The following is a 455506-nucleotide window of genomic DNA, read 5'->3' as shown; positions in this document are numbered from 1 at the left end:
CTTCTCGTTCCAGTGGCGGTGGAACGACTACATCTGGCCGCTCCTGGTGCTCAACGACCCGAAGCAGTTCACGATCCAGATCGCCCTGCAGAGCATCGTCGGTGCCGAGAACGTGAACTGGACGGTCCTGCTCGGTGCCTCGGTCATCTCGATCATCCCGCTCGTGCTGCTCTACCTGGTGTTCCAGAAGTACGTGAACGGCGCCGACCTCAACGCGGGTCTGAAGGACTGATGGGGTTCCTCGACCTGGCCGGCCCGGCCGCCGACGCCGAGGTCGCCCGCCTGCGGCTGGCCGACGACGACCCGGCCACGCTGCAGCACCGGGAACTGATGGCGCGTGCGCTCGCGTTGGTCGGTGCGTGGGTCCGGCAACGGCCTGGAGGCCCGGCTCACCCCGCAGACGACGACCTCACCACCGCGCACGGCTGGGTCCGGCACCTCGCGACCCGGCAGTCGCCCGGCGGCACGTTCGTCGGCGGCGACAACGTGCTCTCCCCGCCGGACTCCGCGTTCACCGTCAACGACGTCTGCGACGCCCTCGAACTGCTCGCACCGCACCGGGCGACGGTGCCGGCAGCGGCCGCGCTGGCCGACGACCTCGACGCGATCGTGCACCGGGCGACCCCCGCACTGCTCACCGGTGGGGTGCACACCCCGAACCACCGGTGGGAGATCGCAGCCGCCCTCGCCCGGGTGCACCGACTCCACCCGGCGGCGGCGCTGCTCGACCGCATCGACGCGTGGCTGGCCGAAGGGCCGGACATCGACGCCGACGGTCTGTGGTCGGAGCGGAGCCCGAACTACGCGTCCGCCGTGTCCGGGCCGTCGTTCCTGGTGCTCGCCGCCGTGCTCGACCGCCCCGCCCTGCTCGACCCGGTGCGCCGCTCGCTCGACGCCACGCTCGCGCTCCTGCTGCCGGACGACACCGTCGAGACCGTGCAGTCCCGACGGCAGGACCAGTCACAGCCCTTCGGGATCGGGCCGTTCGCGCCGCTGCTCTGGCACGTCGCGGTGCTCGACGGCCGGGGCGACCTGGCCGCGGTCGCCGCCCGCGCCGCCGTGGCCGAGACCTGGCAGCCCGCCGCCGTCGCCGCGCGGTCGATGACCGATCCACTGCTCGGGCGTCCGCTGCCGGAACCCGTCGCCCTGGCGCCGGCCGTGCACACCTTCGCCGACGCACGGCTCGTGCACGTCCGCGCGCCCGACCGCAGTGTCGTGCTCTTCGCCGGTTCCGACGTCCCGGCCCAGGGCCACGTGCGGTCGGGGCTGGCGAACAGCCCGACGTTCCTGCGGGTCGTCGTCGGGTCGGTCGTGCTGTCCGACGTGCGGCTCTCGCGGGAGTTCTTCGGCCTCGGACCGTTCCGACCGACCGCGCTCGAGTCCCTGGGCGACGGACGGTTCCGGCTGACCGAGACCGTGTCCGCCGGCTACCACCAGCCGTTGCCCGCGAGTGCTCGCCAGCCGGACGGCCGCTACCCGCTCGCCGACGAAGGCCGGTTCTCCGCCGCCATGGCGTTCGGCGCCCGGTCCGTCGACACGGTGGTCCTCAGCACCACCGTCGACGTCGCGGTGACACCGGACGCCGTCGTCCTCGACGTCGTGACCGAGGGGGCCGAAGTGCCGTGGTCCCTGCAGCTGACGTTCCGCACCGGGGGGACCCTCACGGGCGTCGAGACCGACGCCGTCACCGGGGAGCGGGTCCTGGCCGACGGGACCGGCAGCTACCGCGTCGGTTCCGACGTCGTGACGTTCGGCCCGGGCAACGGCGCCGGTCCGGGCCAGCCGGCGGGCTACACCCCGGGACAGGACTACGCGTTCCTCCGCGGGACCGACCGACCGCAGGGTGAGCACGTCCACGTCACCGGGAGAGCCCCCGGCTCGGCACGCATCGTGATCGGGACGGGCCGGTGACGCTGCCGGGCGTGGTGCTCGTCGGAGCCCGCGGCTACGGCCTGCACCACCGCGCGAACATCGACCGGCTCGTGGCAGCAGGGGTCTGCACGGTGACTGCCGTCGTCGACCCCGCGCTCGGCACGACCGCCGACGCCCGTGTGCCCGTCGTGGCCGACGTGGCAGCGGCCCGCAGGCTCGGACCGGTGGACGTGGTCGTCGTGGCGGCTCCGATCGCGGCGCACCTGCCCCTCACCCTCGATGCGCTCGACGCCAGCGCCGACGTGCTGCTCGAGAAGCCTCCGGTCACCACGCGCGACGCCCTCGACGTGCTGCTCGAGGCCGAACGTCGGACCGGCAGGGTCGTGCAGGTGGGGTTCCAGAGTCTCGGTTCCGCCGCGCTGCCGGCGTTCCGTGATGGGGCGCTCGTCGGTGCCGTCCGGTCTGCGGCCGCCGTCGGCACGTGGACCCGCGACCGGGCGTACTGGGACCGCTCCCCCTGGGCGGGGCGCCGTCGGGTCGGCGGCGTGGACGTGCTCGACGGCGTCGTCACCAACCCGCTCGCCCACGCCGTGGCGACGGCCCTGGCGCTCGTCGGGTGCCGCCGGACCGCCGACGTCGCGCGGGTCGAGGTCGAGTTGTACCGGGCGAACGCCATCGAGGGCGACGACACCTCGGCCGTCCGGGTGACCACGACCGCCGGCCTCGAGGCCACTGCCGCACTCACGCTCTGTGCCACCACCGAGGTCCCGCCGACCGTGCGGGTGCGGGGCGCGACGGGGGACGGCGTACTGCACTACACGACGGACGACGTCACGATCGACGGCGCGACCACCCGCCTGGAGCGCACCGACCTGCTCGAGAACCTGCTGGCGCACCGGTCCCACGGCGCCGAACTGCTCGTGCCGCTCGTCTCGACGGGAGCGTTCGTCGAGGTGCTCGAGGCGGTCCGCGCGACCGAACCCGTGCAGCTCGACCACCCCTGGGTGACGTGGGAGGGCGAGGGGCCGACCCGGCGCCCGGTGGTGACCGGTGTCGAGGCCACGATCGAGCGCGCCGCCGACGCCCGCGCGCTGTTCTCGGAAGTCGGGGCACCGTGGGCGCACACGGCCCGCGACCAGACGCTGCAGGAGCTCCGCGTGGACGACGTCACGGTCGCCGTCGAACGCGACGGGGCCGGCACGATCGCCACGTCGTCCCCTCGGCCGTACCTGCACCCGGTCCGGACCCTCAGCGGCACCGTGGTCAGCGCGCACCACCCGGGCGACCACGACTGGCACTGCGGGGTCGGCGTCGCGATCCCCGACGTCGACGGCGTGAACTGCTGGGGCGGACGGACCTACGTCCAGGGCCCCGGCTACGTCTGGCGCGACGACCACGGTTCGGTCGAGGTCGTGCACGCCGCGCAGCACGGACTCGGGTCGACGGAGGAGCTGGTCTGGCGGGGTCCGGACCGCGCGGTGGTCCTGCACGAGGACCGCACCCTGCGCTGGCGCTCGGTCGGAGCCGGGTGGGAGTTGTCCTGGTCGTCGTCGTTCCGCGCCCCCGGCGACTCCCCCGTGCACCTCGGCGGCCCGGGCAGCAACGGCCGGGTCGGAGCGGGCTACGGCGGCTTCTCCTGGCGGTTCCCGGAGTGCACCGGGGTCGTCGTCCGGACCGCCGACGCCGAGGGCGAGCCCGCCGTGCACGGCTCGGTCGCACCCTGGATCTCCTGGTCAGCGGTGTTCGACGGCGGGCCCGCGACGATCCGCATCGAGGCCCTCGACCACCACGACCCCTGGTTCGTCCGCGCCGAGGAGTACCCGGCGATCGGCTCGGCCCTGGCGTGGGACACCCCCGCGGTCGTGCAGCCCGGCACACCGCTCGTCCGCTCCTTCCGCACGACGATCACCGACGGCGGTACGCTCGCCGGATGAGCACCGGGGACTGGGAAACACGCGTCGCGACGCTGTGGGACGACGAGACGATCGACGACCACCAGCGGATCGAGCGGATGCGTGACCTCGCAGCGGACGCCCCGCACCCGGCCCTCGGCGCGTTCGAGCTCGGCGGCGCCTTCGACTCGGGCGGCCACGAGGCCGAGGCCGACGTGCAGTACGCCGCCGCGACCGCAGCGGGTCTCGACACCGTCGACCCCGAACGCGCGGCGCGGATGGTCGTGCAGCACGCCTCGACGCTGCGGAACCTCGGCCGGGTCGACGCCGCCATCGCGATGCTCCGCGACGCCCCCGAGCACCCCGCCACGGGGGCGGCACCGCGGGTGTTCCTCGCGCTCGCGCTGCACAGCGCGGGACGCTCGGCCGAGGCCCTGCGCGTCGCGATCGAGGCCGTCGAGCCGACGCTCCCCCGCTACCACCGCTCCGTCAGCGCCTACGCGGCAGCACTCACCGAGGACTGACGCGTCAGGCGATCGCGACCTCGCCCCGCGCCATGAGCTCACGAGCCCGACCGGCGTCGGCAGCCGGTGGACGACCGTGCAGGGCGCGGTAGTCCCGCGAGAAGTGCGAGGCGCTCCGGTACCCCACCGCCGCAGCCGCCTGGGCAGCGGTGTCCCCGAGCACGATCATCCGCCGCCGGGCCTCTCCGAGCCGCAGCCGCCGCAGGTACTGCACCGGGCTCATCCCGGTGACCTGCCGGAAGCGTGCGAACAGGGTCGACTCGCTCGTCCGGACCGCCGCGGCCAGGTCGGCGACCGACCACGGGTCCGCCAGCCGATCGGTGAACAGGGCCGTGGCGGCCGCGACCACGTCGCCGTCCCGGTTGCCGATCGCGGCCAGGATGCGCGGGGCCTGGTCGGTCTGCAGCAGCCGGAGCACGACCTCGCGGGTGACGAGCGGGGCGAGGACCGCCATGTCCTCCGGAGTGTCGAGCAATCCGACGAGTCGCGCGAACGCGTCCGCCAGCGCTGGTGTCCAGCTGCCGAGTCGGGCCGGCGGCGCTTCGTCCTGGTGCGGGCGGGACATCGCCGTCGCGACTTCGGCCACCACCGCGGGGTCGAGCTGCCAGACGACCGCGACGAATCCCGCCGGCTCTTCCACGGCGACCACACCGGCGATCACCGGCAGGTCGACGGGTGTGATGATGAAGCGCTCGCGACCCCAGAGCTGGTCGTCGTCCCCGACGATGGACCGCTTCTGCCCCGCGAGCACCACCGACACCGACGGCGTGTAGCGCTGGTACCCGAGGTCGGTCGGCGCGTCGACCCGGGCCAGGCGGAGTCCGAGCCGTCCGGCGCGCTCCGTGTCGTCGACGTGGGCCAGGACGCTCTGCAGCGCGCGGTCCAGTCGGTCCGAGGTGACGTCGTCCATGTACTCATTCTGTCGAGCCGATCGATGCACTGAACGCCCGTGCTGGATCCGGCAAGCAGTCCGGAGTCCTGTGCAATCGCCGACCGCCTCGCCGGACCGAGCATCGGAGCATGCAGACCAACGAAGCACTCCTCGACTCCTTGACCCCCGACGACCGACTGGCCGGCCGGACCGCGCTGGTGACCGGCGCCTCGAGCGGCATCGGCGAAGCCGTCGCCAGGGTCCTCGCCGCCTCCGGCGCGACGGTCGGTGTCGCCGGCCGTGACCCGCAGCGCACGCAGGCCGTGGTGGACGCCATCACCGCCTCAGGTGGCTCCGCCGTGGCCGTCATCGGCGAGCTGAACGCGCATCCCGACGCCGTCCGCGACCTCGCTGCCCGTGCCACGGCAGCCCTCGGTGGCCGGGTCGACATCGTCGTCAACAACGCCGGCGTCTACCCGGTCGGCCCGACGGCGCTGCTCCCCGATGACGACGCCGAAGCGCTCTGGGCCACGAACGTCCGAGCACCGCACGTCCTGGTCGGCGCCCTGGCTCCGGGCATGGTCGAGCGCGGCTCGGGTGTCATCGTGAACATCGGCTCGTGGATGTCCCGCGTCGGCGTCCCCTTCACGGCGCTGTACCCGGCGACGAAGGCGGCCGTGGAGCAGCTGACCCGGGCCTGGGCCGCCGAGTTCGGCCCGCGCGGTGTGCGGGTGTCGACGGTCTCCCCTGGTGCCACCGCCACGCCGGGCAACGCCGACTCGCACGACGTCCTCGCGCAGATGACGGCGGGCACACCGGCCGGCGCACCCGTCCGGCCGGTCGACGTCGCGTTCGCCGTGCGCTGGTTGGCCTCCGACGAGGCGTCCTTCGTGCACGGCGCCACCATCGACGTGGACGGCGGCATCGCCGCGACCCGCCTCGGCTGAGGCCCCCCCCCCCGGCCGAGCGGGCGAAACACCCGGGTTCATGCGCGGAGGCACCCCGGCATTCCGCCCGCTCGGCAACCCCGACCCACGCGCACGAACCCCCACCACCGCGAGCGGGCGAAACACCCGGGTCAGCTCCCGGAGGCACCCGGGCATTTCGCCCGCTCGGCAACCCCGACCCACGCACGCGAACCCCCACCACCGCGAGCGGGCGAAACACCCGCGTCAGCCCGCGGAGGCACCCCGGCATTTCGCCCGCTCGGCAGTGCGAGCCGACGCGCGCGAACCCGCACCATCGCGAGGGGGCACGACACCCCGCAGACCGGCGGGCGAGCGGTCACGAAGGGTCGGGCGGGAGCGCGTCAGCCGACGGATCGTGACCGCTCGGCGGACGGCGACGGCGCGGCGGTGGACGCCACCACCGGCGGAGGGGAGGCGCGGTGCGGGGTGGCACCGGGCCTCCCGTCAGGCGGTGTGGTCGCCGCCCACCCGTGGGACCGGCAGCGAGTCACTGGTCGTGCGCAGGGACTCCTGCCGGATCTCGAGCTGCGAGACGGCGAGCGCCGCCAGGTCGCGGAGGTTGGCGAGGTCGCCCTCGGTGGCCTGCCGCGGTCGGGTGTCGAGCACGGCGAGGGTGCCGATCGGCGCGCCGTCGTGCCGGACGAGCGGGACGCTGACGTAGAAGCGGATGCCGAGCGGGCCGGTGACCAGGGGGCTGTTGCGCATCTCGGGGTGTGCGGAACCGTCCGGGATCACGACGGGGACGGGCACGGGCGCGAAGCCGTTGGTGAAGCTGATGCTCCGCGCCGCCTCGTCGATGCCCTCGGCGATGTACGACTGGGACCACTCGCGGTCCTCGTCGAGCACCTCGATCAGGGCGATCGGTGCGTCGAAGAGCCGAGCAGCCATGGTCGTAGTGCGCTGCAGCGACTCGTTCGGCAGGGTGTCAAGGGTCGCCGGGCGATCGGTCTCGGGTCGCGTCGGCACCGGGGCTGTCTCGTCCGTCGGTTCGACCACGTGGTCGGGGGCGGCGGTCTCGGCGATCACGACGTCGCGGAGCATCGTGACCAGCTCGGGGCCGAGCGGACGGGCTGCGGGGTCCTGCGCGGTCATGGCGCGGAGCAGGTGCTTCCAGTGCTCGGGCAGGGGTTCGGGGACCACGGGGTCGCGGGACAGCCGCGCGACGGCGGACTCGACGAGCGAGCCCGGGAACTCCCGGCGGCGGGTGAAGCACTGCAGCAGCACGAGGCCGAGCGAGTAGACGTCGCTCGGCGGGCCGACCTCGCCGCCGCGCGCCTGCTCGGGGCTGAGGTAGGCGGCGGTGCCGGTTGTCACGCCGTCGGCGGTCAGGCGTTCGACGCCGGCGGCGAGCGCGATGCCGAAGTCGGTCAGGCGTGCGCGGGCCCGTTCGGAGGCGTTGCCGTAGTCGACGAGCAGGATGTTCGACGGCTTGATGTCGCGGTGCACGACGGCGTTGGCGTGGATGTAGTCGAGCGCCTCGGCCATGTCGTAGCCGATCTCGGCGATGTGGCGCGAGGCGAGCGGGCCGACGCTCAGACGTTCCTCGAGGTCCTGCCCGACGACGAGCGACATCACGATGTAACGCTGCTGGGTGCCGTCCTGGCTGGTGACGACCCCGGCGTCGAGCAGGCTGACGAGGTTGTGGTGCTCGAGCGACGCCAGCACGCCGAGTTCGGCCTCTTGCCGGGCGATGTCGACGATGCCCGCGTGGAAGAGCTTGATCGCGACCGGGCGGTGCAGGCTCTCGTCCACGCCGCGGTAGACGACGGACATGCCGCCCTGACCGATCGCCTGTTCCAGGCGGTACCGACCGTCGAGCAGCGGCGCGCTCGCGTCGTGTTCTTCCGTCGGGATCATCCAACCCTCGTCCTCGGCTCCGGCACCAACGATGCATCTTCGCATCCCGACGGGTATCCGTGTCGCCGAGCGGCGTTTACCGGATCGGGGGCGCGGTGCGCAGGGGCGCCACAACACCGGTGTTCGCGGGTCGAACACGCGCAGGTCGCGGTGCATCTCGGCAACACCGGTGTCGTGCGCCCCTCGGTGGCGCTGGTCGGCAGCGCGCGCGTACGCTCGGCCCGACGAAGGAGTCATGCCATGCCCGCGAGGTTCGTCTACTGGATCAACGTCTCCGTCGACGGGTTCGTCGAACGGGCACCCGGCGAGCACGACGGCCTGGACGGCCCCGACTGGATGCGCATCGACGAGCCACTGCACCGCGAGTTCAACGCCCGGGCCGCCGCGATGACCCTGTCCGTCGAGGGCCGGGTCGTGCGCGACATGATGGACCCGTTCTGGCCCGATGCCCGGCACGACGAGTCGATGCCCGAGTACCTGCGCGAGTACGGCGAGATCTGGACCGCGCAGCCGAAGATCCTGGTGTCCCGCACGCGGACCACCGCCGACCACGACACCCGGGTCATCGGAGGCGACGGCGACGCGATCGCCGAGCTGGCCGCGATCCGTGCCGAAGGCGAGGGCGACATCGGCGTCGGTGGGCCGAGCATCGCGAGTCAGCTGCTCGACGCCGGGCTGCTCGACGAGGTCATGCTCTTCACGCACCCGTCGGTGCTCGGCGCCGGCCGCCCGTTGTTCGATCCACCGGTGTCGGGGCACCGTCCGCTCGTACAGCTCGACCTGATCGAGCAGCAGCGCTCCGACAACGGCGTCACCCTGCACCGGTACGACGTCCGGCGGTCCTGAACGCTCGGGCGGTCAGTCCGCGCCGGGCGTTGCGCCGATCACGCGAACGTTCCAGGCGCTGTCGCGGTCACTGTCGAACCCGTTGAAGGAGATGCTGTCGACGTCGGCACGCCAGGTTCGCCGCAGGTCGATGCGTTGCTCCCCGTCGCCGCAGGGCATCGCCTCGATGATGTGGTTCCGCGACGTTTCCCGCGAGACGACCATGACCGAACCGCTCATGTGCCCGTCACCGAAGCACGAGAACTCGAGGTGGTCGACCGTCTCCGGGTGCGCGAACGTGATCGTGACGCCACGGTCGATCTCGTCGTCGTTCCCCGTCGCGCTCTGCCCGGCGGGTTCTTCGGCGAACATCGCGCCGAGGTCCCGGTCCGACTCGGCGGCCATCTGCCGCTTCTCCCAGGTGTGCAGCGCCGCCTCGTCGACGGGCGGCGGCCCGGCGCAGCCGGCCAGCAGCAGCACGCCCGCGATCGCGGGCAGGAGCAGGGCGGGGACGGAGCGCACGCTGTGAGCCTAGTGACGCTGCGGACCCACACCGCGAACGACGGGAGGCGCGGTGCCAGCTGGCACCGCGCCTCCCGGCCGTGGGGTGGTCGCGTCAGACGTCGCGACGGCGCGCGAGCGTCAGGGCGAGGCCACCGACGACGAGCACCTCGGCGGCGAGGACGCCGAAGCCGCCCCAGCCGTTCAGCACGACCCCGCTGTTGTCGACCGTGCTCGCGCCGTCGTACGAGTAGGCGTAGAGCTGGCCGCCGGCTGAGTCGGGCAGGAACGCCGCGATGTCCATCGGCCAGTCGACCTTCATCAGTCCGCTCATGAGTGCGAGCACCCCCGGAACGACCAGCAGGAGGCCGAGCGTGATCGCGATGCCGCCGGCGCTCGACCGGACGAGCAGACCGATGCCGTACGCGAGGAGCGCCAGCAGGGTCAGGAAGACCGACGAACCGAGGATCGGCAGGAACACCGACGGGTCGCTGACCTCCGGCTCGATGCCGTTGCCGGCCAGCAGCGGCAGCGAGATGAGGACGCCGATCCAGGTGGCGACGGCGCTGACGACGAAGGTCGCGATGGCAAGGACGGTGGCCTTCGCCAGGATCACGCCGGTGCGTCGCGGGTCGGCGGTGAACGTCGAGCGGACCTGGCCCGTGCCGTACTCACCGGTGATGATGAGGACGCCGAGCACGCCGACGACGAGCGACGAGAGCAGGACACCCACGGCGTTGGCGTTCACGAAGGTGCCGTTGGCGAGGTCCGTCGGCAGCTCCTGGCCGCCGCTGTTCGTGTTCGCCCCGATCAGCGCGGCCATGCCGATCGTGAGGACGACCAGGATCGCGTAGCACCAGAACGTGGACCGGATGCTGCGCAGCTTGATCCACTCGCTCCGCACCAGGTGCGGGAACGACAGGCGGGTCGAGCCGGACATCCGGGTCGACGGTGTGGTGGGCGAGGTGGTGGCGCTCATCGGGTGCCCTCCGATCGGTACTCGACGTCGTCGCGGGTGAGGGCCATGTAGGCCTCTTCCAGGCTCGCGCCGGTCGGGGTGAGTTCGTGCAGGGGGACGCCTGCCTGTGCGGCGATGTTGCCGACCGTCGGTGCGTCGGGCCCGACGACGAGGAATGAGCCGTCCTCGCGCTGGGTGACCGCGGCGTTCGGGCCGATGGCGTTGAACAGGCCGTTCGGGTCCGGCGTGCGGACGATGACACGGCTGACGGCGGCATCGGTGCCGGCAGCGGCGCCGCCACCGGCGACGAACTCCGCGATCGGGGCGTCGGCCAGGACCTTGCCTCGGCCGAGCACGACCACGCGGTCGGCGGTCTGTGCCATCTCGCTCATCAGGTGGCTGGAGAGGAACACGGTGCGGCCGTCCGCGGCCATGCGGCGGGCGAGCTGTCGGACCCAGAGCACGCCGTCGGGGTCGAGGCCGTTGACCGGCTCGTCGAGGATCAGGGTCTTCGGGTCGCCGAGCAGTGCGGCAGCGATTCCCAGGCGCTGCCCCATGCCGAGCGAGAACCCGCCGACGCGCTTCTTCGCGACGGAGTCGAGGCCGGTCATGTCGATGACCTCGTGCACGCGGGACTTCGGGATGCCGTGGGTCGCCGCGAGGGAGAGCAGGTGGTTGTAGGCGCTGCGTCCGGAGTGGACGGCCTTCGCCTCGAGCAGGGCGCCGACCTGCCGGAGCGGGTCGCGGAAGCTCGTGTAGGGCTGGCCGTTCACGGTGGCTGTGCCCGACGTGGGCTGGTCGAGCCCCATGATCATGCGCATCGTGGTGGACTTCCCGGCGCCGTTGGGCCCGAGGAAGCCGGTCACACTGCCGGGACGCACGACGAAGGAGACGTCGTCCACGGCGGTCTTCGGACCGTACTGTTTGGTGAGATGGCTGACTTCGATCACGGCGTCGACGCTACGGGAGCGGTGGTCGGCGCCGCGTCCGCCGTTGGGGGGAGATGTGTGCTCCCACAGGCTGACGCGGATGGGGCGGGGTGACGCGGGCGGGGGGGGTCGCGCTGTTTCGCGCTGGGCGACAGTTCACGCGCGCGGCGGCCCGTGAGGTGTCGCTGAGCGCGAAAGACCGGTGCGCGGTGATCAGGCGGGCTCGTGCGCCGGACGCTCATCGCCCGGGTCTCGAGCGAAGGCCAGGCTCTCCTCGATGATCGACAGCACGACCGAGAGTTCCTGGGCATCGCGCGGGCCGAACACCATGAACTCGGTCCCGTGGTCCTCGTACTGGTGCGGGATCGCCCACCCCAGCTCGGTCAGCTCGGTTCCCCGCGCGACCGGGAGACAGAGGTGGACTGAAGTGTCCTCGACGCCGTGCAGGTGCACGGGTTCGAGTCGCACGTCCGGGGCCAGCGAGGTCCACGGGACGACGTGGGAGCGCTGATCACGGAGGAACAATGCGCGCGACGAAGCCGGGGACACCTGACTGTGCCCTTCCTCCACACCGGGCAGGGCCACAGCACGCCCGACCAACGCTCCCCACACTTCCGGTGTGGCACGGTCGGTGAGCTGACGCTGGGGGCCAGTTCCGGACACGGCTGGTCGTTCGCCGCGGCGGGCGGTGTTGATCATCCATCGACAGTATCCGACAACCCCCAAAGAGCCGTTTGACGGTCTCGACCGCAGCGGCGACGATGGGCGCATGTCGAGCCTCCAGTCCCTCCGGGCGACCGCCCACCCGATCCGGCTCCGCCTGCTGTCGCTGGTGACGAGCACCGCGATGAGCGCGGCCGAGGCCGCGCGGGAACTCGGCCTCTCGCAGGCCACCGCGAGCTACCACCTGCGGGTGCTCGAACGGGCGGGGCTGGTCGCGGTCGTCGAGGTCGTGCGGCTCCGAGGCGGCGAGGCGAAGCGGTACCGACATGAGTCGTCGTCGCGGGCGTTCGGCCCCGACGGCCAATCCGGCGATGACGCCGACGTCTCGATCGAGGACCAGCTCGTCTACGTCGAGGCGCAGGTCGAGGAGCTCCGGCGACGACTGCACCAGCGGACCACGGGCCCTGCCGTCTCGACCGACGCCGAGCTGTGGGTCGGCCCCGAGACGTGGCGGCGCGTGGTGCACCACGTCGGCCAGGCGTCCGCCCTGCTCCACGCAGCAGCACAGCGCCCGCGTACCCCGGGCACGGTTCCGGTGTCGATGACCGTCTCGATGTTCCCCATGCGGCGACCGTGAGCACGCCGACCACGGGCGTCCTCGCCCACGCACCGTTCCGTTGGCTGCTCGCAGCCCGCACGGTGAGCATCGTCGGCAACGCCGTCGCCCCGATCGCCCTGGCGTTCGCCGTCCTCGACCTCACCGGCTCACCCGTCGACCTGGGCCTCGTCGTGGCCGCACGCTCGGTCGCGAACGTCGCGGTCCTGCTGTTCGGCGGGGTCATCGCCGACCGCCTGCCCCGCGACGTCGTGCTCGTCGCCACGTCGCTCGGCGCGGCGGTGACACAGGCCGCTGTCGCCGTGCTAGTCCTGACCGGCACGGCGACCGTCCCGCTCCTGGTCGTGCTCAGCATCCTGAACGGCGCGGTCGCCGCGGTGAGCCTGCCGACGACCGCGGCCATGGTGCCCGAAACCGTTCCCGAGGCGCTGCTCCGCCCCGCGAACGCCGTGATCCGGTTGAGCATCAACGCCGGGACGATCGTCGGTGCCTCCGCCGGGGCCGGCATGGTCGCGCTCGTCGGTGCCGGGTGGGGGCTGGCGGTCGACGCCGCCGGCTTCGCCGTCGCCGCAGCCCTGTACGCGCGGATACGCCTGCCCCGTCGCGCGTCCATCGCACCGGCCGACCGTCCGTCGGTGATCGCGGACATCCGGGAGGGATGGGTCGAGTTCTCGGGACGACGCTGGGTCTGGACGGTGGTCGCCCAGTTCGCAGTGCTCAACGCCGCCTTCGTCGGCGCGACGACCGTGCTCGGACCGGTCGTCGCGGACGACTCCTTCGGCAGGGCGGCCTGGGGGCTCGTCGTCGCCGCGCAGACCGTCGGCCTGGCACTCGGTGCGCTGATCGCCCTGCGGTGGCGGCCCCGGCGTGCGCTCGGCATCGGTGTCGCCCTGATGGCGGTGACCGCGCTCCCCGTCGTGGCGCTCGGGGTCGCCCCGGCCCTGCCGACCCTGCTCGTCGCGTTCGCCCTGGGCGGGATCGCCCTCGAGCTGTTCGCGATCGCCTGGGACCACGCACTGCAGTCGAACGTGCCCCGCGCCGTGCTGTCGCGGGTCTACTCGTACGACATGGTCGGATCGTTCGTCGCCGTCCCGCTCGGCGAGGCCCTGGTCGGACCGCTGGCGCACGCCGTCGGGACGAGCACGACGCTGATCGGCTGCGCCGTCGTCATCGTCGTCGCCACCGTCGTCGCGGCGTCGACCCGGAGCGTCCGTCGTGTGACCACCGAGGTGCCCCTGCCCGTCTGATCAGTCCGGCGAGGCTTCGGCATCGACCTCGTACGCCTCGAACCGGTGATCGGCCAGGATCGTGTCGACCAGCGACCGCGTCCCGGCGACGATCGTCGAGTCCCAGTCGATCTCGGTGGCGAGCACCCACTCGTGCCCTTCCGGCCAGAGCATCTGCGGGGTGTGCTCGACGCCGACGTCGGTGCCCACGCGGGCGTCGTCCATCCAGGACGGGTCGCCGAGCTGCTGCAGCGACATGGAGAGCAGCAAGCAGTCCCGGGCTGGCCACGGGAAGCGCGGACCCGCGAGCGACTCCCGGAGCGCAGCCTGCTCCCGCCGGTGCTGCGCCTGGGCCCGGGCCATGTGCGCCTGCATCTCCACGCGCTCGGCCGCCGTCGGCTCGCCGTTTCCCTGCCACCCGAAGCCCAACGTCGACGCGTTGAGGTCGCCCCATCCGTCCCAGACCGCCCCGACCAGGTCGTCCGGCGTCAACGTCGCGTCGGCGAGGAGCTCGGTGAGCGCGGCGAGCTGCGTCGGCTCGTACCAGCCCGTTTCGGGCGGGTGGACGAGCCAGCCGTCCTCGAAGGACAGGTCGGACTCGTCGTCCCGACCGCTGAGCGTCTGCCACGACACGAGGGGATCGATCGTCCGACGGGTGCGCTCGGCGACGGCGGCCCAACGCCACTCGGTCGATTCGATGACCGGGTGGTCGTCGTACTCGTCCACGGTCGAGCGGTCTTCGCGATCCGCGCGGAGCGGGTGCAGGATCCGCGCGTACGCCTCGAAGCCGGTGCCCGCGACGCCGCCGAACGTGGCGAACTCGCCGGCCCGGGCCAACAGCCAGTCGCCGCGCGTGACGTCCGTGATCAGTTCCACGTGCCGAGCCTAGGGACTGACCGGGCAGCCGTCAGGACGTCGTCCTGACCTCGAACCCGGGCAGGTCCGGCACGGGGTCGATCGCGAGGCGGGCGTGCGTCTCGACGTCGAACCGCTCCGAGCCGTACCGGAGCTTCTGCCGTTCGATGCCCTCCGCGCTGAACCCCGCGGCGGCGGCGACCCGACACGACGCCGGGTTGTTCGTCCGGTGTCCGAGTTCGAGGCGGAAGAGACCGGCGTCGAAGGCCCAGCTCGACACACTCGTCAGCGCACGAGCGGCGAGTCCTCGGCCACGAGCATCGGCTGCCACCCAGCAGTGGGCCCACGCCGTGCCGTGCCGGAACTCGATCGCCGAGAGACCGACGTTGCCGACCGCGACCCCGTCCTCGACGATCGCCCAGTTCCTCGCGTGGTCGTCGAACCGCAGTGCGCCCGTGATGTGCGCGCGGGCATGCTCCTCGTCATCGAGCCCGACCTCCGGGAACTGCGTCGCGAGATCCGGGTCCGACCGACTGGCGACGAGGAGCGCAGCCGCGTCGTCCAAGGACCACGGGCGCAGGACGACGACCATGTGTGAGCTCCGCCAGTCGATCAGCCGGCAGCGGGTCCGGCGTGCGGGCGGGGCGCGCGGAGGCCGGGGAACTCGTCGTCGCGCCACTCCCCCTCGGCACGTGTGCCGTTGGTCACCGACAGCTCCTCGCGCTCCCGCAGCTCGACGCGACGGATCTTGCCCGAGATGGTCTTCGGCAGCTCCGCGAACTCGACCCGGCGCACACGCGCGTAGGCGGGGAGAGCTGTGCGTGCGTACTCCAGGACCTGTCTGGCGGTGTCGGCCGACGCCTCCCATCCGGTGGCCAACGTGACGTACGCCTTGACGACGTTGAGGCGGGCATCGTCGGGAGCCGGGACGACCGCGCTCTCGGCCACGGCCGGGTGCTGGAGCAGCGCGCTCTCCACCTCGAAGGGCGACACCTTGTAGTCGGAGGACTTGAACACGTCGTCGGTGCGACCGATGAACGTCAGCTCGCCGTCGGCGTCACGGACGGCGATGTCGCCGGTGTGGAAGAAGCCGTCGCGCATCGACGATGCCGTGCGATCGGGGTCGCCCAGGTACTCGGCCATCAGGTTGACGGGCCGCTCGGTCAGGTCCAGGCAGACCTCGCCCTCGTCGCCCGGTTCGCCGGTGACGGGGTCGAGCAGCGTGACGGTGACGCCGGGCAGCGGCTTGCCCATGGCTCCGGGGGTCACGGGGGCTCCGGGGGCGTTGCCGACGATCGCGGTGGTCTCGGTCTGCCCGTAGCCGTCGCGGATGGTGAGCCCCCACGCTGCCTCGACCCGGCCGATGACCTCGGGGTTGAGCGGCTCGCCGGCCGAGATGACCTCGCGCAGGGCACGCGGCTTCGCGCCGAGGTCGGACTGCAGCATCATCCGCCAGGCGGTGGGCGGGGCGCAGAACGTGTTGACCTCGGCGCGTTCGAGCTGGGCGAGCAGGCCGGCCGGGTCGAAGCGTGCGGTGTTGTGGATGAAGACGGTGGCCTCGGCGATCCAGGGCGCGAAGAAGCAGCTCCAGGCGTGCTTGCCCCAGCCGGGCGAACTGATCGTCAGGTGGACGTCACCGGGGCGGACGCCGAGCCAGTACATGGTGCTGAGGTGCCCGACCGGGTAGGACGTCTGGGTGTGCACGACCATCTTCGGCTTCGACGTGGTGCCGGACGTGAAGTAGACCAGGCACGGGTCGGTGGTGCGGGTGATGACCCGCGGGCGTGCCTCGCCTTCAGGGGCGGGCTCGCCCAGGTCGCTCGGGTACTCCGTCCAGCCGTCGGAGTGGCCGCCGATCACGATGCGCGTGAAGGCGCCTCGGACGTCGTCGTACTTGTGTGTCTCGCTCTGGTTCGTGACGACGTGCGCCACCGAACCCCGGTCGACACGGTCCTGCAGGTCGGCGGTGTCGAGCATCGTCGACGTCGGCAGGATGACCGCGCCGAGCTTGATCACGGCGAGCATGGTCTCCCAGAGCTCGAGCTGGTTGCCGAGCATGACGAGGACGTGGTCGCCCTGCTGCACGCCGAAGCCGTGCAGGCGTGCGGCGAGCCGATCGGAGCGTGCGGCCATCTCGGCGTAGCTCAGCCGCTGTTCACGGCCGTCCTCCTCGACGATCCAGAGCGCCGTGCGGCCGTTGTCGGTCGCGATGACGTCGAACCAGTCGGACGCCCAGTTGAACGTCTCGCCGACGTCGGGCCACCGGAACCCGGCGCGTGCCGCTTCAGGAGAGTCCGCAGCGAGGAGTTGGTCGCGGGCGGCACGGTACGCGTCGGTCGGGTTCACAGAAGACACGGACCGATCATGCCGCATCCGGCTCGGAGCGGATCGATCAGGCGAGTCCCCGGAACCAGCGGCCGAGCCAGGGGATGATGCTCGAGAGGTCGTCCGCGTCCATCGCGTCACTCGCAGCCGCACGTGCAGCCGGGCTCGCGTTGAGCGCCAGCGCGCTCGGAAGCGCCCGGAAGAGCGGGATGTCCGAGCGGCTGTCCCCGACGGCGCAGCAGCGTTCGATCGGGACACCGCGGTCGCGAGCGAGCGCGAGCGCCCGGTCCCGCTTGTCGAACTCGTCGAAGTGCTCCGCGACGGAGCCGTCGTGGACGCCGCTGCGCTCCCCCACCCGGGGTCCTCCGTTCGCGACGAACCCGAACCGCCGCGCCAAGGAGCGGGTCACGGGCTGCCAGGCGAGCGACGCGAGCACGGGTTCGACGCCGTGTGCAGCGCACCAGGCGACGACGGCGTCGGTGCCGGGCAACACCGGCAGGTCGTCGAGCCACCGCTCGACCGTCGCAGTGGCCGTGCCGCGCCACCCGAGGGCGTCGACCTCGCTCACCTGCTGGTTGGTGAGCTCGCCGTCGGCGTACCGGGCCTCTGCCTGGTCGAGGGCTCGCTGGTGCCCGAACCGGGCTGCCGGGAAGCTGCTGCTGGAACCGGGGGTGACGAGGGTCCCGTCGACGTCGAAGAACACGATGCCGACGGTCACGGCCGGCCGCTCCCCCGCACGACCGCGTCGAGCACCCGGATCGTCTCGTCGGTGTCGACGTGCAGGTGCGCCCCGATGCCGAGTGCACGGGCGGCCGCGATGTTCTCCGGGACGTCGTCGATGAAGAACACCTCGGCCGGGGTCGCCTGCAGGCGGTCCAACGTGATCCGGAACGCCTCGGCATCGGGCTTGTTCACGCCGATCTCGTGGGAGTAGCAGATCGGGTCGAACACCGCCGAGAACCGGAAGCGCCGCTCCTCTTCCTCGCGGGCACCGTCGCCCGAGTTCGACAGGATCGCCAGGCCGATCGTGCCGCGGAGTCCGGCGAGAAAGTCGTACAGCGGTTCGTTCAGGGTGCCGCAGTACGCATCCCAGAAGTCGGCGCGCATGACGGCGAGCTGCTCGGCCGACAGCCCGAGCGCCGTGCCGATCGCACCCCAGTACCGGTCGACGACGCCGGTCTGCCGCGAGGCGTCGGGCAGGTCGGCTGCGACGAGCCGAGCGGAGAAGTCGTCCGTCGTCATCCCGAGCCGCTCGGCCCACCGCGCCCGGAAGTGTCCGGGCCACGCGGCGTCGTCGACGAGTTCGAGCACCCCGCCCACGTCGAGCAGCAGCCACCGCACAGCGGGCACGGAAGCCCCGGCCGTCCCGGCGGTCACAGCGATCCCCGCAGCTGTCGGATCATCTCGACCTCGAGCTCACTCGGGTCGAGCACGTACGCCTCGGTCGCGCCCGTCGGCTCGTAGCCGCGCCGGGCGTAGAAGGCCTGCGCGCGGGTGTTCCCCTCGTGCACGTGCAGCCGCAGGGCCGACCCGTGCGTCGCCGCCCACACCTCGATCTCGTCGAGCAGCGCATCGGCGACACCAGTGGCACGACCCCGGTGCGAGGGTGCGACGTAGACGCCGACCAGGAGCGGTCCGACACGGGGACCGGGGACGTACACCCCCATCGTCCCGACCCACGTGCCGTCGGCGTCGATCGCGGCGAGGGTCGTCCCGCCGACGTCGTGTTCACGGCGACCGCGGCGCCGCCAGTCACGTTCCTGCAGCTGCTCGGCGTCGGCGAGGCGCTCCCCGTAGGCCTTCGGGGTGTCCTGGATCATCTCGAGCCGCAGCGCACGGACCCGCTCCCAGTCGTCCTCGGTGGTCGGTCGGATCGTCGTTCCCCGCATGCCCCGAGCCTAGGGGCGACGGGCCCGGAGAAGTCGTCCCAATCCGACGGGCAGAGGGTGCCGAATCACCTGCAACGACCGGGAACCACCCGGAGCGCTCACCAGCCGCACACCGCTGGTTCTCCACCCTGCACCAGGGTGTGTTCGGCGCGCACACAGCAGCCGCGCCGAGCGCGACAACAGCAAAGGACTGATCACGATGCGCAAGAGCCTCAAGACCTCCATCACCCTCGCCACCACCGGCGCCCTCGTGCTGGGCGGTGCCGCGTTCGGCATCTCCTCCGCCCAGGCCGCGACCCCCGCGATCCACACGGTGTCCTCGTCGTCGTCGAAGATCCCCGCACCGGTCGCCTCGGTGCCCGAGGTCCTCGGTGGCTCCACCGCCGTGAAGCTCGACTCCGGCTTCACCGACGCCCTCACCTCCCTCAAGCTCACCCCCGGCGTCTCCGGCACCGCCAAGCTCGCCGACGGGTCCGTGTCGTTCCCGATCACCGCCGGATCGGTCACCTACTGGTCCCCCGACGGCAACTACCGCCCCTACGTCCAGGGCCTGCTCAACCACGACGACTCCGGCCTGACCCTCAAGGGCGGCGACACCACCGTCACCCTCGAGAACTTCGTCGTCAACCCCGGCTCGTCCAAGCTCTACGGCGACGTCCTGGTCAACGGCAAGGTCGCCGTCAACAACGCGTTCCTGTTCGAGCTGCACGGCGGCTCCCTCAAGCCCCTCCAGCTCGAGGGCGACAACGCCATCCTGACCGGCACCACCGTCCACATCAGCGAAGACGCCGCCGGCCTGCTGAACAAGACCTTCGGCACCGACGCCGTCAAGCGCGGCCTCCTCGTCGGCACCGCCACCATCACCGCACAGATCAAGTAACACCCCCGCACCACGATCGGCCCGGACCACGCAGCAGCGCGGTCCGGGCCGATTCACGTCGTGGGAACCACAGCTCAGCGGGCCCGCGCTCGGTACGCCCCGGGCGCGCTCCCGCAAGCACGGGTGAAGTGCGCGTAGAAGCTCGACTGCGAGCCGAACCCCGCGGCGTGCGCGATCTCCGACGTCGTCATCGACGTGGTCGCGAGCAACCGCTGCGCTTCGGCCACTCGGCACCGAGTCAGGTACTCCCCGATCGTGGTCCCGACGTCCTGCCGGAACACCGTCATGGCGTAGTGCGGATGCAGGTGTGCCGCAGCGGCGACGTCGGCGACCTCGATCGGTTCGCGGAACCGGTCCACGACGAACCGCACCATGTCGATCACCCGGTGCATCGCGTCCGCGGTGCCGTGCCCGCCCTCCGCGCGCTGGTTCACGGCGTCGCGGTGGTGCCGCAGCAACCGGCGCACCAGGGCCTGCGCTTCGAGGTTCGCGATCACTCCGGCTCCGTCGTCCGCGAAGTCCCGTTGCCACGACGACAACATCGACTCGACGTCCCGACCAGCCGCACCGGTCGGCACCACGACGGGACGGTTCAGCAGCATGGCACCGAGGTCGTGGTCCGGAAGCCCCCACGCCAGCACCTCGCCGAGCGGTATGTGCACCCACCGGCACTGTCCGGTCCCCGTCGCGTCACCGACGAGCTGGTGGGGTGTCCATCCCCAGAAGAGCGCGATCTCCCCCGCGTTGACGCTCACCGGCTCCCCGCCGAACCGGTAGTCGAGCCGTCCCTCGAGCACGAGGTTGATCTCGAGGTCGTCGTGCCGGTGTGAGGACGGCATCATCGGCGCCGGGCCGCGATGGCTCCAGTACGCCGCTTCCACCGTCTCCACGTCGAGCACGGTGCCGAGCCTACGGCAGCGGCGTGGACGACCCGGAGTCCGATCGGAGGATCCTGGAACCCCGCCGTCCGAAGCCGGAGGACCCCGGGCCCCGGCGCTTCCTACCGTCGTCACATGACCAAGATCACCATCATCGGCGCCGGCGGCTTCGTCTTCCCCTTCCGCCTCATCGGCGACCTCGTCTCCTTCCCCGCACTGCAGGACGCGACGTTGCACCTCATGGACCTCGACGCGGGCCGGGTCGCCCGCACTGCGACCGCAGCCCGCGAACTCGTCGCCCACCACGGCCTCGGCGTCGAGGTCCTCGAGACCACCGACCGGCGCGAGGCCCTGGCGGGTGCGGACGTCGTCATCATCACGTTCCAGGTCGGCGGCGTCGAGTCGTACAAGTGGGACGTCGAGATCCCCCGCAAGTACGGCATCGACCAGGCCGTCGGCGACACCGTCGGCCCCGGCGGCGTCTTCCGCTTCCTGCGGTCGGTCCGTGCCTACGAGGACATCGCCCGCGACGCCCTCGAGCTCTGCCCGGACGCCCAGTTCATCAACTACGCGAACCCGATGGCGATGGCCACGGCGTTCCTCAACGCGAAGGGCCTGCGGACCGTCGGCCTCTGCCACAGCGTGCAGGGCACCACCCGCATGCTGGCCCGCACGCTCGGCGTGCCGTACGACGAGGTCGAGTTCATCAGCGCCGGCATCAACCACCAGGCGTGGATCCTCGAGTTCAAGCGTCGCAACGGCGAGGACCTCTACCCGCGTCTGCGCGAGGTGATGACGGCGAAGCACCAGCGCGGCGTCGCGGCGTCCGACCTGCACGACGACGACGGCGACCACAGCGAGGCGGCTGCCGCGGCGAGCAACTACGAGGGCGGCAACGAGCAGGTCCGCACCCAGCTGATGCGCTCGTTCGGGTACTTCGAGACCGAGTCGAGCCACCACGCCAGCGAGTACGTGCCGTACTTCCGCAAGGACCCGGAGACGGTGCTCGAGTACATCCCGGAGCGCTGGGACTACTACGAGATCTGCCTGGCGCACGACGAGCAGGGCGACGTGGACACGCAGCTCGAGAAGCTCAAGGCCGACCTGACGCCGAGCGTCGAGTACGGCGCGAGCATCGTGAACGCGATCGTCACGGGGGTCCCCGCAGTCGTCTACGGCAACGTCCCGAACAGCACCGGCGTCATCCAGAACCTGCCGTCCGACGCCTGCGTCGAGGTGGCCTGCCTGGTGGACGGCAAGGGCGTGCAACCGACCTCGTTCGGCGAGCTCCCGCCCCAGCTCGCCGCGATCAACCGCACGAACACGAACGTGCAGACCCTGGCGGTGCGCGCTGCGCTGACGGGCAACGTCGAGCACGTCCACCACGCGGTCGCCCTCGACCCGCTGACGGCGGCGCACCTCACGCTGGACCGCATCGCCGAGATGACCGACGAGCTCCTGCACGCCCATGCGGCGCTGCTCCCCGAGTCGCTGCGTCCGGCGGACGCGGGCGCAGCCGCGCACACGGCCGACCGGGAGGCCCGCCCAGCGCTGGTCTGACGCCGTCGCGCCCGACGTGGGGTCGGGTCCGCAACCGCGACCCCACGTCCGGCTCGCGCCGACGCGCAGCCGCGCGCCGCGCCTCCAGTCCGTCCTGCACGGCACCACGACCTCAAAGGAGAGGACCATGCCGACCCGACCATCCCCCCAGCTCGCCAGACGGGGGTTCCTCGCACTCGCCGGTATCTCGATGGCCGGCGCCCTCGCCGCCTGCGCGGGCCAGGGAACCGCTGCCCGCGGCGGCACGAAGCACATCCGCCTGTCCACCTGGAACATCCCGACTGACATCACGAGCTACCAGGCGATCGCCGACGAGTTCGTCGCGGCGCACCCGGGCACGAGCGTCTCCGTCGAGGTCACGACCGGCCAGTTCCACCAGTGGTTCATCACGCGGCTCGCCGCCGACCTGGCGCCGGACGTCATCCGGATCACCCCGCAGCAGATCGGCCGGTACGCCGCGAACGGCAGCCTGGTCGACATCTCGGGGGCCGTCCCGGCGGACTACCGGCAGGACTACAGCGACCCGTTCTGGGCGATCGGCGCGCGGGACGACGGTGTGTACGGCGTCTTCCAGCACACCGACAACTTCATCACCTACTACAACCGCGACGTCATGGAGCAGATCGGCGTCACACCGCCGGAGGCCCTGGCCGACGCGTGGACGTGGGATACGTTCCTCGACGTCGCGAAGGAGGTCAAGCAGGTCACCGGCAAGTACGCGTTCGGGTACGGCTGGTCGTCGCCCGAGACGGCGTACCGGTGGCTGCCGCTGGTCCACCAGAACGGCGGCGCGTTCCTCGGGGAGGACGGCGCGACCCCGTCGATGGACACCCCAGAGGCGATCGACGCCCTGGCCTTCGGCCGGAAGTGGTACGCCGAAGGACTCGCGACGACCGGCAACCTCAGCAAGAGCGGCGGCGGTGACGTCTCGCGGAACCTGTTCCTGACCGGGCAGATCGGCATGATGCTCAACAACCCGGAGTCGATCGCGCAGCTCGACACCGACATGCCCGACAACTGGGGCACTGCCCCGATGATCCGCAACGTCGGCGAGGCGAGCGACCTGGGCGGCAACGCCCTGGCCGTCACGAAGTCGAGCAAGCACCCGGAGCTCGCGGCCGAGCTCGTGGCGATGATCACGTCACGGTCGAAGATGCAGCAGTTCTGCCACGACGGCAACTGGCTGCCCGCCCGGAAGTCCCTCGACGCGAAGGACATCGGGTACGCCGCGAACACCGACACGATGCAGCGGTTCATCGACCAGGGGACGACGATCCCGCTCTCGATGGTGAAGGCCGAGAGCGGCGAGTACTTCAGCTCGCTCAACGCGGTGTTCGCCGACTACCTCGACCTCTGCCTGCTCGGGCAGCTGAGCCCGAAAGAGGCCTCGAACCAGATGATGGAGGCGATGCGCAGTGTCACTGCGAACTGAGACCGCGCCGGTCCGCACGACGGCGTCCACCGCCCCTCCGACCGGCGGACTCCCCGCTGGCGACGGTGCCCGCCGAAGCCGCGGCCGCTTCGTCCCGTACGTGTTCATCGGCCCCGCGGCGCTGCTGTTCCTCGGCTTCTCGCTCATCCCGATCATCACGGCGATCGCGCTGAGCTTCCAGGACTCCAGCACCTCGCTCGGCGACGGCACCTGGGTCGGCGGGAAGAACTTCGTCGACATGGGCTCCGACCCGCTCATCGGCACGGCGCTGCGGAACACGCTCGTGTTCACGCTCGGCACCGTGCCGACCTCGATGGCGATCGGGCTCGCCCTGGCGGTTGCCCTGAACAGGCCGCTGCCCGGACGCTCGGTGTTCCGCGCCCTGTTCTTCGTGCCGATGGTCGCGGCCGGCGTCGTGGTGGGCGTCATCATGTCGTGGATCTTCAACGGCGACTACGGCGTCGTGAACAACCTGCTCGAAGCGCTCGGCATGGGGCGCGTGCCCTGGCTGACCGCTCCGGGGTGGGCGATGGCGACCCTGGTGGTCGTCGTGGTCTGGACCCGGATCGGCTTCTGCATGGTGATCTACCTCGGCGCGCTGCAGTCCGTGCCCACCGAGCTCAAGGAGGCCGCCGCGATCGACGGTGCCTCGCGCTGGGTGCGGTTCCGGACCATCACCTGGCCGCTGCTCCGCCCGACGACGTCGATCCTGCTCATCCTGAACGTCGTGTTCTCGTTGCAGGCCTTCGACGTCATCTACGTGATGACCGGCGGTGGCCCTGGCTTCTCGACGACCGTGCTGATCCAGTACGTGTTCCGGTCCGCGTTCATCGATGCCCGGATGGGCTACGCCGCGGCGCTCGGACTGGTGCTCGTCGCGATCCTGCTCGTGTTCACGCTGCTCCGGCAGCGCGCCAACCGCAAGGCGGAGGAGATGCTCTGATGGCCGTACTCGATGTCCGCGGTCCCCGCCGCCGTCCGGCTGGAGCCCGCTCCCGGCGCCGGCCCGGTCGGTGGGTGCTCGTCGCCGGGCTCACCGCCCTGGCCATCCTGATGGTGTTCCCGCTGTACTGGATGGTCGTCTCGGCACTCACCCCCGGCGGGCAGTCGCAGAGTGGCGCGTTCTCGCTGTTCCCGACCCGGCCGACGTTCGAGAACTACACGCAGGTGTTCAGCACGCAGCCGGTCTGGCGGTGGCTCGGCAACTCGGCGCTCATCACCAGCGTCGGCACTGCCTTGAGCGTCGTGGTGTCGCTGATGGCCGGGTACGCACTCGCCAAGTTCCGCTTCGTGGGCCGAGGGCTGCTGTACTCGGCGTTCCTCGTCACGATCATGATCCCGATCCAGGTCACCCTGGTGCCGAGCTTCCTGGTCGTCGCGAAGATCGGCCTGGTCGACTCCCCCTGGGCGGTGATCCTGCCGACCGTGTTCGACGTCGTCGGGATCTTCATCGCGCGGCAGTTCATGCTCGGGGTGCCGGACGCGCTGATGGAGGCCGCTCGACTCGACGGTGCCGGGGAGTTCCAGACGTTCTTCCGGGTGGTGCTGCCCTCGTGCGGCCCCCTGGTGGGGGTGCTCGTGATCCTCGGGTTCATGACGCGGTGGAACGACTTCCTGTGGCCGCTCGTCGTCCTGCAGGGAAACGAGAACCTGACGGTGCCGGTGGCCCTGTCGACCCTGACGAACAACCCGGCGTTCAGCTCACCGTGGGGAGCCGTGATGGCGATCGCGACCGTCACGGTGCTGCCGTTGCTCGTGGTCTTCCTGGCGTTCCAGCGGCAGTTCGTGCAGGGCATCGCCTCGACCGGCATCAAGTAGGGCGCCGGGCGGTTCCGGGCCTACCACTGCAGTGGCCATGGGAAAGGACCGACGGGAGGCACGGTGCCAGCTGGCACCGTGCCTCCCGTCCGTCGTCCGCGTCAGCGGATGATCGAGATGTTGTCCGCCTGCGGACCCTTCTTGCCGGGTCCGATCTCGTACTGCACGTGGTCGTCCTGGGCGAGCGGCCGGGAGCCGGTCGCCGCGACGATGCTGGAGAAGTGTGCGAACAGGTCCTCGGACCCGTCGTCGGGGTGGATGAATCCGAACCCCTTGCTGTGGTCGAACCACTTCACGGTGCCCGTGGGCATGGCGGTCAGCACGGCGTCAGTGGATGCGCAGCTGCGCGACCATGGGGCACGCGAAGGGGTCGCGGGCGGCGAGGCCGACACGGTTGAGGTACCGGACGACGATGCCGTACGAACGCAGCAACGTGGTCTCCGTGTAGGGCACGTCGAGGGTGTCGCAGTGGTCCCGCACCAGCAGGCGGGCCTGCTTCAACGCCGGACGCGGCATCGACGGGAACAGGTGGTGCTCGACCTGGTAGTTCAGCCCACCCATCAGGAACGACACCCACCAGCCACCACGGATGTTGCGCGAAGTCCGCACCTGGCGGGAGAAGAAGTCGACCTTCGCGTCGTGGGCGATGGTCGGCATGCCCTTGTGGTTCGGGGCGAACGAAGCACCCATCATCACGCCGAACACGGCCAGCTGCACCCCGAGGAACGCGCACGCCATCCCGAACGGCAGGAACCAGAACACCACCGTCAGGTAGATCGCGAACCGCGCCACCAGCAGCGCGCCCTCGATGAGGCGGTGCTTCTTGTCGGCCTTGGTGCCGTTGCCGGTCACGATCGACATGACGGCGTAGCGGTGCAGGTTCAGGCCCTCGAGCGTGAGGAGGGGGAAGAACAGCCACCCCTGGTAGCGCATGAAGGTCTTCATCACGCCACCCTTCACGGCGGCGGCGTCCTCGGGCAGGAAGCGGATGCCGTCAGGGGCGATGTCCGGGTCCTTGCCGACGGTGTTCGGGTTGCCGTGGTGCCGGGTGTGCTTGTTCATCCACCACGAGTAGCTCAGCCCCACCAGGAACGTGCCGAGCCAGCGGCCCGCGCGGTCGTTCCACTTCTGGGACTCGAACACCTGACGGTGCGCAGCCTCGTGCGACAGGAACGCGAACTGCGTGAACAGCACCCCCAGCGCACCGGCCACGATCAGCTGGAACCACGAGTCACCCAGGAACGCGAACGCGACCCAGGTGAGGGCAAGGCTGCCGACGAGTGCGCTGAACAGTGCCCAGTAGAAACCGGTACGACGGCGGAGCAGGCCGTTCTCCTTCACCTGCGCCAGGAGCGCGGAGTAGGTCGAGGTGCCCTTTCGGGCTCCCGTAGCGGGGCGAGTGCGGGTGTAACCCGGAGCGAGCGGAGTAGTGGTCATGTGGACCGCTTTCAGTCACGGATCGGTCCTTCGACCGGTTCGAGAGAGTTCACGCGATTGCGCTTGCGGCGACCCTAGGGGCCGAACTTGCGTGTTCACCGTGGTGTCCGGAACACGTCGCACGACCTTCGAGATCACCCCGCGTGTCGCTCCGGACCCGCTGCGCACGCACCGGACGATGCGCGCAACGTCTGGCCCGGGTACTCGCCGAATCGGCGGAAGTAGGTGCCTGAGAAGCGCCCCAGGTGACGGAAGCCCCAAGTCAGGGCCGCCTCGCTCACACTGGTCTCCTGCCGGCTGCCGGACTCCAGCGCCGCGCGCACCCGGTCGAGCCGCATCCGCAGCAGGAACGTCATCGGCGAGACGCCGTGTTCCCGCATGAACGCCGTCTGGAGCGTGCGGGGGCTCACACCCACCGCGTCGCAGATGTCGGCGAGGCAGAGCTGCTGATCGCAGTGTCCTTCGAGGTACGCCATGGCGAGTTCGACCGTCGACGGGGTCACGGCACGCCGGAGGATCACGGGCACCCGCGTCCCGAACGCTCCGAGGACGGCCTCGACGAGCGCGACCTGCGCGCTGGTCCTGGCGCCCTGGGTGAAGCCGTCACGCGTCGCGGTGACCGCCACCTGTTCGACGCACCGGCGCAGGTGTTCGAGCACCCCCGCGGCGGGTTCGGCACCTCGGTCCGGCAGCTCCGGCGCCGCGGCTCCGAGCGAGGAGCGCACCTGGTCGAGGAGTGACCGGTCGATGCTCACCAGCTGCAGCGTGCCCGTCGGGGCGCGGACGGAGAACTCCCCCGACGTCGGCATCCGGACGGGCGTGCCGGGCCGGGTCTCGAGGACGGCACCGTCCTGGACGGCGATCCGGACGCCACCGGTACTCGACCACCCGACGACGATGCGGTCGACGGGTTCGAAGGTCCCGGAGAAGCCGGAGGTCGCCGACGCCGTGACGAGGCTCACGCATCCGTCCCGGCGGGTTCGGTACCGGAACCGGAAGGGCAGCCGGGAACTGTCGTCGTCGACGTCGAAGCGGACGTCACGACCGTGCCCGGCCTGGGCGAGCACGCGCGCGGCGAAGGACCGGTCGGTGCCGGAGCGTTCGGTGTGGCGGCGCTGGGTGTCGATCCGCGCGGTGACGGTCCGGGCCGCGTCGTCCCCGTGGACCGCGGTCAACACGGTGCCTCGTCGAGGTGCTGTCCGCATCGCTGCTCGAACCAGGAGCGGGCGTCCCGCAGGCTCGCAAGCCGTTCCTGTTCGTGCAGTGTCGCCATGAGCGTGCAGTCGACCCCGTCGACAGTGCGCTCGACGCAGCCGAGGAGCATGTCCGGGTCCCCCCAGGCGGATGCAGCGTCGACGACCCGCCAGCACCCGGCGTCGACCGGCTGCACCCGGATGTCCGTCGGGTCCGTCGGGGCGAGTGCCCGGATCCGTTCGGTGTGGACGACCTGCTGTCGCACGACGGAGTCGATGACCATGGTCGAGGTTCCCTGTGCGTGTCCCATCGCGCCTCCCTGTCGGTTCGATGTGGTGCACTGCTTCGACCAGCGGCGCACGAGACACTTTCAGTATCAACAGGACGTTTCCCGTCACGTCAGGGGTTGACACCTGACCGCGTCTGGCGGATCATCCGCGGCCCGGATCGGGGTCCTGGCAACGCACCGTGGACGGTTCCCGTACGGTCGGCCCATGAACGACGGGAGCGGTGCGGCACGGGACGTCCCGCCTCGGCTCTCACGTGCTGTGCGGGACGCGCTCCGGTTCGTCCAGGAGCACGCGACGACCCACATCACCGTCACGGACGTCGCCGCGGCGGTCCAGCTGTCGCCGCGGAGTCTGCAGAAGCGGTTCCGGACGGAGATCGGGCAGACGCCGGGCGCCTTCCTGCGCGCAGTGCGGCTCGAGGGGGTGCGTCGTGACCTGCAGGCGGCATCCGGCACACCCGACCGGCGGACCATCGCGGCGATCGCCCAGCGGTGGCAGTTCAGCAACGCGGGTCGGATGGCTGCGGCGTTCCGTGAGGCCTACGGGATCGCGCCCTCGTCGGCGCTGCGCTCCTTCGCGCCCGAGGACGGCGAGGACTGCGAGGACTGCGAGGACGACGAGGACGGCGCGCCGAGCCTGTCGGACCGGAACCAGCGGCGCTTCCGGCTGGTGCTGGACTGCGAGGTGGACGTCGACGACCCCCAGACGGTGCTCGCCGGGGCGCTGCAGCGTGCTGGGGCCGGTCCATGGCGCGACTACCGGCCGGACGGCGGCAGCGAGGACCTGATGGCGTTCCTGCTCGGCAACGCGGTGCGGACGGTGGTGCGCGAGACCTCCGGCCTGACGCTGGTGGCCCTGGACGCGATGCTCCGGGTGCAGGACGAGCAGGGGACGTACCCGCCCGCCGAGCTCCCGGCCTGGCGTGCCGGCCCACCGCCGAACGTGCCCGCGCCGTCCGGATCGTCCGACACCGCCCAGCGCGTAGGATCGAGAGACGGCAGGGAAGGCGCCCATGGATGACGCATTCGAGCGTGCACTCCGTGCGCTCCGGTCGGCGGACGTCGCCGACGACCAACTCAGTCGGCCGTTCGCGCTCGCGCTGCCGATGGGCGGTGTCTCGATCTCGACCTTCGGTGAGCTGTGCCCGAGCGAGACCGTGTCCGCGACCGACGAGGTCGCCACCCGGATCGACGAGATCCAGCTCGACCTGTCCGAGGGACCGTGCTGGGCCGCGCTCTCGACCGATGCCCCGGTGCTGGAGACGGATCTGGTGGAGCGTCCGAACGCCGCGTGGCCAGCCTTCAACGAAGCCGTCCGGAGCGAACCCGTCGGCGCGGTCTTCGCCTTCCCGGTCGCCTTCGGGCCGTTCCCGCTCGGCGCGATCGACGTGTACGTCCCGCAGCCCGCGACGATCGAGGACGACACCGTGCGCCAGGCCATGACCCTCGCCTCCGCAGTCAGCCGCCGGGTGCTCCGCCGAGCCCTCCGCTCCATCGCGGACCAGGACGACGCCCTGCTCGACCGGAGCCCGTCGTCCAGGCGTGTGGTGCACCAGGCCACCGGTGTGGTGCTCGCGCAGCTCGACATCAGCCCCGAGGACGCCTACCTGCTGTTGCAGGGCCATGCCTTCGCCCGCCGGACGACCATGCGCCGGGTGGCGGAGGAGATCCTCGACGGCACGGTCCGGTTCGAGAAGCGAGGCGACCTGATCGAGGAGGTCCAGTGACGACGGCAGGCCGAGAAGCCCGGATCCTCGAGACGTTCACGTCGCTCGCCGACACCCTGGTGGACGCCTACGACGTCGTGGAACTGCTGCAGACCCTGGTCGAGACCTGCGCCGAGGTACTCGGCATCGACGCTGCGGGCATCCTGCTGGCCAACGACGACCAAGAGCTCGAGGTCGTGGCCTCGACCTCTGAAGCGAGCCGGCTCGTCGAGGTCCTGCAGCTCGACGCCGAGGCCGGACCCTGCATGACCTCGCTCGCGACCGGACGGGTCGTGGCCTGCCCGGACATCGAGTCAGCGCCGGCGGAGTGGGCGATGTTCCGCACGGGCGCGGTCGAACTCGGGTTCCGGTCGGTGCACGCCGTCCCGCTCCGGCTGGGCAGCAACGTCATCGGCACACTCAACCTGTTCGGCATCGCCGTGGGTGCCCTCGGGGGATCGGACCTGCGCGTCGCCCGTGCCCTGGCCGACGTGGCGACGATCGGCATCCTGCACGAGCGGTCCCTGCGCGAACACGAGGTCGTCCGCGCGCAGCTGCAGCGCACCATCGGCTCGCGCGAGGTCATCGAGCAGGCCAAGGGCGTCGTGTCGTACCTGCGGGGTGTCTCGATCGAGGAGGCCTTCGCGGTGATCCGCGGGTACGCGCTCGAGCACCACGAGCCGCTCTCCGAGGTGGCCCGCGCGATCGTGCAGCGTCGACTCGTCCCCTGACCGGTCCGGATAAACGCCGACGAACGCCGACGGGCAGGCTCCAGCGCACAGCGCTGCGGAACGTCCGTCGAGCTCGTGATCGCAGGTGACGGCAAGCGGTATACCCCACGGGCTGGAGGCGCGGCACCAGCCCGCCCCGCGCCTCCAGTCCGCCCAGCCGCACGTCCACGGCCGCGCGCCGCGCGCGCAAGACACGCCTGGCAGAACACACAGGAACGCGAGCAGGCACCATGGACTGCATGGCAAGCACCACTCCTCCCCTGCCCGGACCCGTGACCACGACACCGCAGTTGCGGCGGTGGGTGTTCTGGCCCGCCGCCGTCATCGTGCTGGGGTTCGTGGCCTTCACCCTGATCTCCCCCTCCACCGCCGAGGCGATGTTCCTCGGACTGCAGGACGGCATCGTCCAGAACTTCAGCTGGTACTACGTGCTGATCGCCGCGTTCTTCGTCGGCTTCTCGCTGTTCGTCGGCTTCAGCCGCTTCGGTGACATCAAGCTCGGCAAGGACCAGGACGAGCCCGAGTTCTCGACCGGTTCGTGGTTCGCGCTGCTGTTCGCCGCCGGCATGGGCATCGGCCTCGTGTTCTACGGCGTCTCCGAGCCCCTCAGTCACTTCGCCTCCCCGCGCCCGGGCGTCACCGGCAACGAGAAGGAACTCGCGCAGCAGGCACTGACCCAGACCTTCCTGCACTGGGGCCTGCACGCATGGGCGATCTACGTCGTCCTCGGCCTCGCCCTGGCCTACGCGATCCACCGCCGGGGTCGCCCGGTGTCGATCCGCTGGGCGCTCGAACCGCTGCTCGGCAACCGCGTCCGCGGCGGCTGGGGCAACCTGATCGACGTCATCGCCCTGGTCGGCACGCTGTTCGGTGTCGCGACCTCGCTCGGCCTCGGCGTCATCCAGATCGGCGCCGGACTCGAGAGCGCCGGCATCGCCGACAGCAGCATCGTCAGCCAGATCGCCATCATCGCGGTGATCACCGCCGTCACGATCGTCTCGCTCGTCACCGGTGTGACCAAGGGCATGAAGATCCTGTCGAACTTCAACCTGCTGCTCGCCGCCGCGCTGCTGCTCTTCGTGCTCATCGTCGGTCCGACGCAGTTCCTGCTGCGTGACTTCGTGCAGTCGATCGGCTCCTACCTGCAGAACATCGTCGGCCTGTCGTTCAACGTCACCGCGCAGCAGGGTGCCGAGGGCGAGGCCTGGCAGGGCGCCTGGACCACCTTCTACTGGGGCTGGTGGATGTCGTGGGCGCCGTTCGTCGGTGTCTTCATCGCCCGCATCTCCAAGGGCCGCACGGTCCGCCAGTTCGTGTTCGGTGTCCTCCTGGTGCCGACCGCGCTCACGTTCCTGTGGTTCGCGGTCCTCGGTGGTGCGGCCATCCACCGCCAGACCGACGGCGCCGGCGGCCTCGTCGGCTCGGACGGCTCGGTCGACATCGAGGGGTCCCTGTTCGCACTGCTCGGTGACCTGCCCGCCGGCGTGGTGCTGACCTACGGCGCGATCCTGCTCATCGGCGTGTTCTTCGTGACCTCGTCCGACTCCGGGTCGCTCGTGATGGCGATGATCGCGTCGGGTGGCGACATCGAACCGAAGAACTGGCTGCGCGTCTTCTTCGCCGCCGTGTCGGCACTGCTCGCCGTCGCACTGCTGCTGAGCGGCGGGCTGAACGCGCTGAAGACCGCGGCGATCACGACCGCGTTGCCGTTCAGCATCGTCCTGCTGCTCACCTGTTGGTCGACGATCATCGCCTTCACCCGCGAGCGCCGGGCCTACGACAAGGCCGAGCGCGAGGTCCTGCTCGAGCACGTCGGCGCCTACTACGGGCTCGAGGTCGAGGCGCCCTCCGAGCGTCCCGCACGGTCCGCTCTCGGCCGTCCGTGGGCAGCGGTGAAGAGCCGCGTGCGCGGTGGCCGCGGAGCCGCGGCTCCGATGGTGGAGGCCGGCGCGCTCGAGGACTTCCCCGTGCGACCCGAGTCGATCTCGCCCGACCCGGCGGTCGACCCGAGCCTCGACGCGCGTCCGACGTCGGCCGACACGTCGGCGACGGAGCAGCCGGAGCGCTGACGCGCCGTCGACGCGACCACCTGACGGACGGGAGGCACGGTGCCAGCTGGCACCGTCCCTCCAGGCACGGCCGTCCCGCCGCTGGCGCGTCGCGCCGGTACCGGCTGCTGGGGCCCGCCTCCCGTCCGTCGTCCGTCGTCCGTCGTCCGTCAGGTGTCGGTCCGCGCGGACGCGACCTCGAGGGTCACGACGACCGCCGCCACGGCGAGCGCGGTGAGCGGCAGCGACACCGCCGGCACCGCGATCGACGCGAGGACGACGAGCACCAGGGCCACCACCGCGGCGTTGGCCCGCGTGGACAACGACGGCCGGATCGCCAGCGCCCAGATCGACAGCACGAACACCGCGACCGGCACCGCGACGGTCGCGGCGACCGAGGCGGACGACAGTGCGACGTGTCCGGCGTCGGCGCTGACCGCGACCTCGATGCCGGCCGGCAGCGCGCCGGCGGCGGCGAAGACGAAGAAGTGGCCGTAGCCGAACACGAGCGCGGTGGGCAGCGAGCGGATGTGCGCGTGCTGCTCGCGGGAGAAGTAGATCCACCACATGCCGACGGTGATCACCAGTCCGCAGCCCGCGAGCGCCAGCAGGGCTCCGAGGTGCTCGGTGTGCGCGAGGGCGTCGATCACCGCACCGGCCGAGGCCACCAGTCCCTCGCCCAGGACGATGAGGGTGAACAGCGAGAACCGCTCGGCCAGGTGCCGGGTGTGCCACGGGGTCGTCCCCGTCGAGGTCTGTGCCCAGATCGGCACGGAAAGCTCGGCGAGCACGAGGAACGGTGCCGCGTACCCCCAGACGTCGTCGGGCAGGGCCAGGGAGAGCACCCAGAGCAGCTGCACGACCGTGACGCCGACGGCGTGCAGGACGGCGGTGCGGCGGGAGCGGGTGGAGGACACGGCGGCGCGGATCCACTGCCCGACCAGCGCCAGCCGCATGACGACGTAGCCGATGACGCCGATCGTGAAGTCGTCCTCGACCATGGCCGCGTGCACCCCGGCGGCGAGGACGAGCACCCCCGCCATCTGCACGAAGGTCATCACCCGGTAGAGCCAGTCGTCGGTGTCGAACGACGTGGCGAACCAGGTGAAGTTCATCCACGCCCACCAGATCGAGAAGAACACCAACCCGTAGGCCAGGACGGCCGACGTGACGTGCCCCTCGACCTCGATCTCGTGCAGGTTGGTGGCGGCGAACCCCACGGCGACGACGAACACCAGGTCGAACAGGAGCTCGAGCGGACTCGCTGCCCGGTGTCGTTGGTCGGGGTCGCGCGGCACCATCCGGCGCAGTCCGATGGTCGGCATGGGGCCAACGGTAGGGCATCCCCAGAACGCGGACTGCTGACGGCGGGACCGGTGCTGCCGATCTGTCCGGGTGCAGGCCCAGCACCACCAGACCCCGCCGTCCACGGCCGTGTACGTCGTGCGCGGCCGAACCGTTCCGACAGGAGTCCCGGTGAGCTCACCGCGTCCCGCCGTCCGTCCCAGGTCGTTCCGCCGAGCGGCCGTCAGCGCCGCAGCCGGCGCCCTGACCGTCGCCACGCTGCTGGCGTCCGCCGTCACCCCGGCGCACGCCGCGACGTCCGACACCCGGCGGTCGCCGGCCAATCCGGGTGCTGCGGTTGCCGCACCGCAGGAGCAGCCTGGAGGCTCGTCCCGCGTCGGTCCCGCCGCCGACGGCGTGCAGGTGGGTGCCGGCTCCTACGCGCCGACCCCGCCCGACGAGATCACCGACATCGCGGACGTGCGGAAGACGCTCGACCAGGAGCTGTACATCGATCCGTCGAAGGCCGGCGAGCCGGTGCCCACGAACCAGTGGTGGACGGACCTGCTGGTCAGCAAGTACTCCGGCGACATGTGGGCGTACCCGTTCGTCTCGTCGAACAGTGCCGCCGGCACGAAGCTCACGATCCCGACGCGGTGGAACAGCGACGGCACAGCGATGCGTCTGGAGGCACCGGTGACGGTCGGCGGGACCGTCGAACCGAGCCCGGACGCGAGCGACCGCACCCTGGCGGACTTCGAGGACGGACTGCCCGACGGCTGGACCGCGACCGGTGACGCGTTCACGGCAACGGCCACGGGGACGGCCGCCGGGCAGAGCGCGGTCTCCGGGTGGCTCGGCGGACGCTTCCTGAACTCGTTCAGCGACGAGGACGGCGACGGCGCGACCGGCACCCTCACGTCGCCGGCGTTCACGATCGACCGTTCGACCCTGGCGTTCCTGGTCGGCGGCGGCCGGCACCCCGACCACGAAGCCGTGCAGCTGCTGGTCAACGGCGACGTCGTGGCGAGCAGCACCGGGACGGACAGCGAACAGCTGCGGTGGGACAGCTGGGACGTCTCCGCGCACCGGGGGCAGTCCGCGCAGCTCCGGATCGTGGACGACCTGCGGGCCGGGTGGGCACACGTCCTGGTCGACCAGGTCCTGCTCACCGACGCCCCGGACGGCCTCGCCGAGCGCTTCGCGACCACGTTCCGGGCGAAGCAGGCCGACGCGCTCCGCTGGGGTGACTGGAACGTCAGCTGGCGGATGCCGCAGGACGGCCCGGGCGGACAGTACATGGACGTCACGAGCGTGCAGGGTTCGCCGTACGAGTGGTTCGAGTTCCACGGCATGACCCCGCGCCTGACCCTGCAGGACGGCGCCGAGATCACCGACCGGGACGGCGGGCCGCTCGACCTGCCGGTGACGACGGACCGGTTCGAGATCCGCCAGGACGGCCACGTCTTCGGGGTGCACGCCCCCGACGACACCACCTTCACCCGGGTCGGGAACACGCTGGAGGCCTCGTCGGGCACGCCCTACCTGGTGCTCAGTGCGGTGCCCGAGCAGGGGTTGTCCCTCGACGACCTGCACCGCACCGCGTTCGCGGTCCCCCGTGACACGACGATGACGTACGCGTACGACCCGGCGGCGGCGAACGTCCGTCAGCAGTGGTCGATCCGCACCGACACGCTGCAGGGCGACAGCCACGACACCGTCCAGGGCTGGCTGCAGCACCAGTACGCCGACGCCACCACGAACCTGCGCTTCACCGGCGCCACGTACGAGACCCCGCGCGGCACCATGCGGACCACCGTCGGCCACGGCGGCTGGACCCTGGACTACGCGTTCACGGGCATGACCCCGATCGGCGCCACACCCGAGGCGGTCGGGGACGACCCGTACTCCGAGCGCATCATGCGCGAGTACCTGCACGACTACGCCGCGAAGACGACGTACGGCGGGGACACCTACTGGGGCGGCAAGGACGTCCTGCAGCTCGCCGAGTACATGACGATCGCGCGGCAGATCGGTGCCACCGAGGACGCCCGGACGCTGCAGGACACCCTCGAGCGCGCCCTGACCGACTGGTACACGTACACGGACGGCGAGGCGGAGCACTTCTTCGCGATGTACCCGACGTGGAAGGCCCTGATCGGGTTCGCCGACTCGTACGGGTCCGCGCAGTTCAACGACAACCACTTCCACTACGGCTACTTCGCGGTCGCGACGGCGATGCTCGGCCGGGTCGACCACGCGTGGGCGGCGAAGTACCAGGGCATGGCGACGCTCGTCGCGAAGCAGTACGCGAACTGGGACCGCGACGACGCCCGGTTCCCGCACATGCGCACGTTCGGGATCTGGGAGGGCCGGTCGAACGCCGGTGGTGTGTCGTCCCCCGGCGGCAACAACCAGGAGTCCTCGTCCGAGGCGATCCAGTCCGAGGCGGGGCTCTTCCTGCTCGGCTCGGTCCTGGGCGACGACGAGATGCAGGCCGCCGGTGCGGTGCAGTACGTCACCGAGCGGGCCGCCGTCCGCGCGTACTGGCAGAACGCCCGCGGCAACCCCGCCTCGGCGTCGTACGACGGCAACGGCGCGTTCCCGGACGAGTACGAGCACGGGCAGGCGGGGATCCTGTTCGACTCCGGGCAGGCCCACGCCACGTACTTCTCCGGCGACCCCGCCTGGATCTCCGGCATCCAGTGGATGCCGATCGCCCCGTGGTTCGACTACTTCGGCTGGGATCCCGGCTTCTCGAAGGCCCTGATGGCCGAGATGATGGCCGCCCGCCCGGAGTCCATCGGGCAGGCCGGGGTCACCGACGGCAACGCGGCACGCATCCAGATGCTCACGAAGAAGTGGTGGGGCGTCGGCAGCTACGGCGACGTGAAGATCACCCGTGACCGGCCGGCCGCGATCGGTGAGCTGCAGGATGCGATCCGCGCCGTCGAGACGAACCACCCCGGGTACGTCACCCGACGAACCGCAGCGAACCCCCTGTACGACCCGGCCACCGACACCCTGCTGGTGAGCGTGGACGACGACGGACGGGTGGTGTTCCCCGACCGGTACTGGACCCCGGAGAACCTGCCCGACTCGCTGGTGCCCACCGAGCTCGACGGTCCCACCGCCGACCGGAGGCCCCAGGACTGGCCGACCCCGTCCCCGCTGATGCCGTTCCTGGTGGACGACTTCCGCGCCGACACCCGGACCATCGACCAGCTGTACGGCGTCGACCTCACCGACCACACCCCCGGCGAGGACACCGAGCACGCCGCACGGGTGTTCAGCGGCATGGGCGACGCGCTCGGCAACGTCGTCCTCGGGTTCCTCGGGCAGTACGACCCGGACACCTACGCCGACGTGCACGCCGCGCTGTGGAAGGCCGACGACCCGGCCGTGACCGGGCAGTCGATGGCCGGCCTTGTGTACCACCAGGCGATGTCGAACCGGACCGTCGGCACCGAGGTCACCGACCGGCACACCTCGGACCCGCTCAGCCAGGTGTTCCGCGCACCCGACGGCACGATCAGCTACGTGCTCGACAACCCCGACACCGTGCAGCACACGTACGACGTCTACGAGGGCGCCGAGGTGATCGGCCAGATCGCGGTCCCGGCGCAGACGCAGATCACCTCGCACCTGGACGCGCGGCTCACCGAGGTGGTCGTCAGCGCCCAGGGAGCCCCGAAGACGATCGTCCCCGGTGCGACCACGACCTTCACCGCCACCGGCTACGACCAGTACGGCGCCACCGTCGCGCTGGACGACGTCACCTGGTCGACCGACACCGGCACGATCAGCGCCGACGGCGTCCACCGTGCATCGGAGCGCGCGGAGCGGGCGACCGTCACCGCCACGATCGGCGGCGTGCACGGGTCGTACGCCTTCCGGGTCGCACCGGCACCGGTCCTCACCGGGTTCGACGTCACGCCCGGCTTCGACCGGCTCGTCGTCGGGACGCCACAGCGGTTCCGTGCCGCCGGCCACGACCAGTACGGCGACCCGGCGGCCCTGCCCGCCGACGTCACCTGGTCGTACACCGGTGCCGGAAGCGCCGGGAGCGACGGCACCGTGACGACCACAGCCGCGGGCTCCGGGTACGTCGTCGCGACCGGTGGCGGTGTCGAGGGCTCGGCGGTCGTCGCCTCGGTGACGTCGATCCCCGACGCCGCAGCGGGTGCCGACGTCGACGCGAGCTCCTCGGACGGCGGCAACGTCGCCGGGAAGGCCGTCGACGGGGACCGCAGCACCCGGTGGGAGAGCGCGCACGGTGTGGACGAGGTCGACTACACGATCGACCTCGGGCGGCTGACCGACGTCGACACCGTGCGGGTGGACTGGGAGAACGCGGCCGCCGCCCGGTACGTGCTGCAGGTCCGGGACACCGCCGACAGCCCCTGGCGCGACGTGCGGACCGTCGACAAGACCACCGCCGACGCGGACACGGTGCCCGTGGGCGAGACCGCCCGGTTCGTGCGCCTGCACCTGACCGACCGCCTCACCGGGTACGGGTACTCCATCTGGGAGGTGCACGTGTCCGGCACCCCGGCGGCCTCGACCGTCGACGTCGAGGACGTGCTCGTCGCACCACGCACCACGACCGTCCGCGCCGGTGACACGGTCCGGATGGCGGCCTACGGGTTCGACCACGACGGGTCCGGCGGGCGGCTCGCCGCGGACCGCCCGGAGTGGGCCGTCGACGGCGGCGGAAGTGTCGAACCGGACGGTGTCGTCACCGCAGCGGCCGAGGGCGGTGTGACCGCGACGGTCACGGCCACCGTGCCGGGAGCATCCGGGACGGCCACCGTCACGACCCTCGACGAGGCGACCGACGGTGACGACGACGGCGGAACGGCACCCGCCCGCTCTCGCGACGTGGCCGCCGGCAAGCCCGTCACCACCTCGTCGGACGAGCGCGGCGACCTGTCCGGCGGCAATGCGGTGGACGGCGACGCCCGGACCCGGTGGGCGAGCGCAGCACGCGACGGTGAGTGGTTGGCGGTCGACCTCGGGCAGGTCGTGCCGATCGACCAGGTGCAGCTCGACTGGGAGGCCGCGTGGGCCGAGGCCTACCGCGTCCAGGTCCGCGACGACGAAGACGCCCCCTGGCGGACCGTCGCGGAAGAAGCCCACGGGACCGGCGGCGAGGTGATCCACCGGCTGGAGGGCGACGACGTCACCGGCCGCTGGGTCCGGGTCGTCGCGGACCGCCGGCACACCGCGTTCGGTGTCTCCCTCTGGGACCTCCGCGTCACCTCGACGCAGGGCGAACCGACGCCGGACCTGGCACGACGGGCGACCGTGTCGTCATCGGCCGACGAGGGCGACGGCGTCCCCGCACGGAACGCCGTGGACGGCGACCCGGGATCGCGCTGGGCGAGCGGGCACACCGACGACCAGTGGCTCGCCGTCGACCTCCGCGCACCGCAGCGCCTGCACGGCGCGGTGCTCCGGTGGGAGGACGCCTTCGGACGCTCCTACCGGATCGAGGCGCGGAACGCGGGCGACGACGGGTGGACGACGCTCGCCACCGAGACCGACGGTGACGGCGGGACCGACCGGCACGCCCTGGACGGCTCGTGGCGGTACGTCCGCGTGCACGGTGTCGAACGGGCGACCCCGTACGGCTACTCGCTGTACGACTTCGAGATCCGGTAGCGCCGACGCCCCCGCTTCACGCACACTCGACCGAACAGCCGACAACCGACGGAGACACGATGCCGCAACCGCTCGAATCGCTCATGCACGCCAACCTGTTCGAGGTGTTCGGGGAACGGGACCCCGAGCGTCGCCGCGCCGCGATCGAGCGGACGTACGCCCCGGACGTCGAGTTCCTGGACCCCGACGAGGTCGTCACCGGCCACGACGCACTGCACGCCAAGGCGCAGCGCCTGCTCGACGAGGCGCCCGGGTTCGTGTTCTCGCCGGCCGGCCCGGTCTACGAGAACCACGGGATGGGGTACCTCGCCTGGCACTTCGGCCCCGAGGGAGCACCGCCCGTCGTGTCCGGCATGGACATCTGCTTCATCGAGGGCGACCTCATCGCGAAGGTCTACACGCTGCTGACCGCTTGACCACCGCCCGCAGGCGGTGGCGATCCTCGGGGGTGAGCGATGCGGTCACCGCGACCGACTGACGGACGGGAGGCCCGGTGCCAGCTGGCACCGGGCCTCCAGTCCGCCTGTCGGCACGGCCGATTCGTTGCCGGATCGAGACACCGGTCCGGCCCGTCGTACGGCTTGGTTGAGCCACCGATGGCAGGCAGGACGGAGCGCACGGTGGAACGAGTGGTGGGGTGAGCCACGGTCGCGGTGGTCGTCGTCGTGACGGTGTCGATGTTGCTGGTGGTCCAGACGACCATCTGCGCCGATGCCGTTCCCGGAGAAGCGACGAGCTACTGCACGACCGAGCCGATGATCGGTGTCGCGGGCGCGTGGATCGCCGCCTTCGCCGGTGTCGTCGTGCTCGCGGTCTGCGTGTGGCAGATCGTCCGGGCGGCCCGAGCCGGCTGCGTGCCGATCGACTCATGCCGCTCCAGGAATGTGCGGCGGAACAGCCGTGCGAGGATTCGTCAACCGCACTCTCGAGGGGAACAACCACCATGACCACAGCCCGCACACTCCACTGGGTCAGCACCGTGCTCCTCGCCGTGGGGTTCCTCGGCGTCGGTGCCCTGATGTACGACGCGTTCTTCGGCCCCGAAGGCGGTGGTGCGAACATCGGCCTCGGCCTCGTCCTCATCCCGTGTCTCGGATCCGGCGTCGTCGGGCTCGCACTCGGGGCAGCAGCCTTGGTCGCGACGTGGTGGGGCACCCGGGCCGAGCGCTCGCGTGCCGCGGCCCGGTGACACAGATGCCGGCCCAGTCCGCTCCGCGCCCGTGGACCCTGATCGCCGTCGTGGTGCTGGTGGGTTGGGCGCTGGTGACGGCACTACTGTTCCCGGTCACCGGGGCCACCGAGCACGAGGGGCCCGGCGACCAGGTCTGGCTTACGTCGTCGAGTGCACTCGGTGTGCCGCTCTCGCCCGAGTGGGACGTCCTCGTCTGGCTCGCCGCACTCACGCTGGTGCCGGTCGTCGTCGTCGGGCTCGCGTTCCTGCTGCGCCGCCGACGGCCGCGCACTGCGCCCGTCAGTCCGTCGCCGGGTGGCCCTGCGCGCTGAGGTGTGCGCGGAGCACGTCACGGACGCTCGTCCACGACTGCACGCCGTAGCGGTCGTTGTCGACGTGGTGCAGCTGTGCCTGCCCGCTGAACATGCTCACGAAGTACTGCATCCCCTGCCAGGCCGGGAACGTCTCGTCCGGGTCCTTCGACAGGCGCCTGCCGACGGCGCTCATCGCGGACAGGGTCCCGGTCGTGCCGGCCCACTGCAGCCGGAAGCGCTCCCCCGTCAGCTCGCCCATGGTGCGCGCGACGTCGCGTGCGGTGACCTGGTCGCCCGCCATCTCGATCACCCGCGGAGCATCGTCGTCCAGGGCGGCGAGCGCCGTGACCAGGGCGACGTCGTCCTTCGTGGTGAAGTCGAGCACCTGGTCCGCCGACGACCAGAACAGCACGAGCCGACGGCCGAACAGGATCATCGGGGCGTCGCCGGTGAGCAGGTCGGTGAACATGCCCGTCAGGATCGAGGTCGCCCGCACCGGAGCGGCGTCGAGGTCGGCGGCGAACTCGCGTCGCAGCTCGAAGTTGCGGTTCGTGCCGGGTGCGATCCGCCGGTAGTCGGCAGAGTAGTCGGACGGGATGAACCGCCGGACGCCCGCCGCCACGGTCGCCGCGAGCAGCGCGCGCTGGGCGTCGACGATCACCGGGCGGGTCCCGCTCACGGCGGAGACCACGACGTCGGATCCGCTGACGGCCCGGGTCAGGCCGTCGTGGTCGCTGTACTCGGCGGTGACGATGTCGACCCGGGGGTCGTCCCCGAAGCGCTCGTCGGCGGTCGTGCTGCCGGGCCGGGTGAGGACCCGGACCCGCACGTCGTGCTGGGTGAGTTCGCGGACGATGCGGTGCCCGAGGTCACCGGTGGCGCCGGCGACGAGGATGGTGGTGGTCATGGGCGGGGCCTCACTGCAGTGGTGGTCGACGTGGTCGTCGTGGTGCGCCGTCGGGATCGCTCCGGGACGGCGAGGGGGTGTTCGAACGAGGGGTCGGCGTGGTCGGGTCCGGCGGGGCCGAGCCCGGCGGTGAGGGCGACGCGGGCCAGCAGCCGGCGCAGCGTCGCCTGTTCGTCGTCGTCGAGGTGCCGCATGAGCACGCCCTCGGCGCCGCGCAGGGCGGACCGCGTCCGGGCGAGCAGGGCGCGGCCGGCGTCGGTGGGGTGGACCTGCCGCACCCGCCGGTCCGTCGGAGCGGGGCGGCGCTCGACGAACCCGCCCGCCTCGAGCGCGTCGACGATGTAGGTCATCTGGGTCTTGTCGATCCCGAGGCGCTGCGCGAGTCCGAGTTGCGACGACGGGTCCTCGGTAGTGGTCGCGACGAGCACCTGGTAGCCGCGGGGCCCGCCAGGTACGTCGGCGACCGCTTCGCTGCCCAGCCGTGTGAAGCCCTGGAGCGCCAGCGGCAGCGCCCACCCGAGCTCGGATTCGATCCCCTCGGCACCCCAGTCGATCTCGGGGAGCGCATCGGTCGGCATCGGACTGTCCATGGCGCAGAACGTACCGCAACAAGATCGTCTCTTGCAAAGATCATCTGCGGTCGGGACGGAGCGCTGTCACGACGTCGAGCCCCGAGGACCCCATGCCGGACACCGCGGCCATCACCCCGTCCACCGTCGACGTCCCCCGGACAGAGCTCGACGACCTGCGCCGACGCCTGCTGGCCGAACACTGGTCGACGGGCTACGCCGGTACACCGACCCGGTGTTCTTCAACGAGGTCGCGCGCCGCGGGCACTTCGCGATGCTCGAACAGCCGGGCCTGCTCGTCGGCGACGTCCGTGCGACGTTCCGCGGGCTCCGGTGAAGGCCACCGACCGCACCACCAGGAACAGGGCGTAGCCGATCATCGCGGCGCCCAGCGTCGGCACGAGCCACGCGCGGGCGTCGCCGTCGACGGCGGTGTTCACGAAGCCGAGTCCGGGGATCGAGTACCAGACCCGGCCCATGACCTGCGCGGCGACGACCCGCTCGGGGTCGACGGCTGCGTTGTTGTCACCCTTGAAGGTGAACAGGCGGCGACCGTCGGCACCGACGGCGATGGCGACGACCCGGTGCGAGATCACCCCGGGCCGGTCGACCCGGATCTGGTAGGTGACGATGTCGCCGACGCCGATGTCCGCGGGGTCCACCGGGCGGACGACCGCCAGGGTGCCCGGCGGCATCCCCGGCTCCATCGAGCTCGTCAGCACGGTGAGCGGCACCGACCCGGTGATGCGCGGCACCGCGATGGCCAGCGCGGCGATCCCCACCACGGCGATCAGGAGCAGGACCGCGACCGTCTGCCCCAGCAGCCGGAGCGCGCCCGACCAGCGGGTGACCGGCGCCTGCTCCCGCTTCGGCGGTGCGGACGTCACGACGTCGATCGCAACGAGAACAGCTGGAGGCCGGACGTGCTGCAGTCGGCGACGGTCATCGTGTTGGTGCTGCCGGACCCGTTCGACGCCGTCAGGCACAGGTCGTTCCGGTTGCGGAACCGGAAGAGCCCGCTGCCCGCGCCGACCGCTTCGGCCGTCCACTTCTGGGCGCTGATGTCGTTGACGGGACGGAGCACGGCGGACCGGTCGCTCGGGGCGTCCCAGTACAGCGACGAGTTCGACGGTGAGGTGACCCGGAGCCAGGAGTCCTCGGGCGTGAACTGCCAGGTCTGGGTCGCGCTCGTCGTGCAGGACGTCGTGACGATCGGCGAGCCGGAGGCCGTCCCCCCGCTGGCGATGCACGTGCCGGTGGCGTCGTTCCGCAGGACGTAGCGGCTGGTGGCGGTGAGCCACCCGGTGGCGTGCTGGATGCCCGGCGACATCGGCGAGGCGTTGCCGCCCGTGCCGGTGGCGACCGAGCGCACGGTGTACGCGTAGTACTTCGAGACCAGCAGCCCGGTGTCGGTGAAGGACCGGACGGACGCCGGCACGACGCGGACCAGGACGCCGTCCCGGTACACGGCGTAGGAACCGATGCCGATCGTGTCCGCGGGCGCTGCCCACGTGAGCGTGATGCTGCTGTCCGTCTCGGCGGTCTTCGACGGCACGGACGGTGTGACGGTGTCGGCGATGACCTGGGCCGCGCGGGCGTGCGCGGTGCCGGCCCAGGACCCCTGTCGGGCGGTGACGGTCGCGTCGAGCGTGGTCGCGCCTCCGGACAGGTCGAAGCGCTGCCCCTGACTGACCGACGTCCGCACACAGGTCGAACGGCTGGCACCGGCAGCGAGGGTGGCGACCACAGGGGCGATCGTCGTGCCCGAACCGGTGATCGCAGCACTCGACGGAGCGCCGGAGCAGGGGTTGGCGTTGGTGGACTGCCAGATGTCGACCTGGACGGCGCTCGACAGGGCCGATCCGGCGGTCGCGGCGAGCGTCAACGTGGTGGCCGCGGGGACGGACCCCGAGTTCGACACCGTGACGAGCGCGGTGCGGGTCAGCGCGTCCGAGGAGTACGTGGTGGCGAGGTCCTCGACACCCCGGATGCCGACCGAGACGGAGCCGGTCGTCGCGGCGGCCCGGACGGACTGCGCCGGGGCGGTCCAGGTCGCCCAGGCAGTCCCGCCGCCCGCGAGCTCGATCGCGACGACCGCGGCGGCCGTCGCTCCGAGCAGGAGCGCTCGTCGACGTCGTGTGCTGTCGGTCATGATCCTGCCTGCGTCCCGCTGATGGTGGTGGTGAAGTCGGCGCTGAGGCCCTGCTGCGAGGCGGCCGCGTCCGCCGGCATCGCGACGGCGAGGCACAGGACGACGTCGGCCCCCGGCCGCAGGGTGATGCCTGCGGACCGCGGCGAGGTGGAGTCGAGGCTGCCGGACCACGTGGGGCGCACGCTGCCGGACCGGCACGCAGCCGCCGACGTCGCAGCGCCCACGGTCACCCGCAGGTCACTGCGCACGGCGGACGCCGAACCCGACGCCGTCGTCGTGCCGGCACGTCCCGTCGCGACACCGAGGTCGAGCGGGACGTCCCCGGTGTTCGTCGCGGTGACCACGCCGAACTCGGTGGCGCCCGGGTACAGCGGTGCAGACGGCAGCGTGAGGCTGCTCAGCGACAGGTCCGCCGAGCCGGCAGTGATCGTCGCCGGTTGAGTGGACGACCGGGCGCTGAGGAGTGCGAACGTGCCACCGTCGGTCGAGATCGCGACGACGGCCACGACCCCCACCGCGGCGACGGCGAGCAACGTCGCCGCCGGCCAGCCGGTCAGCGCAGCCCCACGGCGCCGGTGTTTCACGCCTGGGTCAGGGTCACGGCGATGGCGTCGAGGTCGACCGACCCGTTCTGCATGCCGTCCTCGACACCGGCGGTGGTGCTCTTCGGGAACGTGATGGTCACCCCGACGCGGACGTCCTGCTGCGAGCCGGTCTGCCCGGTCACCGTGTACGGCGCACCGGCACCGGAGACCCCGTCACCGCTCGCGGTGAGCACGGCGTTCGCCGACAGGTACTTCGCCAGCGCGACGTCGGCGGGGGCGGACGTCGAGGTGGCCTCGACCGAAGCCGGATCGACGGCCAGGGTCGCCTTCAAGCCCTTGCCGTTCGCGGTGACGACCATGTCCTGCGAGTAGGTGACGACGTCGCCCGGCACGATCGGGTAGCCGTCCAGGGTCGAGAGCGGCGACCCACCGTTGACGGTCCAGCTCGCCGCCTGCGTGGTCGGCTTGATCGCGAGCGCGCCGGCGACGATGTGGCCCCCGGCGGTCGCTGCGCTGGAGTTCCAGAGCGCGAACGTCCCGGCGCCTCCGAGCAGGAGTGCGACGCCAGCGGCGCCGATGATCGAGGCGGTGATGATCTTCTGCATGGTGTGCTCTCTACGACGTCGGACGTCGGATACGCGTCGACCATGTCCAGTCGAACAGCTCGATGAGCTGGTGGCAGCCGGCCCCTGGTGAGGGGGCGGCGCATCGACCGAGGGACGTGGTGCTCGACCTGCTGGGAGTGGCAGGTGCAGGAGACGAACCCTGCGAGCAGTGACCGGCCGACGGCCGACCTTGCTGCTGCGCTGAGTATGACATGACAACGACCCACGTGCCGAACTGCGCGGAGGCACAGGCGGACTGACAGCTTGACGGTCCCTCATGGATCGGCAACGGTCCGCCGCCCCTTGTCGGCAGGTTCAGATAGCGCTACTCTCCGATAGTGCGAATATCCGAACTTGCCCGAGCGTCGTCGACGCCGGTCACCGCCGTCAAGTACTACCAGCGCGAGGGCCTGCTGCCCCCTGGTGAGAAGTCCGCGCCGAACCAGACCGCCTACGACGACCGGCACGTCGAGCGGGTCCGGCTCGTCCGGGCACTCCTGGAGACCGGCGGGCTCTCCGTCGCCGTCGCGAAGCAGGTCCTCGCCGTGCTGGACGCCGAGACGGCACCGCTGGCCGAGGTCTTCGCCGTCGCCCAGTACGCGATGACCACCCCGCGGTCCCCCGAGTCCGCGGCGACGCCGGAGGCACGTGCCCGGATCGAGGAACGGGTGTCGGCCGCCGGCTGGTGCGCGACGTCGGACAACCCGGGACTCGAGACCGCGGCGCGGGCACTCGACGGGCTGCGCACCATCGGGTTCGACGCCCCGGACGACTACCTCGACGCCTACGTGTCGGCAGCGGCGAGCGCGGCACGTGCCGACGTCGCCGCGCTGCAGCACCGCGACGGCCGGACCGCGATGGCGGAGCTGATGGTGATCGGCACCGTCCTCGGTGATCCGCTCTTCGCGGGACTCCGGCGCCTGGCGCAGCAGGACGCCACCCACGACCTGTTCCCCGTCGCCGACACGGACGAGGCCGGCGCATGAGCGCGCCAGGCCGGATCGCCGCCGTGCGCCGAGCGGTGGCGTGGCACCCGGCACTCATGGCCGTGGCCGGCCTGATGGTCGTGGCCACCGCGGTCTGCGTCGTCGGCCTCGTCGTGGACCCCCGGACCATCCTGGGGGCACCGGCGTGGGCGAAGCCGCTGAAGTTCTCGCTGTCGATCCTGCTCTACGCCGTCACCTGGGCGTGGCTCATCGCCCACCTGCCGAAGTGGCGGACGCTCGCTCGGCGGCTCGGCACCGTGGTCGCCGTGGCCCTGGTGGTCGAACAGGCACTGATCGTGTGGGCCGCCGCGACCGGCACGACGAGCCACTTCAACGTGTCGAACAGCGTGCACGTGGTCGTGTGGGCGGTGATGGCGGTGGCGATCACGACGCTCTACCTCTGCACCTTCGTCACCTCGATCGCCCTGTTCTTCCTGCGCCTGCCGACCCCGGCGCTGACGATCGCCGTCCGTGCCGGTGCCGTCATCGCACTCGTCGGCATCGGGGTCGCCTTCCTGATGACCGGCCCGACCCCCACCCAGCTCACTGCTCCGGACGGGATCGTCGGCGCCCACACGGTGGGGATCGCGGACGGCGGCCCAGGGGTGCCGCTGCTCGGGTGGAGCACCGTCGCCGGTGACTACCGCGTCGCCCACTTCGTCGGCATGCACGCCCTGCAGGCACTCCCCCTGGTCGCGCTCGTGCTCGCCGCCGCCGGTCGGCGCCTGCCATGGCTGGCAGACCAGACCACGCAGGTGCGGATCGTGGTCATCGTGGCGGTCGCATGGGCAGCGGGCACCGTGCTCCTCACCGTGCAGGCCGCGGTCGGACAGTCGGTGGTCCACCCCACCGGCGTCGTCGCAACCGCGGCGTGGGCACTCGTGCTGCTCGCCGCGGCCGCGAGCGTGACCGTCCTGCTCCGCGCCCGCACCGCTCCGGTGGCGCGACTACGCTGACGGGTCGCGGGCCGGACGACCCCACCGGTCGCCGGTCAGCGGGCCCGGAGCCCTCGGGAGACCAGGTCGGCGGCAGCACGGGCTTCCATCGCCCACCCGGGGCGATCGATCCCGGCCCCGATGCCGTGCAGCAGCATGAGCACCGTGCCGGAGGTGACGTCGGACCGGATGGCACCGTCGGCGGCCGCGCGCGCCAGCAGCTCGGCGAGCGTCCGCTCGAGCTCTCCCCCGCCTTCCGCCTGGGTGGTGGCGTCGACCACGGCTGCGAGGGTGCGCGCGAGCCCCGCGTGGTCGACCACGTACTCCACGAACCCGCGCAGGAAGTCGTCGAGGCTCTCGCCCGGGGGGAGCGTCGAGTCGCGAGCACGCCGGCACAGGACATCGACCTCGCCCCGGTACACCGCCGCCGCCAGCGCTGCACGCGTCGGGAAGTGCCGGTAGAGGGTGCCGACCCCGACCCCGGCGCGTCCGGCGAAGTCGTCGAAGCGCAGCTGCTCGTCACGCTCGAACGCCGTCCGGGCAGCGGCGATGATCGCGTCGCGGTTCCGTCGGGCGTCAGCACGCATCGGCTTCTCGGCGGGCATCGGCTGCTCGTCCGGCACAGGCACTCCTCGACAAGTGGAAACGATCTCCATATCTTCCAAGTGGAGATCGTCTCCAGACTAGCGGACAGGTGCCTGATGCGGATCCTCATGCTCGGACGGGGCGTCATCGCGACGATCTACGGCCAGGCCCTCCAGCACTCCGGACACCACGTCGACCACCTGGTGCGGCCCGGGCGCGCGGCCGAGTACGGCGACACCGTGCAGACCGACGTCATCGACGGCCGCCGCGGCCCCCTGGGCCGGCGGACCCGAACGACGTCGCCGACGCGACTGGTCGAGTCAATCGAGACGGCGGACGCGTACGACCTCGTCGTCGTCAGCGTGGGGCACCATCGGCTGCAGGATGCCGTGAGCTCCCTGGCGCCCCACATCGGTGACGCGACGATGCTGGTCCTCGGCAACGTGTGGGACGAACCACTCGCCGCGGTCGCACCGCTCGCCGCGGACCGGGTGCTGTTCGGGTTCCCGGGCGCCGGCGGCGGGTTCGACGCCGACGGGGTCCTGCACGGTGCCGTCCTCCGGTCGGTCCGGCTCGGGACGACCGGCACGGCTCCGGACCGCCGGGAGCTCGTGCGGTCGGTGTTCCAGCAGGCGGGGTTCACCGTGCAGGACGAGGACGACATCCGCGGGTGGCTGTGGCTGCACGTCGTGCTCGACGCCGGCATGTTCGCGCAGGCCCTGCACAGCGGTGGTCTGGCGACGATGGTCGGGGATCGGCGGGCGCTCCGCGAGGCGTTCCGGATCGGGCGGGAACTCCTCCCGGTGCTGGAGGCGCGGGGCGTCGACCTCTCCCGACACCGCTCCACGACGCTGCCCGTCCGGCTGCCGGGGACGTCGGCAACGCTCGTCGCCGCGGGCACTGCGCTGGTCCCGATCGCGCGTGCGAGCCTCGCCGCGCACGACGACCCGACCGCCGCGGAACCCCTGGCGGTCCTCGAGGACGTCCGGCGGACCGCCGCCGCCCTGGGCATCCCGACCCCGCGCCTCGACCGGGCGGCGCGACGCGCCTGACGACGGGTGCGGGCGGTGGACGCGACCAGCAACGGACTGGAGGCTCGGTGCCAGCTGGCACCGTGCCTCCAGTCCGGCACGGCGAGCGTTCCGGACCCGCCCGTTACGCTGTCCCCGTGTCAGAGCCGCGCCGCAGTCCGGGGAACCAAGCTTCACTGCGTGAAGCCAACCGGGGCCGGGTCGTCAGCGCGGTCAAGCGGCACGGCGGGCTGACCCAGGTCGAGCTCGCCGGGGTGACCGGGCTCTCCCCTGCGACCGTGTCGAACATCGTCAAGGAACTCGTCGCGACCGGCGCCCTGCACGCGACGCCGAGCACCTCGAGCGGCCGCCGGGCGCTCCGCGTGACCCTGCCGCACGGCCTCGGGCTGGTCGCCGGGGTGCACGTCTCACCGCGGCACCTGCGGCTGGCGCTGTCGGACCTGAACGGCGCCGTGCTGGCCGAGCGGCACATGCCCCTGGCCCGCGACCACCGGGCCGATGCCGAGCTCGACAAGACCGCGCTGCTCGTGCTGGACATGGTGGAGTCCATCGAGTCGTCGATGGACGAGGTACTCGCCGTCGGCCTGGCCGTGGCCGCGCCGATCGACGCGCGCACCGGGATGACGGCGCGCGGCGGGATCCTGCGCGGGTGGGACGGCATCGCGCTCGGGCAGTCCCTCGCCCGGCGGATGGACAAGCCCGTGCAGGTCGACAACTCGGCCAACCTCGCCGCCCTGGCCGAACACCGGAGCGGCGCCGCCCGGGGTCGCGACACCGTCGTGACGCTCGACGTCGGCAACGGCATCGGCGCCGGACTCGTGCTGGGCGGACACCTGTTCCGCGGGCACCACGGCATCGCCGGCGAGTTCGGGCACACCCCCGTCCTGCCGAACGGGCCGCTGTGCCGGTGCGGCAACCGCGGGTGCCTCGAGGCGATCGCCGGAGCACCCGCCGTGCTCGAGGGCGTGCGCGACGAGGTCGGCACCCTCAAGCTGGCGGACCTGATCCTGCGCGCCATGGCCGGTGACCAGGTCTGCATGCGCGCCGTGGCCGACGCCGGGCGGGCGATCGGTTCGGCGGCGGTGGGCCTGTGCAACGTCCTCGACCCCGAGCGGGTCGTCGTCACCGGCGAGTTCGCCCGTGCCGGGGAGCTGCTGCTCGGCCCGATGCGGCACGCCCTCGAGTCGTCGTTGATCGTCGACGTCGACGGCACCCCGGACGTGGTGCAGGGACAGCTCGGCGAGAAGGCCTCGGTGACCGGCGCGCTGGCCCTGGCGATCGAGGCCGTGGACGTGACGCGCGCACGCTAGGCGGACCCGCGCCGGGGCGTGCCGGCCGGGGCGCTCCGTGCCGCACCGGCCGCACCGCTCCGCGCCCACCGGATAACGTTTTCGTCACGGCACGCGGTCCTTGCGTTCAACTCTTGCAGCCAAGAACGCTCACTGTCACACTCAGGGCACCGCCGATGGGGGCGGTCCACTGTTGGAGGACGTTTCAATGAAGAAATCCACCACACGAGCGATGCTGGGCGTCAGCGCCCTGCTGCTCGCGATCACCACCCTGGCGGGCTGTTCCAACGGCGCGGACGCCGGGACCGGTTCCGGCGGAGGCGGCGGAGACGCGTCGAAGGCCAAGATCGGCCTGCTCCTGCCCGACTCCGTCACCGCCCGGTACGCCAGCGCCGACCGTCCGCTCTTCACCGCCGAGGTGAAGAAGCAGTGCAGCGGCTGCTCGGTCATCTACGCGAACGCCGACGGCGACGCGTCGAAGCAGCTGCAGCAGGCCCAGTCGATGCTCACGCAGGGCGTCAAGGTCCTGGTCCTCGACCCGTTCGACGGCGAGGCCGCTGCGTCCATCGTCCAGCAGGCGAAGGCCAAGAAGGTGCCGGTCATCTCGTACGACCGACTCATCAACAGCCCCGACCTGAGCTACTACATCTCGTTCGACAACGAGAAGGTCGGTGAGCTGCAGGGCCAGGCGCTCGTCGACGCCCTCAAGGCCAAGAAGGTCCCCGAGGGCTCGGGCATCATCATGGTGAACGGCTCCCCGACCGACAACAACGCCTCGCAGTTCAAGAAGGGCGCCCACTCGGTCATCGACGACAGCGGTTACAAGGTGCTCGCCGAGTACGACACCCCCGGATGGGACCCCGCCAAGGCGCAGGACTGGGCAGCCGGCCAGATCAGCAAGCTCGGCAAGGACAAGATCACGGGCGTCTACGCGGCGAACGACGACACCGGCGGCGGTGTCATCGCGGCCCTGAAGTCGGCCGGCGTCACCGAGCTCCCGCCCGTCACCGGGCAGGACGCCTCGCTCGCGGGCATCCAGCGGATCCTCGCCGGTGAGCAGTACATGACCGTCTACAAGGCCTTCAAGCCCGAGGCGTCGAAGGCCGCCGACCTGGCGATCCAGTTCGCCAAGGGTGAGACCCCGAAGGGCGACACGACCGTCGACACCGCCGGCGGCGCCAGCGTTCAGTCGACGCTCCTCGACCCGGTCGCCGTCACCACGGACAACGTCGAGTCGACGGTCGTCAAGGACGGCCTGTACGAGGTGTCGAAGATCTGCACCGCGCAGTACAAGTCGGCCTGCGACAGCGCCGGCATCAAGTAGGTCCGACCCCCCTCTGCCCGCCCGGTCCGACTGCGGACCGGGCGGGCCTCACCGATCGAGGACGACACCCGTGAGCACGACACCCGTGAGCAACGCGTCACCAGCAGCACACCCCTCCGCCGAACCGGTGATGTCCCTGCGCGGGATCACCAAGCGGTTCGGCGCCGTCCAGGCCCTCAGCGACATCGACTTCGACGTCTACCCGGGCGAGGTGGTCGCCATCGTCGGCGACAACGGCGCCGGCAAGTCGACGTTCGTGAAGATCCTCGCCGGGGTCTACACGCCGGACGGCGGCACGATCACGTTCGGCGGCGACGAGGTCACCGTCCCGAACCCCGCGGCGGCCCAGACCCTCGGCATCGCGACGGTGTTCCAGGACCTCGCCCTCGCCGACAACCTCGACGTGGTCTCGAACCTGTTCCTCGGCCGCGAGATCGCCCACCCGTTCCTGGACGAAGAGGAGATGGAGCGCCGCTCGTGGGAGCTCCTGCAGCAGCTCGCGGCCCGGATCCCGTCGGTGCGGATCCCCATCGCGTCGCTGTCCGGTGGGCAGCGGCAGACCGTGGCGATCGCCCGTTCACTGATCGGCGACCCGCAGGTGGTCGTCCTCGACGAGCCCACCGCCGCACTCGGTGTCGCGCAGACCGCCGAGGTCCTGAACCTCGTCGAACGCCTGCGCGAGCGCGGCCTCGGCGTCGTGCTCATCAGCCACAACCTCGCGGACGTGCAGGCCGTCGCCGACCGGGTCGCGGTCCTGCGGCTCGGGCGCAACAACGGCACGTTCCGCATCGACGACGTCTCCTACGAGGAGATCATCGCGGCCATCACCGGCGCCACCGACAACGCCGTCACCCGTCGCGCCGCCGCCCGGACCGAGCAGGAGACCAGCGCATGAGCAAGACCGACGAGACCCTCACCGCGGCGACCCCGACCCCCTCGGCGGCCGACCTGCAGGACGAGCGGCTCCTGCGCGACCAGGGGATCGGCGGCGCGGCAAAGGCGTTCGTCCGGCGGGTCCGTGGCGGTGACATCGGTTCACTGCCGGTGGTCGTCGGGCTCATCGTCATCTGGGCGGTCTTCCAGGCGCTCTCCCCCGACTTCCTGTCCCCGGGCAACCTGGTCAACCTCGCCCTGCAGTGCGCGGCGGTCGGCACCATCGCGATCGGCATCGTGCTCGTGCTGCTGCTCGGCGAGATCGACCTGTCCGTCGGCAGCGTCAGCGGGCTCTCCGCCGCGATCCTCGGCCAGGGCCTCACGACGCTCGGCTGGCCGCTGTGGCTCGTGATCACCGTCGCCCTGGCCGTCGGTGCCGCCGCCGGCCTGCTCTACGGCCTGCTGTTCACCCGCTTCGGGGTGCCGAGCTTCGTCATCACGCTCGCCGGTCTGCTCGGGTTCCTCGGGCTGCAGCTGCTCATCCTCGGCCCGAACGGCTCGATCAACCTGCCGTACGACTCGCCGATCGTGCAGTTCGCCTCGGCGTCGTACCTGCCGCCGTGGCTCGCCTACCTGCTCGCCGTCCTGGCCGCCGGAGGACTCTTCTTCACCGAGATCCGCCGCGCTGCCCGTCGCCGTCGCGCCGGACTGTCGACCGGGGCGGTGTCCCTGACGATCGTGAAGTCCGTCGCCCTGTTCCTCGGCCTGGCGCTGATGGTCTGGTACCTGTCACGCGACTTCGGCACCGGCACCTCGTTCGTGTTCTTCATCGTGCTGGTCGTGCTGATGAACTTCGTGCTCAAGCGCACCCGCTGGGGCCGTTCGGTCTTCGCGGTCGGCGGCAACGTCGAGGCTGCACGGCGCTCCGGCATCCGGGTGAACCGCATCTACATCTCGGTGTTCATGCTGACCTCGCTCTTCGCCACCGTCGGCGGCATCCTCGCCGCCGCCCGCCTCAACTCGGCGAGCCTGTCTTCCGGTGCCGGCGACACGAACCTCAACGCGATCGCCGCCGCCGTCATCGGGGGGACGAGCCTGTTCGGCGGTCGTGGCAGTGCCTGGTCGGCGCTGCTCGGCATCATCGTGATCCAGTCGATCTCGAACGGCCTCACCCTGCTGAGCCTCGACTCGTCGATCCGCTACATGATCACCGGCGCGGTCCTGCTGCTGGCCGTCATCATCGACTCGCTCTCACGGCGCAGCCGCGCCAGTCACGGCGCGGCCTGAGCGGGGCCCTGGACCCCGCCACGTCGGCGGACGGGAGGCACGGTGCCAGCTGGCACCGTGCCTCCCGTCCGTTCGTCCCTGACAGTTCACCGCCTGACTTGGCCACCTGGCCAAGTCAGGCGGTACGGTCGGTCCATGACCCTGCACCAGGAGCACCGCAGCATCGAGGAACGGCGACACCAGCTCGTCGACGCGGCGATCGCGGTCCTGCGCGACGGCGGGATCGCCGCGCTCACCACGCGTGCCGTCACCACGGCCGCCGGGCTCCCGCACGGTGCGTTCCACTACTGCTTCGCCTCGAAGTCGGCGCTGTTCCGGGCGGTGCTCGAACGACAGCTGCGGGGCGCGATGGCGGCCGCGTTCGCCACGCCGACCACACGGCTCGATCCACGGGCGCGGATCGCCGCGGGCCTGGCGGCGCACCTCGGGCAGACCAAGAGCGACCCGGCGACCGCACTCGCCCTCGTCGAACTCGTCACCCACTCCCGTCGCGATGCCGACCTGGCAGAGCTCGCCGTGTGGGAACAGGGGGCGTACCTCGAAGCCGTCCGCGCGCACGTCGACGCCTGGTCGAGCGAGGACGGGATCACGTGGGCGGTGCCGGTCGAGCAGGTCGCACGCCTGCTCATCGCGACCGCCGACGGCGTCAGCGGGTCGTGGCTCGCCGATCGTGACGACACTGCCGCTTCCGAGACCGTCGCCACGGCGGCTCGGGCGATCGCCAGCCTCGTCGGCGGCGGTGCCTCGTGAAGTGGCTCTTCCTCGGGATCGCGATCGTCGCCGAGGTCACGGGTGCCCTGTCCATGCAGGCAGCCGTCGAGCAACCCGCCTGGTACGCCGTCGTCGGCATCGGGTACGTCACCGCCTTCGTCATGCTCATCCGGGTGCTCCGGAGCGGCATGGCCGTCGGCGTCGCCTACGGCATCTGGGGCGCTTCCGGCGTCGCACTGACCGCGGTGCTCGCCGCCGTCCTGTTCGGGCAGGCCCTGACCCTCACGATGATCGTCGGGATCGCGCTCATCGCGGTGGGCGTGCTCCTGGTCGAGATCGGGTCCCAGCGGGCGCTGGCACGCCGCGAGCAGGAGCCCCGCTGATGGGGTGGGTCCTGCTCGCGATCGCGATCGTCACCGAGGTCGGCGCGACGATCAGCCTCAAGCTCGCGACGGACGGGAAACGCGTCTGGTACGTCGCCGTCGTCGCGGGGTACCTGACCGCGTTCAGCCTGCTCGCGGTGGCATTGACGCTCGGCCTGCCGATCGGGGTGGCCTACGGCATCTGGGCCGCGACGGGCGTCGCCCTGACCGCCGTCCTCGGACGCGTACTCTTCCGCGAACCCCTCACGGCGCTCATGCTCGGCGGGATCGCGCTGATCATCGTCGGCGTGCTCCTCGTCGAGCTCGGGCACTGAGCGCCGTGCCAATTTCGCCTGGTGCGAGGTTGCACGCGTGGTGCGACCCTGATGCTTCGCACCACGTGTGCAACCTCGCACCGGTCAGCGACGGACAGCCCCTGGGGTCAGCTCGATGAACGGATGCGGTCCTGAGCAAGGGCGATCCGGATCGTCTCGAGTGCCGTCAGCCCGAGCGCCGCGTCGGCGGTGGCGGTACCGCCGCGCACCATCGCGATCCCTCCGGCCACGACCGGCTCGGTCGGCAGGACTGCCCGGTGCCCTGCGTGCCGATGGATGACCACGGTCGTGGTGTGCCCGGCCGCGGTTCGCCGAGCTGCGATGCGGCGAACGCTCTGGGCGCTGGGCCAGACCTGGTCGTCCTCACCGGCGATCAGGACGAGCTGCGGTATCCGCTCGACGGGTACCGCCGCTGCCCGAACCCGGTCCGCGGCAGCTTCGTACGAGTGTTCGTAGAGCGATCGGAAGCGTTGTGGTTCTTCCCGCCGCCAGGTGTCCCACGCCAACGGCACGTGCGGCAGTGGCGAGCCGTCGAGGGTCCAGTGCGATCGTTCCACGCCCTCGTCGTCCGGCCAGGGCCACACCACGTCGGTGGGCGCGAACGCGATGACACCCGCGACCGAGGGGCGGAGGGCGCCGAGGACCAGCGCGGCCTCGGCCCCGAGGGACGTCCCGACGAGCCAGACCCGATCGCAGGTCCGCTCGAGATCGTCGATACGGGCGAGGAACAGCTCGAGGGGGACGGACCACGGTCCCGGTTGCTGGCCGGCTCCCCCGAACCACCGGATCGATTCAGCGACGTGCCCGAGTTCCGCGAAGACCCGCGCGCGGTCCTCGTCGATCCGCCCGCTCGACCCCGCGAGCACCAGGACGCCGGTCCCCGATCCGCGGGAAGGGACGAACCGAACACCTTCTGGGTCGCTGAGCCCGATTCGCTGCACGGGACCAGCATGGCCGCTCCGATCAATCGTCGCGAGGAACGCTGTTCGCAGCACGGGACGCCGACACCGCACCGACGACGAGCGCCGCCAGCGTGGTCGCCAGGGACAGCCCGAGCAGCACCACGTAGAGCACCGGGATGAGCTGGGCCGGTACGGACACGATCGCCACGACCGCGGCGGCGATGAGCAACGGCCGCATGACCCGGCGGGCGGCCCGGTGTCCGGCGTGCCAGGCAGCGTCGCTCCGCATGAGCGACGGCAGTCGGATACCCGCTGCGCGGTTCCGTCCCAGTCCGTCCGCAGCGATCGACACGATGCCCCAGATCGCCGCCTCGACGATGAGCAGGAGCACGGCGCAGCCGACCGCCGCCCACCAACCTGGACTGTCCATCACGGCCTCCCCGCACCACGCTAACGCGCGGTGGAGGCGGCGCGCGCGAGGTCAGGAGACTGGCGCGCCTGCCGAATCGATCTCGGCCAGGATCCGGTCGCGCCGCCGCTTCTCGATCATCGACAAGACGGTGACGAACGCTGCAGCGCAGACGATGAGCACGACGAACAGCCAGCGCCACGGACCCAGCGTGGCGAGTGCGGACCCCGCCAGGCCGAGGAGGCCGAGGCCCATACCGATGAGCGCCGGGATCGCCATCCGCGTCGACCGTCGCTGCCACGCGAGCAGCGCCCGCACGAGCGGCATGGTCTCGGGCGTCATCGCGGCCCGCCCACTGAACTGCCGGGTCACGGACTTGCGGTCCGCAGGGGTGAGCGCGCCGAGCGGCCGTTCGGGCGTGTCGACGAGGTAGGGCAGCAGCCTGCGGTGCCGTCGAGCGCGGACCCAGGCGGTCACCGCCACGACCGCTCCGGCGACGGCGAGGAGGAACCAGACCAGCATGCTGAGCCGCAAGGCGGCGGGGGCAGTGGCGGCCACCCAGAGGACCGACAGCGCGGCGAGTCCCGCCTGCTGCGACATGACGACCACGGTCGGCCCGTTCTCGACCAGGTACTCGGCACGACGCGTCGCCTCGGCGAGGCCGCTCGGGTTCACCACCCGGGGACCTCGACCCGGACCGAACTGATCCGGCCGGAGCGAGTCTGCGCCGTCACGGCCGGGTCGTAGCTGTCGGCTGTCGCCAGGTAGAGGGTGCGACCGTCCTCGCCACCGAGCGCACAGTCGATCGCGCACTCCCCGGGCGCGTCGACGCGGTCGGTCACCTCGCCGCCCTCGACGACCCGCAGGAACTCCCCCGTGTCGACCGAGCAGACCCAGACGGCACCGTCACGGTCCACGGTGCTGCCGTCCGGGGTCACGCCGCCGGGCAGGGCTGCCCACTCGCGACGCCCGGTCAACGAACCGTCGTCCTCGATGTCGAACGCGGTGAGCCGGCCGCCCCACGTCTCGCTGACCACCAGGGTCCGGGTGCCGGGCAGGACGTTGGCGCTGTTCGGGAACACCAGGCCCTCGGCGGCCAGACGGACGGAGCCGTCGGGGTCGATCACATAGAGCGGGCCGGGGCGCAGTTCCTCGCCCGCGTACAGGTCGTAGCCGAAGGCACCGATGTAGGTCCGGCCGGTCTGGGCGTCGACGACCAGGTCGTTCACGAGCGACGACTCGATCGTGGAGAGGTCGGCGAACACCGAGGTGCTGCCGTCCGGCTCGACGGCGACGACCGTGCGGGACTCCATCGAGCTGATGATGAGACGTCCGTCGGCCAGCCACCCGAGTCCGGACGACTGCCCGTCGACGGTGGCCTCGAGCCGGGGGCCGTCGGTCGAGGACGGGTCGACCGAGAAGACTTCGCCGGTGTGCATGTCCGAGTACCAGAGCCGCCCGTCGTGCCAGCGGTTGCCCTCCGGGAACCGGATGCCGGAGATGACGATGTCGGTCGCAGAATCCAGGGTGATGTGCACGGATCCACCCTGCCATCCGGACCCCCGCGCCACCCGATGGTCTGGCACGATCGACCCATGCCCCTCGACGGAACTCCCCTGCACCGGCTCGGCTTCCTGACGATCGGGTCGTTCGACCCCGCCCGACCGTCCGAGGGCCACGAGGACACCCTGCGCGTGATCGAGCGTGCCGAGGCCCTGGGTTTCGACAGCGCCTGGCTGCGCCACCGGCACCTGCAGCACGGCATCTCCTCCCCCGTCGCGGTGCTGGCCGCCGCCTCGCAGCGCACCTCTCGCATCGACCTCGGCACCGCCGTCACCCCGATCGGCGCCGAGAACCCGTTCCGCCTGGCCGAGGACCTCAGCACGGTCGACGTCCTGCTCGGTGGCCGCCTGAACCCCGGGTTCTCCGTCGGGACCCCGATGAACTTCGACCTGTACCGCGACGCGATCTACCCCCACACCCTGGAGCACGAGGACCTCGGCAACGACCGGCTCCTGCGCTTCCGTGACCTGGTGCGCGGTGACCCGGTGACGGACACCGAGACCGTCGAACGTCGGGGCATCGAGGAGTTCGCGAGCACCGTCCAGCCGCACAGCACCGGCCTGGCCGACCGGATCTGGTACGGCACCGGCAGCACGAAGTCGGCCGTGTGGGCGGGCGAGAACGGCTTCCACCTGCTCACCTCGAGCGTCACCCGCAGCGAGGTCGGCACCGACTTCGCCACGAACCAGCGCGCCCAGATCGACGCGTACCTCGACGTCCACCCCGACCCCGCTGCCGCCCGCGTCTCGCAGGGCCTGGTCGTCATCCCGACCGACACCGCGACGAGCGAGCAGGAGGCCCGCTACCGCGCCTACGTCGACAGCCGCTCGAGCCGCGTCGGCGTGCCGATGGGTCCAGCAGGGATGCTCTTCGCTGCGGACCTGGTCGGCACGTCGGCCGAGATCGCGGACCGGCTGCGCACCGACGTCGGCTACCAGGCGGTCACCGAGGTCGCCTTCGCACTCCCGTTCTCGTTCGAGCCCGACGACTACGCGCAGATCATCACCGACATCGCGGAGCGTCTGGGTCCGGAACTCGGCTGGACGCCGCAGGGTGCGGCCTGAGAACGGCGCCAGACCGACGGACGGGAGGAAAGGGACAGCTGGCACCGGGCCTCCCGTCCGCCGTTGACTCGCGCCCAGGGCGCGCGCAAGACGCCGGATCAGTCCTGCTGGTCCGCCTCCACCGCGTCGCGCAGCCGGTCGAGCACGTCCGGCACCGCCGAGCGCACCCGGCTCCAGCTCGGGATGAACGGCTTGTCGTTCGGCCGCGCCGTGAAGGCGCCGCCGGCGTCGAGGATCGCCTTCGTGAAGAGCTCCACGGCGGCTTCCTCGGCGTGCTGGTCGAACGCGAGCCCGCTCATCTCGGCTTCGTGCCGGTAGACCTCGACGATGTCGAGCGCGTTCCGGTAGTACGTCGCCTTGAGCACCCGGAACGAGTCGGACGTGAGCGGGACGCCCATCGTCGCGAGCTTCCGGAGCAGCGACTGCACGATGTCGTTGCCCATCCGGGCCAGGCCGCCGGTGCCGTCAGCCTCGGCGAGGGGCTGGTGCTTGTGGTCGTAGGCGTCGGCGATCTCCACCTGGCACACCTGCCGGGTCGCGTAGTCGCGGTAGACCTCGGAGAGCATCCCGATCTCGAGTCCCCAGTCGCCGGGGATCTTCAGGCCGTTCAGCACGTGGGCGCGCATCGCGAACTCGCCGGACAGCGGGTACCGGAAGCTGCTGAGGTACTCCAGGTACTCGGACTCCCCGTAGACCTGGCGGAGCGAGCGGAGCAGCGGCCCGACGAGCAGCCGTGCGGCGCGGCCGTTGATCCGGCCGTCGGCGACGCGTGCGTAGTAGCCCTTCGAGAACTCGTAGTCGAACGCGGGGTTCGCGACCGGGTAGAACAGCCGCGCGAGCATGCCCCGCTCGTAGGTGGTGATGTCGCAGTCGTGCAGGGCGATGCAGTCCGCCCGCTCCGATGCCAGGGCGTAGCCGGTGCAGTACCAGACGTTCCGGCCCTTGCCGGGCTCCCCCGGTGCCAGGCCCGCACGCTCCAGTTCGGCGTCGAGTTCGCGCAGCCGCGGCCCGTCGTTCCACAGGATCCGGTGCCGCTGCGGCAGCCGCGAGAAGAACTCGCGGGCGTGCTCGAACTGCGAGCGGTCAGCCCGGTCGAGCCCGATCACGATCTCGCTGAGCCAGTCTGCCTCGGCCAGCTCGTCGACGATCCGCGACAGCGCCGGGCGCTCGAGCTCGGAGTACAGCGCCGGCAGGATCAGGCTCATCGGACGCTTCTCGGCGAAGCCCCGCAGGTCCTCTTCGAGGCTCGCGGTGCTGCGGCGACCGAGGTCGTGGAACGTCGTGATGACGCCGTTCTGGTGGAAGTCGCTCATCGGTGGCTCCTGACGGACGGGGTGGTGAACCGGGTGAGGCCCTCGGTCCAGCCCTGCGGGCCGGGGACGGTCGTGCGGTGGACGCGCTCGGGTCGGTCGTCGGCGAGCGGCCCCGGTGCCGGGCCGTGTCCGCGGACCACGACGGCGAAGTCGACGGCGTCGAGCAACGCGGTGTCGTTCGGGCCGTCGCCGAGTCCGATCGTGCGCGGGATCGTGCCCGTTCGGCGCTCGTGGTCGGCGATCAACGTCCGGACCGCCGCGCCCTTGTCGCGGCCCGTCGGCAGCACGTGCCAGAACCGGCCACCGCGCACCAGGTCGAGGCCGACCGCGGCGAGCGCCGCGCGGAACGCGTCCGCCCGGTCGTCGTCCTCGGCGTGCCAGAGCAGGACCTCGGACGCCTCGCGCTGCTGCGCTCGTCCGGCGGCTTCGAGGTCGAGGCCCGTCCACGCGGCGACGACCGCGTCGGTCACGCCGCCGAAGGTCTCGAAGTGCAGCTCCAGTGACTGGCGGACGCGGACGAGCTCCGCGTGCAGCCGCTCGAGGTCCCCGTCGCGCGGTCCGACCAGCGCCTCGCCCGCCGGTCCGACCACGACCGCGCCGTTCTCCGCCACGAAGGCGTGCCCGTCGAGCCCGGTGCGAGTCTGCAGTGCCGTCATCTCGGCGCGCGTCTTGCTGCTGCAGAACACCACGGGGACGTCGTCCGCCCGCAGCTGTTCGAGCATCGGCAGAGCCGCGTCGAACGAGTAGTCGTGGTGGTCGAGGAACGTCCCGTCGAGGTCCGTGACGATCATCAGGTCGGGTGTTGGCATCGTGCTCCGCTGGCGGCTGGCTGGGCTGCGGGCGACGATGCCCCGGACCACCCTGCCACGCGGACGCGTCGGTTGGGTGAACAAGCCGGCGTCGGTCGCGCGACGCGACCAGCGGACGGACGGGAGGCACGGCGTCAGCTGGCACCGCGCCTCCAGTCCGTCACGGCGCCTCAGTGCCGGCGCAGGATGCCGAGGAACTCGTCGGCCCACTCGAGGTTGCGGGCGAGCTTCGCCCGGCGTTCCTCGGTGTCGACGACGTACGCGTCGAGCTGCGCCTGCAGCCGGTCGCGCTCGATGCCGTCCGCCGTCTCGAGCCCGTCGAGGATGCCGAGGAGCTCCGCCATCTGCTCGAGGGAGTAGCCGAGGGGCTTCATCCGGCGGATCACGAGCAGGCGATGCAGGTCGTCGTCGGAGTACAGCCGGAAGCCGCCCTCGGTCCGTCCGGTGGGGTGGAGCAGTCCGACGTCGTCGTAGTGGCGCACGGTCCGGATGGAGAGCCCGGTCCGGTCTGCGAGTTCACCGATCCGCATCGTCGATGCACCTGCTGCGTCCGTCACTGCTGACCCCTTCCGCCCGGTTGCCCGGTCCGGACCGATCGTACCGATGCTTGCGCAGCAACCCTTCCGTTGCGTTAGAGTCAGACACGACCGACTCTTCCGTTGCGGAAGGTTCTGGTTCCTGGCCGCACTCGGTCAGTGCGCGACGAAGCGCCCCCACGACATTCCCCCGCGGACGCCGAGCGTCCGCCCCCCCCTCACCGAAGGAGAACCGTGACGACCGTCACGCCCGCACCGGCTCCGGTGCACGCCAGTCCCACCGTCCTGTCCGCCCTGCGGAACCCGAAGATCCTGCTCCGCGAGGTCCTCGCCGGCCTCGTCGTGGCCCTCGCGCTGATCCCGGAAGCGATCTCGTTCTCGATCATCGCGGGCGTCGATCCGCGCGTCGGCCTGTTCTCGGCGTTCGTGATGGCCGTGGTGATCTCGTTCGTCGGCGGGCGAGCCGCGATGATCTCCGGTGCGACCGGGGCGATCGCACTCGTCGTCGCGCCGGTCATGCGGGACCACGGGCTCGACTACCTGATCGCCACCGTCATCCTCGGCGGCGTCTTCCAGCTCGTCCTCGGTGGGCTCGGCGCAGCCAAGCTGATGCGCTTCGTGCCGAGGTCGGTGATGGTGGGGTTCGTCAACGCCCTCGCGATCCTGATCTTCACCGCGCAGCTGCCGAACATCATCGGCGTCGACTGGCTCGTCTGGCCGATCGGCGCCGTCGGCATCGCGATCATCGTGCTGCTGCCCCGTGTCACCAAGGCCATCCCGGCACCGCTCGTGGCGATCGTCGTCCTGACGCTCGTCACCGTGCTGGCCTCGATCGCCATCCCGACCGTCGGCGACGAGGGCAAGCTGCCGGACAGCCTGCCGACCCTGTTCATCCCGAACGTCCCGCTCACGCTCGAGACGCTGACGATCATCGCCCCCTACGCCCTCGCGATGGCGCTGGTGGGCCTGCTCGAGTCGCTGATGACGGCGAAGCTCGTCGACGAGGTCACCGACACCGGCTCCCGCAAGACCCGCGAAGCGCTCGGGCAGGGCGTGGCGAACATCTGCTCCGGGTTCATGGGCGGCATGGGTGGCTGCGCGATGATCGGCCAGACGATGATCAACGTGAAGGCGTCCGGTGCCCGCACCCGGATCTCGACGTTCCTGTCCGGCGTGTTCCTGCTGGTCCTCGTCGTCGGGCTCGGTGACGTCGTCGCGATCATCCCGATGGCCGCACTCGTCGCCGTGATGGTCATGGTGTCCGTCGGCACCTTCGACTGGCACAGCATCAAGCCCTCCACCCTCAAGCGGATGCCGGTCGGCGAGACCGTCGTCATGGTCCTCACCGTCGTGATCGTCGTCGCCACGGACAACCTGGCCATCGGCGTGATCATCGGGGTGATCGCCGCGATGATCGTCTTCGCCCGCCGGGTGTCGCACTTCACCAACGTGTCGCGGAGCATCGAGACGCTCAGCACCGGTGAGCAGCACGCGCTCTACACGGTCGAGGGCGAACTCTTCTTCGCGTCGAGCAACGACCTCACCACCCAGTTCGACTACGTCGACGACCCCGAGCTCGTCGTCATCGACATGACCGGGTCACACATCTGGGACGCCTCCACCGTCGCCGCGCTCGACGCCATCGAGACGAAGTACCACCAGCACGGCAAGCGGGTCGAGATCGCCGGACTGAACGACGCCAGCCAGGCCTTCCACAGCCGCCTCGCCGGGAGCCTCGGCGCCGGCCACTGACCTCCTGCCCCTTCCCCCTACGTCACGTGACGGAAGACACCGGGGCCGGGCCGCCCCACGATGGACCGAGGGCGGCAGCACCGTGGTGCGACCTGTGCCACACGCCGCCCACGACACGGCAGGAGCGTCGCCATGACAGTCATCGCAGTGATCGGCACCGGCAAGGTGGGAGCGGGGTTCGCGCAGGCAGCCGTCGCCGCCGGCCACAGTGTCGTCCTCGCCAACTCGCGCGGCCCGGAGAGCCTGTCCGAGATCGTGGCCGCACTCGGCGAGCGGGCATCCGCGGACACCGTGGTCGGGGCAGCGGACCGAGCGGAGATGCTGCTGCTCGCCGTCCCGCTGCACCGGTACGACCAGCTCCCGTCGGCCGCGCTGGACGGCCGGATCGTCATGGACGCGGGCAACTACTACACCGACTGGTCCGGGCGCATCGAAGCACTCGACGACGAGTCGACCACCACGTCGGAACTCCTGCAGGCTTCGTTCCCGGCCGCTCGTGTGGTGAAGGCGTTCAACAGCATCTACGCCGAGGAGATCGCCACGGACGCACGGCCGGGCGGAGGACCGCGGCGAGCGCTGCCCGTCGCGGGCGACGACGCCGCAGCCAAGGACATCGTCAGCGAGCTCATCCAGAGCATCGGCTTCGACGTCGTGGACGCCGGTCCGCTCCGCGAGGGCTGGCGGTTCCAACGCGGGACCCCGGCGTACGTCGTCCCGCTGACCGCCACCGAACTCGTGCGGGCACTGGCCGACGCGCGCCGCTACCGGGACATGGAGGCGGACGACGTCGTCTCGCGTCGGACCCACCTGATGCCGGAGGCCGAGAGGGAGACCGACATCTGACGCGATCGGGCGACGCGACGGCACCCCTGTGACCGCCGACTCCGGGGTGCTCCTCGGCCACACGACACGCCCGGCGGCGAAGGATCTGTGAGGATGTCCCCTCCGTGCACACTGCGGAGTGAAGGGGGTGGACATGAACCGATCAGCCGAGCCGGACAGCGCGCTCGTGGCGGCAGCAGCGCGCGGCGACCGCAGTGCGGTCACCGCGTTGTTCGACCGTCACGCTGAGACCATGACCCGGTACACGTGGGCACTGGTCACGCGGCGCATGGACGTCGAGGAGATCGTGCAGGACGCGTTCCTGACCCTCTGGCAGAAGGCCGACACCGTGGAGGTCCCCGGGGAGTCACTCCTGCCGTGGCTGCTCGTCGTGTGCCGGAACCACGCCGCGAACCTGCGGCGACAGCAGCGGCGGCACGAGGGTGTCGACCTGCCCGACGAGCTCGCGGCGCCCGAGCCGGACGACGACGCCCGCGAGCGACTGCGGTGGGTCCGCGCCGAGATCGACGCGCTCGCACCACTCGATCGCCAGGTGTGCGAGCTCTGCCTCATCGAGGGCCGCTCCTACGCCGAGGCCGCCGACCTGCTCGGGATGAGCGTTGGCGCCGTCACCCAGCGCGTGTGGCGGTCCCGTGCACGGATCAAGAAGGCGGTGACGAACGATGAACGATGAACGACGAACCGACCACGGGTCCCCGATGAGCAACGAGCCGCCCGGTGGCGACGAGATGCAGCGGATGCTCGCCGGCATGCGGCAGCAGGTCGTTCGGGGCATGCACGACAAGCCGCGCCCGGCCTCCGCACGCCGTCGCGTCGGCCTCATCGTGGCGTTGATCGGCGTGCTCGGCATCGGCACCGCGAGCGGTTCGGTGGCGCTCGGACTCGTTCCGACGCCCTTCGCCGCAGCACCGGCACCCGTGCCGTCCTCTGCACCGCCGACACCGGCACCGACCGGGTCACCGTCACCGTCCGCGGCCCGCATCACGCCGACCCCGGCGCCGGCCGACACCACGGCGACGATCCCCGGGGCGTGCACCGATGCCGTGCCGGCCGCCGATGCTCCGCGCTTGTTCGGTTCGCTGGAGATCACCCAGTTCCGCCCCCAGGTACCGGGCGGCAGGACCGACTACTACATCGACCCCGAGATCCCGTTCAAGGAGGACGCGGAGCTGGTCTGTTCCTGGACACCGGGCGGTACCTCCGAGGGCGACGAGGGGCTGTTCCTCGAGATGGGCACGGCAGATCGTGACGTCCTGCAGGCCCGCCTCCGCGTCGTCGCCGACAAGGACTGGACCTGCACCGACACGCTCGGTGGACGTTCGTGCCAGCACACCGAGACGTCGATGTACTACTCGGACCGGGTGGAGACGACGCACACGTTCTTCGTGCGCGGCGACACCTGGATCTCGATCACGCAGTCGAACGTCCCGACCGACGGCCTCCTGAAAGCGCTCGTCCAGCAGACCTGGACGGACTGACCGACGGACTGGAGGCACGGCGCCAGCTGGCACCGCGCCTCCAGTCCGTCGTCACGCAGGCTCAGAGCCAATGCCGCCGCTTGAACACCGCCCACAGCACGACCGCCAACAGGACCATCGCGACGATCGCCGCCGGGTACCCCCACACCCACCGCAGCTCGGGCATGTGCTCGAAGTTCATGCCGTAGATCGACGCGACCAACGTGGGCGCGAACAGGATCGCTGCCCACGACGAGATCTTCTTCACCTCTTCGCCCTGCTCCATCGACGCCCGCGCCAGCCGCCGGCTCTCCTCCCCCTGCGCCAGGCTCGCGCTGGTCATCCTCCGCATCGCGTCGTTCTGCTCCTGCGTCACCAGGGTCGAGTGCAGCGTGAGCGCGTTCTCGAGCAGCGTCCGGAAGGTGTCCACGCGCTCGGTGACACGGATCGCGTGGTCGAGGACGTTCCGCAGCTGGTTCTGCACCTCGATGTCAGTGCCGTACTTCTCGGCGCCGCGCAGCAACGCGTTGAGCATCCCGGGCAGCGGGCCGATGGCGCGCTGGAACCCGATGACCTCACTGAGCAGCTGGTAGATCCGCCGCGAGGACGCCGGGTCGACGTCACCGTCGAACAGGTCGTCCTCGATGTCGTCGATGTCGTCCTGCAGCCCGGCGACGACCGGGGCGTAGCTGTCGATGACCTCGTCGAGGACCGCGCAGAGCACCGCCTCGGACCCGCGCCCCAGGGCGTCCGGATCGGCTTCGAGTCGTTTCCGCACGTCGGCGAGGTTCGGCTGCTCCGCATGCCGGACGGTCACGACGAAGTCGCGCCCGGTGAACAGGTGCACCTCACCGAACTCGACCGTCTCCTCGTCCTCGTCGTACCAGGCGGGTCGCAGCACCACGAACAGGGTGTCGCCGTACCGCTCGAGCTTCGCCCGCTGGTGCCCCTTGTGCGCGTCCTCGACGGCGAGCGGGTGCAGCCCGAACTCGTCGGCGACGGAGGCCAGTTCGTTGGCGGTCGGTCGGAACAGCCCGATCCAGGCCATCGCACCGCTTCCGGCAGCGTCGAGCGCCTCGTAGGTCAAGCTGAGGTCCTGCGGCGACTCCGTTCGGGTTCCGTTGACGTAGATGCCGTTGTCGATGAGGGCCACCGGTGTCCTCCTGGTTCCGTGGTGCATGCGGGCAACCTGCCGAGCATGCCGGACCGCCGACGGCGCGGGCGCTTCCCTGACGGACCCCTCACGCTGCGCGCCGGATTCCTGTCGGAGTCCTGACACGCCCTGGGCGCAACCCCAGGACGGACTGGAGGCACGGTGCCAGCTGGCACCGTGCCTCCAGTCCGTCAGCCGTCGCGTTCAGGACCGCCGGCAGTCCGATCCGCTCGGTGCGTTCAGGGCACGTCCTCGCCGAAGGCGAGCAGCGTCCACGGCTCCAGGTCGTGCATCCCGACGCTGGTCTCCCACTCGGTACGATCCGGCCGGAACTCCCGCTTGACGTAGTCGACGAGATCATCGCCGTAGATGACCACGTCCGTCTGGTGCACCGAGAAGACGGGCGCCCCGCTGCCGAGCGGCGCGGCAGGCAGGTAGCGGTGCGAGTACAACGGCACCAGCTGCGGCCACTGCCGCAGGTGCCGCGCAGCCACCTCGAGACGCTGCGACTCGTCGCCGGGTCGCTCGCCCCACGACCCGGGCCAGAAGGCGTCGTGACGGACGTCGAACAGGGCGCCGTCGACCGGCCACCGGATCGCTCGCCGCAGTCGCTCGTCGTTCCGCGCGCGCCAGTCGAACCAGCCGTCCCCGCTCGGCAACGCGAGGGAGAGCAGGGCGCGGTGGTCCGCTCCGAACCGGACGCCGTACCGACGCTCGGCCCGGGCCAGTTCCCGTTCCGTCAAGCCGGGTTCGAGAGCAACACCGAACGTCCGGAGGAGTTCGACGGTCATGGCTGCGGACACCCTCGCAGCCTAGGCCGACGGACGCGAGCCCCACGAGCACGTGGCAGACGAGACGGCGTGGATCTGACGGAACATCGGGACGACCGCGAAGATGGCGAGGTGAATCGCACCGATCGGCTCTACGGCCTCGTGGAGGAGTTGCGCGCCGTCGCCCCGCAGCCGCGGAGCGCGCGTCGTCTCGCGGAGCGGTTCGAGGTGTCGGTCCGGACCATCGAACGGGACATCTCCGCGCTGCAGCAGTCGGGTCTGCCCATCTGGGCGGAGCCCGGCCGGACCGGCGGGTACGTCATCGACGCGTCCGCGACGCTCGGCCCGGCGGGTTTCACGCCGGACGAGGCCCTCGCGGTGCTGATCGGGCTCGGCTCGCTGGGGCGTAGTCCGTTCCGGCAGGCGGCGCAGACCGCGGCCAGGAAGACGCTCGCGGTGATGCCCGCCGGGGACGCCGCACGAGCCAGCGCACTGGCATCCCGGGTGCACTTCCTGGAGGACGACGAGGACACGGCCGTCCCGGCCGAGTTCGCGGCGGCCCTGCGCGCGGATCGGGTCGTGCGACTCCGGTACCGGGACGCCGGCGGAGCGGAGTCCGTCCGCGACGTCGAACCACTGGGGTCGATCGGGAAGGACGGTCAGTGGTACCTGATCGCCTGGTGCCGGACCCGCGACGGGGTGCGGGCATTCCGCGGCGACCGGATGCTGTCGGTCGAGGTCACCGACGAGCGGCCGGCGCAGCGCGTCCTGCGATCCGAGGACCTCGCGATCCAGTACGGACGACTCCGGCCGGTCCTCGACGACTAGCGCGGTCGGTCCCCGGAAACGCGGTCGGTTTCCGGAAACACCGACAGGACGGTGTCGCGGCGGCCGGTGAAGCTGGTCGCTCCGAGTCAGCAGCACCACCGTGAGGAACCCCATGTCGTTCGCATCCGTCCGCATCATCACCGACGACCTCGAGGGCATGGTCGCCTTCTACGAGCGGGTCACCGGCCAGCCGGCCGAGCGCCCCGCACCGGTCTTCGCGCAGTTCAGCGGCCCGGGTGCGACCCTCGCGATCGCCAGCACCGCCACGGTCGCCATGCTCAGCGGCGCGCTGACGCCGGCCACGAGCCGTTCCGTGCTCATCGAGTTCGAGGTCGCCGACGTCGACGGCGACTTCGCCGGACTGCAGCTCGGCAGCGACGACGTCGTCCTGGAGCCGACCACGATGCCGTGGGGCAACCGTTCCGCACTGGTCCGCGACCCGGACGGCAACGTCGTCAACCTGTTCAGCAGGCCCGCCGCCGCCAACTAGGCGGAGCGGCTCAGGCGGCGGCGGCGTTCGCGGACGAGCGGCACTCCTCCGGTGGTCGCCCAGCGACGGACTCCGCCGCGATGTCGCGGAGCCGCGCGAGGCGGTCGTGGGTGGCACCGAGGGCCTCGATCTGGCGTCGGATGCGATCGCTCTCCTCGTCGAAGTGGTCGAGCATCGTCCGCGTGGCGACCCCGGTGTCGAGGAAGGGCAGGAGTTCGACGATCCGACGACTCGGCATGCCCGCCGCGTAGAGCATCTGCATGAAGCGCACCCGCGCGACATCGGGCTCGCGGTACTCCCGGTGTCCGCCCGTGGTCCGCTCCGACTCGAGGAGCCCCTGCTCCTCGTAGTACCGCAGTGACCGGACGCTGACGCTGGCACGTTCTGCGAGTTCACCGATCCGCATCGTTCTGTCCCTCGGGCTTGATTCTCACGTTGACGTCAGGTTCTACCGTAGCGGGCATGAACCTCTCTGGAGCCACTGCCCTCGTCACCGGCACGAACCGCGGTATCGGACGCCACCTCGCCGCACAGCTGATCGCACGCGGGGCAAAGGTCTACGCCACCGCCCGACGCCCCGAACTGATCGACCTCGAGGGCGTCGAGCGCCTCGCCCTCGACATCACCTCCCCCGCGTCCGTCGCAGCGGCCGCCGCGGTCGCGACCGACGTCGATCTCCTGATCAACAACGCCGGGATCGCGACCACGGCGACCCTGCTGGGCGATCTGGACGCAGCGCACGCCGACATGGACACGAACGTCTGGGGCACCCTGTCCGTGATCCGCGCGTTCGCACCCGTCCTGGCGGCGAACGGCGGTGGGAGCATCGTGAACATCGCCTCGGGTGCCTCGTGGCTCGCCATGCCCGGAGCCTCCGCCTACGCGGTGTCGAAGGCCGCCCTGTGGAACATGGGCAACGCGTTGCGGCACGAGCTGGCCGGCCAAGGGACCGCGGTGATGTCCGTGCACCTCGGAGTGGCCGACACCGAGATGACCGCGGGGATCTCGATGGCCAAGACCGACCCGGCGGACGTCGCGCGCGCGACCCTGGACGGGGTCGAACGTGACGACTACGAGGTCGTGGTGGACGAGCAGGCCGCGTTGATCAAGCAGATGCTCGCCGGGGACCCCAAGGAGCTGTACGCGGTGGTGGCGCAGATGCTCGCGTCGTAGGAGTCGGCTTCACGCAGCCCTCGGCACGGCCGCCAACGTGCGGCCGTGCCGAGCCGCCTGCTCCTCGGCGCGGACCCGCAGTTCGTCGGCCAGCTCCGTGAACTGGTCGAGGGCGGGGTTCACCCCGACGAGCGTGAACTCGCGCGTGACCACGTCGAGGTCGAGCTGCCAGACGTCCTCGAGGATGCGGCGCATCCAGGCCGTGGCGTGGTCCCAGCCCTCCCTGGGCGTGCCGGCGGAGTAGTTGCCGCCCTGCACCGTGACGAGGACGGCCGGCTTGCCCGCGGTCGCGGGCACGGCGCCGGGTGCCATGCGCGGGTCGGTCAGCACGAGGTCGATGTAAGACTTGAAGTGCTGCGAGACGCCGAAGTTGTAGAGCGGCACGGCGAACAGCAGCGCGTCGGCACCGGCCAGCTCGTCGGTCAGCTCGGCGGCCAGGGCGACGGCGGCGACCTGGGCCGCCGTGCGCTCAGACTCGGGCGTCGCGGAGCCGGCGACGGCGTTCGCCCAACTGTCGGCGGGCACGGGGTCGGTGCCGACGTGACGGCGGGTCACCTCGGCGCCCGCGTGCACGGCACTCCACTCGGTCTCGACGATGTCGCCGAGTGCTCGGCTGGTGGAGCCCTCGGTGCGGATGCTGGCGTCCAGGCGGAACAGTGTCATGACACTCCTTCGATCGTTCCCGAGTCGACGACCCGGGCTTCGGTTACGATGAGTAACCCTGCCCGCCGGGTTCCCGTTACCGCAAACGATCCCCTGTTACCCGGCAGTAACCACGGGAGACCCCATGACGGACCAGACCGCGCTGGAGACATTGCAGGCCCGGCTCCACCAGTCGATGCCCACGATGGCCGAGCTGTGCACGAGCGAGGACCCAGAACTCTTCCGGTCGCTGCTGTCCCGGATGGGCGACAAGTGGACGTTGTTGGTGATCGGGGTGCTCGGTGACGAGCGGCGGCGGTTCACAGAGCTCTCCGAGGTCATCCCCGGCATCTCACGCCGGATGCTGACCGTGACGCTGCGCGCACTCGAGCGCGACGGGCTCGTCTCGCGGACTGTCCACGCCGAGGTGCCGCCGCGCGTCGAGTACGAGCTCACCGACCTCGGACGGTCGCTGCAGTACGTGGCCCTCGCCCTCGCCGACTGGGTGCGGGAACACCAGCAGGTGATCGCCGGCAACCGGCAGGTCTTCGACGGTGACGGTGACGCCCGAGACCGATGACGACGGCGACGCGCGCGCGACCGCCGACCGACTACTGAGACGGTTTGGTCACTCGCGGCCGCCGCGGGTCAGGACCGCGGCGGTCCGGCACCTGTTTTCGAAGCCGACGGCAGCCTGATCATGCCGCTTGTCGGGTAGCCGATCGGCTAGCGTGCGTCGTGACACCGGCCGTACAGATCGCGCCAGTTCGGGCTGCGACCCACTCGGTACCGTGATCGGATGGTCTCCTTGCGTCTGCCCGTCATCTCATGCAGCCTCGACCCCGCTAGCTCCAGCCGCCGCCTCGCCGAGCAATCGGCAGCCCTCCTCACCGCGACTGGCCACCAGTCCGACGTCGTTGATCTCGCAACGGTCGCGTTGCCGGCTTTCGACAATGACCGGGTGTTCGACAGTGATGCGTTCAACGCGCTCCACCAGCTCATTCGTGAAGCTGACGGGGTGGTGCTGGCATTCCCGATCTACGACTGGGCTCCGTCGTCCGCCGTCAAATCGCTGATCGAGGCCACAGGCGCGACGGGCGACGGTCGTCGCGCGGCTTGGTTCGACAAGGTCGTTACCTTCGTGTGCGCTGCCGGCCTGCCGCACAGTTACATGGCGACCGGCGCCCTCGCGCAGTCGCTGATGTTGGACTTCAAGTGCGTGGTGAACCCCTACACGGCGTACTTCTCGGAGCGGGACTGGGAGGCAGACGCGCTCAGTGAGGAGCGGGCAGCCCGCCTGAGCAAGACCATGACGGTGCACGCTGAGCTCGTGAGTCTGCTCCGCGACAGAACCTACCGGTCGGACTGGGAGGTGTGAGCCAGACTGTCGCGTGTCCGGTAGCCGATCGCCAACTGAGACGGCACGTTGATCTCTCATCTTGAGCGCTGCTAGCGTTCGTTCGACTGGTCCGATGATGGCGAAGGGTGGCAACGATGCCGTTCTGTGCCCCTCGTCGACTGTTCTCCACCAAGCCTGCGCCCGAGTTCGTCGGACCGCGGCCGATCCCTCCCGGAGTCATGGCAACGCAGAACTGAGCTGACCACGAAGGTCGGCCCCTCCCCGCCGCGAGCGTTCTGCTCGCGTGCTTCTGCTTGCCCGCGCCGTCGTGCGACGACGGCGCGACGACTTCACGGGACCACGTCCATGCTCTTCACCCCGGCCCGGTTTCGGGCCTCACTCGCGAGCTTGCGCGAACACCGTTTCGTCACCTTCGCAGTCTTGACCGACACCGTCGGCGCCGGCCTCACGCTGCCACTGACGATCGTCTACTTCACCATCACCACCGACGTGACGCTTGCAGTGCTCGGCGCCGTCTCGACCCTCGCGACGCTGGCTGCTCTCCCGATCGGACTGGTCGGTGGCGTCCTCACCGATCGATTCGGCGCGAAGGCGTCGATGATCCTCAACAACCTCCTCTCGGCAGCGGGCTTCACGCTCTACCTGTTCGCCCATGACCCGATGATGATCTTCGCGGCGATCTTCCTCGCCAACGGCTCCGAGCGGCTCTACTGGACCTCATGGACCGCGTACGTCCACGACCTCGCTGAAGGCCGCCCGTTCGAGCGGTGGTTCGCGTTCCTCGAAGCGACGAAGGCCGCAGCGCTCGGCGCTGGCGCGATCATCGCCGCGGTCACCCTCGCGAACGGCCACCAAGACGGGTTGCGGTGGCTGATCCTCGCCAACGTCGTCACCAGCGTTCTGGCGGCCGGCGTGTTCGCGACGCAACCCACCGGGCATCGATCCACGCCGCCGTCCGCCCTCGCAGATGCGGAAGGGGCGGACACGACCGGGTCACTTCGTTCCTTCATCGCCGACCGGTCGATGCGACTCATCACGCTCGGACAGTTCCTCATCGGTCCCGCAATGGTGTTGCCGAACGTCGCGTTCAGCGTTCTGTTTGTCGAGCAGTGGGGCATGTCCCCAGCGGTCGCGCCCGTCCAGTTCGCTGTCGCTACGGGCCTGTGCGCGTTGCTCCAGACCTCCGTGACCCGCTGGGTTGCTGGTCAGCAGCGTGGAACGCTCATCGCGCTCGGTGCAGTCTTGACTGCCGCGACCGCAGCACCGCTCGTCGTTCTTCCTCCGCTGCACGGGCTGGCGGCGTGGTCCTTCGTCATCGTGGTCGCGATCCTGCTGGCAGCTGCGGACATGATCTACCTCCCGGCCGCCAACGCGGTCATGGCCGAAGCTCCACACCCTCGAATCCGCGGCCGAGCGATCGGGGTGTTCCAGACCGCGAGCTCGATCGGCATGGCACTGTTCCCGCTCACTCTCGGACTCTTGGACTCGCGCACGCCCTGGCTACTCTGGCTCATCGCCACGGGTGTGTTCCTCGCCGCCGCCTGGGCTTGGCACAGAGCGGTCCGGGGTTTGCCGGGACGCGTACAAGTCGCCGAGCCGACCGACATCGACGCTTGAACAGTGTCTTGGGCGAACTGTCTTGCTCGCAGCGTCGCGGTCTGCCAGCGTTGGCGCATGGGCGAGGACGCGACCACGCTGCGTGGAGTGCCCGGGTTCCGCTCGTACTGGTCCGCCGCGACCGTCTCATCGTTCGGATCAGCAGTCAGCGCGGTCGCCGTACCGGTTCTCGTGGTGACCGTGCTGCACGCCAGCCCGTTCGAGGTGGGGCTGGTGAACGCTGCCCAGTTCCTCCCGTACGCGTTGTTCGGGCTGATCGTCGGCGCGTACGTCGATCGATTCCGGCGCAAGCCACTCCTGATCTGGGCGAGTGTCGGTCGTGGCGTGTGCCTGGGCGCGATCCCGGTGCTCTGGTTCACCGGGCTCTTGAACCTCTGGGTGACGGCGGCGGCGTTGTTCGTGTTCGGCATCCTGTCCGTCATCGGATTCGCCGCGACGCAGTCCCTCCTCCCTCGAATCGTCCCTCGCCCGCTCCTCCTGGCGGCGAATGCGCGGGTCGACCAGAGTGATGCGGCAGCGCAGACGGTGGGCCCGGCTCTCGGAGGTGTCCTGGTCAGCATCGTGACCGCGCCGGTCGCGATCGCCCTCGACGCGGTGAGCTACTTCATCGACGCCGTCCTCATCGCGCGCGTCCGCGTCATCGAGCAGACGCCAGCGCGCACGGCGGGTGCGCGGTTGCGGAGCGACATCGCCGACGGTCTGCGGTGGACGTACGGTCATGCGATGCTCGCACCGCTGGCGCTGTCGACACATCTCTGGTTCCTCGCCAACGCCGCCGGACTGACGGTGTTCGCGACACTCGCGCTCCGCACCTTCGCGCTCCCAGCGGCCGTGTACGGGGGCATCCTCGCCGTCAGCGGTGTCGCGATGCTCCTCGGCGCCACCGCTGCGCCGCGCCTCGGTACCCGCTTCGGTGCCGGCCGGACGATCATCGCCGCTCGAGCCGCGTACCCGGTCGCCTGGGCCGCCGTCACGCTCACGACGGTCGGCACCGGCACAGCAGGAACACCGGCGACTGTCGCGGTGTTGTTCGTCGCCTTCGCCGTGCACGGCGCTGCAGCGGGCTGCGAGAACGCGAACGAGATGAGTCTTCGCCAGACCGTCACACCCGACGCGCTGCTCGGTCGGATGAACGGCACGACGCGCAGCGCGAACAGGACCCTCGCGGCTGCGGGCGCGGTGGGCGGCGGCGCGCTCATGACCGTCGCCGGGGATGGCGTCGCGCTCCTCGCGGTGACGCTCGTGTTCACTGGCGCCGTCGTCGTGGCGGTGTGCTCACCACTCAGGACGATCGCCGTTCGGTAACGGGGAGCTCGAGCACCACGCCGCGTTCATCCGCCGCATGGTCGGTGCCGCGTCGGACGCTGCGGATCGGCTCCGCGGGTGAGACCCCGCGAACACTCGGCTGAACGGTCAGGCTGGTGCACCCTGGCGGCTCACGGACCGCTTCGACACTCACTCGCTCCCCGGAACGCGCTCGGCGCTCAAGCGGGGGAAGAGCTGCTCGGCGGCTGTTCGGTGCACCTCGCCCAGTCGTTCTGCGCCGGGGCCGTCGTAGGTGTCCAGGTCGTGGTCGAAGCGGGCGCTCCAATCGGGGTGCGCGTAGGGGAAGTCGCTGCCGTAGAGGACATGGCCGGGTTCCGCGAACGCCAGCAGTGACGGCAGCGAGGTTGGGGATGCGGACAGTGCGGTGTCGAAGTAGAACTTCCGGAGGCCCGCCTGGATGCTCTCCGGCGTGGTGTCGGGGTTGAACATCGCGGCGGCGCTGAATCGACTGGCTGGCGTAGGGCAGGAACCCGCCGGCGTGGGAGAGGATGACGCGGAGGTTCGGGTACCGGTCGAACACGCCGTGCGCGACGAGGTCCACGGCGGTGCGGGTGGTGTCGAACGGGAAGTCCAGCAATGCAGTCGGCATCCCTGGCAGCTGGGTGATCGGTGGTGCGGTGGGGTGCACGAAGACCACGGCCGAGCGCGCGGCGAGTTCTGCCCAGAGCGGCTCGTACGCGGGGTCGCCGAGGTACCGTCCGTGCGCGTTCGACAGCAGGAGCACCCCGTCGGCGTGGAGTTCGTCGAGTGCTCGCACGGCCTCGGCGACGGCACCATCGAAGTCCGGCAACGGCAGCACCGCGAAGTGCCCGAACCGGTCCGGCGCCTCACGGACCAGCTCGGCCTGGTAGTCGTTCAGTTCGCGGGCGAGTTCCCGCGCCGCGGCGTCGTCACCGAAGTGCACGCCGGGTGCGCTGATCGAGAGCATTCCGGTCTCGATTCCCGCCTCGTCCATCATCTCGATCGCCGCTCGGGGGCTCCACTCCGGCATCAGCCAGCCACCGATGGCCCGAGGCCCTCGTCGCGGTGCGGTCCCGCCGCTTCCACCCCACGGGTCCCACTGCGCGGACCCTCCGGTCGCAGCCGGCGCATCCCCCGGGGCGCCGGCCCCCATCGCTTTCGATCCTGCCGCTGCCAGCGCCTCGAAGTAGCGGGGCGGGAGCAGGTGCTGGTGGACATCGATCTTTCCTGGCATGGTGCGGTCCTCCGATCGTCCTCAGCAATGAGGGCTGGTTGTCGTGTGCAGGAGTGGGTGCCTCGAGGGATCCCCGCCCGTCGAGGACCCCTGTTGCATTCAGGGCGTTGGGGTCAACGGCAGCAAGGCCGCGTTGGGCGTGACTGCAGCGGCCTCGAGGTGGGAGCCCGAGGGTCCGGCCGTCTGGCGGGGATCGTGCTCGGAGCGGAGGCCGCCCTTCGGTCGAGCCGCGGCTTCGCGTCGGTTCCGGATGAGCATCGCCGTCAGCGTGAGCAGGATGCCTGCCACGGCCCAGATGCTCAGCCGGATGATCGGGGCGGCGACCGCGGCGCCGTCGAAGTACTGGACGGACCGCAGCAGGTCGAGCGCGTCGCCCTGTGGGAAGACGTAGTAGAGCGTCTGGAAGAAGTCGTTGAGGACGTGGATCCCGAGCGGGCCACCGGACGACGTGTTCCCGAGGATCACCAGGGCGAGCGTCATCACCAGAGCCGCGATGGTTCCGCCGAGTGCTGCGACGCCCGTGACCGCTCCCCCGATGGCGAGTCCGGTCAGCCAGAGGGTCCCGAACACGGCCCAGGGGCCGACGGTCACCGCTCCGAGTGCGGAGTCGATCCACAGGGTGATCAGTCCGGCGAGGAGACCGGTGTAGAGCACGAGGACGATGCTGCGCTCGATGAACTTCGCCGCCGTGTCGACAGTGCCGAGGACGCGTCCGAACACCGTCGCACCGAGGGCGGCCCCCAGGCCGGCGAAGAGGATCGCGTAGAACTCGATCGATCCGACCGGGTCCTGCTTCGGCAGGGGTGCGAGGTCTGCGGCCGTGTTGGTGGTCCGCAGTTTCGCTGCGATCGAGTCACCGATACCGGAGATCGCCTGTCCGAGGCCACGGCCGCCGCCGCTGGCGATGTAGGTGGTGACGCCGGCGCCCTTCCCCGGAGCAGGTAACACGACAGCGCCGTCGACGTCGCGGTCGAGCACCGCGGTCCGCGCCTGCTGGTCAGAGGCCACGACGGTGAGGTCCAGCGATCCTTGCTGCTCGAGCGCGACGATCGCGTCAGCGTCGCCGGTGACCGCGAGGTGCACGTTGTTCGGCGTCGGGTCGCCGAACGCGCTCGAGTAGCTCGTCAGCATCGCCATCGCGAGGAGCAGGATCGCGATCCCGCCGAGGATCACGTTCCGGTAGCGATGAGCCGATCCCGGCCCTTCGGAGTTCAGCGTTCCGCCCGCGACCGCCGCTTCGAAGGCCGGGTGCTGCGGGCCGTCTCGCCGGTCCGGTGCGGGTTCGGTCACGTGCGTCATGGTGTCCTTTACAGTTGTCCAGTAGATGACGAACGTACATCAGGGCTCTCAGTCTGGCAAGATGGACACATGACGAAGGGAACGCGCACGGCGGCACTCGCGAGCCAGCGGGTGGACCCGCGCATCACCCGCACCCGCGCCGCCCTGATCCGGGCGTTGACCGCACTCGTGTCCGAGGCGCCGAAGGGCGAGACGATCTCGATGAGTGCAGTGGCGCAGCGAGCTGGCTTGAGCAGGCAGGCGCTCCACAACCACTACAGCAACGTCGGTGACCTCGCGACAGATGTCTGGATCAGTCGACTCCTCGAAGACCATCTTCCCCTCGACGAGGGCGCGGCGAACCTCGCGCAGGCCCTCACCGACGCCGTTCGCGAACGCGGGATCGAACCGCTGCTCACCGCAGGACGATCGGATCGGGAGTTCTTCGACAAGCTCCGTGCCATCCCGCGCGGCGAGCGGGTCACCGAGGTGCTGGCTTCGGCGATGACGACGTGGCTGACGGAGTCCGATTGCGATGGCCCCCGACCGGTGGTCGCACTCAGCGGGGACGCCCGCACCTTCACGATCGGCGGCATGATCGCGCTGGTGTCGACGTGGCAGATGGCCGACGCACCGCCGAGCACCGCGCAGCAGGTCGCCACGCTCCGCACGTTCGCAGCCGCGGCAGCCGGTGCCCGCACCGACTGACGTGCAGAGCGCCACCATGCAGAGTTCGCGGCAGCCACCCGTCCAGGCCGGCCGGCCCGGACGGGTGTGTCGTCAGCCGTCGTAGGCGACGTAGTGCAGTTCGGCGTCCCGCCGCTCGTCATGGAGCTTCACGTACGACTGCGCGATGACCGCGGGCTCCGCATCCGGTCGCCCACCTCCGATCAGGGCGGTGATCGCGACGAAACCGACGTAGACACCCTTCTCCGCGACGGCGGCACCGAGGTTGAGGATCCAGTTCCGGAGCCCTGCGGCTGCGATGTTGACGTTCCCGCGGACCGGAGTCCGGGCGAGCGCACCACCACCGGTCGTCACGAGGACCGTGCCTGTGCCCGCGGCGATCATGTCGGGCAGCACCGCACCGACGGCCGCGATGGCGCCACCGAGGTAGAAGTCGATCTGTGGCTGCAGGTTGTCCATCGTCACATCCACGGCATCGACCGACTCCAGTGCCCGATCCGCCGGCGAGTACTCGAGGACGTCGATCGGACCGAGCGACTCCCGGATCGACCGGAGTGCGCCTCGGATCGTGTCGGGCTCGCTGACGTCGGCGGTGAACCCGTGAGCCTGGATGCCCTCCGCGACGAGCGCACTCGCCAGGGCATCCACCTTCGCCTGGCTGCGGGCAACGAGCGCGACGTCGAAGCCCTTCTTCCCGAAGGCGCGAGCGATCTCGAGACCCAGTCCGGGTCCCGCGCCGATGATGGTGATGAGGGGCATGATGTGTCCTTTCGTGGCCCACCGCCGGGCCCTGCAAGCTGGTGCGGTAAGTTGAGAACGTCCTCAAATCCACTGCAGCATATGTTGAGACCACCCTCAAGATCCTTCGGAGTCGCTGTGAGCACCCCACCCCGTCTGCGTCGAGACGCGCAGGCGAACCTCCAGAAGCTGCGCGCCGCCGCCATCGCCGTGTTCTCGCAGCGAGGATTGTCCGCTCCCCTGGAGGACATCGCCCGGGAAGCCGGCGTGAGCATCGGCACGCTCTACAACCGCGTCGGGTCGCGCGAAGAACTCATCGACGCCGTCGTGCCCGACATCGCAGGGGCAAAACTCAAGACCCTGCGAGACCGGACACTGTCGCAGGACAGTCCCCGTTCCCAGTTGGAGACCTTCATCGCCGAGATGATCGACCTCCAACGAAGCGACCCGGCCATGAACGACGCAATGCTGCGGCGCTACCCGGACGCCGTGCTCCTCATCAACGCTTGCGAACGATCCATGGCGCTCGGCGCCGAACTCGTCGCCAACGCACACAGCGCCGGAGTGCTCGCCGAGGACTTCACCGCCGACGACCTGATGGCCGTCCTGTGGCTGGCCGGGATGGCCAGCCACGACCCTGCAGCCCCGGAAGGATGGCGTCACGTCGTGGACCGGAGCGTGTCCGCAGCCTGGCTTGCCTGAGGGTCATGCCACGGCGATCGTCACGGAGTACCACTGACCCACCGGGCAGCCGCCCCGTGTCGCGCGAAGCCGATCGCACCCTGACCGTTCACCTGATTGCCGACGGGAGCGCCCCGATCTGCCCGAGGATGCTGAGCACGTCCGGCTGGCCGACCTCGTCGACGATCAGTCCCTCGTCGAAACGGTAGAAGTTGCTCGCGTTCGCGACCACCGTCCTCCCCGTAGCGGGGACACCGAGGAACTCGCCGTCGTGCGTGCCGCGCAGTTCGAAACGTGCTGCGACTTCGTCGCCCTCGACGACGATCCGGTCGGTGCTCCACTGGATGTCGGAGAACGCGCCCCGCATGATCGTCAGGATCTGCATGTACCCCGGCAGTCCGCGCAGCGGCTCGGGCGAGAACGGCGTCAAGAATGCCGCTTCAGGTGCGATGACCGTCTCACCGATGGACGGGTCGGCGCTGTTGATGAAGTCGACGAATCGCAGGAAGGAGAGGCGTGTGTCTGTGGTCATGGACAACTACTTTACATAGCAAGTAGATGCCGTAGAGTCGAAGCATGAGCACGGACCTCGCACCCCTCCCTGGAATCGACGCCCCGGATGACCGGGCTGGGCGAGCGGCGCGTCTGCGGGAGTACTTCGCCGCGCTGGTGCGGCACGAGACCGACGTGTGGAACGCGGTCGAGAAGCGGATGCGGGGCGAGGGCGTGCTGAGCCTGGCCCGACTGGAGGTGTTGCGGATCGTCCAGGCAGCCCCATCGGGCGCCCGGGTGCAGGACGTCGCGACCGGCGTCGGGACGTCGATCGCTGCAGCCAGTCGCTTGCTCGACCGGCTCGCCGCCGATGGTTTCCTCGAACGTTCGACGGACCCGGACGATCGGCGCAGTGTCCGGAGCGTGCTCTCACCCCAGGGGAGAGACGCCTTCGCCCTCGCGGACGAGCGGTTCGACCAAGCGCTGGACGCCGTGCTCTCGGATGCCGATGCCGCGGCGATCGCAGACGGCATCGCGGCACTCGAGCGCCTGCAGTCGACGTTGGAGGCAAGGCGATGATGGCGACCATGCGGGCCGTCGTGATCGACGCACCCGGTGGCCCCGACGTGTTGCACCTCCGTGAGCTGCCGGTCCCGATCCCAGGCCCGGGCCAGGTGCTGATCCGTGTGGAAGCGTTCGGGCTCAACCGGTCCGAGCTGCACTTCCGCCGCGGCATGGGCCATTCCGGGACCTTCCCACGGGTGCCCGGGATCGAAGCCGTCGGGACCGTGGAGGCAGCCCCGGGTGGAGAGTTCCCCGCCGGTACCCAAGTAGCCGGACTGATGGGCGGGATGGGTCGCGACTTCGACGGGGGCTACGCCGAGTACACCGTCGTTCCGGCCAGCAGCGTCGTGCCGTTCCGGAGCAGCCTCGACTGGTCCGTGCTCGGCGCCGTCCCCGAGATGCTGCAGACCGCACACGGGTCGCTCACCGTGGGCGTCGGTGCCCGCCGGGGCGACACGATCCTGATCCGCGGTGGCACGTCGTCGATCGGCCTGGCGTGCATCGTGCTGGCGAAGCAGCAGGGCATGACCGTCATCGCAACCACTCGCAACCCGGACCGCGCCGAGCGACTGCACGCCACTGGTGCGGACCACGTCGTGGTGGACTCGGGCAGGATCGCCGACACGGTCCGTCGAATCGTGCCGGACGGCGTCAACGGAGCGGTCGAGTTGATCGGCACCGGCACGCTGCCCGACACACTCCGGGCGACAGCCGTCCACGGCACCGTGTCGTTCAGCGGGATGCTCTCCGACGTCTGGACCATCCCCGACTTCTACCCGATGGCGGTGATCCCCAACGGGGTGCGCCTCACCGCGTACTCCGGCGAAGCGAGCGACCTGCCGGCATCGGTACTGCAGGCGTTCCTCGACACCGTCGCAGCCGGCACCGTGCAGGTCCCGATCGCGAAGGTGTACGCGCTCGAGGAGATCGTTCAGGCCCACCGCGACATGGAGGACGGGATCCGGTCAGGCAAGCTCGTCGTCACCATCCGATGATGGGCACGGACTCCCCGGGACCCCGCTCTCGGGGTGGAACCCGTTCGTCCTCGACAAGGGCGCCAGCCAGTGCAATTCAGGAAGGTCGGATGTCTCCTCGCAGCTACAAGACCACCTTGGCCATCCTCGGCCTGGTCAGTCTCTTGCTCGTGCCGTTCTTGGTGCAGGGCGCCCTGCCGGCGATGTACGGCACGGTCGCACTCGTCGTTGTCGTCGCCTGGCTGCTCTACGGCGTCGTCAGCTCGAAGCTGACCCGACGATCCGGGCCCAGCTAGGCAGGTCCCACGGTGCTGCCGTGTCCGGCAGCACCGTCCGGTCACCTCCAGGTCAAGGGCTGTTCACCCGCTGGCACTAACTCTGCTGGTCGGACCGCCGCCCGAGGGTCCCGATACCGGAGGACCCATGAACACCCGCACCGCACTGTCCTGCGTTGCCGTCGCTGCCGTCGCCTCGCTGGTGTTCGCGACACCGGCGCACGCCGACGAGGCCAGCTTCACCAGCAGCAAGCAGCCCTACATCGCCCCCAGCCAGTCGGACATCGACGCCTACTCACCTGCCCCGACGGGCTACTCCCCCGTCGCCACGGAGTCGGTCGCCCGGCACGGATCCCGGGGGCTCTCCGCGTACAAGTACGACGCGCTGCTGCACCGTCTCGCCGCGACCGCGCAGGCCGAGAACGGGTTCCTGACGCCTGCGATCGGGAAGGAGTTCTCCGCGAACCTCGACGCCATCACGGCGGCGAACGTCGCGAACGGCTACGGCAAGCTCACCGGTCAGGGTGCAGCCCAGCACCAGGGCATCGGAGCGCGAGCCGCGCAGCGCAACAAGCAGCTGTTCGCCCGTGCGGCGAAGACGGGCGGGCGTGTCGTCGCCGAGACGTCGGGCGAGTCTCGCGCCACGGAGTCCGGCGAGAACTTCTTGCGGGGCTTCGGTGCCCCTGCTGTCAAGCTCGAACCGCGCCCCGACCTGCTCTACTTCCACGAGGTCGAGAACCCGGACGGCACCGACAAGGCCGAGGGGTCACCCGAGCGCCAGCGCGCCCAGGCGTACGAGGACTACATCGCCGAACAGACCGGTGACGGCGGCACGATCGCTGCGGCCTTGCGGTACATCGAGGCGAAGCCGCGATCGGTCCAGGCGGCGCAGGACCTGCTCTCCGGCATCTTCACGCCCGGGTTCATCGCCGAGATCGGCACCGACAAGGCACACACCTGGTACAACACCGCCGACGGCTCCAAGGGCGGCGCGGTGGCGTGCGCGCCCGGCGCCGAAACGAAGGCCGATCCCGATGCCTGCGGCGACCCGAAGAAGTCGATCAAGAGCACCGTCGATGCGGCGATGTCGCTCTACAACCTGTACATCATCGCGGCCGACATGCAAGTGGAGAACGTCGCTCCGCACCGGTTCGACTTCGCGCAGTACTTCGCTGGCCGGCCGGCGGATGCCGAGTGGTTCGCGTACTTGCTCGACGCCGAGGACTTCTACGAGAAGGGCCCGAGCCTCGCCGGGCACGACGAGACCTACTCGATCGCCGAGCCCCTGCTCGACGACTTCTTCGCCACGATCGACGCCCGCGTCGCCGGCGGCGACGTCGTCGCGACCTTCCGTTTCGCGCACGCGGAGACGATCATCCCGTTCGCGGCGCTGCTGCGGCTGCCGGGATCCACCGTCGCCGCGCCCGACAACGCTGCTCCGGCGTCCGACGCCGACGTCTACGGGTACGCCACCAACCCGTGGCGAGGTTCTGCGGTGACGCCGATGGCTGCGAACGTGCAGTGGGACGTCGTCTCGCGAGCAGGCATCGACCCCGCCACCGGAGCGGCCTACACGCCGCTCGTGCGCATGCTCTACAACGAGCGGGAGATCGCGTTCGCCCCCGGGTGCCGTGCAGTCGCTGCAGGGTCGCACTGGGTCAAGGAGACCGAGCTCAAGCACTGCCTGACCGGCACGGCGATGGCGGAGAGCCCGCTGATCGCTGCAGCCACGCCACGACCGACCGCGACGCCCACTGCGGAGCCCACGCCGACCCCGACGACGACGCCGGCGGTGACTCCGGCGACGCAGGGTGCCGGCACACCGACGGCCCGCGCGACGGGCACGCTGGCCGCGACCGGCGCACAGTCGCCTGCCGGACCGGCGTTGCTCGCGACGCTGCTCCTCCTGGCCGGTGCCGGGACCCTGGTGCTGCGTCGCCGCCGTCGCCTGCGTCGTCACACCGACTGACGCCGGCGCACCGCGCCAGCGGGGTGACGGCCGTGCCTGGAGGTGGGCCCCACGTCGGCAGCCGAGGGGCAGTGACTCGACCGAGCCGCGGACCTCGGCCACCAGTGACAGATGTCATGCCGGGATCGTGACGTCCGGCCGAGGCACCGCGCGCTGGGCTGCACGAGGGTGGGTCCCATGAACGACACACCGGTCATCCAGCTCCGCGACCTCCGCAAACGCTTCGGCGAGGTGGCTGCGGTCGACGGCGTCGACCTGACGATCCGTCCGGGCGAGGTCGTCGCCCTCCTCGGCCCGAACGGCGCCGGCAAGACCACGACGGTCGACCTCGCGCTCGGGCTGTCCGTGCCGACGAGCGGCGGGGCCCTGCTCTTCGGTGAGGAGCCCCGCGCCGCGGTGGTCACGGGGCGGGTCGGCGCGATGCTCCAGGGCGGCGCGCTCCTGCCGGACATGACGGTCCGGGACGCGGTCGCCCTGGTTGCTGCAGCGCACCGTCGTCCGATGTCGGTCGACGAGGCCCTCCGCCGTGCGCGCTGCACCGAGATCGCCGGCCGCCGGGTGAACAAGCTCTCCGGCGGTCAGCTGCAGCGGGCGAGGTTCGCGGTCGCCGTGGTCTCCGACCCCGACCTGCTGGTGCTCGACGAACCGACCGCGGCGATGGACGTCGAGGCCCGGCACACGTTCTGGTCCTCGATGCGCGAGTTCACCGACGCCGGGCGCACGGTCGTCTTCGCCACCCACTACCTCGACGAGGCCGACACCTTCGCCGACCGCATCGTCATCATGCGCGCCGGTCGGATCGTTGCCGACGGCACACCCGCCCAGATCAAGGCGATCACCGCCACGCGTGCGGTCCGGTTCTCCGGGGTCACGACCGACGCGCACGTCGCGTTGCGCGGTCTCCCCGGTGTCCGCAGCCTGGAGGCCCGGCACGACTCCGTCACGCTCCGTTCGGACCGCAGCGACGACACCCTCCGGGCCCTGCTCACGTCGTTCCCGCAGGCGCACGACATCCAGGTGGTCGCCTCGACCATGGACGACGCCTTCCTCGCGCTCACTGCCGACCCCGCCACCACCGACACCGCTCCCGAAGGGATCCCCGCATGACCACCGTCACCGCGTCCGGCCGGATGCCGATCCGTTACGTCTACCTCGAGACGAAGCGGCAGCTCCGCAACGTCCGTGCGATGGTGTTCACCTTCGCCGTCCCGGTGATCATGCTGCTCGTGTTCGGTTCGGCCTTCGGCTCCCAGACCGACCCGACGACCCGTCTGCAGTACCTCGTCGTCACGACGCTGCAGATGGCCGCGTACGGTGCGATGATGGCCGCGCTCAGCCAGGCGTTCGCGATCGTCAACGAGCGATCGATCGGCTGGAACCGGCAGCTGCGGGTGACGCCGCTCTCCGGGTGGGGCTTCATGGTGTCGAAGGTGATCGCCGCGATGGCCTTCACCGCGGTGTCGATCGTCATCACGGTGCTCGTCGCGACCGTCGGCATGCACGCCTCGCTCGACCCGCTGCGCTGGTTCGCCGCCGGGTTCGGCATCTGGTGCGGAGTGATCCCGTTCGCGCTCATCGCGATCCTGATCGGACAGTTCGCGAAGCCGTCCTTCGCGCAGCCGCTCTTCATGGTGGTGTTCATGGGCATGGCGATCCTCGGCGGTCTGTGGGTCCCGCTGTCGGTGATGCCGGAGTGGATGGGGACCGTCGCGCACCTGCTGCCCTCGTACTGGTTGAACCGGATCGGACAGATGGGGGCCGGGGCCACCGGTTCCTCGGGCATGGTCGAACCCGCGATGGTCCTGGCGTGCTGGGCGATCGTGCTGGCCGCGGTGATCGTGTGGCGCTACCGCCGCGACGCTGCACGGCAGTGACCGACGGCCCTACGCTGGCACCGATGTCCGAGGCGACCAGCACGACCGACGCAAGTGGCACGGACGACGCGTCACGCGCCTCCCGGCCATCCCCACGCTCGTTCCCGTGGGCCGTCCCGCCGGGGGCGAGTGACGACGACATCCGCATCGGACGCCGTCGGTGGTACACCGGCGCGGTGTTCGCGCTCCTGTGGCAGGTGCTCGAGATCATCGCCGTCTGGACCGACGGACGGAGCCTCCGCGCGCACGTCGTCTCCTCCATCGCCCTCGCCGTCGTGTACGCGGCGTACCTGTTCGCACCGGAGCTGATGTGGCGACGGAACCTGCGCGAGCGGGTGCTCGTGCTGGCCGGGGTCGCGCTGCTCGCCGGGCTCCTGCTCCTCGTGGTCGGGCCGCTCGCGGTCTGGACCTGGCTGCTCATCGCTGCACTCTCCGGGTTCGTCGCCGAGCGGTTCTGGGTGGCCGCTGTCGTGGTGCTCGGGATCGTCGCCGCGCAACTCCTCGTCGCCGTGAGCACAGGCTGGGACAACGCCGTGGACAACGGCATCCTCTTCGCCCCGGTCATCACCGTGTCCGTCGGGGCCTCGATGCTGTTCTTCGGACGGCAACGCGAGGCGGAGCAACGGCTCGGGGTCGCGCAGGACGAGATCACCCGCCTCGCCGTCGTCGAGGAACGCGCCCGGTTCTCCCGCGACCTGCACGACGTGCTCGGCCACTCCCTGACCGTCGTCGCGATGAAGTCCGAGCTCGCCACGCGGTTGGTGGACGTCGACCCGGCCCGGGCGAAGACCGAGATGCAGGACGTCGAACGGCTCTCGCGCGAAGCACTGCAGGGGCTCCGACGCGCGGTCAGCGGCTACCGCGAGGCCGACCTCGACGCCGAACTCGTGTCGGCGCGAGCAGCACTCGAGGCCGCAGCCATCGACGCAGCACTCCCCCGGGACGCCGACGCAGCAGCCGATGACGTTCGGAGCCTCTTCGCGTGGGTCCTCCGAGAAGGCGTCACGAACATCGTCCGGCACGCCGCCGCGAGCCGGGTCCGCGTGACGCTGACCCGGACTGCGCTGACGGTCGAGGACGACGGCACCGGGGTGCTCGCTCCCCCGTCGACCGCGGCCGTGCTCGGCGGGAACGGGCTCCGCGGCCTCAGGGAACGCGCGGAAGCGGTCGGAGCGGTCCTGACCACCGGCACGAGCGACCTGGGCGGATTCCTGCTCCGGGTCGAGAGGAGTCGACGATGACCGAGGTGATCCGAGTGCTCATCGCCGACGACCAGGCGCTCGTCCGTGGCGCACTCGCCTCGCTGCTCTCGCTCGAACGGGACATCGCGGTCGTCGCCCAGGTGGCCCGTGGCGACGAAGTGCTCGACGCAGCACGGGCGTCCGGCGCCACGGTGGCCCTGCTCGACGTCGAGATGCCGGGGGCGGACGGCCTCACGGCGGCGTCGATCCTGGCTCGCGAGCTGCCGACCTGCCGCTCGCTCATCGTCACGACGTTCGGCCGACCCGGGTACCTCCGGCGAGCGCTCGAAGCCGGGGCAGCCGGGTTCGTCGTGAAGGACACCCCCGCCGAACACCTCGCCGATGCCGTGCGCCGTGTCGAAGGGGGTTTCCGTGTCGTCGACCCCGTGCTCGCCGCCGAGTCCCTCGCTGCCGGGCCCTCCCCGCTCAGCCCGCGGGAGACCGACGTACTCATCGCCTTCCGCACGGCGCCGACCGTGGCCGGGGTCGCCGGCACGCTGCACCTGTCCGAGGGCACCGTGCGGAACCACCTGTCGTCCGCGATCGGGAAGACCGCGGCGCGCAACGCGACCGAGGCCCTGCGGATCGCGGCGGACAACGGCTGGCTGCTCGGCACGGGACGGCCCTGATCCGGTCGCGGAACGATCGGCGCTCGGTCCGGTCCTTCGCGGTTCGGCGGCGGTCGCAGGCGTCAGTCAGCCGATCGACGGAGCGGCTCCGCCTGTCGCTTCCCTGCCGATGCCCGCACGGACTCCTTCACCGCGGCGACGAAGGACGTCCGGGTGCGCTCGTCGAGCAGGTCGAGCGACAGGTACGGGTTGAGGTCTTCCAGCTCCACGAGGAGCAGTGCTCCGTCTCGGGTGCGGCAGGCATCGACGCGTTGGACACCGTGCTCGATCGTGTTCCACCCGATGAACTGTTGCGCGAAGGCCCAGTCGTCATCGCTCGCGCGGTACTGCTGCAACTCCCACCGTTTCGTCGGGTCGGGAGCGTTGAGCGCGTACTGCGGGACGTGGTCCACGTAGTAGAAGGAGACTTCGTACTGGAAGTCGATGCGGGGTTGCACGAGCAGGTTGTCGTAGTGGAGCCCGGCGAGCTCGTCACGGCCCACGACTCTCAGCCCGATCGAGTCCGCGCCCAGCTTCGGCTTCGCGATGTAGTCCGCGGTGTCCGGGAGCTGCGCGATGTCCGCGGCGGCATCGATCGTGGGGATGACCGGGTACCCGGCTCGGAACAGGTCGAGGAGGTACTGCTTCCCCCTCTGGTCAGCTCGTCCTCTCAGGTCCGTGAACACAGGGATCCCACGAGTCCGCACGGCTTCGCGGAACGCATCGTACGCAGCCAGGTAGTGCAGCACGGGTCCACTGTTGCGCACCACGACGACGTCGAACGCGTCCATCAGGTGCTCGGCAGCCAGCGGTGGGCAGATCGCGACGTCGAACTCCGCGCTGAGCTCGCCGGACAGGTAGATGTCCTCGTCGCAGTAGCGTCGGCCCTTCGCCTCGTACCCGAGGTCACTCACGTAGAGGACGCGAAGGCGCTGGCGCTCTCCGTTCATGCCCGTGCGCCTTCCGCGGGCGACGGACCTGATGCACGTCCATCGATCAGCAGACGCCAGCCGGGGGCGAGTGGGCCGTGTTCAGTGCGCATCAGGATCTCCGGGTCGGAACGGGTGGGGACGGGTGGCGAAGGCAGTGGGGAGACGATCGTACGAGTCAAGGTGACCTGCCGCCCTGAGAAGCACCGCAGCCCTCACCGTGTGGATGGGGCTCGGGATCGTCTCGACAGGCAGCCGTGCGTCTGTTGCGAAGCCCTGTCCTCGGAATGTCGCCGCATGTGGTGGCTGGCTTCGAGCACCGGGACGCCGTTGTCGTCCTGCCAGCCACCCCCCCCCTGTACCAACGGAGCCCGCCGTGTCCGGGCGGAGGTCCGTTCGACAAGCTGCTCCCTTCCTGGCATGTTAACGACTGAAGGGCTGGATATCAGTTCTCGGGAAGGAGTGGGAAATGAGCAAGAACGATCACCGATCTCGGCGGGTTGCCGCTGGCTTCGCCGCTGTGGCTGTCGGCGGGGCGGTGTTCCTCGGCGCGATCCCCGCACAGGCGCAGGACGGCGTCGGGAGCGAGGGGGTCATCGGTGGATGGTCAGAGAGCACCGGGACCGTCGACGGCGCAGGAACCGGAATGTCGGTGTTGGCGGTGAACCACCGCGGTGCAGCGGAGAAGAAGACCATCAGTGGGACGACGCACAAGCGTTCGCATGGTTGGACGACCTGGGCAGGCGTGCAGCACTACACGCGTGCGCGGCTCGAGCACGGCAGCAGCATCATCGCTGACTCTGGCCGGAAGTGGGGCAAGTCCGGCACGGAAGCAGTGACCGTGTGGAAGCCGTACCGGCCGAACCGGCCCGGCAACGGTGTCGGTACAGCGAAGACCTACTACGGCAGGTGACGCATCGCAGCGGGTGCGAGCCGACGGCTCGCACCCGCTGCTGCGTGAGGAGAAGACGTGACGAAGCAACAGACCACGGCGATCGCGGGCCTGCTCCTGCTGGCCATGCTGCTGACGGTGTTGATCGGGGTGTTCGACGCTCGCCGAGGTGTCATCGCTTCTGAAGGCAACGATCTCCGCAGCGGTCAAAGCGTGTGGGTGAACGCGACACTCGACGAACTCATGCGTGCCCGGAACGCATTCGAACCGGGAACGAAGGTGTTCGTGCGCCTCGAGGGCGATGTCCGCGCCGTCGCAATGTTGTCGGGACGGTGGACAGATGTCCCGCTGCACGACGGGCACGCACTGACCGGGCGCCCCGGCGAGGCCCTCGCCGGGGCTGACGTTGCCGTCCGCGGTGACGACATCGTCGTCGATGGCAAGCCCTACGACGTGGTGGGCCGTCTCGGCGTCCGGGCCGACAGTCTGCTGTCCGATGACGTCATCGTCGCCGATCCGTCGCGGTTCTCGGCGTCACCACAGCGGCTCCTCCTGGACGGCCCGAGCAGTGTCCGCCACTACAGCGCAGAGTTCCCTGGCCGAAGTGTCGAGATCGTCGACGACGGCACGAACCGCAGGACGAACGTCGACGCCGTGTCTCCGGTTCTGGTCACGCTCGGCGTGCTCGTCGTCATGCTCATCGGCGTGGTCGCAGGCCTGCAAGCTGGGCGATGGGAACTCCGCACTGCCGCCGTCCGCTTCACCACGGGGATCCGACCGCTGAGCACCCTCCGCAGCGCGGCCACCAGAGTCAGCGTGATCACCATCGCCGCCTGTACGACCGCTCTCGCGGGCGCGGCAGTGGTCAGGCAGGCCACCCTCCTCGACCTCGACGTCACCACTGTGGTCGTCTCGGTCGGAACCGTCGTGCTTGCCGTGTCCGTCGCTTCGTTCTGGCAGGGAACCCGTCGATGGAACTGCTGAACGACCTCCGGTCCAACTGGACGATCATCGTCGCCAAGATCGTCCTGCTCGTGCTGCTCGCACTCTGCTGGTACAACGTGGCGTCCTTCACCCAGTCCACCTCGCAGGCCGTGGCCCAGGGCTTGTCCGCCGATGCCGACGTCGACCTCTACACGGTGGTCGACGATCTCGGCCCGGATGCTTTCGAGGCGATCCGGCGAGACGAGCACGCACTCGACGACGTCGCCTCGTTCGTCGACCGCATCGACGACGAGCCCGGGTTCGACTTCATCTCCTCGTACGACCAGCCCGTCACCGTTCAGGACTTCCGCGGCGACGACCGCTTCGACGTCGGCTACGGCACCGAGTACACGCTCAACGGGAAGTACCAGGACGAGTCCGGCCGGAGCGTTCAGGACATCAAGTCCATCCAGCTCAACGAGAACGCGTACGAGTTCGCGGGGCTCTCCGTGCAGGACGGCAAGCCCATCGAGTGGAACGTTGTCGACTGGGGATCCGGTCGGATCCCGGTGCTGCTCGGCAACGAGTACCGCGGCGTGTACGAGCTCGGGGAGCGATTCACCGGAGCGGTCATCCTGCAGGAGCAGGAGCTCGAAGTCGTCGGTTTCCTCGAACCGGACAGTGCCATGTACTTCCGCGGTGAGGCAAACCACTACCTCGACGACACCGTCATCGTGCCCTACCCGCCAACACTCGCCGGACTCGACCGAGCAGCACTCGACCGGCTGGATACCGAGCTGTTCGGACGCCTGGCGTTCCAGGTGCTCAACGCCGATCTCGCCGTCGATCACAGCCTCGATTTCGGGGACGTCGTCGCGCGTCTCGACGCGATCGGAGACGACACCGGCTTCCGGTCGTACACGTTGCTCGGAGTACCGGCCTACCTCGTGCAGCTCTCCCTCGTTCGCCAGCTCATCCAGGACAACCTGGTGCTCGTCACCGCGCTGCTGGTCGCCCTCACCGCTGGCGTGGGCATCATCACGGCGTTCCTCAACCGACTCCTGCATCACCGTCGAACGCCAGTGGCGCGGGTGCACCATCTCCTCGGGAGGAGCCCGAGTGCCACGAACCGGCTGTTCCGCGCAAGCCGCCTCACCGAGTTCACCGCGGCGCTCGGGCTGTTCCTCGCGACCAGCGCACTACTCCCCAACGACAGCGAGATGGCTCGACTCGGCGCCGGCACCGCCCTGCTCCTCTGGTGCGTGGCGGACGGCGCACTCGGCCGGCGAGCCATCCGCATCGAACTGACCGCCCAACAGCGAAGAGGTACCTCACGATGATCGTTCTGCGTGACGTCTCGAAGACCATCACCGAGCCCGACGGATCGATCCGAGCACTGTTCGACCGGCTCGACTTCGACCTTCACGACGACGATCGATCCGTGGCCATCACGGGGCGCAGCGGATCCGGCAAGAGCACGCTGCTCCGGATCCTCGCCGGACTCGACACCGACTTCGGCGGGACCTACGAGCACGACGGCCACGTGCTCGAGCGCACCGTACGGAGGATGGCGGAGCACCGACTCCGACACATCGGCATCGTCACCCAGGACCACAGCCTCCTCGGCGACCGCAGCGTGCTCGACAACGTCCGGCTCGGCGTTCCTGCTCGCGCTGACTCCACCGCCCGAGCACATGAGGCGCTCGACGCGGTCGGCATCAGCCACCTCGCTGGCAAGCGCCCACGACGACTGTCAGGAGGAGAAGCGCAGCGCGTCGCGATCGCTCGAGCCATCGCGAAGCGCCCTGCCGTCGTCCTCGCCGATGAGCCCACCGGCGCACTGGACGAGACGACCGAAGACGACGTGCTCGCCCTCTTCGATCGGCTGCAGCAAGCGGGAACCAAGTTCGTGATCGTCACCCACAGTGAGCGCGTTGCACAGCGATGCGAACGGCAACTCCAGCTGCACCACGAACGACTCATCGCGCGCGGCGCGTGACGGACGGGAGGCCGGCCCCACCAGCCGGTACCGGCGCACCGCGCCAGCGGGGTGACGGCCGAGCTTGGAGGTGGGCCCCACCCGCCGGTACCGGCGCACCGCGCCAGCGGGGTGACGGCCGAGCCTGGAGGGACGGTGCCAGCTGGCACCGGGCCTCCCGTCCGTCAGCGGTTGCGCTCCGAATCCCCGATCACGCGTGCGCAGTACGTTCGCAGCTGGAGAACTCGGCGAACATCTCCCGTTTCGCTGCGTGCGAGTCAGCCTCGAGCTCGAGTCCCTCCACGTTGACCGGTGCCTGATCGGCTACCGGACCAGCGCGCGTTCGTAGAGGCTGGAAGCGAGTTGCCGCCCACCGTCGGGGGCGCTGACCGTCACGTCGCGAACGTGGCGGAACCCCTGCCGTTCGTAGAAGCGCCGCAATCCGGGGTTGTCAGTCGCGCAATCCAGCCGCACGAGGGCCGCCCCGCGCCCGGCGGCTCGCTCTCCTACCCACACCAGCAGTCGCTGCCCCAGCCGACTGCCACGATGCGTCTGCGCCACGGCCAGCCGGTGCACGTACACAGCGGGATCGTCCTCCACGCCCCACGTCTCGGAGTCCGAGTCGGACACCGTGACCATCGCCACGATCACCCGGTCCTGACGCACGACGAAGAGGTTCCCCTGCTCTGCGGCGCGCAGCAGAACCGCGTCCGGCACCCGGTCCTGCCACTGGTCGATCCCACGCGAGCGGAGCCACAGCCTCGCACCGTCGATGAGCACCTGAGCCGAAGGAACATCCGCGGCCGTGGCCGCTTCGACCGCCAACACGTCTTGATCCACGAGACGACGCTACGGGCTGACCTCAGCGGACACGAGCGGAAGTGGGCCTGATCCGGCATCCTCGTCTCGTGGAGTTCTCGTGGTGGACGTGGTGGGGGTCCTGCTCATCGCGCTGACGGGGCTCGGGCTGATCGGGCGCGCTGCTGTCGTCTCCTGCTGATCCCGTGGGTCATCGCACTCGACAGCTGACTGCAGACACACCGAGATCGGCTCGGTCGATGAGCGGCTGCCGGACGGCCGTGGGGCTGGTCGGCCCCGGGAGCGTCAGAAGAATATGCGCCCCCGCGCGATGTCCGACTCGGCCTGCCGAAGAGCCTCCGCGACTTCGGGGTCTGTCCCCTCGAACTCCGCCGCCCGAGAGCCGAAGTTGGTGTACCGGTGCATGACGAACCACAGCACGAGGAGCGCAGCCAAGACCACGCCGGTTCCGATCCACCACCACATGGGGGCAGCGTACGTGCGACCAACAGCGGGGCAAGCGCTGCGATACGCCGTTGCGGGATCGGCGATCGGGGAGCTCCCGCGGGTTCGTACCTGAAGCGCTCGTCTACGCTGGGCTCCTCACGAGGGGGATGCAGTGGGTTTCGGAAGATCTGTGGTGCTGGCCAGCTTGGCGACTGCGAGCGCGATCGTGCTTGCTGGGTGCGCAGCGTTCCCTCCAGCTCCGAGCACGGTGGGCTCCGACTGGCCGAGCACCGGGGTGCCATCCGCCGTGCGATGGCCGTCCGACTGGGTCGACAGCCTGTCCGGTGAGTCCGAAGCCGTGGGCGGTCCGATCGTCGGGCTCCGCCTTGAGTACGGAGCGGAGCACTGGGTCTGGCGGATCCGCAGCACCGACCCGGGAAAGACCGACGCCCTCGGCGAGTCCAACGCAGAACCGACCAGCGGTGTCGAGGCGCTCGTCGACGCCACGGACCTGAGCCTCGTGCGGCGACACGAGGTCACCCTGACCAAGGCTGAAGCCACGGGGACGGACACCAGCTACTACGACGCCGTGAAGGCCTCGGGTGAGGAGTGGCCCGGCCCACGACTGGTCGAGCTGGTGCGCGTCGTCGACGACGGCCGGCCGACGTGGCGCGTCACGACGTACGACACCGAGGACGGCCACCTCGCCCCGCGGACGCTCTGAGCACGCGCGCTGAACGATCTCGGGTGCGGAACCGAGTCGCTCACCCGATCAGCGCCGATGCCGCCGTCATGACTGGCAACAGCGGCCGTCGTCATCCGAGGCGAGAGCCTGCTCGTCATCGATCGATTGCAGGACGGTCGAAACTACTGGGTGATTCCCCGCACGAGCGCGGAACGCTGCCGCCGTCCCGGCCGGACTGATCCGGCTTCCGGAGGACGCGTCCCGCGCTCGCCAGTACCGCCTACCGAACGCCGTACACGACGTGGTCGTCGAGGTACTGCCAGACCGTTCCGACCTCGGCGAACCCAGCGCTGCGGAGCGACTCGATGTGGAAGCCGAGCGTCACCTTCGGCGGCGCTTCGTGGAGTTCCGCGCCCCACACCGCGTCGCGTCGCGCGATCGCTTCGGCGTACCGCGGCGTCTCCGCCACCGCTGCCCACCACGCGTCCCACGTGTCCGCGCCGGCCGCGAAACCATCTCGCTGCGTCACGGCGTCATCGCGCGCTGCGATGGCGGCCAGGGTGCTCTCGTCCCGCTGGTAGGACAGGTGGTCACCGTTGAGCAGGATGCCACCGGCGCGGAGGAGGTCCGCGGTCCGTCGGTGGACATCGACGAGCGTGCCCGGCTGGAGCCAGTGCAGGGCAGTCGAACTCACCACGGCGTCGAACGGTGCGTCCGCGATCGCAGGGTGCTCCGCCCAGCGCCGATCGGCGAGGTCGACCTCCGCGATCACGAGCCGACGGTCGGCGGCGGCGAGGTCCGCGGCGATGGCCAGGAGCGCTGGATCCTTGTCCGCCACCACTGCCGTGGCGCCAGGGACCGCGGCGAGGACTGCTTCCGCGAGCGCTCCGGTTCCGCCCGCGAGGTCGAGGATCCGCGGCGCGGTCGTCTCGGCGCAGACGTCGGCAACCACGCGGGCGATCGTGGCGAACCGCTCAGCCCGGTGCCGGATGTACGCGGTCTGCTGAGCATCCCACCGGGTCGCCAGGTCACGTGCCCGCGCGGTGTCGGCCTCGGTGGCGATCGGTGTGGTGGTTGTCGTCTCGGTCATGGGGTGGTTCCTTCCAGAGGGGCGAGTGGGACGGCCGGTGGTGCTGGCAGGCGGAATGTGAGGTGGATGTCACCGTCAGGGTCGTCGCGACGGGTGGTGTGGACGTCGTAGACCGAATCCAGGAGCGCGGGGCGGAGGACATCGGCGGGTGGGCCGGAGCCGACGACGCGGCCCGCGGCGAGGATCACCAGGTGGTCGCAGACGCGGGCGGCGGCCTCGAGGTCGTGCAGGACGACGACGACGGTCGGTGCGATGTGCGGCAGGAGTTCGAGGACTTCGAGCCGGTGTCGCAGGTCGAGGTGGTTGGTGGGTTCGTCGAGGAGGACATGGTCGGCACCGTGAGCGATCGCGCGGGCGAGGCCGACCCGCTGGAGTTCGCCGCCGGAGAGTGCGGCCAGGGAGTCGCCGGCTCGGTGCGTCAGTGCGACCGCGTCGAGGGCTGCCGCCACACGCTCGTCGGGGCCGACACCGTCGCCGCGGCCCGGGCCGACCTGGGCGAGGCCGCCGAGCGCGACCTCGTCCGCCACGGTGAGCGCCGGGTCCGGGTCGAGTCGCTGCGCCACGCTCGCGACGCGTTGCGCGATCCACCGGCGTGACCGGTGCCGGACATCCTGTCCGTCGATCTCGACACGGCCTTCCTGGATGGGGACGGCTCGGAGGAGCGCGCGGATCAGGGTGGTCTTGCCACTGCCGTTCGGCCCGACGATTCCGGTCACGGAGCCCGTCGGCGCATCCAGGTCGACGGTGTCCAGGAGCAGCCGCCGTCCGGCGCGCACCGTCACCGCGTGTGCGCGGATCACCGCAGTGCGTCGAGCTGCCGTGTGAGTTCAGCCGGGCCCGAGACCGACAGGGTCGAGGGCGGATCGGTGAACGGGAAGCGGAGTGCGACGATCCGGTGGTGGCGCACCGCGGAGAGGCCCGATGTACCCGGCGCCGTCAGGAAGCTGTCGATGGTGTCCTGCGCCGTGCCGCTCGAGTAGAGCAGGACGATCGTCTGCGGGTCGCGGGAGATGATGTCCTCGACACCTGCATCGAAGACGCGCTCGTGCGAGTCGGCGTACACGTTGCGCAGTCCGACCGCTCGGAACACCGGCGTCACCATGCTCGGACCGCCGTACGGCGAGAGGACGCTGCCGCCGGAGGACACGTAGAGGGCAGCGGCTGTTCCTCTGTCCTTCGGGGACTGCGTCGCGAGCGTGGCACGGCCCGAATCGATCGCATCGGAGGCCAGCGCCGGTTCGCCGAGCACTGTGCCGAGTGTCCGCAGTTCGCTCCAGACACGGCCGAACGTCGCCGTCCGGCTCAGGTCGGGACCGGGGTTCGCGCAGTACGCCGACGGGGTGTAGAGCGGGATCCCGGCAGCCTGGAGCGCGTCCCGGTCGACGGCGTTCGCGGGTGCGATCACCAGGTCCGGCTTCGCGCCGAGCAAGCTCTCCTGGGACACGACGGAGCCGCCTGTCGACGTCTGCTTCGTCGAGAGGGCGTGGAGGTCTGCGAGCTCGCGGTATGTCTGCTTCGTGTAGAGGTCCGGAGCCAGCGGTGCGGTGACACCGACGATCCGGTCCACGGCGTGGAGCGCTTCGAGGTTCGGGAGCTCGTCGTTGTTCACGAGCACGATGCGTCGCGGGGTCGCGGTGATCGTCACCTGGGATCCGCAGTTCTGGATCGTGACGGGGAAGTGCGTGCCACCGCTCGAGCTCGTGCGCGGGTTCGGCTCGGTGGCTCCGGACGATGTCGTGCAGGCGCTCAGGCTGAGCACGGCGACGGTCGCCAGCAGACCGATCGCTGCTGCGACCGTGGTGGACCGGGTTCGGGTTCTCATGTGGGGCTTTCCGGTGGGGTGCGATGGACCGTGGGGTGGAAGGTCAGGGGGCTGTTGCGGGGGCGGTGCGACGCAGGAGGACCAACAGGAAGGGCGCACCGAGCACCCCGGTCACGACCCCGACGGGGATCTCCTGGGGCGCGAACGCGATGCGGGCCACGGTGTCAGCGATGACGAGCAGGGACCCACCGAGCAACGCCGACACCGGGAGCACCGCTCGGTGTCGTCCGCCGACGAGTCGGCGTGCCAGGTGCGGCACGACGAGACCGATGAAACCGACGCCGCCGACAGCCGCGACGATGACGCCGACCATCGCGGACACTGCGACCATCAGGCCGAGTCGCGCGCGTTCCGGGTCGATGCCCGCTGACCGTGCGGAATCGTCTCCGGAAGCGAGCGCGTCGATGAAGGGTGCGATCACCACGAGCGCGACCAGTCCGACACCACCCGTGATCGCCGCGGCGGCCAGGGCGATCGGCTGCACCGACGTGAGCGAACCCAGGAGCCAGAACAAGACCGACCGGGCGGCCTCCGGAGAGTCGCTCCAGAAGACGAGGAAGCTCGTCGCCGCGTTCAGGGCGTACCCGACCGCCAAACCGGCGAGCACGAGCCGAAGCGGCCCCCGACGGCTCGCGGTCCCGGCCAACGCCACAACCAGGAGAACGGCACCGATCGCGCCCGCGAGCGCCGCACCGGAGAACACCAACGCGCTCCCCGACCCGATGACGAGCACCACGAGGGCGACGCCGGTACTGGCGCCGGAGTTGATGCCGAGCAGGTACGGATCGGCGAGGCTGTTCCGGACGAGCGCCTGCAGGACAGCTCCGGCCACAGCCAGCACGGCGCCGGCGATGATCCCCATCACGACGCGGGGTGCCCGCGTGCCCCACACGATCTCATCAGCCGACGCAGACCAGTGGCCCGCGCGGGCCCCGCTGACGTGCTCGACCAGGATGCCGATGACGTGCGTCGGTGCGATCGGCACCGGACCGATCATCATCGCTGCGACGGCGACCAGGGCGAGCACCACGGCGAGCAACGCGATCCGCACGGCCGCACGTCGACGGGCTCGACGCATCAGGCACAGGACCGCATCGATCCTGCCCGACCGCGACGGCGCCGGGAGGACCGTCGAGAACCGATCGGGCATGCGACTCCTTAGTGATAACGAGTCTCATTACTAGCAGGTCGGCCAGGGTCTCACCAAGTCCTCGACGGTGCCGACGGACGCCCTGCGGCCGCCCCCAGCACAACGTGCTGGGGCACACGCGGGCACCGACAGTGATGGCGGGTCCGAGAACTGATCGGGTCGGAACGATCCCTGGATGAGACAGCGGTCTTCCGGCCAGCGCAATGCGACTCGACTGAGCGAGAATCCCTCACTGCTCGACTCGCACCGACGGTCCGGTCGTCTCGTTGTTCCTTGCCCCGGCTCGCCGGGACGAGGTCGATCCCAACGGAAGAAGCCCACCGAGATCCTCGGTGGGCTTCTTCCGTTGTGTCAGACACGTTTCGGTCGGGCTGACAGGATTTGAACCTGCGACCCCTTGACCCCCAGTCAAGTGCGCTACCAAGCTGCGCCACAGCCCGCGAGTTCCGGAGAACTCAGGACCCCGGAGGATCCTCGCCCGCGTCCGACCGGAGCGCGAGCGACCGGTCCAGCATAGCGGACGTCAGACCCCCTCCGTGCCACGGCGAGTCGGAGCAACGCGACGCGAACGACACGCTCAGCCCGGCCGCACCACCTCGCGCCGCGCCGCCAACCACGGCAACCCGAGCCCGACGAGCAACCCGCCGGACCCGTCCGCCGCCAGGTCCCCGATCGTGTCGTCGTACCCGACGAAGATCTTCGAGTCGACGAAGTTGTGCCCGAGCCACTCCCCCATCTCCCAGACGGCCCCGACCGCGAGTCCCGCACACAGCGCGAGCACCGCGACGACCACCCGGCGCTCCCCGTGCGGGGCCGGCACAGCACGCAGGTCGGCACCGATGACGTACAGCACGGCCGCGAGCAGCCCGGTCAGCACGACGTGCATGAACTTGTCCCACAGGAAGACGGTCGTGTACCACTCGAGCACGCTCGACCACCCGGCGACGAGCACGAGCACGCACACCGCCAGGTCGAAGACGGGTCGCAGCCCGAGCATGCGCGGCACCACGACCCCGAGCAGCGCGAGCGCCATGACCGGGAACGCCGTCCCGCCCCACCCGACACTCGCCACGACGACGCTCACGAGCGTCAGGGCGCGCACGACGTCGGCCACCAGGAACCGCGGCCGCAGGAAGGTCGACCCGAGCGCCCGGATCACGACGCCCACCGAACGATCGCGTGCACGGCGGCGTGGTCGGACGGCCACACGCCGCCCGGCCGCCGCACGTCGACTGCGACGCGGTCCACGGCCGCCCCAGCGGTCACGAGCACCCCGTCGATCCGCCGACCACCAACGCGCGGACTCCCGTAGTGCGGGTACGTCCCGTAGGGCTCACCCACCTGCCTGGAGGCCCGCCCCCAGCTGTCCTCGACCCCCGCCTCCGCCAGGGCTCGCCATGGTGCAGAACCGGCGGGGCTGTTCCAGTCGGCCATGACCACGGCGGGCAGGCCGCGCTGCCGGACGATCCGGCCGAGCAGTTCGGCGGACCGCAGTCTGGCCCACGGTGAGGCGACGTCGAGGTGGGTGGCGATCGCCAGGAACCGGACGCCGGTCGCGCGGTCGTCGACCACGGCGCCGACGGCGTGCCGAGGGAAGGACGTGGCCCACGACCGCGAGCCGGGGCGGTGGGGTGTGCGGGAGAGCGCCCAGGTGCGGCGCTCGACGACGTCGAGGCGGGAGCGGTCGAGGAACAGGCCGACCTGTTCGCCACCGCCGCGTGCTCCTCGCCCGGCCAGGACGGGCTCCCAACCCGACCCCAGGCCGGCGGTGAGGTCGTCTGCCTGCGCGGGCAGGGCCTCTTGGACGGCGAGGACGGTGGGCGCTTCGGACGTGACGAGCGCGAGGACGGCGTCACGGCGGAGCTCCCAGGCGTCCGGGTGGGTCGACCGTCGCGGCACGCGGCGACGCACGTTGAGCGTCATGCAGTGCACCTCGGGCGACCGGACCGGTCCGATGAGCGGGCGGTCGTCGGGGTGGTGGTGGGGCATGCATCCCTTCTACGAGACGACACCCGTCGGATTCTCAGGGACCTCTCCGTCTGGCTCGTAGGGTGGCCCGATGCGTTCTCGTTCCACCCCTCGTGTCCTCGTCGCGATCGCCGTCTCCGGCCTGCTGCTCGGAGCCGCCGGGTGCACGTCGAGCGAACCGGACACGAGCCGCCCGATCCTGGCGAAGACCTCCGCCGACACCGTCACGGTGGCCGACGCTGCGGACGCCGCAGCGCGGTCGGTCCGGGTCAGCAAGGCGCTGTTCGCCAGCGCTCCGGGCGCGGTCGTCGCCCCGGCCGACGACGCCGACGGGATCCGCGACGCAGCGAAGACCGCGGCGAGCGCCCACGTCCCGGTGCTGCTGACGACCAAGAACAAGGACGCTGCCGTCGCCCGCGAGCTCGACCGGCTCGGTGCCGGCTGGTACCAGGCCGAGGGCGACGTGTCGCTCGACACGGACATCGAACAGCGGCAGGCGCCGGACGGCGGTGACGCGCCGGAGTCGACCGGGGCCTCCCGGCAGGCGACCGTGGTGGTGGCGGACACGCGTGCGGACGCTGCTGCCGTAGCAACCGCGAAGGCCGCCGGTGCGCGGGTCGTGACCATGCCGAAGGGCGTGACCGACCCGGCTGCCGCACCCGACGTGGTGACGGCGCTGCACGAGCGGGCGAAGCACCCGACGGTCCTGGTCGGTGCGGCGTTCGACGCCCTGCCGGACCCGGAGTGGACGGTGCGGGCGGCCGAGGGCGGGTTCCAGCTGCGGAACGGCGGCCAGCGGCCGTTCGACGGGCACCGGTACGTCGCGCTGTACGGGGCTCCCGGGGCGCCGGCGCTGGGAGTGCTCGGCGAGCAGGGGCCGAAGCAGACCGTGCAGCGGGCCGAGCAGGTCGCGAAGCCGTACCGGGCCGAGTCCGACGAGCTCGTGACGCCCGCGATGGAGGTCATCGCGACCGTCGCCGCGGGCGACGCCGGCGCCGACGGCGACTACTCGACCGAACTGCCGGTCTCGACGCTCGAGCCCTACGTCGAGGCCGCCCACGATGCGGACATGCCGGTCATCATCGACCTGCAGCCGGGGCGGTCGGACTTCCTGTCACAGGCGAAGAAGTACGAGTCGTTGCTGAAGCAGCCCGGTGTGTGGCTGGCGCTCGACCCGGAGTGGCGGCTCACGAAGGACCAGGTACCCCTGCAGCAGATCGGCAGCGTGTCGGCGTCCGAGGTGAACAAGGTCTCGTCGTGGCTGGCTGCGCTGGTCAAGCAGGAAGGGCTGCCGCCGAAGGCCCTGGTGCTGCACCAGTTCCGGCTGTCGATGATCCAGGACCGCTCAGCACTGCGGACCCACCCGGAGCTCGACATGCTCGTGCACGTCGACGGGCAGGGGTCGCAGCCGGACAAGCAGGCGACGTGGAAGGCGCTGCACCAGGGCGCGCCGGAGGGGCTGCACTGGGGCTGGAAGAACTTCACCGACGAGGACACGCCCATGCTGACGCCCGCGCAGACCATGCGGGACGTGCGGCCGACGCCGTCGTTGGTCACGTACCAGTAGGGCCCGGTTGGTCCGGTTGTCCACAGCCGGGAGTCGCGACCCGGGTTTCGTCGGTCGGTGCTGACAGCATGGGGGCATGTCTGGTCTTGGTGTCGGGTCCACTGCGTCGTCTTCCGTCTCCCCCTCTGCGGACATCGCCGCCGAGGCGCAGCAGGCGCTCGCTGCGCTCACGGGGCGCCCCGACGCGGTGTTCCACCCCGGCCAGCTCGAGGCGATCTCCGCGCTGGTCGAGCACCGGCAGCGCGCCCTCGTCGTCCAGCGCACCGGGTGGGGCAAGTCGGCGGTGTACTTCCTGGCGACGCTGCTGCTGCGCCGGCGCGGGGGTGGCCCGACGGTCCTGGTGTCGCCGCTGCTCGCCCTGATGCGCGACCAGGTCGCCGCTGCTGCGCGGGCCGGGGTCCGTGCGGTGTCGATCAACTCCGCGAACGCGCACGAGTGGGGTGAGACCCAGGCTGCCCTCGCCCGTGACGAGGTCGACGTGCTCCTGGTCTCCCCCGAACGTCTGAACAACCCGAAGTTCCGCGACGAGCAGATGCCGACCCTGATCGCCCGGATGGGCATGCTCGTGGTCGACGAAGCGCACTGCATCTCGGACTGGGGCCACGACTTCCGGCCGGACTACCGGCGTCTGGCCGAGCTCATCCGGTCGCTCCCCCACGGCGTCCCCGTCCTGGCCACCACCGCGACGGCGAACGAGCGCGTGGTCGAGGACGTCGCCGAGCAGCTGACCGCCGGCCCGGCCGACCCGGTGTTCACGATCCGCGGGTCCCTGGCCCGCAAGTCCCTGCGCCTCGGCGTGCTGACCCTGCCCGACGCCCGGCAGCGGCTGGGGTGGCTCCTCGCCCACCTCGGCGACCTGCCCGGCAGCGGCATCATCTACACGCTCACGGTCTCGGCGGCCGAGGACATCGCCCGGCTGCTGCGCGACAACGGGTACGCCGTCCGCGCGTACACCGGGCGCACCGACACCGACGAGCGCGAGCAGCTCGAACAGCAGCTCAAGGGCAACGAGCTGAAGGCCCTCGTCGCCACGAGTGCGCTCGGCATGGGGTTCGACAAGCCCGACCTGGGGTTCGTCGTGCACGTCGGCGCTCCGTCGTCGCCCGTCGCCTACTACCAGCAGATCGGTCGCGCGGGTCGTGCGACCGACAACGCCGACGTCCTGCTCCTGCCCGGGCGCGAGGACCGCGAGATCTGGCAGTACTTCGCCAGTGCCTCGATGCCGACCGAAGCCCGTGCCGCCGCCGTGCTGGGCGCCCTGTCGACCGACACCGCGATGTCCACGGTGGCGCTCGAGGGCCTGGTCGACATCAAGCGCTCCACCCTCGAACTCCTGCTCAAGGTGCTCGACGTCGACGGCGCCGTCCGACGCGTCACCGGCGGCTGGGTGTCGACCGGACAGCCGTGGGAGTACGACGCACCCCGGTACGAACGCGTCGCCGCGGCCCGTGCTGCCGAGGCCGCGTCGATGCTCGACTACGAGTCCACCTCGGCCTGCCGCATGCAGCTGCTGCAGCAGGACCTCGACGACCCCTCGGCCGAGCCCTGCGGCCGATGCGACAACTGCGCCGGGGCGTGGTTCCCGACCGCCGTGTCCGACACCGACTCGTCCGGAGCTGCGGCCGCGCTCGACAAGGTCGGCGTCGAGATCGCCCCGCGTGCCCAGTGGCCCTCGGGGATGTCGTCGCTCGGTGTCTCGGTGCGGGGCAAGATCGGTCCGGACGAGCTCGTGCAGCCCGGCCGTGCGGTGGCGCGTCTGACCGACCTCGGCTGGGGTGGTCCCCTGCGTGCACTGTTCTCGCCGTCCCCCCCGGATGCCCCGATCTCGCGCGAACTCGTCGACGGCTGCGTCCGGGCGCTCAAGGACTGGCCGTGGGAGACCCGGCCGACCGGCGTCGTGGCGATGTCCTCGCGGTCACGGCCCGAGCTGGTGGGGTCCCTCGCCCAGGCGCTGTCCACGATCGGGCGGCTGCAGTTCCTCGGCACGCTCGGCCGTGCCGGCGGGACCCCTCGCGGCGACGGTGCGACGAACAGCGCCTACCGGTTGTCCGGCGTGTGGGACACCTTCGTGGTCGATCCGTCGCTCGCCGCCGCCCTGCAGTCGCACGAGGGCCCGGTGCTGCTCGTGGACGACCTGGTCGACAGCCGGTGGACGATCACCGTCGCCGGCCGGGAGCTCCGGCGCGCCGGGGCCTCCGCCGTGCTCCCGTTCGCCCTGGCCACGGTGGCGTAGCCCCCGCACCTGTTTTGCGACAGTCCACGTGTCAATCGACTCGTGTTCTGTCGCGGAGCCGGTCCGCCGCCCGCCGGAGCCCTACCGCCGCGCGGGCTTCGGGAACGTGGTCCGCATGTGGTCGCTCGTCAGCACGTCGCCGATGCCGACCATCAGCACCGAGAACAGGATCTGCTCGATGACCATCCAGAACGGGTAGAGCCCGGGGATCGCCGCGACGATCAGCGTCACGATCGGGAAGATCCGGCTGAACAACCGCAGCCGCTGGTACGCCCAGTAGTACCCGAGCTGCGCCCGCCAGGCGAACACGTAGAGCGTCAAGGTGATCAGCAGCACCACGGTGGACCGGAACCACACCGCCCACGACAGGGACTCCCCGGCGCGGGTCAGCAGCACCGCGACCACGATGGCGGTGAGGCCGACGACCGTCTCCGCGACGAGCAGCCACCGGATCCACCGGAACGAACGCACCGTGTCCGGGTGTTCGAGCATGTCCTCGCGGATCACGTACCCGGACTGCCGGCCTCCGGCCAACCGGTCGAGCCGAAGACGGCACCACACACGGTCGGCGAGCACACCGAGTCCGTCGTTCTGCTGCGTCACCAGTACATCGTGCCCCATCCCGAGGCCGACAGGAGACGCAGCCCCGAGCGGGGACGGCTCAGTCCGACGGGACGAGTGCCGCGCCGCCCAGCACGGTGCCGGTGTCGGCGTCCAGCAGGACCAGGGAGCGGACCTCGTCGGGCAGCGTCCACGGCTCGCCGAGCACGACGGTCAGCCCCTGTTCGACCCCGTCGGCCTGGAACAGGTCGTAGGACTCCCCGACCGGCGTCCACATCGGCTTCGAGCCACCGCGCACCGTCCCCGCGGACAGCACGACGTCGACCGGGCCGTCCCCGCCGGTCTCCAGGTGGTCGATCTCCACCGCGAGGGTCACGTCGCCCGTGTTCGCGGTGATCCGGACGTGCCCGGAGGCAGCCGCCCCGATCCCGACGATGTCACCGGAGACCGGCGGGACGCGCCGCCACCACGGGTCGATGGGTGAGCCGTCGACCGGACGGACGGGCTCAGGCTCGATCGGCTCCCCGAGGGCGTCGGACGGCTGCAGCCGGACGTCGGGCGACTGCGCCGGCTCGGGGCCCACTGCGTCGGCACGGGTGACCGGTTCGCCGTCGTCCGGTGCGTGCGAGCTCGTCCACAGGGACACCGAACCCACGAAGACCACCCCGACGAGGACACCCACCAGGGCGAGCCGACGTCGGTCGGCTGCCCACCGCCCGGTACCCACGCCCCCATGATGCCGCACCGGCGCGCCGGACCGGCCCCGGGCCTCCAGGCCGACCGCGGACGCGAACGCAGAACGCAGAACGCGCCCCGACGGATCGGGGCGCGTTCTGCGTGACGGGTGGGGAGGCTCAGCGCTTCCGGCGCTCGCGCACCCGCATGTTGACGTTGATCGGCGTGCCGGAGAAGCCCCAGACCTCGCGGAGTCGACGCGTGATGAAGCGTCGGTACTGCGGGTCGAGGAACGCCGACGTGAAGAGCACGAAGGTCGGCGGCTGGCTCGACGCCTGGGTGCCGAACAGGATGCGGGGCTGCTTGCCGCCGCGCACGGGGTGGGGGTGCTCCTGCACGAGCTCGGCGATGAAGGCGTTGACCTTGCCGGTCGGGATGCGGGTGTCCCACGACTCGAGGGCGGTCTCGAGCGCCGGCACGAGCTTCTCGAGGTGACGGCCGGTGCGGGCCGAGATGTTCACGCGCGGGGCCCAGGCGACGTGCGCCAGGTCCTGCTCGATCTCGCGCTCCAGGTAGCGGCGGCGTTCGTCGTCGAGCAGGTCCCACTTGTTGTAGGCCAGCACGAGGGCGCGGCCGGACTCGAGGACGAGGTCGATGATGCGCAGGTCCTGCACGGACACCGGCTCGGTGACGTCGAGGACGACGACGGCGACCTCGGCCTTCTCGAGCGCGGCGGTGGTGCGGAGCGACGCGTAGAAGTCCGCGCCCTGCTGCATGTGGACGCGCTTCCGGATGCCGGCGGTGTCGACGAAGCGCCACACCTTGCCGCCGAGCTCGATCTGCTCGTCCACCGGGTCGCGGGTGGTGCCGGCGATGTCGTTCACGACGACCCGCTCTTCACCGGCGGCCTTGTTGAGCAGCGAGCTCTTGCCGACGTTCGGGCGGCCGAGGATGGCCACGCGGCGGGGGCCACCGACCTCCTGCTTGGCGACGGCCGAGGTGTCGGGGAGCGTCTTGATGATCAGGTCGAGCAGGTCCGCGACGCCGCGGCCGTGCAGGGCGGACACCGGGTGCGGCTCGCCGAGGCCCAGGTTCCAGAGCTCGGAGGCTTCGAGCTCACGGCGCTCGTCGTCGGCCTTGTTCGCGACGACGATGACGGGGCGGTCGGTGCCGCGGAGCATCTTCACGACGTGCTCGTCGGTGGCGGTGATGCCGACCGTGACGTCCACCACGAACAGCACGGCGTCGGCGAGGTCGATCGCGACCTCGGCCTGGGCAGCGACGGAGGCGTTGATGCCCTCGGCGCCGGGCTCCCAGCCGCCGGTGTCGACGAGCGTGAAGCGCTTGTCGTTCCAGTCGGCCTTGTAGCTGACGCGGTCGCGGGTGACGCCGGGGACGTCCTGCACGACGGCTTCACGGCGACCGAGGATGCGGTTGACGAGCGCCGACTTGCCGACGTTCGGGCGACCGACGATCGCGAGCACCGGGTAGGCCGGCAGGTAGTGGACGCCGTCTTCGCCGATCTGGCCCGCTTCGAGCAGGGCGAGGTCCTCGTCCTCGAGGTCGTACTCCTCGAGGCCGGCGCGGAGCGCGGTGGCACGCTGCTCGGCCTCTGCCTCGTCGAGTCCGGCGAGACGCTCGCCGAGGGCGTCGTCGTACTCCGGGAAGTCGTCGTTGTCAGGATTGTCCAGCTGAGCCATCTTGTGTTCCTCGCGAGCGGCCGGGGCCGCGGTGTCGGTGGCCGTTGCCGGCCGGGCCGGGGGTCCGGCCGTGGTTGACCGTCCCGCCGGAGCGTTCTGGTCTGCGTCAGTGCGTGAGCGGCCCGCCGAGGCGGTCCGGTCTGCGTCAGTGCGTGGCCGCGCGGGCCAGGTCGACGACCGCCTGCACGGTCTGGTCGAAGTCGAGGTCGGTGGAGTCGAGCGTCGTGACGCCGTCGGCGGCGTTCATGAAGTCGACGACCTTCGCGTCCGCCGCGTCGCGACGAGCGAGTGCTGCGGAGGTCTCGGCGGCCGACTGGGTCGTGACCTCTGCCGAGCGTCGGGCCATTCTAACGGACTCGTCGGCCGTCAGCAGGATCCGGACCTCGGCGTCGGGTGCGACGACCGTGGTGATGTCCCGGCCCTCGGTGATGATGCCCGGGGCGTCGGTCTTCCGCATGACGGTGCGGAACAGCTGGACCAGGCGCTTCCGGACGTCCGGGAGCTTGGCGATGTGGGCGACCGCGCCGGTGACGTCGGGGGTGCGGATGGCCTCGGTCACGTCGGTCTCCCCCACCTTGACGTAGTAGTCGTCGGGGTCGGTGCCGATGGCGTAGTCGAAGGTGTCCCAGCTCGCCAGGACCGCCGCGGCGTCGTCGAGGTCGACCCGCTGCTGCAGGGCGTGCCACGCGAGTGCACGGTAGGCGGCGCCGGTGTCCTGGTAGCCGTAGCCCAGGGCACGGGCGGCCGCGCGGGAGACGCTCGACTTGCCGCTGCCGGCGGGACCGTCGACCGCGATCACGATCTTCGCCACGTAGGCGCCGTCGGCCAGGCCGGACGGCATCGGGGCGCTGGTCGAACCGGGCTCCCCGCCGGGCTCGCCGAGGCCGCCGGCAGGACCACCGAGTGCGCCGCCGTCGCCGCTGCCGCTCAGCGGGCCGCCGGCACCACCCTGGCCCGGGGTCGGGAGGCCGGAGTCGGGCCCGTCCGGTCCGCCGGTCACACCGGAGTCGTTCGTCGCTGCGTTCGTGTCGTCGTTCAGGCCCATGCTGCTGCGATCCTCCATCCGCGCCCCTCGAGTTCCTCGACGAGTCGCTGTTCCTGCTCGGGCAGCACCGACACCTCGACGATGCCGATCTGTGCGCCCGGTGAGTGCTCGAGGCGCATGTCCTCGAGGTTGATGCCGATCTCCCCGATGAACGTCAGGAGTGCGGCGATCTGCCCGGGGGTGTCGTCGACCAGGACGACCACCTGGGCGAAGCGCTTGGTGGTGCCGTGCTTGCCCGGCAGCCGTTCGACCCCGCGGTTGCCGTCGGCGATCGTCTCGGCGATGGCACGCGGCGAGCCGGCACCGTCCGGGTCGCCGAGCGCGTCGATCACGCGGGTCAGGTCGTCGCGCAGGTCGGTGAGCACCGGCCGGATGTGCCCGGCGTTCGCGCCGATGATCTGCACCCAGAGCCCGGGGTCGCTCGCGGCGATCCGGGTGACGTCGCGCACGCCGCCGCCGGCCAGGCCGAGCGACCCGTCGGGGGCATCGCGCAGGCGCGAGGCCATCAGCGTCGACACGAGCTGCGGCGCGTGCGAGACGTACGCCACGGCGAGGTCGTGCGACTCGGGGTCCATCGGCACCACGGTCGCGCCGACGTCCAGCGCGAGGTCCTCGACCACCGCAGCTCGCTGGTACGTGATGCCGTCGTGTCCCGCGATCACCCACGGGCGGCCGACGAACAGGTCGGCGCGGGCGGCGGTCGGACCGCTGCGCTCGCGTCCGGCCATCGGGTGCGACCCGATGTAGCGGGAGACGTCGGCCCCGGCCGCCACCAGGGCGGCGAGCGGCCCGGACTTCACGCTGGCGACGTCGGTCACGACGGCGTCGGGGTGGGCGGCGAGCTCACGCTCGACCACCGTCGCGACGACGTCCGGCGGCACCGCGACGACGACGAGCTCCGGCTGGTCGCCGGCTGCCGGGCGACGCCCGGCGCCGTAGTCCACGGCAAGCGCCAGCGCGGCGGGCGAGACGTCGTCGAGGACGACGTCCACACCCTTCTCACGCAGGGCCAGACCGATCGAGGCGCCGAGCAACCCGGCACCGACGACCCGGACCGGGCCGCGTAGACGGCGGTCGATGTCGGTCGGGGTCACGTCGGTCACCGGGCAAGCCTACCGATCGAGGCTCGGGCATCGGTCGATGCCCGAGCGTCGGGGTCGGTCAGTCCGCCGACTCGTCCTCGTACTCGTCGTCGTCCTGGTCGAGTGCGACGTCGCGGTCGTCACGAGCGGACGGCTTCGCGTCGCGGACGGTGCTGAGCAGCTTGCCGACCTCGACCGTGCCGAGCTCGCGCATCTTGCCCGGCGGCAGGCTGCCCAGGTGCAGCGGCCCGAACGACCGGCGGACGAGTTCGAGGACCGGGTGGTCGACGGCCTCGAGCATGCGTCGGACGATGCGGTTGCGGCCGGAGTGCAGGGTGATCTCGACGAGCGACTCGCCCCGCGAGGACTCGAGCAACCGCACCTTGTCAGCCTTGATCGGACCGTCCTCGAGCTCGACACCCTCGGTCAGGCGCTGCACCACGGCGGGGTTCACGTTGCCGTGGACCTTCGCGATGTACGTCTTCTGCACGCCGAACGACGGGTGCGCCAGCACGTGCGCCAGGTCGCCGTCGTTCGTCAGGACGAGCAGCCCGGAGGTCTCGGCGTCGAGACGGCCGACGTTGAACAGGCGCTCCTCGTAGCGGTCCACGAACTCGGTCAGGTCGCGGCGCCCGCGCTCGTCCTGCAGGCTCGAGACGACGCCGGTCGGCTTGTTCAGCACGATGTAGCGCCGAGACGAGTCGATCTGCACCGGCACACCGTCGACGCTGATCGCGTCCTTCTCGGGGTCGACGCGACGCCCGAGGGCGTCCACGACCTCGCCGTTGACCGTCACGCGACCCTCGACGATCAGGTTCTCCGCGACCCGGCGGGATGCCACGCCGGCAGCGGCGATCACCTTCTGCAGGCGCTCGCCCTCTGCCTGGAGGCCCGGCTCGGCCCCGGCAGGCGCCGTTCCGTCCGCCGCGTCCCAGTCCTCGATGATCGGCCGTTCGGGCGTGCCCTCGGCCGGGTTGCCCCGGTCGTCGCGCTGCCCGCTCGGCTTCGGCGTGGTGCGGTCGCTGTTGCGGACGCTCGTGGTGCCGCCGACGTAGCGGCGGCCGTTGTGCCAGACGCGGCTCTGCTGGCCGTCGGGGGTGCGGCGGTCGTCGCGGCCGCGGTCGTCCCGACGGTCGTCACGGGGTGCCGAGCTGGTGCGGTCGTCACGGCCGCGGTAGCCACCACGGTCGTCACGCGGAGCCGAAGCCCCACGGTCGTCACGACCCCGGTACCCACCACGGTCGTCACGCGGAGCGGAGTTGCCGCGGTACCCACCGCGGTCGCCGCCACCGGATCGGTCGTCGCGACCCCGGTACCCGCCGCGGTCGTCACGTGGAGCCGGAGCCCCGCGGTCGTCACGGCCGCGGTAGCCACCACGGTCGTCACGCGGAGCCGAGTTGCCGCGGTAGCCACCACGGTCGTCACGCGGAGCCGCGCTCCCGCGGTCGTCGCGACCCCGGTAGCCACCACGGTCGTCACGCGGAGCGGAGTTGCCCCGGTACCCACCACGGTCATCGCGCGGAGCCGAAGCGCCACGGTCGTCACGGCCCCGGTAGCCACCACGGTCGTCACGCGGAGCGGAGTTGCCGCGGTACCCACCGCGGTCTCCGCCACCGGAACGGTCGTCACGACCCCGGTAGCCGCCGCGGTCGTCACGCGGAGCGGACGCACCACGGTCGTCACGGCCGCGGTAGCCACCACGATCGTCACGCGGAGCGGAGTTGCCGCGGTACCCGCCGCGGTCGCCGCCACCGGACCGGTCATCGCGGCCCCGGTAGCCACCACGGTCGTCACGCGGAGCCGAAGCCCCGCGGTACCCACCACGGTCGTCACGCGGAGCCGAAGCCCCGCGGTACCCACCACGGTCGCCACCACGGTCGTCACGCGACGGGTACCCGCCACGACGGTCGTCGTCCCGCGGCGGGCGTGCGCCCCCACGGTCGTCGCGACCGTACCCGCCGGAGCGGCCACCGGCACCGGAGCCGGCCCCGCCGCGTCCGCCGGCCGGGCGGCCGGAGCGATCTGGGCCTCCTGAGCGTCCGTTGCGGTCGTCTCGGTCTCGGGGCGCGCCGCGCCCCCGGTCGTCAAACCCTGCCATCGGGGATCCTTTCGTTCTGCTCGAAGCCGTCCGCACCGTCGTCCAGGAGGGGCGAGATGAGCGGCAGCTCGTCGAGCGAGTTGATGCCGAGCTGCTGCAGGAGCAGGTCGGACGTGACGTAGTTGATGGCGCCGGTCTCGGCGTCGGTGAACGACTCCTCGATGAGGCCGCGTGCCACCAGGGTCCGGACGACGCCGTCGACGTTGACGGCGCGGATCGCAGCGATCTGCGATCGGGTGATCGGCTGCTTGTAGGCGACGACCGCCAGGGTCTCGAGCGCGGCCTGCGACAACCGCGAGGGTCGCTCGGCCTCGACGAACTGCTCGACCACGGGGTCCAGGTCAGCACGGACGTAGAAGCGCCAACCGCCACCGACCTCGCGCAGTTCGAAGCCGCGGCGGATCGTGCCGTCGACACCGTCGAAGTCCGCGACCAGGCGTTCGATCGCCTGGCGCACGGCGGGGACGGGCGAACCGACGGCGGCACCGAGCGCGACGAGCGACTGGGGCTCGTCCGCGATCATCAGGATGGCCTCGAGCTGGCGGTCGAGCGGGATGGCGGGGTCGTGGATCTCGTGCTCGATCGCGCGGGCGTCGGCCATCTCGTCGGCGCCGCCGGGTTCGGCGCTGGACGTGTCGTGCACGTCATCCGTCATAGTCGGCTCCCAGGTTCGCGAGGCTCTCGTCGGACCAGTCCTCGGCGGTCCACCGCAGTGTCAGCTCCCCGAGCGGCTCGAGCTGCTCGAACGAGATCGACGCGTTCCGGTACAGCTCGAGGATCGCGAGGAAGCGAGCCACCACGATACCCGTCTGGTCGACGCCCGCGACCAGTTCGCGGAACGAGACACCCTCACCATCACGGGTGCGGAGGATCGAGACGACGATCGCGGCCTGCTCACGGATGCTGATGAGCGGCGCGTGCAGGTGGTCGAGGCCGACGGTCGGGATCTCCCGCGGGGCGAAGGCGAGCGTGGCGAGGGCGGCGAAGTCCTGCACGGACAGGGTCCAGACGAGCTCCGGCGTCCGCGCGCGGAACCGCTCCTCGAGCCGGACGCTGCGGACGTGCCGGCGCGACTCGATGCCCCACCGCTCCCCGAACCAGTCGGCGGCCTGCTTGAACGCCCGGTACTGCAGCAGTCGGGCGAACAGCAGGTCGCGGGCTTCGAGCAGGGCGACGTCCTCGGCGTCCACGAGCTCACCCTGCGGCAGCAGCCCGACGATCTTCAGGTCGAGCAGGGTCGCCGCGACGACCAGGAACTCGCTGGCCTCGTCGAGCTCGTCGGCGGACTCGGCCTGCCGGACGTACTGGATGAACTCCCCCGTCACGGCACCGAGCGAGACCTCGGTGATGTCGAGCTCGTGCTTCGTGATGAGCGACAGCAGGAGGTCGAACGGTCCGTCGAAGTTGGTGAGCCGGACCCGGAACCCCGGCTCAGGCGACGGCGCCACGCTGGACGAGCTCTCGTGCGAGCTGCCGGTAGGCGTGGGCGGCAGGGTGGTCCGGCGCGGTCTGCGTGATCGGTCGTGCGGACACCGTGGCGTCCGGGAACTTCACGGTGCGGCCGATGACGGTGTCGAGCACGCGGTCGTCGAAGGTGTCGACGACCCGCTCCATGACTTCGCGCGAGTGCAGCGTGCGCGAGTCGTACATGGTCGCCAGGATGCCGTCGAGCTTGAGCGCCGGGTTCAGGCGGTCGCGCACCTTGTCGATCGTCTCGATGAGCAGCGCGACACCGCGCAGCGCGAAGAACTCGCACTCGAGCGGGATGAGCACGCCGTGCGCAGCGGTCAGGGCGTTCACGGTGAGCAGGCCGAGCGACGGCTGGCAGTCGACCAGGATCACGTCGTAGTCGTTCGCGACCTTGCGCAGCACGCTTGCCAGGATCTGCTCGCGGGCGACCTCGTTGACCAGGTGCACCTCGGCCGCGGACAGGTCGATGTTCGCCGGGATGACGTCGAGGCCGGGGGTGTTCGTCGGCTGGATGACCTGGTTCGGGTCCTTCACGGCACCCATGAGCAGGTCGTAGACGGTGTGGATGTCGTGGGTGCGGACACCGAGGCCGGCAGACAGCGCACCCTGCGGGTCGAAGTCCACGGCGAGCACCTTGCGGCCGTACTCCGCGAGCGCGGCACCCAGGTTGATGGCGGTCGTGGTCTTGCCGACGCCGCCCTTCTGGTTGCAGAGCGCGATGATGCGGGCGGGTCCGGTGCTGTCGAGCTCCTCGGGCACGGGGAAGTCCCGGACGGGACGCCCCGTCGGACCGTGGGTGGTCGCGCCGGTGGGGTTGGTCGTCGGGTTCGGGCTCACCCCGTCATCGTACCGGCGACGTCGGGGTGGGCCGGGTCGCACCGCCGCACTGCTGCTCGTCAGGCAGCGCGCAGGGCGACGCGCATGCTGTCGACCCGCTCCGCGATCACGGGGTCGGCCGACCACCGCTGCTGCAGCCGGCCGACGAGCTCGCCGACCTGCTCGCGGTCGAGCCCCGGGTGCAGCGCCAGGCCCACCGTCAGCTCCGGTCCGGCGAACCGGCCGACCGGGTCGCCCGGCGCGAGTTCGACACGGGCCACGCTGGGCTCCCCTTCGACCGAGGCCGCGAAGGCACGGGCCACCTCGGGGTCCTCGAAGCACGGGGTCCACGGCAGGTCCTGCCCGAGTGCCCACACCGCCGGACGACGCAGCACGAACTCGGTCGGCGACTTCGGGTCGAGCACGACGAGCTGGGTGTCCTCGCTCGCCGCGGCCATCGCAACGCGGCGGGACTCCACCGGCACGGGGCGCGCGTCCGGGTCCCACGCGTGCATGGCGTCGACCGAGGTGAACGCGGGCATCACGCTGCGACCGTCGGGGCCGGCGACCGTCACGATCGAGAGTTCCTGGGTCTTGTCGACGAGCTTGCCCGCGTCGGTCTCCCCCACGTCGCCGGCCTCGGCGATGAGCGGGATGAGCAGGCGGGCGGAGCGGAGCGCATCGACGATCGCGGCCTGGGACGCACCGTCAGCGAGTGAGCCGATGGCCGCGACCACCGCGGGGTCGGCGAGTCCGTCGTCGTCCGCGAACGCGGTGTCGTGGTGGTCGAACGTGCGGCCTTCCCACGAGAACCCCGCCGAGTCCGCCGCCCCACCCGGGGTGTGCGCGTCGTCGGTCTCCGGCCCGGTGCCACGACCGTTCGAGATGCCCGCCACGGCGTTACTCCGAGGCGATGTCGAGAGCGGCGGGCAGCGTGAACGCCCCGGAGTACAGCGCCTTGCCGATGATCGCGCCTTCGAGCCCGTACGGCACGAGTTCGCGGAGCGCACGGAGGTCATCGAGGGTGGAGATCCCGCCCGAGGCCACCACGGGCTGGTCGGTCCGGTCGCACACCTGGCGGAGCAGTTCGACGTTCGGGCCCTGCAGCGTGCCGTCCTTCGTGACGTCGGTCACCACGTAGCGGGCACACCCGGCGGCTTCGAGGCGGTCGAGCACCTCCCACAGGTCACCGGCATCCTCGGTCCAGCCGCGGCTCGACAGCGTGGTGCCGCGGACGTCCAGCCCGACGGCGATCTGCTCGCCGTACTCGCCGATCACCCGCGCGGCCCAGTCGGGGTTCTCGAGCGCTGCGGTGCCGAGGTTCACGCGCGCCGCACCGGTCGCCAGGGCCGCTTCGAGCGAGGCGTCGTCGCGGATGCCGCCGGAGAGTTCGACGGAGACCCCCTCGACCTCGCGGATCGCGTGCGCGATCACCCGGCGGTTGTCGCCACGGCCGAAGGCGGCGTCGAGGTCGACGAGGTGGATCCACTCCGCGCCCTGGTCACGCCAGGTGCGGGCAGCGGCGACGGGGTCGCCGTAGCCGGTCTCGCTGCCCGCCTCGCCCTGGGTGAGTCGCACGGCCTGTCCGTCGACGACGTCGACGGCCGGCAGCAGGACGAGGGGCGGGGTGTCGGTGAGGTCGGTCATGGTCCTGTCGGTTTCGTTGCGGTGGAGAAGGGGCGGCGGACAGCCGGGAGGCCCGGGGCGCGTCCGGCACGGCCGTCGCGCCCGGTGCGCGCCGGGTTCAGAGCGAGCGGACCCAGTTGGAGAGCAGGCGGATGCCCGGCTCGCCGGACTTCTCGGGGTGGAACTGCGTGGCGGTGAGCGGTCCGTTCTCGACCGCGGCGATGAACGGCTGCCCGTGCTCGGCCCAGGTCAGGCGGGGCGCACGGAACGGCCCGTAGGCCTCGAGCGGGAAGTCGGTCACGCCGTAGGAGTGCACGAAGTAGAAGCGCTCGTCGTGCAGGCCGTCGAACAGCACGGAGTCCTCGGGCGCCTGCACGGTGTTCCAGCCCATGTGCGGGAGCACCTCGGCCTGGATCTCCTGCACGGTGCCGGGCCACTGGCCGAGCCCTTCGACGTCGGCACCGCGCTCGATGCCCCGCGAGAACAGGACCTGCATGCCGACGCAGATGCCGAGCACCGGGCGCCCGCCTGCCAGGCGGTGGTCGACGATCTCGCCGCCCTGCACGCCCTCGAGCTGGTCGATGACAGCCGCGAACGCCCCGACACCGGGGACGAGCAGGCCGTCAGCCTTGAGCGCCGCCTGCTTGTCCGAGGTCAGGGTGACGTCAGCCCCGGCGCGCTCGAGCGCCTTGGCGGCGGAGTGGACGTTGCCCGACCCGTAGTCGAGGACGACGACGTTCGGCTTGGCGGCGGTCACAGGGCGCCCTTCGTGGACGGGATGCCGTCGACGCGCGGGTCCAGCTCGACCGCCTTGCGCATGGCCCGGGCGAACGCCTTGAACTCGGCTTCGGCGATGTGGTGGGGGTCGCGGCCCTCGAGCACGCGGACGTGGACGGTGATCCCGGCGTTGAACGTGATCGCCTCGAACACGTGGCGGACCATCGAGCCGGTGAAGTGTCCGCCGATGCGGTGGAACTCGAAGCCCGCGGGCTCGCCGGAGTGCACCAGGAACGGACGCCCGGAGACGTCGACGACGGCCTGGGCCAGCGCTTCGTCCAACGGGACCAGGGCATCGCCGTACCGGCCGATGCCGGAGCGGTCGCCGAGGGCCTGCTTGATCGCCTGTCCGAGCACGATGCCGGTGTCCTCGACCGTGTGGTGCACGTCGATGTCGGTGTCACCCGTGGAGCGCACGCGCAGGTCGATCAGGGAGTGCTTGCTGAACGCGGTCAGCATGTGGTCGAAGAACGGGACGGAGGTCGAGATCGACGAGGTCCCGGTGCCGTCCAGGTCGAGCTCGAGTTCGACACTCGATTCGCTCGTCGAACGGCTGAACGAGGCGGTGCGGGCGGTCATGCGTCAACCCTAACCGGCGGCTGCTCGGCGGCGACCTGCCGCATGGCGTCGAGGAACGCGGTCGTCTCGGCTTCGGTCCCCGCACTCACCCGCAGGTGGTTCGGGATCCCGAGGTCGCGCACGATGACGTCGCGCTCGAGCAGCGCCTCGAACGCAGCGTTCGGGTCGGCGACTCCGCCGAACAGGACGAAGTTCGACCAGGTCTCGTAGGTCCGGTACCCCATGCCCTGGAGCTCGGTGACCATACGGTCGCGCTGGCCCTTGATGTCGTCGACCATCGCCAGCATCTCGGGGGCGTGCCGGAGTGCCGCGATCGCTGCCGCCTGCGTCAGCGCGGACAGGTGGTACGGCAGCCGGACCAACCGGACGGCGTCGACGACGGCGGGGTGCGCGGCCATGTACCCGACCCGGGCACCGGCGAACGCGAACGCCTTGCTCATCGTGCGGGACACCACCAGGCGCTCACGTCCGGGCAGCAGCGTGAGCGCGCTCGGAGCGTCGGACGGCATGAACTCGGCGTAGGCCTCGTCCACCATCACGATGCCGTCGGTCGCGTCGTAGGCGGCCGCGATCGCCTCGATGTCGAGCGGGGTGCCCGTCGGGTTGTTCGGCCCGCACAGGAACACGATGTCGGGCTTGTGGTCGCGGATGGCTGCGACGACGGTCTCGGGCGAGATGCGGAACTCGTCGTCCCGCTGGGCCGGGATCCACGTGGTGCCGGTACCCGACGCGAGGATCGAGTGCATCGAGTAGGTGGGTGGGAACCCGAGGACCGAGCGACCGGGCCCACCGAACGCCTGCAGGAGCTGCTGCAACACCTCGTTCGACCCGTTCGCCGCCCAGAGCTGCTCGGCGCTCAGGTCGTGCCCGAGGTAGTCCGCCAGGGACTGGCGGAGCTCGGTGAACTCGCGATCCGGGTACCGGTTGACCGTCAGCAGGGCCTGCCGGATCGACTCGATGATGTCAGCGGCGACGTCGTCCGGAACGGGATGCGTGTTCTCGTTGACGTTCAGCTGCACGCGGACGTGCTTCTGCGGGGCGCCGTAGGGGCTCTGCCCGCGCAGGTCGTCTCGGATCGGGAGGTCTTCGAGCGTGAATGCCACCGATCCATCGTAGGCCGCTGTCACCGTGCGACGACCAGCCGTCTGGACGGGGCTGCCCGAGTGACTACTCGCCGTCGGTGTACTTGGTGGGGATGGAGAGCTCTTCGCCGGCCTGCAGCGCCGAACCGTCGAGCGCGTTGAGGCTGACGACGTCCTGCACGAAGTCGCGCGGGTCGGAGTCGGGGGCGGTCTGCTCGGCGAGCTGCCAGAGCGTCTCGCCCGGCTGGATCGTCACGGTCTCGAAGTGGGTGCGGGCGCCGCCGGCGGTGGCGTCACCGGCCGAGGCCTGTCCACCGTTCAGCACGCCGAGGGCGACGACGACGAGGAGCGGGATCGCGGCGAGCGTCGTGAAGACGATGCGGCCGCGACGCGTCAGACGCAGGCGGGTACGCACGGCGGGCGCCGCGGTGCGCTGGATGTCAGCGATGGCGATGGTGCTCATGTCGTTCTTGCCTTCCCGTTCGGTGGAACCGAAGTCCTGTACCGAACATAGTTTCGAATCAGACGACGCACAAGTCCTGGGAGAGGATTTCTGCGGGGTTTTCTTGCGACACGCTCGAACAGGTGTTTGTCCGGCCCTGGCTGGTCGGATACTGTTTCGATCGACTGGGACAAGCCTGACGGGGACCACCGACATTCCCGCCGCGGCCGGACCGGCACCGACGAAAGCGAGACGACGTGGTGGACGAACTGCGGGGCCAGAAGCCGCTGACGCCGAAGCAGCAGGCGATCTTCGACGCGATCCGTGCGTCGATCGCCTCGCGGGGCTACCCGCCGAGCATGCGCGAGATCGGCGACGCCGCCGGGCTCTCCTCGCTCTCCAGCGTCTCCCACCAGCTCGGCCAGCTCGAGCTCGGTGGCTGGATCCGCCGCGACCCGAACCGCCCGCGTGCGCTCGAGGTCCTGGTTGACGAGCCGACCTCCGACGTCGGCGGCCCGGACATCGACGCCACGACGCTCGTGCCGCTCGTCGGCCGGATCGCCGCCGGTGTCCCGATCACCGCCGAGCAGCACGTCGACGAGATCATCCCGCTCCCCCGCCAGCTCGTCGGCACCGGCGAGCTCTTCATGCTCAAGGTCGTCGGTGAGTCGATGATCGACGCCGCGATCTGCGACGGCGACTGGGTCGTCGTCCGGTCGCAGCAGACCGCCGAGAACGGGGACATCGTCGCGGCCATGCTCGACGAAGAGGCGACCGTCAAGGTCTTCCGCCAGCGCGACGGCCACACGTGGCTGCTGCCTCGGAACTCCGCCTTCGAGCCGATCCTCGGCGACGCGGCCTCGGTGCTCGGCAAGGTCGTCGCGGTCCTCCGCTCCCTCTGACCACTGCTCGCGCCGCACCGGCGCGGGACGCCGTCGTCACCGTACGACGCCCCCTGCACGACGAAACGCCGCCGGATTCGGCGGCGTTTCGTGTGTTCCGGGGTGTCTCGGTGACACGACGGCGTCTGACGGACCTGTGACGGGCCTCCAGGCCGCGCGGCAGCGCTCACCAGCGCCAGCCAGTTGCCAGCGCCAGTCGGAGCCGAGGGTCAGACGGTCGGGACGGGCGTGACCACGTAGGGCTCGAGCTCGGTGACCTGCCGTTGGAAGACGCGCACCCGCAGGCGCGTGCCGTCCTCGACGTAGTCGACGGACTCGACCGAGCCGGTGTCGTGCAGCGACGACACCAGGTCACCGCGGTCGTACGGCACCACGATCGTCAGGTCCACGTCGGGCTCGGGCAGGCGGTCCTCGATGACGCTGAGGAGCTCCGGGATGCCCTCACCGGTGCGCGCCGAAACGAACACCGCGTCCGGCACGAGCCCGATGAGCACGAGGCGCTGCGCGTCGTCGATCAGGTCGGCCTTGTTGAACACGACGACCTCCGGGATGTCGCCCGCACCGACGTCACCGATGACCTCGCGAACGGTGGACAGCTGCGCCCCGGGGTCGGGGTGCGAGCCGTCGACCACGTGCACGATGACGTCGGCGTCGCCGACCTCTTCGAGGGTGGAGCGGAAGGCCTCGACCAGCTGGTGCGGCAGGTTGCGCACGAAGCCGACGGTGTCGGCGAACGTGTACTCGCGGCCCTTGGTGCTCTCGGTCCGGCGGACCGTCGCGTCCAGCGTCGCGAACAGCTGGTTCTGCACGAGCACACCCGCGCTCGTCAGTCGGTTGAGCAGTGACGACTTGCCGGCGTTGGTGTAGCCCGCGATCGCGACGCTCGGCACCTCGTTGCGGTTGCGCTCAGCACGCTTGGCCTCACGGGCCGGGGTGAACCCGGCGATCTGCCGGCGGAGCTTCGCCATCCGCGTGTGGATCTTGCGGCGGTCGAGCTCCATCTTCGTCTCACCGGGGCCACGAGAGCCCATGCCAGCGCCTCCGGAGACCTGGCCACCGGCCTGCCGGGACATCGAGTCACCCCAACCGCGCAGTCGAGGCAGCAGGTACTGCAGCTGGGCGAGTTCGACCTGCGCCTTCCCCTCGCGGGTCTTCGCGTGCTGGCTGAAGATGTCGAGGATCACGGCCGTGCGGTCGATGACCTTCACCTTCACGACGTCCTCGAGCGCACGACGCTGCGAGGGTGCCAGTTCGGTGTCGGCGATGACGGTGTCGGCGCCGGTGGCCTTGACGACCATCGCGAGCTCCTGGGCTTTGCCCTTGCCCAGGTAGGTGGCCGGGTCCGGGTTCGGCCGGCGCTGGAGGAGCCCGTCGAGCACCACGGCACCCGCGGTCTCGGCGAGTGCCGCGAGCTCGCGGAGGGAGTTCTCGGCGTCCTGCGCGTCGCCCTGGGGGTACACGCCGATCAGGACGACCTGCTCGAGCCGCAGCTGGCGGTACTCGACCTCGGTGACGTCCTCGAGTTCGGTGGAGAGGCCGGCGACACGGCGCAGCGCCGCACGGTCCTCACGGTCGTACTGGTCGCCGTCGCCCGTCCAGCTGCGATCGTCGGTCGACCGCGTCTGGATCGCCTGGGCGGGCGCGAAGATGGACGATGCTGCGCGGTGGTCTGCGTTGCGCAACACCCTCTCGACGACACCGTCTGCGCTGTCGTCGTTGGTCTGGTGGTTCTGCTGATGGGTATCCGTCATCCTGTGCACAGGCTACCTCCGCAGGCCCGTCGACACACTCGGTTGCCGGTACGGTTCATCCATGGCGAACGACCACTACTTCTCGGCCAACCCCGAGAGCGATGTCCGGCCCCGCCAGGTGGACGTCACGCTCGCCGGTCAGCCCCTCACCCTGTCGACCGCGGCGGGGGTCTTCAGTCCCGACGGCGTCGACCGCGGCACGAAGGTCCTGCTCGGTTCGGTGCCGGCACCCGCTGCTGACGGAGCGCTGCTCGACATCGGCTGCGGCTGGGGGCCGATCGCGATCACCATGGCGCTGCAGTCCCCCGACGCCCACGTCTGGGGCGTCGACGTCAACGAGCGGGTGCTGGGACTCGCCCGGGCCAACGCAGCGACGGCCGGAGCGACGAACGTCACGATCGCGCTGCCCGACGACGTGCCGGCAGACCTGCGGTTCCGGACGATCTGGTCGAACCCGCCGATCCGGGTCGGCAAGGACGAGCTGCACCAGATCCTGCTGACGTGGCTGCCCCGGCTCGAGGTCGGGGGCGATGCCTGGCTCGTCGTGTCGAAGGACCTCGGGGGTGACTCCCTGCAGAAGTGGCTCGTCGGCGCCCTCGGTCCGGGCTTCGCAGTCACGCGCGAGTCGACGGCCAAGGGCTTCCGCGTCCTCCGGGTGCAGCGCAGCACGTAGGGCGCGCGCGACGCGCCCGCGCCGCGCGTCAGACCGTCAGACCGTCAGGTCGCCGGAGAACACGAGCTCAGCGGGCCCGGACAGCGACACGTGCTCGCCGTCCTCGGTCGCCGTCATCCGCACCGTGAGCAGCCCACCCGGCACCCGCACGCGCCAGGTGTCCGGCGCCCCCGCACCGACCCAGTAGCGCGTGGCGAGGGCAGCCGCCACGGCACCGGTGCCGCACGACAGGGTCTCACCGCTCCCCCGCTCGTGCACCCGCATGGTGATCTCGCCGACCCCGTCCTTGATGAGCGGGTCGCCGGGCAGCACGAACTCGACGTTCGCACCGTGCTCGGGCGCCGGTTCGAGCACCGGCAGGAACGTCAGGTCGAGGTCGGCCAGTTCGTCCTCGGTCTCGACGGCGACGACCACGTGCGGGTTGCCCACGTCGATGCCGATGCCGGGGCGCGCCCCATCGAGGTTCTTCGCCCGGACGAGCACGTCGTCGGATCTACCGCCCTCGATGCCCAGGCCCCAGCGGCCGAGGTCGGCCGCGAACCCGTTCGTGGTGCGCTGGATGTCGACCAGCCCCTTGCGGCTGCCGACCGTCAGCGTCTCGCCGGGCGCCAGTTCGACCAGGCCGGACTCGGTCAGGTACCGGGCGAACACGCGGATGCCGTTGCCGCACATCTCGGCGACCGTGCCGTCGGCGTTGTGGTAATCCATGAACCACGTCGCCTCGGGTTCGACGGCGACGAGCGCGCGGCCCTCGGGGATCGCTTCGGACCGCACTGCGCGGATCACGCCGTCCCCGCCCACGCCGAAGCGTCGGTCCGCGATGGCACGGATCCGCTCGGGGGTCAGGTCGACGGTGGCGTCGGGGTCCGCGAACAGGACGAAGTCGTTGCCGGTCCCCTGGCCCTTGGTGAAGTGCAGCTCGGTCACGGCACGATCCTACGGGCCAGTTCCGTCAGGTCACCGCGGTCGGCCCCGGTGACGTCGAGCGTCTCGGCGTCGGCGTACCGGCGGAACCACGACACCTGCCGGCGGGCGTACTTGCGGGTCGCGATGCCCGTCGCCTCGACGGCCTGCTCGCGGGTCGACGTACCGGCGAGCACCTCGAGCGCCTGCGAGTACCCGATGGCGCCGCGCGCGGTCCGGCCCTGCTCGAGTCCCAGCCCGCGGAGCGCCGCGACCTCGTCGACGAGTCCGGCGTCGAACATCCGCGCCGCGCGCTCGTGCAGCGCCGACACGAGCTGCTCGCGGTCGCGTCGCAGGTGCAGGATGCGGGACGGTCGCCAGGCGCGGGGCGCGGCCGGGAGGCTCGGGGTCACGACCTCGGATCGGCTCGCGATCTCGAGTGCACGGATCAACCGCCGTGGGTTGCGTGCGTCGATCGTCGCGGCGGCCGCCGCGTCGAGGGCACGGAGCCGTTCGAGCAGGATGCCCGGGCCGAGCGCGTCGTGCTCGCGCTCCAGCTGCGCACGGAGCTCGGGGTCGGTGCCCGGGAACGCCAGGTCGAACAGCACCGCGGAGACGTAGAGCCCGCTGCCCCCGACCAGGACGGCCACGCCACCGTCGGCCTGGATCCGGTCGACGTCGGTGCGTGCAGCCACCTGGTAGGCGGCGACGCTCGCCTCGTCGGTGACGTCGAGCACGTCGAGCTGGTGGTGCGGGATGCCGTGCCGCTCGGCCAGCGGGAGCTTCGCGGTGCCGATGTCCATGCCGCGGTACAGCTGCATGGCGTCCGCGTTGATGATCTCCGCGTTGCGACCGGTGGCACGCAGGCGCTCGGCGATCGCGATGCCGAGGTCGGACTTCCCCGTGCCCGTGGCTCCGACGACCGCGATCAGGTCGGCCTCGGCGCCGGTACCGGACCCGAGCGTCGAGCCGCTCGACGGCACGCCAGCGGTGGGCTCAGCGTCCGACACGGAGCGTGGGCAGCCCGAGCGAGACCGGACGTGGGCCGTCGGCTGCGGCGCCGGCCGGGGTGGGCACGCCGCAGCTCTCGGCCTGCGCGCGGTCCCAGGCATCTCCGGCCCGGGTTCGTCGGATGCGCAGCGGGGCGTCGTCGTCGGCGAGCAGGAAGTGCGGGGCCGCCCGGGTGATGTCGACGGTGACGACGTCGCCGGGGCGCGGGACCGCGGACCCGGCGGGCACCGTGAAGTGCACGAGCCGGGAGTCCTCCGCGCGACCGGAGAGCCGGCGGGTGGCGTCGTCCTTGCGGCCTTCACCCGAGGCGACGAGCACCTCGACGCTCCGGCCGACCTGCTGTGCGTTCTCTTCCGCCGTGATGCGTTCCTGCAGGGCGACGAGTCGCTCGTACCGCTCCTGCACGATGTGCTTCGGCAGCTGGTCGTCCATCGTCGCCGCGGGCGTGCCGGGGCGGATCGAGTACTGGAACGTGAACGCCGAGGCGAACCGCGCCTGCTCGACGACACGCAGGGTGTCCTCGAAGTCGGCGTCGGTCTCGCCGGGGAACCCGACGATGATGTCGGTGGAGATCGCCGCGTGCGGGATCTTCGCGCGGACGCGGTCGAGGATGCCGAGGAACCGCTCGCTGCGGTAGCTCCGGCGCATGGCCTTGAGCACCCGGTCGGAGCCCGACTGCAGCGGCATGTGCAGCTGGGGCATCACGTTCGGGGTCTCGGCCATCGCGTCGATGACGTCGTCGGTGAACGCTGCCGGGTGCGGGCTGGTGAAACGCACGCGCTCCAGCCCCTGGATGCCACCGGTGGCCCGCAGCAGCTTGCCGAACGCCTGTCGGTCGCCGAACTCGACGCCGTAGGAGTTCACGTTCTGCCCGAGCAGGGTGACCTCGATCGCACCGTCGTCGACGAGCGCCTGGATCTCGGCCAGGACGTCACCGGGGCGGCGGTCCTTCTCCTTGCCACGCAGCGAGGGGACGATGCAGAACGTGCAGGTGTTGTTGCAACCGACCGAGATCGAGACCCAGCCGCTGTGCGTCGAGTCGCGCTTGGTGGGCAGCGTCGACGGGAAGACGTCGAGTGCCTCGAGGATCTCGATCTGCGCCTCGTCGTTGTGCCGCGCCCGCTCGAGCAGGGTCGGCAGCGATCCCATGTTGTGCGTGCCGAAGACCACGTCGACCCACGGCGCCTTCTCGAGGATGACGTTCTTGTCCTTCTGCGCCAGGCACCCGCCGACGGCGATCTGCATGCCGGGGTGATCGCGCTTGATGCCCGCGAGTTGTCCGAGGTTGCCGTACAGCCGGTTGTCCGCGTTCTCGCGCACCGCACAGGTGTTGATGACGACGACGTCGGCCTGTTCGCCGTCCGCCGCGGTGTAGCCCGCGGCCTGCAACGACCCGCTCAACCGCTCGGAGTCGTGCACGTTCATCTGGCACCCGTAGGTGCGGACTTCGTAGGTGCGGGGGCGCGCTGCGACGGTGGCCATGGTCGTCCCAGTGTAGGTCGGAGCGGCTACTCGAACCGCACGGTCCCGCGGCCGGAAGGCGGCCGTCTGCCGCCGCCGTCGAGTGCGCGTGCGACAGCGATCCGGACGACGCCGGAGCTGTAGCCCTTGCGCATCAGGAAGCCGGACAGCCGGCGTTCCGCGGTGGCCCGGTCGAGGCCGCGCATCTGCGGCGCTCGCTTGTCGGCGAGTTCCTGCGCGCGGAGGAACTCGTCGTCCTCGTCGTCGGCGGCTTCGTCGAGTGCGGTGTCGATCGCCACCTGGTCGATCCCCCGGCGTCGGAGTTCGGTGACGACCCCCTGGCGGCCGAGGCCCTTGCGCGCGTGCAGCCGGTCGACCAGGTCGGTGGCGAGGGCGACGTCGTCCAGGAGCCCGACACGGGTCAACCGTTCGATCTCGTGCTCGACCACGTCGGGGTCGAGGTCCTGCTGCAGCAGCAGGGTCCGCATCTCGGACTCGCTCACGCCCTTGCGCCCGAGGGCACGGAGGCTGAGCCGTTCGGCGTCCGCGCGCTGTTCGTCGAGCGGACGGGGTGCGTCAGCCGGGTCGATCTCCTCGCCGCCGGCGATGGAGAACACCGACGCGGTGGTGGCGTCGGCGGTCTCGGAGTCGTAGCCGTCCTGCTCGGCCCGGGTCGAGCGCCCGCTGCCGTCACCGATCACGGGCGACACCCATGCTGCTGGGCCCCGGGCACCGTGCAGGGGCACCGGCGAATCGGCGTCGAAGGGTGCCGGGAACTCGTCCGGCCGAGCGTCGCCGGATTCGGGCAGTGCCCACCCGTCGACGTCTCGTGGTTCGTCCGGTGACACCGGCGGTGCGGGGATCGCGGGCGTCCCCGGTGTGACGGGAGCGCGACGACGCGACCTCGCACCGAACAGGTCGGTGACCGGTGCGAGGCCGTCGTCGTCGTGGTCGGTGCTCACGCGCCCTTGCGCTCCGCGAGCTTCGGCGCGATCGACTCGACCGGAGCGTCCTCGGCCTTGGCGCCACCGACGCCGAGCTTGGCGAGGATCTTGCCTTCGATGTCGGCAGCGATCTCGGGGTTCTGGATCAGGAAGGAACGCGAGTTCTCCTTGCCCTGCCCGAGCTGGTCGCCGTCGTACGTGTACCAGGCGCCCGACTTCTTGACGATGCCGTGGTCGACACCGAAGTCGAGCAGCGAGCCTTCGCGCGAGATGCCGACGCCGTACAGGATGTCGAACTCGGCCTGCTTGAAGGGCGGCGCCATCTTGTTCTTGACGACCTTGACGCGCGTTCGGTTGCCCACCGCGTCGGTACCGCTCTTGAGCGTCTCGATGCGACGGATGTCGAGGCGGACGGACGCGTAGAACTTCAGCGCCTTACCGCCCGAGGTGGTCTCCGGCGAACCGAAGAACACGCCGATCTTCTCGCGCAGCTGGTTGATGAAGATCATCGTGGTCTGCGTCTGGTTCAGGCCACCGGCGAGCTTCCGCAGCGCCTGCGACATGAGGCGGGCCTGCAGACCGACGTGCGAGTCACCCATCTCGCCCTCGATCTCGGCACGGGGCACGAGGGCCGCGACGGAGTCGATGACGATGAGGTCGATGGAGCCGGAGCGGACCAGCATGTCCGCGATCTCGAGCGCCTGCTCGGCGGTGTCGGGCTGCGACACGAGCAGGGCGTCGATGTCGACACCGAGCTTCTTGGCGTACTCGGGGTCGAGCGCGTGCTCGGCGTCGATGAAGGCCGCGATGCCACCGGCGCGCTGGGCGTTGGCGATGGCGTGGATGGTGAGGGTCGTCTTACCCGACGACTCCGGGCCGTAGATCTCGACGATGCGGCCGCGGGGCAGGCCACCGATGCCGAGCGCGACGTCCAGCGCCACCGACCCGGTCTGGATGACGTTGACGGGGGCGCGTTCGTCCGAACCGAGGCGCATGATCGCACCCTTGCCGAACTGCCTGTCGATCTGTGCGAGTGCGGTCTCGAGGGCCTTTTCGCGGTCTGCCGGTGATGGCATGGGGTGCTCCTTCGTGCTCGTGTTCGGCCGCCTGTAGGCTGTCGCGTCCACGCCGGCCGATGGTGCAAGGCCGATGGTTCTGCGACAAGGCTTCGGGCTGTTCCCGATGTCCATCAACCTATGGCGAGCCACCGACATCACTGCCGACAGTCACGCGATCTGTGGATGGAGCATCCGGGCGACGCCGCTGTGGAGGAAGTTACCACCGATCGAACACGCGTTCGAGCAACACGCCGAACACAGTTTCGGGTGCCGGACCTGCAGGACCGCGCTCAGTCCTGGGGTTCGGCCAGGCCCTTGCCGTGCCGACGGTCCATCGGGACGTCCTGCGAGTCGCACAGGGCATCCCACACCCGGCGGGCGTCGATGCCGGCGGCAAGGGCGTCCACGGCCGATCGACCGCCCAGCCCCTCGAGCATGACGTCACGGGTGACCACGGACCCGTAGGCCTCGCCGAACACCTGGTCGACGGCTCGCCAGAACTCACTCACGCGCATCCGACCAGCCTAAGCGCGTCGTCGCGGGCCGGAACGCAGAACGCCCCCGCCGGGAAGGACCGGCGAGGGCGTTCGGTGCAGTGCGGTCAGCGCACCGCGAGGTCGTTGTCGAACTCGGCGACGAGGTCGTCCGGGAGCGTGTCGGGGACGGGGGTCAGCCCCTCGACGATCGCGAGGCGGTCGCCCACTTCGCGCATGATGGTCGAGATGGGCGTGTCCAGAGCATCCGCGACGGACGCGAGGATCTCCGAGCTGGCTTCCTTCTGCCCACGCTCGACCTCACTGAGGTACCCGAGCGCGACACTGGCCTTGGACGCGACCTGACGGAGGGTCCGGCCCTTCTGCAAGCGGAAGTCCCGGAGCACATCGCCGATTTCCTGACGAACGAGAACCATGAGAACTCCTCCTCTCTGTCGTCTCCGCGCCCGCTCGGTCCGGTGGAACGAGTTCGGGTTCAGCAACAATAGCGTTGCCGGTTGCAGCATGTTAGCCAGGCTGGCTGCCGTACTGCTGGAGATTTCGTGAGATGTAACCCAGTGGAAACGGGACCTATTCCCGGCCCCGGATCTCGGACGACATCCGTGCAAGGAGTTCGGAGACGGTGGCGTGACGGATTGCTCCCCGGTCACCGTCGAGGTGCAGCTCGAAGGCCTCGGCGCCCGCGGCGGAGGCGATCCCCACGTACACGGTGCCGACGGGCTTGCCGTCCTGCGGGTCCGGGCCGGCGACACCCGTCGTGCTGATCCCCCACGTTGCGGGCTCCCCGTCGACGGACAGCGCGATCCGGACACCGGCGGCCATCTGCCGGGCGACCTCCGGGTGCACGGCGCCCTCGGCCTCGAGCAGGTCCGCCGAGACCCCGAGCACGGAGTGCTTCACGGGCGTCGCGTACGCCACGACGCCACCGCGGACGACGGCGCTCGCCCCGGGCACGTCGACGAGGGTCGCGACGACGAGTCCGCCGGTCAGCGACTCCGCCACGGCGAGCGTCTCGCCCCGCGCCGTCAGTTCGGCGATGAGACCCGGTGCGACCGGCTCGACGGGCGCGGCCTCGGTCGAGGGGTCGGGCCCGGTCATGCGGTGGTGCGGTTGTGCTTCCATGCCTGCCAGAGGTAGTCGATCCCGCTCAGGACCGTTGCCAGGAACGCGGCGGTCATGAGGATGCCGTTGACCCAGTGCGCCCAGTCACCGACCAGGTTCCACCACGGGAACAGCGCCGCCGTCAGCGCGACGGCCTGCAGCACGGTCTTGATCTTGCCTCCGCGGCTGGCCGGGATCACCCGGTCGGAGAGCACTGCGAACCGGAAGACCGTGATGCCGATCTCCCGCACCATGATCAGCACGGTCACGTACCAGGGCAGTTCCTGCAGGATGGACAGCGCGACGAGCGCACCCCCGATGAGCACCTTGTCGGCGATCGGGTCGACGAGCTTGCCGAAGTCCGTGACCAGGTTCTGCCGACGGGCGATGATGCCGTCGGCGCTGTCCGTGACGATCGCCACGACGAAGACGACCGCGGCCCAGATGCGCAGGGGCCCGTCGTTCCCGGCGTCGGTGAGCAGCAGGACGAAGAACAGCGGCGCCATCAGGATGCGCACCACCGTGATGATGTTCGCGACGTTCGCGGTCGACGCCGGGCCGGGGCCCTTGCGCAAGAGCCGCCCGCGCCACGGGAACCTTGCGCCGTGCGTGGTGTTCGTGCTGTCCGAGGCGGTCATCGCCGTCACTCCCTGCCCGTCAGTCCCCACGCGTCCTCATCGGGCTCGTCGTGGACTTCATCGTACCCGCGGGTCATGTCCCCGACGGGGTCGGCACCGTACCGGTCACCGTCGCCGGACGGCGTCGGTGCCGGCGCTGCCGGAGCGGCCGCGGCGGGCGGCTCCTCGCCGCGGAGCTTCGCGAGCACCGCGGGCAACTGGTCGGCGGTCACCAGGACGTCGCGGGCCTTCGAGCCCTCGGACGGTCCGACGATGTCGCGCGACTCCATCAGGTCCATCAGGCGACCGGCCTTGGCGAAGCCGACGCGGAGCTTGCGCTGCAGCATCGACGTCGAACCGAACTGGGTCGACACGACCTGTTCGACGGCCGCGAGCAGCAGTTCGAGGTCGTCGCCGATGTCGGCGTCGATCTCCTTGCGCTCGACCACGGCCTGGACGTCCTGGCGGTACTCGGGCTGGGCCTGCCGCGTGACGTGCTGGACGACCTCGGCGACCTCGCCCTCCTGCACCCAGGCGCCCTGCACGCGGAGCGACTTCGACGAACCCATCGGCAGGAAGAGCGCGTCGCCCTGACCGATCAGCTTGTCGGCGCCGGGCTGGTCGAGGATGACGCGGGAGTCCGTGACGCTCGTCACCGCGAAGGCGATGCGCGACGGCACGTTCGCCTTGATCAGGCCGGTGATGACGTCGACCGAGGGCCGCTGCGTCGCGAGCACCAGGTGGATGCCGGCGGCGCGGGCGAGCTGGGTGATGCGGACGATCGATTCCTCGACGTCACGCGGTGCCACGAGCATCAGGTCGGCGAGCTCGTCGACGACCACCAGCAGGTACGGGTACGGCTTGAGCTTCCGCTCGCTGCCCGCCGGCAGGACGATCTCGTTGTTCTCGATCGCCTTGTTGAAGTCGTCGACGTGGCGGAACCCGAACGACGCCAGGTCGTCGTACCGCATGTCCATCTCCTTCACGACCCACTGCAGCGCTTCGGCTGCCTTCTTGGGGTTCGTGATGATGGGGGTGATGAGGTGCGGGACGCCGGCGTAGATCGAGAGCTCGACGCGCTTCGGGTCGACCAGGACCATGCGGACCTCGGACGGCTTCGCGCGCATCAGCAGCGACGTGATCATCGAGTTGATGAACACCGACTTGCCGGAACCGGTGGAGCCGGCGACGAGCAGGTGCGGCATCTTCGCCAGGTTCGCGACGACGAAGCCGCCCTCGACGTCCTTGCCGACGCCGATCGTCATCGGGTGCTTCGACTTGCGCGCGGCGTTCGAGCGCAGCACGTCGCCGAGCGAGACGATCTCGCGGTCGGTGTTCGGGATCTCGACGCCGATCGCGCTCTTGCCCGGGATCGGCGACAGGATGCGGACCTCGTTCGAGGCGACCGCGTACGACAGGTTCTTCGACAGGGCCGTGACGCGCTCGACCTTGACGCCCGGGCCGAGCTCGATCTCGTACCGGGTGACCGTCGGCCCGCGGGAGAACCCGGTGACCTTCGCGTCGACCTTGAACTCGGTGAGCACCCCGGTGATGGCGGCGACGATGTCGTCGTTCGCCTGGCTGCGCGCGACCGAGGGCGTGCCGGAGCTCAGGGTGGTGGCGGCCGGCAGTCGGTACGGCTTCGACGGGTCGTCGTCGGGCCCGGCGGCGGCCGCGCTCAGCTCGGCGGCGGCGTCGATGTCCTCGGGCTCGTCGACGACCTCGGGCTCGGACAGCACCTCGGGCACCGCGGGACGGATGTCGGCGGTCGGCTCCGGGCGCGCGGGGACGTCGGTGCCGAACGCGCGGAGGGCCTGCTCGGCGTCCTGCAGGTCCTGCTCGACGGAGTCGTTGAGGTTGACCGACGCGGGCTCGGCCGGTGTCAGGTCGACGAGCCCTGCGGCGGCACCGGCGTTCGGGCTCGGAACGGGGGCGACGGGAGCAGCGGGCGCGACGGGCGCGGCAGCGGGCGCGACACCGGTGGCCGGCGGGAGCACCGGGCTGTCGTACGCCGGGTCCTCTTCGCGTCCGGACTTGTTGCGGCGCCACCACGGCACGTTGTCGCCGCCGGCTTCGGCGTCGGCAGCGGCCTGCTCGTCACCGAACCCGAGGTCGTCGAACAGCTGGAAGTCGGCGTCGCCCTTCTTGCCGCGCTTCGAGGTGCGGGTGCGGGCGGCGGGCTCCGCCGCGGCGGCGGCGTCCGCGTCCGGCTCGGCAGCGGGCGCCGGGGCACCGAACAGGTAGGCGTAGAGCTCGTGCAGCCGGCGACCGAGCTTGTTCGGCGGCGTCTTGGTGATGATGAAGAGCGAGAGCACGAGCAGCACGATCGCCACGGGCACGGCCACCCACGCGGTCGCGATCGTGACGAGCCAGCCGATGACCACCCAGCCGAGCACCCCACCGGCGGCAGCGAGCGCGGGCATGCCGTCGGCCGCGCTCGGTCGGCCGCCGAAGACGTGGCAGAGCGAGGCGATGGAGACGATCAGGATGCCCAGACCGATGCCGATCCGGGTGTTGTCGTGCACCGAGGCCGGGTGCCGGAACAGCCACCCGGCGAACACGATCATGATGACCGGCAGGGCGAATGCCAGGCGGCCGAACAGCCCGCCGAACGTGTAGGCGTCGAGTGCGACGGAGACGCTGTTGGTCGGGTTGAGCCACTCGACGACCCCGCCGGCGATGGCCAGCAGGAACAGCAGGAACGGGAACCCGTCGCGCCGCTGGTCCTTCTCGAGGGTCTCCTTGCCGAGCAGCCGGAACATCGCGCCGACGCCGTGCGCCATCGCGAGCCAGAAGGTCACGAGCGGGTTCTGCTCGCGGAACACCGGCGTGGGTGCGGCCTGCGGCAGCTTCTTCGTCGTGGCCTGGGTGCGCGACGAACCGCGCGTCCCGTTGCCACGGGACGACGTGGACGCGCGCGAGCGCGTGGTCGACTTGGTGCCTCCGGCCATGGGCAGAACCCTAACGCCCGCTCAGGACAAACGCAGGAAGGCCCGCCGCAGCGTCCGTGACGGACGCTGGACGGGCCTCCAGGGTGGGGACGGAGGCTAGGCCTCGATGACCACCGGGACGATCATCGGACGACGACGGTGCTTCGTGTTCACCCAACGACCGACCGTGCGACGGACGACCTGCGCGAAGGCGTGCGAGTCGCGCGTGCCGTTGGCTGCGGCCTCGGAGATCGCCTTGGCGATCTGCGGACGCACGTCGTCGAAGACGGAGTCGTCCTCGGCGAAGCCGCGCGACTGGATCTCCGGGCCGATCACGCACTGCCCGGTGGTGAAGTCCACCGCGCAGAAGACCGAGATGAAGCCCTCTTCGGCCAGGACACGGCGGTCCTTCAGGTCGGCGTCGGTGATCTCGCCGACGGTGGAGCCGTCGACGTAGACGTAGCCGATGTCGAGCTGGCCGGCGACCGTTGCGACGCCGTCCTTCAGGTCGACGACGATGCCGTCCTGACCGAGGATCACGTTGCGCGGCGGGACGCCCGTCTGGATCGCCAGGTCGGCGTTCGCGTACAGGTGACGGTGCTCGCCGTGGACGGGGAGCACGTTGCGCGGTCGCAGGATGTTGTAGCAGTAGAGCAGTTCGCCGGCCGAGGCGTGTCCGGAGACGTGCACCTTGGCGTTGCCCTTGTGCACGACCTTCGCGCCGAGCTTGGTCAGCCCGTCGATCACGCGGTACACGGCGTTCTCGTTGCCCGGGATGAGCGACGACGCGAGGATGACGGTGTCGCCCTCGCCGATCTCGATCTGATGCTCGAGGTTCGCCATGCGGGCCAGGACGGCCATCGGCTCACCCTGCGACCCGGTCGACATGTAGACGATCTGGTCGTCGGGGACGTTCTTCGCCTTCTTCGTGTCGATGAGCACGTTCTCCGGCACCCGCAGGTAACCGAGGTCGGCGGCGATCGTCATGTTGCGGATCATCGAGCGGCCCATGAACGCGACCTTGCGGTTCGCGGCCGCGGCGGCGTCGAGGACCTGCTGCACGCGGTGCACGTGGGACGAGAAGCTCGCCACGACGACCTTCTTGCGGGCGCGCATGATGATGTTCTCGAGCACCGGGCCGATGTCGCGCTCCGGAGCGGTGAAGCCCGGCACGTCGGCGTTCGTGGAGTCCGGCAGGAACAGGTCGACGCCGGCCTCGCCCAGACGGGCGAACGCGCGGAGGTCGGTGATCCGGTCGTCCAGCGGGAGCTGGTCCATCTTGAAGTCACCCGTGTGCAGGACACGACCGGCCGGGGTCGTGATCGCGACGGCGAGGGCGTCCGGGATGGAGTGGTTCACGGCGACGAACTCGAGGTGGAACGGGCCGATCTGCTCGGTCTGGTCCTCGGCCACGACGAGCGTGTACGGCTTGATCCGGTGTTCCTTGAGCTTCGCCTCGACGAGCGCGAGGGTCAGCGTGGAGCCGATCAGCGGGATGTCGTCGCGGAGCTTCAGCAGGTACGGGACCGCGCCGATGTGGTCTTCGTGGCCGTGCGTGAGCACGACACCGAGGACGTCGTCGAGGCGGTCACGGATCGGCGTGAAGTCCGGCAGGATCAGGTCGACACCGGGCTGGTGCTCCTCGGGGAACAGCACGCCGGCGTCGACGATGAGCAGCTTGCCCTCGTACTCGTAGACGGTCATGTTGCGACCGATCTCGCCGAGGCCCCCGATGGGGATCACGCGGAGGGTGCCGTTCTCGAGCGGCTGCGGTGTGGAGACTTGTGTGGGCATTCGGTCCTACGGATTCGGGCGACGTGCGTGCTGCGCGCCGCGGTGTTCGCTAGCGGGTGGTGCCTGGCACCTTCGGTAGTGCACCGCCGGCCGCCGCGTTGCGGTCGGGGCGGAAGTTCGAGAAGTCGGCGCCGGGCACGTCGCGCACGGCTTCGAGTGAGGTCTCGATGGCGTACGCCTCGGAGTCCTCGGGGCCGACGAGCGGCAGTCGGACGCGCGGGCTGCCGATGCGGCCGAGCCCGTGCAGGATGTACTTGGCGGCCACGGTACCGGGAACGTGCGTCATCACGGCGCGGACGAGCGGCTCGAGTCGCTTGTGCTCGGCCGTCGCGGTGGCCAGGTCGCCCCGGTTCACGGCGTCGACGATGGTGCGGTACGGCGCGCTCGTGATGTTCGCCGTCACGCCGATCAGGCCGGTGGCACCGATCGACAGGTGCGGGAGCACGTTCGTGTCGTCACCGGAGAAGTACATGAGGTCGGTGTTGTTCAGCACGCGCGAGACCTCGGCGAAGTCGCCCTTGGCGTCCTTCACGGCGAGGATGTTCGGGTGCTTCGACGCGCGAAGGATCGTGTCGTAGGTGATCGGGATGCCGGTGCGGCCCGGGATGTCGTACAGGATCACCGGCAGGTCGGTGGCGTCCGCGATCATCCGGAAGTGGGTGAGGACACCCGACTGTGTCGGCTTGTTGTAGTACGGCGTGACGATCATCACGCCGTCCGCGCCGGCCTTCTCGCTCTGCTTGTACAGGTGGATGGCGTGCGCGGTCTCGTTCGAGCCACCACCCGTGATGATCTTCGCGCGGCCGGCGGCCACGGACTTGCCGACCTCGACCAGCCGGAGCTTCTCCGGGTCGGTGAGCGTCGACGTCTCGCCGGTCGTGCCGGTGACGACGATGCCGTCGGCGCCGGCGGTGATGCAGTCGTCGATGTGCTGCTCGACGCCGGGCCAGTCGACCTCACCGTCGGCCGTGAACGGGGTCACGAGGGCGACGAGGACCTGACCGAAGGGATTCTCACGCGGGGACACGGGCACCAGCGTACCGGGGATGCGCGCGGAGGCCGCCGTCCGTGTGGACGGTCGCCTGCCTGCGGCGCGGCCGGGAGGCCCGGATCACGTCCGTCCCGCCGGTCACGCCCGGCGCGTGGGGGCGCTCAGGCGCGGCGCTGCCACTCCAGGAACCGGTAGCGGGTGCCGCCGTTGCGGGACTCCTGCCACGGGCCCTCGTCGGTGAGCGTCCAACCGGCAGTCTCGTCGAGCGTCGGTGCGACGGTGTCGCCGGGGACGTCGACGTCGATCACGGTCTCGGAGACGACATCGGCACGGTCGAGCGCCGCGGCGTAGACCTGGCCGCCGCCGACGACCCAGACGGTCTCGTCGGTGCCGTCGTCGCCTTCGAGCGCGGCCTGCAGGTCGTGCACCACCTCGGCACCGTCGGCGGTCCACGTCGTGTCACGGGTGAGCACCACGTTGCGCCGACCGGGCAGGGGCCGGAACCGCTCGGGCAGGGACTCCCACGTGCGCCGCCCCATGAGCACGGTCGCGTCCCCGGTGACCCGCTTGAAGTGCGCCAGGTCCTCGGGCACGTGCCAGGGCATGCCCCCGTCGGCACCGATGACGCCGGTGGTCGAGCGGGCCCAGACCATGCCGATCATCAGACGGCGACCGCGGCCTTGATCGCCGGGTGGTGCTCGTAGCCGACGACGGTGAAGTCCTCGTACTCGTAGTCGTCGATCGAGTCGCGCGGGGCGAGCTCGAGCGTCGGCATCGGGTACGCCGTGCGGGACAGCTGCTCCTCGACCTGTTCGACGTGGTTGTCGTAGACGTGGCAGTCGCCGCCGGTCCAGACGAAGTCACCGACCTCGAGCCCGGTCTGCGCCGCGATCATGTGGGTCAGCAGCGCGTACGAGGCGATGTTGAACGGGACGCCGAGGAACATGTCGGCGCTCCGCTGGTAGAGCTGGCACGAGAGCTTGCCGTCGTTCACGTAGAACTGGAAGAACGCGTGGCACGGGGCGAGCGCCATGTCCGGCACGTCGGCGACGTTCCACGCCGAGACGATGAGCCGACGGCTGTCCGGGTTCGTCCTGATCTGCTCGATGACCTGGGCGATCTGGTCGACGTGCTCACCCGAGGGGGTGGGCCAGGATCGCCACTGCACGCCGTACACCGGGCCGAGGTCGCCGTCGGCGTCCGCCCACTCGTTCCAGATCCGGACACCGTGCTCCTGCAGCCAGGTCGCGTTGCCCTCGCCGCGCAGGAACCAGAGGAGCTCGTACGCGACCGACTTGAAGTGCACGCGCTTCGTGGTGACGAGCGGGAAGCCCTTCGACAGGTCGTAGCGGAGCTGTGCACCGAACAGGCTGCGGGTCCCCGTGCCGGTGCGGTCGCCCTTCGGCGAGCCCTCGGTCAGGACCCGGCGGAGCAGGTCCTCGTAGGGGGTCGGGACGGAAGCGTCGGGCTGTACGGTCTCGCTGTCGGTCACACACAGAAGCCTACGTCGGTGTGAGTAGCGTTGCCGGTATGCCCGACACGACGGAACAACCGCTCTCGATCCTGGTGGCCGGCTCGTCCGGCTTCATCGGGACCCCACTCGTCCGCGCCCTGCGCGAGGCGGGGCACCACGTCACCACGCTCGTGCGCCGGGAAGCCCGCACCGCGACCGAGTTCCGCTGGGCACCGGGGCGACGTCCGCTCGACCCGGCGATCCTCGACGGCGCCGACGTCGTGATCAACCTGGCCGGCGCGAACATCGGCAAGCTGCCGTGGACCGACGCGTACCGCAAGGAGATCCGCAGCTCACGCATCGACGCCACCGACACCCTGGTCGAGGCGATGCGGCACGCGACCACTCCCCCGGCGCTGTTCCTGTCGGGCTCGGCCTCGGGCGTGTACGGCGACCGTCCGGCCGACGTGCTGCCCGACGACGCCGCCCCGGGCACGGGGTTCCTCGCCGACGTCTGCACCGCGTGGGAGTCGGCCGCGAACGCCGCCCCCGCGGGGGTCCGGGTCATCACGCTCCGGACCGGCATCGTGATCGGCAAGGGCGGCGGCGCGCTCGCACCCCTCGTCCCGCTGACCAAGCTCGGCGTCGGCAGCCGACTCGGCACCGGCGGCCAGCACTGGCCCTGGATCGCCCTCGAGGACGAGGTCGGCGCGATCGTGCACCTGGCGACCGCGGCGCCGGACGTCTCCGGCCCGGTCAACCTGGCGGGCCCGGAGCCGGTCGTCGCCGACCGCATCACGGAGCACGTCGCCGAGGTGCTGCACCGCCCCTACCTGTTCCGGATCCCCGAGTTCGCCCTGCGCCTGGCGCTGCGGGACGCCGCGGACGACATGCTCCTGTCGAGCCAGCGGATGGTCCCCACGAAGTTGCTCGAGTCCGGCTACACGTTCCGGTACACGCAGGCTGCGGACGCGATCGACGCCGTCTTCTGATCGGACGGCAGACCGGGGGTCAGCGGTCGGCGGCGCGCGCCAGGGCGGTGCGCATCGCCGACCGTGCACGTTTGCGGTCGCCCGCGGCGTCGTAGACCACACCGAGCCGGTACCAGGCACGCCAGTCGACCGGGTCCTGCTCGACCGCGTCGCGGTACCGCGGGAACAGCTCGTCGGCGGCGTCGCGGATCGGACGACCCGACGGCCGCACGGGGACGACGTCGTCCGGTGTGCCGCCCTCGGCCTCGAGCCGTGCGCCGAGCCGCGTGATGCGGATGCCGAAGCGGAACTCCAGGACGAGCAGGAGCGCGCCGATCGCGGCGACGACGAACAGTGCGACACCGATGCCGATGCCGATCGGGATACCGGTGGCGATGAAGGCCACGGCGCGCTGTCCGACGAGCACGATGTACAGGGCGAGCAGCACCGCCATCAGTGCTGCACCCCAGAACGGCGAGCGGATCGTGCGTCCGGCCCGCTCCATGCGGCCCACGACCCTCAGCCGATGCCGAGGACGCTGCCGAGGCCCACGGTGAGCCCCCGCGCCGACACCACGTTCGCGAGCGCCGCACGGATGCCCGCCACGTAGGCGACGTCGTCGTTGGTGTCGTGCCGGATCGTCAGTGTCTCGCCGGGGCCGCTCAGCACGACGTCCTGCACGGCCTTCACCCCGGGCAGCCGGAGCGAGTGGATGGGCACACTGGCGACCTGCTGACCACGGGCGCGCTGGTCGACGTGTGGAGCGTCCACCGGCCCGACATCGCGCCGGGCGTCGGCCATCAGCTCCGCCGTGCGCACCGCGGTGCCCGAGGGTGAGTCGATCTTGCCGGCGTGGTGGGTCTCGACGATCTCGGCAGCCGGGAACCACGGCGCCGCGATCGTCGCCAGGTGGGTGCCGAGCACCGAGCCGATCGAGAAGTTCGGGACGACGAGCACCCCCTGCTCCGGGCGTTCCTGCAGCCCGGTGCGGAGCTTCGCGAGGCGGTCGAGCGACCAGCCGGAGGTACCGACGAGCACGTTCGCGCCGCTCGACAGTGCGTTCTCCACGATCGCCGGGCTGAGCGACGGCACCGTCACGTCGACCACCAGGGCCGCGCCGCCGAAGACGGACGGGGGTGCCTGGTGGGCGCCGTCCTTCGAGGACAGACGGGCGACGAGCTCGAACTCCGGGAGTTCCTCGACGACGGCGGCCACGAGGCCCCCGAGACGACCGGTGGCGCCGACGACGGCGACGGGAGTGACCATGCGGTCCATCCTAGGATCGACGCATGTCAGTCGAGGTCAGGACCGTGCCGGCCGATCTGCCCGAGGTCGACGTCCTGCTCGACGCGTACCTGGACGAGCGCGAGGCGACGTTCCCGAGCGCGCAGGGCACCTACGCACGGAAGCGCACCCCCGCGGCCGAGTTCACGCCGCCGAACGGTGTCTTCGCACTGGCGGACGACGGCGGCGTCGCGATCGGGTGCGGGGGGCTCCGGCGGATCGCGGACGGGGTGGACGCGACCGGCGCCGTCGACGTCCGGTTCGAGGTCAAGCACGTCTTCGTGACACCGGCCGGGCGCGGCAAGGGGGTCGCGACGGCCGTGATGGACCTGCTCGAGCGGGCCGGTGCCGACCTCGGCGCGACGAGCATCGTCCTCGACACGAACGACTCACTCGTCGCCGCGGCCGCCCTGTACCGCAGCCGCGGCTACGAACGCGTCGAGCCGTTCAACGACAACCCGAACGCGACCGCCTGGTACCGCAAGGCGGTGGCCCCGACCCGGACGGGCCGCGGGCCGGACGCCTGAGCCGCCACGGGCCTCCCGGCCGCGCCACCGCGAACCGGACCGGCGGCCGCTAGACGGGCTGGTCGACCGGCAGCCCGGTGCGCAGCTCCACCGGCAGGTGGGCCAGGTCGTTCAGCGTGACGACCTCGGCCGGCTTCGCCGAGCGGATCCGGATGATCGTGAGCGCGGTGTGCGCGACGTTGGTGCCCATCCAGCGCCACTCGGGCGCCTGGAACGCTTCACGCACGAACCAGCCGATCACGGCGTTGTGCGTGATGAGCAGGTCGTGCCGGTCTTCGCGCGCCGGGGTGAACCACTCCGACACGGCGTCGCCCATCTGGGCTTGCCCGGCGACGATCTCCTCTTCGGTGATGCCGCCGTACCAGCCCTGGTAGGCGTGCGGCATGTCCGGCGTCGGGCCCGAGGGGATGCAGTCGAACAGCAGCGTCGAGGGTTCCGGCTGGATCGACGGCAGACGCTGCGACAGGAACGCGGCGGTCTCGCTCGGGGCCTCGAGCGGCGAGTGGTACACGCCGTCGAATGGCACGCCGCCGAGACGGTCGGCGACCAGGGTCGCCTGACGCTTGCCGCGTTCGGAGAGCTTGCCGTCCCGCAGGCCGTGTTCGGCGTCCTGGTGTTCGCCGTGGCGGACGAGGTACAGGTAGTGCGACATGTCCGTGCTCAGCTGCCGATCCCGATGGCCGCGGCGAGTTCGTCCTGCTGCACGGCGCCGACCACCGAGGTGATCGTCGGCCGGGTGAGCAGGTCGCGCGCGAGTTCGAGCACGCCGCCGGTGGTGACGCCGTCCACGCGTTCGAGCGCGGTCGACAGGTCGGTGTACTCCCCCGTGCCGAGCTCGGAACGGCCGAGACGCGTCATGCGTGCGTCGGAGTCCTCGAGCGAGAGCGTCAGCGCACCCTCGATCTGCCCCTTCGCCCGCCGCAGTTCGTCGTCGGTGATCCCGAGGTCGACCATCCGGCGGAACTCCGCGTCGACGATGTCGACGACACCGGCGACGTTGTCCGGCGCGCAGCCGGCGTAGACGCCGAAGGCACCGTTGTCCAGGTAGGCGGGAGCGAACGACGACACCGCGTAGGCCAGACCGCGGCGCTCGCGGACCTCTTGGAACAGGCGCGAGCTCATGCCGCCGCCGAGCACGGCGTTCAGGACGCTGAGCGAGGGCCGGCGGTCGTCGCGCAGGTCGAGACCCTGCGAGCCGCGGAGCATGCTGACCTGCTCGGTCGGGCGGTGCACCACGGACAGCTTCGGCTCGACCGGGTCGGCAACCGTCTGGGGCGTGCGGCGCGGCAGCGGCGCGGCGTCGGGAGCGTCGTGGAAGACGCCGGCGACGAGCTCGCAGAACCGGTCGTGGTCGACGGCACCGGCGGCGGTGACGACGATGCCGTTGGGCGCGTAGTGCTCGCGGTAGTGCGCCAGCACCTCGTCGCGCTGGACCGCACGGATGCTGTCCGGGGTGCCGCCGATCGGACGGCCGAGGGGGTGCCCGCCGAACGCCGCGGCGAAGAACGCTTCGCCCGCGACGTCGGCCGGGTCGTCGGCGGCCATCGCGAGTTCTTCGAGGATGACACCGCGCTCCACGGCGAAGGCCTCGTGCTCGAGCACCGACCCGGTGACCATGTCACCGATGACGTTCACGGCCATCGGGACGTCGGTGTCCCGGACCCGTGCGTAGTAGCAGGTGTACTCCTTGGCCGTCGCGGCGTTGTGCTCACCGCCGACCGAGTCGAACGCGATGGCGATGTCGAGCGCCGACCGCGTCTCGGTGCCCTTGAAGAGCAGGTGTTCGAGGAAGTGCGTCGAGCCGAACTGACCGTCGCGCTCGTCACGTGAACCGACGCCGACCCAGAACCCGATGCTCGTCGACGCGGCGCCCGGCACCGCCTCGGTGAGCACACGGACGCCCGACGGCAACACGGTGCGACGGACGAAGGCCCCACCGGACGTCAGGAACGACGTGTCCGGGGCCCCGAGCGGCAGTGGCACTGGCTGGTTCATCGCAGACGAGCCTACTGATCCGCCGACGCGTGCCGCCCAGTTTCCCGGTCCGGGCCACGTGCCACTCGAAGTGGGGTACAGGAAGTGCGGACAGACCGACTCGTCTGTCTGTCCTCCTTGTGCTACAGTTGGCCACGCCGGATCGAAAGCCCCCCTAAGTTCCGATCCGGCGGCTCGGGACATCAGTCCTGCGCGACCACCGAGTCCCCCCACTCCGGTCGCGGAGCCGATGAGTCCGAGGAGTACACGCTGTGACGGTCGATTCCCCCCAACCGGCCGTCCAGCGTCTCCCCGGCCCGAGCACGAACCTCGCGTCGCCGGACGGGTCGAGCGTCCCCCCGACTCCCCGCTCCGGCGGCGCGAAGGTCCGTGTCCTCGAGACCGCCACGCGGCTGTTCTACGAAGAGGGCATCCACAGCGTCGGCGTCGACCGCCTCATCTCCGAGGCGAGCGTCACGAAGGCGACGTTCTACAAGCACTACGGGTCGAAGGACAACCTGATCCTCGCCTACATCCGGACCCAGCACGAGCGCGTGCAGGAGCGGATGGAGCAGCTCATCACCGACGCCGGCTCCCCCGAGCGGGCTGTCCGAGCGTGGGTCGCCGCGCTGGCCGACGACGTCAACGACCCGGCCTTCCGCGGCTGTGCGTTCCTGCACGCCGCCGCCGAGTACCACGACCCGCGCGACCCGGTCCGCCAGGTCGTCGCCGTGCACCGCGACTGGTACACCGAGCGCCTCGCGACCCTGCTGCACGACGCCGGGCACCCCCTGCCCGGCGACGGCGCCGACGAGCTCATGCTCGCGCGTGACGGTGCGATGGCCGGGGCCTACGCCGGCGACGCGATCGCTGCCACCGCGGCGCTGAACCGCGTGGTCGACCGGGTGCTCGCGGTCTGACACCCGACTCGTCGCCAGCGCTGTCGCTGTCGGCTGTCGCTGTCGCTGTCGCGAAAGCGACAGATCACCGCGAACAGTTCGCGGCAATCTGTCGGCTTCGCGGCACGGACGCACCCGCGGGACGCAGATCTGTCGCTTCCGCAGCGCGGTCGAGGTGACCGCGGGGCGGACGGGAGGCCCGTGGCGGCCCCGCACCGCGCCTCCAGGCCGTCTGTGCGAACTCCCACAGCCCCACGCGCGTCCCGAGCGCAGGCCCGGCCGGCGGGTGTTGGCTGGGGGCATGGCCAACGACCCCAACTGGAACCTGCCCGATGTCCTGTCCTTCACCCTGACGAGCCCCGACTTCGCCGACGGCGGTGCGCTGCCCACCTCGGCGCGCGGCTCCGACGCCGGTGGCGAGGACCGCTCCCCCGCGCTCGAGTGGTCGGACGCACCCGAGGGCACGAAGAGCTTCGTCCTGACCGTGTACGACCCCGACGCCCCGACCGGCTCCGGCTTCTGGCACTGGAGCCTGACCGACATCCCGGGCTCGGCGACCTCGCTCCCCGCCGGTGCCGGCACCGACGACGCCCTGCTGCCCGCCGAGGCCCTCCGCCGCCGCAACGAGTTCGGCACGGACACGTTCCTCGGCGCTGCACCGCCCGCGGGTCACGGCGCGCACCGGTACTTCTTCACGCTGAGTGCCCTCGACGTCCCCGTGCTCGAGGCGCCGGCCGACGCGACCCCCGCGGTCGTCGGCTTCATGCTCCGTGGGCACCTGCTCGGTCGCGCGCAGCTCATGGGCACGCAGGAGACCCCCGCCGCCTGACGGGTACGCGCACCGCGCACCGCGCCGCGAGCTTTCGCGCCCACCGCACGCACGCCCCGCAACGGCGAACGGCCGCCGCCCCGGAAGGGACGGCGGCCGTTCGTGCGTCAGGACGCGAGAGAGGATCAGCCCTCGGCCGGGTCCTCGGCGTGGGCGCGGACCGTCTCGGCCGAGGTGGAGTCACCCTCGGTCTCGTCGGCGACGACCGGCGCGAGCGACAGCTTGCCGCGGTCGTCCACCTTGGTGACCTCGACCAGGACCTTCTGGCCGACGCCGAGCACGTCTTCGACGTTCTCCACACGCTTGCCACCGGCGAGCTTGCGCACCTCGGAGACGTGGAGCAGACCGTCACGGCCCGGGAGCAGCGACACGAAGGCGCCGAAGGTGGCGATCTTCACGACGGTGCCGAGGAACTGGTCCCCGATCTCCGGGTTGGTCGGGTTCGCGATCGCGTTGACCTGGGCACGAGCGGCCTCGGCCGACGGACCGTCGACGGCGCCGATGTAGACGGTGCCGTTGTCCTCGATCGAGATGTCGGCACCGGTGGTGTCCTGGATCCCGTTGATCGTCTTGCCCTTCGGGCCGATCAGCTCGCCGATCTTGTCGACGGGGATCTGCACCGAGATCACGCGAGGAGCGGTGTCCGCCATCTCGTCGGGGGCGTCGATCGCCTCGTTCAGCACACCGAGGATGGCCGAGCGGGCCTCCTTGGCCTGCTTGAGCGCCGCGTCGAGCACCGTCGACGGGATGCCGTCGAGCTTGGTGTCGAGCTGGATCGCGGTGACGAACTCCGAGGTACCGGCGACCTTGAAGTCCATGTCGCCGAGCGCGTCTTCGGCACCGAGGATGTCGGTCAGGGCCGCGTAGCGGGTCTGGCCGTCGACGGTGTCGGAGACCAGGCCCATCGCGATGCCGGCGACCGGGGCCTTGAGGGGCACACCGGCGTTGAGCAGCGACAGGGTCGAGGCGCAGACGGAACCCATCGAGGTCGAGCCGTTGGAGCTGAGCGCCTCGGAGACCTGGCGGATGGCGTAGGGGAACTCGTCACGCGACGGCAGCACCGGCACGAGTGCGCGCTCGGCGAGGAAGCCGTGCCCGATCTCGCGACGCTTCGGCGAACCCACACGGCCGGTCTCACCGGTCGAGTAGGGCGGGAAGTTGTAGTGGTGCAGGTAGCGCTTCTTCGTGACGGGCGACAGCGAGTCGATCTGCTGCTCCATCTTGAGCATGTTCAGCGTGGTGACACCGAGGATCTGCGTCTCACCGCGCTGGAAGATCGCCGAACCGTGAACGCGCGGGATCACGGCGACCTCGGCGTCGAGCGGACGGATGTCGGCGAGGCCGCGGCCGTCCATGCGGATCTGCTCGGTCAGGATGCGGCCGCGGACGACCTTCTTCGTGACCGACTTGTACGCGGCACCGACCTGCGAGTTGGCGACCTCGGGCAGCGAGCCTGCGGCGACCTGCTCGGCGATGGCAGCCTTGACGCGCGACTTGAGCGCGTCGTCGGCGTCCTGGCGCTCGGTCTTGGCGGCGATCTTGTAGACGTCACCGAGCTCGGAGAGCGCGAGGGCTTCAACGGCCGAGTAGACCTCGGGAGCGTACGGCGGGAAGACCGGGAAGTCCTGGATCTCCTTGGCCGACTGCGCGGCGAGCTTGGCCTGGGCGTCGACGAGGGACTTGAGGAACGGCTTGGCCGCCTCGAGACCCTGGGCGACGATGGCCTCGTCGGGCTTGGTGGCGCCGCCCTGGATGAGGTCCCAGGCGTGCTCGGTGGCTTCCGCCTCGACCATCATGATCGCGACGTCCTCGTTGCCCGCCTCGTCCGTGACGACACGGCCGGCGACGGTCAGGTCGAACACGGCGTCGGCGAGCTGCGAGGCCTTCGGGAACGCGACCCACTGGTCACCGATGAGCGCGAGGCGCACACCGGCGATCGGGCCGGAGAACGGCAGACCGGAGATCTGCGTCGACGCGGACGCGGCGTTGATGGCCAGCGCGTCGTAGAACTCGTCCGGAGCGATGCTCAGGACGGTGATGACGATCTGGACCTCGTTGCGCAGGCCGTCGACGAACGACGGACGCAGCGGCCGGTCGATCAGACGGCAGACGAGGATGGCCTCGGTCGACGGACGGCCTTCGCGACGGAAGAACGAACCGGGGATCTTGCCGGCGGCGTAGGAACGCTCCTCGACGTCGACGGTCAGCGGGAAGAAGTCGAATCCTTCACGCGGGTGCTTGCCGGCGCTGGTGGCCGAGAGGAGCATCGTTTCCTCGTCCAGGTACGCGGCGACCGCGCCCTGGGCCTGCTGAGCGAGCCGACCGGTCTCGAACCGGACGGTGCGCTTGCCGTACTTGCCGTTGTCGATGACGGCTTCGGCGAACTTGATCTCGGGACCCTCCAAAAGGGCGCCTCCTTGATGTGTTTCCGGCAGGCCGTGGCGACGGCACTCGATGGTGCGTGCGCGCCGATCGTTCCGGACGCATGTCTGGCCAGCAGTAGAAGCACTCGGGAAACCGTTCCGGCCCGCGAGCCACCACCGATGACCAGCTCCGTGCCCGGCCTGCGCAGTGTTGTGTGTGACGTCCGGGGAATGAGTCCTCGGACACGATGGACTTTACCAGTCCTCAGGCTGTCGGCGGCGCGGCTCGCTGGACTCCTGGTGAACATCGGTAGCCTGCCGACATGCGTCTCACCCCCTCACGGGGCGTGCTCGTCGCGGCCGCCGTGGTCGTCGGCGCGCTCGTCGCCCCGACCCTGACCGCTGTGCCCGCCAACGCCACCGAGTACCCCACCTGGCAGGACGTCCAGCGCGCCAAGGGCAACGAGACCGCGAAGCGGGCCGAGGTGCAGAAGGTGCAGGCCGCGCTGCAGTCGGCGCAGGACGAAGCGGCCGCGAAGTCGCAGGCCGCCCTGGTGGCCTCGTCGAAGGCGGACGCGGCCGAGACGGAGCTGGCGTCGGCCACCCAGGCCGCCACGAGCCTCCAGGCCCAGGCGCAGCACGCGAGCCAGACGGCGGAGCGGGCCCAGCAGCGGGCCGGCCAGCTGGCCGCGAACCTGTACCGCGACGGCAGCACGAACCAGATGACCACCCGGATCGCGACCGCGAAGAACCCGGACCAGCTGCTCTACCAGCTCGGTGCGCTCGACCAGCTCTCTGAGACCTGGTCCGGCGTGATGGACGACGCGTCCGTCGCTGCCGGCACCGCCTCGTCGCTGCACGAGCAGGCCGAGCGGGCCGAGACGGAACGCGCGACGCGTGCGCAGGCAGCCGAGGAACGATCGGCCGCGGCGAAGTCGGCGGAACAGGTGGCGGACGCCGCCGTCGAGTCGACGGAGCACCACAGCGACGAGCTGTACGCGCAGCTCGCGTCGCTCAAGGACAGCACCGCGAAGCAGGAAGCCGGGTACGAGCTCGGCCAGCGGGTCGCCGCACAGAAGGCGGAGCAGCAGCGCAAGCGGGCAGCAGCGGCGGCGGCCGAGGCAGCGAACACGCCGACCCCCGGCAGCAGTGGCGGCAGCGCCCCCGGCGGCGGTTCCGGCACGTCGTACCCGAGCACCGGCGGCGTCGTCGTCGACCCGGCCGGCGCCCAGGCCTACGCGCGCGGGGCCCTGGCGTCCTACGGATGGGGCGACGACCAGTTCTCGTGCCTGGTGTCCCTGTGGACGCAGGAGTCCGGGTGGCGGGCGAACGCCCTGAACGCCTCGAGCGGCGCCTACGGCATCCCCCAGTCACTCCCTGCCGAGAAGATGGCGGTGGCCGGTGCCGACTGGCGGACGAACGCCGCGACGCAGATCAACTGGGGCCTCGCCTACATCAAGAGCGCCTACGGGTCACCCTGCGGGGCGTGGGGGCACGAGATGAGTGTCAACCCGCACTGGTACTGATCGCCGGGCAGGTCGGTTGCAGCGCAGCTTGACGCCGTCGTCTTGCTGAGACGCCGCAGTCTCACTGAGACGCCGGCGTCTTGCTGAGACGCCGGCGAACGCACGAGACGCCGCCGGATTCGGCGGCGTCTCGCGGACACGACGGCGTCTCGGCACCTGTTCAGTGGCCGAGGCCGCCGAGCAGGCTCGCGAAGTCCGGGGTCGCGGGGAGCGCGTCGGCTTCCTGCGGCGCCCGCCTGGAGGCCCGGATCGCCCAGGCCAGGTCGGCTCCGGCCCGGCGGATGCGACCGTCCAGGGCGGCCGAGTCGCCGTCGGTCCCCCAGTCGTCGGTCGCGGCGAACACCCCGGTGGGGACGATCGCCGCGCGCAGGTACGCGAAGACGGGTCGCAGCGCGTGGTCGATCGCCAGGGAGTGCCGCGAGGTCCCGCCGGTGGCACCGAGCAGGACGGGCATGTCGGCCATCGAGTCCTTGTCGAGCACGTCGAGGAAGGACTTGGCGAGTCCGCTGACGCCCGCGGTGAAGATCGGCGTGACGAACACGACGGCATCGGACTCGACCACGGCGGCCATGGCGGCGGAGAGTGCGGGTGCGGCGAACCCGGTCAGCATCGCGTCGGTGATCTCGTGCGCGAGCGGCCGGAGCTCCACGTGCACGACGTGTGCGGGGGTGCCCTCGGCGACGAGCGAGGACACGGCCGCCTCGCCCAGACGGTCGGCGAGCAGGCGGGTGGAGCTGGGCTCGGAGAGTCCAGCGGAGACGACGGCGATGGTGGTCATGATGCTTCCCGACTTTCGATGCGTTTGCATGAACATAGCATCCAACCGGGCTCCCCTCGCAACCATTCCCGTCGTCCGACCGGCGGCTGGTCGGTCACGACTCCCCGCGCGCTGACCGCCGATCGGTCACGAAGTGTCGAGTCAGACCGCGGGATACGACGAGTCGTGACCGCGGGACGAGCGCGGGCGACGTGTCGTGACCGGTCCGAGCGGGAGCGCCGACGGAGCGGACCCCGGCGCGCGACGCCCGCCCCGGGAACGAAGAACGCCCCGGTCCTCGTGGAGAGGACCGGGGCGTTCGGTCAAGCGCGTGTCCGGTCGACTAGCGACGCAGGCCGAGGCGCTCGATGAGCGTGCGGTAGCGGGCGATGTCGACGTCGGAGAGGTAACCGAGGAGACGACGACGCTGACCGACCATGAGCAGCAGGCCACGACGCGAGTGGTGGTCGTGCTTGTGCTCCTTGAGGTGCTCGTTCAGGTCGTTGATACGACGCGTCAGAACGGCGACCTGGACCTCGGGGGATCCGGTGTCGCCCGGGTGGGTCGCGTACTCTTCGATGATCTCCTGCTTGACCTGTGCGTCAAGTGCCATGGTGATCCCCTTCCTGTCCGTTGCGCGGTGCCCGTGCCTGATGCACGAGCGCTCTTTGTCCGCGGCCGTTCGACGGCAACCGCCCAAGACTACCAGAGTCCTACGCGGTCCTGGGCTGCAGACGGCGTCGGCGGCGACGGTCCGGCAACAGGCTGCGGACGAGTCCGACCAGGGTCGCGCCGAGCAGCCCGCCGAGACCGTTCGACAGCACGTCGCGCGGGTCCGCGACGCGGTACGGCAGGTACGTGGCCTGGGCAAACTCGATGCCCGTGGACAGCGCCACCGCGACGAGCGCGCCGAGGATCCACCAGCGACGGGGCAGCCACAGCGCGGCGAGCATGCCGACCGGCACGAACATCGCGATGTTGGCGAGGAACTCGGTGCGCTCGTACGTGAACCAGGCACCGTGCGGCAGCTGCTGCACCCACGCGATCGCGTGCAGCACGAGCGAGTTCTGGGCCGAGGTGAAGACCTGCGGGGTCAGCGTCATCCGCCAGATCACCCAGGCGTAGCCCGCGGTCAGGGCGAGGAGGAGGAGTCGACGGAACATCCGCACAGTGTGGAGCACGGTCCTGCGCGGTCGCTGGAGCGCTCCTGTCAGCGGGCGGTGCGACTCCTGGGCGATCGCGGCTCGGCCCTGGTCAGGACTCCCCCGCACCTGTCAGCATGGGTCCGGGCACGACCGCTGCCCGCACCACCGACACCGCACGGGCAGATCAGGGAGCACCGCAGCATGCCGGAGCACGAGGCACCCAGCACCCCCCTCCGCAACCGCACCGGCGGACTGCGGCAGTGGGGGTGGATCGCCGCGGCGGCCGTCGTCGTCGCCGCGGTCGTGACGACGCTCGTGGTCGTCGGCCCCTGGAACGGTGGCCCGCCGGACGGCGACCGTACCCCGAGCGGGCGAGCCGTGTCCGAGCGGAAGTCCGCGGCCGAGGCGTTCCCCGGCGGACTCGCGCGCCAGCCGACCGCGGCGAACCAGGCCGGCATCCGCGAGCGCCAGGCCCGGGCCGAGGGCGACGCCCAGACCGCCGAGCAGATCGCGGTCATCGCCGACCAGCCGATCGCGACCTGGCTGACGAACACCTCGCGCTCCGAGACCCGGTCGACCATCCGGTCCGTGGTCGCCACCGCGAAGGAACGTGGCGGCACCCCGGTGTTCGTCCTGTACAGCATCCCCGACCGCGACTGCGGCAGCTACTCGAAGGGCGGCACCGAGGACGACGCCTACCTGCCGTGGGTCCGGTCCGCCGTCCGTGCGATGGCCGGCTCGCACGCCGTCGTGCTCGTCGAACCCGACTCGATCGCGCAGATCCAGAACTGCGAACGGCTGCGCGACGAACGTCTGCCCCTGCTGCGGAAGGCCGTCGACGCACTGACCGGTCACGGGCTCACCGTGTACCTGGACGGCGGCAACGAGAACCGCGTGCCGACCGCGACCATGGCGGACTGGCTGCGGCAGGCCGGCATCGACGAGGTGCAGGGCTTCTTCACGAACGTGTCGAACTTCTACCGGGTCGACCAGGAGCGCGCGTACGCCGACGAGCTCGCCGACGCGGTCGGTGGCGACCCGCACTTCGTCATCGACGTCTCCCGCAACGGGCAGGGGTGGCGGGGCACCTGGTGCAACCCCGAGGGCGCGGGCCTCGGCCAGGAGCCGCACGTCACCGGCGGGAGCACCCGGCTCGACGCGCTGCTCTGGGTCAAGACGCCGGGGCTCAGCGACGGCACCTGCAACGGTGGCCCCGCCGCCGGCCAGTGGTGGGAGTCGTACGCGCTCGCCCTCGTCGAGCACCGCAAGCGCGACTGACGGCCACCACCCGGCAACCGGCAGCGCAGGGCTGTCGGTGCCCGGTGGTTGCATGAGCGCATGACCGCGACCGACCGCATCCGCTCCGTCGTCCCGCCCTACCTGCTCCGCGCCGTCGCCGATGCCGACGCGTTCCCCCGTGCGGCCTCGGCGGCACGCACCGCGCTGGCCTCGCTCGACACCGTGCAGGCGCCGAAGCACGAGCACCTGGTCGCGCCGCGCAGCCTCAGCGGCACCGTCGATCGCTCCCCGCAGCGCACCATCACCGACGCGCACGGCACCACGACGCTGCCCGGCACCCTCGTCCGGCACGAGGGCGACGCCGACACCGGCGACACCGCGGTCGACGAGGCGTACGCGGGCCTCGGCGCCACGCACGCCTTCTGGCTCGAGGTGTTCGACCGGGTGTCCATCGACGGCGCCGGGCTCCCCCTCGACGCCACCGTGCACTACGGCCAGGACTACGACAACGCCTACTGGGACGGCAGCAGGATGGTGTTCGGCGACGGCGACGACGAGGTGTTCCGCCGCTTCACCATCGCCCTCGACGTCATCGGCCACGAACTCGCGCACGGTGTCACGCAGTACACCGCCGACCTGACCTACCAGGGGCAGTCGGGGGCCCTGAACGAGTCGATCAGCGACGTGTTCGGTTCCCTCGTCGCCCAGTACGCGGCGGGTCAGACGGCCGAGCAGGCCAGCTGGCTCATCGGCGAGGGGCTGTTCACCGACGCCGTGCAGGGCGACGCGCTCCGCTCGATGCGGGCGCCAGGAACCGCCTACGACGATCCGGTGCTCGGCAAGGACCCGCAACCGGCGACCATGGCCGGGTTCGTCGTCACCACCGACGACGCCGGCGGGGTGCACACCAACTCGGGCATCCCGAACCACGCGTTCTTCCTGGCGGCCACCGCCATCGGTGGGCCCGCGTGGCAGGGAGCCGGCGCCGTCTGGTGGGACGCCCTGACCTCGCCCGAGGTGACCGCCTCGATCGACTTCGCGGGCTTCGCCACCGTCACCGTCGACGCTGCTGTACGACGGTTCGGGGACGGCTCCACCGAGCACATCGCGGTCCGTCAGGCCTGGCAGCGGGTGGGCGTGCTCGACTGAGCACCCGTCCCGGGCGTAGCGTCGGGGCCATGCGCATCGAGGTCCGCCGCTCCGGGGGCTTCGCCGGTACCACACGGCGCTGGCGGGTCGACACCGACGCGAGCAGCGACCCCGCGGCGTGGTCCGACGTGGTCGACGCGCTGCGGCGCACCCCGGCGCCGACCGCTGCGCCCGTCCCCGACGACTTCAGCTGGACGATCACCGTCGAGCGCACCACTGTGACCATCCCCGGCCGCCGCCTGGACGGACCGTGGGCCGACCTGGTCGAGCGGGTGCGGTCCGAGGGCGACCCGACCTGAGCCGGGAGGCGCGTGGCGGACCCGCACCGCGCCTCCTGTCCGCCCCGCGGGGACGCCACCGCCCGGCCGCGTCAGTCGACGTCGATGACCGTCAGGCGACGCGTCGGGCGCGTCATTGCGACGTAGACCGCTGCGGCGGCACGGGCCGCGTCGGCACCCACGCCGTCCGGGTCGACGAGCAGCACGCCGTCGAACTCCAGGCCCTTGGCGTCCGCGCCGGTCAGCACCGTGAGCGACCCGGCGGTCGGCGAGGCGAGCCCCCGGACGTCCGCCTCGGTGCGGGCGAGCCGCTGCCGGACGGTGTCGACCTGGGACTCGGGGACGATGACACCGATGGTGCCGGACCCGATCCGGACACGCTCGGCGTCGGCGACGGCGACGACGGTGTCGAGCAGGTCGGCCCGCGCGACGCGGACACGCTCGACGGGGTCGCCGTCGCGCACGGCCTCGTTGCGCGTGACCGTCAGCCCGGCACTGTCCGCGAAGGCCCCGGCGGCCTCGACGATGGAGCGCGGGGTGCGGTAGTTGACCGTCAGCTGCTCGATGCGGTGGTCGAGCGGCACCTGCGGCGCACGGCCGCGTCGGCGACGCGCGAGCGCCCCGATGACGTCGTCCCACGTGCGCGCGGCACCCGGCGAGGAACCCTGCGCCATGTCGCCGACGATCGTGAACGAGCGCAGCGGGTTGCGGCGGGCGAGCACGCGCCACTGCATCGGCGAGAGCTCCTGCGCCTCGTCGACGACGATGTGGCCGTAGGTCCACTCGCGGTCGTCCGCGGCGCGCTCTGCGGTGGAGCGGGGGTCGCCGCCCTCGGCGAACGAGCCGGCGACCTGCTCGGCGCTGACGATGCCCTCGACGCCCATGTTCTCGATCGCCTGGCGGGCGTTCTCGATGTCGCGGTTCCGGCTGGCCTTCGCGGCGCGCTTGGCGGCGCCGCCGGTCGGGTCGAACGGGCCGAGCAGTTCGGCGGCCTCGTCGAGCAGGGGGACGTCCTCGACGGTCCAGGCCGTCCCGCGGGCGCGCTGCAGCAGGGCGCGGCGCTCCGGTGTCCAGTCGGGGGTGAGCGAGGCGAGCCAGTTCGGCCGGGCGTAGAGGTCCTCGAGGAACTTCTCGGGCGGCAGCGGCAGCCACGCGGTGTTGAGCAGGACACGGGCGTCGTACGAGCTCCGGATGTCCTCGCGCAGGACCTTCTCGTCGGCTTCGTCCACCGTGGTGCCGCGCTCCCGCAGCTGCTCGGCGAGCAGGCGGGTCATCGCGTCGAGGGCGATCTTGTTGAACGTGACACGGGCGGCGTTGTGCGGCTTGCCGCGGTCCTGCGCGCGCTTCATGGCGTCGGCGACGAGCTGCGGCGACACGACGAGCCGCTCGCCCTCGATGTCGAGCGTGACCGACTCGGTCGGTACGACCTGGCGCGAGCGCACCGCCCGGCGCAGCAGCGACGCCATCTGGGCGGCGCCCTTCACGGCGGCGACGTCGCGGGTGTCGTGCGTCGTCGCGTGCACGCCCGGGTAGAGCGAGCCGAGTGAGGCCATCACGACGCCGGTCTCGCCGAGCGACGGGAGCACCTGCTCGATGTACGTCAGGAACGCCGGGGACGGTCCGACCATGAGCACACCGGAGCCCCGTAGCCGCTCGCGGTAGGAGTAGAGCAGGTAGGCGGCGCGGTGCAGCGCCACGGCGGTCTTGCCGGTGCCGGGACCGCCCTGCACGATGAGCACGCCCTCGAGCGGGGAGCGGATGATGCGGTCCTGCTCGCCCTGGATCGTCGCGACGATGTCGGTCATCCGGCCCGTGCGCTCGGCGGTGACCGCGGCGAGCAGCGCGCCCTCGCCCTGCAGGTGGGTGCGCTCGTCGTCGTAGAGCGAGGCGTCGAACACCTCGTCCTCGACGCCGACCACCCGACGGCCCTGCAGGGACAGGTGCCGGCGGGAGCGCATGCCCATCGGGTGCGCCGCGGTGGCCTGGTAGAAAGCACTGGCACCGGGGACGCGCCAGTCGAGCAGGAGCGGCCGGTGCTCGGCGTCGCGCAGCCCCACGCGGCCGATGTACCGGAAGGTGTCGTCGGGGTTGTCGGGCTCGGCGACCTCGAGCCGGCCGAAGACCAGACGGTCCCCCACCCGCTCGAGCGTCGCGACGGTGTCCTCGTAGAGCCGGGCGTACGCGTCGCGCTCGCTGCGGCTCTGGTGGTTCCCGCCGACCGCCTGTCGGCGGGTCTCGGCGAGGCGCTGTTCGGCCTCGGCGGTCAGCTCGTCGAGACGACGGAAGAGGCTGTCGACGTAGCCGCGCTCACGGTCGATCTCGGTCGGTTCGGACACACACAACCCTTCGGGAAAGAGGGGTGTCCAGTGTAGTCCCGGCGCACCGACACGGATGACTGGAGGCGCGGTGCCAGCTGACACCGCGCCTCCGGTCCGGACGTCCGCGCGTCCGCGCGTCCGCGCGTCCGCGCGTCCGCGCGTCCGCGACCGGTCTACATCTCTTCGTGCGTGTCCGGGTCGCCGTCCCACAGGCGGCCGCGCTCGAGCGCGGAGATCGCCTGCACCTCGTCGTCGGTCAGCTCGAAGCCGAAGACGTCGAGGTTCTCCTTCTGGCGGGTGGCGTCGCCCGACTTCGGCACCGGCACGGCACCGAGCTGGACGTGCCAGCGCAGGACGACCTGGCCGGGGGCCACCCCGTGTGCGGCGGCAGCGTCGACGATCGGCTGCTCGGTGAGCAGTTCCGACCGCTTCGCGAGCGGGCTCCAGCTCTCGGTCACGATGCCGAGCTCCTGGTGCACCTTCCGCAGTTCCGCCTGGGGGAAGTACGGGTGCAGCTCGACCTGGTTGACGGCCGGGGCGACCCCGGTGGCGTCGACGATGCGGCGGAGGTGCTCCGGCGTGAAGTTCGAGACGCCGATCGAGCGGACCTTGCCGCTGTCGCGCAGGTCGACGAACGCCTTCCAGGTGTCGACGAACTTGTCCACCGACGGGTTCGGCCAGTGGATCAGGTACAGGTCGACGTGGTCCAGCCCCAGGTTGCCGAGGGTCTCGTCGATCGAGCGGTGCGCCTCGTCGTAGCCGTGGTGGCGGCCGGGGAGCTTCGAGGTGACGACGAGGTCCTCGCGCGCCACCTCGGACTCGCGGACGGCCTTGCCGACGGCGTCCTCGTTGCCGTAGTTCAGCGCCGTGTCGAGCAGCCGGTAACCGCCCGCGATCGCGGTGCCGACCGCGGTCGCGCCCTCGTCGCCGTTCAGCCCGTAGGTGCCGAGGCCGAGCTCCGGGAACCGGTGGCCGTCGTTCAGCTCGATCGTCGGGGCACCGACCTGCATCAGCGGACCCCGAGCAGGTCGATCACGAAGATGAGGGTCTTGCCGGACAGGAAGTGGCCGCCACCGGCGGGGCCGTAGGCGAGCTCCGGCGGGACGACGAGCTTGCGGCGGCCGCCGACCTTCAGGCCGGGGATGCCCTCCTGCCAGCCGCGCACCAGCGCCGCGAGCGGGAAGTCGATGGGCTCGCCGCGGTTCCAGGAGCTGTCGAACTCCTCGCCGGTCTCGTACTCGACGCCGGCGTAGTGGACCTTGACGGTCGAGCCGGCGGACGCTTCCTCGCCGGAGCCCTCGACGATGTCGGTGACGACGAGCTCGGTGGGGGCGGGGCCCTCGGGGGCGTCGAACTCGGGCTTGCTGTTCAGGTCAGTCATGCCGATCAGTCAACCAGAGGGCGCACCGGGCACGCGCAACGAGCGTCCAGCCCGCAGAATGGTTCCACCGTGACACCATCGACTCCCGCACCGCCGCGCCGCCGTCTGCTCGCCGACCTGACCCCGCTCCGCCGCTCCCCCGCCTTCGCCCGGCTCTGGGCGGGCACCGCGATCGCCGGCATCGGCACCCAGATGACGACCGTGGCCGTCGGGCTCGAGGTCTACGAGATCACCCGCTCGACCTTCGCCGTGGCCCTGGTGGGTGTCATCGCGCTCGTGCCGATGATCGTCGCGGGTCTGTACGGCGGGATGCTCGCGGACGCCTTCGACCGGCGCCTCGTCGCGCTCGTGTCCTCGATCATCGCGTGGGTCGCGGTCGCCCTGATCGCCACCCACGCCTGGCTCGACCTGCACAGCGTCCTCTTGCTCTACGTGCTCGCCACGGTGAACGCCGTCGCCGCCACCGTCAGCAACGCGTCCCGCTCGGCCATCGTCCCGCGGCTCGTCGGCACCGACCTGCTGCCCGCGGCGAGCGCCCTGGGCGGGATCGCGTCGGGGTTCCAGGTCACCGTGGGCCCGGCGATCGCCGGCGTGCTCATCGCGACCGTCGGGTTCGCGCCGACGTACACGATCGACGTCGTGCTGTTCACGTTCGCGTTCCTCGGGGTGTTCACGCTGCCGCGGATGGCTGCCGACCACGACGCGCTGCGGCCGGGGCTCGGCTCGCTCATCGAGGGTGCGAGGTTCCTGCGGCGGTCGCGCAACATCACGATGACCTTCGTGCTCGACATCGTCGCGATGACGTTCGGGCAGCCGCGCGTGCTGTTCCCCGCGATCGGGGCGCTCGTCATCGGCGGCGGGTCGATCACGGTCGGCACCCTGACCGCCGCGTACGCGATCGGAGCGCTGCTGTCGAGCGTGTTCTCCGGGCCGCTCGGGCACGTCCGACGCCAGGGTGAGGCCGTCGGCTGGGCCATCACGGCGTACGGCGGGGCGATCGCGGCGTTCGGTGTGGTCATCGCGCTGGCGCACGTCCTGGGCGGTCGCTCGGGTGAGGCGTTCGGGGTCGAGATCCTGCCCGCGCTCGGGCTCGCGGCGCTGTTCCTGGCGATGGCCGGCGGCGCGGACAACGTCAGCTCGGTGTTCCGGAACACGATCCTGCAGGCAGCGTCGCCGGACGGCATGCGTGGTCGGCTGCAGGGCATCTTCATCGTGGTGGTCACGGGCGGTCCGCGGCTCGGCGACCTGTACGCCGGCCTGGTCGTCGCGGCCGGCATCGCGTACCCGCCGGTCATCGGCGGCGTGCTGATCATCGGCCTCGTCGCGCTCCTCGTCCGGATGGTCCCGTCGTTCCGCCGCTACGACGCCCTGCACCCCCACGCCAACTGACCGGTCGGTCCTGGTGCGCATAACACCGGTGTTCGCGCGTGGAACACCCGCGTTCCGCGGTGCGGAGCGTGACACCGGTGTCTTGCAGGCGCACCAGCGCGACCAACAGGCGGTCGGGAGGCGCGGGGCGGGCCCGCCACGGGCCTCCAGGGCCGCACGTGTCGGGTACCGTACGACACATGCCGGACAGCGCATCGCGCGATCTCCAGCGGACGGGAGTCCGCGCCGTCGTCCGGCGCACCTACCACTCCGTCATCCGGCACCGCGTCGTCGACGCGGCCGCGTCGCTGACGTTCTTCGCCCTGCTGACCGTCTTCCCGACCGCGCTGGCGGTGGTGTCGGCCCTGTCCATCGTGGACCGCAAGGGCGACAGCCTGACCGACATCGTCGAGGTCCTCGGGTTCATCGTCCGGCCCGAGACCGCGTCGCACCTCGAGGGCCCGCTCCGGCAGCTGCTGACCCTGGACAACCCGTGGCTCGGGTTCACGATCGGCGTCGTGCTGACGCTCTGGTCGCTGTCCGGCTACGCGACGGCGTTCGGGCGGGCGATGAACACCGCGTACGAGGTCGAGGAGGGTCGGCGGATCTGGAAGTTCCGCAGCATGATGCTCCTCGTCACGCTGCTCGTCATGGTCGGCGGTGCCGTCGCGATCGTCATCCTGCTCGGCACCCCGACGATCTCCGAGGCCGTCATCCGGCAGCTCGGGTGGGCGCCCTGGATCGACGACGTGTGGAACGTGGCGAAGTGGCCGGTGCTCGCGGTCGACCTGGTCGTGATGGTGGCGGTGCTGTACTACGCGACGCCGAACGTGAAGACCCCGCAGCTGCGGTGGGTGTCGGCCGGTGCCGCGTTCGCGATCGTCACCTGGGCCATCGCCACCCTCGGGTTCGCGCTCTACGTGGAGACCCTCGGCGGCGGGAACCGTGCCTACGGGTGGCTCGGCGGCGCGATCCTGCTGCTCGTGTACCTCTACATCTCGAACTTCGTGCTCGTGGTCGGCGGGGAGCTCGACTCCGAGGTGATCCGGATGCGGCAGCTGATGGCCGGCATCGAAGCGGACGAGTCGATCCGGCTGCCGCTGCGGGACGTCACCCGGAACTTCACGCTCGCGCGCTGGCGGGACCAGGACATCGCTGCGGCGCAGCACGTCAGGGCCGAGGCCGAAGCCGCTCGGGTGGCCGAGGACGAGGACGCCGAGCTGACCCCGGGCGAGGAGCAGCTGCGGGCGATGGCGCAGCAGGTGCGGGTGGGCGAGCGGCCGCTGCCCTGACGGGTGGCGTGCGCGCGCTCGTTGCCGCGGACGCCCCGCGTCAGCGCTTGCGCGCCTCGGCGTCCAGCATCTCCTCGGTGACGATCGGGATGGCGCCGGTCGCCAGCTCGATCCCCGACAGCCGTGCCGGGCTGAGCACCCGCATGACCTGGTCCTCGTCCATCAGGCCCGCGGCCACGACGAGCGTCGAGATCGGCGTCGAGGTGGTCAACGCCGTGTGCGCGATCGACGCCGCGGCCGCGTACCCGATGTAGGGCGTCAGCGCGGTGACGACGCCGACGTTCGTGTCGACCTGGGCGGCGAGCTTCGCCTCGTTCGCCTCGATGCCGACGACGCAGTGCTCACGGAGGGTCGCACAGCCACGGGACATCCACTGCAGGGACTGCAGGATCGAGTGGGCGATGATCGGCTCGAAGGCGTTGAGCTGGAGCTGGCCGCTCTCCGCCGCCATGGTCACCGTGGTGTCGGCTCCGGCGACCGCGTAGGCGATCTGGTTCACGACCTCGGGGATCACCGGGTTCACCTTGCCCGGCATGATCGACGAACCGGCCTGGCGAGCGGGCAGGGTGATCTCGCCGAGGCCCGCCTGCGGGCCGGACGACAGCAGCCGCAGGTCGTTGCAGATCTTCGAGAGCTTCGCGGCGCTGCGCTTGACCGTGCCGGACAGGGTCATGAAGGCGCCGGCGTCGCTCGTCGCCTCGATGAGGTCGGGGGCGGTGACGACGTCGATCCCGCTCGCCTCCTGCAGCTGCCGGCGGACCTCGTCGCGGTAGAGCGGGTCCGCGGTGATCCCGGTGCCGATGGCCGTCGCGCCGAGGTTCATCTCGGCGAGCAACGGCATCACCTTGCGGAGCATCTCCGCGTCCTCCTGGATGGTGTGCGAGAAGCCGGTGAACTCCTGCCCGAGGGTCATCGGCACGGCGTCCTGCAGCTGCGTCCGGCCGACCTTGAGCACGTCGGCGAAGGCGCGGCCCCGCTCGGCGAACGCGGCGGAGAGTTCCTCGAGCTGCACGATCAGCCGCCGGACGCCGAAGATCATCGCGATCTTGATGCTCGTCGGGTAGGTGTCGTTCGTCGACTGGCTGCGGTTCACGTGGTCGATCGGGTGCAGGTACGCGTAGTCGCCCCGCGCACGGCCCAGGAGTTCGAGTGCCCGGTTGGCGAGCACCTCGTTCGTGTTCATGTTCGTGCTCGTGCCCGCGCCGCCCTGCACGACGTCGACGACGAACTGCTCGCGGAGCGCCCCGTCGCGCACTTCCTGCGCCGCGCGGTCGATCGCGTCGGCGCGCTCCTCGTCGAGGACACCGATCGCCCGGTTCGCCCGCGCCGCCGCCTGCTTCACGGTGACGAGCGCCTCGATGAGGTCCGGGTACACGGCGATCGGCACGGAGGTGATCGGGAAGTTCTCCAGCGCCCGCAACGTGTTGATGCCCCAGTAGGCGTCGTTCGGGACCTCCCGTGATCCCAGCGAGTCGCTCTCGGTCCGCGTCGTCGTCACAGGTGCCTCCTCGTTGCCGGTCACACGTCGAGGCTAGTCCGGTCCGTCCAGCCGGTCCGGGAACGCGCCGGGACGGTGCAGAGCGGCGCGTTCCTGCGCGAGCGGGCGGAATGCCGCGGTCGCCTCGGTATCGCACGCCGGCATTCCGCCCGCTCGTCCGGGACGGACGGGAGGCGCGGTGCCAGGCCGCCACGGGCCTCCCGTCCGGCCCCCGGTCGCGACCCGGACGCGAGCGGGCGGGATGGCGGGGTCGGCGCGAGTGCGGACGCGGGCATTCCGCCCGCTCGCGCGGCGTGCGCGGCGAACACACGACGAGTGAGCAGAAGACGCCGGGTCGCGAAGGGCGACCCGGCGTCTTCTGCTCACTCGGTGAGCGCGCCCGTCAGTGGAACTGCGGAACGATGAGGTAGATGCCGTAGAGCACGACGGCGCCGCACACGACGAAGCACGCGACGGCAGCGGCACGGAGTGCACGCGTAGCCGTCGAGGCGCCGGCCGGGTTCGGGAAGCCCGCGGTGGCCGGACCGATGGTGCCGTCGTCCTTCACGGTGAACTTGCCGGCGCGGGTGTCGGCGGCACTCCAGAGACGGAGGCCGACCGAGTACACGGCGACGACGAAGCACGACGAGACCACGGCGACGAGCGCCACGGTGAGGAATGCAAACCAGTCGATGCCCATCAGCGACGGCCTCCCTTGCGGGCCGCCATGCGACGGAGCGTCCGCTCGCGGCTCAGTTCGGCGCGACGCTCGGCGACCGCGTCGGCGCGCTTCTTGCGCTGCATGTCGCGCAGCTCCTTGCGGGTCAGGACCGCGTTCGCGGCGACGTCGACCTCGATGGCCGAGGCCTGCTCGTGCGGCTTGCGGAGCGACCAGAGGTACAGGCCGAGGATGACGGCGGCACCGACCACGGCGTCGATCACGAGCCCGATGACGCCGAGACGGGCGATCCCGGAGGCGACGGCACCGACCGCAGCAGCGGCAGGCAGGGTGATGAACCAGGCGATGACGATCTTGCCGGCGGTCGACCACTGGATCTTCGAGCCCCGGCGGCCGAGCCCGGCACCGATGATGGAACCCGAGGACACCTGCGTGGTGGACAGCGCGAAGCCGAGGTGGCTGGAGGCGAGGATCGTCGCCGCGGTCGAGGCCTCGGCCGCGAAGCCCTGGGTCGCCCGGATCTCGGTGATGCCCGAGCCGAGCGTGCGGATGATCCGCCAGCCACCCGTGTAGGTACCGAGCGCGATCGCGAGGGCACAGGCCACGACGACCCAGAACTGCACGCCCTGGTTGGACGACTGCGCGCCCGAGGCGATGAGGGTCAGCGTGATGACGCCCATCGTCTTCTGCGCGTCGTTGGTGCCGTGCGCCAGGGACACCATCGAGCTGGTGAAGACCTGCCCGATCCGGAACCCGCCGCGCTCGTTCGGGAACACCGGCCGCTTGGTGATCCGGTACGCGATGCGCGTCGACAGGAACGACACGAGCGCCGCGATCACGGGCGAGGCGAACGCCGGGATGATCACGACCGTCAGCAGCGCGACGTAGTTGACCGACTGGAACCCGGCACCGACGATCGCGGCACCGATGAGCCCGCCGAACAACGCGTGCGAGGACGACGACGGCAGCCCGCGGAGCCACGTGATCATGTTCCAGACGACTGCCCCGATCAAGCCCGCGAAGATCATCTCGGGGCTGATCGCGACGCCACCGGGGCCCTCGTTGATCAGCCCGTGCGAGATCGACGTCGCCACGGCGGTGCTGAGGAACGCACCGACCAGGTTGAGCACCGCAGCGACGGTGACCGCCACCTTGGGCTTCATGGCGCCGGTCGCGATCGGGGTCGCCATCGCGTTGGCGGTGTCGTGAAAACCGTTTGTGAAGTCGAAGAAGAGGGCCAACGCGATGACCAGGACGACTATGAGTGTGATGTCCACCGCGGGTAAGTGTCCCAGGCGTCGGCCCTTCGAGCAAACCTGATCGGCAACCTGTTGTTCACCATCGCTTCACACTCGTTCAGGTTCGGAACCATGCCGATGGAAGAATGGGTCCATGGACACCGCTGAGCTCCTCATCCTGTTGATCGGATCGCTCGCGGTGACCGGGTTCGCCCGCGCCAAGGGGCTCCCCGCTCCCCTGCTCGTCACAGCGGTCGCCCTGGCGGCCTCGTTCCTGCCCGGGCTGCCCCCGATGGAGATCGACTCCGAGGTCATCCTCACGGTGATCCTGCCGCCGCTGCTCTACTCCGCCGCGCTCGACGTGTCGTGGCAGAGCTTCCGCGGCTCGATCAAACAGATCCGACGACTCGGCATCTTCCTGGTGATCGTGACGGCCCTGGTCGTCGGCGGAGTGGCGTACCTGCTCATCCCGGACATGACGCTGCCTGCGGCGATCCTGCTCGGCGCGATCGTCGCCCCGCCGGACGCGGTGTCCGCCGCCGCGATCGGCCGGAAGCTCGGACTCCCCCGGCGTGTCATGACCGTGCTGTCCGGCGAGAGCCTCATCAACGACGCGGCCTCGCTGACCCTGGTGCGCGTGTTCACGCTCATCATCGCCGGCACGTCGCTGACGGTCTGGCAGGACCTCGGCATCTTCGGGCTCGCGATCGGCGTCGGCCTGGTCGTCGGCATCGTGCTCGGCGTCGTCGTGCACTGGATCCGGATGCGCATCAACGACCCCGTGGTCGAGACGATCATGAGCATCCTGCTGCCGTTCGTCGCGTACATCCTCGCCGAGGACCTGTCCGGCTCCGGCGTCATCGCGGTCGTCACGGCCGGCCTGTACATCGGCTACAACTCGCCGAAGGAGGGCTACGCCACCCGCCTGCAGGAGCGACCGCTCTGGACGAGCATCGACGTCATCCTCGAGGGCTTCGTGTTCGCGCTCATCGGCCTGCAGCTCAACACCGTCGTGCAGGACCTGGTGGAGAGCGAGCGCAGCCTCGGGCAGACGCTCACCGCGGCGGCTGTCGTGCTCGCGGTGGTGATCCTGGTGCGGCCGCTGTTCGTGTTCGAGTCGTACGTGCGCAACCGGTTCAACGGGAAGTGGCTCCGGCCGCTGCGGATCAAGCTGTCCCGCGGGCACCCCTCACTGCGGTGGATGCGCGGTTCCGCGGAGCCGAAGCTCAACTGGCGGGAGCTCACCGTCATCTCGTGGACGGGCATGCGTGGCGTGGTGACCCTGGCGGCAGCGGTCTCCGTCGTCGCGAGCCCGACGCAGATCCCGGCGCAGGACACGATCTTCATCATCGCCTTCTTCGTCACCGTCGGCACCCTGCTGTTGCAGGGGCTCACGCTGCCCTTCGTCATCCGCGCGCTCAAGGTGCAGGACCCGGCCGAGGGCGAAGAGGACGTGCGCAGTGAGATGCGGCTCAACCAGCGCACCACCGAGGCCGCGATCGAGCTGCTCGAGAAGCGCCGTCCGGCGTGGGCGAAGCAGTACGGCTCGGATGCCGTCGACTCGGTGGTGAACCGGCTGAAGGCACGACTCGAGCGTCAGGCCGAGACCTTCCGCCAGGACGCCGAGGAAGAAGAGGACGAGGAGCGGAACGTCGCACTGCGCCTGCGCGGCTCGCAGATCCAGGACATCCGGCGCGAGCTGCTCGACCGCCGCCGCGAGATCGTGCTCGAGGAGCGGGAGAAGGGGAACCTCGACGAGGAGGTCATGCGCCGCGTGCTCGTGACCCTCGACGCCGAGGAGCTCGCGATGGACTCGGCGCAGGCATCGCGCAGTCGCTCCTGAGCACCTCGGGCGTATCCTGGCGCTCCGATCGAGAGCAGGAGCAGAGCGCCGAGTGAGCACGCCGCGGAACGACGTCCCCAGGAACGACGACGGACCGGAGCGCCCCGGCGGTTCGCGTCCGACGCCCCCGAAGTCGCGCGGGAGCCGGCCGTCCGCCCAGGGGACGAAGCCGCGTCGCGGTGCCAAGGTCGCGGGACACGCCAGCCGGTCAGCACCCCGGCGGCAGGCCCCCGTCCCCGCCCCGCAGCAGTACAGCGCGTACCGCCGCTGGTACTCGACACTGCACCCGTCGCTCCAGCTCATCGGCCTGCAGCTGTGGATGCCACTGTTCTTCATCGTCGGGTTCTGCCTGTGCTACGTGTTCGCGTTCCACGCCCCGCACCCGCACGACGTGCCGATCGCCCTGATCGGCAGCGACCCGTCCTTCGTGCAGGCCGTGCAGCGGGCGTTGCCGGGCGAGTTCGTGTTCCACTCCTACGACTCGCTCGCCCAGGCGAAGCGCGACGTGGTCGACGGCTCGATGGCGGTCGCGTACGACCCGGCCGCGAACGAGTTCTTCAAGGCGAGCGCGCACCAGTTCCAGGTCGCGAGCCTCGTGCCGGCCACCCTCAGCGCGGTGCTCACCGGCCTGGGCGTCGCGACCCCGAAGGTGACCGAGCTCGCGCCCCTGCCGGCGTGGGACGAGTACGGCACCGTGGCGATGTACGTGATGCTCGCGTGGTGCATCGGCGGCTACATGGTCGCGATGTTCATCGGCATCATGGGCGGCCCGCTCCGGCACCGCACCCGCATGACGGTCATCGCGGTCGGCGGCCTGGTCATCTCGCTCATCACGAACACGCTCGCCGGCCCGGTGCTCGGTGCCATCCACGGCCACTGGATCCAGCTGGTGCTCATCGCCTGGGGCTGGATCGTGGCGATCGGCCTGGCGGTGAACGGTCTGAGCTACTTCGTCGGCCGCTTCATCGCCGCCCCCGCGATGATCTGCTTCGTCTTCCTGTCCATGCCGTCGTCCGGCGGCGCCTACCCGAAGTGGTTCATGCCCGAGCCGTTCGCGTGGCTCAACAACGTCGTGGTCGGCTCGAGCATGGTCGACATGATCAAGCACCAGGTCTACGGCGTCGGCCCCGGTCCGGCCCGAGGCCTGATCACGATGGCGTGCTACGCGGCGGCCGGCCTCGTGCTCATGTACTTCGGCAAGCAGTGGTGGGAGCGCAAACGGATCCGCGCGATCGTCACCGGCCGCACGACGATGTTCCAGGACGCGAACACGGCCAACCGCGAGTTCCTCGGCGGGCAGCGCGATGCCGAGCTGGAGCGCCACGGGCTGACCTCCACCGAGACCGGCACCCTGAGCGTGCTGCGGGACGACGACTGGGAGGACGAACGCACCGGTGGCGACGTCTTCACCGGCGCGCGCGACGGCCTCGAACCGGGCGCGACCCCGACCGGTCGCATCGCCGTGCAGCGCCCCGCGAACCGGAAGGAGCCGCGACCGGCGGCGGCTCCGCACGGCAAGCACGCCGACCGCTGACGCGTATCCTGAGGGGCATGAACCCCCGAATCACCTGGCACCGCGTCCTCGTCACCGTCGTCGTCGTGTTCCTCGTGCTGACGCTGGGCTTCTACGCCGCGAGCGTCCTGCTCGCCCCAGCCGACGGGCGCGGCACCGCCGGGCTGTTCGTCGGGTGGGCGATGTTCTCGATGATCGGTGCGATCGTCGTCGGTGTCATCGACTTCTTCGTGCGACCCCTGGGCGGCCGGAGCGGCGACGCCGACGTCATGGCCGCCGCCGAAGAGGCCCGGACCGGCAGCACCCGCACGCAGCAGACGCGCTAGCGGCACGCGCACCCAGCAGACGCCCTGAGCGAGACCCGCCCCAGCGGAAGAACTAGGCCACACCCGTGCCGGTGAACCCGGACACCGTCGCGTCGTCCTCGGCGAACGTGAACCGCGCCCGGACGTTGCCGCCAGCGAGCACCCCCGGCAACCAGTACCGGGCGTCGTCCCACATCGCGTCGTAGGGCACGGCGTCGACCGGGATCCACCGCGGCTCCAGTTCGTCCGAGCCCGACGGGTCTCCCTGCCAGCGGCGGCAGACGAAGACGTCCGAGACCTGGGACCAGGACGGTCGGTACGGGAACCGGTAGTCCAACGTGCCACGGGCCTCCAGGTCGACCGCGTCGAGCCGCAGGCCGACCTCTTCACGCACCTCGCGCACGGCGGTCTCGACCGCCGTCTCGCCGGACTCGCGCTTGCCGCCGGGGCCGACCAGACGGCCGGTGCCGAGGCCGCGGCGCTTCTCTCCCAGCAGCACCTCGGGCCCTGCCTCGCCGTCGCGCAGCAGGTACACGACCACCACCCGGGGATGCTGGGACTTGCTCTCGTCGCGAAGGGTCACGCGTCCAGTGTGACCGATGGAGTGTCGTACGCTCTTCCCATGGCAGGCGTGCTGCGGGGGCACCATGGCTGAGCCCCGCAGGACCGGGCGCAGCCTCGAAGTGCTGCGCGCCGAGGCCGCTGAGGAGATCTCGATGCTCGTCGAGCACCGGAGCCGTCAGGGCGAGGACCCGTGGGAGTTCATGCCGACGCTCCCCACCGTCGACGAGCAGGTCGTGCTGATCCTGCGCGCGGACGCCGTCGACCTGGACGAGGCGATCGGCAAGCGGCACGCACAGTGGTCGAGCCACCCGGCGTCCGGGCAGGGCACCAAGCTGGGTGAGGAGTACCACCGGCTGCGCCGGATCGCGCTGCAGCACCCCGAGCTGACGCCCGCCGTGTGGAAGCTGCTCGGCGCCCTGCCCGAAGCGGGCTGAGCTGCGGTTGGATGGACGCATGACCGAAACCGTGCTCGCCGTCCTCAACCAGCCCTCCCGCGACGCCGCGCCGCACGACCCCGCGGCCGACGCCTTCACGTGGGCGAAGCCGCTCGAGGAGCACGTCCAGGTGCAGGACCTCGGCGTCACGCGCGGTGACGGCGTGTTCGAGACGATCACGGTGATCGACGGCCGACCCCAGGCCCTCGAGGCGCACCTCGCCCGCTTCGGTCGCTCCGCCGCGATGCTCGACCTGCCCGCCCCCGACCCCGAGGCGTGGCGCCAGGCCATCGAGGCCGTCTGCGCGCGCCTCGACCCGGTACGGGAGGCCTTCGCCAAGACCGTCCTGACCCGCGGCGTCGAGGGCACCGACCGTCCGACCGGCTGGGTCTACGCCGCGCCGTCTGGCGACTCCACGGCCGCCCGCACCGAGGGGATCTCCGTCGTCGTCCTGGACCGCGGCTACCGGCACGACGTCGAGCGCACCTCGCCGTGGCTGCTGCAGGGCGCGAAGACGCTGTCGTACGGCGTCAACATGGCCGCCCTGCGCGAGGCGGTCCGCCGCGGCGCCGACGACGCCCTGTTCGTCTCGAGCGACGGCTACGTGCTCGAGGGCACGCGCGCGAACCTGATCATGAAGGTCGGCGACCGGCTGGTCACGCCCCGCACCGACATCGGGATCCTGGCGGGCACGACGCAGGCCGACGTGTTCCGCTTCGCTGAGCAGGAGGGCGTCGAGACCGCCTACGAACTCGTCACCCTCGCCGATCTGGCAGCCGCGGACGCGCTCTGGCTCGTGTCGAGCGTGCGGCAGGCGGCGCCGATCCGTTCGGTGAACGGCGACGCCCGCGCGATCGACGCGGACCTGACGACGCGCATCAACGACTTCCTGCTGGCGCGCGAGGTCTGAGCACGGTCTGACCGCTCGACCCGGAAGACGCCGTCGTGTCCGCGAGGCGCCGCGGAATTGGGCGGCGTCTCGCGGGTGTGACGGCGTCGTGCCGAAACGACGGCGTCTCTCGACCGGACACCTGACGGACGGGAGGCCCGTGGCGGGCTCGCCACGGGCCTCCCGTCCGCCTGAGGCTGAGCCCACCGCGTCACGCGAGACGCCGGCGTCTCGTGGCCGCTACCAGCGCGGCGTGGTGACGCCGGCCCCGTCGGCCCACGCGAAGACGGTCTCGCCGTCGATCCAGACGCGCGTCGCGCGGCTGGTCGCGTCGAGCGGGTCGCCGTCCCAGAGCACGAGGTCGGCGTCGTAGCCCTCGGCCAGGCGACCGACACGGTCGCCGAAGCCCAGGAACTCGGCCGGGTTGACCGTGAGCGCCTCGAGTGCGGTCTGGGCGGGCAGGCCCTCCTTCACGGCGGCGGTCGCCTGGTCGACGAGCATGTTGATCGGCACGACCGGCGCGTCCGTCGTGATGGCGACCCGGACCCCGGCCGCCGCGATGGTGGCGAGGTTCGGGATGCCGCGGTCGCGGAGTTCGACCTTCGAGCGGCTGGTGAAGAGCGGGCCGTAGATGACCGGGATGTCCTTCGCGGCCAGCACGTCGGCGATCTTGTGCGCCTCGGTGCCGTGGTTCACGACGAGCCGGTAGCCGAACTCCTCGGACAGGCGGATGGCGGTGGCGATGTCGTCGTGGCGGTGGGTGTGCTGGTCCCAGACGAGTTCGCCGTCGAGCACCCGGACGAGCGTCTCCTTCGTCAGGTCGCGGGCGAACGGCTCGTCCTTCGCGGCGGCGGCATCGCGGGCGGCCTTGTAGTTCTGCGCGTCGACGAAGGCGTCACGGATGATCTTGGCGACACCGAGCCGGGTGGAGGGGGTCTGGCCCTTGCCGCCGTAGACCCGCTTCGGGTTCTCACCGAGGGCGCTCTTCACGCTCACCGAGTCGGAGATGAGCTGCTCGTCGATCGTCCGGCCGCCCCAGGTCTTGATGGCGACGCTCTGGCCGCCGATCGGGTTGCCCGAGCCGGGCTTGACGACGATGCTCGTGATCCCGCCGGCGAGCGCGTCCCGGAAGCCCTCGTCGTCGATGTCGATCGCGTCGATCGCGCGGACGCCCGCCATGTTCGGGGCGGTCATCTCGTTCGTGTCGTTGCCGGCCTCGCCGTTGGCTTCTTCGTGGATGCCGACGTGGCCGTGCGCCTCGACGAACCCGGGGACGAGCCACGAACCCGCGGCGTCGATGACCGTCATGCCGTCGGGCGGGGTGACGTCGGGCCCGACCGCGGTGATCCGGCCGTCCTCGACGATGACCGCGCCGCCGTCGAAGGCGGGGGCGGAGACGGGGACGACGTGGGCACCGGTGATCGCGAAGGAGTTGCTCATGGCACCAACGGTACGCGGGGGCGTGCGGGCGGGGCGTGCGGGCGAAATACCGATTCCTGGCGCCGGACGTCCCGGCGGCCCTACCGTCGCGGGATGGCACACCGGAGCGAGACCTGGCCCACGCACCACAGCGCCGAACGACCCTGGCGCAGCGCAGTCCGCGGGTGCCGTGACGACCGGCTGGTGACCACCGTGCGGGTGTCGGTGCCCCCGTCCATCGCCAGGGCTCGGTGGACACCCGACGACGACACCGTCGCACTGCTCGACCGGAGCGCCACGGCCCTGCGCACCCTCGACGTCCACCACGGCTCCCCGCTCGCACCGCTCGGGTCCGTGCTCGGCCGGACCGAAGCCGTGGCGTCGTCGCGGATCGAGGACGAGCCCGCCTCGATCGACGACCTGGCGCGCGCGCTCGTCGGCATCCGGGCGAACCCGGGTGCCACCGCGGTGGTCCGGGCCGGCGGCGCCGTCGAGCACCTGGTCTCCGCGGCGGACTCGGGCATCGTCACGGAGTCGTCCCTGCTCGAGGCGCACCGTCTGCTGATGCGCGACGACCCGGTCGACGGACGGTCCGCAGGCCGGTACCGCGACGTGCAGAACTGGATCGGTGGCGGCGCCACACCCCGCGACGCCCGGTACGTCCCACCGCCGCCGGAGCTCGTGGCACCGCTGATGGCCGACCTGCTCGCGTTCGTGCACCGTGTGGACCTGCACCCGATCGCCCAGGCGGCCATCGCGCACGCGCAGTTCGAGTCGATCCACCCCTTCACCGACGGCAACGGTCGGACCGGGCGGGCGCTGATCGGGGCCGTGCTGCGGCGCCGCGGGGTCACGACGACGGTGACCGCGCCCGTGGCCACCGCACTCGCGGCGGACCGACCGCGGTACTTCCGGCACCTGGAGCGGTACCGCGACGGCCAGGTCACCGGGTTCGTGGCCGATCTGGCCCTGGCGATCGGGACGGTCTGCGACGAGGCGACGCTCGGCGCCCTGCTGCTCGCCGAGCACGACGCCGACCGGTCCACCGGTCCCTGCGCCACGGGCCCGCACGCCGTCGTCGGCCGTGCGCTCGCCGACGACCCCGTCCTGACCGAAGCGCACCTGGGAACCCTGCTCACCGCCGACCAGGTCGAGCGCGTCACGCTCGACCTGGTGCTGGCGGGCGTGCTCCGTCCGGTCACCCGTCGCCGCCGTGACCGCGCCTGGGTGGCACCCGCCGTGGTCGCCGAGCTCGAGGCGTTCGAGCAGCGGGTGCACGCCGCTGTGGGCGGCCACGAGCGGACCGCGGCCTGACCGGGGGTGCGGGCGAATAGGGTGGGACGGTGAGCAACGAGCACACCGCATCCACCCCGCCCAGCGCCGCCAAGCGGCCCGTGACACGGACCCACCACGGCATCGACTTCGTCGACGACTACGAGTGGCTGCGGGACAAGGAATCCCCCGACACCCTGGCGTACCTCGAAGCCGAGAACGCCCACACCGACGCCGCGACCGCGCACCTCGCGCCGCTGCGGGACCGCATCTTCGCCGAGGTGAAGAGCCGCGTGCAGGAGACCGACCTCTCGGTGCCGGTGCGCATGGGCGACTGGTGGTACTTCACCCGCACCGCCGAGGGCAGCCAGTACGGCGTGCACTGCCGCGTGCCCGTCGCCGGCCCTGACGACTGGACGCCGCCCGCCGTGGTCGAGGGCGAGTCGACCCTGCCCGGTGAGCAGGTGGTGCTGGACGGCAACGCCCTGGCCGACGGCCACGAGTTCTTCTCCCTCGGCACCTACGACATCAGCGACGACGGCACCCGCCTGGTGTACGGCATCGACGTCGAGGGCGACGAGCGGTACACCCTGCACGTGCGCGACCTGGCTTCGGGGACCGACCTCGGCGACGCCATCCCGAACACCGGGGCCGGCGCCACGTTCGACCCGGCGGGCCGCTACGTCTTCTACCCCACGGTCGACGAGTCCTGGCGTCCGGACAAGATCTGGCGGCACACGGTCGGCACCGCGGCGTCCGAGGACGTCCTGGTGTTCGAGGAACCCGACGACCGCTACTGGGTCGGCGTCGGCGTCACCCGCTCGTCGCAGTACATCGTCATCGAGCTGGGCTCGAAGATCACGTCCGAGGCGCACGTCCTCGATGCTGCGGACCCGACCGGTGAGTTCCAGGTCGTCTGGCCCCGCCGCGAGGGCGTCGAGTACGAGATCGAGCACGCCATCGTCGGTGGCAGCGACCGGTTCCTGGTGCTGCACAACGACGGCGCCGAGAACTTCGAGCTCGTCGACGTCCCCGCCGACGACCCGACGTCCGAGCGTGACCGCCGCGTCGTCGTGGCGCACCACACCGAGCGCCGCATCGAGTCGGTCGACGCCTTCGCCGGGCACCTCGCGCTGGAGTACCGGTCCGAGGCGCTCCCCCGCGTCGCGATCATCCCGATCGAGGGCGACGGCTACGGCGACGCGCACGAGGTCCCCTTCGACGAAGCCCTGTTCTCCGCGGGGCTCGGCGGCAACCCGGAGTGGGAGCAGCCGACACTCCGCATCGGGTACACGTCGTTCGTCACCCCCTCCGAGGTCAGCGACCTCGACCTGGCCACCGGCGATGTCACCGTCCTGAAGCGCCAGCCCGTGCTCGGTGGCTACGACCCGGCCGACTACGTGCAGGAACGCGACTGGGCCACCGCGGCCGACGGCACCCGCGTGCCGATCTCGCTCGTCTGGCGCCGTGACGCCGTCGACCAGGACTCGCCGTCGCCGCTGCACCTGTACGGCTACGGCTCGTACGAACACTCGAATCGACCCCGGCTTCAGCGTCATGCGCCTGTCGATGCTCGACCGCGGTGTCGTCTTCGCGGTCGCGCACGTCCGTGGTGGCGGTGAACTCGGCCGGCACTGGTACGAGAACGGCAAGACCCTGACGAAGAAGAACACCTTCACCGACTTCGTCGCGGTCGCCGAGCACCTGATCGAGTCCGGCCGGACGAGCGCCGACCGGCTCGTGGCCGAGGGCGGCAGTGCGGGTGGGCTCCTGATGGGCGCCGTCGCGAACCTCGCACCCGAACGGTTCGCCGGCATCCTGGCGGCCGTGCCGTTCGTCGACGCGCTGACGAGCATCCTCGACCCGGACCTGCCCCTCACCGTCATCGAGTGGGACGAGTGGGGCGACCCGCTGCACGACGCCGAGGTCTACCGCTACATGAGCGAGTACACGCCGTACGAGAACGTCCGCGACGACGTCCAGTACCCGCAGATCCTCGCCGTGACCTCGATCAACGACACCCGCGTGCTCTTCGTCGAGCCCGCGAAGTGGACCGCGAAGCTCCGCGAGGTCGGCGCGCCCGTGCTGCTGAAGACCGAGATGTCCGCCGGCCACGGTGGTGTCAGCGGTCGCTACGCGTCGTGGAAGGAGCGGGCGTTCGAACTCGCCTGGCTGCTCGACGTGCTCGGGCTCGCCGACGAGACGCCCGCCGCCGCGACCGCCACCCCGATCGCCGCGGGCTGAGCAGCGCCGCGCACTTCGCGAGCAGAAGAGGTCGGGTCCGAACGCGGGACCCGACCTCTTCTGCTCACCAAGCGAACAGCGGCGCACGCAACGCACGCACTCCGCTCACACGCGGTTGAGCGCGTGCACCGCCTCGTCGTAGGACTCCTCGGCCAGGCGCACCCGGTCCCCCGCGAGCACCCCGTACCCGAACGTGCCCTCACCCCCGCGCTCCGCGATCGCCGCGTTCGCCCGCAGGATGTCGAGGGCGTGCAGCGACCGCACCCGCTCCGTCAGCACGTCGGCGGCGGTGCCGATCCGCTTCCACAGCGCGTGCGGGAACGCGTCGTCGCCGAGCACGTCCATCGCCATCCGGGCCCGCATCGTCTCCTGCCACGCGGCCTCGGTGGTGCTCCGGTCGGCGGCCTCCCGCTCGGCGGCGGTGTCCGAGGTGTCGTCGGCCACGGCGGCCCGGACGAGCTCGCGCACGCGCGGCTTCACGTCGGCGCCGACGTCCTGGGCGACCTGCTTCGGCGAGCGGAGCGACCACGCGGTCGGCACCGGACGCTCGGCTGCGTCGTCGAGGGCGTCGAGCAGCTCGAGGAACGGCTCGCCGTGCAGGAACGCGACGACGTCGCGCACCGCCTGGTCGCGACGCTCACGGGTCGAGGCCAGGATCCGCTCACGGGTCAACGCGTCGACCAGGTCGTCCTGCGCCGGCGACGACGCCCGCGGCAGCCGGTCGATCAGGTACTCGGCCAGCGCCGCACGCGCGGTGACGCCCGCCAGGCCGTCCGCCGCCTCGGCGGCGCGGTCGACGGCCTCGCCGTCGCGGAACGCCGGGCGGTAGGCGCCCAGGATCGCGGCGATCTCGAGGGTGGTGTCGGCCGCTTGCCGGAGGTCGGCCGTGTCGCCGGAGCGGAGCCGGGCCTCCTGGCCGAGCAGCGCGATGCGCAGCTTGCGCACCCGCTTCGCCAGGATGCGTGCGGTCGTGCCCTTGGCCGGCTTCTCCTCGGTCTGGAGGCGCGGTGCCGGTGCTCCTGCCAGCCCGCGTGCCAGCTTGGACGCGACTGCGGCGGGGCCGGCGCCGACGGCCGCGAAGCGTCCGTCGAGGGCCGCGAACAGCTCGTGGGCGATCTGCGGGTCGACGCCGTCGACGGTCTCGACCTCGACCTCACGCCAGGTGCGCGGGGTCTCCGGGGCGTCGTCGTCGAGGCGCTGGGCGGTGACCTGGTCGTCGGCGAGCTCGGCGATCTGGTCGCCGTCCTCGTCGAGCAGTCGGGTGACGGTCCGGGTGGTGGTGATCCGGACGACCGGACGCAGCCCGCGGCCGCGACGCTCGGTGAAGAGTGCGGCGAGGACCTCGTCGGGCACCGTGTCGGCGTCGTCGGTCAGGGGGAACTGCTGCTCGTGGCGGACCGTGTCCGACTCGGAGCGCTTGATGTGCCAACCGGCGTCGGGGCCACCGGTGCGACGGCGGACCGTCACCCGCGCGGCCACCAGGTCGTACCGCTCGGTGTCCCAGTAGGTCGCGTCCAGTTCGAACGGCTCCTGGTGCTCGGTGCGGAGGATGCCGCCCGCGCCGACGAGGTCGGGCAGGGCACCGCCCTCGGGCAGGTCGTAGGTGCGCTCGATCTCGAGGTGCGTGTGGCTCACACGGTCTTGTCTACCAGGCACTGCGCGGATTCCCCGCACCCGGGGTTAGCCTGCAGGGATGAGCGACACGATCACCCGCGAGCAGTTCACGCCCGAAGCCGGCGGCGTCACGATGTTCACCACCACGTGGTGCGGCTACTGCGCCCGGCTGAAGAACCAGATGTCGAAGGCCGGGGTCCCCTTCACCGAGGTCGACATCGAGCAGACCCCCGGTACCGCGGAACTCGTCGCCGAGGTCAACGGCGGCAACCAGACGGTGCCGACGCTGGTGTTCCCCGACGGGACGACGGCGACGAACCCGTCCCTGGCCGAGGTGCAGTCCCGCATCTGAGCGGCGGCGCTTCGCAAGACACCGGCGTTCACGCTCCGAACACGCGCATGACGCGGTTCAGAGTGCGAACACCGGTGTCTTGCCGTCCGGGACAGCGCCGAGCGCGCCTGCGCTAGCCGCCGAGCGCCTCGGTCAGCAGCGCGGCCATCGCGTCGAGCTGGATGTCGCCGGAGTCGACGACCGCTTCGTCCGAACCGTCGAGCGCACGGGCGGCCAGGGACGCCTTCGAGTCGATGAGCTCGGCGATCTTGGTGTCGATCGTCTGCGCGGCGATGATGCGCCACGCGGTGACGGGCTCTTCCTGTCCGATGCGGTGCACGCGGTCGATCGCCTGGGTCTGCTCGGCGCTCGTCCACGACAGCTCGGCGAGCACGACGTTCGACGACACCTGCAGGTTCAGGCCGACGCCGGCCGCGGTCAGCGAGCAGACGATGACGGCGACGTCGGGGTCGTTCACGAACGAGTCGATCTCGGCCGTGCGCTGCGTGGGGGTCTGGTCGCCGCGGATCGTGGCGGTGCGCAGCCCACGACGGGCGAACACCTCTTCCGCCTGGTCCATCACGTCGAGGTGCTTCGCGAAGAACACGACCTTGCCGACGTTCGAGGCGAGCTGCGCGGCGTAGTCGGCCGCGAGCTGGGCCTTGGCCCGGCCGATGCGGCGGACCATCGAGAACACGTTCTCGCCGGTCGACGAGGCGTCCTGGTCCTCGAGCTCCCAGCGCGCGACCTGGCGGACCAGCTTGTGGTCGATGCCGACGACCGGGTCCTGCCCGGTGCGGGCGTCGAGCGCCTGGTGGTACCGGCGGACGAGCTTCGCGGTGAGCTCGCGCTCGGCGTCGCGGATGGAGCGGCCCTCGTCGCCGTCGAGCTCGACGGGGATGTCGGCGATCCGGCGTGCGGGGATGTCCGCGGCGACGTCGACCTTGCGGCGTCGGACGATGCCCTGGTCGATGACGGCGCGGCGGGCCTCGACGAAGAACCCGGGGTCGGCCGGCGTCAGGCCGATCTCCTCGAGCTCGTTCATGAGCTTGGCGCGCGGCTTCTTGTCGTCGATCCAGCCGAGGTACTCCCAGATGGTGCGGAAGTCCTCGACCGAGTTGATGAGCGGGGTACCGGTCAGCGCCATGAGCAGCGGGGTGGCGGTGCGCTGCCGGATGCGCTCGGCGATCTGCAGCACGAACCGGGCGCGCTGCGAGTCCTTGTTCTTGATGAAGTGTGCCTCGTCGACGACCATCCCCTTGAACCCGAAGTTGCCGAGCCACCCGGCGTGCCGGTCGAGGATCTCGTAGTTCACGATGACGATGTCGGCGAACCCGTCGAGGTCGTTGCCGTCCCCGTGGATCACCGTGGCGCGGCGGTTCGGCACCCAGCGCTCGGCCTCACGTGCCCAGTTCGTCTTGACGACGTTGGGCACGACGACGAGCAGCGGGAACGCGTTCGCGGCGTCGGCGGCGAGCAGCGACTGCGCGGTCTTGCCGAGGCCGGGTTCGTCGGCGAGCAGGAAGGTACGGTGCCCCTGCGCTGCGGCGGTGATGAGCTCCGCCTGGTGCTTCATGAGCGTGGTGCCCGAGCGCGAGTGCAGCGTCGGGGGCTCCGGCAGCGGCATCGTCGCCGCTCCGCCGCCCGCGCCGTACTCGAACGACTTGAACAGCGGTCCGAACAGTTCCCAGTTCGCCAGGCGGCGCGGGTGCGCGACGGGCTGGTCGGCGAGGGCGAAGTCCGGCGGCATGAACGGGTTCGCGAGCTGGCGCTGGACGACGGGCTGCGGCACGACGGCACGCACCGGGGTCTCGACCACCGCGGCGGGCTCGGACGCGATGACGAGGTCCTCCGGCTGGAGCTCGACGCCGCCGGCGATCATCATGTCGCGCTTGACCGCGCGCGTCGCCTCGGGCACCTGCACCTCTTCGGCGAGGAGCTGGATGACGCTGGTGTCCCGCGCCGCCGTCTTCGCCAGGATCGTGGCCACGCCGTCGAGCCGCTTGAGCTGTTCGGCGCGCTGCGCGTCGGTGAGCTCCGTGTCGGCCTTCACCCGCGCGCGCTCTTCGCGCATCAGCAGGGCGACCGCCTGGAACTTCGTCCGGTTCGACGCCTTGAGTGGTCCGCGCTGCGCCGCGGCCTCGACCTCGCGCACAGCGCGGGCGAGGACGGGGATGACGCCGTCGTTGTCCAGCGGCCTGGTGCGACGTGACGCGGTCCGCGTCCCGCCGGCAGCACGCCGGGTGCCTGATCGAGCCAACGCTCCTCCTGTTCCGCCCACACGTCGGGGCGATCCGCCCGTGGGGCGGGAAGTCCTGCACCGGGGCCTGGCGCGGCTCCGGTTCGGCCGCGGGCCACCGTGGCCCACCGCATCGCCGGTCCCCGCATCGGGACGTCCGGTGGACTCCCGCGAGCCGTTCCACACGAGCACCTGCCGGGAGCAGGTTCGGACGGTCCGCGCCGGGATCCGGCGTCGTCACACGCACGTGGTGCCCCCTCGGGGCGCTCACGGCCCGGTCCCCGCGTCGATCAAGTGATCGACGGCTGCGTCCGGAATCGACGCGGCACGCGGGAACACGGTGCGTGCGCGCTCAGTTTACTCCCGGACCACCGACGGAGGCGACCGCCGCGTTGCCCGCGCGCGTCGCGACGGCGGACGGGAGGCCCGTTGCGGGCCCGACCCGCACCTCCCGTCCGATCCCGGGCCCCCACGCCGACCACCCCGCGAAAGCGACAGTTCCCCGCCAACCTTCCACGCAGATCTGTCGCTTTGGCGACGGGGCCGCGAGCCGTCAGGCCTGCGGTGCGGACCGCGGGCGGGTCGACGCGCCGGTCGGGAGGCTCGGGGCCGCGTCCGCCAGGGCGGCCTGCGTCGCTGCGAGGAGCTGCTGGGCGGTCTGGATCCCGTTGGCGGAACCGGTGGTCGCCTGGCCGCCGGCGTGGGCGAGCAGCTGCGCGCCGATGGCGGGCCCGATGCGGTCGGTCTCGCGCGGGTTGCGCGCGACCCAGTCGCGGGCGATCGCGTCGGCGAGGCGCTCGGCGGCGGCGCCGCGCTCCGCGTCGCCTCGGGACCGGTGCCACAGCCCGGTCACCACGAGGTGGGCGACGACGGCTCCGACGTCACGGACCGGGAACCCCCAGCCCGCGGTGTCGATGTCGAGCAGGCCCGAGATGCGCCACGGCTCGTCCTCGTCGACGAACACCTGCTCCAGGTGCAGGTCGCCGTGCACGACCTGCTTGGTCGAGCTCGACCAACCGATGGAACGGCGGCCGATGGCGTCGTACAGGCGGTCGATCTCCTCGGCGTCGCGCGGCAGGGCGGCGATGAGCGTGCGACGGTGCCAGTCGGCGTGGTCCATCGCGTCGGCACGGGCCTGCTGGGTCATCGGCACGGTGGCGACGCGGCCGCTCAACGCCGCGAGCGACGCCACGAAGCGCGGGTCGTCGGCGATGTCGAGGATGCGGCTGCCGGCCGGCACGCCGCGGATGCGCTCGAGCACGAGCAGGCCGTCACCACGACTGGACAGCACGCGCGGCACCGGCAGGCCGGCCGCGACGAACTGCTCGTGCGACTGCACGATCGGCGCGACCCGGTGCGGACGGACGATCTTCAGGAACAGGGTGCGCTCGGGGGCGTCGACGCGCACCACCGCACGTTTGCCGGGCCGGTACGCGGCGACGGTGAGCACCGGGTCGGTGACGGGCATGCCGAGGGTGGTCAGCAGCTCGGCGACGGCGTCGCGGTAGGTGACCTGCGGCAGCACCGGCAGGCCTGGATCGTTCGGGTACGCCCAGACCGACACCGGTTCGCCCGTCGCCGGGTCCGTGACGATGGCGCTGTTCTGGTCGTGGGTGCCGCCGGTGTCGACGTAGGTCAGGACCGTGGCGCGCTGGCCGTTGCGGTCCAGTGTGTCGACCTCGTAGCCGTACAGGTAGCCGTTGCCCGACGGTTCGACGGAGTGCGCCCGCGCGGCCACCACGGAGGTCCCGGAGCCGGCGAAGGCCTGCGGGATGACGCGCTCATGGTTGGGCCACACGACATCAGTCAACCGCGTCGCACGGGTTTCGTCGCGTTCGTGCACGGCTCGGCGCGCGGCCGGTGGCTACCGTGGTCGGTGTGAACCCGGTCGCGCGTCTCCGCAGCTCCAGTCGCACGCCGTTCCTGCAGGTCGTGAAGACCGCCGTCGCGGTGGTGGCCGCCGTGCTCCTCTGCCGTCTGGTGATCCAGGGGCCGTTCCCCACCTTCGCGGCCATCGCGGCCCTGCTCGTGGTGCAGCCGAGCATCAACCAGTCGTTCGTGAAGGGGCTCGAGCGGAGCGCGGGCGTCGTCATCGGCGTCGTGCTGGCCACCGGGTTCCACCTGCTGCTCGGCGACGGCGTGTTCGTGGTGCTGCTCGTCATCGTGCTCGCGATCCTGATCGCGTGGGCGCTCCGGCTCACCCCGACGTCGGCCACCCAGGTGGGGATCAGCGGGATGCTCGTGCTCACCGCCGGGGTCGTGACGCCGAACTACTCCGCCGACCGGATCCTCGAGACCGTGATCGGTGCGATCGTCGCCCTGGTCGTGAACGCGCTCATCGTGCCGCCCGTCCTGCTCGAGCCGGCGCACCTCGCCGTCGCCCGGCTCGCCCGCGACACCGCGGTGGCGTTCGAGCGGATCGCGATCGGCCTGACCGAGGGGTGGGACCGCGCACGCTGGGACGAGGCCCTCGTCGCGGCCCGGGCCCTCCGGCAGCAGCACGCCAAGGCCGAGGCGTCCCTGGGGTCGGCCCGCGAGTCCCTGACGATGAACCCGCGCAGCCGCCGGCACCGGACGATCCTCGACCGCGACGTGGTGGTCACCGACCACCTGCGCATCCTGGTGACCCGGGTCACCGGCATGACCCGGGCGATCCGCGACAACTCCGCCCCGGACCTGCGGGACGATCCGGTGGTGCACGGCATCGCGACCGAGGTGGCGCGGATCGGGGCGGACGTGCGGGCGCTCAGTGCGCGGGTCGAGTCGACGCGGCTCGACCCGGCACCCGGGGCCGGTGGGGCGGACGCTGCTGCGCTCGGACCGGACGCCGAGCCGTGGGCGGAGGCCTCGGAGCCGGCACTCACCGCGCCGCTCGAGGTGGTGCGTCCGAACTCCCGGCACTGGGTGCTCATCGGGGCGCTGCTCGAGGACATCCGACGGGTGCGCGGGGAACTGCTCGGCGAGGACGACTAGGCGCGTCGCGTTCGCGCGGTGCCGGGTCTGCTCAGCGTGCCGCGCAGGCGTTGTGCCGCGTCCACCTCAGCGTGCCGCGCAGGCCGCCTCAGACGCCGTCCGCACCACGTCGGACCAGATCACCTCGGTCGGCACGACGTCGGTCGCACCGGGGACCCCGGTGTCGGCGTACCGGTTGATCTCGGCGACGACGGCCTCGATGCCGACCTCGCGTGCGGCACGGCTCGCCACGTCCGGCACCGCCGTCCGCAGCTCTGCGACCACGCGGTCGCGCGGTACGTCCTCCAGCTGTGCGAGCGTGCCGATCCCCTTCCACGCGGCGTCCAGTTCGGCGCGCAGGCGCACGATTGCCGGGTGGTCGATCGAGTCGTTCATGATCCCCCAGTGCGGGCGGCGCATCGGGTCGCGCTGTCCGCTGCCGGAGCCTAGCAACGAAGCAAGCGACGCTCACGTCCCTAGAACGTGGGACAGACCGTTCCGCCCTGTCCTGTGACGAGATTCAGCGAGTTCGGCCTGAGAACGGCCCTCGGCGACGGTTCGATGCCACGATGGGTCCGAGGAGGTCCACTATGCGGCTGTTGGTGGTCGAGGACGACGACGAGATGCGGGCCCTGATGGAGCGCGGACTCGCGGCCGAGGGGTACCGCGTGACGGCGGTCGAGAACGGTGTCGAGGCGCTCATCGCGCTCGGCGAGCAGGCGTTCGACCTTGCGGTCGTGGACGTGATGATGCCCGGCATGTCCGGCTTCGAGCTCGCCCGGCGGATCCGTGAGCGCGAGGACCCCGTGCGGATCCTGCTCGTGACGGCGCGCGACGCCGTGGACGACCGTGTGTTCGGGCTCGACGCCGGTGCGGACGACTACCTCACCAAGCCCTTCGCCTTCGCCGAGCTCACCGCCCGGCTGCGTGCGCTCGGCCGTCGTGAGTCCGCCGGGGCTCCCCGCACGATCGAGGTCGGCGACGTCTCCATCGACTCCGAGGCACGCCGCATCTCGATCAAGGGCCAGCGCGTCGCCGTGAGCCCCACGGAGTTCGCCCTGCTCCGCCTGCTCGCCCGGTCCGCCGGCAGTGTCGTCGACCGCCCGAAGATCCTCGAAGAGGTCTGGGACGGTTCGCAGCACGTCGACCCGAACGTGGTCGAGCAGTACATCTCGTACCTCCGCAAGAAGCTCACCGCGCACGAGGCCACCGTCGCCATCGCCACGGTCCGCGGTCGCGGGTACCGCCTGGATCTGCTCGGGGCGTGAGCGGGGCCGACGACGCCCCACGATCGGACCACCGACGCGGTGGTCCGATACGGCCGCTGCGTCTGCTGTCGCTGCGTGCCCGGATCACGATCGGTTCGACGGCGATCGCGGCGATCGTGATCCTGCTGCTCGTCCTGGTGATGCGGTTCCAGGTGGTGAGCGTCGTCGCGAGTGCGACCCGCACGCTGCTCGACGCCGATGCCGACCCCTACGTCGCCACGCTCGAGGTCGACAGCGACCCCGACCTGTCGTCACCGGGCAACGCGCAGCTCGTCGCCGTCGTGTCCCCGTCCGGCGAGATCGTGCTCTCGACGATGCCGGACCGCGTCGAGCAGGCGCTCGGCAGTCTGCGGTCCACCCCTGCCGGCACCTCGATCATCACGGCATCCGGCTCGGAGTACCGCGTCGTCGTGGAGCACCCCGTCAACGAGGCCGGCCGGTGGACGGTCGTCGCCGCCCGTAACTCGCAGGCCGAGGCCATCGTCGTCGACGACCTCACGACGACCCTGTCGTTGACCGGCCTGGCGATCCTGCTCGCCTTCGGCGTGGCGTCCTGGGTGCTCGCGACCACCGCGTTGCGTCCGGTGAACCGGATGCGCCGCGAGGCCGAACGGCTCTCCGTCGCCCCGGAGCGCGCCGAACTGCCGGTGGGCCCCGCCCGGGACGAGCTGGCATCCCTGGCGACGACGCTTAACGCCTTCCTGGCCCGGACCCGGCAGGCGACCGAGCGTGAACGCCAGATGGTGTCGGACGCCAGCCACGAGCTCCGGACGCCCCTGGCCATCCTGACGACCCAGCTCGACCTCGCCTCGCTCGACGGCAACGACGCCGCCGCCCTCGCCGCCCACATCGAACGCGCCAAGCACAGCGTCGCGCGGTTGTCCCGGCTCGCCAACGACCTGCTCGCACTGTCGCGGATCGAGGAGTCTGAGCAACGTGAACAGGACGGCGACCGACGGCCGGAGACCGCCTGGTCGGACCTCGGCGACGAGGTGATGGCAGCGGTCGACCGCGTCCGGCTCATCGCGTCGGCGAAGGACGTCACCGTCGACTTCGACCTGGAGCCGCCGGTCGCCGTCGGCGGGTCCGGCCCGGGCATCGGCGGCGGCACCGTGGAACCGCGCTACCGGATCGACACGGGTGGGATGGCCCAGCTCGTCACGAACATCGCGGGCAACGCCGTGGCCGCACTCCCCCGCGGTGGCGGCATCTTCGTGTCCTGGCGGAGCACCGGCGGCCAGGGCGTGCTGCAGATCACCGACGACGGCCCCGGTGTACCCGAGTCGTTCATCCCCGTGGCCTTCGACCGGTTCACGCGTCCGGACGAGGCACGGACGTCCCGCCCGAACCCCGACCCCTCCACGGGCGCCGGCGCCCTGCCGGGCGGCTCCGGTCTGGGACTCGCGATCGTCCGCGCGGTGGCGGAACGCGCCGGGGGCACGGCGTCGCTCCGCAACGTGCCCGCCGGTGGGCTCGAGGTCACGATCACCCTGCCCGAGGTGCGCTGAGCTCGACCGCTCACCCGAGCAGTACCGCTCACCCGAGCAGGACCGCTCACCCGAGCACGACCGATCACCGGCGCAGGACCGCTCACTGGAAGTCGCGCGACCGGGTGCGGACGGACAGCGACAGGTGCTCGATGCGGTCCGCCACCAGGTTGACCACGCCGTCGGGTGACCGCTCGAGGATGCCCCGGACGATCACCGCCGGGGACTCCCGCGCCACCCGGCGGTAGCGCCCCCACACCCCGACGCTGCAGATGACGTTGACCAGCCCGGTCTCGTCCTCGACGTTCAGGAACGTGATGCCGGACGCGGTCGCCGGACGCTGCCGGTGCGTCACGATCCCGCCGACCTCGACCCGTCGTCCGGTCTCGGCGGTCGCGGTGTCCTGCACGCTGAGCACCCGGCGGGCTGCGAGCCGGTCGCGCACGTGCCGGACGGGGTGGTCGTCGGTCGTCATGCCCGTCGACCACATGTCCGCGATGAGCACGTCCCCGCTCGTCATCTGACCGAACAACGGCGGCTGCACGAACACCTGCGTGTCCGGCAGCTGGTCCGGACGCTCGGCCGCGGCCTGCGCAGCCGACCACATCGCACCGCGGCGGTCGATGTCGAACGGGGCGAAGGCGTCGGCGGCAGCGAGGGCCTCGAGCTGCGGCGTCGTGAGTCCGACCCGGCGGGCCAGGTCCGACATGTCGCGGAAGGGGCCGTTGGTGTCCCGCTCGGCGACGATCTTCTCGGCGCTCTTCCGGCTGAGCGACGCGACCTCGGCGAGCCCGAGCCGCACGGCGAAGGCACCGTCGCGACGGTGGCTCGCGGTGTCGTCGGGGAGCGCCTTGTCGAACGGCAGTACCGGGGGCTGCTCGGCAGCCAGGCAGGCGTCGGCACCGACCGGGGCGTCCCCGTCCGGCAGCGGTTCGAGCGTGGCGTCCACCCCGGACCGCAGGATGTCCGGTCGCAGCACGCGGACACCGTGCCGCCGGGCGTCGGCGACCAGGGTCTGCGGTGAGTAGAACCCCATCGGCTGCGCCCGGAGCAGCGCTGCCAGGAACGCCCCCGGGTAGTGCAGCCGCATCCACGCGCTCGCGTAGACGATGAGGGCGAAGCTGATCGAGTGGCTCTCCGCGAAGCCGAAGTTCGCGAAGGCCTGGATCTTCGCGTAGATCGCGTCGGCGTCGGCGCCGTGGATGCCGTTGTCCGCCATCCCCGCGTAGAGCTTGTCCCGCAGCCGGTCGATCTTCTCGTGTCCGCGCTTCGACCCCATCGCCCGCCGCAGCAGGTCGGCGTCGTCCCCGGAGCAGTTGCCGACCGCGATCGCCATCTGCATGAGTTGTTCCTGGAACAGCGGGACCCCGAGGGTGCGTTCGAGCACGGGTTCGAGCGCCGGGTGCATGTAGGTGATCGGTTCCTCGCCGGTGCGCCGTCGGATGTACGGGTGCACTGCGCCGCCCTGGATCGGCCCGGGGCGGACGAGTGCGACCTCGATCACCAGGTCGTAGAACCGCCGTGGGAGCAGTCGGGGCAGGGTGCCCATCTGCGCGCGGGACTCCACCTGGAACACCCCGATCGTGTCCGCGCGGCAGAGCTGGTCGTAGACACCCTGTTCCTCCTTCGGGATGGAGTGCATCTCCCAGCGCTCACCGCAGTGCTCTGCCGCCAGGTCGAACGAGTACTGCAACGCGGCGAGCATGCCGAGCCCGAGCATGTCGAACTTCACGAGTCCCATGTAGGCGCAGTCGTCCTTGTCCCACTGGAGCACGGTGCGGCCGTCCATCCGGGCGTGTTCGATCGGCACGACCTCGCCCACCGGGCGGTCGGTCAGCACCATGCCGCCGGAGTGGATGCCGAGGTGCCGCGGGAACCCGAGGACGTCGCTCGCGAGTCCGACGACCGCCGGTGGGATGTCGTGGTCCTGGCTCTCGGTCACCGAACCCCACCGTTCGACCTGCTTCGACCAGGCGTCCTGCTGTCCGGGGCTGTGGCCGAGCGCCTTCGCCATGTCGCGCACCGCGCCCTTGGGCCGGTAGGTGATCACGTTCGCGACCTGGGCGGCGTTGTGCCGGCCGTACTTGGCGTAGACGTACTGGATCACCTCTTCGCGGCGGTCCGAGTCGAAGTCGACGTCGATGTCGGGCTCCTCGTCGCGCATCGCCGACAGGAACCGCTCGAACGGCAGCCCGTAGCGGATCGAGTCCACCGCGGTGATCTCGAGCAGGTAGCAGACCGCCGAGTTCGCCGCCGAACCCCGCCCCTGACAGAGGATGCCCCGGCCGCGGGCGTACTGCACCATGTCGCGCACGATCAGGAAGTACCCGGGGAAGTTCTTCTCCTCGATCACGGACAGTTCGCGTTCGATGCGCTCCCGCTTGCGGGGCTCGACGCCGTCGGCGCTGCCCGGGTAGAACCGCCGGGCACCGGTCCAGGTGAGTTCGCGCAGCCACGACATCGCGGTGTGTCCATCCGGGACGTCGAGGTCGGGCAGCCCGGGCTTGACCGTCTTCAGCCGGAACCCGAGTTCGTCGGCGAGCTCCACGGTCCGTTCGACCGCGCCGGGGTAGCGCCCGAACCGTCTGGCCATCTCGGCGCCGGAGCGCAGGTGGGCGGTGTCGGCTGCGGGCAGCCAGCCGTCGATCTCGTCGAGGCTGCGGCGAGCACGGACCGCCGCGAGCGCGGTGGCCACCGGGAACCGGTCCGGGGTGGCGTAGTGCACGTTGCCGGTGGCGACCAGGGGCAGTGCGTGCTTCGTGGCCAGGGCGGCCAGGGCGTCGTTGCGGGCGCTGTCGAGCGGGTCGCCGTGGTCGAGCAGCTCCACCACGACGTTGCGGCTGCCGAACCGGTCGAGCAGCACCCGGAGCGCGGTGTCGGCGGCGGATTCCCCACCCTGCTCGAGGGCCTGCCGCACGGTGCCCTTCCGGCACCCGGTCAGGACACGCCAATGGCCGTCCGCGCGTGCGGCGAGGTCGTCGAGGTCGTACTGCGGGCTGCCCTTCTCGGATCCGGCGGCCAGGTGCGCGCTCGTGACCGCGCCGGCCAAGCGGTGGTAGCCGTCCTGCCCGTCGGCGAGCAGGAGCAGGTGCGAGCCCTCGGGGTCGGGCACACCGTTCTGCGGTTCGGTCAGCCCCAGGGACAGCTCGGTGCCGAAGACGGTGCCCACCTGCGGGTAGGACTCGGCGACCTCGGCCATCCGGGCTGCCCCGTAGAAGCCGTCGTGGTCGGTGAGCGCGAGGGCGTGCAGCCGGAGCCGGGCGGCTTCTTCGAACAGGTGCTCGGGCTGACTGGCGCCGTCGAGGAAGCTGAAGGCCGAGTGCGCGTGCAGTTCGGCGTACGGCACGACCGGGCCGCCGTCGGTGTCGATCGGCGACGGGACGTACGGCTCGCGCTTCCGCGACCACGCCGGGCTGTCGCCGCCGTCGCCGTCGTGCGCGGTGCCCGGGCTCCGTTTGTCGGACAGCGCGCGCTCGAACTGCGACCACGGGACGGGTGGGTTGCTGTAGCCCATCAGGACACGCTCCTGTTGGTGGTGGTGGGGGTCGGGGTCACGTCGCGATCGCCTCCGCCCACCAGCGGTGGTCCGCGAGCACCAGGTACCAGGCACGCCCCTCGGCGTCGACGAGCTGCAGCCGGTGCAGGCGTCGGCCGCCGGACTCCCACCACCGGACGACGAGTGGCCACGGACCCGCCCAGGCCGTCACGGCAGAGAAGCCGCCGCCCCGGTCGCCCTCGGCACGGAACCGTTCGGGAGCGCCGGACAGCACGCCGCGCTCGTCGACGTCGACGCTCGCACCACCGGCAGCGACCACGTCGACCGGTCGGGGGCGCTCGAGCACGGTGGCGGGCGGCGGACCGGGGAGCTTGCCGGGCCACGGACGGTCGCGGACGGTCGCCAGGGCGCGCTCACCACCCGCGGGTGCGTCGCCCCACGGCACGAGCACCACGCGCTCGGACAGGGTGCGGCCACCGCCGACGCGCGGACTCACCACACCGTCGTGGCCGACCATGCCCTGGATCCGGGCGAGGCCGTGGTGCACGCGTTCGTCCGGGCCGGAGCCCCACAGCCCGCGCTCGTGGTTCGCCATGTCGTCGACGGCGACCGGCTCGAGCACGACCGAGGTGACCGGTGCCTCGAGCCCGCTGGGGTCCACCCCGCCGGCGAGCTGCCACCGCACCCGGTCGACCACGTCGGCGGCGTCGAACCAGCGCGGGTGTGCCCAGGTCCGTTCGAGCAGGATGTCACGCTCGTCGACGATCCCCACCCGGATGGTCGTCGCCACGAGCCCCGCGGCCCGGAGTCGCTCGGCGAAGTCGTCGGCGGAGCGTCGGAACGCGAACGCGATCTGGTCGGCACGGTCAAGCGGGGGTTCGAACGACGCCTCGACCCGGAGTTCCGGTGGGATCTCCCGCGCCGCGATCTCGCGCGGGTCTCGGCCCGCGGCCAACCGGTGCAGGAACGCTCCGGCCACACCGAAGCGGTCGCGGACCTGCTCGTCGCCGAGTGCCGCGAAGTCGCCGAGCGTGGTGATGCCGAGCCGGTCGAGCACCGTCGCGAGGTCGGGGTCGCCGAGCACGCCGAGCGGCAGGTGCGCGAGGAAGTCCGCCGATCCCCCGACGGGCACGAGCCGCACGCGTTCACCGGGACGCACCGGGCGCGCCCGGGCTGCCTGGTCCGCCGCGAACGGGGTGTCGGCCACCCCGGCCCGCACCGCGGGGGCGCCGTGGTCGGCCGCGATGCCGGCCAGGGTCGCCGCCGCCGCTCGCTCACCGCCGTAGTACCGGGCCGGCCCGCGGGCGCGGAGCGCGAGGGTGCCCGGCCGCAGCACCTCCACCCCGGGGACCGCTGCCTCGACCGCACGGATGACGGGCTCGAACGCGCGGTGGTCGAGGGCGTCGTCGTAGGGCTGCACGAGGAGCTCGGGGCACCGCGCCTGCGCCTCCCGCACGCGGAGTCCCCGCACGACGCCCTGTTCTCGCGCGGACGCCGAACTCGCGAACACGAGCCCCTTCGCGGTCAGGGCGAGGGGCTGCTCCGGCGGGGTCCCACCGGCCCGAGCAGCCGCGATGACCGGCCAGTCCGGGCACCAGAGCACGATGGTCCGGGTCGGGGGTGGTTCGGGCAGTGCTGCCCCACGGGTGATCGCGTCGGTCCGGACGCGCCCCGGGGCGATCACGACGCCACCGCCACGGGCCGCAGCACACGGGTGTCCCCGGAGCCCACCGTCGGCACGGGCGTCGCGGCCCGGACCGCGCCGTCGGCCGCGGGCAGGAGGAGCTCTGCGGTCGCCGGACGCACCGCACCGGCACGCCCGGTCGCGGTCACGGTGGCCCGGCGCTCCGTCAGGTGGCCGTGGCCCTGTCCGATGCCGCTCCACGTCGACGACGTGACCCGCAGCGTGACGTCCGCTCCGGGCCAGGACCCGAGCGCGACGAGCGCCCCACCACGCTGTCGCAGTCGGGCCGAGAGCCGTGCCACGTCGCCCGGCACGACCCGGCCGAGCGGTCGGGTGAGGACGATCTGCGCGACGTCGGCCATCGCCGCCGTCACGGCGAGCCACTGGTCGCCCGGATCGGGGACGAGCACGAGCCGCTCCAGGTCGATCCCCGCGGCTGCGGCGGCTTCGATCCCGAAGGACGGCACCCCGACGACCGCGCACCACGCGCCGGCCGCCGAGGCCGCCTGCAGCATCGTGATCGCGAGCAGCACCGACTCGGGGACGGCGTAGGTGCCACCGACCCGGATCGCGCCGCCGGGCAGCAGGGGTTCGAGCGCCGGGGCGGTGGGGAGCCCGGCGGTGTCGACCCGGGTGGACTCCATGTCGGCCACCCGGGACCGCAGGGACGTGATGCGGTCGAGCGCGGCCCGCGCGTCGCCCAGGTGATCGGACCCGCGACGCACACCGCCACCGGCCGCACCGCTGCCGCCACGTGCAGCACCGCTCCGCCCGCCCCGGTCCGGGGTGGGCGACCGGAGTGCCGCCGCCGTCTGCATGCCCTCATATTCGAACATGTGTTCGATGATGTCAATCGCGTCCGACATCTGTGGACAGTCCGTGTCGAACACGTGTTCGAAACGCGTCAGGTCACCAGCCGACGGCCGCCCCCACTGCACCGAGCACCGACCGCGTCTTCGTCTCGACCTCGTCCGCCTCGTCCGCTGCCACCGAGGACCACGTCACCGCTCCCCCGGCTCCCAGCGTCCGGGAACACACCGCCCCCGACGCGTCGAGCACGGTCACGAGGCTACGGATCGCCACCGACAGGTCGACCGCCCCGCTCGCCGAGAAGTACCCGATCGCGCCGGAGTACACCCCGCGCGGAGCCCCCTCGAGCCGGTCCGCGATCGCCGTGGCGCTGCGCTTCGGCGCACCCGTCATCGACCCCGGTGGGAACGCCGCGTGCACCACGTCGGCCCGTGACGCCCCCGGCGGCAGCACCGCCCCGATCGTCGACACCAGCTGGTGCACGCTGGCGTACGTCTCGACCTCGCACAACCGCTCGACGTGCACCGACCCGGGCACCGCCGTCCGCAGCAGGTCGTTCCGCAGCAGGTCGACGATCATCACGTTCTCGGCGCGGTCCTTCGGGCTCGTCGCCAGGTCGTCCCGCGCAGCCGCGTCCGCCGCCGCGTCGGCGAGTCGCCGTCGGGTGCCCTTGATCGGCTCCGCGAGCACCGCTCCGGCCGCGTCGATCCGCAGGAACCGTTCCGGCGACCGGCTCGCCACGCGCAGCGGGCCGAGCCGCAGGTACGCGCCGAACGGCACGGGGTCCGACGCCCGCATCCGCAGGTACTCGTCCAGGTGCGGGTCCGTACCGGGGCCGCCACGGGCCTCCTGGCCGACCGCGAAGGCGGTGGTGAGGCAGACCTGGAACGCGTTCCCCTCGCGGATCTCCGCACGGCACACGTCGACCGCTTGCTCGTAGGCGGCGCGCGACACGCGTCCGGTCGCCGCGGACACCCCGGCCGGGAGGCCCGTGGCCGCGTCGCCGACGTCGGCCGACGGCATGCGGGCGGTCACGTCTTCGAGCCACGCACGGTTGTGCGCACTGGCCTCCGGTTCGGCGTCGGCGACGAGCACCAGCGCCCACGCGTCACCGGTGTGGTCGACGACGAGGGCACGGTCGACGAACCGCAGGTCAGCGTCGGCGTGCCCGTCGGCGGTGCGGTCCGGGCCGTCGGACTCGCGGCCGAGCTCGTACCCGAGGAACCCGACCCACCCGAGCGCGAACCCGCACCCGTCGACCGGCTCGGGCAGACGGGGCGTGCGGCCGAGCAGGTCCGCGAGCACCGCGAAGGCCGGACGGCCCTCGGAACGAACCCGCCCGAACCACCCCTCGGCCGGCGCGGCGACCGTCAGGTGCGCACGGCGCTCCTGGTGTCGGAACCGAGCGGCGAACGGCCCGTCCGTCCAGGCCAGCACGGACCAGCGCGCCCGGGGCCGGGCCGTGGCGGGGGCACCGTCCGGCAGCCCGGAGTCGAGCCACACCAGGTCCCCCGAGACCCGCGCCGCCAGGGCCGCCAGGTCGGGGACGGGGTCGAGTCGGCGGACCTCGACGCGGACGCCGGGGTCGGGGTCGGTCAGACCGCGGCGATCGTCCATGCGGCGGCGTGCGAGGCACCGGGGGCGAGCACCACGAGGCCGCGGTCCTCGCCGTCGTTGAAGGCGTCGGGCGCGCACGTCATCGGCTCGACGGCGAGACCCGCGCGGTGGTACTCGGGCACGACGTGGTCAGCGGTGTGCACCTGGGCCCATCCGCACTCCGGCCCGAAGGTCGCACGGACCCCGTGACCGTCCGCCGCCGTGACGGCGATCGTGGCGAGTCCGCCGGCGTCGCGGTCGAACCCGGTGAAGGCGTGGTCGATGAACCGGTCGCCGATCAGCGTGGGCGTGCGCAGGTCGAACTCGTCGTGGACGGGGACCAGGTCGGTCGGGATGAGCCGGTCCGGCGTCACCTCGAGCACCTGGGCGGCGGGGAGCGTCAGGGTCCAGTCGTCGACGGTGCCGGCACCCGCCACGAGGTACGGGTGCGGGCCGGTGCCCCACGGCGCGGCCTGGGCCCCGGTGTTCGTCCCGGTGATCGTCGTGTGCAGCCCCTCGGCGTCGAGCCGGTACTCCACGGTGACCTCGACGCGGTACGGGTAGCCTTCCTGCGCCTGCACGGTCGTGGCGAGCACGACCCGGTCGTCCGCCTGCTCCTGCACCCGGAAGTCGGTCCACGCGACGAGTCCGTGCAGGGCGTGGTGCCGTGCCGGCTCGGTGAGGGCCAGCTCGTGGTCGACGCCGCCGAAGGAGTACTCGCCGTCGACGATCCGGTTCGGCCACGGAGCCAGGACGGCGCCGCGGAAGACCGGACGGACCTGGTCGGCGTCGAACGGCACGACCAGGTCACGACCCTCGTGCCGCAGCGTCCGCAGCGTCGCTCCGACCGTGGCGATGTCGGCCGTGTAGCCGGCGGAGGCGATCGTCAGTGGGGACCCGGACAGCGGCGCGTCGTTGCTCATGCGCTCAGCGTATCGGGCCACCGGGTGGCGATCGGCGCACGAGAAAACCCCCGCCGTTCCGAGGAACGACGGGGGTTTCGGGTGGATCTGAGGGGACTCGAACCCCTGACCCCCTGCATGCCATGCAGGTGCGCTACCAGCTGCGCCACAGACCCAGATCGTGTTGCTTCTGCACCAACCGGTTCCCCGGAGGCACCATAGAAGCGTACACCATGCGAACGCCGGGCAACGAAATCGAAGCCGCCACCCGGGCGCGTCGCTGATCAGGCGGTGTGGTCCACCGGGAGCTCGAGCGGGATGGTCGGGCAGTCGGCCCAGAGACGCTCGAGCGAGTAGTACTGGCGGTCTTCGTCGTGGAAGACGTGCACGATGACGTCGCCGAAGTCGATGAGGACCCAGCGGCCCTCGGCACGCCCTTCGCGGCGGAGCGTCTTGGCACCGAGCTCGAGGAGGCGTTCCTCGACGGCATCGGCGATGGACTGCACGTTGCGCTCGTTCCGACCGGTTGCGAGCAGGAACACGTCCGTGAGCTGCAACGGCCCGGTCACGTCGAGAGCGACGAGGTCCTCGGCCTGCTTGGCGTCAGCCGCGAGTGCTGCGGCCTGCGCGAGTTCCAGTGCGCGAGTGGAGGCGGTCACGGATTCCTTCCGGTCGTCGAACCGACGGACAGCCGGTTCGCTTGATGGGTCACGATCATAAGCCACCCCGCCGACAGCGGCCAGGCCGGGGTCGGCGGGGTGGTGGAGAACGGTCGTCGGGGACGGCAGGGGTCAGCCGCCGAACGCGTGGGTGGTGACGAGGGCGACGACGATGACCGCCGCTGCGGCGATGCCGACCGAGCCGAGCGCGACACCGAGGATGAGCGGCGTGCGCGACTCCTTCGGCTTGGCGGCGGCGAGCACGACCTGACGGGTCGAGGTGTGACTGGACACCGCACGGCTCGCCCGCACCGGACTGGCGTCGGTCTCGGGCTGCTCGTCCTGCTGCTCGAGCAGGCGGTCGACCTCGGCCCCGTCGATCGGACGGTGCGACCCGGTCGACGACAGCGACGCCGGCAGGTCGATCGATCCGGTGAGGATCACCTCGCCCGTCGCGTTGAGGGCACCCGTCGGGTCGGCCAGGGCCGAGTTCGGCAGGATGATCGCGTTGGTGTTCGTCACGGCGACGCGGCGGGTGCCGGTCTCGGCGTCGTGCACCTCGGAGTCGTTCGAGTCGTGCGCCTGCTGCGACCAGTGGCCGGCGGGCGGCGCGAAGGCCGTGGTCACCGGCTTCGGCTCGGTGGGCCGCTGGAACGCGGCGGGGGCCTTCGGGGCCTCGGTCACGGCGCCGGGCAGCGGGACCTCGTTCGTGTCGTCGTCCTCGGCGTCGAGCGAGAGCGGGAACACCGCGGGGGTCCCTGCTGCGGCGTTCGTCGGGATCGGGACGGGCGTGACGGCGGGCCGCGACCCGGGCGCGGTGTCGGCCGACCCGGCCGGAGCGTCGGCGGGCGTCTCGTCGGCCTGGGCATCGTCGGTCGCGTCGTCCGCCGGGGCGTCGAGGACCGACGCCTCGGGTGCGGTGGCGTCCGAGTCGGTGGCGTCCGATTCGGTGCCGTCCGAGTGGGTGCCGTCCGAGTCGGCGTCGGCGGGCGGCGACCACGTCGAGCGGTGGCGGCGGGGCTCCTCGGCATGCGCAGCGGCCTCGTCGAGGGCCTCGATCGCGTCCGGGGACCCGTCGGCCTCGGTGGCTTGCGCGACCGCGGCCTGGTCGAGGACCGTCGGCGCAGCGGACTGCTCGTCGCGCTCTGCCTCGGCATCCGGAGTGCTCTGCTGCGCCGCGGCGGGGTCGATCGTGTCGACCGAGCCGATGACGTCCTCGACGGTGCGGTCGGAGGACTGCGGCGTGGGGTTCTGCAGCGGGACCGGCAGGACCGCCTGGCGCTCGGCGGCGCGGAGCTGCCGGATCTGTCGACGGGTGAGTCCACCGCTGCCGGGGACGATCTCGGTCGCGGACGCCGGCGGGAACGGCGGCACACCGGCCGCGGGCGCCGACACCGGGACGGACGGCGCGGAGCCCGGAGCATCCTGCGCCGAACCCGGCGTGGACGACTGGGCAGGGCCGCCTGGTGCGGGGGCGACGTGCGATCCGGGGCGACGACGGGACTCGGGGGTCTCGGCCGCGGGCGTGGCGACGGTCGGGGGCGGCGTCGCGGGCTGCGAACCGGCCGCGGCGGCACGCTCCCGCTCGCGCGCCTGGCGCCGCGACAGGGGCGGCTGCGCGTCGGACGAACTCATGCAACGCTCCGATACAGATGGTGCTTGGAGATGTACTGGACGACACCGTCGGGAACCAAGTACCAGACGGGGGAACCCCGTCGAACCCGGTCACGGCAATCCGTCGACGATATGGCCAGTGCAGGGACCTCGAGCAAGCTTACGTCCCGCTCGGGCAATCCGGTGATGCTCAAGGCGTGTCCCGGACGCGTCACGGCGACGAAGTGTGCCAGGTCCCAGAGTCCATCATGGTCTTTCCAGTCGACGATCTGCTGAACGGCGTCTGCGCCCGAGATGAAGACGAGCTGGGCATCCGGTCGTTGTTCGTGCAGGTCCTGCAGCGTGTCGACGGTGTACGTCGGCCCCGGACGGTCGATGTCCACGCGGCTGACGGTGAACATCGGGTTCGACGCGGTGGCGATGACGGTCATCAGGTACCGGTGCTCGGCGTCGGTGACGTCGGACTTCATGTACGGCTGCCCGGTGGGGACGAAGACGACCTCGTCGAGGTCGAACGCCCGCGCCACCTCGGACGCCGCGACCAGGTGCCCGTGGTGGATGGGGTCGAACGTGCCACCCATCACGCCGATGCGTGGCCGTCCGGTGGTCTCGAGCATCGAGTGGTCGGTCAGATCTTGGTGTGACCGAACTCGTCGACACCCGACTCGTTGTGGCGGGTGGCCTCGAACTTCTGGGAGTGACGGTACGCCACGTCGCGGAAGCTCCAGGTCACGAAGCCGAGGAAGATGAAGAAGAGGGCGCCGACCATGGGGAACACGAACGCGGGCGCCCCGGAGGCGTGCTCAGCAGCTTCTGCGAGGAGGGTCATCGTTCGTGCTCCGTTCGGTCGGGGAAAGACGCCGTTCAGTCTAGCCGCGGATCTGCCCGGAGCCGCGCACGATCCACTTCGTGCTCGTGAGCTCCGGCAGCCCCATCGGACCGCGCGCGTGCAGCTTCTGCGTCGAGATGCCGACCTCGGCCCCGAAGCCGAACGCACCGCCGTCGGTGAACCGAGTGGAGGCGTTCACCATCACCACCGCCGAGTCGACGCTCGCCAGGAACCGCTCGGCGGTGTCGACGTCGTTCGTGACGATCGACTCCGTGTGGTGCGTGGACCACCGGGCGATGTGCGCCATCGCCGCGTCGACGTCGGGCACGACGCGGATCGACAGGTCGAGGTCCATCGACTCGGTCGCCCAGTCGGCGTCGGTGGCTCGGAGCACCCCGGGCACGATCGCCCGGGTGGCGTCGTCGCCGCGCAGCGTGACGCCGGATGCCCGCAGCCGGTCCGCCAGCACCGGCAGGAGTCGCTCGGCCGCCGCCTCGTGCACCAGCAGGGTCTCGAGGGCGTTGCACACGCTCGGTCGCTGCACCTTGCTGTTCAGCACGATGTCGACCGCACGCTGCTCCGGCGCGGACGCGTCGAGGAACACGTGCACGACGCCTGCCCCGGTCTCGATGACGGGCACCTGCGACTCGGTGACGACGGTCTGGATGAGCGCGGCGCTCCCCCGTGGGATCAGCACGTCGACCAGCCCGCGGGCGCGCATGAGCTCGGTGGCGCCGGCGCGGCCGAACTCGTCGATGGTCTGCACCAGGTCGCGGGGCAGTCCGACCGACTCGACCGCGTCCTGGATCCGGGCGACGAGCACGGCGTTCGTGTGCTGGGCCGCCGATCCACCGCGGAGCACGACGGCGTTGCCCGACTTGAGTGCGAGCGAAGCGATGTCGACGGTGACGTTCGGGCGTGCCTCGTAGATGGCCCCGACGACACCGAACGGCACACGCACCTGGGTGAGCTGGAGCCCGTTCGGCAGCTGCGACCCGCGCACGTGCTCCCCCACGGGGTCGGTGAGCCCGACGACGTGCTCGACCGCGGCAGCCAGGGCCTCGATCCGGACCCGGTCGAGCCGCAGCCGGTCGAGCAGCCCCGACGACAGGCCGCCGTCCTCACCCGCGACGAGGTCGTCGTGGTTGGCGCGGACGATCTCGTCCGTCGCTGCACGCACCGCCGAGGCGATCGCCGCGAGGGCCGCGTCCTTGACCGCGGTCGTGGCGGTCGCGAGCGCCGACGAGGCGGCGCGTGCCGCCACGAGCTTGTCGGTCAGGGTCGGGGCGGGCGCGATCGACGACATGGACCGATTGTAGGTCCGCCACCCGGGTCGTGACGGGCGTGCCGGATGCTCGCCGCGCCTCCAGGCCCGGTCCGCCGTTCCTGTCGGTCACGACACGTCGTCCCCGCTCGCCGAGCGGTCGCAGACCGTCGCCCAGCGGTGACCGCAACGACGGTTCCCGACCACACGCCGGTGACCCGACGGGGAGTCGTGACCGCCCGGAGGCCCGCCACCGGTCCCGACACCCGCACCGGCCCTCCAGGCGGTCGCGTCCACCCCGTCGACTGCCTGGACCCGCAGGTCACGACACGTCGCGTCACGCCCGCCGAGCGGTCGCAGACCGTCGCTCCGCGACGCCCGCGCCGACGGTCCCCGACCAGTCGGCGCCGTCCCGACGGGGAGCCGTGACCGCCTGGAGGCCCGCCACCGGTCCCGGGACCCGCACCGGCCCTCCAGGCGGTCGCGTCCACCCCGCCGACCGGTCACGACACGTCGTCCCCCGCCCTCCGAGTGGTCACAGAACGTCGCCCAGCGGCGACCGAAGCGACGATTCCCGACCACGCACCGGTGACCCGACAGAGAGTCGTGACCACCTGGAGGCCCGCCACCGGTCCCGACACCCGCACCGGCCCTCCAGGCGGTCGCGTCCACGCCGTCGACTGCCTGGACCCGCCGGTCACAACACGTCGCGTCACGCCCGCCGAGCGGTCGCAGACCGTCGCTCCGCGACGCCCGCGCCGAAGGTACCCGACCACTCGACGACATCACAACGGGGAGTCGTGACCAGTCCCTGCCAGTCGCGCGGCCCGGCCCGGCCTCAGGGGCGCGGCGCGGCGTGGAACCAGGTGCCGACGTGTTCGCCCGCCAGGGCGCGGTCCACCAGCGCCGTGTCGGTCACGAGCACCGCGGTGCCCGCCTCGGCCGCGAGCCGCGCAGCGGCGACCTTGGTCCCCGCTCCCCCGGTACCGACGCCGGCCGTGCCGATCGACCCGAAGGTGACCCCGGCCAGCTCGTCGCCGAACGGCACCTCGTCGATGCGGGTCGCACCGGGCTGCTCCGGGGGTGCCGTGTAGAGCGCCTCGACGTCGGAGAGCAGCACCAGGGCATCGGCACCGAGCAGCCGAGCCACCAGGGCCGCGAGCCGGTCGTTGTCGCCGAAGCGGATCTCGTGGGTGGCGACGGTGTCGTTCTCGTTCACGATCGGCAGCACTCGCAGCGCGAGCAACCGGTCGATGGCGCGCTGGGCGTTCACCCGGTGCGTGGGGTTCTGCAGGTCGCCCGCCGTGAGCAGGATCTGCGCCGCGACGACACCGTGCCGGTCGAGTTCCTTCTGGTACCGGAACATCAGGACGTTCTGCCCGGTGGCCGCCGCCGCCTGCTGCGTGGCGAGGTCGTCCGGCCGCCCCTGGAGCCCGAGGAACGGGAACCCGGTCGCGATCGCACCGGACGACACGAGCACCACCTCGGTGCCCCGCCCGTAGGCCGCCGCCAGGGCGTCCACCAGCGGGCCGATCTGCCCGGCGGCGTCACCGCTGACCGACGACGAGCCGACCTTGACCACGATCCGCCGCGCACGCGGGATGTCCTCGCGCCGGGTGACGGGTCCGAGGTCGGTGCGGGCGGTCGTGTCGGTCATGCCGCGGTCAGTCCTTCTGGTCGCTGGTCTCGACCTGGTCGCCGTCGAACTGGTCGCCGGTGCCGAGCTGGTCACTGGTCACGACGTCGTCGTCCACCCAGAGCCCGGAGACGCGCTCCTGCTCGAGCTCGGCACGGGCGGCGGCCTTGGCGTCCATCCGCTCGAAGTACTCCTCGCGCCGCTCGTTGCGGGTCGGACGCGAGGTCGCACCGATGCGGGCGTCGGTGCCACGGGCACTCGTGATGAGCTCCGCGGTCGATGTGAGCGTGGGCTCCCAGTCGAACACCATGCCGCCGTCGCCACCGATGACGACCGTCGACCCGGCGACGGCTCCGGCCTTGAACAGACCGTCCTCGACGCCGAGCTTCGCGAGCCGGTCGGCCAGGTAGCCGATCGCCTCTTCGTTGGTGAAGTCGGTCTGCTGGACCCAGCGCTCCGGCTTGGCGCCGCGGACACGGTAGAAGCGGTGCTCCTCGCCGCCCTCGGCGCGCACGGTGAAGGGCTTCTCGTTGACCGAGCGGGGGCGCAGGACGATGCGCTCCGGCACCGGCTCGGCCGCACGGGCGGCGCGGGCCTGCTCGACCACGTCCGCCAGGGCGAACGTCAGCTCGCGGAGGCCCTTGCGGGACGCCGTGGAGATCGGGAATACGCGGTAGCCGCGGCCCTCGAGCTCGGCGGTGACGAACTCGGCGAGTTCCTGCGCCTCGGGCACGTCGATCTTGTTCAGGGCGATGAGCTGCGGGCGCTCGAGCAGCGGCACCTGGCCCTCGGGGACCGGGTAGCGCTCGAGTTCGCCGAGGATGACGTCGAGGTCGCTGATCGGGTCGCGGCCCGGGTCGAGCGTGGCGCAGTCGATGACGTGGAGCAGCGCCTCGCACCGCTCGACGTGCCGCAGGAACTCCAGGCCGAGGCCTTTGCCCTCGGACGCGCCCTCGATCAGACCGGGGACGTCGGCGACGGTGAAGCGGGTGTCGCCGGATTCGACGACGCCCAGGTTCGGGGTGAGGGTGGTGAACGGGTAGTCCGCGATCTTCGGCTTGGCGGCCGAGACCGCCGCGATCAGCGAGGACTTGCCGGCGCTCGGGAACCCGACGAGGGCGACGTCGGCGATGGTCTTCAGCTCGAGGCTGATGTCCCCCGCCCAGCCCTCGGTGCCGAGCAGCGCGAAGCCGGGGGCCTTGCGCTTGGTGGTGGAGAGCGCCGCGTTGCCGAGGCCACCCTGCCCACCGGGGGCCACGACGACGCGCATGCCGGGCTCGGTGAGGTCGGCGATCACTTCGCCGGATTCGTCGTACACCACGGTGCCGACGGGCATCGGGAGCTCGAGGACCTCGCCGCTGACACCGCTGCGGTGGTCGCCCATGCCGGGCTGGCCGTTCTTCGACGAGCGGTGCGGGGAACGGTGGTAGCCGAGCAGCGTCGTCACCTGCGGGTCAGCCACGAGCACGATGTCGCCGCCGTCACCGCCGTTGCCGCCGTCGGGCCCGGCCAGGGGCTTGAACTTCTCACGGCGGACCGACACGCAGCCGTTGCCGCCGTGCCCCGCGCTGAGGTGCAGGGTCACGCGGTCGACGAAGGTCGCCATGGGTCCACTCCAGGTGTTTCGTTGTGCCGACGGGATCGTCGGCGGGAAAAGCGAAGGAGGGGCGGGCACTCGGCCCGCCCCTCCAGCTGCAGTCGTTCGAACGACTACGCGTTGACGATGTTGATGACCTTGCGGCCACCCTTGGTGCCGAACTCGACCGAACCGGACGAGAGGGCGAACAGCGTGTCGTCGCCACCACGGCCGACGTTGGCGCCGGGGTGGAAGTGGGTGCCGCGCTGGCGGACGATGATCTCGCCGGCGTTGACGACCTCGCCACCGAAGCGCTTCACGCCGAGGCGCTGTGCGTTCGAGTCACGACCGTTGCGAGTGGAACTCGCACCCTTCTTGTGTGCCATGAGTTGACTCCCTTACGCGATCTTGGTGATCTTGACGCGGGTCAGCTCAGCGCGGAAACCCTGGCGCTTCTTGTACCCGGTCTTGTTCTTGAACTTCTGGATGATGACCTTGGGACCACGGAGGTCGTCGAGCACCTCGGCGGTGACGGTCACGTTCGCGAGCTCGGAAGCCGCCGACGTGATCTTGTCACCGTCCACGAGGAGCACGGGGGCGAGGTCGATGTTGCCCTTGTCGTCCGCCTTGGCACGGTCGATGGTCAGGATGGTGCCGACCTCGACCTTCTCCTGACGGCCGCCGGCGCGCACTACTGCGTAAACCACGTGGAAATCCTTACGTAACTCTGCTTGAGGGAAGTCTCGGGTGCCCACTTCTGCACGAGCGGCTCCCGGAAGGCCGGGCCCGATCGGCGACGCAGGCAGAACGGCCCGCTGACACCAGGGACCGAGAATACTCGATCACCCTGGGTCCGGTCAAACGGCGACACCCGTACGATTGCACGGTGACCGTGTTGATCGACCCACCGACGTGGCCCGCCCACGACACACTGTGGTCGCACCTCGTCAGTGATGAATCCTACGCGGAACTCCACGCGTTCGCTGCGCGGGCCGGCGTGCCGCCCCGCGCGTTCGACCACGACCACTACGACGTCCCGCTCTCGCGGTACGACGAACTGGTGGCCGCCGGCGCCTCGGCCGTCACCGGTCGCGAGCTCGTGCTGCGGTTGATCCGCAGTGGGCTGCGCGTGGCGCAGCGGGACAAGCGCGGCCTCTGAGCGCCCGCCAGGAGGCGCGGTGCGGGTCTGCCCGGCCCCGCACCTCGCACGGTGCGCAGCCGGCTCACAGGGCCCGCGAGCGGGCTCAGCGGGGCGCTGGGCCGCCCCAGGGGTTCGCCGGGGGCTGCTGCTGGTCGGAGCGCGGTCCGGCGCCGTACTGCCCGCCGTACTGGCCGTGCGGGTCGGGCTGGACGCGTCCCTGCCCGTAGGGTGCGGGCGGCTGCTGCTGTGGCTGCTGCTGGATCGTCGACGGTGGGACCGCGTCGGCGGGTCGGACAGTGCCCGGCCTGCCCGGGGTCGTCGACGAGCCAGGGCCGCGGCGCGGGCGACCGAGCCAGAGCCAGGCGGCCGTGGCGGTCGCCAGGAGCATCACGGTGAACGGCAGCCCGTTCTGCAGCGGACGCGTGAGCACGTCGATGACGAGCTTGGAGCCGCCGGCGCTCGCCGCGCCGAAGGACCCGGTGAAGACGCCGACCAGCATCAGGGCCACCGTGCCCGCGGCGCCGGCGAGCACGACGCGGAGCAGGAGCCTCGGCAGCGGGCTGCGGCGGTCGATCGGCGTCAGGAAGGCCAGGGCCAGGAACGCCCCGGCGTAGTACGGGAACGGCGCCACGAACACATTGGTCGTGAAGCTGCCGAGCAGGCTCGTCCCCGCGCCGTAGTGCTGGAACGGGCTGACCACGAGCGAGGTGCCGAGCAGACCGAAGAGCCCGGACACGAACTCGACGAGCACCAGGGCGACGACCGCGATGAGCGCCCCGGCCGTGTTCGTCACCGAGGCACCGGGCGCGAAGGCCCGCCGCGGGTCGGCAGGGGCACGGGGCGGTCGCGGCGGGGCGTACGGCGCACCGGCACCGGGCTGGCGACCGTACTGCGGCACCGGACCACGCGGCTGCTGCCCACCCGGCTGCTGACCACCCGGGCCGGGCGGTGCGGGCTGGGACCAGCCCGCACCGTAGTACCCACGCTGCTGCTGCGGGTCGCCCGGGTTCGTCACGTCAGCTCCCCAGGATCACAGCGCCGTCGGAGCCGTCGGCGTCGTCGGCCGGCTCCTCCGTCGGCGTGGCCGGAGCGCTGATGCTCGGCGACGAGACCCGGCGGGAACGCGAGCGCCCCTGTCCGGGCTGCTTCGGCTCAGGGAGCGCCTGGAGCACCGAGTCGAGCAGGGACTCGGCGTCCGGGGCGACCGCGCGGGGCTCGCGCTTGGGCGCTGCGGCGATCGGGATGTCCAGGATCGCCACCGAGTTGTCGGTCGGGGTCACCGTGGCACTCGAGCTCACGCGACGACGGGCCGGGGCCTTCGCCTTCGGTGCGCTCGCGACCTCGGGCTCGGTGACGGACGGCGCGGCGGCCTTCGGGGCGCTGCCCTTCGTCGCACTGGCCTTCGGCGCGCGCGCCTCGGGTTCGACGACGGGCTCGGCGGCGGGTGCCTCCGGTGCCTCGGTGGCCTCGGTGGTCTCCGGGGCGAGCGCGGTCTGCTGCTCTCCCCCGCGCCCACCACGGCCCCGACGACGGCGCTTCGAACCGGTGGGCTGCTCGCCGCCCGCACTGTCCGTGCTGGTCGATGCGTCCGCCGAGGACGGCGCCTCGGCTTCGGTCGCGGCGGCCGCGGCCTCCTGCTCGTCGTGCGACAGGGTCGAGGCGGCGATCCGGGACAGCGCGTTCTTCACGTCGTCGGTGATCTGGTGCGCCTGGCTCGACCCACCGTTCGACGACGACCCCGACGAACCGGAGTTCCCGGTGCCGTTGCCGCCGTTGCCGGAGCGGCCGTTCTCGTTGCCGTTCCCGCCACGACCCTTGCGACGGCCCTTGCTCGGACCCGGGTCGGCGTTGTTGTCGTTGATCTTGGCGTTGACCTCGTCGAGCGACTCGCGCAGACCGACACCGATCTTCTTGCGGGTCATCTGCACCAGGCCGAGCGAGGTGATCTCAGCGACCTGGTGCTTCGTGCGGTCGCGGCTCAGGCACTCGACCAGACGGCGGAGCACGAGGTCGCGGTTCTCCTCGAGCACCATGTCGATGAAGTCGACGACGATGATGCCGCCGATGTCACGCAGGCGCAGCTGCCGGACGATCTCCTCAGCGGCCTCGAGGTTGTTCTTCGTGACCGTCTCTTCGAGGTTGCCGCCGGAACCGACGAATTTGCCGGTGTTGACGTCGACGACCGTCATGGCCTCGGTGCGGTCGATGACGAGCGAACCACCGGAGGGCAGCCAGACCTTGCGGTCGAGCGCCTTGTCGATCTGCTCGTTGAGGCGGAACTCCTCGAAGGAGTCGGGGCCGTCGTAGCGGACGACGCGGTCCTTCAGGTCCGGGGCGACGGCCGTCAGGTACTCGTCGATGGTGCCGCCGGCGGCCTCGCCGTCGATGATCAGCTTCGTGAAGTCCTCGTTGAAGACGTCGCGGACGATCTTGATGAGCAGGTCGGGCTCCGAGTGCAGCATCACCGGGGCCTGGCCACCGGCGACCTTCTTCTGGATGGCCTCCCACTGGCTGGTCAGGCGCTGCACGTCGCGGGTGAGCTGCTCCTCGGTCGCTCCCTCGGCAGCGGTGCGCACGATGACGCCCGCGTGCTCCGGCAGGACCTCCTTCAGGATCTTCTTCAGGCGGGCACGCTCGGTGTCCGGCAGCTTGCGCGAGATCCCGTTCATCGAGCCGTTCGGCACGTAGACCAGGTAGCGACCGGGCAGCGAGACCTGGCTGGTCAGACGGGCGCCCTTGTGGCCGACCGGGTCCTTCGTGACCTGCACCAGGACCTTGTCGCCCGGCTTGAGGGCTGCCTCGATGCGGCGACCGTGGCTGGTGTCGACCGAGTTCCAGTCGACCTCGCCGGCGTAGAGCACGGCGTTCCGGCCACGGCCGATGTCGACGAACGCGGCCTCCATCGAGGGCAGGACGTTCTGCACCTTGCCGAGGTAGACGTTGCCGATGAGCGACACGTTCTCGGACTTGGTGATGTAGTGCTCGGCGAGGATGCCGTCCTCGAGCACGCCGATCTCGATCGTCGACGAGCTGGAGCGGACGATCATCTGGCGGTCGACGCTCTCGCGGCGCGCGAGGAACTCGTCCTCGCTGACCACCTGGCGGCGGCGTCCGGCGTCGCGACCGTCGCGACGACGCTGCTTCTTCGCCTCGAGACGGGTCGAACCCTTGATGCGCTGCGGCTCGGTGATGAGCTCCGGCTCACGACGGCGCGGCTCCTGGTGGTCGCGCGGCTCGCGGGCCTCGCGGTCGGCGCTCGAGCCACGGCGACGCGAGCGACGGCGGGAACCGCCCTGGTCGTCGCGGTCGTCACGGTCGCGGTCGAAGCGGTCTTCGCGGTCGTAGCGGTCGTCCTCGTCGCGGTCGCGGTCACGATCGCGGTCGCGCTCGAACCGGGGCGCGCGCTGCGGCAGGTCCGGCAGCACCGGGGCGTGGAAGATCAGGCTGAGCGTGCTCGTGGCCTTCGGCACGAACGGCTCGTCGGCTGGTGCCGCGTCGTCGCTCGCCTCGGCCGTGGGCGCGGCCTCGGTCGGACGGGAGGCGCGGTCCGCGTCCGCCCCGTCGGTCACGGTGCCCGACTGGTCGCCCGTCACGACCGGCAGGTCACCGGTCAGCGTGCTCACGTCGTGCGGCTCGGCACCGCTGTCGGCGACGGCCTCGACCGCGACGGAGACCGCCCCGGTGTCGGTCGGCTCCGCCGGCGAAGCCGGGGAATCGGGCGAGTCCGGCGAGTCCGGCGAGTCCGGCGAGTCCGGCGAGCCGGGCGACGCGACGCTGGCCGCGGGACGGGCGTCAGCGCCGCCCGTCAGCGCGAGCGTCTCGTCGGCGTGGGGTGCCTGATCGGCTACCCCACGGGCCTCCTGGCCGGACGACCGGGCGCGGCGACCGCCGAACAGGCGGCTCCGGCGCTTCGGCGCGTTCTCGTCGTTGGTCGTGTTGTCGTTGTTCTGCTCCACCATGGACTGGTGCACTCCTCGGCCCCACTCGCACCCTTTCGGGTGGCGGGAATTCTGTGTCGTGGCGGGCGGCGTCGACGCCCCCGCGCTCGCTGTCTCGTGACCGGTCCGCGTCAACTTCTCGTTGCGTCCGCGCCCGTTCCGGTCCGGGCACCCGGCCCGGGTCGGCTCGTCGTCGGAGTGACGCTGCCCGACCACAGTGCGCTCTCACCGCACCTGATCGTCCGAGGTCTGCCCGGTGGGGCGTCGCTCGGAAAGCTCTCTTCGGTGTGCGGTTGGCCGCACGACCTCCAGGCATTATCGCATGCCACACCCGGAAAGCACCGGAACCCGCGTGCGATGATGACCGCGTGACCGCGTCTGCACCTGCCCCCCGTCGTCCGATCGCGATGGCGGTCTTCCTGCTCGTCACCGGGCTCGTCGGCCTGTACGCAGCGTTCCGGCTCGTCCTCGACGAGTTCGCGAAGTACGAGAACCCCAAGGCCGTCCTGAGCTGTGACGTCAATCCGTTCATCAACTGCTCCGACGTGATGGCCAGCTGGCAGGGCCACCTGTTCGGGTTCCCGAACCCGCTGCTCGGCGTCATGGGGTTCGTCGCCCCGATCGCCGTCGCGGTGCTGATGCTGGCCGGGTTCCGGAACGGCTCGCGCTGGTTCTGGATCGCGTTCAACGCCGGCGTGTTCCTGGCGTGGGTGTTCGTGACCTGGCTGTTCACGCAGACCGTCTTCGTCATCGGCGCCCTGTGCCCGTGGTGCATGCTCGTCTGGTCGATGACGATCCCGATGTTCTGGGTCTTCACGATCTGGAACATGGCGCAGGGACGCTTCGGCGCCGGAGCACAGCGCGTCGGGCGCACGCTCCTGCCCTTCTGCTGGACGTTCCCGCTGGCCAACTACCTGGTCATCATCGTCACGATCATCATCATGTTCCCGGCGGTCCTGACCGTCTTCTGAGCCGTCCGGACTGCCTCTACGCTCGGGATCGATGAGCGAGCAGGAGACCAGCAGGGCGCGTCGGGACGCCGTACGGGAACGCGCGCGGGCGACACGGGCGAAGGAGCAGTCGCGCCGCCGTCGCCTCCGCACGCTGGGCATCAGCGGAGCCGTCATCGGTGGGCTCGCGGTCGTCGCGGTGGTCGTCGTCCTGGTGGCGGGATCGGTGCAGCCCGCGGGTCCCGGCCCACGCAACGCGGCGAGCGACGGTGTCCTGCTGACCGGTGTGCACGGCAGGATCGTGCCCGTCGAGACGCGCGCGGTCCCCGCCGGCGGGACGCCGACACCGACCGACCAGGACGGCTCGAAGACCGCCATCGTGGTCTACGCGGACTACATGTGCCCGTACTGCAACCAGTTCGAGACGGCCCAGATGCCCCAGATCCGGCAGTGGGTCGAGGACGGGACCGCCACCCTCGAGCTGCACCCGCTCGGGCTGCTCGACCGGCTGTCGCTCGGCTCGCGGTACTCCACCCGCTCTGCGGCGGCTGCTGCCTGCGTCGCCGACCACGACCCGGACGCGTTCCTGGCCTACAACGCGTCGCTCTCCGGGCACCAGCCGTCCGAGAACACCCGCGGGCTGACCAACGACGAGTTGGCGTCCCTCGCCCGCGGAGCCGGGGCGAGGGCCCCCGAGGTCGCCTCGTGCATCACCGGGCAGCGCTTCGCCGGGTGGGTCGCCGACGCCACGAACCGGGCGGTGCAGGACCCGGTGCCGAACTCGACGCTCGACGGGATCACGAGCACGCCCACGATCCTCGTCGACGGCGAGCAGTACGACCCGGACGGCTCGACGTCCCTCGCTGACCCCGAGGCGTTCGCGTCGTTCGTCCGGCGGCACGACCGCGCGTCCTAGCCCGAGGAGCAACGTGGAACGGCCCCCGCTTCCCATCGGGAGCGGGGGCCGTTCGTCGTGCCGAGGTGTTACTTCGCCGCGGCGTCGATCGCGGTGATGACCGTGCTCAGGTCGTCGAGGCGCTTGCCGTCGACCACGACCGTCGGCGTGCCGAACCCCTGCGGACCCGCGAGTGCCTCGTTCGAGGTGACGGCCTGCGTCGACTTCGTCACCCAGCCCTTGAACCGCTCGGTCGACAGGCACTGGGACAGGTCCGAACCCGTCGCGCCGCCCGCCTTGACGAGCTTCGCGATCTCGGAGTTGGTCAGGCCCTTCGTGCCCTCGGCCGGCTGGTTGTCGAAGAACTGCGTCTGCACGTCGAGGAACTTGTCCGGGTCGTAGTTCGCCACGCACATGGCGGCGTTCGCAGCACGGCTGGCGTACCGGGAACCCGGGTAGCTGCGGTCGAGGATCGACACCGGCTGGATCGCCAGCGTCGCGTCGCCCGACTTCACCTTGTCGAGGATCTGATCGGCGTAGGCGCCCTCGAACTGCTTGCAGACGGGGCAGGCCCAGTCGACGTACTCGGTGACCGCGACGGCACCGTCACTGTTCGCCGTGGGGGCCGGCGATGCCGAACCCGTCGCGGCCACGGCCGGCGTGGTCACGGGGGTGACCTTGCCGTCCTTGCCGGTGAACTGGATCGCGCCGGTGGCCATGTTCTTCGGCCCGGCGGCGGACAGCACCGGTGCGTTGTTCACGTTCACCACGACGATGGTGATGATCGCGGCGATCGCCACGATGCCCAGGCCGATGCCGCCCTGCAGGAACCACTTGTTGCGGCGCTTGCGGCGCTTCTCGGCGTCGGCACGCTGGCGTGCGACCTCGCGCGCGTGCTGACGCCGCTCGTTCTTGGTGGGTCGGTCGTTGTTCGTCATGTCGTCCCCGCCGCTCAGGCGAACCAGAGCGCGAGCTCGCGCGCGGCCGACTCGGGGCTGTCCGAACCGTGGACCAGGTTCTGCTGCACCTTGAGGCCCCAGTCACGGCCCAGGTCACCACGGATGGTGCCGGGCGCAGCCGACGTGGGGTCGGTGGTGCCGGCGAGCGAGCGGAAGCCCGCGATCGCACCGTTGCCGGCGACGCGCACGGCGACGACCGGACCAGACTGCATGAACTCGACGAGCGGCTCGAAGAACGGCTTGCCCTGGTGCTCCTCGTAGTGTGCGTCGAGCAGGTCGCGCGGCGCCGTGAGCATCTTCAGGTCGACGAGCTCGTAGCCCTTCGCCTCGATCCGGCGGAGGATCTCACCGGTGAGCTGGCGGGCCACACCGTCGGGCTTGACGAGGACGAGGGTCTCTTCGAAGTCGGACACGCAGTACTCCCTGTGTTCGGGGTCGAATGTGGTGGTCAGTCCTCGCCCATGGCCGCTCGGCGCGCGGCGTTCTGACGGTCCAGCTGACCGCCCTTGACGAAGCAGAAGACCCACAGCGCCAGGAACACCACGGCGACCGCGAACATGAACGGTTCGATGAACCCGGTGGCGAGGATGGCCGCCTGCAGCAGCCACCCGAACCATACACCGGCCCGCTTGCCCGTCAGACGTGAGGCAGCTGCGAGGACGATGATCGCGCCGACGCCGCCGCCGAAGGCCGCTGCGGGCGGCAGCGTGCCCTTGCCGAACACGACGAGCATGGGGAAGAAGAACATGATCGCCTCGAGCACGAGCGTGATCGAGAGCAGGCTCTCCTGCGCTCCGCGTTCGCGGCGCGGCTTCCGGGTGCGCGGTGCGCGGCCCGGCCGGGAGGCCCCTGGTGCGTCCGTCACTTCGTCTCGCCTTCGCGGTGCACGAGGTCCATGACCGCGCCCACCATCACGATGGAGCCCGCGACGAGCACGAGGGCGTCCTCGGCGTCCGCCTCGTCGGCCAGGTCGCGTGCCTGCTGCAGGGCGGACGCCAGGGACGGCTCGACGACGACGCGGTCCGCGCCGATCTCGTCCACGACCACCTTGGCGAAGGCATCGGCGTCGAGCCCACGCTCCCCCGGCGGCTGCGTGACCACGAAGGTGGCGACGGTGTCCTTGAGCGCGCGGACGAACCCGCGGGCGTCCTTGTCGCCGAGGATCCCGACGACGCCGACGACGTGCTCCGACGGGAACGCGACCGGCAGTGCCTCGGCCAGGGCCTTCGCACCGTGCGGGTTGTGCGCGGCGTCGACGACGACGGTCGGGTCCGTGGCGATCGGCTGCAGTCGACCGGGGCTGGTCGTGCCGGCGATGCCCTCGGACAGGACGTCCTCGTCGAGGGCCTGGGCCCCACGGCCGAGGAACGACTCGACCGCCGCGATCGCCACGGCGGCGTTCTCGGCCTGGTGCCGGCCGAACAGCGGCAGGAACAGGTCGTCGTAGCGACCGGCGATGCCCTGCACGGTGATGAGCTGTCCGCCCACGGCCGGGGTGACGTCGACGACGCTGAACCCTCCCTGCAAGCTCGGACTGCCCGCCGCTCCGCGACGGTCAGTGACCGGCTCGAAGGGGCCCGTGCCCTCGACGGCCAGGGTGGACTCGGTGAGCTCGGCGGCGCGCTCGAGTTCGGCGAGGGCCTCGGGGACCTGCCGGCTCGACACCACGGCGGACGACGGCTTGACGATGCCCGACTTCGTGCGGGCGATCTCGGCGACGGTGGCGCCGAGCTGCTTCGCGTGGTCGATGGCGATCGGCGTGAACACCGACACCTGGCTCTGCACGACGTTGGTGGAGTCCCACTCGCCGCCCATGCCGACCTCGATCACGGCGACGTCCACCGGCGCCTCGGCGAAGCACGCCAGGGCGAGCACGGTGAGCGCCTCGAAGAAGGTCAGCGGGAGTTCGCCCTTGTCGGCGAGCTCCCGGTCGGTGATCTCGAGCACCGGGGCGATGTCGTCCCAGTTCGAGGTGAACCGGTCCGCTGCGATCGGCTGGCCGTCGATCACGATGCGCTCCCGGATGGACACCAGGTGCGGGCTCGTCATCAGGCCGGTGCGCAGACCGTGGGCACGGACGATGCTCTCGATGGTGCGGCTGGTGGACGTCTTGCCGTTCGTCCCGGTCACGTGGATCACCGGGTACGCCAGGTGCGGGTCGCCGAGCAGCTCGACGGCACGCCGCGTTGCGGTCAGCCGTCGCTCGGGGGCCTGTTCACCGATCCGGGCGTACAGGGCGGCCTCGACACGGCGGACCTCGTCGTCGTCATCCCCGTAGGGCACGGCGTCGGCAGGGCCGTCACCGGCCGGGCCGACCGGGATCCGGATGCCGTCTTCGTCGCGGCCGTCGAACTCGTCGTGTCCGACGAACTCCTCGTTCGCCTCGTGGTCGTCGTACTGGTCGTCGTCGCTCATGCGCGTGCCACCTCCACGGAAACCTTCGCACCGTCACCGACGTCGGTGGTGGTGTCACTCGCCCCGAGGGGCACGATCTCGACGCTCGTCGCCAGGGTCTCACCGGCGATGAGCTCCTGGTGCGCGCGGACCGCGCCGTCGGCGGTGTCGTCCACCCGCAGGGTCAGGGCGATGCGGTCGCTGACGTCGAGGTCGGCGTCGCGGCGGGCCTGCTGGACGGCGCGGACGACGTCGCGGGCGAGCCCCTCGGCCTCGAGCTCGGGCGTGGTCACGGTGTCGAGCACCACGAAGCCACCCTCGTCGAGGAACGCCACGGCCACCGAGGTGTCGGCGACGGTGAGGTCGAGCGAGTACTCGCCCTCGATCAGGTCGATGCCGCCGACGGTCACGCCGGAGTCGGTGGCGGTCCAGTCGCCCTTCTTGGCGGCCGGGATGACCTGCTGCACCTGCTTGCCGATGCGGGGGCCGGCGACGCGGGCGTTCACGGTGAGCTTCCGCTCGATGCCGTACTGCGCCAGGGACTCCTCGGCCTGCGCCTCGAGCGCCACGCGCTTGACGTTGAGCTCGTCACGCAGGATGTCGGCGAACGGTTCGACCGCAGCCGGGTCCGGCACCACCAGGGTCAGCGTGGCGAGGGGCAGGCGGACGCGCTTGCCCGTGGCCTTGCGGAGCGCCAGGCCCTTCGAGGCGACGTCGCGCACGCGGTCCATCGCATCGACCAGGGCGTCGTCGGCGGGGAACTCGTCGGGGTCCGGGAAGTCCGTCAGGTGGACGCTGCGCCCGCCGGTCAGGCCCTTCCAGATCTCCTCGGTGACGAGCGGCGCGAGCGGGGCGGCGACCCGGGTCAGGGTCTCGAGCACGGTGTACAGCGTGTCGAACGCCGCACGGGTCTCGGCGCCGGCGGCCGCGTCGGCCCCGGTCCAGAACTTGTCGCGCGAGCGACGGACGTACCAGTTCGTGAGCACGTCGGCGAAGTCGCGGACGGCCTGGGCCGCCAGCGGGGTGTCAAGCGCGTCGAGGTGCGCGGTGACGTCGGTGACGAGCACCCGGGTCTTCGCGAGCAGGTACCGGTCGAGCACGTCGGTGCTCGCGGTGCTCCGGGTTGCCTGGTAGCCCGACTCCCCGGAGGCGTTCGCGTACAGGGTGAAGAAGTAGTACGTCGACCACAGCGGCAGCATGAACTCGCGGACGCCCTGCCGGATCCCCTCTTCGGTGACGACGAGGTTGCCGCCGCGGATCACCGACGAGGACATCAGGAACCAGCGCATGGCGTCGGCGCCGTCGCGGTCGAAGACCTCGGAGACGTCCGGGTAGTTCCGGAGCGACTTCGACATCTTCTGGCCGTCCGAGCCGAGGACGATGCCGTGGCTGATGACGTTCTGGAAGGCGGGTCGGTCGAACAGCGCAGTGGAGAGCACGTGCATGACGTAGAACCAGCCGCGCGTCTGCCCGATGTACTCGACGATGAAGTCGGCCGGGCTGTGCGACTCGAACCACTCACGGTTCTCGAACGGGTAGTGCACCTGGGCGTACGGCATCGACCCGGAGTCGAACCACACGTCGAACACGTCGGTGATCCGGCGCATCGTCGAGGTGCCCGTGGGGTCGTCGGGGTTCGGCCGCGTCAGGTCGTCGATGAACGGGCGGTGCAGGTCGACTTCGCCCTCGGCGTTCACCGGCAGGCGACCGAAGTCGCGCTCGATGTCGGCGAGCGAGCCGTACACGTCGGTGCGCGGGTACTCGGGGTCGTCGGACTGCCACACCGGGATCGGCGTGCCGAAGTAGCGGTTGCGCGAGACCGACCAGTCGATGGCGTTGCCGACCCACTTGCCGAACTGGCCGTCCTTGACGTTGTCCGGCACCCAGTTGATGTCCTGGTTGAGCTGGCCCATGCGGTCGCGGAGCTCGGTGACGCGGACGAACCACGACGAGACGGCCTTGTAGATGAGGGGCTTCCGGCACCGCCAGCAGTGCGGGTAGCTGTGCTCGTAGGACGCCTGGCGGAGCAGTCGCCCGGCGTCGCGGACGGCCTTGGTCAGCGGCTTGTTCGCGTCCGACCAGAGCATGCCGGCGACCTCGCCGAACTGCGACGTGAAGACGCCGCCCTCGTCGAGGGACAGCACGACGGGGATGCCGGCGGCGGCGCAGACCTCTTGGTCGTCGGCACCGTAGGCCGGTGCCTGGTGCACGATGCCGGTGCCCTCACCGGTCTCGACGTACTCGGCGACCAGGATGCGCCACGCGTTCTCGTAGCCCTCGGCATCGGCCAGGTGGTCGAACAGCCGCTCGTACTCGACGCCGTCGAGCTCGGCGCCCGTCAGCGTGCGCGCGACGGCGGCGAGCGCCTCGTCACCCGAGGCGTAGCCGAGCTCCTTCGCGTGCGCGGCCACGGTGTCGGACGCGAGCAGGTAGGAGACGGAACCGGCGTCGGCACCGTCAGCCGCGCCTCCAGGCCCTGCCGGGACGACCGCGTAGGCGATCTCCGGGCCGACCGCGAGGGCGGCGTTCGTCGGCAGGGTCCAGGGGGTCGTCGTCCAGGCGAGCGCCCGCACACCGTTCAGGTCGAGCGCGGCAGCGCGGTCGCCGTGCAGCGGGAACGAGACCGTGACGGACTGGTCCTGGCGCATCTTGTAGACGTCGTCGTCCATGCGCAGCTCGTGGTTGGACAGCGGCGTCTGGTCGTTCCAGCAGTACGGCAGGACCCGGAAGCCCTCGTACGCCAGGCCCTTGTCCCAGAGCTGCTTCCACGCCCAGAGCACGCTCTCCATGAAGGTGACGTCGAGGGTCTTGTAGTCGTCCTCGAAGTCGACCCAGCGCGCCTGGCGGGTGACGTACTCCTGCCACTCGTCGGTGTACTGCAGCACCGACTTCTTGGCGGCGGCGTTGAAGACGTCGATGCCCATGGCGTCGATCTCGTGCTTCTCGGTGATGCCGAGCTGGCGCATCGCCTCGAGCTCGGCGGGCAGGCCGTGGGTGTCCCAGCCGAAGCGGCGGTGCACCTGCTTGCCGCGCATGGTCTGGTAGCGCGGGAAGACGTCCTTGGCGTACCCGGTCAGCAGGTGCCCGTAGTGCGGCAGGCCGTTGGCGAAGGGCGGGCCGTCGTAGAAGGTCCACTCCGGGCAGCCCTGGCGCGCGTCGATGGACGCCTGGAACGTGTCGTCGCGCTTCCAGAAGGCGAGGATGCCCCGCTCGACGGCGGGGAAGCTCGGCGAGGGGACGACACCATCGGCATCGGCGTTCAACGGGTACGGCACCGGGACTCCTTGTGGGTTCGCTCGATCTCCACGAGGACGGAGCCAGGCTCCGCGGTACCACCTCGTTTGCCGCCCAACGTCCGCTGTGCGACCACTCTGTGTCGGGGATGGTGACGGTCCCGAACCCGCCCGGTTCTACTGACGGAGGCGCTGGTGCGCCCCGTGTTCTTCCGGAAGCTCCCCGGTGATGGCCGGATCGATGCTCGTGGAACACGACTTTACCGGACGGGAGCATGCTTGAGCGATGCCCGCAGAAGATCGCCCCGAGTCACTCGTCACCGTCCTGATCGCGTTCGGGGCGAACCTGCTCGTCGCGATCGCGAAGACGATCGCCTCGCTCGTGTCGGGTTCGGCGTCGATGGTGGCCGAGGCGGCGCACTCGTGGGCGGACACCGGCAACGAGGTGTTCCTGCTCGTCGCCGAACGCCGGGGCGGCAAGAAGCGGGACGCCGCGCACCCGCTCGGGTACGGACGCGAGACGTACATCTGGTCGATGTTCGCCGCGTTCGGCCTGTTCACGGCCGGTGCGATCGTCTCGATCTACCACGGCATCTCGGAGTTCGGGGAGACCGGGCCGGCCGAGGACGTCGTGCTCAACTACGTCGTGCTCGGGCTCGCGTTCGTGCTCGAGGGCACGAGCTTCCTGCAGGCGTACCGACAGGCGCACGGTGCCGCGACGAAGCGGAAGGTCCCGGTGCTGCGGCACGTGCTGCAGTCGTCGAACCCGACGCTCCGTGCGGTGTTCGCCGAGGACGCGGCGGCGCTGATCGGCCTGGTCGTGGCGTTCCTCGGGGTGTTCCTGCACCAGGTCACCGGGCTGGCGGTCTTCGACGCACTCGGTTCCATCGCGATCGGTGTGCTGCTCGGTGTCGTCGCGATCGTCCTGATCGACCGCAACCGCCGGTTCCTGCTCGGCGAGAGCACGTCGCCGGAGCTCGAGAACGCGGTGCTCGTCGAGCTGCTGGGCCGGTCGCAGGTCGAGCGCGTCACCTACCTGCACCTGGAGTTCGTGGGGCCGTCGCGGGTTTACCTCGTCGCGGCCGTCGACCTGACCGGCAACGAGACCGAGGAGCACGTCGCGGTGCGGTTGCGCGACGTCGAGCAGTCACTCGAGGACAGCCAGTACATCGAGGAGGCGATCCTCACCCTGAGCTACCCGGGCGACGAGTCCCTGGTGCCGACCGACGGCGCTGTCCCCGAGGTCGTGCGGGACGGCACCGCGTCCGACGTGGCGGCCGGTGGCGCTGGGACCCTGCGCACGGAGTGAGCGCGGGCCGGGTCGCGGGGCGGCGTGGCGGCAGGGCTCGGGTCGCGAGACGCCGGTGTGTCGGCAAGGCGCCGCCATGTGCTCGAGACGCCGCCGGATTCGGCGGCGTCTCGCCGGTGAGGCGGCGTCGTAGAAAGACGACGGCGTGTTCCGTGAGCGACCGCTCGGCGGACGGGAGGCGCGGTGCCGGGCCGCCACGGGCCTCCAGTCCGTCTTCCCGTCGCGTCCACCGCCCCACACGCGGGAGGAAGACGCCGGTGTGTCAGCAAGACGCCGCAATGTGCTCGAGACGCCGCCGGAATCGGCGGCGTCTCGGCGACGAGGCGGCGTCGCACGAAGACGACGGCGTGTCTGGGGGCGGAAGACGCCGGCGTGTCAGCGAGCGTCGAGGCCCGCGACCACCGGTGTGAGCGCCGCCGCGACGTACTCGACGAGCGCTCGGCGCCCGACCCCGTCGGTGACCCACACCCCGAACGCGGCGGCGGCGGCCCCGAGCATCGCACCGGACACCGTCTGCGGCCAGAGCGCTCGCGGCTGCTCCCCCGTGCGGCCCGCGACGAAGGCGGCGACGGCCTCGTGCTGCGCCGTCACCCGGACCGCGACGCCGGCCACCAGCTCGGGCCCGATGCCCATGACCTCGGCCTGCGCGACCGCCCACGGCACCCGCTCGGGGTCGTGGGCGCGAGCGGCGTCGAGGAGCGCCTGTTCGACGGCCCGTACGGCACTCGACTCGGTGGACGCTGCGAGGTACCCGGGCAGCCCGGCGACGGCGGCGTCGAGTTCGAGCCACATCACGTCGGCCTTCGCAGGGAAGTAGTTGAAGAACGTCGCGCGGCTGACCCCGGCGCGGGCGGCGATCTGGTCGACCGTGGTACGCCCGTACCCCTGCTCGAGGAACAGCTCGGCAGCGGCGTCCGCGAGGACCTCGGCGCTCGAGCGTCGGGGGCGGCCACCGCGGCGGATCGGTTCGTCCATGGGCCCATTGTCCCGCGCCGACGGTGGGCTCCGGCGCCTACCGGCGTGCCAGCCGGCGCCGCCCGGCGACGGCTTGGTGGATCGACGACTCAGCGGCGGCACCGACGAGCAGCAGCAGGAGGGAGCCGAGGACGCCCCACGCCCACGTCGGGTCCGTCGTCGAGCACCACCACGAGACCGCGCCGAGGACGGCAGCCGCGACCACGATCGCGCTCGCAGCGAGTCCCACGGCGCCCGTGCGGGTGACGATGGTGCACTTGGTCACCCACGGGCGGAGCCTGGCCGGCAGGCCGACAGTGGTGTGCATCACGATGAGCACGGCGGCAGCCACCTCAACCGCGGCGATGAAGCCCATCGCGCTGGAGATCTCGGTCATGGTCGTTCCTCTCGGTCAGGGGTGATGGCAGTGTCAGGCTCCACCGCGAACGGACTCGAGACGAACAGCACCTCGGGTTCGATCGTGTCGTCGGCACCCGCGAACCGCACGAGCGCGAGCTGGTGGGGTGTCCGGTCCGCGCCGGCTGCCAGCAGGTCAGCGACGACCCAGGCGCGCAGGACGCGGAAGACCGGTCGGGTCTCGATGCGTTCCGGTCGGTCCCCGTCGAGGAGCGGCAGGAAGTCGCTGCACAGGTCGAACAGCCCCTTGTCGGCGCGGCGGCCCGGGAACCAGACGGAGTGGTGGAGTCTGCGCTCCGCCACGACCCGAGGACGCGTCCACGGCGCCTCGGGCTCGCCGACGGGGCGGACCGGTCGGACGTACACCGAGAAGTCGTGCTGGGCCGGGTTCGGCGCGAAGAAACGCCAGTTCGGGACGAGCCCGAACCAGTCGCCTGCGCGAGCCCGACCAAATGCCGGGCTCGGGACCTGACCGAGGACGGTGACCACCAGTCCAGCCGCAGCAGCCACGACTGCGAGCGCCTCGCCTACCCCGCGGATGCGCGCGGCCATGGCATCTCCTCTTCTGGCGTCCCGTCCTGGTTCGGCAGCAGTGCCTCGACCGCCTCGATGACCGCTTTGACCGCAACCGGTTCGCGGATCACGTCGTCGTGACCGACACCCGGCACGATCGTCACGTCGTGGTCGTCGCCAGTGACGGTCCTGGTGAGCTCGGTGTGCAGGGTCGCCTGCAGCGCGTCGTTCCGCAGCGTCCGTCCAGCCGAGACGACCCGGACCGGCACCCGTGACGGCTCCGGCGGTCCCTGCTGCACGAGGCTCACTCGAACGGCGTTCCACTCGCGCCAGGTTCGGCGCCACGTCCGTGCCGATCGGTGCTCCGCGACTGCGTCGCGCCGACGTGACGGATCGAGCACACCGATCCACGACGGTGCGTCGAGAAGGATGCCCAGTCGCGCGGCGGTGGCGAGGCGGAACACACGCATCGATTCCGTGATCGGCGCGACCGTGTCGGCCTTCTTCGCTGACCGGGCGAGTTCGCCGGGGTGCGACGGATCGAGGGCGACGACGCCCGCCACCGGAAGATCGTGGTCGCGCACGGCACGCCGGACGATCTCGGAGCCCAGTGAGTACCCGAGCACCACCGGCGGGCTGGGCACGTCGGCGTCGACCGCACGCAGCAGCTCGGCCAGCTCGGCCGCTCGCGCGTCCAGCAGTGCTCCAGCCGGGCAGCCGTCGTCAGAACGCCGGTACGAGACCACGAGGAGCCCAGCATCGACGAGGGCACGGCGGAGCGTCTCGAACTCGTCGATCTGTGTTCCGAGACCACCCTCGAGTACGACCGTTCCGGTCCTCGGTTCGCCCTGACGATCGACGACGAGCTGGCGTCCACCCTGCAGCGGCACGGTGCTCCTGCCAGCGTCACGGCGCCGGATCCGTTCCGACGCGATGACGCTCTGCGCGGCGAACGACCCGACGGTCACGGCCAGCGCAGCAGCGGCGATGAGCGGGAACGCGGCGGAGGGACGCCTGCTGTTCGCCGCAGAGGTGTACACGATCGCCGGGTGGAGGGACATGAAGCTCGGCAGGAAGCGACCGAGTCCCATCGCGGCGGCGTTGAAGGCGTGGAACCCGACGGCGCCGGCGAGGAAGATGCGCGGCGCCCACGGCACGGGCAGGTACGCGAGCGGGAACGCGCACTCGAAGACGAGCATGCCTGCGGATACCGCTCGGGCAGTGCGCGGCAGCTCCTTCGCCCGACGCCACAGCACGGGGCTGCCGTACGTGTGTGTGCGCATGATGCCGAGCAGGGCACGTTCGGAGCGCCAGTCCGGGCCGACGAGCTTGGCGACACCGGCGACGGCGTAGGACATCGTGCCCTGGATCGCCTGGCTCCAGAGCAACGCGTCCCGGACGGGCCCCGGTCGTGCGAATCCGGCGAAACCCACCAAGGCCTGGCTGAGTGCGGTCACCTGATCTGCACCGTCGCTGCCCAGCCGTTGCGCCGGGTACAGCGCGGTGGTGATCGCGCTCGATGCCAGCGTCACCAGGTTGCGCGCTGGCGCGTTCCTCGGCGCGGCGATGAGGTAGATCGACGCCGCAGCGCGGACCGACTGCAGCACGACCCGGGTCGGGATCGGGCCAGTGGCGGCGACGACGGCACGGACCGGGGCCGGGGCTCGGTCGAACGAGTGTCTGGCGTGTCGCCACTCGTCGCGAAGCCGGTGCCGCTCGTGTCGCGACCCGAGCAACGCCAGTCCTTCGAGCGATGCCATGAGTCCCGACGCCGCCGACAACCGCTGGGCAGTGTCGAGAGTCTCGCGCGCGCCGATGGGTCGCGCGCGCAAGGAGCGCCGGAGCAGCATCCCCATCGTCTGCCCCGGAGATGATCGTGGTGACAATGTTCTTCCCCCTCGCGTTCCGCGCCCGAACCGGGGCGGTGACACCGGTGTCCCGGTGTCACCGCCCCGGCGCGGTGCGCGTGCTAACCGGCGTTGATACCGGCGTTGTACGCGTTGATGACGGCCGAGCTGATGGCGACACCGGCCAGGAAGGCAGGGGTCGTCAGCGTGGGCTGGGCGTTCCACTCCCCGGGCACCACGGCGGATGCACGGGACTTGGCGAGTACCGCCGCGATCTGCCTGTTGACGGCAGTGTCGAGGCCGGTCATCCCGCGGCTCGACCCACCGTGTACGCACCGACGACCGCTGTTGCCCCTGCGGTGAAGGCCGCGCCTTCGGCTGCGTAGCCGATGACTGCGGCGTACCCCAAGGCCACCGTTGCCGGCGTGGTCAAGACCGGCTGTGCCGTCCCTGCGGCCAGCGGCTCATGCTCGGACGCGACCAGTCGGAGCTGGTCGTTCACCCGTTGATCCAATGTCGAAGACATCGTCTCCCCCTTGTGTTCGTTCGTTTCGTTCGATGACCGACCGTGTAGCCGGCCTGCGATCGTTGTTGTCGAGCGATCCCCAACATGCAATCGCAGAGTCGAGATGTTGTCAACGACACCATCGACGATTCACACCGGGCACCAAGGCGGGGTACGCTCGTGCTGTGGAGAAACTGGACGCAGTGCAGAAACATCGCCGACGCCTGGCGCGTCCGACCGGCATAGCCGGTGCCGCGACCCTCCTGCTGCTGCTGTCCGCCTGCTCGGGCGGAGGGGCGGGCACCACGAGCAGCACCCCGGTCGCGGGCGGCACGCTCACCTACGCCTCCGGTGACGCCGAACCGACCTGCCTCGACCCGCACGTCGGCGGCAACTACCCGCAGGCGCTCCTGGCGACGCAGTACATCGAGGAGCTCGTCGGGCTCGAGGACGGCAAGCCCACGCCGGAACTCGCGACGAAGTGGACCACGGGTGACGACGGGAAGACCCTGACGTTCACCCTGCGCGACGACGTCACCTTCAGCGACGGCACCCCGTTCGACGCCGCCGCCGTCGTGGCGAACATCGAGCACGTGCAGGACCCGGCCACCGCCTCGAGCACCGGGTACCTTGCGCTGCAGTCCATCACGAAGGCGACCGCCACCGACGACCACACCGTGACGCTCTCGCTGAGCCGGCCGGACAGTGCGCTGCTCGAGTCCCTCTCGCAGCCCTGGGTCGGCATGGAGTCCCCGAAGGCGCTCGAACGGAAGCAGGCGACGAACTGTGAGTCCCCCGTCGGCACCGGCCCGTTCCGGGTCACCGGCTGGAAGCACGGCGACCGCGTCACCCTGACGAAGAACACCGACTACTGGGGCAAGACGAAGCCGCGCCTGTCGGGCATCACGTGGCGGTTCCTGCCGGACTCGACCTCGCGCTACGCCGCGCTGCAGTCCGGCCAGGTCGACGTGATCGACAACGCCCAGCCCGACCAGCTCAAGGCCGCGTCGGCGAAGGGCGCGATCCGCGACCTCGACGCCCCGCGCCCCGGCGCCTCGAACCGGCTCGAACTGAACTCCGGGCACGGCGCGTTCCGCGACCAGGCAGTCCGCCAGGCCTTCATCGCCGGCGCCGAGATCGACCCGGGCCTGCAGTCGCTGTTCCTCGGCACCGCGAAGCGCTCGTACTCGGTGCTCTCGAGCGCTGAGCCGCTCGCGTACTCCGACAAGAGCCGGTTCGACTACTCGCCGTCGAAGGCGAAGCAGCTGCTCGACGACGCCGGGTGGAAGGTCGGCTCGGACGGCATCCGCGAGAAGGACGGCCAGCAGCTCACCGTGACGTTCCCCGTCTCGACGAACCAGTCGGTGCCGGCCGAGCGCAGCCTGTTCCAGCAGATCCAGGCGTCCGAGAAGGCCGTCGGGTTCAAGGTCGTGCTCGACGAGCTCGACCTGTCCAGCTGGTACGCCGCCCTGGCCGCGAACGAGTACGACGTCGTGAGTGCCCCGTACACGAAGGTCGGCCCCGACGTCCTGCGGATCCTGTACGACAGCGCGAGCATCGAACCGGCACCGTCCGGCTACTTCGCGAACCTGGCCCAGCTCGACGACCCCGCGCTCGACCGGCTGCTCGAGCGGGCCGCCCGTACCTCGGACGCCGACGAGCGCGCCGACCTGTACGAGCAGGCGCAGAAGGCGATCCTGGCGAGCGACACCGTGCTCCCCCTGTACGACCAGCAGAACCACTTCCTGGTGCGCTCGGCCGTGCACGGCATCCGGACCACCCCTGTGTCGACGCCCTGGTTCGGCACCGCCTGGATCGACCGCTGACCCGGATGCGATGGGTCTGGTGGGCCGTCCGGCGGCTCGCCGGGGGCATCGGCGTGCTCTGGGCCGTCGCGACGATCGTCTTCGTCGCGATCCGGCTCATCCCCGGTGACCCGGCGCTCGCGATCCTCGGTGGCCCGGGATCGCAGGCCTCGGCCGAGGCCGTCGCCCAGGTCCGCCACGAGTACGGCCTCGACCAGCCGGTCCTGGTGCAGTACGCGGTGTTCCTCGGCCGCCTCGCGACCGGGCAGCTCGGTGACTCCTACGCGTTCCGCACCCCGGTCGCGACGCTCCTCGGCCAGCAGCTGCCCGTCACGCTGACGCTCGCGGTCGCCGGGCTCGTCGTCGCCTGGGTGCTGGCGATCGTCGCCGCGTGGGCCTCGACGCAGCGCGGCCGCATCGCCGCCGGGCTCACCAGCGCCCTCAGCGTCACCGCGAGCGTGATGCCGCACTTCTGGCTCGGCAGCGTGCTCATCGTGGTGTTCGCCACGTCCCTTGGGTGGGTGCCGGCGGTCAGTGACGGCACCGCACGCGGCTGGGTGCTGCCGGTGCTGACCGTGGCTGTGCCGGTCGCCGGGTACCTGGCCGAGACCGTGCGCGACGGCGTGGTGGACGCGCAGCGCTCGGCCTTCGCGCTCGCCGCCCGGGGCCGGGGCGAGACCCGCCTCGGACTGTTCGGACGGCATCTGCTCCGGCACGCCGCCCTGCCCGGGATCGCACTGTCCGCGTGGGCCTTCGGATCGCTCGTCTCCGGGGCCGTGGTCGTCGAGTCCGTGTTCGCCCTGCCCGGCATCGGCCGCGCGCTGGTCACCGCCGTCACCCAGCGGGACATGCCCCTCGTCGCCGGCATCGCGATGGTCTCGGCGGCCGCGTACGTGGTCGTGCTGGCCGTCGCCGATCTGGTCGAGCGTGTGGTCGACCCGCGCAGCAATGCACGGAACGCGACCGCGCGCCCCGGCACCGCGCGACGCCGTGGGCCCGGCCGTCCGGCGGGCGCGCGGTGAGCGGGATCGCCGACCCGGGCCTCCAGACCGGTGCGTCCGCCCACCAGACCGCCGTCGGCACCGAGCGCGTCCGTGGGGGGACGCTCGGCGTCGGCGGCACCGCCGCGGCGGTGGTCGTCCTGGTCTCCGTCGTCGCGGCGGCCTGGCCAGCGCTGCTGGGCGGCGGCGATCCGCTCGCGGTGCACCCGACCCAGGCACTGACCGCCCCGAGCGGCGCACACCCGTTCGGCACCGACGAGTCCGGCCGCGACGTCCTGGCACGGGTGGTCGCGGGGACCCGCGCCTCGCTCGTCGTCGGCGTCGCCGCCACCCTGATCGGCGGCGGAGCGGGCGTCCTGCTCGGTGTCGTCGCCGGGCTCGGCGCCGGGGCCGGACGGATCGGCCGTCTGCTCGACGCCGTCATCGGCCGTGTCACCGAGGTCGCGTTCGCCCTGCCGCTGCTGCTCGTCGCGCTGGTCGTCATCGCCGTGACCGGTCCGGGTCCGGTGCCGGCGGTGCTCGCCGTCGGGTTCGCGACCGCTCCCGGTTACGCCCGGATCGTGCGGGGCCTGGTCCGGACGGCCCGCGGTTCGCAGGTGGTGGAGACCGCCGTGCTGCTCGGCCGCTCCCCCGCCCGCACCGTCGTCCGGCACGTGCTGCCGACGGCGCTCTGGCCCGTCGTCGCCGTCGCCACGCTCGGGGTCGGGCAGGCGGTCGTGTGGGCATCGGCGCTGAGCTACCTCGGTGTCGGCACGCCCCCACCCGCGCCGGAGTGGGGCGCGATGCTCGCCGACGGCCGGACCTACCTGCAGACCGCGCCGTGGATGAGCACCTTCCCCGGACTCGCGATCGTCGTGCTCGCGACGGCCGTCACCGTGCTCGGCCGGGCGATCCGACGGAGCGGGGCCGCGCGGTGAGCGCCGTCCTCGACGTCCGCGGACTCACCGTCGCCATCGGCGGGACCCCGATCGTGCACGGTGTCGACCTGCGCGTCGACGCCGGCGAGTGCGTCGCCCTGGTCGGCGCCTCCGGCTCGGGCAAGACCGTCACCGCACGCGCCGTGCTCGGCCTGTCCGCGCCCGGCGCCGCCGTGCACGCCGAAACGTTCACGGTCGACGGTGTCGACGTCGGCGGGTACACGGACCGGCGGTGGCGCCGGCTGCGGGGATCGCGCATCGGCTACGTCGGCCAGGAGGCGCTGGGCGCGTTGGACCCGCTGCGTCCCGTCGGGCGCGAGGTCGCCGACAGCCTCCGCCTGCACACCGAGATGCGTGCGGCCGAGCGCGTGGACGCCGTGCGTGCTGCCCTGGCCGCGGTGGGCCTCGACCCGGACACCGCGACCGACGGCCGGCTCGCCGGGACACTGTCCGGTGGGATGCGACAGCGTGCCCTCATCGCCGCGGCCACCGTCGGGTCCCCCGCGCTGCTGGTCGCCGACGAACCGACGACGGCGCTCGACGCCGGGGTCGCCGTCACCGTGATGGAGCAGTTGCGGGCAGCGCAGAGGCGGGGCGCCGGACTGCTCGTCATCACGCACGACCTGGGGCTCGTCGCGGGGTGGGCCGACCGGGTCGCCGTCGTGCACGAGGGCCGGATCGTCGAGCAGGGTGCGGTCACCGGGGTCTTCACGGCGCCGCAGCACCCCTCGACACGGGCGCTGGTGCGCGCTGCCGGTGCTGCCGGTGCTGCCGCGGCGGAGCCGGCGCCACCGCACGGTGCCGATCTTGCCGGGCGGTGCGAGGTCGATGGCTCCGTGCAGTCCTCTGACGCTGCACCGAGCGGCCGACCTCGCACCGGCCGCACGACTCCGTACCGTGCGCCGATCGGCAACCGCGACACCGAGCGCGAATCCTCGCACGGTGCGAGGGACGTGCTCGCGGCGCAGGGGCTCTCGCGGGGGTACGGCGGGCTGCTCGCGGTGGATGACGTGTCGTTCGGGCTCGAGCGGGGCCGGGTGCTCGGGGTGATCGGCGCCTCGGGCTCGGGCAAGACGACGCTGGCACGGATGCTCCTGGGACTCGAGACGCCCGACGCCGGCGCGGTCACGCTCGACGGCGACCCCTGGGTCCCGCTGCCCGAGCACGAGCGACGCCCCCGACGGCACCGGCTCGCGGCCGTCGTGCAGGACCCCGGCGCGACGTTCGACGAACGGTGGAACGTCGAACGGGTCCTCGCGGACGCGTTCTCACGCGGTGACGAACGGCGGGCGCGCGGAGCGCTCGGCGAACGGGTCGACGCAGCACTGCGACAGGTCGACCTCGACCCCGTGCTGCGGTCCCGCTCCCCCCGCACCCTGTCCGGCGGCCAACGGCAGCGGCTCGCGATCGCCCGCGCGCTGGCGACCAGCCCCGAGGTGATCGTGCTCGACGAGCCGGTGACCGCCCTCGACGCCACGGTGCAGCACGCCGTACTCCGGTTGCTCGAACGGCTCCGCGACGAGACCGGGGTGGCGATGGTGTTCGTGTCGCACGACCTGCGGGCGGTCCGGCGGATGGCGGACGACGTGCTCGTGGTGCACGCCGGCGCGGTCGTCGAGCACGGCCCCGCCGCCGAGGTCTTCGCGCGCCCCGCCCACCCGGTGACCGCGCGGCTGCTGCACGCCGCGGAGCGGCTGGCAGCGGGTCCCGCCGCGGATCCAGCCACGGGGACCGCAGCCGACTCCACGGGCTGAGCGACAGTCCACACGGTGCCGCGCCCGCGGACTGTCACTGCGCGCGTGACGTCGCCAACGGCTCGGAACGGCCAGGAGGCCCGGCGCGCGTTCCGAGACGGAACGTGCGCCGGGCCTCCTGGCCGGGTTGCCGCGGGGCGGCTGGGTCCTCAGGAGCCGGAGGGCTCCTTCGATGCGGCCTCGGCCGAGATGATCGGGATCTCGCTCGTCGAGAACTCCTTCGCCCAGTCGGACTGCGCGAGCTCCGACGTCGGGTCGTTGTAGTCCTCGATCACGCCGGCGACCTCGTCCTCGGACCCGACCGTCGGACCGGAGCCCATCAGCGGGCTCGCGGCGGTCTCCTTGGTGAAGTACACCGCGACCAGGCCGATGACGGCGGCGAGCATCAGGTAGAACGCGGGGATGTCCTCGGCCCAGCCGTACCCGGCGTCCTTCGCGGCGTTGATGAGCGCGGCGGTAGCGAGCGGGGTGGTCCCACCGAAGAGCGACACCGACACGTTGAACGCGATCGCCAGGGCGCCGTAGCGGATGATCGTCGGGAACAGCGCGGGCAGCGTCGACGGCATGGTCGAGGTGAACGTGACGAGCACGACGCCGAGGATCAGCAGGCCGGCGAACACGCCGACGCCGGTGCCGGTCTGGACGAGTTTCAGGGCCGGCCAGGACAGCAGGATGAAGCCGATGCAGCCGGCGGCGAGCACCGGACGGCGCCCGAACTTGTCGGACAGGCGACCGCCGAAGGTGATGACGACCATCATGAGCAGCATGACGATGACGATGAGGATCAGGCCGAACGTGGCGTTCTGGCCGAGGTTCTGCTCGAGGTAGGTCGGCATGTACGAGAGCAGCATGTAGTCGGTCACGTTGAAGACCAGGACCAGGCCGATGCAGATGATGAGCGAGCGCCAGTTCTCGGCGAAGAGCTTGAGGAACGGGGTCTTCTGCCCCTCGCGCTCAGCGGCCTGCTCCTGCTGCTTCTGGAACGCCGGGGTCTCTTCCAGCTTGAGGCGCAGGTAGAGACCGATCAGGCCGAGCGGGCCCGCGACGATGAACGGGATGCGCCAGCCCCAGCTGAGCAGGGCGTCCTCGGACAGGCCGAACTGCAGGCCGGTGACGATCGAGGCGCCGAGCACGTAGCCGGCGAGCGTGCCGAACTCGAGCCACGAGCCCATGAACCCGCGGCGCTTGTCGGGCGAGTACTCGGCGATGAAGGTCGCGGCGCCGCCGTACTCACCACCGGTCGAGAAGCCCTGCACGAAGCGGGCGACGAGCAGCAGGACGGGAGCCCAGAAGCCGATCGTGTCGTACGACGGGATCAGGCCGATCATGAGCGTGCCGGCGGCCATCAGGATCATCGTCAGCGCGAGGACCTTCTGTCGGCCGATCTTGTCGCCGATCGGGCCGAACACGGCACCGCCGATCGGGCGCACGATGAACGCGGCGGCGAAGAAGCCGAACGTGGCGACGATGTTCGCGGCCGGGTCGCCCTGCGGCAGGAACACCTGCGAGATGGTGACCGTCAGGTACGCGAAGATGCCGAAGTCGAACCACTCCATGGCGTTGCCGAGCGCGGCAGCCGCGACGGCACGCTTGAGCAGCGACTCCTCGACGACGGTGACGTCGTCCTTCGTGAGATCGCGACGAGCGCGCTTCACGGCGCCCTTCGTGCGCAACGGCCGATCGCCGTGCGGTTGGGGTGCGTTGTTCGGTGCCAAGTCGTTCCTCCGGGGTGCGGTGCTTCCTTCGGGCGTCCGGCGGACGGCGACGTTGCAGCTCCTGCGAACCCTGCGTTCGCCGGACAAACTCCGACAGACTAGCAGGCTCTTGGCGTGTCCGACAGGTCGGTGTGGTAAGTCCCGGTCGGCAGCGGGCCGCGGACGCCCCGCTGCCCGGCTCAGGACGCGTGCGCGGCCGCTACGATTGGGGCACCGCGCGTCAGGCGCGCAACACTCAGGCACCTCATCACGGACTCGGTGCCGCACACACGGACGGAAGGCGCACCATGACCAAACCCATGCCCGAGAAGCCCAGCGTCGACGGACTGGAGCAGGTCTGGGGGCCCGTCTGGGAGCAGGACGGCACGTACCGCTTCGACCGCGACGCCGCCGGTCACCGCGACGCCGTCTGGTCAATCGACACCCCGCCGCCGACCGCCTCCGGTTCGCTGCACATCGGGCACGTGTTCTCGTACACGCACACCGACCTCAAGGCCCGGTTCGAGCGGATGCGCGGCAAGCACGTCTTCTACCCGATGGGCTGGGACGACAACGGCCTGCCGACCGAGCGTCGCGTGCAGAACTACTACGGCGTCCGCTGCGACCCGACCCTGCCGTACGACCCCGACTTCACGCCGCCGTTCGAGGGCGGTGACGGCAAGTCCTCGAAGGCCGCCGACCAGCTGCCCGTGTCGCGCCGCAACTTCATCGAGCTGTGCGAGCGCCTGACCGTGCAGGACGAGCAGCAGTTCGAGGAGCTCTTCCGCACGCTCGGCCTGTCGGTCGACTGGACCCAGTCGTACCGCACCATCGACGACACCTCACGAGCGAGCGCCCAGCGCGCCTTCCTGCGCAACCTCGAGCGCGGCGAGGCCTACCAGGCCGACGCCCCGACCCTGTGGGACGTCACGTTCCGCACCGCGGTCGCGCAGGCCGAGCTCGAGGACAAGGAGATGCCCGGCGCGTACCACGGCATCGCCTTCCACCGCACCGACGGCGGCGACGACGTCGTCATCCAGACCACCCGCCCGGAGCTCCTGCCGGCCTGCGTCGCCCTGGTGGCACACCCGGACGACGAGCGGTTCCAGGACCTCTTCGGCACCACGGTCCGCTCCCCCCTGTTCGACGTCGAGGTCCCGGTGCTCGCACACCACCTGGCGCAGAAGGACAAGGGCGCCGGCATCGCGATGGTCTGCACCTTCGGTGACACCACCGACGTCGTGTGGTGGCGCGAGCTGCAGCTGCCGAACCGCGCGATCATCGGCTTCGACGGCCGCGTGCGCTCCGACGAGCCCGCATGGATCGAATCGTCGAAGGGCCAGGAGCTCTACGCCGAGATGGCCGGCAAGACCGTGTTCTCGGCCAAGAAGGTCGTCGTCGACGCCCTCACCGAGTCGGGCGAGCTGATCGGCGACGTCAAGACCATCCAGCACCCGGTGAAGTTCTTCGAGAAGGGCGACAAGCCCCTCGAGATCGTGTCGACCCGCCAGTGGTACATCGTCAACGGTGCGCGCGACGAGCAGCTGAAGAGCACGCTCCGCCAGCGCGGCGAGGAGATCGCGTTCCACCCGGACTTCATGCGCGTCCGCTACGACAACTGGGTCGGTGGCCTGTCCGGTGACTGGCTCATCTCGCGCCAGCGTTTCTTCGGTGTGCCGCTGCCGGTCTGGTACCCGCTCGACGCCGACGGCAACCCGGTGTTCGACCAGCCGATCGTGCCGACCGAGGCGCAGCTGCCCGCCGACCCGGCCTCCGAGCCCGCCCCCGGCTTCACCGAGGACCAGCGCGGCGTCGCCGGCGGGTTCCAGGGTGAGCTCGACGTCATGGACACCTGGGCGACCTCGTCGCTGACCCCGCAGCTCGCGGGCAAGTGGGAGACCGACCCGGCGCTCTACGACCTGGTGTACCCGTACGACGTCCGCCCGCAGGCGCAGGACATCATCCGGACGTGGCTGTTCACGACCGTGCTCCGCAGCCAGCTCGAGGCCGACGTGGTGCCGTGGAAGCACGCCAGCATCTCCGGCTTCATCGTCGACCCCGACCGCAAGAAGATGTCGAAGTCGAAGGGCAACGTCGTCACGCCGCTGTCCATCCTCGAGCAGCACGGTGCCGACGCGGTCCGCTACTGGGCGGCCTCGTCCAAGCTCGGCACCGACGCGGCGTTCGACCCGCAGAACCCGAAGCAGATCAAGGTCGGTCGTCGTCTGGCGATCAAGGTGCTCAACGCGGCGAAGTTCGTCTACGGCTTCCCGCTGCCCGAGGGCGCCACGAGCGTCACCGAGGCCCTCGACGTCGACATGCTCGCCGAGCTCGGTGCGGTCGTCGAGCAGGCCACCGCCGCGTTCGACGGGTTCGACCACGCCCGTGCCCTCGAGATCACCGAGCGCTTCTTCTGGACGTTCTGCGACGACTACCTCGAGCTCGTGAAGGAGCGCGCCTACGGCACCGCGTCCGACGCGACGCACGAGACGCAGGCGAGCGCGGTGCTGGCGCTGCGCGGCGCCATCGACGTGCTGCTCCGACTGCTGGCACCGTTCCTGCCCTACGCGACGGAAGAGGTGTGGGCCTGGACCCACGACACCAGCGTGCACCGGGCCTCCTGGCCGACCGCTGCCGACCTGCCCACCGACGCGGCCCCCACCGGGCTGCTCGCGGCCGTCGGACAGGCGCTCATCGGGATCCGCGGTGCGAAGACGGCGGCGAAGGCGTCCCAGAAGACGCCCGTGACGCGTGCGGTCGTCGCGGCGCCCGCCGAGACGCGGGTGCTCATCGAGCGCGCAGCGGTCGACCTGGCGGCCGTCGGCCGCATCGAGAACCTGTCGTTCGTCGACGGCGACGAGCTCGCCGTCACTGAGATCGAGCTCGCGGAGCAGCAGGCGTAACGTCGGTCATCCGGGTCGGGTCGCCTCGGCGACCCGGCCCGTCCACCACCGGACAGGAGGCACGGATGCAGTTGGGCACACGCTGGAACGTGGGTGGGGAGCCGCCTGCGCGACTGCCCGAGGCGATGGTCGTCGCCGTGCGGGGCGTCGAGGACGAGCTGGCGGCGGAGTCCGTCGACACGGCGACGTGGGGGTGGACCCTGACGTTCCTGGAGGGCAAGCCGATCGTCGAGCTCGACGACGGCACCTCGATCCACCTCGACGACGCCGGGCACGCCCAGGTCACGAACCCCGACGACGCGGGCGAAGAGGACTAGCGCGGCCGCGTGCTGCGCGGCCCGCGGTTCGCTTGGTGAGCAGAAATGGTCGGGTCCCCACCGGGGACCCGACCATTTCTGCTCACGATGCGGGCGCCCCCACCGGGGAGCGCCCGCGTGATCGCCGAGGGATCAGGACTCGGCGAGCCAGGTGGCGAGGACCTCGTTCACCTCGGCGGTGTGCGTGGTGAGCAGGCCGTGCGGGGCGCCCTCGATCTCGACGTACTCCGCAGCGGGCAGGGCCTTCGTGAAGCGTCGGCCGGTGGCGTCGATCGGGAGGATGTTGTCCGACGTGCCGTGCACGATCAGGGCGGGGACGGTGACCTTCGGGATGTCCTGGCGGAAGTCGGTCGGCCAGGTCAGGGGTGCCGCCGCGGACGCGATCGAACCGGAACCGGCCGCGACGTTCCAGGCGTTGCGCACCTGCTCCTCGGAGATGCGGGTGCCGAGGTTCTCCGACAGGTTGAAGAAGTCCTGGTAGAAGTTCGTGAAGTACGCGTAGCGGTCCTTCGCCACGTCGGCGGCGATGCCCTCGAAGAACGACATCGGGCCGGCGCCGTCGGGGTTGTCGTCGGTGATGGCGAGGAACGGCTCGAGCGAGGCGAGGAATGCGACCTTGGCGATCCGGTCCTCACCGTGTCGGCCGATGTAGCGGGCGATCTCGCCGGTGCCCATCGAGAAGCCGACCAGGATCACGTCGCGCAGGTCGAGGGTCTCGAGGACGGTGTGCAGGTCGTCGGCGAAGGTGTCGTAGTCGTAGCCGGTTGACGGCTGCGAGGACTGGCCGAAGCCACGGCGGTCGTACGTGATGACGCGGTAGCCGGCCTCGAGGAGCATCGGGACCTGCCCCTCCCACGAGTTGCCGTCGAGGGGGAAGCCGTGGATCAGCACGATCGGCTGCCCCTGGCCCTTGTCCTCGTAGTGGAGCTCGATGTCGACGCTGTTCTCGGTTCCGACGGTGATGGCACCCATGGTCGTTCCTTCCCTGAACTTCGCAGAGAACGATCGTTCTCTGCCGATGTGGACTACAGTAGAGAACGCCCGTTCCCGCCGCAACTCGAGAACGGTGAACACTCAGGGAACGGGGTACACATGGCCGCCAGCACCGTCGAACCGGACGTCCGAGCGCACATCGTCGAGGTCGCGGACGAGCTGTTCTACACGCGCGGGATCCAGTCGGTGGGGATGGACGAGATCCGCACGGGCGCAGGCGTCTCGCTGAAGAAGCTCTACGCGGCGTTCCCCGGCAAGGAGCAGCTCATCGCCGCGGTGCTCGCCGGTCGGCACGACATGTGGGAGCAGGGCGTGCACGGTGCGGTCGAGGCCGCCGCCAGCCCGCGCGACAAGCTGCTCGCGGTCTACGACTTCCTGGAGTCGTGGTTCGGCGACGACACCTTCCGCGGCTGCGGGTTCATCAACGCCTTCGGTGAACTCGGCGCGACCTCGCCCGCGGTCGCCGAGATCGCGCGTGAGCACAAGGACTCGTTCCAGCGGTTCGTGCAGCAGCTCACCACCGAGGTCGTCGCCGACCCCGAGCACGCCGAGGAACTCGCCGCCCAGCTCGCGCTGCTCGCCGAGGGCGCGCAGACCACCGCCGCCATCGCGGGCACCACGGTGCCCGCCGCGCACGCGCGCCGCGCCGCGGTGATCCTGATCGACGCCGCGATGCGCTGAGACGCGATCCAGGGCGGTCGGGAGGCCCGTGGCGGTGCCGCCACGGGCCTCCCGTCCGCCCCGTCGCGGCGCGACGTCCGTAGGGTGGTTGCCATGGCAACCCCGTTCGACGTCCCGAGCACCCTCCCCTACGCCCTGCCGCCCTTCGGCGACGTGCGACTCGAGCACTACCGACCGGCGTTCGAAGCCGGCATGGCCGAGCAGCGCGCCGAGGTCGAGGCCATCGCCACCGACCCCCACGCCCCGACGGTCGAGAACACCCTGATCGCACTCGAGCGGTCGGGGCAGCTGCTGGCCCGCGTCAGCCACGTGTTCTTCACGCTGTCGTCGGCCGACTCGACCCCGGAGCTGCACGACCTCGAGGCCGAGATCTCACCGCTCCTCGCCGCCCACCGCGACGCGATCACGCTCGACGCACGCCTGTACGCACGGGTGCAGGAGGTGCTCGACGGTGCCGTGGCCGCCGGACTGACCGGTGAGGCGCTCCGCCTGGTCGAGCGGACCCACGCCGAGATGACCCTGGCGGGCGCCGGGCTCGACGACGCGGGCAAGGAGCGTCTGACCACGATCAACCAGGAACTCTCGACCCTCACGACGACCTTCGAGCGGAACCTGCTCGAGGACACCAACGAGTCCGCCGTGCACGTGACGAGCGAGGACGAGCTCGAGGGGCTCGACGACGGCGCGAAGTCCGCCGCTGCCGGAGCCGCCGCCGACCGTGGCCTGGACGGCTGGCTCATCACGCTGCCGCTGTACACCGGACACCCGTGGCTGTCGTCGCTGGCGAACCGTGCCCTGCGCGAGCGGATCATGCGGGCCTCACTCGCCCGCGGTCGTCGGGGCAACCAGTACGACAACCGCGACGTGCTGCTCCGGATCGTCCGGCTCCGTGCCGAACGCGCCGAGCTGCTCGGGTTCCCGAACCACGCCGCCGTCGTCACCGCCGACGAGACCGCCAAGACCCCCGAAGCCGTCGACGGCCTGCTGTCCTCGCTCGTCGGTGCCGCCGCCCGGAACGCCGACGACGAACGGGCCGTCCGTTCCCGCACGGTCGGCTTCGACGTCGAGTCGTGGGACTGGGCGTACGCGACCGAGATCCTGCGCGGGGAGCAGTTCGCCGCGGACAGCACCGCACTCCGCCCGTACTTCGAGGCGGACCGGGTCCTGCACGACGGGGTCTTCCACGCCGCCGGCGCCCTGTACGGCCTGACCTTCACGGAGCGCCCGGACCTGCACGGCTACAACGACGAGGTCCGGGTCTTCGAGGTCACCGGCGACGACGACGAGCCCGTCGGCCTGTACCTGCTCGACCTGTACACACGCGACGGCAAGCGCGGCGGCGCGTGGATGAACCCGGTCGTCGAGCAGTCCGAGCTCCTCGGCACCCTGCCCGTCGTGGTGAACAACCTCAACGTCGCGAAGCCCGCTGCCGGCTCCCCCACGCTGCTCATCCAGGACGAGGTGCAGACGCTCTTCCACGAGTTCGGGCACGCCCTGCACGGCCTCATCGCCCGCACCACCTACCCGCGGTTCTCCGGCACCAACGTCGAGCGGGACTTCGTCGAGTTCCCGAGCCAGGTGAACGAGATGTGGGTGTCGTGGCCGTCGGTGCTGGCGAACTACGCGAAGCACCACGAGACCGGGGCTCCCCTGCCGCCCGAGCTGGTCCTGGGGCTCAGCGAGTCCGAGGGGTTCAACGAGGGGTTCGGCACGACCGAGTACCTGGCCGCCGCGCTGCTCGACCAGGCGTGGCACCGACTGTCGGCTGCCGAGGCGGCCGCGGTGACGGACGTCGAGGCGTTCGAGCGGGACGCCTTGGCAGCCGCCGGCATCGCCGTCGAGGCCGTGCCACCGCGGTACTCCTCGACGTACTTCGCCCACACGTTCTCGGGTGGGTACGACGCCGGCTACTACGGGTACATCTGGTCCGAGGTGCTCGACGCCGACACGGTGGAGTGGTTCCGCGACAACGGCGGGTTGGACCGTGCGGCCGGTCGACGCTTCGCGGAACGGCTGCTCGGGGTCGGCGGCGCGAAGGACCCGCTCGAGGCCTACCGGGACTTCCGCGGCCGCGACGCCGAGGTCGGCCCGCTGCTGCGGCGCCGCGGGCTCGAGTAGGGCGCTGCGGGACCGAGCGCTTCCGGGCGTACCGCGACGAATCGGGCGTACCCGGTCGGAACTCCCGACCAGGTACGCCCGATCTCGCTTTCCATCGCAGCCGTCATGGGAAGAACCAGACGTCGATCCGGGGGCCGCGCGACCGGCAGACCACGACGAAGCCCCGCACCGATCCGGTGCGGGGCTTCGTTGCGAACGGAGCGCTACGCCGACTTCTCGACGCGCTTGGCCCGGGGCCGCGGCACGATCGTCGGGGCGGCGTTCTCGAGCACGGACTCGCGGGTGATGACCACGCGGGCGACGTCGTCGTCGGACGGGACGTCGAACATCACCGGGCCGAGGACCTCTTCGAGGATCGCGCGGAGCCCGCGGGCACCCGTCTGGCGCAGCACCGCGAGGTCCGCGATGGCCTCGAGCGCGCCCTGGTCGAACTCGAGCTCGACGCCGTCGATCTGGAACATCCGCTGGTACTGCTTGACCAGCGCGTTCTTCGGCTCGGTCAGGATCTGCATGAGCGCCGCCTGGTCGAGCTGCGACACCGTGGTGACGACGGGAAGACGACCGATGAACTCGGGGATCAGGCCGAACTTGTGCAGGTCTTCCGGCAGGACCTCGGAGTACAGGTCCTGGTGGTCGGTCGCACTGTGCAGGGGCGCCCCGAAGCCGATCCCGCGCTTGCCGACGCGCGAGGACACGATGTCCTCGAGCCCGGCGAAGGCACCGGCCACGATGAACAGCACGTTCGTCGTGTCGATCTGGATGAACTCCTGGTGCGGGTGCTTGCGACCGCCCTGCGGCGGGACCGAGGCGACCGTCCCCTCGAGGATCTTGAGCAGCGCCTGCTGCACGCCTTCGCCGGAGACGTCGCGGGTGATCGACGGGTTCTCGGCCTTGCGGGCGATCTTGTCGACCTCGTCGATGTAGATGATGCCGGTCTCGGCACGCTTCACGTCGTAGTCGGCGGCCTGGATCAGCTTGAGGAGGATGTTCTCGACGTCTTCACCGACGTAGCCGGCCTCGGTCAGGGCGGTGGCGTCGGCGACGGCGAACGGCACGTTGAGGCGCTTGGCCAGGGTCTGCGCCAGGTACGTCTTGCCACAGCCGGTCGGGCCGATGAGCAGGATGTTCGACTTGGCGATCTCGATGTCGTCGCGGTCTTCGGCGGCGGTGATCTGCCCCTGCGCGCGGATGCGCTTGTAGTGGTTGTAGACGGCCACGGCGAGGGCGCGCTTCGCCGGGTCCTGCCCGATGACGTACTCCTGCAGGAAGTCGAAGATCTCCCGCGGCTTGGGCAGTTCGAAGTCCCCGCTCGAGGTGTCCTCGCCGGCTTCGGCCAGACGTTCCTCGATGATCTCGTTGCAGAGCTCGACGCACTCGTCGCAGATGTAGACGCCCGGTCCGGCGATGAGCTGCTGGACCTGCTTCTGGCTCTTGCCGCAGAACGAGCACTTGAGGAGATCGCCGCTCTCTCCGATGCGTGCCATTCCCGTGCCTCCCTGATTGGACATGCCGGCCGCGCTGTCGCACCACCGCTGGTGCACCGCTGCTGGTGGGCACCTCGTCGTGGACACGAGCCTAACCGCAACCGGTGACACCGACCGCGATGCCCCTCCGCAATCGCGCAGCGCGTTCGCCCAGGGCGTGCGAGCCTGCTACGGTGATCCGGACTTCTCTACAACTTGTAGAACAGCACGTGCAGAACCACCCCGGAAGGAACCCCATGCAGAAGCGTCTCGCCGCCGGCGGCGCCGTCACCCTCGGCGTCGCAGCCGTCATCGTCCTCGGCAGTGCCACGGCGGCCAGCGCGCACGTGTCCGCGACGGCCACGTCGACCGCCGCGAACTCGTACACCACGGCGACCTTCTCGGTCCCGCACGGCTGCGACGGCTCCCCCACCACGAAGATCGAGTTCCAGGTGCCGGAGTCCGTCATCGAGGTCACGCCCACCGTGAACCCGAACTGGAAGATCACGAAGGCGACCGAGCCCTACACCGACCCGTCGGCCTCGGCTTCGGCCTCCGACGAGGACCACGCCGAGACGGCCGCCGAGCGCGTCACGAGCGTCACGTACACCGCGAAGACCCCGCTGCCCGCCGACGAGCGCGACACCTTCGCGCTCTCGTTCTCGCTGCCGGACGGCAAGGCCGGCGACCTGGTCGAGTTCCCCGCGATCCAGACCTGTGAGAAGGGCAGCGTCGAGTGGAACCAGGAGCAGCAGGCCGGCGAAGCCGAACCCGAGCACCCGGCGCCCTCGATCACCCTGACCGCCGCCGAGCCGACGGACGACGACGGCGACCCGATCGCCGCGACCCCGACGACCGAGGCTGCCAGCACGACCGCCTCGAGCGACCCCGACCTGATCGGTCGCTTCCTCGGCCTCGGCGGCCTGGTGCTCGGCGCCGTCGCCCTGGTCGTCGCCGTCGCCGGCACGCGTCGTCGGAGCTCCACCAAGTGACGCAGCGCGGCCCGCGTCGGTCCCGCCAGCGGTCCTCTGCCCGGAGGCTCGTGGCCGGGACCGCCGCGGCCGTCGCGATCGCCGGTGGTGCGGTCCTCGGGCTCGCCGGTCCCGCCAGCGCGCACAACTACCTGATCTCGTCCGACCCGGAGGTCCGCGGCACGCTCACCGAGCTGCCCGAGGACTTCGACATCACGACGAACGACAAGCTGCTCGACATCGGCGGATCGGGGTCGGGCTTCGCGTTCCGCATCGTCGGGCCCGACGGCCGGTACTACGAGGACGGCTGCGTCGACGTCGAGGGGCCGTCGATGACCACGGCCGCCGCACTCGGCGACTCCGGCAGGTACACCGTCGAGTGGCAGATCGTCTCCGCCGACGGCCACACCGTGTCCGACGAGTACCCCTTCACGTGGAAGGCACCGTCGGGCTTCACCCCGGCATCGGGCGCGGCGAAACCCCCGACCTGCGCCACCGCGGGTGACGACGACGGCGGATCGGACACCACGACCGGTACGGCCTCGGGGTCGAGCGACTCGGCGGCGTCCGACGCGATCTGGATCGGCGCCGGTGGCATCGTGCTCGTCGGCGTGGTCGTCGCGGTGTTGCTGCTCCTGCGCCGCAAGCCGGCCCCGGAGTCCGACGACACCGACGACTAGCCACAACGCAACGACGAAGGCCCCGCACCGTTCGGTGCGGGGCCTTCGTCGTTCCTGCTGGAGCTACTTGACGAGCGCCGGCAGGTTCTTGCGGCTGGTGAGGACCTGGTCGATCAGGCCGTACTCCACGGCTTCCTGCGCGGACATGATCTTGTCGCGCTCGATGTCGTGGTTGATCTCCGCCGGCGTCTTGTTGGAGTGCTTCGACAGCGTCTCCTCGAGCCAGGTGCGCATGCGGAGGATCTCCGCCGCCTGGATCTCGATGTCGGACGCCTGACCGCCACCCTGCTGGGTCGCGGGCTGGTGGATCAGCACACGGGCGTTCGGCAGCGCGAGGCGCTTGCCGGGGGTGCCACCGGCGAGCAGCACCGACGCAGCCGAGGCAGCCTGGCCGAGGCAGACCGTCTGGATCTGCGGACGGATGTACTGCATCGTGTCGTAGATCGCCGTCATCGCGGTGAACGAGCCACCGGGCGAGTTGATGTACATCACGATGTCGCGGTCGGGGTCCATCGACTCGAGCACGAGCAGCTGGGCCATGACGTCGTCAGCCGACGCGTCGTCGACCTGCACGCCGAGGAACACGATGCGGTCCTCGAAGAGCTTGGCGTACGGGTCCTGGCGCTTGTAGCCGTAGGCCGTGCGCTCTTCGAAGCTCGGCAGGATGTACCGATTGGACGGAGCCGGGACGTTCTGCGCGCCACCGAGCATGGGGAGATGCATTCTCGTTTCCTTTTCTTCGGTGGTGATCAGGACTGGGCGTCGGGCTCGGCTGCGCTGGTGGGCGTCTCGCCGTCGCCGACGGTGCCACCACCGCCGATGACCTCGGCGCTCGAGGCGCGGAGGTGGTCGACGAAGCCGTACTCGAGCGCTTCCTGGGCCGTGAACCAGTTGTCGCGGTCGTTGTCCTTGAGGATCTGCTCGACCGACTTGCCGGTCTGCTCGGCCGTGAGCTCCGCCATGCGCTGCTTCATGTCGAGGATGACCTTGGCCTGCGTCTGGATGTCGGCAGCGGTGCCGCCGAAGCCGCCGGACGGCTGGTGGAGCAGCACGCGCGCGTTCGGCGTGATGTAGCGCTTGCCGGGCGTGCCGGAGGACAGCAGGAACTGTCCCATCGACGCGGCGAGGCCGATGCCCACGGTGACGATGTCGTTCGGGACGAACTGCATCGTGTCGTAGATCGCCATGCCGGCGGTGATCGAACCACCGGGCGAGTTGATGTAGAGGTAGATGTCCTTCTCAGGGTCCTCGGCGGCGAGCAGCAGCAGCTTGGCTGCGATCTCGTTCGAGTTGTCGTCGCGGACCTCGGAGCCGAGCCACACGATCCGGTCTCTCAGAAGGCGGTCAAAAACACTGGGGTTCAGTGTTGCTTCGGCCATGGAAAAGCTCCCGTTCAGTTGTCGCTTGTTGTCGAACTTATCGGGTGCAACGCACCAGTTCTCGTCTGTTCGCCGACAGCAATGCGGTGGTGCGGAAATACGGACGGGAGGCGCGGTGCCAGCTGGCACCGCGCCTCCCGTCTGTCGTACTGGTGGCGTCGAGATCGTTACTCGGCGTCCCCTGCCGGCTCCTGCGCGACGCCCGCCGTGAAGGCGGACAGGTCGACGGCGTCGCCGTTGGTGTCCTTGACGGTCACCTTGGACAGGACGGTCGCGACCGCCTTCGAGCGGGCGACCTCGCCGACCATGCCGGGGATCTGGCCGTTCTGGTCGATGACCTTGATGAACTCGGCCGGCTCCATGCCGTACTGCGCGGCGGCCTGGATGAGGTACTGGGTCAGTTCCTCCTGCGAGACCTGGATCTCTTCCTTCTCGGCGATCGCGTCGAGGAGGATCTGCGAGCGGAAGGCGGTCTCGCTGGACTCGGAGACCTCCTTGCGGTGCTCCTCGTCCTCGAGGCGGTTCTCCTGCTCGAGGTGACGGTGCACCTCGTCGGCGATGAGCTGCTCCGAGATCGGGATGTTGACGTCCTCGGTGAGCTTCTCGACGAGCTTGTCGCGAGCCGCGGCGCCCTGACCGAAGGTCTTGGACTTCGCGATCTGCTCCTTCAGGTCCGCCTTGAGCTCGTCGATGGTGTCGAACTGGCTGGCGATCTGGGCGAACTCGTCGTCGGCCTCGGGGAGCTCGCGCTCCTTGACGGCGGTGACGGTGACGGCGATCTGGGCGGTCTCGCCCTCGCGGTCGCCACCGACGAGCTTCGACTCGAAGTTCGTCGACTCGCCGGCGGTCAGGGACTCGAGCGCCTCGTCGATGCCCTCGAGCAGGTCGCCGGAGCCGATCTCGTAGGAGACGCCGGTGGCCGAGTCGACCTCGTCGTCGCCGATGCTGGCGGTGAGGTCGATCTGCGCGAAGTCGCCGGTCTTCGCCGGACGGTCCACCGTCACGAGCGTGCCGAAGCGGGTGCGCAGGTTCTGCAGCTCCTCTTCGATCTCGTCGTCCGACACCTCGACGGCGTCGACGGTGAGCTCGTACGAGGAGTAGTCCGGCAGGTCGAACTCGGGGCGGACGTCGACCTCGAAGGTGAGGACGAGGTCGCCGGTGAAGTCCGCGACGTTCGGCAGCTCGGCGACGTCGGCCTCGGCACGGCCGAGGATGCGCAGCTCCTGCTCTTCGACCGCCTGGCGGTAGAAGTTGTCGATGGCGTCACCGACGGCGTGGTTCAGGACCTCGCCGCGGCCGACACGCTGGTCGACGATCGCGGGCGGGACCTTGCCCTTGCGGAAGCCGGGGATGTTGATCTGCTCGGCGATGTGCTTGTAGGCGTGGTCGATGCTCGGCTTGAGATCGTCCGGCGTCACGTTCACGGTGAGCTTGACGCGGGTGTCGCTCACCTTGTCGACGGTGCTGGTGGCCAAGGGATGTTCTCCTGTTGGTTGACGTTCGTGTGGTCGGTGGTGCTCGGAGGACCTGGTCGGGGCGACAGGATTTGAACCTGCGACCTCCCGCTCCCAAAGCGGGCGCTCTACCAAGCTGAGCTACGCCCCGTTGGTTCGTGCCAGGGATCAGCCGCACACACCGAGGGGCGCATGCGACCCCGGTGAGTCTAGCGGTCCGACGGCGCACTGTTCCCGGGGGTTGCCCAGTCGTCCTCCGCGGCGCGTCGGAGACCCCGCCGCCACCGGATCCCGACGACCACCTGGACCCCCAGGGCGGCCACCGCGAGCAGCAGCCCGACGACGATCCGCCAGACGTGCAGCAGTGCGTGCGCGGGCTGCGACTGCGGGTCGCCGAACAGGTCGGGGCGCAGGGACAGGACCGCGGCGGCGAGGAGCACCAGCACGTACGAGACCACCCGCGACCAGCGGATCGTGCGTTCGGCGCCGGCGTCCGGCTTCGGGATGACGCGCGTCGGCATGTCGGTGCTCGTTCGTCCGCTACGATGGTCGGGCTGCGCCTGGTGCGCAGGCGCGGGGATGTAGCTCAATGGTAGAGCCCCAGTCTTCCAAACTGGCTACGCGGGTTCGATTCCCGTCATCCCCTCTCTTCGTCCCTTCCTGCCGTCGCCGCACGGTGCGGTGTTGTTCGGCCCGTGCGCGGTGGGTCGTTCTGTGTGATGTCGTTCCGGCACACCGAGCGATCAACTCCGCACGGTGTGGACACGTGCGCACCGTGCATCTCGCCACCATCCAGAACCCGCCAGACCACAAGCCAGCGCGCGCCACGTACCCGTCGTCGGGTACCGATCATCACGCGGGTGGGCATCGTGGGAACAGCATCGTACGGCCGCGGCGTCGAGCGCGCCGGGCCGGGGTTCGTTCTCGGTGGATGACGGTTCCGGTTCACGATCCCCGAGGTCAGCGAACCGGAACCGTCACGGGCGAGGACGAACTGGGGCCTCCCCCGGACCAGCGGGACCCGGACGGCGGACGCGCCCCGCGCCTCCAGGCCGGAGCCGGGGAGCACGGGGCGCGAGCCGCCGTCAGGACGGACGCGTCAGCGGTACGACGCGGCCTGTCCGTACAGCACCTTGGTGAAGGAGGAGACGTACGCGGACTCGTCGCCTCCCGGCAGGTTGTACGTCATGAAGACGCCGTACCCGTCGGCCTTCGTGCGCTGTGCGAGCGACACCGCGGTGGCCTGCGGGGTGTTCTGGATGTCGACCGCGGCGGCGGACAGCTTCGACTTCGGCAGGCCCGGGATCGTCGGCGCCGTGTAGGTGCCGTAGTACGGGTTCCAGGCGTAGTCGAGCTGCTTGCCGATCGACGGGCTCGCGGTCGTCAGGGCGTCGGACGACGGGCCGATGTCGTAGAACGAGATGATCTTGCCCGGCATGTCCGCACGCAGGGCACTGATGAGCCAGCCGATGGACTGCTGGTTCGGCTGCGGGGTGCCGTTCACGCCGTAGTCCGAGTACTCGTCGTCCAGGTCGACGCCGTCGAGTCCGTACTTCTTCACCGTCGCCGAGACCTGCGCCGCGAAGTCCCGTGCCGCGGCCTTCGTCGGGAAGTTCGCCAGGCCGGCGCCCTGGTGGTTGCCGAGCACCGAGAGCGTGACCTTGATGCCCTTGGCCTGCAGCGGTCGGATCTGCGTGGCGGCCTGGTCGAGGGTCCGCTGCACGTTCTCGTTGTTGTACAGCACCGCCTTGCCGTCCTCGTAGTTGATGTTCGCGGCGAAGATGATCGCCACGTCGAACGCGTTCGCGCCGTTCTCCAGCGTGTACCGGCCGACGTTGGCGAGCTCGTCGTTGTTCACCTCGACGTAGGCGATGCTCGTCGGCCCCGACTTGGTGGGCGCAGCGTGGTGCCCGTGACCGTGACCGTGGCCGCCGCCGTGGGACGCACCGTGGCCGTGCCCGTGGCTCGATCCGGACGAGGAGGGCGCCGCGGACGCTGCGGCGGGCACCAGTGGCGCCGCGAGCATGGCGACCAGTGCGGTCGCGATGCTGAACTTGGTGGACTGCTTCATGACACTCCTCAGCGAGTGACGAACCGGTCGGCGGTCGCCGACCGGGGGCCGCCGCCGGGACACCCGAAGTCCCGGCGGCGGAGTCTCAGACGCGCGTGCGCGGGAACCGGAAGGTGCGGACCTCGTAGGCGTCGACGGCGAACGAGGAAGCGTCGACCGCCGCGCCCGAGGCCAGCGGCTCTTCGAGCAGCGTCACCTCGGCAGCCGGCCCGAACGCAGCCCCGTCGGCCACGGACACCGCGATGCCCCCGGTCCCCCGCTGCCCGGACGGCTCGTAGACGCGCACGACCAGGTCACCGGACCGGTCGTCGGCGAGCTTGACGCTCGACAGCACGACGTCGCCGGAGACCTGCACCAGCGGGTCGAAGCCGTGCGCCCCGGTGATCGTCCGCGCGCCCGCGTTCATCCGCACGCCGGCCGACGTGGCGCCGAGCTGGTCGGTGCCGATGACGATGCCGTAGCGGTGCGTCTGCACGCCCTGGTCGGTCTCGGGGTCCGGGAACCGGGGTGCTCGCAGCAGCGACAGCCGCACGGTCGTGGTGACGTGCCCGTCGACGGCGTCGCGCGTGGTGTCGAAGCCGTGGATCGAGTCGTTCACGAGCGCGACACCGAAGCCCGGCTCGGACACCAGCACGTAGCGGTGCATCGAGGTCTCGAACTTCGCGGCCTCCCACGAGGTGTTCGTGTGCGTCACCCGCTTCTGCGCGCCGAACTGCGTCTCGGCGACGGTGTGCTCGGCGCGGACGTCGAGCGGGAACGCCACCTTGAGGAACTTCTCGGTCTCGTGCCAGTCGGTCACCTGGTCGAACTCCAGGGTGCGCGACCCCGGCGCCAGGACGATCTCCTGCGTCACCGTCGAGTCGCCGAACGCCCGGGACACGACGACCCGTGCGACCCCGGACTCGTCGACCGACGCGGTCAGCCCGGTGGTCGCCACGAGGTCCTCGACGCGGTTGCGGTAGTACCGGTCGACGTCCCACGCGTCCCACATGTTCGGGAAGTCCTGGTGCAGCTGCAGCAGGTTCGCCGCCTGGCCGGCCGCGATCGCCTCGCGTCCGCTCGCCAGGTCGACGGCACTCGTCACGAGCCCCTGCGCGTCGACGACGACTCGCACCAGCTCGTTCGCCAGCACGTACCCGCCGTCCTGCTCGGTCAGGGACACGGCGGTCGCCGCCGCCACGTCGGTCGCCACGACGGCACCCTGCGCGGGTGCACCGGCCTGGAGGAACGGGGCCGGGTTCACGACGACGGCCGCGTCCCCGGTGCCGGCGAGCGCCGAGAGCGCCCGGTCGATGATCGCGGTCAGCGCCGCGGCCGTCTCGGCGTAGCGCTCGACCGCTTCGCGGTGCACCCATGCGATCGAGGTGCCCGGCAGGATGTCGTGGAACTGCTGGAGCAGGACCTGCTGCCACAGGGCGTCGAGTTCGTCGTACGGGTGGGTGAAGTCGGTGCGGGCGGCGGCGGTCGCGGCCCAGAGCTCGGCCTCGATGAGCAGCTGCTCGCACCGGCGGTTGCCCTGCTTCGTGCCGTGCTGGCTGGTCAGTGTGGCGCGGTGCAGCTCGAGGTACAGCTCCCCCACCCACACGGGCGGGTCGGTCAGCTCGGACTTCGCCCGGTCGAAGAACGTGTCGGGGTGCTCCCAGCGGACCTTCGCGCTGCCCTCGAGGTCGGCCAACCGTGCTGCGGTGCCGGTCATCTCGCGGGTGGTGCCACCGCCGCCGTCGCCCCAGCCCACCGGGGCGATCGAGCCGGTGGCGAGCCGGTTCTCACGGAACTGGCGGGAGGCCTTGGCGACCTCGCTGCCGGACAACCGCGAGTTGTAGGTGTCCATCGACGGGAAGTGCGAGAACACCCGCGACCCGTCGATGCCCTCCCACAGGAACGTGTGGTGCGGGAACTTGTTCACCTGGTTCCACGAGATCTTCTGCGTGAAGAACCACTCGAAGCCCGCGCGGCGCATGAGCTGCGGCAGCGCCGGCGAGTACCCGAAGCTGTCCGGCAGCCAGACGCCCCTGGGCCGGATGCCGAACTCGCGCTCGAAGAACCGCTGGCCCTGCGAGAACTGCCGGACGATGCTCTCGCCGGTCGGCATCACGGTGTCGGACTCGACCCACATGCCGCCGATCGGCAGGAACCGGCCGGCCTCGACCGCAGCCTTGACGCGGGCGTAGACCTCGGGGCGGTGCTCCTTGATCCACGCGTACTGCTGCGCGCTCGACATGCCGTACAGGAAGTCGTCGGTCTGGTCGATGAGCTCGGTCATGGTCGACGTGGTGCGGGCGACCTTGCGGATGGTCTCGCGCACGGGCCAGAGCCAGGCGGAGTCGATGTGGGCGTGCCCGACGGCCGAGATCGTGTGCGCCGAGGCCTCGGCGGGAGCGGCGAGCACGTCGGCGAGCGCCGCGCGGGCGTCGGACGCGGTCTCCGGGATGTGCTGCAGGTCGAGCGCGTCGAGGGCGTCGTCGAGGGCCTGCAGGATCCGCATGCGTCGGGGTCCGGCGGGCAGCTCGGCCTGCAGTTCGAGCAGGACGTCGATGTCGAGGGCGAGTTCGTGCACCTCGGACTCGAAGACGGCGAGCTCGATCCGGCGGGTGGCGTAGAGGCGCTTCGAGGACGAGGTCTGCACGTCGCCCTCCTGCGTCGGCAGGAAGGGGTGGTAGTCGAGCAGGACGGGGTTCGACGCGGCCTCGACGAACAGTTCGACGGTCTCGCCGCCCTCGGCACGTTCGGTGACCAGGACCCACTGGTTGCGCGGGTTGATCGACTTCACGGGGGTGCCGTCGGCCAGGTACACGAGCCCCTCGCACTGGAACCCGGGCATGTTCTTGTCGAAGCCGAGGTCGATCACGGCCTCCACCCGGCGCCCGGCCCACTCGGTCGGCACGGTCCCGGTCAGCCGGAACCACGTCGTGCCCCAGGCCGCGCCCCACGGGGTGCCGACCTCGTAGGGCTCGAACGTGAGCGCGGGTCCCTCGGCGGGGGCGATCGGCTCACCGGGGAGCTCGTGCCAGGCAACGTTGAGCGGCGTCGCCGTGGCGTGCACCGCGGGGGTGATCCGCTCGTCGAGCACTCGTCGGGCGCGTCCGGTGGTGAGGGGGATGTCGTCGTGCATGGGGCCTTCCGGGGTCAGGGCGTGGTCGCGGGGTGGGCGACGCGGACGGTGGTGGTGTCGAGGTCGGACGGCACGTCGACGCAGCGGTCGATGCCACGGTCGGCCAGCAGTGCCGTGTCGGACAGTCGGGAGCGCAGGACGACCTGGGGGCCGCGGCCGTCCGGCGCGGCCTCGGCCAGCGCGAGCCAGGCGGCGGCGAACCGCCCGCCGGGGGCGCAGTCGGCGCGGGTGCCGCGGCGGTCGGTGCCGTCGGTCAGCACGTCGTCGAGGATGAGTGCGGTGGCCGGCGGCGCTGCGGGGGCGTCGCGGGTGTGCTCGGCACGGGCGAGGGCGGCGAACGCCTCGCCAGCGGGCTTCAGGCGTCCGTCGTTCGTGAACAGCCCGAGGTCGTACTCGAGCTCGGGGAAGTCGGCGAGGGACCGCGCGACGTCGTGGGAGCACCACCACGTCACCCCGAGCACGTGCTGCGCGTCGAGGACGTGCCGGATGGTCTGCTCGGTGAACGCGGCGGCGTCGGCGGGGTCGACGACGTTGGTGGGGGCGCCGACCTCCTGCAGCCAGTTCGGCCGGGCGGCGTCGCGGTTCCAGGCCGCGGCGAGCTGGAGCAGGTACTCCCCGTGCCGCACCGACCCGGGCCCGAGGGCGCCGTGCAGGGCCGCCGAGCCGTTGAACACCCACGAGTGCGTGACCGTGGCGTCGCCGTGGTCCGCCGCGTGCTCGGGGCCGAAGGGCTGGGCGTCGTCGTACCAGGCCGCGTCGTACTGCGCGACGGTGACCAGCGGCCCGGGGCCCGACCCGGTGGCGGACGCGGCCGACGAGGCGGAGGCGAGCCGCGCCTCCAGGCCAGATGCCAGCCCCGCTCGCGCCGCCGCGACCATCGCCGCCGCCCACGCGTGCCCCTGCTCCGCCGTGACGGCGTGCGGGGCGGGGTGCGGCGCGTGCGCGAACTGGTTGACCTCGTTGCCGATGGTGATGCCGAGCAGGTTCGGCTTGTCGGCGACCGCTCCGGCGAGCGCCCGGACGTACGCGGCGGTCGAGGCGACCACGTCCGGGTCGGTGAACATGTTGCGGCGGTGCCAGCTGTCCAGCCACGACGGCACGAAGTCGAAGCTCGACAGGTGTCCCTGCAGGGCGTCCACGTTGACGTCGAGCCCGAACGAGCCGGCGAGGTCGACGACCGTCGCGACGTCGTCGAGGGCCTGCTGCCGGATGAGGGTCCGGTTGGGCTGGACGACCGGCCAGAGCGGGAAGATCCGCACGTGGTCGGCGCCGAGCGACGCGATGGCCTCGAGGTCCCTGGCGGTGTCCGACGGCGAGAAGTCCAGCCACGAGTGGAACCAGCCGACCGCGGGCGTGTAGTTGACCCCGAACCGCATCAGCCCTTCACACCGCCCTCTTCGACGCCCTTGAAGAAGAAGCGCTGCAGGACGGCGAAGATCACGGCGATCGGGATGAACGCGATCATGGTGCCGGCCGCGATCATCCGCTGGTCGGTGGCGAACGTGCCCTGCAGGTACTGCAACCCGACGGTCAGGGTGAGGTTCTCGGGCGACTGCAGCACGATGAGCGGCCACAGGAAGTCGTCCCACGCCCCGATGAACGAGAAGATCGCGATGACGGCGATCGTCCCCTGCACGGCGGGCAGCGAGATGTAGCGCAGCCGCTGCAGGGCGTTCGCACCGTCCATCACCGCGGCCTGGTCGATCTCCTCGGGGATCTGCCGGAACGCGTTGAACATCAGCAGGACGTTGAGCGCCGCGATCATGCCGGGCAGGGCGACGCCGACCAGGTTGTCGGCGAGGCCGAGGTCCTTCACGGTGACGAACTGCGAGATGATCGTCGCTTCGCCGGGCAGCACCAGGGTGCCGAGGAACAGGCCGAGCACGAGCTTCCGGTGCCGCCACTGCAGACGGGCGAGGGCGAAGCCGGCCAGGGTCGCGAACACGATGTTGCCGAGCACGTCGATCGCGGCGACGAGCAGCGAGTTGCCGATGTACCGCCACACCGGGATCGCGGCTGCGACCTTCAGGTAGTTCTCGATGGTCGGTTCGGACGGGATGAACGACGGGTTCGCCGTGTAGATGTCCTCACCGGCGCCCTTGAGCGACGTGGACAGCTGCCACAGGAACGGGCCGATCGTGATGAAGAGCACCACGATGAGCAGGACGTAGCGGACGACCTTCTCGCGGGTGGACATGACGCCCCAGACCGCGCGGCGCCGCTTGCGTCCGTCGCGTCCGCCCCGTCCGTTCCGCCTGGAGGCCCGTCCAGCGCCCGTCGCGCCGGTCACGTCCGGCGTCGGGCTGGCGGCGCCCTGCGCGCCGCCGATGACGGGTTCGGTCGTGCTGGTCGTGTTCGTCACTTGTCCGCCTTGCTGTTCATCCGGGCGAGGGCGAGCATCGGCACGAGGGTCACGACGAAGAGCAGGAGGCTCAGTGCGGACGCGTAGCCGAGGTTGCCGGTGAAGCCGCGGGCGTACTGCTGGATGAGCATGACGAGCGAGTTGTCCTGCCCGCCGGGTCCGCCGGTGCCGTTGGTGAGGATGTAGAGCTCGCTGAACACCCGGAGCGCAGAGACGCACACCAGGATCCCGACGAGCGTCATGGTGCCGCGGACCCCGGGCATCGTGACCGACCAGAAGCGTCGGACCGCGCCGGCGCCGTCGAGGGCGGCGGCTTCGTGCAGGTCCTTGCCGACGTTCCCGAGGGCGGCCAGGAAGATGATCATGTAGTAGCCGAGCCCCTTCCACACCGTCAGGCTGATGGCGCTGAGGAGCAGCAGCCACCGGTCGGTCAGGAACGGGACGCTGCCCTGCACGACGCCGAGGGCCTGCGCCATCTCGTTGATGACACCGCGGTCGTCGAGGATCCACGTCCAGATGAGCCCGACGACCACCGCGGACGCGATGACCGGCGTGTAGAACGCGGTGCGGAAGAACGCGATCCCGGGCAGCTTCTGCTGCACGAGCACCGCGATGAGGAGCGGGAGGACCGTCAGCAGCGGCAGGCACACCGCCATGTAGATGACGCTGTTGAGCAGCGCCTCCCACACCTGCGGGTCGGCGAGCAGGGTCTCGAAGTTCTTGACCCCCACCCACTGGCTGACGCCGCCGAGCGGGCTGGCGTTCGTGAACGACAGCCGCACCGTGTTGATCGATGGCCACAGGCTGAACGCGACGAGCCAGATCAGTGCCGGCAGGACGAGCAACCAGGGTGTGTACCAGCGGTTGGCGCGCATGGCGATCCTCCCTCTTCCTTCGTCGGGGCCGGATCAGCCGTTGGCCAGCAGGCTGTTCATCTTGGTCTGGGCGGTCTCGAGCGCCTGCTTCGGTGCCACCTGCCCCTTCATCGCGAGCGCGATCTGCTGGTCGAGGAAGTCCGTCATCGCGGAGTTCGCCTCGACCGGGTTGATGACCTTCGCCGACTTCAGGGCCTCGTTCGCCAGGACCCGGGCCTCGCCGTTCACGGTGCCGTCGTCCTTCGAGAAGTACGGGTCGGACTGCGACGACGTGGTGGACGGGAAGATGTTCACCTTGTGGGCGAACGCCTCCTGGTTCTCCGCGTTCGTCATGAACTTCGCGAAGGCCTCGGCGGTGGCGAGGTGCTTCGACTTGCTCGAGACCGACAGGCCCTGCACGTAGAGCGGCGGGGTGTCGAGTGCGGGGCTGACGGTGACCTTGCCCTTGAGCGACGGGTTGTTCTTCTCGAAGTCGGCGAGCGAGGTGGCACCACCGGTGGTCCAGGCGACCTTGGCCTGCGTGAACAGGGTGGAGTTGCCGAGGTAGTCGCTGTTCAGCACGTTGGAGGGCATGTAGCCGTCCTGGTACGCGTCCTTGTAGCGGTCGATCAGGTCGGCGGCCTTCGACGAGTCGGCGAAGGTGAACTTCGTGCCGTCGGCGTTGAGCACCTTGACGCCGGCGAGCGTGAAGTCGCCGAGGCCGGGCTTCCGGCTCATCAGGTAGTCGGTCGGGCAGTTGTCGTGCATGGTCTTCGCCTGCGTGAACAGCTCGTCGGTGGTCTTCGGCGGGTTCTCCGCGTCGAGGCCGCACTTGGCGAACATCGTCGAGTTCCAGTAGTTCACGTCGGTGTTGAGGTACCAGGGGTACCCGAACGTGCCGTCCACTCCCTTGTACTCGTACGAGTCCACCGCGCCGGCGACGTACGTGCTGGCGAGCTTCGAGTCGTCCTTCGCGACGTCCTGCAGGAACCCGCGCTTCGCGAGCGGCAGGGCGATGTCCGGCGGCAGGTTGATCACGTCGGGCAGGCTGTTCGACGAGGCCTGGCTGAGCACCTTGTCGGCGTACCCGTCGCCCGGCTGGTCCTGCAGCTTGACCTTGGCGTCCGGGTGGGCTTCCTCGAAGTCCTTGATGACCCCGTTGAGGTACCCCGTGTAGGTGGGCGTGAGTGCCCAGGTCTGCAGGGTGATGGTGCCGCTGATCTCGCCGCCGCCGTTGTCGGCCGCGTTCCCGCCGCTCGAGCAGCCGGTCAGGACGAGCGCCGTGGCGGCGGCCGTCGCGAGCAGCGCGGTGGCGCGGCCCCTCGTCATGCGTGTGGTGGTCCTCATGGCGTCTGACTCCCTCGTCATAACTGAACCGGTTCAGCAGCAGTCACCGAACCCGTGTGTGGCAGCCACTGTGGATGACTAAAGCGCTATAGTCAACCCCGTGGCCACCAAGCGTCGAACGACGATCGCCGACATCGCCGCGCGGGCCGGCGTGTCCATCAGCGCGGTGTCGTTCGCGTTGAACGACCGCCCCGGCGTCTCCGACGAGACCCGTCGCCGCGTGCGCGAGATCGCCCGCGAGCTCGACTGGCAACCGCACACCGCGGCCCGGGCGCTCGGCGGCGCGAAGGCCGGTTCCATCGGGTTCGTGCTGAACCGCCCGGCCCGGACCCTGGGCACGGAGTCGTTCTTCGGCGACCTGATCTCCGGTATCCAACTCGGCCTCGCCGGCACCCACGTCGGCATGAACCTGCTCGTCGCGCGCGACGCCGAGGAGGAACTCGAGACCTACCGGGACTGGTGGCGGGGCCACCGTGTCGACGGCGTGATCGTGATCGACCCCCGTCGCGACGATGCCCGGCTCGCCCTGCTCGCCGACCTCGGCATGCCCACCGTCGTCGTCGGCTCGCACCCTTCCCCCGACGGCGCCGCCCCCACGGTCTGGATCGATGACTCGGACGCCACCGACACCGTCCTGCGGTACCTGCACGCGCTCGGGCACCGGCGCATCGCCCACGTCGCCGGGCGGCCGGAGTTCGAGCACACCGCGATGCGCATGGACCGGCTGCGCGCCTTCGCCGCCGACGAAGGGCTCGACGACACGGTGTCCGTACCGACCGACTACTCCGCCGAGGCCGGCGCGAGCGCCACCCGGACCCTGCTGTCCCGGAGCATCCGGCCGACCGCGATCGTCTACGACAACGACGTGCTCGCCGTCGCCGGGCTGGGCGTGGCGAGCGAGATGGGCGTCGCGGTGCCCGGGGACGTCTCGATCGTGTCCTTCGACGACTCGGCGATGATCCGGCTCGTCCGCCCCGCGATCACCTCGCTCACCCGCGACACCGTCGAGCTCGGACAGCGTGCGGCGACCCTGCTGCGCGCGCAGATCGACGCGAGCACCCCGCTCCCCTCACGCCCGGGTCCCTCGCTCACCCTGAGCGTCCGCGAGTCCACCGGCCGCGCCCCCGCCTGACCCGCACCGGACGTCGGCGCCGACGACTCGCTCCCGCCGCCGCCGCGCCCCCACCTGACCCGCTCCCGCTGCCGCCGCGCCCGCCGCCGCTCCCGAAGCGCGGCGCGGCTGCCTGCACCTGGCGCGCACGCACCGCACTGCGCCGACGCGGGACGACGTGGTCTTCTCCGCGCCGTGACGGTTCTGGTTCACGAAACCCGAGGATCGCGAACCAGAACCGTCATCGACGCGGAGCGGAACCTCCTTCTCCCACGGGCAACGGTCACCGGCGGTTCGTCGGGGGCCGGACCCGGTCGAGGGCCCGCCGCATGGACGACGTCGTGCTGAAGCCGAAGCGGGTCGCGACGTCGGACGGGCGGTCGCCCCGCGTGAGTGCGCTCCGGACGGCGAGACTGCGGTACCAGCGGCCGAGCTGCGCGGGCGAGTATCCCGTCGCTGCGGCGCACCGGCGCTCGAGGGTGCGCTCCGACATCCGGACACCGACGAGGAGGGCCTGCGGAGACGACGGACCGGCCGGATCGAACAGGCGGTCGAGGATCCGCGCGAGACCGTTGTCGCCGAGCATCGGGGGTGGGTTGTCGCGGAGCACCGTCGTGACGACGAGCCGGGCGAGGGCCTGCTGCTGCGCGCCGTGCCACCTGCCGCCGTCGAGGTGCCCGACGTGGCGCAGCGCGAGGCCGACGTCGGGCGAGGGAGCGCCGGGCGGGCCGGTCGTCGCGACGGGTGGGAGTGCGAGGACCTCGTCGGCGAGCGGGCCGAGCGTTGCGGCTCCGACGAGGACACCGGTCAGCGCGAAGAGTGCCTCGTGCGGGAACGCGGACGTCTCCGCGACGCGGGGCGGGCCGGAGCGCTCCGGGCCCGTGCTGATCGTGATCGTCGCATGCCCTTCGACGAGGGCGGCGGTGCCGACGTCGACGATCGCGATGTCGTCTCCGCGCCGGATCCAGACGGAGCGGGACCGCGTCGCCACCCAGACGTGCGTGCCCGTCGGTTCGACGTCGAGCGTCCATGCCTCGTCGTCGGAGCGGACCTCGGTGCCCGGCCCGACCTGGAGCCCGACGGCGTCGATCAGTGCTCGGAGCGAATCACCCATCCGACGAGCGTGATCCACGGGCAGGACGCGCGGGCGTGGAGCGGGCGACCTGTGGAAGAGGGGGGATAACCCCACCCGGGGTGGGGAGAGGGCAGGATGGGGGAACGGCTCCGCGATCGCGAGGCTGGATGCATGACCGACACCGACCGCCTCGACCAGGCGCGAACCGTCCCGCTGGACGACGTCACGCCTTCGCCCGACCAGGCCCAGACCGTCCCACTGGGCGAGTCCGTGCCCCCTGGAGCCACCAAGCCGATGCCCCAGTACCCGCGCCAGCACCAGCAGGACACCCAGGACGACCGGCAGTCCCCGCCGGCGTCGTGGAGCGCCACCCCGCGCGTCGGGTCCGGCCCGGTCGGCGGCCCCGGTTCGGGTCGTGGGTCCGGCATGACCGCTGGACAGTTCTACCGTGACGCGTGGAGGCGCCTGCCGCGGGACTTCGGCTACATGGCACTCACCGCCGTGCTGCTCTGCACGCTGTACTTCGCGTTCCCGGCGGCGGTCTTCGGCGGCGGCTTCCGCGACCTGTTCAACCCGTTCGTCCTGCTCATGTTCTTCATCGCGCTGTTCGTGGCGCGGTGGCTCGGCCAGTTCGAGAAGCTGCGCATCAGCTGGGCCGACCGACGCCCGATCCGCCCGGTGGACTGGACGCCCCGCTGGCAGCAGAACTGGTGGACCCGCACCGGATCGGCCGTCGCCAACCCGCACTACTGGCTCTACCTGCTGCACGCCGCGGTCGTCTACCCGCTCGTCGCGGTCGCGACCGTCGGGACCGGTGCACTGCTGCTCGTCGGCTTCGCCTGGCCGATCGTCGTGGGCGGACTGTACTTCGCGAACAACGTCCGGGTCGGCTACTTCACGGACAGCGTCGGGTTCGTGACCGGCGTCGGTGCCCTCGGCCTGCTGTCGATGACCGCTTCGGTCGTGCTCTTCCCGCTCTGGGCCCGCGGGTCCGTCCTCGCGCACTACTGGGTCGACTTCGGCCTGCTGGGTGGCTTCCGGGCCGAGCAGCTCGAGCAGCGCGTCGCCGGCCTGCAGGCCTCCCGTGCCGGTGCCGTCACCGCCGAGGGGCAGGCGCTCCGCCAGATCGAGCGCGACCTGCACGACGGCCCACAGCAGCGGCTGGTGCGACTCCGCATGGACCTGTCCGCCGCCGAGCGCGCCTTCGAGAAGGACCCCGAGAAGGCCAAGCAGCTCATCGGTGAGGCATCCGAGCACGCCCAGGACGCCCTCGACGAACTGCGCGCACTGTCCCGCGGCTTCGCCCCGCCGATCCTGCTCGACCGCGGACTCGTCGCGGCGCTCGAGGCACTGGTCGCCCGCACCCCGATCCCGGTGGGCCTGGACGTCCGGCTGCCCGAGGGCCTGGAGCTCGCCACGGAGATCCAGCGCAACGTGTACTTCACGGTGAGCGAACTCCTGACGAACACGATGAAGCACGCCGGCGCCACCACCGCCGGGGTGTACCTCGGCCTGGTCGTCGACGCCTCGGGTCTCTGGTACCTGACGGTCAGCGTCACCGACGACGGCCGGGGTGGCGCACGACCGCAGCAGGGCCACGGGATCGAGGGCCTGATCGGCCGCATGCGGGCCCTCGACGGCGACCTGGTCGTCTCGAGCCCCGAGGGCGGCCCGACCGAGGCCACCGCCCGGATCCCCCTCGGAGCCCTGAACGGCGTGCCGACGGCGGCGAACCAGCGGTCGTGACCCCACGGGGGCGCCCGCGCTCCCACTAGGCTGGTCGGCATGACAGACGGCCCGGATGCAGCACGCATCCGGGCCGTCGTCGTCGACGACGCCGTCCTGCTGCGCGAGGGCCTGGCCCGCGTGCTCGACGAGGCCGGCATCGACGTCATCGGGCAGTACTCCGACGCCCGGGCCTTCCTGGCGACCCTGCCCGAGGGTGCGCCGGACGTCGTGGTGATGGACGTGCGGATGCCGCCGACCTTCACCGACGAAGGGGTCCGCGCCGCCGTCGAGACCCGCCGGATCGCGCCACGGACGGGTGTGCTCCTGCTCTCCCAGTACGTCGAGGCCACCTACGCCGAGGACGTCCTGGCCGCCGGTGCGACCGGCATCGGCTACCTGCTCAAGGACCGTGTCACCCGGCTCGAGGAGATCGACGACGCCGTCCGCCGCATCGCCGCCGGAGGCACCGTGCTCGACCCCGAGGTCGTCACGCAGCTGATGAGCCGCCGCCGCGACCCGCTCGCCGCGCTCACCCCGCGCGAGCGTGACGTGCTCGGGCTGATGGCCGAGGGCCGCACGAACGCCGCGATCGCCCGCGCCCTGGTGATCGGCACCGGCGCCGTCGAGAAGCACGTGTCGAGCATCTTCGGCAAGCTCGCGCTCGAGGACACCGGAGAGGACCACCGCCGTGTCCTCGCCGTCCTCGCCTACCTCGGATGAGCCGAGCCCTGTGATGAACCGGGTCCCCGCGCCCCTGCTGGCCCTCACCGCGATGGTGTCCGTCCAACTCGGCGCCGCGATCGCGAAGACCCACTTCGACGAGGTCGGTGCGGTCGGGGCCGCCACGCTCCGGCTCGTCATCGGTGCCGTCGTCCTCGCCCTGGTGGTCCGTCCACGCGTCCGGCACTGGACGCGGGCGCAGTGGCTCGGTGCGGTCGGCCTCGGCCTGGCGCTCGGCGGCATGAACGTCTTCATCTACCTGTCGTTCGCGAGCATCCCGATCGGTGTCGCCGTGACGATCGAGTTCCTCGGGCCGCTCGCCCTGTCGCTCGTGCACACCCGGCGCTGGCGTGATGCCCTGTGGGCCGTGCTGGCGCTCGCCGGGGTCGTGCTGCTCGGCGTCGGCCCGACCGCCGTGACCGAGGTGGGCGGGGTCGTCTGGGCGGTCCTGGCCGCCGGGTGCTGGGCGAGCTACATCGTGATGAACCGGCACGTCGGCGCCGCGATCCCCGGCGTCGACGGGCTCGTCGTGTCGATGGTGGTCGCGATGCTCGTGTCGCTGCCGTTCGGGCTCCGGTCCGCGGTCGACGGCGTCGTGCACGAACCGGCGCTCCTGCTCGTCTTCGGTGCCGTCGCCGTGCTGTCCAGCGTGCTGCCGTACGCCCTCGAGATGCTCGCGCTCCGCCGGATGCCGACACGGGTGTTCGGGGTGCTGCAGAGCCTCGGCCCGGCGATCGCCGCCCTGGCCGGCCTGGTGGTGCTGGCCGAAGGGCTGTCGGTGCTCGAGACGGTCGCCCTGGCGTGCGTCACCGCCGCGAGCGTCGGCGTGACGCTGTCGGCGCGTCGCCGACGCGGCGGACCGGTGGGGTGAACGAAGAGGAGGCCCGGATCACGTCCGCCGACAGCGGTGCGTGATCCGGGCCTCCTGAGAAGACCGTCTACTCGTCGCGCAGGAAGTCTGCGTACGTGGGTTCCGACTGCTCACCCGACAGCAGGGCCGGATCGTTGATCCGACGCTCGACGTAGGCGCTGATGACCTCGGGCGGGGTGAGCACGTGGGCGACCCAGGACGGCACCGCTGCGTTCTTCATGGTGCCTCCTTCGTGAGCACGGGTCCGGACCGAATGCCTCGATCAGTGAGTTACTTGCTGAACCCGTGTTCGCTAAACCATCCTCGGGGTGTGGGCGGAAGTCAACGCAGTGCGTTCTGCGGACTCCGGTTCGCGCTGTCCCGGTCGGCACGGAGCGTGCGGTGCTTCACCGCGGAACGCCACACCCACGCCTCGGCCTGCTGCCCGAACTGCGCCCACTCCACGAGCACGGCGTCGCGGGTCCAGCTCTTCGCGAAGGCCTTCACCCGAACGTGGAAGGTCGGGAACTGGATCCACGCCCAGACCGGCTTCGGGGTGACGGCGTGGCAGACGTCGTCGCCGCGGGCGTCCTCGGACAGGGAGTAGGCGCGCGGACGCTCGACCTCCGGGTGTTCCGGGGGCTGCCACCGGTTCTCGCGACGCCGTCCCACGACGGTATTCGAACGTGTGTTCGAACAGCCGTCAAGTCGACCGCGCCGTCTGGACGACGACCCGGTGCCCGACGGGCGTGTCGCCAGGGGCGCCGAACCGCGGGGAACGTGTTCCGCTGGCGCCGCCCCGGGGCATAGGGTGCGGGCATGCAGAGCAGCACGGGGGTACGGGTGGTGTCGGCGGCCGCGGTGGTGGCGGCGCTGGTGTTCGGAGCGGCCGGACTGGTCGGGACGGTCTGGTTGGCGCCCTGGGACCTGCCCCGCGGGCTGCTCCTCGGCGCCACGGTCGTCGGGGGCATCGCCGGCGTCGTCGTGCTCGTCGCCGCGGTGCGTGCTCGGGACCGCCGGGCGCTCACGTTCGCGGTGTCCGTGCTCGCGTTCGCGCTCGTGTCGCTGGTTCCCGGACTGTTGATCGACGTGTTCCTCGTCGTCGCGCAGGCGGCGCTCGTGGCCTTCGGCGTCGTCACGGTCCGGAGCGAACCGGGTGCGCAGCGGGCCTTCGGCTGGATCGTCACGGTGGCGGCCGCGGCGTGGTTCGTCACCGCGCTGCTGTCGAACACCGTGCTCCTCACGGCACTCCCGCAGGAGTCCCTCGGCGTGGCCTTCGCGGTCCCGGGCCTGCTGCAGACCGTCGCGTACCTGGCCGCCGCGGTGCTCGTCGCCGTGCCGCTGCTGCGCCCGGTGGGCCGCGGCGTCGGCGTGCTGTGGGCCTCGGCCGAGGTGCGCTGACCCGGACTCCCGCTCGCCTCAGCCCACGCGGGCAGCCAGACGCTCGGAACGCCGTCGTGCCTGCTCCCCGGGGTCCGGCACCGGGGCAGCCTGGATGAGCCGTCGTGTGTACGGGTCCTGCGGCGAGCGCAGGATGGCGTCGCGCGTTCCCTGTTCGGCGACCCGGCCCCCGTGCAGCACGACGACCCGGTCGCACAGCGTGTCGACCACGGCCAGGTCGTGGGTGACGAACAGGCACGCGAACCCGAGGCGCTCCTGCAGCTCGCGGAACACGTCGAGCACGCGGGCCTGCACCGACACGTCGAGTGCGCTCGTCGGCTCGTCGGCGATCAGGAGCGCGGGGTCGAGCGCCACCGCGCGGGCGATCGCGACGCGTTGCCGTTGGCCGCCGGAGAGTTCGTGCGGGTAGCGCTCGGCGTACACGCCGTCGAGACCGACGTCGGCGAGGAGCCGCTCGACCCGTTCCTCGACCTGCACCGCCGGCAGCCGGAGGATCTGGCGGAGCGGCTCGGCGACGGTCTGCCCGACGGTGTACCGGGGGTTGAGCGACCGGAGCGGGTTCTGGAACACCACGCCGACGTGCTGGCGCATCTGCCGTCGGGCGGCTCGTCGTGCGCCGGCGACGTCGGTGCCCTCGACGACCACCGAGCCCGAGGTGATCGGCGCGAGGCCGACCGCGGCCCGGCCGATGGTGGTCTTGCCGCTGCCGGACTCCCCCACCAGGCCGACGATCTCGCCACGGCCGACGGTGAACGACACGTCGTCGACGGCACGGAACCGGCCCCGCAGGGCGCCGCCGTACTCGACCACGAGGTGCCGGACGTCCAGGACGGCGGCCGGGGGCTCCGTGGCGGAGCCGAGCCGGGCCTCCAGACCGGACCCGGTGCCCATGCGCGGGACCGCAGCGAGGAGTTCCCGCGTGTACTCGGCGGACGGTGCGGCGAAGACCGCCTCGGCGGTGCCGGTCTCGACGACGCGGCCGCGGCGCATCACGACCACGCGGTCGGCGAGGTCCGCGACGACCCCCATGTCGTGGGTGATGAGCAGGATCGCGGTGCCCGTGCGTTCACGCAGCGCGCGGAGGACGTCGAGCACCTCGGCCTGCACGGTGACGTCGAGGGCGGTCGTCGGCTCGTCCGCGATGAGCAGGTCCGGGCCCGCGGCGAGCGCCATCGCGATCATCACGCGCTGGGCCTGCCCGCCGGAGAGTTCGTGCGGGTACTGGCCCAGGCGGCGTTCGGGTTCGGGGACCTCCACGGCGCGGAGCAGCTCGAGCGAGCGTTCCCGGACGGCGGCGCGGTCGTGCGGGCCGTCGGTGCGTCGGACCGCCTCGGCGAGCTGGAACCCGATGGTGAACACCGGGTTCAGGGCCGCGGACGGGTCCTGGAAGACCATCGACACGCTGCGGCCCCGGACCGACCGGAGGGTGCGCTCGTCGGCGCCGATGACCTCGAGGTCGCCGAGCCGGATGCTCCCCGAGGCACGGGCGCCGTCGGGGGCGATGCCCATCGCGGTCATCGCCGTCATGCTCTTGCCGGAGCCGGACTCCCCCACGACGGCGACGACCTCGCCCCGGGCGACGGTGAACGAGGCGTCGTCGACGGCACGGACGACCTCGCCGTCGACGTCGAAGGTGACGGTGAGGTGCTCGACGGTCAGGACGTCAGTGGTGCCGCTCATGGGGTCTCCGGGGGGTCGGTGTCGTCGCGGGCGGCCTTGAAGGCCTCCCACTCCTCGAGCATCTTGCGGTGGTAGCCCTGCAGCCACTGCATGTAGTCGCGGCCGTTGAGCAGACGTTCGCGGACCTCGGCGTCCACGTCGCCCGTGCCGGTGCGGCCGGCTCCCTCGACGACGGCGAGCCCGCGGCCGATGATGTCGCGCTGCCGGTCGAGGTACTTCCGTTCGCTGGCGAGCCAGGAGCCCCAGACGTCGGCCTCGGCACGGAAGTAGTGGCTGCGCTCGCCGGGGACGATGTGGCGCTTCACGAAGCCGGTGTCGACGAGCCGTCGGGTGGCCATCGACACCGACCCCGAGCTGGCGCCGAGCGCTGCCTGCAGGTCGGACGACGACGAGTGCGGTGCGCGGGTCATCATCAGGTAGCCGAGCACCCGGGCGTCGGTGAGGGGCATGCCCGCACCGTCGTTGAGCATCAGGGCGAACTCCTCGACGAACGCCTGGCGCTCCGGTCCGAGCAGCCGGTCGTCGTCGGCGTCGGTGCCGACACCGTCGGTGCCGTCGGTGCCCCGGTCGTCGGTCACGAGGCCAGTCCGGCGGCCACCTCGGGTCGTTCGTCCGGGATCGACCACGGCTCCTGGGACATGCCGCCACCGCCACGGATCGCCCGCACGGTGCCGTCGTCGTCGCGGGTGTAGGTGATGTCCTCGTCGACGGAGCCGAAGCGGTTGCCGTGGGTCATCCGCAGGGTGTCGGCGTCGACGACCTCGAGCCGGGTGGGGGTGTCCATCGGCTCCGGGCCGGACGGGTCGACCTCGACGAGCCGGTCACCGATCCGGGCGACGTCGGTGACGCCCCACGGGTTCGCGAAGCGTCCGGTGAAGGCGGTGGTGTCGACGTCGTCGGGCACCGGGGTCCCCGGGGCGTCGGTGTCGGCCGCGGCGTCGAGCATGGCGATGACCGCGGTGGCGATGACCGTCGCGGGTCCGGCGGCGGCGCTGGTCAGCACGGACACGACGAGCCCGGACGCCGGGTCGAACATCGACTGGGTGATGTGGCCGGGGAACCCGCCGGAGTGGCCGCGGACCTCGCGTCCGCCGATCCGGTCGACGATGAACCCGGCGCCGTAGCCGCGGGCCGCGGGGTCGTCGGTGGCGCTCCAGGCCTTCCGCTGTGCGAGGCGCTTGGAGTGGTCGTCGAGCAGGGTGCCCTGCCCGATCACGTGCTGCGAGAAGTAGCGGACCAGGTCGGACGCGGTGCCGTGGAACCCGGTGGCGGCGGCCATCGCGCGGGTGTCGACGTGGTCGATGCGCTGCCGGTGCCGCGCGGTGTGGAACCCGGTGTACCCGACCACGAAGTCGTCGGCGCGTGCAGGGTCCCAGTCGGGGCCGGTGTTCCGCAGGCCCAGGGGTTCGGTGATCGACTCCCGCACGAAGTCGTTGTACGACTGCCCGGACACCGCGGCGATGACGAGGCCGAGCAGGGAGTAGCCGAGGTTCGAGTAGTTGAACGACGAGCCGGTCGGTACCTTCTGGCCCCGGTCGAGCACGAGCGCCAGGAGTTCCTGCTCGTCGGGGAACGGGCGGAGCAGGGACCAGTAGTCGCCGTCGTGTCCGTCGCGGATGACGCCGGCCCCCATCTCCATCAGCTCGCGCAGGGTGGCGTCGGCGAGCGGGGAGCCACCGTCGACCAGTGCCGGGACGTACGTGCCGACGGTGTCGTCGAGGCGGAGCGACCCGCGCTCGGCGAGCTGCAGCAGGGCCGTCGCGGTGAAGGTCTTCGAGTGCGAGGCGATGCGGAACAGGTCGGTGGTGGTCAGGCGGCGCCCGGCCTCGACGTCGGCGTAGCCCCAGGCCTCGTCGAACAGGACCTCGCCGCCGAAGCCGACGGCGACCTGCACGCCGGGCACCCGCAGCTGCCACACCTTGTACGACACCCACTCACGGATGTAGGGCAGGGTCTTCCGGTAGGCGGAGAGGGTGTCGGTCACGGTGGTCCTTTCGAGGGGCGGTGGTTCGAGTCTGGCGCGTCGATCGCTGCGGCGTCCGCCGCGACGCACGTCAGCGCCGACGCGGGTCGAGCGCGGCGCGCAGCGTGTCGCCGAGCGCGATGACGGCGAGCACGGTCACGGCGAGGAACGCCGCCGGCGCGATGAGCATGTGTGGGGCACGGAGGAACTGCGACGTCGCCGCGGACAGCTGCAGCCCCCACGAGATCGCCGGACGCTCCAGCCCGATGCCGAGGTAGGTCAGCGACGACTCGGACACGATGACCCCGCCGACGGTGATGGTGGCGAGCACGAGCAGCGGCGAGATCGACGACGGCAGCACGTACCGGGTGGTGATCCGCCACGTCGACAGCCCCATCGTCCGGGCGGCGAGCACGAACTCGGCGCCCCGGACGCTGCGGACGCTCGACCGCACGAGCCGCGCCATCGTCGGCCACCCGAACAGGGCGAGCACGAGCGACACGGTGAGCACCGACCGCTCCCCCACGCTGTTCAGCACGACGACGGCGCCGAGCAGGAACGGGAACCCGAGGAACACGTCGGTGAGCCGGGCGAGGACGGCGTCGACCCACCCGCCGACCATGCCCGCGACGGTCCCGACGACGACCGCGACCATGCCGGCGAGCAGGGTCGTGAGCACCGCGACGGCGATCGACGACCGGGTGCCCCAGATGACGTTCGCGTACACGTCGCAGCCCTGCAGGTCGAAGCCGAACGGGTGCCCGGCGGTCGCTGACGCCCCGCTCCGTCCGAGGTCGCACACCCGGGGGTCGCCGTGGCCGAACAGGCCGGCGAAGAGCTGCGGGAACGCCGCGATGAGCAGGACCACCACGAGCACCGACGCGGGCACCCAGAACCCCGGCGTCCGTGCGGCGGCGAGCAGTGGCCGACGCCGGACCCCGACGACGGGTTCGACGGTGGCGCCGAGGGCTTCGGTGGTCATCGGGAGACTCCTGTCCGGACGCGCGGGTCGAGGGCGGCGTGCAGCAGGTCGACGAGCACGCTCGTGACGAGGAACACCAGGATGAGGGCGGTCGAGATGCCGACGACGACGGCACCCTCGTGCGAGCGGATGCCCTGGAACAGCAGGTTCCCGACGCCCGGCAGGTTGAAGATGCCCTCGATGATGACGGTGCCGCCCATCAGGTACCCGAGGTCGGTCGCCAGGTAGGTGGCGGTGGGGATGAGCGAGTTCCGCAGCACGTGCACACCGACGATCCGGCCCGGCGCGAGCCCCTTCGCGCGGGCCGTCCGCACGTAGTCGGCGTCGAGCGTCTCGATCATCGACGTCCGGGTGAGCCGGGACACCGCGGCCAGGCCGAACAGGGCGATCACGAACGCCGGCAGGACGTACGCGGTCGGCCACCCGGCGGTGACGCCCGCGACCGGGAACCAGTCCAGCCGCACCGAGAACACCAGCTGCAGGGCCACGCCGAGCACGAACACGGGGACCGCCCCGACGACGATGGTGCCGACGAGCACCGTCTTGTCGAGCACCGTGCCGCGCTTGAGCGCCGAGACCACGCCGAGTCCGATGCCCAGGACGATCTCGAGCGCCCACGCGCTGAGCGCCAGCGTGATCGTCACCGGCCAGCGCGAGGCCATCTGCTCGCCGACGGACTGCCCGTTGAAGTCGGTGCCGAAGTCACCCCGGAACAGGCCGCCCAGGTACTGCACGTACTGCAGCCACAGCGGCTGGTCCAGGTGGTACTCCGCCCGCAGCGCCCGCACGACCGAGTCGGTCAGGGGGCGCTCGCCGCCGAGGGCCTTGATCGGGTCGCCGGGCAGCGCGAACGTCATCGCGTAGATGAGGAAGGTCACCCCGAGGAACACGATGACCAGGCCGCCGAGCCGGCGACCGACGGCGAGCGTCGGACGCATCACGCGCCTCCCGACACGGCCGCCGACACCGGACGGGAGGCACGGGTCGGGTCCGCCACGTGGCTCGCGCAGGCGAGGATCGCCCCGTACTGCACGCCCACGAGCTTCCCCACCGGGATCGGCTCGGCACCCGTCGACGCGTCCGCCTGCCAGTGCGCGTACCGCTCGGCCAGGCGGTCGCGGAGCCGCCGGAGCGGCGCGGACGCCGTGCCGGCGGTCGTCTCCGCCTCGACGGCGCGCAGGAGCATGCCGCCGTAGCGCAGGCGGAAGCAGCGGACCAGGTCCTCGCAGCCGAAGCGCTCCGCGACGGTGGCCGTCCGGTCGGCCGGTTCCCGTTCGGCGCGGCGGCGGTCGGTGTCCGCCATCCCGGCGAGCATCGGCACGAACGCCCGGGAGGCCTCGACGAACGGCGACGGGATCGAGAGCATCGGCGACGCCTCGTCGAGGAACGCCTGCAGTTCCGCACCCGAGGCGCCGAGCTCGTCCGCGCACCGGCGCAGCAGGTCGGCGTACGACTCGTCGGTCGCGGTCTGGTCGTCGGCGTCGGGGTGGCTCCAGTACGGCAGCTCGGCCACCATGCAGAGGGCCCCGTGCCGCATCGCCCACGCCGCGCTCGACCCGCCGTGGATGTGCTCACCCGGGTCGACACCGAGCTCCTCGAGGTAGGCGTACGCCGTCTCGATGCCATCCATCGCGAACACCGCCGGTGCGAGCTCCCGCAGGTACGGGGACTCCGGCTCCCCGGTGTCGAGCGGCAGCCCGAGGGCGGCCGGCACCGCGTGCAGGGTGTCGACGACGTCGGGCAGGTCCTCGGACAGGTAGTAGTAGACGCCGCCCATCTCGCCGTTGTGCAGGCTCACGAGCAGCTCCGGCTCGGTGTCGTCGATGAGCCGCATGAACGCGAGCGTCTCGGGCAGCACCTGGTCGAAGTACACCGACCTGTAGCTGTTCGGGAACGTCCACTCGACCTGGCTGTCCGGGGCCGGCCGGTAGAAGTGGCGCGAGTAGAACACCCGGTCGTGCGGGTCGTGGAACCACGCCTCGTTGAGCCGCATGCCGTCCGGGTCGATCGTCGGGACGATGTGCCAGGTGACGTCGAGCGCCTGCACCCGCTCGTCACCGAGGGCCGTCTCGGCGAGGTGCAGCGCCGTCCACGAACCGATCGGCTCGTTCGGGTGCACCCCGCCGACCACGACGGCCGCGTGCGACCCGGTGCCGATGCGGTAGCTGTGCAGGGGTTCGCCGAGGCGGCTCGTGCCGATCCGGGTGACCGTGACCCGGTCGGGGTGCGCCGCGGCGAGCGCGGCAAACCGGGCCTGCAGGTCGTCGACGAGCGGGAAGCCGTCGTGGTCGGGGACGTCGCGGACCAGGTCGAGGACGGTGTGCTGCTCCATGCTCCGCCCTACTTCACGGCGATCTGCGCGATCACGGGGCTGCCCGCCACCGCCGGCAGCTTCGCGATCTTGTCGCTCGTGACGTACGAGTACTTGTCGAAGAAGGTCGGGACGATCGGGAAGTCCTCGAGGACGGCCTGCTGCGTCTTCGTGTAGTACCCGTTCGCCTCGTCCTGGGACCCGGCGGAGTCGGCCTTCGCGAGCAGCGAGTCGACGTCGTCGGACTGGTAGTACCCGGTGCACGGGGAGCACCCGCCGGCCGTGGTGAACAAGGCGCGGAGCGTGTTCTGCTGGCTGATGTAGAGCGCGCCCCAGTGCCCGAAGTGCGGGCCGGCGACCTTCTTGTCCGTGAGCTCCGAGTAGTACGACGCCCAGTCGGTGGTGGCCTTCGCCTCGGCGTCGACGCCCAGGTTCTGCCGGATCTGGTTGGCGTAGGCCTCGTACAGGGAGTCGAGGCCGGAACCGCCCGGGTAGACGAGCGTCATGGTGCCGTCGAACCCGCCGGCACCGGCGAGGAGCTTCTTCGCCGCCGCCGGGTCGAACTCGCAGGCGTCGCCGCAGATGCCCTCCTCGGTGCCGGACATCGACGGCGGGGTCAGTGCGGTGGCCGGTTCGTACAGGCCGCCGTAGATGGCGTCGTTCACCTGGTCACGGTCGATCGACATCGAGATCGCGCGGCGCACGTCGGGGTCGGAGTACCGGTCGTCCCACAGCGGGAAGCCGAGGTAGTCGATGCCGGGGGCGTCGAAGGAGTGCAGGCGGTCGCCGAAGTCGGCCTTCGCGCTCGTCATCTTGTCGGTCGGCAGGAACAGCACGTCGGCGTTGCCGGCAAGGACGTCGGTGTACGCGGTGTTCATGTCGGAGTAGCTGCGGAAGGTCACCTCGTCGGTGGCGGGCTTCGTGCCCTCGTAGTCCTTCCAGGCCGTGACGGTGAACTCCTGGTCCGCCTTCCATGCCTTCGTCATCTCGTACGGGCCGTTGCCGATCGGCTTCTCGTCGTACGCCTTCAGGTCGTCGTAGGCGGCCTCGGGCATCGGGTAGAACGCGGTCTGGGCCTGGCTGAGCTGCAGCGGGAACTGGCTGTCCGCGTGGGTGAGCGTGACCGTGAAGGTGTCCTTGCCGGTGACCTTGAGCCCCGACATCTCCTTGGTCTTCGGGGTGCCCTTCGCCGGGTTGAGGTCGGAGTACCCGACGATCCCGGCGAGCTGGCCGCTGTTCTCCCACGCGTTCGGGCCGTAGGCGACGTGGTTCCAGGCCTTCACGTAGCTCTCCGGCGTGACGGGCTCGCCATTCTGGAACGTCCAGCCGTCCCGCAGCGTGATCGTCCACGTGGTGGCGTCGTCGCTCTCGACGCTCTTCGCCGCGACGTCGTGCAGGTCGCCGTCGGCGTCGGTCTGGGTCAGCGGTGCGAAGACGCTCATCACCTGGTCGAAGGCCACGGTCTGCCGGCCCGGGGTCAGGTGGTCGGGCTCGCCGGTCGCGTACACCAGGCTCGAGGGAGCGTCGTCGTCGGCCGTGCCGCCCGCCGAGCAGCCGGTCGCCACCAGGGCCAAGGTTGCCGCCGCGGCCAGCGCGGCGATCGTCCTGCGTCGCATGATCTCTCCTCGATCGGGTGCGGCCGGATCCCTGCCCGGTCGTCGTGGTGGGAAAGCTAGGACGGTTCGAATCCCGACCACAAGACTTCTTTCAATGCGCTCTGAGAGTTTTACCGCGCAGAAACACCAGCGAAACCACGCCCGTCGCAGGACCCGGCTCGTTGTGCCACGCTCGGAGGATGCGCCACACACCGCACTTCCTGCTGACCGACGTCGACGAGGTCCGACGCCTCATCACCGGGAACCCGTGGGCGACGATCGTGTCGCACACCGCGGACGGACTGGTCGCCTCGCACTACCCGGTGCTGCTCGAGACCCCCGGCCCCGACGACGACCCGGACGCCCTCGTCCTGGTGTCCCACGTCGGCCGACCCGACGAGGTCGCGCACGAACTCGGACAGCACGAGGTCCTCGTCGTGTTCCAGGGCCCGCACGGCTACGTCTCCCCCGCCTGGTACCCGCCGGAACAGTTCGTGCCCACCTGGAACCACGTCACCGCCCACGTCTGGGGCACCCCCGAGATCCTGTCCGACGACGAGAACTTCCGGGTGCTCGGCGAACTCGTCGACCACTTCGAGCACGTCATGCCCTCGCCCGTGTCGTTGCAGGTCGACGAGGAGACCGCCCGCCGGATCGCGAAGGGCACCGTCGGCATCCGGATCCGCGTCACCCGGTTCGACGCCCGCGCCAAGCTGTCGCAGAACAAGGCCCCCGAGGTGATCGACCGCATCGTCGCCGGCCTGCGGGGCGACGGCCCCTACGCGTCGCCGGCGCTCGCCGACGAGATGGCACGAGCGCACGCTGCGCGCGCTGACGACCGGGAGGCTCGATGAGCGAGATCCTGCTGCGCGCCGTCCGGCGTGTGGGCACCTCCGGGGCCCCTGCCGACGTCCGCATCGTCGACGGTCGCGTCACCGAGATCGCCCCGACCGGCACGCTCGACCCCTCGAGCGTCGACACCGACGTGGTCGAGGCCGGCGGCGCCTGGCTCGGTCCGGGCCTGCGCGACCACCACACGCACTTCGACCAGTGGGCGCTCGTCCGCCGCCGTGTCGACGTCACCGGCTGCGACTCCGCCGAGGCGACCGCCGACCTGCTCGCCGCCGTCGCGCGGGCGGGCGTGACGGACCGCGTCCTGGTCGGACACGGCTACCGCGACGGGACGTGGCCGCGCCCTGCGCGACGCGAGCTGCTCGACCGTGCCGCACCGAGCCTCCCGACCGTCGTCATCAGCGCGGACCTGCACGCGGTGTGGTGCAACGCCCTCGCGCTCGCGCACTTCTCCGCCGCTGTCGGCCGCCCGCTCGAGGCGGGCGAGGACGGGGTCCTGCGCGAGCAGGACGCGTTCGACGTGACCGGTGCGTTGTCGCAGGTGCCGGACGATGCGCTCGACGCGTCCGTGGCGGACGCTGCCGAAGCAGCGGCGGCCCGCGGGGTGACGGGCGTGGTCGACCTCGAGATGCGCTTCGGGCTCGACCGCTGGCGCCGCCGGATCCACGCCGGCACCGACGCGATCCGGGTCGCGTCCGGGGTGTACCCGGCCGAGCTCGACGAGGCCATCGCCCGGGGGCTGCGCACCGGCGACGTGGTCGAGGGCACCCGTGGGCTGCTCACGATGGGACCGTTCAAGGTGGTCACGGACGGGTCGCTCGGCACGCGGACCGCCGCGATGACCGACGGCTCCGGCGTGCTCGCCTGGCCGTTCGAGGACCTCGTCGCGATCACCCGGCGTGCCGTCGACGCCGGACTCGTCCCCGCGATCCACGCGATCGGCGACCGGGCGAACGCCCTGGCCCTCGACGTCTTCGAGACCGTCGGGACCCGCGGCACGATCGAGCACGCGCAGTTGCTCGTCGACACCGACGTCGACCGGTTCGCCCGGCTCGGGGTCGCCGCGTCGGTGCAGCCCGAACACGCCATGGACGACCGGGACATCGCCGACCGGCACTGGGCCGGGTACACCGACCGGGCGTTCGCCTTCGCCTCGCTCGCACGGGCCGGAGCGCGCCTGCTGCTCGGGTCGGACGCCCCGGTGGCGCCGCTCGACCCGTGGGTCTCGATGGCGGCGGCCGTCGGGCGGGACCGCGACGGCCGCGATCCGTGGCACCCGGCCGAACGGCTCTCGTCGCTCGTCGCGTGGCAGGGGTCGACCGACGGGCGGGTCGGGGTGTCCGTCGGCGACGTGGCGGACCTGGTGCTCGTCGAGTCCGACCCGCTGGCGGCGTCGTCCACCGCTCTGCGCGGCATGCGGGTGCTCGGGACGGCCGTCGCCGGGCGGTTCACGTACCGGGAGCTGTGAGCAGGAGGACGGGCGGGTGCGTCCGTGTTCCGTGGGCTACTTCTGGTCCTTCGGGCACCAGTAGAGCTTCCGGCCGGCCATGTCCGCCATCCGGATCTCGGTGCCGCACACCCGGCAGGGCTCGCCCTGGCGGTGGTAGACCCAGTGGCGGTCCTTGCGGGAGCGCAGGGCCTTCTTGTGGTCGGCCTCGGACAGGTCGTCCATCGTCATCATCAGACCGTCGCGGACGCCGTCGTGCAGCAGCTTCGACCAGTCCGCCCAGAGCGCCTTGGCCTGCTTCACGGTGATCTTCTTGCCCGGCTTGTACGGGTCGATGCGCTGCCGGAACAGCAGTTCGGCGCGGTAGATGTTGCCGATGCCGGCCACCACGGACTGGTCCATGAGCAGCTGCCCGATGGCGACGTTCCGACGGCGGACGTTGTCGACGAAGGTCTTCTCGGCCTCGGGCCCGTCGTCGTTCATCGGGTCGGGTCCGAGCTTGTCGAGCGCGCGCTGCACCTCGGCCGGGGTCTCCACGACGCACGCGGTCGGGCCGCGCAGGTCGGCGACGGTGTCCTCGGTGAGGATCCGCACCCGGACCTGGCCCACCGGGTCCGGCGGGAAGGACTCGATCGGGTCCTCCGCCTTCTCCTGCTCGGCCATCCGGTAGCGGGCGAGCCGCGGTGCGCCGATCGAGCTGAGCGACTCTTCGCGGTCGTCGTCGTCGGACAGCGCCTCGGCGGTGGAGATCACGCCCGCGAAGTCCCACGCGCCGTACAGGCCGAGGTGGACGCGGAGGAACAGGTCGTCCTCGAACTCCAGGAACATCTGCTTCGCGACCGCCCGGGCGGCGATCAGGCGCTTGCCGTCGAGCTGCGCGGCCCCGGCGGCGAAGCGGCCCTGGGGACTCGACACCTCGCAGCGCTTGCCGACGAAGTGCCGGGTGAACTGGTTGGCGATGCGGTGGACGGAGTGACCCTCGGGCATTGGTCTTGTCTACTCGGTGCTGCTCGGTGTTGCTGGACCGTGGGTCCGAGCCCTACGCGTCGATCTGGCGACCGGCGATCAGCCCGGTGGTCTCGTACTCGGCGAGCTGGGCGATGCGGCGGGCGTGGCGCTCCTCGCCCGAGAACGGCTCGGCGATGAACAGGTCGACGAACCGGATCGCCTCGTCCTCGGTGTGCTGGCGCGCGCCGATGGAGATGACGTTGGCGTCGTTGTGCTGACGGGCGAGCAGCGCGGTCGACTCGTTCCAGACGAGCGCGGCCCGGATGCCCTCGACCTTGTTCGCGGCGATCTGCTCGCCGTTGCCGGAACCGCCGAAGACGACACCGAGGGCCTGGACACCGTCGCGCTGGTCCTGCACCACGGCGTGCGCGGCGTTGATGCAGAACGAGGGGTAGTCGTCGAGCGCGTCGTACTCGGTCGGACCGTGGTCCACCACCTCGTGCCCGGCTTCGGTCAGGTGGGTTGCGAGGGTCTTGTTGAACTCGAGGCCGGCGTGGTCCGTTCCGAGGTGGATGCGCATGGAACCAATCCTATTCCTGCGGCTCCGGGGCCTGGACCACCACGGACTACGGTGCGCGGACCACCACGACGAGGTACCGGGTGGGGTCCTCGCCCGGGTTGCGGTACACGACGTCGGCGGGGTCGCCGAGCTCGATCCGGTCCCCCGCCGCCAGCCGCGTCGGCTCACCGCCGACGACGACCTCGAGCACGCCGTCGACGACCCAGATGCAGTGCCGCAGGAACGCGTAGGCGGACGCCGGGTAGGCCACTTCGCGGCCGGCCGGGAGGCGCACCTCGGTGACGTCGGCGGGGAACGCTGCGCTCGAGACCGGACGGCGGCGGTACCCGGTGTCGGGATCGGTCCAGGAATCGGCGGTCGCGCCGCGTTGCACCCCACGCGCCTCGTCGGGGTCGGTCACCCTGGGCACCTCGTGCTCCAGGGCATCGTCGAGGAGCTGCGAGATCGTCAGGCCGAAGGCGCCGGACAGCCGGCCGAGGATCGTCGCGGTGGGGCTGGAGACCCCGCGCTCGACGCGGTTGATCATCGCCCGGGAGACGCCCGACTCCTCGGCGAGCTCGGTGAGGCTCCACCTGCGCTCGGTGCGGAGGCGCTGGAGCCGTTCGCCGAGCGCCCGCTGCTCGGCGACCGAGGTGTCGTCGGCGCCGGTTGCGGGATCGGCATGCGCGTCGTCTACGATGTGAGACATGACGACAGCATATGCGACGAACGGGGTCGTGATCCGCGACTGCACCCCGGCCGACCTCGACGTCGTGCACGCCCTGCACGTCGATGCCGTGCTGCACTCCACCGCCATCTGGCAGGACATCCCGCACCCGCGTGCGTACTTCGACGGGTGGCTCGCCGAGCGGCAGGGCGGCGGGTACCCGGTGGTCGTGGCCGAGGTCGACGGCGTCGTGGCCGGGTACGCCACGTACTCGCAGTGGCGGCAGCCGGACGGGTACCGGCACACCGTCGAGCACAGCGTCTACGTGGTCGAGGCGTTCCGCGGCCGGGGCATCGCGACGACCCTGATGGCCGAGTTGGTCGCGCGGGCCACCGCCGAGGGGCGGCACGTCATGATGGCCGGTATCTGCAGCACGAACACGGGGTCGATCGCCCTGCACGAACGCCTGGGCTTCGCCACGGTCGCGGTCGTGCCCGAGGTCGGACGCAAGTTCGACCGCTGGCTCGACCTGACGCTCATGCGGCTACCGCTCGTCTGACGCGACGGGCGGGGCGGGCGCACCACGGGCCTCCCGGCCACCCGTCCCCCGCCGGTCGGCGCCGGATCAGTCGGTGGTGTCGAAGATCGGGCCGACGGTGCGCGAGCGCTTGAGCTCGAAGAACGCGGGGACCTTCGCGACGGCGACGACGCCGTCCCACAGGTCGAGCGCCTCCTGGCCCTTGGGGGCCGGGGAGATGACCGGTCCGAAGAACGCGGTGCCCTCGACGGCGATGACCGGCGTGCCGACGTCCTGCCCGACACGGTCGATGCCGTCCTGGTGGCTGGCGCGCACGGCGGCGTCGACCTCGTCGGTCCAGGCGTACTCGAGCAGGTCGGCGTCCAGGCCGAGCTCCGCGAGCACGGCGGGGACGACCTGCTCGGGGTCGGACTCCTGGCGGTGGTGGATGTGCTCGCCGAGGGCGTCGTACAGCGGCTTCACGACGTCCTGGCCGAGCCGGAGCTTCGCCGCCGCGACGATGCGCGGGTAGACCTGGCCGGCGTGCAGGCGCTCCTTGTAGCTGTCCGGCACGTCCTGGTCCTCGTTGAGGACGAACAGGCTCATCACCTTCCACGTCACGTCGAGGTCGCGGTGCTCGGCGACCTCACCCACCCAGCGGCTCGTCATCCAGGCCCAGGGGCAGTTCGGGTCGAACCAGAACTCCACGGCGGTGCGCTCGGTGGTGGGGTCGGTCGGGTTGTCCACAGTCGTCTCGGTCACGATCCGAGCGTACGCGGCGTCGCTAGGCTGGAACTCATCGTCCCGCCGGCGCACGACGCCGTCCGGGGCCCCGTACGCGGACACCGATCGTCCGCGTCCCCAGCGAAGATGGAGCGTTGCGTGCCCGGAGAGAACCTCACCCGAATCGAAGCCCAGGAGCGCGCGGCCGTCGTCGCCGTGCAGACGTACGACGTCGAGCTCGACCTGACCCGCGGCGCCGACAGCTTCGGCAGCACCACGCGGGTGCGCTTCACCGCCACCGCCGGCGCATCGACCTTCATCGACGCCATCACGAAGACCGTGCACTCGATCACGCTGAACGGCACGGCGCTCGACGTCGCCGCGGTGAACGACGGCGTGCGCATCCAGCTCGACGACCTGCAGGAGCAGAACGAGCTCGTGGTCGTCAGCGACGCGCTGTACACGAACACCGGTGAAGGCCTGCACCGCTTCGTCGACCCGGTGGACGACGAGGTGTACCTGTACTCCCAGTTCGAGGTCCCCGACTCGCGCCGCATGTTCGCGGTGTTCGAGCAGCCCGACCTGAAGGCCGAGTTCTCCTTCACCGTGACGGCGCCGTCGCGGTGGCAGGTCGTCTCGAACTCCCCCACGCCGGAGCCGCACGTCGACGGCGACGTTGCGACCTGGGCGTTCCCGCCCACCGCGCGCATCTCGAGTTACATCACCGCGCTCGTCGCCGGCCCGTACGAGGTCGTGCGCGACGAGCTGACCAGCCGCGACGGCCGGACGATCCCGCTCGGCGTGTTCGCGCGCAAGTCGCTCGCCTCGTACCTCGACCCCGAGTACGTGTTCGAGACCACGAAGAAGGGCTTCGCGTACTTCGAGGAGAAGTTCGACGTCGCCTACCCCTTCGACAAGTACGACCAGCTGTTCGTGCCGGAGTTCAACGCCGGCGCGATGGAGAACGCCGGGGCCGTCACCTTCACCGAGACCTACGTGTTCCGGTCGAAGGTCACCGACGCCATCAAGGAGCGCCGGGTCGTCACGATCCTGCACGAGCTCGCCCACATGTGGTTCGGCGACCTGGTCACCATGAAGTGGTGGAACGACCTGTGGCTCAACGAGTCATTCGCCGAGTGGGCGTCGACGATCGCCACGGCCGAGGCCACCGAGTGGACCGAGGCCTGGACCACGTTCCAGGCGATGGAGAAGTCCTGGGCCTACCGCCAGGACCAGCTCCCCTCGACGCACCCGATCGTCGCGACGATCAACGACCTCGAAGACGTCCAGGTCAACTTCGACGGCATCACCTACGCGAAGGGCGGCTCGGTCCTCAAGCAGCTCGTCGCGTGGGTCGGCATCGACGCGTTCTTCGCCGGTGTCTCCGCCTACTTCAAGAAGCACCACCACTCGAACACCGAGCTGCGCGACCTGCTCGTCGAGCTCGAGGCGACGAGCGGCCGTGAACTCACCGAGTGGTCGAAGCTCTGGCTCGAGACCGCGGGCGTCAACACCCTGCGCCCCGAGATCGAGACCGACGAGTCCGGCGTCGTCACGTCGTTCACGGTCCTGCAGGAAGCCCCCGCCGACTACCCGACGCTGCGTCCGCACCGTCTGGCCATCGGCGTCTACGCGTTCCGGAACGACGAGTCCGCACCGTTCGGCGCGGACACTGCATCCGCCGGCGGCAAGCTCGAGCGGGTCCAGCGCGTCGAGATCGACGTCGACGGCGCCCGCACCGACGTGCCCGAGCTCGTCGGCGTGCACCGCGGCGACCTCGTGCTCCTGAACGACGACGACCTGGCCTACGCCAAGATCCGTCTCGACGAGCACTCCCGGCGCACCGCGATCGAGCACCTCGCGTCCATCGCGAACCCGCTCGCCCGCTCGATCGTCTGGGGTTCCGTGTGGGACGCCACGCGCGACGCCGAGTCCCCCGCCAGCGACTACGTCCGCCTGGTGCTCGGCAACATCGCGACCGAGACCGAGTCGACCACCATCCGCACGACGCTCTCGCAGCTGCTGCTCACCGCACGCAACTACGTGGCGCCGGGCTCGGTCGAGGCCACGGTCCGCACCGTCGGCGACACGCTCTGGCAGCTCGCGTCCTCGGCCGAAGCCGGTTCGGACGCGCAGTTCCAGTTCGTGAAGTTCTTCGCGCAGATCCCGTCCACGCCCGAGCACGTCGCGACCCTGCAGGGACTGCGCGACGGTTCGGTCACGCTGCAGGGCCTCGAGATCGACACCGACCTGCGCTGGGAGCTGCTCGAGGGCCTCGTGCTCGCGGGCGCCGCGGGCAGCACCGAGATCGACGCCGAGCTCGCCGCGGACAAGACCGCGTCCGGCGAGCAGGCTGCGGCCCGCGCCCGGGCGACGATCCCGACGGCCGAGGGCAAGCTGGCCGCGTTCTCGTCGCTGGTCGACTCGTCCGAGCTGCCGAACGCGATCGTGCGCCAGACCACGGTCGGGTTCCAGCACGTGAACAGCCCGGTCCTGCTCGAGGGCCTCGTGCCGAAGTACTTCGAGGTGCTCACGCGCATCTGGGCCGAGCGCAGCTACCACATGGCGGACACCATCGTCTCGGGCCTCTACCCGGCGCCGCTCGCGTCGGCCGAGCTCCGTGACGCCGCCGCCGCGTGGCTCGCGGAGCACCCGGAGACGCCGGCGCTGCGCCGCATCGTGTCCGAGAGCCTCGCGGGCACCGAGCGGGCGCTCCGGGTCCAGGCCGCGGACGCCTGAACCCTGCGCTGATCCGGCGGGGTCTTGGTGTTCCTCCAGGGACGCCGAGGCCCCGCCGCTTAGCATCGACCGGATATGAACCTGGCTGCAGCAGACACCACCGACGTCCCGAAGTGGGCGTCCAACGCGTTCCTCCAGTTCGTCGACGCCTGGCAAGCACCGATCACGATCGTCATCACGATCCTCGCGGCGATCGTCCTCCGGCTGATCCTCCGTCGCATGATCAAGCAGGTCGTCGACCGGATCGTGAACGGCGTCAAGAAGCGTCAGGGGGCGGCCGACACCCAGGCCCTCATCGCGTCCCCCGTGCAGACCGCGCGTGTCGTGCAACGGACCCGGACGCTCGGCAGTGTCCTCGAGAACCTGGCCACCGTGGTCGTCGTCGTGATCGCGCTCGTGGTCATCGCCACGGCGTTGTGGAAGGGTGCTGCGGTCGGCATCGTCGGCGGTGCGTCCCTCGTCGCGGCCGGCCTCGCCGTCGGCGCCCAGTCGATCGTGAAGGACCTGTTGTCCGGCATCTTCATGATCCTCGAGGACCAGGCCGGCGTCGGTGACGTCGTCGACACCGGGCAGGCCACCGGCGTCGTCGAGAACGTCGGGCTGCGCGTCATGCAGATCCGCGACGTGAACGGCATCCTCTGGTTCGTCCCGAACGGGCAGATCCTGCGCGTCGGCAACCTGTCCCAGGGCTGGTCACGGGTGCTCGTCGACATCACCGTGCCGTACGACACCGACATCGACGCCGTGCAGGACGCCCTGCTCAAGGCCGCCGTGACGATGTCGCAGGAGCCGCGCTGGCGCCAGCGGATCGTCGAGAAGCCGGAGATCTGGGGCCTGCAGTCGATCACCGACGCCGGGATGGTCTTCCGCCTGGTCGTGAAGACCCGCGCCTCTGAGCTCGACGTCGTCGGCCGGGAGCTCCGCACCCGACTGAAGCACGCCGTCGACGAACTCGGCATCACCCTGCCCGCGATGGCGATGATCATGCCCGAGGGCTGGGAGAACGCCACCTCGATCAACGGGCTGCGCACCGTCCGCACCCAGCCGATGGCTGCGCCCACGAAGCCGCGGCGCACCAAGCGCAACATCCTCGGGCAGCCGATCCGCACGGACGACGAGCCCGACAGCGGGAAGGACCCCCGATGACCGACCTCACACCCCCGACCGGCCCGGGTGGGCCAGGAGCACGTGGCTCGCTCGGCATGCCCGGCGTCCCCGCGCAGCCGATCACCCTGCGCGTCGGTGAGCACGGCACCTCGGCCACCGGGTCGCTGTACGAGCGGATCGGCGGTGCCCCCACCTTCGACCGGCTCGTCCGGCGCTTCTACGAGGGCGTGCAGCAGGACGAGGTCATCTGGCCGATGTACCCGGCCGACGACCTCGAGGGTGCGATCTGGCGCCTCTCCGCCTTCCTGCAGCAGTACTGGGGCGGGCCGGGCACGTACAGCGAGCAGCGCGGGCACCCCCGTCTGCGGATGCGCCACAACCCGTTCCGCATCACGTCCGAGGCGCGGGAGCGCTGGCTCCACCACATGCACGAGGCGGTCGAGTCGCTCGAGCTCGCTCCCCTGGACGAAGCCGAGCTCTGGGGCTACCTCGACCGCGCTGCCCACGCGATGACGAACACCTTCGACTGACGCGCGTCCGGCGCGGACGCCGTCGTGTCGTCGAGACGCCTCCGGATCCGGCGGCGTCTCGACGCTCCCGCGGTGTCTTCCGCGGACGCCGGCGTGCAGTGATCGTCACGAGCGCCGGACGGGAGGCCCGTGGCGGCGTCGCCACGGGCCTCCCGTCCGGCGGTTCCCGCGTTCTCGTGCTGGCGAGACGCCGGCGTCTCCGTCCGACGCCGCCACGTGCGTTCCGCGCCTCCGAATACGGCGGCGTCTCGCGGAACCGGCGGCGTGCCCGCGGGACGCCGGCGTCTTCGGGCAGTGCGTCTCAGCGCGGTCAGCGGACGTACGAGCCGGAGGCGAGGTCGTCGACCAGCGACGGCCGTGACGGCCGCCAGCCGTGGGCCGACCGGGCGTGCGCGCCGGACGCCTCCTGGTGCAGCAGCAGCGCGTCGGCGAAGTCCTGCCCGAGCCGTTCGCGGCTCGCGTCGACGCTCTCGGCGATGACCGGTGCACCGTGGGCCCCGGCCTCGGCGAGCTCGCGCACGGTCGGGTTGTCCCCGGTCGCCGCGACGATGTACCCGTCGAGTTCGCCGCGGCGCAGCGCGAAGACGTAGAGCTCGCCGAGGTCGTCCACGTGCACCGTCGTCCACCGCTGGGAGCCGTCCCCGACCAGCCGCACCGGCTGCTCGCCGTCGCCGACGAACATCGCCGGGATGCCCGCGCCGCGTCCGTACACGATGCCGGGCGCGACGATGGTGCTCCGGACGTCGCTCGCGCGCAGCAGGGCCTCGTTCGGACCGCGCCACGCGGTCAGCGCCGGCGGGTCGATCGGCGACTGCTCCGAGATGTCCGTCGAGTCGCCGAAGGTGAAGATCCCGCCGGTGTGCACGAACGGCTTGGGGGTGCCGGCCAGTGCAGCGATCGCGGTGCGGATGAAGTCCGGGTCGACGTCCGGGGCCGATGCCGTGTGGACCACGCCGTCGCTCTCGTGCAGCAGCCGTTCGACGACCTCGGTGTCGGTGACGTCACCGACCAGGGCTCGGCCACCGGCGTCACGGACGTGCTGGGCCTTCTCGTCGGACCGGACGAGTGCGGTGACCTCGTCGCCGCGGGCGACCAAGGAGCGGAGGACGGAGGAGCCGATGTAGCCGGACGCACCGGTGAGGAAGACGTGCATGCGGCCAGCCAACCACGGCGGCCGGGCGGCGTGGTCCGCGGCGGTCATCGTCCTCGCCGTCTTCTTCGTCGTCGTCGTTACGAGCTCAGGGTCCAGGCGCGCCGCTTCACGAGCACGTGGCCGCGCGACGTCGTGAGACGGCTCCACGGACCGGTCTCGAACAGGCGCACCGGGTCGTGCCCGAGGAAGCCGAGGCTCTCGCCGGCCAACCCCGCACCAGCCGGCAGGTGCTCGACGCCGGGGACCGGTCTGCCCCAGACCTCGGCACGGATCCGCCGGACGATGGCCTCGCCCGAGTTGGACGGCACGGCGTCCGCGACCTCGGCGATGCCGTCACGGGTGGCCCGGCGGAGGAGTTCGGGCGAGACGTCCGGCAGCGGGACCCAGCCACCGCGGGGCGGCGAGATGGCCGCCCACGTGACCGTGTGGACCTCGTGCGGCAGCTCGACCTCGATCGGGGTGGCCCGCGTCGGGTCCGCGCCCTCGGCGTGCTCGGCGTCCTGCGTCTCTGCCAGCAGGCGGAGACGCTCGAGCAGCGACTGCAGCGGCACCACGGTGTCGATCGAGGCGGGCTCGGTGAGCGAGAACGTGCGGAGGCCGAGCACCGTCGGCAGTTCGTCGAGCAACCCGAGCGGGTAGAGGATCGCCGTGTAGACGGCCAGGACGCCCGAGTCGGCGATGAGCCGGACCGAGCCGTCCTCGATCCGAGCGGCACGTCCGAGGTACGTGCGGAGGTCACCGAGTGAGGCGGCGTCGGGAAGCGTGAACGAGTTGCCCATGTCGTCCACGATCCTACCGGCCGTCGACGTCGCACCGCCTGGGCGTGGTGACCCTGCATCGAGGCCGGGCAGCCGTTCGTAGACTGCACAGCGTGAACGGCGAACCCGACTTCCTGCGGACCCTGCGACTCGAGGACACCGGCGCGAGCACGGGCGAGACGATCCTGACCGGTGCCAGCCACTGGTCCCCCGGCGGACGGGTGTTCGGCGGGCAGGTCCTGGCCCAGTGCATCGTCGCCGCGCAAACCACGATCGACGGTCGCGACGTCCACTCGATGCACGGGTACTTCCTGCGGCCGGGCGACGTCGACGTGCCGATCACCTTCGCCGTCGAGCGCATCCACGACGGTCGTTCGTTCGCGACCCGCCGCGTGCAGGCGTACCAGCGCGGCGTCCCGATCTTCTCGATGATCGCGTCGTTCCAGGCGCCGGACACCGGTCTCGAACACCAGGACCCGTACCCGGTGGACACCCCGGACCCGGAGTCCCTGCCGTCGGCCGCGTCGATCCTGTCCGCCATCGACCACCCCGTCGCACGGGCGTGGGCCGCACGGTCCATCGACCTGCGGCACGTCGAGGGTCCGGTGTTCGTCGACGTGCAGGGCGAGCACCTGCCGCACCAGGCGGTCTGGTTCCGGGTGCAGGGCGACCTGCCCGAGGACCCGGCGCTGCACCGTGCGGTGCTCGGCTACGCCAGCGACATGTCCATCCTCGAGCCGATCATGCGGCGGCACGGCGTCGCCTGGGGCACCCCCGGTGTGAAGAGCGCCAGCCTCGACCACGCGATGTGGTGGCACCGCGACGGTCGCGCGGACGAGTGGATCCTGTACACGCAGGAGTCCCCGAGCGCGCAGGGCGGACGGGGACTCGCGTTGGGGCGGATGTTCTCCCGCGACGGTCAGCTGCTGGCCACCGTCGCCCAGGAGGGCATGATGCGGGTGCCTACGGGCGGCTGAACTGCACCGGGTCTTCGAGGTAGCGCTCGCACGCGGCACGCTCGGGGTCGGTCAGCCGACGCGGACGGTTCGTCGCCGCGTCGACCATCACGAGTGCGGTCGTGGCCCGGGTGTACAGGACCGCGGGGGCCCGTCCCACGGGCGACCAGACCTCGTACGAGACGTCGATGCTCGCACCGCCCACCCGCCCGATCCACATCTGGATGTCGAGCGGCTGACGGAGGTACGGGATCGATGCCAGGTACTCGAGGCGTTGCCCGGCGATGATCGTCATGGTGCCCGAACCGGGCCGACCGTCGATGATCGGCTCGGGCAGGGCGCCGTCGGGGTCCTCACCGGGGTCGGCACCCCAGAACCCCACGATGCGCGCCTCTTCGAGGAGGCGCAGCATCGCGGAGTTGTTGACGTGGCCGTAGGCATCGATGTCGCTCCACCGCATGCGGATGGGAGCGTGCAGTCTCGCCACGCGGGTCAGTCGCGGGTGAGCTTGCGGTACGTCGCGCGCCCGGGCTTCGCGGCATCGGCGCCGAGGCGCTCGATCTTGTTCTCCTCGTACGCCTCGAAGTTGCCTTCGAACCAGTACCAGTTCGGCGTGCCGTCCTCGTTCAGGCCTTCCCACGCCAGGATGTGCGTGGCGATGCGGTCGAGGAACCACCGGTCGTGCGTGATGACCACGGCGCAACCGGGGTACTCGAGCAGGGCGTTCTCGAGGCTGCCGAGCGTCTCGACGTCCAGGTCGTTGGTCGGTTCGTCGAGCAGAAGCAGGTTGCCGCCCTGCTTGAGCGTCAGCGCGAGGTTCAGACGGTTGCGCTCACCACCGGACAGGATGCCGGCGCGCTTCTGCTGGTCCGGCCCCTTGAAGCCGAACTGCGACACGTAGGCGCGGGACGGGATCTCGGTCTTGCCGACCTGGATGTAGTCGAGTCCGTCGGACACGACCTCCCACAGGTTCTTGTTCGGGTCGATGCCGCCACGGCTCTGGTCGACGTACGAGATGTCGACCGTGTCGCCGATCTTCAGCGTGCCGCCGTCGAGCGGTTCGAGGCCGACGATCGTCTTGAAGAGCGTGGTCTTGCCGACACCGTTCGGGCCGATGACGCCGACGATGCCGTTGCGGGGCAGCGTGAACGAAAGGTCGCCGATGATGACGCGTTCACCGAACTGCTTGCGCAGGTGCTCGGCGTCGATGACCTGCGAGCCCAGACGCGGGCCGACCGGAATCACGATCTCCTCGAAGTCGAGCTTGCGGGTGCGCTCGGCCTCGGTGACCATCTCTTCGTAGCGAGCGAGACGGGCCTTGGACTTCGCCTGGCGGCCCTTGGTGTTGCTCCGGACCCAGTCGAGTTCCGAGGACAGGCGCTTCGCGAGCTTGGCGTCCTTCTTGCCCTGGACCTCGAGGCGGGCGCGCTTCTTCTCGAGGTAGGTCGAGTAGTTGCCCTCGTACGGGTACAGGCGACCGCGGTCGACCTCGGCGATCCACTCGGCGACGTGGTCGAGGAAGTACCGGTCGTGGGTCACGGCGAGGACGGCACCGTGGTACTGCTGCAGGTGCTGCTCGAGCCAGAGCACGCTCTCGGCGTCGAGGTGGTTGGTGGGCTCGTCGAGCAGGAGCAGGTCGGGCTTCTGGAGCAGGAGCTTGCAGAGCGCGACGCGGCGCTTCTCACCACCGGACAGGTGCGTGACGAGCTCGTCCCCCGGGGGGCACTGCAGCGCGGCCATCGCCTGGTCGAGCTGGGAGTCGAGGTCCCACGCGTCGGCGGCGTCGATGTCTTCCTGGAGCGTGCCCATCTCGGCCAGGAGCGCGTCGAAGTCGGCGTCCGGCTCGGCCATGAGCGCCGAGATCTCGTTGAAGCGCGCGAGCTTGCCGTGGATCTCGCCCACGCCTTCCTGCACGTTCTCGAGCACGGTCTTCGTCTCGTCGAGCTCCGGCTCCTGCATGAGGATGCCGACCGTGAAGCCGGGCGTGAGCTTCGCTTCACCGTTGGACGGCTGGTCGAGACCCGCCATGATCTTCAGGATCGTCGACTTGCCAGCACCGTTCGGTCCGACGACGCCGATCTTGGCACCGGGGAGGAACGACATCGTGACGTCGTCGAGGATCAGCTTGTCGCCGACCGCCTTGCGGGCGCGGACCATCTGGTAGATGTACTCAGCCATATCGGCCCCAAGTGTAGTGACACCGTCGGAGCAGCGCTCGCCCGACGCCGGATCGCCGCTTCCCGCACCTGTACGAACCGGCCTGTTGTTCGCGTCACGGACGACGTAGCTTTGCCTCACCCAGCAACTTGGGGCCCGTCGCCCACCACGACGAGGACCAGGATCAGGACCACGGACAGGACGAGGACCATGACCACGCACACGACAACGACCCCGTCGCGGCTCCGCCGCCTCGCGCTCCCCTTCGTCGGAGCGATCGCACTCACCGTCGGACTCATCGCACCGGTGTCGCCGGCATCCGCCGTGGCCCTGCCGAAGGGCGCCCCGTACCTGCTGTACACCGCGAGCATCAGCGCGAACGGCTCGGGGACCGGCTACTCGTCGTACATCAACGTGCACGACGCCCACAACAACGCCTACGCCTTCGGGATCCAGTCGGACAAGGGCTCCACCGTGAGCAAGGGCAAGCCGCGGTACATCTGGGAGCGCGTGCAGAACGGCAAGTTCACGTACGGCTACCTCGGCCCGGCGACGAACAAGCTCACCCCGATCGGCATGCGCTGGTACAAGAACGACGTCGCGACGATGATCGTGAACCACAAGACCGTCGCCAACCTGAAGCTCAACCTGGACGGACGGCTGTTCTTCAACGCCGAGGCCAACGCCCGTCTGAACGGTGACGTCGTGCACTCGACGGTGCAGAACACCCGCATCACGGTCGGCGACCGCAAGTCGAACACCGGGCTGAACGGCAAGTGGAACACGGGCTTCTCGTTCCACGGCCTGAAGGCCACGCAGACCAACAGCCCGCGGGTGCAGGGTGCGAGCTTCAAGATCGACGGCCGTGTGACCGGGCTGCCCCGCGGCGGCAACTGGGACACCGACCAGGTCTCCGGCATCGGGATGATCGCCCAGAAGTGGTGACCGACGCGAGGCGGTGAACCGCACGCGGAACAAGCGGCCTGACCCGGCGCACCGACCCCGATCGGCTGCCGGGTCAGGCCGCTTCGTCGTGGTCGGTGCTGTCGGCGTGGTCGGCGTGGTCGTCGAGGGGTGGCGCAGGGTCCCAGGGCGCGGCGTCCTGCTCGAGGACGTGTTCGGACGGCCCCGCTGGCTCCGTGCCGTCCCCGAGGGTCGGTGCGCCGTGCAGCGCATCGGCGTCGTCGTCCGATCCCGGGTCGGTCGACGGTGCGTGTTCGTGGGGCTCTGCGGTGTGCTCCCCGCGGTCGGGTCCGTCCGCGGCGCCGTGACCCACAGCGGGGTCACGGACCTCGCCGGTGCGGGGGTCCACCCCACGCAGTCCACCGTGACCCGATGCGGCGTCGCCGACCTGCCGCGGAACCCGCAGCCAGTTGCTGATCCCCCACGCCAGGTCGTGGCCGATGCCGTCGGCGTCGATCTCGACCGAGGTCCCGCCACGACCGTCGCGTTCCCACGTGCGGATGCGAACCCGGCCGGCGACGACGATCCGGTCGCCCTTCTTCAGGGACTTGAACACGTTCGACGCGAGCGACCGGAACGCGGTGACGGTGTACCAGTTGGTCGCACCGTTGACCCAGGCCGAGGTGGCCCGGTCCCAACGACGCGAGGGTGACGCGAGCCGGAGACTCGTGATGGCGATGCCGGTCTCGGTGACGAGGTGCCGGGGCTCGGTGGCGACGATTCCGCAGACGGTGATGATGTCGTTCATGGGTCGATCGTCACGGAGCCCGGGGCTGCCTCAGCAGCCCCGGGCTGGATCTGTGGCGTGTGGACCCGATCAGGCGACCTGTGGAGGACGAGTCCCCCGGGCCTCCTGTCCGGACCCGCTCAGTGCGCTCGGAACTCGGGCCGGGCGGCCAACGGTCCGAGCGCGGCGTGGACCGCGCCCTTCGCGGACTCGAGGGACGGGTAGGGCCCGCCCGCCCGTCGGCGTCCGTAGAGCTCGACCTCGAAGCCGTCCGCCGCGCGGTGGATGCTGCCCACTGCTCCGGCCGGACCGATGGCGACCCAGGTTCCCGTGTTGTCCGTCATGTTCGAACCACCTCCTCGTGGCCCTGCCGCCCCGGGGTCAGGACGCCAGGATGTACTGACTGTAGGCCTTCCGGACCTTGTTCACCTTGGGCAGCGCGACCGCGAGGCAGTAACCCTGCCCGGGGTTCTTCGCGAAGAAGTCCTGGTGGTACTCCTCTGCCGTGAAGAACGTCGAGAGCGGCTCGATGGTGGTGACGACCCCGCCGTCCCAGATGTCCGACGCCCGCTCGATCGCGCGCTCGAACAGCTCGCGCTGCGCGTCGTCGGCCGGGAACATCGCCGAGCGGTACTGCGTGCCGACGTCGGCGCCCTGCCGGTTCAGCTGACGGGGGTCGTGCAGCGTGAAGAAGACGTCGAGGATCACCTCGGCTGGGATCACCGACTCGTCGAACGTCACCGCGACCGCCTCGGCGTGCCCCGTCGTCCCGGTGCACACCAGTTCGTAGGACGGGTCGTCGACCAGTCCGCCGATGTAGCCCGACACCACGTCCTGCACACCCTGGAGCGTGCGGTACACGGCGTCGAGACACCAGAAACATCCACCTGCGAGCACGAACGTGGTCATGACGACACCCTCTCTCCGGGCCACGCGTGCGGCCCACTCGTTCCTCCACAACAGTGTGCGCGGAGACCCTGTTCCCCAGATCGGACGGCACCCCTCGGCGTGTCGGTGGTCCCCCGTAGCGTCGGCACCACACCGACCAGGAGGCCAGCGATGCAGACCATCACCGAACCCGCACTGCGGATCCGCACCGTCCCGCTGGCCCGCGCCCGGGGCGACTACCGCATCCTCGACGTCCGCGACGACCTGAGCCGCGTGACCCGGGCCAACGGTGAGATCGTCGGCTACGTCGACCGCATCGACGTCGCCGGCGACACCGCCTACCGTGCGCGCCGGTACGTCGCGACCGAGCGCCGGTTCGTCGAGCTGCCGAGCGTCTGGTCCGCCGACGACGCCGTGGACACCCTGCGCTGGTCATGATGTTCCACATTGGAATCATCTGCGCTGGGATGCGCGGAACGCCGTCCGACCTCCCCGACGCCTGATCGTCCCGTGGGTATGGTGCGCACATGGACTGGTGGAACGACCTGACCGACTGGACTTCGTCCGACACGGGGTGGCGGGTGCTCTCGGGCGCTGTGATCCCCTTCGTCGCGATCGTCGTGGCTGGTGTCATCGCGGCGCTCATCGGGCGCAGCGCGACCAAGCGGGTCGTGGCGCTGCAGGAGCGGGAATCGAAGAACGCGGCCGTGGCCGCGATCCTGACGGCTGCGCGCAAGGCTGCCGCGTGGGGATCGCTCGGACACGACGAGCGCGCCTACGCCGACCACCTGGCCGAGGACGCCGACATCCGGCTGCGCCTGCTCGCCGTGCAGGGTGCGCCGCTGGCCGCCAACTGGGCCCAGCACGAGATCGCCGACATCAAGAAGAACTCGTCGACGTTCAGCTTCCAGGCGGACCAGTCCCTCGCCGAGTTCCGTGACCGCCTGCTCGACTGGCAGGCACGTCCGAGCCGTGCGCGCAAGCTCTTCAAGGCCGACCTCGAGCGCTGGAAGTTCGAGTCTCCGGACCCCGACGCCGACCTGATCAAGCGCCAGCAGGACTGGAACGCCGACCAGGGCGAGGCCCCGCGCACCCAGGCGCAGGCCCCGGCCCCGGTTGCTCCGGTCGAGCGCGCCACCCCGACGACGACCTCGCTGCGTCCGGCGCAGCGCCCCGCATCAGCGCCTTCGGTCCCGGCAGCCACCGCACCCGCTGCTGGTTCGCCCACTGCCGGTGCGGCTGCGCCCGGAACCGCAGCCGCCGGATTCCACCGGTGGGACGACCCCGTCGTTCTCGGTGAACCGCGGTGCCGGCACGAACCAGAACCGCGGGAGCACCGACCCGAACGCCACACGCTCCTTCGGCGAGAACACCACCCGTGTCTACGGCGACGACGAGGCTGCGCCGCCGGTGCGCCCGGCGCTCGGCACCCCGACCTCACCCGCACGCTCCACCCCGGTTCGCAGCACGGACGACACCGAGGCCGTGGACGACGCCAGCGCGACCCGTGCCTTCGGCGGCGCGAGCGCCACCCGTGCGTTCGGCGACACCGACCGCGCACCGCGGAACGACCGCCCGTCCTCTGCCGACCGCGCCGTCGCGACGCCCACGGCAGCCGAGGCGCACGTCAACCGCACACCGGCGAACGACGTCCCGCCGGCGTCGGCTCCCCGGGTCGAGACCCCCGGAACGACGAACACCACGTCCGTCCCGACGCGTCTGGGCCAGGCCCCCGCCGAACCGGCCGACGCGAACGAGACATCGGAAGCGCCGTACACGCAGCCGATCAGCGCCGCCGAACTCCGGCGCCGCGCCGCGGACGACGACGAGTAACAGCCGCCACGACGCCACAGCGACGAGAACAGGGCCGCCATCCGCACAGGATGGCGGCCCTGTTCGTCTTCGGTGCCCCCGGCAGGAATCGAACCCGCGGCACGGTGGGTAGAAACCACCTGCTCTATCCACTGAGCTACGGAGGCAAGCAGCGTCGATTGTAGCGCCGTGACCAGACCCGGCGGTTGCCCAACGGTCGGCCGCCGTCTGCTCTCCGTTCCCCTCCGGGACACCCGCGCTTCGTAGCGTCCGGAGCATGCGCACCACCGGTTCCGTCCTCGCCGTCGTGCCCGCGCGTGCCGGGTCGAAGGGGATCCCCGGCAAGAACCTCCGCACCGTCGCGGGTCGTTCGCTGGTCCGTCGTGCGGTCGAGTCGGCTCGGCTGGCCGCGAGCATCGACGAGGTGGTCGTCACGACCGACGGCGACGCGATCGCCGCAGAGGCGGTCGCCTCCGGTGCCGCCGTGGTCCGCCGTCCGGCCGAGCTCGCCGGTGACGAGGCATCGTCCGAGTCCGCGCTGCTGCACGTCCTCGACGCGATCAGCACCCCGCTGCCCGAGGTCCTCGTCTTCCTGCAGGCGACCTCGCCGTTCATCGACCCGGCCGACCTCGACGCCGCCGTCGCGCGCGTGGTCGACGGGCACGCCGACGCGGTGTTCGCGGCCGCAGCGTCGCACGCGTTCCTGTGGCGGACCGCGCCGGACGGCACCGCGGTCGCGGTCAACCACGACGCTGCGACCAGACCGCGCCGCCAGGACCGTGAGCCGGAGTACCGCGAGACCGGCGCGTTCTACGTGATGCGGACGTCGGGGTTCCTCGAGCACCGGCACCGGTTCCACGGCCGCGTCGAGCTGGCCGTCGTCGACGGTGCCGGCGCGATCGACATCGACGACGAGGCCGACCTGGCCCTCGCCGAAGCCCTCGCCGGCGCGCGGAACGAAGCCCCCGGCCACGGCCACGCACGCGTCGGCGCCCCCACACCCACCACGACCCGAGACCCATCCCCGACGCGGGCCACCCCCGCACCGAACGGAGCACCATGACCGTCACCATCGGTACGTCCACGATCGGCGCGGGCCACCCCGCGTACCTCATCGGCGAGATCGGCCTCAACCACAACGGCGACGTCGACATCGCGAAGCAGCTCATCGACGTCGCTGCCGACGCCGGCCTGCAGGCCGTCAAGTTCCAGAAGCGCACCCCCGCGATCTCGACGCCGGAGCACATGAAGAACACCCCGCGCAGCACCCCGTGGGGCGACATGACCTACCTGGAGTACCGCTACCGCGTCGAGTTCGACCGCGACCAGTACATCGAGATCGGTGACCACGCGACCCTCCGCGGTCTCGACTGGTTCGCGTCGCCGTGGGACGAGCCGTCGGTGGACTTCCTCGAGGACCTCAACGTCGTCGCCTACAAGATCGCGTCGGCGTCGGTGACGGACCTCGGGATGCTCGCCGCGGTCGCCGCGACCGGCAAGCCCGTCATCCTGTCGACCGGCATGTCCACGCTCGAGCAGATCGACGCCGCCGTCGAGACCCTCGGCACCGACCGCCTCGTCCTCATGCACGCGACGTCGACCTACCCGCTGCCCGCCGAGGAGGCGAACCTCCGCATGATCGACACGCTCGCCCACCGGTACGCGGGCGTCCCCGTCGGCTACTCCGGCCACGAGCCCGGCCTGCAGATCTCCATCGCCGCGGTCGCCCTCGGTGCCACGGCCGTCGAACGGCACATCACGCTGGACCGCACGATGTGGGGCTCCGACCACGCCGCGTCCCTCGAGCCGCACGGCCTGAAGACGCTCGCCCGTGACATCCGCATCATCGAGACCGCCCTCGGCGACGGCGTCAAGCGCATCTTCCCCGGCGAGCAGGCACCGCTCGCGAAGCTGCGTCGTGTCGGCGCGTGAGCGCATGCAGTCGCCATCCGGGCACCGGCGAGCAGGCACCGCTCGCGAAGCTGCGTCGCGTCGGCGCGTGAGCGCATGCAGTCCCCATCCGGGCGCCGGCGAGCAGGCACCGCTCGCGAAGCTGCGTCGCGTCGGCGCGTGAGCGGAACGCACGTGAGCACCGCGCACGTGACCGGCCCGGTCGACGGGACCCGCGCCCTGGACGTGCCGGCTGACGGCGGTGGGTCGACCGGCGGACGGGAGGCGCGCCTCCCGTCCGACGCGCCACCACGCGTCCGACACGTGGTCGGCCTGGTCGACACCGACTCCTTCGCGAAGTGGGGCGCCCACCTGCTGGCGACCGCGCCCGCCGGCTGGGACCTGGAGCTGCGCACCGTGGCGACCCCGCGGTCGGCCAGTCCGAAGCAGCTGCGCTCGGCGTTCCGCGGGTTGGACCGACGACTCGCCCACCTGCACCGCGAACCGCCCGTACCGAAGGACGTCGACGCCGCCGTCGAGGAGCTCCGACAGGACCCGCCGGACGCCGTCCTGGTGTCCTTGATCGGGCCCGTGGCCGAACTCGTGATCGACGAGGTGCACCGGCGGATCCCGGACCGGCCGGTGCTGGTGTCCGGGCTGCCGGGGATCTCGTTCCCCGCGAAGTGGAAGGGCATCTTCTTCCGCGCCCGGGCCGACCTGTTCGTACTGCACAGCCACCGCGAGGTGCGCGCGTACGAGGAAGTGGCGCGCGAGGGCGGGGTCGAGCCGCACTTCGCACTCGCCACACTGCCGTTCGCACGGGGTGCCGGCGCGACCGGCGGTACCGGCGCGACGGGCGCGACGGGCGCGCCCGTCCGCGACTCCGTCGTCTTCGCGGCGCAGCCGAGTGTGCCGCTCGAGCGGGCCGACCGAGCCCTCGTCGTGCGCTGGCTCGTCGACACGGCCCGCGCGCACCCGGAGTGGCGCGTCGTCATCAAGACCCGCGCCGCGGCCGGCGAGCACCAGACGCACCGCGAGGAGCACCCGTACCCGGACCTGGTGCCGGCGGACGCCCCGGCCAACCTGGTGGTGGAGAGCGGCCCGATGGCCGACCACCTCGACCGCGCGGTGGCACTCGTGACGATCAGTTCGACGGCCGTCCTCGAGGCTGCGGCCCGGGGTGTCCCCGCGCTCACGCTCACCGACTTCGGGATCGGGCGGCACCTGATCAACGAGGTGTTCGTGGGGAGTGGCCTCGAGGGGGACGCCGTCGACCTGGTCGACGGCCGGTTCGGGGCCGTCCGGCCGGAGTGGATGCGGGACAACTACTTCCACCCGGCCGCCGAGGACGACTGGCAGCGCCGACTGGTGGACCTCATGGCCCGACGGGACGCCGGGAGGCTGGTGGACCGGGCACCGGCTCGGCGGAGCCGTGGTGGGGCGCTGCGACGTGCGTGGGAGCGGAAGAACGCCCTCGGTGGGGCCGATCGAAGCCCGCTCGGGCTGGTCGCGCTGGGCATCGGGGCGCCGATCCGGAGTGCGAAGCGCCTGGCGCGGCGCATGCGGGCACTGATCGATCCGCCGGAGCCCGTCGTGGTGTCGGCGCCGACGTCGCAGCGCGCAGGAGGGCGCGTCGCTGCGCCCGCGTCGGGGGCCGCCGCTGGGACGGCCGCGGCAGCGGCTCGGTCAGAGCGCCTTGGCCACCGCGAGCAGGAGCTGGTCCCGGGTCGGGACGCCGGGTGAACGGAAGACCTCGGTGCCGTCGTCCTGCCGCACGATGATCGTGGGCGTGGACCGGACACCGAGGTCTTCCGCGTCGTCGGGGTGCGCCGCCACGTCGTGTTCGGTCACGGTGAGCCCGGGGACGAGCGCCGAGGCCTCGGCCGACACCCGGCGGGCGGCGGCGCACGGCGCACAGAAGGCGGACGTCCAGAGATCGAGCTGCATGTGGTCCTGCAACGCGGCGGGTGGGGGTTCTACTCCCGGTCGAACTCACCGCTGCGGTCGCCGCGGTCCTGCAGGTCGTCCACGGGGTCGGACTCGCTCGGCTCGTAGGTGAACTCGACCGAGATCTGGTCGAGCACCTGGCGGGACTTGGTGGCGCGGTAGGTGAAGGCCGTCTGCAGGCCCTCGACGTCGGCGAACACCGTGACCTCGTTGTCCAGCGCGTCGCTCGTGGCGGTGCGGGTGTCGGTCGTGCCGTCGAAGGGGCCGCCGTGGAAGATCGCGGTGTACTCGTCGCCTTCGTGGATGGTGATGTCGCTCATGCGTCCCTTCTACCAGGCGGCGGCTGGGGCAGTCTGTTCAGCCCGTGCTTGCGCGGCGGGCCTCGCCGGTTGCGCGGCGGCCCTCGCACGTTGCACGGCGGTCTTCGCCGGTTGCGCCCCGGTCGCCGCCGTTGCGGAATGCATAGCATCGCTATATAGTTCCGCTATGGAAACACCGCGCGAGCAGACGATCGAGACCCTCCTCGTCTCCGTCAACCGCCTGATCCGCCGCGCCGTCCAGTCGACGGGCAACACGTCCTCCACCGCCGTCTGGCGCACACTCGGCATCCTCGAGACCGACGAGCCCCTGCGGCTCGGCGAGCTGGCCACCGCGTCGCGCGTGGCGCAGCCCACGATGACCCGGCTCGTCGCCGGCATGCTCGCCGACGGTCTGGTCAGCCGCAGCGTCGACCCCGACGACTCCCGCGGGCAGCTCATCGAACTCACCGACGCCGGCCGCGACCGGCTCGCGGCCTGGCGTTCCACCCTCACCAGCACGGTCGGCCCGTTGTTCGCCGACCTGACCGACGACGACTGGGACGTCCTGCACCATGCGGCGGACCTGATCGCCCAGCGCACCCGGACAACCCCCAACGGAACGGAGATCCCCGCGTGAACGCCCACGCACCCGCCGGCCGGTCCGGCTCCATCCTCAAGCAGTCGTCCGCGGTCTGGGCGATCGCCTTCGCCTGCGTCGTCGCGTTCATGGGCATCGGCCTCGTCGACCCGATCCTCCCCGCGATCGCCGCGTCCCTGAAGGCGACCCCGGCGCAGACCGAGCTGCTCTTCACGAGCTACCTCGCCGTCACCGGTGTCGCGATGTTCTTCACGAGCTGGGTCTCGAGCCGCATCGGCGCGAAGCGCACCCTGCTCATCGGACTCGCCCTGATCGTGGTCTTCTCGGTCCTCGCCGCGACGTCGAACAGCGTGTGGAGCATCATCGACTTCCGCGCCGGGTGGGGCCTCGGCAACGCGCTCTTCATCTCCACCGCGCTCGCGACCATCGTCGGGGCAGCGTCGGGCGGCACCGCCTCGGCGATCATCCTGTACGAGGCAGCGCTCGGCCTCGGCATCGCCGTCGGCCCTCTCGTCGGAGGCCTGCTCGGCTCGGTGAGCTGGCGCGGCCCGTTCTTCGGCGTGACCACCTTGATGGCCGTCGCGTTCATCGCCATCGTCGCCCTGCTCAAGACCGGCAGTCTCGAGAAGCCCACACCCACCAAGCTCTCCGCACCGTTCCGCGCTCTCGGTCGTCCCGCGCTCGCCGCACTCGCCGCGACCGCACTGTTCTACAACATCGGCTTCTTCGTCCTGCTGGCGTACACGCCGTTCCCGCTCGGCTTCGGCGCGCTCGGCATCGGGTTCACCTTCTTCGGCTGGGGTGTCGGCCTCGCGATCACGTCGGTGTGGGTCGCCCCGATGCTCACCGCCCGGCTCCGCAGGACGACCGTGCTGAAGATCGCGCTGCCCCTGCTCGCACTCGACCTGTTCGCCGCCGCGCTCGTCGTCCGGTCGCAGGTGGGCCTGATCGTCTGCGTCGTCATCGGCGGCCTCGTGCTCGGTGTCCTGAACACCGTGCTGACCGAGTGCGTCATGGAGGCCACCGACCTCCCCCGCTCGGTCGCCTCGAGCGCCTACTCCGCCGTCCGCTTCATCGGCGGCGCCATCGCCCCGCCCGTCGCGACCCTGCTCGCCGACGCGTACTCCCCCTCGGCGGCGTACGTCTTCGCGGGTGCGTCCGTCGCGGTCGCCTTCGTCGTGATCCTCTGCACCACCGGGGTCCTGCGCCGCGTCGACGACGGTGCCGAGCCCGAGCGCGTCGAGGCCGAGGCGATCACCGCCGGCGAGATGGTCTAGGGGCGGGGCGGGTCCACCGCCACGCGGACGCTCCCCGCTCGCCCCGCTTCTCCCGCGAACGGGCGAAATGCCCGAGTGTCCCCCGTGGGCACTCCGGCCTTTCGTCCGTTCGTGCATCTGCGCGCCCGCTCGCCCGTGCACCCGCGTACCCGTTCCTCCTTCTCCTTCCCCCGAGCGGGTGAAATGCCCGGGTTCGTCCGCAGGGCGACCCGGGCATTCCGCCCGCTCGGGGAGGACTCGAGCGGCCGGCGGGAACGCGCGGCAGGCGGGGTGGAACGAACCGCCTGGAGGCGCGACGCAGCCCGCCGGGGCCGCCCGGGCCTCCAGGCGGTCGCCGGCAGCGCTGTCGGCTCACCTCACGGCCGAGCGGGCGGAACATCCGGGTGCGTCCGCCCAGCGGGCCCGGCATTTCGCCCGCTCGGCTGGACGCGAGCACGCGAGCACGCGAGCGGGCGAAGGCGTGACGGAGCAACCGGAGCGCCGCCGCCGTCGGCGAGCGGGCGAAATGCCGTGCCCGCCCGAGGAGCGGCCGGGGCATTTCGCCCGCTCGTGGTGGGGACGCAAGTCCGAGCGCGTGCGCCGCGGCAGACGGGTGGAACGAGCTGACTGGAGGCGCGGGGCGGCCTGCCGGGGTCGTGACGGTCCTCCAGCCGGTCGCGTGTACCGCCTGCGCTTCGTGTCCCGGACGAGCGGGCGGAACACCCGGGTGCGTCCGGAGGGCGACCCGGGCATTTCGCCCGTTCGCGGATCGGACCCACGGAACGGGCCGACGGGATGACGGGCACGGGCACGGGCACGCACGCCCCCCCCCCCCCCGCCCGCGGCCCGTACGGGAGGCACGCAGGGCGGGAATAGGATCGAGGACATGGCAACCGCGAATGACCGCCTCGTCTGGATCGACTGCGAGATGACCGGCCTCGACCTCGAGGTCGACGAACTCGTCGAGGTGGCCGTGGTCATCACCGACTTCGACCTCGAGCCCGTGCACCCCGGGTTCGACATCGTCATCAAGCCGGACCAATCGGCGCTCGACAACATGAACGAGTTCGTGACGAACATGCACGTCACCTCGGGCCTCATCGAGGAGATCCCGAACGGCGTGAGCCTGGCGGACGCCGAGTACCAGGTGCTCGAGTACATCCTCGAGCACGTCCCCGCCGAGGGCTCCGCGCCCCTGGCCGGCAACACGATCGGCACCGACCGGGCGTTCCTGTCGAAGTACATGCCGCGCGTCGACGGACACCTGCACTACCGCAGCGTCGACGTGTCCAGCATCAAGGAACTCTGCCGCCGCTGGTTCCCGCGCGTGTACTTCAACGCGCCGGAGAAGCACGGTGGGCACCGTGCCCTCGCGGACATCCTCGAGTCGATCCGCGAGCTCGAGTACTACCGCCGCGCCGGCTTCGTCGCCGAGCCCGGCCCGAGCACCGACGACGTGCGCGCCGTGCAGGCCGGCGTCGTGGCGAAGTGGGAGTCGCGGCTGGCGCAGCCCACGGCCGAGTAGCGACACGGGTGGTCCGCACCCCGTCCCGCATGTACTACTATTGAGTGGTCGCGCCGGTCCGCCGGTTCGAACATGGTGGATATAGCTCAGTTGGTAGAGCGCCTGGTTGTGGTCTAGGAGGTCGCGGGTTCGAGACCCGTTATTCACCCCAGTACTGAAGAACAGACGAAGGCCCCGGTCCGTTGGACCGGGGCCTTCGTCGTTCCGCGAACATGTTCGGGTCTTGTGTAAAATATGTACTTCTGTATATTGTAGATCAGTGCAGACCCGATCCTTTCGACCAGACATCCAGGGCCTCCGTGGGATCGCCGTCGCCGTGGTCGTCCTCGACCATGCGTTCCGTTGGCCGAGCGGTGGGTTCCTCGGCGTCGACGTCTTCTTCGTGATCTCCGGGTTCGTCATCACCGCAGGGCTGCTGCGTGAACACGGGCGGACCGGACGGATCCGCCTCCGGGCCTTCGCCGCCCGCCGCGTGCGCAGGCTCGCGCCGGCATCCCTCCTCGTGATCCTCGTGACCACGGCTGCGGCCTGGGTCCTCCTGCCGACGAGCAGGTTCGCTTCGGTCGCCGCCGATGCCGTCGCCTCCGTGCTCGCCGTGCAGAACTGGCGGTTGGCAGCAGCGGGCACCGACTACTTCGCGGCGACGGCAGCCGCCTCACCGTTCCAGCACTTCTGGTCCCTCGCGGTCGAGGAACAGTTCTACCTGGTGCTCCCGGTCCTCCTGCTGCTCCTGCTCGGGCGTCGCGCACGCCGAGACGATCGAACCGTCGGGCGCTCGGCACGTGCAACCGTCGTGATCGGCGGCCTCACGGTGTGCTCTCTCGCGTGGGCCTTCGTCGCTGCTGCGGTCGACCCTGCCTCCGCGTACTTCTCGACGGCGACGCGTGCATGGGAGCTCGGCGTGGGTGTCCTCGCCGCGATCGCTGTGCACCGTGCCCGGTCGGTCCGCCCGTGGGTCGCGGAGTGCATGGTCGTCATCGGACTCGGCGCGATCGCCGCGTCCGTCCTGCTCGGGCGGGAGACCTTCGGCATGCCGGCACCGCTCGCACTCGTCCCGACGCTCGGTACCGCGCTCATCCTGGTCGCCGGAGCCGGAACCGGAGCCGGAGCCGGAACCGGAGCCGGCGCCAGCTCCCGCTCCAGCTCTGGTCCCGCACCCACCCGCACGGCCTGGGCAGCGGCACCGCTGCGCTGGCGTCCCCTCGTCGGACTCGGGACGGTGAGCTACTCGCTCTACCTCTGGCACTGGCCGTTCATCGTCCTGCTGCCCCTCTTCACATCGCTTCCCGTCGGCATCGCGGTCGTCCTCGCACTGCTGACGTCGATCGCGAGCTACGCAACGGTGGAGACCGCCTTCCGGCACCGCGGCCTCCGCGCCACGCTCCAGGAACACCGTCTGCGACTGCAGGTCGGCGCGCTGGCCGCGCTGACCGTGCTCACCCTCGTCACCGTCTCGGGAACCGCCGAGCGGCTCCGCCCGCTCCCACCGGTTCCCGCTGCCGCACCCGCCGCCGGGGACGACACCGACCTCGCCGCCGACGACTCGTTCCCGGCGCTGCAAGCCCGCGCCGACGCCATCGCAGCAGGGCTGGGCGCGCGATCGTGGCCGGACGACCTGACGCCGAGTGCCGAGGCGATCAGCGCCCCTGGCTACGCAGACTCCCTGACGAAGACCTCGAGTTGGGCGCCCACCCTCGGGTGCTCGGTGATCGGTGCCGATTGGCGCGCGGACTCGTGCACGTGGGGCGCCGCTCCGGGGACGTCCGTGATGCTCACTGGCGACTCCACCGGTGCGTTCTCGGCGCCGGGGTGGAGAGCGCTCGCAGAAGACCCCGACGCCGATGTGCAGGTCCGGAACGGCGCACAGATCGGCTGCCCCTTCTCCACGACGGCGCTCACCTCGGACGTCGACACCTGCGCCGCCCACAACGCGGAGGTGCTCGCCGAGCTCGAACGGACGACCCCGGACGTCCTGGTCGTGACGAACCGGTTCTGGGACAAGGAAGACCCGAGCCTCGAAGGGATCACGCGAGAGTCCTACGAATCCGGCGTCAAGGCGATCATCGAGGCCGCCCGACCGCACGTCGGCCGCGTCGTCGTCGTACCCGCCACCCCGCCGGGGTACGCGCCGACCGGCTGTGTCGCCGGCACCCGGGGGCCACAGGACTGCCGAGAAGGCGATGCGACAGCCCGCGCCCAGATGCGTTCCCTGACCACCCTGCTCGACGACGTCGACGAGACCACGGTGCTCGACACGACCCCCCTCTGGTGCTCGTTCGGCACCTGCCCGCTGCTCATCGGGAACGTCCTCACCCGCTTCGATCCGGTCCACGTCACACCGGAGGCTTCACAGGCATCGGCGCCGGCGCTGCTCGACCTGCTCCGGAAGGAGGACATCCTGCCGGGTGTGCGACCATCGACCCCGTGATGGAGATGTCCGCCGAGGCCTTCGAGCGACTCGTGACCGACGAACTCGACCTGCTCCCCGACGAGATGGTCGACGGGCTCGACAACGTGGTGTTCGTGGTCGAGGACGAACCGGAGAACGGCGAAGAGCTCTTCGGTGTCTACGACGGCATCGCAGCCACCGAGCGCGGGCAGTACGGCTTCGGCGAGCTGCCCGACCGCATCGTGGTGTTCCGGAAGCAGCACCTGGCCGAGTGCGACACCGTCGAGGAGCTCAAGGACGAGGTGCACACCACCCTCGTGCACGAGATCGGGCACTTCTACGGCATCGACGACGAGCGGCTGCACGAGCTCGGCTGGGCGTAGCGGCCAGGGACGCACCCGCGCACCTGCACCCGCACCTCAGAACCGCGTCGGCCCCACCTCGTGGTACTTCTCCCACGCCCCCACCGGCCCCCGCCCGTGCAGCGCGTACTCCCCCACGAGCCGCTCCTTGTAGGCCGCCGGGTTGTGCGACGCCACCACCCGCGCGTTCCGCCAGTGCCGGTCGAGCGCACGCGTCCGGTCGGCCGCCGACGCCCCGCCGACCTCGAACAGCTCGGACGCCGACCGCAGCACCCGCGGCCCGATCTCGACCTGCGCCTGGTACACGGCGTTCTCGGCCGCGTCGAGCAGCACGCGGTCGACGCCGACCCCGGGTTCGTTCGTCGCGACGACCCCGTCGAGCAGCTCCGCGGCGGCGGCGACGAGCGACCGGGCGGTGAACGCGCCGGCCGACAGTCGCCCGAGCACCGCGAGCACCTGCGGGTCCTGGCCCGGCACGGCCGCGTTGGCGTGGATGTACGTGCGGGTCCGTGGTCGCACGAAGGCCACGGCGTCGTCGGACACCGCCTGCCCGATCCCGGCGAGGACCGCCAGCAGGTACAGCTGGTAGAAGGCCTGGATGTGCGACAGCGGAGCGTCCCGGTACGCCGACACCACCGACGGGTCGACCGACACCCCGTCGAACACGGTCGTGCCGGACGCTGTCAGCCGCTGCCCGAACCCGTCCCAGTCGTCGATGCTCTTCACGCCCGGCGCGGAGGCGTCCACGGCGAACGTCACGCGCTCCCCGTCGCGGTCCGCCGCCAGGTATATCCAGTCCGCGTAGAGCGTGCCGGTCGAGTAGAACTTCCGCCCTTCGAGGCGGAGGAGATCACCAGCCGGCGTCACCGTGGTCGAGATGTCGGCCAGCGTCGTCCCGGTCCGCTCCGAGGTCGCGTTCCCGATGATCGCGCCGCCGACGATGCGCTGGAGCCACTCGTCGCGCGACGCGGAGTGCGGCCGCAACAGCACCAGTTCGGTGTACCCGAAGTGTCCCCGCCACAGGTGCGCGATGTTCGAGTCCGCCGCCGCCAGGTCCGCCACCAGGTGCGCGAGTTCCACCAGCGTCACGCCGAAGCCACCGCGGTCCTCCGGCACGCGCAACCGCCCGAACCCCGCGTCGGCGAGCGCCCGGACCTCGGCGTGCGGCAGCGGCCGGTCGCCCGGCTTCCCGGACGCCAGCTCACGCTCGACCGCGCCGTCGCGGATCATCGCGAACACGGGAGCGAAGCGGTCGCGCAGGGTCGACAGACGGTCGGCCGGGAGGCCCGGCGTGCGCCCGTCGGTCGTCGTCGCGTCCGTCATGCGGGCACCTCCACCGCACGGGCTGCGTCCGCGACGCCGCTCGCGCCACCGGAGAACGCCCCGCGCCACTGCCGGGCCGGGTGCGAGTCCGGTAGCTGCGCGTGGTCGAAGAGCTTCTCGCGCAGGGTGCCCTCGCGGTACTCGGACTGCATCAACCCGCGCTCCTGCAGGGTCGGTGCGATGTGGTCGACGAACTCCTCGTAGGAGCCGGGCAGCGTCCAGTTGATGACGTTCACGCCGTCGACGCCCACCCGCTGCCAGTCGGCGAGCTCGTCGGCGATCTGCTCCGGCGTACCGACGACCCGGGCGCGGAGCTTGGCGGACAGGCGGGCCAGGTCGGCGATGGTCGGCTCGCGGTCCCCGGCGGCCTCGCGGAGCCACTGCAGGTGCGACTGCCCGGCGTGGGTGCGGACCTCGGACAGCGGGGTGTCGGGGTCGAGGGGCTCGCCGGTGTCCGCGTCGAAGCCGAGGTTCGAGTGCACCAGGAACCCGTCGGCGGCCAGGTACTCGTCGATCTCCGCTTCCTTGGCCTTCGCCTCGGCCTCGGTCGAGCCGGTGACGAAGGTCAGGCCGAGGAAGAACGCGATGTCGTCGCGCCGCCGGCCGGCGGCCGCGGCCAGGTCGCGGGTCTCCCGGATGAGCTGTTCGGTGGCGTCACGGTTCGAGGTCAGGATGAACTGGGCCTCGGCGTTCCGGGCCGCGAAGGCTCGGCCGGCGGGCGAGGACCCCGCCTGGAACAGCACCGGCGTCCGCTGCGGTGACGGTGCCGACAGGTGCGGACCCTGCACGTCGTAGCGGGCGCCGTGGTGGTCGATGCGGTGCACCCTGTCGGGGTCGGCGTAGCCGCGGACGGGGTCCTTCAGGACGGCGCCGTCGTCCCAGGATCCCTCCCAGAGCTTCGCGCAGACCTCGAGGTACTCCTCGGCCCAGACGTAGCGCTCGTCGTGCTCCTCGAGCCGGTCGGCGCCGAAGTTCCGGGCGGCGCTGTCGAGGGCGCTCGTGACGACGTTCCAGCCGATGCGACCCCGGGTGATGTGGTCGAGCGTGGAGACCTTGCGGGCGAAGTCGAACGGATGCGCCTGGATGACGCTCGAGGTGAACGCCAACCCGAGGTGCTCGGTCGACACGGCGAGCGCGGAGAGCAGCACCGAGGGGTCGTTCGAGGGGATCTGCAGCCCCTCGCGCAGGTTGGTCGAGTAGTCGCCGCGACCGGGGCCGTAGGTGCCGACGACGTCGGCGAAGAACACCGCGTCGAACTTGCCGCGCTCGAGGGTCCTCGCCAGGTCGGTCCACAGCGTCACGTCGTCGAAGTCGGCCTGCCGAGCGTCGGGGTGCCGCCACAGGCCGTGCTGGATGTGCGACGTCGTGTTCATGACGAAGGCCGCGAAGCGCAGCGGGCGGTTCGGTGCATCGCTCATGCGACCCATCGTGGTCGGCGGGCACCGCCCGCCGACAGCGACGTGACCTCACGTTACGCGTGGTGTTCCCCGGCGCAGTGGACGCGACCATGCTCCTGAGGCATGCCGAGCCAGACCACCGTCACCGCGCCTCCCGGCCGTCCCGCCGCACCGTCGACCAGCGCGACCCGTCGTCGGGTCGCGCTCGCGTCGTTCATCGGGACGACCGTCGAGTACTACGACTTCTACCTCTACGCGACGGCCTCGGCGCTGGTGTTCGCACCGACGTTCTTCCCGTCCGTCACGCCCGCGGTCGGGGTGATCGCATCGTTCGCGACCTACGGCGTCGGGTTCGTGGCGCGGCCGCTCGGCGGGGTGGTCGCCGGGCACCTGGGCGACCGGATCGGGCGGAAGAAGCTGCTCGTCGCATCGCTGGTGCTGATGGGCATCGCGTCCACGCTGATCGGGGTGATCCCGTCCGCCGCGACCATCGGGGTCGGCGCCGTCGTGGCGCTCGTGTTCCTGCGGCTGCTGCAGGGTGTCGCGGCCGGAGCCGAGTGGGGCGGCTCGGCGCTGCTGTCCGTCGAGCACGCGCCCGAACGGCACCGCGGGCTGTTCGGGGCGTTCACGCAGATGGGGTCGGCCGGTGGGATGCTCCTGGCGACCGGGGTCTTCACGCTCGTGCGGTCGCTGCTCGGCACCGAGGCGTTCCTGGCCTGGGGCTGGCGGCTGCCGTTCCTGTTCTCCGCCGTGATCGTCGCGGTCGGGCTCGTCATCCGGCTCGGCGTGCAGGACGCCCCGGTGTTCCAGGAGCTGCGTGCCTCGGGTGGGGTCGAACGGTTCCCGGTGTGGCAGGCGATCCGGCAGCACCCGCGGTCGATCCTGGTGACGGCGGGCCTGCGACTCGTGCAACCGGCGCTGTACTCGATCCTGACGACGTACGCACTGACCTACCTCGGCAACGTGCGGGGGCCGTCGGGCTCGGACGCGGGGCTGCGGGCCGTGCTCGTGATCTCGGCGGTGTCGCTCGTGTCGACGCCGTTCTGGGGGTGGCTGTCCGACCGGGTCGGGCGGCGGGTGCTCACGATCTGGTCGGCTGTGGGCATCGCGGTGCTCATCTGGCCGTTCTTCGCGTTCCTCGACGCCGGGCCCCTCGTGCTGCTGCCGCTCGTGGCGCTGATCGGGATGTGCGTGTTCCACGACAGCATCTACGGCCCGCAGGCGGCGTGGTTCGCGGAGCAGTTCCCGACCGGGCGGCGGTACTCGGGGATGTCGCTCGGCTACCAGATCGGGTCGATCTTCTCGGTGGGGCTGACGCCGCTGCTGGCCGCGGTGTTCGTGCAGTTGGGCGGTGGCTCGCCGTGGATCCTGTGCGGGTACCTCGGGGTGTACGCGGTGCTGACGATCGTGGCGGCGGTGTTCGCGGTGGATCCGCGCGCGGTGGCGCGGCGGGCGGGCGGCGCGGGCGCGGACGCGGGCGCGGGCGGGGGCGCGGGCGCGGGCCGAGTCTCGGCTTGACGGACAGTTCTCGCCTTCCGTAGCCCGAGAACTGTCCGAGGACGCGTGACTCGCGGCCGCCGCAGGGCGCTACGTCCGCAGGACCACGTCGGCCAGGGCGGCCGGGTCCTCGGCGGCGATGAAGGCCTGCTCCTGCGCGGCCCAGCGGTCCCACTCGCGTGCGAAGACCTCGCCGTCGCGTCCGATCGCCCGGTCCCAGCGCACGGCGTCGTCGGCCTCGAGCCACACACGCAGCGACGCCAGCGGTGCCGACACCCGCGACAACGCCCCGCAGCCCTCCACCACGATCGGCAGGTCGGGGTCCACCGACGTCCACTCCGCGGGTCCGTCGGCGTCCCAGTCCCATCGTCGGTAGCCGCTCGGCGCTCCGAGCACGTCGGTCACCAGGGCGTCCGAAGCCGCTCGCAGGCCGTCCCAGCCCGGGTAGAGGTCGTCCAGGTGCACGAGCTGCGCTCCGAGCTGTTCCGCGACCTGCGCGCCGAGGGTCGTCTTGCCCGTGCCGGACCGGCCATCGATGAGCACGATGGCACGGTGGCCCGTGGCGGCGGCGACACCGGCGGCAGCAGCAGCGAGGCCCGGGGCGAGGTCCCCCGCGGTCGTGCCGGTCCCCGCGGTCGTGCCGGTCGTGCCGGTCCCGCCGGTCGTGCCGGTCCCGCCGGTCGTGCCGGCCCCGCCCGTCGTGCCGGCTCTGCCCGTCGTGCCCGTGGCACGTTCCGCGTCAGGCACGCCAGGTCCCCGTGCTCACCGCGACGGCGATCGACACCACGCCGATGCCGACCAGCACCGCCACCGTCGCCCACTCCGGCCCGGCGAACCGCGCGACCCGCGCCCAGGTCCGCCGTCCGGGAGCGCCGAACCCGCGTGACTCCATCGCCACCGCCAGGGTCGTCGCCCGGCGCAGCGCGAGCACGAGCAGCGCGAACGCCATGGTCGCTCCGCGGCGCAGCCTCCCGGAGTCCGCCAGTCCCCGGGCACGCCGGGCCATCGCGAGCTGTCGCCAGTCGTCGACGAGCAGCGTCATCATCCGGACGGCGGCGAGGGCCCCGAGCACGAAACGCGCGGGCAGCCGCAGCACCTGCGCGAGCCCGTCCGCCAGGTCGGTCGGGTCGACCCGCACGAAGAGCGCGATGGCTGGCACCCCCACCGCGAGGACCCGGAGCGCAGTCGCCAGCGCGAGCGTCAGCGATCCGTCGGTGACGTGCGCGAACCCGAGGTCGAACCACTCCCGACCCGAGGGTCTGCCGTACAGCGCGATGCTCACCGCCGTCAGCGGCACCGCGACCAGCACCGGTGCGAGTCGGAAGAGCAGTGTCCGGACCGGCAGGCGCAGGAGCGGCAGGAGCGCGAGTTCGAGCGCCAGGGCGACGGCGGCCGAGACGACGTCGAGGCTCAGCACCAGGCAGACACCGAGTGCGAGCACGCCGATCAGGGAGGCGACGGGCTGGACGCCGGGGATGCCGGTCGCGCGCGCGGCCAGCGGTCGTCGCGTGGGGTCCGACGCGTCGGTCGCGGCGGTCCGGTCCGTGTCGGCGGTCCGGTGCGTCCCGGCGGTCCGGTCTGGAGGCCCGGGGCGGTTCCCGGCTGTCGGTCCCGTCTCCGGGATGGCCCCGTCCGACGGCCCCTGGTCGCGCCCGACGGATCGCGCGCCGTCCGGCCCGAGGACGACCTCGTCGGCGTCGAGTGCCCGGACGAGGTCGCGGTCGTGGGTGACCGCCACCACCGCGGTGCCGGCATCGGCGAGTGCTCCGAGGCGCCCCACGACGGCCTGCCACGTGGCACGGTCCTGCCCGGAGGTCGGTTCGTCGAGCACGACGACCGGCGGACGGGCCGCGATGGCCGAGGCGATCGCGAGTCGTCGCTGCTCGCCGCCAGACAGGGTGAACGGGTTGGCGTCGGCCAGGTGTGCGAGCCCGAACTCGTCGAGCAGCGCGGAGGCTCGTTCGGCGGCATCGGGCGCACCGAGCACGCGGGGGCCGGCTTCGACCTCTTCGCGCACGGAACGGGCGACGAACTGGTGCTCCGGATCCTGGAACACCGTGCCGATCCGGGCCGCGAGTTCGCGGCTCGTCCAGGTGTGGGGCGTCGTGCCGATGCCGTCGGCCAGGAGGTCCGTGGCGTGGAGCTCACCGGCTGCCGGTGGGAGCAAGCCCGCGAGGGTCAGACCGAGCGTCGACTTGCCGACACCGTTCGGTCCGGTGACCGCGAGGACCTGCCCGGCTCGGAGCCCGAGGTCGATGCCGTTCCCGACCGGCTGCTTCCCCCGTGCCGTGCCGAGTCCCCGCGTCTCGAGCAGCACCGTGGTCCCCGCCCCGCGCGCCCCCTCGCCCGCGCCGAGCGCCCCTTCGCCGAGCGGGCGGAATGCCGCAGTCACCCCGCCGGGCGACCCGGGTATTTCGCCCGCTCGTCCCGCCGCACGCTGCCCCCGCGCAGAACCGCGCTCCGGCTCGGCACCGGGCACCCAGACCCCGGCCGCGGTGAGCGCCTCGCCGTGGGTCGCCAGCACCTGCGCCGGCGGACCGTCCGCGACGACGCCGCCCGCCGGTTCGAGCAGCACGAGCCGGTCGACCAGGTCGAGCCAGGTGCCGATCCGGTGCTCCACCACGAGCAGGGTTGCCCCGGTGTCGTCGAGCAGTGCCCGGACGGCGTCGTGCACCTGCGCCACACCCTCGGGGTCGAGGTTGGCGCAGGGCTCGTCGAGCACGAGCGCACCGGGCCGCATCGCGAGCACGCCGGCGAGCGCCAACCGCTGCCGCTGCCCGCCGGACAACTGCGCGGTGGAGCGGTCGAGCGGCAGGTCGAGGCCGACGACGTCGAGCGCGGACCGCACCCGGTCCCAGGTCTCTTCGCGGGGGACACCGGCGTTCTCGCAGCCGAAGGCCACGTCGTCGCCGACGCGGGACATCACGGTGTGCGCCTCGGGGTCCTGCATGACGAGGCCGACACGCCCGCGGACCGCGCGGGGGTCGGACTCGTCGACCAGGAGTGTCCCCTGCACCGACGCCGCGGTGGCGTCGGTGGCGTCGGGTTCGTCGGGCAGCACGCCGGCGACGGCTCGCAGGAGCGTCGACTTGCCGGCCCCGGACGGTCCGACGACGGCCACGCGCTCCCCCGGCTCGACGACCAGGTCGACTCCGCGGACGGCCCAGGCGTCCCGTTCCGCGTACCGCCAGCCCCAGCCACGGAACACGATGCGCGCCCCGCGGACGCCGACACCGGCACCGGCACCGGCGTCGCCACCGGCAGAGGAGGGCGTCACCGACGGAGCGGGCACGGTCACACCAGGGCGCGGGGTTCGCGACGGCTGTGCTCGCGGCCGGCGGCGAAGGACGACAGCACCCCCGTGCGGGCGAGTGCCCGCACGATCAGCCAGGAGCCCGCTCCCGCGATCACGGCACCGGAGATGACGGCACAGATCACGTAGACGACCTTGAAGGCGACGTTGAGTCCCGGGTACCAGAGGACGGTGTCGTTGATGCCGAGCGCGAGCCCGGCAGCGGCACCGGCGAGGACGACGACCGGCAGGCGGTAGACGCGGTACAGGAACAGCGCGAGGACGATCTCGGCGCCGAGGCCCTGGACCAGCCCGGCCTCGAGGGTGAGCCATCCCCACTGCGTGCCGAACAACGCCTCGACCGACGCGGCCACCATCTCGCCGTAGAGCGCGGCGCCGGGCTTCCGGACGATGATCGCGACGATCGGGCCAGCGAGCAGCCAGACCCCGCCGAACAGGGCCTTCGTGCCGGGGAGCACGAGGTCCATCACGGCGCTGATGGGTTCGTAGCCGAACTCCCAGAGCCGGAAGACGACGCCGAGTGCCACCGCGAGCACACTCGCGACGACGATGTCGACGACCCGCCAGCGCAGCGATCGCCGCGGAGCGGTGGTGACGGTTGTTGACGTGCCTGAAGGCATGCTGCTGACTCCTCCCTGCGCCGGCATGATCCGGATCAGGTTCGACGGTCGGAGCGCCGATCGCTCCCTCTCAGCCCGGCGGTCCCGGACTCCCGTGTGTGTGCCAGCAGTCTAGACGCGGTCGCGACCGCGTGAAGGACGGGAGGCCCGTGGCGGCGTCGCCACGGGCCTCCCGTTGCGTCAGGTGGTCACTTCTTGAGCGCGCGCACCAGCTTGCGCAGGACACGCCCGGCCACCCACACGAAGGGGATGCCCACGACGATCAGTGAGATCGGGTTCGGCTCGAACACCAGGTCCTTGCCCGGGCGACGGACGTAGGCGCCGACGGGGGCCGACAGGCCGCCGCCACCGCCGCCACCGTTCTCGTCGTCCCCGCCGCCACCGAAGCCGAACCAGCTGACGGACACGGGGATGAGGGTCTGGTCGCCGACCTCGACGGGTTCTCCGTAGTTCGTGGAGACCCCGAGCGGGCGGACCTGGTCTGCGATCTTCGAGACGATGTTGGCCATGCGCGCGACGCTACTCGTCCGTTCCTCAACAGGCCGCGGGGCGCCTCACGCATCCACAGCTGGGGCTTGTCTGCGGACGCGGACGAGTGCCGCCGATATGTTGGCCGCACCCACACCTGGAGGACCGTTTGCACACCTGGCCCGGAAACCCGTACCCGCTCGGGGCGACCTACGACGGGAGCGGCACGAACTTCGCGCTGTTCTCCGAGGTCGCCGAGCGCGTCGAACTCTGTCTGTTCGATTCCGACGGCAACGAAGAATGCGTCCGCCTGCTCGAGGTGGACGCCTACGTCTGGCACGCGTACCTCCCCAACATCGGCCCCGGGCAGGAGTACGGCTTCCGCGTGCACGGCCCGTACGACCCGGACTCCGGCGCGCGCTGCAACCCGTCGAAGCTCCTGCTCGACCCGTACGCCAAGGCGACCAGCGGCGAGATCGACTGGGACCAGTCGCTCTTCTCGTACACGTTCGGCGACCCGGACTCGACCAACGACGAGGACTCCGCGTCGCACATGATGAAGGGCGTCGTGATCAACCCCTTCTTCGACTGGCAGGGGGACCGTCCACCACGCACGCCGTACGGCGAGACCGTCATCTACGAAGCACACGTCAAGGGCCTCACCGAGACCCACCCGGACGTGCCGGAAGAGCAGCGCGGCACCTACGCCGGCGTCGCCCACCCCGCGGTCATCGAGCACCTGCAGCGCCTCGGCATCACCACGCTCGAGCTCATGCCGGTGCACCAGTTCGTGAACGACTCCACCCTGCAGGACAAGGGGCTGTCGAACTACTGGGGCTACAACACGATCGGTTTCTTCGCGCCGCACTCGGCGTACTCGTCGTCGGGCGACCAGGGCCAGCAGGTCCAGGAGTTCAAGACGATGGTGCGCGAGCTGCACCGCGCCGGCATCGAGGTCGTCCTCGACGTCGTCTACAACCACACCGCCGAGGGCAACCACCTCGGCCCGACGCTGTCGTTCCGCGGCATCGACAACGCGGCCTACTACCGCCTGGTCGACGACGACAAGAAGTTCTACATGGACTACACGGGCACGGGGAACTCGCTCAACGTCGGGCACCCGCACTCGCTGCAGCTCATCCTCGACTCGCTCCGCTACTGGGTGACCGAGATGCACGTCGATGGGTTCCGCTTCGACCTGGCGTCGGCGCTGGCGCGCGAGTTCTACGAGGTCGACCGCCTGTCAGCTTTCTTCGAACTGGTCCAGCAGGACCCGATCGTGTCGCAGGTCAAGCTCATCGCCGAGCCGTGGGACGTCGGCCCCGGTGGCTACCAGGTCGGCAACTTCCCGCCCCAGTGGTCCGAGTGGAACGGCAAGTACCGCGACACCGTCCGTGACTTCTGGCGCGGTGAGTCGTCGACGCTCGGCGAGTTCGCGTCCCGGATCTCGGGCTCGGCCGACCTGTACGAGCACGACGGTCGCACGCCCAAGGCGAGCATCAACTTCATCACCGCACACGACGGCTTCACGCTGTACGACCTGGTGGCCTACAACGAGAAGCACAACGAGGCCAACGGCGAGGACAACAACGACGGCGAGAGCCACAACCGGTCGTGGAACTCCGGCGCCGAGGGCCCGACCGACGACGAGGCCGTGAACGCCCTGCGGCTGCAGCGCCGCCGGAACTTCCTGGCGACCCTGCTCCTGAGCCAGGGTGTGCCGATGCTCGCGCACGGCGACGAACTCGGTCGGTCGCAGTCGGGCAACAACAACGTCTACGCGCAGGACTCCGAGCTCAGCTGGATCGACTGGGACAGCGCGGACGAAGACCTCATCCAGTTCACCGCCGACGTGGTGAAGCTGCGGCACGACCACCCGACGTTCCGCCGGACCCGGTACTTCAACGGCCGTCCGGTCCGTCGTGGCGAGGGCGAGCCGCTGCCCGACGTGGTGTGGCTGACCCCCTCGGGCGACGCGATGGACCCCGAGGACTGGGACTCCGGCTTCGGCAAGAGCGTCGGCATGTACCTGAACGGCGAGGGCATCCGCGGCCGCGATGCCCGCGGTGAGCGCGTCACCGACGTCGGCTTCATCACGTACTTCAACGCCCACGACGACGTCGTGACCTTCACGCTGCCGCCCGAGGAGTACTCCCCCGGCTGGACCGTCCGGATCGACACCGCGGACCCCGGCGCCCGTGACGAGGTGCTCGACGCGGGCACCCCGCTCGACGTCCCCGCACGGTCGATGATCGTGCTCCGCGCCGAGCCCGACCACGAGGTCACGAGCACCCCGGTCGACGCCGAACAGGACGGTGCCACCGAACCGGCAGCACCGCAGGACGCCGTCACCACGGTCAACCCGGCCGGGTCCACCGCACCGAGCGGAACCGCCCGATGACCGCCGGAACGCCCGGCGCCGCGAACCGCGTGCCCGCGTCGACGTACCGCCTGCAGGTCTCCGCCGACTTCGACCTCGACGCCGCGCGCGACCTGGTCGGTTACGTGCACGACCTCGGCGCCGACTGGCTGTACCTGTCGCCCGTGCTGCAAGCCGAGTCCGGGTCGAACCACGGCTACGACGTGGTCGACCACACCCGCGTCGACACCGACCGCGGTGGCGACCAGGCGATGCGGGCGCTGGCCGAGGCCGCGCACGCCGTCGGCCTCGGGGTCATCGTCGACGTGGTGCCGAACCACGTCGGTGTCGCGACCCCCGAGTCGAACCCGTGGTGGTGGTCCCTGCTCGAACTCGGCCAGGGCTCGCCCGTGGCCTGGGCGTTCGACGTGGACTGGGAAGCCGGCGACGGCAAGCTCCGGGTCCCCGTGCTGGACGACCGGCTGCTCGACGCGATCACGCTGGACACGTCCGACGCCGAGCGTCCGGTGCTCCGCGTCGGTGAGACCGCCTACCCGACGGCGCCGGGCACGGTGCACGACGGCGACACCGTCGAGACCGTGCACGAGCGCCAGCACTACGCGTTCGTGCACTGGAAGCGTGCCGACCACGACCTGAACTACCGCCGGTTCTTCGCGGTGAACACCCTCGCGGCGATCCGCGTGGAGGAGCCCGAGGTCTTCGCGGCCTCGCACGCGGTCATCGGCGGCTGGTTCCGCGACGGGCTCGTCGACGGCCTGCGCATCGACCACCCGGACGGGCTGTACGACCCGGCGGGCTACCTGCAGGACCTGGCGGAGCTGACCGGCGGGGCCTACACCCTCGTCGAGAAGATCCTCGAGCCCGGCGAGCAGCTGCCGAGCTCGTGGCCGGTCGACGGCACCACCGGGTACGACGCCCTCGGGGTGCTCGACCGCGTGTTCGTCGACCCGGCGGGCGAACAGTCCCTGACCGCGGCGTCGGGCGCCGAACCGACCGACTGGCAGCAGCTCACGCACGACACCCGACGGGGCATCGCGGACGGCATCCTCGGCAGCGAGGTCGAGCGGCTCGCACGCCTGCTCGCACCGAGTGCCGTCACGGAGACGGTCACGCACGAGCGGATCGTCGACGCGGTCGCCGAGGTCGTTGCCTCGTTCGACGTGTACCGCACGTACCTGCCCGAGGGCGCCCACCACCTGATCACCGCGCTCGAGCGCGCCGCCGCAGCCCGACCGGACCTCGACGACGTCATCGACCGGATCGCACCGGCACTCGTCGACCCGACGAACGCCGCGGCCCTCCGACTGCAGCAGACCAGCGGCATGGTGATGGCGAAGGGCGTCGAGGACACCGCGTTCTACCGCACCTCGCGCCTGTCGTCCCTGAGCGAGGTCGGCGGCGACCCGAGCGTCTTCGCGGTCTCGGTGGCGGACTTCCACCAGGCACAGCGCGAACGGCTGGGCAGCTGGCCGCACACCATGACGACGCTCACCACGCACGACACGAAGCGCAGCGAGGACACCCGCGCCCGCATCGCCGTGCTGGCCGAGCTCGGCGACGAGTGGGCCGCCACGCTCGAACGGCTGCAGTCGCTCGTGCCGCTGCGGGACCGCGTGTTCGCCGACCTGCTCTGGCAGGCGATCGTCGGCGCGCGGCCCGCCAGCCGCGAACGTCTGCACGCCTACGCCGAGAAGGCCTCCCGCGAAGCCGGGGACAGCACCACGTGGACCGAGCCCGACGAGGCGTTCGAGCAGCAGATGCACGCGATCGTCGACGCCGCGTTCGACAACCCGGACGTGGTCGCCGTGCTCGACGCCCTCGACGGGCAGATCGACGCTGCCGGGTGGTCGAACGGTCTCGCCCAGAAGCTCGTCCAGCTCACCGCCCCCGGCGTCCCCGACGTCTACCAGGGCACCGAGTTCTGGGACCGCTCGCTGGTCGACCCCGACAACCGACGCCCGGTCGACTACGCCGAGCGGCGTCACGTGCTCGCCGAACTCGACGGCCCGGACGACGACGGCCCCGAGGACCTGCCGACCATCGGCATCGACGGAGCCGCGAAGCTCCTGGTCACGACCCGCGCACTGCGGATCCGACGGGACCACCCGGAGCTGTTCACCCGGTACCTGGAGCTCGAGGCCACCGGAAGCGCGGCCGACCACGTCATCGCGTTCGACCGCGGCGGTGCCGTGACGATCGCGACGCGGCTGCCGATCGGCCTCGGCCGGGTCGGCGGCTGGGGCGACACCCTGGTGCACGCCGTCCCGGTCGAGCGCATCGACCTGCTCACCGGCCGACACGTCCCCGCTGACCGCGGGATCGCGCTGGCCGACCTGCTCACCACCTACCCGGTCGCGCTGCTCGTGCCCGCCGACGCGGTCGGTGCAGCCGGCCACGCCGACGCGGTGACCGCCGTGTCCGACGCGAGCGGTGCCTCCCGGCCCGCCGCCGGCACGACGGACGCCACCGAGTCCGACGCGCAGGCCGAGATCGACATCCTGGAGGGTCACGCATGACCGCACCCGACCGTTACGCCGTCTGGGCGCCCGAGCCGGAGCGGGTCCGGCTCGTCGTCGACGACGTCGAGTACCCGCTCACCAGGGGCACCGACGACTGGTGGTCCACCGACGCCGTGATGCCGGTGGTCGGCGCCCGGTACGGGTTCCGCATCGGCGACGACGACGCGGTCCGACCGGACCCCCGGAGCCGGTACCAGCCCGAGGGCGTGCACGGCCCGTCCGAGGTCGTCGACCCCGCTCGGTTCGCGTGGACCGACGAGTCGTGGACCGGACGCCCGGCCCGCGGCGCCGTGATCTACGAGATGCACATCGGCACCTACACGCCCGAGGGCACGCTCGACGCCGCCGCCCAGAAGCTGGACCACCTGGTCGAGCTCGGGGTCGAGTTCGTCGAACTGCTCCCCGTCAACGCGGTGAACGGCGAGTGGAACTGGGGCTACGACGGGGTCGGCTGGTTCTCCGTGCACGCGCCGTACGGCGGCCCGGACGCCTACGACCGGTTCGTCGACACGGCGCACGCGCTGGGGCTCGGTGTCATCCAGGACGTCGTCTACAACCACCTCGGCCCGAGCGGGAACTACCTGCCGCTGTACGGCCCCTACCTGCTCGCCGGGCTCGGCAACACCTGGGGCGACTCGGTGAACGTCGAGCACCCCGAGGTCCGTCGGTACGTCCTCGACAACGTGCGCATGTGGTTCCGCGACCACCACGTCGACGGGCTCCGGCTCGACGCCGTGCACGCGATCCGCGACACCACCCGCCCGCAGGTGCTGGCGTCGATGGCCGACGAGACCGACGCCTACTCGTCGTTCATCGGGCGTCCGCTGTCGCTCATCGCGGAGTCCGACCTCAACGACCCGGTGATGTTCCGGCCGCGCGAGGCCGCCGGGTACGGCCTCGCCGGACAGTGGTCCGACGACTTCCACCACGCCGTGCACGTGGCGCTCACCGGTGAGACGAACGGCTACTACGCCGACTTCGCTCCGCTCTCGGCGCTGGCGAAGGTCCTCCAGGACGGCTTCTTCCACGACGGCACCTGGTCGTCGTTCCGCGGTAAGCGGCACGGCCGACCGATCGACCGTGGGACCTCCCCCGCGACGGCCCTGGTCGTCGCGAACCAGAACCACGACCAGATCGGCAACCGGGCCGCCGGCGACCGGCTGGCCGCGACCCTCGACGACGAGGGGCTCGTGATCGCCGCAGCCCTGACGCTCCTCGGGCCGTTCACGCCGATGCTGTTCATGGGCGAGGAGTTCGCGGCCTCGACACCGTGGCAGTTCTTCACCTCGCACCCGGAGCCCGAGCTCGGCACGGCCACCGCCGAGGGGCGCATCGCCGAGTTCGCCGAGCACGGCTGGGACGAGTCCGCCGTGCCGGACCCGCAGGACCCGACGACGTTCACGAACTCGAAGCTCGACTGGGCCGACGTCAGCTCGGAGCGCGGTGCGGCGATCCTGCGCGCGTACCGGGTGCTGATCGCCCTGCGTCGCACCGACCAGGCGTTCGTCGACCACCGGTACGAGGCGAACGCCGTCCGCTTCAGTGAGGACCGTCGCTGGCTCGTGCTCACACGCGGACTGCTCGGCCCCGACGTCACGCCGGTGCACGTCGTCGTGAACTTCGCCGATGACGCTGCCGAGGTCCCCGTGCCCGATGCCGTGGGCGAGGAGCTCTACGGCTTCGGGGCGACCGAGGTCGATGCCGGCGTCGTCCGGTTCCGCGGCCGAGGCGTGGTCGTGCTGCGCTAGCCGCCCGGACGCGTCCGCGTGCTGCGCGAGCCGCGCGTCCGCGTGCTGCGCGAGCCGCGCGTCCGCGTGCTGCGCGAGCCGCGCGTCCGCGTGCTGCGCGAGCCGCAGTCCCGCACACACGAACGGCGACGAACCCCCTGGTTTCGTCGCCGTTCGTGCGTTGGTGTGTTCGTGTGTTCGTGGCCTCAGGCCGCGTGGTCGGCCACCGCGTGCGCGTTCTTCCGCACGGAGGGCAGCTTGCGGTGGTCCTTGACCAGGGAGCGGGTCTCACGGATGCGACGGTCGATGCCCCACTTCGTCACGAGCGCCAGGCTCTCGCGGACGATGTTGCCGCTCATCTTCGAGACACCGAACTCCCGCTCGGTGAACGTGATCGGGGTCTCCACGACCCGCAGGCCTGCCTCGAGGGCGCGCCAACAGAGGTCCACCTGGAAGCAGTACCCCTTCGACGCGACGCCGGCGAGGTCGATCCGCTCGAACGCCTTCGAGGTGAACACCCGGAAGCCGCCGGTGGCGTCGCGCACCGCGATGCCGAGTGCGAGGCGGGTGTACAGGTTGCCGCCGCGGGACAGCAGGAGCCGGTACCAGGGCCAGTTCTCGACCTTGCCGCCCTTGACCCAGCGGGAGCCGAGCACCAGGTCGTTGGAGTCCGCGAGCTCGAGCATCCACGGCAAGTACTCGGGGTGGTGGGAGCCGTCGGCGTCCATCTCGACGAGCTTGGCGTAGCCGTGTTCCAGGCCCCACGCGAAGCCGGACAGGTACGCCCCGCCCAGGCCGTCCTTGACGGTGCGGTGCAGCACGTGCACACGGTCGGTCTCGGTCGCGATGACGTCCGCGATGTCGCCGGTGCCGTCGGGTGAGTTGTCGTCGACGACGAGCACGTGCACCGTGTCGTCCGTCGCGGCCAGCGTGCGTTCGACGATGGGCCGGACGTTCTCGGCTTCGTCGTAGGTCGGGATGATGACCAGGGTCTCGCTCATGGTGCTCCTCGTGCTCCACCCGAATGTACCGAACGGCGGCTGCGGTCCTCCGAAGAGCGCGCTGCGAACCTGATCAGCGAGACCGGTCCTCGTCTGGGTGACGGCGGGGTGCACCCGCACCGGGACGGACGGGAGGCCCGGTGCCAGCTGGCACCGGGCCTCCCGTCCGTCGGTCGGTCGCGTCTACGCGGGGCGCGACGACGGGGACACGTTCTTGGACGCGTCGCGCTCCGGGATGTCGCCGAGTGCCTCGTCGATCGCCGCGAGGGCGTCCGCGTCGAGCTTGACGCCGGCGGCCTTGACGTTGTCGGTGACCTGCTGCGGACGCGAGGCGCCGACGATCGCCGAGGCGACGTTCTCGTTCTGCAGGGTCCACGCGATCGCGAGCTGCGCGAGCGTGAGGCCGGCCTGGTCCGCGACGGGCTGCAGGCGCTGCACGGCTTCGAGGACCTCGTCGCGCATGAACCGCTTGATCATGTCGGCGCCGCCCTTCTCGTCCGTGGCACGCGAGCCCTCGGGCAGGGGCTGACCGGGCTTGTACTTGCCGGTCAGGACGCCCTGCGCGATGGGCGACCAGACGATCTGCGACAGGCCGAGCTGCTTCGAGGCCGGGACGACCTCGCCCTCGATGACCCGCCACAGCATCGAGTACTGCGGCTGGTTCGAGATGAGCTGGAAGCCGAGCTCCTTGGCGAGTGCGGCGCCGGCGCGGATCTGCTCGGCGGTCCACTCGCTGACGCCGATGTAGAGCGCCTTGCCCTGACGGACGACGTCGGCGAAGGCCTGCATCGTCTCCTCGAGGGGGGTCTCGTAGTCGTAGCGGTGCGCCTGGTAGAGGTCGACGTAGTCGGTCTGCAACCGCTCGAGCGAGCCGTCAATCGACTCCATGATGTGCTTGCGGCTGAGGCCGACGTCGTTGTGCCCCTTCGGGCCCGTCGGCCAGTAGACCTTCGTGAAGACCTCGAGGGACTGGCGCCGCTCGCCCTTGAGCGCCTCGCCGAGGACGGTCTCGGCGGCGGTGTTGGCGTACGTGTCCGCAGTGTCGAACGTGGTGATGCCGGCGTCGAGCGCTGCCCGAACGCACTGGGTGGCGACGTCGTTCTCGACCTGCGAGCCGTGCGTCAGCCAGTTGCCGTAGGTGATCTCGGAGATCTTGAGTCCGGAGTTGCCCAGGTACCTGAATTCCATGGTCCCGACGCTACTGGAGTGAGCGCGCACGTGAGGGGTCCCGCGAGTGCCTGTCGGGCGCGGGCGGGGCGGGGGTGCGGGTGCGGGTGCGGCGCGGCGGCGCGGCCGGGCGGCGCGGCCGGGCGGTGGGATCGGCGAGCAGGATCGGCGAGCGGGCGAAATGCCCAGGTGTCCTCGACGACGCACCGGGACATCTCGCCCGCTCGCCGTGAGAGCGCTTCGGGCGATCCCTCGGGAGCCAGTTCCCGAACCGTCCAACGGCCCCGCCGACGAGCCCCGCGAACCCCGCGAACCCCGCGAACCCCGCGAACGGGCGAAACACCGGCGTGCGACGGCGGGATGCGCCCGGTGTTTCGCCCGTTCGACGGTGTCGCCATCCCTCCACAACCGCACGAGCGCGGTCACGATCCACAATGGAGGCGCGACTCCCGTCCGCACCGTCAGCTCGCGGCCACGATGTGGAGATGACCGCCAGACGCCGGCTCCCGATGGCACTCCGTGACGCTTCCTTCCGGGTGCGGGACGCGCTGCACCGCGGGGTCTCGCGTGGTCGCCTCGACGCACGCGACCTCGTCCGACCGTTCCACGGCATCCGGTCCGCGTTCCCCCCGGAATCCGTGGACGAACGTGCTCGGGCACTCGCTCCTCGACTCCGCCCCGATCAGGTGTTCAGTCACGTCACCGCCGCAGCGGTCATCGGCGTCCCCCTCCCCCGTCGCCTCGAACGTGATCAGCGGTTGCACGTCACGACGATCGGCACCGACCAAGCGCTCCGGGTTCGTGGCACGGTCGGCCATCGAGCGCGGTACGGGTCGGTCCGGGCGACGATCGCCCGAGGTGTGCCGCTCACCACACCTGCCGACACCTTCGTCGCGCTCGGCTCGATGTTGACGCTCGACGAACTCATCGTCGCCGGGGACGCACTCGTCGGGTGGCTCGGCTGGGCAACGCTCGACGAACTCGCTCTGGCTGTCCGTCGGCGGCGTGGCATCCGCGGGATCGTGAAGCTCCGCCTCGCGCTCGAAGAGATCCGGCAGGGTTCTCGGTCGCCGGGAGAGACCAGGACACGGCTGGCGCTGCTCCGCCGCGGACTCCCGGAACCCGCGCTCAACCACGATGTCGTCGTCGACGGGGAGTGGATCGCGTGCGTGGATCTCGCGTACCCCGAGGCCAGGGTGGCGATCGAGTACGAGAGCGATCTGCACCGCACCGATCCAGCCAGCTTCCGCAAGGACCTCACGCGCGGTGAGCACCTCAAGGACGTCGATTGGTGGCTCGTCAGGGTGACGGCGGACGACCTTGCGCACGGAGTCGAGCGCTTCGTCAACCGCATCCGTCGGCTGCTCGACGTCGGTGCCCGAGGAGCCCACGACACGCGGTTTGCGACACTTGGGTGAACAATGGTTGACGCTTCAACCAAAACGGTGCACACTGTCGTAGTATCAACTCGATGCAGGCGCATGGAACGCGTCGCACCGCAGACTCTCGTTCGGAAGAAGGACCACCATGACGCTCACCGCTGACACCGTTCCCGGCTACCAGACCGGCACCTGGAAGATCGACCCGACCCACTCGGAGGTCACCTTCTCGGTCCGCCACCTCGCCATCAGCAAGGTCAAGGGCAAGTTCGAGACGTTCGACGCCACCGTCGTCACCGCCGAGAACCCGCTCGAGTCGACCGTCGAGGCCAGCATCGACGTCGCGTCGATCAACACCGGTCAGGAGCAGCGCGACCAGCACCTCAAGACGAGCGACTTCTTCCTCACCGAGGAGCACCCGCAGCTCACCTTCCGTTCCACGAGCATCGAGGCGAAGGGCGACGACCTGCACATCTCGGGCGACCTGACCCTGCGCGGCGTCACCAAGCCCGTCGTCCTCAAGGCTGAGCTCGGCGGATTCACCACCGACGGTTACGGACAGGTCAAGTTCGGCGCCGAGGCGACCACCAAGATCGACCGCACCGAGTTCGGTGTGAACTGGAACGCGGCGCTCGAGGCCGGTGGATTCACGCTCGGCAACGACGTCACGATCAACCTCGACGTCCAGTTCGTCCTCCAGGCGGCCTGAGCCTCCTCGTACTCGTCGCCCCACTGAGGGCACCGAACGGCACCACCCGAACCCGAGACGAACGCCCCGACTCCCGACGGAGTCGGGGCGTTCGTCGTTCCCGCGCTTCTTTGCCGACCACGAGCGGGCGAAATGCCCGGACCATCGCCCTCATGAGCCTGACATTTCGCCCGCTCGTCGGCCTGTGCACCCATGCCACGGCGCGCCACCCACGAGCGGGCGAAACACCCTGCCGATCCCCGTGGCGCTCCTGGTATTTCGCCCGCTCGCGGGACCGCGAGAGGGAGCGGGACCGGCGGGGGCACGCGCCGCGGCCGCGAGCCCGCGTACCGTGGGGCGCGCAGGGGCCGCCGGGGAATCCGCACGCCGAACCCCGAGTTGCACGAAAGGCACCACCACCACCACCCGCACCGCCCGCACGACGAACAGGAGCACCACCATGGCCACCGACTGGATCGCGATGCAGGCCCTCGCGGCAGCCGAGTTCGGCCGCCGCGTCGCCGCCGTCACCGACTGGGACGCCCCCACCCCCGACTCCGAGTGGTCCACCCGCGACCTCGTCGCCCACGTCGTCGACGAGCAACGGTGGATCCCGAAGCTCCTGACCGGGTGCGACTACGCCCAGGCGCAGGCCGACCTCGAACCCATCGGCGATGACCTGGTCGCCGAGTGGCACCGGTTCGCCACCGCAGCCACCGACGCCTGGCGGAACGCCCCGCAGGACACCCCCGTGCACCTCAGCACCGACGTCGTGCCCGCCGCGCAGTACCTGACCGAGCAGACGAGCGACATCACGATCCACACGTGGGACCTCGCCCGGGCGACCGGCACCGAGGAGTCCCTGCCCGACGAGCTCGTCCGTGCCGTGTGGGAGTACTTCGAGCCGCAGATCGAAGACCTGGCGGCGACTGGCCTCTACGCGCCCCCGGTCGACGTCACCGATGACACCCCGCTGCAGGTCCGCCTGCTGGCCGTCACAGGCCGCGATGCCAGAGTGTCGGCATGACCACCGACACGAGCGGCACCACCACGGAGACGAGCAACATGACCACCGACACGAAGCGCCTCGGCAACTCGGGGCTCGAGATCAGCAGCGTCGTCCTCGGCATGATGTCGTACGGCGACCCGGACCGGGGCTCGCACGCCTGGAGCGTCGGCATCGACGAGGCCCGCCCGTTCGTCCGTCGCGCGTTCGAGGCCGGCATCACGACCTTCGACACCGCGAACGTGTACTCCGACGGCAGCAGCGAGGAGATCACCGGCACGCTCCTGGCCGAGCTGGCTCCGCGCGAGGACGTCCAGGTCTTCACGAAGGTCTTCAACCGGATGCGCCCTGGTCGGAACGGCGCCGGACTGTCCCGCGCGGCGATCATGCACGAGATCGACGCGTCCCTGACCCGCCTGGGCACGGACTACGTCGACCTGTACCAGATCCACCGCTTCGACCCGGAGACCCCGGTCGAGGAGACGATGGAGGCCCTGCACGACGTCGTCAAGGCTGGCAAGGCGCGCTACATCGGCGCGAGCAGCATGTGGGCGTGGCAGTTCGCCGAGATGCAGCACACCGCCGAACGCCACGGATGGACGAAGTTCGTCAGCATGCAGGACCAGTACAACCTGCTCGAGCGCGAGGAAGAGCGCGAGATGCTCCCCTTCTGCGAGCACACCGGCGTCGGCGTGATCCCGTGGAGCCCCCTGGCCCGCGGCCGCGTCACGCGCCCCTGGGACGCCTCCGGGTCGGGTTCGCGCGCGCAGACCGACGAGTTCGGCAAGACCCTCTACAAGCAGGACGAAGACGCCAACCGCGCGATCGTCGACACGGTCGAGGCCGTCGCCGCCGAGCGCGGCGTCCCGATGGCGCAGGTCGCCCTGGCCTGGGTCGCCAGCAAGCCCGCGGTCTCCGCGCCCATCGTCGGCGCGACGAAGGAGCACCACATCGACGACGCGGTGGCCGCAGCGTCGCTGACGCTCACCGACGACGAGGTCACGCGACTCGAGTCCGCGTACACGCCCCGGGTGCCGTCCGGTTTCTGACGCACCACCAGACGGACGGGAGGCGCGGATCGGCCTGGCCCCGTTCCTCCCGTCCGTCCGTCGTCACCCCACGGCCCGCGACACGCCGTCGTGTCGGTACCACGCCTGCGTCCTCGCGCAACGCCGCCGGACAGGGCGGCGTCTCGACAAGACGACGGCGTCCTGCGCAGGCGATCCCTGGAAGCGGCTACGCGCCGCGCTCGAGTCGTGCGATGCGCACGAGCGCTGCGCGCTCCGTGCCGGTCTGGTTGCCGAGCACGCCCCCGATGCCGTCGAGCACCAGGCCGGCCGTGCGGCTGACGGGCAGCTCGACAGGACCGATCATCGGGGCCCGCAGACCGAGCATCGAGCGGTGGCGGGGGTCCAGCGTCGACACGGCGCCCTGGAACAGGGCCTGGTAGCCGGGCCGAAGCATCAGCGCGAGCGGTGGGTTCCGGATGAACTTGACGACGTCACGGGTGCGGGCCGTCACCGCCAGTTCGCCACGGTCGAGGTACCCGTTCATCTGGGCACGGAGCTCCGCCTCGGATTCCGGCGGGTCCTCGACGCGCATGAGCCGGCCGGCGGTCGCCCACTCGCGCACGTAGGCGTCGGCTCCTCCCGGGATCGGATCGCCCCAGCGCTGCGCGGCGCGGAGGAACGCGTCCGTGAAGGCCAGGTGGACCCAGCGCGCCATGAGCGGGTCGTTGGCGGAGTAGTCCCGCGTGGTGCCGTGTCCGTCGACGTACTCGCCGCGGACCCGCTCGTGCAGGCGCAGCACCCACTCGCTGGCCCCGCGGGCGGTGGCGGTGTCACCGTGCGAGACGGTGAAGATCCAGCGGATGGTGCCGGCGAGGCGGCCGAACGGGTCCTCGCGGTAGCGGGAGTGGTCGGCCACGCCGGCGAGGACCCCGGGGTGGAGGGCCTGGACGAGCAGCGCCCGGACCCCGGCGACGATCGTCTGCTTGCCACCGTGCACGGACCACGTCGCGGAGCCCGGGCCGAAGAACCCGGCGTCGGTGCCCTGCTCGAGCTCGTCGATCCACTCCGGCTTGCTCGTCGCGCCTCCGGTGAACGTGTCGTTGAGGCGGGACCGGAGGGCGTCGGAGACGGAGGGCATGGCGTCATCGTCCGTCCGCCCCCTGGGAACGCACTCGGCTTCGCGCGGGCCGACCGTTCCCAGGGTGCACGGGGGTCGCCCGCTACGTTGGTCGAGTGAGCATCGACACGCCTCGTCCCTGGCTTGCCTCGTACGCCCCGGGGGTCCCGCACGACATCGAGGAACAGAGCGGTTCCCTGTACGACCTGGTCGAGCAGTCGGCCCGGAAGTTCCCCAGGCAGGTCGCCCTCGAGTTCTTCAAGCGCACCACGAGCTACGCCGACCTCGAGGAGCAGATCCTCCGCGCGGCGAACGGCCTGCGGAAGCTCGGCGTGGGGGCGGGTGACCGCGTCGCCATCGTCCTGCCGAACTGCCCCCAGCACATCGTGGCGTTCTACGCGGTGCTGCGGCTCGGCGCGATCGTGGTCGAGCACAACCCGCTGTACACGCCGCGGGAGCTCCGCCACCAGTTCGAGGACCACGGCGCCAAGGTCGCCATCGCCTGGGACAAGTCCGTCGCGACGCTGCAGGACTTCCCGGCCGACGTGCACCTCGACGCGATCGTCTCGGTCGACATCACCCGTGCGATGCCCCGGAGCACCCGGCTCGCCCTGGCGCTGCCGGTCGCGAAGGCCCGCGAGTCCCGCGCGAAGCTGACGACGAAGGTCCGTGGCACGGTGAAGTGGGACGACGTCGCCGACACCCGCAAGCTGTCGAAACGGCACCCGCGCCCGGCCACCGACGACGTCGCGCTGATCCAGTACACCTCCGGCACCACCGGGACGCCGAAGGGTGCGGTCCTGAGTCACCGGAACCTGCTGGCGAACGCCGCCCAGGCCCGGGCGTGGGTGCCGCAGATCCGCCGCGGCGACAACGTCGTGTACGCGGTGCTGCCGATGTTCCACGCCTACGGTCTGACGCTCTGCCTGACCTTCGCGATGAGCATGGCCTCGCGGCTCGTGCTCTTCCCCGCGTTCGACCCCGCTCTGGTCCTGAGCGCCATCAAGCGTCACCCGCCGACGTTCCTGCCGGCCGTGCCGCCGATCTACGCCCGACTGCAGCACGCCGCCGACTCGGCGAAGGTGTCGCTCAAGGGCATCGAGATCGGCATCTCCGGCGCCATGCCACTCTCCCAGGACATCGTCGAACCGTGGGAGGCCCGGACCGACGGCTACCTGGTCGAGGGCTACGGCCTGTCCGAGTGCTCCCCCGTCCTGATGGCCAACCCGGTCTCCCCGGAGCGCCGCCTCGGGTCGATCGGCCTGCCGTTGTCCTCCACCGAGGCACGCGTGGTCGACCCGGACGACGACACCAAGGTGCTCGGCGTCGACGAACCCGGCGAGCTGCAGGTCCGTGGCCCGCAGGTGTTCCGCGGCTACTGGGGCAAGGCGGAGGCCACCGACGAGGTCTTCACGCCCGACGGCTGGTTCCGCACCGGCGACATCGTGGCCATCGGTGCCGACGGGTACGTCCGGATCGTCGACCGCCTGAAGGAACTCATCATCACCGGCGGCTTCAACGTGTCGCCGTCCGAGGTCGAGGACACCCTGCTCAAGCACCCCAGCGTCAAGGAGGTCGCGGTCGTCGGCATCACGCAGGGTGGCAACGAGCAGGTCGTCGCCGCGGTCGTGCCGAAGGACCCGTCGACGTTCGACCCCGCGGCGCTGCGGGCCTGGTCACGCGAACACCTGGCGGCGTACAAGGTGCCGCGCCGGGTCGTCGTGGTCGAGGACCTGCCGCGCTCGATGATCGGCAAGGTGCTGCGGCGGAAGGTGCGCGACCAGATCCTGGACGGCTGACGCGCCGGCGCCCGGGCGGCGCGGCAGGGCGCAGACGCCGCTGCTCGTCAGCTGAGGCGTCGCGCGGGCAGCGCCAGCACGGACAGCCCGACCACCACGAGCCCGATGCCGGTCCAGCCGCCGAGTCCCAGGTGCTCCCCCACCACGAGCACCGCCAGCACCGCGGCCACGACGGGCTCGAGCAGTGAAAGCAGCGTCGCGACCGATGCCGTCACCGACCGGAGTCCGACCGCGTACAGCGAGTGGCCGATGACCGTCGGCACCAGCGCCAGGTACAGGAACACCGGCCAGTCGTCGGCCTCGGCCAGGAACTGCCCGCCCGCCACCACGGCGAGCACGACGAGCGGCACCGCGGCCATGCCGAACACCGCACCGACGAGTCCGCGCTCGTTCGGCCCGCGGGCTGCCCGTGCCGCAGCGACCCCGACGTCGCCGCCGACCCGCATGGTGTCGGCCTCGGCGCGACCGACGGCGATCGGCATCCGGCTCGTCGCCGCGTGCATCCCCCGCGCCACCGCCCACGAGTACAGCGCGTACGTCAGACCGGCGACCAGGGCGCTGCCGACGCCGACCGCGAGCGATCGCCCGCCGTCGCCGTGCCCGGAGCGGGCGAGGGTGACGACGACCATGCCGACCACGCTCACCAGGGTGGCCACGAGCCAGCGGCGCGTGACGGGCCTGCGGTCGACGACCCACTCGACCAGGCCGGCGAAGACGGGCGACGAGCCGATGGCCAGGGTCGTGCCGAGCGCGACACCGGCGTCGGCGAGGGCCGCGTAGAACGCGATCGCGTAGACCACGAGCGACACGGCACCGAGCAGGGCCCAGCCCCGGGTCCGGCGCTGGCCCACGGCTCGCAGGGTGCCCCGGCCCGCGGTCGCCGCGAGCACGAGCCCGCCCAGGCCGAAGGTCACCGCGCCGAACACGAACGCCGGCACACCGGGCGCGAAGTGCGTCGCGGTCCCGGTGGTGCCCCACACCGCCGCGGCGACCACGATCGCCGCCAGGCCGCCGACGGGCCTGGAGGCACGTCCTGCGCCCGGTCCGCGGCTCACGCGACGTGGACGTTGGGCCGTCGGTTGACCTCGGGTTCCGCTTCGCGCAGGACCTCGCGCGTCACGGGGGCGACGTCGCCGGCACCGGTGAACACGAAGCGCAGGGCGTTGCGGATCGGGCTGCCCTCGTTCCACTCGAAGTAGATGCTCGGCACCACACCGGCGAGGTCGCGGATGGCGAGGAGGGTCGACGCGATGGTGTTCGGGACGTTGCCGGAGCGGACCTTGAGCACGCGGAACCCGTGGATGACGTGCCCTTCGACCACCAGGTCCTCTTCGAAGTCGGACGAGTCGGCGGGCAGGACCTCGAGGAACATCGTCGGCACGCGCGCCGGGATGCCGGAATCACGACGTTCCTCGCGCCCCTTCGCCCGGTACGCCTCGGCCGTGCCGGCACCGGGCTCGTTGGCGATGATGCAGATCGAGCTGAACTGGTCGGCGTCGGCCTCGACGAACTGGCGGGCAGTCGCGTCCAGCTCGATCGACGACGCCCGGAGTTCGAACGAGCGGCGCACACGCGAGATGAGCGAGACCACGACGATCGCGATGATGAAGATCGCCGCGATCCGCACGCCGTCGGGCCGCTCGATGACGTTGGCGACCGTGGTGTAGACGAACACGACCGAGATCACGCCGAACGCGATGGTGCGCTTGCGCTGCTGCTTGCGGCGCGCGGACAGCGTCACGGCGACCGCGGCACTCGTGATGAGCACGAGGACGCCGGTGGCGTAGGCGCCGCCCTGGGCGTCGACGTCGGCCTGGAAGATGATCGTGATCACGAACGCGATGAGCGTGAAGATGATCACGAGGGGACGCACGGCGCGAGCCCACTGGGGTGCCATGCCGTAGCGGGGCAGGAACCGCGGCACGAGGTTCAGGAGCCCGGCCATCGCGCTCGCGCCGGCGAACCACAGGATGGCGACGGTGGAGAAGTCGTAGATCGACCCGAACACGCCGCCCATGTACTCGTGCGCCAGGTACGCCAGGGCACGACCGTTCGCACCACCGCCCGGCTGGAACTCGCGCTGTGGGATGAGGAACGTCGTCACGATCGACGAGGTGATGAGGAACGAGCTCATGATCAGCGCCGCGACCGTCAGCAGCCGCTTCGTGCCACGGATCCGGCCTTCGGGTCGGTCGCTGGTGCCGTCGGTGGCGTCGCCACGGACCTGCGGCATCACCGCGACGCCGGTCTCGAAGCCGGAGAGCCCGAGCGCGAGCTTCGGGAACACGATCAGGGCGATGCCGACCATGACGAGCGGGTTGCCGTGCTGCGCCGTCAGCCCGGACCACCAGTCGCTCGCGACCATCGGGTTCTCGAACACGTGCCAGAGCGCGACGATGATGACGACGGCGTTCAGGGCGAGGAACACGGCGACGAGCCCGACCGCGATGCCGATGGCTTCCTTGAATCCGCGCAGGAACACGATGCCGAGCAGGAGCAGCAGCGCCAGGGTGAGCGGCACCGGGATCTCGGTGAACCAGTGCGGCGTGTACGGGTTCTCGGCGATGTGCGCCGTGGCGTCGGCCGCCGACAGGGTCATCGTGATCATGAAGTCCGTCACGGCGAACCCGAGCAGCACCAGCACGAGCAGCTTGCCGGCCCACCACGGCAGGAGCTTCTCGAGCATCATGATCGACCCGGCGCCCCGGAAGCTGTCGTGGGCGATCCGGCGGTACACCGGCAGCGCGCCGAACAGCGTGACGAGCACGAGGACGATCGTCGCGATCGGCGACAGCAGCCCCGCGGCGAGCGCGGCGATGGCGGGCTGGTACCCGAGGGTGGAGAAGTAGTCCACGCCGGTCAGGCACATGACCCGCCACCACGGGTGGGTCTTCTCGACCTCGACCTGGTGCGGGCCCTGGTGGGAGGCGCCCTGGTCGGCCCCGTGCAGCATCCACCGGCGCAGGCGGGTGCTGCGGTCGAGGGGCTGCTCGGTGGCGTCGCGCTGGGCGGCCCGCTCGGCGTCTGTCGCGGTCACGTGGATGATGCTAAGCCGTCCGGGTGACCCCCGCGCACACTGGGACGACCCTGTGGACGGGGCGCTCCCACTACCGCCGTGTGCGGGACAGGGTCGCCACGATCCCCGCGACGACCAGCAGCACGCCGGCGGCGATGCAGGCGGCCAACAGCAGGGTCGTGGCGTCCACTGAGAACATCGGCAGCGCACTCACGGCCATCGCCCCGGCGAACACGAGCATCAGCACACCCCACAGGATCGTGCCGAACCGTGCGCCGCGGCGCACAGGCCGGTGGCCGCGCCCGTCGGGAACCTCCGGCGGAACCGTCGGCGCTGTCGTCTCGTCGTTCGTGGTGTCGTCGTTCGTCATGGTCCCGTTCCTCACTCGCCGACCGTGATCGCCCGCGGCACGTCGACGCCGCCGCCGAGGATCCACAGGTGCACGGTCGTGGTCTCGTCCGCATCGGCCGTGCGCGCCGCGCGGTTCTCCAGCGTCGTGGTCCGGAGCACCCCGCCGGTGTCCGCTCCGTCGTCGCCTCCGCCGGTGTCCACGCCGTACCCGACGCCGCTGACCTCGACCCGGACCGGCAGGTCGGTCGGCAGCAGCACGTCGGCTCCGCCGGCGCCCAGCCAGAGGGTCACGTCGCCCCCGCTGGCCGACGGTTCGAGGCCGCGGAGGTCCAGGGTGGGCCCACCGGCCAGCATCGCGAAGTTCCGGTCGGTCCCCGACGCGGCCCGTTCCACCTGCCACGTGGTGCCGCCGATCAGCGAGACCTGTGTGCCGGCGGGCAGGACCCCGGTGACCACGAGGGCCACCGCGGCGACCGTCGAGAACAGTCCGAGCACGTCGTCGTCGCGGCCGCGGACCCCGGCGACGATCGTGGCGATCGCCAGCACCGCGAGCGCGGCCGCGATCCCGAGGACCGGGACGGACCACCCGGCCTGCTGCGCCCAGAACGCGACCCCGGCTCCGGCGACGAGTGCGAGTCCGAGGGACACGGCGACGTACGCCGCTCCGGGGCGCCACTGCTCCCGCTCGGCCCGCCGTTCGCCGGCCCGCTCGCGTTCCGCGCGCAACCGCTCCTCGTGCTGCAGTCGCCGGTCCTCGGGGCTCACCGGCACGTCCCACTGCCAGGAGGCCCGACCCGGCTCCGGCGCGCCGGTCGCCTCGGTGGTCCACGCGGTCCGGGCCGGGCGCGGCTCCTCGGGGCTGGTCCAGAAGTCGCCCCGCGGCGCGGCCGACGGGTCGGCTTCGGTGTGCGCGGTCCGGTCGCCGTCCACTCCGCGTCGGGCCAGGACCACGATGAGCCAGACGATCCCGCCGACCAGCACGATGCTCCACGCGGTGGCCAGGGTCGCCTCGAGCCAGCTGGGCATCCCCCAGGCATCGGGCACACCCTGCCACCACAGCCCCCGGGCGGCGGGCACAAAGGTCAGTGCCACGAAGGCGCCGATCGCGATGAGTGCGGGGTCGAGCACCCCGCGGATCATCCGGTCGACGTGGATGCGTCCGGCGGAGTCGGGCAGCAGCGCCCAGCCGACGGCGTACGCCAGGAAGACCGGCCCGCCCAGCAGTGCGACGACGATCGCCACGCCGCGGACCACGAGCGGGTCGAGCCCGGTGCGGCGGGCGACGGCGCCGCACACGCCGGCGAGCCAGCGGTCGTCGGTGCGCGTGATGCCGAGGCCGCGGACCCAGTCGAAGAACCGGGTCGTCGAGTCGGCGCTGCCGGCAGCGGTGCCGGGAGCGGAGTCGTGCTGGTGATCGGTCATGACCACCAGCATCCCGGCAGGCGTGCGTCGGCACCATCGGGGTTCCCCCTGACCGGTCCCTGATCCCGGCCCCGGACCCTGCTGCGGGCGCCGTCCGGGTGCCAGGATTGGCCCATGGCCACCGCGACGATGACGCGCCCGACCCCGAGGGTCGTCGGCGGCGTCTGCAGCGGGTTCGCGGCGCACACCGGGCTGCCGGTCGGGGCCGTCCGGCTCGTCACCGCGGTCCTGGTGGTCTGCGGTGGCGCCGGCCTGCTGCTCTACGCCTGGCTCTGGGCGACCGTCCCGAGTGCGCCCGCCGGTTCCGCCTCGGGCCGCGCACCACTCAAGTCCTTCCTGACGCCTGCCGTCGGCGTGGCCGGAGACGACGACCCCGTGTCCGCCCTCCGCGCCCCGGTCGTCGAGATCCTGCTCGGCGTGGCCCTACTCGCCGCCGCCGGCGCGGTGGTGGCAGCGCGGATGGGCATGGCGGTCCCCCTCGAGTTCGTCGTGCCCGGCGTCGTCGTCGTCACCGGCGCCGCACTCGCCTGGCGACAGTTCGACGCGCTCCGCAACGTCCGCACGGCCCGGTCCTCCGCCCTGGTCGTGCGGGCGCTCGGGGCCCTGGTGCTCGTCGTGCTCGGCATCCTGCTGTTCTTCACGACGAGCAGCCGCCCGAACGTCTGGACGGTCCTCACCGCCGCGGTCGCCGTCCTGGTCGGGGTCGCCGTCGTGGTCGCCCCGTGGGTGGTCCGGCTCGTCCGCGACCTCGCCGAGGAACGCGCCGCCCGCGTCCGTGACCTCGAGCGGGCCGAGTTCGCCGCGCACCTGCACGACTCGGTGTTGCAGACGCTCGCCCTCATCCAGCAGAAGGCCGAGCCCCGCTCCGACGCGGCCCGGCTGGCGCGGGCGCAGGAACGCGAGCTGCGGTCCTGGCTCTTCGCGGAGCAGGCGGAACCGGCGCGCGACCTCGGCACGCAGCTGCGCGACGCCGCCGTCGAGATCGAGTCCGAGTACCCCGCCCGCATCGACGTCATCGCGGTGGGCCCTGCCCGCACCGACCTGCCCGACGGGCTCGTCGCCGCCGCTCGCGAAGCGGTGCTCAACGCTGCCCGGCACGCCGGCGGGACCGTCAGCGTGTACGCCGAGACCGCCCGCGACCGGGTCGAGATCAGCATCCGCGACCGCGGACCGGGCTTCGACGTCGAGCAGGTGCCGGCGGGCCGGTACGGCGTCCGCGAGTCGATCATCGGCCGCATGCAGCGCCTCGGCGGCCTCGCGACGATCGCGCCCGGGCCGGGGCACACGGGCACCGAGGTCCGACTGACCCTGCCGCTCGCACCCGCGAGTCACGACGAGGAGCACGCATGACCGAACCCGCCCCGTTGACGGTCGCGATCGTCGACGACCACTCCATCTTCCGAGCCGGCGTGCGCGCCGGGCTGCCACCGGGCCTCCAGGTCGTTGGTGAGGCGGCGACCGTCGACGAGGCCGTGACGCTCGTCGCGACCACGCGCCCGCGCGTCGTCCTGCTCGACGTGCACCTGCCGGGTGGCGGCGGGGGTGGTGGTGCCGAGGTGATCACGCGGTCCGCACCGGGGAACCCGGACACCCGGTTCCTCGCGCTGAGCGTGTCGGACGCCGCCGACGACGTCGTCCGGGTCATCCGGGCCGGCGCCCGCGGGTACATCACGAAGAGCTCGTCGAGTGCTGAGGTCGCCGAGGCCGTGACCCGTGTGGCGGACGGCGACGCGGTGTTCTCGCCGCGCCTGGCCGGCTTCGTGCTCGATGCGTTCGGGGCGGTCAGCGGCGAGACGGCGCAGCACGACACCGAGCTGGACCGCCTGTCCGCCCGCGAGCAGGAGGTCATGCGGCTCATCGCCCGCGGGTACGCCTACAAGGAGGTCGCGACGGAGCTGTTCATCTCGGTGAAGACCGTCGAGACCCACGTGTCGAAGGTCCTGCGGAAGCTGCAGCTGTCGAACCGGCACGAGCTGACCGCGTGGGCGCTGCAGCGCAAGCTGCTCTGAGCGCCCACACCGGCGTCACTTCGCGCTGATCCTGGGGGTGAATGGCACAGCCTTGTTGACCGCCCATGGCGTCACTTCGCGCTGATCCTGGGGGTGAATGGCACAGCCTTGTTGACCGCCCATGGCGTCACTTCGCGCTGATCCTGGTGTACTTGTTCACCGACCACGGCACGAACACCACGAGCATCACCGCGATGCCGATCAGGACCGTCAGCACGGGGTGCTGCATCGTCCAGATGTCCGGCACCGGCGCGGAGCCGACGTTGCCGAACAGTTCGCGCGCGGCCTGCACGAGCGACGACACCGGGTTCCACTCCGCGAACACGCGCAGCACCAGCGGCAGGGTGTCGCTCGGCACGAACGCGTTCGAGATGAACGTCAGCGGGAACAGGATCATGAACGAGGCGTTGTTGATGACCTCGGGTGTCTTGACGCTCATGCCGAGCAACGCCATCACCCAGCTGAACGCGTAGCTGAAGAGCAGCAGCAGGGCGATGCCGGCCAGGAACTCGAGCGGGGACGAGTTGACGCGCCACCCGACCGCCAGGCCGGTGAGCATCATGATCGCCATCGAGATCGAGTTGAGCACGAGGTCGGAGTTGGTCCGTCCGACCAGCACGGCGGACGCCGACATCGGCAGCGTGCGGAACCGGTCGATCAGTCCTTCCTTCAGGTCCTGCGCCATCGCCGACCCGGAGAACGTCGCGCCGAACACCACGGTCTGCGCGAAGATCCCCGCCATCAGGAACTGCGTGTAGTCGGTGCCCTGCACCTGGATGGCGCCGCCGTAGACCTGGCTGAACAGCAGGACGAACATGATGGGCTGCAGCACGGCGAAGACGAGCATGTCCGGCGACCGCTTGAGCTTGATGAGGTTGCGCTTGGTGACGGTCCAGCCGTCCTCGACCCAGACGGCGAGCGGCGAGGTGACGACGACGGGCAGCTGACGGCCCGAGGCCAGGGAGGTGGCGGTCATCGTGCCGCCTCCTTCTGCTTGGTCTTCTGCGTGGTCGCCGCGGGGTCAACGGCGTCGTCGTCCGTCGCGGCGTGGCCGGTCAGGCGGAGGAAGACGTCGTCGAGGGTCGGGCGCCGCATGCCGGCGTCGTGCAGGTCGATGCCGGCCGCACCGAGGTCGGCGAGCACGCGCTGCAGGGCGGCCGGTCCGGCCTCGACCGCGATGGCACGGGTGCGGCCGTCGCCCGAGGTCTCGACCTCGCCGACCCCGTAGCGGCGGAGGACGGTGGTCGCCGCGTCGCCGTCGGCCTCGTCCACCAGGGTCACGACGACCCGGTGCCCACCGACCTGCGCCTTCAGGTGGTCGGAGGTCCCCTCGGCGATGACCGTGCCGTCGTCGATGACCGCGATGTCGTCGGCGAGCCGGTCGGCCTCTTCCAGGTACTGGGTTGTGAGGAGCACCGTCGCGCCCTCGGCCACGAGGTCCTCGATGATGCCCCAGAGCGCCAGCCGGCTGCGGGGGTCGAGGCCCGTCGTCGGCTCGTCGAGGAACAGCACCCGCGGGTTCATCACGAGGGCCCCGGCCAGGTCGATCCGTCGTCGCATGCCGCCCGAGAAGCCCTTGACCGGGCGGTCCCCCGCCTCGGACAGGTCGAAGACGTCGATGAGCTCACGAGCACGGTCACGCGAGGTCCGACGACCCAGGTGGTACAGCCGCCCGATCATCTCGAGGTTCTCGAACCCGGTCAGGTTCTCGTCGACCGCCGCGTACTGTCCGGACACCCCGATCGAGCGCCGGGTGGCCTGCGGATCGGCGATCACGTCGATGCCGTCGATCGTCGCGGTGCCGGAGTCGGGCGTGATGAGGGTGGTCAGCACCTTCACGGTGGTCGTCTTGCCCGCACCGTTCGGCCCGAGCAGTGCCTTCACGGTGCCCTGCGGCACCGACAGGTCGAGTCCGGCCAGTGCGTGCACCGGCCCGGACTTCGACTTGTACGTCTTGGTCAGCCCGGAGGCTTCGATGATGGCCATGTCGCTCCTTCGTCGGACACGGTGGGTACCCGGGGTCCGGTGGAGCGACGGACGTCACTCAGACGTCGAAGTCGCCACCACCGAAGTCGCTGAAGCCACCGCCGAAGTCGGATCCGCTGTCGCCCCAGCCCGCATTGTCGAAGCCGCCGCCGTCGGATGCGCCACCGTCGGACGCCCCGGCATCACCGGATTCAGAACCAGTGTCCTCCGAACCGCCGTCACCCGCAGCGTCGGTACCGCCATCGAACGAACCGGGGTCGGGCAGGAAGGCGCTCATGATCGCGGATCCGATGACGTAGCCGGCCACCGTCCCGAGGATCGAGGCACCGATCATGCTGCCGAACGAGGGTCCACCGCGCTGCCCACCGAAGCGGCCGCCGCCCCCACCGACACCGCCGAGCGAGCGCTCCATGAAGCCCGGCTGGCGGATCTCGGACCGGGTCGCCGACTGGGCCAGCGAGCGTGGGTCGTCCCCACGGGGCGCCTCACCAGGAGGGGCCGTTCGGGTGAACTCGTCGTAGACCATCCGGCGCTGCTCGTCGGTCAGCTTGGCGAAGGCCTCGGCGTGGACCTCTTCGATGCGCTCCGGCGGCGCGGTGCGGAGCAGGTAGCGGTAGCGCTCGACCGCACGCTCGTCGTCGGTGGTCGCACCCTGCTGCTGCGTCGGTGCACCGCCCCACTGCGGGACGCCGTACTGGCTGCCCTGCGGTGCGGACGGTGCCGGCTGCTGGTAGGACTGCTGGCCGTACCGGTAGCCCTGCTGCTGCGGCTGCCCCCACTGGTTCTGCTGTGCGTCAGCGGATCGGTCTCGCTCCGGACGTCCGAGCAGGCGGTCGAGGAATCCCATGGTCGATGCTCCTTCGGGTGCACGGTCGGTCCGGACGGACCGGTCGTGGACTGCAACCCTACGAACCCGCGGCGTCCGATGACTGAGCGCCCGCTCAGAGTCGGCCGGGAGGCGCGTACCGGGCCGGCACCGCGCCTCCAGCCCGCACCGTGCGAACCTGCGCACCCCGTGCACGGTTCCCAGCCCCGTGCGCGCTTGCAACACCGCACCCGGCAGCCAACCCCGCACCAGATCGCAGACCCCGCACCGTGCGCACCACCCACCGGCCGGGAGGCGCGTACCGGGCTGGCACCGTGCCTCCAGTCCGCACCGTGCGCACCAGCGCACCCCGTGCGCGGTTCCCAGCCCCGTGCGCGCTTGCAACACCGCACCCGGCAGCCAACCCCGCACCAGATCGCAGACCCCGCACCGTGCCCACCGCCCACCGGCCGGGAGGCGCGTGCCGGGCTGGCACCGTGCCTCCAGTCCGCACCGTGCGCACCTGCACGTCCCGTGCGCGGTTCCCAGCCCCGTGCGCGGATGCAGCACCGCACCCGGCAGCCAACCCCGCACCAGATCGCAGACCCCGCACCGTGCGCACCACCCACCGGCCGGGAGGCGCGTACCGGACCGGCACCGCGCCTCCAGTCCGCACCGTGCGCACCTGCGCACCCCGTGCGCGCTTCCCAGCCCCGTGCGCGCTTGCAACACCGCACCCCGCAGCCAACCCCGCACCGCATCGCAGACCCCGCACCGTGCGCACCACCCACCGGCCGGGAGGCGCGTGCCAGGCTGGCACCGCGCCTCCAGTCCGCACCGTGCGCACCTGCGCACCCCGTGCGCGCTTCCCAGCCCCGTGCGCGCTTGCAACACCGCACCCCGCAGCCAACCCCGCACCGCATCGCAGACCCCGCACCGTGCGCACCACCCACCGGCCGGGAGGCGCGTGCCAGGCTGGCACCGCGCCTCCAGTCCGCACCGTGCGCACCTGCGCACGCCGTGCTCGGTTAGCCGCCCGGTGCGCGCTTGCAGCACGGCACCCGGCAGCCAACCCCGCACCGCATCGCGGACCCCGCACCGTGCGCCGCGCGGCTCACCCCGCGGCGAGCGCCGCCGTCCACACCGCGTGCAGTTCGTCGGCGGCCCCGGGGTGCGCCACCAGGAACGGCTCCCCCACGGGCGGGAAGCCCTCGACGGGACCGGATCGCGTCAGCACGACGCCCCCGGCCTCGTGCACGAGCAGTACCGCGGCGCCGTGGTCGATGGGGTTGAACGCCGACACGCAGCCGCCGATCCCCCGCCCGGCCGCGACCTGCGCGATGGTCAGCGTCCCCGATCCCTGCACCCGGAGCGTGCACGACCGGTCGGCCAGCGCGTCGAGGAACGCCCCGAAGCCCGCCCACGGTCGGTGCCCGTCGAGCTCGGTGCCGACGACGGCGCCGGCGAGCGGCCGGGGTGCGTCGTCGAGCCGGAGCTGCCGGTCGCGCAGGGTGGCACCGCGCCCGCGTCGCGCCTCGAGCACCTCACCGCGCCAGGGGTCCGCGACGACGCCGACGAGTGGGCGTCCGCCACGGGTCAGGCAGAGTGACATCGAAGTCCAGGGCACACCGTTCGCCAGGTTCGTGGTGCCGTCGACGGGGTCGAGGAACCAGCGGTGCCGGTCGCCGGGGGCCTCGCCGTACTCCTCGCCGGTGAACCCGTGCGTCGGGAACACCATCCGCACGCGGGAGCGGACGTGCTGCTCCACCAGGCGGTCGACGTCGGTGACCAGGTCGGCGGGGTTGGCCTTCGTGTGGACCTCGCTGACGGGGTGTTCCCGCGTGTAGGCGATGACCTCGTGGGCGATGCGGTGGGCCAAGGCCTGGGCGCGCGAGGCGACCTCGGTCTCGGTGGCCTCGCGGTCACGCTCGGGCCAGCCGTCGCGTTCCGCCGCCGACAACGCGGCGCCGATGGCCCCGACGTCGTTCGTGGTGATCGAGTCGACGCCGAGCCGGGCCGCCCAGATCGCGGGTTCGACGTCGTCGATGGTCCAGACCGCGACGCGCAGGCCCAGGGCGTGCGCGACCTCGACGGTGTGCGGGGTGAGGAAGGCGACGTCGAGGTTGAGCGTCGACGGGTGGAGCGCGTCGAGGTCCGTGGGGACGGGCGGGTCGAGCGACTCCCACGCCAGCCAGACGTCGGCGTCGGGCAGCACCGAGCGGACGGCTGCCATCGCCGCGGGCGCCCCGCACCAGGCCACCGCGGTGGAACCGGTGAAGCCCGCGACGGTGCGGGCGGCGACCAGGGCGTCCTCGGCGTCGGTCAGGTCGACGAGCAGGGTCGACCGGCAGCCGTCGAGGCGTTCGAGCGCACCGTCGAGCCGCGGGATCCGGTCGAGGCCGTTGCCGAGCCGCGCGACGTCGCACCAGTCGACGTCGGCCACGCGGCGGGCGTCGCCCCACATCCGGCCGAGGGTCTCGTCGTGCAGCAGGACGGCGACGCCGTCGGCGGTGCGACGGACGTCGACCTCGATCACCTCGGCGCCGAGCGCCTCGGCGACCGCGAGGGCGGGCAGCGTGTTCTCGCGCCGGACGCGCGGCGCACCACGGTGAGCGACGAGGCGTGGCGGACGCACGCCGGGCCTGGCGTCCAGGCTGGTCGAGACCACACGGTCGACCGCAGCGACAGACGCAGACGCAGACGCAACCGAGGCTGACACAGCCGACGCAGACGACACGGCCGCAACCGGCGTCGGGACCCCCGCGCTCATCGTGCGACCTCGAGCAGCACGCCGTCGCGGTGCACGAGCACTTCGCCCAGGCGCACCCCGGTCTCGGTGCCGACCGCCGGCGGTGGCCCGGTGACGTAGGCGCGGAGCTCCGCGCCGTCGGTGCTGAGCACGACCTCGGCGAAGTGGCCGCGCATGAGCACCCGTGCGACGGTCGCACGGATCGGCGAGTCGTCCGTGAGCACGACCTGCTCCGGGCGGACCAGCACCGTGTCGGCCGCGGTCGGGCTGACGGACGTGCCGGCGAGGAACCGGCCGGTGACGACGCTCGTCGAACCGATGAACGACGCGACGAACCCGGTGGCGGGGCGGGCGTAGAGCTCGGTCGGTGTGGCGATCTGCTCGATCCGGCCGTCGTGCATGACGGCGATCCGGTCGGAGATGCTGAGCGCTTCGTCCTGGTCGTGCGTCACGATCACGGTCGTGATGCCGAGGCGCTGCTGGATGCGCCGGATCTCGTCGCGGACACTCACGCGGAGCTTCGCGTCGAGGTTCGACAGCGGCTCGTCGAGGAGCAGCACGTCCGGCTCCTGCACGATCGCACGGGCGAGGGCGACGCGCTGCTGCTCACCGCCCGAGATCGCGGTCGGCTTCGAGCCGGCGTGGTGGCTCAGCCCGACGAGCTCGAGCGCGTCGCGCACCCGCTCGGCGACCCGCTGCTTCGGCACCCGTCGGGTCCGCAGCGGGAACGCGACGTTCTGCGTCACCGTCATGTGCGGCCACAGCGCGTAGTTCTGGAACACCATCGCGCTCGGTCGGCGCTCCGGACCGAGCGACGTGACGTCGCGGTCCCCCATCGTCACGACGCCGCCGTCGGCGGGCAGGAACCCCGCCACCATGCGGAGCGTCGTGGTCTTGCCGCAGCCCGACGGCCCGAGGAGCGAGACGAGCTCGCCCTTCGCGACGTCGAGGTCGATGCCCGCGACGACGTCGCGTCCGCCGAGCGTCTTGCGCAGTCCCCGGATGGTGAGTCCGCCGGTCCGGTCCGTCGTGCTGCCGTCGGCCTGGAGGCCCGGTGTGCGTTCCGCGACGAGCGCCTTGTCCGTCATCTGGTCGCCTTTCGTGCTGGTGGTGGTCATCGGATCTGGAAGCCGTCCGCCAGACGGCCGCCCATGATGTGCTTCCGGGCGAGCAGCAGCAGGACCACGGACGGGATGCTCAGCGCGATCGCGAACACCGCCGAGACCTGACGCGGGGAGTTGAGGACGAGCGAGTACATCGCCGTCGGCATCGTCATGTACGTCGGGGCGCCGACCAGGTACGTGCCCTGTGCCTCGTCGAAGGACGCCAGGAACGACATCACCATCGCGACGAGGATCCCCGGCCAGGCGATCGGGAACGTCACCTTCCAGAAGGTGCGCCAGCGGCTGGCCCCGGCGTCGCGGGCGGCTTCCTCGAGGGACCGTGGCACGGCCGAGAACGCCGCGGCGGGCAGCCACGTCATGAAGACGACGCAGCCCAGGACGTGCACGATCAGGATCCCGGTCACCGTGTTCATGAGGTTCAGCGCGGTGAACATCGCCGACATCGTGACGAAGAGGCCCATCTTCGGGAACGCGTTCGTGGCAAACAGTCCGACGAGCACGAGCCGCCGCCCGGGGAACTCGATGCGGCTGATCGCCCAGGCGGCGGGCAGGCACACGACCGCGGCGATGAGGACCGTGAGCGGCGCGAGGACGAGCGAGTTCTGCACCGCGACGGCCAGGCTGCGGTCCTCGAACACGGTGCCCCACCACTGCAGGGTCCAGCCGTCGGGCAGCAGGTTCGGGTAGGTCCACGTCGTGGCGAAGGCACGGGCGGCCAGCCAGACGAGCGGACCGAGGATGAACACCGCCAGCACGATCGCGGTCGCCCAGACGAGGGCGTTGCCGGTCAGACGCTTGATCACTGCTGCTCCTGACGCTTCTTGTCGAGCTCGCCCGCGTTCGAGCGGACCGTCGAGCGGAGGTAGAAGACGCTCGCGGCCGCGGCGAACGCGAACACGATGAACGCCATCGCCGTCGACTGCTGCGGACGGTTGTAGGCCTGGAAGTACTTCGAGATGTCGACGCCGAGCATCGTCGGGGCGTTCGGGCCGGTGAAGTACGGCACGGTGAACGACCCGAGGACCCCGATGACGGTGAACGTCGTCGCGATGACGAGCGGGGTCGCGGCCATCGGCAGGAGCACCTGCCAGACGACGCGCCAGGTGCTCGCCCCGGCGTCCTTCGCGGCCTCGACCAGGGCATCCGGGGTGCCCTGGAGCGCCCCGGCGATCATCAGCACCGCGAACGGCAGGCTGGTCCAGACGCTGCCGAACACCACGGCGACGAGGGTGTAGCCCCACACCGGGACGTCGAGGCCGAACTGCGCCCCGAGGCTGCGGAGGAAGCCCTGCGCGTCGGTGAAGGTCAGGATCGACCAGCTCGCGATGACCACCGGCACGAAGATCGGCACCACGGCCAGGACGCTGAGGGTCTTGCCGAGGAAGCCTCCGCGGAGCCGCAGGATCACCGCGACGACGACCGCCAGCCCCACGGTCAGGCCGGTCGACAGCGCCGTGACCCCGAGCGTCGCGACCAGGTCACGCAGGAACGTGGGGTTGCCGAGCAGGGTGGTGTAGACCGCGAACGAGAAGCCGCGCACGGTGTCGCCGCCGATGTCGGCGAGCGCCTGGTTCAGGCCGCCGGTGAACCCGAGGCTGAACAGGGCGGCGTTCACCACCGGGACGCCGACGAACAGGATGACGACGAGCACCGGGGCGGCGACGAGGGCGAGGCCCTGCCACCGCCGGCGGCGGGCCAGCCGTTCCTGCGTCGTGCGCCCGCCGGCGGGGTGCGCCGGGCCCTGGGCGTGGGGCGGGACGGGCGGGAGGCCAGTGGCGGAGTCGCCACGGGCCTCCCGGCCGGTTGCTGGGCCGTCCTGGACGGTCTGGGTCACTGCGGGACCTTCGCGTCCCACGCCGCGTTCATGTCAGCGGCGAAGTCGCTCTGGAACCCGAGGCGGAGCTGCGAGGGGTTCGCGTCGGTGAACTGCTCGGCGACCGACTTCGGCAGGCTGTCGAGCGGGATCACCGGGTAGCCGGAGACGGCGCTCGCGACGAGCTGCTGCCCCTTCGCGCTGAGCACGAAGTCGGCGAGCTTCTCGGCTGCCGCCTTCTTCTCCTTGGGCTCGGTCTTCGGGATGCCGAGGAAGCTCGCGCTGCCGGTGAACGACGGGTCGTCGATCTGCACGGCCTTGGTGGTCTTCGGGATGATGCCGGTCTTCTGCGAGGTGATGAACTGGTCGCTCCAGACCGGGGCCATCGCGATCTGACCGCTGCCGAGCAGCTGCACGACCTGGTCGTTGCCGTTCGGGTAGACGCCCTTCTGGTACGTCGACGGGCCGAGGTCCTTCAGGGCCGCGAAGCCCTTGTCCCACTTCGACTCGAGCGACTTGTCGTACTTCGTCTGCATCGTCTCCTGCTCGGCGGGCGTCAGGTACTTCGCGAGCACCGTGGCCACGAACGAGCCACCCGAACCGCCGGACGACGGGGAGTTGTAGGCGAACTCGCCCGGGTTGGCCTTGATCCAGGCGAGCAGGTCGTCGAGGGTCTTCGGCGGGTCCGTGACCTTCTTCGCGTCGTACGCCAGCAGCACGCTCGAGGCGCGGTACGGGATGGCGCTGTCGCCGCCCTGCTGCTTCGTGGCGTCGGGGACGTCCTTGAGGTTCGGGATGGTGCTGTCGCTGACCGTGCTGAGCAGCCCGGCCTTGCCGGCGGTGGTGACGAAGCCGGCGTCGACGAGGTCGTACGCGACGGACTTGCCGGCCTTGACCGCGGTCGCGAGGTTCGCCTGCGTCTGGGCGTCGTGCTCGCCGTGCAGGTCGATGCTCGTGCTGACCTTGATCTTCGGGTTCGCCTTCTCGAAGGCGGGGATGAGCGACTTGTCCCAGAGGTCCTGGACGTTGGTGTCGCCGCTGATGAACACGGTGAGGCTGGTGGTGCCGTTGCCGTCGGCAGCGTTCGAGGCGTTGGCGCTCTGGACGCAGCCGGAGAGTGCGACGGTCGCGGCTGCCGCGATGGCGAGGCCGGCGAGGGCTCGGGTCTTCACGTGGGTACTCCCTGTTCCGTGGGTGATGCGGTGGGGGTCGTGCGGGGTGGGGGTGGTGCGGGGTGCGTGCGGTGGTGCGGGGTGCTGGTCGGGCGGGCCGTGTGGGAACGTTCCCGCGCCGGGGTCGAGTGTGGCGCTGCCGGGTGAACTCCGGGTGCCTCCGGCGTCGCCGCCGGGTGAACTCCGGGTGCGGGGCGCGGGTGGTGGGCGAGGGCGGGCGGTGGGCGCGGGCGGCGGGCGGGGTGAGGGCGCACGGTGCGAGTTCCGACGCCCCGTGCGGGGTTGACGGCTTCGTGCCCGGCTACAACCCGGCACGGAGCGGGCTGCTCGCCCCCGACCGGCGAACGATGCACGGTGCGCGGCCCCGTTCGCTGCCGACGACCCCGCACCGAGCGGCCAGGTCCGCGGTGGGCGACGAACCGCGCACCGTGCGCACCGGCAAGATGCCGAATAATCTCGCACGGTGCGTGACTGATGGCCCTCAGCGCGACATGCGGACTCCGGCCTTGCGGAGCTTCGCGCGGAGGACCCACTCGTTGCGCAGGTCCGACCAGGTGAGCCGCACCACGGTTCGCACCTCGGGGAACGCGCGGAGCCGGTCTTCCCGGATCTTCTCGTCGAACAGCGCTTCCTCCGGTGTCCGTCCCCGCAGGTACGCACTGCTCCGGTACTTCACGGCTCCGTCGAACTCGACCACGACCCCGGCATCCGGGAACCAGAAGTCCACCACGATGTCCGGCTCGCCGATTGCCCGGAAGCGGTGCTGGAGGACCGGCGGTGGTGTCCCGAACTGGTCGAACCGCGCTCGTGCGTACGACTCCCCCGGTGAGTCCGATGCGGCATCGGCGAACCCGATCGCCCGGAGTGCCCGACGTCGTCCCTTCTGCCCGCGCCGCTCGATCGCCGATAGGACGTCCTCGCGCTCGACCTCGCGACGCAGGAGCGCATCGAGGGACACGACTGCGTCGGTGAACGGCAGTGTGAGTGCGAGGTCGGTCGCCAGCCGATCGAGTCCGCACAACAGCAGCCCGTCGGGCGTGGCGACCGGACGCTCGTTCCGTTCGGCGTCGAGGTCGGCGTGCACCACGAAGGTCGCGTTGGTGGTGCGCCGGTCGGCACCGCGTGAGGTCACGTGGATCCGGGTCGGTGGCGGGGTGAGCAGGGGTACACCGAACACGACGGCGGCGGAGACGTGTGAGATCAGGTCTCCTGGCCGGATCCGGTCGGCGAACGAGCGCAGCCGGAGGTGGTGCTGTTCAGTGGGGCGGAGTGCGGCCCATCCCGAAGACTCCGCATAGAGTCCGCGTGCTACCCGTGTGAGCTCCCTCGCAGCGGCCCGACGTCTGATGACATCGGACTCGTCGGGGCGCTGGGCTGAGGTTCGGAACGTGAGGACTTCGGGGACCGGTGCGAGCTTGAGGTTCATCGACATACTCGTGATGCTCCGGATCCTCCGCCTTCGGAGCAGCACCGCGTGGGCTTGCTGTGGAGGAGCAGCCGCGCCGAGCACCTTGTGGAGGAATGAGCGAGCAGCCCGAGGCCTGCGAGAATGAGCGGGTGAACGCACGCATCTGGGGTTGGCTCGCAGCCGTCATCGACGTCGTCCTCATCGTCGTCTTCGCGCTCATCGGGCGCTCGTCCCATGGTGAGGCGAACACGGCGCTGGCGCTGTGGACGACCGCCTACCCGTTCCTGGCCGGTTGGGCGATCGGGTACGTGGCGAGCGGAGCCTGGGCACGACCACTGCGTTTGTGGCCGACCGGCGTCGTGGTCTGGGTGCTGACGGTCTTCGTCGGTCTGGCGATCCGTGTCGTCACCGGCCAGGGCGACGTCGACGGCAACCCGCTGCCGATCTCGTTCGTCATCGTCGCCACGATCGTGCTGGGGGTGTTCCTGCTCGGTTGGCGGGCGATCGTCCGCGGTGTGCTCCGGTTCGCCGCGTCGCGGTCGCGGCAGGATGCTGCAGCGACCGACGCGTGAACGGCAGCCGCGGTTCCCAGCCGACCATCCTCGACGTCGCCGCACGTGCGGGTGTCTCGAAGTCGGCGGTGAGCCGGGTCCTCTCCGGAACAGGTCGGTTCTCCGACGAGACGCGTGAGCGAGTCGAACGCGCCGCGACCGAGCTCGGGTACGTCGCGAACGCGATGGCCCGCGGGCTGGTCAGCGGGCGCACGAACACGATCGGGATGCTCGTCCGTGACGCCTCGTCGATGGTCTACACCGCACTGCACGCCGTGATGGAGCGCCGCGCATCGGAGCTCGGCTACCGCGTCGTCACCACGACGGGCGTCGGCCGGGTCGAGGACGAGAAGTCCGCCCTCGCCGCCCTCGTGTCGATGCGCGTCGACGGCCTGGTCGTGTGCAGCGGCCTGATGCCGTCCGCCGACATCGCCGAGTTCGCACCCCGCATCGCCACCGTCGTCGCCGGTCGGCCCGAGCTGCATCCGGCGCTCTCGAGCGTCTACTGCGACGAGGTCGACGGTGGGGCTTCCATCGCGGACGCCGTCGCCGATGCCGGCCACACCACGGCAGTGGTGTTCACGGTCCCGCTCGACGACGCCATCACGCAGCACGCGCGATCGTCGGCGATGGTCGAGCGGCTCCGAGCACGTGGCGTCCGGGTGATCGACATCGACGCGAGCTTCGTGCGGCCACCCGACGACCTCGCCGCCGACCTGGTGGACGCCGTGCAGGAATCTGGCGTGACCGCGGTGATGTGTCCGACCGACCGGCTCATGCTCGACGTGTGCGAGGCGCTCGCCCGCCGCGGTGTCGAGGTCCCGCGCGACCTCTCCGTCACCGGGTTCGACGGCGTCTACCCGCTGGCGAGCGACTGGATCGGCTTCACGACACTCGAGCAACCGATCGAGCGCATCGGCCGCGAGGCCATCGACCTGGTCATCGGCCGCATCGACGACCCCACGCGCCCGGTCGAGCACCGGTCACTGCGCGGCACCGTGATCCCCGGCCGCACCCTGCTCCCCCGCTGACGCCGGCCCGCTGACCTCGCACGGTGCGCGTCGACTCACCCCGTGCAGGCTCCGGGCACCGCGCACGGTGCGAGGTCGCGCAAACCGCGCACGATTCGTGATGCGGTGCGAGGTTCGAGCAGCACGCACGGTGCGAGGTTCGTCAAGCGGTGCCACCGTGGTGGCTCGGTGCGGCGCTACAAGCGCGCACCGAGCGGTCAACCTCGCACGGGCCGACACAGACAGCACCGTGCGGCTTCCGCCCACGGCCACGCCCGCAGCCGCCCGCCCCCGCCTAGAACAAGCCCGAGCGCGGCCCGTCCTCCGGACCGTCGAACCCGCGGAACATGTCGGACACCAGCGCCTCGATCTGCGGCTCGACCAGGCGTTCGACGGCCTCGGCGATCCGCGGGCGGTGGTCGATGAGCGCCAGGCACACCGCGGTACCGGTCGACCGAGCGCACTCGTCGGACAGCGCGATCTCGTGCCGGAGCGCGGCCTTCGCCTCGTCGGACAACGGCTCGCGCGGCGTCTGCTCCCCCGCGCCGGTGCCGGCCAGCTCGCCGAGCGTGAACAGGAACGGCGACCCCGGCGACGGCTCGGGGTCCACGTCGAGGCCCTGGAACTCAGGCGACAACCCCTCGGCCGGCTGGTACCCCGCGTGCCGCTTCCGGGCCGCCGCGCGCTCGAGCTCACGCTGCAGCAACGGCAGGTTCTTCGCCGTGTAGTCGTCGACGGCGTCCTCGACGATGGTCGAGATCCGCCCGATCAGCGCGTGCTGGACGGCGTGCGGCACGTCGGGTCCGAACCCCGCGGCCGCGGCGATCGGGGATCCGGTGCACTTCCGGCAGATGCGCGTGCGCGGGCGGGCGGTCCCGATCTGCCAGCGCGGCAGCCAGCGCAGCCACAGGTCGACCGCGCCCCGCACGCGCCCGTCGATGCCGTCCATCCCCCAACAGTAGGCCTGGAGGCGCGGATCACCCCCGGCGCACCGCGCCGGTCGGGCAATCCGCCGGTCCTCAGGCCTGTGGTTCCGTCACGAAGTCGATCAGCTCCTCGACGCGGCCGAGCAGCTCCGGCTCGAGGTCGGCGAAGGTGCGCACCTGCCCGAGGATCCGCTGCCACGCCCGAGCGATGTCGGCCTGCTCGGCGTGCGGCCACCCGAGCGCCTGGCAGATGCCCGCCTTCCACTCGATCGAGCGCGGGATCGTCGGCCACGCCCGCAGCCCGACCCGCGCCGGCTTGACCGACTGCCAGACGTCGACGAACGGGTGCCCGACGACGAGCACGTGCGCGCCCCACTTGCCGCGCATCACGGCGTCGGCGAAGCGGGACTCCTTCGACCCGGGCACCAGGTGGTCGACGAGCACCCCGACCCGCCGCTCCCGCGTCGGCTGGAACTCGTCGAGCACCGCGGCCAGGTTGTCGACGCCGGAGAGTTCCTCGACCACGACGCCCTCGACGCGCAGGTCGGCGCCCCAGACCTTCTCGACGAGTTCGGCGTCGTGCTTGCCCTCGACCATGATGCGGCTGGGGAGCGCCACCCGAGCACGCTGCGACTCCACGGCGAACGATCCGGACGCGGTGCGGAGGCGACCACCGTCGGACGCCTGCCGCACGGCGGGCGCGGCCCCGGGCCTCCAGTCCGCGTGCACGGCACCGACGGAACCAGCAGCACCAGCCCGGCCAGCGGCACCCCCGGCAGAACGACCGACCGGCGCCGACGGCCGCCCCAGCGTCACCAACTCACCCTCGAGCAGGAACTGCCCGGTGAAGGGGAAGGAGCGCGTGCGGCCCTTCCAGTCCTCGAGCGCGATGTTGCCCGCCTCGAGCCCCACCACGGCACCGGCCCACCCGGAGTCCGGGTCCTCGAGCACCATGTCCCGTTCGAGCGGCACCTGCCGCACCTTCTTCACCCCGCGCGAGCGCCAGTCCCCCGAGAGCACATCGCCGCCGTACCGGTCGTCGTCCACCCGCACGAGGGTACTGTCGACGACGGCCCGGACGACGTCGACCGCGCCGGTTCCCCACCATCTCGACGGAAGGCCCGCCCGTGCGCGCAGCGATCATCCACGCCCCGAACGACATCCGCGTCGAGGAGCGCGACCGTCCCGGACTCCTGTCCGGCAAGGACGTCGTCGTCAAGGTCCTCGCGGCCTGTGTCTGCGGGTCGGACCTCTGGCCCTACCGCGGCGTCACCGAGACGAAGCAGCCCCGGCCGATCGGGCACGAGCTCGTCGGCGAGGTCGTCGCCGTCGGTGACGACGTCACGGGCCTGCACGAGGGCGACTTCGTCATCTCCCCCTTCACCATGAACGACGGCACGTGCCAGGCCTGCCGCAACGGCATGACCACCGGCTGCGACCACCTGTCCGGCTTCGGCAGCACGGACGCCCACGGCGACCCCGTCGGTGGCGCACAGGCCGAGTACGTGCGGATCCCGGACGCCGACGCCACGCTCGTCGCGGTCCCCGGCCCGGTCGACCCCGCCCTGGTGCCGTCGCTGCTCACCCTGTCCGACGTCTTCTCGACCGGCCACCACGCCGCCGTGTCGGCAGCGGTCGGCCCCGGCAAGACCGTCGTCGTGGTCGGCGACGGCGCGGTCGGCCTGTCCGCCGTCCTCGCGTCGAAGCGGCTCGGTGCGGAGCGCATCATCGCAATGAGCCGGCACGCCGACCGTCAGGCGCTCGCCCGCGAGTTCGGTGCCACCGACATCGTGGCGGAACGCGGCGACGAGGGCGTCGCGGCGGTCCGCGCGCTGCTCGGCGGCGACCTGGCGGACTGCGGGGTCGAGGCCGTCGGCACCGAGGAGAGCATGGACCAGGCGCTGCACTCGGTCCGGCCCGGCGGCAACGTCGGCTTCGTCGGGGTCCCGCACGGGGTGCCGACGATCGGCACGCGCTACCTCTTCGACACGAACATCGCGATCGCGGGCGGCATGGCCCCGGCCCGGAAGTACATCCCGGAGCTGCTGCCGGACGTGCTCTCCGGCGCGATCGACCCCGGTCGCGTCTTCGACCTGGAGCTGCCGCTCGACGAGGCCGCCGAGGCCTACCGCGCGATGGACGAGCGCCGGGCCATCAAGGTGCTGCTGCGCCCGTAGCGGCGTGCGTCGTGGACGCACCGGCAGACGGACGGGAGGCCCGTGGCGGCGTCGCCACGGGCCTCCCGTCCGTCGTCTGGTCGCGTCCCGACCACCGGACGCCGCCCGGTCACGCGTCGCGGATCGCCAGCACCCGGTGCGGCGCAGCCGCCTCGGCCCGCCACCCACCGGGGAGCACATCGCGGAGTTCGGGCACCGTGAAGCTCCGTCGGATGGACCGCAGGCCGTCGACCCGGACGAAGGTCCCCGTCGCGACGAGCGGTGACGCCAGCGCGTACGCGCGGTAGGCGGCCGACGACCGTCGGATGTCGGAGTGCAGGCTGCGTCCGCTCGCGAGCAGCTCGGAATCGGCCAGGAACCCCCGCCGTTCCTCGTCGCCCAGGTGGTGCAGCACGTGGTTCGAGACGACGACGTCGAACCGCTCGCCCGCAGCGACCAGGTCGCCGCTCGACTGCTGCCGGAACGTCACCCCGGCCGGTGAGGACCGCCGTGCGGCGGCGATGGCGCGTTCGTCGGGGTCGACACCGACGACCTCGAGGTCGAAGCCGTCACTCGCCGCCCACCGCACCAGCGACCGGGCCAGGTCGCCGCCGCCGCACCCCAGGTCGAGCACGCGGCCACGCCCCTGTGCGGGCAGCGCGGGCACGACGTGCGAGCGCCAGGCCGCGCGCCAGCCGCTGACGAGCGCGTTCACGACGGCGAAGCGCCGGAAGGTGCGGGCGAGCGCGCGCGGATCGCAGTCCGGGTCGTCCATCAGCTCGGTCAGGTCGAGCGCGCGGGTGCGCAGGTCGACGGCCGGGAGGCCCGTGGTGCCGCCGTCCGGACGGCTCACGCCGCGCCCGTGGTCGCGACGGGCACGCGCAGCGGCTCTCCGGCGAGCGACGCCTCGGTCCGCACCGCGGTGAGCCGGGCGCTCTCCACCGTCAGGCCGGGACCGAAGGCCAGCGCGACGACCGCGCTGCCGTCAGCCATGCCGGCGTCGACGGCGTCACGGAGCACGAAGAGCACGGTGGCGCTCGACATGTTGCCGTGTTCCCGCAGCACCCGCCGGCTCGACTCCATCGCGCTGTCGGGCAGGCCGAGGGACTCCTGGGTGCGGTCGAGGATGGCGCGGCCGCCCGGGTGCACCGCCCACACCGGCACGTCCGACGCCGGCCCGCCGTCGAGCAGCGGTTGCACGGCGCTCGGGACGTGCAGGCCGACGAGCTTCGGCACGGCGGTGGACAGGACCATCTCGAACCCCTCGTCCCCGATGTTCCACGCCATCTCGGACGCCCCTTCGGGCACCACGGCCGTCGTGAAGTCGTCGAAGCGCAGGCCGGCTCCGTCCCGGGCGACGACCGCGGCTGCCGCACCATCGCCGAAGACGCTGTTCGCGACGATCTGGTCGGGGTCGTTCGAGGCGCGGACGTGCAGGGTGCAGAGTTCACCGCACACCACGAGCACGACGGCGTCCGGGTCCTGGTCGACGAACGCGGCGGCGATCCGGAGCGCGGGGAACGCGGCGCAGCACCCCATGAAGCCGATGTGGTGCCGGAAGACCCCGGCGGGGAGTCCGAGCTGCTCGACGACGTCGATGTCGGGCCCGGGCTGCGTGAACCCGGTGCACGACACGGTCACCAGGTGCGTGACGGAATCGGGCGCGATGCCGGCACGTTCGACGGCGTCACGGGCGGCGCCGACGAACAACGGCGGGGCGAGTTCGCGGTACCGGTCGTTGCGCGAACCGGTGGACGGCGAGCGCAGGGTGCCGTCGTCGTCACGGAAGGCACCGCCGGCACGTGCGGAGTCGAGTTCCTCGAGGACGGTGTGCCGCTGGTCGACCGCCGACCCGTCGAACGCGGCGGGGACCAGGCGCTGGCCGAGCCGCCCGAGGTCGGGTTGGGCAGAGAAGAGGTCACGCACCCGGGGCTGGTCGAGGGTCGTCTCGGGGACGGCGGTTCCGATGGCGCGGATCGTTGCGGACACGGTTCATCCTGTCACCCGATCGCTGACGTGTCCCCAGGATGCACACGGCAACCGGGACGCACGGAGGGCACGGCACCGACCGGTACCGTGCCCTTGCGAGGTGGGACCGCCTACGACTGCTGCGCGCGCTCGAGCACGAGTTCACGCACGCGTGCGGCGTCGGCCTGGCCCTTCATGGCCTTCATGACGGCACCGATGATGGCTCCGGCCGCCTGGACCTTGCCGTCCTGGATCTTGGCCAGCACGTCGGGCTGCGCCGCGAGCGCTTCGTCGACCGCGGCGGTCAGGGCGGAGTCGTCCGAGACGACCTTGAGCCCCCGGGCCTCGACGACCTGGGCCGGCGAACCCTCGCCCGCGATGACGCCCTCGAGCACCTGGCGCGCCAGGCGGTCGGTCAGGTCACCGGACTCGACGAGCGCGATGACCTCGGCGACGTGCTTCGGCGACACCAGGTCACCGGGGGCGGCGTCCTGCGCGTTGGCGACGCGGCTGATCTCACCGGTCCACCACTTGCGGGCGGCCTGCGGTGCGGCGCCGGCGGCGACGGTGCCCTCGACCTCGTCGAGCAGCCCGCCGTTGACGACGTCCTGGAACTCCAGGTCGGCGAAGCCCCAGTCCGCCTTCAGACGACGGCGACGTGCGACGGGGGCCTCGGGCAGCGAGGCCCGGAGCTCCGCCACGACGGCCGGGTCGGGCACGACGGGCAGCAGGTCAGGCTCCGGGAAGTACCGGTAGTCGTCGGCGTCCGACTTCGGGCGACCGGCCGAGGTGCGACCGGTGTCCTCGTGCCAGTGGCGGGTCTCCTGCGTGATCGAGCCACCGGCGGCGAGGATCGCGGCCTGACGCTGGATCTCGTAGCGGATCGCACGCTCGACGGCGCGGAACGAGTTGACGTTCTTCGTCTCGGTGCGGGTGCCGAGCTTCTCCTGCCCGCGGGGACGCAGCGAGATGTTCGCGTCGCACCGCAGGTTGCCGCGCTCCATGCGCGCCTCGGAGACACCGAGCGCCCGGACGAGGTCGCGGATGACCTGCACGTACGCCGCACCGAGCTCGGGGGCGCGGTGCTCGGCACCGAAGATCGGCTTCGTGACGATCTCGACCAGCGGCACACCGGCACGGTTGTAGTCGACGAGCGAGTACTCGGCACCCTGGATGCGGCCGGTGGCGCCACCGACGTGGGTCAGCTTGCCGGCGTCCTCTTCCATGTGGGCGCGCTCGATCGGGATGTTGTAGATCGTGCCGTCGGCGAGCTCGACCTCGACCTCGCCCTCGTAGGCGATGGGCTCGTCGTACTGCGAGACCTGGTAGTTCTTCGGGTTGTCCGGGTAGAAGTAGTTCTTCCGGGCGAACCGCGAGGACTCGGCGATCGAGCAGCCGAGCGCGAGCCCGAGCTGGATCGAGTACCGCACGGCCTGCGCGTTCACGACCGGCAGCGATCCGGGCAGCCCGAGGTCGACCGGGGTGACGTTCGTGTTGGGTTCGCCGCCGAAGAAGTTCGGGGCGTCCGAGAACATCTTGGTCTTCGTCGCGAGTTCGACGTGGACCTCGAAGCCGAGCACCGGCTCGTAGCGCTCGAGCGCCTCGTCGAAGTCCATCAGCGCGTCCTTCTGCGCCATCAGATCACACCTTCCTGCGCAGCGGACTGCTGACTCTGGTCGAGGTCCGGGACGGACGCGATGAGCGGTGCGCCCCACTGCTGTTCGAGCAGACGCTCGAGCGCGGCACCGTAGCGGTACAGCCGGGCGTCCTCGCGCTGGGGCGCCATGAGCTGCACGCCGACGGGCAGGCCGTCCTCGGGCGCGAGACCGTTCGGGATGCTCATGCCGGGCACGCCGGCCAGGTTCGCCGGGATCGTCGTGAGGTCGTTGAGGTACATCGCCAGCGGGTCGTCGATGCGCTCACCGATCGGGAACGCGGTCGTCGGCGCGGACGGGCTGACGAGCAGGTCGACCTGCTCGAACGCGGCCTGGAAGTCGCGCTGCACGAGCGTGCGGACCTTCTGCGCCGAGCCGTAGTAGGCGTCGTAGTACCCGGCGCTCAGGGCGTAGGTGCCGAGGATGATGCGCCGCTTGACCTCGGGCCCGAAGCCGGCTTCACGCGTGGCGGCCATGACGTCCTCGACGGTGGCACCGTTCTCGGGCGTGACGCGGAGGCCGAAGCGCACCGAGTCGAACTTGGCGAGGTTCGACGACGCCTCGGCCGGGAGGATCAGGTAGTACGCGCTGATGGCGTACGCGAACGACGGCGCATCGATCTCGACGACGACCGCGCCGGCCGACTCGAGCAGCGCGACGGTCTCCTGGAAACGCTGCGTGACACCGGCCTGGAAGCCGTCACCACCGGCGAGTTCCTTGACCACGCCGACCCGCAGGCCGCGGAGCGTGTCCGCCTGCAGCCCTTCGCGTGCGGCGGCGGCCATCGAGGGCCAGGCGTCCGGGATGGACGTGGAGTCCTTCGGGTCGTGCCCGCCGATGACGTCGTGCAGGAGCGCGGCGTCGAGGACCGTGCGGGACACCGGACCGATCTGGTCGAGGCTGGACGCCAGGGCGATGGCGCCGTAGCGGCTCACCCCGCCGTAGGTCGGCTTCACACCGACCGTGCCCGTCACCGCACCCGGCTGGCGGATGGAGCCACCTGTGTCGGACCCGAGGGCCAGCGGTGCCTCGTGCGCCGCGACCGCAGCGGCCGAGCCACCACCGGACCCGCCGGGGATCCGGTCGAGGTCCCACGGGTTGCGGGTGGGCCCGTAGGCCGAGAACTCGGTGGTCGAGCCCATCGCGAACTCGTCCATGTTGGTCTTGCCGAGCGGCACGAGGCCGGCGGCGCGGAGCTTCGCGACAGGGGTCGCGTCGTACGGCGGCACCCAGCCTTCGAGGATCTTGGACCCCGAGGTCGTCGGCATGTCCTGCGTGCACAGGACGTCCTTGACGGCGATCGGCACACCCGCGAGCGGACCGAGGTCGTCGCCCGCGGCACGGCGCGAGTCGATCGACTTCGCGGCTGCCAGGGCGTTCTGGTTGACGTGCAGGAACGCGTGCACGTCGCCGTCGACGGCGGCGATCCGGTCGAGGTGGGCCTGGGTGGCCTCGACGCTCGAGACGTCGCGGGCCACCAGGGCGTCGGCGAGCGCCGCGGCGCTCAGCTTGGTGATGTCGTCGGTCACTGTTCTTCGCCCTACTGTTCTTCGCCGAGGATGGCGGTCACGCGGAACCGTTCGCCGTCGGAGTCGGGCGCCCCGGAGAGCGCCTGCTCCTGCGTCAGCGTCGTGCCGACCACGTCGGGTCGGGTGACGTTGCCGAGCGGCACGGGGTGGCTCGTCGCCGGGACGTCGTCGGTCGCGACCTCGGCGACCTTGGCGACGCTCTCGACGATGTGCGACAGCTCCCCGGTCAGCTTCTCGATCTCGTCGGGCGTGAGTGCGATACGTGCGAGGTTCGCCAGGTGCGCGACCTGCTCGCTCGTGATGTCAGGCATGGTGCTCCGTCGATCGGTTCGTGGAATGCCCAACAGTCTATTGGCTGCGTCGAGCGCGCAGGCGCGGCTGTGGACAACGCACGCCCGGCCCGGTGCCGGGCGTCCGGACCGGCAGCGGGCCGCGCCCCACGGGCACGGCCTGCCCGACGCTGGCGCGTCGTTCAGGAACCGGCGGCGTGGACCCGAGCGGTCACTTCCCGTCCTTGCCGCCGCCAGCCGGCGCGGCCGGAGCCGCCGGAGCCGCCGGAGCCGCCGGTGCAGCGGGAGCAGCCGGAGCGGGAGACGCGGCAGCACCCCCGTCGGGCGCGGACGTCGGCGCCGGTGTCGCCTGGTCGTCCTGCGCGTTCCCCTGCCCGGACGAGGAGCCCGACGACGAGGAAGACGACGACGAGGACGACTTGCTCGCCTGCCCGATCATCGCCTGGCTCGGTGCCGGCAGCGCTCCCCCGCCGACGGTCTGGTCCAGGTACGCCATCATCGACTTCCCGACCCCGAACTTCGCGCTGTACCCGGTCGTGCCCTGCAGGAACGGCCAGTGCGCCAGGCTCACGCCGCCCTGGACGTTGCCGATCCAGGTGGCGTTCGTGTACTTCGTCGACGACGCCACCAGCCAGTTCTGCACGTCACCGTCGGTGGTGCCGGTCTTCGCGAACTTCGGCACGCTGTCCCCGGGGTTCGCGGTCGCGGCGGTCCCCGATCCGGACAGCACACCCTGCAGCGCGTAGTCGACGGTGCCCGCGACGTCGGCGGAGACGCCCTGCGTGCAGGACGACGGCGTCGGGGTGATCTTCGTGCCGTCGGCCTCGGTGACCGAGTCGATCGCGGTGGGCGTGCAGACGACGCCGTCGTTGGCGAAGCCCGCGTAGGCCTCGGCCAGGTCGATCGGCGACAGCTCGTTGACGCCGAGGATCGACGACGGCGTCTGGCCGAGGGCGGCCCCGTCGGCCCGGTGGATCCCCATCGCCTGCGCGAGCTGGGCGATCTTGCACAGGTCGAGCTGCTTGCCCATCGCGCCGAAGGCCGTGTTGATCGACTCGACGGTCGCGGCCTGCACGGTCATCGACGCCGGCACCGTCTCGGCGTTCGCGACGGGCCAGACCCCGCCGCTGACGTTCTGGCACGAGTTCGTGAACTCGGAGTTCTGGAACGTGTGCTCGGTCGTGGAGACGGATTCGGACAGGGTGTGGCCGCTGGCGAGCCACTCGGCCAGGGTGAACACCTTGTAGGTCGAGCCGGTCTGGAACCCGCCGGAGTTGCCGTACCCGGAGTCGGCGCTGTAGTTGACCGCGGTGGCACCGGCGCCGGCGTTGTCGCCCTGCGTGTACGTGGTGTTCTGCACCATCGACATGATCCGCCCGGTCCCCGGCTCGACGGTGACGTTCGAGCCACCGACGTCGACGCCGGCCATGGTCGCCGGCACGTAGGTCGACAGGGCGTTCTGCGCCTGGCCCTGCAGGTCGAGGTCGAGCGAGGTGTGGATCTGCAGGCCCTTGGTGTCGAGCGTGGCGATGCGTGCCGCGGCGGTCTTGCCGAACGCCGGGTCCTGCAGCACCTGATCGCGGACGTAGTCGCAGAAGTACCCGGCGTCGTAGCTCGTCGCGGCCGCCGAGCACCCGTTGGCGGTCTCGGTGATCTTGGGCGTCACGGGCGTCGCGATCGCCTTCGTCATCTCGGCCTTCGTGATGGAGCCGTGCACCTGCATCCGGCGGAGCACGTAGTCGCGGCGCTCCTTCGTCAGCGCGTACCCGTTCGCCTTGCCGTTCTCCTTGTCGCCCGGTACGTCGATGCGCAGGTTCGACGGGTTGTTCAGGATCGCGACGAGCGTGGCGGACTGCACGAGCGACAGGTCCTTGGCGTGCACGCCGAAGTAGTACTCGGCCCCCGCCTCGGCACCGTAGACCCGGCCGCCGAGCCCGACGAGGTTCAGGTACCCGGTCAGGATCTCGTCCTTCGAGTACTTCTTGTTGACGGCGATGGCGTACCGCATCTCCTGCAGCTTGCGCTGCGGGGTGACGCCGGCGACGTCCAGGTAGCACGCGTCGATCTTCTTCTTGGTCGCGGCCTGGTCCTTGCCGGTGAGCTGTTCGCACTGCTGCACCAGGACGTTCTTGACGTACTGCTGCGTGATGCTCGAGCCGCCCTGCACGTCCCCGCCGACGACGGTCGCGGCGACACCGCGCAGGGTGCCGAGCACGTCGATGCCGCCCTCGTCGTAGTAGCGCGGGTCCTCGGTGTCGATCGCGGCTTCCTTGAGCGTTTCCGCCATCTGGTCGGCCGTCACGTTCGTGCGGTTCTCGGCGTAGAACGAGGCGATCTTGACCTGTTTCCCGCCCTGCTCCGCGTACACGGACGACACCTGCTGCGGGGTCTGCACGTCGAGGTAGGTCGGCAGGTCCTCGAAGAACGACACCGCCCCCGACGTCCCCTCTCCCGCGACGGCGACCGCCGGGGTCACCGCGACGGCGACGAGCATGCCGGCGAGCACGGACATCACCACGAACATCAGGAGAGCACCAGGCCATCGCACCACACGCATGACGGAACCGTAGGCAGCAGGGCTGTACTGGTTCTGCCCTGGAACGAGTGCAGGCTGCGGTCGCGTTCAGGTTGCCACCCAGGCGGCCTTCGAGGCGGCGTCGCGATCCGCACGTGCGCACCGATCCGGCCGGGAGGCCCGCGGCGGCCCCGGCACGTCGGCCGGCGGTCACGATCGGGTCACGCTCACCGCGTCGTCAGGATCCGCAGGGCACCGCCCGTCGGACACGGTCCGTCAGTCACGGGGCTGCAGGTCCTGCGGGCGCACGAGGTACATGTCCGGCGAGGCACCGACGATGCCGTCACCACCCGACCTGCCGCGCCGGATCTGCTCGCGCACCAGGTCGCCGCGCCCGATCCCGATCAGGGCGACGTCGTGCAGCGAGGCCGTTCCGGGCTTCAGGTAGTCGTTGTGCCCGACCGGTCGGCGGAACACGTCCCCGGCGGACAGGGCGTCGGCGCCGCCGGCCAGGTCGAGCACGGTGGACCCGAACGAGGCTCCGCCGGGGTCGGTGCCGAAGTACCCGGAGCCCGCGATGGGGTCGCTGTGCGCGCCGCCGACGAAGACCTGCCCGGTGGCGACGGCGAGGTCGGACGCGGAGCGGACGTCGCTGCCCGGTGACCCGAGGACCGTCAGGGTGTCCGCGGTCATCCGGCCCGACGCCAGGGCCATCATCGCCGCCGTCGACCCGTACGAGTGCGCGACGATGTTGACCCGCGGTCGGTCGTCCGCGCGGAGCGCACGCAGTCCGGCGACGGTCCGTTCGAGCCGCTGGGCCCCGGTCCGCGCGAGTTCGAGCGACATGATGTTGGACAGGTCCGGCGTGCGGTACCCCATCCAGGCGACCACGGCGACACCCGACCCGTTGCCGGTCGCGGCGAGCGGGGCGAGGGTGGCCTGCTCGCTGGACAGGTCGTTCGCCGTGTTCGTGAAGTCGGTCATCTGTCCGGTGACCGTGAAGAACATGCCCGGCACCACGACGGTGACGTCGGCCGCCGTGTCGAGGTCACCGATGCTGATCGCCGCACGCCCGGAGTCCCGGGTGTCCAGCGTCACGAGGAAGCGCCGCGGGTCACCCGGTTCGTGCACCAGCGAGTCCCGCACCTGCCCGAGCATCGCGGCCCGGGCGGCACCGACGTGGGCGTCGGCGAGACCGGAGTGCAGCGTCGCACGGTTCGCCTGGTCACGGACGACGTAGGGCACGCCCTCGAGGTTGCCGACCAGATCCGGTGCGTGCACGAGGAGGCGGTCCTGCTCGTCGGCGGGCAGGTGCGACCACCACTGCGCGACGGTCTGGGCGGGCGGGGGGTCGTCCTGCACGGCTGCCACGACGCGGCGGTCAGTGGCCGCACGGCGCAGGGCTGCGGGCCCGAGTGCACCGAGGTCCTCGACGAACGCCCGCCCGTGGGCGACGGCGAGGTCGTCGACCCCGACCCGTCGCAGCGACGCCGACGTGGCGACGACGGTGAGGTCGTCGAGCGGCACGATGCGTGACGGGGCCGTTGCGACGGCGGTGGCCCTGGCGACCGGGACCGGGGGCACGCCCGGGGCCTCGATCACTCCGAGCGAGTGCATCGAGGCGGTGAGCAGAGCCGCGGCGATGAGCAACAATCGGATCTCCCCCGGGAAGGCCGTCCCGACGTCCCCCTGCAGACGACGGGTGATGCTCCGCCGAGTCTACGGAGATGTCCGCGGATCATCCATGCGTGATGCAACTTGTCCCCCGGACTGGGCGCCGTCGGCTCCGCGCCGCGCGCAGCGGATCGGATCCCGTGTGCTCGCGCCCCGCTCAGTCCTCGGTCGCGGGCGCCTCCGGCTCGGCGAGCGCCGCAGGCCCTTCGGTGACGAGCAGGTGGAACTGCTCGGCGTCGATGATCCGCACCCCGAGCTGTTCGGCCTTCGTGAGCTTCGAACCGGCTCCCGGTCCGGCGGCCACGAAGTCGGTCTTCTTGCTCACGCTCGAGGCCGCCTTGCCGCCGGCGGTCATGATGGCCTCGAGCGCACCTTCGCGCGTGTAGCCCTCGAGTGAACCGGTCGCGACGACGGTGACGCCGCTCAGCACGCCGCCCTCGACCTCGGCGCTGCCGGGGCCGGGGTGGCCCGGGGTGGCGAACTGCACGCCGGCCGCGGTCCACCGGTCGATGATCTCGCGGTGCCAGTCGACCTCGAACCAGGCGAGCAGGGCGTCGGCGATGATGCCGCCCACCCCGTCGACGGCGGCGAGGTCCTCGCGCGAGGCCGACCGGATGGCGTCGAGGGAGCCGAAGTGGTTCGCCAGGGCACGGGCGGCGACGGGTCCGACGTGGCGGATGCTCAGGCCGACCAGGATCCGCCACAGCGGCTTCGTCTTCGCGGCGTCGATGTTCGCGAGCATCTCGAACGCGTTCTTCGACGGGTAGCGGCTCGGCTCACCGGTGTAGTCGGCACCGCGTGCTCCGGGGTCGAACGGCGGGTCGGTCTTCTTGCGCGCCCGGCTGAACGGCGTGACGCGCTTGGGTGTGCCGTCGTCGTCGACCTTCTCCATGCCGGTCTCGGCGTCGCGGACGATGACCTCGATCGGGACGATGTCCTGCATCGTCAGGTCGAACAGTCCGGCCTCGGTCACGAGCGGCGGGGTCTCCGGGCGGAGCGGCTGCGTCAGAGCCGCGGCCGCGACCTCGCCGAGCCCCTCGATGTCGAGCGACCCGCGCGAGGCGATGTGCTCGACCCGGCCGCGCACCTGCGCCGGGCAGCTCTTCGCGTTCGGGCAGCGCAGGTCGATGTCGCCTTCCTTCGCCGGGGCGAGCTCCGTGCCGCACTCGGGGCAGTGGGTCGGCATCACGAACTCGCGCTCGGAGCCGTCGCGGAGCTCGACCACCGGGCCCAGGACCTCAGGGATGACGTCGCCGGCCTTCCGCAGCACGACGGTGTCCCCGATCAGCACGCCCTTCGCCTTGACGACCTGCTGGTTGTGCAGTGTGGCCTGGCGGACGACGGACCCCGCGACCTCGGCCGGGGCCATCACGGCGAACGGGGTGGCACGGCCGGTCCGACCGACGCTGACCACGATGTCGGTGAGCGTCGTGTGGACTTCTTCCGGCGGGTACTTGTACGCGATCGCCCACCGCGGCGCACGCGAGGTCGACCCGAGTTCTTCGTGCAGGGCGAGGTCGTCGACCTTGACGACGACGCCGTCGATCTGGTGCTCGACCGACGATCGGCGTTCCCCCGTGGTGCGGACGAAGCCGTTGACCTCGTCGATGGTGTCGAACACCCGGTAGTGGCTGCTCGTCGGCAGTCCCCAGGTCTGCAGGAGCTCGTACACCTCGGACTGGCTGCGGACGTCGGTGCCCTGCTCGAGTTCACGGACGGGCCACGCGCCGATGCCGTGCACGAGCATCCGCAGACGCCGCAACCGGTCGACCATCAGTGCCCGCTTCGCCTCGGACTTGCCCTCTTCCTTCTGGCGGAGCGACCCGGCGGCGGCGTTGCGCGGGTTGGCGAACACCCGCTCCCCCGCTTCGCGCTGGTTGGCGTTCAGCTCGTCGAACTCGGCGACCGGGAAGAAGATCTCGCCCCGGACCTCGACCAGGGGCGGGTGACCGGTGCCGGACAGGCGGTCCGGGATCGTGCCCATCGTGCGGACGTTGCCGGTGACGTCCTCGCCGACCACGCCGTCGCCGCGGGTCGCCGCCGAGACGAGCCGACCGTGCTCGTACCGCAGGTTGATCGCCAGACCGTCGATCTTCAGCTCGGTCAGGAACCGCACCCGCTCGGCGCCGGCGTCCCGCTGCACCTTGACGCCCCACTCGGTCAGTTCGTCGGGGCTGAACACGTTGTCGAGCGAGAGCATGCGTTCGGCGTGCTCGACCGGCGCGAACTGCGTCGTCTGTGCCTGCCCGCCCACGGTCTGCGTCGGGCTGTCGGGCGTCACGAGTTCCGGGAACCGCCGCTCGATCGCGTCGAGGCGGTGCACCAGCGCGTCGTAGTCGGCGTCGGACAGGGGCGAGGCGTTGCCCTCGTAGTAGTCGTGCCGCAGCTCGTTGACGCGGGCGCGCAACCGGTCGACTTCTCGCGCGGCCTGGGCGGCGTCGAGCCCGTCGGGGTCGATGGTCTCGAACGTCGCGTCGGTCTCGCTCATGGCATCAGTTCTACCGTGCACCACCGACGCGGCGTGCAGCGGGCGTGTGCCCCGGGAGCGGCGGGGTCAGGCGTCGACGGGGACGGCGCTGACCGTGGTGTCGATCGTGCACTGGCCGAGCACCCGCGTGCCGACGTAGACCACGGCCGTCTGTCCGGGAGCGACCCCGTGCAGCGGCTCGTCGACGTCGATCACGAGCACGTCGTCCTGCACCCGGGCGGTCGCCGGCACCGGGTCGGCGTGCGCGCGGATCTGCACGTCGCAGGCGAACGGCGTCGCGGGGTCGGCCGGCGCCGTGCCCGCCCAGGTGAAGCGCGAGCCCGACATCGAGGTGACGGCGAGGGCTTCCTTCGGGCCGACGACGACGGTGTTGTCCTTCGGGCGGATCTCGAGCACGAACCGCGGCTTGCCGTCCGGCGCCGGACGACCGAGGGCCAGGCCGCGACGCTGTCCGACGGTGTAGCCGGTCGCGCCCTCGTGCGAGCCGACGACCGTGCCGTCCCGCTCGACGACCTCGCCGGGAGCCGTGCCGACGCGGTCCGCCAGCCAGCCGCGGGTGTCGCCGTCCGGGATGAAGCAGATGTCGTACGAGTCCGGCTTCTGGGCGACCGTCAGCCCGCGCTCGGCGGCCTCGGCCCGGACCTCGTCCTTCGACGGGGTCGCGCCGAGCGGGAACATGGCGTGCTGCAGCTGCTCGGCGGTCAGGACCCCGAGCACGTACGACTGGTCCTTCGCCCAGGCGGCCGACCGGTGCAGCTCGCGGGAGCCGTCCGGGCCGGTGACGATCGAGGCGTAGTGCCCGGTCGCGACGGCGTCGAAGCCCAGGGCCAGGGCCTTCTCGAGCAGCGCCGCGAACTTGATCCGCTCGTTGCAGCGCATGCAGGGGTTCGGGGTGCGGCCGGCCTGGTACTCGGCCACGAAGTCGTCGACGACGTCTTCCTTGAACCGGGCCGAGAAGTCCCACACGTAGTACGGGATCCCGAGGGCCGACGCGGCGCGTTGGGCGTCCATCGAGTCCTCGATGGTGCAGCACCCGCGGCTGCCGGTGCGCAGGGTGCCGGGCATCCGGCTCAGGGCCAGGTGCACGCCCACCACGTCGTGGCCGGCGTCGACCGCCCGGGCTGCGGCCACCGCCGAGTCGACACCACCGCTCATCGCCGCAAGAACACGCATGCCCCCAGGGTAACCCGCCGACGAAGCGGTACCGCTGGCGTACGGTTGGTCGAGCGATGGCCACGACGGGGAACGACTCATTCGACTTCCGGTCCGTCCTGCTGTCCGGGTTCCTGCCCGCAGCGCTCTTCGCGATCGGCGAGGGCGCGATCATCCCGATCATCCCGATCGCCGCCGACTCGCTCGGTGCCAGCCTGGCGTTCGCGGGCTTCGTCGCCTCGCTCATCCTGGTCGGCGAGCTCATCGGCGACGTGCCGTCCGGCATCGTCGTCGCCCGCATCGGTGAGCGGAACGCGATGATCGGCGCCGCACTCGTCTCGGTGGTCGGGCTCGTGGTCGCCACGACGGCCACGAACGCCTGGGTCCTGGCACTCGGGGTGTTCCTGGTCGGTGTCTCCACCGCGGTCTTCGCCCTCGCTCGGCACGCCTACATGACCACCGCGATCCCGCTGCGGATCCGCGCCCGGGCGTTGTCGAGCCTCGGCGGCGTCTTCCGCTTCGGCTACTTCGTCGGGCCGTTCATCGCCGCCGGTGTCATCCACCTGACCGGCACCACCAGCAGCGCCTTCTGGATCCACGTCGTCTGCTGCCTGGCGGCGGCGGTCGTGCTCCTGGTGCTGCGCGACCCGGCGACGGGCACACGCGGTCTGCGGTTGCCGCCACGGGCCTCCAGCCGGTCGACCGGCCACGGGGCGGACGCGAGCGGCCACGCGACCGAACCGCCCGCCGACACGGGCGCGCAGTTCGTCCAGCAGGAGGCGCAGGGGCTCTTCCGCACCATCCGCGCGAACGGGGCGGTCCTGCTGCGGCTCGGCAGCGGCGCCGGCCTGATCGGAGCGATGCGCGCCGGGCGGCAGGTGATCCTGCCGCTGTGGGCGGTGAGCGTCGGCCTCGACGACTCGACCGCGGCGCTGGTGATCGGCATCGCCGGAGCGGTCGACTTCGCGCTGTTCTACACGAGCGGGCAGATCATGGACCGGTGGGGGCGGCTCGCGAGCGCCCTGCCCTGCATGCTCGGCCTGAGCATCAGCTACTTCCTGCTCGCCTGGAGCGGCCACCTGGACGCCCGGGTCGGCTGGTTCGTCGCGATCGCGATGGGCATGTCGCTGGCGAACGGCGTCGGTTCCGGCATCCTCATGACGCTCGGCGCGGACCTCGCCCCGCGCGACGCCCCGGCACCGTTCCTGGGGGCGTGGCGGTTCACCGGCGACTTCGGGTCGGCGGCGGCACCGCTCCTCATCTCCGGCGTGACCGCCGTCGCCTCCATCGCGGTCGCGAGCGGTGTCATGGGCGTGCTCGGCCTGGTCGGCGCGGGCATCCTGCTCCGCTACGTGCCCCGGTACCTGCCGCGCCCGTTGCGCTGACGCACGGCGCGCACCGTGCGCGCTGTCGCTTCGTGGCGCACCGTGCGTGCTCCTCCGCTCCGTGCGCCGTTGACCGCACCGTGCGCATCCACAGCGCCGCACCCAGCCGCCGAGCTCGCACCGGGTCGCGGATCGCGCACAGTGCGTCCCACGGCCTGGAGGCCCGGTGCACGTCCGCCGCGCACCCCACGCTCGGTAGACTGCCGCTGCTCGCGGGAGTGGTGGAATCGGTAGACACGCAGGATTTAGGTTCCTGTGCCCCAGGCGTGAGGGTTCGAGTCCCTCCTTCCGCACCGAGTCCCCCCTGCCACACGGTTGCGGTCATCCGCACGCCTCGAGCAGGTCATTCCCGCGAGGGATGGCCCGGCCACTCCCGGGCGGTACCCTCGTCCCGCGGGTGTCCTCCCCGTGACCCCCGCCTCCACGACCGGAAGAACCATGCACTCCGTCGCACTCGCCCTGATCCCGTGGCTCGATCCGCAGTACATCCTCGACCACTTCGGGGCCATCGCCGTGCTCGTGGTCTGCGCGATCGTGTTCGCCGAGACCGGTCTGCTCATCGGCTTCATCTTCCCGGGCGACAGCCTGCTGGTCATCACCGGCCTGTTCGCCTTCGACCGCGGCGGCGAGATCGGCGGCATCCCGATCTGGGTCGCAGCGCTGATGATCGGCGCTGCCGCGTTCCTCGGCGGCGAGCTCGGGTACTACATCGGCAAGAAGGCCGGGCCACCGATCTTCGAACGCAAGGACAGCGGGCTCTTCTCGAAGGCCAACGTCGAGCGCACCAACGCGTTCTTCCACCGCTTCGGCCCCCTCGCCGTGATCCTGGCGCGCTTCGTGCCGGTCGTCCGCACCTTTGCCCCGATCGCCGCGGGCGTCGGCCGGATGGACTACAAGAAGTACTCGCTCTACAACGCCATCGGCGCCGTGGTCTGGGGCGTCGGGGTGACGTTCCTCGGGTACTTCATCGGGCACATCCCCTTCGTGGCGCACATCGTCCGCGAGTACATCGACATCATCCTGCTGGCCGCCGTCGTCGTGACCGTCGTGCCGATGGCGCTGACGTACCTGCGCAACGCCCGCAAGGCGAAGCACGCGAACGAGGCCGAGGCCGCCGCGACCCCGACGGTCGACCCGACGCTCTAGTCGCAGCACCGACTGTCCGGCGCGTCCGCGCGTCGACGGACAACGAAGTCGCCCCGGACCACGTGATCGCGTGGTCCGGGGCGACTTCGGTCGTTCGGAACGGAACGGGCGCCGGCGCTCAGACGCCGAAGTGCTCCCGGACGACCGGCGCGATCCCGCGGAACGCCTTGCTGCGGTGCGACAGCGCGTTCTTCTCGTCGCGGGTGAGCTCCGCCGACGAACGATCCGCGTCGTCCGGCCGGAACACCGGGTCGTAGCCGTGGCCGCCGTCGCCGACGGGTTCGGTCAGGACCTCGCCGTTCCAGACGGCCTCGACCACGTGCTCCTGACCGTCGGGTGTCACGAACGCGGCCGCGCACACGAAGGCGGCGGTGCGCTCGACGACGCCGTCCAGGTTCTGCAGCAGCATCGCGATGTTGTCGGCGTCCGACCGGGTGCCGGCGTACCGGGCCGAGTGGATGCCCGGTGCGCCGTCGAGTGCGTCGACGGCGATCCCAGAGTCGTCGGCGAGCGCCGGCAGCCCGGTGTGGGCGACCGCGGCACGGGCCTTGATCAGGGCGTTCGCCGCGTAGCTGTCGCCGTCCTCGACCGGCTCCGGACCGTCGTACCCGACGAGTTCGACGCCCTCGCCCAACGCCGACCCGAGGATCTCGCGCAGTTCGACGACCTTGCCCTGGTTGTGGGTGGCCAGCACCACCTCGCGGGACGTCACGCCAGGCCCAGGACCGAACGCTGGATCGCCGCGAGCGACTGGTTGCCGGCCAGGCCCAGGTCGAGCAGGACGTTCAGCTCGTCGCGGTCGAACGGCGCGTGCTCGGCGGTGCCCTGCACCTCGATGAACTTGCCCGACCCCGTCGTGACGATGTTCATGTCGGTGTCGGCGGCGGAGTCCTCGGTGTAGGCCAGGTCGAGCATCGGCTCGCCGCCCACGATGCCGACGGAGATCGCCTGCACGCTGTCGGTGAGCGGCGTGGCCTTCTTGGCGATGAAGCCCTTGGCGCGGCCCCACTCGATCGCGTCGACCATCGCGACGTACGCGCCCGTGATCGACGCCGTGCGGGTGCCGCCGTCGGCCTGCAGCACGTCGCAGTCGATGACCAGGGTGTTCTCGCCCAGGGCCTTCGTGTCGACGACGGCCCGGAGCGACCGGCCGATCAGGCGGGAGATCTCGTGCGTGCGGCCGCCGACCTTGCCCTTGATGGACTCGCGCTGCATGCGCTCGTTCGTCGACCGCGGCAGCATCGAGTACTCGGCGGTGACCCAGCCGGTGCCCTTGCCGGCGAGCCAGCGGGGCACGCCGTTGGTGAACGACGCGGTGCAGAGCACCCTGGTGTCACCGAACGAGATGAGCGCGCTGCCCTCGGCCTGCGAGCTCCACCCCCGCTCGATCGTGACGGGACGGTGGTCGGTGGCGGTGCGGCCGTCGACGCGGAGTGTGTCGGTCATGGGGTCCTTTCGGTGCGGGGCAGCGTGATGGCCCCCGTCTGGAGGTGGCCGACGCTCGAGACCTCGGGTCCGAGGAAGCGCCGGGCGAGCCGGATGAAGCCGTTCTTGTCGTCGCCCGTCGCCTCGAACGAGTAGGTCGGGGCGGTGGTCGCGGTGCGCTCGAGCCCGTGCTCCACGAGTCGGCGGTAGACGTCGTTCGCGGTCTCCTCGGCGCTGGAGACGAGCGTGACCTCCGGACCCATGACGAACTGGATCGCGGCGGACATCAGCGGGTAGTGGGTGCAGCCGAGCACCAGGGTGTCGACGTCGGCGGCGCGGATCGGGTCGAGGTACCCGGCCGCGACCGCACGGAGCGACGGCGACGAGGTGTCACCCGCCTCGACGAACTCGACGAACCGCGGGCACGCGGCCGTGGTCAGCCTGACGTCGGCAGCGACCGCGAAGGCGTCCTCGTAGGCGCGCGACGCGATGGTGCCGACGGTGCCGATGACCCCGATGCGGCCCGTCCGGGTCTGCTTGACGGCGGCGCGGGCAGCTGGCTGGATGACCTCGACCACCGGGATGCCGTACGCCTGCTCGTAGCGTTCGCGGGCGTCCCGGAGCACGGCGGACGAGGCGGTGTTGCACGCGATCACCAGCGCCTTGACGCCCTGCTCGACCAGGTCGTCCATGACCTCGAGCGCGTAGCGGCGGACGTCCGCGATGGGCTTCGGACCGTAGGGCGAGTGCACGGTGTCCCCGACGTACCGGATGCTCTCGCGCGGGAGCTGGTCGATGATGGCGCGGGCCACCGTGAGCCCACCGACCCCGCTGTCGAAGACTCCGATCGGTGCATCCGTCACGGCACCAGCGTACCGACGCCCGCCGACGAGCACCGACGCGACCACGCGCGCCACGCTGGCCGGGCGCACGGGGTGATCCGGGCCTCCCCACCGGCACGTCACTAGTGTCGGAGACGTGACCAGCGCGCTCCTGACGGACCAGTACGAACTCACCATGGTCGACGCGGCCCTGAAGGACGGGACCGCCGACCGGCGATGCGTCTTCGAGGTGTTCGCCCGGCGGCTGCCGGACGGCCGCCGCTACGGTGTCGCGGCCGGCCTCGGACGCTTCCTCACCGCCCTCGGCGACTTCCGCTTCGGCGACGAGGAGATCGGGTTCCTGCGCGACCGCGGCGTCATCGACGCCGGCACCGCGGCGTGGCTCGCCGACTACCGGTTCACCGGGGACGTCCGGGCGTACCGCGAGGGCGAGGTGTACTTCCCGAACTCCCCCATCCTGCAGATCGAGGGCACCTTCGCCGAGGCCGTCGTGCTCGAGACCCTCGCGCTGAGCATCTACAACGCGGACTCCGCGATCGCCTCGGCCGCCGCCCGCATGGTCTCCGCCGCAGACGGCCGCCCGCTCGCCGAGATGGGTTCCCGCCGCACCGGCGAGTGGAACGCCGTCGCCGCCGCCCGTGCCGCGTACATCGCCGGGTTCGGCGCGACGAGCAACCTCGAGGCCGGGCGCACCTGGGGCATCCCGACGATGGGCACCGCCGCGCACGCCTTCACGCTGCTGCACGACTCCGAGGAGCAGGCCTTCCGCTCGCAGCTCGACGCGCTCGGCAACGCCACGACCCTGCTCGTCGACACCTACGACATCGAGGCAGCCGTGGAGACCGCCGTCCGGCTCACCGACGGCAAGCTCGGCGGCGTCCGGATCGACAGCGGTGACCTGCCGTCGGTCGTCGCCGCGGTGCGCGCACAGCTCGACCGGCTCGGCGCGACGAGCACGAAGATCACGGTGACGAACGACCTCGACGAGTACACGATCGCCGCACTCCGAGCCGCCCCGGTGGACTCGTACGGCGTCGGGACCTCGGTGGTCTCCGGCTCGGGGCACCCCGCCGCCGGCATGGTGTTCAAGCTCGTCGCACACCGGGACGCCGACGGTGGTGACTGGGTCCCCGTCGCCAAGAAGTCGGCCGACAAGGCGTCGATCGGCGGCCGGAAGGAGGCGGGGCGACGCCTCCGCAACGGCGTCGCCACCGCCGAGGTCGTGCTCACCGGAGCGCAGGTCGGTCCGGACGAGCGACCGCTCCTCGTCCCCGTCGTCACCGGCGGCGAGGTCGACCCGGCGTTCCTCGGCACGCAGGGCGTCGAGGCCGCACGCGCGCACCACAAGCGCGCGAAAGCGGAGCTGCCCGCCGACGCGTCGCGCATCGGACGTGGCGACCCCGCCATCCCGACCCTCGTGATCTGACGTCGCGGCGCGCGCCGCGCACATCGTGTCGCGTCGCGTGCCCGCTTGGTGAGCAGGAATGGTCGCCTGCCCGACGGCGACCCGACCGCTTCTGCTCACGATGCGCAGCCGGCGGACGCGGCAGACGGACAGGAGGCCCGTGGCGGCGTCGCCACGGGCCTCCTGTCCGCCTGTCGGTCGCGTCTACTCGGACTTCATCTTCTCGTAGATCGCCTTGCAGTCCGGGCAGACCGGGAACTTCTCCGGGTCGCGGCCCGGGATCCACTTCTTGCCGCACAGGGCCTTGACCGGCTTGCCGGACAGGGCCGACTGCAGGATCTTGTCCTTCTTGACGTAGTGCGAGAACCGCTCGTGGTCACCGGGTTCGATCGCTTCTTCTTCGAGGAGCTTCTCGAGCTCCCGGTCCATCACGTCGAGGCCGCCGCCTGGTTCCGTCATGCTCATGGTTCCAGGGTACGACGGTCCGCCCTCGGGCGCGCCGCCCGTCCCGCTCGTCGCGCTGTGCCGCTGGGCCGTTAGTCGCGCTGTGCCGCTGGTTGCGTCGTGCCGCTAGTTGCGCTGTGCCGCGGCGAGCAGGTCGGGGCCGCGTCGGTCGAACAGGCGTCCGCCGACGGAGACACCGATGACGAGCACGACGGCACCGACCCCGATGCCCACCAGGAGCGTCAGCACCGACCACGGCTCCGGACCCTGCACGACGGCGAGCACCGCGAGACAGGCGGCGGGGACCGTGCAGAGCACGATGCCGATCACCATGGAGGCCTGCGCCACCGTCGCCGTGACGCCGGCGGCCTGCGGCTGCTGGAACGGGTGATCGCCCGGGCGCACCGTCGGGTACGGCATCAGCACCGACAGGACGCTCGACAGCCCGAGGCCGGACAGCAGTGCACTCGCACTCACACCGATGAGCAGCGGGAACGCCGCCCAGTCGCCGAACAGCCGTGCGGAGAGCGCGGCGCCGGCGACGATCGCGGGCGCTCCCACGACCAGCACGGGCACGACGCGACCGAGCCGATCGCTCCACCCGGGCGCACCGGAGGCGACGTGCAGCCACACGGCCGTGTTGTCGTAGGAGACGTCGTTGTGCGGCAGGAACCCGGCGATGAGGGCCATCAGCGGCAGCGGCACGAGCGCGGTCCACTGCCACGGCACCCCGGCGACACCGAGCGGGATCACGACGATCGGCACGAGCAGGATGATCAGGTACGACGTGCGGTACCGCGGGTCGCGCACCCAGTAGGTGAGCGCCCGGGCGGCGACGGCGGACACCGGGGCCGACCCGAAGCGGTCGAACCAGCCGAGGCCCTGGTACCGGCGAGTGCGGGGTCGGTCGTCGACGGTCTCGAGGGCACGGCCGACGAGCGACCACCACGCCCACGCGAGGAGTGCGACGACGACGACCGCGATCAGGAGCTTCAGGAGGCCGGCACCGACGTGGCCGCTCGCGACCTCGGCCGGCACGGCCCAGGCGGCGCCCCAGGGGGTCCACCCGGCGACGTCCGCGACGCGCTGCATCTCGGCGCCCTGCGGGTCGAGCCACTCGACGCGCAGCAACAGCGCCACCGTCGGGATCGAGAGGACGACGATGACGAGGGCCACCAGCCACCCGGCGTCCCGGGAGCGGTCCGGGCCGATCAGCCGCGAACCGACGGTGCAGCACACCCGGATCAGCAACGCGCAGGTCGCGACGCCGAGCAGACCACCGACGACCGCGAGCAGTCCGAGCCCGGGGTCACGGGCCCAGGCGACGACCTGACCGGCCGCGACGACGACCACACCGATGACGGGGATGCCGACGAGTCCGGCGACCACGAGCCCGATCGCCAGGCGACGTCGCTCGATCCCGAACACGGCGAAGCGCCGCGGGTCGAGCTGGTCGCTCCGCCCGACGACGAGTGGCACGACCGTGAACCCGAAGGCGATCAGGGTGCCGACGGGCACGACCACGGCGCGTGCGACGTCCGGGTCGGCATCGCCGAGCGCGATCGTCCGCGACGCGACGAACACGGCGGCGAGGAGACCGACGAGGCTGGCGAGCACGACGGCGACGGAACGGCGGGCGGTGCCGCGGACCTCGCCCGCGAGCAGGTCCGCCCTCAGCCGGAGAAGCTGTGCAACCATTCCATGCTCTCTGCGACGACACGACCGCCGGCGAGTTCGACGAACTTGTCCTCGAGGCTCTTGCGGCCGCGGACCTGGGCCATGGTGCCGGACGCCAGGACCTTGCCGCCGACGATGATGGCGACCGAGTCGCAGGTGCGCTGCACGAGCTCCATCGAGTGGCTCGACAGCACCACGGTGCCGCCGCCCCGGGTGTAGCGGCGCAGGATGTCCGTGATCGTCGCGGCGCTCACCGGGTCGACCGACTCGAACGGCTCGTCGAGCACGAGCACCCGCGGTGAGTGGATGAGGGTCGCGGCCAGGGCGATCTTCTTCGCCATGCCGACGGAGTAGTCGGCGACCTGGCGTCCGAGCGCCTCGCCCAGCCCGAAGGCCTCGGCGAGGTCGGCGCTGCGCTTCCGGGCGGTGGTGCCGTCGAGCCCGCGGAGCGTGGCCGAGTAGTACAGCAGCTGCGCACCGGTCAGCCGGTCGAACAGGCGGAGCCGGTCCGGCAGGACCCCGAGGCTCCGCTTCGCGGCCGTGGGGTCGGCCCACACGTCGTGGTCGAGCACGGTCACCGAGCCGGCGTCGGGGCGCAGCAGTCCGGTGATCATCGAGAGGGTCGTCGTCTTGCCGGCGCCGTTCGGGCCGACCACGCCGAAGATCGAGCCCTGCCGGATCTCGAGGTCGACCTCGTCGACGGCCAGGGTCTGTCCGTACCGCTTCACCAGGCCGCTCGCCGCGAGCACCACGGGCTGGAGCGTCTGGGGTTGCTTCGGCGCGGCGGCGCGGGGTGCACGCTTCTTCGCCGCGGGCGAAGCGGCGGTGGTCGCCTGGTCGGCGTCGCCCGTCGCGTCGTCGGCGGCCGTCGGCGCGGGAGGCTCGGCCTCGGTCCGCGGGGCGGCCTTCGTCGGGCGCTTGGTGCGTCCCTTGCCACCGCGCGCCTTCGCGGGGCGCGGCGCCGCTGCCGGGGTCGGGGCGTCTGCCGGGTCCGAAGCCTCGTCGGAGCGGGCGTCCGTCACGCCGTCGGCGCGGGTGCCCGTCGTCTCGTCGGTGCTGGCGTCCGTCGTCTCCCCGGTGCGGGTGACCGTCGTCTCGCCGGTCATCGCGTCATCAGTGGCGGTGTCGTCCGCATCCGTGTCCCCCGTGTCGTCGTCTGCTGCGTCCTCCGCAGCCGCGGCGGTGTCCGCGTCGTCGGCGTCCCCCGCCTCGGTCATCCAGGCAGCGTCGGCCGTGGCGTACACGTCCTCGTTCTCTGCTCGCGCTGGCATCGACCCACCGTACCAACGCTCTCCGACCGGCGGGGACCGAGTCGGCCAGGGTCACGAATTGAGTACGAAGCGCGCCGACCCGTACCCAGCGAGGGGGTGTTTCCGTATCATTCACCAGGGCACGAAGGAGTGTTCACCACTTGGAAACCTGCTCCAGCAGGCGATCCCGGCGGCCTCCTCGCAGCGACTTCCACGTCGACGCGACCGGTTCTCGGGCAACTCGGACGTTGGAAGCGCAGACTCGACAAGGCCCGCCCGTACCCCAAGGTGCGCGGGCGGACACCAGAAGGGACCAGCATGACCACGCAGATCGTGATCCTCGCAGCGGGGATGGGCAGCCGGCTCGGCCGCAGCCTGCCGAAGCCGCTCACGGAGCTCAGTGACGGCCGCACCATCATGCAGCAGCAGTTCGACAACATCCGCGCCGCGTTCGGTTCGAGCGCCCGCGTGACGATCGTCGTCGGCTACAAGTCGGAGCACATCGTCGAGGCCTTCCCCGAAGCGAACTTCGTCTACAACGAGTCGTACGACTCCACGAACACCTCGAAGAGCCTGCTGCGCGCCCTCAAGGCCACCGGCAAGAGCGGTGTCCTCTGGATGAACGGCGACGTGGTCTTCGACCCGATGGCGCTCGTCCGTGCGGCCGACATGATCGACGAAGGCCGTTCCTTCGTCAGCGTCAACACCGACAAGGTCTCCGACGAAGAGGTCAAGTACACGGTCGACGCCGAAGGCTTCATCCACAAGCTGTCCAAGCAGGTCGTCGGGGGTCTCGGCGAAGCCGTCGGGATCAACTACGTCTCCGCGGCCGACAAGCAGGCCCTCATCCGTCAGCTCGGTCGCGTCGACGACCAGGAGTACTTCGAGGGCGGCATCGAAGCTGCCATCGCCGAGGACGGGCTACGCTGGACGCCGATCGACATCTCCGACCTGTACGCGGTCGAGATCGACTTCGCCGAGGACCTCGAGCGCGCGAACAACCTGTTCGCCTGAACCACCCGTCAGGACCCCTCGGCGTGTCCGCCCGAAGGGAAACCGTGACCACAGCGAGTGCGCCGACCGCGCCCGCGGCTGCCGCACCTGCGAGCGCCCGGAGCGCCGGTCGGCGCTATCGTCAGGCCCTCTGGCTGCTGACCGTCCGCGACCTCCGCGTCCGCTACTCGACGTCAGCGCTCGGCTACGTGTGGTCGATCCTCGACCCGCTCGTGATGTCGGGGATCTACTGGTTCGTCTTCACGCAGGTCTTCCACCGCGGTTCCGTCGGTGAAGATCCGTACATCGTGTTCCTGCTGTCCGCGCTGCTGCCGTGGATGTGGTTCACCGGCGGGGTCTCGGACTCCACCCGGGCGTTCATCAAGGAATCGAAGCTCATCCGCTCCACCACCATCCCCCGCACGATCTGGGTGGCACGGATCGACGCGTCGAAGGGCATCGAGTTCCTGCTGAGCCTGCCGGTCCTGGCGGCCTTCGCGATCGCGACGGGTGCGCACCTGCACTGGCAGGTCGTGTTCTTCCCGTTGGCGATCGTGCTGCAGTGCGCGCTGGTCTACGGCCTGGGGCTCATCGTCGCGCCGCTCGTGGTCTTCTTCCGCGACCTCGAGCGGGCCACCAAGCTCGTCCTGCGGTTCCTGTTCTACGCGTCCCCGATCATCTACGGCACCCACGCGCTGCCCTCTGCACTGCGCGACATCGCCGCGGTCAACCCGCTCACCGGCATCTTCGGCATGTACCGTGCGGCGTTCTTCCCGGGCCAGCTCGACTGGCTCGAGGTCTGCGCGTCGGTGGTCGTGACCGGCATCGTGCTCGTGATCGGGTTCGCGGTGTTCCGCCGCAGCGAGCACCGCGTGCTGAAGGAGCTGTGATGACCGCGACCGACCAGACCCGGCGCACCGAGACCGTCGCACCGGTCATCTCCGTCCGCGACGCCGGCATCTGCTTCAAACGCAACCGTCGGGCGAGCCGGAACTTCAAGGACCTGTTCGCCGGGCGTGGACGCCGCAAGCGCGCCGACGAGTTCTGGGCCCTGCGCAACGTGTCGTTCGACGTCCGCCCGGGCGAGGCGATCGGGGTCGTGGGACGGAACGGCCAGGGCAAGTCGACCCTGCTGAAGCTGGTGGCCCAGGTCATGTTGCCCGACGAGGGCCGCGTCGACGTGGGCGCCGGCGTCGCGCCGCTCATCGAGATCACCGGCGGGTTCGTCGGCGACCTCACGGTCCGGGACAACGTGTACCTGACGGCCGGTCTGCACGGCATGTCACGGGCCGAGATCCGCGACGCCTTCGACGAGATCATCGAGTTCGCCGAGATCGCCGACTTCGTCGACACCCCGTACAAGCACCTGTCGAGCGGCATGAAGGTCCGCATCGCGTTCGCCGTGATCTCCCGGCTCGACGAACCGGTCATCCTGGTCGACGAGGTCCTGGCCGTGGGCGACAAGGCCTTCCGCGAGAAGTGCTACAAGCGCATCGAGGAACTCCTGGCCGGCGGTCGGACGCTGTTCTTCGTCTCCCACAGCGACAAGGACCTCCGTCGTTTCTGTGATCGCGGGCTCTACCTCGACAAGGGTCGACTGCAGCTCGACGGCACCATCGAGGCCGCGCTCGCCCGGTACGCGGCGGACTACGGCTCCTGACCGGCCGGGGTACTCCCCCGCACGAACGCGCGCACCGGTGGCCCCCTCCACAGCCCCCGGTCCTCGTGGCCGCAACCGGGGTCCCGCCGTCGGACCCTCCCCCTAGCGTTCCACCCATGCACCACCCACCAACCGCGTACGCCGTCCCGTTCGCCGTCGACCGATCGCACGCACCGCGCCGGTACGACCTCGTCAACACCGGCTCCGAGCCGGTCGACGGACTCTCCCTCACCCATCTGGGCAACGGCTACTGCCCCCCGCTCGCGGTGCGTCGCCTCGACCCGGGCCGTTCGCTGTCCCTGGCGGTCTTCGGCGCCGACCCCGAGGACACCGGGGTCGTCATCGTGCGGTGGCGCCGACCCGACCGCTCCGAGTACCTCTGGCGGATGTCGCTCGTCGGGCCGGGCCTCCAGCCGTGACGCGGCCCGAGCACCCGGCACCGGACGTCCGGGGTGACGACGGAGCGTCAGCGCCCGTCGCGTTCGGCGGCGACTGTCCGCCACCGTTCCAGCAGCCACTCCACGGCGGCGTGGAACCGCTCCGTGGCGGCGCCCGGCGTCGTGTCGCCGAAGTACCGGGCGACCCAGTGCTGCAGACGTGCGAGCTCCTCGGCGTCGCTCGCAGCGGCGTCGACGCGGGCGATCACCGATGTGGCGTCGGCCGCGGTCAACCAGTTCGCGTCGCTCAGGTACCCACGCTCGTCGACGTCGGCCTCGGGCGAGACCGGACGCGTGACGATGAGCGGCTTGCCCACCGCGAGCCGGTCGTAGATCATCGCGCTGATGTCGGTGATCGCCACGTCGGCGTCCGCCAGCTGCCAGCCCAGGTCACCACCGTCGTCGTACAGGTGGTGCGCCGCAGGGTCGGCGGTGTTCGCGGCGCTGATCGCCGCGACGATCCGTTCGTGCGCCGCGCGGTACGCCGGGTCGAGCACGCCGCTGCGCGGGTGCGGGCGGTACACCAGACGGTGTCGGGGCGACGCGAGCACCTGGTCCGCGATGACCGTGCCGTGCGACGCGATCGACCCGTACGCCGCGGCGCCGCGGTCGCCCTCCCACGTCGGGGCGTAGAGCACGACGGTCCGGTCGTCGTCCGGGTACGGAGCCGCTCCGGCGAAGTGGTCGGCCTGTGGGCGTCCGATCGCGATCGTCCGGGCGTCCAGGTCGTAGTCCCACAGCGCCTCGGCCAGTCGGTCACGCGCGGCATCGCCCGCGACCAAGGCGTAGTCGTACGCCTTGAACTGGTTCGTGGTCATGTACATCTTGTCGCTCTCGCCGTGGTTGACGAAGACGTGCCACATCCGCCCGTACCGCATCATCTGGAAGTTGCGGGCGTTCTGGTTGACGTACAGCACCACCTTCGGCGCCTGGGTGTCGACGAAGTGCTCGAGGTCGACCACCTGCCGGGCGTAGACCGCGGGCACGGGCGACTCGTCGAGCAGCGTCAGCATGGTCCCCGGGCTCCGCGAGATGATCGCCACCGGGTGCGTCTTCGCGAGCTCGGCCAGCGGTGCGTACCACTGACGCACCTGGTACATGTTGACCGGGCCGTCGGCGAAGTACACGGCGATCTCGATCGAACCGGGCTTCGGCTGCCGCGCGGACGGCAGTCGCTGTGCGAGCTGACGACGGCTCCGGCGTGACGTCAGGAGTCGCTCGGCGAGCCGCAGTGCGGTCCGTAGGTCGCTGATGATCGACATGGTGCTTCTTCCGGGTCTGCTCTGGCGGGACGGGGCTGACGGGTCAGACGACCGGTGGCCGCCCTGCGATGGTCATCCGTGCGACTGTGAGCCAGCCCATCGGGCGGGCCGGTCCGCAGTCGGTCGTCCAGCCTTCACGGATCGCTCCGAACCAGGTGGCCAGCCGGCGGGGATGACGCCACCAACGCGCGACCTGGATCACGGCCCACGACCCCACGTACAGCGGCCGCAGCACCGCCGGCAGGTTCCGGCGAGCGAGCCACACCCGGTTGCGGGCGTTCAACCGGTAGTACTCGGCGTGCCGTGCCGGGTCGATCGCGGGGTGGTGCGCGACGAGGTCCCCGGCGTACCAGGTCCGTCGCCCGGCGTCCCAGACGCGCCAGGCGAGCTCGATGCCCTCGTGGGCGTAGAAGTACTCGGCGCCCCAGCCACCGACGACCCGGTACACGTCCATCGGCAGCACGACGGCGCCTTCCCAGACCGAGAAGACCGGCGACGAGTGGTCCGGTTCGCCCTTGCGGATGCGCGGCACCCACCGGCGCGGGTTCGCGGCGCCCGTGGGGTCGACGACCCGTGGTTGCACGAGGCCCAGCGACGGGTCGTGCTCGAACAGCGCGATCGCGTCACGCAGGAACGTCGGCGACGGCACGGATGCGTCGTCGTCGAGGAAGAACACGTAGTCGCCGTCGACCGCCTCGGCCCCGGCGTTCCGCCCCGCCGGGATCCCGACGTTCTCGGGCAGGGCCAGCGCGCGCACGCCGTCCGGCAGCCCGGTCGGCGCCCAGCCGTTGCCGACGCAGACGACGTCGAGCTCGACACCCTGCTGCGCGAGCACACTGTCCAGACCGCGGCGCAGGTCGTCCGGCCGGGTGCCCTGCGACAGGCTCACGACGGCGACGCGCGGTCGTTCGCGGTGCACCACCGCGTGGCGACGGCCGGTGCCGGGGACGGTCGTGCCCTCGGTCACGCCTTGACCCGCTTCGACGCGATGATCGCCAGGAAGTGCCCGGCCGTCGCGAGCACGGCCAGCGGCAGCAGTGCACCGACCAGGATCCGGCTGGCCAGCGGGTCGCCGATCACCAGGGCGACCAGGGCGAAGACGAAGGCGAGCATGCTCAGCTCGACCGAGTGGTACAGACGATGGAACGGCAGGAACTTCGCCAGTCGGCGGAGCGAGGCGAGCTTGCGGCCGGACGGCGCGGTGGAGGCGTCCCGCCGGTCGACCAGCTTGTCGAGCCCGGCGTTCGCGCGGGCCACGTGCACCATGTCGTTGAGGGCCTTGTTCAGCACGATGACCAGGCCGAGTGCGCAGCCGATCGTGGTCCACATCCAGTCCGCGTCGTGGATCGGCCACGTGGCGGCCCGGATGCCGAGCGCGACCGGGATCAACCCCTCGGTCGTGTAGTGCCCGACCTTGTCCAGGAACACACCGGCGGGCGACTTGGTGCCACGCCACCGTGCGACCTCACCGTCGGAGCAGTCGACGAGCATCTGCAGCTGGCCGAGCACCAGCGCCAGTGCCGCGCCCCAGATGCCCGGGATCAGCAGGGCGGCAGCGACGCTCCACCCGACCAGGATCATCAGGCCGGTGACCTGGTTCGCACTGACACGGGTCTTCAGGAGCACCCAGGTCAGGTACGGCGAGACGTCGCGCAGGTACAGCGATGCGGTCCAGTGCTCGGCGTTGGCGCGCGCACGGACCTCGTCCGGCTGGGCGACGGCGCGGAGTTCGGCGATCGAGGTCGGCCGTGCGGATCCGCGGCCGGTCGTGGGCTGGTCGGTCATTCGGTCACCGTCCCGTGTGGGTGGTCAGCTCGGACGTGCGGGTCAGGAACCCGATGATGAACCCGAGCCCCCATCCCACGTGGATGCAGGGCAGCACGACGAGCAGCCAGAGGAGCGTCGGCAACCCGGAACGGCGCGCCACCGCGACCGACCCGAGCACGACGAAGAGCAGGTAGACGACGGGCACCACGAACCCGAGCAGCGCCCAGGCGAGCGGGGTGGCCAGCGCGGCGCCGACGATGCCGACGAGCCCGGCGACGATGCCCAGGGCCATCGCCGCGACCATGGCCGGCGGCACGAAGTACCGCAGCCCGTTGTTCGCCGGGAACCGACGGGCGAGCTCGCCGCGCCAGAGACCGGTGGCGACGAACTGCCGCACCAGGCGCTTCAGGCTCGGCCGCGGGCGGTACGTGACGACGAGCTCCGGCGTGAACCAGACGGTCCCGCCGGTCTGCCGCAGCCGCCGGTTGAGCTCCCAGTCCTGTCCGCGCTTGATGCCCTCGTCGAAGAGTCCGACGTCGAACAGCCGCTCCCGTCGGAACACCCCGAGGTAGGCGGTCTCGGCCGGGCCGGCGGTGCCGCCGACGTGGTGCGGCGTGCCACCCAAGCCGACGCGACTGCCGTAGGCCAGCGCGACGGCCCGTTCGAAGGGGGTCCGGCCCTCGGCGCGCATGATCCCGCCGACGTTGTCCGCACCGGAGTCCAGGAGCGTGCGCACCGCGATGCGCGTGTAGTCGGTGGGCAGGACCGAGTGCGCGTCGACACGGATGACGACGGGGTGCACGGACGCCCGGATCGCGACGTTCAGCCCGGCGGGCGTCGAGCCGATCGGGTTGTCGATCGCGCGGATCCGCGGGTCGGCTGCGCTCATCTCGGCGACGAGCTCGTTCGTGCCGTCGATCGACGGTCCGAGCGCGAGGATGACCTCGAACGGGCCCGTGTAGTCCTGGTCGAGCAGACTGCCCACGGCGGCCCGGACCTCGGTGACCTCGTTGAGCACGGGCATCACGTACGAGACGCCCGGCAGGGGCTGTCCGTCTGACTGCATGCGTACCTCGGGGTGCTGGCTGGCGGCACGGGACGCACCGGGGCGGTGCCGCCCCGCAGAGCGACCATGAGCCTATCAAGAGGCCGAACCGCTCACCTGCGTCGGCGCGGGACGCACCCCGTGACGGACGGGAGGCCCGGCGCACGTCGTGCCCCGGGCCTCCTGTCCGCCGTGTGGTGGCGTCAGCCCTTGCTGTCGAACGTCCCCAGCTTCACGTCGGCCTGGCGGGTCTGGCCGTCGCGGATGAAGCTGATCGTCGTCGAGGCGCCACCCGCGAAGAAGCGCACCTGCGCGGTCAGGTCGGTGGCGTTCGAGACGGACGCCGAGCCGATCTTGGTGACGACGTCGCCCTTCTGCAGACCGGCCTTCGCCGCGGCACCGCCGTTGGAGACCGACTTGATGAGAGCGCCCACCTGCGTGGCGCTGGCCTCGTCGGTGGCGTCGCCGACGGTTGCGCCGAGGAGACCGTGGGTCGCCGAACCGTTGTCCTTGATCTCGTTCGCGACCCGCTTGACCAGGTTCGCCGGGATCGAGAAGCCGACGCCGATGCTGCCGGCGGCCGACTCCGACGACGACGAGCTGCCGGCCGAGGCGATGGCCACGTTGATGCCGATCAGGCGGCCCTTCGAGTCGAGCAGTGCGCCGCCGGAGTTGCCCGGGTTGATCGACGCATCGGTCTGGATGACCGGGAGCGAGACCGTGGTGTTCGCCGACGAGCTGCTGCCGTTGTCCCCGTTTCCCCAGAAGTCGAAGGGACCCGAGCCGCCGTTGCCGCCCTCGTTCGAGTCGCCGCCCTCGCTGGGGGCGCTCGAGGTGACCTGGATGCTGCGGTTCAGCGTCGAGACGATGCCGTCGGTGACGGTGTTCGACAGACCGAGCGGAGCGCCGATCGCGACCGCGGTGTCGCCGACGTTGAGCTTGGACGAGTCCGCGAACTCCATCGGCTTGAGGTCGGTCGCGTCGATCTTGATGACCGCGAGGTCGACCGTCGGGTCGGTGCCGATGAGCTTGCCCGCGTAGATCTTGCCGTTCGAGGTCGTCACGGTGATGCGGCCGTTCGAGCTGTCGCCGTCGAGGGTGACCACGTGGGTGTTGGTGACGATGTAGCCGTCCTTGCTCATCACCACACCGGAACCGGTGCCGGCCTCGTTGCTCGCGGACACGTTGATGGTGACGACCGACGGGGTGGCCTGTGCCGCGACGGCGGTGACCACGGTGGCGGAGTCGTAGTCGTTGACGGTCAGGTTGCCGCCCTGCGACGAACCGGAGGACACGACGCTGCCCCCGTCGTTGGTCGCCGACGAGGCGAGCCACCCGGCGCCGCCACCCACGAGCCCCGCAACGACGACACCGGCGATGACCGGCAGGAGCAGCTTGTTGCGGCCCGAGCGGTCCTTCGTCGTCGTGGTCGCGGCTGCGCCGGAGGCGTCGTCGCTGAAGTAGTGGCCGTTGCGCTGGTTCGAACCGTCGACGTCACCGAAGCCGCTCGTGGCCGACTGCGGGGCCGGTGCGGACGCGGTCGCGTACTCGGAGGACGAGCTCGGCGCGGCCGAGGACGTCGGCTGGGCGTACTCGCCGTAGCGGGGACGGTCGCCGACCGGCTGGCCGTACGGCGACTGCTGGCCGTACGGCGACTGCTGGCCGGCGGGGTTCTGGGGCTGCTGGCCGTACTGCGACGGCTGGCCGTACTGCGTCGGCTGGCCGTACTGCGACGGCTGGCCGTACTGGCTCTGCTGGCCGTACGGGTTCTGGCTCTGCTGGGCCTGCTGGCCGTACTGCGACTGCTGTCCGTACGGGTTCTGGCTCGGCTGCGGCTGCGACTGGCCGTACGGTGACGTCTGCTGCCCGTATCCGCCCTGCTTCGCACCCGAGGAGTCACCGGAGACAGCCGGGTACGGTGCGGTGTAGCGGTCGGTCGGGTGCTCCGTCGACGACGGGATCACGTCCGTGTTGTCCGGGGTCGTCTCGTCGCTCGGGTTCTGGTTCTGGTTGTGGTTGTGGTTCTCGTCCTGGTTCGGGCGAGGGGTCTCGTCCGGCTGGTCGGAGTCGTTCGGCATCGACGTGTTCCCTCTCGTGGCCGCTGCTGCGGCGTCCTCACTGGCGGCAGGCGGAGCCGCATCGTCCGGACGGCGGTCGTCGCCCTGCCCGTTGGGCGTGGTGTCGGTCATGCTGGACGTGCTCCTTTCAAGCTCGTGCAGTCTGTCGCAAGCACCTGAGCGGTCCTTCTGTCGAGGCTGCGAGCCACCCCTGGCGATCTTATGCGTGCGCTGAACGACGGGACCCAGTCCACCGCGGGACGGACAGCTAGGTTGGGGACCGTTCAGCGCGACACGTCGTCGCCCGCACCGGAGGGAACCACATGCGCCAGGCAGGACCGTGGCTGCGAGCCGCCGACGGAGCGATGCTGCTGGGCCCCGACGGGGTCCCCGCACCGACGGTGTTCGCCGAGATGAGCGCCCTCGCCGCCACCACCGGCGCGGTCAACCTGGGGCAGGGCTTCCCGGACGAGGACGGTCCGGCCGCGGTGCTCGAGGCCGCGGTGCAGGCGATCCGCGACGGCGTGAACCAGTACCCGCCGGGCCGCGGTACCCCCGACCTGCGAGCGGCGATCGCCGAGCACCAGCAGCGGTGGTACGGCCTCCAGGTCGACCCCGACCGCGAGGTCCTGGTCACCGCCGGCGCGACCGAGGCGCTGGCCGCGACGCTCCTCGCCCTGGTCGAGCCCGGCGACGAGGTGATCACCTTCGAGCCGTTCTACGACGCCTACGGGGCACTCGTCCGGCTCGCCGGCGGCGTGCACGTCACGGTCCCCCTCACCGCACCCGACTTCCTGCCCGACGAGCGGACGCTCCGGGCGGCCTTCACCGACCGCACCCGCGCCGTGCTCGTGAACACCCCGCACAACCCGACCGGACGGGTCCTGCCCACCGAGGTCCTGCAGACGATCGTCGACCTGGCCACCGAACGCGACGCCGTGATCATCACCGACGAGGTCTACGAGCACCTGACGTTCGACGTTCCGCACACGCCCATCGCCACCCTGCCGGGCGCCGCCGAGCGGACCGTCTCGGTGTCGAGCGCTGGCAAGACCTTCAACACGACCGGCTGGAAGATCGGCTGGCTCACCGCTCCCCCGGCACTCGTCGACGCGATCACGACGGTCAAGCAGTACCTGACGTTCGTGAACGGCGCACCCTTCCAGCCGGCCGTCGCCGTGGGCCTCCGTCTGCCCGACACCGTGTTCACCGGCATCGCCGCCGACCTGCGCGCGAAGCACGAACTGCTCGCCGACGGGCTGACGGCAGCGGGCTTCGACGTGATGCGACCGGACGGCGGGTACTTCGTCCTCGCCGACGCCGCCCCCCTCGGGTACGACGACGCCCGCGCGTTCTGCCTCGAGCTGCCCGCCCTGGCCGGGGTCGCCGGGGTGCCGGTCTCGGCGTTCGTCCGCCCGGACCACGTCGCCGGGTACCGGTCCCTGGTGCGCTTCGCGTTCTGCAAGCGTCGGAGCGTGCTCGAGGACGCCGCCGCACGTCTGGCGACCCTCGGATCGCGCCCACGCGCCTGAGACGCGACCGCGTCGGGACGCGACCGCGTCGGGACGCGACGGACGTGTCAGCGCTGCCCCGGGCCTCCAGGCGGGGTGCGCACGGACACGTCGTAGCGCCGCAGCGACAGCGACGGGTTCACCCGACGGACGGTGTCCGTGACGGTGGTGTCGATCGTGGCGGTGAGCAGGCCCGGCGCGGCGCCGGCCGAGGCGACCGCGACGCCCGACGGGTCGAGGACGACCGAACCGCCGATCCCGATCGGCGGCGTCTGGCCGACCCCGACGACCCAGACGGTGTTCTCGATCGCACGTGCGGTGAGGAGCGTTCGCCAGTGGTGTTCCTTGCCGGGGCCACGCACCCACTCGGCAGGGAGCACGACGACGTCGGCCGCACCGGTCTCCGGGGCGGCGAGTCGACGGGTGACCTCCGGGAACCGCAGGTCGTAGCAGGTCTCGAGACCGATGCGGAGCCCGCCGAGCGTGAAGACCGGGAGCTGCTCCGGGTCGCCGGACTCGATGCGGTCGGACTCCCGCGAGCCGAACGCGTCGTAGAGGTGGACCTTCCGGTACGTCGCCGCCAGGTCCCCCGAGGGGAGCACCGCGACCAGGGTGTTCCGGAAACGCTGTGGCGTGTCCGCCGACTCGGCGACCCCGACGACCAGGGCGATGCCCGTCGCCCGGGCGATGTCGCGGAGGCCCGTGACGAACGGGCCGTCCAACGGCTGCGCGGCGGCCACGAACCGATCGTCGATGTCTGCGGAGAAGTACGAGGTGTACTCCGGCGTGACGAGGAGGTCCGCGCCCCGGGCTGCCGCGTCGACGGCGGCGGTGCGCACGGTGGCGAGGTTGGCGACGGGATCGTCCACGGGGGCGAACTGCGCCGCCGCGATCGTGAGGGTGGCCATGCGGCGAGCGTACCCGGGGGCCGGGCACACGAAGAAGGCCCCGGTCCTGTTGGACCGGGGCCTTCATGTGACGCTTGGTTGCGGGGGCAGGATTTGAACCTACGACCTCTGGGTTATGAGCCCAGCGAGCTACCGAACTGCTCCACCCCGCGGCACGTTTAGAAGCCTACACGGGGCCGTGGCGGGACACAAATCGAGTGCCCCGCCACGGTGTGTCAGTTGTCGTTCTCGGCTGCTGTCGCTGCCTCGATCGCGTCCTGGAGGCGCTGGTCGGCTTCCGCCGCAGCGACCAGGTCGTTGTCGGCGTAGGCCTCCTGGCGGTCCTGCAGGGCCGCCTTGGCCTCGGACAGCGCCTTCTGCAGCGCGTCGTTGTCGGTCGAGCCGGAGCCCGTCGAACCACCGGTCGAACCCTCGCCCGAGCCCTCGCCCGACCCGGACGAACCCGAACCGGAGCCCGCGTCCGAGCCGGATCCGCTGCCGGAACCGGAACCAGAACCGGACCCGCTGCCGCTGCCGCTCGCACCGGAGTCACCCGCTGCGGCGCCCGAGTCACCACCGAACAGCGAGTTCAGGGCCTCGTCGAGGGTGTCCTCGAACGCGATCTTGTCACCGAAGGCCACCAGGACCTTCTGCAACAGCGGGTAGGAACCACTCGAGGTCGACTGGACGTAGACGGGCTGGACGTAGAGGAACCCACCACCGACCGGGAGCGTGAGCAGGTTGCCCTGCTTCACGGTCGAGTTGCCGCGCTTCAGGATGTTCAGCTCCTGCGACACGTTCGAGTCACCGTTGAACAGGCTCTGCACCTGTCCGGGCCCTGGGATGTTGTCGGTCTTCGGCATCGTCAACAGCGTGAGCTTGCCGTAGCCCGACCCCTTCTCGCCCTTGCCGGCACCACCTGCATCGGAGTTCACCGCCAGGTAGCCGGTCAACACGTTGCGGTTGTTCGCGCCCGCGGTCTGCTGTGGGATGTACGTCGTGTACAGCGAGTAGGCGGTCCCCTGCCCCGGCACCTTCATGGTCAGGTAGTACGGGTCCTGCAGGTTCGCGCGGTTGGCCGTCGTCGTGGTCTGCGCCCCGAGCGCGTTCGTCGACGTCGCCGCGGTGTCGGCGTCACTGTCGGACGTCGCCGTGCTCGTCGGTTCCTGCGGGGTGTTCCACGCGTCATCACCCGAGTAGAACGAGTTGGCGTTGGTCACGTGGTACGTGCCGAGGATCGAGCGCTGCACCTTGAACAGGTCGGTCGGGTACCGCACGTGGTCGAGGAGTTCGGCGCTCATGCTCGACACCGGCTTCATCGACGTCGGGAAGATCTTCTGCCACGTCTTCAGGACCGGGTCCTTCGTGTCCCACGTGTACAGGGTCACCTTGCCCGTGTAGGCGTCGACCGTGGCCTTGACCGAGTTCCGGATGTAGTTCACCTGGTCGGTGCGGTACGTCGAGGACTCGGCACCCGCGATGCTGTCCGACAGGCTCTGGCTCTGCGAGTACGGGTAGGCGTCGCTCGTGGTGTAGCCGTCCACGACCCACTGGATGCGGTGGTCGACGATCGCCGGGTAGGCGTCGCTGTCGACGGTCAGGTACGGCGCCGCCTTCTGCACGCGGGTGATCGGGTCGCGGTCGTAGAGGATCTGCGAGTCCTTGTTCACCGCGTTCGAGAGCAGGATCTGCTCCGACTGGAACTTCGCGGCGTAGACGAGCCGGTTGAAGAAGTTGCCGAGGCTCGGCCCGCCGTTCCCGGCGTACGTGGTGGTGGCGTTGCCGCCGTTGTCGTCGTCGGAGCCGGACGGGTAGTCGAGCTCGACGTTCTTCGTGCCCTTCGGCGCACCGACGATCGAGTACGGCGGCGAGGTCTCACCGAAGTACACGCGCTGCTGGAAGTCGCCCAGCGCACCGTTCGACGGGATGCCGGACTCGAGGAACACCGGCTTGCCGTCACTCGCGCGCTGGTTGCCGTAGGCCGCGGTGACGCCGTACCCGTGGGTGTAGACGAACGCCCGGTTGTACTGGGTGTTCGCGGCCGAGCTGAGGCCGTCGAGGTCGATGTCGCGGACCGCGATCACGGTGTCCTCGGTCTCGCCCTTGACGTCGTAGCGGTCGACGTCGAGCTCCTTCGGGAACTGGTAGTACTGCCGGTACTGCTGCAGCTGGCTGAACGTGTCGGAGACGATCTTCGGGTCGATCAGGCGGATGTTGGCCGTCGTCTGGGCGTCCTGCGCCAGTGCGCCGGAGCTCGCCTCGGTCGTGGCGTCGTAGTTCTGCTCCTCGACACCGGCGACCCCGTACGCGTCACGGGTGGCCTTGATGTTCCGCTCGATGTAGGCGGACTCGAAGGTCCGCTCCGAGGGCTTCACCTGCAGCCGCTGGACGACCCACGGGTAGATGCCGCCGATCACGATCGCGGCGACGAGCAGCAGGCCGGTGCCGACGATCGAGATGCGCCAGCGGCCGATGACCGCCGTCAGGATGAAGAGCAGCGCGACGATCGCTGCGATGCCCGCCATGATCTCGCGACCCGGGATCACCGCGTTGACATCGGTGTACTGGGCACCGGTGATGAGCGAGTTCGACTTCGTCAGCGCCGCGTACTGGTCGAGCCAGAGGCTGACCGCCTGCAGCGCGATGTAGAGCGCCGCAGTGACCGCGAGCTGGATGCGCGCAGCGCGGGAGATCCGGACCTCACGACCACCGAAGCGGAGTGCGCCGTAGAGGTAGCTCGCGGCGAGCGCGGCGAGTCCGGCGATCAGGACGACGGCCGACGAGTAGGCCACGATCGAGCGCCAGAAGGGCAGCTCGAACACGTAGAACCCGATGTCCAGGCCGAACTGCGGATCGGTCTTGCCGAACGGCGTCCGGTTGAAGTACTCGAGGACCATGCTCCAGCGGCCGGCCGTCGAGAGCCCGGCGAAGATGCCGAGCACCACGGGGATGCCGATCATGACGGCGCGTCGCAGCGGCTCGATGACCTGCTGGTAGCGGTCGAGCTGCGAGTTGAGCTTCGCGTAGACCGGACGGAACCGGAACGCGAGCGCGATGCTCACGAAGACCGGGACCGCCATGCCGAGGAAGCCGGCCACGAACATCAGCGTGCCAGCGATCCACCGGGTCGTGAGGACCTGCTGGAATCCGAGCTGCGCGAACCACGCGTAGTCGGTGTACAGGCTGGCGAAGATGAAGAAGGCGATCACCAGTGCGGCCAGCACGATGATCGTGACCACGATCGGGACCCGCGGCGAGCGCCGCCCCGAGGTGGACGAGGTTGTCGTCACTTGATGTGCTCCAGACGTGTCGGACCGGCGGGCCCGGCTCGCGGCGGGCCGTCAGTGACACTGATCCTATGGGACCGGACCGGGCGTGAAGCTGTACGGGGGCTCAGGGACGGGTCAGGAACCGCAGCGGGCGAGCTTGGCGGTGCTCTTGCCGTCGGCGATCGTCTGCAGGTCGGTGACCGCCTGGTCGAGGGTTGCGACGCTGTAGACGTCGAGCCCGTCCGGCACGTGCCCGACGACCTCGTCGCAGTTGTCCGCGGGGGCCAGGAAGACCGTCGCACCCGCGTCGGCCGCCCCGTAGAGCTTCTGGCGGATGCCGCCGATGGGACCGACCTCGCCGTCGGCGGTGATCGTTCCGGTACCCGCGACGTGCTTGCCGCCGTTGAGCTTGCCCGGCGTGATCTCGTCGATGATCCCGAGCGCGAACATCATGCCGGCGGACGGCCCGCCCACGTCCTGCAGCCGGATAGACACCTTGAACGGGAAGTCGTAGCGCTCGGTGACGCCGACGCCGAGCAACGCCGTGCCCTGCTCGCTGCGGGGCGTGACCCGGAGCTCCTTCGTCGCGCCGCCCCGCTCGACGGTGACGGTCGCGGGTCGCGAGGTGCCGTGCTGCGCGACGGCTTCGCGCAGGCTCGTGGCGTCGGCGTTGGTCGTGAGCGACTTGCCGTCGAACGCCGTGATCACGTCACCCTTCTCGATCGCACCGTCCGCTGCCGAGCCCTCCTGCACGGCGCTGACCTCGAGCTGGGTCGGCAGGTCGTTCCCCTGCTGGATGAGCGCGGCTGCGACGGCCGACTGCTGCGACGCCTGCATGTCCGCGGAGTCACGCTCGTTGACCTGCTCGGTGGTGGTGCCGCTCGGGTAGATCGCCTCGACCGGGATCACCGCCTGCGACCGGGTGAAGATCGCGCGGATGACGCTGGTCCACGACGGGCGGTTCGTCGCGTCGCCCTGGATGCCGACGGTGAGCATGTCGAGGGCACCCGCCGTCGGGTACGTCTCGTGCCCGGAGACCTGGATGAGCTTGACGTCCTTCGCGTCCTTGCCGGTGCCCTGCTGCTGCGTGCCGATGGTGTTGTAGACCGGTCCGGGCACCTCGATGAGGTACGGACTGGGCAGCAGGCTCGCCAGCAGGCCCAGCACGACGGCGCCGATCAGGAACGCCCACCCGACCCTCCGGGCACGCGAGCGACGACGGGGCGCGGGGGCGAAGAGGGTCACGCGGGGTCCTTCCAGATGGGCACCCGCGCCTGGCGGCAGGGTGGTAGCCCACGCCTGGCAGCGGGGCTGTTCGCCCTGGGCGCAGCACTTCGGGCGTTCCCACGGGGGCATCCCAGGTGCGGCCCCGTGAGCAGCGATTAGCGTAGTCGGCATGCCTGATGAACCACAGCCGGGGCCGGACGACGACTTCCAGGAGATGCTGCGCAAGCTGCTCTCGGGCGAGGGGCAGATCGACCCGTCGCAGCTCGCCGGTGCCGCCGGTCTGCCGAACGACCCGGCCTCCGTGGCGAACCTGATGAGCCAGCTCCAGCGCGCCGCGCAGTCCGGCGGTGACGGCATCGACTTCTCGGCCACCGCCGAACGTGCAACCGCCATCGCCCGCGACGGCGGCCACGCAGTCGACCCGGCCACCTCGCAGGCGGCCGACCAGGCGTTCCAGGTCGCCGCACTGTGGCTCGACGAGGTGACGACGGTCGCCGAACTGACCGCAGCCCCGAGCCTCTACACGCGTGAGCAGTGGGCGAAGGCCACCACCCCGGTGTGGACGCAGATCGCCGAGCCCGTCGCCTTCAGCATCGCCGACGCCCTGACCGAGGCGATCGACCAGCGTGCGCCCGAGCAGCTCAAGGCGATGCTCGGGGACGTCTCGAAGGCGATGCGCGGCATCGGCGGAGCACTCTTCGCGATCCAGCTCGGCCAGGTCGTCGGGCAGCTCTCGAAGGAGGTCGTGTCCGGCGGCGACGTCGGCGTGCCGCTCCTCGACGAGCAGGTCGCCGCGCTCCTGCCGCAGAACGTCGCCGAGTTCGCCGAGGGCCTCGACGTCTCCGAGGACGAGGTCCGCATCTACCTCGCCGTCCGCGAACTCGCGCACGCCCGGCTCTTCCGGTCGGCACGGTGGCTCCGGCTGCACATCATCTCGTCGATCACGGACTACGCGCGGGGCATCCACATCCCGTTCGACCGCGTCGAGGAGCTCGCGGCCGACATCGACCCGACCAACCAGGAGCAGCTGCGCGACGCACTCGCCTCGGGTGCCCTCATCCCGCCGCGCACTGCCGAGCAGGACGCCGCACTCGCGCGGCTCGAGACGATGCTCGCGCTGGTCGAGGGCTGGGTGGACACGGTGACCGCCGCGGCGACCGTCCGTCTCCCCAAGGCCGGAGCGATCGCGGAGATGGTGCGGCGTCGTCGGGCCGCCGGTGGCCCCGCCGAGTCGGCGTTCGCCACGCTGGTCGGCCTGGAGCTGCGTCCGCGCCGTCTGCGCGAGGCCGCGGCGATGTGGCAGCGGGTGACCGACGAGCTCGGTGCCGAACAGCGCGATGCCCTGTGGGCACACTTCGACCTCGTGCCGACCTCGGACGACGTCGACGCGCCCGACGCCCTCGTCGCACGGCTGCGGAACCCGTCGCAGACCGACGAGGACGACGCGTTCGACAAGGCACTCGAAGACCTGCTGAACGACTCGACCGGGGCACGCCCGCACGAGGACGAGTCCGGCCACGTGGCCGACGACCCCGAGGGCGGATCGGGCGACGGTCCAGGGGACCACACGGGCGACCAGCCCCGCTGAGTTCTCCACAGATCCGCTCCGTGACCCCACGCGTGCCGCCCACTCCGGCACCGTGGGGTCATGGGCATCCGCATCGATCCGACACTCGAGTTCGTCTGGCGTGACCCCGCCACGGTCCAGCTCGGGGTCGATCCCCCGCGTGCCGTCGTCGCCGTGCCCACCACCGGGGAAGAGCGGTTCCTCAACGGCCTCCGGCGCGAGACCGGGCACGACGTGCTGTCCGGCCTCGCGGTGGCGTCGGGCTGCTCCCCGGAACGTGCGGCCGGGGTGCTCGGCGCCGCGTCGCCCGCTGTGGTCGAGGTCCTGCCCGAGCCGCTCGAACGCATCGAGGTGCACGGCCCCGGCACGCTCGCCGACACCGTGGCGACGTTCCTGAGCGGCGAGGGCGTGACGGTCAGCCGAACCACCGCCCCGGCCGGGGGTCCCATCGCACTGCCCGACCCGGAACCCCGGCTCGCGGTGGTGGTGGCCGACCACGTGGTCGACCCGGCGCTCCGTGCCGCGTGGACCCGTCGTGGCGTGCCGCACCTGGCGGTCGTGGTGGGGGACGGCCGGGTCCGCCTCGGGCCGTTCGTCGTGCCGGGAGCCGGCCCCTGCCTGCAGTGCGCGGAGTACGCACGCGTCGACGACGACCCGGCCTGGCCGGCCATCGCGGCCCAGGTCTGGGGTCGGCACCCGGCGCCGCTGTCGCCGTGGCGGTCGGCGGCGGTGGCCGCAGCCACGGCACGGATGCTGCTGGAACGGCTCCCGCTCCGGACGCAACGTGCCGAGCCCGACCAGGTCGTCTTCGAGCGGGACGACCTGTCCGTCAGCCGTTCCCCGGTCCGGCCCCATCCGCGATGTGCGTGCCGAGCGCTGCCAGGAACCGACTCGGAGCCCGGGCTCCCCCACGCGTGGACCCCTGTTGCGACCACGTGATCGTGACGGATCGGCGGGCGCGGGTCAGCCCGACGTAGAACAGCCGTCGTTCCTCATCCACCTCGGTGTCGGTCGACGCGTGCGAGATGGGCAGCAGCCCCTCGGCGGCGCCGGCGATGACCACGTGCGGCCACTCCAGACCCTTCGACGAGTGCAGCGTCGCGAGCGTGACGGCGTCGACCTCGGGTTCGTGGTGCGTCGCCGCGCGATCGACCAGGTCCTGGGTGAACTGCTGCATCGTCGTGCCCGCGGGGGCGTCCTCGGCCAGGCCCATGATGGCCTGCAGCGCCTCCCACTGCTCGCGCACTGCGCCCGTGCCCTCGGGCGGCGTCTCCGTCCAGCCGCTGACCTGCAGCACGAGCCGGACCCGTCGGGTCAGCTCGTCGTCGGTCTGCCGGATCGCCTCGCCGCGCATGTGGTGGACGGCGAGCTTGACCTCCGGGCGGTTGAAGAACCGCGTGCCGCCCTGCACCCGGTACGGGATCCCGTTCCGGCCGAGGGCGGACTCGAGCGCGGCGGACTGCGCCCCGACGCGGAAGAGCACGGCGCAGTCCCCGAAGGACGCGCCGGCCCCGACGAGCTCCGCGATCCGGCGGGCGATGGTCTGCGCCTCGTCACCGTCGTGGACGCAGGCCAGCACGACCGGGTCCGGGCCCGGTTCCTGGCTCTGGGCCACCAGGTCGAGCGCCCCGGGCTGACCGCGCATCAGCGTGTTCGCAGCGGACACCACCTCGCGCGTGGAGCGGTAGTTGCGTTCGAGGCGCAGGACCGATCCGCGCGGGAACTCCGACCCGAACCCGAGCAGGTAGTCGCTCGACGCCCCGGCGAACGAGTAGATGGTCTGACTGGCGTCGCCGACGACGCACAGGTCGTCGCGCCCGCCGAGCCAGGCGCGCAGCAGGTCGTGCTGCACCGGCGAGACGTCCTGGTACTCGTCGACGACGAAGAACCGGTACTGCTGCCGCACGTACGACGCCACACGGGGCTCGGACTCGACCATGCCGAGGGTCGCCAGCAGGACGTCCTCGAAGTCGAGCTGCCGCCGGTCGTCCTTCAGCCGCTCGTACGCCTTCATCAGGTCGATGACCCGGCGCGGCGTGGTGTCGCGCGGCATCACCCGGTCAGCGGCGGCGGCCTCGTACTCGTCGAGCGAGAGCATCTGCACCTTGCGCCACTCGACCTCGGCGGCCAGGTCGCGGAGCACCGGGGTGTCGACGTGCATGCCGACCGTGTCGGCGGCGTGCGCGATCATCCGCCCCTTGGACTCGACGATCTTGGGGGCGTGCCCGCCGACGGTGTCCGGCCAGAAGTAGCTGAGCTGCGCCATCGCTGCGGCGTGGAAGGTGCGTGCCTGCACCGTCCCGGCACCGAGCGCGCGCAGTCGCGACCGCAGCTCACCAGCGGCACGGCTCGTGAACGTCAGCGCGAGGACGTGGTTCGGGGCGTAGGTCCCCGTGGCGACCCCGTAGGCGATGCGGTGCGTGATCGCACGCGTCTTGCCCGTCCCGGCACCGGCCAGCACCGCGACCGGTCCGAGCAGTGTCCGGGCGACCGTCCGCTGCTCGGTGTCGAGCGCGGCGAGCAGTTCGTCGGGCGACGGCGGCCGGGGTTCGACAGCCCCTGCGCCGGCTGTGCCGCGCGGACCGGCGACGCTCACGGCAGGTCCAGCGGCCCGCCGTACCACTCCTCGATGATGGCGCGGGCGATCGAGGTGCGTCCGGGCAGCAGCAGGGTGTCCCCGGCGCGCTCGCGGATCTCGTCGCGCGAGAACCACCGCACGTCCAGGATCTCCACACCGTCGGGGCGGGCGGTCGTCGGGTCACCGCCCGCTGCACGCGCACGGAAGCCCACCATCAGCGACGCGGGGAACGGCCACGGCTGCGAGCCGAGGTACTCGGGCTCCTCGACGCGGACGCCGGATTCCTCCCAGACCTCGCGGCGGACGGCGTCCTCGAGCGACTCCCCCGGCTCGACGAACCCGGCGAGGAGCGAGTACCGGTCGGCGTCCCACGCGGCGTTCGAACCGAGCAGGATCCGGTCGTCGGCGTCGACCACCCCGACGATGATCGCCGCGTCGGTTCGTGGGAACAGGTCGTGCCCCTCCGGGTCGCGACGGACCCATCCACCGCTCACGACGGCGGTGGGCGATCCGGTGCGCGGGGAGAAGCCGTGCACTGCGTGCCAGTTGGCCATCGCGACGGCTTCGACCGCCAGTCCCTGGTCGCGCGGCGAGAGCTCGGTGCCGAACATCCGGAGGCTCTGCCAGGCGTCGTCGTCGGGTTCGATGGCGGTTGCCGTCGCGCTGTCGATCAGCGCAGCGACGAAACGGGTCCCCGCCGCGGCGTCCGGGGCGTCCGAGACAGCTCGGCCGAGGTACAGGGTGACGGTCTCGACCGGGATCTGGGCCGCGGTCACGAAGCGCAGGGTCCCGTCCGTGTTCCGGAGCATCTCGGCGCCGCGGACCGGCAGGTACCGGGTGCGCTCGTCCTGGCGCAGGACGCGCTCGATGTCGTCGGTCGTGCGGAACTCGGCGTCGCGGTCGAGTTCGTTGCGGGAGAGCGGGAGCCGGGCGGCGAACTCGACGGTCACGGCGGGGGAGCTCCTCGGATCGGGTGCGGACGTGCAGGAGACGTGCGGTGGGCGTGCGGGCCGCCGAACAGCGTGGCGTGCAGCCGTGCACGCGTCACGCGCCTACCCTGAGGGGCATGGCGGGATCCCAGTTCACTCTAGCCGCGTTGGCGACGACGGCCGTTCCAGGTCTCCTCGTCACGGGCACGCGCACGCTCGGCTCGGCCGCGGCCGGCGACTACGAGTCGGCGCTCCTCCGCGACGCCGACGGCACCGAGATCGTCATCCGCCGCCCCCGGAACCAGCGCGCCGAGGCCCGGCAGTCGGCCGACCTCGTCGCAATCCGGGCGCTGAGCGCCGGGATCCGCACCCGCCTGCCGTTCGGCGTCGTCGAGTACCGCGGCCAGGCACCGATCGGATCGACGCGCGCCATCGTCACGACACGGTTGACCGGGACCCACCCGACGCTCGCGTCACTCGTCGAGCACCCCGACCTCGCCACCAGCGTCGGCCGTGCCGTCGCCGCGATCCACCAGCTGCCGACGAGCTTCGTCTCCGACGCGGGCCTGCCCTCGCTCACGCCGTTCGAGGTGCTCCGGTCCGCCGTCTCGGTGATGGACCGTGCCGTCGCGACCAAGCTCGTCCCCGCCGCGCTCGTCGAGCGTTGGGAGGGCGCCGCACGCGACCAACAGCTCTGGCAGTTCACGCCGACCGTCGTGCACGGCTCGCTCGGCACCGGCGCCCTGCTCGTCGACGGTGACGCGGTCACGGGGATCCTCGACTGGGGCGAGCTGCGGCTCGGCGACCCGGCCAAGGACCTCGCCTGGGTGCTCGCCGGCCGTCGCGACGCGTTCGACACCGTCCTCAGTGCCTACGAAGCGAACGGGGGCGGTCGCGACCGCCAGCTCGCACAGCGTGCACGTGTGCACCACGAGCTCGAGACAGCGCACTGGCTGCTGCACGGCGTCCAGGCGAAGAGCACCGAGGTCGTCGACGACGCCGTCGCGATGATGCACCGCCTGGTCGACGCGGTGCACGCCCCGAGTGCGGAGCCACTGCAGTCCGTGTCGCCGGAGACGATGGAGATCGGCGAGGTGGAGCAGCTGTTGTCCTCCACCGAGCGTCGCCACGGCTGACCCCGGATCGCGCCGCCGCACGTCGGTCACGACTCCCCGCTCGGTTCCGCCGGGCGGTCACAGATCGTCGGCTGCGTCGCGTCCATCCGACGGTCTGTGACCGCTCGCTGCGCCGAAGGCGGGGTGTCGTGACCGGTTCCGGTCGTCGGCTCGCGTCCGGGACGCGACCGCCCTGGAGGCCCGGTGCCGGTCCGGCGGACCGGCACCGGGCCTCCAGGGCGGAGCACGACCGGCGGAGCACGACCGGGCGGAGCACAACCGGGCGGAGCACGACCGGCACAGCGCGCTGCAGGCGCAGGGCGGCGACACGGCAGGTGCGGTTCTTCCGGCACGTCCCGTCAGGCGCGTCCCGCGGCGGGCGCCGCGCGCGACACGGCAGGCTCGGCAGGTCCGGCGCGGCCCGCGCGGGACGCACCGCGCGCGGTCGCGCGAACCTTCCGCCCGCCGCGGGACGTCAGTTGCCGATGGCCTCGGACCACGCGCGCTCCAGGCCGGCGCGGTCCAGCAGCTCGGACGGACGGACCTCGAGGTCATCGGCGACGAAGTAGAACACCGCGTCGACCTGGTCGAGCGGCCGTCCGGTGAACTCGGCGTACGCGACGCGGTACAACGCGAGCTGCAAGGTGCGACGAGCCAGGTCGTCTGCCCCCGAGGGAGCCTTGCCCGTCTTCCAGTCGACGACCTCGGCACGCCCGTCGATCTCGTAGACGGCGTCGAGCTTGCACACGACGCTGTGCCCGAGGAACGGGATGTGGATCTCGCGTTCGACCTCGATCGGTGTCAGCCCGGCCCACCGTGAGCGGGCGAACGTCGCCTGGAAGTCCGCGAGTCGGCGGGCGTCGTCGTCGGTGACCACGGCGTCCGGCGATGCGTCGACGAGGTCGTCGGCGTCGAGGTCGAGCTCGCCGTCCCAGACGTCGAGGGTCTCGAGCCCGCCACCGCTCCGCGCCCGCTGCTCCACCCACTGGTGGAAGAGCGTGCCGAGACGGGTGGCACGGTACGGTCGCTCGGGCATCGGCCGGCGGAGCCGCTCGGCCACGGAGTCGGGTTCGGTCAGGTAGTCCTTGAAGCCCGACGCCGGGACGCGGTGCGGGACGGCGACCGCGTGCTTCGCGTTCCGGGTGGCGTGCCGTTCGGCGAGCAGCAGGTCGATGTCGGCGGCGAAGCGCCCGGCGGCTCCGGGGTTCGCGTTCCGCACCCGCTCGGCCGCAGCCAGGACCCGCGGCGCCCGCTGCCCGAACGGCACGTGCGGCCAGGTCTGGGTCGCGCCGCTCTCCCCCATCGGGTTCTCGTCGTGCACCGTCGTCTCCGGGATCGCCGCGCCGTCGATGACGTCGGCGTCCACCAGGTCGCGCAGGTAGCGGCTCGGTTCGGTGGGTCGGACCCCGCCGGCCCAGAACGAGCCGGACACCAGCAGGTCGTGCTTGGCGCGGGTCAGGGCGACGTAGGTGAGCCGGCGTTCCTCGTCCTCGTTGCGGGCCTTCACCTGTTCCTTGAAGGCGTCGATCGCCGTGGTGACGTCCTTCTGGGTCTCCTGTCCGCGCCAGGCGAGCCGGGGCAGCTCCGCGGCGTCCCCGCGGAACTCGTACGGCAAACGGCCGAACCCGAGCCAGCCGGACGAGCCCTCCTGCGGACGCGCGGGCAGACCGCCCTCCACCATCCGGGGCACCGCGACGGCGTCCCACTCGAGCCCCTTGGACCCGTGGATCGTCAGGATCTGCACGGTGCCGGCCTCGGGCTCCTCGGAACGCGGGCCCATGTCGTCACGCCGGGCTGCGGCGTCGATCCAGCCGAGGAACGAGCCGAGGTCGGCGCGGTCGTCGGTCGACACGAAGCCGGCGAGCTCGTCGATGAAGGCGTCGAGGTACGCGCCGCTGCCCTGTTCGTGCGCGGCGACCTCGATGTCGAGTCGCATCTCCTGCACGACGAGCGTCACGAAGTCGACCAGGTCACTCCCCGCGCGTGAGCGGAGCATCGAGAGCTGCCCGCCGAGCGCGCGCATCCGGCTGCGACCGGCGGCGGTGATGCCCTCGAGCGCACCGTGCTCGTCGGGCGCGGTCGCGACGAAGTCGAGCGCGTCGACGATCGACCCGTGCTCCCCTGCGGCGACCGAGGCCCGGAACGCCGCGGTCAGGTCGTCGTCGAGACGCTGCTGGGTGTGGTCGCGCTGGAACAGCCACCGGGCGAGCTGGTGCAGGGCGACGATGTCCGCCGCGCCGACCCGCCACCGCGAGCCCGCGAGCAGCCGGATCAGGTCGTTGCCGGCCGCCGGGTCGTGCAGCACGCGCAGGCATGCCACCAGGTCGACGATCTCCGGGCGCTGGAGCAGCCCTCCGGTCCCGAGCACGTGGTAGGGCACCCCACGTGCTCCGAGCGCCGCCGTGAACGCCGCGAGGTCCTTCCGGGCCCGCAGCAGCAGCGCCATCGAGCCCGCCGGGGCCCGCCGGCGGTGGTCCTGGAACCACGCCGCGACCTCGTCGGCCTCTTCCGGCAGGGTCTCGGGGAACACCACACGCACCGTCCCTGCGTCGGCGCCCGGTCGCGGCGAGAGCCGTTCGACGTCGACCTCGGACGCCTCGGACAGCGGCGCCACGATCGCGTTCGCCCCCGCGAGCACGTCGACCGGGTTCCGCCAGCTCGTCGACAGCGCGAAGGTCACCGGCTCGGCCACGCCGGGTTCGTCGCCCCCGAAGTCGTGCGGGAACCGGGCGAGGTTCGCCGCACTCGCCCCACGGAACCCGTAGATCGACTGGTGTGGGTCGCCGACCGCCATCACCGAGTGCCCGCGGAACAGCCGGGCGAGGAACCGGGTCTGCACCACCGAGGTGTCCTGGTACTCGTCGAGGAGCACCACGCCGTACCGACTCCGCAGGTCGTCGACGACGCGCGGTGCCGACTCGGCCGCTGCGAGCGCCAGGGCGATCTGGTCGGAGAACTCCACGAACCCGCGGTCGACCTTCTGTCGACGGAACTCGGCGACCAGGTCGGCCAGGGGTTCGAGGGCGCCGATGGCAGCGACCGCGTCGGTGATCGCCTTGTACGGCTTGCCCCGGTTGCCGGGGAGTTCGAGCAGCTCGGAGAACTCGATGGCGAACCGGCGCAGGTCTTCTGGTTCGACGAGGTGTTCGGAGGTGGCGCCGGCGAGCGCGACCACGGCGGCGGTCAGCGTGTCGACGTCGCGGTCGAGTCCGGCGAGCCGGTCGTCGCGGGCGGCCACCACGACCCGACGGGCGAGCTGCCAGGCCGAGGGTTCGGTCAGCACCTGGGACTCGCCGTCACGGCCGACGAGCAGGGCGTTCTCGCGGAAGACCGCGTTCGCGAAGGCGTTGTACGTCGAGACGGTGGGCGCTTCGAAGGCATCCCCCGGGGTGATCAGCCCGACGTCCTCGAGCGCGCGGATGCGGTCGTTGATGCGGACCGACAGTTCGCCGGCGGCCTTGCGGGTGAAGGTCAGGCCGAGGACCTCGTCGGGGCGGACGAGCCCGTTGGCCAGCAGCCAGACCACGCGCGAGGCCATCGTCTCGGTCTTCCCGCTGCCCGCTCCGGCGACGACCAGCGCAGGCACGAGCGGCGACTCGATGACGGCGCGCTGCTGGGCGGTGGGACGGGGGCGGCCCAGCGCGTCGGCGATGGCGTCGGCACCGTGCCGGATGACGGGCGGCGCAGCAGCAGCAGCAGCCGTGTCGGTCGTCTCGGTCGGGTCGCTCACCAGGTCACCTCCGCCACCACGTGGATCCGGCACTCGACCCCGGTCCGGGCCTTCTCGCAGTGGTCGTCCACGTTCGCCACGAACGTCCGGCCGGCCATGCCCCGCGCCACACCGTGCAGGCGCTCGCGGTACGCCTCGCGCGCCTCGGCGTCGAACGCGTGCTGCGTCCGCTCCGAGAAAGCGTGGCCACCGCGGGGGTTCTGGACGAAGACCAGCCGCGCATCGGTCATCGGGGAGCCGGCGGGTACACCGTCGACCGCGCCGTCCTCGACCGCGAGTTGGTAGGCACCGAGCTGCGGGTGTTCCGGCATGTCGTTCTTCTCGCTGGGCATCGAGCGGCCGGTCTTCAGGTCGACGACGCTGACCCGGCCATCGGGGTCGACCTCGATGCGGTCGATGCTCCCCCGGATGCGTGCTGGACCGGTCACGAGCGCGAACGAGGTCTCGGCGCCGAGCAACTGGCGCCCGGCGCTGGCGAAGGTGCGGAGGTAGTCGCTCAGTCCCTCGATCATCCGCCGCGTCCGCGCGCGCTCGCGGTCGGCGACCCAGGGCGACTCGAACGTGAGCTCGTCCCACCGTGACTCGACCCGCTCCCACAGCGACTCGACGTCGATCTCGGTGGCGTGCTCCATCGCTTCGTGCACGATGGTGCCGATGCCCATCGCCGGGCTCGGGGCACCGCCACCGAAGGTCTGCGCGAACCAGTGCACCGGGCACTCCTCGAAGGTGCCGATCCGTGACGGCGACACCGACACGGCCGGCGCGACGGGCTCCCCGCCCTCGACCTCGGGCACGGGCTCGGCGTCGAGGTCGACCAGGGGTTCGTCGGTGGTCGGCTCGGCGAGTCCGTACCACTCGTCCGGAGCCGCCCCGGGTACCTCTGCCTCGGCCAGGCGGGCCAACGCGGACGCGGCTTCGTGGTCGCCGGAGCCCACCACCCGTCGGCGCAGCGACCCGGCGAGCCCGCGCAGCGAGAGTGGATGAACGGTCGGCTGGCGGTCCGGCGGGACCGGGACGAGACGGACGAAGGGCGACGGTGACTCGTCGTCGTTCGCGACGGTGCCGATGACGACCTGCGTGGTCGCGCGGGACACCGCCCGGGCGAAGAGTCGGAGTTCGTCGGCGACGACGGCGGCGCGGTCGTCGATGGGCGAACGCTCGACACCGGCGGCCGCGCGCACCAGGCCGTCCGGGTCGAGCAGGCTGCCGCGCACCCGGGTGTTCGGCCAGACACCGTCCTGCAGGCCGAGCACCACGACCACGTCGCACTCGAGTCCGATCGTCGCCGAGGGGGTCAGCACCCGCACACGGCCGGCGGTCCGGTCGGGGCCGATCGAGTCCTCGGGCAGGTCGGCACCGAGCAGGTCGTCGACGAAGACCCGCGCGGGGGCGTCCGGCGTGCGCTCGACGAAGCGCTTGGCGGCGGTGAACAGGCCGACGACGGCGTCCAGGTGGCGGTCGGCCTCCCCCGCACCCACACCACCGGCGGCGGACTGGGCACCCCACGACTTCGCGAGGCCACTGCGTTCCCAGAGCCCCCAGAGGATCTCCTCGATGCTCGACCCCGCATCGGCGTCGGCACGCGCCTGTACCAGGCTCCGGGCAAGTCGGGTCGCACGCCGCGCGAACCCGGCGTCGACCGTCGCCAGTCGCTCCGGTGCGCCCAGCGCCTCGACCAGCAGTTCGTCGGCGGTGCGGCTGCCGTCGCCCGCGAGCTCCTCGCGCCGCAGTGCGAGCCGGAGTCTGCGCATCGCCAGGGTGTCGAGGCCGCCGAGGGGCCCCGTGGCGAACGCGGTGGCCAGGGCGGCGTCGAGCGGCAGGACGTCGAGCGCCACCGCAGCCGCGTCGAGCAGCGCCCGCGCCGCGGAGTCGTCGCGCGGACGGACGGGCGCCGCGCCGGCGGTCGCAGGGACCTCGGCCACGGAGAGCGCCCGCACGAGTTCCGGGATGGCAGCGCCGCTCCGGGTGACCACGGCCATCCGGTGCCACGGCACGCCGTCCAGCAGGCGGTGTTCGCGGAGTCGACGAGCGATCGCGACCACGAGGGCGGACCGGCTGGCAGCCTCGAGGTGGACGACGGCGTCGGACCGCGCGTCCTGGTGGCTCGCCGCGGCGCTTCTCTGTCGCCCGGCCGCCGCGGTGCCGATGCGGCCCGTGATGCCGGAGACCAGGGCGCGGATCGGCGCGGGGTGCCGGTGCACGGCGCCGAGGAACAGCTCGTCGACGCGGTCCACCCCGAGTCGCACGGCGAGCCGTCCGAGCACGTCCGGTTCGGCGCCGCGGAACGCCGAGGCAGCGATGTCCGGGTCGCCGAACGCGACGATCTGCACCCCGGAACGCGCGAGGGCTCCGAGCAGGGCGATCTCGCCCTCCACCAGTTCTTGCGTGTCGTCGACGACGACCAGCCGCAGGGCGGCGATGCTCGCGGGGAGCTCGTGCCGCAGCACCGCGGCGGTGGCGTACGCCACGAGCTCGCCGGAGTCGAGTCCGGTCGGCCGGAACGCGGTGACCGAGGCGCGGTAGTCGTCGACGAAGTCACCCACGGCGTGCCACTCGGGTCGACCGAGCTCGTCGCCGAGTTCGCGCATGTCGTCGGGCTCGACACCGGCGGCGACCGCGCGCATCATCACGTCGCGGAGTGCGGTGCGGAACCCGGCGCGTTCACGGACGACCGCGGTGATCGGGTCGGGCCAGGCCGGACCGGCTGCGTCGAGTTCGTGGCCGGCGAGCAGGTCCGCGATGATCCGGTCCTGCTCGCCACCGGTCAGCAGCGTCGGGGGTTCCTGCCCCTGCACCGCCGCCGCGTGCGTGACGATCTGGAACGCCAGGGAGTTCACGGTGCGTGCGAGGGCCCCGGGAACGACCCGGTCGACCGTCCGCGCCAGTCGGTCGCGCAGCGCCGTCGCCGCTGTGCGTGCCGAGGTCAGTGCCAGGACCGTCGCGTGCCCGTCCGGGGTGATCGCATCGCGGCGGTGCAGGCGGTCGGCGACCAGGCGAGCGAGCGTGGTCGTCTTGCCGCTGCCCGGGGCGCCGATCACCGCACCGTGGCGGCCGTCCGGCAAGGCGAGCACCGCAGCCTGCGAGGGGTCGTCGACCAGTGCGCGCGCGAACCCGGTGTCTTCGGGAGCGGGCATCAGCGTGGTCTGCGGCACGCTCGTACGGTACCGAGGACCGCCGACAGCACCGCCCCGGACGCGCGGGGCACCGGTCGTCCGACCGCCCGAGTGCGCCCGCGGCGAACGGCCGATGCCGCACGGGACCGCTCGGATACGCTGTGCTCGTGGACATCAAGATCGGCATCATCAACAGCCCGCGCGAGATCGCGTTCGAGACCGCCCAGACCGCGGACGAGGTCGAGAAGGCCGTGTCCGAGGCGCTCACCGCGAAGTCGACGCACCTGTCGCTGCAGGACGACAAGGGCCGTCGCTTCATCGTCCCCGTCTCGGCCCTGGCGTACGTCGAGGTCGGCGCGGAAGAGGCACGGCGCATCGGCTTCGTCGCCTGACGACGTGGAACTGCTCTTCGCCGTCCTCGGCGGCATCATCATCGGCGCGGTCGCGCACGTGATCCTGCCGTGGCGGTCGAACCGCGGCGTGCTCGTCGGACCTGCTGCCGGCGGCATCGCCGCAGCCGTCCTGTGGGAAGCGCTGACCTGGGCCGGGTGGCGGTACGACGGCACCTGGATCTGGGTCGTGGCCCTCGTGGGTTCCGGCGTGGTCTCGGTCATGGTCGAGTGGCTCCTCGGCACCCGGCGCGACAAGGGCGACGCCGCGTACTACGAGCAGCTCAAGACGCGCGGCGCCTGACACTCGGGCAAGCCCGACACCCGAGCAAGCCAACGATCGAGCAAGCGTGACGCTCGATCAAGCGTGAAGCTCGAGCGAGCCTGCCGCTCAAGCCGTCAGGCCGAGCGCGTCCATCCGTCGGGTGTGCGCGGCGATGAGCTCGGTCCAGACCGGCTCCAGTCGCTCCTGGTCCTCACGGGCGTGCGACGCCAGGGCGGACCGGGCGACGAGCAGGGTGTCGCCCACCAGACGCCGTCCCCACATCGCCAGGCGCGATCCGATCTGCGGGTCGTCCTCGATGTGGGCAGTCAGCTCCTCGACGACCGCCGCTTCCTCGCGCGCGTCGAACACCGAACGCAGCCGCTGCCGCACGTCGATCGGCAGCGAGCGGAGCAGGTTGCCGAACAGGTCGTTCAGGATGCCGGCCGTCACGTAGCCGGTGAGCATCGACTCGTACCAGTCGGCACCGCTCGTCCGTTCGAGGAACAGGTCGATCGCCTCGCGGTGCGGTGCCATCAGCGCCGCCGGGTCCCCGCCGGTGCGCTCGATCTCGGCCACGATCGTGCGGTGCCGCTCGAGCGCCGTGGTCGCGAGCACCCCGGTGACCAGACGGCCGGAGAGCGTCGGTGCCGAAGCACCGGCTCGTCCCATCGTCTCGTAGACGGAGAGCTGCAGGTAGGCAGCCTGCCCCAGGTAGACGTCGAGCTCCGGGGTTACGTCGTCGAGCGCGAGCCGCTTGACCTGTGCTGCTCCGCGCGGGTTCCGCGACGCGAGCCATGCGGCAGCGAGCTGCGCCGCGCGCTTCCGGTTCCACCACGACACCACCCGACCAGCATAGAGGGCACCCGCCGGTCACCCGCCCGACGCCCAGCGGCGCCCGCCGGGCGCCCGGCCCGACGCCCAGCGGCACCCGCCGGGCGCCCGGCCCGACGCCCAGCGGCACCCCGGAGTGCCCCGGACCACGCGCCCGTCGGTAGACTGGCCCGGACTTCCACCAGAACTAAGGTGATTCTTTGACTTTCTCAGACCTCAACATCGACCAGGACATCGTCGATGCACTGGCCGGCAAGGGCATCATCGAGCCCTTCCCGATCCAGGAACAGACCATCCCGCTCGGCCTGACCGGCCAGGACATCATCGGCCAGGCCAAGACGGGTACCGGCAAGACCCTCGGGTTCGGCCTGCCGCTGATCCAGCGACTCGGTGCCGACCCGGCCCACGGTGTGAAGGCGCTCGTCGTCGTCCCGACCCGTGAACTCGCGGTCCAGGTCACCGAGGACCTCGAGCTCGCGGCGTCCAACCGCCCGACCACGGTCGTCTCGATCTACGGCGGCAAGGCCTACGAAGGCCAGGTCGAACAGCTCAAGGCCGGCGCCCAGATCGTCGTCGGCACGCCCGGGCGACTCATCGACCTGCAGCGGCAGCGTCTGCTCGACCTCTCCCACGTGCAAGAGGTCGTGCTCGACGAGGCCGACCGCATGCTCGACCTCGGGTTCCTGTCGGACATCGAGCGGATCTTCCAGGCGGTCCCCGAGGTGCGGCACACGATGCTGTTCTCGGCGACGATGCCCGCGCCGATCGTCGCGCTCGCCCGCCGGTTCATGAGCCGTCCGGTGCACATCCGGGCGACCGACCCGGACGAGGGCCTCATGCAGGCCAACATCAAGCACCTCATCTACCGCGCGCACTCGCTGGACAAGGACGAGGTCATCGCCCGCATCCTGCAGGCCGAGGGTCGCGGCAAGACCGTGATCTTCACGCGCACGAAGCGTGCCGCGGCGAAGCTGGTCGAGGAGCTCAAGGACCGCGGGTTCAACGCGGCAGCGGTGCACGGTGACCTCAACCAGGAGCAGCGCGAGCGCGCCATGGCTGCGTTCAAGGCCGGCAAGCGCGACGTGCTCATCGCCACCGACGTCGCCGCCCGCGGCATCGACGTCGACGACGTCACGCACGTGATCAACCACACGATCCCGGACGACCCGGACACGTACCTGCACCGCGCTGGCCGCACCGGCCGCGCCGGCAAGACCGGCATCGCGGTCACGTTCGTCGACTGGGACGACCTGCACAAGTGGACGCTGATCGACAAGGCCCTCGAGTTCGGTATCCCCGAGCCCGTCGAGACCTACTCGTCGTCGCCCCACCTGTTCGAGGAACTCGACATCCCCAAGGGCACCAAGGGCCGTCTGCCCGGCTCGTCGTCGCACGCGGCTTCTGCCGGTGCCCCCGCCGAGAAGCGCAGCAGCGACCGCCCGGCGACGGGTTCACGTGACGCGTCGCGTTCGCGGTCGCGCAGCCGCACCCGGTCAGGAGGCTCGGAGCAGTCCGCCCCGCAGGCTCCGGCAACCGAGTCGGTCGCCCCCACGGCCGTGGCTGGCGCCGAGGACGGCTCCGCCGCCGAGGGTGGTTCCACCGACGGCGCCGCGAAGCGTCGCCGCCGTCGCCGCCGTCGCGGTGCGGGCACCGGCGATGCCTCGGCGACCGCCTCGGCACCGCAGGGCACGTCGGACGGCGAGTAGCGCCTCCAGACCGAAGGGCCCGTCGCTGACGCGACGGGCCCTTCGTCGTCCCCACCTGCCGACTGCCCCCGCGAAAGCGACAGATCGCCGCGAACCGTCGGCGGGAATCTGTCGCTTTCGCGGAGGGGTCAGGCCGCCGCGAGCGAGATGTGTCGCTTCGGTGAGACGAGCCTCGGGTCAGGACAGGCGCGAGCCGGGGCCGACCACGGGGGCGCTGCCCGTGGCCTGGGCGACGATGGCGTCGAAGGACACGCACGCGGTCCGGTGTTCCCCCAGCCGGTTCGGCTTGCCGGTGCCGTGGTAGTCGCTCGAACCGGTGACGAACAGGTCGTAGCGGGTCGCCCAGTCGAGCAGGGTGCGCTTGCCGTGCGCCAGGTTCTCGCGGTGGTCGACCTCGAGACCGCCGAGCCCGGCGTCGACCAGGGAGCGGAGCATCGGTTCGTCGATGACGATCCCGCGCGACGACGCCGCCGGGTGCGCGATGACGGGCACGCCGCCTGCCTGCCGGATGAGCTCGACGCCGCGCAGGGGCGACGGTGCCTCGTGGGGTTCGTAGTAGCCGGAAGCCGGGTGCAGGATGCCGCGGAACGCCGCCGACCGGTCGGACTCGAGCCCACGGGCGACCAGGGCGTCCGCGATGTGCGGGCGGCCGATCGTGGCGCCGGGGCTGGACTGGGCCAGGACGTCGGCCCAGGTGATCGGGTGGTCCTCAGCGATGCGGTCGACCATGCGGTGCGCGCGCGAGAGCCGACCGTCGCGGATGCGGGTCGTCTCCTCGACCAGACCGGGGTGCTCGGGGTCGACCAGGTAGCCGAGCACGTGCACGCTCCGGTACCCGATCCGCGTGCTCAGCTCGAGCCCCGGCAGCAGGGTCAGGGGCAGCTCGAGAGCCGCGGCCGTGGCGTCCGCCCACCCGGCCGTCGTGTCGTGGTCGGTCAGCGCGACGGCGTCGAGTCCGGCGGCCGCGGCTGCTCGCACGAGCTCCGCGGGACGCTCGGTGCCGTCGGAGACACTGGAGTGCGCGTGCAGGTCGATGAACGGGTCTGGCACGTGGCCAATGCTATCCACAGGTGAGCGGCCGCACAGGCCGGGTGTCGTCCGGCGGTGCGATGATGGACGCATGGCCGACACGACTCCCCGCGCGACGAGCAACCGATCCACGACCCCCGGGTCCTCGACCTTCAAGGACTTCATCGGGTCGCAGTGGGCCGAGCGCGACGAAGCGCAGCCCGAACCCCGCGAGCAGGCCGCGTTCGCCGCCGAACGTCGCGCCCGCATCTCCGAGCTGCACCCGGGCCGCACGATCGTGGTGCCCGCCGGGCAGGCCAAGGTCCGCTCGAACGACTGCGACTACCCGTTCCGCCCGCACTCCACCTTCGCGCACCTGACCGGCTGGGGCACCGACACCGTCGTCGGCTCCGTGCTCGTGATGACGCCGAACGGCTCCGGGCACGACGCCACGCTGTACTTCCGCGCCACCGCGGGCCGCGACTCGGAAGAGTTCTACGCCAATCCCGAGATCGGCGAGTTCTGGGTCGGGCCGCGCCCCTCGCTCGACGCCGTAGCCGCCGACCTGGGGCTGGCCACGGCCGACCTCGGTGCGTTCACCGCCGTCGCCGACGCGCTCGACGCCTCGGCGCTGCTGGTGCGCGAAGCAGACGACGACCTGACCCGGTCGCTCGACACCCGCATCGGTGCGGCGATCGGTGGCGTCGACGAGACCGACGACTCCCCGGCGACCGACGACCTGCTCGCCCGCGACCTGTCCGAGCTCCGACTGGTCAAGGACGCGTACGAAGTCCGTGAGCTCCGCAAGGCCGTCGACGCCACGAAGCACGGGTTCGACGACGTCATCGCCGACTTCGACGCCGTGCTCGCCCACCCGCGCGGGGAGCGCATCGTCGAGGGGACGTTCAACCGGCGGGCCCGCGCCGACGGCAACACCGTGGGCTACGACACCATCGCCGCTTCGGGCCACCACGCCTGCATCCTGCACTGGACCCGCAACGACGGCGCCGTGCAGCCCGGCGACCTCATCCTCATCGACGCGGGGGTCGAGGTCGACTCGTTCTACACCGCCGACATCACCCGCACGCTGCCGGTGAGCGGCACGTTCTCGCCCGTGCAGCGCATGGTCTACGAAGCCGTGCTCGAAGCCGCCGACGCCGCCTTCGCGATCGTCAAGCCGGGCATCACGTTCCGCCAGGTGCACGCCACCGCGATGCAGGTCATCGCGCGGAAGACCGCCGAGTGGGGCTTCCTGCCGGTCTCGGCCGCCGAGTCGCTCGAGCCGGACAACCAGTTCCACCGCCGCTACATGGTGCACGGCACGAGCCACCACCTCGGCCTCGACGTGCACGACTGCGCGAAGGCCCGCCGCGAGATGTACCTCGACGGCACCGTGCAGGCCGGCATGGTCTTCACGATCGAGCCCGGGCTGTACTTCCAGCAGGACGACCTGACCGTGCCCGAGGAGTTCCGCGGCATCGGCGTCCGCATCGAGGACGACATCCTGGTCACCGAGGACGGCGCCGAGAACCTGTCCGTCGGCATCCCCCGGACCCCCTCGGAAGTGGAGGGGTGGATCGCCCGTTCCGGCCGCTAGCGTGAGCGGGTGACGACGCCCGAGGTCTCCCCGAACACCTTCTCGATCGAGGTCGAGCACTTCGACTCACCTGACGCCCAACGGCTCCGCGCCGCACAGCGACTGGAGATCGACCGGGCGCACGGCGGCGACACCGAACCGGGCGAGAAGCCGACCGCCGACTCGGTCTCTGTGTTCTTCGTCGCGCGGGACGAGTCCGGCACCCCCCTGGCGTGTGGGGGCCTGCGCGTGGTCGACGACGGCATCGCCGAGATCAAGCGGATGTACGTCCGGCCGGAGTCACGCGGGTCGGGTGTCGCCGCCGAACTGTTGCGTCGGCTGGAAGAGGCCGCGCTCGACCTGGGCTCTCCGGCGCTCGTGCTCGAGACGGGCACGGAGCAGCAGCGCGCCGTCGGGTTCTACCAGCGCGAGGGGTTCCGGCGGATCGCGAACTTCGGGCCCTACGTCGGTGCGCCCCTGTCGGTCCGCTATTCGAAGGTCCTCTAGCGCGGCGACGCCGACCAGGTCCGTGCGGAGCCGCACCGTGCCGCGCAGGGCCGTGCCGTGCCGTGCCGTGCCCGAGTCTGCATCGCGCCCGGTCAGGACATGCCGCCTGCCCGATGCTGAACGGTCACGAACCGTCGCCCGAGCCGGCCCCGAACGACGATCTCCGACCACTCGACCGCAGGCGCGCGGGATGTTGCGACCGCCCGCCCGGCAGGCCCTCCCGACGAAGTCGCACGAACTGCCGCCCGCGCGGTGCCGTGCGCGCGGGGCGGTGCCGTGCCGTGCCGCACCGTGCCGTGCCGTGCCGTGCCGTGCCCGAGTATGCATCGCGCCCGGTCACGACATGCCGCCTGCCCGATGCTGAGCGGTCACGAGCCGTCGCCCGAGCCGGCCTCGAACGACGATCTCCGACCACTCGACCGCATGCGCGCGGAGAGTTGCGACCGCCCGCCCGCCATGCCCGCGCCCCGGAAGTCGCACCAACTGCCGCCCGCGCGGTCCGGAGGCGACAGTTCGCGCGACCTCAGCGGACGTGAGCGGCGTGTTGCGTGCTTCCACGCACGACCGACGGCCGATGACGCCGTACGGCGAGCGGCGAGCGGCAATCGGCGCGCGGCCAGCCGAGGACCGCTAGCGGCGGTCGCCCTCACCGTCGCGCGGAGCATCCGGCGCGGACGACTGGTCCGACGACGCGGGAGCCGACGGCGGCGTCGCACCGGCCACCCGCTCGCCGTAGCGCGGCGGCTCCTCGGGCCGACGCTCCGGCACCGGCGGGGCCGCGGGGGCGGCAGCGGTCTCCGGGGTCTCCCCGTACCGGGGCCCGTCGTTCGTGCCGTAGCGCGGCGGGCCCGAAGGCGCGGCCGTCTGCGCGCCGGGGGCCGACGTACCGGGGTGCTGCGGGCCTCCTGGCTGCTGGTGCGGGGTGGCGTGCCCGCCGTACGGCGACTGCTGCTGCGGCGGGACCCCACCGGGGCCCGGGCGCCACTGCTGCTGCTGCTGCTGCTGCTGCTGGGGAGCGTCGTTCCAGTGCGTGGACGGGGTCGCCCCGTGCTCACCGAGGATCCGCTGCGCCTGCCCGGTCAGCTGCGGGTTGACGACGATCTGGTAGTTCGTGGCGAGCACCTGGTGGACGCTGGTGAAGTCACGCTGCCGCTTGGTGATGGCGAACGAGGCGATGCCGTAGAGCATGCCGAACGCGGCACCGATGATCGCCGCGGCGAGGATCAGGCCGCCGGCGCTCGGCGAGAAGAGGGTGAGCACGATGCCGAAGAAGATGCCGAGCCACAGACCGGACAGCGCGCCGGCGATGGCGGCGCGGCCGTAGGTCATCTTGCCGGTGACCCGCTCGACCGTCTTCAGGTCGTTGCCGACGATGGAGAGCTGGTTGACGGGGAAGTCGGCCTCGGCCAGCTTCGCCACCACGCGCTGCGCGTCGGGGTAGCTGTCGTACGTTCCCAGGACGTCGCCCTTGGGCAGCGTCGGGAACGCCTGGGCGGTCCTGCCGGCGAAGGGGCTCTGATTGCTCACCCAGCCATCATTCACCGCACACCTTGCAATCGCACGTGCACTCTCAGGGAAGCCGCCGACCGGCGCGGGCGAACGCGCACACCCGAGCGACTACGCTGGGTCGGGTGAGCGCCACGAAGGTCTTCGTCGCCCGCCTCGCCGGGTGCTCCGTCTTCGACCCCGCGGGCGACCGCGTCGGACGGGTCCGGGACGTCCTGGTCGTCTACCGCCGGGCCGATCCCCCGCACGTCGTCGGGCTCATCGTCGAGGTGCCCGGCAAACGCCGCATCTTCGTGAGCATCGGCCGCATCACCTCGATCGGTGCCGGGCAGGTCATCACGACCGGCCTGGTGAACATGCGCCGCTTCGAGCAGCGCGGCGGCGAGGTCCGCGTCATCGCCGAGATGCTCGGCCGCAAGGTGCTCATCAAGAACCAGCGCATCCGCGCCACCATCGAGGACGTCGCGATCGAGGACCGCGGGCAGGGCGACTGGGAGGTCGCGCAGCTCTTCCTCCGCAAGCCGAAGACCACGCCGTCGCCGTTCGGCAAGGGCCCGACGACCTTCGCGACGTGGAACGAGGTCACCGAGGACGAGCTCCCCGGCGAGGCCCAGTCCGCCGAGCACGTCATCGCCGCGTACTCCGACCTGCTGCCCGCAGACCTGGCGTCGACGCTCCTCGACCTGCCCGCCGAGCGTCGGTTCGAGGTCTCCGAGGAACTGCCGGACGACCGCCTCGCCGACGTGCTCGAGGAGATGCCGGACCAGGAACGCATCGAGATCCTCACCCGGCTGACGGACGCCCGTGCCGCCGACGTCCTCGACCAGATGCAGCCCGACGACGCGGCCGACGTCCTGGCCCAGTTCTCCGACGAGCGGAGCGAAGCCCTCCTGCAGCTCATGGAGCCGGAAGAGGCGCAGGACGTCCGCATGCTCCTGGAGTACGAGCCGGACACCGCCGGTGGTCTCATGACCACCGAACCGGTGATCGTCTCGGCCGACGCCACCGTGGCCGAGGGCCTGGCCCTGGTCCGCCGCCACGAGCTCGCGCCGGTGCTCGGCGCCGCCGTCTGCGTCACCCTGCCGCCGTACGAGCCGCCGACCGGTCGGTTCCTCGGGCTCGTGCACTTCCAGCGGATGCTCCGCTACCCGCCGAACGAGCGGCTCGGCACGCTCATCGACCAGCAGACCGAACCGGTCCGGGTCGACGCGAGCGCCGCCGAGGTCACCCGCATCATGGCGACCTACAACCTGCTCTCCGTGCCCGTGGTCGACGACGCCCACCGTCTCGTCGGGGTGGTGACGATCGACGATGTCCTCGACCACGTCCTGCCGGACGACTGGCGAAGTCAGGGCGAGGGGGAACCCTCACCGCTTCCACGCCAACGCCCGCGCAGGACACCCGTGACGACGGGAAGGAGGACCACCCGTGGCCCGAACGGATGACACCCGTCGCGACCGTGACCGCCAAGAGGTCCGGCTCGACTCCCCCAAGGGCATGCGTACGCGCGTGCTCCCCAGCCGTCGCCGTGGTCGCGGGGACACCTTCGGTCGCGCGACCGAGGGCATCGCCCGGGGCATGGGTACGCCGTGGTTCCTCATCGGCCTCACGCTGTTCTGCGTGGTCTGGATGGGCTACAACACCCTGGCGCCGAAGCCGTGGCAGTTCGACTCGGCCGCGATCGGCTTCACGGCGCTGACCCTCGTGCTCTCGCTGCAGGCCTCGTACGCGGCCCCGCTGATCCTGCTCGCGCAGAACCGGCAGGACGACCGCGACCGCGTGCAGTTCGAACAGGACCGCCAGCGTGCCGAGCGCAACCTGGCCGACACGGAGTACCTGGCCCGCGAGGTCGTGGCCCTGCGCCTGGCGATGCGGGACATGGCGTCCAAGGACTTCATCCGTGCCGAGCTCCGCTCCCTGCTCGAGGAACTCGACCGCCGCGACGCCGACGAGGCCGGCTACGCGGACGAACACGACAGCTCCACCCGTGGCTGAACCCGTCCCCACCGACGATCAGCTCGGCACGGCGGTCCTCGCTGCGCTCGGCCGCGTCATCGACCCCGAGATCCGTCGCCCCGTCACGGAGCTCGGCATGATCCGTGGTGTCGACGTGCAGCCTGGAGGCTCGGTGCGCGTCGACCTGCAGCTCACGATCGTGGGGTGCCCCGCCGCCGACACCATCGAGCGCGACGTCCGCGTCGCCGCCGCGTCCGTCCCGGGGGTCGCCGCCGTCGACGTCGACGTGTCCGTGATGGACCCGGCGACACGCGCCGCGCTGACCGAGCGGCTCCGCGCCGGCCGGCCGAAGGGCGTGCAGTTCACGGCGGACTCCCTCACCCGCGTCATCGCCGTCACGAGTGGCAAGGGCGGCGTCGGCAAGTCCACCGTCACCGTGAACCTCGCCGTCGCGCTCGCCCGCCGGGGCCTGCGGGTCGGGGTCGTCGACGTCGACGTGCACGGCTTCAGCGTGCCCGGGCTGATGGGCCTGACCGACGAGCACGGGGTCGCGCCGCGTCCGACGCGTGTGGACAGCATGATCCTGCCGCCGGTGGCCCACGACGTGAAGGTCGTGTCGATCGGCATGTTCGTCGACGACGTCTCGACCGCGGTGTCGTGGCGCGGACCGATGCTGCACCGCACCGTGAACCAGTTCCTGACCGACGTGTTCTTCGGCGACCTCGACGTCCTGCTGCTCGACCTGCCCCCGGGCACCGGCGACGTCGCGATCTCGGTGGGGCAGCTCCTGCCGCACGCCGAGGTCCTGGTCGTCACGACCCCGCAGGCCGCCGCGGCCGACGTCGCCGAGCGCAGCGGGATCGTCGCCCGGCAGACCGGGCAGCGGGTCATCGGCGTGGTCGAGAACATGTCCGGGCTCGTGCAGCCGGACGGGTCGGTCCTGCACCTGTTCGGCGAGGGCGGTGGTGCGGAGACCGCATCGCGGCTCTCCCGCAGGCAGGACGCCCCCGTCCCGGTGCTCGGCAGCGTGCCGCTGTCGGTGCCGCTGCGCGAGGGCGGCGACGCAGGGGTACCGGTGGTGCTCGGCAGCCCGGAGGACCCGGCCGCGGTGGCCCTGACCGCGATCGCCGACCGGATCACCACGATGGGGCGCGGGCTCGCCGGCCGGAAGCTCGGGCTCTCACTGTCCTAGGCTCGGGGGCATGAGCACGGATCACGTCGACGTCGACTGGAAGCACGCACGCGCCACGAACCAGGCGAACTGGGACGACCGGGTGCCGATCCACGAGGGTGCCTACGAGATCGACGCCCTCGTCGACCCCGACCACCGCTCGGACGTCGTGCGCGAGGACCTGCCGGCGCTGACGCCGTGGCTGCCGAACGGCTCGCTCGACGGCCTCGACGTCTGCCACCTGCAGTGCCACATCGGCACCGACACGGTGTCGCTCGCCCGCGAGGGTGCCCGGCTGACCGGCGTCGACTTCTCGCCCGCAGCACTCACCTCGGCCAGTGGGCTCGCATCGCGACTCGGCATCGACGTCACCTGGGTCGAGTCCGACGTCCTCGACGCCCGGGCCGCCGTCTCCGGGGACTTCGACGTCGTGTACACGAGCATCGGCACGATCTGCTGGCTCCCCGACCTCGACCGCTGGGCCGCCCAGGTCGCCGGCCTGCTACGCCCCGGCGGGGTGTTCTTCATCCGCGACGGCCACCCGGCCCTGTACGCCCTCGACGAGGACGCGGACGAGCTCGTCACCCGGTACCGGTACTTCCCCGACGGCACGGCCCAGCAGTGGGACGACGCGGGCACCTACGCGGGCGACGGCACGGTGGCGAACACCCGCACCTTCGAGTGGCCGCACCCGCTGTCCGAGATCGTGAACGCCCTGCTCGGCGCCGGGCTGCGGCTCCGCCGGCTCGACGAGGGCCGCACGCTGCCGTGGCGCTTCAGCGCGCGCATGGTCGAGACCGGCACCGGTTCGTGGGCCTGGCCGGAGCACGACCGCGACCGCATCCCCACGACCTACACGATCGTCGCCACCCGCGACTGACGACGCGACCCCATGGCGGACTGGAGGCCCGTGGCGGATCTGCCACGGGCCTCCAGTCCGTCAGGTGGTGACGCGACGAGCGTCAGGTCGCCTCGGCGTCGAAGGGCGCGGCCTCACCGGCGGCCAGGGGCACGACGGGAGCCGTCGCACGCACCTTGGACGCGGAGACCTGTGCGGTCTGCACGGCTGCGGCACTGGAACCGGAGTCGAGCAGGGCGTCACGGATGATGCGTCTCGGGTCGTACTGGCGCGGGTCAAGCTTCTGCCACTCGATGTCGTCGAACTCGGGGCCCATCTCGTCGCGCATCCGCTCCTTGGCGGTGTCGGCGAACCGGCGGACGGCCTTGACGAACTCGGCCAGCTTCTGGGCGTACATCGGCAGGCGCTGCGGCCCGAGCAAGAGGACGCCGATGACCCCGATGATCAGGATCTTGTCGAGCGGGATGTCCACGCGAGCGAGCCTAACGCGTGCTGCTGCGTTGCACCTCTAGAGTTGTCTCCCGAACGGAGTGTGCGTGTCAGAGAAAGAGTCGAACTGGAAGTTCGCCGAGGACATCGTCTCGGAGACCGAGGCGATCGCCCGTGCTCGTGAGCACTCCCTGGAACTCGGGGTCGAAGCGATCTCGCCCGCGATCGGTGCACAGATCGGGGTCATCGCCGCAGCCTCGCGAGCCACGAGCATCATCGAGATCGGCACCGGTCTCGGCGTCTCCGGCCTGTACCTGCTCGCCGGTGCCCCGAACGCGACCCTGACCACGATCGACGTCGAGGTCGACCACCAGCAGTTCGCCCGTGACGCCTACATCAGCGCCGGCACCGCCCCCGCACGGATCCGGCTCATCCCCGGTCGGGCCAACCAGGTGCTCCCCCGCATGAACGAGGCCTCGTACGACGTCGTCCTCGTCGACGCCGACCCGGAGCACGTCATCGAGTACGTCGAGCACGGGCTGCGCCTCGCACGCCTGGGCGGCACCGTCCTGGTACCGCACGCCCTGTGGCGCGGACGCGTGGCCGACCCGGTGAAGCGCGACCGTGCCACCACGGACTTCCGGCTGCTGCTGACCGAGGTGTCGACGTCGGGTGCGGTGCGCAGCGCGCTGTCGCCGGCCGGTGACGGGCTGCTGCAGCTGACGAAGGTCACCAACTAGTCCTCGGCCCGCCGGCGCTCGCGCGGGTCAGTCGAGGTGCCGCAGGTACCGCTCCGGGGACTCGAGGAACGCCCGCTGGTTCCGCACCAGGTCGAGCTCACTCCACTCGGCGCGCCGCAGGCCCCATTCGCCGACCTCGTGGATCGTCGCGCCCGGGAACGCGGCCAGCACGGGTGAGTGCGTCGAGAGCACGACCTGTCCGACACCGCTCTCGACGATCGACCGCAGCAGGGCGATCAGGGTGAGGCAGCCCGAGAACGACAGGGCTGACTCCGGCTCGTCGAGGATCCAGAGCCCGGGCCAGCGCGCCCGGTCGATGACGAAGTCCAGGAACGCCTCACCGTGGCTGCGCTCGTGGAAGACCGGTTCGGGGCGACTGCGGTTCGGGTGCTCCTCGAGGTAGGTGAAGAAGCCGTGCATGGTCTCAGCACGCAGGAAGAAGCCGCCACGGGGCGCACCGAAGTCCCGTCGCAGGACGATGTGCTGCCACAGGTCCGACTCGGACGGGCGGGTCGAGTGGTGCGCCCCGGTCGAGCCGCCCTCCGGGGACATGCCGAACGCGAGCGCGATCGCCTCGATCAGGGTCGACTTGCCGACACCGTTGTCCCCGACGAACACCGTCACCGGGTCCAGGTCGAGCCCTTCGTCGAGCAGCTGCCGGATCGGCGGGAGCGTGGCCGGCCAGGCGTCGCGCGGCATCGGGTCCGGGTCGCGGTACTCGTCGACACGTCGGATGGGCAGGTGGGTCCTCGGCACGTCCTCATCCTGCCGGAGCCGACCGACACCAGGGGGGGGGCTGCCCGCTCCAGGCAGACAGACGGGAAGCCCGGAGCGTACACGCTCCGGGCTTCCCGTTCTGGTGCTTCGACGTACTAGGCCGAGACGACCTCGGCGAGTGCGTCGTGGAGTTCCTTGGCCTCGGCATCGTTGACCGAGACGACCAGGCGGCCTCCACCTTCGAGCGGAACCCGCACGATGATGAGTCGACCCTCCTTAACAGCCTCCATCGGCCCGTCACCGGTCCTCGGCTTCATGGCTGCCATCAGATGTCCCCTTTCGTGCAGTAAATGCTGTCCCATTATCCCGTATGGAGGGGGCAACTGCGAAACCGCCCAGGTTGGGGGTGTCGGATGTGGCGTTCCGGTGCTCCGTAGAACGCGGATCCATGGGCCTTCCGGTGCTCCGTGTCGATCACGGCGGGGTCCAGTCGTAGCCGTCGATCCACCACGTGTAGTACAGCCAGACCCACTGCAGCCCGACGAACGCGACGACGACGGCCACGCGGTACACCCGCGACCGCGGCAGCGCGACGATGCCGAGCAGCGGCGCGATGGGCACGAGGATCCGCCAGGTGCTCGACTGCGGGAAGAACACCGCGAGCAGGTACACCAGGTACGCCACACCCCACAGTCGCAGCTCGATCCCGATCCGGCGCGCGGCGGGCATGCTCACGAACGCGGCGAAGCCGACGAGCACGACGACGAGCAACAGCGCCCCGGCCGGCTGCCCGAACCACCACCCGAACCCCTGCACCCACGGCGCGAAGGGCACGAGCTCCTTCCACCCGATGTACGACGAGCGCCAGGCGAGCTCGGTGTCCGTGTACGCCTTCGGCACCCCGGTGACGGCCCACGCGATCACCGGCCACGCCAGACCGACCAGGCCGGACACCGTGGCGACGACCGCTGGCGGCACGAGGCGGCGGAGGGTCAGCGGCTCCGACGACCGCACCCAGGCGGGGCGGATCGCCCACGCGACCACGAAGAGCACGACGAGGAACGCGAAGGCGAGCCCGGTCGGCCGGGTCATGCCGAGCAGCAGCACGACGGGGAGCATCGCCCACCAGCGTCGGTCCACCATGAGCAGCAGCGCGACGAGCAGCAGGAACAGGCCCATCGACTCCGCGTAGGCCACCTGGAACACCGCCGACACCGGTGCGACGCAGAACAGCACCGTGGCGAACGTCGCCCGCGCGGGGTCGAGGAACCGGCCCATCAGCCGGCGGAACACCAGCGCGGCGCCGAGGCCGGCGAGCAACGACACCGAGACCGCGACGAACTCGAACGGCGCTCCGGTGAGCAGCATGAACCCGCGCACCAGGAACGGGTACGCGGGCATGAACGCCCACGCGTTCTCGGTCACGTGTCCCGCGGCGTCGACCGGCAGCGTCGACGGGTACCCACCCGTGGCGATCACGCGGTACCAGGCGCCGTCCCAGATGGACGCGAACGACAGGTAGCCGGGGCTCTGGACGGTGAACGAGTTCGCCGCCTGCACGCCGGCGAAGACGAGCATCATCGCGCCGGTGACGAGCCGCGCCAGCACGTAGACGACGGTGATGCGCACCCACCAGGGCACGACCCGGTACCGGGCCCGCCAGCGGTTCCGAGCAGGGGTCCTCCGGGTGGCCCCCGCCGTCGTCAGGCCGTCAGCCACCGACGCAGCCCGGCCTCGACCGCGGTGATCTGCGCGACCGGGACCTGCTCGTCGTCGTGGTGGGCGAAGACCGGTTCGCCGGGGCCGTAGTTGACCGCGGGGACGCCGAGGCCCGAGAACCGTGCGACGTCGGTCCAGCCGTACTTCGGGCGGGGCGCCGGTCCACCGACGGCAGCCACGAAGTCCTGCGCGAGCGGAGCGTCGAGCCCGGGACGGGCACCGGCAGCGAGGTCCACGATCGTGACCTCGTAGCCGTCGAACAGCTCGCGGATGTGGGCGACGGCCTCGTCGGCCGAACGGGACGGGGCGAACCGGTAGTTCACGTGCACCATCGCCTCGTCCGGGATGATGTTGCCCGCGATGCCGCCGCTGATGCCGACGGCGTTCAGACCCTCGCGGTACTCGAGCCCGTCGACCGTGACGGTGCGGGGCTCGTACGCGGCCAAGGTGGCCAGGATCGGGGCGGTCTTGTGGATGGCGTTGTCGCCGATCCAGCTCCGGGCGCTGTGCGAGCGCCTGCCGAACGTGCGGATCTCGGCGCGGAGGTTGCCGTTGCAGCCGCCCTCGATCTGCGCCCCGGACGGCTCACCGAGGATCGCGAAGTCGGCGGCGAGCAGCTCGGGCCGCGTGCGGGCCAGACGACCGAGGCCGTTCAGGGCGTCGCTGACCTCCTCGTGGTCGTACCAGACCCACGTGACGTCGACCGAGGGGTCGGCCAGGTCGTACGCGAGCTTCAGCTGCACCGCGCAGCCGGCCTTCATGTCGACGGTGCCGCGGCCCCAGAGGATCTCGGTGCCGTCCTCGGTGGTGCGGAACTCGGTCGGCAGGTTGTCGTTGAGCGGGACGGTGTCGATGTGCCCCGCGATGACCACCCGGCGGTCGCGGCCCAGGTTCGTCCGCGCGACGATCGCGTCGCCGTCGCGGATGACCTCGAGGTGCGGCAGCGGGGCGAGCACGGCCTCGATCGCGTCGGCGAGGGCCTGCTCGTTGCCGGACACCGACTCGATGTCGCAGATGGCACGGGTGATGTCGATGGACGAGGCGGTGAGGTCGAGGTGCTCCGGCATGCGGGCAGCCTACCGGCCGACCCTCGCACCGCCCCGGCCGTCCGGCTGGACGGGATCCCCGCCGCCCCGGCAGTCCGGCCGGACGGTGCCCTCGGACGGCCGCTCGGTACCCTGGAGCCGTGACCGACACGACTGCCTCCGACCGCCCGACCCACGCCTGGGGCCACGGCCTCGCGACGATCGCCGCCGACGGCACGACGCTCGACACCTGGTACCCGGAGACCCACCTCGGCGCCCTGCCCGCCGACGCCGTGTTCCCCGCCGAGCTGCAGGCGCACGTCGGGGACGACCCCCGCCGCGAGGTCCGGATCGAGGCCGTCACCACCGAGATCACGATCGACGCGAGCCCGACGAGCACCCCGGACGCGTACCTCCGCCTGCACCTGCTGAGCCACCTGCACGTCCGCCCGAACGGGGTCTCCCTGGACGGCGTCTTCGGCCACCTGCCGATCGTCGCGTGGACGAACGCCGGCCCCGTGCACCCCGAGTCGCTGACGCGCCTGCGCCCCGCGCTGCAGCGCGCCGGCATCGCCGTGCACGGCATCGACAAGTTCCCGCGCCTGCTCGACTACGTCGTGCCGGACCGCGTCCGGATCGCCGACGCGAGCCGCGTCCGCCTCGGCGCACACCTGGCACCGGGCACGACCGTCATGCACGAGGGCTTCGTCAACTTCAACGCGGGCACCCTCGGTGACGCCATGATCGAGGGCCGCGTCTCGCAGGGCGTCGTCGTCGGGCACGGCACCGACGTCGGCGGCGGCTCCTCGATCATGGGCACCCTGTCCGGCGGCGGCACACACCGTGTCTCCCTCGGCGAACGTGCGCTCCTCGGCGCGAACGCGGGCCTCGGCATCTCGCTCGGTGACGACTCCGTCGTCGAGGCCGGCCTCTACGTGACGGCCGGCACGAAGGTGGTCCTCGTCGGTGCGGCCCCGAACCCCGACGGCACCCCGAAGACCGTCAAGGCCGCCGAGCTCTCCGGCACCCCGAACATCCTGTTCCGCCGCAACAGCGTCAGCGGCGCCGTCGAAGCCCTGCAGCGCAAGGGCGAGGGCATCCAGCTGAACACCGCGCTGCACGCGTAGCGCCCTGCCCGGCGAGCGGTCACGACACGTCGCCGGCGGGTGCCGAGGGCGCACGAACCGTCGCTCCGGCACCCGCCAGACGACAGTTCGCGACCACCCGGCGCAGGTGAGCGGCGCGTCCCACGATCGCGCACCCACCGACGCACCCGCCTGGAGGCCCGGAGCCGGCCCACGAGACCGGCACCGGGCCTCCAGGTCGTCGCCTCCAGTGCCCCGCGAGTGGTCACAACACGCCGTCCGCGTGCGCCGAGGGCGCACGAACCGTCGTTTCGACGCCCGCCGGACGACCGTTCGCGACCACCCGGCGCAGGTGAGCGGCGCGTCCCACGGTCGCCCACCCACCGACGCACGCACAGGAGGCCCGGAGCCGGCCCACGAGACCGGCACCGGGCCTCCATGCCCTCCCGTCCAGCGCTCCCCCGCCCCGCGAGCGGGCGAAATGCCGCGGTGCGCGGTCGGTTCCACCGTGGCATTCCGCCCGTTCGATCCGCAGCAGCGCACCCCGCCAACCCTCCGGCCCCTCCCCCGGCTCGACCCGACACGACACAACGCGACGAGCGGGCGGAATGCCGGCGTGCGCCCGCCGCGCGACCCGGGTGTTCCGCCCGCTCGATGTGACGGCGGGCGCAGACACACGAACGCCCCGCGCCACGGAACCGTGGGGCGGGGCGTTCGGAGTCGGTCAGCGCTCGGGGACGTCGCGCTCGGGCGCACCCACGTAGAGCTGCTGCGGGCGACCGATCTTGTTGAGCGGGTCGTTGTTCAGCTCGCGCCACTGGGCGATCCAGCCCGGCAGACGACCGATCGCGAACAGGACGGTGAACATCCGCGGTGGGAAGCCCATCGCCTTGTAGATGATGCCGGTGTAGAAGTCGACGTTCGGGTAGAGCTTGCGGCTGACGAAGTACTCGTCCTCGAGTGCGATCTGCTCGAGCTCCATCGCGATGTCGAGCAGGTCGTCCTGCACGCCGAGGGACTCGAGGACCTCGTGCGCGGACTCCTTGACGAGCTTGGCGCGCGGGTCGTAGTTCTTGTAGACGCGGTGCCCGAAGCCCATGAGCTTGACACCCTGCTCCTTGTTCTTCACCCGCTCGACGAACCGCGTGACGGGCTCGCCCGAGTCCTTGATCTGCTGGAGCATCTCGAGCACGGCTTCGTTCGCGCCGCCGTGCAGCGGGCCGTACAGGGCGTTGATGCCGGCCGAGATCGAGGCGAACATGTTCGCCTTCGTCGAACCCACCATGCGCACCGTCGAGGTCGAGGCGTTCTGCTCGTGGTCCTCGTGCAGGATGAGGAGCCGCTCCAGCGCCTTGGAGAGCACCGGGTTCGGCTTGTAGGTCTCGGCCATGGTGCCGAAGTTCAGCCGCAGGAAGTTGTCGACGAACGACAGCGAGTTGTCCGGGTACAGGAACGCCTGCCCGATGGCCTTCTTGTGGGCGTAGGCCGCGATGACCGGGAGCTTGGCGAGGAGCCGGACGGTCTGCAGCTCGACCTTCTCGGGGTCGTCGACGTCCATGTCGTCCTCGTAGTACGTGGACAGGGCGCTCACGGCGCTCGACAGCACCGACATCGGGTGCGCCGAGTGCGGCAGGGCGTCGAACAGGCGACGGAGGTCCTCGTGCAGCAGGGTGTGCCGACGGATGCGGGCGTCGAACTGCTCGAGCTCGGTGGGGGTCGGCAGCTCGCCGTAGATCAGGAGCCACGCGACCTCGAGGAAGGTGCAGTTCGCGGCGATCTGGTCGATCGGGTACCCGCGGTATCGCAGGATCCCCTGGTCGCCGTCGATGTAGGTGATCGCGCTCTTCGTCGCACCGGTGTTCACGAACCCGTAGTCGAGCGTGTTCATCCCGGTCTGCTTCTTGAAGGTCGAGATGTCGATCGCGGACGCGCCGTCGACGCTCTGCAGGATCGGGAACTCCGCCGTGCCACCCGGGAACGTCAGCGTCGCGATCGCGCCCTGCTGTTCGGCGGCGGGGCTCACGGGGACGGGCGTGGTGGGCGGTGTGGCCGTCTTCTGAGCGTCATTGGCAGTGTCAGTCACGAGGACAGCCTAATCGCGGCTCCTGTCGGTCGTGCACACATCCCAGGTGACGATTTGGTGGTTCCCAGGGATTGCGGGCGCCGGCGGGAGTGCTCGTGTCCGTGCTACGCGGCGCCGAGGCGCCGGCTGCTCGCCAGTCGCTGGGAGGCTGCGGCGATCCGTTCGTCGGTCGACGTCAGGGCCACGCGGACGTGTTCGCCCCCGGCTGCACCGTAGAACGTGCCCGGTGCGACGAGGATCCCGCGGTCGGCGAGCCAGGCGACGGTGTCGAGCGCTGGCTCGCCGCGGGTCGCCCAGAGGTAGAGCCCGGCTTCGCTGCGGTCGATGCGGAAGCCCGCTCCCTCGAGTGCCTGCCGGAGCATGTTCCGACGGGCACGGTAGCGGGCCTTCTGCTGCTGCACGTGGGTCTCGTCCTGCAGCGCGACGACCATCGCCTGCTGCACGGGCAACGGTGGCATCAGCCCGGCGTGCTTGCGGACGGCCAGCACGTCCGCCAGGACCGCGGCGTCACCGGCGACGAAGGCCGCACGGTAGCCGGCGAGGTTCGACTGCTTCGACAGCGAGTACACGCTGAGCACGCCGTCGAGCGAGTCGCCGACGACCCGGGGGTCGAGGATCGTGGGGGTCGGGGTGGTGGCGTACTCCGGGTCCCAGCCGAGCTCGGCGTAGCACTCGTCGCCGACGATGACGGCCCCGAGCTCGCGGGCGCGCACCACGGCGGCACGAAGCTGGTCGATGGTGAGCACGCGGCCGTCCGGGTTGCCCGGGGAGTTCAGCCAGACGAGCTTCGTGGTGGACGGCCACTCGGCGGGGTCGTCCGAGGCGAGGGCGTGGGCCCGGACCAGTGCGGCGCCGAGCTCGTACGTCGGGTACGCCGCTGCCGGGAACACCACGGTGTCGCCGGGGCCGATGCCGAGCCAGAGCGCCAGGCCCGCGATGAACTCCTTGGAGCCGATCGTCGGCAGCGCGTTCGCCTCGGTCAGGGCGACACCGTGCCGCCGGCCGTACCAGTCGGCGATGGCCTGCCGGAGCGCCGGGGTGCCGGCCACCTGCGGGTAGGCGTGCGCGTCGGTGGCGGTGGCCAGGGCGGTGCGGACGACCTCGGGCGTGGGGTCGACGGGCGAGCCGACGCTGAGGTCGACGATCCCGCCCTCGTACGCCGCGGCGCGCTGCTTGAACGGGACGAGCTGGTCCCAGGGGAATTCGGGGAGGTCGAGCGCCACGAGGGGTCCGGTCAGCCGCGGACGGGCTCGGCAGCGACGACGGGGTGGTCCTTGTGGATCACGCCGACCTTCGCAGCGCCACCGGGCGACCCGACCTCGTCGAAGAACTCGACGTTGGCCTTGTAGTAGTCGGCCCACTGGTCGGGCAGGTCGTCCTCGTAGTAGATGGCCTCGACGGGGCAGACCGGCTCACAGGCACCGCAGTCGACGCACTCGTCGGGGTGGATGTACAGCGAGCGGTCGCCCTCGTAGATGCAGTCGACCGGGCATTCGTCGATGCAGGCGCGGTCCTTGACGTCGACACACGGCTGGGCGATCACGTAGGTCACGGTTCGGGTGCTCCCTTCGACGAGCGGGTTCGAGTCTACTCGTGGCCCGGGGCCGTCCGGGACCGCAGCCCCGACAGGTCCGGCCACGCGAGGACGAGGGCGGTGATGGCCGCGGGGGCGAAGGTCCACACGTACCCGGCCGCGTTGGCGAGGACGAGCGGCGAGCTCTCGCCACCGACCGACACGAGCACCTGCGTCGCGACGAGGATGCCGATGCCGATCGCGGCGACCATCGTCCGCGAGCGGTAGACGAGCCGCACGCCCACGGTCAGGCCGAGCACGATGAGGGTGGTGACGACGAGTCCGACCGGGAACGCGCCGAGCGTCTGCTGGTGCGTCACCGTGCCGAGGCCGCCGGCGAGCAGCCCGACCAGCAGCGACACCACGGCCGCCGCGGCCTTGCCCTGACCGGACATCTCGCCGTAGGTCTGCGGCGCCGCCGGCTGCGGGGCCGCGTCGTGCCGGAACGCCTCCACCGCAGGGGCGTGTTGTCGGACACCGTGCGGCATCACCCACGACAGCGCGGCCGGGTCGGCGGGGTCGACGGGGTCGACGGCGACCTGGGAGCGGTACTGCTCGACGGCCGCCCGCACCTTGGCCCGGACCGGCAGGACGTCGACGGTGACGTCGGCCTGCCCGCTGTCGGGGTCGACGATCATCGAGAACGGGACCTCTTCGGCACGGGCCGCGTACTGCGCCGCGTGGTGCATCCGCACGTGGTCGGGGTGTCCGTAGCCGCCGTCGTCGGCGTAGCTGATCACCGCGTCGGCTCCGGTGGAGCGGATGGCTGCGCGCACGTCGTCGACCACCTCGCCCAGGTCGGCCGCGGTCAGCGAGTCGGCCGGGGCGTCGGCCGCAGCGGTGGCCCGGCCGTCCGGGCCCCACTGCATGCCGGAGTCGACGTACCGACGCTCGGGCAGGTCGGTCGGCCGCGCGCCGCGCCCACCGAGCCACAGGTGCTGCGGCCCGCCGAGGGCGGCGAGGGCCGCGGCGATCTCGGTCTCCCGGTGCCGCGCCACCCGCGCGGGGTCGCCCGCGAGCGGAGCCAGCTGCTCCGTGAGCATCTCGCCGCGCTCGCCCCGGGTCGCGGTGAGCACGGTCACCTCGGCACCGCGCTCGAGCAGGGTGGCGATGGTCCCACCCGACGAGAGCGTCTCGTCGTCGGGGTGGGCGTGCACGATCAGGACGCGCTCCGGGCGCGTGGAGGGGGCCTTGGACATCGTCCCCAAGGGTACGGGACTAGCGGGGCGTGACGATGTAGGTCGCCGTGACGCCACCGCTGTCCTTGCCGTCCGAGAACGTCAGCACGACACGGTAGCCGTCGCTCCGGAACATGCCGAACGCGCTGGACGAGTCCGCGCGCTTCGCCGACTCGGTGTACCCGGCATCCGTGAGCTGCTGCGCGGCCGTCCGGAAGTCGTCGACGGAGGCCGCCCGGACCTGGGCGACCCACCCGGAGCCGTTCGGTCCGGCTCCCCCGCCCAGCACCGTGCCGTCGACGAGCGGGACGTCGGCCGACGGGAACCCGTCCGGCACCTTGCCGTCGGAGGTCACGTCGGCGCCCTTGAGCGCCGTGTCGAGCGCGCCGTCGATGCCACCGGCGACCGAGGACATGCCGTCCTGGATCGCCTTGCCGTCGATGCCGGCGACCCCGTCGGCCACGTTCGACGCGACGGAGGACCCGAGGTCGGTGGCCTGCTGCACGGCCTCGGTCGAGCAGCCGGTGAGTCCGGCCAGGGCGATGCCGGCAGCGACGGCGGCGATCAGCGGGGTACGGAGGGAACGCATGGCGTGACCGTAACGGACGAGCCGGGAGGCGCGGCGCGAGTTGGCTGTGAACGTGCCGTCCCCGGGGCGGTCACCTGCGCGGCGGGGCCGCCCCGGGCCTCCGTGCCGACGGACGGTTCAGGCGACGTAGGCGCGCGTCGCCGCCACCAGGGCGTCGACACCCACCGGGATCGCCGTCTCGGCCTGCGGCGCGTAGAACGGCGAGTGGTTGCTCGGGATCTCCTCGCCACGGCGGAAGCGCTCCGGGTCGGTGATGCCCGTGAACCAGTACACGAGCGGCGCGCCGGCGGCGGTGGCCAGCTGTCCGACGTCCTCCGACGCCATGGCGAGCCCGATCTCCAGGTCGCGAGCACCCGGCACCTCGGCACGGATGGCGTCGAGCACGGTGGCGGCGGCCTCGGCGTCGTTCACGGTGACCTCGGCACCCGGAGCCCGCACGATCGTCGGCTCGGACAGCCCACCGGCCGCGCTCTCGGCACGGACGATGCGTTCGATCGAGGCGATGATGCGCTGGCGGGTCTCCTCGTTGCGGGCACGGGTCGAGATCTCGATCACGGCCTCGTCGGGGATGATGTTCGCCCGTGTGCCGGCGTGGAAGCTGCCGACGGTGACGACACCCGCGTCGCTCGGCGAGACCTCGCGCGCGACGACGGTCTGCAGCCGCACGACGGCCGACGCCGCGGTGACGACCGGGTCGAGCGAGGCCTGCGGCGCCGAGCCGTGCGCCCCGCGGCCGTTGAACGTCACCGTCAGCCGGTCGCTCGACGCCATCACCGGGCCGGTGCCGACGGCGACGATGCCGACCGGTGCGGGCGCGGAGTGCTGCCCGAGCACGACGTCCGGCTTCGGGAACCGCTCGACCAGGCCGTCCTCGACCATCGCGCGTGCGCCGGAGATGACCTCTTCAGCAGGCTGGAAGACGGCGACGACCGTGCCGCGCCAGTCCCCCGTGGTCGCGACGAGGCGCTCGAGGGTGCCGAGCAGCCACGTGACGTGGATGTCGTGGCCGCAGGCGTGCATGGTCGGGACGTCCCGGCCCTCGTCGTCGGTGCCGACGTGCTCGCTGGCGTACGACAGGCCGGTGCGCTCCTGCACCGGCAGGCCGTCCATGTCGGCGCGGAGCCACACCACGGGGCCCTCGCCGTTCGCGACGACACCGACGACGCCGGTGCCGCCGACGCCCGTCGTCACGTCGATCCCCCCGATCTCGGCGAGCTTCGCGGCGATGACACCGGCGGTGCGGTGCTCCTGGAAGCCGAGCTCCGGGTGGGCGTGCAGGTCCTGGTAGATCGAGAGCAGGTCGAGAGTCACGCTGACCACGGTACAACCGCGAACGGCCCGACCACCTGTTGCAGGTGACCGGGCCGTCGGACGGAGGACGGGCCTCCGGGGGTGTTGCTCGTGCTGGTGCTTACGCGTCCTGGCGCTTCAGGCGGGCGTACGAGCGCTGGCGGGCCTGCGCGTCGAGCTCCACCTTGCGGATGCGGACGACGGCCGGGGTGACCTCGACGCACTCGTCCTCGCGCGCGAACTCCAGGCACTCCTCGAGCGAGAGCTGGCGCGACGGCGTCATCGACTCGAAGGAGTCGGCGTTCGCCGAACGCATGTTCGTGAGCTTCTTCTCCTTCGTGATGTTGACGTCCATGTCGTCGGCGCGCGAGTTCTCGCCGATGACCATGCCCTCGTAGACCTCTTCGGTCGGGTTGACGAAGAAGGTCATCCGCTCCTGGAGGTTCGTGATGGCGAACGGCGTGACGACACCCGAACGGTCGGACACGATCGAGCCGTTGATGCGGGTCTGGATCGGGCCGGCCCACTCGTCGTAGCCGTGCGAGATCGCGTTGGCGATGCCGGTGCCGCGGGTCTCGGTCAGGAACGACGTGCGGAAGCCGATCAGGCCACGCGACGGGACGATGAACTCCATGCGCACCCAGCCGGTGCCGTGGTTCGTCATGTTCTCCATGCGACCCTTGCGAGCGGCCATGAGCTGCGTGATCGCGCCGAGGTACTCCTCCGGCGTGTCGATCGTCATGTGCTCGTACGGCTCCTGCAGCTTGCCGTTCTCGTCACGCTTGGTGACGACCTGCGGCTTGCCGACGGTGAGCTCGAAGCCCTCACGACGCATCTGCTCGACGAGGATGGCCAGTGCGAGCTCGCCGCGACCCTGGACCTCCCACGCGTCCGGACGACCGATGTCGAGGACCTTGAGCGAGACGTTGCCGATGAGCTCGCGGTCGAGGCGCTCCTTGACCATGCGGGCGGTCAGCTTGTGGCCCTTGACCTTGCCGACGAGCGGGCTGGTGTTCGTGCCGATCGTCATCGAGATCGCCGGGTCGTCGACCGTGATGGTCGGCAGCGGGCGGACGTCCTCGGGGTCGGACAGGGTCTCACCGATGGTGATCGTGTCGAACCCGGCGACGGCGACGATGTCACCGGGGCCGGCCGACTCGGCCGGGTAGCGCTCGAGCGCCTTGGTGATGAGGAGCTCGGTGATGCGGGCGTTGACGACGGTGCCGTCGTGCTTGACCCACGCGACCGTCTGGCCCTTCTTCATCGTGCCGTGGAAGATGCGCAGCAGCGCGAGACGACCGAGGAACGGCGACGCGTCGAGGTTGGTGACGTGGGCCTGCAGCGGGTGCTGGTCGTCGTACTTCGGCGCCGGGACGTGCTGCAGGATGGCCTCGAACAGGGGCTCGAGGTCGTCGTTGTCGGGCAGCTCGCCGTCGTTCGGCTTGTTGCGCGACGCGGCACCGTTGCGGCCCGAGGCGTAGACCACCGGGACGTCGAGGATCGCGTCGAGGTCGAGGTCGTCGACCTCGTCCGACAGGTCGGAGGCCAGGCCGAGCAGCAGGTCCTGCGACTCGGAGACGACCTCGTCGATGCGGGAGTCGGGGCGGTCCGTCTTGTTGACGAGCAGGATCACCGGGAGCTTCGCGGCGAGCGCCTTGCGGAGCACGAAGCGGGTCTGGGGCAGCGGGCCCTCGGACGCGTCGACCAGCAGGACGACACCGTCGACCATGGACAGACCGCGCTCGACCTCGCCGCCGAAGTCGGCGTGACCCGGGGTGTCGATCACGTTGATGGTGATGGGGCCGTCCGAGCCGAACTCGGTCGCGTGCTTGCCGTTGTAGAGCACCGACGTGTTCTTCGCGAGGATCGTGATGCCCTTCTCGCGCTCGAGGTCGTTCGAGTCCATCATGCGGTCTTCGCCCTCGAAGTGGGCGTCGAACGAGTTGGTCTGCGTGAGCATCGCGTCGACGAGGGTGGTCTTGCCGTGGTCGACGTGTGCCACGATGGCGACGTTGCGCAGGTCGGACCGGGTGGCGAGCGCCATACAGGACATCCTTCAATTTCTGGGAGAGTGTCGGGCCAGTGTCTTCACAGCACCGCACCCGCGGGCAGAACGCCCGACACGCCAGTCTACCGGTAGTTCGCAACAGACAGGAGTACTGACGATGAGCCGTCGGCGAACGTGGGTCGAGATCACCATCGTCCTGCTGCTCTCGCTCGGCGCCAGCGCCCTGTACTCGATCCTGCAGATCATCGACGACCTGTCGCAGACGACGCCGCTCGGCGAGCAGTCGACGGCCCTGAACACCTCGTCGACGACGGTGCAGTACGTCGACCTCGCCCGGCAGCTCCTGGGCATCGCGGTGGACCTGGCCCCGGTGGCACTCGTCTGCTACCTGCTGTGGAGCACCTCGCGACCGCACCTCGGCCGGCTCGGCATCGACCGGTTCCGGGCGAAGCCGGACCTGGGCGGCCCGGCCCTGATCGCGCTCTGCATCGGGATCCCGGGGCTCGCGCTGTACTTCGCCGGACGTGCGCTCGGCATCACGGTCGCCGTCGACCCCGCCGCACTGAACTCGTACTGGTGGACGATCCCGGTCCTGCTGCTGTCAGCGATCCGCTCGGGGCTGCAGGAGGAGGTGATCGTTATCGGGTACCTCTACGCCCGGCTCGGGGACCTCGGGTGGGGCCGCTGGCAGATGATCCTGTCGACCGCACTGCTGCGTGGCAGCTACCACCTGTACCAGGGCTTCGGGGCGTTCATCGGCAACGCGGTGATGGGCGTCGTGTTCGGCTGGATCTACACGAAGTGGGGTCGGCTGCTGCCGCTCGTGATCACGCACGCCCTGCTCGACGCGGTGGTCTTCGTCGGGTACCCCTGGGTGGCGCACGCGTTCCCGCAGTTGTTCGCGTAGGCCGCGGGGCCGCTGGCGGAACGCCGCGTCGCGGGGCCGCCGGCTCGCTGTCCCGTCGGCCGTTCAGCGCGCCACCGGGCGCATCCACAGCCCCAGCACAGCGCGCCGAGGTCCGAGGGCCGAACCGCAGCCCTACGGTGAGCGCATGAGCATCCCCGCGATCGGCGAGTCCGCACCGTCGTTCACCCTGCCGGGGATGGTCGTGCGCCGTGGCGTCCGCTCCGACGACGAGTACGACCTGTCCGCCGAGATCGGCCGGACGGTCGTGCTGGCCTTCTACCCGGGCGACGCGACGGCGGTCTGCACGGCCCAGCTCTGCAGCTACCAGGCCGAACTCGACGAGTTCACCGACCTCGGTGCCACGGTGTGGGGCATCAGCCCCCAGGCGCTCGACTCGCACGAGGAGTTCGCCCGCGGCTCCTCGCTCGCGTTCCCCCTGCTCAGCGACACCGCGGGCTCGGTCATCCGCGCCTACGGCGTCCAGGCACCGGGGATCGGCCTGCGACGATCCGTGTTCGTGATCGGCCCCGACGGCGTGCTCCGATGGCGCCACATCGGCCTGGTCGGCCTGCGGTTCCCGAAGGCCGAGACGATCCGCCAACAGATCGAACTGCTCGTCTCGTAGCCCCGGCGTGGGAGTCCGCTGAACTCGTCGAAACGGGGTGTTGACACCCCAACCGGGGGCGACGACCATGGACGGCACGAGGGTCCGTCAAGGATCTGCCTCCCCGGGGAATCGGGTCGTCCGGAGATACGCGCCGGTGTGTCACACCCGCTCCCCGGGCGTCTCCGGGGAGGCATCTCGTACCCTCGTCCGGTGCACACCACCATCGTCGCCCCGGGCCTGCGCGCCCTCGCCCTCGTCCTCTGGGTCGTGGCCGTCGTGCTCGTCCCGCTGGCCCTGATCGGCGGCGGAACCCCGTGGCTCGTGCCGATCCCGAGCATCGCCGTCGCCTTCGTCGCGTGGGCGGTGCTGTGGCGGCCGCGGTTCGAGCTGACGCCCGAGCACCTGCGCATCGTCGACGTCCGGCGCACCAGCACCTACACCTGGTCGCGCGTCAGCGAGGTGCGCACGAAGTACGGCATCGAGGTGGTCACCAGCGAGGGCGTTCGCCGCGTCTGGATCGCGACCCGCCCGACGGCGCGTCTCGCCGCGCACACCGGTGACCGGCCAGGAGGCCCGGATCGCCTGGACGTCGACGCTGCGGCCGCGCTGATGCTGACCCACGTGCCCGCTCCGGTGACGCAGGACGGCCCGCCCCCGTCGTCCGTGACGGCTGCGCCGATCACGCACCGCACCCACGGCTGGACGATCCTGGCGCTCGTGGTCCTCGGGTTCGCCGCGTCGCTCGCGGCGGCACAGTTCTGACTCGCCCGGACGCAGAACGACACCCCCGGCGTCGTGCGACGTCGGGGGTGTCGTTCGTGTGCGGTGTCGTTCTCGTGCGGTGTGGCTACTTCTTGTAGCCGACGTCCTGCCACTTGACCGACGACTGCTGGAACTGCGCCGGACCGTAGTTCACCAGGTCCTTGCGAACGCCCCAGGCGTACGGCTCGGCGAACAGCGGGATGGTGCCGGCGACCGCGACGATCTTCTTGCCGATGGCCTGCGCGTCCTTGATGCGGGCATCCGCGTCGAGTTCGCCGTTCGCCTTGTCCCAGGCGGCGCCGAGCGAGTCGTCCGTCACGCCGCTGTAGTTCTGGCCGGCGTCGGCGGGGTAGTAGATCGACTTCAGCGACGAGATCGGGAACGGGGTGCCCTGCCACGCGAAGTACGTGGCGTCGAAGTCACGCGTCGACGTGGTGACGTACTTCGTGAAGAAGTCGTCGGTCGGGACGGTGTCGATGGTGACCTTGAAGCCGGCGAGCTTCGTCTGCTGCTGCACGAGCTGCGCGACGTTCGCCGAGTTCGGGTTGTCCGAGGGGATCACGAAGCGGACGTCGAGTTCCTTGCCGCCCTTGGTCGCGTATCCGTCCGAACCGATCTTCCAGCCGGCGTCCTCGAGCTTCGACTTCGCCTTGTCCGTGCTGTAGCCGTAGACGCTCGACGCGTCGTCCTCGTAGCCCTGCTGACCGGGCAGGTAGACGAGGTTGTTGAGCACGTCGCCCGGGCTCTTCACCGGCGACAGGATCGCCTGGGCGACGACCTTGCGGTTGATGGCCTGTGCGAACGCCTGGCGCACGTCCTGGTCCTTGAAGACGTCCGAGGTGCCGTTCAGCGTGATCTGACGCTGCGTGGTGCCGAGCGAGCGCTCGATCTTCGAGTCGGACCGCGAGTTCGCCGTCTTGAGGTTGTCGGCGCTGCCGTTCAGGTTGAACGCGTCGAGCTCCTTGTTGCCGTACGCCTGGGCGACGCCGTCACGCGAGACCGTCTTGAAGACGATCGTGTCGAGCTTGCCCGGGTCGCCCCACCACTTGGAGTTCTTCTCGAAGGTCACGACGCCACCGTTGGCGTCGAAGGACTTCAGGATGTACGGACCACCGGAGACGTAGGTCTTGCCGTCGGCGGCGTACGGACCCTTGGCCCAGGCCTTGTTGAAGTGGTCCGGGGTGTCGACGGCCCAGTACGGGTAGATCGCGCCGAGGACGCTCGCCCAGTCGGCGTTGGTCTTCGAGAACGTCATGATGACGTCACGCTCGTCGGAGCCCTGCTTGACCGAGTCCACGTCCTCCCACACGTTGGTGGCGAGGGGCGCGAAGGCCTTGTTCGTGCCGTTCAGCGCCTTCCAGTTCGCGATGACGTCCTTCGCGCTGATCGGGGTGCCGTCCGACCACACGGCCTTCGGGTTGATCTTGATCTCGACGGTCTGGGGCGAGTCCTTGGTCAGCTCGACGGAGGTCGCGTAGTCCTTGTTCGCCTCCCACTCGCCGTTCTCCTTGAACTGGATGAACCCCGGCAGGTAGGTCTGCGAGATCGTCGTGTCGTCGACCGTCCCCGAGTCAAGGTTGGCCAGCTGCCAGTTCGCCGGAGCTGTGTCGATCGGCAGGGTGATCGACCCGCCGTCCTTGACGTCGGCGCGGTCCGCGACGGTCCAGCCGGTCGACTTCAGCGACGACTCGGCGACCGCGGAGTTGTCGCCGCCCGCTTCTCCGCCGCCGGAGCAGCCCGCCAGCACGACGGCAGCTGCCGCAGCGGTGGCCAGGACCGCGATGCCCTTGATCCTCTTTCGCATGGCGAGGATTCCCTTTCGTTGTGGTTCGCGCAGTTCGCGCTGGACCGCGGCGGCCCCGCCGTCGCGTCTGTTGGTTGAGAACCCTAGCCACATCCGAAGGCTGCACAAGGGTCTCTGCGAGGAATCGAAACACGCTCGTAACGAATGTTGCATAACGTCACTTCCGTTGTCCCACCCCGCCGTCCGGACCGGCTAGCCTGTCGCCACCGACAACGCCGTCCGGACGGACGGCCGCACCCAGAGGTCACCAACCACATGCTCGCCTTCATCGCAAAGCGGATCGTCAACTACATCGTCCTGACGATCGTGGCGACCACGCTCGGGTACATCCTCGCCAGCACGACGCTCAACCCGGCCGCCCGGTTCCTCGGGCGCAACCCGGCCGTGCCGCAGGGCACCATCGACGCGTCGCTCCGCAAGCTCGGCGCCGATCCGAACACCCCCATCCTCGTCCGCACCTGGGACTGGTGGGTCGGCCTGGTCACGCACGGGTCGCTCGGCATGAGTTCGCGCGGCACCGAGGTGACGGCCGACATCATCGCCCGGTCCGGGACGAGCCTGCGGCTGCTCGTGATCGGCACGCTGCTCGGTGCGCTCTTCGGCGTGCTGCTCGGCGTCTGGAACGCGGTCCGGCAGTACAAGGTGTCCGACCAGGTCTCGACCTACGCGTCGTTCACGGTGCTCGCGACCCCGCCGTTCGTGATCGCGGTCGTGCTGATGATCCTGGCGACCTCCCTCAACCAGGGCGTCGGCGCACAGGTGATCAGCTTCACCGGTGAGTACACGCCGGGGGTGAGCGGGTTCTTCCCGGTGCTCGGCGACCGACTCGTGCACCTGTTGTTACCCACGATCTCGCTGACGGTCGGCGCCGTCGCGTCGTACTCGCGCTACCAGCGCTCCGCGATGCTCGACGTCCTGTCGAACGACTTCATCCGGACCGCCCGGTCGAAGGGCCGCACGCGCGGATCGGCGATCATGCGCCACGGCGTGCGGGTCGCCCTCATCCCGATGTCGACCTTCTTCGCCTACTCGTTCGGGTTGATCCTGACGGGTGCGAGCATCACCGAGCTGGTCTTCAGCTGGCACGGCATGGGTGAGTACTTCATCCAGAGCATCACGAACAACGACATCAACGCGGCAGCGGGCACGATCCTCTTCACGGCGATCCTCGTGCTCATCGCAGGGACCCTCGCGGACCTGCTGTACGCCGCGCTCGACCCGCGAGTGAGGGTGTGACCCGTGTCTGTTCTCGACCCCACGACCACGACCACCGCCGGTGACCCCGGCGACGGCAACGCCGGGACGCCGGCGCACGTCATCGAGGTGAAGGGCGGCCGCACCCCGCTCTGGCGCAAGGTGTTCGGCACCTGGCGCGCGCGCATCGGCGGCGGTGCGCTGCTGCTCATCATCCTCTGGGCGTTCGTCGGCCCGCACCTGTACCACTGGAACGCCTCCGACTCCGACGGGCTCGCGTTCGGCATGCCGCCGAGCGCCGCGCACTGGTTCGGCACGAACGACATCGGCCAGGACATCTACGCGCAGACCCTGGTCGGCCTGCAGAAGTCGCTGCTCATCGGACTCATCGCCGGACCGGCCGCGACCCTCATCGCCGGCATCGTCGGCGCGGTCGCCGGGTACTTCGGTGGGTTCGTCGACCGTGCGCTCGTCTGGGGCATCGACCTGCTCCTGGTGATCCCGTCGTTCTACGCGCTCGTGCTCCTCAGCCCGCTGTTCAAGAACCTCAGCTGGCTCGCACTCATCGTGGGGCTGGCGATCTTCGGCTGGATGATCATGGCCCGGGTGATCCGGGGGCAGACGATGTCCCTGCGCGAGCGCGACTACGTCAAGGCCGCCCGGTTCATGGGTGTGCCCTCGTTCACCATCATCCGACGGCACATCCTGCCCAACGTGGCATCGCTGCTCATCATCGACGCGACGCTGGGTGTCGGGGCGATGATCCTCTCCGAGAGCGCCCTCAGCTACTTCGGCTTCGGCATCCAGATCCCCGACGTCTCGCTCGGCACTCTGCTCGCCGCCGGCAGCCAGTCGGCCGTCACCCGCCCGTGGCTCTTCGTCCTGCCCGCAGCGACCCTCGTCGCGACCGTGCTCTCGACCAGCCTGCTCGGCGACGCCCTGCGCGACGCCATCGACCCCACCTCCGGAGCCAACCGTGACTGAGCCGCTGCTCACCGTGTCCGACCTGTCGGTCACGTTCAACCCGAAGACCAAGCCCGTCTACGCGGTCCGGGGTGTCGACTACTCGGTCGCCCCCGGCGAGTTCCTCGGGATCGTCGGTGAATCGGGGTCCGGCAAGTCGGTGTCCTCGATGGCCGTGATGGGCCTGCTGCCATCGTCCGCCCAGGTGCAGGGCAGCATCCGCTTCGACGGGCAGGAGCTCGTCGGCAAGAACGACCGTGAGATGTCGGCGCTGCGCGGTCGTGACATCGCGATGGTGTTCCAGGACCCGCTGTCCGCCCTGACGCCGGTGTACACGATCGGGCAGCAGATCGTCGAGGGCCTGCGCCTGCACGACCGGTCGCTGACCGCACACGCCGCGCGCACCCGCGCCGAGGAACTGCTGCGCATCGTCGGCATCCCGAACCCGGCGCGACGGCTCGACGCGTTCCCGCACGAGTTCTCCGGCGGCATGCGGCAGCGCGCGATGATCGCGATCGCCATCGCGAACGACCCGAAGCTGATCATCGCCGACGAGCCGACCACCGCCCTCGACGTGACGATCCAGGCGCAGATCCTCGACGTGCTGCAGACCGCGAAGGACATGACCGGTGCGGCCGTCGTGCTCATCACGCACGACCTGGGCGTCGTCGCCGGCAACGCCGACCGCGTCGCCGTGATGTACGCCGGCCGGATCGTCGAGACGGCACCGGTCCTGCCGCTGTTCCGCGAGCCGGTGATGCCGTACACGATCGGGCTGCTCCGCTCGATGCCGAACATGACCTCCGCCCGCACCGAGCGGCTCGTCCCGCTCGACGGCCGCCCGCCCCTGCTGACGCAGAAGCCGACGGGCTGCCCGTTCGCCGACCGCTGCCCGGCCGTCCTCGACGCCTGCCGCGACGGCGAACCCGCCCTCGTCGCGACGACGGTGCCGCAGAGCGCCGACAACCCGGTCATGACCGGCGCCGTGCAGACGATCGGCAACGGCACCCTGCTCGACGAGCACACCGCCGCGTGCATCCGCCGCGACGAGATCGCCGCGGGCACCCTCGAGCGCTCGGAGATCTTCCCCCGCCCCGAGGACGTCCCCGAGGCCAGCGTCGACCACGGCGACGACGTCGTGCTCGAACTGGACGACGTGGTCAAGACGTTCCCGCTCACCAAGGGCGCACTGTTCCGCCGGCAGATCGGCGAGGTGCACGCGGTGGACGGCATCTCCCTGACGCTCAAGCGCGGGCAGGTGCTCGGCCTGGTCGGCGAGTCCGGCTGCGGCAAGACGACGACGATCATGGAGATCCTCGAACTCGCCGGCGCCCAGCACGGCACCATCCGGGTGAACGGCGTCGACACCGCCTCGCTCTCCAAGAAGGACCGTCTGGCCCTGCGCCGCGACATCCAGGTGGTCTTCCAGGACCCGATGGCGTCGATCGACCCGCGCCTCGACATCGGTTCGGTGATCGGCGAACCCCTCACGGTGCACGGCGTCGCGAAGGACGAGATCCGTCGGCGCGTGCGCGAGGTGCTCGAGCTGGTCGGCCTCGAGCCGACCTACATCGACCGGTACCCGCACGAGTTCTCGGGTGGCCAGCGGCAGCGCATCGGCATCGCCCGCGCGCTGATCGTGGAGCCGAAGATCCTGGTGCTCGACGAGCCGGTGTCCGCACTCGACGTCTCGGTGCAGGCAGGTGTGATCAACCTGCTCGAGGACCTCAAGCACCGTCTCGGCCTGTCCTACCTGTTCGTGGCGCACGACCTGTCCGTCGTCCGGCACATCGCCGACGACGTCGCCGTCATGTACCTCGGCCGCATCGTCGAGTACGGCGACGGGGACGCGGTCTTCTCGGACCCGCAGCACCCGTACACGCGGGCCCTGCTGTCGGCTGTCCCGGTGCCGGACCCGATGGCCGAGGCCGCCCGCGGGCGCATCCTGCTCGAGGGCGACCTGCCCTCCCCCACGGAGCGCATCGACGGCTGCCGGTTCCGCACGCGCTGCCCGCTCTACCAGCTCCTCGACGAGGGCCGGCAGGAGCAGTGCCGCACCATCGACCCGGGCCTCGAGCCCGTGCACGGCCGTGGCGTCGCCTGCATCCAGACCGACCAGGAGCACCTGCTCACCGAGCGGGTCGGCGCGGTCGTCTGACGACGACGGTCACGTTCACCGCTCCGCATGGTGAGCAGGAATGGTCGGGTCCCACCCGCGGACCCGACCATTTCTGCTCACCAAGCGCGGCAGCGGTCGTGACCAGCAGACGGACGGGAGGTGGGCCCATCCCGCCGGTACCGGCGCACCGCGCCAGCGGGGCGACGGCCGTGACGGGAGGTGGGCCCATCCCGCCGGTACCGGCGCACCGCGCCAGCGGGGCGACGGCCGTGACGGGAGGTGGGCCCATCCCGCCGGTACCGGCGCACCGCGCCAGCGGGGCGACGGCCGTGACGGGAGGGACGACGCACGTCGTGCGCCGGGCCTCCCGTCCGTCGTGTGGTCGCGATCGCGAGCCGCGTCAGGCTCCCAGCCACAGGCTGAGCAGCGAAGCGGCGAGCAGCGCCAGCGCAGCGGCGCCGACCGCCAGTGCCGGCGCGTCCCAGCCGCGCACGGCATCACCGGTGCCGGTCGCGGCGCGGCGCTCAGACCATCGGTCGAGCAGGACCGTCATCTCGTCGGGCTGGCGCATCACGGCACGCTCGCCGCGTCGGGCGGGTTTCGGCCGCGGCAGCGACGGGCCGCCCCAGCACTGGACCTTGCGTCCGGCGACCGTCTCGATCACGATCTGCCAGCGGAGCCGGACGTCGGCGACCGCGTGCCACGGCACCACGGTGCGGCGGAGCGGGTTGAGCACCGTGACCGCACGGTCGTCGATGACGATGCACGGGCGGAAGGTCAGGACCCAGAGCGCCCAGACGAGCACGGCGATCGGGCCGGCGGCGCGGAGCACGACGTCCCAGCTCCCCCGGAACGCGGCGTCGCCCAGCAGGAAGACGCCCAGGACGGCGACGAGGCCGGCCGCCACCGCGCCCCCGCGACCAGCGCGGAGGACGAGGGGGCGTCCGGCCTCGTTCGTGTCCAGGGGGATCAGCGTCCGAACTCGAACCCGGCGCCGGGGATGGCGGCCAGGAGGTCCTTCGTGTACTGCTCCTTCGGGGCGGCGAAGACCTCGTCGGTCGTCGCCTTCTCGACGATCTGCCCACGACGCATGACGCACACGTTGTCCGCGACGAGGCGGACGACCGCGAGGTCGTGCGTGATGAACAGGTACGTCAGGCCGAGCTCGGTCTGCAGCTCGGTGAGCAGGTCGAGGATCTGGCCCTGCACGAGCACGTCGAGCGCGGAGACGGCCTCGTCGAGGACGATGACCTCCGGCTTGAGCGCCAGCGCGCGAGCGACGGCGATGCGCTGTCGCTGACCACCGGACAGCTCGTTCGGGTAGCGGTTCACCATCGATTTCGGGAGCGCGACCTGGTCGAGGAGCTCGAGCACCCGGGCACGGCGCGAGGCCTTGTCGCCCACCTTGTGCGTGGCGAGCGGCTCGGCGATCGTGTTCCCGACGTTGTACATCGGGTCCAGGGAGCCGTACGGGTCCTGGAACACCGGCTGCACACGGCGGCGGAAGTCGAAGAGGTCCTTGCCCTTCAGCGCGCCGATGTCGATGCCGTCGAACTGCACGGTGCCGCTCGTGATGCTCTCGAGCTGCAGGACGAGCTTCGCGACGGTCGACTTGCCCGAACCGGACTCGCCGACGAGCGCCGTGGTGGTGCCCTTCTGGATCGAGAACGACACGTCGTCGACGGCCTTGAGCTCCCGCGTGGCGAGGCTCTTGCCGCGCAGCTTGTAGACCTTCTCGAGGTTCTTCACCACGATGAGGTCCTCGGCTGGACGGTGCTCGCGCTCCTGGGCGCGGGCGATGAGCTCGGCGTCGTCACTGCCGGTGTCGGCGATGTCGATCCGCTGGTGCTGCACCTTCGACTGGATGCGACGGCTGGCCAGCGAGGGGGCCGCCGCGACGAGGCGCTGCGTGTACGGGTGCTGCGGGTTGGCCAGGATCTCCTTGGAGGGGCCGGCCTCGACGACCTGTCCCTTGTACATCACGACGAGCTTCTCGGCCCGCTCGGCAGCGAGGCCGAGGTCGTGCGTGATGAACAGCACCGAGGTGCCGAAGTCGCGGGTCAGGGTCTCGAGGTGGTCGAGGATGACGCGCTGGACCGTGACGTCGAGCGCACTCGTCGGCTCGTCGGCGATGAGCAGCTGCGGGCGGCTCGACAGACCGATGCCGATGAGCACACGCTGCCGCATGCCGCCGGAGAACTCGTGCGGGTACTGCTTCAGGCGGGTCGACGCGTCGCCGAGGCCGGCTTCCTGCAGGACCTCGACCGCGCGGGCGCGGACGGCGGCCTTGCCGGTCGCCATGCCGTTCGCACGGATGGCCTCTTCGACCTGGAAGCCGATCGACCACAGCGGGTTGAGGTTCGACATCGGGTCCTGGGGGACGTAGCCGATCTCCTTCCCGCGGATCTCCGACATCTCCTTGTCGCTCAGCCCGACGAGCTCGCGCCCGTTGAACTTGATCGAGCCGCCGGTGACCTCACCGGTGCCGGGGAGTAGCTTGATGATCGCCTGGGCGCTCGTCGACTTGCCGGAACCGGACTCGCCGACGATGGCCAGGCGCTCGCCCTGTTCGAGGGTGAGGTTCACGCCGCGGACGGCCTGCACGAGGCCGCTCTGGGTCTTGAAGCCGACCTGCAGGTCGGTGATCTCGAGCAGCGGGGCGCCGGAGCCGCCGGTACGGCGGCTGTTCGGCTGGGTCAGTGTCTCGCTCATCGGCGGGCCCTCGCCTTCGGGTCGAGCGCATCGCGCACCACGTCACCGAGGAGCAGGAACGCGAGCACGGTGATGGACAGGGCTGCCGACGGCCAGAAGATCGTCGACGGGTTCGTGCGGATCGACGTCTGCGCCGTCCCGATGTCGAGGCCCCAGCTGAGCGCCGAAGGCGGCAACCCGATACCGAGGAAGGACAGGGTCGCCTCCGCCACGATGAACGTGCCGAGCGACACGGTTGCGACGACGATGACCGGAGCCAGCGAGTTGGGGATGACGTGCCGGACCAACGTCTTGAAGCGGCTGACGCCGAGCGCGGCCGAGGCCATGACGTAGTCCGACTGCTTCGCGCTGAGCACAGCCCCGCGCATGATGCGAGCGATCTGTGGCCACGCGAACGCGGCGAGGACCAGGGACACCGTGACGGCGTTCCGGGCAGGGATCACCGACATGATCACGATCGCACCGAGCACGGTGGGGATCGAGAAGAAGATGTCGCCGATGCGGGACACGATCGTGTCGAGCCAGCCGCCGTAGAATCCGGCCAGCGACCCGATGACGATGCCGACGATCGAGACCAGGATCGTCGCGACGAGACCGACGATGAGCGAGTTCTGGGCACCCCAGATCACGCGCGCGTAGACGTCGTAGCCCTGACGGTTGAACCCGAGGATGTGCCCGGCTCGGGGTCCTTCGTTGCTGTTGTTCAGGTTCGCCTTCGACGGGTCCACGTGGGCGAAGAGCCCCGGGAAGATCGCCACGACGATGATCAGCAGGATCAGGACCGAGGAGATCCAGAAGGTCGGACGCGTGCGCATGGAGTCCCACGCGTCGGTCCAGAGTGAACGGGTCTTCTCGTCCTCGTTGACCTGGTCGACCGCCTGGAGCGGGGTTTCCTCGATCGGGGCGACGTAGTGCGTCGCCGAACGGGGTGCGGCGTTACTTGGCATAGCGGATCCTCGGGTCCAGGACGGCGTAGAGCAGGTCGACCAGGAGGTTGGCGAGCATGAAGATGATGACCATCACGGCGACGAACGACACGACAGTCGGTCCTTCGCCGAGCTTGACGGCCTGGAAGACCGTGCCGCCCACACCGTGGATGTTGAAGATGCCCTCGGTGACGATGGCACCGACCATCAGGTTGCCGATGTCCACACCCAGGTAGGTCACCACGGGGATGAGCGAGTTGCGGAAGATGTGCACACCGATCACACGACGACGCGGGAGACCCTTGGCCGTCGCGGTGCGGACGAAGTCCGCGCTCATGTTCTCGGCGACGCTCGCGCGGGTCAGACGCACGATGTAGGCGAACGAGACGGTCGCGAGGACGATGGCCGGCAGGACCAGCTCGTCCCAGGGTGCGTCGCTCGACACCGTCACTCGGAACAGGCCGAGGTTGATGCCGAAGACGTACTGCAGCAGGAACCCGACGACGAAGGTCGGGACCGAGATGAGCAGCAGCGACACGACGAGCGCGGTGGCGTCGAACAGCTTGCCCTTGCGCAGGCCAGCGATGACACCGACGACGATGCCGGCGACCGACTCGAACAGCAGCGCCAGGATCGCCAGGCGAGCGGTGATCGGGAAGGCGGAGGCGAGCTGCTGACTGACTGGCAGCCCCGAGTACGTCAGGCCGAGGTCACCACGGAACACGCCGCCGATCCAGAGCAGGTACTGGACGATGAACGGCTTGTCGAGGTTGTACTGCTGCCGGAGCTGCTCGATCACCTGCGGCGACGGCTGCCGGTCGCCGAACAGCGCGGCGATCGGGTCACCGGGCAGCGAGAAGACCATGAAGTAGATGAGGAACGTGGCCCCGAAGAACACGGGGATGAGTTGCAGGAGGCGCTTGCCGAGGTACCAGAGCATCAGATCACTGCCCGGTCCGGAGCGATGTCGATCAGGTTCATTGTGGTGAGGGGTGGACGGTCCGAGGGTCGGCACGGAAGTCCGGTGCGGGAGGGCGCCCGCGGTGTGGGGGAAGGTCTTGCCGCCGCGGTACGGGGGTTCGGGAACCGTGTGGTCCCCGAACCCCCGTCCGGTGGCCGCGAGGCAGGATACCTGCTCGCGTGGTGGTCTCTACGAGACCAGGGTCAGTTCTTGACCTCGATGTCGTAGAACAGCGGCACCGAGTTCCAGCCGAACTTGACGTTCGACACGTTGTCGGCGTTCCAGACGCCGGTGACGTTCTGGTACCAGAGCGGGATCTCGGGCAGGTCCTTGAACAGCAGTTCCTGTGCCTCATCGAAGGACTTGTTGCCCTCTTCGACGGTGGCAGCCGAGCGGCCCTTGGCGAGCAGCGCGTTGTACTCCTTGGAGTCGTACCGCGAGTAGTTGTTCGACGAACCCTTGCCCATGGTCGGGCCGAGGAAGTTGTACAGCGACGGGTAGTCGGCCTGCCAACCGGTGCGGCTGCCGCCCGTGAGCTTGTCGTTCGTCTGCAGGTCCAGGGCTTCCTGGAACGTCGGGATCGCGTTGCCCTCGGCCTTGATGCCGAGCGTGTTCGAGATCGAGTTCGTGACCGCGGTCACCCAGGCCTCGTGGCCACCATCGGCGTTGTACGTGATGGTGAGCGTGTCGTTGTACTTCGAGATCTTGTCGGCCTCGGCCCAGAGCTTCTTGGCCTCGGACTCGTTGTAGTCCAGGACGTCGGAGCCCTCGAGGTCGTCGTTCCAGCCGGCGATCACCGGCGAGGTGAAGTCCTTGGCCGGGGTGCGCGTGCCGTCGAAGATCTTGTCGGTGATCTGCTTGCGGTTGATGGCCATCGAGACGGCCTCGCGACGCAGGGCGCCCTCTTCACCCTTCCAGTGGTCGAGGTAGTACGGAAGGTAGATCGCCTGGAAGATGGCAGCCGGCTTGTTGACGTTCGAGTCCGGGAAGTCGGACTTGTACGTCTCGAACGAGCTGTCCGGAACCTGGTCCAGGACGTCGAGGTTGCCGCCCTGGGCATCGGAGTACGCGGTGGCCGGCGAGGAGTAGAACGTGATCGTCAGACCACCGTTCTTCGGCTTGCGCTTGCCCTCGTAGTCCTTGTTGGTGACGAGCTTGATGGAGGAGTTGTGCGTCCAGGCCTTCTTGCCGTCGAGCTTGTAGGGACCGTTGCCGATCGGGTTCTCACCGAACGCCTTGGTGTCCTTGTAGAACGCGGACGGCAGCGGCACGAAGGCCGAGTAGCCGAGCGAGAGCGGGAAGTCCGACTGGGCCGACTTCAGCGTCACGGTGAACTCGTCGTCGCTCACGACCTTGAGGCCGGTGAGCTCGGAGTCCTTGTCGGCGTTGTACCCCTCGATGTTCTCGAAGAAGTAGCTGGCGCCCTGGATGTTGGACTTCTGGGCAGCCCAGTTCCACGCCTTCGTGAACGACTCGGCCGTGACCTTCTCGCCGTTCGTGAACGTGTAGTTCGTGTTCAGCTTGATGTCGAAGGTCTTCGAGTCATCGGTGTCGATGCTCTTCGCGACCTCGTTGACGGGCTTGCCGTCGGCGTCGTACGAGACGAGGCCCTCGAACAGCGAGTCGATGATCTTGCCGCCACCGGTCTCGGTGGTGTTCGACGGGATCAGCGGGTTCTGCGGCTCGGTGCCGTTCGTGGTGACGATCCCGGACGCGTTCGCCGAGCCACCCCCGTTGGAGCTGTTGCTGGAGCAGGCGGTCAGGGCGAGTGCTGTGGCCCCGAGCACGGCGAGGGCGGTGAGCCCGGCGCGCTTCTTGATCAAGGTTCCTCCTGGTGCATGGGACGCGTTCGGGCACAGCTGTGTCACCCGGGCGCGTTTGACCTTTGCAGCGTAGGCAAGGTGAACAGTGGCGTCCAAACCCTGGAGCGAACGGTTACACGCCGGTAACCAACTTGCACGATCCTTGCGAGACGATGCAAGATTCGCGCGCACTCAGGTGAAGGGTGCGTTTTTGTTGCATCCGCATGAAATCTGTTGCACTCCGGCACAGTTCTGTGCAAGTCGGGGGACGGCCGAGCATCGCTCAGGGGTACGGCTCCGGGGCACTGGTCCGCGGTCACGACATGCCGCGAGTGCACCGCCGAGTGGTCACGAATCGTCGCTCGGCGGAGGCCCGGACGACGGTTCGTGACCACTCGGCGGAACTGAGCGGGGTGTCGTGGCCACCCGACGCCAGCGGGCCGAGGCGAGTAGCGCCAGGACCGGGACACAGACCGGCACCTTCCGTCCGGACGTGACCGCGCCCCGCCCGGAAGAACCGGACGGGGCACGAGGCAGGGCACGAGGCAGGGCACGAGGCACGGGGCACGAATCACTCGGCGACGATCACCACAGGGTGTCGGCGCCCGACCGGATCAGGCGAACGCCTCGATCGGCGGGCAGGCGCACACCAGGTTGCGGTCGCCGTACGCCTGGTCGATGCGGCGCACCGGCGGCCAGTACTTCCGGCCGCTGATGCCCGGCAGCGGGTAGACGGCCTGCTCGCGGGTGTAGGCGTGCGCCCACTCCCCCGAGATCACCGACGAGGCGGTGTGCGGCGCGTGCACGAGCGGGTTGTCGTCCGCCGGCCACTCTCCGCGCTCGACCGCTGCGGCCTCGGCCCGGATCGCGAGCATGGCGTCGACGAAGCGGTCGAGCTCGGCGAGGTCCTCGCTCTCGGTCGGTTCGACCATGAGCGTGCCCGCGACCGGGAACGACATCGTCGGCGCGTGGAACCCGTAGTCGACCAGGCGCTTCGCGACGTCGTCGACCGTGATCCCCGTGGTGTCCCGCAGCGGTCGGAGGTCGAGGATGCACTCGTGTGCGACGAGCCCGTCGTCGCCCGTGTACAGCACCGGGAACGCCTCGCGCAGGCGGGACGCGATGTAGTTCGCCCCGAGCACGGCGGCCTCGGTCGCACGGGTGAGGCCCTCGAGCCCCATCATCCGGACGTAGGTCCACGTGATGGGCAGGATGCTCGGGCTGCCGTACGGCGCCGCGCTGACCGGCCCGCCGGCGTGCGCCAGGCGGTCGTCGGCGTCGGCCGTCGTCGCACCGGAGCGCCGGTCGGCCTGCTGCGCGAACGGGTGCCCGGGCAGGAACGGCGCCAGGTGTGCCTTCGCGGCGACGGGACCCACGCCGGGGCCGCCACCACCGTGCGGGATGCAGAAGGTCTTGTGCAGGTTGAGGTGCGACACGTCGCCGCCGAAGTCGCCGAAGCGGGCGTGCCCGAGCAGCGCGTTGAGGTTCGCGCCGTCGACGTAGACCTGGCCGCCGGCGTCGTGCACGGCGTCGCAGATCTCGCGGATGTCGTGCTCGTAGACGCCGTGGGTGGACGGGTACGTGATCATCAGCGCTGCGAGGGTGTCGGCGTTGGCGGCGACGCGGGCCCGGAGGTCCTCGAGGTCGACGTTGCCGTTCTCGTCGCAGGCCACCACGACGACCTTCATCCCGGCGAGCACCGCGGATGCGGCGTTCGTGCCGTGCGCGCTCGACGGGATCAGGCAGACCGTCCGGTCCTCGTCGCCACGAGCCTGGTGGTACCCGCGGATGGCCAGCAGCCCGGCGAGTTCGCCCTGGCTGCCGGCGTTCGGCTGCAGGGACACGGTGTCGTACCCGGTGACCTCGGCGAGCCACGACTCGAGGTCGCCGATCATGTCGAGGTACCCCTCGACGTCCTCACGCGGTGCGAACGGGTGGATGTTCGCGAACTCCGGCCAGGTCACCGCGGCCATCTCGGTCGCCGCGTTGAGCTTCATCGTGCAGCTGCCGAGCGGGATCATGCCGCGGTCGAGCGCGTAGTCCTTGTCGGACAGGTGCTTGAGGTACCGCATCATGCGGGTCTCGCTGCGGTGTGCGCTGAAGACGGGGTGCGTCAGGTAGTCGCTCTCGCGCTGCAGGGCGGACGGGAGGCCCGTGGCCGCGTCGCGCACGGCTGCTTCGGTCGCGGGGACCGTCACGTCCACCGCGCCGAGCACGCCCGCCAGCGCCACGACGTCGTCGGGCGTGGTCGTCTCGTCGACGGAGAGCTGGAAGGTGTCGGCGTCCACCGTGTGCAGCAGGTAGCCGGCGTCCTGCGCTGCCGCGACGATCGTCTCGGCGCGACCGACGGCCCGCAGGGTGAGCGTGTCGAAGTACGCGTCGTGCACGACCTCCACCCCGGCGTCGCGTGCCACGGCGGCGAGCGCACCGGTGGTCCGTGCGACCCGACCGGCGATGAACCGCAGGCCTTCGGGCCCGTGGTAGACCGCGTACATCGACGCCATCACGGCGAGCAGGACCTGCGCGGTGCAGATGTTGCTCGTCGCCTTCTCGCGGCGGATGTGCTGCTCGCGGGTCTGCAGGCTGAGGCGGTAGGCCATCGCCCCGTCGGCGTCGAAGGACACCCCGACCAGGCGACCGGGCAGCTGGCGCTCCAGGCCGGCGCGCACGGCGAGGTAGCCGGCGTGCGGGCCGCCGAAGCCGAGCGGGACACCGAAACGCTGGCTGGTCCCGACGGCGACGTCGGCCCTCAGGTCGCCGGGGCTGGCGAGCAGGGTCATCGCGAGCAGGTCGGCGGCGACGACGGCGATGCCACCACCGGCGTGGACGCGCTCGATGACGGACGACGGGTCGACGATGCGGCCCGAGGCGCCCGGGTACTGCAGGATGACGCCGAACGCCCCGTCGAGCTGCTCGTCGCTCGGGCCGTCGACGGCGTCGAACGCGCGCAGCGTGATGCCCACGGCATCGGCACGGTGGTCGAGCAACGCACGGGTCTGCGGCAGCAGGTCGGCGTCGACGAGGAACGCGTCGCCCTTGACCTTCGAGGCGCGGCGGGCGAGCAGCATGCCCTCGACCACGGCGGTGCCCTCGTCGAGCATCGAGGCGCCGGCGGTGGCCATGCCGGTCAGGTCGGACACCATGGTCTGGAAGTTGATGAGCGCTTCGAGGCGGCCCTGCGAGATCTCGGGCTGGTAGGGCGTGTACGCCGTGTACCAGCTCGGGTTCTCGAGCACGTTCCGCTGGATCACCGCGGGCGTGTGGGTGCCGTGGTAGCCGAGACCGATCATGGCGCGTCGGACGGTGTTGCGACCGGCCTTCGCGCGGAGTTCGGCGAGCGCCTCGGTCTCGCCGACTGCGGCCGGGATCACCGAGTCGGCGACGGGCCCGACGTGGATGGACTCCGGGATCGCGGCACGGACCAGGGCGTCGAGCGACGGCTGCCCGACGACGTCGAGCATCTCCTGCTGGTCGGCCGGGGTGGTGCCGATGTGGCGGTCGGCGAAGGACGTCTGGAGGTTCTCGAACGCGGTCATGCGATGGAGGCCCGGTAGGCGTCGTGGTCCATCAGGTCCTCGGGGAACGAGGTGCCGTCGACCTTGATCTTCACGAGCCAGCCGGCACCGAAGGGGTCCTGGTTGACGGTGTCTGGGGTGTCGACGACGGCGTCGTTGACCTCGAGGACCTCGCCCTCGATCGGGGCGAAGAGCTCGCCGACGCTCTTGGTCGACTCGATCTCGCCGATCTGGTCGCCGGCGGTGGTGGCGGTGCCGACAGCGGGAAGTTCGACGTAGACGACGTCACCGAGCTGCTCGGCGGCGTGGTCGGTGATGCCGACGGTGACGGTGTCGCCCTCGACGAGCAGCCACTCGTGGTCGGCCGTGTACTGGAGTGCGGTCTGGTCGGTCATGGGGTCAGCCTTTCGAGGCGCGGCGGTAGAAGGGGAACGCGGAGACCGTGCTGGGGACGGCAGTCCCCCGGACGTCGATGTGGAGGACCTGTGCCCCGTCCGACGCGGCGGCGAGCGCAGCCGGGTCGACGAAGGCCATCGCGACGGGGTGACCGAGCGTCGGCGAGAGCGCGCCCGAGGTCACCGTGCCGACGACCGCACCGTCGAGCACGACGTCGTAGCCGGCCCGGGGAGCACGACGGCCCTCGGTCACCAGGCCGACGAGCACGCGGGCGTCCGCGGACGGGGTGACGCCGGCAGCACCGACGAACTCGCCGTCCTTCGCGACGACGCGGCCCAGGCCTGCCTGGGCCGGACGGACGTCGGTGCCGAGCTCGTGCCCGTACAGGGGCATGCCCGCCTCGAGCCGCAGGGTGTCGCGTGCGGCGAGCCCGGCGGGGACGACCCCGCGGTCGGCACCGGCCTCGAGCAGCGTGTCCCAGAGCACCGGGGCGGTGTCCGGGTCGGTGTAGACCTCGAAGCCGTCCTCGCCGGTGTAGCCGGTGCGCGCGACGAGCACGTCGGCGCCGTCGAACAGCGCGTGCAGCACCCGGTAGTAGCCGAGCTCGTCGAGCGGGGTCTCGGGCTGCAGGCGGTCGGCGACGACGAGGGCGTCGAGCGTGCCGGCCGCCGCGGGGCCCTGGATGGCGACGAGGGCCGTGGTGTCGGAGTCGTCGGAGACCTCGACGTCGAAGCCGTCGGCCCGGGCGGTCAGCGCGGCGACGGCGACGTCACGGTTGGAGGCGTTCGCGACGACGAGGAAGACGTCGTCGTCGGTCCGGTACACGACCAGGTCGTCGAGGATCCCGCCGTTCTCGGCGAGCAGCAGCGAGTACTTGGCGCGACCGACCGGCATCTTCCCGAAGGACCCGGCGAGCGCGTGGTCGAGGAAGGCGACGGCGTCGGTGCCGGTCACCCCGATCTCGGCCATGTGGGACAGGTCGAAGACCCCGGCGGCCTGGCGCACGGCGTGGTGCTCGGCGAGGTCCGACGAGTAGCGCACGGGCATGCGGTACCCGGCGAAGTCGGTGAAGGTCGCACCGGCGGCCTCGTGCACGGCTTCGAGCGGCGACGAACGCTGCCCCGGAGTGGGCTGTGGGGACGGACTCATGGCGGAGTTCTCCTGGCATCGGCAGGGCCCGGCGACGATCGCCGGGTGGAACTCCCCCTCTGTCATGGGCCTGAGAGTTTCACCGCGGCCCGTGAGGTCCGGCGGCTTTCACCGTGGGCGAGACGACCGAGCGTCTGCTTTTCAGAGTGGCCTGTCCGCTGCGGTGTGGGACCTGAGAGATTGACGGGGGGATTGCTCCTTCGGTGCCGTGCGCGCGCCCGAGGGCACGATGTACCCAGAGGTACTGCACGGCGTCTCCCGCGACGGATGAACGGCCGGTGTGTTCAGTTGTCCGCGTCGAGCATACCGAGGCCGCGTTTCGGGCGTGTGTCGCGAGCGAACCTTCGACATCTCGTAGAATGCGGGGATGGCCGGACAACGATCGCGCCCCCGCGGGCAGCTGGAGCAGGCGGTGCTCGACGCGCTCCGCTCCGCCGACGCCGGGCTCACCGCACGCCAGGTCCTCGACGCGTTCCCCGAGCCCCGCCCCGCGCTGACGACCGTGCTCACCGTGCTCGACCGACTCGGCCGCAAGGGCCAGGTGGAACGGGAGCAGCACGACGACGCTCCCCTGACCTTCCGCGCCGTGCACAGTCGCGACGAGCAGACCGCCTCACTGATGTCGAGTGCGCTGGCCGCCTCGACCGACCGCGAGGCCGCACTGCTGCAGTTCACCGGGTCGCTCGCCTCGGACGACCTCGAGGCCCTGCGCCGCGCCCTCGACGCCCGCGCCCGCTCCTGACCGGCCGCACACCGTGGTCGTCGCCGGCATCGCGCTCATCGTCCTCGCACTCGCGGTGGTGGTGTTCGCGCCCCGGGTCCTGACCCGTTCCGCCTGGACGATCGACCTGCCCCGCACCGCGCTGGTCTGCTGGTCCATCGCGGTCCTGCTCGGCGTCGTCGGCTTCGTGGCCGGCATTGCCCTTGTCGTGCTCGCCGACCGTCCGGTCACCGAGCTCTTCGGCGGGGACGGCTCCCCCACGCACGGCTTCAACGTGGGCGTCGCGGTGCTCGCGGTCGTCGCGTTCGTCGTCGCGGTCCGGGTCCGCCCCGGCCCCGAACACGAGGCCGTCCGGCAGGCGATGCGTTCCGGGGTCGCCCCGCACCGCGAGATCGACGGCACCCCCGTCGCCGTCGTCGAGGCGGACCACGCACTGGCGTGCGCCGTGCCGGGTCGGAGCGGTGGGGTCCTGGTCAGCACCGGCCTGGCAGACCGGTTGCGCACCGACGAACTGGAGGCCGTGGTCGCCCACGAACGCGCCCACCTGACCCAGCACCACGCGGCTGCGGTCGCGGTCGCGGAATCGATCGAGCGTGCGGTCCCGTGGGTGCCCGGTGCGCGCGCCATGGCGCGGTCGACGCGCGTGCTCGTGGAGTTCGCCGCGGACGACGCGGCGGCCCGTCGCGTCGGACGCGACGCCCTGCGCCGGGCGGTGCTGGTGGCGGACGGGAGCAGCGCGCTCGGCGCGATCCGAGCCTCCAGGCTGTCGTAGCGCCCCTGTCGGAGGCGAGGAATAGGGTGTCAGCACCGTGAAGCCACTGACCGAAGCCGACATCCGATCGTCGTTCGTGAACGCCACAGCCGACGAACTCGCACAGCTGCCCATCCCCGGCCTGCACGAGACCCTCTGGGACGAGCGCGAGTTCCTGGGGTGGCGCGACCCACAGGCCGCCCGCCGCGGGTACATCGTGTCCTGGATCGACGAGCGCCCCGTGGGCATCGTCGTCCGGTCCGCCGGTGGGTCGCTGCGCCCCGGCATCGCCGCGATGTGCTCGTTCTGCCACTCCCCGCAGCCCGCGACCCAGGTCCGGCTGTTCTCCGCCGCACGTGCTGGCGAGTCCGGCCGCAACGGCAACACCATCGGCACGTACATCTGCGAAGACCTCGGCTGCCCGATGCTCATCCGCACCGCACCGCCGCACCTGAACCCGCCGGCGACCATCGCGATGCGGGGTGCGTCCCTGCTCCAGCGCGTGCAGAACTTCACCGCGGACATCATGAAGACGGCGTGAGCCGGTTCGGCACCGCCCGCTGGGCCGTGGTCGAGGAACTCGGCGACGGACGGTGGCGACTCACCCTGCGGGACGAAGCCGACGATGAACTCGGCGCGTTCGGCCTGGGGGTCGAGGGCCCGTGGGACCCCGATGTCGAACCGCACGTCGGGTTCGTGCTCGTGCAGCTCGGCCTGACGCTGCGCGGGGCCCGGCCGTGGCGCATCGACGAGCTCGGTGATCACCGGGCGCCCGTCCTGTCGCTCGGCTGAACGAGGACGCCCGACCGGCTCACGTCCGTGCACCGAGGCCGCTCGGTCAGTCCGCGGCGACGAAGTTGCGCAGGATCTCGCGGTCGTCGTCAGCGCGCATCGCCCACGCGAGCTCGCTGCGGTGGTCGCTGCCCTCGAGCGGCAGGAGCGTCACCGTGTCGGGTGCGGCGAGCGCGGCGCTCTCCGGCACCACCGTCACGCCGAGGCCCACCCCGACCAGGTACAGCACGGTCGCCCAGGTGGTGGCCTCCTGCACGACGACGGGTCGGCGCCCACCGGCGGTGACCGGTGCCAGGTTGCGCTCGGTCGCCAGTGCTCCGGCGACCGCCGGGAAGAACACGAACGGTTCGTCGACCAGCTCGGTGCCGCGGATGCGCTCGCGGCTTGCCAGTCGGTGCCCGCGCGGGACGGCGGCGACGAACGCCTCGGACCGGAACGGCAGCAGGCGTACGGCGGGGTCCGGGTCGGCATCGCGGACGACGGCGAGGTCGAGCTCGCCGCGGACGATCCGCGCCAGCAGCGTCGACGAGTACCCCTCGGTCAGTTCCACCCGGACCAGGGGGTAGCGCTCCCGGAACGCCTGCACCCGTTCGATCGGCCCGAGGGGCAGCGCGGAGACCACGAACCCGACGTCGAGCCGTCCGACCTCGCCCCGACCGACCCGGACCGTCTCGTCGAGGTCGCGCCGTACCTGCCCGAGCAACGACCGCGCACGGCCCTGCAGCACCCGGCCGGCGGCGGTCAGGGCGACGCTGCGGCTGGTCCGGACGAACAGGTCGACCCCGAGCGCGCGCTCGGTCCGCCGGATCTGCTGGGACAGTGCGGGCTGGGCCATCCGCAGCTGTTCGGCCGCTCGGCCGAAGTGCAACTCGTCGGCGACGGCCAGGAAGGCCCGCAGGTGACGGAGGTCGACGTCGGGTTCTCGATCCATGCACACAGCGTATCGATCAGCGCGAACGAGTATTGGACGCGACTGCATCGTCGATCGAGGATGGAGGCATGCCCGAAGCGACCTCGACCGTCACCATCGCCGACCTCGCCACCCCCGCCGACGCCGAGGCGTTCCGCACGCTCAACGAGGCCTGGATCACCCGGTACTTCACCCTCGAGGACGAGGACCGTGTGTTCCTCTCCGACCCCGTCGGCCGCGTCGTCGAGCAGGGCGGTGCCGTCCTGGTCGCCCGGCTCGACGACCAGGTCGTCGGGTGCATCGGGGTCGTGCCCACCACCCCCGGCGTGTTCGAACTCGTGAAGATGGCCGTCTCCCCCGACCACCAGGGGCACGGCACCGGGCGGAAGCTCATCACCGCGGCACTCGACCGGGCCCGCGAGCTCGGAGCACACCGCATCGACCTGGAGAGCAACGCGCAGCTCACCAGCGCCGTGCACCTGTACGAGGCGTTCGGCTTCCGGCACCTGCACGAGGATGAGATCGCCCCGAGCCCGTACGTGCGGGCCGACGTGCACATGACGCTCGACCTGCGCTGACGTTCGACCTGCGCCGACGGCGGCCCCGTCCCGGTACGCTCACGGCATGGCGATGTACGAGGTGCAGGCGGTCCGCGAGGCCGGCGCGTGGCAGGTGTTCATCGACGGCTTCATGGTGACCGAGGTCTCCCGGTGGCCGTCCGTCGGGTTCGTCGCCCGCGAACTCCTCGCGATGGACCGCGACGACGACCTGCGCATCCGCGTCGTCGGCCGCAACCAGTACGTGGCCTGACCCCGGCGGGCTCGAGTGAGCAGAAGACATCGAGTGCGTGGCGCCGACCCGACGTCTTGTGTTCCCTCGGTGCTGTGTAGCCGGCAACGACGCCGTTCCACCGCTCACGCGACGTGCCAGACCAGCCCCTCCTGTGCGCTCGACGGGTACGCCGACGCGATCCGGAACACGGCCTCGCGCAGGGTCTCCGGAGAACAGGCCAGGTTGAGCCGGACGAACCCCCGCCCTTCGGACCCGAACCCCAGCCCGGAGTTCAGCGCGACGTACGCGTTCTCGCGCAGCGGCACCGCGGGGTCGTCGCCGAGGCCGATGCCCCGGAAGTCGAGCCACGCCAGGTACCCGGCGCGCGGCCGCGTGTAGACCACACCGGGCAGGTGTTCGGCGAGGAGCTTGGCGAGCAGTCGGTCGTTCGCCACGATGCGCGCCACGACGTCGTCGAGCCAGTCCGTCGCCAGGGTGAACGCCGCCAGGTTCGCGTGCAGCCCGAGGATGCTCGTGCGGCAGGCGACCTCTTCCCACAGGGTGTCGAGGAGCGCGGCGGTCCGGGGATCGCCGGCGACGATGACCGAACACTTCACGCCGGCGAGGTTCCAGCCCTTGCTCGCCGAGGTCACGCACACGCTCCGGGCTCCGACGGGCTCGGCGACGGCGGCGAACGGGGTGAACTGCACGCCGGGGTGGGTCAGGGGTGCGTGGATCTCGTCGCTGATGACGAGGACGTCGTACTTCGCGGCCAGTTCGGCGATCGCGACGAGGTCGGCCCGGTCGTGCACGAGCCCGACGGGGTTGTGCGGGTTGCAGAGCAGGAAGACGCCGACCCCGCTGGCGAACGCCCGCTCGAGGCCCTCGAGGTCGAGCCGGTACTGCCCCCACTGCTCGAGCAGTGGGACCTCCTCGACCTGACATCGAGCTTCTTCGACGAGCTCGAAGAACGGCGGGTAGACCGGCGGGGTGATCGCGACGCGGCCGCCGTCAGGCAGCGCGAGCCGGAGCGACTCGACGATCCCGACGCTGACGTCGGTGGCCAGGTGGATCCGCGACGGGTCGATCTGCCAGCCCCAGCGGTCCAGCGCGAACTGCGCGAAGGCCGGTGCGAGCGGCCCGGGGCCGTCGAGGTACCCGAGGTCGGACTGCGAGACCCGTTCGATCAGCGCCTGCCGGATCGCCGGGGCGACGTCGTGGTCCATCTCGGCGACGAACAGGGGCAGCACGTCGGGCGCGTACCGCGTCCACTTGATGCTCGTCCGGACCCCGCGGAGCGTGCCGACCGGGTCCTGCTCGTCGCTCGCCATGCGTCCCAGCATGCCCCTGCCCGGCGGTCCGGCGCGACTCCCGACGTCATCCCACGTCGTCTTCGGGTGGGGTCACGGCCGGGGGCCGCCCCGTCGGCCTACGCTCGGCGACATGAGCACGAGCACCGCCGACAAGGCCGTCACCCTCAAGCAGCTGCACGAAGCCCCCGAGATCCTGCGCGTCGTGAACGTGTGGGACGCGATCACCGCGAAGGTCGTCAGCGACCTGCCCGGCACGAAGGCGATCGCCACCGCCGGGCACTCGATCGCCGCGTCGTACGGGTACGAGGACGGCGGCATGCCCCTCGACCTCGCCCTGTCGGGTGCCGCGATCGTGTCCGCCGCGACAGACCTGCCGGTCACCGCCGACCTGGACGACGGGTACCAGGACCCCGCCGAGACCATCCGCCGGGCCATCGGCTCGGGCATCGTGGGCGCCAACGTCGAGGACCGGCTGCGTCCCTTCGACGAGGCGGTCGCCCGCGTCGCCGCGATCACCGCAGCGGCGCAGGCCGAGGGCGTCGACTTCCAGCTGAACGCCCGCACCGACGCGATCGCCCGCGGCGGCGAGCGCCCGATCGACGAGAGCATCGAGGACGCGATCGCCCGAGGCAGGGCGTTCCTGGACAACGGCGCCGCGCTGGTCTTCGTGCCCGGCGCGATCGATCGTTCCGTGGTCGAGCGGCTCGTCGCCGGTCTCGGTCGCGGCAAGCTCTCGGTGATCGGCTTGCCCGGCGCCCTGCCCGCCGCCGAGTACGAGGCGCTCGGCGTCGCCCGCATCTCCTACGGCCCGCTCACGCAGCGGGTCGCGCTGCGCGCGCTCCGCGACCTGGCGACCGACCTGTACGCCGACGGCGTCGTGCCGGAGGACACCCCGACCCTGAACTGACGGAGCAGACGGACGGGAGGCCCGTGGCGGTGTCGCCACGGGCCTCCCGTCCGTCCCGTGGTCGCGTCACGCCCCCCGCACTCATGCGCACGTCGTTGCGATCCGGGGCACGCGTGCCGATCCAGGGCATGCGAACCCGGGCTGGCGGGGCATGCTCCTGCCGCTACTGTCGTGCCATGCCGGTCGACGTCGAAGCCCTGCTCACCCCGCCCTCCCCCGTCGCTGCGCGCGCACTGGACGTCGTGCGGGCATGGTCCGAACCGGCTCTCGTCAACCACTGCCTGCGGTCGTGGGCATGGGCTGTCCTGCTCGCCCCCACGGTCGAGCTCGAACCGGACCCCGAGCTGCTCTTCGTCGCGACGATGCTCCACGACCTCGGCGTGACCCCGTCGTTCGACGCCCACCGGGTGCCCTTCGAGGACGCCGGCGGCGCGGTCGGCTCGGTCTTCGCGCTCGGTGCCGGGTGGGACGCCGTGCGAGCCCGTCGGGTCGGGGAGATCATCGAGCGGCACATGTGGCGGTCCGTCGACCCGGAGCTCGACGCCGAGGGGCACCTGCTCGAGGTCGCGACCTCGCTCGACGTCTCCGGCGTGGGCTTCGACAGGTGGTCGTCGAACGACCTGCGGGACGTCACGGGCGCGCTGCCCCGTCTGGACTTCTCGGCGACGTTCGACGGGCTGATCCACGAGCAGGCCTCGCGCAAGCCATCCTCGGCCGCGGCCCGACTGGACGGCTCGGGCAACGTGGCCGCCGGCGGAGACCGCTGGGCCACGTTCCTGGCGTCCTGACGCTCGGTCCGGTCGCTCGCTGGACTTATCGGCAGGGTGGGCGTATAGTCTCTGGTTGGTGCACTGCAGCGAACCCATCTGACTCGCGCACACCGCCCTCTCGACACCGACTCACCCGAGTCGCATTCCACTCGAGACACCGCTCGATCCGAACGGACGAGCTGCACGTTGAAACTCGACGTGCGCGCCCCGCACTCGATGCGTCGCGCTGGACTGAGACGTCCGCCGACACCGAGTCGCCCTGGCGCCGAATGACCAGGAAGTACAGCACCATGACCAGCAACGAACGAATCACCGTGTTCGGGACCGCACTCGCGGCCCCGACGATCACCCCCGACCGCATCGCCGAGTTCCCGGTGCGCGACGACCGCTCGCAGCGCGAGTACCTTGTCCGCATCGCAGCCGATGACCTGGGGACCTTCGTCACCCGGGGTACCCGGCTCGACGCCGTCGGCGAGGCCGGCTGGACCGTCCCCGGCCGCTCCTGGGCGGGCGAGGCCAGCCGCACCCTGCTGCAGGCACAGTCCGTGCAGGCAGGCGAGATGGCCCTCGCGGCCTAGGTCCCACCAGCACCACCACGAAGCGCCGCCGAGTTCGCTCGGCGGCGCTTCGTCGTTCCCGGTGCTCGTCTAGAGCCGAGAGCTGTAGGGGAGGTCGCCATGCGGATCGAACGGGCTGCGCAGTTGATCCGCGCTGCCCTCGAAGACCTCCGCCTCTCGCAGACCGGTCTCGCTGCCGCCGCCGGCATGCAGCAGCCCACCATCTCGGCGTACGAGAGCGGACGGAAGCGGCCACGCGAGGACTCGCTCCGGCGGATCCTCGAAGCGGCGCACACCCGCCCGAGCATCCCGCTCGCCGTCTACGCCGACGCGATCCTCGACGAGGCGAAGCGTTTCAACCTCGAGGACGTCCGCGTCTTCGGCTCCGCGGTGCGCGGGCAGGACACCGAACACAGTGACATCGACCTGCTGGTCCACCTGACCCCCGCGGCATCGCTGTTCGATCTCGGTGGGTTCGCGCACGAGGTCGAGCGCATCACCGGTTTCGAAGTCGACGTCCTCACCGACGACCTCGAGGACGACGAGCACTTCGTCCACGTCCTCGACGAAGCAGTGCCACTGTGACGCCGGCTCCCCGGTTCACGCCTCGGCCCCGCAATGACCGTGACCCTGCTGCCCTCGAAGAGCGATGGCCGTCGCTGCAGGCCAGCTTCCTCGACCTGCTCGCCGAGTGCTCCATGATCGTCGAGCGAGTGCTCCGTGATCGTCGAGCACGGGCGGAGCGAGTTCAACGCGGCCCGCAGCCTCACCTACCGAGCAGCCGAAGCGGTCATCATCCACTTCGACGACCTGCTCGGTCGCATCCCCGAGGACCGGGAGGCACGACTTCCGTCGGACCTGTCACTCGCGGCCGTCCGAAAGACCCGCAACATCCTGTCGCACGACTACCGGAAGGCGCCGAAGGAGATCGTCTGGGACGCAATCGAGCATCGCATCCCCGCGGTGATCCTGGCGCTCATCGACAGACCCCTCCGGGCGTCCCGAGGATTCGGACCGCTCGCCTCAGTTCGGGCGCTCGAAGACCATCGTGGCTTGCACCCGGTCCCCGCCGCCGAAACCCGTGCTCCCCGAGGAAGCCGTCGTGATCGTGTGCAGCCGGTACCCGAGCGCAGCCTGCGCGTTGATCGCCTTCTCGAGCTCGGTGAGGTTGCCCGAACCCGTCCCGAAGAACTTCTCCTTGAGCACCACCTGCAGCACGACGTAGCTCATGCCGTTCTGTGCCGGACGCGGCTGACCACCCGAAGCGGCTTCGGCCTGGATCCGGCCGACCACTCCACCGACGCCCGACTCCGCGGGCGCCTGCTGCTGCACCTGCTCCGTCCACGCGGACCCGTCCCACCACCGCATGGTGCCGGAGCCGTCGTCGTACCACCCTGCCTGTGCATTGGTCATGCGCTCATCCTGGCGCACAGCGAACCACGCCGGCAGATCAGCGGAATTCGCGTCAGGCTGCTGTGATGTTCTGCGCCGAGTTGTGCATCCCGGTCACGCAGGGCTCTAGACGTGGGAAGGCGTCATCCAAATACGCCCGATGTCGTACTTTTGCGGACTCGCTTGGGGCTACGAGGGCAAGCGGCGAGGTTGCAACGGCATCAGTGATGCGCCCCGCGCTCGGCGAAAGCAGTTGAGCAGGCGGAGCTGCGGAACGCGCAGAAACGGATCCGGCTCCTCGAGCAGGAGAACAAGACCCTCCGGCGAGCAGCGGCGTTCTCCACTAAGTCGCGACCCCCAAAATGGTGCACCCGCTGGTGGTCGAACTTGCCGATGATGGTTCCCCGTCGCGGTGGTCTGCCGGTACTGCGCTGCTCGAAGCTGGCCTTCGGCGGCGTGCCAGTCCGGTGACCAATCGCGTCAGCACGCATGCGCACCTCACCAACGCCGCCGTCGACCGGGAGCGCAGCTATGCGAAATACGGATACCGGTTCATCGCCGACGATCTCCATGCTGCCGAACTCGGGTGTCCGCGCGCCGGCATGGCGCTTACGCTCGCACCATTGCCTGTGATCGCTGCATGCGAAGAAGCGCGGGTTCGATGTCAAGGCCCGGCCGCGGGTGCGACGACAGGGTTCGGCGTGCGATCACGGCGTCGGACCCGAATCAGCTATGGTTTACGGACATCACGGAGCATCCGACAGGCGTGGGCAAGCACTAACCCTGTGCGGTCAAGGACGCGTGCTCTCGCCGGATCATTGCCAAGTCGATCGGAGATCGGAAGAGGCCCTCGCTCGCAGTCGGGTCCCCGAGGCTGGCGGTGAAGCGCCGGAACCTCGCCGGAACGGTTGAGGATACTGGTCGGGCTATTCGGTTCCGGTCGAAGAAGTTCGTGCGGGCGTTCCACGGTGCTGGGCTTCTCGGATCGATCGGACGAGTCCGTGCATCCGCGGGCAACGCGCCGAGGGAAAGAACCTCGACCGTGCTGCAAAAGAACGACTCCAATCGGCACTGTTGAGTCACGCGAGACGATCTCCGCCTCGCGATCATCACCTTGATCGAGGGCGCGTACGACGGAAGACGTCGTCAACGCGGACTGGCGAAGTTGGCCCGGACCGAGTACGAGACGATCATCAACTCAGAGGTCGCACTCGCGGCCTGAACCAAAAAGTCCTTCTAACCTGCAGCAGTCCCACCCAAGTCCTCTGCTGAGAGATAGGGTAGCTCTATGCAGAGACGTGGCGCGCCCTGTGGGTGACAGGCGCCGGGCCTTCCAAGGCCCAGCTGACGGGGCTCAACTCCCCGGCGCGTCCCCTTCTGCAGTCGAGGTGGACTTCGACGTCACCGTGCAGGAATCATTTTTCCTCGCAGACATCAGTCGCCGTCGCGACACCTCAGGGCGGTTCGCCAAGACGATCGACTATCGATCTCTTTCGAGTGAACTTAGCCTTCAGCCCAAACATCACGTAATCCCTCGACGTTTCGTGCCAGGCAATCAGTTTAAGCATGCGCTTCTGTCTCAGAGCGAGCGATTAGGAGATGGCAACAAGCCGCCATACCGCGTCAAGGTCGACTTAGGTGAACCGTGGGGCCGATTCGAGGCGAAAGCGGTGCCGCGCATCGATCAGTTCGGCCCTCACCTTTTTGTACCTGCCGTGACCTACCGGCTCCGGATCACTCTGAAGGCCCTGGACGATCTCGTCGTTGTGCACTCGGAAGTGCAACGCCGCCTCGTAGCACTGGGAGACTCGGATCTTCTTCGTGCAATCGCAGCATCAGCAGCTGGGTGCAAACCTGACCAACTCGAATCGGGCACGAAGCGGCGCATCCATGTCCAGGCAGCAGTCGGCGAGAGGGCTGACTCCGACTCTTCAATTGCCGACTCAGCGCTGCTGGAAACCACCTTCGCTCGCTATATTGCGCAGAATCGGCGATCCATCATTGCCCAGCACATTACCCACCGCCCTGACCATCTACCCGACCCTCGCCTCGAAGCGGCATTGATTAAGGAAAATGAGCAGCTCAACCTGAAATCTGAAAGCCACCTTTTACTGGTGAACGCTGGCGGTTCTACAATTTATACGATCAGGAGCGACGATAAGGACAGGACCGCGCTTGGCTCCGTTTACAAGAACCGTCATGTCCGCGTGATCAGCTTGGCTCAGATTGCCACGGTCATGCAACACTTCCTGTTGCGCGCCTCACCGGGCGAAATTTCCGCAAAAACCTGGAGTACGAACGAACACATAATCGAGCGGTGGATCCGGTTCCCATCGAGCACGTTATTTACTAGCGTCAGTAATCAGATGATTTGGCGGGCCATCAGTAACGCGTTCGCACTTGAGTCACTTCTCGACGAGTATGAGCGCTTCGACGGAGACAAGCCCCAAGTAGGATGGCGCACGTGATTCACGACGTACTGAGTGTGCTTATACACACAGATTGGCTACCGAAGGACGGAGTCGCAAGGCTGATCCTTGGCGGCGTTCTTGGTTCAGTCGCTACTGCAGTATTCTCAACGCTACGAGAACGCGGAACTCGGGCGCTGGCCCGACGCGCACTTGTTGCTGACCGTTTCTTGACATCGCTAATAGATGCGCTGGAGGGACGATTACAGGCAACCCGCCACGACGTGGCCACCGACGCACGCCTACTCATCGACTCACAAATGCTTCGAGCTGAGATCAAGACAGCCTGGAGGTCAACGAAGACGCTCGTCATGTTGATTGACGCTATGGAGCAAAAGGTGCGGTTTGAGCAACCCGCTCCATCTATCGAGGTCGTCGCAAGCCAAGCCGCGGAACTGATTAGCGCCTGGGTTCAGCACCCGCTTAGGACAAGATTCTCTCGATTTCCTCCAAAGTAGATCGGAAGTCAGGTCGCGCGAAGCGCATCGGGCACGAGGTCGCCCTTGCCATTCCCAGGTCCCTGTATGGGAAAGGATCTCCGCCCCGGCGAGCTGTGCTCGGTGCGCAGATTTTCGTAGCAGGAATGACCAAGGCATCGTCGAAGCTTTGTTGCGTCGCTCCCAGACCCGCTCCTGCGAACATAGGACCCGGAGAGCCGCTGGACACTTGTAGGCGGGTAGCTACCTGCGCGTGCGGGGTCTAAGACTCCAAGCGTGTCTTCAACGTCAAAATATGAGGGGGTTGATGCGGTCTGCCATGCTGCACCAGATGAAATTTCGCGGAATGACTCGCCGGCTAGCGTAGAGCAGAAGGGCGACCTTTCACGATGCACGCGTATCGACGGAGGAGCAGACTCCGACGCCTGGGCTGCCAGTCTCGAACTTGTCTACGGGGAGTGGCGTCGAGAAGGGGACATCACGTTCACGTGCTCGTACACACCGACGAACTCCCATCACGACGCTCGGTCCGCACCCATCGAATCATGCGCACGAAGGCGAACAGCCGACCACAGCGCCGAGACGGCGAGGTCAGTTGTTGAAGCGGAACGGGTGCCCCTGTTCACCTGAGTTCACGCTAGTGCAGAGATCCCCAGAACGACGGGGATTTGGGACCCTCCAGCTTCACGTGAGCGCACGCCATTTCAGGGGCGTTTGCGGCACCAGTGCGGCACGACGCCGACTTCAGCTGCTCGGCGGTAGTACGTTGACGCCCTCGAGCGCTGCTGCGAGCTCCTTCCGCAGCTTGAGGGCCAGCGTCTTGTGTCTCGGCTCCAGATCGTCCAGCGCTTGCTCTGCGATCACGGTGACTCGGCCCAAGCGATCGAGCAGTAGGCGCTGCCCTTCAATCTCGGCAGACCGCTCGACGCCGATCCAGTCGCGGAGGCGGTCAAGCTCGGGCAGTGTTCGCTCAATGAAGCGCCTGCGTGCTTCGTCTGGAGCGATGTAGTAGTCCTGCCCATCGACGATGCTGGTGAAGTGATCACCATTGAGCGCATGCTCCTGAGCCGTGCGCTCCTGGTCTTCGATGTAGTTGATGATGTCGGTTGGGTATAGCGCGGCGGCAGTGCGACCGATCAGTTCCGTGGTGGGCCAGGGTGCATGAAGATCGGGTCCGTCGTAGTACGAGGGCGGCGTCTCGAGGTCCTGTTGGTCCACGCGCAGGTACTGCGCCAGGGCGGGGACATCGTGGACAGTGATCGATCCGGCACTGTCCCGGTTGAACTCCGCGAGCTCGAACGGGACCGACTTCCACAGCACGAGTTCCGCGGTCCGCCATTGCTCCACCGATGGATCGAACGCGGCTACAGCTCGCCGCTTCTGATCAAGTTCGATGTAAGCGTGCCGGTCCTCCCACCGCACTTCGAGTCGAGCAGGCGAAACCCAGCGGCGCTCGCCCTGCCACTCGTCCGCGATGAGCTCGATACGGACCCGAACCGGGCGCTTCTCACCAACGGTCAACACGGCAGCCTCGTGAAAACGCGCTGAACTGACAGCGGTTCTGTAGGCCCACCTCTGGCCGGGCTGAGGCCCATCCGACGACGCCATGGACCCATCGTCCCGCGTTGAGCAGCTTAGCTCTACCGCAGGTACTCGATCGTCGTGAGGGTGCGGTCCCCCGAGACCTTCACTGTGCACCGGAAATCAGAGCGGAGCATGGCCCCAAAGCTGTTTTCGGAGTCAACAGTCCCCGTCACCGTGTACGGACCCGAGCCCGAAACTTCGTCGTTGAAGTCAGCGGTTGACGGCGACTTCAATGCGTCCTTTATCCTGTTTTCGCAAGCGATCTGCGCCTCGACGCTGTGGTCGCTCGATGACGAACCACCATTGAAGGCCGCGGAAATTACCAGAATCAGCACGATCGCGACCCCGCCGAAGACGGGAAAGCCGCAGCACACCCACATGAAAAACTTGAATGTGGGGTCCGCCTTGCCGGGTGTCAGGGGTGGGTTAGGCGGAAGCTTGTCGGTCACAAGCAGAACATAGAGGACTAGTCAGTTACACCGCATGCCCCAACGTGGGTGACGGCGGGCTGCCGCAAGCGCTTCGGTCGGGAGTCTCACTCCTTCGGTGGCTGTTGGCCGAGCCCCTTGAACATCTCTTCCATGAACCGCGCGCCCATCTCCTGGCCTTGCTGGTCGTTCGCGATCCGTTGGTCAAGGATCTTGGTGATCCGATCGTTGATGTCGCGCTTCAAATCGGTCAGCGTCTGGTCTGACTGCCGAGACAGCGTGCGGATCTCTTCAAGCGCCCGCTCAGTACGGCCCTCGGTGTCCTTTGCCGACTTCAGCTGGTCCCGCGCCATCACTCCTTGCCAAATCGCCACCAGGGCCGACACGACTGCGACGACGAGCGCCGCGATGCTGAGTCCAATTTCCATGGGTTCGGAGCTTAATGCAGGCGTCCGACACAGACGCCGGACGCGCTGTTCCAGGCCGCTGAACGCGACATCAATGTCTGAGCTCCCCCGGATGATCACACCATGCCCGAGCACAGGTGGGCTCCCCCGGAGCATCCCGACGTCACCCTTCACCAACCCGTCACAATCGACGCGAACGACGCTGGTCAGCTGCGGACGCTGGACCCGGTCGCACCCGTCTGGGCTGACATCGAGTTCGTGAACGTAGGGATGCTGCACCTCAAGTGCTTCGCTGCCGCTGAGTCAGATAACGCAGTGCTCGTCCAGACTGCCTGGCAGGGGCGACTGCAGCAGGTGCTGGTTTCGCGCGACAAAGTGACACGGCGTGCACTCGACCCGCGGACGCGGTGATGGCACGCAGACGCCGAGACAGGTGGTCTCTTGGTCCCGCGCTTAGCCTCCCCGAGGCGGCCTACGGTGGCCCCGTCTACGACCTCGCAGAGCCGGACCCAGTCCTCGCCTGGGTGACGTTCCCGGATCGCTCTCTCGAGGTCGAGGCGCGGGCCATCGCGTACACAGAGCGCGCCGTGCTCGTCGAGTGGGGGTTCTCGCAGGCTGCCGAGTGCGCGTGGGTGTGGCGCGATGCCGTCAATCAATTCCCTGCAGTTTTCAGTCAAGATGCCGATAGTAGGCGTTATGAGTAATACTCCCGACAACGACTACTGGAAGAACCTCCCTCACCGCGTCATGTCCGACGATGAGCTGGACGAGCACCTCGCGGACATCCCCCCGACCGACCCGCTGGGAGTGGCAATGATGTTCGCATACGGCATCGACGAGCAGAACGAGTTGGTTCTTGAGACCTTCACTAACCCAGAGTCCCGCCCCAGTTGGGGTGACTACCAGGCCGTCTTCGACCTGCTCGCGGTCCACGATGACTGGGGCATCGGTGGCAACCCAGGCTTCGTGACGGAGCTCGGAGTGGAGATTGCCTATGTCAAGATCCTCCCGCACGTGACCGAGAGCTTCGAGGTCCTCGAAGCTGACGTCACCAACGCGATCGCTGTCCTGAGCCTCGTGAAGCGCCCAGACATCGACGACAGGTGGTTTGTGCAGGCGATCGGGGACTACTGGCATCCCTCCGCTGTGTAACGACCAGCGGTTCGCGCCGCGAGACCGCCCAGGCCCGTAACGTCGAGACCCCTCGAGCTCCCGGAGAGCCCAGGGTGGGGTGAAGCCAATGTGCGGTGCCCAAACCCTGCACAGTGGAGAGAGCCCGCGTGGCTGCGGTCGACTTCTACTGGTTCGCGCGCTTCGGCACCGTCTTGTTGTTCCAGTGGCACGGCTTCCACTCGCCCGTAAGCTCGAAGTGGACTCGGGTCTTGTAGTGGTCGTTGAGGGCGCTCAGCACTGCCGCTTGCACGACCCAGTAGGTGATGAAGATGCCGAGGATGAAGAGGACGATTCCCATGCGGGGAGTTTGTCTGCCCTGCCATCGCCCCGCGCCTCCCAGTTCGGGAGGGGCGCAGGAGCGGTGCGGTGGAGGGTGACGGTGGCCCCCGCCACGATAACCCCATGGGCAGGCGTCACAGCGATCTTTGGACACCGGTCGTCCCGCGAACTAGGTATGATCCAGCCATTGTTCCTAGCTGAGCGTGACTCGGTAAGAGTCCCGCGGATCGGGAACGCGAACAGACCCGAGGGGAAGCACAGCATTGAAGCTGGTCAGCGCCAACGTCCGCCGGTACCGCAGCATCGAGGACGGCAGCACGATTCGAATCGAGCCCGACGTTACCTGCCTCGTGGGCAAGAACGAGTCGGGCAAGTCCGCCGTATTGCAGGCTCTGTACAAGAGCTACCCAATCGAGCGGGGCGAGCGACTGGACCCTGGATTAGACTTTCCGAGTCGCTTGACAGGGGAGCGCCGAAGCGGTGACCCGATCACCGCTACCGAGCTCAAGTATGAACTCGACGACCAGGACGTGGAGGAAGTTGAGCGCAGGTTCGGCTCAGGCGTTCTCGCAAGCAAGACCATCACTGTCACCAGTGGTTATCATTACAAGTTCGCCTCTCGCTGGACCATTTTGACGAATGAACGCAAGGCAGCGGACGAACTTACGAAGGCGATCGTCCTGCCGCCCGACGAGCAAGATGCCGTCGACAAAGCAACGGATATCGCTGAGACAGTCACAGCACTCGAGAATGTCGACGACCCAACAGGAGCTGTGGCTGATGCTCTTGCCACGGTCAAAGCATGGCGTCAAGGAAGCCTGACACTAGCCATCGTCGATGTCCTCGACAAGCGTCGGCCTCATTTTGTCTACTTTGGCGACTACGACAGCATGCCAGGGAAGGTTTCCATTCCCTACCTTATTGCGAACCAGAAGGACGATGACCTCTCCAGAGGCGAGCAGGCAGTGATTTCTCTCCTTGACATCGCCGGCATTGAACTCAAAGATTTCCTCGAGCCCGAGAGCCAGGAACACCTCATTCGGGACACTGAAAACGCATCGAACGGCATCTCGGACGAAGTGTTTCAGTATTGGTCGCAGAACAAGAATCTGGCCGTAAAACTCACGATATTCGGCGGTTACGACGAAGACGCTGTCGTGGACGAGGATACTCCGCCGGAACTACAGATCCGTGTCGAGAATCAGCGCCACCGTGTGACTGTGCCTTTCGATGAGCGTTCACGCGGATTTGTCTGGTTCTTCTCATTCCTCGCCTACTTCTCGCAAATCGAAGCGCAGTCGGATCACCCTCTGATTCTCCTCCTTGATGAACCGGGGATAAATCTTCACGCCTCGGCACAAGCCGACCTGCTGCGATTCATCGATGACAGGCTAGCCCCGAAGCATCAGGTCATTTTCTCGACGCACTCGCCTTTCATGATCAATCCACAGAAGCTAGAGCGCGTACGCACGGTTGTTGATGTCGATAATGAAGGAACCCAAGTCTCGGATCAAGTTCTTCAATCAGACGAAGAAACATCCTTTCCTCTTCACGCCGCACTTGGTATTGAACTCGCTCAGACGCTTTTCGTCGCCCCTAACACACTCCTAGTCGAAGGGCCATCAGATCTCGTCTACTTGGAGGTTCTATCCAACGCTCTGAAGTCGAAGGGGCGAGAAGGACTTGATGATAGATGGGCAATCGCACCGGCGGGTGGCGCTTCGAAGCTCCCAGCGTTTGTCACTCTTCTAGGAGCGAACCATCTGAATGCAGTGGTACTAGCCGACTCAGAGGCTAATAAGGCAAACGCTTTAGAGCTTCTCCGCCAACGGGGAAAGACAGCGGCGGCGGGAGTCGTATTCATCGGAGACGCCACCGGTGGAGACGAAGCCGACATAGAAGACCTGTTCGATCCGGGATTTTTCCTACAGCTCGTAAATGATGCGTACGCTGGCGCGCTCGCAGGAGCAACGTTGAAGGTCGCCGATCTCCCCCAGGACAAGCGCCTGATTAGGCGGGTCGAACGCGTTTTCGCCGACCGGGGCATCAACGACGGAAAAGTGAATCACTACGCTCCCGCCGCGGCACTTCTGAGGAAGCAGGGGACGTTCACAAATAAGCTCTCCGACCGAACCTTGAATGCGGCTGAGGCACTTTTTCGCAAGCTCAACACCTTGGTGAAGTAGTTGCCGAGCACCGCACAAGTGTACGGTTCTCGCTGCACAAACATTGCCAAGTAGTTCGCGTGGTGGGCCAGGTTGGAGACGCCCTGGCCCACCCGCGTTCCCTGCTGCAGGTGCAGGGAGTCAGCGTCCGCCGCGGATCTTCGTCCGGTAGGCGAACATCATCTCGTCGATCACCTTGGTGGGGCCAATCGAACCGGCGAAGGTGTTGTTGAACGACACCGAGCTGGGGCTTGAATCGCCACTCCACCCTGGGAACGAGAACACAGGCGAGGCGGGCTGTATCACGGGGACGTTGAAGCCGCCATCTGCAAACGCTTGCAGCCGTCGGCCGGTTTCCTCCCAGATTGCGAGGGAACGCGCACGCTTCGACGGTGCGAGCGGGATGTACGCCTCACCGCCTGTCTCGGGTTCGGCCCACACACGCATCGCGCCGGCCGGCGCGAACTGTGCGACGTGGTTCTCGTTCAGCCCGCCGTCTGCGTAGAAGTCCATCACGCTTCCGTGGGCCTGCGGGATGCCACCAGTCCACGACGACGCCGGGCTGTCATTCGTGGCCTGCACCGAAATGCGAACAACGCGCCCATTGTTCAACGTGATCAGGTTGTTGATTTTGTTCTGCGCGTCCGACGTTTCCGCGAGGATCTTGATGTCCTTCGACGACGGCAACGCGAACACCTGATCGGCGAGCTTCTTCACCTCAGCCTTGT

At 70.9% G+C, this 455506-nt stretch carries 419 protein-coding genes, 8 tRNA genes, 4 pseudogenes and 2 riboswitches (2 of these 433 cut by a window edge); of the genes and pseudogenes, 180 read left to right on the top strand and 251 right to left on the bottom strand.

Features of this window, described 5'->3' with window-relative positions; genetic code table 11:
* The 4 genes in view from ACL00U_RS06200 to ACL00U_RS06185 are tightly spaced (at most 11 nt apart) and all read left to right on the top strand, a layout consistent with a single transcriptional unit that may run on beyond the window.
* Window positions 1–232, top strand: the end of a protein-coding gene (locus ACL00U_RS06200) for a carbohydrate ABC transporter permease (RefSeq protein WP_250898610.1). 704 nt of this gene lie to the left of the window's left edge; only the last 232 of its 936 coding nucleotides appear in the window; its start codon lies beyond the left edge, outside the window; it ends in the stop codon at window positions 230–232.
* Window positions 232–1911 (top strand): hypothetical protein, encoded by a 1680-nt coding sequence (locus ACL00U_RS06195; RefSeq protein WP_412873956.1) that lies wholly within the window; start codon window positions 232–234, stop codon window positions 1909–1911. The genes ACL00U_RS06200 and ACL00U_RS06195 overlap by 1 nt, the downstream gene beginning before the upstream one ends.
* Window positions 1912–1922: 11 nt before the next feature.
* Window positions 1923–3806, top strand: coding sequence for a DUF6807 family protein (locus tag ACL00U_RS06190; protein ID WP_412873955.1), 1884 nt, complete (start codon window positions 1923–1925; stop codon window positions 3804–3806).
* Entirely contained in the window at window positions 3803–4288 is a 486-nt protein-coding gene (locus tag ACL00U_RS06185) for a tetratricopeptide repeat protein (protein WP_042540415.1), read from the top strand. The genes ACL00U_RS06190 and ACL00U_RS06185 overlap by 4 nt, the downstream gene beginning before the upstream one ends.
* 4 nt (window positions 4289–4292) lie before the next feature.
* On the opposite strand, the gene ACL00U_RS06180 is transcribed toward ACL00U_RS06185, so the two are convergent.
* Window positions 4293–5198 carry an AraC family transcriptional regulator gene (locus tag ACL00U_RS06180; RefSeq protein ID WP_259576972.1) on the bottom strand — a complete coding sequence of 302 codons (906 nt, stop codon included), beginning with the start codon at window positions 5196–5198 and terminating at the stop codon, window positions 4293–4295.
* Window positions 5199–5308: 110 nt separating this feature from the next.
* On the opposite strand from ACL00U_RS06180, the gene ACL00U_RS06175 reads away from it, so the two are divergent.
* Window positions 5309–6106, top strand: a complete 798-nt coding sequence (locus tag ACL00U_RS06175) for an SDR family NAD(P)-dependent oxidoreductase (RefSeq protein ID WP_412873954.1) — start codon at window positions 5309–5311, stop codon at window positions 6104–6106.
* 465 nt (window positions 6107–6571) lie between these two features.
* On the opposite strand, the gene ACL00U_RS06170 is transcribed toward ACL00U_RS06175, so the two are convergent.
* Window positions 6572–7984: a protein kinase domain-containing protein gene (locus tag ACL00U_RS06170; RefSeq protein WP_412873953.1), complete on the bottom strand. Its 1413-nt coding sequence runs from the start codon at window positions 7982–7984 to the stop codon at window positions 6572–6574.
* A gap of 240 nt (window positions 7985–8224) precedes the next feature.
* On the opposite strand from ACL00U_RS06170, the gene ACL00U_RS06165 reads away from it, so the two are divergent.
* Window positions 8225–8830, top strand: coding sequence for a dihydrofolate reductase family protein (locus ACL00U_RS06165; RefSeq protein WP_214519932.1), 606 nt, complete (start codon window positions 8225–8227; stop codon window positions 8828–8830).
* Between the two features lie 12 nt (window positions 8831–8842).
* Here the strand turns inward: ACL00U_RS06165 and ACL00U_RS06160 are convergent, their stop codons facing one another.
* The 4 genes from ACL00U_RS06160 to ACL00U_RS06145 all read right to left on the bottom strand — a co-directional run bounded on the left by ACL00U_RS06160 (window position 8843) and on the right by ACL00U_RS06145 (window position 11896).
* The gene (locus tag ACL00U_RS06160; protein ID WP_412873952.1) at window positions 8843–9331 is read right to left on the bottom strand and encodes a hypothetical protein; all 489 of its coding nucleotides are present in this window, start codon (window positions 9329–9331) and stop codon (window positions 8843–8845) included.
* 94 nt (window positions 9332–9425) lie between these two features.
* Window positions 9426–10289, bottom strand: coding sequence for an ABC transporter permease (locus tag ACL00U_RS06155; protein ID WP_042540425.1), 864 nt, complete (start codon window positions 10287–10289; stop codon window positions 9426–9428).
* Window positions 10286–11218 (bottom strand): ABC transporter ATP-binding protein, encoded by a 933-nt coding sequence (locus tag ACL00U_RS06150; protein WP_017885815.1) that lies wholly within the window; start codon window positions 11216–11218, stop codon window positions 10286–10288. Before ACL00U_RS06150 ends, ACL00U_RS06155 begins: the two co-directional genes overlap by 4 nt.
* 192 nt (window positions 11219–11410) lie before the next feature.
* Window positions 11411–11896, bottom strand: a complete 486-nt coding sequence (locus ACL00U_RS06145; protein WP_412873951.1) for a hypothetical protein — start codon at window positions 11894–11896, stop codon at window positions 11411–11413.
* A 70-nt stretch (window positions 11897–11966) separates the two neighbouring features.
* On the opposite strand from ACL00U_RS06145, the gene ACL00U_RS06140 reads away from it, so the two are divergent.
* Together ACL00U_RS06140 and ACL00U_RS06135 are read left to right on the top strand one after the other, a co-directional pair.
* Complete coding sequence (locus ACL00U_RS06140; RefSeq protein ID WP_412873950.1) at window positions 11967–12497, top strand: ArsR/SmtB family transcription factor; 531 nt, start codon at window positions 11967–11969, stop codon at window positions 12495–12497.
* Window positions 12494–13723 carry an MFS transporter gene (locus ACL00U_RS06135; RefSeq protein ID WP_412873949.1) on the top strand — a complete coding sequence of 410 codons (1230 nt, stop codon included), beginning with the start codon at window positions 12494–12496 and terminating at the stop codon, window positions 13721–13723. The genes ACL00U_RS06140 and ACL00U_RS06135 overlap by 4 nt, the downstream gene beginning before the upstream one ends.
* Here ACL00U_RS06135 and ACL00U_RS06130 read toward each other — a convergent pair whose 3' ends face one another.
* Genes ACL00U_RS06130 through ACL00U_RS06105 form a run of 6 tightly spaced genes read right to left on the bottom strand, consistent with a single transcriptional unit; the run spans window position 13724 to window position 18771 of the window.
* Window positions 13724–14578: a hypothetical protein gene (locus ACL00U_RS06130; RefSeq protein WP_412873948.1), complete on the bottom strand. Its 855-nt coding sequence runs from the start codon at window positions 14576–14578 to the stop codon at window positions 13724–13726.
* 31 nt (window positions 14579–14609) lie between these two features.
* Complete coding sequence (locus ACL00U_RS06125; RefSeq protein WP_412873947.1) at window positions 14610–15149, bottom strand: GNAT family N-acetyltransferase; 540 nt, start codon at window positions 15147–15149, stop codon at window positions 14610–14612.
* A gap of 20 nt (window positions 15150–15169) precedes the next feature.
* Window positions 15170–16930 carry an AMP-binding protein gene (locus ACL00U_RS06120; RefSeq protein WP_412873946.1) on the bottom strand — a complete coding sequence of 587 codons (1761 nt, stop codon included), beginning with the start codon at window positions 16928–16930 and terminating at the stop codon, window positions 15170–15172.
* A 19-nt stretch (window positions 16931–16949) separates the two neighbouring features.
* Complete coding sequence (locus tag ACL00U_RS06115; RefSeq protein WP_412873945.1) at window positions 16950–17600, bottom strand: HAD family hydrolase; 651 nt, start codon at window positions 17598–17600, stop codon at window positions 16950–16952.
* Window positions 17597–18259 (bottom strand): HAD-IA family hydrolase, encoded by a 663-nt coding sequence (locus ACL00U_RS06110; protein ID WP_412873944.1) that lies wholly within the window; start codon window positions 18257–18259, stop codon window positions 17597–17599. Before ACL00U_RS06110 ends, ACL00U_RS06115 begins: the two co-directional genes overlap by 4 nt.
* Window positions 18256–18771, bottom strand: a complete 516-nt coding sequence (locus tag ACL00U_RS06105) for a GNAT family N-acetyltransferase (protein ID WP_017885822.1) — start codon at window positions 18769–18771, stop codon at window positions 18256–18258. The genes ACL00U_RS06110 and ACL00U_RS06105 overlap by 4 nt, the downstream gene beginning before the upstream one ends.
* A gap of 199 nt (window positions 18772–18970) precedes the next feature.
* Here ACL00U_RS06105 and ACL00U_RS06100 point away from each other — a divergent pair, with 199 nt between their 5' ends.
* The gene (locus tag ACL00U_RS06100) at window positions 18971–19651 is read left to right on the top strand and encodes a hypothetical protein (RefSeq protein WP_042537774.1); all 681 of its coding nucleotides are present in this window, start codon (window positions 18971–18973) and stop codon (window positions 19649–19651) included.
* Window positions 19652–19725: 74 nt separating this feature from the next.
* Here the strand turns inward: ACL00U_RS06100 and ACL00U_RS06095 are convergent, their stop codons facing one another.
* Window positions 19726–20550, bottom strand: coding sequence for a helix-turn-helix domain-containing protein (locus tag ACL00U_RS06095; protein WP_056069172.1), 825 nt, complete (start codon window positions 20548–20550; stop codon window positions 19726–19728).
* A 114-nt stretch (window positions 20551–20664) separates the two neighbouring features.
* Between ACL00U_RS06095 and melA the strand changes: the two genes are divergently transcribed.
* The 4 genes from melA (at window position 20665) to ACL00U_RS06075 (ending at window position 25339) form a co-directional block, all read left to right on the top strand.
* A complete protein-coding gene (gene melA / locus ACL00U_RS06090) occupies window positions 20665–22089 on the top strand; it encodes an alpha-galactosidase (protein WP_263137270.1) in 1425 nt (474 codons plus the stop codon).
* 127 nt (window positions 22090–22216) lie between these two features.
* A complete protein-coding gene (locus tag ACL00U_RS06085) occupies window positions 22217–23521 on the top strand; it encodes an ABC transporter substrate-binding protein (protein ID WP_259552196.1) in 1305 nt (434 codons plus the stop codon).
* The gene (locus ACL00U_RS06080) at window positions 23505–24464 is read left to right on the top strand and encodes a carbohydrate ABC transporter permease (RefSeq protein ID WP_412873943.1); all 960 of its coding nucleotides are present in this window, start codon (window positions 23505–23507) and stop codon (window positions 24462–24464) included. Before ACL00U_RS06085 ends, ACL00U_RS06080 begins: the two co-directional genes overlap by 17 nt.
* Window positions 24464–25339, top strand: a complete 876-nt coding sequence (locus tag ACL00U_RS06075; RefSeq protein WP_412873942.1) for a carbohydrate ABC transporter permease — start codon at window positions 24464–24466, stop codon at window positions 25337–25339. The genes ACL00U_RS06080 and ACL00U_RS06075 overlap by 1 nt, the downstream gene beginning before the upstream one ends.
* 101 nt (window positions 25340–25440) lie before the next feature.
* Here the strand turns inward: ACL00U_RS06075 and ACL00U_RS06070 are convergent, their stop codons facing one another.
* From ACL00U_RS06070 to ACL00U_RS06055, 4 genes are all read right to left on the bottom strand, one after another.
* A complete protein-coding gene (locus ACL00U_RS06070; protein ID WP_042540496.1) occupies window positions 25441–25650 on the bottom strand; it encodes a cold-shock protein in 210 nt (69 codons plus the stop codon).
* Window positions 25651–25666: 16 nt separating this feature from the next.
* Entirely contained in the window at window positions 25667–26776 is a 1110-nt protein-coding gene (locus ACL00U_RS06065) for a fatty acid desaturase family protein (RefSeq protein WP_042540448.1), read from the bottom strand.
* 134 nt (window positions 26777–26910) lie between these two features.
* Window positions 26911–27954, bottom strand: coding sequence for a helix-turn-helix domain-containing protein (locus ACL00U_RS06060; RefSeq protein WP_262160095.1), 1044 nt, complete (start codon window positions 27952–27954; stop codon window positions 26911–26913).
* A complete protein-coding gene (locus ACL00U_RS06055; protein ID WP_140449285.1) occupies window positions 27948–28280 on the bottom strand; it encodes a hypothetical protein in 333 nt (110 codons plus the stop codon). Before ACL00U_RS06055 ends, ACL00U_RS06060 begins: the two co-directional genes overlap by 7 nt.
* Before the next feature lie 184 nt (window positions 28281–28464).
* Between ACL00U_RS06055 and ACL00U_RS06050 the strand changes: the two genes are divergently transcribed.
* The 4 genes from ACL00U_RS06050 to ACL00U_RS06035 all read left to right on the top strand — a co-directional run bounded on the left by ACL00U_RS06050 (window position 28465) and on the right by ACL00U_RS06035 (window position 32765).
* The gene (locus ACL00U_RS06050; protein ID WP_412873941.1) at window positions 28465–29280 is read left to right on the top strand and encodes a helix-turn-helix transcriptional regulator; all 816 of its coding nucleotides are present in this window, start codon (window positions 28465–28467) and stop codon (window positions 29278–29280) included.
* The gene (locus ACL00U_RS06045) at window positions 29273–29986 is read left to right on the top strand and encodes a GAF and ANTAR domain-containing protein (RefSeq protein ID WP_056071097.1); all 714 of its coding nucleotides are present in this window, start codon (window positions 29273–29275) and stop codon (window positions 29984–29986) included. Before ACL00U_RS06050 ends, ACL00U_RS06045 begins: the two co-directional genes overlap by 8 nt.
* Window positions 29983–30696 (top strand): GAF and ANTAR domain-containing protein, encoded by a 714-nt coding sequence (locus tag ACL00U_RS06040; RefSeq protein WP_412873940.1) that lies wholly within the window; start codon window positions 29983–29985, stop codon window positions 30694–30696. Before ACL00U_RS06045 ends, ACL00U_RS06040 begins: the two co-directional genes overlap by 4 nt.
* 239 nt (window positions 30697–30935) lie before the next feature.
* Window positions 30936–32765, top strand: a complete 1830-nt coding sequence (locus ACL00U_RS06035; RefSeq protein WP_412873939.1) for a BCCT family transporter — start codon at window positions 30936–30938, stop codon at window positions 32763–32765.
* Between the two features lie 149 nt (window positions 32766–32914).
* Here the strand turns inward: ACL00U_RS06035 and ACL00U_RS06030 are convergent, their stop codons facing one another.
* Window positions 32915–34069, bottom strand: a complete 1155-nt coding sequence (locus ACL00U_RS06030; RefSeq protein ID WP_175470795.1) for a low temperature requirement protein A — start codon at window positions 34067–34069, stop codon at window positions 32915–32917.
* A 151-nt stretch (window positions 34070–34220) separates the two neighbouring features.
* Between ACL00U_RS06030 and ACL00U_RS06025 the strand changes: the two genes are divergently transcribed.
* From ACL00U_RS06025 to ACL00U_RS06005, 5 genes are all read left to right on the top strand, one after another.
* On the top strand, window positions 34221–39692 hold the full coding sequence (locus tag ACL00U_RS06025) for a discoidin domain-containing protein (protein WP_412873938.1): 5472 nt from the start codon (window positions 34221–34223) through the stop codon (window positions 39690–39692).
* A gap of 59 nt (window positions 39693–39751) precedes the next feature.
* Entirely contained in the window at window positions 39752–40108 is a 357-nt protein-coding gene (locus ACL00U_RS06020) for a nuclear transport factor 2 family protein (RefSeq protein WP_412873937.1), read from the top strand.
* Between the two features lie 237 nt (window positions 40109–40345).
* The gene (locus tag ACL00U_RS06015; RefSeq protein ID WP_412873936.1) at window positions 40346–40639 is read left to right on the top strand and encodes a hypothetical protein; all 294 of its coding nucleotides are present in this window, start codon (window positions 40346–40348) and stop codon (window positions 40637–40639) included.
* Window positions 40636–40881 (top strand): hypothetical protein, encoded by a 246-nt coding sequence (locus ACL00U_RS06010; protein ID WP_017886949.1) that lies wholly within the window; start codon window positions 40636–40638, stop codon window positions 40879–40881. Before ACL00U_RS06015 ends, ACL00U_RS06010 begins: the two co-directional genes overlap by 4 nt.
* Window positions 40878–41195, top strand: coding sequence for a hypothetical protein (locus ACL00U_RS06005; RefSeq protein WP_412873935.1), 318 nt, complete (start codon window positions 40878–40880; stop codon window positions 41193–41195). The genes ACL00U_RS06010 and ACL00U_RS06005 overlap by 4 nt, the downstream gene beginning before the upstream one ends.
* On the opposite strand, the gene ACL00U_RS06000 is transcribed toward ACL00U_RS06005, so the two are convergent.
* The 6 genes from ACL00U_RS06000 to ACL00U_RS05975 all read right to left on the bottom strand — a co-directional run bounded on the left by ACL00U_RS06000 (window position 41164) and on the right by ACL00U_RS05975 (window position 45955).
* Window positions 41164–42084 carry an NmrA family NAD(P)-binding protein gene (locus ACL00U_RS06000; protein WP_159557853.1) on the bottom strand — a complete coding sequence of 307 codons (921 nt, stop codon included), beginning with the start codon at window positions 42082–42084 and terminating at the stop codon, window positions 41164–41166. The two genes, ACL00U_RS06005 and ACL00U_RS06000, sit on opposite strands and share 32 nt — an antisense overlap.
* Window positions 42081–42674: a MarR family winged helix-turn-helix transcriptional regulator gene (locus ACL00U_RS05995; RefSeq protein WP_159557851.1), complete on the bottom strand. Its 594-nt coding sequence runs from the start codon at window positions 42672–42674 to the stop codon at window positions 42081–42083. The genes ACL00U_RS06000 and ACL00U_RS05995 overlap by 4 nt, the downstream gene beginning before the upstream one ends.
* A gap of 221 nt (window positions 42675–42895) precedes the next feature.
* A complete protein-coding gene (locus ACL00U_RS05990) occupies window positions 42896–43540 on the bottom strand; it encodes a signal peptidase I (protein WP_017886945.1) in 645 nt (214 codons plus the stop codon).
* Window positions 43537–44805, bottom strand: coding sequence for a ricin-type beta-trefoil lectin domain protein (locus ACL00U_RS05985; protein ID WP_214519596.1), 1269 nt, complete (start codon window positions 44803–44805; stop codon window positions 43537–43539). The genes ACL00U_RS05990 and ACL00U_RS05985 overlap by 4 nt, the downstream gene beginning before the upstream one ends.
* Window positions 44802–45389 carry a hypothetical protein gene (locus ACL00U_RS05980; RefSeq protein WP_017886943.1) on the bottom strand — a complete coding sequence of 196 codons (588 nt, stop codon included), beginning with the start codon at window positions 45387–45389 and terminating at the stop codon, window positions 44802–44804. The genes ACL00U_RS05985 and ACL00U_RS05980 overlap by 4 nt, the downstream gene beginning before the upstream one ends.
* Complete coding sequence (locus tag ACL00U_RS05975) at window positions 45386–45955, bottom strand: alternate-type signal peptide domain-containing protein (RefSeq protein ID WP_017886942.1); 570 nt, start codon at window positions 45953–45955, stop codon at window positions 45386–45388. The genes ACL00U_RS05980 and ACL00U_RS05975 overlap by 4 nt, the downstream gene beginning before the upstream one ends.
* 338 nt (window positions 45956–46293) lie before the next feature.
* On the opposite strand from ACL00U_RS05975, the gene ACL00U_RS05970 reads away from it, so the two are divergent.
* Together ACL00U_RS05970 and ACL00U_RS05965 are read left to right on the top strand one after the other, a co-directional pair.
* The gene (locus tag ACL00U_RS05970; RefSeq protein ID WP_017886941.1) at window positions 46294–46941 is read left to right on the top strand and encodes a MerR family transcriptional regulator; all 648 of its coding nucleotides are present in this window, start codon (window positions 46294–46296) and stop codon (window positions 46939–46941) included.
* On the top strand, window positions 46938–47897 hold the full coding sequence (locus tag ACL00U_RS05965) for a hypothetical protein (RefSeq protein WP_214519595.1): 960 nt from the start codon (window positions 46938–46940) through the stop codon (window positions 47895–47897). Before ACL00U_RS05970 ends, ACL00U_RS05965 begins: the two co-directional genes overlap by 4 nt.
* A 35-nt stretch (window positions 47898–47932) precedes the next feature.
* Here the strand turns inward: ACL00U_RS05965 and ACL00U_RS05960 are convergent, their stop codons facing one another.
* Window positions 47933–48499, bottom strand: a complete 567-nt coding sequence (locus ACL00U_RS05960) for a TetR/AcrR family transcriptional regulator (protein ID WP_214562730.1) — start codon at window positions 48497–48499, stop codon at window positions 47933–47935.
* Between the two features lie 78 nt (window positions 48500–48577).
* Between ACL00U_RS05960 and ACL00U_RS05955 the strand changes: the two genes are divergently transcribed.
* The 8 genes from ACL00U_RS05955 (at window position 48578) to ACL00U_RS05920 (ending at window position 55673) form a co-directional block, all read left to right on the top strand.
* A complete protein-coding gene (locus tag ACL00U_RS05955; RefSeq protein ID WP_214519593.1) occupies window positions 48578–49513 on the top strand; it encodes a ketopantoate reductase family protein in 936 nt (311 codons plus the stop codon).
* Between the two features lie 116 nt (window positions 49514–49629).
* The gene (locus ACL00U_RS05950) at window positions 49630–50802 is read left to right on the top strand and encodes an ROK family transcriptional regulator (protein WP_214519592.1); all 1173 of its coding nucleotides are present in this window, start codon (window positions 49630–49632) and stop codon (window positions 50800–50802) included.
* Window positions 50803–50989: 187 nt separating this feature from the next.
* A complete protein-coding gene (locus ACL00U_RS05945; protein WP_042540478.1) occupies window positions 50990–52105 on the top strand; it encodes a sugar ABC transporter substrate-binding protein in 1116 nt (371 codons plus the stop codon).
* Between the two features lie 130 nt (window positions 52106–52235).
* Window positions 52236–53000, top strand: coding sequence for an ATP-binding cassette domain-containing protein (locus tag ACL00U_RS05940; RefSeq protein ID WP_111038920.1), 765 nt, complete (start codon window positions 52236–52238; stop codon window positions 52998–53000).
* Window positions 52997–54265, top strand: a complete 1269-nt coding sequence (locus ACL00U_RS05935; protein WP_056071139.1) for a sugar ABC transporter permease — start codon at window positions 52997–52999, stop codon at window positions 54263–54265. The genes ACL00U_RS05940 and ACL00U_RS05935 overlap by 4 nt, the downstream gene beginning before the upstream one ends.
* Before the next feature lie 135 nt (window positions 54266–54400).
* Entirely contained in the window at window positions 54401–55015 is a 615-nt protein-coding gene (locus tag ACL00U_RS05930) for a TetR/AcrR family transcriptional regulator (protein ID WP_259496304.1), read from the top strand.
* Window positions 55012–55359, top strand: coding sequence for a DMT family transporter (locus ACL00U_RS05925; protein WP_194590127.1), 348 nt, complete (start codon window positions 55012–55014; stop codon window positions 55357–55359). Before ACL00U_RS05930 ends, ACL00U_RS05925 begins: the two co-directional genes overlap by 4 nt.
* On the top strand, window positions 55359–55673 hold the full coding sequence (locus ACL00U_RS05920) for a DMT family transporter (protein WP_194590128.1): 315 nt from the start codon (window positions 55359–55361) through the stop codon (window positions 55671–55673). The genes ACL00U_RS05925 and ACL00U_RS05920 overlap by 1 nt, the downstream gene beginning before the upstream one ends.
* A 107-nt stretch (window positions 55674–55780) precedes the next feature.
* On the opposite strand, the gene ACL00U_RS05915 is transcribed toward ACL00U_RS05920, so the two are convergent.
* The 4 genes from ACL00U_RS05915 to ACL00U_RS05900 are packed head-to-tail and all read right to left on the bottom strand — an operon-like array spanning window position 55781 to window position 58522.
* Window positions 55781–56614, bottom strand: a complete 834-nt coding sequence (locus ACL00U_RS05915; RefSeq protein WP_412873934.1) for an acyl-CoA thioester hydrolase/BAAT C-terminal domain-containing protein — start codon at window positions 56612–56614, stop codon at window positions 55781–55783.
* A 22-nt stretch (window positions 56615–56636) separates the two neighbouring features.
* Complete coding sequence (locus ACL00U_RS05910; protein WP_412873933.1) at window positions 56637–57005, bottom strand: SdpI family protein; 369 nt, start codon at window positions 57003–57005, stop codon at window positions 56637–56639.
* A gap of 51 nt (window positions 57006–57056) precedes the next feature.
* The gene (locus tag ACL00U_RS05905) at window positions 57057–57662 is read right to left on the bottom strand and encodes a hypothetical protein (RefSeq protein ID WP_214532597.1); all 606 of its coding nucleotides are present in this window, start codon (window positions 57660–57662) and stop codon (window positions 57057–57059) included.
* Window positions 57656–58522, bottom strand: coding sequence for an SMP-30/gluconolactonase/LRE family protein (locus ACL00U_RS05900; protein WP_052481576.1), 867 nt, complete (start codon window positions 58520–58522; stop codon window positions 57656–57658). Before ACL00U_RS05900 ends, ACL00U_RS05905 begins: the two co-directional genes overlap by 7 nt.
* Before the next feature lie 57 nt (window positions 58523–58579).
* Between ACL00U_RS05900 and ACL00U_RS05895 the strand changes: the two genes are divergently transcribed.
* A complete protein-coding gene (locus ACL00U_RS05895) occupies window positions 58580–59611 on the top strand; it encodes an LLM class flavin-dependent oxidoreductase (RefSeq protein ID WP_412873932.1) in 1032 nt (343 codons plus the stop codon).
* A 98-nt stretch (window positions 59612–59709) separates the two neighbouring features.
* Here the strand turns inward: ACL00U_RS05895 and ACL00U_RS05890 are convergent, their stop codons facing one another.
* From ACL00U_RS05890 to ACL00U_RS05880, 3 genes are all read right to left on the bottom strand, one after another.
* Entirely contained in the window at window positions 59710–60924 is a 1215-nt protein-coding gene (locus ACL00U_RS05890) for a glycosyl transferase (RefSeq protein ID WP_027464806.1), read from the bottom strand.
* Window positions 60921–61733 carry an HAD-IIB family hydrolase gene (locus ACL00U_RS05885; RefSeq protein WP_284760771.1) on the bottom strand — a complete coding sequence of 271 codons (813 nt, stop codon included), beginning with the start codon at window positions 61731–61733 and terminating at the stop codon, window positions 60921–60923. Before ACL00U_RS05885 ends, ACL00U_RS05890 begins: the two co-directional genes overlap by 4 nt.
* Window positions 61734–61903: 170 nt before the next feature.
* Complete coding sequence (locus ACL00U_RS05880) at window positions 61904–62290, bottom strand: MerR family transcriptional regulator (RefSeq protein WP_042536882.1); 387 nt, start codon at window positions 62288–62290, stop codon at window positions 61904–61906.
* A gap of 213 nt (window positions 62291–62503) precedes the next feature.
* Between ACL00U_RS05880 and ACL00U_RS05875 the strand changes: the two genes are divergently transcribed.
* The 4 genes from ACL00U_RS05875 to ACL00U_RS05860 all read left to right on the top strand — a co-directional run bounded on the left by ACL00U_RS05875 (window position 62504) and on the right by ACL00U_RS05860 (window position 66342).
* Window positions 62504–64021 (top strand): SulP family inorganic anion transporter, encoded by a 1518-nt coding sequence (locus ACL00U_RS05875; protein ID WP_412873931.1) that lies wholly within the window; start codon window positions 62504–62506, stop codon window positions 64019–64021.
* Between the two features lie 132 nt (window positions 64022–64153).
* Complete coding sequence (locus ACL00U_RS05870; protein WP_412873930.1) at window positions 64154–64864, top strand: NADPH-dependent F420 reductase; 711 nt, start codon at window positions 64154–64156, stop codon at window positions 64862–64864.
* A gap of 133 nt (window positions 64865–64997) precedes the next feature.
* Complete coding sequence (locus ACL00U_RS05865) at window positions 64998–65537, top strand: RNA polymerase sigma factor (RefSeq protein ID WP_083389453.1); 540 nt, start codon at window positions 64998–65000, stop codon at window positions 65535–65537.
* Between the two features lie 25 nt (window positions 65538–65562).
* Window positions 65563–66342 carry a hypothetical protein gene (locus ACL00U_RS05860; protein ID WP_262160120.1) on the top strand — a complete coding sequence of 260 codons (780 nt, stop codon included), beginning with the start codon at window positions 65563–65565 and terminating at the stop codon, window positions 66340–66342.
* 61 nt (window positions 66343–66403) lie between these two features.
* Here ACL00U_RS05860 and ACL00U_RS05855 read toward each other — a convergent pair whose 3' ends face one another.
* Together ACL00U_RS05855 and ACL00U_RS05850 are read right to left on the bottom strand one after the other, a co-directional pair.
* Window positions 66404–67474, bottom strand: coding sequence for a magnesium and cobalt transport protein CorA (locus ACL00U_RS05855; protein ID WP_260690083.1), 1071 nt, complete (start codon window positions 67472–67474; stop codon window positions 66404–66406).
* A 239-nt stretch (window positions 67475–67713) separates the two neighbouring features.
* Window positions 67714–68265 carry a hypothetical protein gene (locus ACL00U_RS05850; RefSeq protein WP_159557817.1) on the bottom strand — a complete coding sequence of 184 codons (552 nt, stop codon included), beginning with the start codon at window positions 68263–68265 and terminating at the stop codon, window positions 67714–67716.
* 111 nt (window positions 68266–68376) lie between these two features.
* Between ACL00U_RS05850 and ACL00U_RS05845 the strand changes: the two genes are divergently transcribed.
* Both ACL00U_RS05845 and ACL00U_RS05840 read left to right on the top strand, forming a co-directional pair.
* Window positions 68377–69072, top strand: coding sequence for a helix-turn-helix transcriptional regulator (locus ACL00U_RS05845; protein WP_159557815.1), 696 nt, complete (start codon window positions 68377–68379; stop codon window positions 69070–69072).
* 112 nt (window positions 69073–69184) lie between these two features.
* Window positions 69185–69562 (top strand): VOC family protein, encoded by a 378-nt coding sequence (locus tag ACL00U_RS05840; RefSeq protein WP_284760781.1) that lies wholly within the window; start codon window positions 69185–69187, stop codon window positions 69560–69562.
* A gap of 10 nt (window positions 69563–69572) precedes the next feature.
* Here ACL00U_RS05840 and ACL00U_RS05835 read toward each other — a convergent pair whose 3' ends face one another.
* Entirely contained in the window at window positions 69573–69968 is a 396-nt protein-coding gene (locus tag ACL00U_RS05835; RefSeq protein WP_194590138.1) for a MerR family transcriptional regulator, read from the bottom strand.
* Between the two features lie 56 nt (window positions 69969–70024).
* Here ACL00U_RS05835 and ACL00U_RS05830 point away from each other — a divergent pair, with 56 nt between their 5' ends.
* A complete protein-coding gene (locus ACL00U_RS05830; protein ID WP_262160122.1) occupies window positions 70025–70735 on the top strand; it encodes an SDR family oxidoreductase in 711 nt (236 codons plus the stop codon).
* 9 nt (window positions 70736–70744) lie between these two features.
* On the opposite strand, the gene ACL00U_RS05825 is transcribed toward ACL00U_RS05830, so the two are convergent.
* Window positions 70745–71398 carry an FMN-dependent NADH-azoreductase gene (locus tag ACL00U_RS05825; RefSeq protein ID WP_262160124.1) on the bottom strand — a complete coding sequence of 218 codons (654 nt, stop codon included), beginning with the start codon at window positions 71396–71398 and terminating at the stop codon, window positions 70745–70747.
* Between the two features lie 124 nt (window positions 71399–71522).
* Between ACL00U_RS05825 and ACL00U_RS05820 the strand changes: the two genes are divergently transcribed.
* From ACL00U_RS05820 to ACL00U_RS05805, 4 genes are all read left to right on the top strand, one after another.
* Window positions 71523–71957 carry a helix-turn-helix domain-containing protein gene (locus tag ACL00U_RS05820; protein WP_308113199.1) on the top strand — a complete coding sequence of 145 codons (435 nt, stop codon included), beginning with the start codon at window positions 71523–71525 and terminating at the stop codon, window positions 71955–71957.
* A 219-nt stretch (window positions 71958–72176) separates the two neighbouring features.
* The gene (locus tag ACL00U_RS05815; protein ID WP_228501061.1) at window positions 72177–72755 is read left to right on the top strand and encodes an NADPH-dependent FMN reductase; all 579 of its coding nucleotides are present in this window, start codon (window positions 72177–72179) and stop codon (window positions 72753–72755) included.
* A 402-nt stretch (window positions 72756–73157) separates the two neighbouring features.
* Complete coding sequence (locus ACL00U_RS05810) at window positions 73158–74354, top strand: MFS transporter (protein WP_194590141.1); 1197 nt, start codon at window positions 73158–73160, stop codon at window positions 74352–74354.
* A gap of 3 nt (window positions 74355–74357) precedes the next feature.
* Window positions 74358–75659 carry an MFS transporter gene (locus tag ACL00U_RS05805; RefSeq protein ID WP_412873929.1) on the top strand — a complete coding sequence of 434 codons (1302 nt, stop codon included), beginning with the start codon at window positions 74358–74360 and terminating at the stop codon, window positions 75657–75659.
* 150 nt (window positions 75660–75809) lie between these two features.
* Here the strand turns inward: ACL00U_RS05805 and ACL00U_RS05800 are convergent, their stop codons facing one another.
* The 3 genes and pseudogenes from ACL00U_RS05800 to ACL00U_RS05790 all read right to left on the bottom strand — a co-directional run bounded on the left by ACL00U_RS05800 (window position 75810) and on the right by ACL00U_RS05790 (window position 78165).
* The gene (locus tag ACL00U_RS05800; protein WP_412874080.1) at window positions 75810–76109 is read right to left on the bottom strand and encodes a hypothetical protein; all 300 of its coding nucleotides are present in this window, start codon (window positions 76107–76109) and stop codon (window positions 75810–75812) included.
* A 97-nt stretch (window positions 76110–76206) separates the two neighbouring features.
* Window positions 76207–76875, bottom strand: a pseudogene (locus ACL00U_RS05795) (amidohydrolase family protein); the annotation flags it as partial.
* 99 nt (window positions 76876–76974) lie between these two features.
* A complete protein-coding gene (locus ACL00U_RS05790; protein WP_262160130.1) occupies window positions 76975–78165 on the bottom strand; it encodes an ABC transporter permease in 1191 nt (396 codons plus the stop codon).
* Between the two features lie 78 nt (window positions 78166–78243).
* Here ACL00U_RS05790 and ACL00U_RS05785 point away from each other — a divergent pair, with 78 nt between their 5' ends.
* The gene (locus ACL00U_RS05785) at window positions 78244–78861 is read left to right on the top strand and encodes a TetR/AcrR family transcriptional regulator (RefSeq protein ID WP_412873928.1); all 618 of its coding nucleotides are present in this window, start codon (window positions 78244–78246) and stop codon (window positions 78859–78861) included.
* 72 nt (window positions 78862–78933) lie between these two features.
* Here the strand turns inward: ACL00U_RS05785 and ACL00U_RS05780 are convergent, their stop codons facing one another.
* Window positions 78934–79599 carry an SDR family NAD(P)-dependent oxidoreductase gene (locus ACL00U_RS05780; protein WP_159557803.1) on the bottom strand — a complete coding sequence of 222 codons (666 nt, stop codon included), beginning with the start codon at window positions 79597–79599 and terminating at the stop codon, window positions 78934–78936.
* 117 nt (window positions 79600–79716) lie between these two features.
* Between ACL00U_RS05780 and ACL00U_RS05775 the strand changes: the two genes are divergently transcribed.
* Window positions 79717–80280 (top strand): TetR/AcrR family transcriptional regulator, encoded by a 564-nt coding sequence (locus ACL00U_RS05775; protein WP_052481587.1) that lies wholly within the window; start codon window positions 79717–79719, stop codon window positions 80278–80280.
* An 88-nt stretch (window positions 80281–80368) separates the two neighbouring features.
* Here ACL00U_RS05775 and ACL00U_RS05770 read toward each other — a convergent pair whose 3' ends face one another.
* On the bottom strand, window positions 80369–80791 hold the full coding sequence (locus ACL00U_RS05770) for an ester cyclase (protein WP_056071192.1): 423 nt from the start codon (window positions 80789–80791) through the stop codon (window positions 80369–80371).
* 44 nt (window positions 80792–80835) lie between these two features.
* Here ACL00U_RS05770 and ACL00U_RS05765 point away from each other — a divergent pair, with 44 nt between their 5' ends.
* The 8 genes from ACL00U_RS05765 to ACL00U_RS05730 all read left to right on the top strand — a co-directional run bounded on the left by ACL00U_RS05765 (window position 80836) and on the right by ACL00U_RS05730 (window position 88277).
* The gene (locus ACL00U_RS05765) at window positions 80836–81330 is read left to right on the top strand and encodes a MarR family transcriptional regulator (protein WP_042536897.1); all 495 of its coding nucleotides are present in this window, start codon (window positions 80836–80838) and stop codon (window positions 81328–81330) included.
* 8 nt (window positions 81331–81338) lie between these two features.
* Window positions 81339–82310, top strand: coding sequence for a zinc-binding alcohol dehydrogenase family protein (locus ACL00U_RS05760; protein WP_259552152.1), 972 nt, complete (start codon window positions 81339–81341; stop codon window positions 82308–82310).
* 89 nt (window positions 82311–82399) lie between these two features.
* On the top strand, window positions 82400–82585 hold the full coding sequence (locus ACL00U_RS05755) for a hypothetical protein (protein WP_017885868.1): 186 nt from the start codon (window positions 82400–82402) through the stop codon (window positions 82583–82585).
* Between the two features lie 127 nt (window positions 82586–82712).
* Window positions 82713–84533: a histidine-type phosphatase gene (locus ACL00U_RS05750; protein ID WP_412873927.1), complete on the top strand. Its 1821-nt coding sequence runs from the start codon at window positions 82713–82715 to the stop codon at window positions 84531–84533.
* Window positions 84534–84710: 177 nt separating this feature from the next.
* Window positions 84711–85640: an ABC transporter ATP-binding protein gene (locus tag ACL00U_RS05745; protein WP_071252390.1), complete on the top strand. Its 930-nt coding sequence runs from the start codon at window positions 84711–84713 to the stop codon at window positions 85638–85640.
* Window positions 85637–86407 (top strand): ABC transporter permease, encoded by a 771-nt coding sequence (locus ACL00U_RS05740; protein WP_193558937.1) that lies wholly within the window; start codon window positions 85637–85639, stop codon window positions 86405–86407. Before ACL00U_RS05745 ends, ACL00U_RS05740 begins: the two co-directional genes overlap by 4 nt.
* A 23-nt stretch (window positions 86408–86430) precedes the next feature.
* Window positions 86431–87648 carry a sensor histidine kinase gene (locus tag ACL00U_RS05735; RefSeq protein WP_262118555.1) on the top strand — a complete coding sequence of 406 codons (1218 nt, stop codon included), beginning with the start codon at window positions 86431–86433 and terminating at the stop codon, window positions 87646–87648.
* 5 nt (window positions 87649–87653) lie between these two features.
* Entirely contained in the window at window positions 87654–88277 is a 624-nt protein-coding gene (locus ACL00U_RS05730) for a response regulator transcription factor (protein WP_197068611.1), read from the top strand.
* Between the two features lie 62 nt (window positions 88278–88339).
* On the opposite strand, the gene ACL00U_RS05725 is transcribed toward ACL00U_RS05730, so the two are convergent.
* Window positions 88340–89206 carry a hypothetical protein gene (locus ACL00U_RS05725; protein WP_259552148.1) on the bottom strand — a complete coding sequence of 289 codons (867 nt, stop codon included), beginning with the start codon at window positions 89204–89206 and terminating at the stop codon, window positions 88340–88342.
* A 448-nt stretch (window positions 89207–89654) separates the two neighbouring features.
* On the opposite strand from ACL00U_RS05725, the gene ACL00U_RS05720 reads away from it, so the two are divergent.
* The 4 genes from ACL00U_RS05720 to ACL00U_RS05705 are packed head-to-tail and all read left to right on the top strand — an operon-like array spanning window position 89655 to window position 93000.
* Window positions 89655–90098: a hypothetical protein gene (locus tag ACL00U_RS05720; RefSeq protein ID WP_139179885.1), complete on the top strand. Its 444-nt coding sequence runs from the start codon at window positions 89655–89657 to the stop codon at window positions 90096–90098.
* 57 nt (window positions 90099–90155) lie between these two features.
* Window positions 90156–91061 (top strand): hypothetical protein, encoded by a 906-nt coding sequence (locus tag ACL00U_RS05715; protein ID WP_042538404.1) that lies wholly within the window; start codon window positions 90156–90158, stop codon window positions 91059–91061.
* Window positions 91049–92341 carry a hypothetical protein gene (locus ACL00U_RS05710; RefSeq protein ID WP_071252385.1) on the top strand — a complete coding sequence of 431 codons (1293 nt, stop codon included), beginning with the start codon at window positions 91049–91051 and terminating at the stop codon, window positions 92339–92341. The genes ACL00U_RS05715 and ACL00U_RS05710 overlap by 13 nt, the downstream gene beginning before the upstream one ends.
* Complete coding sequence (locus ACL00U_RS05705; RefSeq protein ID WP_159557787.1) at window positions 92338–93000, top strand: ABC transporter ATP-binding protein; 663 nt, start codon at window positions 92338–92340, stop codon at window positions 92998–93000. Before ACL00U_RS05710 ends, ACL00U_RS05705 begins: the two co-directional genes overlap by 4 nt.
* A 303-nt stretch (window positions 93001–93303) precedes the next feature.
* On the opposite strand, the gene ACL00U_RS05700 is transcribed toward ACL00U_RS05705, so the two are convergent.
* Together ACL00U_RS05700 and ACL00U_RS05695 are read right to left on the bottom strand one after the other, a co-directional pair.
* Window positions 93304–93819 carry a GNAT family N-acetyltransferase gene (locus tag ACL00U_RS05700; RefSeq protein ID WP_259552143.1) on the bottom strand — a complete coding sequence of 172 codons (516 nt, stop codon included), beginning with the start codon at window positions 93817–93819 and terminating at the stop codon, window positions 93304–93306.
* Between the two features lie 264 nt (window positions 93820–94083).
* Window positions 94084–94263 carry a hypothetical protein gene (locus ACL00U_RS05695; RefSeq protein ID WP_214584598.1) on the bottom strand — a complete coding sequence of 60 codons (180 nt, stop codon included), beginning with the start codon at window positions 94261–94263 and terminating at the stop codon, window positions 94084–94086.
* A gap of 268 nt (window positions 94264–94531) precedes the next feature.
* On the opposite strand from ACL00U_RS05695, the gene ACL00U_RS05690 reads away from it, so the two are divergent.
* On the top strand, window positions 94532–94948 hold the full coding sequence (locus ACL00U_RS05690) for a hypothetical protein (RefSeq protein ID WP_156463854.1): 417 nt from the start codon (window positions 94532–94534) through the stop codon (window positions 94946–94948).
* Between the two features lie 241 nt (window positions 94949–95189).
* Here ACL00U_RS05690 and ACL00U_RS05685 read toward each other — a convergent pair whose 3' ends face one another.
* From ACL00U_RS05685 to ACL00U_RS05655, 7 genes are all read right to left on the bottom strand, one after another.
* The gene (locus ACL00U_RS05685) at window positions 95190–95999 is read right to left on the bottom strand and encodes a class I SAM-dependent methyltransferase (RefSeq protein WP_017885883.1); all 810 of its coding nucleotides are present in this window, start codon (window positions 95997–95999) and stop codon (window positions 95190–95192) included.
* Window positions 95996–96799, bottom strand: coding sequence for an ABC transporter ATP-binding protein (locus tag ACL00U_RS05680; RefSeq protein ID WP_412873926.1), 804 nt, complete (start codon window positions 96797–96799; stop codon window positions 95996–95998). Before ACL00U_RS05680 ends, ACL00U_RS05685 begins: the two co-directional genes overlap by 4 nt.
* Window positions 96796–97821: an ABC transporter substrate-binding protein gene (locus ACL00U_RS05675; protein ID WP_017885885.1), complete on the bottom strand. Its 1026-nt coding sequence runs from the start codon at window positions 97819–97821 to the stop codon at window positions 96796–96798. Before ACL00U_RS05675 ends, ACL00U_RS05680 begins: the two co-directional genes overlap by 4 nt.
* A gap of 43 nt (window positions 97822–97864) precedes the next feature.
* Window positions 97865–98971: a FecCD family ABC transporter permease gene (locus ACL00U_RS05670; RefSeq protein WP_017885886.1), complete on the bottom strand. Its 1107-nt coding sequence runs from the start codon at window positions 98969–98971 to the stop codon at window positions 97865–97867.
* A gap of 366 nt (window positions 98972–99337) precedes the next feature.
* Window positions 99338–99411 (bottom strand) — tRNA-Pro (locus tag ACL00U_RS05665).
* Between the two features lie 137 nt (window positions 99412–99548).
* The gene (locus ACL00U_RS05660) at window positions 99549–100130 is read right to left on the bottom strand and encodes a hypothetical protein (RefSeq protein WP_412873925.1); all 582 of its coding nucleotides are present in this window, start codon (window positions 100128–100130) and stop codon (window positions 99549–99551) included.
* Window positions 100127–100960 carry an endonuclease/exonuclease/phosphatase family protein gene (locus ACL00U_RS05655; protein ID WP_412873924.1) on the bottom strand — a complete coding sequence of 278 codons (834 nt, stop codon included), beginning with the start codon at window positions 100958–100960 and terminating at the stop codon, window positions 100127–100129. Before ACL00U_RS05655 ends, ACL00U_RS05660 begins: the two co-directional genes overlap by 4 nt.
* 70 nt (window positions 100961–101030) lie before the next feature.
* Here ACL00U_RS05655 and ACL00U_RS05650 point away from each other — a divergent pair, with 70 nt between their 5' ends.
* Together ACL00U_RS05650 and ACL00U_RS05645 are read left to right on the top strand one after the other, a co-directional pair.
* Window positions 101031–102506: a hypothetical protein gene (locus tag ACL00U_RS05650; RefSeq protein ID WP_412873923.1), complete on the top strand. Its 1476-nt coding sequence runs from the start codon at window positions 101031–101033 to the stop codon at window positions 102504–102506.
* A 76-nt stretch (window positions 102507–102582) separates the two neighbouring features.
* Window positions 102583–104739, top strand: a complete 2157-nt coding sequence (locus ACL00U_RS05645) for a RecQ family ATP-dependent DNA helicase (protein ID WP_412873922.1) — start codon at window positions 102583–102585, stop codon at window positions 104737–104739.
* A gap of 81 nt (window positions 104740–104820) precedes the next feature.
* Here the strand turns inward: ACL00U_RS05645 and ACL00U_RS05640 are convergent, their stop codons facing one another.
* The 15 genes from ACL00U_RS05640 to ACL00U_RS05570 form a co-directional block, all read right to left on the bottom strand.
* A complete protein-coding gene (locus ACL00U_RS05640; RefSeq protein WP_052481722.1) occupies window positions 104821–105342 on the bottom strand; it encodes a hypothetical protein in 522 nt (173 codons plus the stop codon).
* Window positions 105343–105400: 58 nt separating this feature from the next.
* Entirely contained in the window at window positions 105401–106027 is a 627-nt protein-coding gene (locus ACL00U_RS05635; RefSeq protein ID WP_412873921.1) for a hypothetical protein, read from the bottom strand.
* A 127-nt stretch (window positions 106028–106154) separates the two neighbouring features.
* Window positions 106155–107675: a ribosome biogenesis GTPase Der gene (gene der, locus ACL00U_RS05630; RefSeq protein ID WP_017885894.1), complete on the bottom strand. Its 1521-nt coding sequence runs from the start codon at window positions 107673–107675 to the stop codon at window positions 106155–106157.
* A gap of 145 nt (window positions 107676–107820) precedes the next feature.
* Complete coding sequence (gene cmk, locus ACL00U_RS05625; protein WP_042538571.1) at window positions 107821–108516, bottom strand: (d)CMP kinase; 696 nt, start codon at window positions 108514–108516, stop codon at window positions 107821–107823.
* Between the two features lie 194 nt (window positions 108517–108710).
* The gene (locus ACL00U_RS05620) at window positions 108711–109823 is read right to left on the bottom strand and encodes a prephenate dehydrogenase (protein WP_017885896.1); all 1113 of its coding nucleotides are present in this window, start codon (window positions 109821–109823) and stop codon (window positions 108711–108713) included.
* Window positions 109824–109881: 58 nt separating this feature from the next.
* A complete protein-coding gene (locus ACL00U_RS05615; protein ID WP_228501111.1) occupies window positions 109882–110670 on the bottom strand; it encodes a pseudouridine synthase in 789 nt (262 codons plus the stop codon).
* Between the two features lie 1216 nt (window positions 110671–111886).
* Window positions 111887–112555 carry an SMC-Scp complex subunit ScpB gene (gene scpB / locus ACL00U_RS05610; protein ID WP_017885898.1) on the bottom strand — a complete coding sequence of 223 codons (669 nt, stop codon included), beginning with the start codon at window positions 112553–112555 and terminating at the stop codon, window positions 111887–111889.
* Window positions 112545–113348 carry a segregation and condensation protein A gene (locus ACL00U_RS05605; protein ID WP_017885899.1) on the bottom strand — a complete coding sequence of 268 codons (804 nt, stop codon included), beginning with the start codon at window positions 113346–113348 and terminating at the stop codon, window positions 112545–112547. The genes scpB and ACL00U_RS05605 overlap by 11 nt, the downstream gene beginning before the upstream one ends.
* The gene (locus ACL00U_RS05600) at window positions 113332–114207 is read right to left on the bottom strand and encodes a ParA family protein (RefSeq protein WP_017885900.1); all 876 of its coding nucleotides are present in this window, start codon (window positions 114205–114207) and stop codon (window positions 113332–113334) included. Before ACL00U_RS05600 ends, ACL00U_RS05605 begins: the two co-directional genes overlap by 17 nt.
* Before the next feature lie 59 nt (window positions 114208–114266).
* The gene (locus ACL00U_RS05595) at window positions 114267–115082 is read right to left on the bottom strand and encodes an SseB family protein (RefSeq protein ID WP_056071245.1); all 816 of its coding nucleotides are present in this window, start codon (window positions 115080–115082) and stop codon (window positions 114267–114269) included.
* 4 nt (window positions 115083–115086) lie between these two features.
* Window positions 115087–115833 (bottom strand): bifunctional 1-(5-phosphoribosyl)-5-((5-phosphoribosylamino)methylideneamino)imidazole-4-carboxamide isomerase/phosphoribosylanthranilate isomerase PriA, encoded by a 747-nt coding sequence (gene priA / locus ACL00U_RS05590; protein WP_042538431.1) that lies wholly within the window; start codon window positions 115831–115833, stop codon window positions 115087–115089.
* A 97-nt stretch (window positions 115834–115930) separates the two neighbouring features.
* The gene (gene hisH / locus ACL00U_RS05585; protein WP_017885903.1) at window positions 115931–116569 is read right to left on the bottom strand and encodes an imidazole glycerol phosphate synthase subunit HisH; all 639 of its coding nucleotides are present in this window, start codon (window positions 116567–116569) and stop codon (window positions 115931–115933) included.
* Window positions 116566–117168, bottom strand: a complete 603-nt coding sequence (gene hisB, locus ACL00U_RS05580; protein ID WP_412873920.1) for an imidazoleglycerol-phosphate dehydratase HisB — start codon at window positions 117166–117168, stop codon at window positions 116566–116568. Before hisB ends, hisH begins: the two co-directional genes overlap by 4 nt.
* Window positions 117165–118271 (bottom strand): histidinol-phosphate transaminase, encoded by a 1107-nt coding sequence (locus ACL00U_RS05575; RefSeq protein ID WP_412873919.1) that lies wholly within the window; start codon window positions 118269–118271, stop codon window positions 117165–117167. Before ACL00U_RS05575 ends, hisB begins: the two co-directional genes overlap by 4 nt.
* A 64-nt stretch (window positions 118272–118335) precedes the next feature.
* Window positions 118336–118713, bottom strand: coding sequence for a LysM peptidoglycan-binding domain-containing protein (locus tag ACL00U_RS05570; RefSeq protein WP_056071257.1), 378 nt, complete (start codon window positions 118711–118713; stop codon window positions 118336–118338).
* Window positions 118714–118949: 236 nt separating this feature from the next.
* On the opposite strand from ACL00U_RS05570, the gene lexA reads away from it, so the two are divergent.
* On the top strand, window positions 118950–119594 hold the full coding sequence (gene lexA / locus ACL00U_RS05565; protein ID WP_017885907.1) for a transcriptional repressor LexA: 645 nt from the start codon (window positions 118950–118952) through the stop codon (window positions 119592–119594).
* Between the two features lie 209 nt (window positions 119595–119803).
* Here lexA and hflX read toward each other — a convergent pair whose 3' ends face one another.
* Window positions 119804–121345: a GTPase HflX gene (hflX, locus tag ACL00U_RS05560; protein WP_056071260.1), complete on the bottom strand. Its 1542-nt coding sequence runs from the start codon at window positions 121343–121345 to the stop codon at window positions 119804–119806.
* A gap of 61 nt (window positions 121346–121406) precedes the next feature.
* Here hflX and ACL00U_RS05555 point away from each other — a divergent pair, with 61 nt between their 5' ends.
* Window positions 121407–122018 (top strand): class I SAM-dependent methyltransferase, encoded by a 612-nt coding sequence (locus ACL00U_RS05555; RefSeq protein WP_412873918.1) that lies wholly within the window; start codon window positions 121407–121409, stop codon window positions 122016–122018.
* 36 nt (window positions 122019–122054) lie between these two features.
* On the opposite strand, the gene dapF is transcribed toward ACL00U_RS05555, so the two are convergent.
* The 14 genes from dapF to ACL00U_RS05485 form a co-directional block, all read right to left on the bottom strand.
* Window positions 122055–122945, bottom strand: coding sequence for a diaminopimelate epimerase (gene dapF, locus ACL00U_RS05550; protein ID WP_412873917.1), 891 nt, complete (start codon window positions 122943–122945; stop codon window positions 122055–122057).
* On the bottom strand, window positions 122942–123931 hold the full coding sequence (gene miaA, locus ACL00U_RS05545) for a tRNA (adenosine(37)-N6)-dimethylallyltransferase MiaA (RefSeq protein WP_236559562.1): 990 nt from the start codon (window positions 123929–123931) through the stop codon (window positions 122942–122944). The genes dapF and miaA overlap by 4 nt, the downstream gene beginning before the upstream one ends.
* Entirely contained in the window at window positions 123918–125414 is a 1497-nt protein-coding gene (gene miaB, locus ACL00U_RS05540) for a tRNA (N6-isopentenyl adenosine(37)-C2)-methylthiotransferase MiaB (RefSeq protein WP_042538442.1), read from the bottom strand. The genes miaA and miaB overlap by 14 nt, the downstream gene beginning before the upstream one ends.
* 26 nt (window positions 125415–125440) lie before the next feature.
* Complete coding sequence (locus tag ACL00U_RS05535; RefSeq protein WP_412873916.1) at window positions 125441–126355, bottom strand: regulatory protein RecX; 915 nt, start codon at window positions 126353–126355, stop codon at window positions 125441–125443.
* Entirely contained in the window at window positions 126352–127413 is a 1062-nt protein-coding gene (gene recA, locus ACL00U_RS05530; RefSeq protein ID WP_027464767.1) for a recombinase RecA, read from the bottom strand. The genes ACL00U_RS05535 and recA overlap by 4 nt, the downstream gene beginning before the upstream one ends.
* Before the next feature lie 272 nt (window positions 127414–127685).
* Window positions 127686–127910 (bottom strand): DUF3046 domain-containing protein, encoded by a 225-nt coding sequence (locus tag ACL00U_RS05525; protein ID WP_412873915.1) that lies wholly within the window; start codon window positions 127908–127910, stop codon window positions 127686–127688.
* Window positions 127911–127996: 86 nt separating this feature from the next.
* A complete protein-coding gene (locus ACL00U_RS05520) occupies window positions 127997–128305 on the bottom strand; it encodes a helix-turn-helix domain-containing protein (protein WP_027464765.1) in 309 nt (102 codons plus the stop codon).
* A 154-nt stretch (window positions 128306–128459) separates the two neighbouring features.
* On the bottom strand, window positions 128460–128987 hold the full coding sequence (locus ACL00U_RS05515) for a CinA family protein (RefSeq protein WP_071252361.1): 528 nt from the start codon (window positions 128985–128987) through the stop codon (window positions 128460–128462).
* Window positions 128984–129628 carry a CDP-diacylglycerol--glycerol-3-phosphate 3-phosphatidyltransferase gene (gene pgsA / locus ACL00U_RS05510; RefSeq protein ID WP_284732340.1) on the bottom strand — a complete coding sequence of 215 codons (645 nt, stop codon included), beginning with the start codon at window positions 129626–129628 and terminating at the stop codon, window positions 128984–128986. The genes ACL00U_RS05515 and pgsA overlap by 4 nt, the downstream gene beginning before the upstream one ends.
* 5 nt (window positions 129629–129633) lie before the next feature.
* Window positions 129634–132558, bottom strand: a complete 2925-nt coding sequence (locus ACL00U_RS05505) for an FtsK/SpoIIIE family DNA translocase (protein WP_214584614.1) — start codon at window positions 132556–132558, stop codon at window positions 129634–129636.
* Between the two features lie 96 nt (window positions 132559–132654).
* Window positions 132655–134331 carry a ribonuclease J gene (locus tag ACL00U_RS05500; RefSeq protein ID WP_017885920.1) on the bottom strand — a complete coding sequence of 559 codons (1677 nt, stop codon included), beginning with the start codon at window positions 134329–134331 and terminating at the stop codon, window positions 132655–132657.
* A 49-nt stretch (window positions 134332–134380) separates the two neighbouring features.
* On the bottom strand, window positions 134381–135358 hold the full coding sequence (gene dapA, locus ACL00U_RS05495) for a 4-hydroxy-tetrahydrodipicolinate synthase (RefSeq protein WP_017885921.1): 978 nt from the start codon (window positions 135356–135358) through the stop codon (window positions 134381–134383).
* Between the two features lie 125 nt (window positions 135359–135483).
* Window positions 135484–135984, bottom strand: coding sequence for a dihydrofolate reductase (locus ACL00U_RS05490; RefSeq protein WP_071252357.1), 501 nt, complete (start codon window positions 135982–135984; stop codon window positions 135484–135486).
* Complete coding sequence (locus tag ACL00U_RS05485; protein ID WP_159557761.1) at window positions 135984–136814, bottom strand: thymidylate synthase; 831 nt, start codon at window positions 136812–136814, stop codon at window positions 135984–135986. The genes ACL00U_RS05490 and ACL00U_RS05485 overlap by 1 nt, the downstream gene beginning before the upstream one ends.
* 38 nt (window positions 136815–136852) lie before the next feature.
* Here ACL00U_RS05485 and ACL00U_RS05480 point away from each other — a divergent pair, with 38 nt between their 5' ends.
* The gene (locus ACL00U_RS05480; RefSeq protein ID WP_412873914.1) at window positions 136853–137767 is read left to right on the top strand and encodes a TIGR01777 family oxidoreductase; all 915 of its coding nucleotides are present in this window, start codon (window positions 136853–136855) and stop codon (window positions 137765–137767) included.
* Between the two features lie 19 nt (window positions 137768–137786).
* Here the strand turns inward: ACL00U_RS05480 and ACL00U_RS05475 are convergent, their stop codons facing one another.
* Together ACL00U_RS05475 and ACL00U_RS05470 are read right to left on the bottom strand one after the other, a co-directional pair.
* Entirely contained in the window at window positions 137787–138251 is a 465-nt protein-coding gene (locus ACL00U_RS05475; protein WP_412873913.1) for a tetratricopeptide repeat protein, read from the bottom strand.
* A 14-nt stretch (window positions 138252–138265) separates the two neighbouring features.
* On the bottom strand, window positions 138266–139012 hold the full coding sequence (locus ACL00U_RS05470; protein ID WP_031259197.1) for a 4-hydroxy-tetrahydrodipicolinate reductase: 747 nt from the start codon (window positions 139010–139012) through the stop codon (window positions 138266–138268).
* Window positions 139013–139035: 23 nt separating this feature from the next.
* On the opposite strand from ACL00U_RS05470, the gene ACL00U_RS05465 reads away from it, so the two are divergent.
* On the top strand, window positions 139036–139557 hold the full coding sequence (locus ACL00U_RS05465) for a GNAT family N-acetyltransferase (RefSeq protein WP_412873912.1): 522 nt from the start codon (window positions 139036–139038) through the stop codon (window positions 139555–139557).
* A 49-nt stretch (window positions 139558–139606) separates the two neighbouring features.
* Here ACL00U_RS05465 and ACL00U_RS05460 read toward each other — a convergent pair whose 3' ends face one another.
* Together ACL00U_RS05460 and ACL00U_RS05455 are read right to left on the bottom strand one after the other, a co-directional pair.
* On the bottom strand, window positions 139607–140209 hold the full coding sequence (locus ACL00U_RS05460) for a histidine phosphatase family protein (RefSeq protein ID WP_017885928.1): 603 nt from the start codon (window positions 140207–140209) through the stop codon (window positions 139607–139609).
* Window positions 140210–140217: 8 nt separating this feature from the next.
* On the bottom strand, window positions 140218–141552 hold the full coding sequence (locus ACL00U_RS05455) for a M16 family metallopeptidase (protein ID WP_159557755.1): 1335 nt from the start codon (window positions 141550–141552) through the stop codon (window positions 140218–140220).
* 251 nt (window positions 141553–141803) lie between these two features.
* Between ACL00U_RS05455 and ACL00U_RS05450 the strand changes: the two genes are divergently transcribed.
* Complete coding sequence (locus tag ACL00U_RS05450) at window positions 141804–142451, top strand: TetR/AcrR family transcriptional regulator (protein ID WP_056071287.1); 648 nt, start codon at window positions 141804–141806, stop codon at window positions 142449–142451.
* 280 nt (window positions 142452–142731) lie between these two features.
* A complete protein-coding gene (locus ACL00U_RS05445) occupies window positions 142732–143259 on the top strand; it encodes a YbhB/YbcL family Raf kinase inhibitor-like protein (RefSeq protein WP_042538454.1) in 528 nt (175 codons plus the stop codon).
* Between the two features lie 125 nt (window positions 143260–143384).
* Here ACL00U_RS05445 and ACL00U_RS05440 read toward each other — a convergent pair whose 3' ends face one another.
* A complete protein-coding gene (locus tag ACL00U_RS05440; protein WP_259552115.1) occupies window positions 143385–145664 on the bottom strand; it encodes a polyribonucleotide nucleotidyltransferase in 2280 nt (759 codons plus the stop codon).
* 281 nt (window positions 145665–145945) lie between these two features.
* Between ACL00U_RS05440 and ACL00U_RS05435 the strand changes: the two genes are divergently transcribed.
* A complete protein-coding gene (locus ACL00U_RS05435) occupies window positions 145946–147148 on the top strand; it encodes a hypothetical protein (RefSeq protein ID WP_159557753.1) in 1203 nt (400 codons plus the stop codon).
* Window positions 147149–147308: 160 nt separating this feature from the next.
* Here the strand turns inward: ACL00U_RS05435 and ACL00U_RS05430 are convergent, their stop codons facing one another.
* From ACL00U_RS05430 to ACL00U_RS05420, 3 genes are all read right to left on the bottom strand, one after another.
* On the bottom strand, window positions 147309–147926 hold the full coding sequence (locus tag ACL00U_RS05430; RefSeq protein ID WP_262118530.1) for a CE1759 family FMN reductase: 618 nt from the start codon (window positions 147924–147926) through the stop codon (window positions 147309–147311).
* Between the two features lie 322 nt (window positions 147927–148248).
* Complete coding sequence (rpsO, locus tag ACL00U_RS05425; RefSeq protein WP_017885935.1) at window positions 148249–148518, bottom strand: 30S ribosomal protein S15; 270 nt, start codon at window positions 148516–148518, stop codon at window positions 148249–148251.
* A gap of 100 nt (window positions 148519–148618) precedes the next feature.
* Window positions 148619–149068, bottom strand: a complete 450-nt coding sequence (locus tag ACL00U_RS05420) for a VanZ family protein (protein WP_017885936.1) — start codon at window positions 149066–149068, stop codon at window positions 148619–148621.
* Window positions 149069–149251: 183 nt separating this feature from the next.
* Here ACL00U_RS05420 and ACL00U_RS05415 point away from each other — a divergent pair, with 183 nt between their 5' ends.
* The 3 genes from ACL00U_RS05415 to ACL00U_RS05405 are packed head-to-tail and all read left to right on the top strand — an operon-like array spanning window position 149252 to window position 151737.
* Complete coding sequence (locus ACL00U_RS05415) at window positions 149252–150328, top strand: glycoside hydrolase family 6 protein (RefSeq protein WP_412873911.1); 1077 nt, start codon at window positions 149252–149254, stop codon at window positions 150326–150328.
* Window positions 150329–150388: 60 nt separating this feature from the next.
* A complete protein-coding gene (locus ACL00U_RS05410) occupies window positions 150389–151438 on the top strand; it encodes a M4 family metallopeptidase (protein ID WP_042538460.1) in 1050 nt (349 codons plus the stop codon).
* A gap of 29 nt (window positions 151439–151467) precedes the next feature.
* A complete protein-coding gene (locus tag ACL00U_RS05405; protein ID WP_412873910.1) occupies window positions 151468–151737 on the top strand; it encodes a protealysin inhibitor emfourin in 270 nt (89 codons plus the stop codon).
* Window positions 151738–151808: 71 nt separating this feature from the next.
* On the opposite strand, the gene ACL00U_RS05400 is transcribed toward ACL00U_RS05405, so the two are convergent.
* From ACL00U_RS05400 to ACL00U_RS05390, 3 genes are all read right to left on the bottom strand, one after another.
* Entirely contained in the window at window positions 151809–154052 is a 2244-nt protein-coding gene (locus ACL00U_RS05400; RefSeq protein ID WP_412873909.1) for a HelD family protein, read from the bottom strand.
* 155 nt (window positions 154053–154207) lie between these two features.
* Complete coding sequence (locus tag ACL00U_RS05395; protein ID WP_017885941.1) at window positions 154208–155044, bottom strand: aldo/keto reductase; 837 nt, start codon at window positions 155042–155044, stop codon at window positions 154208–154210.
* Window positions 155044–155415, bottom strand: coding sequence for an FKBP-type peptidyl-prolyl cis-trans isomerase (locus ACL00U_RS05390; RefSeq protein ID WP_412873908.1), 372 nt, complete (start codon window positions 155413–155415; stop codon window positions 155044–155046). The genes ACL00U_RS05395 and ACL00U_RS05390 overlap by 1 nt, the downstream gene beginning before the upstream one ends.
* A gap of 69 nt (window positions 155416–155484) precedes the next feature.
* Between ACL00U_RS05390 and ACL00U_RS05385 the strand changes: the two genes are divergently transcribed.
* Together ACL00U_RS05385 and ACL00U_RS05380 are read left to right on the top strand one after the other, a co-directional pair.
* The gene (locus tag ACL00U_RS05385) at window positions 155485–156804 is read left to right on the top strand and encodes an MFS transporter (protein ID WP_082509663.1); all 1320 of its coding nucleotides are present in this window, start codon (window positions 155485–155487) and stop codon (window positions 156802–156804) included.
* 179 nt (window positions 156805–156983) lie between these two features.
* Window positions 156984–158075: a YihY/virulence factor BrkB family protein gene (locus tag ACL00U_RS05380; protein WP_071252344.1), complete on the top strand. Its 1092-nt coding sequence runs from the start codon at window positions 156984–156986 to the stop codon at window positions 158073–158075.
* Between the two features lie 40 nt (window positions 158076–158115).
* Here the strand turns inward: ACL00U_RS05380 and ACL00U_RS05375 are convergent, their stop codons facing one another.
* The 3 genes from ACL00U_RS05375 to ACL00U_RS05365 all read right to left on the bottom strand — a co-directional run bounded on the left by ACL00U_RS05375 (window position 158116) and on the right by ACL00U_RS05365 (window position 161508).
* A complete protein-coding gene (locus ACL00U_RS05375; protein WP_040418951.1) occupies window positions 158116–159573 on the bottom strand; it encodes an aspartate ammonia-lyase in 1458 nt (485 codons plus the stop codon).
* 382 nt (window positions 159574–159955) lie between these two features.
* Window positions 159956–160252, bottom strand: coding sequence for a hypothetical protein (locus tag ACL00U_RS05370; RefSeq protein WP_017885946.1), 297 nt, complete (start codon window positions 160250–160252; stop codon window positions 159956–159958).
* Entirely contained in the window at window positions 160252–161508 is a 1257-nt protein-coding gene (locus tag ACL00U_RS05365; protein ID WP_040418878.1) for an inorganic phosphate transporter, read from the bottom strand. Before ACL00U_RS05365 ends, ACL00U_RS05370 begins: the two co-directional genes overlap by 1 nt.
* Before the next feature lie 115 nt (window positions 161509–161623).
* Here ACL00U_RS05365 and ACL00U_RS05360 point away from each other — a divergent pair, with 115 nt between their 5' ends.
* From ACL00U_RS05360 to ACL00U_RS05350, 3 genes are read left to right on the top strand one after another with little or no spacing between them, the layout of a single operon-like run.
* Entirely contained in the window at window positions 161624–163312 is a 1689-nt protein-coding gene (locus ACL00U_RS05360) for a cation:proton antiporter (RefSeq protein ID WP_017885948.1), read from the top strand.
* A gap of 52 nt (window positions 163313–163364) precedes the next feature.
* Entirely contained in the window at window positions 163365–164846 is a 1482-nt protein-coding gene (locus ACL00U_RS05355; RefSeq protein WP_214584625.1) for an ABC transporter permease, read from the top strand.
* A gap of 17 nt (window positions 164847–164863) precedes the next feature.
* On the top strand, window positions 164864–165151 hold the full coding sequence (locus ACL00U_RS05350) for a hypothetical protein (RefSeq protein ID WP_071252337.1): 288 nt from the start codon (window positions 164864–164866) through the stop codon (window positions 165149–165151).
* Window positions 165152–165203: 52 nt separating this feature from the next.
* Here ACL00U_RS05350 and ACL00U_RS05345 read toward each other — a convergent pair whose 3' ends face one another.
* Window positions 165204–165713: an 8-oxo-dGTP diphosphatase gene (locus tag ACL00U_RS05345; RefSeq protein WP_159557739.1), complete on the bottom strand. Its 510-nt coding sequence runs from the start codon at window positions 165711–165713 to the stop codon at window positions 165204–165206.
* Between the two features lie 64 nt (window positions 165714–165777).
* Between ACL00U_RS05345 and ACL00U_RS05340 the strand changes: the two genes are divergently transcribed.
* Both ACL00U_RS05340 and ACL00U_RS05335 read left to right on the top strand, forming a co-directional pair.
* Window positions 165778–166128, top strand: a complete 351-nt coding sequence (locus ACL00U_RS05340; protein ID WP_111038858.1) for a tryptophan synthase subunit alpha — start codon at window positions 165778–165780, stop codon at window positions 166126–166128.
* Between the two features lie 19 nt (window positions 166129–166147).
* Window positions 166148–167038, top strand: coding sequence for an aminodeoxychorismate lyase (locus ACL00U_RS05335; protein ID WP_017885952.1), 891 nt, complete (start codon window positions 166148–166150; stop codon window positions 167036–167038).
* A gap of 219 nt (window positions 167039–167257) precedes the next feature.
* On the opposite strand, the gene ACL00U_RS05330 is transcribed toward ACL00U_RS05335, so the two are convergent.
* On the bottom strand, window positions 167258–168457 hold the full coding sequence (locus ACL00U_RS05330) for an amidohydrolase (protein WP_017885953.1): 1200 nt from the start codon (window positions 168455–168457) through the stop codon (window positions 167258–167260).
* 93 nt (window positions 168458–168550) lie between these two features.
* Between ACL00U_RS05330 and ACL00U_RS05325 the strand changes: the two genes are divergently transcribed.
* Both ACL00U_RS05325 and ACL00U_RS05320 read left to right on the top strand, forming a co-directional pair.
* On the top strand, window positions 168551–169750 hold the full coding sequence (locus ACL00U_RS05325) for a Fic family protein (protein ID WP_262118528.1): 1200 nt from the start codon (window positions 168551–168553) through the stop codon (window positions 169748–169750).
* 29 nt (window positions 169751–169779) lie between these two features.
* Window positions 169780–171952 (top strand): annotated as a pseudogene (locus ACL00U_RS05320) (S9 family peptidase).
* Window positions 171953–172057: 105 nt separating this feature from the next.
* On the opposite strand, the gene ACL00U_RS05315 reads toward ACL00U_RS05320, so the two are convergent.
* Window positions 172058–173587 carry a CYTH domain-containing protein gene (locus ACL00U_RS05315; protein WP_214584629.1) on the bottom strand — a complete coding sequence of 510 codons (1530 nt, stop codon included), beginning with the start codon at window positions 173585–173587 and terminating at the stop codon, window positions 172058–172060.
* 58 nt (window positions 173588–173645) lie between these two features.
* Here ACL00U_RS05315 and ACL00U_RS05310 point away from each other — a divergent pair, with 58 nt between their 5' ends.
* On the top strand, window positions 173646–173918 hold the full coding sequence (locus ACL00U_RS05310; protein ID WP_027464730.1) for a mycoredoxin: 273 nt from the start codon (window positions 173646–173648) through the stop codon (window positions 173916–173918).
* 112 nt (window positions 173919–174030) lie between these two features.
* Here ACL00U_RS05310 and ACL00U_RS05305 read toward each other — a convergent pair whose 3' ends face one another.
* Both ACL00U_RS05305 and ACL00U_RS05300 read right to left on the bottom strand, forming a co-directional pair.
* Window positions 174031–176157, bottom strand: coding sequence for a DEAD/DEAH box helicase (locus tag ACL00U_RS05305; protein ID WP_412873907.1), 2127 nt, complete (start codon window positions 176155–176157; stop codon window positions 174031–174033).
* 532 nt (window positions 176158–176689) lie between these two features.
* Complete coding sequence (locus ACL00U_RS05300; RefSeq protein WP_017885959.1) at window positions 176690–177934, bottom strand: phosphotransferase enzyme family protein; 1245 nt, start codon at window positions 177932–177934, stop codon at window positions 176690–176692.
* A gap of 80 nt (window positions 177935–178014) precedes the next feature.
* On the opposite strand from ACL00U_RS05300, the gene ACL00U_RS05295 reads away from it, so the two are divergent.
* Window positions 178015–179109: an FUSC family protein gene (locus tag ACL00U_RS05295; protein ID WP_412873906.1), complete on the top strand. Its 1095-nt coding sequence runs from the start codon at window positions 178015–178017 to the stop codon at window positions 179107–179109.
* 66 nt (window positions 179110–179175) lie between these two features.
* Here the strand turns inward: ACL00U_RS05295 and ACL00U_RS05290 are convergent, their stop codons facing one another.
* Window positions 179176–179508 carry a hypothetical protein gene (locus ACL00U_RS05290; RefSeq protein ID WP_156155313.1) on the bottom strand — a complete coding sequence of 111 codons (333 nt, stop codon included), beginning with the start codon at window positions 179506–179508 and terminating at the stop codon, window positions 179176–179178.
* A gap of 170 nt (window positions 179509–179678) precedes the next feature.
* Between ACL00U_RS05290 and ACL00U_RS05285 the strand changes: the two genes are divergently transcribed.
* Window positions 179679–180356 (top strand): response regulator transcription factor, encoded by a 678-nt coding sequence (locus tag ACL00U_RS05285; RefSeq protein ID WP_017885962.1) that lies wholly within the window; start codon window positions 179679–179681, stop codon window positions 180354–180356.
* On the top strand, window positions 180353–181864 hold the full coding sequence (locus tag ACL00U_RS05280) for a sensor histidine kinase (protein WP_017885963.1): 1512 nt from the start codon (window positions 180353–180355) through the stop codon (window positions 181862–181864). The genes ACL00U_RS05285 and ACL00U_RS05280 overlap by 4 nt, the downstream gene beginning before the upstream one ends.
* Window positions 181865–181946: 82 nt before the next feature.
* On the opposite strand, the gene ACL00U_RS05275 is transcribed toward ACL00U_RS05280, so the two are convergent.
* The 15 genes from ACL00U_RS05275 to rplU all read right to left on the bottom strand — a co-directional run bounded on the left by ACL00U_RS05275 (window position 181947) and on the right by rplU (window position 198616).
* A complete protein-coding gene (locus ACL00U_RS05275) occupies window positions 181947–185357 on the bottom strand; it encodes an error-prone DNA polymerase (RefSeq protein ID WP_042538478.1) in 3411 nt (1136 codons plus the stop codon).
* A gap of 37 nt (window positions 185358–185394) precedes the next feature.
* A complete protein-coding gene (locus tag ACL00U_RS05270; protein WP_082509671.1) occupies window positions 185395–187023 on the bottom strand; it encodes a DNA polymerase Y family protein in 1629 nt (542 codons plus the stop codon).
* Entirely contained in the window at window positions 187020–187889 is an 870-nt protein-coding gene (locus tag ACL00U_RS05265) for a hypothetical protein (RefSeq protein WP_235517631.1), read from the bottom strand. The genes ACL00U_RS05270 and ACL00U_RS05265 overlap by 4 nt, the downstream gene beginning before the upstream one ends.
* A gap of 43 nt (window positions 187890–187932) precedes the next feature.
* Entirely contained in the window at window positions 187933–189450 is a 1518-nt protein-coding gene (locus tag ACL00U_RS05260) for an anthranilate synthase component I family protein (RefSeq protein ID WP_412873905.1), read from the bottom strand.
* The gene (locus ACL00U_RS05255; RefSeq protein ID WP_071252312.1) at window positions 189429–190352 is read right to left on the bottom strand and encodes an aldose 1-epimerase family protein; all 924 of its coding nucleotides are present in this window, start codon (window positions 190350–190352) and stop codon (window positions 189429–189431) included. The genes ACL00U_RS05260 and ACL00U_RS05255 overlap by 22 nt, the downstream gene beginning before the upstream one ends.
* An 82-nt stretch (window positions 190353–190434) precedes the next feature.
* Window positions 190435–190507, bottom strand: a tRNA-Ala gene (locus ACL00U_RS05250).
* A gap of 108 nt (window positions 190508–190615) precedes the next feature.
* Window positions 190616–190990 carry a ribosome silencing factor gene (gene rsfS, locus ACL00U_RS05245; RefSeq protein ID WP_017885969.1) on the bottom strand — a complete coding sequence of 125 codons (375 nt, stop codon included), beginning with the start codon at window positions 190988–190990 and terminating at the stop codon, window positions 190616–190618.
* A 132-nt stretch (window positions 190991–191122) separates the two neighbouring features.
* Window positions 191123–192625: a hypothetical protein gene (locus tag ACL00U_RS05240; RefSeq protein ID WP_259552103.1), complete on the bottom strand. Its 1503-nt coding sequence runs from the start codon at window positions 192623–192625 to the stop codon at window positions 191123–191125.
* Complete coding sequence (nadD, locus tag ACL00U_RS05235) at window positions 192622–193221, bottom strand: nicotinate-nucleotide adenylyltransferase (RefSeq protein ID WP_082046874.1); 600 nt, start codon at window positions 193219–193221, stop codon at window positions 192622–192624. Before nadD ends, ACL00U_RS05240 begins: the two co-directional genes overlap by 4 nt.
* Window positions 193222–193232: 11 nt before the next feature.
* Window positions 193233–193433, bottom strand: a complete 201-nt coding sequence (locus ACL00U_RS05230) for a hypothetical protein (protein ID WP_017885971.1) — start codon at window positions 193431–193433, stop codon at window positions 193233–193235.
* A gap of 40 nt (window positions 193434–193473) precedes the next feature.
* Window positions 193474–194739: a glutamate-5-semialdehyde dehydrogenase gene (locus ACL00U_RS05225; RefSeq protein ID WP_140449220.1), complete on the bottom strand. Its 1266-nt coding sequence runs from the start codon at window positions 194737–194739 to the stop codon at window positions 193474–193476.
* A gap of 796 nt (window positions 194740–195535) precedes the next feature.
* A complete protein-coding gene (gene proB, locus ACL00U_RS05220) occupies window positions 195536–196354 on the bottom strand; it encodes a glutamate 5-kinase (protein ID WP_082046875.1) in 819 nt (272 codons plus the stop codon).
* A 7-nt stretch (window positions 196355–196361) separates the two neighbouring features.
* A complete protein-coding gene (gene obgE / locus ACL00U_RS05215; RefSeq protein ID WP_017885975.1) occupies window positions 196362–197939 on the bottom strand; it encodes a GTPase ObgE in 1578 nt (525 codons plus the stop codon).
* A gap of 104 nt (window positions 197940–198043) precedes the next feature.
* Window positions 198044–198295, bottom strand: coding sequence for a 50S ribosomal protein L27 (gene rpmA, locus ACL00U_RS05210; protein WP_017885976.1), 252 nt, complete (start codon window positions 198293–198295; stop codon window positions 198044–198046).
* Window positions 198296–198307: 12 nt separating this feature from the next.
* Complete coding sequence (gene rplU / locus ACL00U_RS05205; protein WP_027464715.1) at window positions 198308–198616, bottom strand: 50S ribosomal protein L21; 309 nt, start codon at window positions 198614–198616, stop codon at window positions 198308–198310.
* A gap of 179 nt (window positions 198617–198795) precedes the next feature.
* On the opposite strand from rplU, the gene ACL00U_RS05200 reads away from it, so the two are divergent.
* A complete protein-coding gene (locus ACL00U_RS05200) occupies window positions 198796–199068 on the top strand; it encodes a DUF4031 domain-containing protein (RefSeq protein ID WP_017885978.1) in 273 nt (90 codons plus the stop codon).
* Window positions 199069–199153: 85 nt separating this feature from the next.
* Here ACL00U_RS05200 and ACL00U_RS05195 read toward each other — a convergent pair whose 3' ends face one another.
* Window positions 199154–200065 (bottom strand): hypothetical protein, encoded by a 912-nt coding sequence (locus ACL00U_RS05195; protein WP_412873904.1) that lies wholly within the window; start codon window positions 200063–200065, stop codon window positions 199154–199156.
* A 1-nt stretch (window position 200066) separates the two neighbouring features.
* The gene (locus tag ACL00U_RS05190; protein ID WP_412873903.1) at window positions 200067–203009 is read right to left on the bottom strand and encodes an Rne/Rng family ribonuclease; all 2943 of its coding nucleotides are present in this window, start codon (window positions 203007–203009) and stop codon (window positions 200067–200069) included.
* A 347-nt stretch (window positions 203010–203356) separates the two neighbouring features.
* Here ACL00U_RS05190 and ACL00U_RS05185 point away from each other — a divergent pair, with 347 nt between their 5' ends.
* Complete coding sequence (locus ACL00U_RS05185) at window positions 203357–203959, top strand: vitamin K epoxide reductase family protein (RefSeq protein WP_042538492.1); 603 nt, start codon at window positions 203357–203359, stop codon at window positions 203957–203959.
* Between the two features lie 31 nt (window positions 203960–203990).
* A complete protein-coding gene (locus ACL00U_RS05180) occupies window positions 203991–204854 on the top strand; it encodes a DsbA family protein (RefSeq protein ID WP_042538493.1) in 864 nt (287 codons plus the stop codon).
* Window positions 204855–204922: 68 nt separating this feature from the next.
* Here the strand turns inward: ACL00U_RS05180 and ACL00U_RS05175 are convergent, their stop codons facing one another.
* The 5 genes from ACL00U_RS05175 to ileS are packed head-to-tail and all read right to left on the bottom strand — an operon-like array spanning window position 204923 to window position 211461.
* Entirely contained in the window at window positions 204923–205771 is an 849-nt protein-coding gene (locus tag ACL00U_RS05175) for a DsbA family protein (protein WP_017885983.1), read from the bottom strand.
* Window positions 205772–205785: 14 nt separating this feature from the next.
* Window positions 205786–206205, bottom strand: coding sequence for a nucleoside-diphosphate kinase (ndk, locus tag ACL00U_RS05170; protein WP_017885984.1), 420 nt, complete (start codon window positions 206203–206205; stop codon window positions 205786–205788).
* A 35-nt stretch (window positions 206206–206240) separates the two neighbouring features.
* Window positions 206241–206657 carry a DUF4233 domain-containing protein gene (locus ACL00U_RS05165; RefSeq protein WP_017885985.1) on the bottom strand — a complete coding sequence of 139 codons (417 nt, stop codon included), beginning with the start codon at window positions 206655–206657 and terminating at the stop codon, window positions 206241–206243.
* Window positions 206654–208207, bottom strand: coding sequence for a bifunctional folylpolyglutamate synthase/dihydrofolate synthase (locus ACL00U_RS05160; RefSeq protein WP_412873902.1), 1554 nt, complete (start codon window positions 208205–208207; stop codon window positions 206654–206656). Before ACL00U_RS05160 ends, ACL00U_RS05165 begins: the two co-directional genes overlap by 4 nt.
* Window positions 208204–211461, bottom strand: a complete 3258-nt coding sequence (gene ileS, locus ACL00U_RS05155; RefSeq protein ID WP_412873901.1) for an isoleucine--tRNA ligase — start codon at window positions 211459–211461, stop codon at window positions 208204–208206. The genes ACL00U_RS05160 and ileS overlap by 4 nt, the downstream gene beginning before the upstream one ends.
* 244 nt (window positions 211462–211705) lie before the next feature.
* Between ileS and ACL00U_RS05150 the strand changes: the two genes are divergently transcribed.
* The gene (locus ACL00U_RS05150) at window positions 211706–212728 is read left to right on the top strand and encodes a cation diffusion facilitator family transporter (RefSeq protein WP_042538499.1); all 1023 of its coding nucleotides are present in this window, start codon (window positions 211706–211708) and stop codon (window positions 212726–212728) included.
* A 375-nt stretch (window positions 212729–213103) separates the two neighbouring features.
* Here the strand turns inward: ACL00U_RS05150 and ACL00U_RS05145 are convergent, their stop codons facing one another.
* From ACL00U_RS05145 to ACL00U_RS05120, 6 genes are all read right to left on the bottom strand, one after another.
* Window positions 213104–213703, bottom strand: a complete 600-nt coding sequence (locus tag ACL00U_RS05145; RefSeq protein WP_017885989.1) for a TetR family transcriptional regulator — start codon at window positions 213701–213703, stop codon at window positions 213104–213106.
* A 37-nt stretch (window positions 213704–213740) separates the two neighbouring features.
* Complete coding sequence (locus ACL00U_RS05140; RefSeq protein WP_159557713.1) at window positions 213741–214079, bottom strand: hypothetical protein; 339 nt, start codon at window positions 214077–214079, stop codon at window positions 213741–213743.
* Complete coding sequence (locus tag ACL00U_RS05135; protein ID WP_159557711.1) at window positions 214076–214651, bottom strand: hypothetical protein; 576 nt, start codon at window positions 214649–214651, stop codon at window positions 214076–214078. Before ACL00U_RS05135 ends, ACL00U_RS05140 begins: the two co-directional genes overlap by 4 nt.
* Complete coding sequence (locus ACL00U_RS05130) at window positions 214627–216372, bottom strand: hypothetical protein (RefSeq protein WP_262118518.1); 1746 nt, start codon at window positions 216370–216372, stop codon at window positions 214627–214629. The genes ACL00U_RS05135 and ACL00U_RS05130 overlap by 25 nt, the downstream gene beginning before the upstream one ends.
* A gap of 209 nt (window positions 216373–216581) precedes the next feature.
* Entirely contained in the window at window positions 216582–216767 is a 186-nt protein-coding gene (locus ACL00U_RS05125) for a hypothetical protein (protein WP_262118517.1), read from the bottom strand.
* Complete coding sequence (locus ACL00U_RS05120) at window positions 216764–216961, bottom strand: hypothetical protein (protein ID WP_214519427.1); 198 nt, start codon at window positions 216959–216961, stop codon at window positions 216764–216766. Before ACL00U_RS05120 ends, ACL00U_RS05125 begins: the two co-directional genes overlap by 4 nt.
* A gap of 188 nt (window positions 216962–217149) precedes the next feature.
* Here ACL00U_RS05120 and ACL00U_RS05115 point away from each other — a divergent pair, with 188 nt between their 5' ends.
* The 4 genes from ACL00U_RS05115 to ACL00U_RS05100 are packed head-to-tail and all read left to right on the top strand — an operon-like array spanning window position 217150 to window position 222441.
* Window positions 217150–218790, top strand: coding sequence for an ABC transporter substrate-binding protein (locus ACL00U_RS05115; RefSeq protein ID WP_262118516.1), 1641 nt, complete (start codon window positions 217150–217152; stop codon window positions 218788–218790).
* 5 nt (window positions 218791–218795) lie between these two features.
* Window positions 218796–219791: an ABC transporter permease gene (locus ACL00U_RS05110; RefSeq protein WP_412873900.1), complete on the top strand. Its 996-nt coding sequence runs from the start codon at window positions 218796–218798 to the stop codon at window positions 219789–219791.
* Complete coding sequence (locus ACL00U_RS05105; RefSeq protein ID WP_262118515.1) at window positions 219788–220687, top strand: ABC transporter permease; 900 nt, start codon at window positions 219788–219790, stop codon at window positions 220685–220687. Before ACL00U_RS05110 ends, ACL00U_RS05105 begins: the two co-directional genes overlap by 4 nt.
* A complete protein-coding gene (locus ACL00U_RS05100) occupies window positions 220684–222441 on the top strand; it encodes an ATP-binding cassette domain-containing protein (protein ID WP_412873899.1) in 1758 nt (585 codons plus the stop codon). The genes ACL00U_RS05105 and ACL00U_RS05100 overlap by 4 nt, the downstream gene beginning before the upstream one ends.
* 149 nt (window positions 222442–222590) lie before the next feature.
* On the opposite strand, the gene proP is transcribed toward ACL00U_RS05100, so the two are convergent.
* Window positions 222591–224096 carry a glycine betaine/L-proline transporter ProP gene (proP, locus tag ACL00U_RS05095; protein ID WP_197068642.1) on the bottom strand — a complete coding sequence of 502 codons (1506 nt, stop codon included), beginning with the start codon at window positions 224094–224096 and terminating at the stop codon, window positions 222591–222593.
* Window positions 224097–224443: 347 nt separating this feature from the next.
* Here proP and valS point away from each other — a divergent pair, with 347 nt between their 5' ends.
* Both valS and ACL00U_RS05085 read left to right on the top strand, forming a co-directional pair.
* Window positions 224444–227038 (top strand): valine--tRNA ligase, encoded by a 2595-nt coding sequence (gene valS, locus ACL00U_RS05090; protein ID WP_412873898.1) that lies wholly within the window; start codon window positions 224444–224446, stop codon window positions 227036–227038.
* A gap of 65 nt (window positions 227039–227103) precedes the next feature.
* Complete coding sequence (locus ACL00U_RS05085; protein ID WP_042538506.1) at window positions 227104–227355, top strand: hypothetical protein; 252 nt, start codon at window positions 227104–227106, stop codon at window positions 227353–227355.
* Between the two features lie 132 nt (window positions 227356–227487).
* Here the strand turns inward: ACL00U_RS05085 and ACL00U_RS05080 are convergent, their stop codons facing one another.
* The gene (locus ACL00U_RS05080) at window positions 227488–228327 is read right to left on the bottom strand and encodes an alpha/beta fold hydrolase (protein WP_042538508.1); all 840 of its coding nucleotides are present in this window, start codon (window positions 228325–228327) and stop codon (window positions 227488–227490) included.
* A gap of 120 nt (window positions 228328–228447) precedes the next feature.
* Between ACL00U_RS05080 and ACL00U_RS05075 the strand changes: the two genes are divergently transcribed.
* Both ACL00U_RS05075 and ACL00U_RS05070 read left to right on the top strand, forming a co-directional pair.
* The gene (locus ACL00U_RS05075; protein WP_412873897.1) at window positions 228448–229029 is read left to right on the top strand and encodes a TetR/AcrR family transcriptional regulator; all 582 of its coding nucleotides are present in this window, start codon (window positions 228448–228450) and stop codon (window positions 229027–229029) included.
* 93 nt (window positions 229030–229122) lie between these two features.
* A complete protein-coding gene (locus ACL00U_RS05070) occupies window positions 229123–231147 on the top strand; it encodes a M3 family metallopeptidase (RefSeq protein WP_412873896.1) in 2025 nt (674 codons plus the stop codon).
* 203 nt (window positions 231148–231350) lie between these two features.
* On the opposite strand, the gene clpX is transcribed toward ACL00U_RS05070, so the two are convergent.
* Window positions 231351–232631, bottom strand: a complete 1281-nt coding sequence (gene clpX, locus ACL00U_RS05065; RefSeq protein WP_017886000.1) for an ATP-dependent Clp protease ATP-binding subunit ClpX — start codon at window positions 232629–232631, stop codon at window positions 231351–231353.
* Between the two features lie 236 nt (window positions 232632–232867).
* Between clpX and ACL00U_RS05060 the strand changes: the two genes are divergently transcribed.
* Both ACL00U_RS05060 and ACL00U_RS05055 read left to right on the top strand, forming a co-directional pair.
* Window positions 232868–233602, top strand: a complete 735-nt coding sequence (locus ACL00U_RS05060; protein ID WP_259496418.1) for a YcnI family protein — start codon at window positions 232868–232870, stop codon at window positions 233600–233602.
* A 50-nt stretch (window positions 233603–233652) separates the two neighbouring features.
* Window positions 233653–234261 (top strand): copper resistance protein CopC, encoded by a 609-nt coding sequence (locus ACL00U_RS05055; protein ID WP_412873895.1) that lies wholly within the window; start codon window positions 233653–233655, stop codon window positions 234259–234261.
* Window positions 234262–234324: 63 nt separating this feature from the next.
* On the opposite strand, the gene ACL00U_RS05050 is transcribed toward ACL00U_RS05055, so the two are convergent.
* The 5 genes from ACL00U_RS05050 to ACL00U_RS05030 form a co-directional block, all read right to left on the bottom strand.
* The gene (locus ACL00U_RS05050) at window positions 234325–234984 is read right to left on the bottom strand and encodes an ATP-dependent Clp protease proteolytic subunit (protein ID WP_031259232.1); all 660 of its coding nucleotides are present in this window, start codon (window positions 234982–234984) and stop codon (window positions 234325–234327) included.
* 26 nt (window positions 234985–235010) lie between these two features.
* Window positions 235011–235640, bottom strand: coding sequence for an ATP-dependent Clp protease proteolytic subunit (locus ACL00U_RS05045; RefSeq protein WP_035807635.1), 630 nt, complete (start codon window positions 235638–235640; stop codon window positions 235011–235013).
* A 167-nt stretch (window positions 235641–235807) separates the two neighbouring features.
* Complete coding sequence (tig, locus tag ACL00U_RS05040) at window positions 235808–237115, bottom strand: trigger factor (RefSeq protein WP_017886005.1); 1308 nt, start codon at window positions 237113–237115, stop codon at window positions 235808–235810.
* A gap of 53 nt (window positions 237116–237168) precedes the next feature.
* Window positions 237169–237245: transfer RNA gene (locus tag ACL00U_RS05035), tRNA-Pro, on the bottom strand.
* Window positions 237246–237303: 58 nt separating this feature from the next.
* Window positions 237304–237615: a hypothetical protein gene (locus ACL00U_RS05030; protein ID WP_056071390.1), complete on the bottom strand. Its 312-nt coding sequence runs from the start codon at window positions 237613–237615 to the stop codon at window positions 237304–237306.
* 54 nt (window positions 237616–237669) lie between these two features.
* Here ACL00U_RS05030 and ACL00U_RS05025 point away from each other — a divergent pair.
* A tRNA-Gly gene (locus ACL00U_RS05025) sits at window positions 237670–237740 on the top strand.
* A gap of 453 nt (window positions 237741–238193) precedes the next feature.
* Here ACL00U_RS05025 and ACL00U_RS05020 read toward each other — a convergent pair.
* From ACL00U_RS05020 to ACL00U_RS04995, 6 genes are all read right to left on the bottom strand, one after another.
* A complete protein-coding gene (locus ACL00U_RS05020) occupies window positions 238194–239165 on the bottom strand; it encodes an endo-beta-N-acetylglucosaminidase H (RefSeq protein ID WP_159557691.1) in 972 nt (323 codons plus the stop codon).
* A gap of 85 nt (window positions 239166–239250) precedes the next feature.
* Window positions 239251–242277: an alpha-mannosidase gene (locus ACL00U_RS05015; protein ID WP_412873894.1), complete on the bottom strand. Its 3027-nt coding sequence runs from the start codon at window positions 242275–242277 to the stop codon at window positions 239251–239253.
* Between the two features lie 14 nt (window positions 242278–242291).
* Complete coding sequence (locus tag ACL00U_RS05010; RefSeq protein WP_412873893.1) at window positions 242292–243653, bottom strand: glycoside hydrolase 5 family protein; 1362 nt, start codon at window positions 243651–243653, stop codon at window positions 242292–242294.
* On the bottom strand, window positions 243653–244639 hold the full coding sequence (locus ACL00U_RS05005; protein ID WP_201300456.1) for a carbohydrate ABC transporter permease: 987 nt from the start codon (window positions 244637–244639) through the stop codon (window positions 243653–243655). Before ACL00U_RS05005 ends, ACL00U_RS05010 begins: the two co-directional genes overlap by 1 nt.
* Complete coding sequence (locus tag ACL00U_RS05000) at window positions 244636–245514, bottom strand: carbohydrate ABC transporter permease (RefSeq protein WP_017886011.1); 879 nt, start codon at window positions 245512–245514, stop codon at window positions 244636–244638. The genes ACL00U_RS05005 and ACL00U_RS05000 overlap by 4 nt, the downstream gene beginning before the upstream one ends.
* A gap of 33 nt (window positions 245515–245547) precedes the next feature.
* The gene (locus ACL00U_RS04995) at window positions 245548–246822 is read right to left on the bottom strand and encodes an ABC transporter substrate-binding protein (RefSeq protein WP_214533260.1); all 1275 of its coding nucleotides are present in this window, start codon (window positions 246820–246822) and stop codon (window positions 245548–245550) included.
* A gap of 118 nt (window positions 246823–246940) precedes the next feature.
* Here ACL00U_RS04995 and ACL00U_RS04990 point away from each other — a divergent pair, with 118 nt between their 5' ends.
* The gene (locus ACL00U_RS04990; RefSeq protein WP_194632750.1) at window positions 246941–247972 is read left to right on the top strand and encodes a LacI family DNA-binding transcriptional regulator; all 1032 of its coding nucleotides are present in this window, start codon (window positions 246941–246943) and stop codon (window positions 247970–247972) included.
* 262 nt (window positions 247973–248234) lie between these two features.
* On the opposite strand, the gene ACL00U_RS04985 is transcribed toward ACL00U_RS04990, so the two are convergent.
* A complete protein-coding gene (locus ACL00U_RS04985) occupies window positions 248235–249065 on the bottom strand; it encodes a helix-turn-helix domain-containing protein (RefSeq protein WP_412873892.1) in 831 nt (276 codons plus the stop codon).
* A 132-nt stretch (window positions 249066–249197) separates the two neighbouring features.
* Here ACL00U_RS04985 and ACL00U_RS04980 point away from each other — a divergent pair, with 132 nt between their 5' ends.
* Genes ACL00U_RS04980 through ACL00U_RS04970 form a run of 3 tightly spaced genes read left to right on the top strand, consistent with a single transcriptional unit; the run spans window position 249198 to window position 252345 of the window.
* Window positions 249198–250772, top strand: a complete 1575-nt coding sequence (locus ACL00U_RS04980; RefSeq protein WP_412873891.1) for a histidine kinase — start codon at window positions 249198–249200, stop codon at window positions 250770–250772.
* Window positions 250773–250811: 39 nt separating this feature from the next.
* On the top strand, window positions 250812–251474 hold the full coding sequence (locus tag ACL00U_RS04975) for a response regulator transcription factor (RefSeq protein ID WP_027464682.1): 663 nt from the start codon (window positions 250812–250814) through the stop codon (window positions 251472–251474).
* A 13-nt stretch (window positions 251475–251487) separates the two neighbouring features.
* A complete protein-coding gene (locus tag ACL00U_RS04970) occupies window positions 251488–252345 on the top strand; it encodes an EamA family transporter (protein WP_214519440.1) in 858 nt (285 codons plus the stop codon).
* 67 nt (window positions 252346–252412) lie between these two features.
* On the opposite strand, the gene ACL00U_RS04965 is transcribed toward ACL00U_RS04970, so the two are convergent.
* Window positions 252413–252565: a hypothetical protein gene (locus ACL00U_RS04965; protein WP_017886018.1), complete on the bottom strand. Its 153-nt coding sequence runs from the start codon at window positions 252563–252565 to the stop codon at window positions 252413–252415.
* Window positions 252566–252666: 101 nt separating this feature from the next.
* Entirely contained in the window at window positions 252667–252996 is a 330-nt protein-coding gene (locus ACL00U_RS04960) for a hypothetical protein (RefSeq protein ID WP_017886019.1), read from the bottom strand.
* Window positions 252997–253143: 147 nt separating this feature from the next.
* Between ACL00U_RS04960 and ACL00U_RS04955 the strand changes: the two genes are divergently transcribed.
* Complete coding sequence (locus ACL00U_RS04955; RefSeq protein WP_139179879.1) at window positions 253144–253725, top strand: hypothetical protein; 582 nt, start codon at window positions 253144–253146, stop codon at window positions 253723–253725.
* A gap of 18 nt (window positions 253726–253743) precedes the next feature.
* On the opposite strand, the gene ACL00U_RS04950 is transcribed toward ACL00U_RS04955, so the two are convergent.
* The 7 genes from ACL00U_RS04950 to ACL00U_RS04920 all read right to left on the bottom strand — a co-directional run bounded on the left by ACL00U_RS04950 (window position 253744) and on the right by ACL00U_RS04920 (window position 262277).
* Window positions 253744–255405 (bottom strand): dipeptide ABC transporter ATP-binding protein, encoded by a 1662-nt coding sequence (locus ACL00U_RS04950; protein WP_274008568.1) that lies wholly within the window; start codon window positions 255403–255405, stop codon window positions 253744–253746.
* On the bottom strand, window positions 255402–255983 hold the full coding sequence (locus ACL00U_RS04945) for a GbsR/MarR family transcriptional regulator (protein ID WP_159557677.1): 582 nt from the start codon (window positions 255981–255983) through the stop codon (window positions 255402–255404). Before ACL00U_RS04945 ends, ACL00U_RS04950 begins: the two co-directional genes overlap by 4 nt.
* On the bottom strand, window positions 255980–257389 hold the full coding sequence (locus tag ACL00U_RS04940; RefSeq protein ID WP_412873890.1) for a serine hydrolase: 1410 nt from the start codon (window positions 257387–257389) through the stop codon (window positions 255980–255982). The genes ACL00U_RS04945 and ACL00U_RS04940 overlap by 4 nt, the downstream gene beginning before the upstream one ends.
* A 70-nt stretch (window positions 257390–257459) precedes the next feature.
* The gene (locus tag ACL00U_RS04935) at window positions 257460–258350 is read right to left on the bottom strand and encodes an ABC transporter permease (RefSeq protein WP_042538539.1); all 891 of its coding nucleotides are present in this window, start codon (window positions 258348–258350) and stop codon (window positions 257460–257462) included.
* On the bottom strand, window positions 258347–259288 hold the full coding sequence (locus ACL00U_RS04930; RefSeq protein ID WP_214584654.1) for an ABC transporter permease: 942 nt from the start codon (window positions 259286–259288) through the stop codon (window positions 258347–258349). Before ACL00U_RS04930 ends, ACL00U_RS04935 begins: the two co-directional genes overlap by 4 nt.
* Window positions 259288–260682, bottom strand: coding sequence for a M14 family zinc carboxypeptidase (locus tag ACL00U_RS04925; RefSeq protein ID WP_259496430.1), 1395 nt, complete (start codon window positions 260680–260682; stop codon window positions 259288–259290). The genes ACL00U_RS04930 and ACL00U_RS04925 overlap by 1 nt, the downstream gene beginning before the upstream one ends.
* An 8-nt stretch (window positions 260683–260690) precedes the next feature.
* Window positions 260691–262277 (bottom strand): peptide ABC transporter substrate-binding protein, encoded by a 1587-nt coding sequence (locus ACL00U_RS04920; protein WP_040418899.1) that lies wholly within the window; start codon window positions 262275–262277, stop codon window positions 260691–260693.
* Window positions 262278–262456: 179 nt separating this feature from the next.
* On the opposite strand from ACL00U_RS04920, the gene ACL00U_RS04915 reads away from it, so the two are divergent.
* A complete protein-coding gene (locus tag ACL00U_RS04915) occupies window positions 262457–263110 on the top strand; it encodes an FMN-binding negative transcriptional regulator (RefSeq protein WP_017886028.1) in 654 nt (217 codons plus the stop codon).
* Window positions 263107–264576, top strand: coding sequence for an amidohydrolase (locus ACL00U_RS04910; protein ID WP_412873889.1), 1470 nt, complete (start codon window positions 263107–263109; stop codon window positions 264574–264576). Before ACL00U_RS04915 ends, ACL00U_RS04910 begins: the two co-directional genes overlap by 4 nt.
* 36 nt (window positions 264577–264612) lie before the next feature.
* Here ACL00U_RS04910 and ACL00U_RS04905 read toward each other — a convergent pair whose 3' ends face one another.
* Genes ACL00U_RS04905 through ACL00U_RS04895 form a run of 3 tightly spaced genes read right to left on the bottom strand, consistent with a single transcriptional unit; the run spans window position 264613 to window position 266771 of the window.
* Entirely contained in the window at window positions 264613–265542 is a 930-nt protein-coding gene (locus tag ACL00U_RS04905) for an Fpg/Nei family DNA glycosylase (protein WP_412873888.1), read from the bottom strand.
* A 52-nt stretch (window positions 265543–265594) separates the two neighbouring features.
* Window positions 265595–266083: a ribose-5-phosphate isomerase gene (locus ACL00U_RS04900; protein WP_140449357.1), complete on the bottom strand. Its 489-nt coding sequence runs from the start codon at window positions 266081–266083 to the stop codon at window positions 265595–265597.
* A gap of 46 nt (window positions 266084–266129) precedes the next feature.
* Window positions 266130–266771, bottom strand: a complete 642-nt coding sequence (locus ACL00U_RS04895) for a helix-turn-helix domain-containing protein (RefSeq protein ID WP_111024194.1) — start codon at window positions 266769–266771, stop codon at window positions 266130–266132.
* Here ACL00U_RS04895 and ACL00U_RS04890 point away from each other — a divergent pair.
* A complete protein-coding gene (locus ACL00U_RS04890; protein ID WP_412873887.1) occupies window positions 266770–267288 on the top strand; it encodes an N-acetyltransferase family protein in 519 nt (172 codons plus the stop codon). The genes ACL00U_RS04895 and ACL00U_RS04890 overlap by 2 nt on opposite strands.
* Window positions 267289–267354: 66 nt before the next feature.
* On the opposite strand, the gene ACL00U_RS04885 is transcribed toward ACL00U_RS04890, so the two are convergent.
* Window positions 267355–268008: a DsbA family protein gene (locus ACL00U_RS04885; protein WP_259496435.1), complete on the bottom strand. Its 654-nt coding sequence runs from the start codon at window positions 268006–268008 to the stop codon at window positions 267355–267357.
* Between the two features lie 120 nt (window positions 268009–268128).
* Between ACL00U_RS04885 and pepN the strand changes: the two genes are divergently transcribed.
* From pepN to ACL00U_RS04870, 3 genes are all read left to right on the top strand, one after another.
* Window positions 268129–270708, top strand: a complete 2580-nt coding sequence (gene pepN / locus ACL00U_RS04880; RefSeq protein WP_042538553.1) for an aminopeptidase N — start codon at window positions 268129–268131, stop codon at window positions 270706–270708.
* Window positions 270709–270783: 75 nt separating this feature from the next.
* Complete coding sequence (locus ACL00U_RS04875; protein ID WP_017886036.1) at window positions 270784–271854, top strand: mechanosensitive ion channel family protein; 1071 nt, start codon at window positions 270784–270786, stop codon at window positions 271852–271854.
* Window positions 271851–272345, top strand: a complete 495-nt coding sequence (locus tag ACL00U_RS04870) for a globin (RefSeq protein ID WP_017886037.1) — start codon at window positions 271851–271853, stop codon at window positions 272343–272345. Before ACL00U_RS04875 ends, ACL00U_RS04870 begins: the two co-directional genes overlap by 4 nt.
* A gap of 310 nt (window positions 272346–272655) precedes the next feature.
* Here ACL00U_RS04870 and ACL00U_RS04865 read toward each other — a convergent pair whose 3' ends face one another.
* On the bottom strand, window positions 272656–273498 hold the full coding sequence (locus tag ACL00U_RS04865) for an NAD(P)H-binding protein (RefSeq protein ID WP_262160225.1): 843 nt from the start codon (window positions 273496–273498) through the stop codon (window positions 272656–272658).
* A 77-nt stretch (window positions 273499–273575) separates the two neighbouring features.
* Complete coding sequence (locus tag ACL00U_RS04860) at window positions 273576–274277, bottom strand: hypothetical protein (RefSeq protein ID WP_412873886.1); 702 nt, start codon at window positions 274275–274277, stop codon at window positions 273576–273578.
* A gap of 92 nt (window positions 274278–274369) precedes the next feature.
* On the opposite strand from ACL00U_RS04860, the gene ACL00U_RS04855 reads away from it, so the two are divergent.
* Window positions 274370–275233: an acyl-CoA thioesterase gene (locus ACL00U_RS04855; RefSeq protein WP_412873885.1), complete on the top strand. Its 864-nt coding sequence runs from the start codon at window positions 274370–274372 to the stop codon at window positions 275231–275233.
* Here the strand turns inward: ACL00U_RS04855 and ACL00U_RS04850 are convergent.
* Complete coding sequence (locus ACL00U_RS04850) at window positions 275220–275672, bottom strand: acyl-CoA thioesterase (RefSeq protein ID WP_071252247.1); 453 nt, start codon at window positions 275670–275672, stop codon at window positions 275220–275222. The genes ACL00U_RS04855 and ACL00U_RS04850 overlap by 14 nt on opposite strands.
* A 32-nt stretch (window positions 275673–275704) precedes the next feature.
* Window positions 275705–277390 (bottom strand): energy-dependent translational throttle protein EttA, encoded by a 1686-nt coding sequence (gene ettA / locus ACL00U_RS04845; protein ID WP_017886042.1) that lies wholly within the window; start codon window positions 277388–277390, stop codon window positions 275705–275707.
* A 189-nt stretch (window positions 277391–277579) separates the two neighbouring features.
* On the opposite strand from ettA, the gene ACL00U_RS04840 reads away from it, so the two are divergent.
* Window positions 277580–278314: a hypothetical protein gene (locus ACL00U_RS04840; RefSeq protein WP_017886043.1), complete on the top strand. Its 735-nt coding sequence runs from the start codon at window positions 277580–277582 to the stop codon at window positions 278312–278314.
* Window positions 278315–278387: 73 nt separating this feature from the next.
* On the opposite strand, the gene ACL00U_RS04835 is transcribed toward ACL00U_RS04840, so the two are convergent.
* The 3 genes from ACL00U_RS04835 to msrA form a co-directional block, all read right to left on the bottom strand.
* On the bottom strand, window positions 278388–279080 hold the full coding sequence (locus tag ACL00U_RS04835; protein WP_412873884.1) for a single-stranded DNA-binding protein: 693 nt from the start codon (window positions 279078–279080) through the stop codon (window positions 278388–278390).
* Window positions 279081–279199: 119 nt separating this feature from the next.
* A complete protein-coding gene (locus ACL00U_RS04830; protein ID WP_017886045.1) occupies window positions 279200–279403 on the bottom strand; it encodes a hypothetical protein in 204 nt (67 codons plus the stop codon).
* A gap of 37 nt (window positions 279404–279440) precedes the next feature.
* A complete protein-coding gene (gene msrA / locus ACL00U_RS04825) occupies window positions 279441–279968 on the bottom strand; it encodes a peptide-methionine (S)-S-oxide reductase MsrA (protein ID WP_140449351.1) in 528 nt (175 codons plus the stop codon).
* Window positions 279969–280118: 150 nt separating this feature from the next.
* On the opposite strand from msrA, the gene ACL00U_RS04820 reads away from it, so the two are divergent.
* Window positions 280119–280385, top strand: coding sequence for a hypothetical protein (locus ACL00U_RS04820; RefSeq protein WP_017886047.1), 267 nt, complete (start codon window positions 280119–280121; stop codon window positions 280383–280385).
* Window positions 280386–281243: 858 nt separating this feature from the next.
* Window positions 281244–281780, top strand: a complete 537-nt coding sequence (locus ACL00U_RS04815) for a hypothetical protein (protein ID WP_412873883.1) — start codon at window positions 281244–281246, stop codon at window positions 281778–281780.
* Window positions 281781–281853: 73 nt separating this feature from the next.
* Here ACL00U_RS04815 and ACL00U_RS04810 read toward each other — a convergent pair.
* A tRNA-Arg gene (locus ACL00U_RS04810) sits at window positions 281854–281926 on the bottom strand.
* A 110-nt stretch (window positions 281927–282036) separates the two neighbouring features.
* On the opposite strand from ACL00U_RS04810, the gene ACL00U_RS04805 reads away from it, so the two are divergent.
* The 3 genes from ACL00U_RS04805 (at window position 282037) to ACL00U_RS04795 (ending at window position 285392) form a co-directional block, all read left to right on the top strand.
* The gene (locus tag ACL00U_RS04805; protein WP_412873882.1) at window positions 282037–282822 is read left to right on the top strand and encodes a cytidylyltransferase domain-containing protein; all 786 of its coding nucleotides are present in this window, start codon (window positions 282037–282039) and stop codon (window positions 282820–282822) included.
* The gene (locus tag ACL00U_RS04800) at window positions 282819–283691 is read left to right on the top strand and encodes an N-acetylneuraminate synthase family protein (protein ID WP_017886049.1); all 873 of its coding nucleotides are present in this window, start codon (window positions 282819–282821) and stop codon (window positions 283689–283691) included. The genes ACL00U_RS04805 and ACL00U_RS04800 overlap by 4 nt, the downstream gene beginning before the upstream one ends.
* 138 nt (window positions 283692–283829) lie before the next feature.
* Window positions 283830–285392 carry a DUF6716 putative glycosyltransferase gene (locus ACL00U_RS04795; protein ID WP_412873881.1) on the top strand — a complete coding sequence of 521 codons (1563 nt, stop codon included), beginning with the start codon at window positions 283830–283832 and terminating at the stop codon, window positions 285390–285392.
* On the opposite strand, the gene ACL00U_RS04790 is transcribed toward ACL00U_RS04795, so the two are convergent.
* On the bottom strand, window positions 285336–285596 hold the full coding sequence (locus ACL00U_RS04790) for a thioredoxin family protein (RefSeq protein WP_017886050.1): 261 nt from the start codon (window positions 285594–285596) through the stop codon (window positions 285336–285338). The genes ACL00U_RS04795 and ACL00U_RS04790 overlap by 57 nt on opposite strands.
* Before the next feature lie 29 nt (window positions 285597–285625).
* The gene (locus ACL00U_RS04785; protein ID WP_042538564.1) at window positions 285626–285916 is read right to left on the bottom strand and encodes a hypothetical protein; all 291 of its coding nucleotides are present in this window, start codon (window positions 285914–285916) and stop codon (window positions 285626–285628) included.
* A gap of 166 nt (window positions 285917–286082) precedes the next feature.
* Here ACL00U_RS04785 and ACL00U_RS04780 point away from each other — a divergent pair, with 166 nt between their 5' ends.
* The 6 genes from ACL00U_RS04780 (at window position 286083) to ACL00U_RS04755 (ending at window position 292046) form a co-directional block, all read left to right on the top strand.
* Entirely contained in the window at window positions 286083–286532 is a 450-nt protein-coding gene (locus ACL00U_RS04780; RefSeq protein WP_161598163.1) for a MarR family winged helix-turn-helix transcriptional regulator, read from the top strand.
* Entirely contained in the window at window positions 286529–287770 is a 1242-nt protein-coding gene (locus ACL00U_RS04775) for an MFS transporter (protein WP_262160243.1), read from the top strand. The genes ACL00U_RS04780 and ACL00U_RS04775 overlap by 4 nt, the downstream gene beginning before the upstream one ends.
* A gap of 865 nt (window positions 287771–288635) precedes the next feature.
* Window positions 288636–289274, top strand: a complete 639-nt coding sequence (gene orn, locus ACL00U_RS04770) for an oligoribonuclease (protein WP_274007123.1) — start codon at window positions 288636–288638, stop codon at window positions 289272–289274.
* Window positions 289275–289349: 75 nt separating this feature from the next.
* Window positions 289350–289425, top strand: a tRNA-His gene (locus ACL00U_RS04765).
* 108 nt (window positions 289426–289533) lie between these two features.
* A complete protein-coding gene (locus tag ACL00U_RS04760; RefSeq protein WP_412873880.1) occupies window positions 289534–291702 on the top strand; it encodes an acyltransferase family protein in 2169 nt (722 codons plus the stop codon).
* Window positions 291702–292046 (top strand): metallopeptidase family protein, encoded by a 345-nt coding sequence (locus tag ACL00U_RS04755; protein WP_194590427.1) that lies wholly within the window; start codon window positions 291702–291704, stop codon window positions 292044–292046. The genes ACL00U_RS04760 and ACL00U_RS04755 overlap by 1 nt, the downstream gene beginning before the upstream one ends.
* A 36-nt stretch (window positions 292047–292082) precedes the next feature.
* Here ACL00U_RS04755 and ACL00U_RS04750 read toward each other — a convergent pair whose 3' ends face one another.
* A complete protein-coding gene (locus tag ACL00U_RS04750) occupies window positions 292083–293348 on the bottom strand; it encodes an acyl-CoA dehydrogenase family protein (protein ID WP_194590212.1) in 1266 nt (421 codons plus the stop codon).
* Window positions 293345–294766: an LLM class flavin-dependent oxidoreductase gene (locus ACL00U_RS04745; RefSeq protein ID WP_274007119.1), complete on the bottom strand. Its 1422-nt coding sequence runs from the start codon at window positions 294764–294766 to the stop codon at window positions 293345–293347. The genes ACL00U_RS04750 and ACL00U_RS04745 overlap by 4 nt, the downstream gene beginning before the upstream one ends.
* A 102-nt stretch (window positions 294767–294868) precedes the next feature.
* Here ACL00U_RS04745 and ACL00U_RS04740 point away from each other — a divergent pair, with 102 nt between their 5' ends.
* The gene (locus tag ACL00U_RS04740) at window positions 294869–296263 is read left to right on the top strand and encodes an MFS transporter (RefSeq protein WP_412873879.1); all 1395 of its coding nucleotides are present in this window, start codon (window positions 294869–294871) and stop codon (window positions 296261–296263) included.
* 69 nt (window positions 296264–296332) lie between these two features.
* Here the strand turns inward: ACL00U_RS04740 and ACL00U_RS04735 are convergent, their stop codons facing one another.
* From ACL00U_RS04735 to ACL00U_RS04720, 4 genes are all read right to left on the bottom strand, one after another.
* Window positions 296333–296989, bottom strand: coding sequence for a hypothetical protein (locus tag ACL00U_RS04735; protein WP_082509683.1), 657 nt, complete (start codon window positions 296987–296989; stop codon window positions 296333–296335).
* Window positions 296982–299519: an ATP-binding cassette domain-containing protein gene (locus tag ACL00U_RS04730; RefSeq protein ID WP_412873878.1), complete on the bottom strand. Its 2538-nt coding sequence runs from the start codon at window positions 299517–299519 to the stop codon at window positions 296982–296984. Before ACL00U_RS04730 ends, ACL00U_RS04735 begins: the two co-directional genes overlap by 8 nt.
* 17 nt (window positions 299520–299536) lie before the next feature.
* A complete protein-coding gene (locus tag ACL00U_RS04725; RefSeq protein WP_412873877.1) occupies window positions 299537–300175 on the bottom strand; it encodes an ECF transporter S component in 639 nt (212 codons plus the stop codon).
* A riboswitch (TPP riboswitch) is annotated at window positions 300170–300281 on the bottom strand. Its footprint overlaps the gene before it by 6 nt.
* Before the next feature lie 82 nt (window positions 300282–300363).
* Window positions 300364–300684: a hypothetical protein gene (locus ACL00U_RS04720; protein WP_027464636.1), complete on the bottom strand. Its 321-nt coding sequence runs from the start codon at window positions 300682–300684 to the stop codon at window positions 300364–300366.
* A gap of 128 nt (window positions 300685–300812) precedes the next feature.
* On the opposite strand from ACL00U_RS04720, the gene glgX reads away from it, so the two are divergent.
* From glgX to treZ, 3 genes are read left to right on the top strand one after another with little or no spacing between them, the layout of a single operon-like run.
* The gene (glgX, locus tag ACL00U_RS04715) at window positions 300813–303044 is read left to right on the top strand and encodes a glycogen debranching protein GlgX (RefSeq protein ID WP_214519963.1); all 2232 of its coding nucleotides are present in this window, start codon (window positions 300813–300815) and stop codon (window positions 303042–303044) included.
* Entirely contained in the window at window positions 303041–305539 is a 2499-nt protein-coding gene (gene treY, locus ACL00U_RS04710; protein WP_412873876.1) for a malto-oligosyltrehalose synthase, read from the top strand. The genes glgX and treY overlap by 4 nt, the downstream gene beginning before the upstream one ends.
* The gene (gene treZ, locus ACL00U_RS04705) at window positions 305536–307290 is read left to right on the top strand and encodes a malto-oligosyltrehalose trehalohydrolase (protein ID WP_412873875.1); all 1755 of its coding nucleotides are present in this window, start codon (window positions 305536–305538) and stop codon (window positions 307288–307290) included. Before treY ends, treZ begins: the two co-directional genes overlap by 4 nt.
* A gap of 185 nt (window positions 307291–307475) precedes the next feature.
* Here treZ and ACL00U_RS04700 read toward each other — a convergent pair whose 3' ends face one another.
* Window positions 307476–308270, bottom strand: coding sequence for a polyprenol monophosphomannose synthase (locus ACL00U_RS04700; protein WP_159557643.1), 795 nt, complete (start codon window positions 308268–308270; stop codon window positions 307476–307478).
* A 183-nt stretch (window positions 308271–308453) separates the two neighbouring features.
* Complete coding sequence (locus tag ACL00U_RS04695) at window positions 308454–309458, bottom strand: aldo/keto reductase family protein (RefSeq protein WP_056073081.1); 1005 nt, start codon at window positions 309456–309458, stop codon at window positions 308454–308456.
* 464 nt (window positions 309459–309922) lie between these two features.
* On the opposite strand from ACL00U_RS04695, the gene ACL00U_RS04690 reads away from it, so the two are divergent.
* The 4 genes from ACL00U_RS04690 to ACL00U_RS04675 all read left to right on the top strand — a co-directional run bounded on the left by ACL00U_RS04690 (window position 309923) and on the right by ACL00U_RS04675 (window position 313559).
* The gene (locus tag ACL00U_RS04690; RefSeq protein ID WP_071251204.1) at window positions 309923–310855 is read left to right on the top strand and encodes a hypothetical protein; all 933 of its coding nucleotides are present in this window, start codon (window positions 309923–309925) and stop codon (window positions 310853–310855) included.
* Window positions 310856–310964: 109 nt separating this feature from the next.
* On the top strand, window positions 310965–311525 hold the full coding sequence (locus ACL00U_RS04685; RefSeq protein ID WP_017886977.1) for a YceI family protein: 561 nt from the start codon (window positions 310965–310967) through the stop codon (window positions 311523–311525).
* A 439-nt stretch (window positions 311526–311964) separates the two neighbouring features.
* Window positions 311965–312531 carry a TIGR03086 family metal-binding protein gene (locus ACL00U_RS04680; RefSeq protein WP_042541377.1) on the top strand — a complete coding sequence of 189 codons (567 nt, stop codon included), beginning with the start codon at window positions 311965–311967 and terminating at the stop codon, window positions 312529–312531.
* A complete protein-coding gene (locus ACL00U_RS04675) occupies window positions 312528–313559 on the top strand; it encodes an aldo/keto reductase (protein ID WP_412873874.1) in 1032 nt (343 codons plus the stop codon). Before ACL00U_RS04680 ends, ACL00U_RS04675 begins: the two co-directional genes overlap by 4 nt.
* A gap of 187 nt (window positions 313560–313746) precedes the next feature.
* On the opposite strand, the gene ACL00U_RS04670 is transcribed toward ACL00U_RS04675, so the two are convergent.
* The gene (locus ACL00U_RS04670; RefSeq protein WP_017886980.1) at window positions 313747–314658 is read right to left on the bottom strand and encodes an oxygenase MpaB family protein; all 912 of its coding nucleotides are present in this window, start codon (window positions 314656–314658) and stop codon (window positions 313747–313749) included.
* A 95-nt stretch (window positions 314659–314753) separates the two neighbouring features.
* Between ACL00U_RS04670 and ACL00U_RS04665 the strand changes: the two genes are divergently transcribed.
* Entirely contained in the window at window positions 314754–316436 is a 1683-nt protein-coding gene (locus ACL00U_RS04665) for a long-chain-fatty-acid--CoA ligase (protein WP_042541379.1), read from the top strand.
* Window positions 316437–316483: 47 nt separating this feature from the next.
* Here the strand turns inward: ACL00U_RS04665 and ACL00U_RS04660 are convergent, their stop codons facing one another.
* From ACL00U_RS04660 to ACL00U_RS04645, 4 genes are all read right to left on the bottom strand, one after another.
* A complete protein-coding gene (locus tag ACL00U_RS04660) occupies window positions 316484–317491 on the bottom strand; it encodes a DMT family transporter (RefSeq protein ID WP_262118487.1) in 1008 nt (335 codons plus the stop codon).
* The gene (locus ACL00U_RS04655) at window positions 317488–319389 is read right to left on the bottom strand and encodes an amino acid transporter (protein WP_228499484.1); all 1902 of its coding nucleotides are present in this window, start codon (window positions 319387–319389) and stop codon (window positions 317488–317490) included. Before ACL00U_RS04655 ends, ACL00U_RS04660 begins: the two co-directional genes overlap by 4 nt.
* A gap of 154 nt (window positions 319390–319543) precedes the next feature.
* Window positions 319544–319822, bottom strand: a complete 279-nt coding sequence (locus ACL00U_RS04650) for a hypothetical protein (RefSeq protein WP_412873873.1) — start codon at window positions 319820–319822, stop codon at window positions 319544–319546.
* Window positions 319823–319833: 11 nt separating this feature from the next.
* Window positions 319834–321225, bottom strand: a complete 1392-nt coding sequence (locus ACL00U_RS04645) for a PspC domain-containing protein (RefSeq protein ID WP_412873872.1) — start codon at window positions 321223–321225, stop codon at window positions 319834–319836.
* Between the two features lie 114 nt (window positions 321226–321339).
* Here ACL00U_RS04645 and ACL00U_RS04640 point away from each other — a divergent pair, with 114 nt between their 5' ends.
* A complete protein-coding gene (locus ACL00U_RS04640; protein WP_412873871.1) occupies window positions 321340–322575 on the top strand; it encodes a PspC domain-containing protein in 1236 nt (411 codons plus the stop codon).
* The gene (locus ACL00U_RS04635) at window positions 322572–323234 is read left to right on the top strand and encodes a LuxR C-terminal-related transcriptional regulator (protein WP_017886986.1); all 663 of its coding nucleotides are present in this window, start codon (window positions 322572–322574) and stop codon (window positions 323232–323234) included. Before ACL00U_RS04640 ends, ACL00U_RS04635 begins: the two co-directional genes overlap by 4 nt.
* Window positions 323235–323361: 127 nt before the next feature.
* On the opposite strand, the gene ACL00U_RS04630 is transcribed toward ACL00U_RS04635, so the two are convergent.
* The 9 genes from ACL00U_RS04630 to ACL00U_RS04590 all read right to left on the bottom strand — a co-directional run bounded on the left by ACL00U_RS04630 (window position 323362) and on the right by ACL00U_RS04590 (window position 334309).
* Window positions 323362–324210: an ABC transporter permease gene (locus ACL00U_RS04630; protein WP_307362028.1), complete on the bottom strand. Its 849-nt coding sequence runs from the start codon at window positions 324208–324210 to the stop codon at window positions 323362–323364.
* Window positions 324207–325220 (bottom strand): ATP-binding cassette domain-containing protein, encoded by a 1014-nt coding sequence (locus tag ACL00U_RS04625; RefSeq protein WP_159557631.1) that lies wholly within the window; start codon window positions 325218–325220, stop codon window positions 324207–324209. Before ACL00U_RS04625 ends, ACL00U_RS04630 begins: the two co-directional genes overlap by 4 nt.
* A gap of 58 nt (window positions 325221–325278) precedes the next feature.
* Window positions 325279–326067, bottom strand: a complete 789-nt coding sequence (locus ACL00U_RS04620; protein WP_056073046.1) for a hypothetical protein — start codon at window positions 326065–326067, stop codon at window positions 325279–325281.
* A 1072-nt stretch (window positions 326068–327139) separates the two neighbouring features.
* The gene (locus ACL00U_RS04615) at window positions 327140–328693 is read right to left on the bottom strand and encodes an inositol monophosphatase family protein (protein ID WP_159557629.1); all 1554 of its coding nucleotides are present in this window, start codon (window positions 328691–328693) and stop codon (window positions 327140–327142) included.
* Between the two features lie 98 nt (window positions 328694–328791).
* Window positions 328792–329892, bottom strand: a complete 1101-nt coding sequence (locus ACL00U_RS04610) for an ABC transporter ATP-binding protein (RefSeq protein ID WP_017886991.1) — start codon at window positions 329890–329892, stop codon at window positions 328792–328794.
* Complete coding sequence (locus ACL00U_RS04605) at window positions 329889–330701, bottom strand: ABC transporter permease (protein WP_017886992.1); 813 nt, start codon at window positions 330699–330701, stop codon at window positions 329889–329891. The genes ACL00U_RS04610 and ACL00U_RS04605 overlap by 4 nt, the downstream gene beginning before the upstream one ends.
* Complete coding sequence (locus ACL00U_RS04600) at window positions 330698–331732, bottom strand: ABC transporter permease (RefSeq protein WP_017886993.1); 1035 nt, start codon at window positions 331730–331732, stop codon at window positions 330698–330700. The genes ACL00U_RS04605 and ACL00U_RS04600 overlap by 4 nt, the downstream gene beginning before the upstream one ends.
* Complete coding sequence (locus ACL00U_RS04595; RefSeq protein WP_056073040.1) at window positions 331729–332883, bottom strand: extracellular solute-binding protein; 1155 nt, start codon at window positions 332881–332883, stop codon at window positions 331729–331731. Before ACL00U_RS04595 ends, ACL00U_RS04600 begins: the two co-directional genes overlap by 4 nt.
* 481 nt (window positions 332884–333364) lie before the next feature.
* The gene (locus ACL00U_RS04590; protein WP_412873870.1) at window positions 333365–334309 is read right to left on the bottom strand and encodes a hypothetical protein; all 945 of its coding nucleotides are present in this window, start codon (window positions 334307–334309) and stop codon (window positions 333365–333367) included.
* A 131-nt stretch (window positions 334310–334440) separates the two neighbouring features.
* Here ACL00U_RS04590 and ACL00U_RS04585 point away from each other — a divergent pair, with 131 nt between their 5' ends.
* Together ACL00U_RS04585 and ACL00U_RS04580 are read left to right on the top strand one after the other, a co-directional pair.
* Window positions 334441–334863, top strand: a complete 423-nt coding sequence (locus ACL00U_RS04585) for a DUF3054 domain-containing protein (RefSeq protein ID WP_259496479.1) — start codon at window positions 334441–334443, stop codon at window positions 334861–334863.
* Window positions 334860–335873, top strand: coding sequence for a LacI family DNA-binding transcriptional regulator (locus ACL00U_RS04580; protein WP_071251186.1), 1014 nt, complete (start codon window positions 334860–334862; stop codon window positions 335871–335873). Before ACL00U_RS04585 ends, ACL00U_RS04580 begins: the two co-directional genes overlap by 4 nt.
* Window positions 335874–336147: 274 nt before the next feature.
* On the opposite strand, the gene ACL00U_RS04575 is transcribed toward ACL00U_RS04580, so the two are convergent.
* Window positions 336148–336801: a hypothetical protein gene (locus tag ACL00U_RS04575; RefSeq protein WP_017886998.1), complete on the bottom strand. Its 654-nt coding sequence runs from the start codon at window positions 336799–336801 to the stop codon at window positions 336148–336150.
* A gap of 70 nt (window positions 336802–336871) precedes the next feature.
* Window positions 336872–337825, bottom strand: a complete 954-nt coding sequence (locus ACL00U_RS04570; protein WP_017886999.1) for a DUF3097 domain-containing protein — start codon at window positions 337823–337825, stop codon at window positions 336872–336874.
* An 80-nt stretch (window positions 337826–337905) separates the two neighbouring features.
* On the opposite strand from ACL00U_RS04570, the gene ACL00U_RS04565 reads away from it, so the two are divergent.
* Complete coding sequence (locus ACL00U_RS04565; protein ID WP_412873869.1) at window positions 337906–338955, top strand: zinc-dependent alcohol dehydrogenase family protein; 1050 nt, start codon at window positions 337906–337908, stop codon at window positions 338953–338955.
* A 109-nt stretch (window positions 338956–339064) separates the two neighbouring features.
* Here the strand turns inward: ACL00U_RS04565 and ACL00U_RS04560 are convergent, their stop codons facing one another.
* From ACL00U_RS04560 to mnmA, 9 genes are all read right to left on the bottom strand, one after another.
* Complete coding sequence (locus ACL00U_RS04560) at window positions 339065–339787, bottom strand: methyltransferase domain-containing protein (protein WP_017887001.1); 723 nt, start codon at window positions 339785–339787, stop codon at window positions 339065–339067.
* On the bottom strand, window positions 339784–340923 hold the full coding sequence (locus tag ACL00U_RS04555) for a type III polyketide synthase (RefSeq protein ID WP_017887002.1): 1140 nt from the start codon (window positions 340921–340923) through the stop codon (window positions 339784–339786). The genes ACL00U_RS04560 and ACL00U_RS04555 overlap by 4 nt, the downstream gene beginning before the upstream one ends.
* A gap of 110 nt (window positions 340924–341033) precedes the next feature.
* Complete coding sequence (gene gatB / locus ACL00U_RS04550; RefSeq protein WP_017887003.1) at window positions 341034–342539, bottom strand: Asp-tRNA(Asn)/Glu-tRNA(Gln) amidotransferase subunit GatB; 1506 nt, start codon at window positions 342537–342539, stop codon at window positions 341034–341036.
* A complete protein-coding gene (gene gatA, locus ACL00U_RS04545) occupies window positions 342539–344086 on the bottom strand; it encodes an Asp-tRNA(Asn)/Glu-tRNA(Gln) amidotransferase subunit GatA (RefSeq protein WP_017887004.1) in 1548 nt (515 codons plus the stop codon). The genes gatB and gatA overlap by 1 nt, the downstream gene beginning before the upstream one ends.
* A gap of 11 nt (window positions 344087–344097) precedes the next feature.
* Entirely contained in the window at window positions 344098–344397 is a 300-nt protein-coding gene (gene gatC / locus ACL00U_RS04540) for an Asp-tRNA(Asn)/Glu-tRNA(Gln) amidotransferase subunit GatC (protein WP_017887005.1), read from the bottom strand.
* A gap of 190 nt (window positions 344398–344587) precedes the next feature.
* Window positions 344588–346933, bottom strand: a complete 2346-nt coding sequence (locus ACL00U_RS04535) for a transglycosylase domain-containing protein (protein WP_412873868.1) — start codon at window positions 346931–346933, stop codon at window positions 344588–344590.
* Between the two features lie 234 nt (window positions 346934–347167).
* On the bottom strand, window positions 347168–348544 hold the full coding sequence (locus tag ACL00U_RS04530; RefSeq protein WP_412873867.1) for an alpha/beta hydrolase: 1377 nt from the start codon (window positions 348542–348544) through the stop codon (window positions 347168–347170).
* A 178-nt stretch (window positions 348545–348722) separates the two neighbouring features.
* Window positions 348723–351053 (bottom strand): NAD-dependent DNA ligase LigA, encoded by a 2331-nt coding sequence (gene ligA, locus ACL00U_RS04525; protein WP_412873866.1) that lies wholly within the window; start codon window positions 351051–351053, stop codon window positions 348723–348725.
* A 66-nt stretch (window positions 351054–351119) separates the two neighbouring features.
* Window positions 351120–352226: a tRNA 2-thiouridine(34) synthase MnmA gene (gene mnmA / locus ACL00U_RS04520; protein WP_031259645.1), complete on the bottom strand. Its 1107-nt coding sequence runs from the start codon at window positions 352224–352226 to the stop codon at window positions 351120–351122.
* 56 nt (window positions 352227–352282) lie between these two features.
* On the opposite strand from mnmA, the gene ACL00U_RS04515 reads away from it, so the two are divergent.
* The 3 genes from ACL00U_RS04515 to ACL00U_RS04505 all read left to right on the top strand — a co-directional run bounded on the left by ACL00U_RS04515 (window position 352283) and on the right by ACL00U_RS04505 (window position 354736).
* A complete protein-coding gene (locus ACL00U_RS04515; RefSeq protein WP_042539205.1) occupies window positions 352283–353590 on the top strand; it encodes an MFS transporter in 1308 nt (435 codons plus the stop codon).
* 212 nt (window positions 353591–353802) lie between these two features.
* Window positions 353803–353883: transfer RNA gene (locus ACL00U_RS04510), tRNA-Leu, on the top strand.
* 145 nt (window positions 353884–354028) lie between these two features.
* Entirely contained in the window at window positions 354029–354736 is a 708-nt protein-coding gene (locus tag ACL00U_RS04505) for a DedA family protein (RefSeq protein ID WP_017887011.1), read from the top strand.
* Between the two features lie 118 nt (window positions 354737–354854).
* On the opposite strand, the gene rdgB is transcribed toward ACL00U_RS04505, so the two are convergent.
* Genes rdgB through murI form a run of 3 tightly spaced genes read right to left on the bottom strand, consistent with a single transcriptional unit; the run spans window position 354855 to window position 357024 of the window.
* The gene (gene rdgB, locus ACL00U_RS04500; protein WP_017887012.1) at window positions 354855–355448 is read right to left on the bottom strand and encodes an RdgB/HAM1 family non-canonical purine NTP pyrophosphatase; all 594 of its coding nucleotides are present in this window, start codon (window positions 355446–355448) and stop codon (window positions 354855–354857) included.
* Complete coding sequence (rph, locus tag ACL00U_RS04495; RefSeq protein ID WP_042539201.1) at window positions 355445–356182, bottom strand: ribonuclease PH; 738 nt, start codon at window positions 356180–356182, stop codon at window positions 355445–355447. The genes rdgB and rph overlap by 4 nt, the downstream gene beginning before the upstream one ends.
* Window positions 356179–357024: a glutamate racemase gene (murI, locus tag ACL00U_RS04490; protein WP_031259647.1), complete on the bottom strand. Its 846-nt coding sequence runs from the start codon at window positions 357022–357024 to the stop codon at window positions 356179–356181. The genes rph and murI overlap by 4 nt, the downstream gene beginning before the upstream one ends.
* 112 nt (window positions 357025–357136) lie before the next feature.
* Between murI and ACL00U_RS04485 the strand changes: the two are divergent.
* A pseudogene (locus tag ACL00U_RS04485) lies at window positions 357137–358429 on the top strand (nicotinate phosphoribosyltransferase); the annotation flags it as partial.
* Between the two features lie 183 nt (window positions 358430–358612).
* Here the strand turns inward: ACL00U_RS04485 and ACL00U_RS04480 are convergent.
* From ACL00U_RS04480 to ACL00U_RS04470, 3 genes are all read right to left on the bottom strand, one after another.
* On the bottom strand, window positions 358613–358873 hold the full coding sequence (locus ACL00U_RS04480) for a DUF3039 domain-containing protein (protein WP_017887016.1): 261 nt from the start codon (window positions 358871–358873) through the stop codon (window positions 358613–358615).
* Between the two features lie 105 nt (window positions 358874–358978).
* The gene (locus ACL00U_RS04475; RefSeq protein WP_140448456.1) at window positions 358979–360550 is read right to left on the bottom strand and encodes an ABC transporter permease; all 1572 of its coding nucleotides are present in this window, start codon (window positions 360548–360550) and stop codon (window positions 358979–358981) included.
* A complete protein-coding gene (locus ACL00U_RS04470) occupies window positions 360526–361800 on the bottom strand; it encodes an ABC transporter ATP-binding protein (protein ID WP_254783308.1) in 1275 nt (424 codons plus the stop codon). The genes ACL00U_RS04475 and ACL00U_RS04470 overlap by 25 nt, the downstream gene beginning before the upstream one ends.
* Window positions 361801–362097: 297 nt before the next feature.
* On the opposite strand from ACL00U_RS04470, the gene ACL00U_RS04465 reads away from it, so the two are divergent.
* The 4 genes from ACL00U_RS04465 to ACL00U_RS04450 all read left to right on the top strand — a co-directional run bounded on the left by ACL00U_RS04465 (window position 362098) and on the right by ACL00U_RS04450 (window position 364851).
* On the top strand, window positions 362098–362793 hold the full coding sequence (locus ACL00U_RS04465) for an NTP transferase domain-containing protein (RefSeq protein ID WP_017887019.1): 696 nt from the start codon (window positions 362098–362100) through the stop codon (window positions 362791–362793).
* 44 nt (window positions 362794–362837) lie between these two features.
* Entirely contained in the window at window positions 362838–363662 is an 825-nt protein-coding gene (locus ACL00U_RS04460; protein WP_017887020.1) for an ABC transporter permease, read from the top strand.
* Window positions 363662–364432, top strand: coding sequence for an ABC transporter ATP-binding protein (locus tag ACL00U_RS04455; protein WP_042539197.1), 771 nt, complete (start codon window positions 363662–363664; stop codon window positions 364430–364432). The genes ACL00U_RS04460 and ACL00U_RS04455 overlap by 1 nt, the downstream gene beginning before the upstream one ends.
* Window positions 364433–364548: 116 nt before the next feature.
* Window positions 364549–364851: a hypothetical protein gene (locus ACL00U_RS04450; RefSeq protein WP_017887022.1), complete on the top strand. Its 303-nt coding sequence runs from the start codon at window positions 364549–364551 to the stop codon at window positions 364849–364851.
* A gap of 47 nt (window positions 364852–364898) precedes the next feature.
* On the opposite strand, the gene ACL00U_RS04445 is transcribed toward ACL00U_RS04450, so the two are convergent.
* The 5 genes from ACL00U_RS04445 to ACL00U_RS04425 form a co-directional block, all read right to left on the bottom strand.
* On the bottom strand, window positions 364899–366131 hold the full coding sequence (locus tag ACL00U_RS04445; protein WP_071251166.1) for a CDP-glycerol glycerophosphotransferase family protein: 1233 nt from the start codon (window positions 366129–366131) through the stop codon (window positions 364899–364901).
* A gap of 43 nt (window positions 366132–366174) precedes the next feature.
* Window positions 366175–367098: a glycosyltransferase family 2 protein gene (locus ACL00U_RS04440; protein ID WP_371830557.1), complete on the bottom strand. Its 924-nt coding sequence runs from the start codon at window positions 367096–367098 to the stop codon at window positions 366175–366177.
* Window positions 367095–367916: a CDP-alcohol phosphatidyltransferase family protein gene (locus ACL00U_RS04435; protein ID WP_071251162.1), complete on the bottom strand. Its 822-nt coding sequence runs from the start codon at window positions 367914–367916 to the stop codon at window positions 367095–367097. Before ACL00U_RS04435 ends, ACL00U_RS04440 begins: the two co-directional genes overlap by 4 nt.
* 4 nt (window positions 367917–367920) lie before the next feature.
* Window positions 367921–368964 (bottom strand): glycosyltransferase family 2 protein, encoded by a 1044-nt coding sequence (locus tag ACL00U_RS04430; RefSeq protein WP_017887026.1) that lies wholly within the window; start codon window positions 368962–368964, stop codon window positions 367921–367923.
* A 182-nt stretch (window positions 368965–369146) separates the two neighbouring features.
* Window positions 369147–371132 carry a trypsin-like peptidase domain-containing protein gene (locus tag ACL00U_RS04425; protein ID WP_412873865.1) on the bottom strand — a complete coding sequence of 662 codons (1986 nt, stop codon included), beginning with the start codon at window positions 371130–371132 and terminating at the stop codon, window positions 369147–369149.
* Window positions 371133–371323: 191 nt separating this feature from the next.
* On the opposite strand from ACL00U_RS04425, the gene ACL00U_RS04420 reads away from it, so the two are divergent.
* Window positions 371324–372532, top strand: coding sequence for an aminotransferase class I/II-fold pyridoxal phosphate-dependent enzyme (locus ACL00U_RS04420; protein WP_056072991.1), 1209 nt, complete (start codon window positions 371324–371326; stop codon window positions 372530–372532).
* A gap of 47 nt (window positions 372533–372579) precedes the next feature.
* Here ACL00U_RS04420 and ACL00U_RS04415 read toward each other — a convergent pair whose 3' ends face one another.
* From ACL00U_RS04415 to ACL00U_RS04400, 4 genes are all read right to left on the bottom strand, one after another.
* The gene (locus ACL00U_RS04415; RefSeq protein ID WP_031259658.1) at window positions 372580–373419 is read right to left on the bottom strand and encodes a carbon-nitrogen hydrolase family protein; all 840 of its coding nucleotides are present in this window, start codon (window positions 373417–373419) and stop codon (window positions 372580–372582) included.
* Between the two features lie 75 nt (window positions 373420–373494).
* Window positions 373495–373571 (bottom strand) — tRNA-Met (locus ACL00U_RS04410).
* Between the two features lie 63 nt (window positions 373572–373634).
* The gene (locus tag ACL00U_RS04405; RefSeq protein ID WP_236559552.1) at window positions 373635–376688 is read right to left on the bottom strand and encodes a UPF0182 family protein; all 3054 of its coding nucleotides are present in this window, start codon (window positions 376686–376688) and stop codon (window positions 373635–373637) included.
* Between the two features lie 114 nt (window positions 376689–376802).
* The gene (locus ACL00U_RS04400) at window positions 376803–377912 is read right to left on the bottom strand and encodes a YlbL family protein (protein WP_042539187.1); all 1110 of its coding nucleotides are present in this window, start codon (window positions 377910–377912) and stop codon (window positions 376803–376805) included.
* Window positions 377913–378063: 151 nt separating this feature from the next.
* On the opposite strand from ACL00U_RS04400, the gene ACL00U_RS04395 reads away from it, so the two are divergent.
* Both ACL00U_RS04395 and ACL00U_RS04390 read left to right on the top strand, forming a co-directional pair.
* Window positions 378064–379482 carry a zinc-dependent metalloprotease gene (locus tag ACL00U_RS04395; protein ID WP_031259664.1) on the top strand — a complete coding sequence of 473 codons (1419 nt, stop codon included), beginning with the start codon at window positions 378064–378066 and terminating at the stop codon, window positions 379480–379482.
* Between the two features lie 60 nt (window positions 379483–379542).
* Window positions 379543–380400: a TOMM precursor leader peptide-binding protein gene (locus ACL00U_RS04390; RefSeq protein WP_259496503.1), complete on the top strand. Its 858-nt coding sequence runs from the start codon at window positions 379543–379545 to the stop codon at window positions 380398–380400.
* Here the strand turns inward: ACL00U_RS04390 and ACL00U_RS04385 are convergent.
* Both ACL00U_RS04385 and nudC read right to left on the bottom strand, forming a co-directional pair.
* The gene (locus ACL00U_RS04385; protein WP_017887034.1) at window positions 380291–382057 is read right to left on the bottom strand and encodes an ATP-dependent helicase; all 1767 of its coding nucleotides are present in this window, start codon (window positions 382055–382057) and stop codon (window positions 380291–380293) included. The genes ACL00U_RS04390 and ACL00U_RS04385 overlap by 110 nt on opposite strands.
* Window positions 382054–382989: an NAD(+) diphosphatase gene (gene nudC, locus ACL00U_RS04380; protein ID WP_071251156.1), complete on the bottom strand. Its 936-nt coding sequence runs from the start codon at window positions 382987–382989 to the stop codon at window positions 382054–382056. Before nudC ends, ACL00U_RS04385 begins: the two co-directional genes overlap by 4 nt.
* 116 nt (window positions 382990–383105) lie before the next feature.
* On the opposite strand from nudC, the gene ACL00U_RS04375 reads away from it, so the two are divergent.
* The gene (locus tag ACL00U_RS04375) at window positions 383106–384104 is read left to right on the top strand and encodes a phosphotransferase (RefSeq protein ID WP_140448453.1); all 999 of its coding nucleotides are present in this window, start codon (window positions 383106–383108) and stop codon (window positions 384102–384104) included.
* A gap of 454 nt (window positions 384105–384558) precedes the next feature.
* Here ACL00U_RS04375 and ACL00U_RS04370 read toward each other — a convergent pair whose 3' ends face one another.
* Together ACL00U_RS04370 and ACL00U_RS04365 are read right to left on the bottom strand one after the other, a co-directional pair.
* The gene (locus tag ACL00U_RS04370) at window positions 384559–387813 is read right to left on the bottom strand and encodes an ATP-dependent DNA helicase (RefSeq protein WP_262118471.1); all 3255 of its coding nucleotides are present in this window, start codon (window positions 387811–387813) and stop codon (window positions 384559–384561) included.
* Window positions 387810–390965 carry a UrvD/REP family ATP-dependent DNA helicase gene (locus ACL00U_RS04365; protein WP_262118470.1) on the bottom strand — a complete coding sequence of 1052 codons (3156 nt, stop codon included), beginning with the start codon at window positions 390963–390965 and terminating at the stop codon, window positions 387810–387812. Before ACL00U_RS04365 ends, ACL00U_RS04370 begins: the two co-directional genes overlap by 4 nt.
* A 128-nt stretch (window positions 390966–391093) precedes the next feature.
* On the opposite strand from ACL00U_RS04365, the gene ACL00U_RS04360 reads away from it, so the two are divergent.
* On the top strand, window positions 391094–391318 hold the full coding sequence (locus ACL00U_RS04360) for a DUF3107 domain-containing protein (RefSeq protein WP_031259670.1): 225 nt from the start codon (window positions 391094–391096) through the stop codon (window positions 391316–391318).
* 4 nt (window positions 391319–391322) lie between these two features.
* On the top strand, window positions 391323–391619 hold the full coding sequence (locus ACL00U_RS04355; RefSeq protein WP_056072970.1) for a hypothetical protein: 297 nt from the start codon (window positions 391323–391325) through the stop codon (window positions 391617–391619).
* Window positions 391620–391706: 87 nt separating this feature from the next.
* On the opposite strand, the gene ACL00U_RS04350 is transcribed toward ACL00U_RS04355, so the two are convergent.
* Entirely contained in the window at window positions 391707–392420 is a 714-nt protein-coding gene (locus tag ACL00U_RS04350; RefSeq protein WP_231564082.1) for a ferritin-like fold-containing protein, read from the bottom strand.
* Window positions 392421–392611: 191 nt separating this feature from the next.
* Here ACL00U_RS04350 and ACL00U_RS04345 point away from each other — a divergent pair, with 191 nt between their 5' ends.
* Window positions 392612–394117 carry a DEAD/DEAH box helicase gene (locus ACL00U_RS04345; RefSeq protein ID WP_194590235.1) on the top strand — a complete coding sequence of 502 codons (1506 nt, stop codon included), beginning with the start codon at window positions 392612–392614 and terminating at the stop codon, window positions 394115–394117.
* 177 nt (window positions 394118–394294) lie between these two features.
* On the opposite strand, the gene ACL00U_RS04340 is transcribed toward ACL00U_RS04345, so the two are convergent.
* Window positions 394295–395167, bottom strand: coding sequence for a PHP domain-containing protein (locus ACL00U_RS04340; RefSeq protein WP_262118469.1), 873 nt, complete (start codon window positions 395165–395167; stop codon window positions 394295–394297).
* 70 nt (window positions 395168–395237) lie between these two features.
* Here ACL00U_RS04340 and ACL00U_RS04335 point away from each other — a divergent pair, with 70 nt between their 5' ends.
* Both ACL00U_RS04335 and ACL00U_RS04330 read left to right on the top strand, forming a co-directional pair.
* Complete coding sequence (locus ACL00U_RS04335; protein ID WP_159557593.1) at window positions 395238–396722, top strand: aminopeptidase P family protein; 1485 nt, start codon at window positions 395238–395240, stop codon at window positions 396720–396722.
* Between the two features lie 9 nt (window positions 396723–396731).
* Complete coding sequence (locus ACL00U_RS04330; RefSeq protein ID WP_017887045.1) at window positions 396732–397208, top strand: GNAT family N-acetyltransferase; 477 nt, start codon at window positions 396732–396734, stop codon at window positions 397206–397208.
* Between the two features lie 630 nt (window positions 397209–397838).
* On the opposite strand, the gene ACL00U_RS04325 is transcribed toward ACL00U_RS04330, so the two are convergent.
* Entirely contained in the window at window positions 397839–398735 is an 897-nt protein-coding gene (locus tag ACL00U_RS04325) for a general stress protein (RefSeq protein ID WP_194590238.1), read from the bottom strand.
* Between the two features lie 104 nt (window positions 398736–398839).
* Between ACL00U_RS04325 and ACL00U_RS04320 the strand changes: the two genes are divergently transcribed.
* The 4 genes from ACL00U_RS04320 to ACL00U_RS04305 are packed head-to-tail and all read left to right on the top strand — an operon-like array spanning window position 398840 to window position 402721.
* Window positions 398840–400159 (top strand): magnesium transporter MgtE N-terminal domain-containing protein, encoded by a 1320-nt coding sequence (locus ACL00U_RS04320; RefSeq protein ID WP_017887047.1) that lies wholly within the window; start codon window positions 398840–398842, stop codon window positions 400157–400159.
* 52 nt (window positions 400160–400211) lie between these two features.
* Window positions 400212–400709 (top strand): DUF1003 domain-containing protein, encoded by a 498-nt coding sequence (locus ACL00U_RS04315; RefSeq protein WP_042539423.1) that lies wholly within the window; start codon window positions 400212–400214, stop codon window positions 400707–400709.
* On the top strand, window positions 400702–401862 hold the full coding sequence (locus ACL00U_RS04310; RefSeq protein WP_262118467.1) for an Mrp/NBP35 family ATP-binding protein: 1161 nt from the start codon (window positions 400702–400704) through the stop codon (window positions 401860–401862). Before ACL00U_RS04315 ends, ACL00U_RS04310 begins: the two co-directional genes overlap by 8 nt.
* A gap of 10 nt (window positions 401863–401872) precedes the next feature.
* Window positions 401873–402721, top strand: a complete 849-nt coding sequence (locus ACL00U_RS04305; protein ID WP_071251924.1) for a class I SAM-dependent methyltransferase — start codon at window positions 401873–401875, stop codon at window positions 402719–402721.
* Window positions 402722–402803: 82 nt separating this feature from the next.
* Here the strand turns inward: ACL00U_RS04305 and ACL00U_RS04300 are convergent, their stop codons facing one another.
* A complete protein-coding gene (locus tag ACL00U_RS04300) occupies window positions 402804–403172 on the bottom strand; it encodes a twin-arginine translocase TatA/TatE family subunit (protein WP_017887051.1) in 369 nt (122 codons plus the stop codon).
* Window positions 403173–403236: 64 nt separating this feature from the next.
* Here ACL00U_RS04300 and ACL00U_RS04295 point away from each other — a divergent pair, with 64 nt between their 5' ends.
* On the top strand, window positions 403237–403869 hold the full coding sequence (locus ACL00U_RS04295) for an O-methyltransferase (RefSeq protein WP_017887052.1): 633 nt from the start codon (window positions 403237–403239) through the stop codon (window positions 403867–403869).
* Window positions 403870–403896: 27 nt separating this feature from the next.
* Here ACL00U_RS04295 and ACL00U_RS04290 read toward each other — a convergent pair whose 3' ends face one another.
* The 4 genes from ACL00U_RS04290 to dapE form a co-directional block, all read right to left on the bottom strand.
* A complete protein-coding gene (locus ACL00U_RS04290; RefSeq protein ID WP_017887053.1) occupies window positions 403897–404625 on the bottom strand; it encodes an AAA family ATPase in 729 nt (242 codons plus the stop codon).
* Between the two features lie 116 nt (window positions 404626–404741).
* The gene (locus tag ACL00U_RS04285) at window positions 404742–404912 is read right to left on the bottom strand and encodes a DUF3117 domain-containing protein (RefSeq protein WP_017887054.1); all 171 of its coding nucleotides are present in this window, start codon (window positions 404910–404912) and stop codon (window positions 404742–404744) included.
* Window positions 404913–405060: 148 nt separating this feature from the next.
* Complete coding sequence (locus ACL00U_RS04280; protein WP_262118466.1) at window positions 405061–406305, bottom strand: hypothetical protein; 1245 nt, start codon at window positions 406303–406305, stop codon at window positions 405061–405063.
* Complete coding sequence (gene dapE / locus ACL00U_RS04275; protein WP_412873864.1) at window positions 406290–407372, bottom strand: succinyl-diaminopimelate desuccinylase; 1083 nt, start codon at window positions 407370–407372, stop codon at window positions 406290–406292. The genes ACL00U_RS04280 and dapE overlap by 16 nt, the downstream gene beginning before the upstream one ends.
* Before the next feature lie 119 nt (window positions 407373–407491).
* Between dapE and dapD the strand changes: the two genes are divergently transcribed.
* Window positions 407492–408457, top strand: a complete 966-nt coding sequence (gene dapD / locus ACL00U_RS04270; protein WP_412873863.1) for a 2,3,4,5-tetrahydropyridine-2,6-dicarboxylate N-succinyltransferase — start codon at window positions 407492–407494, stop codon at window positions 408455–408457.
* Between the two features lie 682 nt (window positions 408458–409139).
* Here the strand turns inward: dapD and ACL00U_RS04265 are convergent.
* The 7 genes from ACL00U_RS04265 to typA all read right to left on the bottom strand — a co-directional run bounded on the left by ACL00U_RS04265 (window position 409140) and on the right by typA (window position 417172).
* On the bottom strand, window positions 409140–410438 hold the full coding sequence (locus ACL00U_RS04265; protein WP_412874061.1) for a citrate synthase: 1299 nt from the start codon (window positions 410436–410438) through the stop codon (window positions 409140–409142).
* A 164-nt stretch (window positions 410439–410602) separates the two neighbouring features.
* Window positions 410603–411721 (bottom strand): succinyldiaminopimelate transaminase, encoded by a 1119-nt coding sequence (gene dapC / locus ACL00U_RS04260; RefSeq protein ID WP_412873862.1) that lies wholly within the window; start codon window positions 411719–411721, stop codon window positions 410603–410605.
* An 11-nt stretch (window positions 411722–411732) separates the two neighbouring features.
* A complete protein-coding gene (fdxA, locus tag ACL00U_RS04255; protein WP_017887060.1) occupies window positions 411733–412050 on the bottom strand; it encodes a ferredoxin in 318 nt (105 codons plus the stop codon).
* A 35-nt stretch (window positions 412051–412085) separates the two neighbouring features.
* Window positions 412086–413270: a PIG-L family deacetylase gene (locus ACL00U_RS04250; protein WP_259575766.1), complete on the bottom strand. Its 1185-nt coding sequence runs from the start codon at window positions 413268–413270 to the stop codon at window positions 412086–412088.
* Between the two features lie 19 nt (window positions 413271–413289).
* Entirely contained in the window at window positions 413290–413838 is a 549-nt protein-coding gene (locus ACL00U_RS04245) for a hypothetical protein (RefSeq protein WP_071251921.1), read from the bottom strand.
* Window positions 413839–413955: 117 nt separating this feature from the next.
* Window positions 413956–415149, bottom strand: a complete 1194-nt coding sequence (locus ACL00U_RS04240) for an amidohydrolase (protein WP_031259685.1) — start codon at window positions 415147–415149, stop codon at window positions 413956–413958.
* A 100-nt stretch (window positions 415150–415249) separates the two neighbouring features.
* Window positions 415250–417172 carry a translational GTPase TypA gene (gene typA, locus ACL00U_RS04235; protein WP_017887064.1) on the bottom strand — a complete coding sequence of 641 codons (1923 nt, stop codon included), beginning with the start codon at window positions 417170–417172 and terminating at the stop codon, window positions 415250–415252.
* Window positions 417173–417293: 121 nt separating this feature from the next.
* Between typA and ACL00U_RS04230 the strand changes: the two genes are divergently transcribed.
* From ACL00U_RS04230 to ACL00U_RS04220, 3 genes are all read left to right on the top strand, one after another.
* Complete coding sequence (locus tag ACL00U_RS04230; protein ID WP_017887065.1) at window positions 417294–418043, top strand: CPBP family intramembrane glutamic endopeptidase; 750 nt, start codon at window positions 417294–417296, stop codon at window positions 418041–418043.
* A gap of 145 nt (window positions 418044–418188) precedes the next feature.
* Window positions 418189–418668 (top strand): peroxiredoxin, encoded by a 480-nt coding sequence (locus tag ACL00U_RS04225; protein WP_017887066.1) that lies wholly within the window; start codon window positions 418189–418191, stop codon window positions 418666–418668.
* A 192-nt stretch (window positions 418669–418860) separates the two neighbouring features.
* Window positions 418861–419412, top strand: a complete 552-nt coding sequence (locus ACL00U_RS04220; RefSeq protein ID WP_042539359.1) for a PH domain-containing protein — start codon at window positions 418861–418863, stop codon at window positions 419410–419412.
* Window positions 419413–419497: 85 nt separating this feature from the next.
* On the opposite strand, the gene ACL00U_RS04215 is transcribed toward ACL00U_RS04220, so the two are convergent.
* Complete coding sequence (locus ACL00U_RS04215) at window positions 419498–421216, bottom strand: ABC transporter family substrate-binding protein (RefSeq protein WP_017887069.1); 1719 nt, start codon at window positions 421214–421216, stop codon at window positions 419498–419500.
* 255 nt (window positions 421217–421471) lie between these two features.
* Between ACL00U_RS04215 and ACL00U_RS04210 the strand changes: the two genes are divergently transcribed.
* The 3 genes from ACL00U_RS04210 to ACL00U_RS04200 are packed head-to-tail and all read left to right on the top strand — an operon-like array spanning window position 421472 to window position 425531.
* A complete protein-coding gene (locus tag ACL00U_RS04210) occupies window positions 421472–422452 on the top strand; it encodes an ABC transporter permease (RefSeq protein WP_017887070.1) in 981 nt (326 codons plus the stop codon).
* Window positions 422453–422455: 3 nt separating this feature from the next.
* On the top strand, window positions 422456–423394 hold the full coding sequence (locus ACL00U_RS04205; RefSeq protein ID WP_017887071.1) for an ABC transporter permease: 939 nt from the start codon (window positions 422456–422458) through the stop codon (window positions 423392–423394).
* Window positions 423387–425531 (top strand): ABC transporter ATP-binding protein, encoded by a 2145-nt coding sequence (locus ACL00U_RS04200; RefSeq protein WP_017887072.1) that lies wholly within the window; start codon window positions 423387–423389, stop codon window positions 425529–425531. The genes ACL00U_RS04205 and ACL00U_RS04200 overlap by 8 nt, the downstream gene beginning before the upstream one ends.
* 361 nt (window positions 425532–425892) lie before the next feature.
* On the opposite strand, the gene ACL00U_RS04195 is transcribed toward ACL00U_RS04200, so the two are convergent.
* The 8 genes from ACL00U_RS04195 to gcvT form a co-directional block, all read right to left on the bottom strand.
* Complete coding sequence (locus ACL00U_RS04195; RefSeq protein WP_042539361.1) at window positions 425893–426399, bottom strand: PH domain-containing protein; 507 nt, start codon at window positions 426397–426399, stop codon at window positions 425893–425895.
* A 62-nt stretch (window positions 426400–426461) separates the two neighbouring features.
* Window positions 426462–428204, bottom strand: a complete 1743-nt coding sequence (locus tag ACL00U_RS04190; RefSeq protein ID WP_017887074.1) for a dipeptide ABC transporter ATP-binding protein — start codon at window positions 428202–428204, stop codon at window positions 426462–426464.
* A complete protein-coding gene (locus ACL00U_RS04185) occupies window positions 428201–429151 on the bottom strand; it encodes an ABC transporter permease (protein ID WP_140448437.1) in 951 nt (316 codons plus the stop codon). Before ACL00U_RS04185 ends, ACL00U_RS04190 begins: the two co-directional genes overlap by 4 nt.
* Entirely contained in the window at window positions 429141–430070 is a 930-nt protein-coding gene (locus ACL00U_RS04180; RefSeq protein ID WP_140448436.1) for an ABC transporter permease, read from the bottom strand. Before ACL00U_RS04180 ends, ACL00U_RS04185 begins: the two co-directional genes overlap by 11 nt.
* A 224-nt stretch (window positions 430071–430294) precedes the next feature.
* Entirely contained in the window at window positions 430295–431914 is a 1620-nt protein-coding gene (locus ACL00U_RS04175; protein ID WP_140448435.1) for a peptide ABC transporter substrate-binding protein, read from the bottom strand.
* A 593-nt stretch (window positions 431915–432507) separates the two neighbouring features.
* The gene (gene gcvP, locus ACL00U_RS04170) at window positions 432508–435429 is read right to left on the bottom strand and encodes an aminomethyl-transferring glycine dehydrogenase (RefSeq protein WP_412873861.1); all 2922 of its coding nucleotides are present in this window, start codon (window positions 435427–435429) and stop codon (window positions 432508–432510) included.
* Complete coding sequence (gene gcvH, locus ACL00U_RS04165; RefSeq protein ID WP_412873860.1) at window positions 435426–435803, bottom strand: glycine cleavage system protein GcvH; 378 nt, start codon at window positions 435801–435803, stop codon at window positions 435426–435428. The genes gcvP and gcvH overlap by 4 nt, the downstream gene beginning before the upstream one ends.
* A gap of 4 nt (window positions 435804–435807) precedes the next feature.
* Complete coding sequence (gene gcvT / locus ACL00U_RS04160; RefSeq protein ID WP_031259689.1) at window positions 435808–436953, bottom strand: glycine cleavage system aminomethyltransferase GcvT; 1146 nt, start codon at window positions 436951–436953, stop codon at window positions 435808–435810.
* 151 nt (window positions 436954–437104) lie between these two features.
* Window positions 437105–437224: riboswitch (glycine riboswitch) on the bottom strand.
* Between the two features lie 96 nt (window positions 437225–437320).
* Between gcvT and ACL00U_RS04155 the strand changes: the two genes are divergently transcribed.
* The 4 genes from ACL00U_RS04155 to ACL00U_RS04140 are packed head-to-tail and all read left to right on the top strand — an operon-like array spanning window position 437321 to window position 439217.
* A complete protein-coding gene (locus tag ACL00U_RS04155) occupies window positions 437321–437695 on the top strand; it encodes a BlaI/MecI/CopY family transcriptional regulator (RefSeq protein WP_031259691.1) in 375 nt (124 codons plus the stop codon).
* Between the two features lie 13 nt (window positions 437696–437708).
* On the top strand, window positions 437709–438446 hold the full coding sequence (locus ACL00U_RS04150) for a M48 family metalloprotease (RefSeq protein WP_017887082.1): 738 nt from the start codon (window positions 437709–437711) through the stop codon (window positions 438444–438446).
* Between the two features lie 37 nt (window positions 438447–438483).
* Entirely contained in the window at window positions 438484–438966 is a 483-nt protein-coding gene (locus tag ACL00U_RS04145; protein WP_017887083.1) for an FBP domain-containing protein, read from the top strand.
* The gene (locus ACL00U_RS04140) at window positions 438963–439217 is read left to right on the top strand and encodes a hypothetical protein (RefSeq protein WP_017887084.1); all 255 of its coding nucleotides are present in this window, start codon (window positions 438963–438965) and stop codon (window positions 439215–439217) included. Before ACL00U_RS04145 ends, ACL00U_RS04140 begins: the two co-directional genes overlap by 4 nt.
* A gap of 46 nt (window positions 439218–439263) precedes the next feature.
* Here the strand turns inward: ACL00U_RS04140 and ACL00U_RS04135 are convergent, their stop codons facing one another.
* On the bottom strand, window positions 439264–440148 hold the full coding sequence (locus tag ACL00U_RS04135) for a LysR substrate-binding domain-containing protein (RefSeq protein ID WP_214518708.1): 885 nt from the start codon (window positions 440146–440148) through the stop codon (window positions 439264–439266).
* A gap of 68 nt (window positions 440149–440216) precedes the next feature.
* Here ACL00U_RS04135 and ACL00U_RS04130 point away from each other — a divergent pair, with 68 nt between their 5' ends.
* Together ACL00U_RS04130 and ACL00U_RS04125 are read left to right on the top strand one after the other, a co-directional pair.
* Window positions 440217–440705 (top strand): GNAT family N-acetyltransferase, encoded by a 489-nt coding sequence (locus ACL00U_RS04130; protein WP_159557561.1) that lies wholly within the window; start codon window positions 440217–440219, stop codon window positions 440703–440705.
* A gap of 46 nt (window positions 440706–440751) precedes the next feature.
* Window positions 440752–440937: a hypothetical protein gene (locus ACL00U_RS04125; RefSeq protein ID WP_042539381.1), complete on the top strand. Its 186-nt coding sequence runs from the start codon at window positions 440752–440754 to the stop codon at window positions 440935–440937.
* A gap of 104 nt (window positions 440938–441041) precedes the next feature.
* On the opposite strand, the gene ACL00U_RS04120 is transcribed toward ACL00U_RS04125, so the two are convergent.
* A complete protein-coding gene (locus ACL00U_RS04120; RefSeq protein WP_412873859.1) occupies window positions 441042–442229 on the bottom strand; it encodes a MalY/PatB family protein in 1188 nt (395 codons plus the stop codon).
* Between the two features lie 112 nt (window positions 442230–442341).
* On the opposite strand from ACL00U_RS04120, the gene ACL00U_RS04115 reads away from it, so the two are divergent.
* From ACL00U_RS04115 to ACL00U_RS04095, 5 genes and pseudogenes are all read left to right on the top strand, one after another.
* Complete coding sequence (locus ACL00U_RS04115; RefSeq protein ID WP_259575757.1) at window positions 442342–443118, top strand: isocitrate lyase/PEP mutase family protein; 777 nt, start codon at window positions 442342–442344, stop codon at window positions 443116–443118.
* 176 nt (window positions 443119–443294) lie between these two features.
* Complete coding sequence (locus tag ACL00U_RS04110) at window positions 443295–443906, top strand: HD domain-containing protein (RefSeq protein WP_412873858.1); 612 nt, start codon at window positions 443295–443297, stop codon at window positions 443904–443906.
* Between the two features lie 272 nt (window positions 443907–444178).
* Entirely contained in the window at window positions 444179–444466 is a 288-nt protein-coding gene (locus ACL00U_RS04105) for a hypothetical protein (RefSeq protein ID WP_017887091.1), read from the top strand.
* Between the two features lie 99 nt (window positions 444467–444565).
* Window positions 444566–445030, top strand: a complete 465-nt coding sequence (locus tag ACL00U_RS04100; RefSeq protein WP_412873857.1) for a nucleotidyltransferase domain-containing protein — start codon at window positions 444566–444568, stop codon at window positions 445028–445030.
* A 135-nt stretch (window positions 445031–445165) separates the two neighbouring features.
* Window positions 445166–445402, top strand: a pseudogene (locus tag ACL00U_RS04095) (hypothetical protein); the annotation flags it as partial.
* Between the two features lie 66 nt (window positions 445403–445468).
* On the opposite strand, the gene ACL00U_RS04090 reads toward ACL00U_RS04095, so the two are convergent.
* Window positions 445469–445858, bottom strand: a complete 390-nt coding sequence (locus ACL00U_RS04090) for a DUF2510 domain-containing protein (RefSeq protein WP_412873856.1) — start codon at window positions 445856–445858, stop codon at window positions 445469–445471.
* Between the two features lie 1367 nt (window positions 445859–447225).
* Between ACL00U_RS04090 and ACL00U_RS04085 the strand changes: the two genes are divergently transcribed.
* Window positions 447226–448305 (top strand): hypothetical protein, encoded by a 1080-nt coding sequence (locus ACL00U_RS04085; RefSeq protein WP_214563335.1) that lies wholly within the window; start codon window positions 447226–447228, stop codon window positions 448303–448305.
* A 1181-nt stretch (window positions 448306–449486) separates the two neighbouring features.
* Here the strand turns inward: ACL00U_RS04085 and ACL00U_RS04080 are convergent.
* The 3 genes from ACL00U_RS04080 to ACL00U_RS04070 all read right to left on the bottom strand — a co-directional run bounded on the left by ACL00U_RS04080 (window position 449487) and on the right by ACL00U_RS04070 (window position 451440).
* Window positions 449487–450263, bottom strand: coding sequence for a hypothetical protein (locus ACL00U_RS04080; protein WP_214563336.1), 777 nt, complete (start codon window positions 450261–450263; stop codon window positions 449487–449489).
* Window positions 450264–450382: 119 nt separating this feature from the next.
* The gene (locus tag ACL00U_RS04075) at window positions 450383–450775 is read right to left on the bottom strand and encodes a hypothetical protein (protein ID WP_214563337.1); all 393 of its coding nucleotides are present in this window, start codon (window positions 450773–450775) and stop codon (window positions 450383–450385) included.
* Window positions 450776–450861: 86 nt separating this feature from the next.
* On the bottom strand, window positions 450862–451440 hold the full coding sequence (locus ACL00U_RS04070; protein ID WP_214563338.1) for a hypothetical protein: 579 nt from the start codon (window positions 451438–451440) through the stop codon (window positions 450862–450864).
* Between the two features lie 363 nt (window positions 451441–451803).
* Between ACL00U_RS04070 and ACL00U_RS04065 the strand changes: the two genes are divergently transcribed.
* Entirely contained in the window at window positions 451804–452313 is a 510-nt protein-coding gene (locus ACL00U_RS04065) for a hypothetical protein (protein ID WP_214563339.1), read from the top strand.
* Between the two features lie 145 nt (window positions 452314–452458).
* On the opposite strand, the gene ACL00U_RS04060 is transcribed toward ACL00U_RS04065, so the two are convergent.
* The gene (locus ACL00U_RS04060) at window positions 452459–452632 is read right to left on the bottom strand and encodes a hypothetical protein (protein ID WP_412873855.1); all 174 of its coding nucleotides are present in this window, start codon (window positions 452630–452632) and stop codon (window positions 452459–452461) included.
* Between the two features lie 244 nt (window positions 452633–452876).
* Here ACL00U_RS04060 and ACL00U_RS04055 point away from each other — a divergent pair, with 244 nt between their 5' ends.
* Window positions 452877–454799 (top strand): ATP-dependent nuclease, encoded by a 1923-nt coding sequence (locus ACL00U_RS04055; RefSeq protein WP_214563341.1) that lies wholly within the window; start codon window positions 452877–452879, stop codon window positions 454797–454799.
* 120 nt (window positions 454800–454919) lie between these two features.
* On the opposite strand, the gene ACL00U_RS04050 is transcribed toward ACL00U_RS04055, so the two are convergent.
* Window positions 454920–455506, bottom strand: partial view of a phage tail tape measure protein gene (locus tag ACL00U_RS04050; RefSeq protein WP_412874078.1) — the 3' end only. 2167 nt of this gene lie beyond the right edge of the window; only the last 587 of its 2754 coding nucleotides appear in the window; the start codon falls outside the window, past its right edge; the stop codon is at window positions 454920–454922.

It is taken from the genome of Curtobacterium poinsettiae (assembly GCF_047226435.1).
Classification (GTDB): domain Bacteria; phylum Actinomycetota; class Actinomycetes; order Actinomycetales; family Microbacteriaceae; genus Curtobacterium; species Curtobacterium poinsettiae.
Note: the sequence above shows the minus strand (reverse complement) of the source record. Positions and strands in the feature narration are given on the sequence as shown.

Bases quoted from the DNA above. Each gene is read 5' to 3' on its own strand.
- ACL00U_RS04110 (WP_412873858.1), top strand. From the start codon at position 443,295: ATGCCGGTCGACGTCGAAGCCCTGCTCACCCCGCCCTCCCCCGTCGCT.
- ACL00U_RS05685 (WP_017885883.1), bottom strand. From the start codon at position 95,999: ATGACCGAGACGACAACCACCACACCGATCGCCACCGAGGCCGACACC.
- ACL00U_RS04115 (WP_259575757.1), top strand. From the start codon at position 442,342: ATGAGCACGAGCACCGCCGACAAGGCCGTCACCCTCAAGCAGCTGCAC.
- ACL00U_RS05390 (WP_412873908.1), bottom strand. From the start codon at position 155,415: ATGACTGACCTGAACAGCAAGCCCGAGTTCGACGCCCCCGAGGGCCCC.
- ACL00U_RS04930 (WP_214584654.1), bottom strand. From the start codon at position 259,288: ATGCGTCCGACGCTCGCCGTCGGTCGCCGGCTCGGCGGCCTGGTCATC.
- ACL00U_RS06000 (WP_159557853.1), bottom strand. From the start codon at position 42,084: ATGACCACCACCATCCTCGTCGCCGGCGCCACCGGTGACCTCGGGCAC.
- ACL00U_RS06185 (WP_042540415.1), top strand. From the start codon at position 3,803: ATGAGCACCGGGGACTGGGAAACACGCGTCGCGACGCTGTGGGACGAC.
- ACL00U_RS05720 (WP_139179885.1), top strand. From the start codon at position 89,655: ATGAGCAAGAACGATCACCGATCTCGGCGGGTTGCCGCTGGCTTCGCC.
- pgsA (WP_284732340.1), bottom strand. From the start codon at position 129,628: ATGACCGCCTCGGACAGCACGAACACCACGCACGGCGCAAGGTTCCCG.
- ACL00U_RS04835 (WP_412873884.1), bottom strand. From the start codon at position 279,080: ATGAACGACATCATCACCGTCTGCGGAATCGTCGCCACCGAGCCCCGG.
- ACL00U_RS05070 (WP_412873896.1), top strand. From the start codon at position 229,123: ATGGCAACCCCGTTCGACGTCCCGAGCACCCTCCCCTACGCCCTGCCG.
- ACL00U_RS04860 (WP_412873886.1), bottom strand. From the start codon at position 274,277: ATGGGCAACTCGTTCACGCTTCCCGACGCCGCCTCACTCGGTGACCTC.
- ACL00U_RS05075 (WP_412873897.1), top strand. From the start codon at position 228,448: ATGGCCGCCAGCACCGTCGAACCGGACGTCCGAGCGCACATCGTCGAG.
- ACL00U_RS05145 (WP_017885989.1), bottom strand. From the start codon at position 213,703: ATGGACGAACCGATCCGCCGCGGTGGCCGCCCCCGACGCTCGAGCGCC.
- ACL00U_RS05770 (WP_056071192.1), bottom strand. From the start codon at position 80,791: ATGACCACAGACACACGCCTCTCCTTCCTGCGATTCGTCGACTTCATC.
- cmk (WP_042538571.1), bottom strand. From the start codon at position 108,516: ATGCCGTCCGGCCTGGCCGACGGCGCCTACGTGGCGAAGATCGTGATC.
- ACL00U_RS04645 (WP_412873872.1), bottom strand. From the start codon at position 321,225: ATGACCGATCACCAGCACGACTCCGCTCCCGGCACCGCTGCCGGCAGC.
- ACL00U_RS04950 (WP_274008568.1), bottom strand. From the start codon at position 255,405: ATGAGCGGCACCACTGACGTCCTGACCGTCGAGCACCTCACCGTCACC.
- ACL00U_RS04125 (WP_042539381.1), top strand. From the start codon at position 440,752: ATGGCGATGTACGAGGTGCAGGCGGTCCGCGAGGCCGGCGCGTGGCAG.
- ACL00U_RS05490 (WP_071252357.1), bottom strand. From the start codon at position 135,984: ATGATCGGCATGGTCTGGGCCCGCTCGACCACCGGCGTCATCGGTGCC.
- ACL00U_RS05765 (WP_042536897.1), top strand. From the start codon at position 80,836: ATGAGCACGGACCTCGCACCCCTCCCTGGAATCGACGCCCCGGATGAC.
- ACL00U_RS05910 (WP_412873933.1), bottom strand. From the start codon at position 57,005: ATGGACAGTCCAGGTTGGTGGGCGGCGGTCGGCTGCGCCGTGCTCCTG.
- ACL00U_RS04690 (WP_071251204.1), top strand. From the start codon at position 309,923: ATGACCGCCAGACGCCGGCTCCCGATGGCACTCCGTGACGCTTCCTTC.
- ACL00U_RS05480 (WP_412873914.1), top strand. From the start codon at position 136,853: ATGCCCGACACGACGGAACAACCGCTCTCGATCCTGGTGGCCGGCTCG.
- ACL00U_RS04840 (WP_017886043.1), top strand. From the start codon at position 277,580: ATGACCACGCACACGACAACGACCCCGTCGCGGCTCCGCCGCCTCGCG.
- scpB (WP_017885898.1), bottom strand. From the start codon at position 112,555: ATGACGGATGACGTGCACGACACGTCCAGCGCCGAACCCGGCGGCGCC.
- ACL00U_RS05760 (WP_259552152.1), top strand. From the start codon at position 81,339: ATGCGGGCCGTCGTGATCGACGCACCCGGTGGCCCCGACGTGTTGCAC.
- der (WP_017885894.1), bottom strand. From the start codon at position 107,675: ATGGCTCAGCTGGACAATCCTGACAACGACGACTTCCCGGAGTACGAC.
- ACL00U_RS05520 (WP_027464765.1), bottom strand. From the start codon at position 128,305: ATGGTTCTCGTTCGTCAGGAAATCGGCGATGTGCTCCGGGACTTCCGC.
- ACL00U_RS04870 (WP_017886037.1), top strand. From the start codon at position 271,851: ATGACCGACCTCACACCCCCGACCGGCCCGGGTGGGCCAGGAGCACGT.
- ACL00U_RS05670 (WP_017885886.1), bottom strand. From the start codon at position 98,971: ATGCCCGATCGGTTCTCGACGGTCCTCCCGGCGCCGTCGCGGTCGGGC.
- ACL00U_RS05190 (WP_412873903.1), bottom strand. From the start codon at position 203,009: ATGGTGGAGCAGAACAACGACAACACGACCAACGACGAGAACGCGCCG.
- ACL00U_RS05465 (WP_412873912.1), top strand. From the start codon at position 139,036: ATGTCAGTCGAGGTCAGGACCGTGCCGGCCGATCTGCCCGAGGTCGAC.
- ACL00U_RS04105 (WP_017887091.1), top strand. From the start codon at position 444,179: ATGACCAGCAACGAACGAATCACCGTGTTCGGGACCGCACTCGCGGCC.
- hflX (WP_056071260.1), bottom strand. From the start codon at position 121,345: ATGACGGATACCCATCAGCAGAACCACCAGACCAACGACGACAGCGCA.
- ACL00U_RS05825 (WP_262160124.1), bottom strand. From the start codon at position 71,398: ATGACACTGTTCCGCCTGGACGCCAGCATCCGCACCGAGGGCTCCACC.
- ACL00U_RS04245 (WP_071251921.1), bottom strand. From the start codon at position 413,838: ATGCGTTCCCTCCGTACCCCGCTGATCGCCGCCGTCGCTGCCGGCATC.
- ACL00U_RS05955 (WP_214519593.1), top strand. From the start codon at position 48,578: ATGCGGATCCTCATGCTCGGACGGGGCGTCATCGCGACGATCTACGGC.
- ACL00U_RS05135 (WP_159557711.1), bottom strand. From the start codon at position 214,651: ATGGCCGCGCGCATCCGCGGGGTAGGCGAGGCGCTCGCAGTCGTGGCT.
- ACL00U_RS04920 (WP_040418899.1), bottom strand. From the start codon at position 262,277: ATGCGACGCAGGACGATCGCCGCGCTGGCCGCGGCGGCAACCTTGGCC.
- ACL00U_RS05830 (WP_262160122.1), top strand. From the start codon at position 70,025: ATGAACCTCTCTGGAGCCACTGCCCTCGTCACCGGCACGAACCGCGGT.
- ACL00U_RS04640 (WP_412873871.1), top strand. From the start codon at position 321,340: ATGGCCACCGCGACGATGACGCGCCCGACCCCGAGGGTCGTCGGCGGC.
- ACL00U_RS05745 (WP_071252390.1), top strand. From the start codon at position 84,711: ATGAACGACACACCGGTCATCCAGCTCCGCGACCTCCGCAAACGCTTC.
- ACL00U_RS05325 (WP_262118528.1), top strand. From the start codon at position 168,551: ATGGCACACCGGAGCGAGACCTGGCCCACGCACCACAGCGCCGAACGA.
- ACL00U_RS04455 (WP_042539197.1), top strand. From the start codon at position 363,662: ATGACCGCGACCGACCAGACCCGGCGCACCGAGACCGTCGCACCGGTC.
- ACL00U_RS04670 (WP_017886980.1), bottom strand. From the start codon at position 314,658: ATGCCCTCCGTCTCCGACGCCCTCCGGTCCCGCCTCAACGACACGTTC.
- ACL00U_RS04635 (WP_017886986.1), top strand. From the start codon at position 322,572: ATGACCGAACCCGCCCCGTTGACGGTCGCGATCGTCGACGACCACTCC.
- ACL00U_RS06165 (WP_214519932.1), top strand. From the start codon at position 8,225: ATGCCCGCGAGGTTCGTCTACTGGATCAACGTCTCCGTCGACGGGTTC.
- ACL00U_RS05985 (WP_214519596.1), bottom strand. From the start codon at position 44,805: ATGACCGACAGCACACGACGTCGACGAGCGCTCCTGCTCGGAGCGACG.
- dapE (WP_412873864.1), bottom strand. From the start codon at position 407,372: ATGCCGGAGCACCTCGACCTCACCGCCTCGTCCATCGACATCACCCGT.
- ACL00U_RS05935 (WP_056071139.1), top strand. From the start codon at position 52,997: ATGAGCAAGACCGACGAGACCCTCACCGCGGCGACCCCGACCCCCTCG.
- ACL00U_RS05740 (WP_193558937.1), top strand. From the start codon at position 85,637: ATGACCACCGTCACCGCGTCCGGCCGGATGCCGATCCGTTACGTCTAC.
- ACL00U_RS05725 (WP_259552148.1), bottom strand. From the start codon at position 89,206: ATGAACGGAGAGCGCCAGCGCCTTCGCGTCCTCTACGTGAGTGACCTC.
- ACL00U_RS06020 (WP_412873937.1), top strand. From the start codon at position 39,752: ATGCCGCAACCGCTCGAATCGCTCATGCACGCCAACCTGTTCGAGGTG.
- ACL00U_RS06145 (WP_412873951.1), bottom strand. From the start codon at position 11,896: ATGATCAACACCGCCCGCCGCGGCGAACGACCAGCCGTGTCCGGAACT.
- ACL00U_RS05940 (WP_111038920.1), top strand. From the start codon at position 52,236: ATGTCCCTGCGCGGGATCACCAAGCGGTTCGGCGCCGTCCAGGCCCTC.
- melA (WP_263137270.1), top strand. From the start codon at position 20,665: ATGACCAAGATCACCATCATCGGCGCCGGCGGCTTCGTCTTCCCCTTC.
- ACL00U_RS04465 (WP_017887019.1), top strand. From the start codon at position 362,098: ATGACCACGCAGATCGTGATCCTCGCAGCGGGGATGGGCAGCCGGCTC.
- ACL00U_RS05395 (WP_017885941.1), bottom strand. From the start codon at position 155,044: ATGCAGGTCGGTGCCCCGACGATCGAGCTGAACGACGGCCACCGGTTC.
- ACL00U_RS05330 (WP_017885953.1), bottom strand. From the start codon at position 168,457: ATGAGCAACTCCTTCGCGATCACCGGTGCCCACGTCGTCCCCGTCTCC.
- ACL00U_RS04980 (WP_412873891.1), top strand. From the start codon at position 249,198: ATGACCGACACCGACCGCCTCGACCAGGCGCGAACCGTCCCGCTGGAC.
- ACL00U_RS05110 (WP_412873900.1), top strand. From the start codon at position 218,796: ATGCGATGGGTCTGGTGGGCCGTCCGGCGGCTCGCCGGGGGCATCGGC.
- ACL00U_RS04925 (WP_259496430.1), bottom strand. From the start codon at position 260,682: ATGGAGCAGCACACCGTCCTCGACCTGGTCCGCGACGTCCCCGACCAC.
- ACL00U_RS04505 (WP_017887011.1), top strand. From the start codon at position 354,029: ATGCACTCCGTCGCACTCGCCCTGATCCCGTGGCTCGATCCGCAGTAC.
- ACL00U_RS04120 (WP_412873859.1), bottom strand. From the start codon at position 442,229: ATGGCGAGCGACGAGCAGGACCCGGTCGGCACGCTCCGCGGGGTCCGG.
- ACL00U_RS04445 (WP_071251166.1), bottom strand. From the start codon at position 366,131: ATGTCGATCATCAGCGACCTACGGACCGCACTGCGGCTCGCCGAGCGA.
- ACL00U_RS04210 (WP_017887070.1), top strand. From the start codon at position 421,472: ATGCTCGCCTTCATCGCAAAGCGGATCGTCAACTACATCGTCCTGACG.
- ACL00U_RS04480 (WP_017887016.1), bottom strand. From the start codon at position 358,873: ATGAGCATGACGGAACCAGGCGGCGGCCTCGACGTGATGGACCGGGAG.
- ACL00U_RS04090 (WP_412873856.1), bottom strand. From the start codon at position 445,858: ATGACCAATGCACAGGCAGGGTGGTACGACGACGGCTCCGGCACCATG.
- ACL00U_RS05255 (WP_071252312.1), bottom strand. From the start codon at position 190,352: ATGAGCAACGACGCGCCGCTGTCCGGGTCCCCACTGACGATCGCCTCC.
- ACL00U_RS06120 (WP_412873946.1), bottom strand. From the start codon at position 16,930: ATGCGGCATGATCGGTCCGTGTCTTCTGTGAACCCGACCGACGCGTAC.
- ACL00U_RS05800 (WP_412874080.1), bottom strand. From the start codon at position 76,109: ATGTTCAACCCCGACACCACGCCGGAGAGCATCCAGGCGGGCCTCCGG.
- priA (WP_042538431.1), bottom strand. From the start codon at position 115,833: ATGACCGACCTCACCGACACCCCGCCCCTCGTCCTGCTGCCGGCCGTC.
- ACL00U_RS04395 (WP_031259664.1), top strand. From the start codon at position 378,064: ATGCCTGATGAACCACAGCCGGGGCCGGACGACGACTTCCAGGAGATG.
- nadD (WP_082046874.1), bottom strand. From the start codon at position 193,221: ATGCTCGAGACCACCGGACGGCCACGCATCGGCGTGATGGGTGGCACG.
- ACL00U_RS05150 (WP_042538499.1), top strand. From the start codon at position 211,706: ATGCCCGCAGAAGATCGCCCCGAGTCACTCGTCACCGTCCTGATCGCG.
- ACL00U_RS04190 (WP_017887074.1), bottom strand. From the start codon at position 428,204: ATGAGCGAGACACTGACCCAGCCGAACAGCCGCCGTACCGGCGGCTCC.
- ACL00U_RS04430 (WP_017887026.1), bottom strand. From the start codon at position 368,964: ATGCAGTCAGACGGACAGCCCCTGCCGGGCGTCTCGTACGTGATGCCC.
- ACL00U_RS04390 (WP_259496503.1), top strand. From the start codon at position 379,543: ATGGGCATCCGCATCGATCCGACACTCGAGTTCGTCTGGCGTGACCCC.
- ACL00U_RS06195 (WP_412873956.1), top strand. From the start codon at position 232: ATGGGGTTCCTCGACCTGGCCGGCCCGGCCGCCGACGCCGAGGTCGCC.
- ACL00U_RS04780 (WP_161598163.1), top strand. From the start codon at position 286,083: ATGGAAACACCGCGCGAGCAGACGATCGAGACCCTCCTCGTCTCCGTC.
- ACL00U_RS04750 (WP_194590212.1), bottom strand. From the start codon at position 293,348: ATGACGGACGCGACGACGACCGACGGGCGCACGCCGGGCCTCCCGGCC.
- ACL00U_RS04800 (WP_017886049.1), top strand. From the start codon at position 282,819: ATGACCGTCACCATCGGTACGTCCACGATCGGCGCGGGCCACCCCGCG.
- ACL00U_RS04135 (WP_214518708.1), bottom strand. From the start codon at position 440,148: ATGGATCGAGAACCCGACGTCGACCTCCGTCACCTGCGGGCCTTCCTG.
- ACL00U_RS06155 (WP_042540425.1), bottom strand. From the start codon at position 10,289: ATGAGCGCCACCACCTCGCCCACCACACCGTCGACCCGGATGTCCGGC.
- ACL00U_RS06085 (WP_259552196.1), top strand. From the start codon at position 22,217: ATGCCGACCCGACCATCCCCCCAGCTCGCCAGACGGGGGTTCCTCGCA.
- ACL00U_RS04535 (WP_412873868.1), bottom strand. From the start codon at position 346,933: ATGCGTGTGGTGCGATGGCCTGGTGCTCTCCTGATGTTCGTGGTGATG.
- ACL00U_RS05000 (WP_017886011.1), bottom strand. From the start codon at position 245,514: ATGCGCGCCAACCGCTGGTACACACCCTGGTTGCTCGTCCTGCCGGCA.
- ACL00U_RS05555 (WP_412873918.1), top strand. From the start codon at position 121,407: ATGGCGAACGACCACTACTTCTCGGCCAACCCCGAGAGCGATGTCCGG.
- ACL00U_RS04720 (WP_027464636.1), bottom strand. From the start codon at position 300,684: ATGGCCAACATCGTCTCGAAGATCGCAGACCAGGTCCGCCCGCTCGGG.
- ACL00U_RS06070 (WP_042540496.1), bottom strand. From the start codon at position 25,650: ATGCCCACGGGCACCGTGAAGTGGTTCGACCACAGCAAGGGGTTCGGA.
- valS (WP_412873898.1), top strand. From the start codon at position 224,444: ATGACCAAACCCATGCCCGAGAAGCCCAGCGTCGACGGACTGGAGCAG.
- ACL00U_RS05015 (WP_412873894.1), bottom strand. From the start codon at position 242,277: ATGCACGACGACATCCCCCTCACCACCGGACGCGCCCGACGAGTGCTC.
- ACL00U_RS04065 (WP_214563339.1), top strand. From the start codon at position 451,804: ATGCCGTCAATCAATTCCCTGCAGTTTTCAGTCAAGATGCCGATAGTA.
- ACL00U_RS04230 (WP_017887065.1), top strand. From the start codon at position 417,294: ATGAGCCGTCGGCGAACGTGGGTCGAGATCACCATCGTCCTGCTGCTC.
- gatB (WP_017887003.1), bottom strand. From the start codon at position 342,539: ATGGCGCAGAAGGACGCGCTGATGGACTTCGACGAGGCGCTCGAGCGC.
- ACL00U_RS04790 (WP_017886050.1), bottom strand. From the start codon at position 285,596: ATGCAGCTCGATCTCTGGACGTCCGCCTTCTGTGCGCCGTGCGCCGCC.
- ACL00U_RS04740 (WP_412873879.1), top strand. From the start codon at position 294,869: ATGCCGAGCCAGACCACCGTCACCGCGCCTCCCGGCCGTCCCGCCGCA.
- ACL00U_RS05240 (WP_259552103.1), bottom strand. From the start codon at position 192,625: ATGAGTTCGTCCGACGCGCAGCCGCCCCTGTCGCGGCGCCAGGCGCGC.
- ACL00U_RS05430 (WP_262118530.1), bottom strand. From the start codon at position 147,926: ATGACCACCATCGCCGTCGTCTCCGCTGGACTCTCCGAGCCCAGCTCC.
- ACL00U_RS04315 (WP_042539423.1), top strand. From the start codon at position 400,212: ATGCGTACGCGCGTGCTCCCCAGCCGTCGCCGTGGTCGCGGGGACACC.
- ACL00U_RS05500 (WP_017885920.1), bottom strand. From the start codon at position 134,331: ATGCCCACACAAGTCTCCACACCGCAGCCGCTCGAGAACGGCACCCTC.
- ACL00U_RS04700 (WP_159557643.1), bottom strand. From the start codon at position 308,270: ATGAGCGAGACCCTGGTCATCATCCCGACCTACGACGAAGCCGAGAAC.
- ACL00U_RS05475 (WP_412873913.1), bottom strand. From the start codon at position 138,251: ATGGAGCGGGCCGGACGCACGATCCGCTCGCCGTTCTGGGGTGCAGCA.
- ACL00U_RS05435 (WP_159557753.1), top strand. From the start codon at position 145,946: ATGCGTCTCACCCCCTCACGGGGCGTGCTCGTCGCGGCCGCCGTGGTC.
- ACL00U_RS05420 (WP_017885936.1), bottom strand. From the start codon at position 149,068: ATGTTCCGTCGACTCCTCCTCCTCGCCCTGACCGCGGGCTACGCCTGG.
- rpsO (WP_017885935.1), bottom strand. From the start codon at position 148,518: ATGGCACTTGACGCACAGGTCAAGCAGGAGATCATCGAAGAGTACGCG.
- ACL00U_RS05930 (WP_259496304.1), top strand. From the start codon at position 54,401: ATGACCCTGCACCAGGAGCACCGCAGCATCGAGGAACGGCGACACCAG.
- ACL00U_RS05380 (WP_071252344.1), top strand. From the start codon at position 156,984: ATGCCGGACAGCGCATCGCGCGATCTCCAGCGGACGGGAGTCCGCGCC.
- ACL00U_RS05350 (WP_071252337.1), top strand. From the start codon at position 164,864: ATGAACCCCCGAATCACCTGGCACCGCGTCCTCGTCACCGTCGTCGTC.
- ACL00U_RS05030 (WP_056071390.1), bottom strand. From the start codon at position 237,615: ATGCCGACGCGCGTCATCCCGAAGCCGGACGCCGGCGCCGAACGCACG.
- ACL00U_RS04830 (WP_017886045.1), bottom strand. From the start codon at position 279,403: ATGACGGACAACACGGGAACCTGGGTCGCCATCGGTCCGGCCGGAGCA.
- recA (WP_027464767.1), bottom strand. From the start codon at position 127,413: ATGCCATCACCGGCAGACCGCGAAAAGGCCCTCGAGACCGCACTCGCA.
- ACL00U_RS05525 (WP_412873915.1), bottom strand. From the start codon at position 127,910: ATGCGCGTGAGTGAGTTCTGGCGAGCCGTCGACCAGGTGTTCGGCGAG.
- mnmA (WP_031259645.1), bottom strand. From the start codon at position 352,226: ATGCGTGTTCTTGCGGCGATGAGCGGTGGTGTCGACTCGGCGGTGGCC.
- ACL00U_RS05405 (WP_412873910.1), top strand. From the start codon at position 151,468: ATGCGCATCGAGGTCCGCCGCTCCGGGGGCTTCGCCGGTACCACACGG.
- ACL00U_RS06035 (WP_412873939.1), top strand. From the start codon at position 30,936: ATGGCAAGCACCACTCCTCCCCTGCCCGGACCCGTGACCACGACACCG.
- ACL00U_RS06075 (WP_412873942.1), top strand. From the start codon at position 24,464: ATGGCCGTACTCGATGTCCGCGGTCCCCGCCGCCGTCCGGCTGGAGCC.
- ACL00U_RS04755 (WP_194590427.1), top strand. From the start codon at position 291,702: ATGGAGATGTCCGCCGAGGCCTTCGAGCGACTCGTGACCGACGAACTC.
- hisB (WP_412873920.1), bottom strand. From the start codon at position 117,168: ATGACCGCCCGCACCGCCTCGTTCAGCCGTTCGACGAGCGAATCGAGT.
- ACL00U_RS06125 (WP_412873947.1), bottom strand. From the start codon at position 15,149: ATGGTCGTCGTCCTGCGCCCGTGGTCCTTGGACGACGCGGCTGCGCTC.
- ACL00U_RS04450 (WP_017887022.1), top strand. From the start codon at position 364,549: ATGCACCACCCACCAACCGCGTACGCCGTCCCGTTCGCCGTCGACCGA.
- ACL00U_RS05085 (WP_042538506.1), top strand. From the start codon at position 227,104: ATGCAGTTGGGCACACGCTGGAACGTGGGTGGGGAGCCGCCTGCGCGA.
- ACL00U_RS05835 (WP_194590138.1), bottom strand. From the start codon at position 69,968: ATGCGGATCGGTGAACTCGCAGAACGTGCCAGCGTCAGCGTCCGGTCA.
- ACL00U_RS05850 (WP_159557817.1), bottom strand. From the start codon at position 68,265: ATGACCGTCGAACTCCTCCGGACGTTCGGTGTTGCTCTCGAACCCGGC.
- ACL00U_RS04590 (WP_412873870.1), bottom strand. From the start codon at position 334,309: ATGAACCTCAAGCTCGCACCGGTCCCCGAAGTCCTCACGTTCCGAACC.
- ACL00U_RS05140 (WP_159557713.1), bottom strand. From the start codon at position 214,079: ATGACCGAGATCTCCAGCGCGATGGGCTTCATCGCCGCGGTTGAGGTG.
- ACL00U_RS04575 (WP_017886998.1), bottom strand. From the start codon at position 336,801: ATGGACGGCATCGACGGGCGCGTGCGGGGCGCGGTCGACCTGTGGCTG.
- ACL00U_RS05080 (WP_042538508.1), bottom strand. From the start codon at position 228,327: ATGGGTGCCATCACCGTCGGAACCGAGAACAGCGTCGACATCGAGCTC.
- ACL00U_RS05815 (WP_228501061.1), top strand. From the start codon at position 72,177: ATGGTCTCCTTGCGTCTGCCCGTCATCTCATGCAGCCTCGACCCCGCT.
- ACL00U_RS04675 (WP_412873874.1), top strand. From the start codon at position 312,528: ATGACCACCGACACGAGCGGCACCACCACGGAGACGAGCAACATGACC.
- gatC (WP_017887005.1), bottom strand. From the start codon at position 344,397: ATGCCTGACATCACGAGCGAGCAGGTCGCGCACCTGGCGAACCTCGCA.
- ACL00U_RS05360 (WP_017885948.1), top strand. From the start codon at position 161,624: ATGGACACCGCTGAGCTCCTCATCCTGTTGATCGGATCGCTCGCGGTG.
- ACL00U_RS04475 (WP_140448456.1), bottom strand. From the start codon at position 360,550: ATGGTTGCACAGCTTCTCCGGCTGAGGGCGGACCTGCTCGCGGGCGAG.
- ACL00U_RS04060 (WP_412873855.1), bottom strand. From the start codon at position 452,632: ATGGGAATCGTCCTCTTCATCCTCGGCATCTTCATCACCTACTGGGTC.
- ACL00U_RS05505 (WP_214584614.1), bottom strand. From the start codon at position 132,558: ATGGCCGGAGGCACCAAGTCGACCACGCGCTCGCGCGCGTCCACGTCG.
- ACL00U_RS04305 (WP_071251924.1), top strand. From the start codon at position 401,873: ATGAGCACGGATCACGTCGACGTCGACTGGAAGCACGCACGCGCCACG.
- ACL00U_RS05020 (WP_159557691.1), bottom strand. From the start codon at position 239,165: ATGAAGCAGTCCACCAAGTTCAGCATCGCGACCGCACTGGTCGCCATG.
- ACL00U_RS04630 (WP_307362028.1), bottom strand. From the start codon at position 324,210: ATGACCGCCACCTCCCTGGCCTCGGGCCGTCAGCTGCCCGTCGTCGTC.
- ACL00U_RS04515 (WP_042539205.1), top strand. From the start codon at position 352,283: ATGGCCACGACGGGGAACGACTCATTCGACTTCCGGTCCGTCCTGCTG.
- ACL00U_RS04215 (WP_017887069.1), bottom strand. From the start codon at position 421,216: ATGCGAAAGAGGATCAAGGGCATCGCGGTCCTGGCCACCGCTGCGGCA.
- ACL00U_RS05230 (WP_017885971.1), bottom strand. From the start codon at position 193,433: ATGACCCTCCTCGCAGAAGCTGCTGAGCACGCCTCCGGGGCGCCCGCG.
- ACL00U_RS05780 (WP_159557803.1), bottom strand. From the start codon at position 79,599: ATGCCCCTCATCACCATCATCGGCGCGGGACCCGGACTGGGTCTCGAG.
- ACL00U_RS05415 (WP_412873911.1), top strand. From the start codon at position 149,252: ATGCCGGAGCACGAGGCACCCAGCACCCCCCTCCGCAACCGCACCGGC.
- ACL00U_RS04875 (WP_017886036.1), top strand. From the start codon at position 270,784: ATGAACCTGGCTGCAGCAGACACCACCGACGTCCCGAAGTGGGCGTCC.
- ACL00U_RS04935 (WP_042538539.1), bottom strand. From the start codon at position 258,350: ATGACCACCGAAGCCCTCGGCGCCACCGTCGAACCCGTCGTCGGGGTC.
- gcvP (WP_412873861.1), bottom strand. From the start codon at position 435,429: ATGACCGCGTTCGAGAACCTCCAGACGTCCTTCGCCGACCGCCACATC.
- ACL00U_RS04130 (WP_159557561.1), top strand. From the start codon at position 440,217: ATGCCCGAAGCGACCTCGACCGTCACCATCGCCGACCTCGCCACCCCC.
- ACL00U_RS04975 (WP_027464682.1), top strand. From the start codon at position 250,812: ATGACAGACGGCCCGGATGCAGCACGCATCCGGGCCGTCGTCGTCGAC.
- ACL00U_RS06105 (WP_017885822.1), bottom strand. From the start codon at position 18,771: ATGCGGGGAACGACGATCCGACCGACCACCGAGGACGACTGGGAGCGG.
- ACL00U_RS04685 (WP_017886977.1), top strand. From the start codon at position 310,965: ATGACGCTCACCGCTGACACCGTTCCCGGCTACCAGACCGGCACCTGG.
- ACL00U_RS05865 (WP_083389453.1), top strand. From the start codon at position 64,998: ATGAACCGATCAGCCGAGCCGGACAGCGCGCTCGTGGCGGCAGCAGCG.
- ACL00U_RS04610 (WP_017886991.1), bottom strand. From the start codon at position 329,892: ATGACCACCACCAGCACGAAAGGCGACCAGATGACGGACAAGGCGCTC.
- ACL00U_RS05290 (WP_156155313.1), bottom strand. From the start codon at position 179,508: ATGCGCCGCCCGCACTGGGGGATCATGAACGACTCGATCGACCACCCG.
- ACL00U_RS04655 (WP_228499484.1), bottom strand. From the start codon at position 319,389: ATGCTGCACGGGGCCGACCAGGGCGCCTCCCACCAGGGCCCGCACCAG.
- ACL00U_RS05650 (WP_412873923.1), top strand. From the start codon at position 101,031: ATGCGTTCTCGTTCCACCCCTCGTGTCCTCGTCGCGATCGCCGTCTCC.
- rpmA (WP_017885976.1), bottom strand. From the start codon at position 198,295: ATGGCACACAAGAAGGGTGCGAGTTCCACTCGCAACGGTCGTGACTCG.
- ACL00U_RS06065 (WP_042540448.1), bottom strand. From the start codon at position 26,776: ATGACCACTACTCCGCTCGCTCCGGGTTACACCCGCACTCGCCCCGCT.
- ACL00U_RS04250 (WP_259575766.1), bottom strand. From the start codon at position 413,270: ATGTCCAAGGCCCCCTCCACGCGCCCGGAGCGCGTCCTGATCGTGCAC.
- ACL00U_RS06010 (WP_017886949.1), top strand. From the start codon at position 40,636: ATGACCACAGCCCGCACACTCCACTGGGTCAGCACCGTGCTCCTCGCC.
- ACL00U_RS04185 (WP_140448437.1), bottom strand. From the start codon at position 429,151: ATGCCAAGTAACGCCGCACCCCGTTCGGCGACGCACTACGTCGCCCCG.
- ACL00U_RS05995 (WP_159557851.1), bottom strand. From the start codon at position 42,674: ATGGACAGTCCGATGCCGACCGATGCGCTCCCCGAGATCGACTGGGGT.
- ACL00U_RS04425 (WP_412873865.1), bottom strand. From the start codon at position 371,132: ATGACCGACACCACGCCCAACGGGCAGGGCGACGACCGCCGTCCGGAC.
- gcvT (WP_031259689.1), bottom strand. From the start codon at position 436,953: ATGAGTCCGTCCCCACAGCCCACTCCGGGGCAGCGTTCGTCGCCGCTC.
- gcvH (WP_412873860.1), bottom strand. From the start codon at position 435,803: ATGACCGACCAGACCGCACTCCAGTACACGGCCGACCACGAGTGGCTG.
- ACL00U_RS05975 (WP_017886942.1), bottom strand. From the start codon at position 45,955: ATGCAGAAGATCATCACCGCCTCGATCATCGGCGCCGCTGGCGTCGCA.
- proB (WP_082046875.1), bottom strand. From the start codon at position 196,354: ATGACCGACACGACCGCCCGCACCGACCTCGGACCCGTCACCCGGCGC.
- ACL00U_RS05370 (WP_017885946.1), bottom strand. From the start codon at position 160,252: ATGGGCATCGACTGGTTTGCATTCCTCACCGTGGCGCTCGTCGCCGTG.
- ACL00U_RS04335 (WP_159557593.1), top strand. From the start codon at position 395,238: ATGGCCGACACGACTCCCCGCGCGACGAGCAACCGATCCACGACCCCC.
- ACL00U_RS06140 (WP_412873950.1), top strand. From the start codon at position 11,967: ATGTCGAGCCTCCAGTCCCTCCGGGCGACCGCCCACCCGATCCGGCTC.
- ACL00U_RS04695 (WP_056073081.1), bottom strand. From the start codon at position 309,458: ATGGAATTCAGGTACCTGGGCAACTCCGGACTCAAGATCTCCGAGATC.
- ACL00U_RS05340 (WP_111038858.1), top strand. From the start codon at position 165,778: ATGGCTGAGCCCCGCAGGACCGGGCGCAGCCTCGAAGTGCTGCGCGCC.
- ACL00U_RS05885 (WP_284760771.1), bottom strand. From the start codon at position 61,733: ATGCCAACACCCGACCTGATGATCGTCACGGACCTCGACGGGACGTTC.
- ACL00U_RS04285 (WP_017887054.1), bottom strand. From the start codon at position 404,912: ATGGCAGCCATGAAGCCGAGGACCGGTGACGGGCCGATGGAGGCTGTT.
- ACL00U_RS05965 (WP_214519595.1), top strand. From the start codon at position 46,938: ATGAGCGCGCCAGGCCGGATCGCCGCCGTGCGCCGAGCGGTGGCGTGG.
- ACL00U_RS05125 (WP_262118517.1), bottom strand. From the start codon at position 216,767: ATGACCGGCCTCGACACTGCCGTCAACAGGCAGATCGCGGCGGTACTC.
- ACL00U_RS04420 (WP_056072991.1), top strand. From the start codon at position 371,324: ATGCGCCAGGCAGGACCGTGGCTGCGAGCCGCCGACGGAGCGATGCTG.
- ACL00U_RS05180 (WP_042538493.1), top strand. From the start codon at position 203,991: ATGAGCGAGCAGGAGACCAGCAGGGCGCGTCGGGACGCCGTACGGGAA.
- ACL00U_RS05225 (WP_140449220.1), bottom strand. From the start codon at position 194,739: ATGTCGTCGATCGCGCCCGCCCCGACCCTGACCGACAAGCTCGTGGCG.
- ACL00U_RS05310 (WP_027464730.1), top strand. From the start codon at position 173,646: ATGAGCGACACGATCACCCGCGAGCAGTTCACGCCCGAAGCCGGCGGC.
- clpX (WP_017886000.1), bottom strand. From the start codon at position 232,631: ATGGCACGCATCGGAGAGAGCGGCGATCTCCTCAAGTGCTCGTTCTGC.
- ACL00U_RS04805 (WP_412873882.1), top strand. From the start codon at position 282,037: ATGCGCACCACCGGTTCCGTCCTCGCCGTCGTGCCCGCGCGTGCCGGG.
- ACL00U_RS04850 (WP_071252247.1), bottom strand. From the start codon at position 275,672: ATGCGGTGGAGCGACATCGATGCCTACGGCCACGTCAACAACTCCGCG.
- ACL00U_RS04965 (WP_017886018.1), bottom strand. From the start codon at position 252,565: ATGAAGAACGCAGCGGTGCCGTCCTGGGTCGCCCACGTGCTCACCCCG.
- ACL00U_RS05445 (WP_042538454.1), top strand. From the start codon at position 142,732: ATGGCCAACGACCCCAACTGGAACCTGCCCGATGTCCTGTCCTTCACC.
- ACL00U_RS04620 (WP_056073046.1), bottom strand. From the start codon at position 326,067: ATGGGATTCCTCGACCGCCTGCTCGGACGTCCGGAGCGAGACCGATCC.
- ACL00U_RS04995 (WP_214533260.1), bottom strand. From the start codon at position 246,822: ATGACGAGGGGCCGCGCCACCGCGCTGCTCGCGACGGCCGCCGCCACG.
- ACL00U_RS04100 (WP_412873857.1), top strand. From the start codon at position 444,566: ATGCGGATCGAACGGGCTGCGCAGTTGATCCGCGCTGCCCTCGAAGAC.
- ACL00U_RS04435 (WP_071251162.1), bottom strand. From the start codon at position 367,916: ATGACCGACCAGCCCACGACCGGCCGCGGATCCGCACGGCCGACCTCG.
- ACL00U_RS04905 (WP_412873888.1), bottom strand. From the start codon at position 265,542: ATGCCCGAGGGTCACTCCGTCCACCGCATCGCCAACCAGTTCACCCGG.
- ACL00U_RS05645 (WP_412873922.1), top strand. From the start codon at position 102,583: ATGTCTGGTCTTGGTGTCGGGTCCACTGCGTCGTCTTCCGTCTCCCCC.
- ACL00U_RS05570 (WP_056071257.1), bottom strand. From the start codon at position 118,713: ATGAGCACCATCGCCATCGCTGACATCCAGCGCACCGCGGCGCCCGCC.
- ACL00U_RS05470 (WP_031259197.1), bottom strand. From the start codon at position 139,012: ATGGTCACTCCCGTCGCCGTCGTCGGCGCCACCGGTCGTCTCGGGGGC.
- ACL00U_RS04155 (WP_031259691.1), top strand. From the start codon at position 437,321: ATGGCCGGACAACGATCGCGCCCCCGCGGGCAGCTGGAGCAGGCGGTG.
- ACL00U_RS05945 (WP_042540478.1), top strand. From the start codon at position 50,990: ATGAAGAAATCCACCACACGAGCGATGCTGGGCGTCAGCGCCCTGCTG.
- ACL00U_RS05260 (WP_412873905.1), bottom strand. From the start codon at position 189,450: ATGGACGATCGCCGCGGTCTGACCGACCCCGACCCCGGCGTCCGCGTC.
- ACL00U_RS05060 (WP_259496418.1), top strand. From the start codon at position 232,868: ATGCAGAAGCGTCTCGCCGCCGGCGGCGCCGTCACCCTCGGCGTCGCA.
- ACL00U_RS05860 (WP_262160120.1), top strand. From the start codon at position 65,563: ATGAGCAACGAGCCGCCCGGTGGCGACGAGATGCAGCGGATGCTCGCC.
- ACL00U_RS04650 (WP_412873873.1), bottom strand. From the start codon at position 319,822: ATGACGAACGACGACACCACGAACGACGAGACGACAGCGCCGACGGTT.
- ACL00U_RS04625 (WP_159557631.1), bottom strand. From the start codon at position 325,220: ATGGCCATCATCGAAGCCTCCGGGCTGACCAAGACGTACAAGTCGAAG.
- ACL00U_RS05275 (WP_042538478.1), bottom strand. From the start codon at position 185,357: ATGGGCTACAGCAACCCACCCGTCCCGTGGTCGCAGTTCGAGCGCGCG.
- ACL00U_RS06055 (WP_140449285.1), bottom strand. From the start codon at position 28,280: ATGGGACACGCACAGGGAACCTCGACCATGGTCATCGACTCCGTCGTG.
- ACL00U_RS04820 (WP_017886047.1), top strand. From the start codon at position 280,119: ATGCAGACCATCACCGAACCCGCACTGCGGATCCGCACCGTCCCGCTG.
- ACL00U_RS05050 (WP_031259232.1), bottom strand. From the start codon at position 234,984: ATGCATCTCCCCATGCTCGGTGGCGCGCAGAACGTCCCGGCTCCGTCC.
- ACL00U_RS04725 (WP_412873877.1), bottom strand. From the start codon at position 300,175: ATGCCTTCAGGCACGTCAACAACCGTCACCACCGCTCCGCGGCGATCG.
- ACL00U_RS05695 (WP_214584598.1), bottom strand. From the start codon at position 94,263: ATGTGGTGGTGGATCGGAACCGGCGTGGTCTTGGCTGCGCTCCTCGTG.
- ACL00U_RS04785 (WP_042538564.1), bottom strand. From the start codon at position 285,916: ATGAGCGACATCACCATCCACGAAGGCGACGAGTACACCGCGATCTTC.
- ACL00U_RS04225 (WP_017887066.1), top strand. From the start codon at position 418,189: ATGAGCATCCCCGCGATCGGCGAGTCCGCACCGTCGTTCACCCTGCCG.
- ACL00U_RS04895 (WP_111024194.1), bottom strand. From the start codon at position 266,771: ATGTCTCACATCGTAGACGACGCGCATGCCGATCCCGCAACCGGCGCC.
- ACL00U_RS05335 (WP_017885952.1), top strand. From the start codon at position 166,148: ATGACCGAAACCGTGCTCGCCGTCCTCAACCAGCCCTCCCGCGACGCC.
- ACL00U_RS04180 (WP_140448436.1), bottom strand. From the start codon at position 430,070: ATGCTCTGGTACCTCGGCAAGCGCCTCCTGCAACTCATCCCCGTGTTC.
- ACL00U_RS06045 (WP_056071097.1), top strand. From the start codon at position 29,273: ATGGATGACGCATTCGAGCGTGCACTCCGTGCGCTCCGGTCGGCGGAC.
- ACL00U_RS05710 (WP_071252385.1), top strand. From the start codon at position 91,049: ATGGAACTGCTGAACGACCTCCGGTCCAACTGGACGATCATCGTCGCC.
- ACL00U_RS04955 (WP_139179879.1), top strand. From the start codon at position 253,144: ATGCAGAGCAGCACGGGGGTACGGGTGGTGTCGGCGGCCGCGGTGGTG.
- ACL00U_RS05675 (WP_017885885.1), bottom strand. From the start codon at position 97,821: ATGAGAACCCGAACCCGGTCCACCACGGTCGCAGCAGCGATCGGTCTG.
- miaB (WP_042538442.1), bottom strand. From the start codon at position 125,414: ATGGCCACCGTCGCAGCGCGCCCCCGCACCTACGAAGTCCGCACCTAC.
- ACL00U_RS04470 (WP_254783308.1), bottom strand. From the start codon at position 361,800: ATGCCAGCGCGAGCAGAGAACGAGGACGTGTACGCCACGGCCGACGCT.
- ACL00U_RS04415 (WP_031259658.1), bottom strand. From the start codon at position 373,419: ATGGCCACCCTCACGATCGCGGCGGCGCAGTTCGCCCCCGTGGACGAT.
- ACL00U_RS06180 (WP_259576972.1), bottom strand. From the start codon at position 5,198: ATGGACGACGTCACCTCGGACCGACTGGACCGCGCGCTGCAGAGCGTC.
- ACL00U_RS05750 (WP_412873927.1), top strand. From the start codon at position 82,713: ATGAACACCCGCACCGCACTGTCCTGCGTTGCCGTCGCTGCCGTCGCC.
- ACL00U_RS05160 (WP_412873902.1), bottom strand. From the start codon at position 208,207: ATGAGCGACGACGACCAGTACGACGACCACGAGGCGAACGAGGAGTTC.
- ACL00U_RS04375 (WP_140448453.1), top strand. From the start codon at position 383,106: ATGGCGGGATCCCAGTTCACTCTAGCCGCGTTGGCGACGACGGCCGTT.
- ACL00U_RS05840 (WP_284760781.1), top strand. From the start codon at position 69,185: ATGTCGTTCGCATCCGTCCGCATCATCACCGACGACCTCGAGGGCATG.
- ACL00U_RS05895 (WP_412873932.1), top strand. From the start codon at position 58,580: ATGCCCCTCGACGGAACTCCCCTGCACCGGCTCGGCTTCCTGACGATC.
- treZ (WP_412873875.1), top strand. From the start codon at position 305,536: ATGACCGCACCCGACCGTTACGCCGTCTGGGCGCCCGAGCCGGAGCGG.
- ACL00U_RS05735 (WP_262118555.1), top strand. From the start codon at position 86,431: ATGTCCGAGGCGACCAGCACGACCGACGCAAGTGGCACGGACGACGCG.
- ACL00U_RS05175 (WP_017885983.1), bottom strand. From the start codon at position 205,771: ATGACGAACAACGACCGACCCACCAAGAACGAGCGGCGTCAGCACGCG.
- ACL00U_RS04915 (WP_017886028.1), top strand. From the start codon at position 262,457: ATGCGCCACACACCGCACTTCCTGCTGACCGACGTCGACGAGGTCCGA.
- ACL00U_RS06030 (WP_175470795.1), bottom strand. From the start codon at position 34,069: ATGCCGACCATCGGACTGCGCCGGATGGTGCCGCGCGACCCCGACCAA.
- ACL00U_RS05410 (WP_042538460.1), top strand. From the start codon at position 150,389: ATGACCGCGACCGACCGCATCCGCTCCGTCGTCCCGCCCTACCTGCTC.
- ACL00U_RS05515 (WP_071252361.1), bottom strand. From the start codon at position 128,987: ATGACCGGGCCCGACCCCTCGACCGAGGCCGCGCCCGTCGAGCCGGTC.
- ACL00U_RS05785 (WP_412873928.1), top strand. From the start codon at position 78,244: ATGACGAAGGGAACGCGCACGGCGGCACTCGCGAGCCAGCGGGTGGAC.
- ACL00U_RS05455 (WP_159557755.1), bottom strand. From the start codon at position 141,552: ATGAACCAGCCAGTGCCACTGCCGCTCGGGGCCCCGGACACGTCGTTC.
- obgE (WP_017885975.1), bottom strand. From the start codon at position 197,939: ATGGCGACCTTCGTCGACCGCGTGACCCTGCACCTCAGCGCGGGGCAC.
- ACL00U_RS06175 (WP_412873954.1), top strand. From the start codon at position 5,309: ATGCAGACCAACGAAGCACTCCTCGACTCCTTGACCCCCGACGACCGA.
- ACL00U_RS05870 (WP_412873930.1), top strand. From the start codon at position 64,154: ATGACAGTCATCGCAGTGATCGGCACCGGCAAGGTGGGAGCGGGGTTC.
- ACL00U_RS04745 (WP_274007119.1), bottom strand. From the start codon at position 294,766: ATGAGCGATGCACCGAACCGCCCGCTGCGCTTCGCGGCCTTCGTCATG.
- ACL00U_RS04910 (WP_412873889.1), top strand. From the start codon at position 263,107: ATGAGCGAGATCCTGCTGCGCGCCGTCCGGCGTGTGGGCACCTCCGGG.
- ACL00U_RS06100 (WP_042537774.1), top strand. From the start codon at position 18,971: ATGCGCAAGAGCCTCAAGACCTCCATCACCCTCGCCACCACCGGCGCC.
- ACL00U_RS05820 (WP_308113199.1), top strand. From the start codon at position 71,523: ATGACGGACCAGACCGCGCTGGAGACATTGCAGGCCCGGCTCCACCAG.
- ettA (WP_017886042.1), bottom strand. From the start codon at position 277,390: ATGGCTGAGTACATCTACCAGATGGTCCGCGCCCGCAAGGCGGTCGGC.
- ACL00U_RS04680 (WP_042541377.1), top strand. From the start codon at position 311,965: ATGGCCACCGACTGGATCGCGATGCAGGCCCTCGCGGCAGCCGAGTTC.
- ACL00U_RS04985 (WP_412873892.1), bottom strand. From the start codon at position 249,065: ATGGGTGATTCGCTCCGAGCACTGATCGACGCCGTCGGGCTCCAGGTC.
- rph (WP_042539201.1), bottom strand. From the start codon at position 356,182: ATGACCGACACACTCCGCGTCGACGGCCGCACCGCCACCGACCACCGT.
- ligA (WP_412873866.1), bottom strand. From the start codon at position 351,053: ATGAGCGAGACCGACGCGACGTTCGAGACCATCGACCCCGACGGGCTC.
- typA (WP_017887064.1), bottom strand. From the start codon at position 417,172: ATGGCGCTCGCCACCCGGTCCGACCTGCGCAACGTCGCCATCGTGGCA.
- ACL00U_RS04865 (WP_262160225.1), bottom strand. From the start codon at position 273,498: ATGCACGTCTTCCTCACCGGTGCGTCCGGCTACATCGGCTCCTCCGTC.
- ACL00U_RS06050 (WP_412873941.1), top strand. From the start codon at position 28,465: ATGAACGACGGGAGCGGTGCGGCACGGGACGTCCCGCCTCGGCTCTCA.
- ACL00U_RS05705 (WP_159557787.1), top strand. From the start codon at position 92,338: ATGATCGTTCTGCGTGACGTCTCGAAGACCATCACCGAGCCCGACGGA.
- ACL00U_RS05285 (WP_017885962.1), top strand. From the start codon at position 179,679: ATGCGGCTGTTGGTGGTCGAGGACGACGACGAGATGCGGGCCCTGATG.
- treY (WP_412873876.1), top strand. From the start codon at position 303,041: ATGACCGCCGGAACGCCCGGCGCCGCGAACCGCGTGCCCGCGTCGACG.
- ACL00U_RS05010 (WP_412873893.1), bottom strand. From the start codon at position 243,653: ATGCGGTTCGGGGTCAACTACACGCCCGCGGTCGGCTGGTTCCACTCG.
- ACL00U_RS05890 (WP_027464806.1), bottom strand. From the start codon at position 60,924: ATGAGCGACTTCCACCAGAACGGCGTCATCACGACGTTCCACGACCTC.
- ACL00U_RS04970 (WP_214519440.1), top strand. From the start codon at position 251,488: ATGAACCGGGTCCCCGCGCCCCTGCTGGCCCTCACCGCGATGGTGTCC.
- msrA (WP_140449351.1), bottom strand. From the start codon at position 279,968: ATGACCACGTTCGTGCTCGCAGGTGGATGTTTCTGGTGTCTCGACGCC.
- ACL00U_RS05460 (WP_017885928.1), bottom strand. From the start codon at position 140,209: ATGTCGCACTACCTGTACCTCGTCCGCCACGGCGAACACCAGGACGCC.
- ACL00U_RS05045 (WP_035807635.1), bottom strand. From the start codon at position 235,640: ATGGCCGAAGCAACACTGAACCCCAGTGTTTTTGACCGCCTTCTGAGA.
- orn (WP_274007123.1), top strand. From the start codon at position 288,636: ATGGCAACCGCGAATGACCGCCTCGTCTGGATCGACTGCGAGATGACC.
- ACL00U_RS04890 (WP_412873887.1), top strand. From the start codon at position 266,770: ATGACGACAGCATATGCGACGAACGGGGTCGTGATCCGCGACTGCACC.
- ACL00U_RS05655 (WP_412873924.1), bottom strand. From the start codon at position 100,960: ATGCCCCACCACCACCCCGACGACCGCCCGCTCATCGGACCGGTCCGG.
- ACL00U_RS04900 (WP_140449357.1), bottom strand. From the start codon at position 266,083: ATGCGCATCCACCTCGGAACGGACCACGCCGGCCTCGAGTTCAACAAG.
- ACL00U_RS06170 (WP_412873953.1), bottom strand. From the start codon at position 7,984: ATGATCCCGACGGAAGAACACGACGCGAGCGCGCCGCTGCTCGACGGT.
- ACL00U_RS05920 (WP_194590128.1), top strand. From the start codon at position 55,359: ATGGGGTGGGTCCTGCTCGCGATCGCGATCGTCACCGAGGTCGGCGCG.
- ACL00U_RS05755 (WP_017885868.1), top strand. From the start codon at position 82,400: ATGTCTCCTCGCAGCTACAAGACCACCTTGGCCATCCTCGGCCTGGTC.
- ACL00U_RS05265 (WP_235517631.1), bottom strand. From the start codon at position 187,889: ATGTCGGACGCGATTGACATCATCGAACACATGTTCGAATATGAGGGC.
- ACL00U_RS05130 (WP_262118518.1), bottom strand. From the start codon at position 216,372: ATGGCATCGCTCGAAGGACTGGCGTTGCTCGGGTCGCGACACGAGCGG.